Source organism: Luteibacter sp. 9133 (assembly GCF_000800155.1).
GTDB lineage: Bacteria > Pseudomonadota > Gammaproteobacteria > Xanthomonadales > Rhodanobacteraceae > Luteibacter > Luteibacter mycovicinus.
Genome location: NZ_JUHO01000001.1, coordinates 1,957,137 through 2,418,509 on the forward strand (window position 1 = coordinate 1,957,137; position 461,373 = coordinate 2,418,509).

Genomic DNA, 461,373 nt, shown 5'->3' on the forward strand with positions numbered 1-461,373 from the left:
CGTGGCGATGGGACGTCAGTCGGCTGTCGAACGCGTCGCCTTGTTCGTGCACGGTCTGGTCGAGAAGCAGGGCAGGTTGTCGCGGCAGGGCGATTGGCTGCGGCTGTCGATGTCACGTGCGGACATCGCCAATTACCTTGGTCTTGCCGTGGAAACCGTGAGTCGTGCGTTGGGGCGCATGGAGGAGACGGGGATGCTGCAGGCCAGTGGTCGCACGCTGCGCATCCTCGACCGCGCGATGCTGTCGGCGATGGTTTCCGCGGCGCCCTTGCGATCGCAGGAAAAACTGACCGCGATCAGGAAACGCGCGGCAATGAATTCCTAACCTTTGTCTGCCGACCGGTTGCGGTCGGGACAGAATGAAGGAGTTTTCCGTGCGTAACCTGAAGAACGTCGCCATCGCCAGCCTGCTGTGTATGGCTCCTGTCACCGGTGCGATCGCCCAGTCCGTCGATAATCCCTGGATCCTGCACATTGGAGCCCATGTCGTCGACCCGCGCTCCGACAACGGCCACCTCGCGGGCATGAAGGCCAGCGTCGGCAGCAGCACGCGTCCGACGCTGAGCCTCGAATACCTGTTCACTCCCGAATGGAGCGTCGACGTGCTCGCTGCCGTGCCGTTCCAGCACAGCGTCCGCCTCAACGGCCAGCGCGCCGCCACCGTGAAGCAGTTGCCGCCGACGGTCGGCGTAAACTATCACTTTCTCGCGGGTCGCCCGGTGTCGCCCTTCGTCGGCGTCGGCGTGAACTACACGCGCTTCTTCGACACGAAGGGTCGCGGCGCCTTGCAGGGCGCCAACGTCGACCTCGACAGCAGCTGGGGCATCGCGTGGCACGGTGGCGTCGATATCACGCTGGACCCGCGCTGGACTCTGACGCTCGACGCCCGTTACATGGACATCGATTCAAAGGTGAAGGTCGGCGGGGCCTCGGTGGGTACCGCGCATATCGACCCGTGGGTGTATGGCTTCAGCTTTGGGTATCACTTCTGACGGCAAGATCCGGATGGCTGGCGAGTCCAGGCCGCGAGCACCATGGATTCATTCCCACACCGGAGTGAATCCATGTCGTTTCGAATCAGTGGTCTCGATCCCGCACCTTTCCAGTCCCTCTACGGCCTTGATGACCGATCACTCGAGGCGCGCAACGCCTTACGCGTTATTGCCGGCGATGACACCGGGTACCCTGAACGCATCGAACTTCGCGCCGCGCGCAAGGGCGAGGCGCTGATCCTCCTGAACTACGTTCACCAGCCCGCGCCGGGGCCTTATCGCGCGAGCCATGCCATCTTCGTCCGTGAGGGCGCGACGGTCGCTCATGACGCCGTGGACGAGGTTCCCGACGTGATCCGCACGCGGCATATTTCCTTGCGCGCCTTCGACGAACGAGGGCATATCGCCGATGCGCTTCTCGTACCGGGTACCGCGGTTGAAGAGGCGGTGGAACGCCTCTTCAACCGCGGCGCGGTGCGCTACATCCATGCGCATTACGCGGCTTACGGGTGCTATGCCGCGCGGATCGACCGCGTCGGATAAGCGAAGATCAGAGCTTGTAGTTGAGCCCGAACATCACCGTCCGCCCGTACGTATCGAACTCCAGCGGGCGTGCGACCTTCACGTTGTTCGGCAACGCGGCTATCTGCTGCGTCTTCATCGGCGAATCGGTCAGGTTGTTGACCTGAAGAAGAATCGACAGCCCGTTCCATGTGCCATGGTCGAAGGCGTAGCCGAGCTGCAGGTCAGTCTGCTTGTCCGCCAGCACCTGGGTGTATCCCAGCTGGTCGAAGAGGGCGACGGCCTCACCGGTGAAGGACGAGCGGTAACGTTCCGCCACGCGTACCGACCAGCCGTACTTCTCGTAGTACAGGGCGAGGTTGGCGACTTTGCGGGACAAACCGGGCAGGGTCGACGGGCTGCCCGGGATGCTCGACACGGCGCTGACCGGCAGGGTGCTGTTGGTCAGCGAGAAATTGGCCTGCACGCCGAAGCCGTCGAGAGCCGGGGTGACGAGACCGCCTTCCAGCGACCCGGACAATTCCAGGCCCTGCATCTTGCCGCCGGTGCCATTTTCCGGGCGTGTGAACGAGCCGATGGTGCTGGTCGGCGTGAGTGTCGGGTTGTCGTTGACGTAACGCGAGAAGTCGTAATCCAGCGTGGTCTGATTGTAGATGTAATTCAGCAGATTCTTGTTGAACACCGCGGCGGCGACGTAGCTCGCCGTGCCGAAGTATTTTTCCCATGACAGATCCGCACCCACGGCGATATACGGCTTGAGCTTCGGGTTGCCGCCGCTGCCGGACCAGAGCACCTGACCCGCGCCCGGACCGTCGAGGACTTCCGCAACGCCCGCCGAGGTGGCGACCTTTTCGTCGTCGATGCGTCCGCGCGCCATGGTCTTGGCCAGGCCGAAACGCAGGAACTGCTTGTCGGCGATCTCGGCGGCGAGGTTGAGGCTGGGCAGGATCTTGCTGTACTTCGCGCCATCGGAGATGCGCCCCACGAGCGCGTCACCATTCGTCTGCAGGGCCTCTGACGACTGGTCCGTCTTCACCCCTTGCACGCCGACGTTGCCACGCAGCGGGATATCGCCCAGATGCGTGTCGATGTTGAACTTGACGTAGGCGACAGGGACTTTCTCCTCGACCGAATAGTTGCGACTCCAGTCCGATTGACCGTTGCGCTGGGTCTTGTAGTACTGGCTGTTGAGGGCTTGCAATACGTCGTAGTTGACGACGCCGGGAAAGCCGCCGTAGCTGAGATCGGTGATGCCGCTGAGCGCGGACGGATCGATGGGAGCCGCGAAACCGGGCACGTAATCGGCCGACGTCGATCCGTTACCGTTGAGCCAGGCAAAGTACACGTCGGCCTGCTTGGTCTTCTTGCGGTCGGAGTAGTTCACGCCGATGTTGACGTCGCTGAAGATCCAGCCCACGGGATGGCTCACCTCGAGGCGGAAGGCCTTGATCGTGTCCTTCTGCTTGTCGAACTCTTCGCGGCCGTCATAGCCGTAGTTGTTGGGATCGGTGAAGAACATCGCCGAGGGATCGGCGAAATTCACCCCGGGACGAAAATCCGGAAAGTGCTCGTGGATCGGCGTCGCGAAATCGGTCGACGATGTCGCCTGATCGGGAAGACCGGCGAACAGGTAGGCGTCGTGCAGGTCCTTCTTCGCGCTTGAATACGAGAGATCGGCCGTGAGTGCCCAGCCGTTGCCGAAGTCGTACTGGTTGTTCCAGCCCGCGGAGAAGAGCTTGTCGTGTTCTTTCGTGTAGTCGTTCTGCAGGATCGACTTGAGGCCGTCGATGTGGCCGGTAGTAACGATCGGATAGGGCAGTGCGGGGACCACGCCCACGTTCGAATACGAGACGTTGTCGTAAGGGCTGCTCGACCACTGCGCACCATTGAGGTACGTCTTCTGATTGAACGTCGAGTAGTACAGATCGAGCGTGGAGTGATAGTGGTCGTCCGGAGCCCACTCGAGCACGGTCATCAGGCCGTTACGCAGCTGGTTCTCCGATTTTGCACGCAACTGCGCGCCTTCCTGAGAAAGCACGTTGTCCGGCAAGCCTGGTGTATGCGGCGCGCCCCAGTTGTTCTCCGCGCCCTGCGATCCATTGTTGAGACTCCACCACCACGCCTGATACTGCTTTTCCTGCACGGGCGAATCCAGCTGCGCGAAGCCGACCGCCAGTCCCAGCGTGTGGTCGAAGTACTGGTCGATATACGAGAAGCTGACGCGATGACCCGCATCGCCCACGCCGGAGCCGTGATTGAGGCTGCCGTTGGAATTGGTCTCCCCGCGCACGTTGGCGGCGAACGTCCGCTTGGGCAGATCCAGCGGCTTGATCGTGTGCAGATCGACGGTGCCGGAGAGACCCTGGCCGATGAGGCTCGCATCCGGTGTCTTGTAGACGGCGGCGCCGCTGATCAGTTCGGACGGATACTGGTCGAAATCGACACCTCGGTTTTCGCCGATCGTCGCTTGCTCGCGGCCGTTCAGCGTGGTGCCGGCGAAGTCGGGCGACAGGCCGCGAATGGAGATCTGGTTCGCGCGCCCATCGACACGCTGCGTCGCAAGGCCGGACAGGCGCGCCAGACTCTCGGCGATGCTGCTGTCGGGAAGCTTGCCGATGTCCTCGGCGGAGATCGCTTCGATGATGTTGTCCGAATTGAGCTTGGCCTTGAGTGCGCTCTGGATGCTGCCCTGAATACCCGTGACGACCACCGCGTCGAGGTTGCTCGCGGCATCCGGATTGGCGGCGCGCTTTTCCTTGTCGCTCTGCGGAGCCTGCGCGGCGGTAGCTGGCGTGGCTGCCGGCTTCGTGGCGGCCTTCACGGCTGGCTTCGCCGTATCCTGCGCCGTGGGCGTTCGCTCCTGGGCGGTGGCGATGCCGCCGCACAGCAGCGAGAGCGCGGCGGCGCATGCGACGGCCAATGGCCGGCGTGGGGTGGCGGGCACGGCACGGCCCTGCGTCTGTCGACGATTCATCGAGATCCCTGCGATTACGTTGAGTGAGCGGCGCACCCCTGTTCACGCCGCCGCGCGAGAATGCGCGCCCCTTGCGTCGGTGTCATCGTGCGTCGCAGCAGAATCCTGCGGCCTGGTTCATCCGGGCGCAAAGTCTCGTGGTGCGTTGCAATAGGCGGACGTCTAAGCATTTTTGGCCGTTGACGCCCTTTTTACAGTGCGCTATATGTTGCTCCACGCGGTGCGTTCGACGAACGTCATACCGCGTATTCCTCCGGCATCCTTGGGGTATGCCGGCACGCAGCTCGCGATGAATGACGGACAGACCGCTACGATGCGTCGCCCCGATTCCAATCAGAACGCCAGCTGCGCCTTCGCAGGTCGTCCGTTCGTGCATGTGAGGGCCGATGGCCTTCCGATCCTCGCGCGAAACAAACTCAGCGCCCTGCGTTCCCGCGGCAAGTGTGTCGCCGGCTACTCGCCCCCGCAAACCTCCCTCTGATCGTCCGACCAAACTGATCGGCACGTTCACCCGTCCGTCGTGATGTCGACGCATGCCCGCTGACGCGAGCGTGCACGAGCATCCATGTCCGGACCGCGCGACGAACCCGCTGGTCAGCCTTTTTTCAGAGCACTTTCGGGGTGGGGGTGGATCGTGGGTATCGATAAGGTTTTCAACAAGAAGTGTCTGGTCGTGGCCGTGTGTGCGGTACTGGCCAATGGGGCGTTTGCGCAGGACGCTGCGCCAGCGCCGTCAACGCCGCCGCCGGTCAAAGCGGCTACGGATACGAAGGACCCGGCCGCCAAGCCGGACAAGGCCGTGCAGATGAAGGCGCTCAGCGTCGTGGCCAACCGCTATGACGCGACCAACATGCGCATGGATTCCATCAACACGGTGGACGTGTTGTCGGCAGCCGACCTGCAGCACACCGCCGTGCACAACGTGGCGGAGGCACTGGGCCTGATGTCCGGCGTCAACGTAACGACTACGGGCTCCGGCTATTTCGGCGGCATCGACGGCGCGGCGCGCGGCGAGGGCATGTTCACCTCGGTGCGTGGCCTGCCGTCCGAGTACAACGTCAATCTGGTGAACGGCAGCAACGTGGCCCAGGGCATGCCATATAGCCGCAGCGTACAGCTGAGCCTGCTGCCACCGTCGGGCTTGCAGACCATCGTACTCAACAAGACCTCGACCGCCGACATGGACGGCGACGCGATCGGCGGGACGATCGACTTTCGCACGCCGAGCGCCTTCGATTTCAGGAAGGATTTCAGCGGCAGCGTCACCGCCAGCGGACGCGTGGAAAGCCGTGCGCGCGACTACGGCGGCAGCGGCCTCGGCAGCGGTCTGGCCGGGGAACTGCAAGGCAAGTTCGGTGCCGAGAAACAGTTCGGCATTTACGTAAGCGGCTATTACGACTACCGCAACATCGCCAACAGCGAGATCGGTGCGGCGGAAAGTGCGTCCAACGACGGTTCCTGGGCATTTCTTCACGCGACCGCGGAAGGCGACAGCGCGCCCGGGTACGACCCCGCTCACAACCTGACCAGCCTCGGCAGCAACGTCGGCATCGCGTCGGGGTTCGAGCGCCGCTACGGCGGCAATATCTCGTTCGACTGGAACGTGGACCCGACGCTCAAAGCCTATGCGCGAATGACTTACGCGTATGCGCTGACCGAGCAGAACACCACGTATAACCAGCTTTTGCCGCAGGACGTGACGTACGTACCGACCTCCACGCCAGGCGTGTACACGCCGAACATCGGGCGCATCGCCAACCGCTTCTGGTTCGAGACCAACCCGGAGCGGGCAGACCTGGCCACGATCCAGTTCGGTGCGGACAAGACCGCCGGCGGATGGACGATTTCGCCCAACGTCTTCTGGAGCATCGGCCGCAACGACCGACCCGAACACGTCGAGATCGACGGGCGCGAGGACAAGTATTCGCAGGACAACTTCGCGTATAACCGCAGTTCGCTGCTGAGCTACGGCGGCAACGGCTTCCCGTACCCCGTGCTGACGCCGGGTTTGCAGAACTCCGTCAACAACGTGCAGAACATGTACGCCAACGATTATGGCGAGGTCACCGACATCCGCTCCGGCCAGAAGCGCGGCGGCGCCAAACTCGATCTGCGCTATGACTTCGACAGCGGCGTGCTGCAGTCGGTCAAGTTCGGCGTGAAGTACAGCGACAGCTCGCGTGAGTTCACCAACCGCGACTGGTCGACCGGCGGCATCAACGACGGAACGACGACACTCGACGACCTCGGCATCTTCAAGGGCTATTACAATCAGATTTTTCCCGGCAAATTCGACTGGCGGACGCCGGAAGTCAGTCGTGCCGCGGTCGCCGCGCTCATCGCGGCCCACGTCCAGCCGTCGGATCTGGATACCTGCGGCCAGCTGGACTTCAACAACTACAACTGCGACACCATGCGCGGCACGGAAGCGGTCAGTGCCGCGTACGGCATGGCCACGTTCCAGAGCGGTCCGTGGGAGATCATTCCCGGTGTGCGCTTCGAGCACACCTCCATCCACAACACGTTCTGGACGACGCCGACCGACGCCGACGGCAACGAGGCGCCGGGCTACTTCTCCAATAACCGGACCATCTACAACGAGCCGCTCGGCAGCCTGTTCATCAATTTCCGCCCGGACGGCAACATCGTGTATCGCGGCGCGATCTGGCAGAGCTACACGCGACCGGCCTTCGTGCAGCTGGGCGGCGGTTCGCAGATCAGTGTGTCCGATGGCGTGACGACGATCACCAGCGGCAACCCGAACCTGAGCCCGATCAAGGCCACCAACGTGGATCTGGGCGCCGAGTGGACGACGCAGAGCGGCGGTTACGTGTCCCTGGCCAGCTACTACAAGAAGCTGCGCAACTACATCTACGACAGCGGCGGCGGCCAGGCCAATCCGAACACGTCCGGTGTGGGTACCGTCCTCACAAAGACGCCGACCAACGGCGGGGACGGGCATGTCTACGGTCTCGAAGCCACGTACAGGCAGAAGTTCCAGAACCTGCCTGAGCCCTTCGATGGCCTGGGCTTCAGCGTCAACGCCACGCGGCAGAACTCGAAGGTCGACCTGGGCCGCGACGGCTTCGAGAACGAAAGGCTGCAGTCGGCTCCACAGCGCATGGCCAACGCCGAGCTGTTCTACGAGAAGGCCGGTTTCTCGCTGAACCTCAGCTACCACTACACGGGCTCCTACCTGTCGACCTACGACTTCCTCAATCAGGGCAATCCGTGGGACGACCTGTGGATCCGTCCGATCCGCCGCGTCGACCTGCATGCGGGTTACCTTATGAATAACGGCCTGCAGTTCGATTTGCAGATCAGCAACCTGACCAAGCAGTACTCCTACTGGTCGCACATCGGCAGGAACAGTCTGGCCAACTCCGACATCGTGGATGCGGGCATGACCACCCTGTTGACCGTGAAGTACTCGTTCTGACCATGCAACGACGTCGGTTCCTCGCTCTGTCCTTGCTCACGCCGCTGGCGTTCGCCGGTCGCGCGTGGGCGGGGCCGTCCGGTGTCGCCGCTTCGGCGGTGGCACCGGACGGGCGCGGACATGCGTTCGCCTTCGGCAAGCGTACGTTTCTTCTCGACGGGAAGCAGTTCCAGATACGCAGTGGCGAGATGCATCCGGCGCGGATCGCGCGTGAGCACTGGCGTCATCGCATCCGGATGGCGCGTGCGATGGGTCTCAATACCGTGGCGATCTACGTGATGTGGAATCACCACGAGCGCGAGCCCGGCGTGTTCGATTTCGAAAGCGACAATCGCGACATCGTGGCCTTTATCCGCTTGTGCGCGGAGGAGAGGATGTGGGTGTATCTGCGCCCGGGTCCGTACATCTGCGGTGAGTGGACGAACGGTGGTCTGCCGGCATGGCTCCTGCGCGATCCGGATACCCGCCTGCGCACGCGTGACGATCCCCGTTACATGGCGGCGGTGCGTCGCTATATCGCAGCGCTCGCACCGCGTATCGCACCGCTGATGGCAGGTGCGGGTGGTCCCGTGCTGATGTTGCAGGTCGAAAACGAATATTCGATGTTCGCCGACGATGTCGGCTACCTGGAGGCGCTGCGCGATCTGTGGCGGGAGCACGGCATCGCGGGACCGTTCTCCGTGTCGGATGGCTGGAAGGACCTGCGGCGGCGTAAGGCCTATCCGAAAGGCATGGCGCTTGGCCTCGATGGTGCGGACGTCGCGGACATGCTCAGGGGCCGGAGCTTCGCGGGCGAGTCGCCCGTGTGGCTGGGCGAGGGTTATCCCGGCTGGCTTACGCACTGGGGTGAGCCGGCCTTCGCGACCAGGGACCTCGTCGAGCCGCTTCGGGAGATCATGCGCGCCGGGTATTCCTTCAACCTGTATGTGGTGCACGGCGGGACCAACTTCGGTCTGACCGCGGGAGCCAATGCGGAGGACGACGGCTCGCAGTTCCAGCCCGTCGTCACCAGCTACGACTACGGTGCACCCATCGATGAGCGGGGGCGTGCCACGCCGCACTACGCGGCGTTGCGCCGGGTGATCGTGGAGAGCGCAGGAGTCACGCCGCCCGCGATGCCCGAGGCTCCTCCCTCGGCCACGTTTTCACCGGTGACGCCTGTACCGTTCGCGTCGCTCTGGGACAACCTTCCGGGCGAGCCGGTCAGGCTGCCATCGCCCGGTCCGAACGAGATCCTGTTCGGCCAGGATCAGGGACTGGTCGTTTATCGCAAGCGGATCGCCGCCGGCAGCGTTCTGCGGCTGGAGAACGTGCGCGATTATGCCGTCGTGCATGTCGATGGGCGTGAAACGGCTGTCGTATCGCGGGTCGAGCATGCGTCGCTCAGTTCGCGGCCGGATGTGACGCTGCCTGCGCGGGCCTCGGGCGAGGCGACCGTCGAGGTCCTGGTCGATACCTTCGGCCACATCAATTTCGGGCCGCGGCTGGGTGACCACAAAGGCCTCATCGGGCCGGTGACGCTCGATGGTGTCGCCCTGCATGAGGTCGAGGCGTGGCCGTTGCCGCTGGACGATGCGTGGGTTCGCGGTCTCAAGCCGTTGAAGGCGGCACCGTCGCGAGGTGGAGTGTTCTTCAGGGCGGCGCTTCATGTGGATGTACCTGGCGACGTTTATCTCGACATGAGTGGGTGGGCGAAGGGGTATCTGTGGGTCAACGGGCGGTTGCTGGGGCGGTACTGGAGTGTCGGGCCGCAGCTTCGGTTGTTCTGTCCGGGTCCGTGGTTGAAGGCGGGGGAGAACGAGGTGCTGGTGTTGGATCTGCATCGGGTGGAGGGGGCGGTGATTGCTGCTGCCGATAGTTTGCATGGGGTGGGGCAGGCACCGGTCGCCAGCAGGGCTGGCTCCTACCAGGAGCGGGACCCCGCAGCCCGGTGGGAGCCGACCCTGTTGGCGTCAGGTGCTGGCCGAAGCTACCCGGAAACGGGCCGCGAATCATGAGAGCGACAGCCACCCCGACCGCCAACGCGGTAGCGCCAGGAACATCCGCCGTACCGCCGCGAGCCATCGGCTTCTGGGGCGGGCTTTCCGCCAACGTCCTCAACATGATCGGCATCGGGCCGTTCGTGACCATCCCGCTCGCCCTCTCGGCCCTGGCAGGACCCTCGGTGCTGCTGGGCTGGGTCGCCGGCGCACTGCTGTGCCTCTGCGACGGTCTGGTCTGGGCCGAACTTGGCTCCACCATTCCCGAATCCGGCGGTCCCTACCATTACCTGCGCGAGGCTTATGGCCGCGACAAAGCCGGCCGTCTGTTCGGTTTCCTCTACCTCTGGCAGACGCTGCTCACCGCGCCGCTTTCCATCGGTTCGGCGGCGGTGGGTTTCGCCCAGTACGCGGGCTTCCTCATCCCGTCCCTGGGGGAAACGGGCAGAGCGCTCGTCGCCGCCGGCTTGTGTCTGCTCAACACGGCCGTGCTCTATCGGCGGGTGGGTCAGATCCAGCGGCTGTCCGTGCTGGTCAGCGCGATCGTCGTGATCGCGTGCGCATGGATCGTGATCAGTGGCATCAGGCACTTCGACATGACGATCGCAAGCCACTTCTTCCAGGCACACGTCGACTCATCTCACGGGTTCTGGCTGGGCCTCGGCGCGGTCGCCCTGATCGCGGTGTACGACTACGGCGGTTACAACAACGTCTGCATGCTGGGCGGTGAGGTCAAGCGGCCGCGGCGCACCATTCCGATGGCGGTGCTCGTTTCCATTCCGCTGGTGGCCGTGCTGTATCTGGGCCTCAACCTCAGCATTCTCGGCGTACTGCCCTGGGAGCAGGCGGCGCACTCGAAGGCCGTGGTGGCCGACTTCATGCAGGCGATCCACGGTCGCACGGGCGGCACGCTGGCCGTGCTCCTGATTCTTCTGGCCAGCTGGGGATCGGCGCTGGTGGTGTTGCTGGGCTACTCACGCGTGCCCTACGCGGCGGCGGCGGACGGCCAGTTCTTTCCCGTCTTCGCGCGCCTGCATCCGCGGGGCGGGTTTCCCACGGTGTCGCTCCTGTTCGTAGGCGCGACATCCGCCGCGGCCTGCTTCCTGTCACTGGAGCATCTGATCGCCACGCTGATGGTCACGCAGATCCTGTTTCAGTACATCGCGCAGTGTTTCGCCGTGGTGGCCCTGCGTCGCCGCCGCGCCGACGCCGACGTGTTTCGCATGCCGCTGTATCCGCTGCCGCTGGTCGTCAGCGTCATCGGCTGGCTGTATCTCGTGGCGACGGCGGGCACCTCGTCCATCGTCGCCGCCGTGGTCGCGGTCCTCGCGGGCACGCTTCTTTTCCTGTGGCAAGCACGGAGGTCCCGCACGTGGCCATTTCCCCATCGCTGAAATCATGGGATGTCGCCGTCGTCGGAGAGATCTACGCCGATCACGTCTTCAGCGGCTTTCCCTCCTGGCCCGGCCCCGGCGAAGAAGTGATCGCCGAGAACTACGTGCGCGAACTCGGCGGCGGCACGATCAATACCGCCTGTGCCTTGTCGCGGCTCGGACGCCGTGTCCGCCTGGTCGGACTGATCGGCGATGCCGATCTCGACTGGTTCGAAGGCCGTCTGGGCGAATTCGGTGTCAGCATGGACGGTATCCGGCTGGGCAGCGACGGCACCGGCATCACCGTGAGCGTCTCGACGGTGGAGGATCGATCGTTTTTCACCTATCCCGGCGTCAACCGCTCGCTCCCGGAACTGCTGGCGACGTCGGAGATCGTGGCGGATCTGTCCGCCGCCCGTCATGTGCATTTCGCCATGCCGCTGCCGCGCGACCTTGCCTCGACCCTGCTTCCGCTGTTGCGTGAGGCGGGGTGTACGACCTCCCTCGACGTCGGCTACAGCCCGGCGTGGCTGCAAGACCCTGTCAACCGGCTCAGTTGCCGCGATGTCGACCTCTTCCTGCCCAACGACAAGGAAGTCGCGCTGTTATGCGGCGACGACGCCCCCTCGTCCTATGAGGCCTGGTCCGCCGCGGCCGGTATCGCTCGTGCCGTCATGAAACAGGGCGCCCGTGGTGCGTGGATCGCCGATGCACGCGGTCTGCGCCGGGTGCCGGCGCCGCGCATCGAAGCGGTCGACTCCACCGGTGCGGGCGATGCCTTCGACGCGGGCGTCATCGACGGGCTGCTCGATGGCGAGTCCATCGATGGCTGCGTCGAGCGCGGTTGCATCTGCGGGGCGTTGTGTACGACGGCCGCCGGCGCCCTTGAATCGCTTCCCCATCCCCAGCCATTAAGGACACTTCGTGAGCAAACGTACGGATCGTAAGATCGCATTGATCGGAGGCGGCGGTGTCCGGTCTCCGCTTGTCGTGTTCGGCGTCAACGAAGCCGCCGAGGCGCTCGGCGCGGCCGAAATGGTCCTCTACGACCCCGATCCCGAGCGGCTGCGGATCATGGTCGGCCTGGGCAATGCCGTGATCCGTCGCTCGGGCGGCGCGCTGCGGCTACGTGGCGGCACCTCGATGGAAGACACCATCGAAGGCGCCGACTTCGTGCTCAACAGCATTCGTATCGGCGGTATCGCCGGTCGCGCCGCCGACGAACGCGCATCCATCGCGCAGGGATATCCGGGGCAGGAGACGACGGGCCCCGCCGGCGTCGCCATGGCCCTGCGCACCATTCCTGTCGCGATAGAACAGGCGAAACTCGTCGAGAAGCTGAGCCCGCAGGCGTGGCTGGTCAACTTCACCAACCCCGCCGGCCTGATCACGCAGGCCGTGACCGACCATAGCAAGGCCCGCATCGTCGGCATCTGCGATACGCCGACGGAGCTGTTTCACAATATCGCGCATGCGCTGGGCGAGCCGGCCGACGAGGTCGAGTGCGACTACGTCGGCCTTAACCACCTCGGTTGGGTACGCGGCGTGCGCGTTCGGGGCGAGGAGGTCATCGACACGCTGCTTGCCAGCGATGATCTGCTACGTCAGCTCTATCTGGCGCCGTTGTTCGACTTCGACATGATCCGCACGCTGCGGCTCATTCCCACGGAGTACCTTTTCTTCTACTACGAGCGCCAGCGCGCGCTGGACAACCAGCGCAGGCAGGGCGGGAGCCGCGGTGGCGAAATTCAGAGACTCAACGATGATCTGCTGGCGACGCTGACCGCGCGTCTGGACGCGGGCGACGGCGATGCAGCCGTGGATATTTACGCCGCGTACCTCAACCAGCGTTCCGGCTCGTACATGAAGCTCGAAGCCGAGGGTGGTTCCGCGTTCGATCAGGGGGTCAGCCTGCAGGTCGACCCCTTCCGTGTAGCGACCGGTTACCACCGCATCGCCATCGACGTGATGAGCGCGCTGACCGGTGCGAAACCGGCGCGTATCGTCGTCAACACGCGCAATCGTGGCGCCTTGCCCGATCTGCCCGATAACGACATCGTGGAGATCGCGTCGGATATCTCGCTGGACGCGATCGTGCCCCGTCCCATCGCGCCATTGCCGGATGCGGTGAACGGTCTGGTGCGCTCGGTCAAGGCGTACGAACGTGCCGCGATCGCATCGGTGCTCAACGATCGCCGTCTCGAAGCACGCAAGGCGATGCTGATTCATCCGGCCATCGGCCAGTGGACGCCGTCCGGCGACTTGCTCGACGCCTTGCTGGGTCATGCGAACGAAGACGGCGAATGTCTCTGTCAGGGACCCGTCCATCGCCATATATGACGCGATTCATCTCATGCACACATTCGGATCATTAGCTTTTGTCGGTCTTTTCGTCTGGCATCGGCATGATCGAATCCTCCGCAAGGGAGCGCCTGGACGCGCTCATGGAAGGCAGCGGACGCCGCATCCTCGGCATCGCGGGACTACCGGGCGCCGGTAAATCCACCCTCGTGGCGCAACTGCTCGCATACGCCGGCGACATCGCCGTCGGCGTACCGATGGACGGGTTCCATCTCGCCAACGCCGAGCTCGCCCGCCTTGGCAGGGCCGCCCGTAAGGGCGCCTCCGATACGTTCGACGCGGCGGGCTATGTCGCCTTGCTGCGCCGCCTTAGCTCGCCGGTGCCGGGCGAGACGGTCTACGCACCGGCGTTTCATCGTGAAATCGAAGAGCCGATCGCCGGCGAGATCGCCGTGCCGTCCGATGTACGTCTGGTCATTACCGAAGGCAACTACCTGCTGCTCGATGAAGGTCCGTGGCAAGACGTCCAGGGCCTGCTCGACGAGGTCTGGTTCGTCGACGTCGACGACGCACAGCGCCATGAGCAATTGCTCGCGCGGCACATGCGCTACGGACGCGACCGCCAGGCCGCGCTCGACTGGATCGAACACACCGACGAGCCGAATGCCCGCCGCATCGCTTTGACGGCACCGAAGGCGGATTTTCGTGTGCGCGTGAGCGTGGCGGCGTGATCTCGTTCAAGAACAACTCGCGGGGGCGAGGGCTTCTTCATCCTCCCAGGAGAAACGCATGCATGCGGTAACCCCATCCAAGGTCGACAGCGAGGGCGGCAGCACCGCCCTGGTCGTCGGTATCGCGGTCATCGCCGCGCTCGGCGGTCTTTTGTTCGGCTACGACACCGGCGTGATCGGCGTCGCGCTTCTGGGCCTCGGTCGTGAGTTCGCTCTGGACGACACCACTAAGCAGCTCGTCACCGGCGCGATCATCTTCGGTGCCTTGTTCGGTTGCCTCGGTACCGGCCCGCTGTCCGACCGGTTCGGTCGCCGACGCATGGTGATCTTCGTCGGCGTGCTGTTCGCGCTCGGCTCGATCGCCTCGGCCATGTCGGGCAGCGTCGAGATGCTGATCGCGGCGCGTTTCCTGCTCGGTCTGTCGGCCGGCAGCTCCACGCAGATCATTCCCGTCTACATCGCCGAGGTGTCGCCGCCGAAGCACCGGGGCAAGATGGTGGTGCTGTTTCAGTTCATGGTGGTGTTTGGCATCACCGTGGCGTACTTCACCGGATTCCTGCTCGGCGAACACTGGCGCTGGATGTTCGGTCTCGGCGTGGTTCCGGCGGTGATCCTGCTGGGCGGCATGTTCATTCTCCCGGAGAGCCCGCGCTGGCTGGTGACGCAGGGTCGCAAGAATGAAGCCATCGACGTGCTCGAGCGGGTTCGCGGCGACCGTCGCGCGGCCGAAGCGGAAGTCGTCGAGATCGAGGGCGTTTCCCATAACGAGGAAACCGGGCGCTGGAAGGATTTCGCCAAGCCCTGGATCCGTCCGGCCATCATCGTGGGCGCGAGCATCTCCATGTTCTCGCAGATCACCGGCAACAACGCGCTGATCTATTACGCGCCGACCATCCTCACCAAGGCCGGCTTCTCGGACAAATGGGCCGTGCTCGGCACCGGCGGCAGCACGCTGCTCGTGGTCGTCATGACGGTCATCGGAAGCATCCTGGTCGACAAGATCGGGCGCCGTCGTTACCTGCTGTGGATGATTCCCGGCTCGATCGTGGCGCTCGTGGTGATGGGCATCCTGTTCGAAGGGCAGGGGCCGCAGACCGACGTGAGCCGGGTGCTGGTGGTCGCCTGTCTGGCCGCTTACCTGATGCTGAACTGCGGTGGCTTCGGCGTCTGCATCTGGCTGATCAACTCCGAGGTATACCCGCTGTTCGTTCGCGGCAAGGGCGCGAGCCTGGGCGCCTTCAGTCACTGGTTCTTCGATCTGCTGGTCACCCTGAGCACGCTGTCGCTGGTCACCTGGCTGGGCGCGTCGCATACGTTCTGGCTCTACGCGGTGATCTCGCTCGGTGCCCTGGTCTTCATCTACTACCTCGTGCCCGAGACGATGGGCAAGAGCCTGGAGCAGATCGAGCACGAGCTGCGCGAGGAGCGGTTCTACCCGTTCCAGCAGAAGCGCTTGAAGAAGAGCTGATCCCCGTTTCCGGCAGCGGCTGTTGTAGGAGCCAGCCCTGCTGGCGATGGGTGCTCGCCGTACCCCCCCATCGCCAGCAGGGCTGGCTCCTACAACACGCGCTGTCGGCCAAAGCTCCCACCGGCCCCCGATTTGCCACCAAAAACGCAGAACCATGCGGCAGCATGGCGCCCCGGTCATCCCCCCAAGGCGCTCCCCATGCTGAAGCACACCTTCCTCGCGTTATCGCTGGCCCTGGCCGCCGGCTCGGCCACTGCGGCCGACAAGTCCGCGACCCTCCAGGCCTCCCTGCAAAAGCTCGCCGATCAGGCCAAGCCCGCCAAATTCGGCATCATCGTCGTCGATCTGGATGGCAGCGCCTCGGCGAAGGTCAACGACGACCGGGCCTATATGCTGATGAGCACCTTCAAGGCACCCGTGTCGGCCGCCGTTCTGCATCAGGTGGATGCAGGCAAGCTCCGCCTCGACCAGAAAGTGCACGTCACCCCAGCCGACGTCACGGCCGGTTCCGCCGTCCCGTCGATTGGCGCGCGCGCCGCAAAGGGCCCGATCGATGTCACCGTCAGCGAACTGATGACCGCGGCGGTTACGCAGAGCGACAACACGGCCGTGGACGCGCTATTGAAACTGGTCGGTGGCGGCGAGGTGGTCACGGCATACCTCAAGGACAAGGGCGTCGAGGGCATGCGCATCGACATGGATGAGCGCGCGGTGGGGCATGTGTTCGAAGGTCTGGCCCAAGGCGCGAAGCCACCTCTGCACGAAACGACCGTGCAAGAATCGACGCGGCTGCTGAAGGGCTACGAGGCCGCGATCGTGATGCAGGAGAACACGACGACGCTGGACGGCGCCGCGACGTTCCTGCGCAAGTTGCAGGCTGGCGAGTTGCTCTCGGCTGCATCGACCAAGCGCCTGCTCGACATGATGCAAGCTCAGGTCATTCCGAATCGCATCCGCGCGGGGCTGCCGGCGGGCTTCAGCATCGCGGACAAGACGGGTACGGGTGCCAGCAATGGCGATCGTATCGCCGCGTGGAACGATATGGCGATCATTACCGCGCCCAACGGCAATCGTGCCGTGGTCGGCGCCTTCCTCCGCGACACCACCTCAACGGATGAGCAACGCGCCGCGTGGTTCAAAGAGCTAGGTACCGTTGTTTCGAAGCAGCTGTAGTAGGAGCGAGCCCGCTCGCGAACCCTCACGGATAAACGTGGCGAATGAGGCTTTGCACCTCATTGCGCCAGCGTTATGCCCCGAGGGTTTCGCGGGCAGGGCCCGCTCCTACAGAAAGCGCGTGACGTCGGGCCCTTCGCGTCACGTCGGGCCCTTCGCGTCACATCAGGCCTTGATGAAGTCCAGCAGGTCTTTGTTGAGGACATCCGCGTGGACGGTCAGCATGCCGTGCGGGTAGCCCTTGTAGAGCTTCAGCTGCGCGCCCGGCACCAGCTTGGCGGAGAGTACGCCCGCGTCCTGGTAAGGAACGATCTGGTCGTCGTCGCCGTGCAGCACGAGCGTCGGCACCGTGATCGCCTTGAGGTCTTCGGTGAAGTCGGTTTCCGAGAAGGCCTTGATGCAGTCGTAGTGGGCCTTGGCACCGCCCATCATGCCCTGGCGCCACCAGTTGTCGACCACGCCGTCGAGGGTCTTCACGCCAGGACGGTTGAAGCCGTAGAACGGGATCGGCACTTCGCGGTAGAACTGCGCGCGGTTGTCGGCGAGCGCCTTGCGGAAGCCGTCGAACACCGAGATATCCAGGCCACCCGGGTTGGCGGCGGTCTTGACCATGATCGGCGGCACGGCGCTGACCAGCACGGCCTTGGCGACGCGACCCTTGCCATGACGGGCGACGTAGCGCGCCACTTCGCCACCGCCGGTCGAGTGACCGATGTGTACGGCGTTCTTCAGGTCGAGGTGCGCGGTGAGTTCCGCGACGTCGGCCGCATACGTGTCCATATCGTTGCCGGTCGCGGTCTGCGACGAACGGCCGTGGCCACGACGGTCATGCGCGATCACGCGGAAGCCATTGTTCAGGAAGAACATCATCTGGGCATCCCAGTCGTCCGAGCTCAGCGGCCAACCGTGATGGAAGACGATCGGCTGACCGGTACCCCAATCCTTGTAATAGATCTCGGTGCCGTCTTTGGTCGTGATGAAAGACATGTCGCCTACCTTCTTGCTGGTTTTGGAAGAGGAATGGGTCGTTGCGGCCGGCGCGGCATTGACGCCGGAGGCAAGCACGCTCGCGCCAACGAGCGTGCCCGCGGCGAGGGTCCCCGCGCCGACGACGAAATTGCGGCGGCTGGCATCGTGGCCAGCGCCGAGGGAGGTTGAATCGCTCACGGGGTGTCTCCTTGATTGTCCCGTGACATCTTGCGGAAGCGGGAAACGTCCCGGCTAGAACGCAATTGCCTCCATTTTGACGAGGCGTGACTTTTGATCAACACAAAGTGTCGCCGTAGACGATCAGCGCTGGGCGAGGCGCTCGCGCTCGGCCATTTCCTCGACGGTGTAGCGGGTTTCCGGAACGGCTTCCAGGCGCTCGCGCGGAATGACCTCACCGTTGCCGTCCGAGATGCCATAGGTGCCATCGGCGATCTTCTCGAGGGCACGGTTGACGTCGCCGAGGCGGTTCTCGTTGTGCGACAGCAGGGCTTCGTCCGCATCCTGCTGGGCGAAGCGATCGCCGTCGTCGCCTTCGTCCTGCGGCTCGCCACCGGCGGCGGTCTGAAGCGCCGACTCGTCGGCCCCCGCCGCATCGCCCGTGGCGATCAGCTGGGCGCGTAGGTCTTCGAGGCGCTGTTTCTGGTGTTCGATAAAGGCGGCATCGAGCTTCGACATGAGTGGATCCTGTCCGTGTGGGAATCCTCCATGGTGTACCCCTTGCCGCGTTCAGGGATTGTGCAATCGTGCGTTTCAGCGGCTCGCCGGTCGGCCGCTTTGTCAACGCACCGCGGCGACCCCTCGATCCGAAAGGACGGTCGCTACGGCGGATACCCGCGTGGCGCTGACGAAACATCCAAGCCCGGGTGTGGTGCAATGCACGATCATTCACACGGCACCACCGACCCGGAGCTTTCACGATGAGTAACGCCACACAGGGCAGCGGCCTGCCGCGTAGCACCCTGTATGCCATGGCACTGGCCGCCGGCCTCGCCGTCGCCAACATCTACTACAACCAGCCGATGCTCGGCATCATGGGCCGCGACCTGCACGACGGCGCCGTCGAGCGCTGGGTGCCGATGCTGACGCAGCTGGGCTACGCGGCGGGTCTGTTGTTCCTCGTGCCGTTGGGTGACGCGTTCGAGCGCCGCCGCCTGATCGTCCTCCAGTTCATCCTGCTGGCGATCGCGCTGGTGATCGCCGCGCTGGCGCCCGGCCTCGCGACACTGGCCTTCGCCTCCGTGATCGTCGGTGCGGCCGCGACGGTGGCTCAGCAGATCGTTCCGTTCGCGACCATTCTGTCCGAGCCGTCGAAACGTGGTGCGGCGGTGGGCACAGTGATGAGCGGCCTGCTCACCGGCATCCTGTTGAGCCGGACGATCGCCGGCTTTGTGTCGAGCGCGGCCGGCTGGCGAGTGATGTTCTGGATCGCCGTGCCCATCGCGCTCCTGGCGGCCCTGCTCATGGCGCTGCGCCTGCCGGAGCACCGCCCGCCACGCCGTGTGGGTTTTGCCGAGCTGTTCGGTTCACTGGTCGGTCTGTGGCGCGGCGAACCGCTGCTGCGTCGTGCCGCACTCACGCAGGCCATGATCTTTGCCTCGTTCTCGGCGTTCTGGACGGTCCTTGCGCTCCGCCTCGAACAGCCGCCGCTCAATCTTGGCGCCGCCTCCGCCGGCTTGTTCGGCGTGGTCGGTGCCGTGGGCGTCGCGATGGCGCCACTCGCCGGACGCGTCGCGGATCGTAAAGGTCCGTGGATCGTCATCTCGCTGGGTGCGGCAGCGACGGTCGTGGCGTGGGGCATCTTCGCGATCTGGCCGACGCTTGCCGGTCTCATCATCGGCGTCATCGTGCTCGACTTCGGCGTGCAGATCGCGCTGGTGTCGCATCAGCACCTGATCTACGGTCTGCACCCCGAGTTCAAGAGCCGTCTCAATACGCTGTTCATGACCACCATGTTCGTTGGCGGAGCGATCGGTTCCTTCGCGTCCGCCGAGGCATGGCGCCGCGCCGGGTGGCCCGGCGTGTGCCTGCTCGGCGGTGGTTTCGCTTTGATCGCGCTGGTGGCGCGGCTGTTACATCGGCCGACATCGCTCCCAACCCATTGAAAGCGGTCCCATTCCATCTTTACATGGGCGCGCGCCGCACACTGCGCGCCCGCTCGCATCCGGATCAGGGCACAGGCTGCCTTCACCCACCGTTCCATACTTTTCCATCGCTGTCTCCCTGATGAGTGAGCAGTAGCCAGCTCTGGTAGGAGCCAGCCCTGCTGGCGATCCCACCCGCCCCGAGTGGTGGCATGCCTCAACCCACAGACATGCCACCATCGCTCAAACAATGAGCCTCATCGGCCTGCCCGAGACCGGGCACCGGGCGGTGTGATCGAGAAGTGGATTGCGACGTCCGTCGTTGCCAGCCGGCCACACGGCTAAGCGCCGGATGCTATCGGCAAGAAAAACCTCAGTGACAACGTTCCGCGCTCTCACCGCTCTGAACGATGGTTGCCTGCGATGCGTGGAATGCGATTCCGCAGGCAACAGGCATAAGCTAGTAAAAAAGCTACGCGGTGTACTGAGAATCGCGACCAATGTTCCCTTTTTTCGTTTTTTGAGAATAGCTGTGTCAGCGTCCGTGGCTTGACGTGTTCCCATAGACTTCTTCATCCTTCAGCCCCTTGGAGAAAGGGAATGCACCGTACGCCGCGAGGCGACTGGAAAGGGATGAAGAAGTCCAAGTACAAATTCGCTACGTGGCCGCTTGCGTGCCTCCTGCTGTTCGCCAGTGCGTGCAGGCAAGAAACGACTGCACCAGCACCTGGGGATATGCCGGTACGGCGCGCGTTCTACCTCGACAAAGCCGGAAGCACATTGACGGTCGACTTCTGGCTGCGCGAAGGCGACGCTGACCTGTCACGACATTTCATGGTTGCTGTCGAACATCCGCACATACTGCGGAATGTTACGCGTCTCATTGGGACGACAAGGCCTGCAGTGCACGCGGAAATCTGGCGGGTGAGTGGCGAGAAACATGCGCCTATCGATATCTTCAACGCGGTGCCTCTCACGGGGGCTTGTCGCGTGAATGTGGCGAAGACGCGATCGCCATCGGGTTCATTTCCATCGGAATTGCACCTCCACCCCTTCGTTGGCGATGAGGTGCGTGAGGGGAGTGTCTTGGGCTCTTTCTGCGCCGACGGTTATGGTCACTACGTGGCACGAATCATAACCGTGCTTGACTTGGATTGGTTGAAAAATGTACCTACAGAAATCGTGATTGGCCAGGCGTACAACACAGCGAAGTAGGAGATAGGGATGTCAGACACATCACTTAGAACTAGCCGTCGCACGCATTTATTTGGGAACCTTTTCTGCTGGTTAGTGGTTTTGATGCTTGGTGCACTTTGTGCTGGTTGCGGTAATCGTTCAGCAGCGCCGGTAGCTGGCGGCATACCCATAAGACAAGGCTTTTCCTTGGCCAAATCAGGGAACACAACGACGATCGATTTCTGGTTGCGTGAGGAAGAGGCGGATCTGAGTCGGCGCTTTATGCTGGCGGTCGAATTTCCGGTCGCGCATCAGGCAACGATTGAGTTCGTAAGAAAGGCGAGTCCCGCGATACGTGCTCAGGTGTGGAAGGTCGACGGTGATGTTTTATCGCCGATGAATGTCCTGGACATGAGCGGCATGTACGCTGCTTACGGCAAGTCGAGGCTATGGCATCCGTCGACGTCACGGCCAGTGCAGTCCCTGCTTCATCTTCAACCCGATGGCAACGACGGGAGCATGGAATACGTTGTTGCCGGAGGCTTTTACGCGGAAGGCTACGGGCACTACAGGGCGAGAGTGGAAACCGCCTTCGATTTGCCTGTCTTCGAAGGCGTTCATGCGGAGCTTGTAATCGATCAGTTCTACAACACAGGAAAGTAGGAGGAAATGGATGCCAGAAAGAAAGTATGCCGTGACGATTTATGTTGCGGCACCCGGAACGCCACTGTTGCTAGATGGCGGTACATCGTTGCCGGGACATATGTATTTCAGTACCGAGGACGCAACGGGTAACAAGAGAAGCTTTGGATTCGCGCCCATCGAGCATGGAAGCGCTTCAGGCCCGGGTCGCCGTTATGACAGCGATGTCGATAACTACAGCAAGCCGGTCTATGCAAGGACCATGGAGATCACAAAGGACCAGTTCGATCGCTTGAACGAGTTTGGCCATGATGCTGGAAAATTTGGTTTCAACATGCAATACCAGGACGTCCGAAACAACTGCGTCGACTTCACCTGGGCTGCCTTGAATCACGCCGGAATCCACCGCGAGAAGCATATTGTTTTACCCGGAAGTGGTGGCCCTGGCTCCGAAGTTCGGGTTCGTGCGCCGGTTGATGTGTCGGGAAAAAACGCGCTTCGTCCCACCCATAATATCGAAGACATTCAGAGCATCGAGAATCCTGTGCCGCACAGCCCGGTGAACACGGAGAAGCGGAATCCGATGCCGAAGGACCAGTCTCCGATGCAGTGGCTTCTGAGCGATAAACACAGGCTCGACCAGCCCGCTCATCCAGCGAACGGTATGTTCCGCCAGGCGATGGATGGCGTCGCCAAGCTGAACGCGGAGCACGGTGTTGCGCCCAGCCCTCGCGATTCGCGCTTTGCAGGCTCACTGACCGTGGCCGCCACCGCGGAAGGCATGCGCGGGATCGATCACGTTATGCTGAGCGACGACGCGAGCCGGGCGTTCGCGGTGGAAGGCAACCTGCAAAGCGTGCATGGCCTCGACCGGAAGATGGCGTGGGTAGAGACGATGCAGGCTTTGGAGACGCCGTTGGATCGAAGCAGTGCGGCGTGGCCGCAGGCCGAAGAGCAGGGCAGGGCTCTAGTGCAGCAGCAGGAACAGCAGCAACAACAACAGGCTCAGCAGGAAATAGCGCGGCCATCGAAGGCGCCGGTCATGAGCCTGAGCTAAAACAAACTTTCCGCCTTGGCTCAGTAGTCCCCAAGGCGGACCTTCAGGTAAACCGGCTTCTGACCCAGATTGATCCCATAGTCCGTCTCATCGCCGTTCCACCAGCGACGCGCCTTCCACGCCCCGCCTTCATAAGTGCCTTCCTCAATCCGCAGCACCTGACCCATCCGCTTGTCGGAACGATCCCGCTCGAACTCCACACGTGCATGGAACCCAACGAGCAAATACTCGTCCTTACCCAGCGGAATAAACAGCACATGCCCATCGGCGGCGGGGTTACCCGGCAATTCCGGCGGTGCGTCTCCCCACGAAGGTGCCCCATACGACACATGCGCCGTCCAGCCACCGCCCAGCGCAACGTCCGACTTCGCCTGCCCACGTTGCTCGACGGCAGCTTTCAGTGTCCCGCGAAACGCTGCGTCGGCAACCAGCCCCTGAATCGGCCCAACCAGCGCGAAGTTCCGCGCATGCGCCTCGATAGCCGCCTTGACCTCAGGCGTATCCGCCGGATGATCGATACCGAAGATCGAAAAACCCACGCCGCCCTGCGCAAGTACATGGAACAGGTAAGGCGCATTCCCCGCCTCGAACCCGGTCTCCGAGATCCACGGCGGGTTGTCCGCCCGCGTGTACTGCCCCACGACCTTCGTAAACTCGTTGTAGGCGGTGCTGTAGAGATCGGTGCCGATGAAATCGATATGGGGCGCGCTGGCCTTCCAGGTGTCGAGCACGTTCCAGGTGGCGCCGCCGCTGGGGTAGTCGTAGCCAGGCATGTGTTTGCCCTTGTAGCGCAGCCATGTGTTGACGTACATCGGTAACGGGTAGCGGGCCTTGCCAGCGGAGGCGACCTGATCGATGTAGCGCGAGATGCCATAGGCGTTGAATTGCTCGTCGGCGTCGGCCCCGAACGTTGCCGTCCAGTCGCCACCGGGAGGACGACGGAGCGCCCGCGTCAGCGCATCCGGCACCGGCGCGGCAAAGGCTTGCTCAGCGGCCGGCGAATGGTCCCGGATCGCACCGATGCTTCCCGGTTCGTTCTCCACCTGCACCATGATGACCGTATGCCGGTCGCCGTCGACCTTGCGCAGGTGATCCATGAGTGCGGCGAAGGCCGTCTCATCCGCATGCAGGTTGGATTCCGCGTACGGCGACATGTCTTCCTGCGGCGTGCCGTGTTCGTCGAGCGCCCGTGGGTAATGCACCGGGTCGGATTTCATCCATTCCGGCACATAGTGCATCTGCCCGTTCTTCCAGCTGCCGAACCAGAGCACCACCAGACGAAGCCCATGCGACCGAGCGCCCGCGATAAGCGCATCTAGATTGGTCGTATCGTATTTGCCGGGAGACGGCTCGAACTGCTCCCAGTACACCGGCGCCTCAAGTGTATTGGGATGCAGGGCAAGCACGTCGTCCCAGACCTCGGGCAGCACCGCCGGCCACGCACTGGAGTTGTGCAGCTGCACGGCGAGCACCGTAAACGGCTTGCCGTCGACCTGCAGCGCGTGCCGCCCGTCCGCGTGTACGACGCTGGGCATCTCCGTGGCGAGCGCGGAAGCGCTCGCCACGGCAAGGCAACACCCGGCCAGAACGGTGCGGATCAAAACGACACCGTCGCGCGGACCCAGTAATATCGGCCGAGCAGGTCGTAGGTGGCGACGTCGGTATTGGCGTTGGTCACGTTGTTGGAATAGTAGAGGGGCGGCTGTTTGTCGGCGACGTTGTCGATACCCAGGTCGAAGCGGGTATGCCATGGCTTCACGTTATAGCCTACCTGGATGTTGTGATAGACGTACGCGCCGACTTTACGCTCGACGCCCGCGACATCGGAGTCGGCCGAGAGACCCTGGGTCAGATCGTCGCTGCCGATCTGCGAGCGGCCGACGTAACGCATGCGCCATGACGCGCTCCAGTCACCCATCGACCAGTTGAGGGTGCCGAGGCCGCGCCACCGCGGGAAGTTGCCATACGAGTACGTGTACATGCCCGCGTTGTGGATCACCACCGAGCTGGGATCGGTCGTATCCGGGTTGACGTCGTAGCGCTTCATGTACGTGCCGTTGAGCGACGCGTTGAACTTGCCGAAGCTCGTTTCAGGAAAGCGATAGGCCAGGCCGAAATCGGTTCCCGCCGCCCACAGCTTGCCGAGGTTGACGGTGGGTTCGGCGATGTAATTGATCGTACCGTTGCCGTTGCGGTGGATCAGGGCGCAGAACGCGCTGGACGGATTGGAATAGCACTGGTTCATCACCGTCTGCGCGGACACGGTGGAAATCGTGTCTTTCAGGTTGATCTTCCAGCTGTCCACGCTGAAGGACAGGCCGTCGAGCCAATGCGGATCGTAGACGAAGCCGACGTCGTACGAGCGACCGGTCTCCGGCTTGAGCTGATAGCCGGCGAGCACCGAGCCCGACGCCTTGCCCGAAACCTGGCCATCGGCCTGGCGATACGAGCCGTCGGTCGGCACGTTGGCGCAGGCCGCCTCATGGCCGCCGGTATAGCCGTTGCAGGGGTCGTTGGCGGTTGCCGCGTCGCCGGCCACCCCCGCGTAGAGTTCACTGGTGTTGGGCGCACGGAACACCTGCGAGACCGTGCCGCGCAGCAGCAGGTCGTCGACCGGACGCCACTCAAGCGAGACCTTGCTGTTGGTCTTGCTGCCGACGGTGCTGTAGTCGGACCAGCGCGAGCCCACGGTCAGATTCAGCGAGCGGATGCCGGGCAGGTCCGAAAGCAGAGGTACGAGGGCTTCGGCATAGGCTTCCTTGACGTTGAAACTGCCTGCCAGCGTGGACGCGCAGTACTCGATGACGCCGCAAAGTCCGTTTTCGTCGCCGGTCCAGAGGGAGTCGGCTGAGGTGGACGTGCTCTCCTTGCGGTACGAGAGGCCCGTCGCGAGGCTCACCGTACCGGCGGGCAGGTCGAAGAGATCGCCGTTCGCGTTGGCCTCGAACTGCTTCACGGTGTACACGCTGGTGACCGTCGGGTTGACGATCATCGACTGCAGCGTGGCGAGGCTGGACGCCGAATTGAGGTTGAAGATGTCCAGCGGCGTGCAGCCGGCGATGGCATTGCCGGCGGCACCGCAGCGCACGGTGCCGTCGCTATCGAGAAACGACGGGCCGACCGCCTGATTGAATGCGTCGTAATCGAGGAAGCCGTTGTTGCGCGAGATCTGACGCACGCGGCCATAGTTGATATCCGCGTCCCACTGCCAGCTGCTGTTGCCGAACGAGCCGCGCAGGCCGGGATTGAGCTGTAGGTTGTACGTGTTGTACTGGTAACTCCGGTTGCCGAGGACCGTGGCCCGCGAGTTGAGGTCGTTGTACGAGGTGCCGGTGGTACGGTCGGTACCGAAGTTCACGCCGAACGGGTTGTAGTAGCTGTCGGCCGAGACGAGAAAGTTGTCCCCGTTGGCGAAGATCGGAATCGGCGCGATCACCGACGAGGACCTGGTCTTGCTGAAATAACCGTTGACGTATGCCTGCACCGAGGGCGTGATCTGGTATTTGCCCAGTACGAAAGCATTCGTGCGTTTCTGCGGAGTCTGCAGCAAGTTATAGGGCTGGTAGTTGTACGAATCGCTGCCGCCATAGCAGTGGAAGTCGCCCCGGCCGGTCGCGCCGGTCACACCCGGGTTGAGGGTGACGCGTGAGCAACCGGACGACGCGGCCAGGGCATCGGAAGCGGCGGAGCCGTCGTTGAAGTTGATCGAGCCGCCCGGCGTGGCCGACGAGCCTTGCTTCACCGACGCGCCGTCGATCAGGTAGAGCGCGTCCTTCGAATAGTCGCGCGCCGCGGCCGAGACCGCGTCGATGTCGCTGTAGGAGAGGCCGGCGATGATGCTGTAGTTGCTGCCGGTGTGGCCGGCTGTCAGCGAGAAGTTGCGCCGGTTGCCGTCGCTCTGCCGGCTGGTTCCGAAGTCGCTGGAGATCTGCACCCCATCGTAATGATCGCGCAGGATGAAGTTGACCACGCCGCCGATGGCATCCGAGCCGTAAACGGCCGAGGCGCCATCGCTGAGCACCTCCACGCGCTCGATCATGCTGGCGGGAATGGCGTTGACGTCGTTATAAGCGAGACGTACGCCGTTGACGAGGATCAGCGTGCGCTTGTCGCCGAGGCCGCGTAGCGAAACGGTGGACGCGCCCGTACCGCCGCCGTTGTTCGTGTTCGGGTTGGTCGCGTTGCCGGCGATCGAAGGGAGTTCCTGCACGAGATCGCCGAGGGTCGGCTTGCCGGTGGCTTCGATCGCCGCACGGTCCAGCGTGACCACGGGGTTGGCGGTTTCGGTATCGACGCGGCGGATCCGCGAACCGGTGACGGTCACGGCATCCAGTGTTTTGGCGTCGGAGCTCGTGGCGCCGGTGGTGTCCTGGGCAAACGTGGCGCCGCTGCTTCCCAGCAGGGCGAGACAAAGCGCGGCATGAAGCGTCGTGCCGGCGAAGCGCCTGGAGGAGGTCGGACAACACGAGCGGTCGTACCTGGTGCGATGACGTGAATACATGGCTTCCCTCGTTGGCGGTGGCGATAGGGTGCAAAACTCCGTCGGCCGGTCGGCAGACCGGTCGCTGGGCAGGTGGAGCGTTTCCCTGCGCGCGCTAGCGCGTCGCACCGGGCCCGGTGCGTTTCCTCGTCGAACGGCGTGTGGCCGTTCCCCCGGTTCAGCCAGCGTCGGTGGCGGACCCTTCGGTCTGCCAGTACACGGCGTAGCGTTCACCCTGGATCGTGTTGAGCGGTGCGACATCGACCACGCCATGGCGTGTGGTGGCGCGGTAGGTCAGCGGCTTGTCCCCGGGGACAAGCCATGCAAGCGGGTCCGCCTCGTCCGGCGCGATCTGCGGGGCGGGTTGCGGCTTCGGCTCGGGTGAGGGGCCCGCGTCGTAGCGGCCGTATTGCTGGTCATGCGTGAGGCCTTTCGCGCCGAGGCGCGCGGCGAGCACGATCGGCCCGTATGTGATGGCCTGCAGATGATCGTCACCCGGCAGCGGCACACTGCGCAGGGTCATGGGCAGCGTCAGCGACACACGATCGCCGGACTGCCAGGTACGCTTGATGGTGAGGTAGCTGCCGGGCGAGGCGAAGGTGTCGAGGGCTTCGCCGTTCACTTCGACGCGCGCCCCGGGCGCGATCCACGAAGGGATGCGAAGGTTCAGCGCGATCTCGCGAGGCTGCATCAGCGTGAACCGGAGGCGTGTGGCGGCTTCTCGCGGAAAATCGGTCTCCTGGCGGAGCGTGAGACCCATCTCAGGCCAGTCGAGTTCGGACGCGATAAAGAGGTTGACGTGCAGCGCATCGTCGTCGCGGAAGTAGATCGCATCGTTGAAGCGCGCGAACTCCTCGGCGCCGCTGCCCGTACAACACCAGAACGAGTCGGTGGGGGAGTTGTAGAACTTGGCTCCGCCGGGGCGCAGCGAGTAGTAGTAGAGCTTCATGCCCTGCGCGTCCTGCGTGCCGAGGCGCGCGTTGTACAGGTTGCGCTCGTAGTAGTCGAAGGCGCGCGGGTCGCCGTTCCACGCGTAGACGTGGCGCGTCAGCTTGAGCAGGTTGTACGCGACACAGCACTCGGCGGCATACAGTCCCAGCTGGCCCCTGAGGTCGCCGGGACCGGTGTTCCAGAACTCGTCGTTGCTGGATCCGCCTGTCGCGTAGGTGCGGTTCTGCGTGACGGTCTCCCAGAAGAACTCGGCGATACGACGGTAGCGTGGTTCACCGGTCAGTTCGTAACGACGCGCCGCTCCGATGATCTTGGGGATCTGCGTGTTGCTGTGCAGTCCCTTGAGCTCGTCGCGATGCGAGGCGAGCGGTTCGAACAGAGAGGCCTGGTCGAAGCGGTGCGCGGCATCGAGATAGCGGCTGTTTCCGGTGATGGCGTAGAGATCCACCATCGACTCGTTCATGCCGCCGTATTCGGTTTTCAAAATGTGCGCCATGTCGGCGTCGGAAAAACCGTTGAGCCAGCGCACGGTCCAGTTGCCGATGCCGGTGGCCACGGCGAGCGCCTGCTTGTTGCCGGCCAGCCGGTACATGTCGAGCATGCCGGCCTGGATCTTATGGAGGGTGTAGAACGGCGCCCATACCTTTTCGCCGGCGCTGAGGCGATCGAAGAACGATTCGGGGAAGGCGCTGAGGTACCCGTTCGGGCGCTGGCAGCTGGCCAGGATGGCGACCAGTTCGTCGCCGCGCGCCTTCATCGTGGCGTCGCCCTGCGCGGCCCAGGCCAGCGCCGCGGCGGAAAGGTAGTGGCCGCCGGTAAAGTGGCCGCGCAGTTCGCAGTCGGGTTTTTCCCAGCCGCCGAACGGTCTGGCCGAGGATGGCTGGCCCGCCTGCACACGGAAACTGTGCGCGAGCCGGTCGACCGGCAGACTATGCAGATACTCGAGGTTGATCGCCGCGGCACGGCTGAAGTCGCTGTCGAGTAAACGGACCTGATTCAGGGCGAAGGGTTGCATCCGGCATACCGGCTTTTCGCGTGCCGCGCTGGCGGCGACGCTGGCCGGGTCGGCGGTGTCGAAGGCGCGCACGCGGGGTACGGCGAGGGCGCTTGCGAAGGCCAGTGCCCCCGTCTTCAGAAACCGCCTGCGTTTGTCGGAACCCTGCATGCCACCCCCGATGCTTATGGAACGCACCCCCCGATGCGCTGTTTCATCGTGCCGTCACATGGACGGACCGTCTTGTGTCATTTGCGGTGCGTCGATGCGGAATCCCGCACACCGATGTCATGAGAACTGAAGTGTGACCACGAGACGCTGCCCGGCACGCCCTCGCAGGCGAATCTCGTCGCCACGACGATCGGCGGCCGCCACCGCTTTGCCGTCGACGTGCGCGTTGCCGGCGGTGCGTCCTTCGGGTGCGCGCAGCGTGAGCCAGATCTCGCGCGGCGTGCCGCTGGCGGGGAGCGTGACCGACGCCGTCAGGCCATGCTTTTCTCGCCGGATCGCCAGGCCGCAACGTCCCCAGCGCGTCGGCGCATCGGCGATCGACAGCGGCTTCTCCTCCACCAGCCACGCCGAGGGAAGCGCACGACCGAGCAACAGGACGTCGCCCGCGCTGTCGTCGAACACGAAGGCCCAGCGCAGCAGCAACGGAATCGTCATCTGGGCGGGTATGCAGAACAGCGGCATGCCTCCGGTGATATCGGTGACCTCACCGGCGGTCCAGCTGCCCGGCGTGTGTGCGTGATAACGATGCGCGTAGAGGAACAGCAGATACTCGTCCACCCGGCCAAGGCGCAGCAGCTGTTGCGCGTAGCCATAAGAAATGAAGCCGAGGATGTCGCGACTTTTCGGATCGACCGGGCCGATGTTCGCGACCACGCCGAGACTGGTCGCGCCGTGGCCACGCATCGCGTCGATCACGAGATGGGCGAGATCGTCGGGCAGGACATCCGCCTGCAGCAGTTCCGCATAAGCGCGGTGCGGCCATTGCTGTTCGCTGGGGTGCTCTTCGGCCAGCGCTTCGCGGAACGTCCGGGTGACGCCCGGCAGCGGCCCGACGTAGGGAGGCTTGAGGTCGTGGCGTACGCTGACGCGGACGCTTTCGGTCACACGTTGGCGAAGCGTATCGGCTCGCCGGGTCCACAACAACGCGTTCGCCGCGTCGTCGGGTGCGATGCGCTGCCAGATGGCCGCGATGTCCGCGAGACCGCGCGCGGCGAGGGCGCTGTTGGCGAAGTAGGGTTTCCACCAGAGCGAAGGATCGGGGAACAGGCAGGCGTCCGACTCGTTCCATCCATGGATCAGGCCGTAGCCGGGTGCGCTCGCGGCGAGCTGCAGGGATGCGTCATGCAGTTCGATGAGGATGGCCGCGGTCGCTTCGATCTTGCGTCGATGTTTGCGGCACAGCGCGACGTCGCCGGTGTAGGCCACGTAACGTGCGATCAGCGACAGGGTCAGCCCGAACTGCGCCGTCTCGGCGCCGCGCATGTTGATCATGCCGTCGTCCTGGACGAAGTCGCTGAAGTAGCCGTCGAACACCGCAGTGGCCTGGGCGAATCGGCCCCATTCGAGATTGGCGTAAAGCGAACTGGTGAAGGTGTCCTGGAAGCCGTCGTATTCGTTGCCGTAGTAGTCGCGATCGACGGCGCCGTATTTGGGGTAGGTGCCTTCCGGTCGCACCACCAGTTCGCGTGCGAAGGCAAAGCGCGCCATGTCGGCCCAGCCCGTTGCGGGGATCTCGGTCTGCGACGCGTCGGCCAGCTCGGCATGCCAGCGGTCGTGAAAGCGCAGCAGGGCAGCGTAGAACGCCTCCGCTCCGGGCGGTTCGCGCCGGGGCGGGTAAGCCGGGTAGCTGTGCCCGTAGACGACTTTCGTGATCGCGCCGCGCTCGACCAGCGCGGTACGGTGCCAGGTCTGTACGACGAAACGATCGCTGGCATCGACATCGGCGAAGACGATCACGTCGTACCAGCGATGCTGATCGAGCGGTACGACCTTGTGTACCGCGGGGAGCCAGCCGCCGAGGAGCCCCTCGCGGCGACGGGCGACCTTCTTCGGGTCATGCAGATCGGCGAAGACCTGATCGGCGTGGTACCCGCGCGTGCTGCCGGAGGTGTAGACCGGCATCGTATCCAGGCACTGCCGCGTGCCGACGAAGGTCGTCCACGGGAGGCGGCCGTAGTAGTTTTCGGGGTCCAGTACCGACGCCGGGGGTGGGGCGGCGAGGCGTACTTTTGCTTCGTCGGGCTGGCCGGAGGCGAGCAGGCGGTCGGCGAGCAGATCCGGGCCGGCGACCGCGATGTCGGCAAGCGCGAGGCCGAGATAGGGCTTCGGTGCTTCGTCCCAGGTGGCCTCGGTGCGTTTGTGCAGGACGACCGCTTGTTTGCCGTCGGTGAGCACGAGCGCGCCATCGGGGTGTGTGAGGTCCTCTTCGACGTGCCAGGCCCGGTCGTCGAGCGAGAAACCGCCCAGGTGGGCGAAGCCATTGCGAGGGACCTCATCGAGCGGGACGCGGGGAGCATCGCCAGCAGGGCTGGCTCCTGCATGAGCGGGTTGAGGACTCGCTGGCGATGGCGTGCCTGCTGTTGTAGGAGCCAGCCCTGCTGGCGAACCCAGATCGCCCCGCAACCACCCTTCCGCCGAAACCGATCCCACCCCCACCGCGGCACTCGCCGCAGCGAGAGTCCGCATGAAATCCCGCCGGCCCATCGCCGTGCGTTCGCTCTCAATCATCGTCATCATCCAAAGCCAGCGCGGACGCAGGTAACCCTGTCGCCGCGCCCCAGTAATAAATGCCCAGCGACGCGACAAACACCGTGACGGAATCCCACGGATGCGCCACGACGCCGTTTCCGCCGAAGGTCCCGAACGCCGACACCAGCATGATCACGAGATAGAACCCGATCAGCCAAAGCGCCGAACGCACCTGCTGTGCGAGCACGTCACGCGCCGCGCCCACGGCGCGTTTCACCACGACATAGACAACGAACGCGGCGACCTGCAGTCCGAGCAACCACGACACCGTGTCCCAGCCGGACCAGTAGACGATCAAGCCGGCCACCGCGAACGACACCGGTCCGATCACCGCGAAACCGCGGACACGAAATGGCCGGTCGAGCTCAGGCGCGCTCCGGCGAAGCGCGGCGACCGTGACGGGGGCCACGGCATAACTGAGCACCAGCGCGGCGGACACCACCTGGATCAGCGCCTCCCACGACGGAAAGGGCAACGTCCAGAAGATGGACAGGGCCAGCGTAAGCCATAGCGCAGGACGCGGAATGCCCGACTTGAGGTCGATCCGCGTAAGCGAGGGCAGAAAGCCGCCACTGCGCGCCCAGCCGTAGACGATGCGCGGTGTGGCGTTCATGTAGATGTTGCCGGTGCCGCTGGGCGAAATCACCGCGTCGCAGACCACCAGCGTCGCCAGCCAGCCGAAACCGAGCGCGAGCGCGATGTCGTGATAGGGAAGGGCGAACGCCTTGTCCATACCGCTCCAGCCTCCCGACAGGAGGTCGGTCGGGATGCCACCGAGGAAGGCCAGCTGCAGCAGCACGTAGATCACTGTCGACAGCAGCACCGACAGGATCAACGCGATGGGAATCGTCCGTTGCGGCTCGCGCACCTCGCTGGCCACGGACACGATCGGCGTCAGGCCGAGGTAGGCGAAGATGATGCCGCCCGCCGACACGGCGGCTTCGACACCGGACAGCCCGTTCGGCATGAGGCCGTGGATGCTCAGGTTGCCCGGATGAAAGTGGGTCAGCAGCATCACGATGACCAGCACGGGTACCACGAACTTGAAGACGCTGATGATGTTGTTGGCTTTCGCGAAGGTCTTCACGCTGTAGTAGTTCAGCGCGAAGAAGAGCAGCAACAGGGCCAGCTGCACGAACCAGCCGAGGACGCTCGCATGGGTGCTGCCGGGCACGTTCAGCGCGGGTAGCCACGCGGCGGCGTACTGCCGGCATGCGACGGTCTCGATGGCGATCAGGCTGGAAAACGCGATCAGGGTGATGAAACCCATCAGGGAGCCGAGCAGCGCGCCATGCGAGTACTCCGGGTAACGCACCGCGCCGCCGGCTCGCGGCAGTGCCGCACCGAGTTCGCAGTAGACCAGACCGAGCAGCAAGACGGCGGCTCCGCCGATCAGCCAGGAAAGGATACCGGCGGGTCCCGCGAGTGCGGCCACATGCCCCGCCGCGAAGAGCCAGCCCGAGCCGAAGATCGCGCCCAGTCCGATGAAGGTGAGATCGACCAGCGTCAGTCGCTTCTGGAAATGGCCTTGTGCGTCGCGGGGTGCATCGCTCATGTCAGTGCGCCTCCTCGGCATACGGTGATTTGCCGCCGCCCGCGATAAACGCGTCGATACGCTGGTTGAGCACCGGCAGCGGCACGGAACCGGTGGACAGCACCGTGTCGTGGAACGCGCGGATGTCGAAGTGTTCGCCCAGCGCCTTCGTCGCACGCTCGCGTCCGTCACGGATCGCCATCTCGCCGAGGTAGTACGAAAGCGCCTGCGCCGGCCAGGCGATGTAGCGATCCACCTCGGTGTCGATCTCGTGCTCCGCCAGCGCGGTGTTGTCGCGCAGGTACTGGCGTGCCTGCTCACGCGTCCAGTGCAGATGATGGATGCCGGTGTCGACGACCAGACGGGCGGCGCGCCACGCCTGATAGCTGAGATAACCGAAGCGCTCGTACGGCGTGTGATAGATGCCCATCTCCTGACCGAGATACTCGCAATAAAGCGCCCAGCCCTCACCGTATGCCGAGATGTAGCTGAAACGGCGGTAGTCGGGCAGGCCGGTGGTCTCGGCGGCGAGAGGCATCTGCAAGGCGTGCCCCGGTGAGGATTCGTGCAGGGTCAGCGCGGGCAGGGAGTAAAGCGGGCGAGCGGGCAGGTTATACGTGTTGACCAGATAGATGCCCGGCCCGCCGCGGCCACCCGTGTAGATCGGTGCGAGATCGTCGGGTACGGGTTTGATCGCAAAGCGGCGGCGCGGCAGCAGTCCGATGTGATCGCCGACCACGGCGTCCACTTCCTTGGCGATCCACGCGGCATCCTTCAGTAGTTCGTCGGGCGTCTTCGCGTAAAAGCGCGGGTCCGTGCGCAGGAATTGCAGGAAGTCGGGAAAACTTCCCTTGAAGTCGACCTCTTTCATCACCGCCAGCATCTGGCCGTGGATGTCCGCCATTTCCTTGAGTCCCAGTGCGTGGATATCGTCGGGACTTCGGTCCAGCGTGGTGTACTCGAGGATCTGCGAACGGTAAAACGCCTTGCCGTCGGGCAGGTCCTCGGCCGCGAAACCGTCGCGCGCCTTCGGGTAATACTCATTCTTCATGAAGGCCAGCAGCTTCGCGTAAGCCGGGCGGACCTGCGCCGCGATCGTCTTCTTCGCTTCGTCGCGCAGACGTGCCTGCTCGGCGGCGGGAATCGTCGCCGGCATTTTCAGGAATGGCGTGTAGAAGAGATTGGCGTCGCCTTCCGCGTCCGCCACCGTGCGTATGCCGTCGTACTGACTGCTCACCACGAGCTTCGGCTGGCTGAAGCCACGTGCCAGGCCCAGCCGCATATCCGCGATCTGTTCGTCGAAATACCGCGGTACATCGCGCAGGCGCCCGAGATAATTCCGGTACGCATCCGCGTCGGTGAACGTGGCGCGCGCGCTGAAGCCGAGGTTGCTCCAGAACGCCGAGTCCGCGTTGAACGGCATCTGCCACGTCCTGAAGCGCTGGTCGGCCAGCAGGACGTCGACCTGCTGGCGGAAGACCGCGTAGTTGACCGGGTCCTCGCCTTTCAGCTGCGCGGGATCGATCGCCTGGAGCTGTTCCACGACCTTCGTCCAGTAGGCCTCGCGTGCGGCCTGGGTGGCGGCGTCGACTTTGGGAAGGCGGTCGGCCGGTCTGCCCGGACCGTTTTCGTCATCCGCGCCGGCGAACTGGGCCTGGCGCCACGCGTACTCGCGGCTGGCTATCTCATGGAACCGTTGAGTCGCGTCGTCGGCGAGCACAGGGGCGGCGAAAGTGACGATGCCGAGCAGGCAGGCAAGACGGGCGGATGGACAGGCCATGAGGCTCTCCGATCAGTGCGAGGTGGGCTTTGCGGCCTTCTGTGCGGCGATCCATGCATCGGTGCGCGCATCCAGCAGTTCCAGCGGCATGGCGCCGCCCGAGAGCATTTCATCGTGGAAGGCGCGGATGTCGAAGGCGGTGCCGAGGGCCTTCTCGGCCCGCTGACGAAGCTCCAGGAACTTGAGCTGGCCGAGCTTGTAACCGAGCGCCTGGCCCGGCCACGCGATGTAACGGTCGGTCTCGGCCTGCATGCTCGGCTCGTCCTCGGCCGGGTGGGCGTGGAAGAAGTCGATCATCTGCTTGCGCGTCCAGTGCAGCGCATGCACGCCACTGTCGAGCACGAGACGGTCGGCGCGCAGCAGATCGCCGCTCAGACGCCCGTAGTCGTTGTACGGGTCCATGTAGAAGCCGGCCTCTTTGGCGAGGCGCTCCGCATAAAGTGCCCATCCTTCGATGTACGCGTTGTACCCGGCCTGCTGACGGAACGGCGGTAGCGGCAGGCTCTGCGCGATCGAGATCTGCAGATGATGGCCCGGTACGCCTTCGTGATACGCGGTGTCTTCGATGGTGTAAAGCGTGCGCTGGGCGAAGTCGCCCGTGTTGACGAAGACCACGCCGGGACGCTTGCCGTCGGGCGTACCCTGATGGTATTCGGCGCCGGCGGCGTCTTTCTCGCGGTAGGCCTCCACGGCCTGCACGTACAGGGCCGTGGTCGGCAGATGGCCGAAGAGTTTCGGCAGTTCGGGCTGCATACCGGCAATGTACTTGCGGTAGCCGTCGAGAATCTGCTCGCGCGAGGTGGCGTAGCGTTTCGGGTCCTTTGCGACGGCGGCGCGGAAGGCGGGCAGGTCGGCGTAGCCGAGCTGTTTCGCGATGGCGGTCATCTCGCCTTCGATCCGCTTTACTTCATCCAGACCGATCTGATGGATGCGCTTCGGGTCGAGGTCGGTGGTGGTCTGTGTGTGGATGGCATAGCGATACCTTGCGTCACCGTCGGGCAGGGACCAGATCCCTTCCTGCGTACGGCCGTGCGGGGCGTAGTCGTTGGCGACGAAGTCCGCCAGTTTGCGATACGCGGGGCGCACCTCGTTGTCCACAGTGGCGAGGATCGCCTGTTTCAGCCGCGCCTTGTCTTTCGCTGGCACGCTGTCCGGGATATGCGCGGCCGGCTGGCCGAAGACGTTGGCTTCGCCCGCCGGATCGGCGATCTGCCGCGCCTGCACGGCGACCTTTTCGAGCAGGTAACGCGGCTGCATGAGCCCATCGGCCATGCCTGCGCGCGATGCGGCGATCAGCTGGTCGACGATGCCTGGGATCGCCCTGAGGCGGGCGAGGTAGTCCTCATAGTGGCGTGTGCTGTCGAACGGGATGGTCGGAACGAAGCCGGGAAGCTGAAGCTGCACGCCACCGATCTGATCCAGCACCATCTCGTGATTCTTGAGGCGGATGGCTTCGAGGCGGTCTTTCAGCTCGCGCACGGCCATGGCCTGACTGAGGCGGCGCTGCTCGTCGAGCTGGGACACGTCCACGGCTTCGAACCGGCGCAGGAAATCGGCGGTGGCCTTGCCGTCGACAGCGACGTGAGCCAGCGAATAATCGGTCCAGCGGTCGTTATAGCGGTAATCGCCGATGGTCGTGGCGAGTTCCGGACTTTCCTTCAGCTGGTATTCCCAGCGCTCGGCGACGAGCGCGTCGAAGGCCCTGGCAGGCGCGTCGGCCGCTTGAGCGGAGGCGTATGGCGCGGCCAGCAGGCACGCGAGAACGAGGCCGCGGACGGCTGGAAAACGGGTCATGCGATTCCCCTCTGGAACGTATCACCCGATGCTCGCGCGAGCGTCACCGGGCGGCTAGAAGACATTGCCCGGTGACGATGCGGCATTGTGCACAATCAGGCAAACGGTTGCTCGATCGAAGGCGACGGCGCGGTGAACCATGCGCCACCGTCGTCGGTGACGTAGAAATGGTCCTCGAGGCGGATGCCGAACCGGCCGGGAACGACGATCATGGGTTCGTCGCTGCAGCAGTTCCCCGGTGCGAGAGGTGCCGTGTTGCCACGGACGAGGTACGGCGCCTCGTGGATGGCCATTCCGCAGCCGTGGCCCGTACGATGCGGCAGACCCGGCAGGCGATAGTCCGGCCCCAGACCGCCGGCCTCGATCACACGTCGCGCGGCGGCGTCGATGTCCGCACAAGGCACGCCGGGGCGCACTGCGTCGAAAGCCGCCTGTTGTGCCGCGCGTTCCAGGTTCCAGATGCGCGACTGCTCGGCGTCCGGTGTGCCGAAGACGTAGGTACGTGTGATGTCCGACTGGTAGCCGGCCACGCTGCAACCCGTATCGATCAGGACGACCTGGTCTTTCTCGAGGTACTGCTCGCCCGGCACGCCATGGGGATACGACGTGGCCACACCGAACTGCACGATACAGAACGTGGAACCGTTGTCCGCGCCCAGCGCGCGATGGGCGCCGTCGATAAAGCGCTTCACGTCACCGGCGGCGATGCCCTCGTGCAGCATGCCGGCGGCGAGCGCCTGCACTTTCAGCGTCATCGCGCAGGCTTGCTTCATCAGGGCGAGTTCCGTCGCCGACTTGCGTGCCCGGCACCCGTCGATCACCGGTGTCGCATCGACGATATCGCGGGTCCCCAGTGTGTGCGCGAGCCCCGTGAACACGTTGAACGGCGCCGCGGGGTCCAGGGCCAGCGTACTCGCGCCGCGTGAGGCCATGCACGCGGCGACCAGCGCGCAGGGGTCCTCGTGCTCTTCCCAGAACGCCATCGTCATCGGATGGGCCAGTTCGGCGCGCAGCGAACCTTCCTCGAACGCGGGGCAGATCAATACCGGCTCGCCCCGTCGCGGAAGCAGCATCGCGACGAGCCGCTCGGTGGCGCCCCAGGGGATCCCGGTGAAATAACGTAGCGACGTGCCGGCCGTGACCAGCAGCGCACCTGCGCCAGCGGCATCGAGCAGGCGTTGCGCGCGCTCCAGGCGAGCAAGGTACTCGTCCCGGCCGATGCGTGGCGCAAGTTGCGTCCACGGTGTGCAGGCCTCGCGGGCCTGCTCCGGGGTCAGGTGTCCGATCTGCGTGCTCATGCGGCGTCACCCACGTCCGCATCGGTCCAGCGGCCGTCGATCCGTCGCTGCACGCCGCCAGCATTGCGGTCGCGCAGTTCCGGCGGAAGCAGGGCATCGGGCACGTTGTCGTAGCTGTGCAGCGCCGTGAAGCGGTGAATCGCCGACGGCATGCCCACGGCGGTGAAGCCGGCATGGCTCGTCGAGGGGAACGGGCCACCGTGATTCATGGCGGGGCTGACCGCCACGCCGGTCGGCATGCGATTGGCGATGAGGCGACCGACGCGCTCGCGCAGATGCCGGGCGATGGATTGCCACGACGCATCGTCGCTGCCATCCGTCGCGCGGTACATCGTTCCGGTGAGGTTGCCCTCGAAGGCTCGCGCGATGGCGGCGAAGTCGTCATCGCCGTCGGCACGGACGAGCAGACTGACCGGACCGAAAGCCTCCGTCTGCAACGCGCCTTTATCGGCGACGAAGGCCGCGGCATCGACGCTGAGCAGGGTCGGCTGGAAACGGTAACCCGCGTCGTCGCCGGTGGCCCCACCGGCGAGCACGGTGGCGCCCGCTTTCCTCAACGCGCCCACGGCGCGCATCAGGCCCTCCTGCACACCGCGCGAAAACAGGACGCGGGGCGTCGCCGCGGCGAACTGCGCCGTGGCGCTGGCGACGAACGCATCGCCATCCTCACCGGTGGGCACGATGACGATGCCGGGGTTGGTGCAGAACTGGCCACTGCCCATCGTGCAGGACGTGAAAAAGGCCGTGGCGAGTGCTTCGGCATCTTCCGCAAGCGCACCCGGCAGCAGGAACACCGGGTTGACGCTGGACATCTCGGCGTAGATGGGGACACCCGCGCCATCGGCGGCGGACTTCAGCGCGAGGCCACCGGCGCGGCTGCCGGTGAAACCGATCGCACCCAGCCGCGCGTCGGAAGCGAGAGCCGCGCCGATCGCGTTATCGAAGTGATACAGCATCTGCACCGATGCGGCCGGCAGGCCCGAGGCCAGGACCGCCTCGTGCGCCAGCTCGGCGAGCCGTTGTGAGGTCGCCGGGTGCGACGGGTGCGCCTTGGCAATCACGGGATTGCGTGCCGCGATGGCCGAGGCGAAGTCGCTGCCCGCGATCGCGTTGAAGGCGAACGGAAAATTGTTCGGTCCGAACACCAGTACCGGCTTGCCCAGCGGTGCGCGATGCGCTCGCAGACCACTGGCCGTGTCGATGACCGGATCGCTCCAGCTGTGTTCACGCACCGCGCGTGCCGCCTGACGCAGCTGTCCGCTGGCACGCGGGAGTTCGACCGAGCGCAGTCGCGGCTCGGCGGGCAGTGCCGTTTCCGCGGCGGCCAGGGATACGAGCATTTCGGCATCGGCGTCGATCGCCGCCGCGTAGCGCTCGAGGAAATCGGCGATGCGCTCGGGCGGCACGGCGGCCAGTTCATCGGCGACAGCGGTGGCGGCGGCAAGCGCCGCCTCCACGTCGTCCGCGCCGCTGACGGGAAACGACGGCCCGATGGCTTCACCACGCGTGGGATCTTCCGCGTGGAACGAGCCGGTGGGCGCGTCGGCGGCGCGCCACTGGCCACCGATCAGAACCTGCGGCTGCTCGGCCATGGATCAGACTCCCGGCCGGGTGGCGATTGCGTGGTCGATCACCTTCATCGCCGCGTCGCGCTCGGCGCCCGCCACCGGCAGGCGCGGCGCGCGCACGGTTTCGCTGCCCATGCCGACGCGCGACTGCACCAGCTTGATCAGCTGTACGAAGGTCGGAACGGTATCGAGACGGAGAAGCGGGAGGAACCAGGCATACAGGGATTCCGCGGCCTTGGCACCGCCATCGCGGGCCAGCTCGAACAGCTTCACCGATTCGGCCGGATACGCATTGACCAGGCCGGCGATCCAGCCGACCGCACCCATGCTGACGCCTTCGACCAGCGCGTCGTCCATGCCGACAAGCAGTGCGAGACGATCGCCGGCGAGCGCACGGATGGCGGCGAAGCGCCGCACATCGGCGGAAGATTCCTTGACGGCCTGCAGGTTGGGGAACTGACCCGCCAGCTCGGCGATCTGCGCCGGCGTGAAGTCGGTCTTGTACGCCACCGGGTTGTTGTACAGCATGCACGGGAGGTCGGTCGCGGCGATCACGGCCTTCACGTGCGCGCTCATCTCCCGCCAGTCCGTGGAGTAGACGTATGGCGGCAACACCATGAGGGCCGAACAACCGATGGCCCTGGCGTCTTGCGCCAGACGTACGGCTTCGTCGGTGGAGAGCGAGGCAATACCCGGAATGACGGGCGCGCGGCCGTCGAGCGCCTTGACCAGCGTCCGCAGGATGGCCGTCTTCTCGTCGTAGCTCAGCGTGGCGGCTTCGCCGAGCGAGCCCAGCGGCACGATGCCCTTGCAGCCGGCGTCGATCATCTGCAGCGCATGTTTGGCGAGAAACTCGTGGTCGACCTGGCCATCGGCCTTGAATGGCGTGGTGATGGCGGGAAGGACGCCGTGCCAGAAAGTTGCGTTGCTCATGCTTGGATGCCTCTCGATGCAGGAAGGGAACTGGGAAAATCCGGCTCGCCCAGGGTGGACAGGCGGGCAGGGAAAAAGGGCGGGCGCGCATCGGTGCGCGCACCCAGACCGAGCTCGGTCATGGCCGCGCCGCATACGCGGCCCTGGCAGGCGCCCATGCCGCAGCGCGTGGCGAGCTTGGCGCTGCGAGGGTCCCCATGGGCGCGGACGGCACCGAACGACACGTCTTCGCAGCGACATATCAGGGTGTCGTCGCGGGCGAGCTCACGGACGCGCGGTGACAACGCGAAATGCTCGCGCAACAGCGTCGCGAAGGCCCGCGCGTGATCGCGTCGACGCAGGAGCGCATCGGGTATCGCGACGCCGGCAGCGGCCAGCCCGGCGATCCGGCCTTCGAGACGCGCGCAGTCGCGGCCACCGATACCGCAGCTCTCGCCCGCGGCGAACGTATCGTCGAGGCTGGTGCGCTGATGGGTATCGACATCGACCTGAGGATGAAGCGTGTCGGCGCGCGTCGCGCAGCCGATCTGGCGGGCGAGCGTCAGATCCGGGACGAGACCGAAGCCCACCGCGAGTACGTCGCAGTCGACGCGTTGCACATGCCCGGCGCGCTCGATCAGTGCGGCCGACACGGCGTGCTCGCCGACGGCCTCGGCCACGACGCTGCCGTGGCGGTAGTCGATACCGCGAAGCGAGACCTGCAAGGCGGCGGCCTGTGCGAGCTTCGCCGGCCAGCGCCAGAGGCTGCGGGCGAAGCGGTGAAGCTCACCGGTTGACGCCTGCTCATGAATGCCGGTGACGATGGCGCCGTGCTTTCGTGCCGTCGCGGCGGCGGCAAGAAGCAGCGGTCCGCTACCGGCGATAAGTACACGTCGTCCACGCAGGGCCCAGCCTTGCTTGACCAGGGCCTGCAAACCACCCGCCCCGACCACACCCGGCAGCGTCCAGCCCGGAAAAGGCATGAGTAACTCGCGTGCGCCCGTCGCGATGATCAGCGAACGGTACGGCAGCAGGTAACCGCGTCGCGGATCCTGCAGCAGAAGATGGCTGGCTTCCGTGGCGATGACCTGCGTCTCGGCCAGCCAGGTCACACCACGCGATGACAAGGCCTCACGGATGCTGCGATCGGCCATGGCGGGATAGCCGTGTCGTACGTCGTGACGCCATACCTGGCCGCCGGGCTTCGGCTGGCTGTCGATCAGCACGACGCGCCGCCCGTGTGTGGCTGCGGCGGCCGCCGCGGCAAGACCCGCGGGACCCGCACCGACGATGGCGATGTCGAAGGTGTCGCTCATTCGCTGTCTACCGTCATGCCATCGCGGACCGTGACCTGGCAGGCGCGCTGTTGCGCGACGCCGTCGATACGCACCCGGCATTCGAAGCAGACACCCATGCCGCACAGGGCGGCACGTTGTTGACCGCTGACGGAGCGGCGGAACGGCAGGTCGAGGCTGAGCAGGGCGGCGGCGACCGTGATGCTGGCCGGTACGCGCCTGATGACGCCGTCCACGATGAGACGTGCTTCCCGCGCCGTCATGAAGCCACCCGCGCTGGATCGTAAGGCGCGGCGTCGATGGCCGTCGGTCGGCCGAGCAGCTGATCGATAAGCAAGCGTGCGCTGCCAAGCGACGTGGTGACGCCCAGCCCCTCATGACCGGCCGCGACCCAGGTGTCGGCCATGCCAGGTACGCGGCCCAGGTACGGTAAGCCGTCGGTACTGACGGGGCGGAAGCCCGTCCACACGCGCAACGCATCGAGCTCTCGCAACCATGGAAGGAACCGGAAGCTTCGCTGCAGCATCATCCGGACCATATCCATCGAGACGTCCGCATCCGCCGCGTCGTATTCGCGGGAGGAGCCGATGAGGATCTGCCCGGTCGGGCGCGGCTGCACGTTGAACGCCACGCTTGCCGCATCGGCACCGTGAGCGCTGTCCGCATAGCCGAGTTCGAGCAACTGGTGATTGACTCGCTGCCCGTAGCGTTCGGTAATCACAAGGTGACCTTTCCGCGCGCGGATCGGCAGTCGTGGCAGCAGTCGCGGCAAGGCGCATCCGGTGGCGACGAGTACCGGACCGTGCAGCTTGCCTCCGTCCTGCAGTACGACACCACCTGGTTGCAGCCGGAACGCGTATTGCCGGTGCAGCGTGGCCCCACGTTCGAGCGCGAGGTCGACCAGATGCCGCGCGACGGCCGGTGGATAGACCACCGCTTCCCGCGGAATCAGCAGCCCGCCGCGCAAGTCGGCGGCGAGCATCGGCTCGAGTTCGTACAGACCGGCGGCGTCCACGGCTTCGGCGACGACGCCCGCGTCGGTCAGACGTGCCAGCTTGTCGGGAATGCGTGCCAGTTCATCGTCGTTACTGGCCACCCACAATGTGCCGCAGCGGCTGAACTCCGCGGCGGGCAGCTCGGCGAAGGCTTCCCACAGACCGAGCGAATATCGCGACAGTGCGAATTCCGCCGGGTCGTCGTCCATGGCCACCAGATGACCCATGGCGGCCGCGGTGGCGCCGCCCCCGACGGTGGCGGGCTCGACGATCGCGACCTTGAGGCCTTCGGCGGTGGCCTGCTCGGCGCAGGCGGCGCCGACGATGCCGGCACCGATGACGATCAGATCGTACGTGCTCACGCGGCGCCGATGCCCCAGGCCAGCGGGTCGGCCTCGTCGATCAGGATGGTGCCCTGCATGGTCACGTGCGCGCTGCCCGTGATACGCGGAAGAACGCCGCGCTCGCCGTGCTTGTAAGTCGCCTCGAACAGGCTGCCGAGGATGCCGGCCTGGCGCCACACCTGACCCGGATCGAGCTTGCCATCGGCGGCCAGGCACGCGATCTTGGCGCTGGTGCCTGTCCCGCAGGGCGAACGGTCGTAGGCCATGCCGGGGCAGAGGACGAAGTTGCGTCCGTCGCCGCCGCTCTCCTCGTCCGGCCCGTTGAGCTCGATATGGTCGATTTCTTCGTCGTTCGCGCCGGTGATGCCGTCGCGTTCCAGACCGGCGCGGATCGCTTCCGTGTACGCGGTTAGCGCCCGCTGGTTGGCCAGCGTGAGGGGCAGGGGAGACTGGCTCGTGATGAAAAACCAGTTGCCGCCCCAGGCGACATCGCCCGTGACCGGGCCATGTCCTTCCACAGCCACCGATACGTTACGGCGATAGCGGTAGCTCTCGACGTTGTCGATCGACACGCGTCCGTCGTCCAGCAGCTCGATACCGACGACGCCGACCGGCGTCTCGAGACGATGCCGGCCGGGGGCGATGCGGCCGAGATGCTGCAGTGTGCGGATGAGGCCGATGGTGCCGTGGCCGCACATGCCGAGGTAGCCGACGTTGTTGAAAAAGATCACCGCTGCGCATGCCGATGGGTCGGTCGGTTCCAGCAGGAGCGCGCCGACCATCGTGTCCGAGCCGCGCGGCTCGCACGCGATCGCCTGCCGCCAGGCGTCGTGCCGTTCGCGCATGAGCTGACGGCGACCGGCCAGTGGGCCGTCACCCAGATCGGGAAAGCCGGAGAGGACGACCCGGGTAGGTTCGCCGCCAGTGTGTGAGTCGATGAATTCGATGTGATGCATGGCTTCCATGCTCACCGGGGCGGCCTGTCTGCGTATAGAAAGCTTTACCGATGACGGATGCGGAATTTGGCATAACGTCCGATCCGCCGCCGGCGACGGGGTGGAAACGCTGCGAGGCTTGCAATTCCCGGTTCTATCGGCCTTATGATGCGTTGCGGCATCTTTTCATTGCCGTGACAGGTCGCCGTTGCCGCCCCGGAGGAGCCCCAGGCCCATGAAGATTTCCGCCGATGAGCTCGAACCGCTGTTCGACGCGTTGCCCGACGTCGTGTTCTTCGTCAAAGACACCGAAGGGCGGTACACGCATGCCAATCTGACCCTCGTGAGGCGTCTGGGGCTGAAGCGTCGGGGCGACATCATCGGCCGGGGAGTCACCGAATTGTTTCCGGCGATGATGGGCGGGTCGTATGCGGCTCAGGACCGGCGCGTGCTGGCGGGCGAAGTCATCGAGAACCAGCTGGAGGTGCACATCTTCAGCAACCGCGCGCCGGGGTGGTGTCTCACCTGTAAGCGCCCGCTGGTCTCGTCGCGTGGCGACATCCGCGGGGTGATCGGCATCTCACGCGATCTCGGTCTGCCGGACGGCAAGCATCCTACTTACGAACGGTTGCGACGCGTTCTTGCGTACATGCAGGAGCACCATGGCGAGGGGGTGCGCATTCCTACCCTGGCCGAGCTGGCAGGGCTGTCGGTCGCGCAGCTCGAGCGGCACTTCCGCCGCGTCTTCCAGCTGACACCGCAGCAGGTGCTGACCAAGCTGCGCATCGAAGCGGCCATGCGTCTCCTTGGCGGTGACGATAACGTGGCGTCGATCGGCATGGCTTGCGGCTTCGTCGATCAGAGCGCGTTTGCGCGCCAGTTCAAGGCGACTGTCGGTATGACGCCAAGCGACTACCGTGCGATGCAGGCGGCCGTGGGAAGCGCAACGCAACGTTGACGTGGGCATGGGCGCGCGTTTCCCCGTCGATACGCGTCATGGCGTCGACGTGGGCGTGGCGTCAGGGTGCGCATCCAGCCAGTCCAGTACGAAGGCCTCGAGCGTGACGCGCGGTGGCGGACGGAGCTCCGCCTCACGCGTGAACTCCATCGCGGCCTTCAGGAAGGCCTGCTTCGCTCGTGCTGTCGCCTGCCGGGCCGCCGCCTGCCTTTGCCGCAGCTGGACGATGTGTGCCGAGGGCTGTCCCGGCCTGGTGAACTTCTGGTACCGCCGCAGTTCTTCGGCGGCCAGGGCGGTGTCACCGGCCGACTGAATCATGGCGGCGCGCGCCTCCACCAGCCGGGGCAGCCAGGGGCTGTTCTGAAAGGGCCTAGGCGCGGTCATGGAGAGTCCAGCCGAATACGGCGGGTGAAAACGTCGCTGTGGCCGCTGAGCCAGAGCGCGACATCCTTGAGGACATGTTGAGAGGGAAACACGCGGCCATAGCACAGTACGAAGATGGCCACCGCGCCCAACGCGAGGATGAGGATGCGCCGCCGTGCGTCGGAGCGCGACTCGTGGAGGGTCGGTTCAACGCCGCGTACGAACCAGGCCATGACTGCGGTTCCCAGCAGCGCGCCCAGCCAGACTTCCGAGGGACTGTGCACCTTCAGTACCAGTCGCGAGACGGCCACGCCTGCCCCGATCAGGCAACCCGCGGCGATCGCTGTGCGTCGTATGCGGACGTTGCCGTCCCGCGCGAGCAGGGCGCCCAGCGAGGGCCATACCAGTATCGCCAGCGTCGTATGACCGCTGAAGCCGGTGTAGTTGAGTCCGGGCGGTCCGATACCCCAGGCCATGAATAGCAGCTTGGAGAGGCAGACGATGCCGCCCGCCGTCGCGACGGCGAAGCCCCAGCGCCGGACATCCCGCCACTGGGGTGCCGGCACCAGCAGGCAGATACCGGTCCATGCAATCAGGGGAAGCAGTAGTGCGCTGTCGCCGAAACTGGTGATGGCTTGCCACAGGGTCATGCCATGCACTCGTGTGTCGCTATCATGTCGGTTGCGCTCATCGCTTATGTCTGTCTACGACCCGGAGTATCGCAGCACCTATGTTCGAACGGATACTGATTGTCTGTGTCGGCAACATCTGCCGCAGTCCCACCGCGGAATACCTGCTACGGCATCGCCTCGGTGGCGATCATCGCGCCCAGGTGAGCAGCGCCGGCCTCGGCGCACTCGTTGGCCACGCGATGGATGCGACCTCGCTGGAGCTGTTGCGTGAACACGGCGTGGATGGCGCGGCTCACCGCGCCCGGCAGGCCGATAACGCACTGCTGCGCCAATCCGATCTGATCCTTGCCATGGAGAAGCGACACATCGCGGAAATCGGTCGGATGGCGCCTGAAGTAAGCGGGAAGGTCTTTCTGCTGGATCGCTGGGGCGCGGGAGCCGACATTCCCGACCCTTACCGCCAACAACGCCCGGCCTTCGAACATGTATACAAACTGATCGATGGTGCCGTCAGCGGATGGCTGAAGTACTTATAGGCGCGCGTCGTGACGTCAGTCAGTTTTCAGTCCGCATCGGTCATGTAGTGTTCGTAGGGTAGATCCACTGTCAGTGTTGTCCTCGCATCGCCCCGTTCGCCATGACGCCGGGGCTCGACATTTACTTAACGGACCCATCACTGATTTTGGCTTGGCCTGAGACACAACGCGCCCGCGTCGCGCTAAGTTTTCTGTTCCCCGGTGGGTTCGCACTGGTGCTGGCGTTGCTCGCCGGTTGCTCGACGGTGTCGCTTGGCAGTGTCGAGAGTGTGCGTCTCGCGTTTCAGGGAGACAAAGTGGATGCCACCCCCGAGTCGGTGGCGGCCTCGCCGTATTTTCAGTTGCAGGCGAATTCTCCCGCCGGCCAGGCGATTCTGATCCTGGCGAAGACGGAGCAGGGCGAGCTCGGCTGGTACGGCGGCAACCACGATATCGTGTTCACGCGAGACGGCGTGATCGCCCGTACCGTCGGCCTTCCACAGAACCTGGATGCGTCGGCCTTCCCGGGCGAAAACCCCTTTCATCAGGGCCTGCAGCGGCTCAGCGGGCCAGTCAGCTATAGCCGTCGGATGGACTGGTCGCCGGATTACCGGTATGGCGTCATCCTTCGGGCGCAGCTCGAGCCGAAAGGGCTGGAAGATGTCGAAATCCTGGGCAAGGTGCATCGTCTGAGACGTGTGGACGAGTCGCTGACCGCGCAGGGCGTGCACTTCGACAATCGCTACTGGGTCGACCCGGCGGACGGTTTCATCTGGAAGAGCCGCCAGTACGTGGCCCCGGATTACCCGCTGGAGCTGATCCAGCTGCGACCGTATCGCGAGCCCGCCGCGTGAGGGGCGTCGCGCTGTTTTCGCTGCTCGTGGCCATGGCCGGGCCGTCGTTCGCGCAGAGCGGAGTGACCGTGACCGTCGATGGCGCCGTGGCCCGACCGGGTTCGGACGTCTATCCGGCTGGAGCCCGCCTGTCGGCCCCGGCACTGGCGGCAGGCGTCTCTCCGGATGCCTATCTGCTCGGCGCCGCGTGGCTTCAGCCCGCCCTGCAGCGCGATCAGCTGCGCCTGCGCGCGGGTCTGGAGTATGAGCTGGGTGCCATCCGTCGTCAGGCCATGGCGAAGGGTCAGGAGGATCTGTCGATCGGCGCGGCCGCTTTCCAGCGCTGGTTCGCCAGGTTGCCGGTGACGGGTCGCCGGACCCTGTCCGCTCTGGATCCGTTCCGCCTCGAGGTCACGCCGGCCGACAACTGGCCGGTGCATGACGGCGATCGCCTTTTCTACCCGACGCGTCCGCAGGACATCCGGGTGGTCGGCGCGGTGAATGAACCCTGCCGTTTGCCCCAGGTCGGCTTCCGTGACGCCCGCGACTACCTGAAGGATTGTCCCGTTTCAAAAGCTGCCGATCCCAATATGATTTTCGTCGTGCAGCCCGACGGCGCGGTATTCCAGCAGAACATCGCCTTGTGGAATCGCGATGCGCCACGGGTACTGGCGCCGGGGGCCTGGATCTACGTGCCGTTCGATAACAAGGCCATCGCCGGCGCCGCCGACGATGACTTCAACCATGACATTGCCGCGTTTCTCGCCACGCAGTTGTTGAACGACGAGGGTACGCACTAGTGCGGGCCCCGGCACGTCGACGGCGCGCCACGCGGCGGATCGCCCTGCATGGCTGCTGTGCCGGCCTTGCCCTCTGGGCGGGCGGAGCGACGTGCGTGCTCGCCCAGGAAACCTATACGCAGAGCGACTTCGGTGGCGTGGGCCTCCTGCAGTCGCCCACGGCACGCATGGCGCAGGAAGGCGAGTTCAGCTTCGTCCTCAGCCGTACGACGCCCTATACGAATTACAACGTATCCATGCAGCCGCTACCCTGGCTGGAAGGGTCGTTCCGCTATACCAACGTGAGTAACCGGCCGTATGGACCGGCTTACCTCAGCGGTAGCCAGACGTACAAGGACAAGTCGATCGACGCCAAGATCCGCCTGTGGGAGGAAAGCCGCTGGCTTCCCGCCGTGGCGGTCGGCGCGCGCGACATCGGCGGTACCGGCCTGTTCTCGAGCGAATACATCGTCACCAGCAAGCGGGCAGGGCCATTCGATTTCAGCCTGGGTCTGGCCTGGGGCTACATCGGCAACCGCGGCGATATCGCCAACCCGCTGAATATCATCAGCGACAAGTTCAGCACGCGGCCGAGCAGCGGTTCCGGTGCGACGGGTGCGCTGAGCATCAACAAGTTCCTGCGCGGACGTCCGGGTTTCTTCGGAGGCGTCGAGTACCGATCGCCGTGGGACTGGCTGGTCCTCAAGGCCGAACTCGATGGCAACGACTACAAACATCAGCCGCAGAGCAACAATCAGCCGCAGCGGTGGCCGATCAACCTGGGCGCCGTATTCCGGGTCAACCGCAATGTCGACCTGACGCTCGGCTACGAGCGCGGCAAGGTGGCGACCGCCGCGATCAACCTGCACAGCAATCTGGCGACGCATGTCGATCCGCCCAAACTGAACGATCCGAAGCCGGAGGCCGTGGCGTTCGAGAGCACACCCGTGGCGGCTCCTCCGGAAGCGACTGGTGACAGGGCGATGAGGGGAACGGCCGATTCGGCATCTCCGGAAGCGACGCCGCCACCCTCGGGAGCCGTGTCACCGGGCGCTGAAGGCGGGGGCAACCTTACGGCGGACTCGTCGGCTCGTTCGCGACGTCCCCCCGATCAGGTCGACTGGCGCGAAGTGGCCAGGACCCTCAACGACAACGCAGGCATCAACGTCAGCAGCATCGGTCGTCGCGGCTCGGAGCTGGTCATTCATGGCCAGCAGGATCGCTTTTTCTATAACGCCGAGGGCGTCGGCCGCGCGACGCGCATCATCGATAACCGCGTCGACGGCAGTATCGACTGGCTGACCGTCAGGTCCGAACGCAATGGTCTGGCCACGGTGGACACCAGCGTCCATCGTCCTAAGTTCATCGAGTTGCTGGACAACCGGATCGACCTGCAGACGTTCCGTCGCAGCGTGGAGCAGGACCCGGTGACCGCGCAGGAAGAGGAGGTGCTTTACCGGGCGCCGCTCAAGCGCTTCTCCGGTGGCACCTCGCTCGGCTATCAGCAGAACCTCGGTGGTCCCGACGCTTTCGTTCTGTACCAGATCTACGGCGCCGCGTCGGGCACGTTCAACATCACGCGCAATCTGTGGGTGGACGGGGTGCTGGCGGTCAACATCGCCAACAACTACGACAAGTTCAAGTACGACGCGCCCAGCAATCTGCCACGGGTCCGCACCAATGTCCGGCAGTATCTGACCAGCTCGGATATCACCATGCCGAACTTCCAGGTCACGGGCACGCACAAGCTGGGCGAAGACCTTTACGGCCTGGCGTACGCGGGCATGCTCGAAAGCATGTATGGCGGTGCCGGTGGCGAAGTCTTGTACCGTCCGTTCGGTCAGCACTGGGCCTTCGGGGCGGACCTGAACTGGGTCAAGTCGCGCGGTTTCGATCAGGATTTCTCCTTCCGCCGCTACCACGTGATTACGGGGCAGGCGACCGGATACCTCGATACCGGATTCCATAACGTGACGCTCGCCGTGAGCGTGGGCCGTTACCTTGCCGGCGACTGGGGTACGACGGTCGACGTGTCACGCCAGTTCGCCAATGGGGCACGCATGGGCGCGTACGCCACGATTACCAACAAGTCGGGCAGCGCGGGCTACGGCGAAGGCAGCTTCGACAAGGGCATCTATGTGTCCATTCCGTTCGACATGCTGCTGCCGCGGTCGTCGCGCAGCCGGGCCACGTTGCTGTGGGAGCCCTTGCAGCGCGATGGCGGAGCGCGTCTCAACAAGCGCTACACGCTTTACACGATGACCAACGATCTGGACAGCGATCTGTTCGACAAGAACCTCAACAAGATCGGCGACTGACCGTTATTTCAGCTGCAAAAAAAAGCCGCGCCCCTTTCAGGGCGCGGCTTTCTTATCTCGCTGAAGCTCTGCTTCAGCGCTTTAGCGTTGCAGCGAACGCCCGCGGCCGATGCCGTAATAAGCGATACCCGCTTCTTCGACCGTCACCGGGTCGTAGAGATTGCGCCCATCGAAGATCGCCGGCGTCTTCAGTGCCGCCTTGATCCGTGCGAAGTCCGGACTGCGGAAGGCCTTCCACTCGGTGACCAGTGCCAGCACATCGGCCCCATTGAGTGCGTCGTATGCGCTGTCGCACAGCACGAGATCGTCGCCGCGATCGCCGTAGATACGCGTGGTTTCCTCCCTGGCCTCCGGGTCGAAGGCGCGGACTTTAGCGCCCGCTTTCCACAGTGCCTCGATCAGGCGGCGGCTCGGCGCTTCGCGCATGTCATCGGTATTGGGTTTGAACGCAAGACCCCACAGAGCGACGGTCTTGCCTTTAACGTCACCCCCGAAGTGGCGCTGGATCTGCGCGAACAGCCGGGTCTTCTGGTCGGCATTCACCGCTTCGACCATGCTGAGAAGGCGCGCGTCGTAACCGTGACCGCGAGCGATCCGCTCCAGTGCCTGTACATCCTTGGGGAAGCAGGAGCCGCCATAACCGGCACCGGGATAGATGAAGTGGTAACCGATGCGCGGATCCGCGCCGATGCCCTGGCGCACCAGTTCGACGTCGGCGCCGACACGCTCGGCGATGTTCGCGATTTCGTTCATGAAGCTGATCTTGGTCGCGAGCATCGCGTTGGCCGCGTACTTGGTCAGCTCCGCGGAGCGCTCATCCATCACGACCATGCGGTCATGGTTGCGGTTGAACGGCGCGTACAGCTTCCGCAGGCGCGCCACGGCGCGCTCGCTGGACGAGCCGACCACGATGCGGTCCGGGCGCAGGCAGTCTTCGACCGCATCGCCTTCCTTCAGGAACTCCGGGTTGGAGACCACGTCGAAGTCGACCTTCGCATCGCGCTCTCTGAGGACTTCGGCGATCGTGGTCCTCACGCGGTCAGCCGTACCCACGGGTACGGTGGATTTGTTCACGACCACCGCGTAGCCATCGATATGCTTGCCGATGGTGCGGGCAACGCTCAGGACGTACTTCATATCGGCGCTGCCATCTTCATCGGGTGGCGTACCCACCGCGATGAAAATCAGCTCGCCGTGCGCGATAGCGGGTTCCGGATCGGTCGTGAAATCGAGCTGCCCGGAAGCATAGTTACGCTTCACGATCGGCTCGAGGCCGGGCTCATAGATCGGGATGACGCCGTTGCGGAGCCCTTCCACCTTGGCCTCGTCGACGTCCACGCACACCACGTGATTGCCCATTTCCGCGAGGCAAGCGCCGGTGACCAGTCCCACGTAACCGGTGCCGAAAATAGTGACCTTCATCGATGTCGCCTGTTTAGCTCGTAAAAGTGAAGCGGAACGCGATCAGAGCTAGAGCTGGCTGTCGCGATCCAGGTTGTATTGCGTCGTGGCGGCATTGCTGATCAGGCCCGAGAGCGGCAGCAGCTGGCTGATGAAGCGGTTCCAGCGCGTAATTCCAGCGGGCCCGACGAAAATGACGTCGCCCGGTTTGACTGAGAACTGCGATGCGACGGCGAAGGACGCCGGCGAGGTGTTGTCTAGCTGAAAAATCGTCGCCGGCGCCTTCTCCATGTCTTCGACGCCACGGATGACATAGACCGACTTGCCGTTCGCGCTGGTCTGGCTGAGACCGCCCGTACGGCCCAGGGCCTGGGTGAGGGTGAGATCGCTGGTCTTGAAGGAAATCGCCTGCGGCCTCAGCACTTCACCGATCACGTATGCCTCGTGACGGTCGTTGTAAGGCAGGTAAACGCTGTCACCGCCCTTCAGGTAGATGTCCTTGCCTCCGTCGCGCGAGCGCGACAGTGCGTCCAGATCGATGTGGTATTCCCGGTTATCACGCCGGAGCACGACATCCGACAGGTCGGCCAGCTGGGCATTGACGCCTGCCGTCCCGACCGCCTGAGCGAGCGTGAGCGGTGTCACGGTGATGTTCTGTGGATCGGTCCTGACGAAGGCACCGCCCAGTGTGACCCGCTGGCTGGCGTAGCTGATGATGCTGATGTCGACCTGGGGCTTCTCGATGTACTTCGTCAGGCGGTCAGTGATGGCCTGGCGAAGCTCTTCCACCGTCATGCCGCCGGCGTTGATCAAGCCGACATAGGGATAAAAGAGCGTGCCGTCGGGCCGCACGAGTCGTCCATTGGCACCCGTCTGCTGCTGTGAACCGGCGGGGGAGGTGAGTTCCGGGTGCTCCCAGATCGTGATGTACAGCGAATCTCCCGGACCGATGCGATAGGGATCCGGCTGGTAGGAGATGAGACTGGGGTCGACGCCCCGCCCGGTGGCGGTGGCGCGATCCATCGCGATCAGCTTGGGCGTGATCGGAACGAGCTGGTAGCGGCTTCCGGTCGCGCTTTCCTTGTCGTTCAACTCACCGGTCTTCATGTGCTGGCCGGGTGCCAGGACGCATGCATTCAATAGCAGGCACCCGGCCAGACCGAGAATCGGCAGGAACTTCATCGTGTACGGGATCCTTCAGTCGGAGCGCCAGGCGGCGATTGCTTAACGCCCCACTTAAACCGATCGAGCATTAATGGCTCGGGAACGTGAATGGACATTTAGACGTCCAGAACCTGAGTCGATGCCCGCTCAGCGCGTGCCTCCCGTGCCGCCGGTGCCTCCGGTTCCACCCGTCCCACCCGTACCGCCGGTGCCACCCGTACCGTCATTTCCGGTGCCGCTGGTGTTGTTGGCCGTTGCTCCGGTAGCAGCCGCCATCGCTGCGGTGCCTGGTCCGACACGGGCCGGTGCGAGTGAGCCCTTCGATGCCTGGCGTGCCTGGTTCGGGTCGGCCACGCGGGGCTGTTGGCCGTTGTTTTGCGGGTTCCCGGGCGCGCCGGGCTGGGTTGTGGCACGTTGACTCTGAGCCCAGATCGGAGCCGCAACGGCAAGAATCGCGCAAGCAAAAAGCAGACGTCTCATGGTCGTCATCTCCAGTGGGTGAATCGATGCGTACACGCGTTGCAGACATTCATGAACGCGGTTTATTCGCGCAAACGCGGGATCCATTCACTGCCATATCGATGTTAAGTGCAAGGCAATCAGCTGAACGACAGAATGGGGCGATTCTTTTTGTGACGCGAGCCGCAAATTAGGATATGTTGGATTGCCGCCAATTTTCTGGCGGTGCAGCATGAGTTGTCGAAAGACTCACACTGAGAAGTGTTGAATGACGGATTCCGGCGGAATGCCGGAGTCCATCTGAAACGTGTTGGGCCGTTGGGCGTCCCCGGACAGGACAACCCGGTTCCACAGGGGGCACGTACCTGGGCAGGCCGTTAATCACGGCATTGTCGCGTCGGAAGAAGGTACCTGTCATGCAACTGACCAAATTCAATGCGTTAGTGGATCTAGAGCTCCGTGCGAGCGATCCTATCTGCGCAGTATCGGCCGGTTTCCTGGCCTACTACGTCCGATTCGACACGGTAGCGATGAACAGCGTCTATTCAGTGGCGCTCGTTATACTGTTGTTGTCGACGCTCAGCGCATCGGCCGCATTCCGTGTTTATGATCAGCCCATCGGTGAGCGCCCCGTCGGGCAATATTGCCGCATCGCAGCATCGTGGTCTGTCGCCTTTGCTGCGCTCATCGCGCTCGGCTATCTGCTCAAAGTCAGCGATTTGTATTCGCGTGGCTGGGTATCGCTGACGTTTATATTGGGCCTGTCATTCATGGCGCTGGTGCGAGTCGTCGCCCATCGCGCCACGCACCGCCTTCGCGAGCGCGGCGTGGGCATCAGTCGGTGCCTGTTGATCGGTGCGACCGATTCCGGACTGCACATGATCGACCAGGTCGAGTCCAGCCCGGCACTCGGCATGAAGATCACCGCTTATGTGCGCACGAGTTACGACAACGGCGTGCCAGGTGGCGTGCCGCTGGCAGGTGCGTTGCTGGACCTGGACAAAGTGCTGGCGTCGGGAGAGTGGGACCAGGTTCTCGTCGCGCTGCCGGTCAGCGCCAACCGCGCGATCAACTACGTGCTCGATCGTATGGACCAGCACGTCATGACGGTGAAGTTCGTGCCGGACATGCTGGGCCGTCAGTTGATCAATCACCGCATGGAAGACGTGGCGGGCGTGCCGCTCGTCACGCTGCGCGAGAGCCCGCTACTGGGCAATGCCTGGCTGCTCAAGGACATCGAGGACCGCCTGATCGCCGGCGCGATCCTGCTGATGATCTCGCCGCTGATGGTCGCGCTTGCGATCGGCGTCAAGCTGTCCAGTCCCGGTCCCGTCCTGTATCGCCAGCGTCGTGTTGGCCTGGACGGCAAAGAGTTCGAAATGCTGAAGTTCCGCTCGATGCCTGTGGACATGGAGAAGAACAAGGCCGTGCAGTGGGGCAATGCGTCGGCCAAGACGGTCACCCGCTTCGGCCGCTTCATTCGCGGCACCAGCCTGGACGAGCTCCCGCAGTTCCTCAACGTGCTCCGCGGCGACATGTCCATCGTGGGTCCGCGCCCCGAGCGTCCGATGTTCGTCGAGAAGTTCAAGGGCGAGATCGCGGGCTACATGCACAAGCACATGGTCAAGGCCGGTATCACCGGCTGGGCGCAGATCAACGGCTGGCGTGGCGACACCGATCTGGTCAAGCGCATCGAGCACGACCTTTATTACATCAACCACTGGTCGGTCGCGTTCGATCTTCGCATCATCTTCCTCACGATCTTCAAGGGGTTTGTGCATAGCGAGGGCGGCAGCGCCTCCCCGTCACCCGGAAACGCGGCGCTGCCGACACCCTCGGCCGCGGTCGAAGAGTCGCGCTGAGCCAGCACTCCATCCACGAAACCGGGAATATCGCTTGAAGCTTCTGATCTGTGGCGGTGCGGGCTATGTGGGCTCGCACATGGTGCGTTACCTGCTGGCCAACCAGCATGAGGTGGTGGTCTACGACAATCTGTCGACAGGCCACCGTCAGGCGGTCCCCAGGGGCGTGACATTCGCCCATGGGGATATCGGCGATGCGGCGCGGCTGGCTCGCGTCTTCGCGACGCATCGTTTCGATGCGGTGATCCACTTCTGCGCGCGGTCGCTGGTGGGTGAATCGGTAGTCGATCCGTACGCTTACTACCGGAACAACGTGGCCAATACGCTGGTCCTTCTTTCCGCCATGAACGAGGCGGGTGTCCAGCGGCTGGTCTTCTCGTCGACGGCGGCGGTATTCGGCAATCCCCACGCGGAGCACATCGACGAGGGTCACGCCACGGCGCCGATCAATCCGTACGGCCAGAGCAAGCTGATGATCGAGCACGTGCTCGAGGATGCCGCCCGCGCGTACGGACTGAGGTCGGTCGCGTTGCGCTATTTCAACGCGGCCGGTGCGGATCCCGACGGTTCCATCGGCGAGGCGCACGACCCCGAGACCCATCTGATTCCCAACGTCCTGAAGGCGGTGTTGGGGCAGGGCGCGGCGCTGAAGGTGTTCGGCGACGACTATGACACCCGCGACGGGACCTGTGTCCGTGACTACGTTCACGTCAACGACCTGGCGTCGGCTCACTTGCTCGCCATCGACTACCTTGCCACCCATGAAGGCGCATTCCGCTTCAACCTGGGCAATGGCGAAGGCTTCAGCGTACGGGAGGTCATCGCCGCGGCCGAGCGCGTAACCGGCAAGCCGGTGCCGCACGAGATCGCGCCACGTCGCGCCGGCGATCCGGCGACCCTGGTCGCATCCAGTGAACTGGCGCGGCTCGAGCTAGGGTGGGAGCCACGCATTACGCGCCTCGACGACATCCTCGCCAGCGCGTGGCGCTGGCATCTCGACCCCGGCTTCGGCTGATGCAGGCGCGGCCCAGGGTACAGCTCGATTTCATCGATGCCCTGCGTGGTGTCGCCATTATCGGTGTGCTGCTGAGCCATGCGCAGCGCAATGTCGAGATGTACCAGGCCATGGGGCACCAGGCGAGCATGTCGGGATGGCTGAGTCGCTATGCCGCCCAGGGCGCGCGTGGAGTGCAGCTGTTCTTCGTGGTCAGCGCGCTCACGTTGTTCCTGTCCGCCGGTAAGCGTGCCGGCGAGTCGCATGAGTGGCTGAACTTCTACATCCGCCGTTTTTTCCGTATCGCACCGATGTTTTACATCGCGTTCGGCGTTTACTGTCTGGCACCGGTGGTCATGAAAGGTCAGGCGCTACCGCCGCCGGGAACGCTGCTGGGTACGCTCGGCTTCATTAACGGATGGAACCCCGCGTGGCTTCTGGGCGCGAACGATGTGGTCCCCGGCGGCTGGTCGATCGGCGTGGAGATGTCGTTCTACATCGTCTTCCCGCTGGTATTTCTTGCGCTTCGCGATTTCCCCAAAGCCTTCGCCGCGCTTTGCGTCATCCTGCTCGTCGACGTCCTGACTTGGCCCGCGCTCGTCGCCCATCCGCCGATCGCCGACGGCGACCTCTGGGAGCGCTTTGTCTTTGTCTGGCTGCCTAACCAGCTGCCGATCTTCCTGTGCGGCATCTGCGCCTACTTCATCCTGTTCGGGCAAACCGGCGCACTGACGAGGTTCTTCCACGAGGGGAATCGGCGCGCCAATGCGGCGCTGTTCGCGCTGGGCGTCCTGACCCTGCTGGTCGTTCCGCAGCTGACCGACGATCCGCGGGCCGTCTTTCTGTACGGCCTGGCTTTCGGCCTGATCACGCTGTGCCTCTACCGTCAGCCGTATCGCTGGCTGGTGACCGTGCCGATGAGGCATATAGGGAAGATCAGCTTCAGCGGTTACCTGGTGCATTTCTTCATGCTGCAGGTGGCCCGCAAGCTGCTGGCGAGGGTGCATGCCGGCGATCACCTGAGTCCGGACATGTACTTCGGCGCCACGGTCGTCGTCGCTCTGGCGGGGACGGTGGTGCTAGCCACGATCACCTATCACCTCGTCGAGGTGCCGGGTCAGGCGCTCGGAAAGCGCCTCATCCAGCGGCTGGCGGCCCGCCGCGCACCCGCGCCGGACCGGGCCACCGTACCGCGGACCTGACCCTAGCCGGTCAGCTTGCCGATCAGCTCCAGCGCATTGGGTACCGGCTTGCCGTTGGCGAAACAGGCCTTGACCAGCGCATTGACCTGGGCCAGCGAGGGCCGGTGCTCCCGGAAGCGTGCGAGCATACCCGTGTCGGCACGCGCGGTGCGGAGCTGACTGGCCGATGCCGTGACATCCCTGTCCGCAAAGACGGCGTTATCCCCCAGCTTCGTCTGGGTGGCTTTGCTCATGTCGATGCCCGGGGCTTGCGGCGACACCACGATGTTGTCGTGGATCGCCGTGTCGTCGGGCACCCCTTTCCAGCTGGTCGCCTTGAAGACGGTGACTTCGGCGCCGGCGATCGGCTTTTCGGGAATGATGATGATGTTGTTGTAGATCTGGCTGCCCGCCACGGGGCCCGAGATCCTCAGTGACGCGCTGTCGGTCTTGCGCAGGGCATCGTTAATGCTGACGTTGAAACGCACGATCGTACCGGTGTTGCCGACGTCGGACGCGTTGCGGCCATCGTTGCAGACCAGCGCCATGCCACCGATATTGTCGTGGCTGTAGTTGTACTGGATCACCGTGCCACGGCAGTTGAAGTCCGCGTCGTACGCCTGGCCGTCGGCATACGCCTTATGGTCGCTGACTTCGTTGTACTGGATCAGCGTGTTGTCGCTGTCGAACGGCCAGATGCCCGCGGCCGCTTCACCACGGGGAAGGGCGCCACACCGGCTCACCGTGTTGCGCTCGACCAGCGCGCCGTCGCAGCCTTTCACCAGAATGCAGTCGCCGGGCACGCCGCTGATGCGATTACCGCGCACCACCACACCCGTGGCCAGCCCGGCCTTGCGGCTGCCGGCGCCGAGGAACAGGATGCCGTCCCGTGCAGTGCGCTCGATCGTGTTGTCGGTGATGGACAGGTCCTGGTAGCGCGTGGGCTTGTCTTTCGTTTTTGCCTGGACGAGGATCGCGCTGCCACCGCCGTCCTTCTTGACCGGCGTGCCGTTCACATCGTGGATGTGCAGACCTTGCAGGACGATGCCGTGGGCGATGCCGAAGTCCTCGTGATAGAGGTGCACCGCCGTGCGCCGCGGTGCCATCTGCGGTCCCTTGTTCGAAATCTCCAGATTGCGCACCGTCCAGTATTCGACATTCTGAAGGCGCACAGTCGACGGGGCGCTACCGTCCGCATGCAGATGCGGCAGCGCTCCCTCGCCATAGGCATCGACGACGACGGGTGCGTTCGCACTACCGGAGCCCTTCGGCAGAAACGCTCCCGGATAGTCACTTCCACGCCTGAACAGGATGCGGTCGCCCGGCCCGAAGCGGGTTTTGTTCAGTCGGTCGAGGCTACGCCAGGCCTGCGTGGCGCTGCTCCCGTCGTGTCCGTCGTTACCCCCGCCGCCATCCACGTAGTAAGTCTTACCGGTGCCCGCGCCAGCGGCGCGAAGCGAGGTCAGGGGCAGAACGGCGATCGCGCCTGCGGCCCATACGGACTGACGAAGAAAACTGCGACGGTGCATGGTGACGTCTCCGGTATCAGCGGCGCTCGCTCAGCGAGTAGCGGTACACGCCGCCATGCTTTTTCAGCATGTAGGCGAAGCCGGCGAGGTGCTTGATGGTGAGGCGTGAGAACTTACGTGTTCGACGCTTGTAGTCGTGCACGACGGAGATCTTCCGGCTGTAGTAGTTGCGCAGGCCCAGCTTGCGGGTGCGCACGCAGAACTCGGCGTCTTCCGGACCGAAGAAGATCCGGTCGTCATAACCCATCAGCAAGGCGGCGACCTTCTTGGTGAACGTCTGGTTGGCGCCGAGGACGTAGTCGACTTCAAGCGGATCGTTGCTGTCGTCGAAGGTGGTGTCCACCATCAGGTGGCGGTCCAGTTCGCGCTGCACGAAGCCGAGCTTACGGGTGGCCGCGATACGCGCCGCGATGGGCTGATAGAAACGCGGGAAGCGGCGGGTGGAGTCCTGCCGGGTGCGGTCCACATTCAGCAGTTCGAAACCGACCACGCCCGCATCGGGATGCGACTGGAAGAATTCGTCGACGATGGTGCCAGGATCGCCGGTCAGGAAGATCGTGTCGTTATCCAGCGTCATGCAGTACTTGCCGCGCGCGAGGAACAGGCCCCGGTTACGTGCGGGGCCGACGCCGTAATTGCTGTCGAGCGGAAAATAACGGATCTGGGGCAGCGTGGCCACGAATTCGGCGCTGCCATCGCGTGAGCCGTTGTCCACGACGATCACTTCGTCGCGGCTGAAATCCACCTTGTCCATCAGGGAGTGGAGGCAGCGCTCCAGGTTCCCGAGTTCGTTCCAGGTGATGATGATGATCGACAGGCGCACATCGGCCTCGCTCATGACGGTGCTCCAACGTTGGGCGGGGTGAAGGACGATGGGGTGATGACCGCGTTGGCCTTCACCACGTAGTTATCGGGGATGACCACGGGCCCAAAGATGCAGGCCCCCGTGCCGATGGTCACGTTGTTGCCGATGGTGGGCGTACCGTCGCCGGGGAAACGGTTGCCAAGGCACACGCGCGCGTAGATCGTGCAGTTGGACCCGATCGTGCTCTTGCCGTTGATGATGATGCCGAACGCGTGGTAGATCACCAGCCCCGGACCGATCGTCGCGGTGGTCGGCACATAGCACTTGAACATGAATTCCGCGATCTTCTCGAAGACGCGGAACGGCGTGTGCAACACCGTGCCCCGGGTGCCGGAGATCAGGCGATAGGTCAGGATCACCCAGAACGACTGGTCGAGCATCCACCAGACCAGGCCACGGTAACCGGGCAGCGACTTCAGGCGGCGTACGTCGGCGCGAAAATCATCAAGCATGGTTCGGATCCGGAGCGGGCAGGGTGTCGCGATGCTTAAGTACGTTGGCGCGGATCTTCATCCGCTCCTTCGCTTCCTCACGCAGGCGAATCTTGCGCAGGTCGTGGCGGGCGTAGAACATGCCGACGAAAAACCAGAAGTAGGCCTCGTAACCGCTGAACTCGATGAAGGCCAACATCAGGTAGCACAGCAGGAAGAACTTGATGTTGCGCTGCTGGCCCTCCGTACGCGTGAACAGGATCTGTGCCGCCATCAGCAGGAAGAGCAGCAACGACTGCACGCCGCCTTCCAGAAGGAACTGGAGGTAGATGTTGTGAACGTTGTTCTCGACGAAGGTGAGGCCGGACAGCTGCTCCATCACCGGCACGCCGTTGCCGACGCCGTAACCGAGAATGTTCTGGTGCAGGGCGGTGCCCGCGGTGGTCCACAGCGCCAGGCGGCCGACGTTCTTGTGCGCGAGCTGGGTCTCGGCGTTGAGGTTGAAGCGGTCCAGCACGGGGATGTCGATCACCGACGACAGCACCAGGCCGACGAGCAGCACGCCCATCGCGATGCCGAAGAAGTTGAAGAAGTAATAGTGGCGGGATTTGCGTGCACGCCAGCAGGCGATGCCGATCGACACGGCGGCACCCACCAGCCCCGCTCGCGACAGCATCATGCCGCTGGTCAGCAGCGCGATGCCCGCCGCGATCGGATAAACACGGGTGCCAAGCAACAGAATGGAAAGCAGGGCAAGCAGGCTTGCCTCGATGTTGCGGCCACCGGTCGACATGTACAGGATGCTCGACGCGCCCTCGGTACGCGCATAGACCGCGCCCAGGCTGCCGGCGTAGACCAGATCGCGAAGGATGACGAAGGTCAGGCAGCAGCCCAGCATCCAGATGAAGATCTTGCGCAGCTCGATATCCTGCAGCTTGCGCCCGAAGACCACGCCGAGGAAATACGACGCCGCCACGAACAGGATCAGCGTGGAACGGACGCCGCCGCCATAGGTCGCGGAGGCGGCGATAGCCGTCGCCGTCATCGTGGCGATAAACGCCGTGGCCGGGTTGAGCTTGAGGTAGCGTGTCGCCGGGATGTACAGCACCGGCATGAGCAGCAACAGGAGGTGGTAGACGTTGACGTGCGATTTGCTGGTGGTGCTGTGCCCCAGCGGGATCTGCACGAACAGCATCGCCAGCAATACGATGGCGGCGCCGCGCGTCTTGTTGATCGCCAATGCCATGCCGGTCAGCCGATCGCCACGCCGAAGAACTTGTGCAGCAACACTTTCAGCGTCGACTTGTAGCCGCCGACAGAGATGTTCCGGGCGATGTCGCCCAGGGGCGGTCGCTGCTTGTTCATGACGTACTGGATGTTCCGGTGGTTACGCCGTTGATCGGCACTCATCAGCCGGGTGTGCTTGGCGATGAAACGCTCGCTGCCCTCGGCACGCTTGGTCGAATTGCGGATACGGGCGCGCGACCGGTCATCGTCGACGAACGACAGCAGCTGACGTGTGCGCAGCGCGGGACCGAAACGCTCGGCCAGGCGGATCCACATGTCGTAGTCCTGCCATGAGGGCATCGCTTCGTCGAAACCGCCGAGTTCGCGCATGCGCGACAACTCGGTCAGAACCTGGTTGCCGGCGAGATTGGCGTAGAGCAGGGCGGACAGCGTGATCGGCTCGACCTTCTCCAGTTCCGCCTTGCCGTACTGACGATCGCGCAGCGCCGCGATCTGGGCGTCGCTCTGGAAATAGCGGAACCGGCTGCAGACGAACGACACCTTGTTGCGCCGGTACAGGTCGACCAGGCATTCGATCCGCTGCGGATGAAACAGGTCGTCGTCGTCCAGTCCGGTGACATAGGTGCCGGAAGCCTGCTCCATGCACCGGTTACGCGCGCGGCAGGCGCCCTGCGGCGTCTCGTTGCGAAGATAGGTGAACTTGCCGGGGTAGCGCTGAATGTAGTCGGCGACGACCTCGGCCGTATCGTCGGTCGAGGCCTCGTCACAAATCAGAATCTCGATCTCGGGGTAGCTCTGGGCCAGCACCGAGTCGACGGCCCGGCGAAGCAGCGCCGAACGATTGCGGGTAGGAATGTAAACGCTCACCAGCGCCATGGCGTCATCGCTCCTCGTCTGCATTGCGTCGGTCGTCGTACTCATGCGCTCACCGCCTGGATCTGTTTGTCCAGCAAGGTGTGTCGGCTACGCCAGATCACCCACACCAGCGGCGGCGTGGCGATGGCGAAGCGCACCGCGCTGGCCATCCAGCCGTCGCCCGGGTAAACGAAGACGGCGAGCATGAGGAACGCGTAGGGAACGAAGCTCTCGATCGTCCACGCATTGAAGAACTCGCGTGCGGTGATCCGGATGAGCTTCGACGAGAAGAAGTAATACGAAAACACGGTGGCCAGGATCTGGCTGATGGCCAGCGCCACCGCCATGATTTCCAGCGACCGGGACGCCGCGCCGGCGAGGCTCACCGCCAGCGTGATGCCGCAGATCTTCAGGTTCCAGCCGAACTCGATGTCCGACCGGCCCTGGCTCTGGCTCAGGGCGCCGATCAGGGAGCCCAGCGGGCGCAGCATGCCGAACAGCAGCATCAGCGGAATGAGCTGGGCCACGCCGTCGTAGCGATGGCCGTACAGGATCGACACCGCCGGTGGCGCGAACACGGCAAGCATGATGAAGACCACCGCGCTGAAGATCGCCACACCGCGCAGGCCGACGAGGTAGATGCGACGCAGCGCTTCGGGATCGTGCTGCAAGGTCGCCAGTCGCGGCAACGCCAGACGGCCCGCCACCGGCATGATCAGCTTGGTCGGCTGCAGGACCAGTTCCTTTGCCAGCGAATACACGCCGAGCGACGCCAGGCCGAGAAACTTGCCCAGGATGATCTGGTCGGCCTGACTGCGCAGCTGGTTGATCACCTGCGACCCAAGCTGGAAGGCGCCATAGCGGAACGCCTCCCGCATGATGCCCCGGTCGAACCCGCGACCCGGGTGCCAGTCGGGCTCCGACACGGCCAGGAAGCAGCCCAGCCGGACGAGGCTGTTGACGATCATGGCGTACACGGCGGCTTCGATGGACGCATGGAAGACCAGCACCATGACCAGCAGCGTGGCCAAACCCGAGAGGCGTCCGACCACTTCGATGCGGGCCAGTCTCGGCAGCTGGAAAGCCTTGATCAGGCTGGCCTGATACTGCGCGGCCACCCCCAGCAGCACGAAGTTGATCGTCGACAGACGCATCAGCTGGCCGAGGACCTCCGACTGATAGAAGTACGCCACGGCGTAGGACACGAAGAAGAGCACGGCGGCCGAGACGAGACCGAGACCCACGCTGATCATGAAAAGCGAGGTGCGCTCTTCACGGTTGATGTTCTGGCGGTGGATGAGGTAGCTGCTCAGGCCCATGTCCTGCAGCAACGTGGCGATCGCATTGACCACGTTGACGATCGCCAGCGCACCGAGCATGCGTGCGTCGACGTGATGAGCCAGCACCGCGATCTGCAACAGCTGGCTGGCTGCGCTGATGACGGTCGACCCGGCGGTCCAGATGGCGTCGCGTTTGGCGGAGGCCATCGTCAGTCCTCCAGGGCCAGCTGCGCGGCGAGCTGGTCGTGCAGACGGCTCTGGTTGAACCGGGCTTCCACCGTTTCACGTGCGTGGCGTGCGATGGCCGGGAGGTCGTAGTCGCCGTTCTGAATGCGCGCCAGCTTGTCTGCCAGCGCTCCGGCGTCGCGCTCCGGAACCAGCCACCCGGAATAGCCGTCTTCGATCAGTTCGGGAATGCCGCTGTGCACCGTGGACAGACAAGGCACGCCACTGGCCATGGCTTCCATCAGCGAGACGGGGATGCCCTCCTGATCGCCGTCGGTCGCGGTGACGCTGGGCAGGGCGAAGATGTCGGCATCGCGCAAGGCGGTCTGTACGAAGCTCTTGTCGCGCCGGCCCAGGATATGGATGTGCTCGCCCATGCCTTCATCGGCGACGAAGCGCTCCAGGGTCGGCTGAAGGGGGCCGTCGCCGATCACGTTCAGTTCGACGGGTACGCCGCGCCTGGCCAGTTCGGCTACGGCCTGGCACAGGTAGAGCACGCCCTTTTTCTCGACGAGACGGGCGACGCTGACCACGCGCAGCGGGCGGGTTCCGGCCGACGACACATCGCCCGGGGACACGTAACGAAAGCTCTCCAGATCCACGCCCATCCGGTGCACCTGAATCTTTTCCGGCGCGCAGCCCATCGCCTGGAGCTTGCGACTCCAGCGCGTGCTGATCGGCAACATCCGCTCGCCCTGCGCGAACAGGCGACGGTAATCGTCGGCATGGCGGGCAAGCACGCTGTGCTGCGAAAGGTCGAAGCCGTGAAACACCGTGTGGATCGGACCCTCGATCAGACCGAGGGCGCGCAGGTTGGCTGCCAGGACGCCGGTGGGACCGAAGTGGGCGATGATCGCCTTTGCCTTCAGCGGCTCCCTGATCCGGCGCACGGCACCGGCCAGGACGAGGCTCTTCGCCGCGTGGCCATAGAGTCGTACGGAAAGCGCCTTGCGCACGCGCGCGCTCGGCAGTCCGGGAAGCACCTGACGCAAGCGGCGCAGCAGGATCTGCCAGTGCTTCGACGCGCTGGCGGAGTGATCGAAGATGAACGTCGTCCGTTCCATCAACCCCCGCGTGGCGACGATGTCACCGGGTGCGGGCTGCGGTCCCCGGCTGATCGCCAGGATGCGCACGTCGAAGCCGCGGTCGAGCAGGCCGACGATCTGGTCGATGACGAAGGTTTCCGAATACTTGGGAAACTCCGGGAGGACGAACAGGATCGGCATGGTCAGGCTCCGATCCCCAGCGTCGCCAGTACCGACTCACGGGCGAACGCCTTCTCGCGGGCGACCGCCGTGGCGACGCGTGGCCGCAAGGTCTCGTCCTGGAGCAACGCGAGCACCTTCGTGCGCAGGCTGCCGTCGAGCAGGGCTTTGACGGGAATGGCCAGGTCGTCCACACCGAGACGCTTCATGATGCCTTCGGACTTGTGCTCGTAATTGAGCGCCACGGATGGCGTACCGAAGTTCATCGACATGATCGCGCTGTGCAGCCGCGTGCCGATGGTGAGCACGCAGGTGGCGAGGCGGCGGCCGATCTCGACATCGTTGAGCTCGTTCATCTCGACATGGAAGGACTCCGGATGGCGCAGGCGCGCGCGCACCTTGAGAGCGACCATGCGGTCGTCCTTGGGGTAGCCGTCGATGGCCGTGCAGGTGGAGTAGGCGACGACGCGGTAGCCCGCTTCGATCACGGCATCCAGCAGCTCGGCGAACGCCGTTTCGTACTCGGCCTGCGTCACGCCCAGACGCTTGTCGAACGGGGCCAGCTCACGGAAGGTCACGGCCACCGTCGGCTGCGCGGTATTGACGGGCTCGTTGACCCCCGGATTGACCAGCCACGCGGTATCCGACGTCCAGCGCACCTTGTCCTGCGGGATGCGCCCCTCGGTCATATAGCGCGCGCTGACTTCCTCACGCAGAGCGACCGCGTTGACCCGGGTCATGACGTCTTCGGAGATCTGCCGGAAGAACGGCTGCTGGAAGGGCCCGACGCTGTGGCCGATCATGTAGACCGGACGGCCCGCCAGCAGGGCGCAGATGGACTGGTCGTACTGCGTGGGGCCATACAGGTCCACGAAGAACGAACCGCCGACCTGAATGACCAGGTCGTACCCTTTCATCCACTCGATGGTCTCGCGATGGCGCTGCGGCAGCTTTACCCAGCGTGCCCACCAGCGTCCCATGAGATGCCCGTGCAGGATGCGCGGAACAAGCCGGCGCAGCACCTTCGGCCGCAGGCCACCGAAGCGCTTTTTCGCGGCTTCGTTGTAGTAGGCATTCAACGTGTCGGGCAACAACCGACGCCCGATAAGGTATTCGGAGCTGGTCGGGAAGCGGCTGGTCACATCGACCTTGCTCCCCGGCAGCGCCTCCGCCAGACATTCCAGAAGGCCGCGCAGAATGGCGCCGTCGCCCCGGTTGCCGCACGTGTGATTTCCGACGATCAGGATGCGCGACATAGTGCTCTTTTCATGCTGGGCCCCGTGGTAGCGGGGCGGTTCAAGCCGGATCGGCCTTGTATTTGTAGTACGCGTACTCGGAGTAGCCCGCCGTGCGCTTTTCCACCGCGTTGAAGATGGCACCCTTCAGCTCGACACCGTTCTGTTCGAAACGTTGCTTGGCCAGTGCCAGCTCGCGCTGCTTGTTGAGACCGAAACGCGCCACGAGCAGGCTGGTCCCGACGTGATGGCCAATCACCGCCGCATCGGTCACCGCCAGGATGGGCGGCGTATCGATGATGATGAGGTCGTAGGCGGGCACCACGGCCTCGATGAAGCGCGTGAAGTGCTGATGCATCAGCAGTTCGGACGGATTCGGCGGCACCTGGCCGCGGCTGATGAAATCGACGTTTTCGGTCGGCCCCTTCTGCACCACGTCCGCGAGTTCGGCCTTGCCGACCAGCAGATCGGACAGCCCGCGTCCCGTCTTGACGCCGAGCAACTGGTGCAGCGTGCCGCGGCGCATGTCACCGTCGACCAGCAGCACGCGCTGCCCCGCCTGGGCAATGACGGCGGCGAGGTTCGCCGAGACAAAGGTTTTACCGGCGAACGGGCTGGAGCCGGTGATCATGAGGATGTTGTTCTTCGCTTCCAGCCGGGCGAAGTGCAGGCTGGTGCGCAGGCTGCGGATGGATTCGATCGCCAGATCGGCCGGGTCGCTGATGGCGAGCAGGGGGCCACGCGCGCCGTGCTTGTGACGGGTGCGGATGGAACGCGCGCTCTGGCCGGAGCTGAGCGGCACCGACGCATAGACGGGCAGGCCAAGGTCCTCGATCAGCGCAGGGTCTTCGATGCCGCGATTGAGGATCTGCTTGAGGAAGACAAAGGCCAGCGCGAGGAAGGCACCGAGGAAGGTCGCGATGATGACGATCAGCGCCTTGCGCGGCTGCACGGGAACGTTGGGATCCACCGCCGCCTTGTCGACGATACGCACGTTGCCGACGGTACCCGCGCGGGCGATGTCGAGCTGCTGCGCCTGATTGAGCAGGCTGGTGTACGTATTGCTGCTGACCTGGACGTCCCGGTTGAGCTTGAGCAGTTGCTGCTGGGTGTCGGGCAGGGCGCCGACCTCCTTCTGCATCTTGTCCTTCTGTGCCTGCAGCTGGCCCATCTGCTGCTGCAACGCCTTGTAGGCAGGGTGGTCATGCGTAAAGCGGCGATCGATGTCCGCTTCCTGCATGTGCAACTGCTGGATGTTGTTCTCGACACCGACGATCTGATCGAGCAGGCCCTTGGTCTGCATGCTCAGATCGACAGAGTGGGACTGTGTCTGGAAGGCGTTCATCGCGGCCTGGGCCTTGTCCAGGTCCTGACGCACCTTGGGCAGCTGGTCCTTGACGAACTGCAGCTGGCTGGCGGCTTCGGCGGAGTTCCGCTCGACGTTCTGCCGCACATACGCGGTGGTGACGTGTTCCAGCACCTTCCGCGCCAGCTCCGGATCGGCGTTGTTATAGGTCAGCCCGATGATCCCGGAGTCGTTGCCCTGTTCGAGGGCGACGACATCGGTCTGCAGCTTGGTCGTGGTGGTCAGCGCGGGCTGCACGACGACGTCGAAGCGCGTCCCCGGGTTGGCTACCAGCTGGCGGATCTGCACCGTCACGCCCTTGCCGTTGATCAGCTGACCGACGGCGCCCTGCGCCACACGCTTGCCATCGTCGTCGTACAGGCTGAACTGGTGATTGTCTTCGGCGCGGAGTTCGAACTTACCGCCCATGGTCGGATCGGGCAGATCGAGCTTGAAGATGTCGACGACCTCGCCGCCCCAGCCATAGCGACTGAGTCCGAAGCGAGGCTTGCCCAGCTGGCCGGGTTTATGCCCGCGGGAGAGGTAGTCACCGATTACCGGCATGCGTTGCGGCAACGCCTGCACGTTCAGTCGCATGTCGTCGACCGTCTGTCCGACGACCAGCCGCGACGTAATCAGCGCGATCTCGGTGACGGCCTGCGATGCGGTCGTGCCGAGCGATTGCGAAAGGTCACTCAGCCCCGGAAGGCTCGGCGTCTTCTGCTCGACCTGCACCACGGCGGTGGCCTGATAGATAGGCGTCGCCAGCAGCGTATACAGCACACCGATCACGAAGAAGACCCCCGTGATTGCAACGATCAGCCACTTGTGATCGAGCAGCGTACCGAACAACGCGTTGAGATCGACGGTGTCGTCATCATGTGCCTGCTCAATCTTCGTCGTCATGCGGCCGCGTGTTTCCTGGAGATGAATTGGACGTCTAAGCGTTTATACCGGAGCGAGAATGAATGGGCCGAAAAGCAGAGGGCCAGCCAACGTCCTGTATTTCCAGCGTTTTACGCACACGTCTCCATGCACCGGCACACAGCTGGCGCATGACACACCCCCTTGGATGCGTAGGATGAAACCTCAGGCGGGCGTCGACGGGCGGCCGTTGGGGATGCCGATGTCGACGCCATTCGTTGAAAGAACGATGTCCTTCGCCTTCTTCGATGCCAATCGCGTACCACTGATCCGCGCCGAAGGACTTTCAGCTTAGACGGGGTCGCGTAGGCCTCAAAGTGAAAACCGCCAGTTTTGCGACCTGCGTCAAGGAACCATCGCTTGTGGGGACGCTAGAACGCAAATACGTTATTAATTCGTTATATGCGTCTTGATGTATCTACACACACCACTAATGAATGGTTCATTCCGCAGTCACTAATTGTTGCACTGCATGGTCACCACTCCGATGTGTGCGTCGTGTATACGCGCTTATTCGGCAAGGTCGCTTCCGCATCGCAGCAACGCACACACGGCGATCTCCGCCCTGGTGATGGCGCTCGGCCCGTCAGCGGCGCACACTCGGCGGCTAAGGGCGGTCCACCGGCCGCATCGGGAGCAGCTCATGCATGTCGTCGCGATGTTAACGGCGGGTCTATAGACCTTTTCCGGCGTAAGCGCGTCCGGGAAACCGCGGGCGCGGAACGCGAGCCGGCCTTACGAGCCGAACTCTTCAATGCCGAACAACTCGAGGCTTACGGCGCGCAACTCGCCGCCAGGCATCGTCTGGCTGCGCGCCGGCTACCCGAATGGCTGCTTCCCCGTCTTGCCGACAACGAACGGGTGATCCTTGGGGCGTGTCGCGGCCTCATGGTGGCCGCACGTCGCGGGGAGAGCGCGACGCCCGCCGGCGAGTGGCTGCTGGACAACCTCTACCTGATCGAAGAGCACATCCGCAGCGCGAACAAGGATTTTCCCAAAGGGTACAGTCGCGAACTCGTCCAGCTCGATGGCGGCGCATCCCATGGTCTTCCCCGCGTCTACGACATCGCACTGGAAGTCATATCCCACGGCGATGGACGCGTCGACGCCGCTGGCCTGGCGCGTTTCCTCGATGCCTATCAGACCGTCGCGCCGCTCAGTCTGGGCGAACTCTGGGCGGTGCCCATCATGCTGCGGCTTGCCTTGATCGAAAATCTGCGTCGCATCGCCGTGCGCGTGACTCAGGACCGCTCGCGTCGTCGACGTGCCACGCGCTGGGCGGATGCCATGACGCGCATGGCGGCCGACGATCCGAAGAATGTGGTGCTGGTGGTCGCCGACATGGCGCGTTCCGCCCCGGTGATGAGTGCACCGTTCGTAGCCGAGCTGGTGCGCCGGTTACAGGGGCAGGGGCCGGCACTGGCCATGCCGCTGGGCTGGGTCGAGCAGCGGCTCGCGGAATCGGGCCGCAGCATCGACTACCTCGTGCAGGCCGAATCGCAGCAGCAGGCGATGCACCAGGTGTCGGTCGGCAACAGCATCGGCAGCCTCCGTGCGCTGGCGACGGTGGACTGGCGCGACTTCGTCGAACACGCGAGTCTGGTCGAGGCATCGCTTCGCGACGATCCCTCCGGCGTTTATCCCGCGATGGATTTCACCAGCCGGGATCGCTATCGCCATGCGGTGGAGCGCTTGGCGCGTGCGACACGTCGCAGCGAAGTGGATACCGCTCGTGCGGTGCACGCCGCATGTCTCGCGCAGGCGGCTGGTGTCCACGATACGACCCGGCGGCACGTCGGTTTCTATCTGGTCGGCGCGGGGGCAACGGAGTTCGAGCGTGCGCTCGGCGCAAGCCGGGGCTGGAAAACACGGTGCGCTCGCGCCTTCACACGCGCACCGTTCGCGGTGTCGTTCACCGTGTTTCTCCTGCTCACTGCCGCGCTCACCGTTGGCCTGGTGGCGACGGCGGCGGTCGTTTCGGCGTCAGCCTGGGTGTGGATGCTGCTCGGCGCAGGGTGTCTGCTCGTTGCAAGCCAGCTTAGCCTGAGCCTTCTGAACCTTGGCGCGTCGCTGATCGCATCGCCCGATTACCTGCCTCGTATGGACTATGCGTCCGGCATGCCCGCGGCAGCGCGGACCATGGTCACCGTGCCGACCCTGCTCGGCGGTGTGGAGGACGTCGACGAGGTCGTCGATGCACTCGAGGTGCGTTTCCTCGCCAATCGCGACGATGCGCTGCATTTCGCCTTGCTCACCGACTTTCTGGATGCCGATCGGCCCGCCCTCCCGGACGATGAGGCGATCCTCGCGTACGCAGGACGTCGCGTTTCGGCACTGAATGCCCGGTATCCATCGGTGGCAGCGGATCGTTTTTATCTGTTTCATCGCCCCCGGGAATGGAGCGCGACGGAACGACGCTGGATGGGCGCCGACCGCAAACGCGGCAAGCTCGCCGCACTGAACCGGCTGTTGCGCGGCGAAGGCGCGGAACGCTTCGCGCTCATCGTCGGACGAATCGCGGATCTTCCCCCCGTCCGTTACGTCATCACGCTGGACTCCGATACGCAGCTCCCGCGCGACGCCGCTCATCTGATGGTGGCGGCGATGGATCATCCGCTGAACCGCCCGGTGTTCGACGACGCGTCGAACACCGTGGTGTCGGGTTACGGCATCCTGCAGCCGCGCGTGGGTATCGCACTGCCGGCGCAGGCGCGCTCGGTCTATGCACGCCTGTACGGCGCGGATGCCGGTGTCGATCCGTATACGCGTGCCGTGTCCGATGTCTACCAGGACGTCTTCCACGAAGGCTCGTTCACGGGCAAGGGCATCTACGACATCGATGCCTTCGAGCGTGCACTGGCCGGGCGCCTCAAGGACGAACGCGTACTCAGTCACGATCTGATCGAGGGCTGTTTCGCGCGCTCGGGGCTGCTCAGCGACGTCCTGGTCTTCGAGGAGATTCCGGGGCGCTACGCGGATGACAGCGTGCGAAGGCACCGCTGGACCCGTGGCGACTGGCAGCTCTTGCCCTGGCTGATGCCGACGGTGCCCAGCGTTCATGGATGGGTTCGCAACGATCTGAGCAGCCTGTCGCGCTGGAAGATCTTCGACAACCTGCGCCGCAGTCTCGTGTCGCCGGCCGCCCTGGCCTTGCTGGTGGGCGGTTGGCTGTGGATCGGCCCCGTCGCGACGTGGACCATCGCGGTCCTGTCGATGCTGTTCGTACCGGTTCTGCTCCACGTGCTGATGGACGTGATTCGCAAGCCACACGATGTGACCTGGCCGGTGCACGGCCGCGTCGCCCTGGACGCGGCGGGACAGCATGTGGCACGTCTGGGCCTGGCCGTCGCATGGCTGCCGCACGAAGCTCGCCTGAGCGTGGATGCGATCGCGAGATCGCTCTGGCGTGTGCTGTTGAGTCGGACGCATCTGCTCGAATGGCGATCGTCCGGCGAAGTGGAGCGACAGGGTCGCGGCACGCATACGATTCCGTGGCGCGCACTGTGGGCCGGTCCGGCCGTGGCGTTCGGCGTGACGGCGGCGCTCGTGGCCGTACGACCGGCCGCGTTGCCCGTCGCGTTCCCGTTGCTCCTGCTCTGGATGGCCTCGCCACCGTTCGCCTGGTGGGTCAGCCGCGCGCAGAGCGCGCAAGTCTATGCGCCTACGGACGCGGACCGGACGTTCCTGCGTCATCTCGCCCGCCGCACATGGGCTTTCTTTGAAACGTACATGGGGCCCGACGATCGCTGGCTGCCGCCGGATAACGTGCAGATGATGCCGGCGCCCCGCGTCGCGAGGCGCACGTCGCCGACCAATATGGGCCTGGGGCTGCTTTCCGCCCTGTCCGCATACGATTTCGGTTATCTCGGGGCGGGGGCGCTGGTCGAACGTCTTGGCCATACGCTTGGCACGATGCGCGATCTCGAGCGATATCGCGGCCATTTCTACAACTGGTACGACACGGAGCACGGTACGCCGATGCATCCGCTCTACGTGTCGAGCGTCGACAGCGGAAACCTCGCCGGCCACCTGCTCACGTTACAGCGGGGGCTGCTGGCGATTGCCGACGCGCCGGTCTTTTCGGTGGCGTCGATCGCCGGTCTGGCCGACAGCGTCGGAATCCTCGCGTCAGAAGCCGGCGGCGCGTGGCGAGCGGACCTCGCCGACTGGTCGGATCAGCTCGTTCAGGCGATGGGCAGCCCCCCCACGACGCCGACCGATGTGCTCGTCTTCGCCACCGCGCAGCGACACCGGCTGGACGGGCTCGTGGGTCGCCACGCGAACGAGGGCACGGAAGAGACGCGGTTCTGGCTGTCCCGGATCGCCGCGCAGTGCGACGATCTCCTGGACGAAGCCCAGGCATGGCATACCGACATCGTCGGTGACCGCATCGCGTCGCTGGCGGAGATCGCGGCCGACGTGAAGGACCGGGCGCGCGCCGCGCGCGCCGCCACGCGTCTGGACGCGCTCACCGCGGCGGCGGCGCTGGCCGGCGACCTGGCCGTCATGGATCACGCCTTCCTCTATGACGACAACCGCCGCCTGCTGTCGATCGGCTTCGATGTCGAACGTCGCGTGCTGGACAACTCGTTCTACGATCTGCTGGCCTCCGAGGCTCGACTTACGACGTTCGTCGCCATCGCGCAGGAGCAGATACCGCAGGAGAGCTGGTTCTCGCTGGGCCGCCTGCTGACGAATGCCGGCGGTCTGCCGGTGCTGTTGTCCTGGACGGGCTCGATGTTCGAGTACCTGATGCCCATGCTGGTCATGCCGACCTACGAAGGCAGCCTGCTGGAGCAGACCTGTCGTGCCGCGGTCGCGCGCCAGATCGAATACGGCAAGCAGCGCAACCTTCCGTGGGGAGTGTCCGAATCCGGATACAACGCCGTCGACGCGCAGCTCACTTACCAGTACCGGGCCTTCGGCGTGCCGGGTCTGGGTCTCAAACGTGGACTGGGTGACGACCTCGTCGTGGCCCCCTATGCGTCCGTGCTGGCCCTGATGGTCGCGCCGGCGGCAGCCACCGGCAATCTGCAGCGGCTGACCGCGGATGGCGTGGCCGGTCGGTTCGGCCTCTACGAAGCCGTCGATTACACGCCGTCGCGCCTGCCGCCGGGACAGCACTCGGCGATCGTGCGGGAGTTCATGGCCCATCATCAGGGCATGTCGTTGCTGTCGATCGCGCATGTGCTGCTCGGACAGCCCATGCGCAAGCGCTTCGAAGCCGATCCGCGCGTCATGGCGACGAGCCTCCTGTTGCAGGAACGTGTGCCGCGCTCGGCATCGGAGTACCTGCACGCCGTCGGGCTGGGCGAGGGCGCGCCCGCACCCGCGACATCGGAAGCCCGGCTGCGCCTGTTTACCGATCCGGACCGTCCGCGGCCGGCGGTGCAACTGCTGTCCAATGGCCGTTATCACGTCATGGTCAGCAGCGCCGGTGGTGGGTACAGTCGACGCGACAGCATGGCGCTGACCCGTTGGCGCGAGGACATCACCCGCGACCGTCATGGCATGTTCTGTTACGTGCGCGATCCCGACTCGGGTGACGTGTGGTCGACGGCCTACCAGCCGGTCGCACGACAGACCGACCACTTCGAGGCCATTCTGGCCGAGTCGCGCGCGGAGTTCCGCGTACGGCAACGCGGCTTCGAGACGCATACGGAGATCGTCGTCTCGCCCGAGGACGATATGGAACTGCGGCGTACCCGCGTGACCAATCGCGGCCGCGCGCGTCGTACGATCGAACTGACCAGCTATGCCGAAGTCGTGCTGGCCGATCCACGCGGTGACGCGGCCCATCCAGCCTTCAGCAAACTCTTCGTCACGACCGAGATCGTGCCCAGCCTGCAGGCACTCATCTGCACCCGGCGTCCGCGCTCGGCGGACGAAGTACCGCCATGGATGTGCCATCTGGTCGCGGTACACGATGCGGATGTCGACGCGATCTCGTATGAGACCGACCGCGCCCGTTTCATCGGGCGAGGCCGGACCACGGCTCAACCGGCCGCGCTGGACGCCGTCTGCGACACGTTGTCGGGAAGTCACGGCGCGGTGCTCGACCCGATCGTCGCCATCCGGGTACGGGTGACGCTCGATCCCGACCAGACGGCGACGCTCGACTTCGTCACCGGCGTCGCGGATGTGCGCGAGGGCTGCGTACGTCTGATCGAGAAGTATCGCGACCGGCACCTGTCCGACCGCGTCTTCGACCTCGCATGGACACGCAGCCAGGTGTTGCTGCGTCAGGCCAACTCGACGCTTGCCGACGCCCAGTTGTACGAGCACATGGCGACATCGATCCTCTATCCGAACCTTGCCCTGCGCGCCGAGCCGGGCCTGATCGCGGCAAACCGGCGCGGCCAGTCGGGGCTGTGGGGGCAAGCCGTTTCGGGTGACCTGCCGATCGTCCTGCTGCGCATCGCGGACATCGCGCGTCTGGATATCGCCCGCGATCTGATCCGCGCGGCCGCCTACTGGCGCCTCCGCGGTCTCATGGTCGACCTGGTGATCTGGAACGAGGACAGCACGGGGTACCGACAGACGTTGCACGACGCGCTGACCGGCCTGCTGGCCTCGGGCGCCGAAGCCAACCTGCTCGACCGCCCCGGCGGCGTCTACATCCGCGCGGCACAGCCCTTGTCCTTCGAGGATCGACTGGTGATGGAAGCCAGCGCCTCCATCGTGGTGGTGGACAGCCTGGGTTCCCTGCAGGAGCAGATGGAGCGTCACCGACTGGGCGCTCACCCGGTCGCCGCGGAGCCGGCCAGCTGGCCGCGTCGTCCGGTCATCGAGCCGGTCCCCGCTTCGGCGCCGAAGGGCGCTTTCTCGACCGACGGTACCGAGTACGTGATAACGCTTGCTCCCGGTGCGGTCACGCCCGCGCCCTGGTGCAATGTGCTTGCCAATCCGGACTTCGGCACGGTGATCTCCGAAAGCGGCAGCGCGTATACGTGGGCAGAGAACGCGCACGGTTGCCGGCTCACGCCGTGGCAGAACGACCCGGTCGAAGACGCCTGCGGCGAGGCGATGTACCTGCGCGATGAAGCCACCGGTCATACGTGGTCGCCGACGCCGCTACCCATGCGTGGGGCGGGTGAATACACCACGCGGCACGGCTTCGGTTACACCGTGTTCGACCACGCGGAGGACACGGTTTCGTCGAGCCTGGCGGTGTTCGTCGCCATCGACGCGTCGGTGAAATTCCAGGTCCTGACTCTCACCAACGACGGTGACGAGTCACGGCGCCTGTCGATTACGGGTTACGTCGAATGGCTGCTGGGCGACGTGCGCGAGAGCAGCGCGATGCACGTGGTCACCGAGATCGATTCGATGACCGGCGCGCTGTTCGCACGGAATGCCTACAACAGCGACTTTCCGGGACGCGTCGCCTTCTTCGATGTCGAAGATCCCGACCGCGACGTCGGTGGCGACAGGACCGCCTTTCTCGGTCGCAATGGCCACGCGGGCGCGCCGCTGGGCATGCGCCGTCCGGGCTGGCATAACCGCGTCGGGGCGGGACTCGACCCGTGCGGTGTGTTGCGCAGCTTCGTCGTCCTGGCGCCCGGCGAATCCCGTGACGTGATCTTCCGCCTCGGCATGGGCGCCAGCGAACCCGAGGCGCGTGCGCTGGTCCAGCGCTTCAGGCAGACCGGTTCGGCGACCGCCGCCCTTGCCGCCGTACGGCGCCACTGGAGCGACACCCTTGGCGCGGTCCAGGTCGCTACGCCCGATGCGTCGATCGACGTCTTCGCCAATGGCTGGCTGCTCTACCAGACCATCGCCAGTCGCCTCTGGGCCCGCAGCGGTTACTACCAGTCCGGCGGGGCCATCGGTTTCCGCGACCAGTTGCAGGACTCGATGGCGACGCAGCACGCGGCGCCGGCCATGGCCCGGGCGCAGTTGCTGATGTGCGCGGCGCATCAGTTCGTCGAGGGTGACGTGATGCACTGGTGGCATCCGCCCGGCGGTCGCGGCGTGCGTACGGGATGTTCGGACGATTACCTCTGGCTCCCCCTGGCCACCAGCCGCTACGTGCAGGCCAGCGGCGATACCGGGGTACTCGACGAGTCCGTCGAGTACATCGAAGGCCGTCCGCTGCGCCCCGGGGAAGAGTCCTATTACGATCAGCCCCGGCCTTCGGGCCAGCGGGCGTCGCTGTATGACCACTGCGTCCGGGCGCTTGAACACGCCGCGCCGCGTGGCGTTCACGGCCTGCCGCTGATGGGTAGCGGCGACTGGAACGACGGCATGAACAAGGTAGGTGAGGCCGGGCAGGGCGAAAGCGTCTGGCTTGGCTTCTTCCTCGTCCATGTGCTGCGCGAGTTCGCACAGGTGGCTCGTCAGCGCGGTGACGTGTCGTTCGCCGGGCAATGCGTCGCGGGCGCCGACACGCTGGCCGCATCCCTCGAAGCGACCGCCTGGGACGGCGACTGGTACCGGCGCGCCTGGTTCGACGATGGCACCCCGCTGGGCTCCGCAGGCAACGACGAATGCCGGATCGATGCGATCGCACAGAGCTGGTCGGTCCTTTCGGACGTGGGCGGCGACGACCGGCGAGCACGTGCGATGGCGTCGCTGGACCGGTATCTGGTGCTCGACGATCCGGGCATGATCCGTCTGCTCGATCCGCCGTTCGACACGTCGGCCATGGATCCTGGCTACATCAAGGGCTACGTGCCCGGCGTGCGGGAAAACGGCGGCCAGTACACCCACGCCGCGGTCTGGGCCGCCATGGCGTTCGCGCACATGGGCAACCATGAGCGGGCGTGGGAACTGACGAGGATGATCCATCCTGCCAGTCACACCGGGGACGCCGCCGCGATCGGGCGCTACAAGATCGAACCGTACGTCATCGCGGCGGACGTCTATTCCGTCGCGCCGCACACGGGACGGGGCGGGTGGAGCTGGTACACCGGATCGGCGGGCTGGATGTACCGGCTGATCGTCGAGTCGTTACTGGGTATCCATCTCGACGGTGGCCGGCTGCGGATCGTGCCTCGTGTTCCGGCGGCCTGGCCGGGCTATACCGTGCGCTACCGCCACGGACGAGCGACCTACGTCATCGACCTGCGTCGTGCACACGAGGGTGAACCGGCGAGCCTCTTGCTGGACGGGGTGGCCTGTGGCGCAACCCTGGCCCTGAAGGATGACGGAGCCGAGCATCGGGTGCAGGTGATCTATGCGGGAGGGTAACGGTGGCGTAACGCGGCTACGCGCAACGTCAGTGCAGCCGGGCGTACCGGCGGATCGGGAGATCACGCTCATGTCTCAGGAATCGAACGATCCGTCGCCCGCGCCCCAGCTGCGGGAAGACCGGATAGCCGCCTATAACGTGGCCGCCGCCACGCATCCCGAGGCCTGCGTCGTGCGCCGCGTGGATACGTCCGGCGCTTGCGTGCCGGTCAAGGCGCCGCCGTCGGCCTCCGGGAACGCATCCGGGCAAACAACATCACCGCCAAAGGCGTAAGCAGCAGCGGGAGGTTGCTGCGCCCCGGCCACGAGGGATTGTAACGGCGCAACAGCCCGAACACCCGGTGATGCGCGGCCCACAACGCGCCGACGACGATGAAGCTGAGGAAGAAACCCGCTAGCTGCGGAATCAGGTCGACCAGAGCCTGCAGCCAGGCCTGGTCCGTACGCGACTCGGGATGAGGCACGTGCACCTCGATGATCAGCAAGGTGATGGCGATGGCGAACACCGCGTCCGAAAAAAAGGTCAGCCGCTCGAGCTGCTGATCCTGGCCGTGCTCCGACATGCCGAACTCCCCCTGTGATTTCTTGCGGATGATCGCCCGCCACGGGTCTTCAGGGGAAGGGGGTACCAGGAGCAGACGCGGCTTAGACATCGCCCGGATCAGCATGCGCAACGGAGGCTTCGTCCGCTCCACCAGTCCAGGGAGATCGTCACCATGCATTCTCATGTCCTGCCACGTCGCAACGTGGTGGCCAATGCCATTTACGGCCTGCTCAATCCGATACCGTTCGGATGCTTCGTGGCGGCACTGATTTTCGATATCGTCTACGCCCGCACCGGCGTGATCCTCTGGATGAAGGGGGCCGCCTGGCTGATCGTATTCGGCCTGCTGTTCGCGATCGTGCCGCGGCTGGTCAACCTGACCCAGGTCTGGATCACCTCCCGTCATGCCGCCGTGCGCGGTGAGCGACTCGACTTCTGGCTCAACCTCGTGGCCATCGTCGCCGCGATCTTCAACGCCTTCGTTCACAGCCGTGACGCGTATGCGGTCATCCCGGAAGGGGTATGGCTCTCCGCCGTCACCGTTCTGCTGCTCGCTATCGGGCACATCGTGGTCGCGGTGCGGGCATCCGACCGGGGAGTGCTGGCCCATGACTAAGTACATCTGTCGCAACGCGCTGGCGCTGGCCTGTGTCGTCGCCCTCGGGGCGTGCAGCGAGAAAGCCTCCTTCGAGCCGCCCCAGCAGTCGGGCACCGATCCGACCTTGCCCAAGGCACAAAACTTTCTCGTGCCACCCATGCAGGTACCGGACAAGGCGGGCTGGAAACAGGGGCAGGCGCCGAGGGTAGCGGCCGGCCTGAAAATCGAACGCATCGCCGACGGCCTCATGCACCCGCGGCAGCTGTACACGCTTCCAAACGGCGATGTGCTGGTCGTGGAGTCCAACGGTCCCGGCAGCGAGCCCGTGACCACACCCAAGCAGCTGATCGCCAGCATGGTGAAGAACCAGTCGGGCAAAGGCGGGAAGGGCGGCAATCGCATCACACTGTTGCGCAAGAGCGCGTCGGGACCGTGGGAGAAGCATGTATTTCTCGAAGGGCTGAATTCGCCCTTCGGCGTGCAGCTGATCGGCAGCACGCTTTACGTCGCCAACACCGATGGCATCGTCAGCTATCCCTACCAGGAAGGGCAGACGCGGATCACCGTGCCGGCGACGAACTTCACCGATCTGCCGAACACCATCAACCATCACTGGACCAAGGCGCTCCAGGCCAACCCGGACGGCACAAAGCTGTATGTCGGCGTCGGCTCCAACAGCAACATCACCGAGAACGGCCTCGATATCGAATACCGGCGTGCCGATGTGCTCGAGGTCGATGTCGCCACCGGGGCGAGTCGCATCTATGCGGCGGGCCTGCGCAATCCCACCGGTTTGCAGTGGGACCCCGTGAGCAACTCACTCTGGGCCATCGTCAACGAGCGCGATGAAATCGGCGCCGACCTCGTGCCCGACTATCTCACCTCGGTGAAGGAAGGCGGTTTCTACGGCTGGCCCTACAGCTATTACGGCCAGCACATCGATACGCGGGTCAAACCGCAACGGCCCGATCTCGTGGCCAAGGCGATCAGGCCGGACTACGCCATCGGCTCGCACGTGGCGCCGCTCGGGTTGCTTCTGACGCAGAGCAACGGTCTGCCTGCGAAGTACCACAACGGCGCTTTCATCAGCGAGCACGGCAGCTGGGATCGTTCGCCGTTGAGCGGATACGAAGTGGTCTTCGTCGCGTTCAGGGATGGCAAACCGGAAGGTAAGCCGGAGACCGTCGTAAGTGGCTTCTACTCCAGTGACGAGAAGCAGCTGTATGGCGCGCCTGTGGGCGTCGTGCAGGACAAGGACGGTGCGTTGCTGATCGCCGATGATGTCGGTGACACGGTCTGGCGTGTGACGGACGCGGCACGCTGAAGAAACGGTCGGGGCGATACAAGACGGGTCGGGTCATGCGCGTTGAGCCGGCCTGGCTGTGCGCCGCGTCGCATTCCGGGGTGGTCACGCGGGGCTGACGCGCTACTGCAACATGGATAGTGACAATCGGGTACCGGCCAACACCGGCCGGTTGACGTGAGGCCAGGGCATGCCCCCTATCGACGATATCAAGCGACGCCGCTTCCTCAAGATGGGTGCGGGCACCGCGGGCGTCGCAGCGCTTTCAAGCTGGCCCGGTCTGATCGAGAAAGCGCTGGCGCTCGAACCGCACAATCCCACCGGTACGCCGGGTCTGGCGGATATCGAGCACATCATCGTGTTCATGCAGGAGAACCGGTCGTTCGACCATTACTTCGGCATGCTGCCGGGTGTGCGCGGCTACGGCGATCCGCGACCCGTTCCGCTGCCTAGTGGCAACTACGCCTGGTACCAGCCAGAAGGCCTCGACGCGGCAAGCCGCGGTTTCAGCGATCACGTGGCCCATGCGGCGTGGACGCAACCGAAGGGCTGGTACGACACCGATCGCGCCGCGCAGTCGACGAATTACGTGCTGCCGTTTCGCCTGAACGCGCCAGGCAACGTGCAGTACCAGTACATGGCCGATCTGGATCACAGCTGGAAGGCTTCACAGCAGACCTGGTCCAACTGGGACACCTGGGTGCCGCTGAAGAGCCGGCAGGCGATGGGCTTTCTCAACGCAGACGACCTGCCTTTCTACTACCAGCTGGCCAACGCGTTCACCGTATGCGACGCCTATCATTGCTCGATCTTCGCGGCGACCGATCCGAACCGGTTCTGCCTGTGGTCGGGCACCGTGCCGCCGCCGATGAATTTTCCGGACAACTACGGCAGCTGCGGCTACGTCGCGGACATCGCCTGCGACATCAACAAGGACATCACCCCGGCGATGCTCGGCCAGTCGCCTGAGGCGAAGAACGCGGCGGTAGCCGCCGGTATCGCGGACTGGAAGACCTATCCGGAGACGCTTACCGAGAACGGCATCACCTGGAAGATCTACCAGGAGTACGACAACTACGGCGATAACTACCTCCAGTACTACAAGAATTTCCGGGTCGATAACACCGGCAAGCCGATCGATACCTCTGACGATCCGACGTTCCAGACCTTGTATCGCCGTGGGCGCGTCTTTGCGGAGCCCAGTGGCAAGACCGGCGACGCGCTGGTCGCGCAGTTCGCGAAGGACGTCGCCGCCGGCATGGAGCCGGACGATCCCGCACCCGGTGAGGTGAAAGCGGGCCTGCCGCGCGTCTCGTGGATCGTGGCGCCGTCGGCGTTTTGCGAGCATCCCAGCTCATCGCCGGGCGACGGCGAGTCGTTCACCGCCAGGTTGCTGGACGTACTGGTCAACGACCACCCGGAGGTCTTCCGCAAGACGGTGTTCCTGTTGATGTACGACGAGAACGACGGCTACTTCGACCACGTGCCGCCACCGGTTCCGGCGACCAGCGATGCCTATGGCGAGATGACCCTGGAGGACGCGGGTGCCGCGGAAACCATGGATGCGATCCCGGTAGGACTCGGCCCGCGCGTGCCGATGGTGATCGTGTCGCCGTGGACCGCCGGCGGCAAAGTGCATTCGCAGTTGAGCGACCATACCTCCGTGATCCGCCTGCTCGAAGCGTGGTCAGCGGCGAAGGGTCTGTCGAATCAGGGTCGCGAAAAGGATGCGGTGCGTTGCGATGCCATTTCGCCGTGGCGACGTGCGGTCTGCGGCGATCTCACGGAAGCTTTCGATTTCCGGCCGTCGCTGCCACGCCGTATCGATACGGCGACGCATTTCCGGAACGGTACCGAAAGCGCGGCCGTGCCCGCGCCACAGGTCTTCCCGGTCCAGGCACCCGCCACGCGGGCAGCCTGTCGTACGGACTACGCCTTTGCGGCGGACATGCGGGTCGACGGAGGTCAGCTGGCGCTGCGCTTCGCCAATACCGGGGCGATCGGCGTCGCCCTCATCGCGTTTCATCAGCCGATGTCCGCGGCGCAGACCTCCGAACACTTTACGATCGAGGCCGGAAAGTCGCTTTCAGCGGTACGGCCCGTTGCCGACGACGGCCGTTATGACGTCGCGATCCATGGTCCCAACGGCTTTCTGCGCGAGTGGCGAGGCGATCAGCGGGCCATGGGGTCCGCAGGACTCGCGGCGGAAGTCAGTGCGTCGCATCAGGAGTGGAAGGGCAGTCTCTCCATTCGTCTCGACAACCGGGCCAGCGACAAAGCGTGCGTGTTTCAGCTGGGCGATAACGCGTATTACGAGAATGGACCGATGCAGGTGCGCGTCGAGGCCGGTTGCGAGCGGACGATCGAGTGGCAGGTGAGCCGTGGCTGGTACGACGTCGCCGTGCGCGTCGCGGGGCAGGCGGGTTACCTGCGACGCATGGCTGGCTATGTACCGCAGAAGCTCCGGGCTCCGGTCACCGACCCGGCCATTGGCAACGACCGGATGTTCCACGCGCTGGTGTCGATCCAGGGCGAGGGCTATGCGGGCCGTCGCTTCGACTACGCGGTGCCACCGTGGCACCACCGTCCGAAGAACTGGATCGGCGTGTTCGCCGCGGGTTCGGAGCCCACGAAAAAACACCTGCTCCGCTGGGTGTATGCGCCGCGTGGTGTCGGCTCGGTCATGCTGGCCGACGCGTCGGGCGATGCGCTGCCGCCTGGCCGCTACGAAGCGTGGTACTTCTTCGACGACGGATACACCGTGCTGGGTGGCAGGCCCATCCCGTTCCGCATCTGACGTCTCTGTCTACTCGTCTAGGGTGTCGCGCTTGCGTCGACCCCCTGGACCAGCCGCTTCGCCAGCCGCGGATCGCGAAACTGGTCCAGCCACCAGGCGAGCGCACGACCTTCGTGTTCCTCCCGCCATGCCACGTACAGCGTGTTGGGCTCGCGCGGATTGGCCACCGTCTTCTCGATGAGGCTGCCGTTCTTCAGCAGGCTGAGGATGCGGTCGCGCGGCAGCCAGCCCACGCCCAGGCCGTCGCGCTGGGCGCGCATCTTCGCGCGCATGCTCGGCACCGCCAGCGTGGGCTGACCGCCGACGACGCCGTAGCCGCGACGCTGCCGGCGCGACGAATCCGCGACCACGATCGCCCGATGGTGGGCCAGGACTTCCTGCGTGAGCGGGCTCGTTTCCTTCGCGAGCGGATGGCGCGGTGACACGGCGAAGACCCAGTCCATGGTCCCCAGTTCGAACCAGCGCAGCCCCGGAATGGCCGGTGGTTCGTTGGTGGCTCCGACGATCAGGTCGGCGCGACCGTCGGCCAGGGCTTCCCAGGTGCCTCCCAGGACTTCGTGGGTTACGCGCAGCGTGACGCCGGAACCCAGTGCGTCGAATGCACGGATCGATGGCAGCAGCAGTTCGAACTCGAAGATCTCGTCCGTGACCAGCCAGAGCTGTTCCTCCCAGCCGCCGGCGATCTGCTTGACCCGCTGGGTGAGGCGGCCGACGTCCGCGGCCAGTCGTGCGGATTCCTGCGCGAGCAGCTGGCCGGCGGGTGTCAGCTGCAGACGGTAACGACGCCGGTCGAACAGCAAGGCATCGAAACGTGCTTCCAGCTGCCGTGCAGCGTGCGAAATGGTCGAAGGCGCCTTGCCCAGCCGGCGTGCTGCGCGCGACAGGCTCCCGGCCTCGCGAATGGCCTCGAGCAGGGCGATTTCATCGTCCGAAAGCATGAGACGTTCGACCCCTTCGAACGAGTGCGTCGAAAGGATGGTACGGCAAAAGACACGGCACGGCGCAGCATGCTTCCATCAACCACCCCACGGGAGTCATGTCATGAACCGTTTCAAAGACAAGAACGTTCTGGTCACCGGCGGCACCACCGGCATCGGCTTCGCGGTGGCTCAGGGCTTTATCGCCGAAGGGGCGCGGGTCATCGTCACCGGACGGGACCAGGCGGGTATCGACCGCGCCGCCGCTGAACTGGGCCCGCGCGCTACCGTCATCCGCAACGACGCCGGTTCCATCACCGATGCCCGTGCGCTGGGCACCACCGTGGCCGACCTCGGGATCAAGCTGGATGCGGTATTCATCAACGCCGGTATGGCCCGCTTCGCGTCGCTGGCCGAGGTGGATGAAGCGTTCTGGGACCTCAGCTTCAATACCAACATCAAGGGTGCTTTTTTCCAGATCCAGGCGCTGGCACCTCACCTCAATACCGGTGCATCGATCGTGCTCAACGGCTCGATCAACGCCCACATCGGCATGCCGAACTCGTCGGTGTATGCGGCGACCAAGGCGGCGCTGATCTCGCTCGCCAGGACCTTGTCCGCCGAGCTGATCCCGCAGGGCGTACGCGTGAACGTCGTAAGCCCGGGCCCGGTGCAGACGCCGCTCTACGGCAAGCTCGGCATGGATGCGGCGACGCTGCAGGCCACCGCGGACAGCATCCAGTCCCAGGTGCCGATTGGCCGCTTTGGCCGTCCGGAAGAAGTCGCCGCGACGGTGCTTCACCTGGCCTCGCCGGAGTCGGCTTTCATCGTCGGCACCGAGATCATCATCGACGGCGGGATGAGTCAGCTATGAGCACGCCGTCCACGATGAAAGCGGCCTGGATTGCGGATGCCGGGTCCGGCGATCTCACGATCCACGTGGGCGAGACGCAGGTGCCCGCCAACGCCGACGACCGGCTGCTGATCGACGTCGAAGCCGTTGGCATGACCTTCGGCGAACCCGCGTGGGTCACGAATGGAACGATGGCCTTACCCGACGGTTCGCCTCGTGCGCTTCCCGTCATCATCGGTCACGAGTTCGCGGGGCGAGTGGCGCATGCTGGTGCCGGGACTCAGGGCTTCGCCATCGGCGACCGCGTCGTCGGCCTGATCGACTTCTGGCGCAACGGGGCTGCGGCCGAGCAGGCCAGTGTCCTGCCGTCAGAGGTCACCCGGCTCCCTGACATGTTGACTGCCATCGAAGCGTCCACGTTGCCGATCGGTGCACTGACCGCGTGGCAGGCGCTGTACGACATCCCTTCGCTGCGTGTCGATGCGTTGCCGGTCGTAGTGTTTTTCGGCCCGATCCTATAACCACGTGACGTAGCGGCGCAGGGCCCGACCGCCGCTGCGTTCACGGCGTACGGTTTCCGCGAAAGTCGACGACGTCGCGCGCTTCCATCAGGTCGAACCAGCTCGTAGCCAGCTTCACGTAGAGCTGTTGCTCCGTGTCGGCCATCTGCCAGTTGGCCTGATCGCTCGCGTGGCTCGCCTGGTCCAGCGCGACGCTGTTGGCTTTTCGCCAGAGCGGCTGGTTCAGGCTGAGCTGGCCGGTGTGCGCGTGGTACGTGTCATGCAGCGTCGGCGTGACCCCTGTACGGTCGGCATTTTCGCACCCCCAAGGTGGCGTGCCGAGTGCGCCTTCACGACGCTACAATGCCCTACGGTCCGCCGACGGCGCCGACCGGAAACAGGGGAAAACAATGAAACGGATGCTTTGTGCGGTCGCCCTGGTGATCGCGGTCACCGGGTGCCAGACGACCGGTCACGAAATCACGCAGATCGATATCGGCGCGAGCCGCGACCAGGTGGTGGCCACGCTTGGGCGACCGGATTAGGTGCGGACCATCGGCGATTTCGAAGTCCTGAACTACCTGGACCGGCATCGCACGCGGGTGTCGATGGGTCATACCGACTATGCGGTGGTGCTGCTGGATGGGAAGGTGAGTCAGTTCGGGCCGGGGCAGGTGAGGCGGGATGGGCTGCGGTCGGTGGTGATTGATTCGGGAGTTCGATGAAGTGAAGCGATTCGTTTGGGTTTTCGTGCTTCTGTGCTTGCTGCCGGCGGTGGCGCAGGCTGGAGATCCCCTGAATGAACAGGAACGCCTTCGCTCCGTTCTGCAAAGGGAGGTTCCAGACGATGACCTTGGCGCCTATGAAAGGCTATGGGCGCTTGAGGCCGCGAGTGGCCAGGCCTATGCGCCTGCATTGCGTACATGGATCTGGCGACGCAGCCTGACCGCCATTGATGGCTCACCGCGACCGCCTACGACGGTGAAAGAAGCCATTGAATCACCCATGGCCGATCAGGCAGCGTACCGCAACGCGGCGCAGGCATATCTGACCAAGACGTTTTCCATTCGATTCGGCGTTGACGATGCAACCGGTCGGCCATCGGGTACTACCCGTGAGGCACCGGGCATTTTCACCAGGCGATCTTCAAAGGAAGTGTTCGTGAAGGCGACGGTGCAGAATAAAGGTCCAATAGAGGCCCGCATTCGCATGCGAGTCGCTCATGGAGACGTGGATCTGAGGTGCAATCTCTCACAGGTGAAGGCGGGCATGACGATTCCCGTTTGGTGTGCCACTGCGCTCGGGCACGGCAGCGTGGATCGGCAACTTGCCGGGATCGATGCATTGCTGAACTCACCAGATGGCGTCGTTCCCGAGGCCGAGATTGACATCGGTTCACCCACTCGCCACGTGACGCTGGCGAATGACCCCACCCTCGCCACCGACTGGGAAACGACCCTGAGAGAGGGTGATCCTGCGTTCTCGGTCTATCATCCTCCCACGCCGCCAAGTCAGATCACCACGGAGAGTGGTGCGCCACGAGCGGCTTGGGCCATGTTGGTCGTGATCGCGATCCTTCTTACGACCGGCGGCACGGCACACTACCGTTCGGCAAACGGCCCCGTCGTCTCGCGTGGATGGTTCGTCGGGTACATGATGCTAGCTGCAGCGGCCGTTGCTTTGGGAGGACTCGATCAGAGTACGGGCGCCCCGATGAGTGGCGTATTGTCCGTGCTGGTCGAGATAGTCGTCGGGCTTCCCTGGTCGATCTCTTTGCTGACGGCGGCTAATCATCTGCCAAATGGGTCGGGTTTTCCTTGGCTCTTCGTCGCTGGGAACGCGGCTCTACTGTTTGTCTTGAGCGCGCCTGGACGTCGGTATAAAGCGAAGTAGCCAGTCGGCTTGACTTTTCACCGAGGGCCGATGAGTCGGCTTGGGCTGCGGCAGGTGAGGCGGGATGAGTTGCGGTCGGTGGTGATTGATTCGGGAGTTCGATGAAGTGAAGCGATTCGTCTGGGTTTTCGTATTGCTGTGCTTGTTGCCGGCGGTGGGGCAGGCCGGCGACCCGTTGAAACAGCAGGAGCCGCTTCACTCCATCCTGCAGCAGAATGTGCCGGATGATGACGTTGGCGCGTACAAGCTCCTTTGGCAGATGTACGACGCAAACGGAGACCTATGGACGCCTTCACTGCGGACGTGGCTGTGGCGACGCGACCTCACTCGTCTGGAAGGTGGCACGCCGCCGTATATGACGGTGGAGCAAGCGATCGACTCCCCGCTCGCCGACAGTGGTGCATACCGCGAGGCTGCGATGGCTTACGTGGCCGAACGGTTCAGCATCCGCCTGGCTGTTGACGGTGTCGCTGGAATCCCGCCTGAGACCGTTCGTTCAGGGGAGGGAATCTACGTCACCCGCACTGGCGACCACGTGTTTGTTGCGGCTGTCGTGACGAATCGCGGATCGTTGGATGCAGAGCTAGGTGCTCGTGTTCAAGTCGACGACGCGTCTTTGTCGTGCGCTCCGGTCCAGATCAGCGCGGGGGGAGAGGCCGGAACGTGGTGCAGGTCTTCTGGCCCTGGCGGTACGGTAGCTGGACAAGTCGCCTACATCGTGGAGGCGCTCAAGCATTTTGATGGCATCGTAAAGCGAGTCGATCTGGAGACCGGGACCCCGACCCGGCATGTCATGGCAGACTCTGGTGCTGACTACGCCCCGTCATGGGAAACGGCGTTGGGCGTCCGGGAGCTCGCAGGCGTGGAGATCGCGAATCGAGTTCGCGCCATCGAAGCGGCCAGGAGCCCGGTACCGACGACAGCCTGGGCCGTACTGGTCGTTACAGCGGCCTTACTGGCGACCGGAGGTGCGGCACATTACAACTCCGCCCATCGCGCCATCCTGCCTCGTGGGCTGTTCGTCGGCTACGTGATACTGGTGGTCGTGGCCCTCTGCGTTGCGGGCCTTGATGAAAGCACGGGAGCGCCGATGAAAGGGGTGCTTTCTTTAATGGCTCAGATGGTGGTGGGGTTGCCTCGGTCGCTTTCCTTGCTGTCGCCGAATAATCGATTGCCGAATGGGTCGGGTTTTCCGTGGCTGTTTGCTGCAGGGAATGCGGCGTTGTTGTTTGTTTTTAGTTCGCCTGGGCGCCGGTATGAGGCGGGCTGACGGTTATGTCCGGGATACTGGAGGAGCAACGAATGCCGATACGTGTTTTTTGCCGGCTTTTCAGGCGGGCTGCTTTAGCTATCACGGTCATGACGGTGTTCAGCAGCATCGCGAATGAACGGGTGCCCGATGTCGCTGCGCGCGTTTGTGGTGCCGAAATCATCGAAGCGGTTGCCGGAGAGCTGCGCTTGCCTACCTTCGACCCGGCCTTGTCCTCATGCCGTCGTGATCCGGTCACGTCTGGCACCTCTATTGTCGCCATCGTTAGTCCTGCTGACGACGAGCATTTTAATCTGGACGTGGCTATCTGGGATGTGCGTGCCCGGAAAGTTGTGGCAAAGCGACGAGATCCAGCCTATCTCGTCTCGGATGCTTCCTCCTTGCGGGCGACGGAAGTTGATACGGCGCGCTATCAACTTGCCGCGGACGTTCGTGCGTTTGGTGTTCGCGACGTCCACTACCCCTACAACACGCATTCGAAATGGAGTGAGACGCGCCTGACGATGTTCGTTCGGCGCGGCGAGGCGATTGACAGGATCTTTTCGACCCAGGTTGAGCTTTTAACAGATGGCGGTAGTTCACCTGGGTGCGATGACGCTACGCGTGCGGTCCGCTCGGCGATCACGATCGCGCCGACCAGCAGTCGTGGCTTCAAGGATCTTCTCGTGGTTACGCGTGACAGCATTGAATCGGGTGTTCCGGGTAAATCCTGTAAGGTGGTAACGATCGAGCGTCAGCAGATCGCGTATGACGGAGCGACGTATGGATCGTTTTCTGCACCGAGCTACGGTGAGTAGAAGTCGATGTCCGCGTCTCACGGGTAACGTCCCCAGATCCATACATGTCCGTCTTCATCAATAGCGGCACTGTGGCCATTATCGGCAGCGACCGCCTTTGCCGTTGGAATGCCTTCGATGCGCACCGGTTTGCCCGAATAGGGATCGAGGCCGCCGCGCTGGGTGCTCGACACACAGGTTTGCCCGCCAAAAGGGAGGGTGGCTCTCGTTGCCAGCTGGCCAAACTCGTTATCGCCGGTAGCCCAGATGCTGCCGTCAGTGCCCAGAAACAGCGCATGACGCCGGCCGGCGGCCATGGCGGTAATAGGTGGCAGGCCCTCGATGATGGCGGGCGCATACTGGAAACCCCCTCGTTCGACGAGGGTGGTGGGGTCGCCGCCGAGTTGTCCGCAATCGTTGTAACCCCAGCCCCAGACGCGGCCTTTCCGGTCCAGCGCCAGGTCGAAGCCGTGAAAGCTTGAGATCGCCGTTATCGGCGGCAAGCCAGCGACGGGCTCAGGCGTAGGATTCGCTGCCTCGGGGAGGTGGAAGGGATTTTCGTAGCCACCACAGTAGACGGCATCGAGGGTAGGTTGCGGCGGGGACGACGATTCGATCAGAGGATGAGAAAGGTTTCCCCACGTCCACACACGGCCATCCTTGCCCAGGGCCATGCTGCTTCGCTTGCCACCGGCGACCTGAACTATGTCGCTAAGGCCTGGCACGAGATCGATATCCAGTCGCGGTGCAGCCAGGTGGGGCAACGGTCGGCCGGTTTGTCCGCAGTCGTTCATGCCAGTGCTCATGACGCTACCGTCCTGTGTGACCATGAGTAAGTGCGACGCGCTGCCCGTGATTTCGCGAAGGCCAGTGATATGTTCTTTCAGGAAGGCGCCGCAAACACTGCCACGGATTCCCGAGGGACACATCCGGGTTCTCTCCTGCGCTTCCCAAGTCGCAAGGGTCCCTGTGGACGTTATTCCAATGGCGTCAACCGCCGAAGGGGCGATCCGACTCATCGGGGAATGCGCGGGATCGATGGACGTGGCTTGCCCTTCGCACGTAGGTGACTGTGTGACGAGGTACGACCACATCCTTCCTTCGCCATCGAGGACGACAAGATGGCTACTCTGGAAGGCGATTGCCGTCGCACCTTCCATGCCAGGAATTCGGAAGGGTTCACGGCGTACGCCCATGCAGTTTAAGGCCGCCTCCGGGGCACCGGTGCGGGAGGCATGGCCGGATTTCCATGAGCCGATGAGTGCCGTGCCGATCCAGATGATCAGGATGGCGGCAAGCGCCGAGACCCCGTGAATGGGTTTGATATTTTTCATCCGTCGAATCCCTAGTTCAAATCCCTTCGTGACGTGCGGAGGATCCAGTCCGTCCCGAGCATGACGGCACGTCACCGGCCGCCTGGCAGAGCCGGGCGCGGGTCGGATACTCGGTGAACGATCCCCTGTGATGCGGTCATGTTCGCACCCGCAAGGTGGCGTGCCAAGTGCGTGTTCGCAACATTACAATCATTCGCGGCCAGCCGAAGGCGCCGACCGAAATCTAGGGGAAGACAATGAAACGGATGCTTTGTGCTTTGGCTGCCTTGGCCACAACATTTTTGAGCCTAACGGTCCACGCGGATCGCGCGCGAGCCACAGAACTAGGCGACTTGCGGTCGCAGAAAGTGCCGACTGACGTTCGCGAGTCGTATACGCTGGTGGCCGAACTTCAGAATCTCCGCGACCCTGCCGCATCGACGGCGTTGCGAGTTTGGTTGTGGCGGCGCGATCTCTTAGCGCTTCAAGGGGCATCGCTACCTCAGTCACCGACAGTGGAGGATGCTATTGCTTCGCCTCAGGCGGACGAGAAGGCATATCGCGAGGCAGCTGCCGCGTATGTAGACGAGACGTTCACCCTACGGCTGCGTCCGGCCGGACAAGCACCGGCGGACGTAGGTTTTCGAAGGGAGCCTGACGGTTACTATTCTCGCGGAACTTCGGATCGGGGCACATACATCGTGTCGCTGGAGATCAAGAACAACGCATCCGCGGACGCCTCGCTGCTTACCCCTGGGATCACGGTCACCTTATCACGCGGCACTTCCCAGCCTGATGGCGTGTGGCTGCAGTGTGAGCCTGTATTTGTCGCGGCTCGCGCCTCGGCAACAACGTGGTGCAGAGCCGCCAGCCAGCCGTATCTTGCCGGGATGCTCGTCGATCTTATGCGAGACCGTGATGATGCCAGTGATACCAAATTGAAGCTAAGGTCGGACATTGCCATGGGTACTGTTCCATTGCACATCTGGCTCATTCAGCTGGACAGCGCGCCAACTGCCTGGGAGCGCAAGCTTGGCGTGATCGACAAGGGGCTTGGCGAAAGCGTCGCAAGTGTAGATGTAGAAAATCTTCGGCCTTCCGGTCAACTCTACCTTCCCACTTCCGTGTTGAGCATGCTCATAGCGTCGTTTTCACTGCTCGGTCTCTGGGCGGGTCGCCACCTGGTCTCCGGCAGGCGTCGAATTATTCCACGCTCACTGTTTGTGTTTTACCTGGCGATGGTTGTTCTCATGCTGCTCCTGAGCATTGTGGATCGCCCAAGTGCGGGACCAATGGGCGGAACGGTGACTACGCTTGTGCAGATGGTATTGGCATTGCCGTGGGCTGTTTTTCTCGCCCACCCAAATGTGGCAGTGCCCCGCGACTCGTTTTTACTCCTCCTCTTGATCGCAGGCAACGCCATTTGTCTCTTTGTTTTCAGTTCGAATGGTCGCAGTTTTGGAACGTCTGAAAAAGCTGCGACAGGCGACAGATGAGGGGTTGATATAGCCCTGGACTGACGCATTCGTATCGCGCACTGGTGAGGAGCGCTGGATTCTTCCGGGCGATAAGTTAGTGACTACTCAAATGTGGGTTCGTCGCCCCAAATGGAGTCCTTGGAACATCACTATGGCTGCTCTTTGTACTGGAGGTTGGCATCAATGAAGCCATTCATGCCTTTGACGTGGAAGTGCATCTCATCCACTTCGTCGCTATCGAAGTTCTCAAAAGTCACTAGATCGGCCAGGACGAAGTGCGTCATTTTCTCCACTCTTTTCCTGAGCAGGGTCCGCCAGACAAGTTCGTTTCCTGTCAAGTAATTGATGCTGCTTCCATAGTCCGACACGGTTCCGGTCGCGTCGTCAGCACGTGACTGGTCGCGCCGTTTCTCACCAATGAGAGTGAGCTTGCCTTCAATGAGCTTGAACTTATAGTTGCTTTCCCAGACGAGCTCGCACGATGCCGCGCAACCCTTCGAATAGACGAGCACGAAGTTCCGTATCGAGACGCGGTCCCAGCGCCGCTCTGAGGCACCCCATCGCTTCGTTCTGTACGCGATGCGGTAATCACCCTGCGATGTCCTCACTGCCACCATGATCTCCACGGTCTGGTCGCGATCGCAATCCACAACCATCGGGACAGCCATCGCCCCGCCAGGCATCAGCGCGCCCGCCGCATCGTTCGGCGCATCGATTGACGCGTTAGGGCAGATGGCGTGAACAGCGTTTGCCGCGCCTTCGGTAACGACATCCGCCCTGGACACCGGGCTCAGGGTGATGAGCGTTAGTACCGATGTCGATAATGCGAGTGACCTGAGCGAGGGCGAGGGGATACCGCTGACGGGAGAATGCGGATGTCGAGTCATTTGAGATTAGATGCTCCGCTCACGCGAATTCCCGCGCTTCCAATAAAGTAAGCACCACCGCCCGCGACTCCAAGCGTGAATACTTTCACGGATAGACGCGTCCCATCATCCGGCATATCAAGCGGCTGGTTGACATACGATTTCAGAAGTCGCCATGTCGGTCCAGAAAAATCGATCACGTGACCGATCGTGTCCATCGTGGGCGCGACCGGAAACCAGCCGACGCCGGGCCGTACCTCGAACACCGGCGAGACCAGTTCAACCGACATCAACTTGCCGTCGTGGCACCGCAAGCGGTCTCCGAGACGTACCGCTCGAGTCGGTCGCCAACCGTGCTGCTCAAGCCAGACGCTCTGGTTCGTCGTTGTGAACGTCGTTGCGGATCGGCCTGGCGTGGCGGGATCGGCATAGATCAGCGCGACAATCGCATCGCACGGAGTTGTCGAGACGTAGGTGACAGAGGCGTGCTCGTTGTCGGCGCCATACTCATTGGGAGGCGCAAGAAGCAAGTCTCCGACGCCGATCTGATCGATGGGCACCAGGCCAGACCTGGTCCACACGGGCGTGCCGGCGATAAAACCGATGGTGTGTTCAGTTCCCACTGTATTCGTATCCCTTGTCAAAATAGCCGATCTTTTCGGCGCTTCTTTCCATCATCCAGATGCTACCCGCTTGCCGCGGTCGACAGGGACCATAAGGTGCCTGCGGTCATCGAGTAGGTCCTCATAACCGTGTCATGTAAGTTTCTTTACGGATAACGGCCCCAGATCCATACATGTCCGTCGCGATCGAGTGCGGCGCTGCGGTCGCGTCCCGCCGCGATACCCACGATACCGGGCAGAGAGGGTACCTTCACCGGCACTTCTGAATAGTTCTCGTCGGCACCGAGTTCTTCGCTCGACGCACACTGTCGTGGATCCGTATGTCGGGGAACCATCGCTCCCAATTGCCCCGCGCCGTCATTACCCGTCGCCCAGACCACGCCGTTCTTGTCGAGAAATAGCGCATGTCGGACGCCCGCGCTGACTGCGAGCAGAGACGGCATGCCCTCGATGCGTTGTGGCTGCCTCTGAAACGTCGCCTGCGCCGCGAGGGCCTTCGGATCACGCCCGGTGACGCCACATTCGTCGTAGCCCCAAGCCCACGGGTGGCCGTCGCGATCGATCGCAAGTACGAAATTCTGGAACATATCGATCGAACGAACAGATGGAAGCCCCGTGACCTGCACGGGTAACACATGCGGGGTTTCGTCCAGGCCCATGGCACTCCTTCCTGCGGGTCGGCATAGCGGGGCCATCGGCTCGGCGTGGTAGATTCCGCCTGCAAGAGCCCACGATGTCGAGAGACTGCCCCAGCCCCATACGCGTCCCTCTTCATCTAGCGCCGCACTGTAGCGACTTCCGGTCGCCACGGCGGTGATCTTCGGCAAGCCAGGCACACGGCCATAACCGCGCGATTCGGAAGAGAACTGCCCCTGGCGGTCGAAGCGGCCCAACTGGCCGCAATCGTTCATTCCCTCGCTCCAGACAGCGCCCTCTCGATCAACGGCGAGCAGATGCTCGTGACTTCGCGACACATCCGTCATGTCCCGGCGAACGTCAGTAATTCGACCCTGGCAGGTTCCGGGATGATGACTGCCATGTGGGCATGCATCGTTGACGCGGTCGTGGTACCAGCGCACAACGCGCCCGTCGTCGGACAGCCCGATGGCTTCCGATGTCGACGACGCGAGTTTATACATCCGGGTGGCTGACGGATCGTCGTCGCCAGCGTGACGTCCTAAATAGACATGTTGTGGCGTGCCGATGCAATACTCGGTTGGTTGCGCACGATACGACCAGGTGCGGCCTTCACTGTCGATTGCCGCCAGCCAGCCGCCCTGGTAGGCGATAGATACGATGTGATCGAGGCCAGGGATCTTCCAGGGCTGGGTGCGTTCATGTGGACAAGCGGCGCCGGCAGGACGCGTCCCCTGCACCTGGAGAAAATGGCGCCCGCTTTGCCAGGAGCCGATCAGGCATAGCCCGCAGGCCGCGAGTGCAACGAGTGCCAGAACAATCCAGCGCAGCTTTGCATTATTGAGTAAGGCCGGCCGTTGAGTTAACAACTCTGATCCTTTCTGTTGCGATAGCAGCGAAGTTTTGCCGATCGTCACCCGCCGTACTCGTAGCCGTTGTCGAAGTACCCAACCTGTTCGACTTTTTTACCGACGGCCCAAATGCCCACGCGCTTGCCACAATCGACAGGAACGATGAGATAGGGTTTGTCGGCAAGGACAAGGCCCGTGGGGCGAGCGGGCAATTCGGCAGCCCGACGGAGTATCCCGTGTTCGCGAGTGAAGACGGTCTCGGCGGTCGTTGCGCAGTCGTTTTCGCCATTACCGTCGGGAACGTGTCGCGTACCTGCCATGAACAACAGGGATGAGCCGTCTGGCAGGCTGATCGTTTCGATCGCCGCAGAATCGAGGGACGGGTCGAGTGCTCGTACGGACGCAACATCCACGGGCACGGCTTTAGCTATGGAGGGCTCGAATAGCTTGAACGCGGTCGTCGAAAAAACCACCGGGAGCGCAAGGCCCTGACCCGCGCCACCGAGAGCCGCCGGATCGACTCCAAGCACTGCGAGGGTGTCCCCCTTGGTGACACGGTTGCAAGCGACCGGGTTGGTTTCGCCAGCTACCCATACACCACCGTGACTCGAGCAAGCAGCGAACAGCGCATCGGAACCGTCCATTGGCACGAGAACCCCGTAGCGTCCGGGTGTTTTCTCGCCACCATCGAAGGCCACGGGCACGCCGAGGTAAAGGGGGCCAGAGTGGTGGTATCCGTGCGCATTGTCGCAGCACGGCTCGTCTGCGACCGCCGGGAACGGGACGGCGCAAAGTAGGAGCGCGAGGGAAAGACCGGCGATGAAGGCGGGATGTTTCATGGCAAAAGCCTTCCGGGAGGAACGTCGACGACTCTTCCGCCTGGACCGACCATGCGGATGGCGTTGAAGCCGGCGACCGACGCTGGCTGGCGAAGCCATTCCGTGAGAGCCATGACGAAGCCATGTGGCAGCGTGTCGAGGCAGGTTTCGCTGGACCAGATGAGAAGCGAACGGCGCGCCGACGTCTTGGCATCCTGGTAGAAGAAATGGACGAGCGCACCAACGACCACGCCGTCACTGGACGCCCAGATCAGGCTCTTTTCCTCGCACGATTGTGGTCGGCACGAGTCGACCTGAACGGAACCGTCGCTTCGTTCGACCGGCCATCCCTGCGACGTCGTCGCGGCGACTGCGTAAAGCAACGGCTCAGGCCGGTCGTCTTCGCTCATGCCGAGATAAAGATCGACCTTGGGAACCTCTGCCTCCAGTGGCATACGCCACCGCTTGCCCAGAGCCCCCATGTACGTGTGTGTATGTGCGGCATCTGCGAGCACAGACCGCACGCTCCCGTCTGACGTCCGGTCGGTAGCCGATACGGCACCGCATAGGAGAGCCGTGAGCATGAGAACGCATTGTCGAACTACTAGTGGTCTGCTTCCAGGCTTCATATGACTCTTGTCTCAGGCGAGTGCCTCAGGCACCAGTGGTGTCAGTAGCCGAATGATTCGAAGGTCGTGACCGGGGTTTTGTCGATAGGAATAGCGGGCCCAAAGAAGCGTTCGTCCTGAAGCATTCCCGAATAGATGACTTGATCGGCTTCGCACTGCTTATTCGCGAGAAGTTTTCCTGCTCGTTCGATAAGTATGCCGCCTCCTTCCGTACCGTCTTCTCGCCCGTATCACGACGAAAACGCATCGTGATAGACGGTGTATGTCACGTCGGCGTTCTTCATGCGCAGGAACTGCATGGAGCCACGCCCCATATTTCCGCGGCTGCCGCCCGACGCGCTGGCCTGTGCCGGGACGTCGTTCGACGGAAACGCCAGATCAAGGCTCTGGCTTGACGATCCGAACCTGTATTGAAGTACTCCAAAAGGATTGTCGGCTCGAGGTGAGGCGCATACGGCGACCTTCTTTTTCTTGATGTTGCACGCAAACATGATGGTCTCGTTCTCTTTGCACAACGTACTTTCGACAACGTGACCAAAGTAGATCTGGCTCTTTGCCTGTGCGGAATGCAAGGCGAGCACGAGAAGCGCCAGAAGCGTTAATAGATGCCGGTTGAGGATCTGGGACTCCCTTGGCATCGAACCGTTCATTTGCTTGCTTTCCTCAGTAAACGGCCGTTGCCTGGATAGTTTACGAAGCCAATGGGTGCATGAGAGACGAATTGCGCGTCTCCATAGGTAGGGGCGTCTCGATTTGCAAGACTTCCCAACGTCCCATAGCTGTTTCGTCCCCAGCAGCGGACACCACCACCTTCTAACAGTGCGCAACCCTGTTCGGCACCGACGCTTATGCCGACAGCGTGCTCTACTCCGGATACGAAGACTTTCTCGACCATACCGGTGACCGGCGTGCCGAGCTCGACGGTCTGCGCCGGTTCGATCAGGCAATCGTAAGACGGGCCGGGCGGTGTCGCCGGCGCGGCGCGGAGGGGCAGGGCGAGAGCGACGGCCGCGCTCACGGCCCACGCCAGTCGCCAGGTGCGTCCTTCCGGCCGGGGCCATGCCCGCAGCGCATCATCATCGTGACGAAGCTTCAATCCATTGCCCCTGACAGACCCCCGCAAGCACCACGGATGCGGCGCCCCCTGTACGGTGGTCTGGCCGCGAAATCTAGCGGAGCGCAAAGCCCTCAGCAAGCCTGAGTTGCGTAAAAAAAACGAAAGCGCTAACGCAGTCGGGATGGGCGCTCCGTCAAAGGATATGGATCAATGTCTTGCACGATTTTCCTCAACGTAAGTCTGCGACGGCCAACGAGGGCTCCTTTTCGCAAGTTTGTGTCGCTGGCCTCTGGCGGTGCCCTTGAGGCGGGGGATCAGAAGAACCTCACGCTCGCAATCGGCAAAGGCCGCCACCGCCATCCCGTGTCTGAATCGATTCCGACCACGCGAGGCGCCATAGCGGCCCGTCTTCAAGCCGCCTGCCAATGGTGCGATGCCGCATCACGACGCGGTTTGGCGACCTTTGACCGGTGAGACCGTCGGGAGCGAACGCGTCCCTGCCTGAACTTCGATGCCAATCACGGGTTGCAAACGCGCGAGTGCCTCTTGCAAGTTCGGGACGTCCCCCTGCAAAGCGAGCCTTGCATGCCAACACAGCCTTCACAGATCGACCCCGCGGCCTACGTGCTCCACCGCGCTCGTCCGCATTTGCCGCTCATCGCCACGGTGGCGGCGTGCGCCACGTTCGTCGTCGCCTCCGATGCGCCGAGCCGGCTGGACCTCTGGACGGCTGAATGGTTCGGCACGATGGTCGTGCTCGCGGCACCGCCCGCGATTCTCATGCGTTGGTTCGGCATCCGAGATTCGGTCCCCATGCTGATTCTGACGCTGGTGCTCGCGCTGGGCCTCGTCCAGGCGCGTGACGCGGGTCGTGGCGCCGACGATGCCGCGCGGAAACCCGCTGTGCAGACACCCGCGACCCAGAGCAGGTCGCTGCCGACCGCTTCGGACGGGTTTGGCGCGTATACGAAAACCCCCGACACGTCGCGCAGCAGCTGACGCCAACCATCGAGGAGAAAAACCATGCTCGTTCCCGGCCATGCGCACGTGAGTCACCTTTGGCGGTATGTCGGCGTTCCACTCCTGATCCTGTTCTGCTGGGACGTACTGGTGACAGCCGCCTGGTACGTCACGCAGGAGTCATGGGATACGTTTCCCGCGCTACCGCTCACACTGTTCGGCACCGCCGTAGCGATCTACCTGAGTTTTCGCAACGCCACCGCGTATGCGCGCTGGTGGGAGGCGCGGACGCTCTGGGGCGCGATGGTCAACTGCTCACGTACCCTTGTGCGCGACGCCTGGACCTTACTCGACGACGCCCGCGTGGCCCGCGAAATCTCCTATCGGCAGATCGCCTTCGTCCACGCCCTCCGTCTGCATCTTCGCCGACAGAAGGATCGTAGCGAGCTGGACGGTCTGCTGTCGGAAGAAGAGATCGCGGACCTGTCGTCCGTGGCCAACGCGCCCAATGCCATCGCTTTGCGTACCGGCGCGCTCCTGAGCGATGCGTCGCCCGACTCCATCATCCGTGCCGCCTTCGCGCGGACGCTGGCGGAGATCTCGAACGCGCAGGGCGGGATGGAGCGAATCAAGAACACGCCGTTGCCGCAGCAATACTCGGTTTACCCGGTGGCGTTCACGCACCTGTTCTGCGCCTTGCTGCCGTTCGGCCTGGTCGAACAGCTGGGCCTGCTGACCCCACTGGGTTCGACGGTCGCCGGCGTGCTCTTCCTCGGCCTTCTGCAGTCCGGTAACGATCTGCAGGACCCGTTCGAAAACGGCGTCAACGATGTTCCGATGAGCGCCGTCACCCGCGGCATCGAGATCGATGTGCGCGACGGACTGCGCGAGAACCATCAGCTGTCGCCGTTTCCGATCGAGGCGGGTGTCCTCAAATGAGCACGCTGGCGTGGCGCCTCAGAACGTCGGATGCGGCGCCACGCCGACCACCTTCATGCACAGGCCTTCGTACGGATCCAGGTGAATCTGCAGGACACCGTCTTCGCCGACATCGCCCTCCAGGGTCTCGTTGAGCAGATCCACGACCGGACCGGCGGAGACGTTCTCGAGAATCAGCTGCTCGTCGATCGGCTCGGCGCTGAAGTTAAGTGCGGTGATCTGGACGCCGCGCCCGGCGGGCAGGTCGTGCAACATGACGAGCAGTCCGGGGGCGATCACGTCGGGAATGGGACGCTGGTGACCACCGGGCAAGCCGGTGGCCTGGCGTACCGTGAGGACGCGACGCACGCGGCTGGCGAACGAATCGTGCTGCTCCAGCTGCTCGCGAAGGCTGCCGTAAAGCGCGCGCGCACGTGGCAGGCCCTGGCTCGACGCGGTCGCCTCGGGGTCCAGATCCATCAGATCGTAGGCGCCGCGGTTGATCCAGCGCGTGTCGCCGTCGGCCATCAGGGAAGCGACCTCGTCGGGCGGAAGGGTGAGGGCGCCGACGATATCCCAGCCGGAAATGGCGAAGACCCCGGGCTGCAGCGCGTTGAACATCACCAGCAGCAGATGCAGCTTGCGGATCCGCTCGATGTCGTCCTCGGTGAGGGCGTCCATGTCACGCAGGCCGAGCACGGCGGCGGCAAGGCTGGCGGTGGTGCAGGCGATGCCGTTGGTGACGAAACGCAGGTTGTAAGGCGCGTGCTCGCCGCTGAGTCGCTCATACATGATTTCGCGGATCTGCTCGCGAAGCATGGCGCCGGGCATGGTCTGGCCCTTGAAGAAGAAGGGTGTCGTCGCGTGCGTCGTCCAGAAATGGACCAGCTCCAGCGTCATCTCGTCATGGTTCTGCATCGCGTGGATCAGCGAGGCGGGGTCGATACCATGCTGGTGCACGCTACGCAGCATCAGCCGCAGGAACTCGGTGTCGCCGGTCGCCAGTGCGTGCTGCACCGCCGGTCGGGTGATGAAGTCGTAGGACAGGTCCGCGCCGCCACGCGACATGGCCGCGATATCGTCGACCGTCAGGTTGAGCTCCTGGAAGCTGAAGCCGCCCGCCTTGCGCACCATGCCGGCGATGATCTGGTTGCCGGTGATCGACAGCGGGTGGCTCTCCGACCAGGCCGGGCCGCCCGCCCGTCGCTCGATGCCGAGAAAGCCGTTGGCGTCGAGGCGAAGGCCGCGTGCGCCCATGACATCGAGGCTGTGCAAGGCGTCGCCGATCACCAGCTGCTGAGCGGCGAACGACGGATCGAGCCAGTTGAGCGCCGGCTGGCCTTCCTTGAAGTAGTGCAGGTAGACCCAGCGGCGGACCTTGCCGTCGACGCCCGTCACCGGTGCCGTCGCGCTCCAGTCAGTGTCCTTGACCCCGGGCTCCAGGAAAATGACCCGCTGCAGCTGCCCGACGATGTAGCCCTTCTCATGCAGGGCATCCACGACCAGGGGTCCGAGGTTCACGGAGTCGCGCCCCTCCAGCACGTCTGGCAGCAGGCTCCAGTCGTCCTCGCGGATCTCCACCATGTGGTACAGGCCGGGGAAGTCGCCATAAGCCATTTCCGCGAGACGGAAATCGGCACCCTTACCGGTATGCGATGGGATCACGTCGTCGATGACGATGCCGCTGAATACCGACGCCATGCGCGAGATGTCCGAAAACTCCGCGCTCGTGCCGAATTCCTCGTCGGTATCCAGACCGATGCGGTCGAAGTGACCATCGATCGTCGGCGTCTTCTCGCGCCCGCGCAGACCGCCTGCCTCCTTGGTGGGGCCGACGTGCATGCCTTGCACGCCTAGCACGGACAGCGCGTGCCACAGGTCGTGCTGACCCAGAGCGGCCAGCACGGACTGGCCGGGGCGCGTCACGAGGGACGCCGGATAGGCGGTGAACCAGACGGACGCCATTTCCGACGCGCTACGGCCCCGGCTTTCGGCATACGGAAACGCCCACAGCCGCGACTGGCCGCCGTAGAGCCGCGCGCGCTCGCGCGCCTTCATCAGCATGGAACGCTCGAGCAGCCATGCCACGTAATCCTGGGTTTCGTCGGTCATTTTCGATGTGTGCAAGCAGAGTGAGGGCGGAGCGTAGAAGGGTTGAAGTGCAGGGGCGGTGTAGCCATGTCCCGAGGGTCGCGTCCCCGATGGCGCAAACGAGAAGGTTACCGCGTCATGCCCACGCCCCTGAAAATCGACTTCGTCTCCGACATTGCCTGCCCCTGGTGCGTCATCGGCCTGGGCGGCCTCGAAATCGCCCTCGAGCGTCTGAAGGACGAGGTTGAGCCGTCGCTGGTCTTCCATCCCTTTGAGTTGAACCCGAACATGGTCGCGGGTGGTGAGAACACGCTGGAGCATATCGTCGGCAAGTACGGCATCTCGGCTGACGAGGCGCGGGTCAACCGCGAGCGGATCGCGGCACGGGCGGCGGACCTGGGTTTCACCATGAGCACCTCGGATGCCAGTCGCATCTACAACACCTTCGACGCGCACCGTCTGCTGGCCTGGGCTCGTGAGCAGGGCAGGCAGCTCGAACTCAAGCGTCAGCTGTTCGTCGTGAACTTCACCGAGCAGACCGACCCGGGCAACCACGACGCGCTGGTCGACGCCGCCGCGAAGGTGGGGCTGGATCGTGACGCCGCGCGTGCCGTGCTGGATTCCGACCGCTACGCGGAAGAGGTGCGCCGCGATGAGGCGCTCTGGCAGAGCCGGGGCATCTCCGGCGTCCCGGCCGTGATCGTGAACGACCGCTACCTGATCTCCGGTGGACAGCCCCCGGAGGAGTTTGAGCGGCAGTTGCGCGGTATCGCCGCTGAGGCTCAGACTGACTGAGGGCCACCTAACCGCAACGCGTGTCGAGGAGGATCGGATGAAGCGAGTGACCGGTATCGGCGGAATCTTCTTCCAGGCACGCGATCCCGTCGCGCTGCGCGCCTGGTACAAGGCGCACCTGGGCATCGACGTGCAGGACTGGGGCGGCGCGGAACTCCGCTGGGCCGATGCGGCGACCGATCCTGCCGCGGGTAGCACGATCTGGTCGATAGGTGCCGCCGGGGGCGACCAGTTCCCCGTCGGCGCCGCACCTTTCATGATCAATTACCGCGTTGACGACCTGGACGCCTTGCTCCAGCTGCTGCGCGATGAGGGCTGCGAGGTCCTCGAGAAGGCCGACGACTCCGGGTACGGCAAGTTCGGCTGGGTGATGGATCCGGAGGGCAACAAGGTCGAGCTGTGGGAACCGCCGGAATAAATCTACCTGTCTAACGACCCATGACCGGAACGGACCGGGCCGGTATCGTTGCCGCGCGATTCCGCCTGTCCTGACGGTCTTTTCCGGTATGCGATACCCCCTCCTGCTGGGCCTCGGCCTTGCGCTCGGCACCGTAGCCTGCACCCCTTCGGCTCCTCCGGCGCCGCCGCCGCTGACTGACTACACCCGTAACTCCGGTGCGCCGCGCGCACCCGAGCAGCTGGCGGTGACGTTCGACCATGCCGATCTGGGCATTCGCGTCGACCCCGTCAGGCACTGGATCGAGGGCGACGCCCGGCTGACCTTCGGGGTGACCGCGCCGCTGAAGCGCGTCGTGCTGGACCTTGACCGGAACCTGCCCATCGACTCGGTCGAGGTCGACGGCAAGGCGTTGCCGGTGAGCGGGTATCGCAATCCGGACGGCCGTCTTTCCATCGACCTGCCGCGTCCGCTCGGGGCGGGCGCAAAAACCACCGTGCGTGTCGTCTATCACGGCAGTCCGCATACGGCCGTCCATGCGCCGTGGGACGGTGGATTCGTCTGGGCGACCACGCCGGACGGCAAGCCCTGGGTGGCCACCGCGGTGGAGGGCGAGGGCTGCGACCTGTTCTGGCCTTGCATCGACCATCCGCAGGGCCGCCCGAAGCTGGTGGACGAGCACATCACCGTCCCCGCGCCGCTGGTGGCTGTCGGCAATGGCGTGGCCATGGGTATGGACGAAGCGAACGGCATGCGTACCTATCACTGGCACAGCCACGACGTGAGCACGTATGGCGTCGCCCTGAACATCGCGCCGTATCGCGAGCGGTCCGCGTCGTATAAAAGTCGCTTCGGCAACGTCATTCCGCTGCACTACTGGTACGTGGACGACGAGAAGAAGGCGAAGCAGCTGTTCGCCGAGTTCCCCGCCATGCTCGACTTCCTCGAAAGCGCCGTCGGTCCGTATCCCTTCGGGGCGGAGAAGATGGGCGTCGCCGAGACACCGTTCAAAGGCATGGAGCACCAGACCGTCAACGCCTACGGCAACGAGTACGCGAAAAACGTCTATGGCTACGACGACCTGCTGCAGCATGAGCTGGCGCACGAGTGGTTCGGCAATCAGATGACCAATGCGAACTGGGATGACATGTGGTTGCATGAGGCCTTCGCGACCTATATGCAGCCCGCTTACGCCGAGTCCATCGGCGGGAAGATGTCGTATTTCGCGAGCCTGATGCAGATCCGCAGCCGAATCGCCAACCACCATCCGATCGTGTCCGGCACCCCGCGTCGCGAAGAAGACGTGTACGAGGACGAGCGCGGTGGTCCGGGCCAGGACATCTACAACAAGGGTGCGCTGATGCTGCACACCCTGCGCAACCTGATCGGCGACGAGGCGTTCTACCGGGCGGCACGCGAGCTGGTGTACGGCACGGATCATCCGGTGCCGGGCAACTTCGCGCCGCGTTACGGTACGACGAAGGAATACATCGACATCGTCGACAGGGTCACCGGCAAGGACATGCAATGGTTCTTCAACGTGTATCTCTACCAGGCGGCGTTGCCGGAGATCGTCGCGACCCGTGAGGGGCAGCAGCTTCACCTGGCCTGGTCGGTGCCGGGCAAGGGCCCATTCCCGATGCCGGTGGACGTACGGATTGGCGATCACATCGTGACCCTGCCGATGGCCGACGGACGAGGCGACGTCACCTTGCCCGAGGGCGCGTCCTATACCATCGACCCGGATTCGAAGCTGCTCCGCCGCGATACGGGGATCGAGGCGTATCGCGATTACATGGACAAGCGCAAGCCCAGGCCGCACTGATGCCCTGACGACGGACGTGCCGGAATCAGCGCCACCAGGCGACCATCTCGTCTGGTGCCTTCATGTCCACGCGCTCGCCCATCATCGGCGTGGTGATCTGCACGTCCGCGGCGCTGGCTAGCGCGACGATGCGTTCGAACGGTTCTTCCCACGGATGTAGTGCGAGATCGAAGGTGCCGTTGTGGATCGGCAGCAACCATCGGCCGCGCAGATCGAGGTGCGCCTGTAAGGTTTGTTCAGGCTGCATATGGACGAACGCCCAGCGTTCGTCGTACGCACCGGTTTCCATCAGCGTGAGGTCGAAAGGCCCATACGCGTCACCGATGGCCTTGAAGCCGTCGAAGTAACCGCTGTCGCCGCTGAAGAACACGCGCATCTCGTCATCCTGGATGACCCACGATGCCCACAGCGTATGGTCGCTGTCGCGCAGTCCACGACCCGAGAAGTGCTGGGCTGGCGTGGCGGTCAGGCGCAGGCCCTGGACGTCGGTGGACTGCCACCAGTCGAGTTGTTCAACCTTGGCCGGGTCGATGCCCCAGGCCACCAGCTGGTCGCCCACACCCAGCGGAGCGATGAAGCGGGCCGTCTTCGCCGCCAGTTGCAGCACGGCGGCGCGATCCAGATGATCGTAATGGTTGTGCGACAGGATCACGCCAGCGATGGGCGGCAGCTCGTCGATAGTGATCGGCGGGGCGTGGAAGCGCGCGGGGCCGGCCCAGCTGACGGGCGAGGCACGCTCGGAGAACACCGGGTCGGTCAGCCAGAACTGGCCGCGAAGCTTCATCAACATGGTGGAGTGACCCAGTCGATAAAGGCTGCGGTCGGGCGCGGCCTCGAGTTCGCCTTGCGTCACCGGGCGCACAGGAATCGGGCGGTCCGGCACCGTGCCTGCGGGCTTGCCCCGGACGAACAGCCAGGTAAGTTTCAGTCCTTCCCAGAACCCCATCGCTGGACGAGGCCGGGGATTGGTGAAACGCCCCTCGCGATACTGCGGCGAGCGGTCGTGGTTCGGAAGCGGGCGCTGGCGGCAGAGGGCTAAGGTGGTCACTCGAGGTTCCGGGGCGGGGAGGGATGTGGGGGTAGGTAATAAACTATACCAGCGGGTTCAATTAATCGCACGGCCCGGCATCGTGGGCTGTCGCCGTGGACGACGCACGGCTTGCCAGGACACGGCGTGCGCGGCATGTTGCCGCGTACGTGAGCAGCCGAAGGGTAGGATAATCGCGATCTCTGGACGTGGGTCCAGACTTATTTCCAGCCAAGGACCATCGATGGGTTCGCGTTACCGCATGATCTGGCGATGGCACTTCTACGCCGGACTGTTCTGCCTGCCTTTCATCGTGTGGCTGGCGACCACCGGCATGATCTATCTGTTCAAGCCGCAGGTTCAGCCGTGGCTCGAGCGCGACTACGCGCACGTGGCACATGGCGCGCCGCAGGCGCCGTTCGTCCAGATCGCCGCGGCTCTCGCGGCGGTGCCGGGCGGGGTGCTCAACGCCTATGAACTGCCTGCCACACCCGACCAGGCCACCCGTGTGCTGATCGGCAAGGGGCCCCGGGTCATTCGGGTGTTCGTCGATCCTTCGACGGCGACCGTGCTGCATGTCGTCGATGAAAACGACCGTTTCATGCAGATCGTTTTCTATCTCCATGGCGAACTGATGGCGGGGACGCCCGGCTCGATGCTGGTCGAGCTGGCGGCGAGCTGGACCATCGTGATGCTGCTCACCGGGCTTTACCTGTGGTGGCCTCGGGGAGGCCGTTTGCGTGGCGTGCTGATTCCCCGCCTCGCCAGCGGCTCGCGGATCTTCTGGCGCGACATCCATGCGGTGACGGGCGTCTGGATATCGCTGATGGCCCTCACGTTGTTGCTCTCGGGCCTGCCTTGGGCAAAGTCATGGGGCGGCATGCTCAAGGAAGGTCGTCAGCTGTATGCACAGTCCACGATCACGCAGGACTGGACCATCGGCAGCGCCGCCGAGCGCAAGACCAATCGCGCGGCGAATACGCCTGTCATGGACGAGCACGCGCACATGGCAGGCATGAGTGCCGCGGCCGGCACCGTCATGGTCGATCCGGACGCCTATAGCCCGGTCGACGTCCTTGCGCCGAAGGTCGCCGCGCTTGGATGGCCCGCGCCCGTGCTGATCAGTCCGCCGTCGGCGTTGAACCCGCATTGGTCGGCGCGCAGCGATACGCAGAACCGCCCTCGACGTATAGAGGCGCGGCTGGATCCGCTGACCGGCGCCGTTGTTTCCCAGGTGCGTTTTGCCGATCGGCCGTTCCTCGATCGTCTGATTGGCTACGGCGTGGCGATGCACGAGGGTCAGCTGTTCGCGCCACTGAACCAGATACTTGGCGTGATCACGGCCCTCGGCTTGCTCACGATGTCGGTGAGCTCGGTCGTGCTCTGGTGGCGACGCCGTCCGGTGGGGGTCCTTGGTGCGCTTCCCGCGCGTCGGGATACACGGGCGGGAGGCGTCCTGGTGGCGCTGATCGTCTTGCTGGCGGTCTTTCTGCCGCTCTTTGGGGTCACGCTGCTGCTCGTACTGCTGCTTGAACGGTTCGTCGTGCGTCGATGGGAACGCGGACGCCATTTCCTTGGCCTGTCCGGGACGTAGTCCGTCCCGGTGAGCGGACTCAGGCCGGTACTCAGCTAACCGTTTTCGCCCAGACCGCCTGCGCGTTGGTGAATTCGCGCAGGCCGAAGTGCGAAAGCTCGCGGCCGTAGCCGCTTTTTTTCACGCCGCCGACCGGAATGCGCGCGTCCGATGCGCTGAAGCCGTTGATGAAGACGCCGCCGGTCTCGAGGCGACGTGCCATGCGCTGTGCGCGGGCAATGTCCTGTGTCCAAAGGTTGCCGCACAACCCGTAATCGCTGGTGTTAGCCAGTTCGATGGCGTGCTCCACATCGTTCGCGATGGTAATCGCGGCGACCGGACCGAAGGTCTCTTCGTCGAATGCGGCCATGCCAGGAGCGACATCGCTGAGTACGGTCGGTTCATAGAAGTTTCCGGCTCCCGGCACTTTCTTGCCACCCAGAAGCAGCGTCGCGCCGGCGGCGATCGTCCGTTCGACCTGGTCATGCAGTTCGTCGCGCAGATCCTTTCGCGCCATGGGCCCAATCTGGGTCGATGTGTCCATGGGGTCGCCGACTTTCAGGGCCTTCGCCGCCTCGACGAACTTGCGCGTGAACTCCTCCGCGATGGGACGCTCGAGGATGAAGCGCTTGGCCGCCAAGCAGACCTGTCCGGCATTCTGAAAGCGCCCGCGGATCGCCGCCTCGACGGCACGATCGATGTTCGCATCGGCCAGGACGATGAACGCGTCGCTTCCACCGAGTTCGAGCAGGCTCTTCTTCAAAGCCTTGGCTGCGGTCGACGCGACAGCCGCTCCTGCGCGCATGCTGCCGGTCAAGGTGACAGCGGCGATGCGGGAGTCTTCGATGACGTGCGCGACCGTCTCGTTATCGGCGTTGAGGTTTGCGAACAACCTCTTGGGAAAGCCGGCCGCCTCGTAGATTTCCTGCAAGGCCTGAGCGGCACCCATCACGTTGGGCGCATGCTTGAGAACGAAGCCGTTGCCTGAGAGCATGACCGGCCCTGAAGCGCGAAGAACCTGCCAGATCGGAAAATTCCACGGCATCACGGCGAGAATGGTGCCGACGGGAAGGTAAGACACGTAGACCTCGTCGTCGCCGTCCACGGTAACGGGTTCGTCGGCGAGAATGGCCGGTCCGTTCTCGGCGATCCAGTCGATCGTCACCGCGCACTTGGCGACTTCGGCACGCGCTTCGCCGATCGTCTTGCCCATCTCGGCGGTGATGAGCGAAGCGAGCGCTTCCGAACGTTCCCGCAAGGTGGATGCCAGCCGACGGTAGGCTGCCACTCGCTCGGTCATCGGCGTGGCGCGCCACAGGCGGAACGCGGCCGCGTTGTTATCGAGCAGCCGCTCGACTTCGTCCGGGGTCTGGTAGGGGTAAGTCGCGATGAGCTCGTCGCTGGCGGGATTGCGGGACACGCCGCCGTTGGCGTAGATCGCGGCGGGGCTGTTTGCTTCGTTGGTCATATCAAGCTCCAGAGGGTTCGTCCCGGGTTATGGCGGGCGGCATTCATCCCGGTTCGCTGCTTTTATCCTGCGCCGTTCTGGTTCACGTCGCGTCGCTACCGGTTGTCGGGGATCGTCGGCCAGTGTAGTTCGGGTCCTGGCAGCGGGACAGTCGCGCGCAGCATTCCCCTGCCCAACATGCGAAAATGCCCGGTCACGCCGCCAGACCGCCCCGTCCATGATCCGACTCACCGACATCAAGCTCCCGCTCGATCACGCCGAAGGCGCGATCGAGGCGGCCATCCGCGCCAGGCTGGGGCTCGGCAAGGGCGGCGTGCTCGGTTTCACGGTGTTCCGCCGCGGTCACGATGCCCGCAAGCGCGGCCACATCCAGCTGATCTACACGCTGGACGTGGAGGTGGCGGACGAAAAGGGCCTGCTCGAGCGCCATGCCGACGACAAGCACGTGCAGCCGACGCCGGACACCAGCTACCGGTTCGTCGCCCACGCGCCGGCCGATCTGAAGCAGCGTCCGATTGTCATCGGTCTTGGGCCCTGCGGCCTGTTCGCCGGCCTGCTGCTCGCGCAGATGGGGTACCGACCGATCATTCTCGATCGCGGCAAAGCCGTGCGCGAACGCACGGTCGACACGTGGGCACTCTGGCGCAAGCGCAAGCTGGAGCCGGAGTCCAATGTGCAGTTCGGCGAGGGCGGGGCAGGGACGTTCTCCGACGGCAAGCTGTACAGCCAGATCTCCGATCCGCTGCACCACGGTCGCAAGGTGCTCACCGAGTTCGTCAAGGCCGGCGCGCCGGAAGAGATCATGTACGTCAGCAAGCCTCACATCGGCACCTTCCGTCTGGTGACGATGGTGGAGTCGATGCGCGAGACGATCGAATCGCTGGGCGGCGAGATCCGCTTCAACCAGCGTGTCGAGGATCTGCTCATCGACACCGCCGCCGATGGCTCCCGCCAGCTGCGCGGCGTTACGCTGGCCAGCGGTGAGCACCTGTTGAGCGATCATGTCGTGCTGGCCGTGGGACACAGCGCGCGCGACACGTTCTTCATGTTGCACGACCGTGGTGTGTACATGGAAGCCAAGCCGTTCTCCATCGGCTTTCGCGTCGAGCATCCGCAGTCGATCATCGATCAGGCCCGGTTCGGGCCGCAGGCGGGGCATGCACTCCTCGGTGCCGCCGATTACAAGCTCGTGCATCACTGCAAGAACGGCCGCTCGGTGTACAGCTTCTGCATGTGCCCTGGCGGCACCGTGGTCGCCGCGGCCTCCGAGCCGGAGCGCGTGGTGACCAACGGCATGAGCCAGTACTCACGCAACGAGCGCAACGCGAATGCCGCGATCGTGGTCGGCATCGACCCGGAAGACTTCGCCGCGTTCGATGACAGCGGGAGCCCGCTGGCCGGCATCGCCCTGCAGCGTGCGCTCGAATCGCGCGCGTATGAGCTGGGCGGTCGCGATTACAGTGCGCCCGCTCAGCTGGTGGGCGACTTCATCAAGGGCCGGGCGTCCGAGGAGTTTGGCAGCGTGCAGCCGTCGTACAAGCCGGGTGTGCGTCTGACCGACCTTGCACCGTCGCTTCCGGGGTACGCGATCGAGGCCATTCGTGAAGCACTGCCGGCGTTCGATCGGAAGATCAAGGGCTTCGGCATGAACGACGCGCTGCTGACCGGCGTCGAGACACGTACGTCGTCGCCGGTACGTATCCGCCGGAATGAGACGTACCAGAGCCTCAACACCCAAGGGTTGTTCCCCGCGGGTGAAGGCGCGGGGTACGCCGGCGGCATCCTCTCCGCAGCGGTCGATGGGATCCGCGTGGCGGAAGCGGTGGCGCTGAGTATCAACGGCGGGAAGTGACGTCTTCTTCAGAGTGCGATCGCGTCGCTGACCGTCAGCACGAGTTTGCCTCGAGCCTGACCCGCCAGGCTTATCTCGAGTGCGTCGCGCCAGTTTTCCAGGGCGAAGGTACGGGCGACAGGGATATTGAAACGCCCTTCGGCGGCCAGTTCGCCGTAGCGCTCCAAAACGTCCCAGCGAAGCCGGAAGCCGCCCTCTGCCTGCACACGTTCCGCTCCGGTGCGTGCCCCCGTTTTCACCGCGCCCTCGAAATCGGCGGCGGTGATGACACGGCTCGGATCGCCGTCCACGATGTCGATGAGGTCGGGAAGAGCGCCGACCGATCCTGGTTTCAAGTTGATGGGGGCCGTGTCGAGAATCACGTCTGGGCGCTGTCCAAGCGCACGAACGCGAGCGACCATTCCGTCTCCATGCGCGACCACGGTGGCTCCCATTGCACGCAATCGATCGGCGAAGGTGTCACCGGCCGTGGCGATGACACGGATGCCTTCGAACAGCGCCATCTGCACTGCGGCGAAACCCACCATCGACCCGGCGCCGTTGACGAGGAGCGTCTGGCCTTTCTCGGCGCCCGACCAGGTCAGATATCGCGCTGCTGTCTCAACCACCATGGGTAGCGCGGCGGCATCGACATGCGGGAGGCGGTTAGGGAGTCGGTTCCAGTAATAGAGGATGGCGACGCGGGCGGCGCCTGCCGTGGGGTAGTTCCTGAAATCTGCCGGTCCGTACACCGCATCACCGATGGCTACGTTAGTGACGCCCTCACCGACGGCCAGAACCGTGCCCGAAACATCCAGCCCGACGCCGCAGGGCAATTTGCGGGCGGACAGGCCGCGGCAAAGAGCCCAGTCTGCGGGATTCAGCCCGCAGGCGTGGACCTGCACCGCAATGTGGCCGGGTTGCGGCACGGGGAGAGGCGTCTCGTCGAGTCTCAGGACCTTGGTCGGTTCGCCATGAGCGTGGAAGGACAGCGCGTGCATTGTTTTCGTGGTCACAGAGGTTCTCCATGCGGCGGAATGCGCTAAAGTCAGTGGCTGACACTTATAGCCGCTATGTCAGTCACTGACAATAGAGAGCCCGAACGTGCCGAGAAGTCGAAACAATGTGCGCCGCCGCATGCAGGAGGCGGCCCTCGAACTCTTTCTCGAGAAGGGTTACGACGGCACGACCGCGGCCGAAATCGCGGCGCGAGCCGGAGTGACGGAGCGGACCTTCTTCCGACATTTCCCGGATAAGCGGGAGGTGCTGTTCGACGAGGCCGAACTGCACGCCAGGCTGGGGGATGCGATCGAAAGGGCGCCGGCCGAGCTCGGTCCGCTTCGGGTTGTGCTCTGGGCATTCGAGGCGACGGTCACGCTGTTCGAGGAGAACCGTCCGCTCGCCGGACCGGCGCAGTCGGTCATCGCGCAGACGCCGGCGCTTCAGGAGCGACAGTTGACCAAGTCGGCGGCGGTTACCCGGACTGTAGCGGGAGCGTTGCTTGGCCGCGGAGTCGACCCGACAGTTGCCGCCTTGACTGCGTCGACGGGTATGGCCATCGCTGGCCATGCGCTCGGCGCCTGGTTCGAGGACGAGTCGGTACCGCTGGCCGATCAGTTCCGGCGGGCGTTCTTCACGGTAGAGAACATGCCTGCTTGCAGCCGACGTCCGACCCGTTAAAGCCGATGTGGCCGACGTCTCGGACGTCGATGCGCTCCGGTGCGCTCGTAGCGCTTCTGCCCGCGTGGAAGCAACCGGCCGGCGAAGTTCGAAGCCGTTGCCAGTTATTTGCGCATGCGCTACCCGAAAGAGCGAGCCTTCATCGATCCTTTTCAGGGTCGTCGGGACAATCGATGCTCGTCTCAGGAGACCGCTGCATGAGTGACCCGACAGAGCGGGTGCCTACCCGTATCGATTACGAGGGAATGGACCATCCGGGAAGTGACATCTTCTTTGCGGCTGTCTCGACGACACGTATGCCGATGATCGTCACCGACCCGCGAAAGCCGGACAACCCCATCATCTTCGCGAACCCCGCGTTTCTTAGGATGACCGGATACTCGACCGATGAGCTCATCGGTCGGAACTGCCGGCTTCTGCAGGGCCCCGGAACCGACCGGGTGACCATCGCGGCCATCCGCGATGCGGTCGCCGCCAAGCAGGAAATCGCTACCGAAATTCTTAACTACCGCCGCGATGGGTCGACGTTCTGGAACGCGCTTTTCGTTTCACCTGTCTACGATGGCAAAGGCGAGGTGGTGTATTTCTTTGCGTCTCAGCTCGATGTCAGCCGGCGACGTGATGCGGAAGACGCGCTGCGTCAGGCGCAGAAGATGGAGGCACTCGGGCAGCTGACGGGTGGCATCGCGCACGACTTCAACAATCTTCTTCAGCTGATGATCGGCTACGTCGAATCCGTCGAAGTGGGACTGACCCGGCCGCAGATCGAGCGCGACAAGCTGCTGCGCTTCATCGCTGGCGCCAAGTCCGGTATTCAGCGGGCCTCGACGCTCACTTCCCAGCTTCTTGCCTTTTCGCGAAAGCAGACGTTGCAGGGTCGGGTCGTCAATCCCAACCAGGTTGTCGCCGACATGCAAGACATGCTCGAGCGCTCCATCGGCGCCGACATCGATCTGGAGCTCGACCTCGCTCCGGATACGCAAAACGCGCGCCTCGATCCAACGCAGCTGGAAGTCGCATTGCTGAACGTGTCGATCAACGCGCGTGATGCGATGGAGGGGCGGGCCGGCAAGCGTCTGACGATTCGCACGAGAAACGCGACGCCGCTGGAAATCAACAATCAGGGGGAACTTGCCACGCGTGGCGACGCGTTCGTGGCGATCGACGTCATCGACAACGGGTCGGGCATGGCGCCGGACGTCGCTGCCCGCGTCATGGATCCCTTCTTTACGACCAAGCCCGAGGGCAAGGGAACGGGCCTTGGCCTTTCGATGGTCTACGGCTTCGCGAAGCAGTCGGGCGGCGCCGTGGCCGTTTCTTCGGAGGAGGGCAGGGGAACGACCCTGACCATGTATTTCCCCGTGGCCACGGAAACCGACGGTCGCGGTCCGCAGCCGGTCCGACGCATCGACCGGGCTGCCGACCGGGAGGGGCACGAGCGTGTCGTGGTCGTCGACGACAGGGAGGATCTTGCCGAGCTTGCCCGGACAATCCTCGAGTCTCATGGGTATCGGGTCGAAGCCTTTACGGATCCGCAGAAGGCGCTCCAGCGTATTGGGGACGATCTCCCGTTCGATATCCTTTTCACCGACATCGTCATGCCGGGGGACCTCGACGGCGTGTCGCTCGCCCGCAGGGCGAGGGCCATCCGTCCGGGAGTGAAGGTGCTCCTGACAACAGGCTATGCGTCGCAGTCACTTCAGCGGACCGATGCCGGAGGCATCGCGTTCGATGTGCTGAGCAAACCGTATTCCCGCATCGACCTTTTACGGAAGATACGCTTCGTGCTCGATGGCCCGACCGGCGTGAGCTGAGTCAGGTATGTGGTTGCTCCTTGCCTGCGGTGCGGGCCGGATCTTCGCTGCCGCTGGCGATGGACTGCTTCAGGGCGACGGCATCCTCGAGACGAGCCGCGCGCGCGGTGATCAGTGACAGCTCCGCATCGCGCCAGGCCTGTTCGGCGGTAAGGAGCGCGATGAGGCTCATGTCACCGGCGGCGTACTGTGTCTGGGCGATGCGGTAGCTGGCCAGCGCGGTTTCCCTGGCCGCCTGCGCCAGATCGAAGGCGCGCCTGTCCGCTTCGACGGCATGCAGCGCGTCACCGACGTCGGCGAAAGCATTGATGGCCGTGCTGCGGTACAACGCGGCCGCCCGGCGGTTGTTGGCCTCGGCGGAGCGCTGCTGATGCCGGAGCGTGCCACCGTCGAGGATCGGCGCCGCCAGATCGCCGGCCAGATTCCAGAAGGCCGTGCCCGGCCCGAACAGATCGCCGAACCGCGCCGCAGACGAGCCACCGCTGGCGCTAAGGGTCAGCGCGGGCAGGCGGGCGGCGACCGCGACACCCACCTGGGCCGAGGCCACATGCCATTGCGCCTCGGCTGCCTGGATATCGGGTCGTTGCTCCAGCCATGCCGACGGCACGCTGGTGGGCAGATCCGTCGGCAAGGTGAAATCGCCCAGTGCGAGGGAGGGCACCCCGGCATCGACCGTGTGGCGACCTTCCAGTGCCGCGTTGCGGTCACGCTGCTTCAGCCACTGTTTCTCGATCGCGGGGCGCTGGGCCTGTGTGGCGGTCAATGTCGCAGACTGGAGCAGTACGTCGCTCTGCGCCGCATCGCCCAGGGCATACCGCTTGCGGGCGATCTCCAGGGACTGTTGCTGGACCCTGACCGACTGATCGATGGCGTCCAGTTGCGCCTGCAGGCTGGCCTCCTCGATAAGACCGACGCACAGGTTGGCGATCAGGGTGAGGCGTGCCGCCTGCCACTGGTAGCGCTGCTCGTCCGCCTGCGCGACCAACGATTCGACGGCGCGCCGGTTCGCGCCGAAGAGATCGGGGGAGTAGCTGATCGACAGCTGCGCCGTGTGCAGGCTGTACACATAGCTCCCGTCGGCGGGCACGCTGGACAGCGCGCCCGATGTCTTCTGCCGGGTGGGGTTCACGCCAGCCGTGACGGCAGGAAAGAATGCGCCCCGCTGCGCGAGCGCCGTCTCCTGCGCCGCCAGCAGAGCTTCTTGCGCCGCCTGGATATCGGGGCTGTCGCGCAGTGCCCGCGCCACGCGCTCGTCCATCGCTGGCGCGCCGAACGATGACCACCAGTGGTCCCGCTCATCGGGCGAGACCGTGGCCGGGACGGTGGGCGACGGAAAGGCCTTCGCCAGGTCCGGTTTCGCGAAGTCGGGGCCGACCGCACAGCCGGCCATCGACATGAGAAGCACACCCATCAGGAGAGACGCAAACAGGACTTTGCACAGGTTCATACGATGCTCCTCGACCGGGCGGCGCGGCGCTGCGCGCGCTCTTCGATCAGGCAGTAAAGCGAAGGCAGGACGAAAAGAGTCAGCAACGTGGCAATGCCCAGACCACCGACCACGACGGTGGCCAGACCGCGCTGAACATCGGTACCGATTCCGGTGGCCAACGCGGCCGGGAGCATGCCTGCCGTGGCCACGGTAGCGGTCATCAGCACCGGGCGGAATCGCTGCGTTGCACCCGCCAGCACCGCGGCTTCGATGGATGCACCTTTCTCTCGCACCCGGTTGAAGTTGGAGACCATGATCACGCCGTTCTGCACAGCCACACCGAACAGCGCGATGAAGCCCACGGCAGTCGCGATGTTCAGTGTCTCACCGCGCACGGTGATGGCGATCAGTCCACCCACGGCCGCGAGCGGCACGACGCCAAGCACCAGCGCCGCCTGGCGCAGCCTGCCGAATTCGGAAAAGAGGAAGATCGTCATCACGGCGAGCACCATGACAAGCGCCAACGCCAGCCGCGACTGCGCGCGTCGCTGATTTTCGAACTGGCCACCCCATTGCAGCCGGTACCGGCTCTTGTCGAAAGTCACCTTCGCTGCGATCTGGCGATCCGCGTCGGCGAGGTAATCCGACAGCGCGCGGCCACGGTTGTCGATCCGCACGATCAGGTTCCGCTCGCCCATTTCGTGCGCCACCGTCGCCTCACCGGATTGCTCCCGGATCCGCGTGACCGAGGACAGGGGAATCTGCGCGCCCTCCGCGCTGCGCAAGGTCAGGGCACCCAGCTTGTCCGGGCTGCTGGCGATGTCGCGCGAGACCTTGGCCGTCATGTTGTAAACCCGGTCGTCCACGTACACCTGAGACACGGGGGCGCCGCCCAGGGCCGTCTGGATCAGCGCGTCGACGTCGCTTACGTTGATGCCATAGCGCGCGGCGGCTTCGCGATCGATCTCGATCGCCACCTGCGGCACCGGCGGCTCCTGGAACACCGAGGCGTCGGCCGTTCCGTCCAGGCCCTTCAGCACGTCGACCACGGCATCGCCGATGCGGCGAAGCTCCCTGAAATCGTCGCCGTAGATGCGCAGCACCAGGGGGCTGTGCGCACCGCCTATCTTGTCGTTCTCGCCATCGATGATGGGCTGGCTGATGCCCACGCTGATGCCGGGAATGGCCTGCAGCTGGCGATTGAGCCTGGTGATGAACTGCGCCTTCGTCTCGCCATGCGGCCAGCTGTCATAGGGTTTGAGGCCCACACCGGACTCGATGTGCGAGGGTGTCCACGGGTCCGTACCGTCGTCGTTGCGACCCAGCTGGGTCACCACATACGACACCTCGGGAAACTCGCGCACCGCGTCGCGATACTGGCTGGCCATGCTGCTGGCCTTCTCCAGGGAAAGGCCCGAGGGCAGCTGCACCTGTATCCACAGTCCACCTTCGTCCAGCTCAGGCAGAAACTCCTGGCCGACGCTGGCGCCCAGTGATACGACGCAGACCAGGGCCGCCACAACGATGATCACGGCCACCGACGGCCGGCCAATCAGGCGCTTCAGCGCACGTCCATAGGCGTCCTGCAGGCGCTCCAGCGGTCGGTTGTGGAAGATTTTCCTCGGCCTGCGGAACGCCATGTAGGCAAGCGAGGGTACGAGCACCAGCGTCGTCACCAGCGCGCCGAGCAGGGCGAAGCCCACGGTGTACGCCATGGGAGCGAACAGCTTGCCTTCGGCATGCTCGAACGCCAGCAGCGGCGCATAGGCCGTGATGATGATGAGCGTGGCAAAGAAGATCGGACGCGCCACCTTGCCCGTCGCATCCAGCACGGTTTCGGGCGTGAGCGTCGCCTCCGGATCGGCCTCGCGGCGACGCAGGATGGTTTCGGTCACCACGATCGCACCGTCGACGATCACGCCGAAATCGATGGCACCCAGGGAAAACAGATTCGCCGGCGTGTGCGTCAGGTTCATCAGGATGAACACCACGACCAGCGAAAACGGGATCGTGACGGCGGCGATCAGCGCGCTGCGTGGGCTTCCCAGAAACAGGATCAGCACGATACAGACGAGGCCCACACCCTCGATGACCGTATGCTCGACCTTGTGCACCGTCGCCTGCACGAGATCGTCGCGGTCGATATAGGGAACGATACGGACATCCTCCGCCGCAAGCTTCCGGTTCAGCTCATCGACGGTCGTGTGAATGCCCTGGAGCACGCGCGAGGCGTTCTCGTGCAACAGCATGTCCACGATGCCTTCGATCGCATCGGGATTGCCGTCCTTGCCCAGGATGCCTTCGCGTGTCTGGTGACCGTAGGACAGCTGCCCAAGATCGCGCAGCATAACGGGCACGCCGTTGCTGTGACTGACAACGATGGCACCCATGGCGTCCAGGGTCCGGACCAGACCGATACCACGCACGACGTACGACTGCTCGCCACGCGAGATCCGGCCGCCGCCGGCGTTGGCGTTGTTGGCGCTCATGGCGGCGATGACATCGTTCATGCCCACGCCGTAGCGCTGCAACGCATCGGGGTCGACCGTGAGCTGGTACTCCTTCGTAAAGCCGCCGAAGTTGTTGACGGCGGCCACACCGGGCACCTTCTGCAGCGCCGGGATGACGGTCCAGCGTTGCAGTTCGGATAGCTGCATCAGGTTCTTTGATGGGGATTCGAGCGTGTAACGGTAGATCTCGCCCGCCGGGCCGGTCACGGCATCCAGTCCCGCAGACACGCCGGCCGGCAGTGTCACGTTTTCCAGTTGCTCACGAATGCGTGAGCGCACCCAGTAATCCTCGCTGCCCTCGCTGAACGTCATCGTGATCAGGGACAGCCCGAATGAACTGCTCGACCGCATCGAGACGAGCCCGGGCACACCGGCGAGCGCACGCTCGATCGGCGTCGTGATCTGCTGCTCCACCTCTTCGGCGGCCAGCCCGGGGGCCTGGGTAGTTACCTGGGCGGTGACGTCGCTCAGCTCGGGGTAGGCTTCGATGGCCAGCTGGGTCGAGGCGTAGTAGCCGTAGCCCAGGGTCAGCAGCATCACGGCGAACACCACGCCACGGTGGTGGAAGCAAGAGGCGATCAGGCGCGCGATCATTGCAGCAGCACTCCGCCACGCACGACGACACGATCGCCGGCTTGCAGGCCGTGAACGACTTCCACGGTCGCGCCTTCGTCGCGGCCCGTATCGATATCGCGACGCTCAAACTGCCAGGGCGCGCGCTCGACGAACACACTGCGCCGGTCGTTATCCATGACCAGAGCCGTCTGCGGTACGAAGAGGCGAGGGCCACCCGGAACCGCGAATGCCGCCGTCCCGAACATGTTTGGCAGCAGGCGGTGCCCGGCGTTGTCCACCCTGAGGTGAACCTTGATGCGTCGCGTGGTGCTGTCGAGCACCGGATCGATGACATCGACCTTGCCCTGCAAGGTCACGCCTGGCAGTGCGGTGAAAGTGAGCGTTGCATTACTCCCGCCGGACACCGATGCGCTGTCCGCCTCCGGCACGTCGGCGGTAACCCACATCCGATCGAGGTCGGTGACGGCCATCAGCACGGTGCTGGTGTCGTTGATCCGCGAACCCGCCGCGACACCGAGCGAGGTCACGACGCCATCCATGGGTGCACGAATGTCGAGGACGGCTGCGTTTGATGCCGTGCGTGAGGTACCGGTAAGCGCCGCCACCTGAGTATCCGCCCGGGTACGTTCCGCCGACGCCTGCGCATACGCGCTCCTGGCCACCTCGAGATCCTTCGTGGCTGCGCCACCCGCTTCGGTCACCCGCTGAGCGCGGGTCAGCGCCTGCTTCGCAAGCGCTTCGGCGTCGCGCGCCCGAGCCTGGTCGGACCGGGCCTGAGCGACATCGCCGGAGGTCATCGTCAGCAGGACCTGTCCTTCCCGTACTTTTTCACCCAGGACGACGTCGACCTGGGCGATCCGCCCGGCACCCGGTGCGAGCACCGTCACCGAGCGGGCAGGGTCGATCTCCACCGTCGCGGGCCAGGTGACATGCATGGGCGCAGTGTCGACAGCGACCGGCGCGATACGAAGCTCGCTCCGCAGCGGTGAGCGCGGGCCGACCTCAATGCGGTTGCCATGGACACTGAAAGCCGGCGCCGCATCGGACGCGACATCGGGTGTGGCCCGGTCACAACCGGCCAGCAGGAGCGCAGCCGCCAGAGCGGCAGCGATGAGGGCAGGGTGGTTCATGGCACGACCGGGTACGCGCACGCACCGGCATCCGCGCCGGGCCAGGGTGGCCGGCACGCTATTTTTGATGTTGTACATCGCTCTGCTCCGACAGCGGCCGGGAGCGAGCGGGATCAGCCCAGGCGGATCCGGCCCACGCCTTGCGCGCAGGGGGTTGGATGATGGGTGGCCATCAGCGATACGTCGATCGCGATGATCATTCGACTGGGATAACTGTCCATATATTCCGGTTGGATAACTAAGCCCGCTTGGTGGCGGGCGGATGGTAGGCGTGTTCCTCTGTCGTGTCAAACGCACTGATGACGGGCACGATTGATCCGCACTTCAGCAGCAAGTGGCTAAGTGTATGCGTACGGATTTTTCCCGAATCTTTCGGTGTTGAAGAATTTACACTTTCTTTTCGCGATCGCGACCGGGTGGGACGTTTAGCCATGCAGACCAGCAACGATTCAAGAATCGCGAGGGAACGGCAGGGAATTCATGCGGCCTTCGTGTCGAGCCACGGATAGTCAGCTTCCGCCCATCGGGATGCGCGTCGGTCCACCGCCGCGCGACGATGGCGCTTTCATCCGGCGAGGAACTCCAGATGCCATTGGTCGACACCGCAAAGCTTCGTATTCACTATGCCGAGGGTGGACCTCGGGACGGCCAAACCGTGCTGCTTCTTCACGGCTGGCCGGACGATGCCAGCGCGTGGAGCGGGGTCGTCCCGCATCTGGAAGCGGCAGGTTTGAGGTGGATTGCCCCGGACCTGCGGGGGTTTGGCAAAACGCAGTTTCGCGACGGCGCAACCATTCGCGATGGCTCGGGGGTCGCCATTGCTCAGGACGCGTTCGATCTCATGGACGCCCTGGGTATCGGCGCCTTCCATATTGTCGGCCACGATTGGGGCGGCCGCGCCACCTACCATATGGCGGCGATGGCGCCTGCGCGCCTCTTATCCGCCACCGTCATTGCCATCGGCTATTCACCTCGCGGGCGGTTCACCGTTCCGGCTTACCCACAATGTGCTCGCTGGTGGTATCAGTGGTTCATGACGGCGGAAGCGGGCGCGCAAGCGGTGCGCAACGATCCCATCGGCTTTGCCCGACGGCAATGGGACACGTGGGGGCCGACGGCGTGGATCACCGAAGACGCCTTCGCGGTGGCGGCACAAGCCTTTTCAAATCCGGACTGGGTCGCGATTACTCTTCACGGCTACCAGTCGCGCTGGGAACTCCGTCCAATGGACCCCGACTACGACGCGGCGCGCGCCATGGTCGATGCGACCGAAACGCTCGAGGTGCCGATGCTGTTCTTGCAGGGCGGCGCCGATGAATGCGACCCGCCCGAAGAGTCCGAAGGGCTCGAATCCTACTTCAGTGGCGGCTATCGACGTCAGGTGCTTTCTGGGGTGGGTCATTTCCCTGCGCGTGAAGCCCCCATGGAAGTGGCGCATCTCGTCTGTCAGCACATCCGCGGTCACGCGCACGGTTGATGACTGAGGAATGGAGAGGGTGGTCGCTTACGCGATTCACCCGGGCGCGGAGGACATGGCTGGGAGCCGTTGTGCTAAGTGGTTAATCGGCAGAGCGTGAGTTCCCAGCGTAGCGCCGTAACGGTTATTGAAAGTTCGCATAATGTATATTATGTCAAATTGCGAATTCATTCTCGCGGTGTCTTCATGGCTCCGTTGTCGTCACCTGTCCTTGGTGGCCGCTGGCCTCAAGGCTAAGCTGGGCCCTTGGGTACTTGCCACCGTCGGTCATCGGGTGGCGCTGCTGTCGACGGCGCACCGGCTCAAGCAGCTAATCAACCCGTGCGAGCAGTCGGCCATTCGCATGGTACTGAGCCGGGCCGCTCGGGCGGAAGTCAAGCGCGGCGAGCGACCGCGCAAGAAGACGGCGATCACTTTGGCTGAGTTGGAGTCGATGCTGGCGACTTGCGACGACAGCCTGGAATGCTTGTGCGACTGCGCCGTACTCTGCTTCGCCTTGTCCAGTGGCGGCCGGCGACGCAGCGAGGTAGCGGCGGCCGACCTGCGCGACCTACGCCGCATCGGCCCACAGGGATTCATCTACCGGCTAGAACACAGCACGACGCAACAAGCCGCATAACCGCGACGTCGCCCCCGGACAAGCCCGTCTTGGATCGCGCCGCCCAGGCCTGGAGGTTTGGTTGGTCACCGCCGGCATCACCGAGGGAGCGATTTTTCGGCGATTGTGGAAGCAGCCCGTCGGCCCCGCCCTCTCACCGGCCGCGGTGGGCGAGATCGTGCAGCGGCGCGCCAAGCTGGCGGGACTGGAAGGCAACTTTGGCGGCATAGTCTGCGCTCGGGGTTCGCGATCAAGGCGAGCCGCCAAGGGGTGCCATTGCAGGCAATCATGGCGATGACCGAGCACCGTGCGGTGTCTAGCGTGATGGGGTACTGCCAGACTCGAGGTGTCGCAGATAATCCCGCCGTGTACTTGCTTGATTCTGCAAACAACGGATAACGGGTCGTTGGCCGAGCGAGCGCTGACGTTTATTCTGTGGTCTCAGGCATTGCGACGCCAATTGGGCATAGTTCTCGAGGAGGGACACTTTTTGTGGCCACGACGTCAAAGATCGAATGGACCGAGCAGACGTGGAATCCGATTACGGGTTGCACCAAGTTATCGGCTGGCTGCAAGCATTGTTATGCGGAGACGCTCGCCCGCCGTCTTGAGGCCATGGGCACACCGGGCTACGAGAACGGTTTCGCGTTGACCTTGATGCCTCAACGCCTTGAGGAGCCACTGCGCCGCAAGAAGCCCACGATTTACTTTGTCAATTCCATGTCCGACCTATTCCATGAAAAGGTCCCAGATGACTATATCGAGCGCATCGTGGATGTCATGGCACGGACACCACATCACTCTTTTCAAGTGCTGACCAAGCGCGCTGCTCGAATGGCGCGCTTCTTCAAAGCACGCGCTGTGCCTGACAACGTTTGGCTAGGAGTATCGGTTGAAAATAGAAAGCATGGACTGCCTCGAATCGATCACTTACGCAGCATCAATGCGCGCATTCGGTTTTTGTCCATCGAGCCTCTGTTAGAGGATTTAGGTGCACTCAATCTCTCGGACATTCATTGGGTCATCGTCGGCGGCGAGTCAGGGCCCAAGGCACGTCCCATGGCTCCTGAGTGGGCCGAATCCGTGCGCGTCCAGTGCAAGAAGCAGAAAGTTGCCTTCTTCTTCAAGCAATGGGGTGGCTGGGGGGCGGACGGAATGCGGCGTGCAAAGTCCAAGAATGGCCGTCTTCTGAACGGTCGCACATGGGATGAAATGCCTGCTACGCTGCATTCTTGGGGATAATCAGGAGGATGACCTGTCATGGCAAAAGGGGGCTACGAGTGGTCGCTCGATGGAGCGTTGCCCGTTATAGAGGACCATAGTCGCGCCAAGCACGACGTGCTGCGAGCGTATTTGATCAACTACCTGCGAATTCTTGCGCAGCACCCGCGCAGTGAGGGGATTCGCGTCACTCTTGTTGACGGCTTTGCTGGCGGCGGCCGGTATCGCACGGAATCGGGCGAACAAGTGAGTGGCTCTCCGATAGTGCTGCTGGAGGCACTTCAAGAGGCGCGCGCACTAGTTGCTATGGACCGGAAGCAGCGCGGTATCCGTACGCCCTACGTCATTGACGCTCATGTCCATTTGGTCGAACAAAATCGATCGACATGTGCGTTTCTCCGGAAGCTGATAGCGGACAGCTCACTGACGAACTCATTAGATACGCGAGTCACGATTCATGGAAACGATTTTCATCGAGCGCTTCCAGGCATTCTGAAGGATATCCAGGATCGGCAGCGGCGCAACGGCCGGAGCGTTTTCATCCTCGACCAATACGGCTGGAGCCAAGTCAATCTCGACGCCGTCAAGCAAATTTTCACGGAACTTCCGTATGCAGAGGTGTTCCTCACCTGGATGATCGATAATCTGATCAATTTCCTGTCCGAGCAGATGATCGACAAACTCAATCCCGCGTTGCAACGCACAGGCCTGGGGAAAGCAATTACGGCGGAACAGCTGCTGGCGATCAAGCAGACAGGTGCCGGACATGACGGTGACCTCGCCTGGCGGCGTGCCATCCAGACGCTGATGACCGGTCAAATTCGTGCAAGTTCCGGTGCAGCGTTTAGCACGCCTTTCTACATCGTTCCTCGCAATAGCCGTCGTGGTTACTGGCTCCTGCATTTGGCTCGTCATTGGCGGGCTAACGAAGAAATGAAGCGCATCCACTGGGGAAGCAATAATCTCCACCACCCAGGCGGAGCTGGCTTCAATATGCTCGGGTACTTGGGAAACCACGGCCAGCTCGCTTTTGATAATCGATTCGACGAGCATGCCCATCAGGCCACGCGAGACGCTTTGCGCAGCGACATCCCCCAGCGGATGAGTCAGCTACATAGCCCAGTACGCTTTGGTGACTTGGTTCAAATGACCGCAAACGAGACTCCTGCGCGACTCGATCAACTCCAGGAGGCGGTGTTTGCTCTTTCGCGCGAGCGTCAGTTGATTGTCACCACACAGTCTGGCGCCACGCGTCGTGGCGCCCATAGCATTGCGAGTGAAGACCTCATTGAGCTTCCAACCCAGCTATGGCTTTTGCCGAACTAGAGGAGGTAAGCATGTTTTTCGCATTGACGAGCCGGGAAACACTGGTGTTGGTCTGCGCTAAATTATCGCCAGCTGACGGACGCAATCGACCACCGGGCGTACGCTCGTCGTTCCTAGCCTGCGTTGTGAAAGCTTGCCACTCACCTGCGTAGCCACGATCGTCCCAAGGCAATCTGCGCGCTTGTGGCCGCCGAAAAAAGTCCATCGGCACTTGGCTGGTGGAGCCTTGGGGTCAGCTCCGGCCCAAGCAGTAAGACTACACAATGATCGTCGCTAGATCGGCCGCCGCGCCCCATAGCTCGTTCAACGCACTGGATTTGTTTAACGAGCTGCCGCTTTGTGCCATAAATTTCGAGCATTTGCATGCGGTCCCCGAGGCCATAGACCTCAGGCAGCCCATCGGTGGCTAGTAGCTCACATGCTTTGCCTAGCAAGTCGATGCCATCGTACTTGTTGGCGACTACCGTCAGATCCTTCCATGCCAACGCTATGAGCCTCAGGACGTTCAAGGACGGGCCGTGCCACCTCCTGTCGAGTAAATTAAGCACCCCTCGAGTGCGTTGTGCTTGAGATGGATCTGCGAAGAGGTAGCCCAGATAACACGAGCTAACCGCCCTCCCCTGCGTCAGCGTTCGGCCAAAAGCAGCCGTTCGTTAAACTCACTGAGACCGGTCGTTTGATCACCGAAACGAGGCGGTTTAATCGTAAGCCAACAAACCTCTCAACCACGCGCCCGTTTCAGAGTTCGGGAAGTCTAGTGCGAGCGCAGATAGCTACGCTGCAATCGCCCGGTCTTGTTTCCAGTCTCTAACCGAAGTGTTCGCTACCGAGTCTCCATTGGCCGTACGCCCTAGCTCTACAGTGATCAATCGGTCCCCTTCGAACGCTGGGCTGAGCTCAAGGCAGAGGTAGTCAAATAGGGGTTTTTCGTGCACAGCAATGATCACCTGGCGTCCATGCTGCTTGGACAGTGTCCGCAACAGCGCAGCGAACTGCGAGATGTGAACCTCGTCCATGCTTTGCACCGGGTCGTCGATGATTAACCACGGCAGCTGCGGCTTCACAGACAGGTGTAGCGCAAGGAACAGCGTTAGTGCGGCCGTGTTGAGATTCCCGGCGCTGAGCATGGCCCTTGGATTCCCGCCCCTACTACCGTCTCGGTAGTGGGTTTCCAGCTTCGCTTCGACGTCGCCCTTCGTCGCCTTGGGCAAAGCGAAGGCGGGGATGAAAGGCTCGTCCGGTGCCAGGCGAACGAAGAGGTCTCGCCATGCCGCATTCAAGGAATCGTTGAACACTTGTCCAACAACACGGGAACGCTCGACCTGAGCGAGCTTGAGAAGCTCGCGGGCTTGTTCCATCGCGCGCTCCCCCGCTTCCTTCGCCGCATTCAGGCCTCGATGAGCAGTTCTGCGCTTCTGCTGCTGTAGCTTGATGGCTTCAATATTTTTCTGCTTCAAAAGCAGTTCCCTCAGCGCCGCCTCGCCATCGCGGCGAGCCGACTCTTTTGCCGTCAACCGCGCCAGCCGAGCAGTGACTTCAGCCAAGAACCGCTGCAGCGCCGCTTGCAGAGACTCGCTGGCCCCAATGGAATCCATGCAGAGCACAGTGGCAAACCGGCCAGCAGAGTCACGAATTGCTGCCGATTGCTGATCGCCGGCGCGAGCCGATACCAGGGCTTGCGCGGCGTTGGCAGCTTGCCCAAACAGGGTTTCGCCAGCCTTGGCTTCCACTTCCAGGGCAGACAAAGCCTGCAAGGCCTGCTTAAGGGTTGCAAGCCTTTGGCCGTATTCCGCTCTCGCTTCGGCTGTGAGTACTTGTGCTTGAGCGCTACCGATATCTCTATCTCTGTCCGCGACGGCGTTCACCGTGTTCGCGCGGTCCTGCGACAACGCCGAGAGAAGGCCCGCCGACTGGGTCAGGGACGCAATCCGTGCGGTGAGATGACCCAGCAACGGCGACGATGAAACCTCACCGAAGTCCCGACTACAGACAGGGCATTCTTCCGTGTGCACATGGGGAACCAAGGCAGACAGCGCCTGCGCAAGCTGGCCTGCCTCGCGCGAATGCTGCACGATCTGCTTGTCGATCTCTTCCAGCCGCCTAGTGAGGCCTTGCCGGTCCGTCCGAAGGGTTGAAACCTGCTTTTGTGCAGCTTGATCCGTGTCCTGAACCTGCTGGCATCTCGTCACCTCAGCGGCAATGGCTCGATGGGCATAGGCGAGGGCGTATTCGGGGCGATTTTGAATGGGCGATGGCAGATCAGAGAAGTAGCCACCGAGCCTATCGAACAGCTCCGTCATGCGCTTGCCACTGGTGTCCATCCAGCCACGCAGTGCCGCGTCGGCGGCACTGGCGGCCGTTTCGACGGCCTCGCGCTTGTCGGCAGAAATGACGGATACCACCCTCTGGCTCTGCGAGATCGTGTCATTGAGCTCCCGCCTGAGCTGCGTCAGGCGTTGTAGCTCAGGTTCCTGCGACTGGTCCTTCAACAGGTCAAGTATCGCCTGTGCCGAGAGGCCGGCAACTTCTGGCCAGTGTGGTGCAAGTCGTTGACCCGCCGTCTGCGTGAGCTGCGCCGCCTGGCCCTCGGCGGCAGTGAGTTCTTCAGCCAGGCGGCTCAATTCGTCATCCAAACTCGGGAGCTGCTCGCGCATGTCCCAGAAACTTACGGCATGGCCGCGGAGCCGGCGAACGTCACCGGCATTGTGCAGGCCGTCAATGAGCGCTTCTAGCGCATCCAGCCCCAGCAACTCCTTGACGAATCGCGTCAGCGCCGAACCATTTACCGCCTTGTCCTCGTAGAACTCCAGTAGTCTCGTCAGCGTAGATTGCGCCAGGTAGCAGCGCTCCGAGAAGTGCTTGGTCAGCAGGGGACCCAGCGCCGGCTTGCCACCGAGCTCGTGGCCATGGATGTCGAAATGACCTGCCGGAAAGTCGACACCAAGCCCGTGGACGCCGATCGACACCGATGCCTTCATGGACGCCGCCTCCTTGTGGACCAGATGCTCACGAAGCCGCGGATCCAGCCGAGATAGCGACGCCAGATTGCCAGTCAGGCCAAGTTCCATTGCCGTCAATAAGCTGGTCTTACCAGCGCCATTACGGCCATGGATCAGCACAACAGGGCTATCCATCGGGATCGTGACGCTCCCACGAATACTGCGGAAGTCGGTAGCCGTGATTGACGTGATGCGCGGCGTCATATTGTCTTCTCTTTGGCTTGGACGGCAGCGGCGTCGATGATCGAGTACAGCTCCTTACTGACGGCGCCCTCCCCCAGCGATGCAATATCGATCAATTTCCTGGTGGTTTCGTCCAGGTTTTGCGCGGCGGCGTGGATGCGGGCTAGGGAGTTGCCCACCGCGGACTCAGGCTGTGGCAACGACAGAGGCAGCAGCACAGCCAGCCAGTTCTTGAGGAGTTCGTCGCCGTCGTCACCGCTGATGTTGCCGGTGGGAAGGACCCGGCAGACCCGTCCTAGAGATTCTAGCGCAGCACCACTGGGGCGTGGGCCTGTCACCACCAAGGTGAGCGACCGTGTGGAGGACGCGATGTCCAGCGCGCGCGCCACGCCGTCGACCTTGCGGATCAGCTGCGTCTCGCTCTCGCTGGCGATGTCGGCGACGAGGATGAGTTCGGCTGAGTTCTTCGCTTTCACGAACGCGGCCGGAAACTGAAACTTCAGCTCGCCAACCTGGAGTCCGTTGGCGATCCGCTGGTACCCAGCATTCTCAAGCGCCACCGTGACCCGGCCAATAGGGGTTGAATCAGTCATAGCGCGAGCTCCTGTCGGAATGCTTCATAGAGCTCGTCAGCGGTGGCGTAGGTTTGCAGCAAGGCAGATATGCTGACTTCGCGCGCTTTCGGCAGCCCAGTTCGCCCCGATGCTCCCCTCGGGGATCGTGTCATTGGTATTACCAGCTTCTGAGACTGGATCAACAGGGGGCTATCTGCCTCGATCAGGTGGCCCTCGCTCCGGAGCAGCGCGGCGCCTGCCGCGCTGGCCGTAAGGTACACCTTGGTGCGAGCCGTCGCTACACCTTTTCCGGTGACTGCCAGCACACCAGATTCCCTGTCCAGAGTCTCCGGTTCCACTGTCCAGTCATAGCGGTTCAAGCCCATCCCCACCAGGCCAAGCGCAACGGCTGCCTCGCGCAACCCGAGGGCCCCCAGGGCGGGATTGCCTGAGAGGGCCGCCACAACGTCATTCGTGATCGGCTCAAACCTGACATTGGGGCGTTCGATTTGGCCGTCGCGCAGCAACTTGCAGGCACGGCCGAACCGGTCAAGGAGAGCATCGATGAAATCGAGGTCCGGCAACGCTGCATCTGCCAGGTGGTTGCGAAGCACCGCAATGCCGTCGCAAAGGTGTTGACGTTCTGCCGGCGGAAGCAGGCCGGGCGCGAGAAGGGCCAACGCCTGCAGCTTTCTAGACCACACATCCAGCAGCAGCGCGACAAGTAACCGCTTTGCGTACGCTTGGATGCGCGCCGCCTCAAAGACCGCCTTCAGGTTTGCTGGGGTGATTTGTTCGCGGTAGACGTTCTTCAGGAGCGATCGCTGGTCCATGCCCAGCTCTTGCTCCGAGAACACGTAGCTCGGAGGAGGTTCACCAAGCTGCCACGTCAACTCGTTGGCCGCCTTATTAAAGATCCCTTGAATATTGGCGTCCTGGGCCGAGAGGCCCAGCATCAGTGTGCGCTTGCTGCCGACGATATGCGTCAATGCTGTCACGAGCCCCTGGTTGTCCGCCTGGGTGCAAAACGCGGCGACCTGATCGTGTGACGCCACCAACCATTGGCGGTACTGGCCCGGGTCACCTTGAGCTTTGACAGCACAGCCATGGAACTTGATCAGGCGGGTCTTATTGCGGGGCAGTTGAAGGTCGGCGGGACGTGCGACAACCGTCGGACTCAGCGCTACATTGCCGTCTGTCAGGGTAGACACGGCTCTCTCGATCAGCGGGTCCCAGTTGGCTGAAAGCATCTCAGGCGCTGCGCCCTCCAAACTTAAGGCCGCGAGGCAGAGATGCTCCACGTCAGGGATCATCGCAGGGTCTGCGAATGTGGCGCCGACGTCTATGACGTTCCACAAGAGATAGTCCATGTCCTCACCATCGACGGTGAGCCCGAGCAGCTTGGAATAGTTATTGACCAGGCGCTTAGCGATGGCGTCCCGATCCGGCCAAGCGGCAAAGGGCTCATCGAACTTTGAGCGCGTCAGCTCGTCCGCTGAGGCGCTGGCAAGGGTGAGAATCTCTCGCAACGTAATGGTGAACTTGCAGTTGGGATCTGCATGATCAATACGCGAGCGTACGAACTCGACGACTTTGCCGACGAGGACGAGCAGACTGGGCGCGCGTCCGAATGATATGCCGGAACCCAACCAGAATGCGTAAAGCCCGTTTGACACGCCGGCAGCGAAGGGCTCGAACGAGCCATCAAGCAGCTTGAGCGTGTCCCGCACACTGATGTCAAATGCGGCCATGAGAGACCTCCCCTATCCCTGTTTTAATCTCGTTGTAGAGCGCTTGAATGGTACTAAACGCGCGTTTAACGCGGTAGAGGTCGTTTACTAACCATGCCGCAGAAGCGCACGCGGCGGGTTACTTGGTCGATCGCATTTGCGTGTTGCTTGGCCCGAAACTTGGTCAGAGTGCACTTTTTAATGACGGCTTTGGGTTGGAAGCGGACCTCACTCAGAAGCTCTTCAGCTAACCATCGAAATACTCACGCTGCGCTGCAACGGTTGTCGGCTGAACGTTGGGCCCTGTATCAAAGATACGCACTAGGTCCTGCATTCTGCCTCGCTGGCCGAGGGTGAGCTTATGAGCCTCCGCCCCACCTCCCATATCCCTGGCCATGCCTGATGGGAACACATTGAGGCCCGCCCCATAGCAGTTGGCAGTATCCTCTCTTCCGCTAAGGTCTGACGGACTGCACGGTCGATCCCCAATCAGGCATACACCCTCGTAGTCGAGCTGCACGAGGCAAATATCATCGTCCGAGTCTTATTGAGGATAGCCTTGCCGCCTCGAGCGCCATCTTGGATCCCGAGTTTAATCCGTTCCATCTCCTCCCCTTTTTGGTCCGCTAAGGGTCGAAGACGGACCTATCCTGACTTTGGCAGGTGATCTGTTCATACCCCCCGATAACCAGCCCTAATCGAACTGCAGCAATCAGTATTTAGTGACGCGAGTTTGGTGCTGGCCTAAGGGTTCCATCGCTCAGGATTCAATTGTCCCAAGTTTTTACAGGTTACCCGCGTCACTTAAGCCACGCCATGCCGTCGCGTTCGAGCTCTTTGCGCAGGCGTCCAAGCCGATGGACGGCGACCAAGTGACACCTCGCTGCAGCGTCCCGGGATCAGTCTCCTGCATCACCCACGAAATGCCGCTCGGGGCCAGTTACTCCGGAAAATCAGGCAAGGTCAGAGGGGCAGTGATCCACACCGCTCCCTGACGCCACGATGGAGTACCGTCTTGGCGCGCCGCTTCCCATGGGCTGGCTCGCCACGGCGGAGTGTCTTCGCGGCGTACCCGATACAGCGACACAGTCCCCGGACCTTGCCGGAGAAATTGACCGACTACCATACTCATTCCGCTCTCCAGGTGGCTCGAGCAGTGCAAATCAACGCGTGCGCTTCGTAGTCACCGCGCCGTCACCGGTACGGCCACGGTAGGCATCCGAATAGATGCCATTCCATGGTTACGGGGGGCTCATGCTGCCTCCATCAGGGCAATGCTCGCATCGCCAAGGGATCGGATCGCCCCGGCCTGCTCAGTTAAAAGTGCCCCGGAACTCGTCGGCGGCATCCGAGCGGGTGTTGAATTTGACCATCACCCCGCCCGGCGCGCGCAGGAAGAAGCGCGATCCGCGATCATTGTTGAAGATCTCGGTTTCGGCATCGAAACCATTAGCGGCCAGCTGGTCGCGTATCGTCGATGCCGCGGGGGAACGCGGCGAAACCGACGAAGTGCGTCTGCCATTAGTGCGATCAAAAACGAAGTCGCTCATCTTCAGCAACGCTCGACCCTACTCCACGTTGTCACCGGCACACGCCGCACTTAATCTCCCGCCACGACCCCAACATCACGTGTGGAAAGCGATGAATCGTGGCTCCAGGATATCCCTTGCTCTCTGCATCGCGCTCACCAGCGCCGCTCACGCCCAGTCGCTTCCGCCGGATCCCCAGATTGTCAAGACACTGCGTCACAACGACGAGCTGCTTCTCGAAGCTGTCCACCGGGGCGATCGGGAGACATGGCGCCGGTTGACGACGTCCGACTTCATGTACGTCGAAGAGGGTCACGTCTCGCGTCGCGCCGAGTTCCTGAGTGAGCTCGCCGAAGATGGCTACAAGGCGCTGATCATCGTGGATTACGAAGCCCAGCAGATCGGCGATACGGTGCAGGTCTTCCATCGCGACGATGTTCCACAGAGGGCGGGCAAGCAGTCGACGAAGGACTCGCATCTGTTGATGACCGAGACCTGGCAACGCGTCGACGGAGAATGGCGGCTGCGCCTCGTGCATACCGATCGGATACGCCGGAATCCTCCGGCAATCGCGCTTAACCCGCAGGATATCGATCCATGGGTCGGGACGTATCGGAACGGCGACGCGACATACCGGATTGAACGGCATGGCCTGAAAATCTCAGGGCAACGCTCCGGCAAGCAACCCGAGATCCTCGAGGCCGAAGCCCGCGACGTGCTGTTCCAGCCAGACAACCTCTACGTCCGAAAGGTCGTGCAACGTGATGCAGGAGGTAAGGTCACCGGCTTCGTGGACCGTGACGAGAATTCCGATCGGCTCTGGACGCGCGTCGACCGGTAATCTTCGTGAGGCCTCCGGCGCGCTAGACACCTTCGGACAGCATCCCGCGCAGTTCGGCCCGTCGCCGCTCCAGTTCTGCGATCTGGCGCTCGATGGAAGCGAGCCGCCGGCGTTGCACGTCACTGGTTTCCGGACAGGCCGCGGCACCTTCGATCATGCGCATGCAGTCCGGAAATCCGCGAATCTCGGCCAGACTGAATCCCGCGGCGATCAGGCGCTGGATCTGCCGGACCTGGGTCACGGCAGCCCGGGAAAACAGGCGGTAGCCATTCAGCGCACGAGCGGAGGTCAGGAGCCCGTTGTCATCGTAATGTCGGATCGAACGCAAGCTTGCGCCGCTTTCCTTCGCGAGCGCGCCGATGGTCATTTCTGCCGGTGGCTTAGACATGGAAGGCGACACCTTTTTTCGCTTGACAGTCACATCAGTGTGAGGGTTCAGACTGAGCTTGTCCAACCGACCCAGGAGTCATCATTTATGTGTCTGTCGAGGTTCTATCGCGCGTTCGGTGCGCTGCTGATCGTCTTTGCGATGCTGGCGGGGTCGCCGGCGGCGCATGCGGAAAACAAGGCGTACACCGTCGCCGCCTCCGATGGCGTCGTGCTCGCCGTGCAGGAAACCGGCGATCCTGCCGGTCCTCCGGTCGTCCTGATCCATGGCCTGCTCGGAAGCCGGCTCAACTGGGAAAAGCAGTTGCAGGATCCTCGCCTGCGCCATTACCGGCTGATCACGTATGACCTGCGCGGGCACGGCCTGTCCGGCAAGCCCACGGATCCCGACGCCTACCGCGATGGACGGCGCTGGGCCGATGACCTGGCTGCGGTCATCGAAACGACAGGGGCACATAAACCTGTGCTCGTGGGGTGGTCGTTAGGCGGTGCGGTCATTTCGAATTATCTGGCGACCCATGGCGACGGCGACGTCACCGGCGCGATCTATGTCGACGGCGTGATCGAGTTGAAGCCCGACCAGATCACGGCCCACCCGGAGGTTTATCGCGACATGACCTCCACCGACCTGAAGACCCACCTGGACGGGGAACGCGCCTTCCTCAGGCTGTGCTTCCATGACGAACCTGACGCGACCACGTTCTCGCGCCTGTTGGCGAATGCGGCGCTCGCTTCCTGGGAGATGCAGCGCGCCGTGCCATCGATGACGGTCGATGCGGCCGAAGGACTGAGCAAGGCAAAGATCCCGCTGCTGCTGATCTATGGCGAACACGATGCCCTGGTCATGCCGGCGCCGAGCATCGCGAGGGCGAAAGGCATCAACCCGCGGATTCAGAGCAAGCTCTACGCCGCATCCGGCCACGCACCGTTCCTTGAGGAGCCCGAGCGCTTCAATCGCGATCTGTCGGCCTTTGTTCGCGCGGTCACACTGCCTCGCGCGCAGACCCAAGGGCACAACTGATGCCGGACCGCGGCTCCGGCATGACCAGCCCCGCAGATCGGAAGAACGAGCGCCTTTACAACGACCACCCTGCCCGGTAATCCCGCCGCAGGTACTGATTCGCCTCCGCCATGTTGGTGACCCGCATATTCTGCGCATCGTATTCGATGCGCCCACCCGCTCGCAGCGACACGACGCCCAGCAACATCACCTCCGTCAGCCGCGCGGCGTAGTCAAAGGGCGACGTCGTCTCCCCCTTGCCCTTGCAGGCATCCACCCAGTTCATTTCGTGCGAGGTTTCGATGCGGGCGAACTTCCGCGGCGGCGTACCCACCGACTCCTGCAGCGAGTGCGGTAGCAGGCGCGGGTTGTCGCCATAGGTTTCGTGCACCAGCTTGCCCTTGTCACCCACGTACAGCACGCCACCATCGTGCATCTGCCCTGCCCCCAGCGCCTCGAGCCCCGGCGGCAGCAGCGCGCCGTCGTACCACGTGAGCCGGACGGGCGGCTTGTCGCCGCGAGCCGGGAAGTCGTAGTACGTCATCGTCGCGGTGGGGTACGACTCGTGGTTGAAAGGAGTCGAGACCGTTTCCACCGAGGTCGGGAAGCCGAGGTCGAGCGACCAGAACGGCGAATCGATCAGGTGCGCGCCCATGTCGCCGATCGCACCCACGCCCCAGTCCGTCCAGCCGCGCCAGTTGAATGGGTGATAGAGCGGGTGGTACTCGATGACGGGGCCCGGGCCCAGAAACAGGTCCCACTCCAGGCCTTTCGGCATGGGATAGTTGCCGGCCATGGCATTGGCAAGGCGGCTGTTCACCGCATCCATGTCCCAGCTTGCGTCGTCGGGCTTCGGTACGGCGCGCGGACGTGGCACGCCCTGAGGCCAGTAGCCGAGCGGCCGGTTCGTCCATGCGTGCACCTCGCGCACCTCGCCGATCGCGCCGGCGTCGATGTATTCGTGGATCAGGCGGGTGTCGTCGGTGGAATGGCCCTGATTGCCCATCTGCGTGACGATCTTCGGGTTTTCCCGCGCTTTGCGTGCCATTTCACGGGCTTCGAAGATGGACCAGGTGAGCGGCTTCTGTACGTAGACGTGTTTGCCCAGGCTCATGGCCGCGCTGGCGATCACCGCGTGCAGGTGATCGGGTGTGGCGATGACCACCGCGTCGATATCCTTCTGCTGCTCGAGCATCTTGCGGTAATCGGTGTAGCGCTTGATGGAATCGAACTTGCCGGACAGCAGCTTCGTCTGCGCGATCCGGTCCTCCAGTTCCTTGCGCCTGGCAGCGGTCGGCGCCCTGGCAAGCCGGGCCTGGAGTTCGCCAACCCCGGCGAACATCTTGCGGAAGGATGTATCCGTATAGCCCCAGTCGACGTCGCACAGGGCGACGATGTTTTCGCTGGCCAGGGCGCGCATGTTGGCGGCGCCCATCCCACCGACGCCGATGCCTGCGATATTCAGCCGGTCGCTGGGTGCGGTATGACGAGGACCGCCGAGGACATGGCGGGGCAGGATCAGCAGCCCGGTGGCCGCCATGGCGGTGCCGGCGATGAAGCTGCGGCGTGAACTGTTGACGCTGCCCGGATGGCCCCCGCTAGTCTCGGCGGTGCGGGTGGGCTGCGCTTTCTCGATCTTCGGTTCGTCAGTCATGGAGAATGATCGCCTCTTGCAGTGCAACGATTACCGGTCCCGACGAGGACCCGTGGAGCCACGGACAACCAGATCGGCTGACAGCACGCGCTTGCGCGGAGGCACCTGGGGATCGTTGAGGATTTCGATGAGCATGGTCATGGCTTCGCGGCCCAACGCGTTCTTCGGCTGGGACACGGTGGTCAGCGGGGGTGACGTGTAGCGGGAGAAACGTATGTCGTCGAAACCGACGACCGAGACGTCCTCCGGAATGCGCAGGCCTGCGGCGGTCAGCGCGCGCATTGCGCCGATGGCCATTTCGTCATTCGAGCAGAACACGGCGCTGAAGGACCGGCCCTGCGACAGGAACATCTCGACGGCGCGCTCCCCCGCTTCGATGGAGAAGTCGCCGATGGCGGTCAGCGCCGGATCCGCAACGATCTTCGCCCGCTTCAGAGCGAGGTGGTAGCCCTCTTCGCGGTCGACGCAGATGGGGCTGGAGCCGGGGCCGGCGATGAACGCGATATCGCGATGGCCCAGTGTCACGAGGTACTCGACGGCCGCGGCGGCCGCGCCGACGTTGTCCACGTAAACGCTGGAAATGGCGCTGTCCTTGACGTACTCGCACGCGTTGACGAGCGGCAGACGCCCGTCCATCGGAATGGCGGGCACGCGATGGAACATGGTGATGATGCCGTCCGCCTGGCGCGCCGCGACCATGTCGGCATACGCCTGTTCCCGCACCAGGCTGCTCTGCGTCTCACCGAGGAGTACGGAGTATCCCTTCTCGTACGCCACCTGCTCGATACCGCGGATCACTTCCGAGAAGAACGGGTTGGCGATGTCCGGGAGCAACGCGATGATCAGGCGTGTCCGGGCCGTGCGCAGGTTGCGCGCAAGAGCGTTCGGTGTATATCCGAGCCGCCTGACCACCTCGTGGATGCGCAGCCTCGTCTCTTCGCTGACCAACTCGGGACGCTGTAGCGCGCGAGAGACAGTTGCAACGGAAACTTCCGCGATGGCCGCGATCTCCTTCACCGTACGCACGCGTGCAGGACGCGGCGCAACATCGGCGAGCGCCTCCTTGGCCGGAGCGGCCCGTTTTCCTTTCCGCTTTGTTTCATCGGCACTCACGCGCTGATCATCCTTCTGCACAGCCTTTTCGAACTGGCCAGCAAGCGCTGACCTCAATGAAAATATGCTGCGCCGCAATGTAATGGATTACATATAATCGTTGCAGGTCGCTTCGCACGTCTGATACATATCTTGGCATGTTCAGGGCGCGGTGCCACCACCCGACGCGGTGAATATGGGAAATCCATGCAGGTCGCACTCATTTCGCACCGTATGGCATCGAATGTAATCGAATACATTTCGGCGGTATAAGACCGTCGGGGGGAAACATGGCAAGCCAGTCGCTATCGACAAGCGCCAGGACGACCGATCGATGAGTCTCGGCATGGGGCTCGTCGGCCCAGGCTTCATCGCAGCCCATCACCTGGACGTCGTGCGTCGGCTGGGGGATGTCGACATCGTCGGCATTGCCGGCTCCCGTCTCGAATCCACGACGAAACGGGCGCGTGAGTTGAATGCCGGCAAGGCGTACGCGGATTATCGCGAATTGCTTGCCGACCCTGCCGTTCAGGTCGTGCACAACACGACGCCGAACCACCTGCACCGCGATGTTTCTCTGGCGGCCTTGCGCGCTGGCAAGCACGTCATTTCCGACAAGCCGCTGGCCGCGACGATGCAGGAGGCACGGGAGCTTTACGAAGCCGCGCGCGAGGCGAACCTCGCCCACGTCGTCACCTTCAACTATCGCGGCTATCCCCTCGTGCAGCAGGCGCGTGCCATGGTCGCCGATAAGGCGATCGGCAAGCCCGTCTTTGTGCATGGGTGCTACCTGCAGGACTGGCTCACCGACGAACGTGCGTATAGCTGGCGGCTGGACCCAAGGCTCGGCGGGGCCAGTTCCGCGCTCGGCGATATCGGCTCGCACTGGTGCGACCTGGCCGAACATGTGACCGGCGCGCGGATCATCGCCGTACTGGCCGACCTGCACACGGTCGTGCCGGTACGTGAGGCGCCGGATGCTTCGGCGAAAGCCTTCTCCGGCTCGGCGACGCGCTCCGGCAAGCGACGCAAGATCACCAGCGAAGACCTCGCGAGCGTGCTGCTGCGCTTCGATAACGGTGCGCGCGGCTGCGTCACCGTGGGCCAGGTGCTGCCCGGTCACAAGAACGATCTGCGCCTCGAGGTGAACGGGCGCGAAGGCTCGCTGGCGTGGCGGCAGGAACAGCCCAACGAACTCTGGCTGGGTCATCACGACAAGGCCAACCAGGTGCTCACGCGCGATCCTGCCTTGATGGAGCCCGGCGCCCGTGCGTACGCCCACTTGCCGGCGGGCCATCCGGAAGCCTGGGCGGATGCGTTCCGCAATGTGATCGCGGATGCCTACGCATGGATCCGCGCCGGCGCCACGGCCAAGGGGAAACCCCTTGCGCTGCCGACGTTCGCCGACGGCTACCGCAACAGCCTCGTCGTGGACGCCATGCTCAGAAGCCATGCCGCCGGCGGCGCGTGGCAGCCCGTTGAAGATCCACTCGCCCCCACACGACCCACGAGGAAACGCGGATGAAATGGCGCCTTAGAGTGATGATGCTTTTCGAGTTCGGAATCTGGGGTGCGTGGTACGTCACCGTCGGCACCTGGCTCGGCAAGACGTTGCATTTCACCGGCACGGAAATCGGTGCTGTCGCCGGGACCACCGCCGTCGGCGCGATCATTTCACCGCTGTTCGTCGGTCTGCTCGCCGATCGCCTGTTCGATACGCGGCGGGTTCTGACACTGCTGCATCTGCTCGGTGCCGTCCTGTTGGTGGTTGCCGCGCAGCAGACGACGTTCGCGATGGTCTACGCGCCGCTGCTTGCCTACAGCCTGTGCTACATGCCGACGCTGGCCCTCACGGCGTCGCTGGCCATGCGCCACATCGCGAGTCCGCAGGAAGAATTCGGCGCCATTCGCGTGTTCGGCAGTATCGGCTGGATCGTGGTCGGCCTGGTGGTCGGCGCATGGGGCGTGGAAGCCACGGCATCTCCCCTGCTCCTGGCTGCCGGCCTCTCGGTGGTGATGGCAGGTTACTGCTTCACCCTCCCGCCGACACCGCCGCTGGCTCGCCATACCCGTTTCGAACTGCGCCATGCCCTGCCGCTGGAATCGCTGCACCTGCTGCGCGAGCGTTCCATGTTCGTGTTCGCCCTCGCCTCGTTCCTGATCTGTATCCCCCTGCAGTTCTATTACGCCTTCACCAATCTGTTCCTCAACGAGGTCGGTGTGGTGAATGCCGCCGGCAAGATGACCGGAGGGCAGATGTCCGAGCTGTTCTTCATGTTGCTCATTCCCTGGTTCTTCCGCCGCCTCGGGGTGAAGTGGATGCTCGCCGTCGGCATGCTCGCCTGGGTGGTGCGTTACGGCATGTTCGCCTTCGGCGGCAGCGGCGAGCTGATGTGGATGCTCTGGTTGGGCATCGTCCTGCACGGCGTCTGCTTCGATTTCTTCTTCGTCGTCGGCCAGATCTACATCGACCGCGAGGCACCGCCAGCGCTGCGCGCGGCCACGCAGGGCCTGATTACCTTCCTCACGTACGGCCTGGGCATGTTCGTGGGCTCGTGGCTGTCGGGCATCGTGGTCCAGACCTATACCCGCGCCGATGGCAGCCATGACTGGCATGGCATCTGGATCATCGCCGGCGCCTTCGCCGCCGCCGTCTTCGCCCTGTTCGTCCTGCTGTTCAAGGATCGCAAGGCGGTCGCCGCCAGTGGCGTCGTCGGCGCCCACTCACCCGGAACTCGTACGACATGATGAATCGCAGGCAATTCCTCGCGCGCTCCGCGGTGTTCGGCACCGCGCTGGGCCTCGGCCTCGCTGCGCCAGGCAAACTCCTCGCCGCCGCATCGACGGGCAAGGGCCTCGGCATCCAGCTGTACATGGTGCTCGACGCCTATCAGGCCGATCCCGCCGGCACGCTGAGGACGCTCAAGGCGATCGGGTATACGGAGATCGAAGCCATCGTGACCAGCACGGCCGAGACGCTTCGCGACCAGTTGAAGCTCGCCGGTCTGGGCTGCCCGAGCCTGCACTTCGACAGCCTCGGCTTCGAGCCGGGCATAAAGGCCGCGCATACGCTCGGCGCGCAGTACATCGTCAGCAGCTCGCTGCCATCGATCCTGCAAAAAGAAAGCGGGAAGCCGGGCGAGCCGGCCTACACCCTGGATGACGCAAGGCGCATCGCCGCACGTGCGAATACGCTGGGCAAGAGAGCCCACGAAGCCGGCCTGCGCTACGCGTACCACAACCACCACGCGGAGTTCACCGACGTGGGCGACGGGAAGACGTTTTACGACATCCTGCTCGCGGAGACCGACCCCACGTTCGTGCACTTCGAGCTGGACTGCGGCTGGGCGCATGCGGGTGGCAAGGATCCGGCCGCGTATTTCAAGGCCAACCCGGGCCGCATCGCGCTGATGCACGCCAAGGATTTCCTTCCCGGCCATGCGGGTGATTATCCGGGCGCCGAGCTTGGACGCGGCACGCTGGATTACAAACCCATCATGGCGGCGGCCGATGCCAACGGACTGAAGCACTGCTTCGTCGAGCAGGAAGGCCCATACACCCGCATGAACTCGCTTGACGCCGCACGCGTCGATTTCAACTACCTGCATCCGCTGCGCTGAAGGCTTGAGCATGGAAAAGAACACATATGACGCGATCGTTGTCGGCACCGGCGTCAGCGGGGGCTGGGCGGCGAAGGAACTCACCGAGAAAGGGCTGAAGACGCTCGTGCTCGACCGCGGCCCGATGGTGAAACACCTGGATTACCCCACCGCCATGAAGGCGCCGTGGGAATTGCCATATGGTGACGAGCCGACGCAGGAGGACCTCGCCCGCTGGCCCAAGCACACGCGACCGTCGTTTTACGGCATCACCCAGTCGACCAAGCACTGGTTTGCCGACGACATCGACAACCCGTACGAAGAAACCAAGCCGTTCGACTGGTTCCGCGGCTACCGCGTCGGCGGACGCTCGCTGATGTGGGGCCGGCAGAGCTACCGCCTCAGCCCGATGGACTTCGAGGCCAACGGCAAGGAAGGCGTGGGCGTGGACTGGCCCATCCGATACGACGATATCGCCCCGTGGTACGACCACGTCGAGCATTTCATCGGCGTCAGTGGGAACAACGATCATCTGGCGCAGTTGCCGGACGGCAATTACCTGCCGCCCATGGACCTCAACTGCGTCGAGAAGGATTTTCAGGCCAAGCTGGACAGCAAGTTCAGGCGCAAGCTGATCATCGGGCGCACCGCGAACCTGTCCGCCCCGCTCAAGCATGACCAGAGCCCGCAGCGTGGCACCTGCCAGTACCGCAACATGTGCATGCGCGGTTGTCCCTTCGGCGGTTACTTCAGCAGCAACTCGTCCACCCTGCCCTCCGCCGAGCGCACGGGCAACATGACGATGGTGACGGACGCCATCGTGTACGAGCTGATCTACGACAACGACAAGGGCAAGGCCACCGGCGTGCGCGTGCTCGATGCCAACACCGGGCACCAGACCGAATACTTCGCCAAAGTGATCTTCATGTGCGCCTCCACGTTCGGCACCGCACACATCCTGATGAACTCCACCTCCACCCGCTTCCCGAACGGCTTCGGCAACGACAGCGGCGAGCTCGGCCACAACATCATGGATCACCTTTTCGGGACCGGTGCGCGCGCCATGGTGGAGGGCCATGAAGACCGCTACTACGCCGGCCGCCGGCCCACGGGCTTCTACATCCCGCGCTATCGCAACATCGGCAGCGACCGGCAGAAGTACCTGCGCGGGTTCGGCTTCCAGGGAGGCGCGGGCCGCCAGGACTGGACCCGCCTCGTCGACCAGGCTGCGCTGGGTGAAGACCTGAAGCGCGCCGCCCAAGAGCCCGGCCCGTGGTACGTCTCGATGATGGGCTTCGGCGAGATGCTGCCGTCGCACAAGAACTTCGTGACGCTGGATCGCAGCCACAAGGACAAGTACGGCATGCCGGTCCTTAACTTCGACGCGGCCCACCAGGAAAACGAGATCGCGATGGGCAAGGCGATCATCGACGACGCGGTGGAGATGCTCACCGGTGCGGGTTACCGCGACGTGAGCCACTTCACGATGAAGGCGAACGTCGGCGCCGGCATCCATGAAATGGGTACCGCACGCATGGGTCGCGATCCGAAGACCTCGGTGCTCAACGGATGGAACCAGATGCACGCCTGCAAGAACGTCTACGTGACCGATGGCTCGGCCATGACCTCATCCGGCTGCCAGAACCCGTCCCTCACTTACATGGCGCTGACCGCACGCGCGGCCAACCACGCCGTGGAAGAACTCAAGCGCGGCAATCTCTGAGGACCGCCCATGAATCGTCGCGAATGGTTGAAAAGCATGTCCGCGCTGGCCATCGGCGCCATCGCGGGACCGTCCCTCCTGGCGGTGTTCGACGCGCACGCCGCGTCGCAAGCACCGGCCGCCAGGCCCGAATTCTTCGACCCGGCGCAGTACAGCCTCGTTGGCGCGGTGTCGGACATCATCATCCCGCGCACCGATACGCCGGGCGCGGTCGACGCGGGCGTCCCTTTATTCATGGACCAGCTGTTCAAGGCGGTCTATGCAAAAGATGACCAAGCGCGCTACCTCGACGCCGCGGCCGCCTTCGACAAGGCCGGTGGCAAGCCCTTTCTCCAGCTGAGCGACGCGCAGCGCAAAGCGCTGGTAAAGAAGCTTCACGCCGAGGCGCTCGCCGCACCGAAGGGTGGCAAGCTGCCCCCCGCCAGCGACTTCGTGCTCATGACCAAGAAGCTCACGATGCTGGGCTTCTTTCTTTCCCAGCCCGGTTGCACGCAAGTGCTTCAGTACGACCCGGTACCCGCCCGCTGGCAGCCCGATATCCCGCTATCGCAGGCCGGCAACGGACATGCCTGGGCGGTCGAAGCCTCACTGAAGATCTGATATGAAGACACTCAAGGGTCCCGGCATCTTCCTCGCCCAGTTTGCATCGGACGAGGCGCCCTTCAACTCGCTGCCCGAGATCGCGCGCTGGGCCTCGTCGCTTGGCTTTGTCGGCGTGCAGATTCCTTCCAACGACCGACGCCTTTTCGATCTCGAGCAGGCCGCCGCTAGCACGGCTTACTGCGACGACATTATCGGGATGCTGGCCAGGCACGGCCTTCAGGTCACGGAACTTTCCACTCACCTGCAAGGGCAGCTGGTGGCGTCGCACCCTGCCTACGATCGCCTGTTCGACGGCTTCGCTCCCGCGGAGCTGCGTGGCAAGCCGCAGGAACGCCAGGCGTGGGCCGTGCAGCAACTCAAGCTCGCGGCAACCGCAAGCAGGAACCTCGGCCTCACGGCGCACGCGACGTTCTCCGGTGCCCTGGCCTGGCAGCTGTTCTATCCGTGGCCCCAGCGCCCTGCCGGGCTTGTCGACGAAGCCTTTGCGGAGCTGGCCCGGCGCTGGAAGCCGATCCTGGATGCCTTCGACGAGGCGGGCGTCGATGTCTGTTACGAACTGCACCCGGGTGAGGACCTGCACGACGGCGCCACCTTCGAGCGCTTCCTCCACGCCGTGGACCACCATCCGCGGGCGAACATCCTGTTCGACCCGAGCCACATGGTGTTGCAGCAGATGGACTACCTGCGGTTCATCGACCACTACCACGAGCGTATCCGCGCGTTTCACGTGAAGGACGCCGAGTTCCGGCCCGACGGACGCTCAGGCGTCTACGGTGGCTACCAGAACTGGATCGACCGGCCGGGACGTTTCCGTTCCCTGGGCGATGGCCAGATCGATTTCGGTGCGATCTTCAGCAAGCTCGCGCAGTACGACTACCCTGGCTGGGCGGTGCTCGAATGGGAATGCTGCATCAAGGACGCGCAGCAGGGCGCGCAGGAAGGTGCTCCCTTCATTCGCGACCACATCATCAAGGTGACCGAACGCGCCTTCGACGATTTCGCTTCGTCGGGTGGCGAGCGTACGTTCAATCGCCAGATACTGGGGCTCGAATGAGCATGCGTGACGACACCACCGATATCGGGCGCCGTAACGCGCTGGGCCGTATCGCCACGGCCGCGGCGATGGCGGGCGCAGCGCCCCTGCTCGCCTCCGCCGCGACAAGCGGCCCCAGGGTGGGAGCCCCGGCTATCGGCGGTGGCCGGCTCAGGCAATCGCTGAGCCGCTGGACCTCCAGGGCCCCGCTTCCCGAGCTGTGCACGCGGCTGAAAGCCCTCGGCTTCGCAGGCGTCGATCTGCTCTACGCCGATGAGTGGTCGGTGGTGACGGATCACGGCCTGGCCGTATCGATGGGTTATCCCGCCAGGCGGGACAACTTCATCGAGATGGGCTTCAACGATCCGGCGAACCATGCCGTTCTGATCCGGGAGATCGAGACCACGATCCCGCTTGCCAAACGCGCGGGCGTCACCAACATCATCACCATGTTCGGCAACCGCAAGGACGGTATCGACGACCAGCGGGCCATCGACAACTGCATTGCCGGACTGGGAAAGATCGCGCCATACGCCGCGGAAAACGGCATCACGCTGTGCCTCGAGCTGCTGAACAGCAAGGTCGACCATCATGGCTATCAGGGCGACCGCACCGCGTTCGGCGTGGCCGTGACCAAGGGGCTCGGTTCTCCCAGCGTGAAGCTGCTTTACGACATCTACCACATGCAGATCATGGAGGGTGACGTGATTCGCACCATCCGCGACAACATCCAGTGGATCGGTCACTTCCATACGGGCGGTGTACCTGGCCGCCACGATATCGACGGCACGCAGGAGCTCAACTACCACGCCGTCGCCCGGGCCATCGCCGATCTGAACTACCAGGGCTTCATCGCTCACGAATTTTCGCCATCGCGCCCGAATCCCTTCGATTCGTTCGCCGAGGCTTACAGGATCTGCACCGTATGACATCTTCCAGAGGAATGCCCATGAAGCGCATCGGCGCCGCCACGTTCACCCTCTTTACCGTCGCGAGCCTGGGCTCGTCCTGCGCCCTGGCACAAGACGATCCGAAGGCCACGGAACGATGGGAGCCGGTACCGAAGGTGGTGACTCCAGGTGCAAAGGAGAACGCGCCGCCGTCCGATGCGGTCGTGCTCTTCGACGGTCGCGACCTCCGTGGTTGGGAGGCATCGAAAGACCAGTCGCCGGCGGCCTGGAAGGTGCACGACGGCATCGTCACCGTCGACAAGACCACGGGCAATATCCAGACCCGGCAGCGCTTCCACAGCTATCAGCTGCACCTGGAATGGCAGATTCCCAGGGACATCACCGGCGAGGGCCAGGGCCGCGGCAACAGCGGCGTGTTCCTTGCCTCCACCGGCCCCGGCGACGAGGGTTACGAAGTCCAGATCATGGATTCGTTCGAAAACGCGACCTATGTCAACGGACAGGCCGCCAGCATCTACAAACAGGCGGCCCCGTTGGTCAACGCCGCGCGCCATCCTGGCGACTGGCAGACCTACGACATCGTGTGGACCGCGCCGGTGTTCGCCGCGGACGGCTCGGTGAAGTCGCCGGCGTACCTAACGCTGTTTCACAACGGCGTGCTGGTGCAAAACCACACCGAACTGACCGGCGAGACCTTCTACATCGGCAAGCCGAAATACAAGCCGTACACGACGGCGGCGATCAAGCTGCAGGCCCATGGCGACCATTCACAGCCGATCAGCTTCCGCAATATATGGGTGCGTCCGCTGGACTGACGACGCCCCCGCTCCGGACGTCACATCCCTGTAGCCGGTGAGCCACCGGGCAACGGTAAGGTCGAAGCAGTCGGAATAGTTGACGACACGCCCCACGCACGCTTCGATCACGTCGCACCAGACACTGTCCGCGCTTCTTCATCGGTATGCGCGAGCGTACCGGTTTCATCGGGCGTTTCTTGCCGGTCAGCGGCTACAGGGCTTTTCTATGAACACCATTCATTCCGAATCGGGTTACTCCTCATTAGGCAGCGATGCTTATTCTCCATTGCTCCGGCGCATTTCCTGGGGATCCATCTTCGCCGGCGTCATCATCGCTGTCGTCATCCAGCTCGTGCTGAGCCTCATCGGTGCTGGCGTTGGCCTTAGTGTTGCCGATCCGGTGCATCACGATTCGCCGGAAGCGTCCGCCTATGGCCTTGGCGCGGCAGCATGGTGGGGCATCAGCAGCGTGCTTGCTCTCATGGCTGGCGGCTGGGTGGCAGGGCATCTGGCGGCCGCGCCTGGCCGCACGGATGCGATGCTGCACGGGCTCGTGACCTGGGGGCTGGCCAGCCTGATCGGCGCTTACCTGGTGGCCTCGACGTTCGCATCCGTCGTAAAGGGCGGCGCCACGGCGGTCGGTGCGACCGCGGCGGCAGCGGGAAGCGGCCTCGCGGCAGCGGCGGGTCCGGCGGCGGACGAAGCGAAGAAACAGCTGGCGGCGAACGGCATCACCATGGATTCGCTGAAGGCTCAGGCTCAGGAGCTGATGGCCCAGACCGGCAAGCCGGCGTTGCAGCCGGAGGCCGTCAAACAGCAGACCGAGGGCGCGGTCAATCAGCTGAATAACGCAAGCCAGAATGGCACGGGGGAAGATGTGCAGGCGGTAGCGCAGCGCATCATTACGTCGGGAAGCGACACGGTTCAGCAGGCCGACCGTCAGGCCCTGGTGAATGTGGTCATGGCACGGACCGGTGCCAGCCAGCAGGACGCCGAGCAGCGAGTCGACGCGTGGGTTACGCAGTATCAGCAGACCAGGGCCAAGATCGCGCAGGCGACCGCTGAAGCCGAAGCGAAAGCCCGCGAAGCTGCGGATACCGCCGCGAAGGCCGCCGCCAAAGCCGCTCTGGGTGGCGCCGTCGCCTTGATCCTGGGTGCCATGGCTGCGGCGCTCGGTGGCGCCCTCGCCGGCCGACGCTATGTGATCGTCCACGACGCGGCTGGCACGGCTGGTGTTTACGGCCGCTAAAGCTACCGTTGCCTGGGTGACGTTTGCGATCGGAACCCTCCCTGGCTTCGGCCCGGGAGGATTCTCGTCACCCACCCCGTGAGGTCCTCGCGTCTCGCGAAAGCCTGTGACTAAGCACCTAAATAGCGATCCAACGCATCGTCCAGGCTTGGCATCGAAAATCCGCGTTGACTACCCAGGGCGCTGTATCGCGGCAGGACGGCGGCGATGCCGCTCCGCCGGGCAGCGCGGTCACGCAGTCTCTTGCTGTCGACGCCCGCCCGCGCGGCGGCCCGCACGGCGAGTTGCGACCACGTGACAGCGTCTCCGTTGGTAATGTGCCAGATGCCCGCTTCCCGGTCGATCAACAGATCCAGACACGTGTCGACCAGGTCCGGAACGTAGGTGGGCGAGATCGTGACGTCGTGGGCCGCCTGAAAGGATTGGCCTGCCCGCAAAGCGCGAAGTGCGGATGCGACGAAGCTGTTCTCGTAGGACGGGCCGAACAGTGCGCTGGTTCGCACCACGAGCGCACCGGGGTATCGGTCGAGCACGAGAGTCTCTGAGCGCGCTTTGCTTAACCCGTACACATTCAACGGCGATACGGCGTCGCTTTCCAGATAGGGAGAACGGCGCTCTCCGTCGAAGACGAGATGGGTCGAGAACGTCAGCAGTTCGATGCCCTCTCTTGCACAGGCGCGCGCCAGGATCTCCGGCCCTAACGCGTTTTCCCGGAAGCATCGCGTCGGATCGCGCTCGGCCTCGTCGACACGCGCATACCCAGCCGCGTTTATGACGGCCCATGGGCGGAAACGGACCAGAGCAGCGTATACGGAATCCGCATCCGCGATGTCGAGCTCGCTCCGGTTCAACAGGCGATGGTGAAGGTCTCGTTCGGCACAGGCGCGTGCAAACGTCCGGCCTAACATGCCGTTGGCACCGATGATCACGATCGATGGGCGCTCGTTGTCGGCGCGTAAGCGCGGCAAAGAGCTCACACGCAGGGGCGGGAGGCCGATAGCGGGTGACGCCGCTGCTTCGCCGCCGAATCGTTGCGACCTTTGCCACCAGCCCGTGCCGGAAAGTGCGGGATGCGTCGCCGTCTCGCGAGAGGCCAGAGCGCGCATCAGGCCGGTGAGCGCTGTCGCTCGTGGCTGCCCGCTGCGTACATCGAAAGCCCCTGTTTCGTAATACCCCTGGCGCTCGGTAAGCAGACAGTTCCAGTCGTATGAACCCAGCAGACTCCACGCGGTAACCGCCTGTATATCGGCGCCCGCGCGCCTGGCTTCGTCCGCTCCGGTCCATAGCCCCGCGAGCCAGCGCATCTGACCTTCCCGCCGGGCGTCGATATGCGCTTCCGTCACCGCGACAGGTAAGCCATAGCGCCGCCACGCCTCCATCAGAAGCGGTGCGACGTCACCCACCGGGCGGGCGATCACCCGCGCGGCCTCGACATCCGCGTAACGTTCACGACCGTTGCCACCGTGGCAGGAGGCAGGATATTTCTCCAGATTTCCATTGAGAAAGCGATCGCTCGTGACGTAGTGGTTGACGCCGATAACGTCCGGCGGACGCGGATGCTCAGCGAACCAGGCGATGTCCGCCTCACTCGCCTGGCAGGCGTTCCGCAACCACGGCCACAGCGGGTGATCCTGCCCCACCCTTCCGCAAACCAGGTCCCAGCCCAGCCAGCGGAGCCGGTTGTTGAAGTCCGCCTGATACTGCAGCGCAGGCGTGGCATAGGTCGTCCCTAAGTCATCGGTTTGTATGAGGCGCGCGGCAGGGTTGACGCGCTCGATCGCACGCATGGCGAGCACGATGCCGCGACACTGATTGAACAAGGCCTTCCGGAACGTCACCACGTCGCGCCCGTGCGGATACCAGAGCCCGTAAAGTCCGCTGAAGCGGGCCGTGGTCAACGGCTCGTTGACCGGCGTGTAGTCTTCGATCCAGGGATAGCGCCGTGCGACCATGCTTGCGTAGCGCGCAAGCTTCTCCGGAAACTGCGGATCGACGAGGCTGGTGTCGCGAGGGCCGCTGCCGTGATGCACCAGCCCGACGATCGGCCGCATCGGCAACTGGCGAAGTGCTGCGAGATGCGCGTCGGACCACGCCCAGTCCGCCCCGCTCCCGCCGTCAGTCATCACACGCTCCCAAAGGACGGGATAACGCAGCGCACGAATACCCAACTCGGCAAAGCGATGCAGATCCCCTTCTCCACCGACATAGGGGCGCTGGTCTAGCTGACTGAAATAACGGTCACCGACACGGTTGACGGTACACTCGATGCCGCCCCACAGTTCTAGCCCGCCGACCTCTACCCGTGCGTCCATAGCGCCCCCACTCAGGGCCTAAGGATCACAGGAGCGTCAGCTCCCGGGACCGGCTGCGCGCCCGGTGAGTCCGGAGCCACCCGTCGCCCCAGCTTCTGCAGCACGTATTCCGCTGCCTTCATCGCGGCACCCACGCACTGATCCATGTTGTAGTAGCGGTATTGGGCCAGACGCCCCACGAAAGTCACGTCGCGTTCTTTCAGGGCCAGGGCTTCGTAGCGCTTGAACAGCGCTTCGTTCTCGGGGCGCGGTACGGGATAGTAAGGCTCCCCGTCGGCCTGTGGAAACTCCCGGACGATCGACGTCCCGGAGTGGACCTGCCCGGTGACGTGCTTGAATTCGGTGATCCGGGTGTAGTCGAAATCGGTCGGATAGTTGATCGTGCCCACGCTCTGGTACTGCGCGGTATCATGCAGGTGCTCGTGTTCGAAGCGGATCGATCGGTACGGCAAGGCGCCATAGCATTGCGCGTAATACGCGTCGACGGGGCCGGTAAAAACGATGTGCGATGCCTTTATGCGTTGGCGCATCCTGAAAAAATCCACACCCAGCTCAAGACGGATGCCTGGTTGATCCAGAAGCCTGGAAAAGAGCGCCGTGTATCCCTCGAGGGGCATGGCCTGGAAGGTGTCCGTGAAGTATCGATCGTCTCGATTGACACGGGTGGGCACGCGCGCGGCGACCGAGGCGGCTAGTTCGGACGGATCCAGGCCCCATTGCTTGCGCGTGTAACCGCGAAAGAATCGCTCGTAGAGGTCGCGACCCACCGCGTTGAGCACCACGTCTTCGCTGGTGCGAATCGGATGGCGAGGCTCGCGTACCCCGTCAAAAAACGCCTGAATCGTCCGCTCGTCCAGATCGAGACCGTAGAGGCGATTGACGGTATCGATGTTGATCGGTATTGGCAGCAGCAACTCCCCCGCCCTGGCCAGCACGCGGTGTTCGTAGGGACGCCATGAGGTGAACTGAGACAGGTAATCGAAGATTCGCTGGCTGTTGGTGTGAAAGATGTGCGGCCCGTAAGGATGTATCAGCACGCCATGAGCATCGTGCCGGTCATGTGCATTGCCGCCGATGTGGTCGCGTCGGTCGACCACAAGCACGTTCAGACCCCGGCCGGCGAGTTGCTCGGCCACTACCGCGCCGGAAAAGCCCGCACCCACCACGAGCACATCGGTCTTCATGGTGCGTCGGTCGCCTCGATCGCGAGGCGCCCTGTCGCGTACGCCGGAACCTGCAGCGCCGATTGAACATCGGCTCGCATCGACGCGACCGTTGCGGACCATGACGCCTTACCTGCACGGTTCAAGCCCTCGTCCAGCAAGGCGCTGTCCGGAGTCTCCCACGCGCGATGGACAGCTGCCAGGAAGTGCTCGTGCGACCGGGCGACGTCCACCACCGGCGTAAAGTTGCGCACCACATCTGCCACCGCGGTCGACACGATCGGCTTGCCCGCCGCCATATACTCCAGCGTCTTGGTCGGATTGATGTAGCGCGTCGCATCGTTCAGGGCGAACGGCATGAGGCAAACGTCGAAACCCTTTACCAGGTTCGGCAGTACGTCGTACGACTGCTGGCCCAGCCAGTGGATGTTGGGCAGATCGGGCAGCTGCTCGGGGTCGACCTTGACCACGGGGCCCGCCATGACGATCGACGCTTCCGGGTACGCCTTAGCAAGGCGTTCGATCAGCGGATAATCGAGCCGTTCATCGATCACGCCGAAGTAGCCGAGTACCGGATGCGGCAGCGCCGCCACGGAGGCCGGTACCGTCGTGTGATCGAGCCGGGCGCGTCCGAAATGCGCCACATCGACGCCGCAGCCGTAGAAATGCACGTTGTCATGGTGACGACTTTTGGTCTCGAACAGTTGATGCCCACCGGTGAAGACCACATCCGCACGCGATAACAGAAAACGTTCGCGCTCGACGATATCGCGTGGCGCGAAACTAAAGTTCGCCAGTTCGTCCATACAATCGTAAACGACGCCCCGTGCGCCGAACTGCCCGAGCAGGCTGGGCGCGGTCATTGGCGAATAGAACCATTGCAAGGGATCCTGAAACTGGTTCCGCAACAATGGATGAGTCCGAAGGGCGGCTTGCATCAAAACCAGCACGGCCGCGCACTGATCGTCGACGCTCACCATGGTGGGAGGGAGCACGGGTACGATCCTCACGATATTTCGCTGCGGTTCGGTAATTTGCAGACGCGGGCCCGCGCTGTCGCCGACGAGTGCCACCACAGGCTCTTCGATGTATGCGATCCGATGATGGTCGGCCAGCCGGGAGAAAATCTGCTGCGGTCGCTGCCAGACGAAATCCCAGCGCAGGTGACAATGGACGATGATGGGGAAATGCTCTTGCCAGGCCGACTCGTCTTGCGCCTCCGGGCCTGCGGAGTAAACGTCCTCAAGGGACTCGGCGAGAAAGGCGTTCTTATCCATGTCAGTGATTCCTCTTCGGGTCACTACTATGGCCGTGCTGCCGGGGACGGTGGCGTGAGGGGCTGATCGAAACTATTTCACTTCACACGGTTTCCTTCGTGCCGGGGCCTGCGCACCGTTCGCGTCGCCGCCTTCGTGAGCCGCCCGTCACTTCCACGCCTCACGACATGCACGACGTATGGGCGACAACGAAATCCGAACCACGTCGAGGGAAATACGCTGCGTTATCTCAGCGCGCACTTTGCAAGCCACCAGTCCGCGATGTCTTGGCTGCCATGCAAATGTTCATGGGTCGAGGATTTTCGGATCACGATTTAGCCCGGGACGGAGCGTCATGACGACGTCACTCGGGCCCGCTCGCGCAGGACGCACCGGAGCCCACTAAGCCGGTGGCACGCGGCGAACTGCCGCGTGCGTGCCGCAATGGGCCAACCGAAGAAACCGCGTTCGCTATCAGCGAACGCCTTCATCGCGCTTGGAAGCATCGTCCATTTTTTCCTCGCCTTCCTTGATCTTCTTATCGCGCTTGTCTTGCTCAGGTTTGTCCTGATTGGCTACGTAATTGAGATTGCGATCGCCGGACTGCGGTTTGTGGTTCTGATCAGCCATGGGTCTCTCCTGCCTCAACCGTGCGTTTCGTCGTCGTGCGTCTGCTGCGGAGATTCTTTGTCTTTCGGTTTCTTCTCGACACGGTCCGCCGCCGATTCGTCGAACTCTCTTGGCGTGGGCGACTTACTGCTTTTGTCACTTTCTGACATGACTAATTCTCCGGGTGATGAGGCACCACAGTGCTCTCAATGCCGTCATGCTCGCAGTAAGGTGGCGTGAAGGGAGCTCAGGAACTATGGTCGCTATTGATCAGCCAGAGACCGCCCACCTTGTGCATCAGCAGCGTCGAGAGCCCAGACGCCTCGGTGCCCGTGTCGGGCTTGAGATGGTAGCGGACGACCGCAAAGGCATACTGGGACCCGAGCTCCTTGACGTCGATCACGTCCAGCTTCAGCTTACCCAGACTGGTGCCGGGCTTCTTATAGGTCGATGCGTACATGGCCTCGATCGCGTCGTAACCGACGACAGTGCCACTCGCGCTGACGAAGCGGGTGCCCGGTGAGCGCTCGTAGCACCCCATGAAGGTCTTCAGATCGCCCGCCGACCAGGCGGCTGCGCTGGTGTCGAGCGTCTGCTCGATGGCTTTGGCGGTCGGAACCGCCGGTGTCTCGGCCGATACGCCGGCGACCATCGCCACGGCGCTCGCGGCGCAGAAAAGAACGGACATGGCTTTCATGGCACCCCCCTTTGATTCCGCATGATAGGCATGCTGAGACAATTTGTCCCGAATGTATGGAGATTGTTCGTAGGTAGCATGCGTTGGAGTAGGTAGCATGCGTTGGAGTAGGTAGCATGCGTTGGAGGACGGCATCAACGGCGTTTTGAGGGCGATTTCCTCACGACAGACAGTGGCAAGTCATAGCTCGGAACGAAGAAAGCATGGATTGGGTCCCTATCGCCTTTATCATCTTCAAGGTCGGCGTTTTCGGCACAGGCATGTTCCTGGCCATCAAGTGGCACTATGAGCAAGGGAAAAAGGGGCAACCGATCGAGCGGCGTGCGGTACTACGCGTGGCCGGCAAAGTGGCGTTAGCCGTCGGGGTCTTCGTGATACTGCTCGTGGGACTGCTCTACGCCACCTTCGCCGTGAGCCGGAGACTCGGTCTGGCGATGTGAGCCAGTACCGGGCAGGTAATGACCGCAGCGACATTTTGACCAATACCGCCGTCGCGAAACAGGCATACGCTTACCCTATCTTTCGCTGGAGCTTGACGCGTGTCGATACCTACCGACCAGGCACTCCTTCTCGCGCGATGGCAATTCGCCTTCACCGTCTCCTTCCACATCATCTTCCCCGCCATCAGCATCGGCCTCGCCAGTTACCTGGCGGTGCTCGAAGGTCTGTGGTTGAGGACGAAGAATACGGTCTACCGTGACCTGTTCTTTTTCTGGTCGAAAGTATTCGCCGTCGGCTTTGCGATGGGTGTCGTCTCAGGCGTGGTGATGAGTTACGAATTCGGTACGAACTGGTCCGGGTTCTCCTCCATAGCCGGCTCGGTGACGGGCCCCCTGCTGACCTACGAGGTGCTCACCGCGTTCTTCCTCGAGGCGGGGTTCCTGGGCATCATGCTGTTCGGCTGGCATAAGGTAGGGCCACGAGCTCACTTCTTCGCCACGCTAATGGTGGCCACAGGCACGTTGATCTCGACGTTCTGGATCCTGGCCTCCAACAGCTGGATGCACACCCCACAGGGATACGCCTGGCAGGACGGCCGCATCGTTCCGGTCGACTGGCTCAAGATCGTGTTCAATCCGTCGTTCCCTTACCGCCTGATGCACATGGCGCTTGCGGCGTTCATCGTGGCCGCGACGCTGGTCGCCGCCTGCTCTGCGTGGCACCTGCTCCGTGGGCGGAAGGATGCCGCCATCCGCAAGGCCTTCTCCATGGCGTTGTGGCTCCTGCTGGTCGTGGTTCCCATCCAGATCGTCGTCGGCGATGCGCACGGCATCAACACGCGCGAGTATCAGCCCGCCAAAATCGCCGCGATCGAGGGTCTCTGGGAGACGGAGACGGGCGGCACGTCGTTGAATCTTGTCGGCTGGCCGGACATGGACAAGGAAGAGACGCGTTTCGCGGTCAAGGTCCCGCACCTGGGCAGTGTGATCCTGACTCATTCGTGGGACGGTGAGATTCGGGGGCTCAAGAGCTTTCCCAAAGAGGACCGGCCCAATTCCACTATCGTGTTCTGGTCCTTCCGCGTGATGGTCGGCATGGGCATGCTTCTCCTGCTCATGGCGCTCGCAGGCCTCGTTTTACGCCGCGGTGGACGTCTTTACGAACAGCGGGCGTTTCAGCGCTTCGTCCTGCTCATGGCGCCGTCCGGGCTGATCGCCTTGCTGGCCGGGTGGATCACGACCGAATCCGGACGGCAGCCCTGGGTCGTCTACGGCGTATTGCGCACCCGCGACGCGGTTTCGGCGATCTCCGCTCAGCAGGTCGGCACCTCACTGATGATCCTGATCCTGGTGTACTTCGCGGTGTTCGGCACGGGTATCTATTACATGCTGAAGCTCATGCGCAATGGTCCGGACCTGCCACGCGACGCCGCGGAAGAAGATGCTTCCGACACCGGCAAGGGGCAGCCGCGTTTCGACCACCGGCCGCTTTCGCGACCGACCGACCCTATCGACGAGTGAGGTTGCCATGTCCTTCGATCTACCGATGGTCTGGGCGGCCATTATCGCCTTCGGTGTTTTCCTGTACGTGCTGCTCGATGGCTTCGACCTCGGCATCGGGCTGCTGTTTCCCTTCTTCGATCGCGAGCACGACCGCCAGGTGATGTTGAACACCGTCGCCCCGGTATGGGACGGCAACGAAACCTGGATGGTCCTTGGCGGTGCCAGCCTGTATGCGGCCTTCCCTGTCGCCTATTCCGTCCTGCTACCGGCGACCTACCTGCCGATCATCGGCATGGTCTGCGGGCTGATTTTTCGTGGCGTCGCCTTCGAGATCCGCGCCAAAGCGAGACGTTCGCAGCGCCTCTGGGATCTCGCCTTCATGCTCGGCTCGGCCACGGCGATCTTCTGTCAGGGCCTCGTTCTCGGGACGCTGCTTCAGGGCATCCCCGTCGTGAACCGACAGTTCGCCGGCGGTCCGTTCGACTGGCTCTCACCGTTCGGACTTCTCGCCGGGCTGGGTCTGCTCGTCACCTACGCGACTCTCGCATGCGGCTGGCTGATCATGAAGACCGACGGCGACCTCCAGCGGCGCATCTACGTCGCGATGAAGCCCCTCGTATGGGCCTTGCTCGCGATCATCGCCGTGGTCAGCGCATGGACCGTCCTCGGTCAGGAGGCCGTGGCCCGGCGCTGGTTCGCGATGCCCGATCTCTTCTTCTTCCTGCCCGTTCCGGTTCTGGTACTGGCTTGCGTCTTCGGCATCCAGCGCGCCATCCGGCAGAAGCGTGACCGACAACCGTTCGTGCTCACGGCGGCGATTCTCTTCCTCGGCTACACCGGGCTGATCATCAGCATCTTCCCGAACATCATCCCGCCTTCGCTGGACATCTGGGCCGCGTCGTCTCCCCCGTCGAGCCAGAAATTCACGCTAGTCGGCGCGGCCATCATCGTGCCGATCATCATCGTGTACTCGGCCATGTCGTATTGGGTTTTCCGCGGCAAGGTGCACCACGACGACCCCGGATATCACTGATGGATGCGCGCAGGCGCGGGTGGCTGGGACGTGCGGGCTGGTTCGTCGCGCTTTACGTGGGAGGTGTCGTGGCCGTGGGCATGATCGCCCTGGCGTTCAGGCTGCTGGTGCCGCATTGACGCCGAGCCGCTGGCATGGGATCGGTCGCTTTACTTATCGCTGACCTTGTCAAATCCGGCTACGCTCGGCGATGCGGTCATCGTGACCGGCATGTGGGGCCGGGCTGCGCGGCCTGTGCTCGGCGCAAAGCTGCTCGACCAGTGCGCGATGATCCGGCAAGTCATCCAGCGCCCTCACCGCCGCCTGCTGAATCATCCCGAATTCCCGCCGCGCCGCCTCCACATCCGGATAGGCGCTGCGCATCGGCTCCAGATCGGTTCTGAACTCCATCCCGTACAAGATGTACTGCCAGCTGGAGGTCATGAACATCTCCAGGTCGCTGACGAAATCCAGCCGATGCGGCGGCCTCGTCTTCCACTTCTCCAGCTTCTCCCGCAGCGTCAGCGGGATGCTCGAAGGGTCGGCATTCTCAACCCAGAAGGCCGAGTCGCGCCGCTGGCTCAGGCAGTAATGCATCTTGATGAAGTCGATGATCCGGTCATATCGCGCCACCATCATCTCGTTGTAGTGCCGTGCCGCGCTCTCCATGTCGTCGGTGTCGCCGGGCAACAAATGCGTGAGCAAATACGTCGCCAGCTCGATCAGGGCAATGCCGGTCGACTCCAGCGGCTCAACGAAGCCCCCGGCCAGGCCCACCGCGACGCAGTTCTTCCGCCAGTGCTCAGGCCGATACCCCGTCTCGAACTTGATCTGCATGGCCTTTCCGCCCTTCCCTGCTTCACCCAGGTACTTCCGGAAGACCGCTTCGGCTCGCTCGTCATCGGTATGCCGCGACGAATACACATACCCGACGCCACGCCGCTTCTGTAACCCGATATCCCAGATCCACCCCGCTTCCTGGGCGGTCGAGACGGTGTAGGAAGGAATCGGCGTATCGGGCGCGTCGTAAGACACCTGCATCGCCACCGCCCGGTCGGCGAACAACACATCCGCCCGACTACGGAACGGCGACTGCATCGCCCCGCCGATCAGCATCCCCCGCAGCCCGGTGCAGTCCACATACAGGTCTGCGGTCAGCTCGCCTTCTTCCTTCGTCACCACGCGCGCGATGGCACCGTGCTCGTCGAGCTCCGCACGCTCCACCGTCGCCGTATGCCGAACCACACCAAGCGTCTCCTGACCGTGCTCGGCCAGCACGCGTGCAAAGCACGCCGCATCGAAGTGGAAGGCGTGGTTCATCGGTCCTTGATAGTCCGCATCCTTAACGCGCTTGGGGGCACGCGAGTGATCGACCAGCGCGGTTTGCATCGACACCGCATCGGCGAACGGCATCCCCGCCGGCGCGGCGCCGAGCAGCCAGTACGGCAACAACTCGGGACCGCCCGGCCGCTGACTGGGCGCATTGAACGGATGAAAGAAATGATCCGCACCCGGCGCACCCGGCGGCCGTACCCAGTGCCGGTAGTGGATGCCTTGCTTGTACGTCGCGGTGGCGCCGACCAGAAAACGTCGCTCGTCGAGGCCGATGGCGGCCAGCGTTCCTCGTATGGACGGGAACGTGGCCTCCCCTACCCCAAGCAGGCCGATGTCCGGCGATTCCACGAGGTGCACCTGCACACTTCGCGGATCGACCGCGTTGACCGCCCTGGCCAGGTAGCACGCGGTCAGCCAACCCGCGGTGCCACCCCCGACGACCAGCACCTTCTTCAGACGCGCCATGCTGTCTCCCTGCCTTTCAGCCCGTCAGAGCCAGACGCCAAGCTGCAGGCCGTACGTGCGCGGCGCGAGGTACTGCGACACGTACTGCAACGAACCGTCGGCCATGGTAAAGCGGCCTGCGCTGGTCCGGATACGCCCATCGGACACGTTCTGCACGTAGGCGTTGACCCACCATTTGTCACCCGGCTCGCTGTAACGCAGGGACACGTCGCCGCGCGTATACGCCTTTTGCTTGTCGCCCGCGCCCAGGTTGAAGTAGCTCAACCACTGTGCGCTCTGGTACTGCGCGCTGAGGCGTGGCGTGAGGCGCCCGCCATTGCCGAGCTGAAAGTCGTGCTCGTAGATGGCGGTGAGCGACACCTTCGGTGCGTGAGGCAGATCGTTACCGGTGACGTCCGCGCAGTTCGCGAGGTTCGACTCGGGCGGGCACGCCGGCAGACCCTGATAGTCGTTGGAACCGGCGTAGATCAGCTTGCCGAGCTCTTTCCTGGTAATGGACGAGAAGATCAGATTGAAGCGATCGCCCTTCTGCTGGTACGCCAGCTCCGACTCGAAGCCGATGACCTTGGTGCTGCCGCCCACGTTGGAGAAGCCCAGGCCGTGGTTGCCGTCCGGATAGACGATGGGCGCGGACAGCTGGAAGTTCTTGAAGTCTTCGTAATAGACCGCCGAATTCCAGGTCATGTGGCCGTCGAGGAAGACGAACTTGGTACCGACTTCGTAGTTGGTCAGCGTCTCGGGTTTGTACAGCGTGCCCGCGTCCTGCGTGCCACCGGATTTATAGCCGGTGGACACGCTGGCGTAAGCCAGGCCGTTCTCGCTCACGTCGGTATCCAGGCGAACCAGCCACGTCGGCTTGCCCTTGCTGTACTTGGCCGTGTTCCGCTGCGAGACGCTGAAACCGTTCGACGGATCCGGATACACGTCCGGCGAGATCGGCACCTGCGGCACGGTCGGATCGTATGCCCAGCCCCAGTTGACGCCGCCCTTGTTCTCCTTGTCGTCATGCGACCAGCGCGCGCCGCCGGTGAGGCGCCAGTGGTCGCTGAGATGCCAGGTAGCCTGACCGAACAGCGCATACGACTCCACGGTTTCCTTCGGCTGGATGAAGGACCCCTGCCAGCTCACCGTGCCGTAGCGCGTGCCATTCATGATGGGGATGTCGAAGCGGATGTCGTTGTCTTCGTAGCCGTAGTACGCACCGAGAATCCAGTCCACGGTCTGTGGACCGGTGGACTTCAGGTTGATTTCCTGACTCCAGTTCTTGTAACCCGAGCTGTTGGTGCGGTCGTCCTGGTAGACGCCGTTGGTGGTGAAGCTGGTGGGCACGCTGACACCGACGTCCTGATCGAAGTCGCTCTTGCCGGAGTAATGGTTGTAACCGGCGATGTAGCTGAGCTGCATGCCGTCGCTGATGTTCCAGTCCATGCGGCTGCGCACCGTGTTGGACGTGCGATGCAGATACGGCGCGGTATCGATCAGCGCCGACCAGAAGTCCTGACCCTGACGTGGTGTCTGCATCAGGCTCATGCTGGGCGTGCCGCGGTCGACGAAGTATTCGTACGACAGGTTCCACTTGAACGTCTCGCTGGGTTGCCACAGCGCGCTGACGCGTGCCGCGGACTGATCCTGTGCGTTGTACTTGTCGCCGCCCTGGACGTACTGGCCCGGATCGATCGGCTTGAACCCGGCCAGCGTGCCGCCCGAGGCGGACGAAGCCAGATACGCCTGTTGCTGGTCCGCGACGCTGGGCAGCTGACCCGACGGCTTCTGGTAATCGACGTAGCCGTCGTGCTGCTCGTGCACCACGGCTACGCGCATCGCGAAGGTGTCGCTGATCGGCAGATTGAAGGCGGCACGCGAGCCGAACTGATGGAAGTTGCCGCCGCCCACCTGCGCATTGCCGTAGAAACCCGCACCGATCTCCGGTTTGGCCGTCTGGAAGCTGATGGCACCGGCGGTGGAGTTGCGACCCCACAGGGTGCCCTGCGGACCGCGCAGCACTTCCACACCATCCATATCCAGCAGCAGGCCCGAGGCGGCTTCGGCACGCGGCGCGTATACGCCGTCGACGAAGGTGGCGACTTCGGGGTCGGCATACTCGGTCTTGGCGCTGTCGTTGCCGATACCGCGCAGAGTGAGTGTCACGACACCGTGGTCACCCTGCGAGGTGCCTTGCAGGCCGGGCACGAGCTTGGTCAGGTCCTGGACCGTCATGACCCGCTCGCGATCGAGCGTGTCGACGGCGATCGCGGTCACGGCCACCGGTGTTTTCTGCAACGGCGTATCGCGCTTGGTTGCGGATACCGAGACGGCATCCAGGTTCTGGATCTTCTTGTCCGCGGCCTCGGGATTTCTGGGCGGTGGGTTCTGTGCCGTGGCGTCCTGATCCGCCGCTAGCAGCGTACCCGGCGCGAACGCGAGTGACATGGCGACATACATCAACTTGTGACGCAGGTTCATCTGACTCTCCCTCGATGATTCGGATCTGTGTGGTCCGTCTCGGACGACGGCCATGACACGATTTCCCCACTCCCCTTGCGCGCCGTCATTTAAGATGACAGCGCTGTCATTGCTGGATAGTAGAACTCTCTCGCAATGAATGCTTGCTGCGTGGCAGCAAGCCGACAAGGCACTTAAGAACGTCTTGCAGGGTCACGGCGCGGCGCCATGACCCGGACACGTCAACGTACGGTCCGCTACCGTGCCCAGCGACACCTCGGCGATAGCGATCCGCCCCGCGCTGTGGCTGGACCATTCAAAGGGACGGTCCACCTTGCTCATGTTGGCGCCGGCATCGCGGAAGCATTTCAACGGAATGCCGACGCGAAGCCATTCCCCCTTGGGCAGCGCGGCCAGCTGACTCCCGACGGGCACCGAGCCCACGCATCCGGTACCGCAGCCGATGGCGACGCTCGACGTATCGTCCGCTGAGACGGCATCGATCCTGAGCATCGTCACCAGCAGCACGTCGCCATTGGTTTCACGATCCACATCGAGTGGCATCGGCGCCACCAAAGCGACGCTCGCGTCACCTGAACCCTTACCGGACCAGCTGAGGCTTCGCGCGTCTTCCTGAGCCTTGAAGTCGAGCGCAGCGACATGCAGGCTGCCGTCCGCCGCGGCGGCGGGTGTGGCTTTGACATCGGAGGTCGCGCCGTCCGCGCCGGTCAGACGCACCACGAAATCCTGGGCCGGCTTGCCGCGAGTGAAGTAGACGCCGGCTTGGGCCGAGCTGAGGACCAGCCCCGGGTTCTCGGGCAGCTTTCCGGTCGTGCCACCAGCGGCATACGTCAGCCCGAAGCCGTAAGGGAACTGCGGACGGTCACCCTTTGCGATCGCACCGGGAATCTGGAGCGCATTACGCGGCCAGGCATAGGCAAGCTTGCCGTGAAAGTCATGGGCGACAGATCCTTCGCGGGTACGCAGCAGCACATCGGCGATACCCTCGCCTTCGCTGCCCGGTAGCCACGCGACCACGAACGCGTCGGCGGCATTGATTTCGCGGTTCATCCAAAGCGGGCGGCCGGTGAGGAACACGGCGACCACGGGCACACCTTGCCCGCGCAGTTTCCGAAGCAGATCCAGGTCGCGATCGTTGCCGGGACGGTACGCCAGGTTCGGCAGGTCGCCCTGAAACTCGGCATAGGGTTCCTCGCCGAATACCACGATGGCGACGTCCGGCTTCTGCGTGTAGTTACCTCCGACGGACAGTTCGGCGCTGCCGCCCGCCGCTTCCACCTGCGCGCGAAGGCCGGCCCATACGGATGTGGCGCCCGGGAAATTGGCATTCGTCAGACCCGTTCCCTGCCAGGTGAGTGTCCAGCCACCGTTTTGCCGGGAGATGTTGTCGGCGCCTTCGCCAGCGACCAGGACCCGCTTGCGCGGGTCGATCGGCAGCACGCCATCGTTCTTCAGCAACACCAGCGACTCGCGCACGGCACGGCGTGCCACGGCGCGGTGCGCCGGGCTTCCGACTACCTCGGCCGACTTTGCCGCCAACGCGTTGGTGGACGGCAGCCCAGCCTCGAACATGCCGAGGCGCATCTTCACCCGCAGGATGCGAGTCACCGCGTCGTCGATGCGGCTCATCGGAATCACGCCCGCCCTGGCCTCAGCCAGCGTGTTTTTATAGATACCTTTCCACGAGTCAGGCGCCTCGAGCATATCCAGCCCGGCGTTATACGCGGCGGCGCAATCCTCGTTGGTGCAGCCGGGTACCTGGCCGTGCGCGTTCCAGTCGCCGAGGACGATCCCATCAAAGCCCATGCGCTCCTTCAGCACACCGGTGATCAGTGCCTTGTTGCCGGCCATCTTGATGCCGTTCCAGCTCGAGAACGAAACCATTACCACCTGAACGCCCGCCTTGATCGCAGGCGGATAGCCGGCACCGTGGATGTCACGCAGCGTCGCCTCGCTGATCCGTGCGTCGCCCTGATCTCTGCCATCGTGCGTACCGCCGTCACCGAGGAAGTGCTTGGCGGTGGCGATGACATGCCCGGCATCCAGGAATGACGGCGTACCTGGCTTGCCTTCCAGCCCTTCAACGACCGCCGCGGCGTATGCCGCGACTATCTCGGGGTTCTGCGAATAGCCTTCGTACGAGCGCCCCCAGCGCACATCCTGCGGCACGGTGAGTGTGGGCGCGAACGTCCAGCCGATGCCGCTGGCACGCAGCTCCTGCGCCGTGACCTCACCGATGTCGTGAATCAGTTGCGGATCGCGGGTGGCGCCGAGGCCGGAATTCTGTGGAAACAGCGTGCTGCCGACGAGATTGTTGTGCCCGTGCACGGCGTCGATGCCGAACAGCACCGGGATGGCCTTGCCTCCCCGCGATGTGTCCATCGACGCACGGTAGAACGCATCGGCCAGCGCCTGCCATTGCGTGGCCACGGGAAACGGCTGCCCCGGTGGCTTGGAATTACCGCCTGCCAGGACCGAGCCCAGTCGATACTCGCGTACATCGTCCGGCGTGACGTACTTGATGTCGGCCTGGATCATCTGGCCGACCTTTTCTTCCACCGTCATCGTCCGCAGCAGCGCACGGATGCGGGCTTCGAGCGCGGGATCGGGCGGGAGCGGCGAAGCACCCTTCGGCCACTGTTCGGGATGGACGGCGGCGGCGTCGCCCGCCATGGCGGGAATGGCAGACAACAAGGCTCCGGCAAGGGAAAGCGCTACGGGCAAGCGTCGCGATAACAGACCCAACGACTGCAGCAATGGCACGAGAAGGCTCCATCCACGCGCACCGGCGGTACGCTTCCGAGGCGCATCGTGGCAGGAATGACAGCGCTGTCAATTTGCGATGCAGCATGGCACCGGCGCCGACCGGCGCCACGGGTCCACTCAGGGAGCGAGGGCGGTGGAGCCTCGGATCTGCAGGGAAAACGGCATCTGGACCAGCTTGCCCGTGCCTCGGCCGCGCAACTCGGCCAGCAACTGCTCGGCCGCGATCCTGCCCATCTCGCGGCTCGGTTGCAGCACGGTGGTAAGGGCCGGCCACAGCTGACGCGACAGCGGCGTATCGTCGAAGCCGCAGACCGAGACGTCGTCAGGCACCTTGAGGCCGAACTCGCCCGCCGCCCACATCACACCGGTCGCCATATCGTCGTTGGCCGCGAACACCGCGGTCGGTCGGTCGGCGAGCGAGAACAGGTGGCGCGCCGCCTCCACGCCCGAGGCGAAGGTAAAGGCACCCTGCACCACCAGCGCCGGATCTTCGGGTAATCCGGCCGCCGCCATGGCATCACGGTAGCCTGCCAGGCGCCATCGACTGGCGCCATGATTCGCGATGCCGATCACATGGGCGATCCGCGTGTGCCCGAGTTCGAGCAGATGGCCGACCATCGCACGCGCGGCGCTCTGCTCGTCCATCATCACGCCGAGGGTCTTGCTTCGCTTCACCGGCGACACCGCGGAAAAAGGAACGTCCGCCTCGCGCAGGCGTTTCAACAGCGGCGCGTATTCGGTAATGGGCGGCGTCAGCACCACCCCATCGGGGTGATGGTCGGAGATGAGGGTATCGAGGCGGCGGATGAAGTCGCTGTCGCGCATGCGCAGCGGTCGCACCATCATGCTGTAGCGATGCGCGTCGCAGGCCTCGAGCACGCCGTCCTGGATCTCGGCCAGATACGTCGATGCCGGATTGTCGTTGTTGTCGTACAGCATCGCGACCAGGAACGAGCGGTTACCCGCCAGACTGCGCGCCGACGGATGGGGGCGATAATCCATTTCCTCCATGGCCGCACGCACGCGCTCACGCGTGGCGTCAGTGACGTTGGCCTCGTCGTTGAGCACACGCGACACCGTCTTGGGCGATACGCCGGCTTTGCGCGCCACATCTTCGAGGCGTACCCGCATGGATTCTCCGCTGTCGTCACATTGTCCAACGACTATGCCGTCAGATCCCTCCGGTTTACAAGCGCAACATCCCGTGGCGATGCTGCGCCCGCAACATGCGGCCTGGCCCGGTCCATGACATAACGGTGACTGGAGAGAGGGACCCATGACCCGGAACGACCATGCAGACCCGCTACGTGCGCGCTGAGCATATCCCTGACGGATGTGCCGGCTACGTACGGATGACGAAACGCTCCGCGCTTTCGTTCTGGCAGATCTGGAACATGTGCTTCGGCTTCCTCGGTCTCCAGTTCGGCCTCGCATTGCAGAATGCGAATGTCAGCCGGATATTCCAGACGCTGGGCGCGGACGTCAACGACATCCCCGCGCTATGGATCGCTGCGCCGCTGACGGGTCTGATCGTCCAACCCATCGTAGGTCACTACTCCGATCGCACCTGGAACCGGCTGGGCCGGCGTCGGCCATACTTCCTGGCGGGCGCGGTATTCGCTTCGCTGGGCCTGCTCTGGATGCCTAACGCCCCGGCCTTGTGGATAGCCGCCGGGCTGCTATGGATTCTGGATGCGTCGATCAACGTCTCGATGGAGCCGTTCCGCGCCCTGGTCGGGGACCAGCTGCCGACGAGGCAGGGTCCCGCGGGTTTCGCCATGCAGAGCTTCTTCATCGGCGCGGGGGCGGTGGTCGCTTCGCTGTTGCCCTGGGTGCTCGCGCGCTTCGGCGTCGCCAACGTGGCGCCGCACGGAGGCATTCCGGATACGGTGAAGTACGCCTTTTACGTCGGCGGCGCCGTGCTGCTCGGCGCCGTGCTCTGGACGATGCTGACCACGCGCGAGTACTCACCCGCGCAGCTGCGCTCCTTCGCCGATGCCGTGCCTGAGCGGCCGCCGGTCGACGTGTCGCGCGCCGGCAGACCCGGTGCGCTCTTGCTGCTGGCAGGTGGCGTTGTCCTGGTTGCGATCAGGCACTTCTCGCTGGAGAAGGAGGTCTACCTCCTTGCGGGCGGACTGATCGTCTTCGGACTTCTGCTCAGCTGGCTCAGCCGGACGGGTAGCCGGGGCATGCTGCGCGAAATCACCGGCGATCTCTACGGCATGCCGGAGTCCATGCGGCGACTGGCGGGTGTGCAGTTGTTTTCGTGGTTCGCGCTGTTCGCGATGTGGATCTACGCCACGGCGGGCGTGACGCAGACGATGTACGGCACGGGCGACACCAGCTCGGCCGCGTACAACGAAGGCGCGAACTGGGTGGGTGTTCTGTTCGCCGCCTACAACGGCTTCGGCGCGCTTGCGGCGGTCATCATCCCGCTGATGGTGCGCCGGTGGGGACTACGCATGAGTCACGTGGTGAACCTGTGCCTTGGCGGTGCGGGACTGCTGTCATTCCTCTATATCCGCGATCCCCGCTGGCTGCTCGCGTCGATGGTCGGTGTCGGCTTCGCATGGGCATCGATTCTGTCGCTGCCTTATGCGCTGCTGTCCGACCATTTGCCGACGGCGAAGATGGGCGTGTACATGGGCATCTTCAATTTCTTTATCGTGATCCCGCAGGTGCTGGCGGCAAGCATCCTGGGGATGTTGCTGCGGCTGTGCTTTCACAACCAGCCGATCTGGGCACTGGGCATCGGCGGGATCAGTCTGGTGATGGCGGCGTTGTGCACGCTCCATGTTCCGGAGCCGGAAGGGCGGGTTCAGTGAAGAGCCGCCTGTAGGAACGATCCCGCCTTCCGGTCCGTATGCTTCGCAACGCGTGGCGGTCAGAACGCCTTGATCAATCGCGCCGATACCATCTGCGCCTGATCCCGCTGCCCTCGCTGATAATCATAGCCAAAGTCCAGCGACGTAAGCTCCGACAACGCCGCCTTCAAGCCGACATTGAACAAGCCGCTGTAGCGCGACAGGCCGATGCCCACCAAAGGCTGATATTGCTGAAGGCCGACGAAGCTTGCCTCGAACACGTCCCCTCGCGAGGCGACGGTTCGCTGAAACTGCGCACTCATCCGGAAATCCAGTGAGCGTCCACCGCCAAAATCCCAGCGTCGACTGGCGCGCAAGCCGACACCGGCCTGCCACCGGTCCACCGTCTGTGCATTCGCCTGCAGACCGAATCCACCGGCACCCTGCTCCGCGAACCCGTCGCGTCGGATGTTCGCGTACTCGACATTGACGAACGGCAAGACCCGCGTGCCCGCCCAGTCCAGGTTCAGACCGCTTTCGCCGTAGGCGACGTTGTAATCGCCGCCGTACCGTGTCCCGACGCCCTGGGCGCTCGTCCCAAGCAGGAGCTGACGATTCACGTCCTGCTGGAAGTGGCCAAATCCGATACGCCCCTGCGTGTACCAGTTGCCGTTTAACGCTCCTGCGTAGAACATGCCTTCGGTGTTCCGGCTGCGATTGCGGTCGGAACTCCGGTCGAGCTGTTGACGCGCCTGGCTCTGCCCGAACGCGAAGCCCGCGACCCCCGAGCTTCCGATCTGCTGATCGCTACCGACCATCCAGCCATTCAACTGGTACCCAACGCCGTCGAAGCCGGACCGCCCCATGTCGCCGCTGGTGCTGAGGTTGTGCGTCCACATCCCATAACCTGCCTTCTTGTCGAGCAGGTCGTCGAAGTGATCGGACATGGCACGGCCCGACGCATCGATCGCCTCGAACGTCATGGCGGCGCTGGCCGCATGGAGCTCGCCTGACAGACTTTCCAGCGAGAACTGTGCCGCCTGCACCGTGGGCGCTTGCTGGAACTGCCCTGCCGCCTCGACGAAGTTCGAGGGAACCGCCGCGACGGTCCCACTGGCGATGCGCGTGTCCAACTGCGTAAACGCGCTCTGCACGCGCTGGGCGCTGGCCAGCGAGGCGCGGGTCAGCACCGCTCCCCTGCTCTGCATGGCGGCCGTGATGTTGAGGCCCGTCGTGTCGAGCCACACGCTGTTCGGGCCGTAGTTGATCGTGCTGGAGGTGAAGACGACACCGGAATCCTTGACCAGCGCACCGAACGTCCCGGTGACACCGCCCGTTGCGGTAAGCACATCCGTGTGCGTATTGCTGACATACCCGTTGTCGGCACCGGTGACCTCGAGCGTACCGTCGAGCGCGGCCGAACCGGCAACGGCGAGTTTGCTGCCGAGACTCACGGCAAGCCTGCCGCCGGACGCCTGGCTGAAATTGCCGCCGACCGACGTATCGCCGCCATGCAAGGCGACCTTGCCCGCGTTGATGAGGTTGCCATGGACCCCGGGAACGCCGTCGAGCGTGCCTCCCGCATTGACGGTCACATTACCCGCGAGCGACTGCGACGCACGCAGCGAGCCCGCGTTGATCGATGTGTTCGTCACGCCCTGCAGCTGATTGTTATCGAGCGTCCAGGTACCGGCGCCGTTCTTGATCAGGCTTCCGCCAAATGTCGTACCGCCAGTCACCGCTGTCGAATACAGCTGGCTGCTGCCGGCACCACCATCGAGGGTCAGGGTGGATGCCGTATTGCTGCCGATCTTCAGTGCGCCGTGAATGTAGCCGCCGGCGATCAGCGTGATGTCGTTGACCCGACCCGGGTCCATCTGCACGTCGCCCAGGATGAAACCCGCGTTGGACAGGGTCAGTGTGCCCACGGAACCGTAGTTGCCGACGCCACCGTAGACCGGCACGTAGACGGCACAGGCCGGCGTCCCCGAGCAATCGCCCGATGCCGGTGCGGTCGTCTCGATCGTCGAGCCTGCGCCATTGTTCACGACACCGCCGAACTCGAGCCTGATGCCCGTCTGCGTACCGGTGATCCGGGCGCCATTCGTATTGTTGACGGTGGCGATCGTCAGGTCCTGGTTGTAGGTGGATACACCGGTACTGCCCGAGATGAGGCTGCCACCGTCATTGAATACCGTGCCGCCATCGTTCAGGGCGACGCCAACGCGCTTGCCAACGATCGAACTGGCGCTCAGGTTGCTGATCGTTGCGTCGTGGCCGTACGAGAATATGCCGGCGCTGATGGGAGCGGTGGGCAGCCTCGAGTCGTTCCCCGAGGTGATCTGACCGCCATTCGTATTCGTGACCGCGGTCATATGGCCATTGATGCCGTCATCGGTCATACCGGTGATGGTCCCGCCGTCGTTGGTGACCACGCCCGACGATTCCACACCGATGGCTCCGCGAATGATGGCGCCCGAGGCATTGATCAACGTGCTGTTCGCGCCGAGATTGACGGCGCCACCGACGTAACCCACCTGGGGTACCGTCTCGATCACGCCACCGTCGTGATTGAACACGGAGGCGGCACGGGTGCCACCCACCGCCGTGAACGCATCGTTCGTATGCACGAGGCCGGCGTTGTCCAACGTTGCGCCGTCGGCAAGCGTCGTGTACGCGATGGTCGCGCCGTGGTCCACTTGCAGGACCGCATGGGCGAGGTTGCCGCCCACGGTGGTCGAGTACTTCAGCGCCGCTCCGCTCGCGATCCTCAGGGTGCCATCGACCACATCGGTGCCGAACCATGGACCGCCACCACCGCTGGACACGTTGCCGCGGGTGAGCGTGAGCGTGTTACCGCCGAGCTTCACTACCTGGCCATCCCCGCTGATGTTCCCGCTGAAGGTCTGGTCGTCACTGCGGTTGAACGCCAGCGTGCCGCTGACAAAGACATCGCCCGCCAGCGTGCCCGACGTTCCACCATTGCCGATCTGGAGCGTGCCGAGCGTGACGTTCGTTCCGCCCGTGCTTGCCACATCGCCGGTCAGGGTGAGCGTGTTGAAGCCGTCCTTCCGCAGCGCGCCGGTACCCGTGACCCGATTGGCAAAGGTCACATTGTCAGACCGGTCGAACCCCAGGACGCCATTGTTGGTAATGGCGCCGGTCACCGACCCGGTGGTGCCGCCCGAACCAAGTCGCAGCGTACCGCCGCTGATCAGCGTGCCGCCGGTGTAGGTGTTGTCGCCGCTGAGGACGAACAGGTCGGATCCCTGCTTGATCAGGTTCCCGCTGCCACTGATCACCGCATCGGTGCCACCACCGACGCCACTCGGATAACCGAAGTTGAATATCAGGGTGCCGTTGTTCGCGATGCTTCCGGTGCGCCATGAATTGCCGCCGCCGTTACCGATCTGCAGGGTACCCCTGCTGATGGTGATATCGCTGAAGATGGCCGTGTTGGCGAGGATCAAGGTGCCCGTGCCCGCCTGGGTCAGTGAGCCCGTACCGCTGACGATGCCGCCAACGGTCACCGTGTCGCTGCGGTCGAAGACCAGCGCGCTGTTGTTCGTGATGTCACCGGCGATCGAGCCGGTGGTTCCGCCGTTGCCAATTTGCAGCGTGCCGGCGGTGATCACGGTCGGGCGTGTCGAGGTGGTGGCGCTGTCCTCGGTGATGGAACCCGTGACGATCAACTTGCCGGCACCATCCTTCAACAGCGAACCGGTACCGCTTATGTTTCCGCCGAAGACGACATCGTCGCTTCGGTTGAACCTGACGTACTTGTTGTTGACGATGTCACCGACCAGCCAGCCGGTGGCACCTCCGTTACCGATCTGCAGGATGCCATTGTCGACCGTGGTCCCGCCGGTATAGGTGTTGTTGCCAGTGAGCACGAGCGTGCCGCTGCCGATCTGCCGCAGGGAGCCGGCGCCGCTGACGATGCCGTTGAAGCTGCTGGTGTCGCTACGGTTGAAGGCGAGCACGGCGTTGTCGGTCACGTCGCCCGCAAGGCTGCCGGTGGTGCCGCCGTTGCCCAGCTGCAGCACGCCGCCACTGATCGTCGTACCGCCTGTGTAGGTATTGCTGCCGCTGAGCACCAGGGTGCCCGCATCCGTCTTGACCAGGCCCGACGCTCCGGTCAGGACGCTGTCGATCGTTGCCATATAGCCCGATCCAGCTGCGCTGCCGTCGCCCACGCGGATGATCGACTGCCCCGGATCGGTCGCGCTACCGGTCAGATGAATCGCATCACCCCGCACGATATAGCCGTTGCTCGCGAACTGCATGCCAGCAACGCTGACGTCGCCCTGGCTGGCGTCGACAGTGACCGTGCCGGGTGTGCTCTGGAACACGGCGAACGATCCATCGGCGAACCCGGTGTTGGTCACGCCGTTGGCGTCCGTCCAGTTCGCTCTGGACGCGGCGTTGCCGCTTTGCCACGTGCCATTGCCGCCATTGACCACGTTGTCACTCGCCGGGCCGGCATCGCCATCCCAGAAGCTGAGACGCGTAGCCTGGGCATTCACCAGGTTCACCTGGTGCGCCACGCCGGTCTGCACGAGCCAGCCGGCCGCTGCGTCCAGCCCGTTGTTCACCAGGCTGCCGCCGTAACTCATGAGTCGATAGACGCCGGGCCCCGTCGCGGAACCGGACGCCGGGCTTCCACCGAGCGTGCCATCCAGCGTCAGGTTGCCTTTGACGTCGACAAAATCGCCCAGACCGTAGTCCAGCCGGGAACCCGACGACAGACTGAGGTTGCCGTTGACGGTGAGCGTACCGATCGCGCCGCTGCTGCCCGGCGCCAGGGTGGCGCCATCGGATACCGTGACACTTCCGCCGATGATGCCCTTGCCACCGAGCGTCGCGCCGCTGGCCACGGTCGCTGCGCCTGTGGCGGCCAACTGATCGCCATCGACATAGAGACTGCCCGCCTGCACGAGCGTCGTCCCGGTGTAGCTATTGGTGCCGGTGAGCGTGAGCGTGCCCGCGCCGCCTTTTACCAGATCGGTCGACCCGGTCAGGTTGTCAGCTCGCACGACGACGTCGTTCGCGGCGACGTCGATTTCGCCCGAGGGCGTCGTGCCGCTTCCGCCCGAGGGCGGCGACGTGGGCTGGACCGGCTGCGTGGGCTGTGTGGGCTGTGTGGGTCGGACGTTGCCGCCGCCCCCACCGCCGCCGCCGCATGCTGAAAGCCCCAGTGCCAATGCCACAGCCAGCGCCGTGGCGCCCAGCTTCATCCCCACGCCGGACGGCAGGTTGCCGTGGGCGCTCACCCCTTGCGATGCTTCCATGTATCCCCCTTGTTGCGCAATATCTTGCAACAAGAATCGACGGGGCGCCATGTGCGCTGCGGCATAGGATCGCCGGCCCATCCGGCTCGCCGCGCACGGTCAGAATAAATCGACGGGCTGAATATCGTACGCGTTCGACGCTTCTCGAGAGCGCTTCGCGAGAGCGGCGGCGGGGCTAGCCCAAAAAGCCACTCCTGAGCATGCTCCTGGCAGCATCCACGATAGCCACGCGTGGCGCCTTCGGATTCCATCCAAGCATCCGCCGCGCCTTTTCGTTACTGGTCTGTTTCGCGTAGCCGAGATCGCGCACGAAGGGGCGCAGCTCCTTCCGGAAGCGTGCCACGATGCGGACGACCACGCTCGGCATGGAACGAGTCGGCACACGACGGGCAGCCTCACCCAGTTCCGCCCTGATGATGGCCCCGATGTCCTTCATCGCGATGGCCGGACCGTTCGACAACAGAAAGCGCTCGCCTGCGGCGTCGGGATGCGTCATCGCGAGGATGTGCGCCGCCGCCACGTCGCGCACATCGACGATCGGAATGTACAGGTCCGGGAAGGCCCGCAGCGTCCCCGTCAGCAGTCGTTGCACCACGTGGTTGGCACCGGTGACTTCTCGCCCCATCACAGGCCCCATGACGGCGACCGGCAGCATGGTCGTCAGCTCCGGCGCACCGCCGTGAGAGGACACGAAGTCCCAGGCGGCTCGCTCCGCCAGCGTTTTGCTCTTTCCGTAGGCATCGACGCCCGGTCCGTCTGGCGCCGTCCAGTCCTTCTCGGTGAACACGTGGTGCCCATGGGGATGGCCCCAGCTCACAGCATGAAAAGCCGACGTAAGCACGACGCGACGGATACCCGCATCGCGTGCCGCACGCAGCACCCGCAAGGTCCCCTCACGCGCTGGCACGATCACGTCGTTCTCGTTATCGACGTGTCCCGGCATCACGGGTGAGGCCACATGCAGGATGAAATCCATCCCGGCGACGGCGTCCGCCCAGCCGGTATCTTCGAGCAGGTCGGCAGCGGCGAAACTCAGATGCTCGCCGTGGATCATTCCCGCATCTTCGAGCGTCTTGCGCGCTGACGCTTCCTTCGCGAGGGAACGCACGGTCGTTCGCACGGCGTAGCCCTGGGCGAGGAGCTGGAGTATGCAGTGCCCGGCAATGAAGCCGGATCCACCGGTGACGAGCACACGTTTACCGGTCATGATGAAACCGCTGCGTCGATCATGGATTGATCCTTGAGGTAGCGCTCGCGCCAGTGGGCGGGCGTGGTTTTTTCCCACGCATGAAATGCGCGGGAAAACGAATTGGGTTCGGCGAAGCCGATCAGCATGGAGATGGCCACCGCATCGAGGTCGGTGTTGGCCAGAAGCCGCGATGCGGTCGTTCGTCTCACCGCGGAAAGCTCGTACTGGAAACGGGTGGCTCGCTCAGCCAGTCGACGCTGCAGCGTACGGCTGGTAAGGCCGAGCCGGCGCGATATCTCGGCGACGCTTACGCGACGGCCCTCACTGAGTTGGCGAGCGATCGCAATGCGCAGCTCTCCGACGAGAGCCGGGGTGTCATCCCTCTGGGCCATCTGCTTTTCGAGTCCATCCACAAGACGAGAAAAGGCTTCGCCATTGGCTGTGGTGAGCGGCACATCCAGCGCGGATCGCCGGAACACCATCGCGTCGCACGGCGCACCGAAGCGGACGTCGCATCCAAAGTGCGCGCGGAGGAGCTCGCGGTCCGCGGGACGTCGCGTCAGCTCGAGTCGGATGGGCGCTACCTGCCCCGCCGTTCCGCGTCGGGCCAGCTCGCGCAGCGATGCCATGGTCATGTCGACCAGCAACCGCGGCACCTCGCCCGTCGCCTGAAGCCACCGGTAGCACACGGCGACCTCGTCGGACCGCACGTCGATCTCCACGAGTTCGGGGCACGTCAGGCGTTTGTACCGCGCGATCGCAGAAAGCGCATGGCGAAAGTCGGGCGCATGAAGTCCCACGACGGCGGCCACGCTGTAACCCCGGGTGACGCCGTCGACGCCGAAGCGCAGCCCGGCGGCGCGATCGTCGATGTCGCGATCCGCCGCCGCCCAGAGTTTGAAGAAGTCAGCCGTGACCCAGTGCGTCGCGGGCGCGACACCTGCGCGCTCGCATAGTCGATCGAGCGAAATGCCAGCGGCCGCAAGTGCACGCGGCGAGACAGGGAATGTGTCGGGAGGAGCCATGGACCGAGCTTAGGCAGGCCAACGGGCACTGACAAATCCGATCGCGCCACGCGGCCGACCGTTATGTACCGTAGGTAGCGGCTCCCGGACCCGCCCCGCTATGGAAACCGGCAGCGCTCGCCTGCCGCGCGCATCGTTCCAGCCAGAGGAACGAGGCGAGCGCGGACGTTGCCGGGTGAGACAGCGTCGCAGCGACATGCCGGACCAGGCGCGCGACAGCGTCCCGGTCGATCAGCCCGAGGTCCGCCAGCGCGCACTCCCGCAGCTGCGCAAGAAGGCGGTCGGCATGCCGCGCGACGAGGGCCGGCAACACATGGGCGAACGTTTCCTTGAGATAACCCTTCGGAAAGACATCGCCCCCCAGTCGGCTCTCGAGGTAGCGCCGCATGACTTCCCTGCCCTCGCGGCTGCTCCGCGGCAGCCGGTGACACAGATAGGCAAGCTGAGGATCGCTCAGCGGATGAACCGGCCACTGCCCGTGCTTCAACAGATCCGGAGAGCGGCACGCATTGGCCAGCAACGATGTCACGGGTACCGGACTGGCGGGCGCGTCGAAGAGCGGCCGGCTACGTGCGACCGCCTGCGCACGCGTCGTCAGCAGTCCTTCCGCATAGCTGCGGGCGTCGCGCCCCCAGAGGGGGCCCTTCGCCGCTTCGGCGGAGATCTCGTCGAGGTAGGCGGGAAACAGCTCGTCGCCGCCGACACCGGTAAACAGGGTGTGGCGTCCTTTGTCGCGGGCCGAGGACCAGAGCGCCGAACACGCTTCCAGATAGAACTCACGGCAGAAGCCGTAAGTCTCCCGCGGCGTGTCCAGATCGAGACTGGGCGGATAAGCGCTGATGTCGACGGTGTGATCGGCCAGACCGAGGCGATCCGCGATCTGCCGGCGTCGCCTTACCTGCGGAGCACGTACCTCGCCGTCGAGCAGGATGCCCTTGCTGTCGATGTTCCGGTGCAGGCTCGCGAGTGCTGCCGCGACCGTCGCCGAGTCCATTCCGCCACTGAGCTCGAGGGACACGCTCCCTTCGAGCCACGGACGCAGTGAGACGGCTCGCTCCAGGGCGGCGGCGAATGTCGGCAGCGTGTCCTCCCCGTCGTCATCGACGGGCGCCGTATCCTCGACAGCCTCCGGATAGCGATACCGCGCGCCGCCCGGCTCGACAAACAGCGACGCGCGCTCGGTCAGCAGAACCACGCCCGTGTACAGCTGCCGTGCCGCATAGGTCGTACGAAGGACCAGCTGATGAACCGCCACCTCCGTATCGATCACCGCGGGCCCGCGGGCGAAATCCGCCGAGTCCCACGAGACGCTGACACGGTCGTCGGTCACCCTGCAATACACGGGGGCCGTGCCGAGCACGCCCGCACGAATACGCAGACGGTGTCCCGCCTGTGCCGCCTCGATCAGCACGTAGTCGAGCGGGCAGAGCAGACAATCCCGATGCAGGGCGTCATACGTCGCGTCATCCTTTGCGTCGACGACGGTAGCGCGGGCGTCCGAGTCGCCGCTGGATATGGCCATGCGCTCTCTGACAACCAGAAACCATCGACCCGGCATCCGCACCAGGCGTGTCTCCAGCATGGGATGGCTATGAGGAACGAGGTAGCTCGAGCCCAGAGTAAGGCGCGCCTCGTGCATGACAGGGGCGAACGACAGGTCGGCCAGCGCCATCTCAGCCTTGATCACTGGCAAGCTCCTTCACGAAAAAAGCCGCCTCGGTGACGAGACGGCTTCGGTGATATACGGCGGATCGAAATAACGCCCGGACACTCAGCCCCAGTCGCCACCGCTGTGCGTGGAGCCGATCCGGCCGATATCGCCGACATCGTCGATCTTCGGTGCCCACTTCTTAGACGTGATGCCGGCAGGCATCGGGGCATCCATCTGGACACCGAAGGGATTGACGTTTTGCGTCGGCTGGTCGCGCTTATCCATGATAACGCTCCGAAGTTGAGGGGGCCGCCTGATGCGGCCCGAACGAAGCTAGCACAGCCATTCGTAGTCGCCACCGGTCACGACTACGCGGTATCGGCAGGAATCGCGCCTTGATTGACGCGACGCAACATGGCAAGGTTGCGGGTTGAGCCGTCTTTTCGAGTCCGCCAGCCGTGTATTCCCTCGTGTCGCTTACGCCACCCTGACCTGACGCCCACGCTTCAGCGATGTGCCGTGCCGCAGGCATGGCCGGGATGATTCGCGCCGCCTCAGGCGTGTGCCACACAGGAAAACCGCATGACCCGCTCTTTGCCTTCCGTCCGCCAGAACGTTCTGGCCGGACTCACCACCGCGTTCGCGCTCGTGCCCGAAGCCATGGCTTTCGCACTGGTGGCGCACCTCAATCCCCTCATGGGTCTGTACGGCGCGGCGATCATCGCGGCGCTGACGGCGGCCTTCGGTGGCCGTCCCGGCATGATCTCCGGCGCGGCCGGCTCGATGGCGGTCGTGATCATCGCCCTCGTCGTTCAGCACGGCAGCGAGTACTTCCTGCTCACGGTGCTTCTCGGTGGTCTGATCCAGCTTCTGTTCGGCCTGCTCCGCCTGGGCAAGCTGGTACGCATGATCCCGCATCCGGTCATGCTGGGCTTCGTTAACGGACTGGCCATCGTGATCGCCAGCTCGCAGCTGGAGCACCTGCATGCGCCCGGCGGCGGCTGGCTCAGCGGCAGCGCGCTCTATCTGATGCTGGGACTGGCGCTGGTCGCCATGCTTGTCGTTTATGTCCTGCCGAAGCTCACGCGGGTCCTGCCCTCGGCGCTGGCATCGATCGTGATCGTCAGCCTGCTCGTGCAGGTGTTCGGTCTGCACACGCGCGACGTGGGCGACATCGCCTCCATCAAGGGTGGGCTGCCTGTCCTTCACTGGCCGCAGGTACCGCTGACGCTGGACACCCTCAGAATCGTCTTTCCCTATGCGCTCGTGATGGCCATGGTCGGCCTGCTCGAAACGCTGCTGACGCTGAATCTGGTCGATGAGATCACGGCGACCGAAGGCCAGCCCAATCGCGAATGCATCGCGCTCGGCGCCGCAAACGTCGTCTCCGGCCTGTTCGGTGGCATGGGCGGCTGCGCCATGATCGGCCAGACCATGATCAACCTGACCTCAGGCGGGCGCACCCGCTTGTCCGGCATCACCGCGGGCGTGCTGGTGATGTGCTTCGTCCTGTTTCTGTCGCCGCTGATCGAGCGCATTCCGCTGGCCGCTCTGCTGGGTGTCATGCTGGTGGTGGCGCAGAAGACCTTCGCCTGGGGCAGCCTGCCCCTGCTGCGTCGGCTGCCGGTGGCCGATGCGCTGACGATCGTCGCGGTGACCGTCATCACAGTGCTGGCAAACCTCGCCACGGCCGTTCTCTGCGGCGTGCTGATCGCCGCGATCGCCTTCGCTTGGAAGCATGCGGACCGTCTCAGCGTGACGCGCGAGGCCTTGCCCCATGGAGGTCGTCGTTACCGGCTTCATGGCACGTTGTATTTTGCGGCCACGGCACGATTGCAGACCATGTTCGACGTGGAAAACGATCCGGCATATGTCGAGCTGGATTGCTCCGGGGCGCATCTGGACGATCACTCGGCCGTCGAGGCCATCGAAGCGCTACGGCGCCGGTATGCGCAGCAGGGCAAGCAACTGCGGGTCACGCGGATGAATGACGCGTGCGAGGCCCTGCTGATGCGTGTGGGCGGTCCGGAAGCTCATGTGAGGGCCGAGAGTCAGGCGTAAAGCGGGTCCGGTTTCATGTGACGACAAAGCGGCGGTAAGCGCCGCTCCGGGTGTCCACCCGCCCACGGGAATCAATCCGATGCAAGGCGGCAGCAAGCATGCGACCGCATCACTTTTTCCACGATCAGCTATTTCCAGCAATGCCAATCGCGGGCACGATGAACGCATGAAGACCATCGCCCCGCTCAATCAGCAAGGCCCCGTGGAACAGCTACGCGCCGGGAAACTCGTTCGACGCCTCGTGCAGCTGATGGTCGGGCTGTCGCTGTACGGTCTGTCGACGGCCATGATGATTCGCGGCAACCTCGGCCAGGCCCCGTGGGATGCACTCCACATCGGCATTACCCAGCATCTTCCGGTGAGCTTCGGCTGGGTCGTCGTGGGTGTGTCATTCGTCGTGTTGCTGTTCTGGATCCCGCTACGCGAAATACCTGGCCTGGGCACGCTCGCCAATTCGGTGACGATTGGAACGGTGGCGGGCATCGCGCTGGATCTGCTCAGGTCGCCCGATGCGTGGTGGGCGCGCTTCGCCCTCACGGCCGGCGGAATTTTCCTGTGCGGGCTGGGTTCCGCGTTGTACATCGGCGCCCAGCTGGGGCGTGGCCCGCGCGATGGCCTGATGACAGGCCTGCATCGTGTGACCGGGCTGTCGCTTCGACTGGTCCGTACCGGACTCGAGGTCACCGTACTGTTCGCCGGCCTGCTGCTGGGCGGCGTCGGCCTGTTCGGAATCGGGACCGTGCTATTCGCGCTGTGCATCGGTGCGCTGACGCAGGCGATGTTGCCGTGGGCACTGGTGCCCTTGCCGGTCAAGGGCACCGTGGCGACGCCGTCGGTGGACGACGCGATCTGATTCGCCGAGTCAGTGGTCGCCGTAATGGAACTTACAGCTGACGACATCGATGCAAAGGTCGTCGAAGGCGTATACGAGACGATCCTTCTTGTTGATTGACCTGGACCAGAAGCCTGCAAGGTCGCCGCTCAACTCATGTGGGTTACCCAGTCCTTCATTGGGCGTTCTCTGCGCATCCTTGATAAGCGAATTAATCTTTTTCAGAGTCTTCTTGTCTTCAGCCCAGTCCTGGTAATCCTTCCAGGCTTCATCCGTGAACTTGACACTTCGCGCCATCAGGCGGTCTCCTGGTGATCCTCTTCAATCAGCTCTCGTTTTTTCGACCTGCCCGCCTTGAACTGGGCGATTGATTTGGCAAGGTGATCGCGGTTTGCTTTGTTACTAAGCAAGTGAATGGTGTCTGCCATCGAGTTGTAGTCAGCGAGAGACATGACTACGGCGTCCTCATGGTCACGACGATGAATGACCGTAATAGAGCAGTCGCTTGCTACGGTGTCCAATACGTCCTTGAGGTTGTTACGGGCATCCGAAAAACTGACCACGCGCATTGGGTTCTCCTGTCCTTCTAAACCTTTCTATGTGTCCTCGGCCCCAACAAAGACTTGTACAGGACCTTGCACATGTTAAGTCTAGACGATAACCCCAGACGTAGCAAGCTTCCGGAGTCTGAATCGCAGGGTTGAATCGTGCTTATTATCAATGAATTACGATTCGTTTTTGAGCTGAATTGAACCCGGCTGGCCGCAGGTCACCAGTCGGTCGGGCGGTAGTCCTTCAGGAACTGCCCCCACACATGCTCGCCCGTGTTGATCCCGCTGATGATCGGATCGACGATCCGCGCGGCACCATCGACGATATCCAGCGGCGGATGGAACCGCTCTTCCAGTACCTTCTTCGCCGCGAGACCCGCCGGATCCTCATCCGTCACCCAGCCGGTATCCACGCTATTCATGTGAATACCGTCGTTGTGGTAATCGGTCGCCGAGGTGCGCGTCATCATGTTGAGCGCGGCCTTCGCCATATTCGTATGCGGATGGCGGGTGGTCTTGAAGTTCCGGTAGAACTGCCCCTCCATCGCCGACACGTTGACGATGTGCTTATCGCGTTCCGGCGTGCGCATCATCAGCGGCTTGAGGCGAGCGTTGATGATGAAGGGCGCGATGGCGTTGACCAGCTGCACCTCCAGCAACTCCACCGACGACACTTCCGCCATCAGCAACCGCCACGAATTGCGCTCACGCAGATCGATCTGCTGGAGGTCCTGGTCGAGTCTGCCTTCCGGGAACAGATGGCTCTGGGCCAGCAGCTCTTCGGGCAGCAGCGGAAGCTGGGATAGCTCGGCGGCGCGGGTCAGCCCGGAGAGGCCGCCGTTCCGATCCGCCAGCGCATTCGCCGCCACACCGGCCTCAGGCAGGATGTGGGTGCCGCGCAGGCCTTCGTAATGACCGACCAGCTTGCGTACGTGCTCGGGCGTGTCGTGCAGGGCGGCGCGCTCGCCGTCCATCATGTGCGCATAGAAGTCCGGCGGGCGACGCACGGTCTGGCACGCGTTATTGATGATGAAGTCGAGCCGTGGGCGCGTCGCGACGAGTTCCTGGCAGAAAGCTTCCACGCTGGGCGTGTGGCGCAGGTCGAGGCCATATACCTGCAGGCGATGACCCCACTCGGCAAAGTCCGGCTCTTCGGCATAGCGAGCCGCCGAATCGCGTGGGAAACGCGTAGTCACGATCAGCTCCGCACCGGCGCGCAGCAGCTTGAGGCCCGCCTGATAGCCGATTTTCACACGGCCACCGGTCAGCAACGCGACGCGACCGCGCAGGTCGACCAGCTCGGTGCGCTTGGTGTAATTGAAGGCGGCGCAATCCGGGCAAAGCTGATCGTAGAAGAAATGGATCGACGAGTACTTCTTCTTGCAGACGTAGCAATGTTTCGGCTCGATCGACTCGCGCGGCTGCGCGGCATCGACATCGGGTGGGATGTCATTGGCCTCGAAGCCCTCGGGCGCGAAGACGTTCGGCGTCGTGAACACCGGCTTCCGGCGCAGCGCGCGGATGCCCGTATTGTTGAGCACCGCATCCTCGGCCTGGATCTTCGACGCGTGCCGGGCTTTCTGGGCCGCCTTCAGCCGGACCCGGCGCTCGGCGGGGTCGGGATGATAGACCTGCGCCACAGCCTGCAACAGGCGCTGACGATCGTCGGCGGGGAGTCCTTCCAGCAGCAGACGGTCGGCGGCAATCGACTCAAGCAGTTGCGCGGCGGCGCGCAAACGCTCCAGCAGCGCGCTGTCGGCCTCACCGGCCGGGGGTGTCATAGTGGTCAAGATCTTGTTCCGTAACGAATAAATCCGCGCAGAGGGGCGTGCCGGAAGATGGCATCGCAGGCGACGGGCCGCCTATTTTGACGGTTTCCAGGCCGGTTGTGGGATTTCTGCCGTGAAGAACCCCTGCTCCGCCCTGCGCGTCATGCCGACTCGCGGTAGCGCGCGTAGCTCCTTTCCAGCTTGCCCTCGAACGCGACCTCTCCCTCATCGACTAGACCGATACGTTGGGCGACCTTGATGGAAGAGACGTTGGACGGCGAAATAATGGCGTGTACTTTGGGCTCACGACGAACGTCGAACGCATAAGCCAGTGCACACGCGGCGGCTTCGCTAGCGAAGCCCTTGCCCCATGCCTCACGGTACGTGTTCCAACCAACCTCCATGACCTTCGATCCGTCGCGGAAGAAGGCGCCGACGTTTCCGACCAGTTCGCCGGTCTCTCGTGACTCGATAGCCCACCAGCCGGCTCCTGCCAGCAGCCACAGGCCTGCATGCGAGCCGAATATCCGCCACGACGACGCACGGTCCCGCACGGTCAGGTGGCTCACGCTTTCGGGGTCGGCAAGGTGTGCCGCGAACGCGTCGAAATCACCGGGGCGATATTCCCGGAGCATCAGGCGGTCGGTTTGCAGGCGCGGAACGGAGACGGTGAATGCGGGCGGCATGTACAGGCTTCCTTTGGACGTGGACGCACGACACTAGCGGCGTTCCAAAGACCATGCAGTGTAGAGCCTATGGATGGCAGCACTCGACGAGGCGAAGACACATGGGAGCATCAGTCTCTCAACAAGAGCGGCATAGTTTCTCCGCTTTCCGGAACTCGAAAACGCGATATACCGAATCATCTCCCAGGTGACCCGTTCGCCCGCATTCTCCAAGCCACCGATACGACCGCGTTCGAACCACGTACGACGGAGGTAACGCCCGAGACTCCTGACCGTCGACACATCGAGAAGAATCACCCCGGAGGCACGGGCAAAGCGCGACGGCATGCACGAGGAGTAGTTACCCTCGATCACCCAGTGATCCTGCATGATTGCCCCGTCATGCAGCGCATGAAACTCCTCTGTCGGCCTTGGCATCCAGTGTGTGCCCGGCATGTGGTGAAGCTGATCGAGATGCACCACCTGCAGACCGGCCTTACGCCCGATCGCGTCAGCCAGCGTCGACTTGCCGCTGTTCGACGGGCCGAGGATGCAGATGCGGGGGCCGAGATCGGCGAGGCTCAGCGATGTCTCTGCCACCAGCTATCTCCATATCCACGGAAGACGGCCTGCGAGGACGCGGCACGTCGTTCGACCGTCAGGGCACGATCGGATTATCCCTCGTATCGAACCGCAAAAGCAGGTACGGCGACCGGCGAAGGTTTTCACCATGGTTGAACGACGGCAGGCGCTCCCACTGACCGGCAATGACGTAGACCGAATGTTGCGTTGCGAAGATGCCATCCGCCCAGACCAGCCTCGGGTCCCGGCCAACGGTATCGAAATGGCCATCGGGCCAGCGACGCAGCACGGCGTCGTGCTCGCTGTCCGTAGACAACGCGTTCGCTGTCGACACGCAACCGGGCATCGCAGCCAAAATTGACCCAGGTCAGGATCGATCGGCAATTGCCGCCCTATCGTTCCGCCATGACCCCGAGAACCCCCTTAGCCCACTGGGCCCGTAGTGCACTAGTCGCGGTGCCGCTCATCCTTCTGAGCGGCTGCAAAATGGTGGTGATGGATCCCACCGGCGACATAGCCATACAGGAACGCAACCTGATCCTTGTCGCCACGGGCATGATGCTTCTGGTGATCCTGCCGGTCATGGCACTCACGGTCATCTTCGCGCTGCGCTACCGCAAAGGTCGCAATCCCAAGGCATACGACCCCCACTTCACGCACTCGACCCGGATCGAACTGGTCGTCTGGACCATCCCTCTCCTCATCATCGCCTGCCTTGGCGTCATCACCTGGACGAGCACGCACCTGCTCGATCCCTTCCGTCCGCTGGACCGGATCTCGGCGACCAAGCCGCTTCCCAAAGACATGAAGCCGCTGGATATCCAGGTCGTGGCCATGGACTGGAAGTGGCTGTTCATCTACCCCGAGCAGGGCATCGCCACGGTGAACGAACTCGAGCTGCCCGTGGATGTGCCGGTGCGCTTCTCGATCACCGCGACCAGCCAGATGAACACGTTCTACGCGCCCACGATGGCCGGCATGATCTACGCCATGCCGGGCATGAAGTCGATGCTGCACGCGGTGCTCAATGAACCGGGCGACACCTGGGGCTACTCCGGCAATTACACCGGCGCAGGCTACTCGGACATGCGTTTCATGCTGCACGGGGTGGATCAGGCGGGCTTCGACGCCTGGGTGAGCAAGGTCAGGTCCTCCGGCGAGTCTCTGTCGACCGAACGTTACCTAACGCTCGACGAGCCCAGCGAAAAGGTGCCGGTGATGCACTTCGCCACCGTCGAGGCCGACATCTTCAACCGGGCGGTCAACCGCTGCGTCAAGCCGGGCACGCCCTGCATCGCCGATGTCATGGCGCTGGACCGCGCCGCCGACCAGGGTCGCTACCAGGCGCCTCGGGCCGCCGCCAGCGAAGCGTCGATGCATGACGACATGCCCCACGACGCCATGCCACACGGCAGCCCCTGAGCGAAACCTCGCGCCGACACCCTCTTCTTCCTCTCCGCCCCGGCCGCCTCGTGCGGGCCGCGGGCCTGAACCCTGGGCCGACCATGCTAGACCAAGGCTTTCTCAAGGCACCACTCGGGCGGTTATCGCTCGATTCCCTTCCACTCCACGAGCCCATCCTGATCGGTACCTTCATCGGCGTCGCGGTGCTGGGCCTCGTCGTCGTCGCCGCGCTCACCTGGCTCGGCCGATGGGGCTGGCTCTGGCGTGAGTGGCTCACCAGCGTCGATCACAAGAAGATCGGCATCATGTACGTCATCCTCGGCATCATCATGCTGTTGCGCGGGTTTTCCGACGCGCTGATGATGCGCGCCCAGCAGGCGGTCGCCTTTGGCGCCAACCAGGGCTACCTGCCCGCCAGTCACTACGACCAGATCTTCACCGCGCACGGCACGATCATGATCTTCTTCGTGGCGATCCCGCTGGTGGTAGGCATCATCAACTTCGTGATGCCTCTGCAGATCGGCGCGCGCGATGTGGCTTTTCCGTATCTCAACAACCTCAGCTTCTGGCTGACCGCTTCCGGAGCGGTGCTGACGATGATCTCGCTCTTCGTGGGCGAGTTCGCGCGCACCGGCTGGTTGTCGTATGCCCCGCTGGCCGAGCTGCAGTACAGCCCCGACTCCGGTGTCGACTACTACCTGTGGTCACTGGAGATAGCGGGTGTCGGTACGACGCTGTCCGCGATCAACATGGTGGCGACCATCATCAAGATGCGTGCCCCCGGCATGACCCTGATGAAGATGCCGGTGTTCACCTGGACCGCGCTGTGCAGCAACATCCTGGCGATCGCGATCTTCCCGGCACTCACCGCGGCGTTCTTCCTGCTGATCCTGGATCGCTATGCCGGCACGCAGTTCTTCACGAACGAGCTGGGCGGCAGCCCGATGATGTACTGGAACATGGTCTGGATCTGGGGTCACCCGGAGGTGTACGTCCTGATCCTGCCCGCTTTCGGCATCTACTCCGAGATCACCTCCACGTTCACCGGCAAGCGGCTGTTCGGCTACTCCTCGATGGTTTACGCCACCGTGGTCATCACGCTGCTTTCGTACCTTGTCTGGCTGCACCACTTCTTCACCATGGGCTCCGGCGCGTCGGTAAACTCGTTCTTCGGTATCGCGACGATGATCATCGCCATCCCGACCGGCGCCAAGGTGTTCAACTGGCTGTTCACCATGTATCGCGGCGAGATCCGCTTCGAGCTGCCGATGATGTGGGTGGTCGCGTTCATGCTGACCTTCGTGGTCGGTGGCATGACCGGCGTGCTGCTGGCCGTGCCGCCGGCGGACTTCGTGCTGCACAACTCGCTGTTCCTCGTCGCCCACTTCCACAACACGATCATCGGCGGCGTGGTGTTCGGCCTCTTCGCCGGCATGACGTACTGGTTCCCCAAGGCCTTCGGTTTCCGGATGGACGAGTTCTGGGGCAAGGTCGCCTTCTGGGGCTGGGTGATCGGTTACTGGGTGGCCTGGACGCCGATCTACATCGTCGGCCTGATGGGCGTGCCGCGTCGCGTGCATCACCTGGACGATGTCTCGCTGCGCCCCTACTTCGTCGTCGCGGCCATCGGTGCGGTCATCATCCTGATCGGCATCCTCGGCTTCGTCATGAGCATCGTCATGGGTATCGTGAAACGCAAGGCACTGGCCGACGTTACCGGCGATCCATGGAACGCCCGCACGCTCGAGTGGTCGACCTCGTCGCCGCCGCCGGCCTATAACTTCGCCTTCCAGCCGGTCGTGCACGACCTCGACGCCTGGCACGACATGAAGGAAAACGGTTATGTCCGCCCGACCACAGGCTTCAATTCGGTGCATATGCCGCGCAACACGGGTGTCGGCATCTATGTAGCCGCATTGAGCCTGACCCTCGGCTTCGGCATGGTCTGGTACATCTGGTGGCTTGCCGCGATCAGCTTCGTCGGCATCGTGCTGGTCTCGATCCTGCACACTTTCAACTATCGCCGCGACTACTTCATTCCCGGGCACGAGATCGCCGTGACGGAAGACGCGCGCACGCGTTCACTGGCCACGGGAGCCTGATATGAGCAGCAACGTAGCCATGCCGAGCCGCCACGACGGTCCCGTAGCCACCCGCACCTGGTTCGTCGCCACGGAAGATCACGCACACGGTGGCGGTGCCACCCTGATCGGATTCTGGATCTATCTGATGAGCGATGCGCTCATCTTCGCCTCGCTGTTCGCGGTGTTCGGCGTGCTCGGCCGCAACTATGCCGGCGGCCCCGGCCCGAAGCAGCTGTTCGACCTGTCGCTGGTCGCTCTCAATACCGGCTTGCTGCTGGCGTCGTCCATCACCTTCGGCATCGCGATGATGGCGATGGAGTCGGATCGCGTGAAGCGGACGATGTTCTGGCTCGTCATCACCGGCTTGCTGGGCCTCGGCTTCCTGTGCGTCGAGATGCACGAGTTCGCCGAACTCGTCGCCCAGGGCGCCACACCCCAGCGCAGTGCCTTCCTCTCGATCTTCTTCACGCTGGTCGGGACCCACGGCGCCCATGTCGCATTCGGTTTGATCTGGCTGGTGACCATGCTGATCCAGATCGGTCAGCGAGGCCTCCACGTCGAGAACCGCCGCCGCATCGTCTCCCTGTCGATGTTCTGGCACTTCCTCGACATCGTCTGGATCGGCGTCTTCACCTTCGTCTACCTCTATGGAGTCATCCGGTGACCACTTCCGCCGCCTCCCATCCCGCCGACCACGGCCACAGCCACGGCAACAAGCAACGTTTCATCACCGGCTCCGCCCTTGCCGTTCTGCTCACCGCGATTCCTTTCTGGCTGGTGATGAGCGGCGGACTGCACAGCGGCAGCGCCACGGCCCTGACGATCTTCGCCTTCGCCATGGTTCAGATCGTCGTCCATGTCGTTTACTTCCTGCATGTGGACACGAAGAGCGAGGGCGGATGGACGCTGATGGCGACCCTCTTCACGGCCATCATCGTCGTTCTGACGATCGTCGGTTCGATCTGGGTGATGTATCACCTGGACGTCAACATGATGCCGATGCCCACAGCGCCGGGCGGCATGGGCGCGATGCACTGAGTGTCCGTCGGGCCGGGGCGGACCGGGAGCGATCGTCGAAATGAACGGAGGGATGTCGTTCGCAAGAAGTTGCTTCGGGGCGTGGCTACACTTCGCCGCACGTCGCCGCGATTGATCTTCAGGCGTGGCGTCCGCACATCCGGAACAGGACGCCTCGCACGAACTTTCCGTCGTGCGGCGACTCAAACCGCCATTCCGCGCTTCGGACACTTACATGAAAAAGACGTTGCTTGCCCTTAGCCTGATGTTTGTCGCCGCGGCCGCCAGCGCCGGCGATTCGCCGAAGGACGTCCAGGCGATGATCGCCCGTGGCGACTTCCCCGCCGCCGAGACGGCGTTGCGCGAGGCGGTTTCGGAACACCCCCAGAGCGCCAAGGCACACTACGTGCTGGCGGAAGTGCTTGCGCACGAAGGCAATATCGGTGAGGCCCGGGCGGAAGCCAACAAGGCCGCCACGCTGGATCCGGCGACCCGTTTCACCGATCCCGCCCGGTTCCAGCAGTTCCAGAGCAAACTCAACCAGGCCATGGCGCCGCCGTCGGCCAGTCGCCCGGCTGCCCGCCAGGCGGCTTACGGCGGTGCCCCGGCGGTGGCACCTCCGAAGGAGGCGTCCTTTCCATGGTCCGGACTTCTGATCGGCGCAGGAGTTATCGCGCTCATCGCCTTCCTGTGGTCTCGCCGCCGCCGTGATGTTGCGCCGCCTTTCGCCGGCGCGCCTTATGGTTCGCCCATGAACGGTGGCCCGGGCCCGGGTTATGGGCCGAACTACGGTTACCCGCCGCAGGCTCCCTCGTCGGGCGCCGGTGCCGCGGTGGCCGCGGGTCTGGGTGGTCTGGCCGCGGGCGCCCTGCTCGACGAGGCGTTCCGTAGCCACGGCTCGGGTGAGACCTCGCGCGAGGCGGGCTTCGCCAATCCACCGCCGCAGCAGGACGCCTCTCCGTCCGGTCAGGCGTATGACGACCTGCGCGACGATCCGATCGACATGGGCAACAACGACAGCTCGTGGGATCAGGGCGATTCGGGCGACAGCGGGAGCTTCGACGATAACCAGTGGTAAAACCTATGCTACGTTTCCCGCGCAGGGGGCAGTTTGTCGCGGGAGAACGGGCGCATGGCTGTCATCGTCGGGGCGGGCCGCAAAGGCCTGTGGGTGGGGTTGTTCGGTTGCATGATGGTAAACACGGCGCCCGCTGCATTCGCAGCGACGGCGCCGGGTTTCAATGTCGGTTCCGCTAACGTCGCGGTAGCCGACCCAGCGGTACCGAGGCCGCCAGGCAAGGCGTGCACGGTCGAGCTGTTCGAGGGTTTCAGCTTTACCGACTTCTCCAACCACCCATATACGTATGCGCCACCGGTGGGCTGCGGCAAGTCGTGGTCGAAGGTCGTGCTGGAAGCGGATTTCTCCGTCACCGCGGGACGGCAGTTCGACCGCACCGCGTCTTTATGGCTCGGCGGTGCGAACATCTATTTCGGTACCACGCAGGAACCGTCAGCCGCCGTCTCGCCGAGTTGGCACATCGAACGCGATGTCAGCGACTTCGCGAGTCTGCTCGGCAATGCGCAGACGGGTCAGGCGATCCTGGGCAACGTCGTCGACGGAACCTATACCGGTGTGATCAGTGGCTCGGCGCGGCTGGTCTTCTATCCCGCGAACGTACTGGCGCCGAAGGTCGATGCCCCGGATGCGGTATTTCCACTATCGGACGGCACGGCGGGCGGTCCGGTCACCCTGAACACCGGCGCGGACGTGCTATCACGCACGCTGACCTTGCCGACGAACGTCGAGCGCGCCTACCTGGACGTCTTCGCCCAGGGCCAGGGTGGTGACGAGTTCTGGTACTCCTGTGTGCCCGATGCGCTGGCTGACGAGGCTCAGAGCTGCGGCGGCGGTTCGTACCGCGAGGTGCAGGTATCGATCGACGGAGCCGCGGCAGGCGTCGCGCCGGTGTATCCGTGGATCTTCACCGGTGGCATCGATCCGTACATGTGGCGGCCCACGCCAGGCGTGCAGACACTGAATTTCCTGCCCTATCGCGTGGACCTTACACCGTTCGCCGCGTTGCTCAATGACGGCAAGGCGCATGCGGTGGCGATCGGCGTCACGGGAGCCAATGGCTATTTCGCGGTGACGGGCAACCTTTTTGTCTATCTCGATCGCGGTCGCAAGGTTCTCACCGGCAGCGTCACGGCCAATACGTTGCAGGGTCAGGCAGCCGTCGCCGCGGTCGACAACCGGCTGACCGACAACGCCGGAGTCGTCGCGGGCTCGGTGGCCACCCAGGCGTCGCGTCGCTTCCGCACCGCGGGCTATGTCGATACGTCTCACGGCAGGGTCACCACCGATGTGACGCAGACGGTGGCCTTCCGCAACACCCAGACCTTCGCCATCGACCCATCGCGGTATGACCAGCGCATCGATCAGCTGTCGACGGTCGACAGCACGACGAAGACACGGCAGGGTCCGTTCGGCGTTACCGTCACCAGCGAGGCGCATTTCGATTATCCACTGGTCGCCAGTTTCCGTTACACGTTCGACGCGGCCGGCAACTTCGCGACGGCGCCGAGCGCTGTTACGCAGGGCTATTCGAGGCAGTTCACGAAGAAGCTGGGCAGCCTCGTTCTCTATCGCAGCGACGTGGACAACAGCATCGATACCGCGGACACGCTGGTTTTCACGGACGGTGCGGTGACCAGCCACACCGGCCAGCGCAGCACGCAGGTGTTCCGCTTCAAGGACAACCTTGGCAGTTGCTACGGAAGAGATATCGCGACCGCGACAGGCGTACTGACCGCGGCGACGGATGGCGGCGATTGCGCGAAGGGGCGTAACCAGGTGCTGTGGTTCACACACCCGGATGGATCGCCGGATACGTCACGGACGGAAGACCCGGGTCTCTTCTGAACCAGGCTGTGGTGGGAGCCCGCCGTCATTGCGGCTCCCTATCACAGGGATGTGTCGATACGGGTGACGTCTTCGGATCTATAATGGGGAATTCATCTGTATCGGTACCCGTCCGGGCATGGCTATCCTGAAAACGAATCAAGTCCTCGTCACCGTCGGCACGGCCTGCACCTTGTCGGCCGTCGGTTCGACGGAAACCTATCAGGCCCTCGTCGCCCGGTCGGAAGAATTCCTTCCGCTGGCCGCGTTCGACGCGGGTCTCGTGGAGATCGATCCGGAATCCGCCAGCGCAGCGGACGGCATGCGCTGGGCCGGGGGCGAACACGCAGGTGAGCCTGTCACGCTGGACGAACTGAAGCGCCTGCACGGCGACAGTCTCCGCGCCAACAGCGGCATCCGCCATGTGCCCAACGTGCGCGAACTGGCGCCGCGCGTGGTAACCGACATCGCCGCACCGTTGCCGCACGATCTGGAGACCGTCGGACTGCGTCGCCTCGCCGGTCTGCGATACGAGGATATCCGCGCGTCGAAGCTCAAGGACATGCACGGTCTTTTCCAGGATGATCCGTTGCTCAGCCCGTCGTTGCAGGCCCAGCTGTTCGCCTACGGCGCGCTCGGCGCGCTGGCCGGCCTGCCGCGTCCGCTGTCCGAACTGGTCCCCAACCCGTTCGGCTTCCGTGTGGCGTCAGCGACGGCATTCGGCGGTAACGAAGCGCTGGGCCAATGGCTGCGGCCGGATGCGCCGCTGCCCGAAGGCGGTTTTCCGAAGGACACCTTCGCGGTCCGGCTGGCGCACTCGCTGGGTTCGCACGGCCCTGCCCTCGTCTCGACCATGCTGTCGCCGTCGTACAGCATCAGCCGCGTTCTGAAGAACCCGGAACTGCGCGAATCGCTGCGCTCCGACGATGTCGGCTTCATGCGCGTCCCGCAGGCGCCGATGACCGCCGTGGGCGCCTGCGCGTCGAGTCTGGTCGCGCTGGCGGACATCGCGCCGCAGCTGCTGTTCGACTACCCCGGTTTTCAGAAGCCGCAGATGGTGCTCCTTACCGCGGCCGACGCCGCGCTGCAGCCACGCTTCGGCATCCTCGAAGCGTTCGGTGGCGGTGCGCTGATGACCGGCGACAAGCTGGCCGCCAAGAACGCCGCGCACGACGACGGCAATGTACGCAGCGTGCACGATTCGCTCGCGCCTTTCGACATCGATGCCGACGGCACCGTGGTCGGCCACGGAGGCTCGGGCCTGCTGGTGACGACCCTGGAGTTCGCCCTCACCAACCAGCTGGATATTACGTCCATCATCGTCGGCTGGGGCCAGAGTGCGGAAGCCGGTGGCAAGGCGCATTTCGCCGGTGTCGGCTTCGGCGGTGAGAACGCGCTGGTACAGGCGCTCGACATGGCCCATGCCGGCCATGGTTACGGCGTGCACGACTTCCAGTACCTCGCGGCGCACGCGACGGGCACGCGTACCAACTCCAAGACCGACCTCGGCACCGCCCTGGCCGGTCTACGCGGCGCGGCGCAGCGTCAGGGTGTCGAAGGTGAACTGCCCAGGCTCTTCGTGGGCACGCCGAAGGCCGTCGGCGATGGACACACGATGGGCGAGACCGGCCTGAAGGCGCTGTCTCAGGCATTGCAGTTCGTACTCGGGCGCAAGGCGCCCGGCGTCCCGACACTGCGCCGTCTGGACCCCGATCTGGCCGATGTCGCGGCGCACTTCCATCTGCAGGCCGACCCGTCCGACGGCAACGCTGACGGCGGCGCCATCTGCGCCACGCAGGGTTTCGGCGGCTACAACGGTGCGGTGGCCCTGCGCTCCGCGACACCGGCGACGATCGCGAAATACGAAGGCGATCCGACGGTACTCGAAGCGTATCTCGCCGCGTGGCCGACGATCCGCGCCGACCGCGAGAAGCGTGAGCGCGTCGCCCGCCGTAGCCCCAGGCTCGCCCTCAACATGGCCGAGACGCACCGCTGGATCGGCCTGGACTGATCACGGGGCGGATGCGACGAGGGGCAGCTCGATCAGCGCGAGCAGCCCCCCTTCCACGCGATTCGACAGCGTCAGGCGGCCGCCGTGCTCCTGCACGATGTCGCTGACGATCGACAGGCCAAGGCCCAGACTGCCCGGTCGCGCGTTACGGGACGGGTCCAGCCGGACGAAGGGCTCGATCACTTCGGCCAGCTGATGAGCCGGGATGCCGGGGCCGTCGTCCCCAATCGTCACCGCCACCTGGTCGCCGGCGGATGTGGCGATCACATCGATGCGCGAGCCGAACGCGATCGCGTTCTCGAGCAGGTTGCCGACCGCCCGCTGGATCGCATTCGGTTTGCAGACGACCGTCAGGGCATCCGGCCCGGTGTAGTGGATCTCGACACCGGCATCCACGTACTCGTCGCAGATCGTCTGCAACAGTGCCGCCAGATCGAGCGGCTCGAAGGCTTCCGACGAACTCCGGTTGCCGAGATAGCCGAGTGCGGAGGTCACCATGTCCTGCATCAGGATGGTCTCGCGCGACAGCTTCTGCACCATCTGTGTCGGTTCCGCCGTGTCCAGCTGAAGACGCATGCGGGTCAGCGGCGATCGCATGTCGTGACTTATCGCGGCCAACATGCGGGTGCGGTCCTGGATCGAGCGCGTTACGCGCTCCTGCATCAGGTTGAACGCGTGCGCGGCACGCCGGATCTCGAGCGGACCTTCTTCCGCCAGTGGCACGAACGACATCTGTTCACCGAACGTCGTGACCTGATCGGACAGCCGCCGCAGCGGACGTATGACCAGCCATACCGCCCATGCGGACATGAGAACGACCGCGACACCCAGGAACACGAGTGCCCCGACCAACGGGAAGGTCAGCCGTCGACGGGTGCCGTTGACGGCATGCGTCCGCACCGCAAGCGTCTGCTCGCCCAGGCCGACAAGGATCTGCACACGGGTCTCGAGCGGCGCATCGCTGCATTCGCGCACGGTGACCTTGCCGCTCGTCGCGGCAAGGTCGTCCTGGAGCACCGCTTCGAGCTCACGCGTGTCTTTCGATAGCACGTCGCACACCGATGCCGCCGTCGCCAGTCTGGCCTCGGTAAGCGGCCAGCGCACGCCGGCCAGCAACGCGGCGCGATCGCGCTCCGGGACGCCACGCAAACCGTCCACCAGACTTTCGATACGAAAGGCGACCGACCACGGCCACGGTGGACGCGGTGGCGCGTTGGGGTAAAGCCACGAAAACAGCGCGAGGGAAAACAGGAAGGTGACCGTCGACGAACTGGCCGTGATCAACAGAATCTGGCCGACGGTACTGCGGAAGAAGCGGCCGATCATCCGGCGGTCACATCGCGCTGAAATGCATAACCATCCGACCGCATGGTGCGAATGGGATCGTCGAGCGGATCGGTTCCGGCCAGCTTGCGACGCAGCCGACTGATGAGCAGATCCACCGAGCGCGCGGAGATCGGAAAGCCCTGGCCACGGGTCAGGCCGATGAGCTCGTCACGCGAGAGCACCTCGCGCGGATGCTGACACAGCGCGAGCAACAGATCCGTCTCCGTACCTGTCAGCGGAATGCGCACGCCCGCGTCGCTGCGCAGAAAGCGTTTTGCCGGGAAAAAGGTAAAGCCCTGGAAGCGCAGCACCAGGCCATCCGCGCCGCTTGCGGCGACCGTGGGCGCATCGGCCGTCATGGGTCGACGCAGCACGGCACGGATTCGCGCGACCAGTTCACGCAGATCCACCGGCTTGGTCATGTAATCGTCCGCGCCCAGCTCGAGCCCGACCACTTTGTCGGTGGACTCACCCAGCGCGGTAAGCATGATGATCCGCGGTGAACCCCTGGCCTGCATGCGCCGGCAGAACGACAGCCCGTCCTCGCCGGGCAGCATGACGTCGAGCAGCATCACCTCGACATCGCCGCGTACCAGCAGCGGCTCCGCCGCTTCCGCGCTGTCGGCTTCGGAGACGACGAACCCCTTCCCTCGCAGGAAGTCCGCCAGCGGCTGGCGAATACCGGGGTCGTCCTCGACCAGGAGAATGTGCGGAGTGGCCAACGCGCCCTGCCTTTTTGCGGTTCGTCGATATTCTGCGGCATCCCCGAGGCGGATAACCAGCGAATGCGGTGTTTGTTTAAATACTGACACACTGTGTAAATGTGTTTTGATATCAACAAGATGCATTGTCGCGACAAGGGTCCGGTGTCACCGTGTCGACCATCCGAATCTCCCTGATGGCCCGCCATGCACCCGCGTACCGAACCGCAGTCCTCCTCCACCCCGTCACGCCGTCGCGTCGGCCTTTGGATATCCGTCGTCGCGGTCGTACTCCTGATCGCCGCGTTCATCGCGTGGCGGGTGGTGTCGGGTACGGGCGGTAACGGTCATCAGGGAGGTCCGGGTGCTCAGCAGACGACGACCTCGGTCGGCGTGGCGACAGCCACCAGGGCCGACATCCCGGTCACGCTGGAGTCGATCGCCACGGTCACGTCGCTGGCTACCGCCACCGTGAAGGCGCAGACCAGCGGCTACCTCACCTCCATCGCCTTTCGCGAAGGCCAGACGGTGAAGGCGGGCGACGTACTCGCGCAGGTGGACCCGCGTCCTTACCAGATCGCCCTGGCGCAGTATCAGGGCCAGCTGCAGAAGGATCAGGCCACGCTGGAAAACGCGCGCCTCGATCTGCGGCGCTACCAGCAGCTGATGAAACAGGACTCGACATCGAAGCAGACGGTGGACACCGCCATCGCTTCGGTGCACGAGTACGAAGGCACGGTGCGGACGGATCAGGCCCAGGTCGACACGCAGAAGCTCAACCTGACCTATGCGCGCATCACCTCGCCGATCGACGGCAGGACCGGCTTTCGCCAGGTGGACGTCGGCAACTACGTGACCTCGTCGGACACCGATGGCGTCGTGGTGGTGACCCAGATGGATCCGATCTCGGTCGTGTTCACGCTGCCGGAAGATTCGCTGGCCGCCGTGCTGAAGCCGTCGGCCGACGGTAAGCCGCGGCCGGTGTCCGTCTGGGACCGTACGTTCAGCACGAAGCTGGCCGATGGTACCCTGGATACGATCGACAACGCGGTCGATACGAGCACCGGCACGGTGAAGCTGCGCGCCTTGTTCGCCAATCCCGACGGGCGTCTGTTCCCCAACGAATTCGTCAACGCGTCGCTGCTGGTCGACACCCTGCGCGATGCCGTGACGGTGCCGACGACGGCCGTGCAGACCGGTACACCGGGCACCTATGTCTACGTGCTCAAGAGCGACCGCACGGTATCGCTGCGCAAGATCGCGACCGGTCCTTCCGCCGACGGCAACGTCGCCGTGACCTCCGGACTGAACGTGGGCGACGTCGTGGTCGTGGACGGTGCGGATCACCTCAGTGACGGTGCCAGGGTCGTCGTGCCGGACGAGAAGAAGGCGTCGGGCTCCGGTAAGGCAGCCGCCACGGCCGCCCCATGAATCCGTCGCGCATCTTCATCCTGCGGCCGGTGGCGACCACGCTGCTGATGGCCGCCCTGCTCATCGTCGGCCTCGTCGCATGGCGCTCGTTGCCGCTCTCGGCCCTGCCGGCCGTCGAATACGCGACGATCCAGGTACAGACATTCTATCCCGGTGCCAGTCCGGACGTCATGACCTCGGCGGTCACCGCGCCGCTCGAGCAGCAACTGGGCACGATGTCGGGCCTGAAGCAGATGTCGTCGCGCTCGTCGGCGGGTGCGTCGGTGATCACGCTGCAGTTCGACATGGCCGTGACCCTGGACGTCGCCGAGCAGGAAGTGCAGGCGTCGATCAACGCGGCCAACAGTCTGCTGCCCAGCGACCTGCCCGCACCGCCGGTGTATGCGAAGGTGAATCCCGCCGACGCGCCGATCATGACGCTGGCGATCACCTCACCCACCCTGCCCCTGACCCAGGTGCAGACGCTGGCGGATACGCGTATCGCCCAGAAAATCTCCCAGCTTCCCGGCGTGGGCCTGGTAACGCTGAGTGGCGGCAACAAGCCGGCGATCCGCGTGCAGGCGAACATCCGCGCCATGTCCGCTTACGGTCTCAATATCGACGATCTGCGCACCACGCTGGACAACATCAATGTCAACACGCCCAAAGGCAGCATCGACGGCCCCAGACGCGCGTACACGATCGATGCCAACGACCAGATCCAGGATCCGGCCGACTACCTCGAGACGATCATCGCGTACAAGAACGGCCGCCCGGTCAAGCTGAAGGACGTCGCCACGGTCGTGGCCGGCTCGGAAAATGCGGAACTCGGGGCGTGGATGAATACGACGCCCGCCATCATCCTCAACGTGCAGCGTCAGTCCGGCGCGAACGTGATCCAGGTGGTCGACAACATCAAGTCGTCGCTGACCCGGTGGACCGCCGGACTGCCTTCGTCCGTCCATGTGGCCGTCCTGACGGACCGCACGACCACCATTCGTGCGTCGGTCCAGGACGTGGAGTTCGAACTGGTGCTGGCGGTGGCGCTCGTCGTCATGGTCATCTTCCTGTTCCTGCGCAATGTCCGCGCCACCATCATCCCGAGCCTGTCCGTGCCGCTGTCTCTGGTCGGCACGTTCGGTGCCATGTACCTGTGGGGCTTCAGCCTCGATAACCTTTCGCTGATGGCGCTGACCATCGCCACCGGATTCGTCGTGGATGACGCGATCGTGGTGATCGAGAACATCAGCCGCTATATCGAACAAGGCATGCGTCCGCTGGATGCCGCGCTCAAGGGTTCGGAAGAAATCGGCTTCACGATCATCTCGCTGACCGTGTCGCTGCTGGCGGTACTGATTCCGCTGTTCTTCATGAGCGATGTCATCGGCCGACTGTTCTATGAGTTCGCCGTGACCCTGGCGGTGACGATCGTCCTGTCCGCCGTGGTGTCGCTGACGCTGGTGCCCATGATGTGTGCGCGGCTGCTTCGTCAGCATTCGGCCGAGCCGAAACTGCCCGACGCCGGAAAGCGACCGGGATGGTTCGATCGCGTGATCCGCGGCTATGACCGCATTCTCACCGTGGCACTCGACCACAAGTGGATCACGCTCGGCGTGGCCGCAGCCTCGGTCGTGCTGACGGCCCTGCTCTACATCGTGGTTCCCAAGGGCTTCTTCCCGAGCCAGGACACCTCGGTGATCCAGGGCATTACGCAGGCATCCCAGTCGATCTCCTATGACGATATGCGCAAGCGTCAGCTGGCGCTGGCCGAGGTGCTGCTGAAGGATCGCGACGTCGTCAGCCTCTCCTCGTTCATCGGCGTGGACGGTACCAACACGACACTGAGTTCGGGCCGTTTCCAGATCAACGTCCTGCCCAAGGATCAGCGCGACGATTCCATCGACGAAATCATCCGCCGCATCCAGAAGGACGCCGCGAAAATCGCCGGCATCACGCTCTACATGCAGCCGGTACAGGATCTGACCGTCGATACCGAGGTCAGCGCCACCCAGTACCAGTTCATCCTGGACAACCCGTCGCTGGACGAACTGTCCACCTGGACGCCGAAGCTGCTCGCCGAGCTGCGCAAGTCCTCCGAACTGGCGGACGTGACGAGCGACTTGCAGGACAACGCCCTCGCGGCCACGGTCGTGGTCGACCGCGCCACCGCCGCGCGTTTCGGCATCACGCTGGCGACCATCGACAACGCCCTCTACGACAACTTCGGCCAGCGCATCGTCAGCACCGTGTTCACCCAGTCGAGTCAGATGCGGGTGATCCTCGAAATGGATCCGACGCTCGGGCGCGGCCTGAAGACGCTCGATTCCATCTATCTGCCTTCGGCCACCGCCACGACGGGCCAGGTCCCGCTGAGCTCGATCGCAAAAGTCGTGGTGACACATAAGCCGAACCAGATCGGCCACCTCGCACAGTTCCCTGCCACCACCGTATCGTTCAACCTGGCGCCCGGCGCGTCGCTGGGCGCGGCGGTCGACGCCGTGAATCAGGCGCGTAAGACCGTCGGCCTGCCCGGGAGCTTCGGTGTGAACTTCCAGGGCGCGACCGATGCGTTTCAGTCGTCGCTGTCCAACGAACTGTATCTGGTGCTGGCCGCGGTCCTGGTCATGTACGTGGTGCTGGGCGTGTTGTACGAGAGCTTCATCCATCCGCTCACCATTTTGTCGACGCTGCCGTCGGCGGGTATCGGAGCGCTGCTGGCCATGGAGATCAGCGGGTCCGGGCTCGATATCATCGGCATCATCGGTATCGTCCTGCTGATCGGTATCGTGAAGAAGAACGCGATCATGATGATCGACTTCGCACTGGCCGCCGAACGCGAGGAAGGCCTCAGCCCACGCGAGGCCATTCACAAAGCCTGCCTGCTGCGCCTGCGCCCGATCCTGATGACGACGATGGCCGCGCTCATCTCGGCTGTGCCACTCGCTCTGGGCCATGGCAGCGGTTCCGAGCTGCGCCATCCGCTCGGTGTGGCGATGATCGGGGGCCTGCTGGTCAGCCAGCTGCTGACGCTGTTCACCACACCGGCGGTGTATCTGGTGCTGGACCTTGCCGCGCAGCGGTTCCGTCACCATCACGCCGGCCTTCCCGGTCACGAGGCAAGCCAATCGTGAACCTCAGCGCGATCTTCATCCGGCGCCCGGTCGCGACCATCCTGCTGACCGCGGCCATCGCCGTGGCCGGTGTCCTGGCTTTCCGTCTGCTGCCGGTGGCACCGCTGCCCAACGTCGACTTCCCGACCATCCGCGTGCAAGCGCAGATGGCCGGAGCCAGTTCGGACACCATGGCGTCGACCGTGGCGGCTCCGTTGGAACGTCGGCTGGGCCAGATCGCGGACGTGACGGAGATGACGTCGCAGAGCAGCCTGGGCTCGTCGAACATCACGCTGCAGTTCGGTCTGGACCGCGATATCGAAGGCGCGGCACGCGACGTGGAGGCGGCGATCAACGGGGCCCGCGCGGATTTGCCCGCCAGTCTCAAGGCCAACCCGACCTACCGGAAGTTCAATCCGGCCGATGCGCCGATCATGATTCTGTCGATGACCTCGGACAAGCTGACCACCGGCCAGCTCTACGATCAGGCGTCGAACATTCTCGAGCAACGTCTGCTTCAGGTGCAGGGCGTCGGCAATGTCGACCTCAACGGCGGTTCGTTGCCCGCCGTACGCGTCGAGATCAATCCCGGCAAGGTGTTCAAGTACGGCATCGGTCTGGAAGACGTGCGTGCCGCGTTGTCCGCCGCCAATGCCGACAGCGCCAAGGGCGTGGTCAACGAGGGCAACCTTCGTTACCAGCTCTACGCCAACGACCAGGTCTCCGAGGCCAGCGACTACCGGGATCTGATCGTCGCCTGGCGCAACCAGCGACCCGTCTACCTCAAGGACATCGCCGAGATCGACGATTCGGTGGAAAGCCTGCGCAACGTCGGCATGGTCAATGGCAAGCAGGGCATCATGCTGTTTATCTTCAAGCAGCCCGGCGGCAATATCGTCAACACGGTGGACGGTATCCGCAAGGTGCTGCCGCAGCTGGAGGCCGCCCTCCCCGCCGGCACGCATATGACGATCGCCGCGGATCGCAGCAGCACCATCCGCGCCTCGCTGTCGCATACCGAAGAAACGCTTGTCGTCGCCGTGGTCCTGGTGGTCCTGGTCGTGCTGGTCTTCCTGCGCGAGTGGCGAGCCACGTTGATTCCCGCCGTGGCGGTGCCCGTGTCGATCCTCGGGACGTTCGCGATCATGCGTCTTTGCGGATTCACGCTGGACAATCTGTCGCTGATGGCCCTGACGATCGCCACGGGTTTCGTGGTCGACGATGCCATCGTCGTCCTGGAAAACATCACGCGTCACCGCGAGGCGGGTATGCCTCGCGTCGAGGCGGCCCTGACCGGTGCCAAAGAGGTGGGCTTCACCGTGCTGTCGATGAGCGTGTCGCTGATCGCGGTATTCCTGCCTATCGTGCTGCTGGGCGATATCGTGGGACGGCTGTTCCGTGAGTTCGCGCTGGTACTGTCCGTCGCCATCGGTATATCGCTCGTGCTGGCCTTGTCGACCACTCCGATGATGTGCGCGCTGTTGCTGAAGGACGAAACGACGCCGAAGCGGCCGGGCCGCGTCAGTCGCTTCATCGAACGACGCATTCAGGCGGTTCACGACCTGTATGCGCGAACGCTCGGCATCGCGCTGAGGCACCCGCTGGCGGTAATACTTACCTTCTTTCTGACCATCGGCGCCACCGTCGTGCTTTTCACGATCATTCCGAAAACCCTGTTCCCTCAGCAGGACACCGGACTGATGATAGGCGGCATCAACGCCGACGAAAGCACGTCGTTCCAGTCGATGCGCACCAAGCTCACCGAAGCGCAGGCCATCGTGCAGGCGGATCCGGCCGTGCAGACGGTGGTCGGGTTCACCGGCGGCCGCGGTACCAGCACGGCCAACGTCATTGTCGCGCTGAAGCCGCTCGAGGAGCGGACGGCATCGGCGGCACAGGTCATCGCCCGGCTGCGCCCGAAGCTGGCGAACATTCCCGGTGCCCGGCTGATGATGTTCCCGATGCAGGACCTGTCCGCCGGTGGCCGACAGAGCTTCGCGCAGTTCCAGTACACGCTGCAGTCCGATGACAGTGCGCTGCTGAGTGTCTGGTCGAACAAGCTGCTCGACGCACTGAAGTCCAACAAGATGCTCGCCGATGTGAACTCCGACCAGCAGACCGGCGGCCTCGAGACCCGGGTCGTGCTGGACCGCCCGACCATCGCGCGGCTCGGCCTGACACCCGACATCATCGACGCGACGCTTTACGACGCTTACGGCGAGCGTACGGTGTCGACGATCTACAAGGCTCAGAACCAGTACCACGTCGTCATGGAACTCGCGCCGCGGTACCTGCAGGATCCCGAGACGATCAAGGGCATCTACGTCGGCACGTCGGGCGAAGCCGCCAGCGGCACGTCGTCGACCAATGCCACGTCGAACACCACCAGTGCGGCGAGTACATCCGCAACGTCCACGTCCTCCGCGGCGACGAACGCCGCGACCAACTCGATCGCGACCAGCGGCGGAAGCGCCTCCAGCGGCTCCGCGGTCAGCACGACGGCCGGCACCATGATTCCGCTCTCCTCGTTCGCCACGCTGGCCACCGGCAATACGCCTGTGCAGGTGAGCCACCAGGGCCAGGCCGTCGCGACCACGCTGTCGTTCAACCTGGCGCCGGGTTATGGACTGGCGGATGCGACCAGGGCCATCGAGCAAGCCACGCAGGCCATTCGCATGCCGGTGTCCGTGCGTGGGTCGTTCGGCGGCACGGCAGGCAAGTCGCAGTCGATCATCGCCACGATGCCGCTGCTGATCGGTGCCGCGCTGCTCGCCGTCTATGCCGTTCTGGGCATCCTCTATGAGAGCTACGTCCATCCGCTGACGATCCTGTCGACGTTGCCGTCCGCCGGTGCCGGTGCCGTACTGGCCCTCTTGCTGACCGGTACCGAATTCAGTGTCATCGCGCTGATCGGTGTGTTCCTGCTCATCGGCATCGTCAAGAAGAACGCGATCATGATGGTCGACTTCGCCCTTGAAGCCGAACGCAACGAAGGCCTCGAACCGCTCCAGGCGATCGAGCGTGCCTGTCTGCTGCGCTTCCGTCCCATCCTGATGACGACCTGCGCCGCCCTGCTCGGTGCCCTGCCTCTGGTGCTCGATCACGGCATGGGCGCGGAGCTGCGCCGCCCGCTCGGCATCTCCATCATCGGCGGTCTCGTCGTCAGCCAGCTGCTCACGCTGTACACGACGCCCGTCGTCTACCTCTACCTCGACCGCTTCCGCCATCGCTCGCTGGGCTTCTGGCACCGGGCGTTCCCCGGCGCGGCCCTGCCGGATACTCGCCCATGAACCGACTGACCCCCATCGTGCTCGTTGCAGCGATCAGCACCGCCCTCGGTGCCTGCGCCGTCGGGCCGAATTACGAACGCCCGTCGGCACCGGCCCCGACCGCGTTCAGGGAGGCGCCGGCCGGATGGCAGGCGGCGCAACCGAAGGACGCGGCGCAGCGCGGCCCCTGGTGGAGCGTCTATGGCGATCCCTTGCTCGATCGGCTCGTATCCCGTGTCGCCATCGACAATCAGAACCTGAAAGCCTACGAAGCCGCGTATCGCGAGGCCGTGGCCGTCGTGGGCGAAGGGCGCGCCGGCTTGTCGCCCACGGTGGATCTCGCGCCGACCGCCAGCCGCCAGCACAGTGCGCGCAGCAACAGCACCACCCGCGCGGCGACCGCATCGGGCACGTGGGAGCCCGATCTGTGGGGCAAGGCCCGTCGGCAGATCGAGAGCGACACGGCCTCCGCGCAGGCAAGCGCGGCTGAACTGGCCGACCTCACCCTCTCCGCGCAGGCGGAGCTGGTCACCGATTATTTCGAACTGCGCTATCAGGACTCGCTCATCGTGCTCTACCAGCGCACGGTGAATGCCTATGAGCGCAGCCAGCGCATCGCGCGGAACCAGTACGACGCGGGCACCGTGGCACGTTCGGATGTGATCACCGCACAGACCACTCTCGCCACGGCCCGCGCGTCCCTCGTCGGCGCGGAGCGCCTGCGTGACCAGTACGAACATGCGATCGCGCTGCTGGTCGGCAAAGCGCCGGCCGAGCTGGCCATTCCGGCGGCCGCGCTGGACACGCCGTTGCCGGAGGTGGCCGGTGTGCTGCCTTCCGCACTGCTCGAGCGCCGGCCTGATATCGCGGAAGCGGAGCGCAGGATGCAGCAGCAGAGCGCCCAGATCGGTGTGGCGCAGGCGGCGTATTACCCGACCATCGACCTGTCGGCGGAAGCCGGATACTCGGGTCTGGGCAAGCTCCTGTCCGCCCCGAATGAGCTCTGGTCGCTGGCGGGAACGGCGACGGAGACCCTCTTCGACGGTGGCCAGCGCAGATCCACGGTCGAAGCCGCGCGCGCGGCCTACGACCAGAGTGTCGCCAGTTACCGGCAGACCGTGCTCGCCGCCTTTCAGGACGTCGAGGACGAGTTGTCCAACCTGCGCGTACTCGCCCAGCAGTCGGTCGCGCAGGATGAGGCACTGCGCCTCGCACGGCAGGCCGAAACGATCGCGACCAACGAATACCAGGCGGGCACCGTCGACTACACCACGGTCGTGACGGCCCAGGCCACCGCGCTCTCAGCCGAACAGAGCAGCCTTCAGATCACCGAGCAGCGCCTTGTGGCGACGGCGAGCCTGATCCGCGCCCTCGGTGGTGGCTGGTCGACGGCGGACATGGCCAGGGCGCCCTGAGGTCGCTGAATGTCGCGCAGGTCAGAGCCACACCGATACGTTCGAGGTATTGCCCGCACGAATATCGTATGAGCAGCGGAACGTAAACTTACGCGTGCCGCCCGATCCGTCGCGAAGATGCCCTCCGCCTGCGATGTCGGTCCTGCTTTCCGTAGCGGGCGATGCGTGCGCCTCGTCGACCTCGACCTGACTGACCATGGCGTTGCGCGACCGCACCTCGCGATTCACGGCATCCCCGCAGGCGCTGATGGCGACATCGTCCGTCGCGCGGTGCTCGCGGGCCTCGGTGAATGACGACTGTGCCCAGCCGACGGCTGGCACGGCCGCGGCGATGCCCATCCACAGGAATATACGCACGAGCCCCTCCTTCGGCACGGCGGCCGAGGTGTTGTCCGGGTTCGATCTTTTGCCCGCACCGGTGCAGCCGCGGTGAAATCCAGGTCGTTGCCGCAGGAAGCCGCCCTTCCTGCAGGAAATCGCAACCTGTCGTGGCATTTCACGATGCTGATGAGATTTTTCGTGAGAGCGCGACGGATTTCAGACCCTGTCGAACGGCGTGATGTCCCTCGACCGTAACTCAGGGCACCTCAGGTGCTGGTGTCCGGCGCCACCCTGCAGTCCCCGCTGCATGACGACACGACCACGTGGGCGTCGACCAGCGGCAGCAACACCTACCCTGCCGCGCCGACGGCCGCCTTCGCGGTGCCTCCGTTTCTTTCCCTGCGCGGCTACGACTGCCGTGCAATACGCCCGCACGGAAGCGGTGCTGCGCGCCACCTATGTTTCGCTGTGTCCGAGCACGGACGGCACCAGCTGCGCATCGTCGACCACCTGGGACACGGGCTGGCTCGTCTACAGCCACCCGGTGGCGACAAGCAAAGCCTCGGATGCCTATTCCGCCACGCCTGCCAGCGGTATGCAGATCCTGCGTGCCGCAGCGGCCCTGACCCTCGTGTCCGCTCGCGGCGTCGATACGGGCGTGGTGACCTTCGGCCAGCAGGGCAAGCTCGAAGCGGTCGCATCGCGTACCAGTACCGGCCAACCCGTGGCCTTCGTCCTCTGCGCCATGCCCTCCGGTCAGCCGGGCAGCGGCCTGGGGCAAAATACGACCCGCCTGCCGGGCACACGCAACGGCGTCAGTCCTTACGGCGGCATCGCCTCCACAAAGCTCGGGAGCACCGACAGTTGTCTGCCCTGAGGTTGCAACGGAGCGTTCGCTCGCTGTCCACGTTCGTGAACGTGACAGCAAAAGCGCATGTCCACCACTCGAGGTGAAGCGATGCCGTGGGATGTTTTGCCGTAAAGGCCTAGCTTCTACCGAATAGACGTAAAGCGACGCGCGTGCACAGCCTATACCTGAATCGCACTTCTGCTTTTCAAGGTTTCATATGGCTTCGACAAGACATGTCAGAGGTGTGTCTCTGATTGAGGTCTTGATGGCGGTCCTGGTTTTCACGGTCGGCCTTCTCGGACTTTCCAGTCTCCTCATCGCCTCGTTTCGCTCGAATCAGGTCGGGTACCAGCGGACCCAGGCTGAATTCATCGCGATGAGCATGGCCGACCGCATGCGCGCCAATCCGCTCGGGGTCTGGGCCGGCGGTTACAACTCCGCGTCATATCCGCTGAGCGGATCGCAGGCATGCACGGCCGACCTTGCCTGCACGCCAGCCAAACTCGCGCTGCGCGACCAGTACATCTGGAGTTCGCAGCTCCGGACGTTCCTGCCCAACGCCAGTGCATCGATCGCCTGCAGCAATGGCACCACGGCGAATGCGACGCAGCTCCAGGTACGCCCGCCGTACGCCGGTAACTGCGTCATGCGGATCAGCTGGACGGAGCGCGGTGCCGGCGACAGTAAGCATCAGGATGCCGCTCCGAGGGTCTATGTCTGGAATTTCCAGCCATGAACCGCTCCTTCGGTTTCTCCCTCGTCGAACTCATGGTCGCCATGGTGCTCGGCCTCGTCGTGGCGGGCGGCATCGTCAGCGTCGTTCTCACGACCACCGGCAGCACGGTCACGCAGACCCAGCTGGCAAAACTGCAGGAGGAAGGACGCTTCGCGATGACTGCGCTGACGACGGATCTGCGCATGACGAACGCGCAGTACTGCTCGAACGTCGGCGGTCAGTCCGCTCCCTTGTCGAACGGAGTCGTGTCACTGGACCGTTACCTGCGAGCGCCTCAGGTACTCGTGTCCGGCGCCGTCTTCCAGGCCGCCATCAGCGACAACACGACGACCTGGGGCGCGACGAGCGGCACCAACACGTATCCCGTCGCGCCTGTCGCGTCATTCGCGATGCCATCCTTCCTCGCCTTGCGCGGGTACGACTGCACCGTCTCCGCGTGTACGCCACAAGATCCGGCAGACCCGGCAGGCAAAGGTATTCCTCAGCAGGGCACGACCGTCGGTAACCGCGTGCCTGGCACCGGCGTCATCACCTTGCGTTACCTGGACGGCGCACGAGGCTGGGCGCTCGATGGCACCACGAGCAAGCTGACGCTGAGCGGAAGCTCGGTCGCCGGTATCACCGTCGTCCCGCAGACAGGCGAGCCGCCGCTATCGGCCTATGCCACCGGCGACCTGCTCATGCTCGCCGACTGCAATTCGGCCCAGGTTTTCGCCGCCACCCTTTCGTCCGCGACGTTTACGCCATCGACCAACTACAGCGCTCCGGCCCGGCCGTCCGGCGTCACACCGAGGCTGTTCGATTTCAACCGGGACTTCCAGACCGTTTCGTACTTTCTACAGGTCGTCGACGACAACAACGGGCACAAGACCGGTGCGCTGATGAAGCGGGTCAATGGCGTGAGCGCTGAAGTGGTACGCGGCGTGGAACGGCTCGATTTCCTCTACGGCGTGATGGACGGCTCAGGCAACACCAGCTATCGCACCGCGGCGGAGATCGACAGCTCGACGGCATGCGCATCGTCGACGGTGACCGTCACCGGGACCGATCCCGGCTGCATGTGGCGGTCCGTACAGAGTATCGAGGTTCACATTCTGATGGACGGACAGCTCCCGCTGTATACGCTGACCCCGACCGACCTCCAGTACCAGTACTACGGAGACAGCGCGGTTACCGGACTCTCGTCGCCCGACGATACGAAACGAGTGGTGATGCCCAGCCAGCAGGGTTTCGACAATCACATGCTGCGGCGGGAGTTCACCGCCGTGGTGTCGATCCGGAACTACAACCCATGAACCGGCAGCGCGGTGCCGTGCTCGTCCTGGCGATGATCTTTCTGCTCATCCTGACCATCGTGGCGATCAGCACATCCAGTCGCTCATTGTTGCAGGAGCGCATGGCCGGAGCGATGCGCAACGCGCAACAGGCGGAGTGGTCCGCCGAGAACGCCTTGCGCGGCGTCGAATGGAACCTCTTCAGCGGTAACGCCGCCGTCGCCTGCTACAACTCCAGCAACCCTTCCACGATCAGCGCGAAGGTCACGGCATTCCGGCAGTCATCGGTCTGGATGGTCGACGGCGCCACCGAATACAAGGGCGCCGGCGTGACCATCGATTACACGAAGAAGAGCAGTGACGCCGCGTTGTCGACCGCCGTCATGGCGCGCAACCCCTGGTATGTCGTCGAATTCCTCGGTCAGGACCTCGCCCCGGGCAACGGAACCAGCGCCGCCAAAGAGGCCGGATCGAGCGGATCGGCGACGGCGAAGTTCTACCTGTACCGGATTACCGCGCGCGCCACCGGGAGCAGTCCCAACACGATCCGCGTCGTCGAGACCACCTTTGTCACGCCGAACCTCGTCACATGCACCCTGACCTGAGGCCCCAGCCGATGATGAAAGAGAAGCCATCCACCGCATGGGCCGCTCTCCTGCTGGTCGCGCTGGTGTGGATGGCGTGGATGCCGAGCGTGATCGCGGGTACGGTGACGGTGAGCAAGACGCCGCCCAGCGTCACCTCGAGGGTCGCACCCAACATCGTCGTGACCTTCGACGATTCCGGCTCGATGAACGCCACGTCGATCCCCGATGCGATGGACGGTTACTACGACAAGAAGTACTACTACTCGGCCAAGGGCAATCCGATTTACTTCGATCCGACGGTGACGTATGTGGTACCGCCCGATGCCAATGGTGTTCCTCTGGGCACGCCGACGTACAAGGCGGCCTGGCGCGATGGCTATTGCGCGAACACGTTGACGAAGAAATGCTGGTCGCCCAACAACAGCAGTTACCTCGACCCGATCGTGGTCGACCTTTCGAAGAATTTCTACGCCGGGTTTCTCTCGAATACCCTGGCCGGCAACGCTCCTTGCGCGCGCAACGCCAATGAGCTGACGACGTGGTTCTACACCACCACCAACCCGCGCGGAAATCCCGTCAACGCCTGCCAGCAGATGGATATTCCGGAGGTCGTGCGTGGGAAGACGACGACCAGCACGACGACGAGCGATACCTCGACCAGCGTCACGACGACGACCTGCACCACCTTGATCCTCGGAAACTGCGGCACGTTCAGCGGTTTTACCGGCGTCAAAACGGTGGTGAACAGCCCCACGAGCGTCAGCGTGTGGACCTGCAACACCGTGATCAGCATCGGCGTGGGCGGGATCCGGCTCAGTATCACTACCTGCACCATCGTCACGACGGTAACCACCACCACGACGACCACGACGACGACCACGACGACCGATACGGGCGGTTTCTACTACGTCTGCACATCGCCCACGGATGAAAGCACCTGCGTCTACCACCTGGTGGCGAACGAGTCGGCCACCATTCAGCAGAATTTCGCCATCTGGTACAGCTACTACCGGTCGCGCAACCTCAACGCCCGTGCGGCGATCGGACGCGTATTCGGCAGCATGGCCGATGGTTCGGTGCGCGTCGCGTGGCAGACGCTACAGAGTCAGTCGGGTTCGAGCACCTATAACGCGTCCGGCTCGTACAGCGGTCAGTCGTACGGGCCGCTGGTGTCGACTAGCAAGATTCTCGAACTGGCCAACTCGACCGGTTCGAGCTGCCTGACGTCCAGTACCAGCGACCCGTGCTGGCGCAGCCAGTTCATGAACTGGATCTACGGCGTGCCGGCCAGCGGCGGAACCCCGACGCGCGTCGCGACGCAGGTCGCCGGCGACTTCTACAAGCGCAGCCTGGCCACATCGGCCGGAGCGCTGGATCCGTACTGGAACGGCAGCACAAGCAATCCCGGCGAGCTTGCCTGCCGGAAGAACTTCAACATGCTGGTCACCGACGGCTACTGGAACGGCGACAGCCCGGCGGCGGCCGGGTCCGACGCCGTCTCGACCACGCTGCCTGACAAAGTCGCTTATTCGACATCGGACAAGACGTCCAGGATCTTCTGGAACGAGGCGGGGACGACCAGTCCATCCCTCGCGGATATCGCCTTTTATTACTGGGCGACGGATCTGCGAACCGACCTCAGGAACATCGTGCCGCCCTATTACTCGGACCTGACGACCGGCGTCACCGGCGCCACGTCGACCGTCAGCTCCACCAACCCCGGCAGCAACAGCGAGGTGTACTTCAATCCGTCCAACGACCCGGCAAGCTGGCAGCACATGTCGCAATACATGGTCACCATGGGCATCTCCGGCACGCTGGCCTATCCGGGCGACTACGCGGCGTTGCGCGCGGGCGGCAAACAGTGGCCGACACCGACGACGGGCGGCGGAGCGAGCAATATCGACGACACCTGGCATGCCGCGGTGAACAGTCGCGGCGGCTATTTCAGCGCCGCGGATCCCACGTCGCTCGTCAGCAGCCTGACCACCATCCTGTCCTCGGTGATCGCCAGCAGCTCCAGCTCACTCACGCTCAGCCTCAGCAGCAACGTGCTGACCACGGGCGCGGTCGCCTACGCCGCCGGCTACAACACGACCGACTGGAGCGGATCGCTCACCGCGAGTCTGCTGAACGCCAACGGCAGTGTCGGCGACGCGCTCTGGTCGGCGGGCGACATCCTCAACGCCCGCGATCTCAGCAAGGACCCGCGCTTCATCGCTACCGCGACCGGGCCTGGCACGGGCACCGGCATCACCTTCGCCTACACGACGCTGAGTGCCGCTCAAAAGGCGATCCTCGACTCCTCCGACGGGACGGGGTACGCGGCCACGACCGACGGGCTGGGCGCCAAACGTGTCGACTGGCTGTCCGGTGTCCGGACGCTCCAGGGCACCACCTTCCGTTCGCGCACGTCCCTGCTCGGGGCGGTGTTCGGTTCCCAGCCGACGTATGTCGGCGCACCCAACGGCGCGTACAGCGATGCGTTCCCCGCCAATTCGCCGGAGGCGCTGGCGCTCAAGACGGACCAGACCACCAGTTATTCCACCTTCCTGGCGAAGTGGGCGGCGCGCCCGGCGACCGTGTATGTCGGTGCCAATGACGGCATGCTGCATGCCTTCGATGCCCGGCTCAGCACCGATGCGAACGCCATTCCGGGTCGCGAGATCTGGGGGTACATCCCGGCCAGCGTCTATGCCAACCTCCCCGCCCAGACGCGTCTGACCAACTTCAGCTTCACTCCCACCGTCGACGGAAGCCTCGTGACGGGCGACGTCTTCTTCAACGCCGCCAACACCGCGAACAAGACCACCGCGGGATGGCACACGCTGCTGGTCGGCGCGCTGAGACTGGGTGGACGTGGCGTCTATGGCATCGACGTGACCGATCCATCGGCGGCCACGCTCAACACGAGTACCGCCGTAGCGTCGAAGATCCTCTGGGAATTCAACAGCGACAGCGTATCGACGGTCGGAACCCCTGCGAACCTCGGCTATACCTTCGGCACGCCGGTCATCACACGCGTCGCTTTCAACAACGGCGACAGCAACAGCACCGTCGGGCGCTGGGTCGTGCTGGTACCCGGCGGCTACTTCCCGGACGGCAGCACCGCCGCGGCCGCAAGCAACACCTACAGTTCGCTGTTCGTTCTCGACGCCCAGACCGGCACGCTGCTCAAGGAGATCCGTACCCCTTCCGGTACCGGGGCCACGTCGAGTCACGGCCTCAGCACACCCGCGGTGGGTGACTACGACGGCGACCAGGTTGCCGATGTCGCGTTCGCCGGCGACCTCGACGGAAACGTCTGGCGCATCGACCTGTCGGCGACCACCCTGGCGGCAACGGCCCCCTCACAGGGCGTGAGCCTGCTGTTCAAGCCCGCGACCGCCAACGCCCAGTCGATCACGACATCGCCGCGCCTCCTGGCCGATCCGACGTCCGCCGCCTTTCTGGTGATATTCGGTACCGGGCGCTACCTGAGCACGGCGGATACCGCGGACACCACCACGCAGGCGCTCTACGGCATACGCGATCCGGGCACCGCAGTGACGTCGCCGGTCACGGTCGCTGGCGGCAACCTCGTCAGGCAATCCATGACGGTCAATTCGGCCAATGCGATCGGCGTCACGAACAACGCCGTGGCAGCGACCAGATCCGGCTGGTATCTGCCGCTGGATGCGACCGCCGGGGAGCGCGTGGTGGTCACGCCGGCCCTCGATTCCAGCAATAACACGGTGTCCTTCAGCACGCTTATTCCGGCAGCGAGCGACCCATGCACGACCTCCGGCTCCGGCTCGGTCATCGCGCTCGACGGCACGACCGGCGGCGCCGCCTTCGGCGTTTCCATCGGCGCCGCGACGAGCTTCAGTGCGGGCTACTCACTGGCCGGTGCACGTGTCAGCGGCGCCGCCAGCTCGGGCGCGCTTTACTCCGCGGCCAGCCTGAGCGGCGGCATGTCCTATCTGCCTGGCCAGGTCCTCGCCTCGGGCGCGACGGCCGCCAACAGCATTCCGACCGCGCGGCGTCGCTCGTGGCGCGTCCTGAACAGTGAGAACTGATATGCACGCACCCGACCGACGCCGCGGCTTCACCCTTGTCGAACTGATGATCGTGCTGGTCGTGATGGCGATACTGGCCGCCATCGCTTTTCCGGCGTACACCAAGTACGGCTTCCGGGCGCGTCGCGCCGACGGACAGAAGTTACTCATGGCCATCGCCAATGCCGAGGAACGGTATTACGCCCTGCACAACGTCTATGCCGACCTCGCCACCATCGGCTACGCGGCCACGACGACGGCGACGTCGGAGAGCGGGTACTACACGGCGGTCGTCACCGTAAGCGCGGTGAACTCGCTCGATGCGCAAGCGTATAACGCGACCGCGACGCCGGTGCCCGGTGCGGCTCAGGCGCGCGACGTCTGTACGACGTTGTCCGTGACCGACACGGGCGTGAAGTCCCCGACCGGCCCGACCAGCAACGGAACCTGCTGGTAATGCGTGCGCGTCCGTCCGCGGGCGGCGCTCGTGGGTTCAGCCTGCTGGAGCTGATGATCGCCATCATCGTGGCCGGCATCCTCGCGGCCGTCGCCGTGCCGTCATTCCGCACGACCTTGCAGCGCCACCGGCTCCGGACCTCGGTCGACAACCTGCAGGCGGCGGTCCAGTACGCGCGGACGGAAGCCGTGCTGCGGGCGACCTACGTGTCGATATGCGCGAGTGCCGACGGCGCGACCTGTTCCGGCGCAAGCACCTATGAGACGGGCTGGCTGGTGTACGTGCATCCCGTGGCGACGACGAAAGCGAGCGATGTCTACTCGGCAAGTGCATCGGCGGGGATGCAGATCCTTCGCGTCGGTGGCGCCTTGAATGACGTCTCGGCACGCGCCGTGGACGGATCGGTCGTGACCTTCGGACAGCAGGGTCAGCTCGCGCCCGTGTCGACGCGCACCAGTCCAAGCCAGCCGATGGCCTTCGTTCTGTGTGCCGGTGTCGCCACGACGACGGGGCTTGGCGTGAACACCACACGCCTGCCCGGATCGCGTATCGGCATCAGCCCGTTTGGCGGCATTGCATCGACCAAGCTGAATAGCACGGACAAGTGCGTGCCCTGATCTCGCGCGGAGGCTCAGGCCAGCGTCGTCAGCTCGACCGGCACGACCGACTCGCCGCTGATCACCTGGGCCTGACCGTCCTGCACCATGAACTGGATCTGCATCGTGCGCTGGGTCAGCGCGGCGAGCGCCTCCACCGTGGCGGGGGCCACGTCGACGACGGAAACGTTCCGGGTGCGCGCCACGGCGGCGGCGGTCTTCTTCCACCACACTTCGGCGCTGCGTCCGCTGTAGCTATAGATGACGACGCGATTGGCCCGGCCGGCGGCACGGCGGATGCGCTGCTCGTCCGGCTGGCCGATCTCGATCCACAGATCGACCTCGCCGGTCAGCTCCTTGCGCCAGAGATCCGGCTCGTCTTCCGAGCTGATGCCCTTCCCGAAAACGAGAGCATCGTCCGCATTGAGCGCGAAGGCCAGGACGCGGACCATCATGCGCTCGTCGGTTTCCGACGGATGCTGGGCGATGGTCAGGGCATGGCCCTGGTAATAATGCCGGTCCATGTCGCTGACCTGCAGGTCAGCCTTGAAGACCGTGGATTTGAGGGCCATGAGATAGCTTCGCGGGCAAAGTAGCCGACAAGCCTACACGCATTTTTGTAACCGGACGTATGGTGAGACTATGCCTGCATCCGCCCACCATCGAATCCACGAGGAGCGCTGCGTGAAGAAGCTGATCAATGATCCGTTGAAGGTCGTCGACGAGATGATCGAAGGACTCGTCCTCGGCGACGTACGACTGGCTCGCATCGAGGGCGAGAATGTCGTACTGCGCGCCGACCACGCCGCGCACGCCGCTGCCGGAAAGGTCGCGCTCATCTCCGGCGGTGGTGCGGGTCACGAGCCCGCGCATGCCGGTTACGTCGGCGCCGGCATGCTCACCGCCGCGGTGGTCGGCGAGGTGTTCACCTCGCCCAGCGTGGATGCCGTCCTTGCGGCGATTCACGCCGTTGCCGGTCCCGCCGGCGTCCTGCTCATCGTCAAGAATTACACCGGCGACCGGCTCAACTTCGGCCTCGCCGCGGAGCTCGCACGCGCGGCGGGCATCGCGGTGGAGGTGGTGGTCGTCGCTGACGACGTCGCTCTCGATGACGACCATGCCGTCGGTCGCCGGGGTATCGCCGGCACCGTCCTCGTGCACAAGGTGGCCGGCGCCGCCGCCGAGGCCGGGCTGAGCCTCGCCGGGGTCAGGGACGAGGCACAGGCCGCCATCGACGCGGTCGTCAGCATGGGACTGGGTCTGGGGTCGTGTACGGTACCGGCCGCCGGTAAGCCAGGGTTCGAACTGGGCGAGACCGAAGTGGAATACGGCTTAGGTATCCACGGCGAACGCGGCGCACAGCGCGGCCCCATCGCGCGGGCCGACGAGATGCTGGATCGGCTCATCGAGCGCCTGCTGTCGCGCGGCGCCATCGGTGGCGGGGACCGTGTGGCGCTGCTGGTCAACAACCTGGGCGGCACCGCCGTGCAGGAGCTCGACATCGTTGCGCGCCACGCGCTGACGCGGCTCACCGACCTCGGCGTGGAAGTATCCGCGGCGCTGGTCGGTGCCTATCTCACGGCGCTGGAAATGCCCGGCTGCTCGCTGAGCCTGCTCAAGCTCGACGAACACCGCCTCGGGCGCTTGCTGGCACCTACCGCCGCCGCGGCCTGGCATGCGCCCCTGCGGCCGACGACGCGTCCGTCGATCGTTACGGTCGCCCCCACGGAGAAGACGGCGGACGCCGCAGGCCCGGCGTGGCCCGACACAGCCCAGGCCGGTCGCTTCACCGCCAGCCTGCGCGCCGTGGCAGCGGCTCTCGAAACCGCCGAGCCCGAGCTCACCGCACTGGACTCCGTCGTGGGTGACGGTGACATCGGCCTCAGCCTCGCGCGCGGCGCCCGCGCCATCGACGATGCGTTGCGAACGCTCGACGTCGCCCATCCCGCCGGTGCCCTGCTCGCCCTTGCCGGGACCTTGCGGCGCGTGCTCGGCGGCACGTCCGGACCGCTCTATGCCGTGTTCATCGTGCGTGCCGCAACGACCCTCGCCGAGGCGGGCAAGGTCGACGCGCCCCTGGCGTGGGCTGCGGCTTTCCGTGCCGGCTGCGAAGCCGTGCAGGCGCTGGGCGGTGGCAAAGCCGGCGACCGCACCATGCTCGACGCCCTGCTCCCCGCCGCCGATGCGATCGACGCCGCCGTGGCGAGGGGCGATGAGACCAAGGCCGTCGTCCACGCCGCCACCGCCGCCGCCGAGCAAGGCGTGGAGGCGACCAGGACGATGCGGCCACGCCTGGGCCGGTCCGCCTATCTCGGCGATCGGACGCAGGGGCACGCCGATCCGGGTGCGCACGCGGTCGCCGTGTGGCTGAAAGCCGTCGGATCGGCGTTCTGACAGGTAAAATCGTCGATTGCCCGTTGCTGGAGTTCGCCTGTGTCCCACTATTCCGGTCCGCTGCTCACGCGTCCCATCGTCGAGGCGTGGGCCGCGGCGCGACAGGACGGCACGGGCAAGTGGCGTGGTTCGCTGGAACTTGGGCGTACCGATGACGATGTATCGCTTGCCGCGGACACGTGGACCTGGCGCGACCGGGTCTACCCGTGGCCTGGCAAGCTCAAGGACCGGACCCTTTACTGGTGGGATGGGGAAAGCTTCGAACCGGTGTCGAGGTTTTCGGGCTCGCTGATCAAACTGGTTCCCACCGAATGGGGCGCGCCGACCTTCGAAATCGATGGCATCAAGATGCTGCCGACGTCTAAAGAGTCGCCGGTCGACGATGCGCGGCGGAAGGTGGCCCTGGTCGAACCCCGAGGAAAGGTCGTGCTGGATACCTGCGGCGGACTCGGCTATTTCGCCGCCTGCTGTCTGGATTCCGGCGTCGCGCGCATCGACTCGTTCGAAAAGAACGCGGATGTGCTCTGGTTGCGCACCATCAACCCGTGGTCGCCCGACCCGGAAGCGCCCGAAACCGGAGGACGGCTGACTCTTACGCACGCGGACATCTCGCACGCCATCGCGCATATCGCGGACGCGTCCGTCGATGCCCTGCTGCACGATCCGCCGCGCTTCGGCATCGCGGGCGAGCTTTACTCGCAGGCCTTCTACGGCCAGCTGGCCCGCGTGCTCCGTCGTGGCGGGCGTCTCTTCCATTACACCGGCAGCCCCAACAAGCTGACCAGCGGACGTGACGTGCCACGCGAAGTCGCTACACGGCTGACCAAAGCCGGCTTCACGGCGGAGCTGGCACTGGACGGCGTGTTCGCCACACGCCGGTAAGGGCAAGTAGCAGGCGAATAGGAACACACAAGGCATGCGAACGAGGTAGACCGGGAAAGGGATCGCGTCACGATGCCTGCACGGCACCAACGCGCATCCTGACGACGAGGCTGCACGTATGAACTCCATGACGCCCCTTCGCCACGAGGTCCCATGCGCCATTCAGCCGCTCTCTCACTCCTCGCCTTTTCGGCGTACGCCGCCGCTTCGCCCTCTTTCGCGATGGCGCAATACACGGGCGAGGCCTTCGCCCGTGGCAGCGACAGGCTGATCTATCGGGAAGTCCACATCGAAGATGCGTCACGGCACGCCATCGTCTTTCAGTGTCCGGATGGCAGGGCCTTCGCCCGCAAGCGGCTAAGCACGGCTGGTGCGCCGACGCAGCCGGACTTCGACTTCAAAGATGCGCGCAACGGATACGAGGAGGGCGTCCGTGGCGAAGGCGACCAGCGTGTCGCCTATGTACGCAAAGTCGATGGCCAGCGCAGTGAGCATCCATTGAGCATCGATGCCGGCGCGGTTATCGATGCAGGGTTCGATGCCTACGTACGGGCCAACTGGGATCGCGTCATCCGGGGCGGAGCGTCCGTCCCGTTCCTGATGACGGGACGCGGGAAGTTTTTTCCCGTGAAGATCACCGCCGCCGCGGCGCAGGGTCCGGAGCGCAGGATCGATCTCAGGCTGGATGCCTGGTATGGCTTTGCCGCACCGACCATCAGCGTGACCTATACCGAGGCGACACGATTGCTGCGGCGGTACGAAGGGCCCGGCGCGATACGCGACGAGCATGGAAAGCCCCTCGACGTACGTATCGAGTTCAGCCCGTCCGAGCGAAAGAGTGACGTCCCGTCCCACGCGTGGGACGACGCCCTCGCATTACCGCTTGACGGTCGCTGCCCGGCCTGACGTCAGGAGTGCGAGCGCGACGGCAAGCACCGCCATCGCGACAGCCCAGGAAACCGCCAGCCACGCGTATCCTTGCCAGACAGGTGCCGGAAACGTCACCGCGCTCCAACCCCTTTGCGCTCCCGCGTACGACAACGGCCCGCCGATGGCCCCCAGCAACGCCGCCGCCACCGGACGGCCGGACAGCCAGCGCATCGGTCCCGGAAGCGTGACGGCGAACGACGCCCAGAGCCCGAGGATCCAGCACGGGGGCCCACCGGGAAAGGGCATCGGATCTTTCGCCGCGTAGCGCACGACACCCGCCACCGTCGCACCTCCGTCCACGAGCATGCCCAGCAACACCGCGAGAACGGCAAGCCGCCAGACGACGGCGCGCTCGGCTGACGCGATCGATTGCCAGAGAACGAACGCGAGACATGCTGCGCAGGCAAGCCAGCCGCGGTCGTGTCCTGCGGCGACGACCACGGCGAACCACAGCGTCTGGTAAGCGATAAACGTGAGGACACGCGTGTTCATGCGGATTTCTTAAGTAATCATGCGTTACCCATCATTACGGCATGGAAACGTCGGCGGATGCATCGCATCAACACCCAAAAATTGGCAAATGCACACTTCGCCGCATCTGTGAAGATGATTGCGGGCGATCCGAGAGACTGTTAGCGTCCTCATTTCCAGGGGGGATAGGCGTTCCATCGCCGTGATCAACGAGTTCAGGAAAACTTCTTCGCTGGTCCGGTCCATCGGCTTCGCGGTAGGCATGATCATCGGCATCGGTCTGGCGGCCGTCCTGTTTCAGGATTACCGTCACCGCGTGCAGGCGGCGCATGCTCAGGCGCAGGCTCTCGCGGACGGTGCACAGCGTCTGCTCAGTGCGCGCCTGCATACCATCGAGCGCGCGATGCAGGCCGTCGCGGCCAATGCCCGCGATCTCGCCAGCACCGTTCCTGCGCAGGCGCAGGCACTGGTCGCCGATAACCTTAAGGGCGTCATGGCACGCCATGAGCAGGTCGAAAGCATCGTCCTGGTCGACGCGCAGGGACAGCCGATCAGCGCCGGCGATCCGGAACCCTCTATCCGCCAGTGGAGTGGCGACCTCACGCGCGGTGCGGACCTGCGCACGGGTCCGCTCGCACGACACAACGACGGTTGGGTCATGCCGCTGGCTGTGCCTCTGTCAGATGGGGGCTGGGTACTCGTCCGCCTCAGGCAGGCCGAATTCCAGGACGTCGTGGACAACCTCCACGCCGGCTCGCAGGACGTGGCCGCCATCACCGATCGCTTCGGCGTGATCGTCGCCCGGACGGGTGCGAATGCCGAACTGACCGGCAAGCCGGTCGACATGCTGTTCGCACCGGACGACGTCCGTCTGGGCCGCCGCGTCAGTCGCATCGACGGCGTGGAGCGTCTCATTTCCGCCGCGGCGCCGGGACGATATCCGCTGTGGGTGGGATTCGGCACGGCAAGCGCCGCTGTCGTCGAAAGCTGGTACCCCGTGGTTGCGCTCACCGGCGCGCTCTACCTGCTGTACTGGATCGTCCTGCTGTACATCCTGCGCCGCATCGGTCGCGCCGAACGCGACCACCTGCGCTATGTCGAACAGATCGAAACGGCCGAGCGCCGGTTCCGCATCATCTTCGACAAGAATCCGATGCCCTGCTGGGTCTACGACGTCGACACACTGCGCTTCCTGGTCGTGAACCAGGCGGCCATCGACGCGTACGGTTACACGCGGACGCAATTCCTTGCCATGACCCTGCTGGACATCCGGCCCGCCGCCGACGAGGGTGCCCTGAAGGCCGCCGTTACGAACCGCGACGTTCGCGCCGCCGAAAAACATCCCTGGACACACCGTCGCGCGGACGGAAGCCTGCTCCAGGTACGGGTCCACGCCTCCGACATCGACTTCCCCGGGCACGCCGCGCGTCTGGTGGTGGCCGAAGATGTCACCGAAAGGTTGCGTAACGAGCGTGTTCTGCGTCACAGGGCCACACATGACGCCACCACGGGTCTGCACAACACGGATGCCCTGCTCGAATTCCTCGACGACGACCGTCGCCGCTCGGTCGGTTACGAACTGGCCTTCGTTCAACTGCGCGGCCTCGAGCTGATCAGCGATACGTTCGGGCAGGCCGTCGGTCAGGACGTGCTCCGCGTGATGGCGGACCGCTTCGCGGCCCTCAGGGGCCCCGACAGCGCCGTGGCCCATCGTCCCGCGGAAACCTTCGTCCTCGCCATTTTGAACAATGAGCGCCGTGGCGAGATGCTGGCGGCGCTGATGCGCGCGGTAACCTCGCCCGTCAGCGTCCATGGCATGTTGCACGTCCTCGAACCGCGGGTTGGCCTTGCCGTGCACCCGCGTGACGGCGAGCGGGCCGAGAAGGTCCTGGGCGCGGCCGCCCTCGCGGCGCAGATGGGTAACGGCGCGCCGGGCACCTGGCACGTGTTCGAGGCGGCCATGGCGGCGGCATCGATCAACCGACTGAAGATGGCGGCGCAGATTCGTAACGCCCTGGATCAGGACACCTTCATCGTCCACTTCCAGCCGATCATCCGCAGCCGCGATGGCCTGATCGTCAGCCTCGAAGCGCTGATCCGCTGGCCGCTGCCGGACGGCGACTTCGTCGCACCGGACGTCTTCATTCCGCTGTGCGAGGAAACCGGCCTGATCGTTCCTCTCGGCCATCGTGTGCTGCGTGAGGTTGGGCGAGCGTACGTGACCATGGCGCAGGCGGGCTTCGCGGACATCGCCCTCGCGGTGAACGTCTCGGCCGTGCAGCTGCAGCGCGACGACATCGTCGATGCGATCCGCCAGACCATCGCCGATTACCACCTGCCGACGGGAGCGATCCAGGTCGAACTCACCGAGAGCGCCGTGATCGGCGATCAGGCCCTTCGCGCGATGGATGCCCTGAAGGCACTGGGCGTACCGGTGCACCTCGATGATTTCGGTACGGGGTTCTCCAGCCTCGCCTATCTGCGCGATCTGCCTATCGATGCGCTGAAAATCGATCGCGCGTTTGTCGCCGAAATCGACTCCGAAGTTCGCTCGGCATCCGTCTGCGAAGCCATCCTGACGCTCGGCCATACCCTGGGCCTGCACGTGATCGCCGAAGGCGTGGAGCGCGAATCGCAGGCGGAATGGTTGATCGCGCATGGCTGCGACTACCTGCAAGGCTTCCATGCCGCCATGCCCATGTCCGTCGACGATGTGATCGTCTTCATGCAGGAGCGGCGGGCGGCAAGGGCGTAGAATGGCGGTCTTTGCGCCCGGAGCCCGAGCCTGTGACCTTTCCCTTTTCGCTGGTCATCTTCGATCTGGACGGCACGCTGGTCGACAGCGCCGCCGACATCGCCGAGTCGGTCAACCGCACGCTGACCGACTGGAAACTGCCCACCGTCGACACCGCGCGCATCACCGAGTGGATCGGTGAGGGCTCGCGCAAGCTGATCACCTACGCGTTCCGCGATGCCGGGAGCGACGCCGATATCGACGCGGTGATGCCCGGTTTTCTCGAGCACTATGCCGAGACCGCGCTCGATGCCGTCGCCTATGACGGCGTCGTCGAAACACTGGCGGCGCTGCATGCGCAGGGCGTGAAGATCGCGGTCTGCACCAACAAGAACGAAGAGTTCGTCCGTCCGCTGCTCGAGGTTCGCGGCATGCTGCCGTACGTGGATACCATCGTCGGCGGTAACACGCTTCCCGAGCGCAAGCCCAGCGGCGTGCCCTTGCTGCATATCGCCAAAGCGGCGGAAGTCGCCGTGTCGGACGTGCTCATGGTCGGCGATTCGGAGAGCGACATGCTGGCGGCGCATGACGCGGGTGTGGCGCTGGTCATGGTCAGCTACGGCTACCGCAAGTCGCTGGATCTGCAGAAAGCCGGTGCACTGGCTGTGATCGACCGCATGCCCGACCTGCTTTCCATCCGCCCGCGCTGATCGCCGCCCGTCCCGCCCGCGTGCCAGGCCCGGCGGCGCCGGGCCTGGATCAGGTCACATCAGGCCGCGCGTCGGGGCAGTACCCAGTCCGGACGGATGAAATGACAGGTGTAACCGCTCGGATACTTTTCCAGATAGTCCTGATGCTCCGGCTCGGCTTCCCAGAAATCCCCCGCCGGGGCGAGTTCGGTCACGACCTTGCCCGGCCATAGCCCCGATGCATTGACGTCCGCGATCGTGTCCTCGGCGACGGCTTTCTGCTCGTCGTCCAGGTAGAAAATCGCCGACCGGTAGCTCAGCCCGCGGTCGTTACCCTGGCGGTTCAGCGTCGTCGGATCGTGGATCTGGAAGAAGAACTCCAGGATCTTCCGATATCCGATCTTCGCCGGGTCGAACTCGATTTCGATGGCTTCGGCATGGGTGCCGTGGTTGCGGTACGTCGCGTTGGGCACGTCGCCACCGGAGTAGCCGACACGCGTGGCGATCACGCCGGGCTGCTTGCGGATCAGGTCCTGCATACCCCAGAAGCAGCCGCCGGCCAGAATGGCGCGTGACGTCATACGACACCTCCTTTTTCGTTGGCGAACAGGGCCACGTAATCCGGATAGCCTTCTTTCTCGAGATCGGCCACGGGGATGAAGCGCAGCGAGGCGGAATTGATGCAGTAACGGAGCCCGCCACGGTCGCGCGGGCCATCGGGGAACACGTGACCCAGATGACTGTCGGCATGCGTCGAACGCACTTCCGTGCGGATCATGCCGTGGCTGATGTCGCGGTTTTCGACGACATGCTCGTCCTCGAGCGGACGCGTGAAGCTCGGCCAGCCGCAGCCGCTGTCGAATTTGTCCAGCGACGAGAACAGCGGCTCGCCCGATACGATATCGACGTAGATACCGGGCTCATGGCTGTCGTGAAAGGCGTTCTGGAACGGCCTTTCGGTGCCACTCTGCTGGGTCACGCGAAACTGTTCGGGGGTGAGCCGGGAAAGGGCTTCGGGAGTCTTGCGATAGTCGGACATGGGGACCTCCTCGAGGGTTCGTCACATAATGCGGGCGGACCGCGTGGATGCAATGGCAACGTCGTCGCACCACCGGAGAGACCCGGCTCTGGCGTCTCCGGCCTGACGGAGGTCAGGCCAAAGGCAGCCGGATCCGGAAACGAGCGCCGCCACCGGGCGCGTCCGTCACGCCGATGTCGCCGCCGTGTCGTGCCACGATTTCCTGCACGAGATGCAAGCCCAGGCCGGTACCGACGCTGCTCGGCTGAAGGCGATAAAACGGAGTGAACACGCGCGCGCGCTCTTCCCTGGGAATACCCGGTCCCTGATCGCTCACCTGGAGCACACCGTCGTCGTGGACCTCGACATGAATGAGTCCCCTGCCCCCTGCGTGCACGATCGCGTTCTGGATCAGATTGGTCAGCGCGCGCAACAGCGAAAGGCGATCACCGACGATCTTCACGGGGTGATCCGGTGCGTCCATGGCCAGTTCGTATCCCGCGTCGAGCACCAGCGGCGCGACATCCGAGCTGACCTCACGCGCCAGGGCGACGAGATCCAGAACACCGAGGGTGTCGGGCTGACGGCCAAGGCGCTGCAGATCCAGTAGCTGCTCGGCGATGTTCGCCAGACGCGCAAGGTCGGTCAGCAGCCTCGTCCTCGAATCGCCGGGCGGAAGAGCCGCCAGACGGGCTTCGAGGATGGCGATAGGCGCGCGCAGTTCGTGGGCGGCATCCGTCAGGAAGCGGTCGCGCGCGTCGTAACCTTCGGCCAGCCGGGCCAGCGCGGTATTGAAGGCACGCACCAGAGGCTGCAGTTCGCGAGGTACCGCACCGTCCTCGAGGCGCGCTCCGCGATCGGCGATATCGATGTCCTCGGCCTGCCGGGCGACCCGACCGACGCCTGCCATCGCACGATGGATGATCCAGGGCACGGCGATGAGGGTCAGCAAGACCAGTGGCAGGCCGATACGCCATCCGAGGTAAAACGCGATCCTCGCGACGAGCACCGCGGGCCCGGAAATAGGCACACCGCCCACCATCACGTGTATACGGTCCCCGTCCCGCTCATCGACCGCCAGACGCATCGTCATCACGTAAGGTGGTTCGCCGCTGTGGATTTCCGAGGCTTCCAGTGAAGGCAGCGCGGCGACGAATGACGCGTACGCCGCTGGGACATGCCCATATTCCAGATGGCGCCCCTGTTCGTCCGCGGCGGCGAACCAGAGACCGGGCGACTTCGTGAGCAGCATCGCCATGTCGCGATCGTCGTCCAGACGCAGCGTCCCGCCTTCGACGACCAGCGAGCGCAGGATGGTCTTCGACACCGCATCGTCGATGTACGATGCCCGCGCATTGATCAGACTCCACGTCAACGCCGCGATCGTCGCCACCAGCGTCAGCGTCTGCAGCACACTGAGGCGCCAGGCCAGCCGTTTCGTCAGTGACTTACCGGGGTGATGCATTCGCCACCTCTCGCAACAGGTAGCCCACACCGCGAATCACGTGAATTTCCACGTGGGCGCCCCCTTCGGCGAGCACGCGGCGAAGCTTGGATACGTGCGCGTCCAGTGCATTGGACTGAATCGCATCGTCGAAGCCGTAAACGGCTTCCTGCAGCACCTCGCGTTGCACCGTGCGTCCGTGCCGGTAGGCCAGTGCCTCGAGCAGCAGGAGCTGCCTGCGCTGCAGCCGCAGACGCTCGCCATCGACGAAGACTTCCCGCGCACCGAAGTCGTAACGCAGGTTGCCGATGGAAGCGACCGGCAATGCGATCTGCGCCGGCCGGCGCGAGATGGCGCGTATGCGTGCGAGCAGTTCTTCGATAGCGAACGGTTTGACCAGGTAATCGTCGGCGCCCAGATCCAGCCCCTGAATGCGATCGGTCAACGTACCGCGCGCCGTCAGCATGATCACGGGCAGGTCGACGTGTACGGCACGTGCCTTCGCCACGAGCGTGGCTCCATCGCCGTCGGGGAGCTGACGGTCAAGCAGCAGCAGGTCATGCACCCTGCTCTGCAAGGCCTCCGTCGCATGCGCGATGTCACCCGCCAGATCCACCAGCATGCCGTGCCGATGCAGGGCTCCCTGAAGGGCCTCGGCCATCTCCGGCTCGTCTTCCACCAGCAATATGCGCATGCGCGACCCCGCCCGGCCCGCACCGCGGGCATGAAGGGGGGCGATGCTAACACGCGCTAAAGGCCTGACCGGACGCGCAATGTTGAGGCAATGTGGGCTCGCCACCATGCCCGACATCGTCCCCACGGTTACCTTGCATGTCGCTGCCCCGCTTCCGCTCCCTGCCCCTCGTCGCTGTCCTCGCCGGCGTCGCCGTCCCCGCGGCCCACGCGCAATCCTCCACCGATGGCCAGGCGCACTGGACGCTCGGCATCGGCGCGACCTGGAGCCCGAGCCCGTATCGCAGCTACGACAACAAGGCCTGGCCACTGCCGCTGGTCAATTACGAAGGCAAGTCGTTCTACTTCCGCGGCGCCTCGTTCGGCTATCGCTTGTATAAGACACCGAACGATGAGATCTCGGTCCTGGTGTCGCCGCTGGCCAACCGCTTTCGTCACGACGACAGCAACGATGCGCGGCTGCGCCGCCTATCCGATCGCGATATCTCCGGCATGGGTGGCATCGCCTGGAAGCACACGGCCGACTGGGGTGTCCTGCAGGCCTCGGCGCAGAAGGAATTCACCGGGCATGGTGGCGGCACGTCGCTCGATGCGAACTACGCTTATCCCATCCGCAAGGGCGCGCTTACCCTCACCCCGACTCTCGGCGTGACCCGCGCCAATGGGGCGCTCAACGACTACTACTACGGCGTGAGCGGACGCGAGGCGGCACGTAGCGGCCTGGCGTCGTACCGCGCCGGCAGCGGCACGGCGCCCTGGCTGGGTCTGGCGGCCATGTACCGCCTGTCGCCGTCGTGGATTACCGCCGCCGGCATGCGCTACACCGTGCTGCCCGACGCGGTGAAAGATAGTCCGATGGTCGGCGACGACCATACCCAGAGCTTCTTCCTCTCACTCAGCCACGTCTTCTGAGCCATGCGTAACGGCATCATTCATCGCATCGCCGACATCGCAAGGCTCATCGAGCCCGACCGCCGCGCCGTCTGGGAGTGGTTGCTGCGCACGCCTATCGGCGAGTTCGACGGCCGCACGGCCATCGAACTCGCGCACGTGGGCGAGGGACAGCGGGTCGTCGATCTTCTAGAGTCGGTTCTCTCGGGCGCACGCAGCGCCTGAGCCGTGCGCGTTGGCGATGTATGACCCAGCGCGCCGATGAGGCGCATACTACCTGACCATTCCCTCCCTACATGGTTGGCAAGGTGACACGGACAACCTCCCTGCAGGGTATCGACTGGGCCGGCGCGCTGGACGAAAAGGGACCGCGCTATCTGCAGGTCGTCCGCTTCATCGAACGCGCGGTCGCCGACGGAAGGCTTCGTCCCGGCGATCGACTACCGCCGCAACGCCTGCTCGCCCGCGCGCTCGGCATCGACCTCACCACCGTTACCCGCGCCTATGCCGAAGCCCGTGAGCGCCATCTGCTCCACGCGCGCGGCGCGCTGGGGACATTCGTCGCGGCGCCTCGGTTCGACACGACACAGGTCGTGGACCTCGGCATGAATCTGCCGCCCCCGCCAGACGGAATCGATCTGGCGGACCTGCTGAAACGCGGTATCGATCAGGTTCTGACGCATGCGGACGCGCACCTGCTGATGAGCTACCACGCCGGTGGTGGCAGCGCCGCGGACCGCGCGGCCGGCGCGCTCTGGCTGAAGCCCATGCTCGGGAAGCTGGATGAAGGACGTATCGTCACCTGCCCCGGCGCGCAGACGGCGCTGGCCGGTCTGATCCTCGCCCTGACCGTTCCGGACGAGGCGATTCTGACCGACGCACTGCTCTATCCCGGCATGATCACGGCGGCGGTAAAACTGGGGCGCCGCCTGATCGCCGTCGCCGGCGATGCGGACGGGATGCTTCCGGACGAGCTGGCAAACGCCGCGGCGCGCGAGAACGCGCGGGTGCTCTACCTGAATCCGACGCTATGCAATCCAACGGCCCGGACGGTACCGGAGACGCGCCGGATCCAGCTGGCCGACGTGGCGCGGATGCACGGCCTGCAGGTGATCGAGGACGACCCGTACTGGGCGCTCGCGGACGACCCTCCGCTGCCCCTCGCCCGACACATCCCGGAGCGCACTTACTACGTAGCGACCTTATCCAAGGCGCTCACACCGGGGCTGCGTACGGCTTACGTGGTGTCGCCCGACGCGGCGGCGCGTGGCGCGTTCCTGACCAGTCTGCGCGCCGTGAGCCTGATGCCTGCTCCGATGACGACCGCCCTGACCACGCAGTGGATTCACGACGGCACCGCGGCCGCCGTGCTGGAAGGCGTGCGGCGTGAGGCGCGTGAAAGGCAGCGCATGGCGGCCTTCGCGCTGAGCCGTGTCGACGTCGCCTCTCAGGGTATTCACCTCTGGCTTCCCCTGCCCGCCCGCTGGACGGCCCGCTCGCTGACGACCGCGGCGCGGCTGGACGGCCTCGCCGTGACACCGGCCGAGGCGTTTTCCCTGGGCGCGCCGCCGGGCGAGGCGATTCGTGTGTCGCTGGGAGGAGTGAAGGAGCGCGTGCGACTGAAGCAAGGGCTCGATCGCCTCGCCACGCTGCTGGAGCGTGGCGAGACGAGTGAAGCCTCATTGGTCGTGTAAGCGCTCAACCTGGCGGGAACCGGCCTGCCGGCGACGACTCAGGCCGCGATATCTTCTACCCAGACATGCCCCGCCTGACGCAGCAGCGCCCGGGCCGAATCCGGTCCCCAGGTGCCCGCTTCGTAGGCATCCGGTCCCGTCTGGTCGTCATGCCAGGCTTCGAGAATGGGCGTCACCCACTGCCATGCGGCCTCGGTTTCGTCCTTACGCACGAACAAGGCCGGACTGCCCTTCACCGCATCCAGCATCAGCCCTTCATACGAATCGCGATAGACGATGCGCGAGGGCTCGTTCAACTTCGAGAACGCATCCACCTCGTCCAGCGCAAACCGGTTACCCGGCTGCTTCACGAACAGCGGCAAGGTCACGCTCTCGTTCGGCTGCACACGAATCACCAGACGGCTGCCCGGACGTGCCTCACCGAACAGGCCCGGCTCCGCCGCGCGGAACTGGATCACCACCTCGGTCAGCTTCTCCGGCATGCGCTTGCCCGATCGCAGGTAAAACGGCACGCCATGCCAGCGCGGCGTATCGATCTCCGCCTTGAGCGCGACGAAGGTTTCGGTATTGCTGGGCGTTTCGCCGGGCAATTCCTCGCGATAGGCCGGCACCGGCTTGCCCGCGTTGGTGCCCTGCACGTACTGGCCGCGCGCCACATGGGCGCTGAGATTGTTCCGGTCCAGCGGTTTGAGGGACTTCAGGACGCGCACTTTCTCGTCGCGCAGCGCGTCGGCATCCAGCGATGACGGACGCTCCATCGCGACGACCGTCAATACCTGCAGGAGATGGTTCTGGATCATGTCGCGCAGCGCGCCGGAGCCGTCGTAGTAACCACCCCGGCCTTCCAGACCCACCGTCTCCGCCGCCGTGATCTGCACGTACTCGATCGACTCGTGGTCCCACATGCGCTCGAGCATGGGATTGGCGAAGCGCAGCGCGATGATGTTCTGCACCGCTTCCTTACCGAGGTAGTGATCGATGCGGAAGATGCTGTTTTCGGGGAAGTGGCGACCGACGCCCTCGTTGACCTTGCGCGCGGTATCCAGGTCGGTACCGATCGGCTTCTCGAGCACGATGCGCGACGTTTCGGTGCGCAGACCTTTTTCGTCGACGTTCTTCGCGATATCGCCATAGAGGTCGGGCGAGGTGGCGAGATAGAAGACGCGGATGCGGTCATTCGTCGCGCCGTCGTCCAGCAGCGACTTGAGGCCGTCCCAGTTACCGCCGGACTCGGCGCCATTGAGGCTCACATAGTGAACCAGCTCGAGGAACCGGTTCACCGTGTCGTCCGAGTATTCCTCGGCGCGGATGAATTCCTTCAGGGCTTTCTGCGCCCGTTCGCGGTACGACGTGTCGTCGAGCGGCGAGCGCGCGGTACCGACGATGCGTGAGTCCGACGGCACCTGGCCTTCAGCGAAGCGGCGATACAGCGCGGGCAACAGCTTGCGCATGGTCAGGTCGCCGGTGGCGCCGAAGATGACGTAGTCGAACGAGTCGACGGGTTCGAGTGCGGTCGAAGTGCTCATGGCTCGGGAGTTCCAGAAGGGTATGCCGTTCATCAATGCGGCATTGCATCATGGATTCAACCCCGGCGCACCTAAACAATCTTGCGTACGCCGCATAAGTGTTGTGACGCGGCGCCTATGACACCCCTGCCCTGGCGACCCCATGGATAGCTCTCCGACGGCCAGATCGGCGGTCATTCAAGGAACCAGTCCCATGAGCAAGCTGAAAGACAAAGTCGCGCTGGTCACCGGCGCATCCAAGGGTATCGGCGCCGCCATCGCCCGGTCGCTGGCCGCCGAAGGCGCGTCGGTCGTCGTCAACTACGCTTCGAGCAAGGCGGGCGCGGACGCGGTCGTGGCAGCCATCGAGGCGGCCGGTGGCAAGGCTGTCGCGGTAGGCGGTGACGTCTCGAAGCAGGCCGACGCGGAAGGGCTCGTTGCCGCCGCCATCGAGCACTTCGGCCGTCTGGACATCGTCGTCAACAACTCCGGTGTCTACGAGTTCGCATCGATCGAGGCCACCACCGAAGAACTGTATCGCCGCATCTTCGATATCAACGTACTGGGCACCATTCTGGTGACGCAGGCCGCGTCGAAGCACCTGGGCCAGGGCGCGAGCGTGATCAACATCGGATCCGCAGTCACGCGTATCACACCGGTCGACAGCAGCGTCTACACGGGCACCAAGGGCGCGGTCGACGCGATTACCGGCGTGCTCTCGCGCGAGCTCGGCCCGCGCGGCATCCGCGTCAACTCGGTCAACCCGGGCATGGTCATCACCGAAGGCACGCACACGGCGGGCATCGCCGGCGGCGACTTCGAAACCTGGGCTGCCAGCCAGACCCCGCTCGGCCGCGTCGGCAAGCCGGAAGACATCGCGCCGATCGTGACCTTCCTCGCCTCGGACGACGCACGCTGGGTGACCGGCGAACTGATCCTCGGCTCGGGTGGCATGCGCTAAGCGTCTTCCGCCGCGACCAGCCCGTAGAGTTCCGGATGCAGGAACGGCGCCATCGCCAGCATGATGGTCTGCGTGTACGCGCTCTCGCGCGTCACGTGACCATTCGTGACCAGGCCGATGGCGCCACCCTGCTGCTTGATGTTGACGGTGCCGAACAGGCGATCCATGACGGGACCGAGCTCCTCGCCATCGACCAGCGCCTCGTAAACGGCCGGCGGCAGGGGCAGCCACGCGCTGCAGCCGACCGATACGTCATCGCCCCCGGCGATCGCGACATAGCCCATGGTGCCCGGACCATCCGCGGTGACGTCCACGCCGCCCTCCAGCGCCACGTAAAAGTCCGCCTCGCCGCCGTGTGCGCGGCAGTATTCCATCCGGTTGATCGCGCCTTCGCGAGTCTCGGCGGCGGTCATCGGTTGTTCCGGCACGCCGGACGGTGCGTGCATGCCTTCGCATTCGATCAGCCGTCCCGGAAAAAGCGGTGCGATAGCGTTGCGTACCGCGCCGATCTTGACGGGATTGAGGGAGCCGACGACGACCTTGAGCGTGCTTTGGGGTGACGACATGACGGGACCATGGGGGCGATGAAAGTCCCCCATGGTAACAAGCGCCCCTTATCTCAGAGCCTGAACCCGCCGACCACCGCTTCGAGCGTACGCGTCTGGTCTTCCATCGCCTTGGCCGCGGCAGCCGCTTCCTCGACCAGCGCCGCGTTCTGCTGGGTCATGTCGTCCAGCTGGGTGACCACACCGCTGACCTGGTCGATGCCCTGGCTCTGCTCGGTGCTGGCCGCCATGATCTCCTCCATGAAAGTAGCGACGTGGGCAACGCTGCCGGTGAGTTCACCGATGCGCTGGCCGGCGACGCGGACCAGCTGCGAACCGCGCTCGACGTCGTCGACCGACTCGGCGATCAGCGCTTTGATGTCCTTCGCCGCCTTGGCGGAACTCTGCGCGAGACTGCGGACTTCGCTTGCCACAACCGCGAACCCGCGACCCTGCTCGCCCGCCCGGGCCGCTTCCACCGCCGCGTTGAGCGCCAGCAGGTTGGTCTGGAAGGCGATACCGTCGATCACACCCACGATGTCGGCGATGCGTGCGGACGACTGGCTGATCGCGTCCATCGTCACGACCACTTCGTTCACCGTGCCGCCGCCATCGCGCGCCGCGTTGGCTGCCTCACGCGCCAGCGTATTGGCCTGACGGGCGTTATCGGCGTTCTGGCGCACGGTCGCCGTCAGTTCTTCCATGGACGCAGCCGTCTCTTCCAGCGAGCTGGCCTGCTCCTCGGTACGCTGCGAAAGATCCATGTTGCCGCTCGCGATCTGCGTGGCCGCCGACGAGATGGCCGACGAGCTGTCGCGCACCTGACGCATCATGCCCTGCAGACGGGCGATGAAGTCGTTGAAGCTCTCGACCACGCCGTTGTATTCGCTGCCGCTGCCGTTCGCCAGGCGACGGGTCAGATCGGCGTCGCCGGAGTTGAGGTCGTCGATGTTGGCCTTGAGGGTCGCGAGCTGCTTCATCAGCGCACGGATGCCCAGCACCAGCGCCACGATGAGCAGAAGCGCCAGAGGCACCTGCACCGCGGCGAGCTTGGTCAGGATGCGAGTGCTGTTCTCGGTAAGCAGCCGGGTCGGCAGACTCGTGGCGAGCACCCACGGAGTGCCGGCGATTGGCTTCAGGAACAGCGTGTGCGACTCGCCATCCGCGTCGTAATCGAGCTCGACCTGACCGCCCTTGGCCACCTTCGGCAGGGCGTCCTTCACCTGCGCGATCATCGCCGAGCCAGCGGCCAGATCGGGGATCTTCTTCAGGACGATATCGTCCTTGATGTAGGTGCTGTTGCTGACCACCGTGCCGTTCGGCTCGACGATCAGGATCTGACCATGGACCTTCTTCTCCATGTCGGCGACCAGGCGGTTGAAGAAGCCCAGCGTGACGTCGATGGTGGAGACGCCGAACACGTCATCGCCCTTGTAGATCGCCATGGCGCAATTGGTGCGCGGCTGTGCGCTGGCATCGTCCTTATAGGCATCGGCCCAGAGACAATGACCACGCGGAGCGCTGAGGCCATTCTTGTACCAGCTCTGCTCCCAGTACTTGAGCGCGTCAGGCTGATTCCAGTGCGTGTTGACCACGAGCTTGTTGCTGGCATCCCGGGCGAAGAAGGTACTGTCGCGCTCCTTGCTCGCCTCGCGCTTGAACGGCAGCGGCCAGATGCCACCACCGAACACGTCGGGATCGCCGTACTGGTCGACCAGACCCGGCTGAAGACGGTCGATGGACGCGCTGTCCATGAGCGCCACCGTCTGCGTGATGCTGCGCTGCTGCGCTTCGACCTGCTTGAGCTTGTTGGTGATGACGGTGCCGATCTCGTCGACATTGCGGCCGACGAGTTGCGCCTCGGTCGCCCGCAGGTCGGGGCTGACGAACAGCCGGACGACGATCAGGGTGAGGACCACCAGTACGATAAAAGAGCCCAGCACGGCTACGGTATAGCGGGCCTGGGTCGACTTGAGAAAATTCACGCGAGTGCCGTTAGTAAGGGGACCCTTACCTATCGGCTTGACGAGGGCTTAACTTTAGCCCTCGTCAGCACCTTAGTTTCAGCTGAGAGCCTTGTCTACCATGGCCTGCGCCTCAGCCAGCACCTGCTGGAGGTGATCGTTGCCGCGAAAACTTTCGCCGTAGACCTTATAGATGTCCTCGGTGCCCGACGGACGGGCCGCGAACCATGCCTCCGCGGAAATCACCTTGATCCCGCCGATCGGCTGGCCGCCCGCCTGATTGACCACCTCGACGATCGGATCGCCGGCGAGCGTCCTGGATTCGACCTGGTCCGGAGCGAGCTTCGACAGCTTCGCCTTCTGCGCGTGGGAGGCCGGCGCGTCGATGCGCGAATTGGCCGGATCACCCAGTTCGCCGGTGATACCCCGGTAGATCTCACCGGGATCCTTGCCCAGCCGCGCGGTCATCTCGCCGGCAAGCAACGCGGCGACGATGCCGTCCTTATCGGTCGACCAGGCCCCGCCGTCCTTCGACAGGAACGACGCGCCAGCGCTTTCCTCGCAGCCGAAGCCGAGACTGCCGTCGTAGAGTCCGGACACGAAGTACTTGAACCCGACCGGCACTTCGCGCAGCGGGCGGCCCAGATGCGCGGCGATGCGGTCGAGCAGACCCGTGCTCACCGCCGTCTTTCCGACGGCCGCGTCCGCGCGCCAGCCGGGTCGATTCTGGAAGAGATACCACGCGGCGGCCGCCAGGTAGTGATTGGCCGGCAGCAGCCCCGTGCTGGGCGCGACCACGCCGTGGCGATCGTGGTCCGTGTCGCAGGCGAAGGCCACGTCGAACTTATCCTTCAGGCCGATCAGCCGCTGCATCGCATAGGCGGACGATGGATCCATGCGGACGCGGCCATCCCAGTCGAGCGACATGAAGGAGAAGGTCTTGTCGACGGTCTCACTGACCACGGTCAGGTCGAGCTTGTAACGCTCACCGATGGCGCGCCAGTAGTGGACGCCGGCGCCACCCAGAGGGTCCACGCCCATCCGGACGCCCTTGTTCCGGATGATGTCCAGATCGAGCGCATTGCCCAGATCGGCCACGTAGCGTTCCAGGAAGTCGTATTCCTGGGTCGTCGACGCCTTCAGCGCCTGTGCGTACGGCTGCCGCTTCACGTCACGCAGGCCGCCCTCGATCAGCGCGTTGGCGCGGGCCGCGATCCAGGATGTCGCATCGGTATCGGCGGGCCCACCGTGCGGCGGGTTGTACTTGATCCCGCCGCTTTCGGGCGGGTTGTGCGACGGCGTGATGACGATGCCGTCGGCATGTCCGCTGTCGCGCCCATGGTTGAACACCAGGATCGCGTGCGAGACCGCGGGCGTGGGGGTGTATTCCCCACCGGCCGAGATGTAAGTCGGCACGTCGTTCGCGGCGAGCACTTCGAGCGTGCTCTCGAACGCCGGGGCGGACAGCGCGTGTGTATCGATGCCTACGAACACAGGCCCGTCCACGCCTTCCTTACGGCGATACTCACAGATCGCCTGGACCACGGCCTGCACATGCCAGGCGTTGAACGAACGGTCGAACGAGGAGCCGCGGTGGCCGGACGTACCGAAGACGACGCGCTGCTCGGGTACCGACGGATCGGGTCGCAGATCGTGATACGCGGCAAGCAGGGCGGCGACGTCGACCGGAGTGGTTTCCGTAGCGGGCTTTCCCGCCAGCGGGCTGATCTTGGCACTCACCGATAGCTCTCCTTGGGCGGTGCCGTCAGGGCACCGGACCGGGGCATTGTAGGCATGCCGCCTGAATGGCGTTGTCAAACCGGTGTGCACTTTTGAGATTTTTTCTATGTCCGGCGCGGTCGCCTGCGACTATCTTGTTTGCCATCGCTCTCATCGGCCGGCGGTAACCGCAGCCGGTCGATGTATTCGAAGATCTCAGCATCCGTGTCCAGCCGCAGCTTGCGCATGGCATTCGTCTTCTGCTGGCTCACGGTCGAAAGACCACGGCCCGTGGCGCGGGCGATGTCGGTCACGCTGTTACCCGCGGCGAACAACCGCAGGATCTCCAGCTCCCTCGGCGACAGGTCCGCCAGGGTGCCCTTGCCCACCGGCTCGCCCTGCGGCGTAACGATCATCTCGCGAACGGAGGCACCCAGGTACACATGGTTGGACACGATCTGCGCCAATGCCTCGGGAATTTCCCGGGTGTCGCCCGACTTCCCGATCAGTCCGCGGACGCCCGTACCGAGAATCTCGCGATACAGCGCGGGATTGGCCAGCGTGGTGATCACCATGATCGGCAATGCCGGATAGAGCTTCCGCACTTCCGTAAGCAGCGCGAGCCCGTCCCGTCCGGGCTCCGGCATGCTGAAATCGGTAATCAGCGCATCGCAAGGCTGCGCGGCGAGCGCAGCCAGCAGTTCATCGGGCGATTGCGCCTCGCCGACCACGTCGGCAAGGCCGTCCTTGGTCAGGGCCAGGCTGATGCCCTTGAGAACGACGGGATGATCATCCGCAAGAATGACGCGGTGAACCATGAGTAATCCTTTCTCCGTAGCCAGTCCGTGCGGCGGGGCGCAGAGTTGAGCACATCGCCGCCGGCATCGCCACTACGAATGCGCCTGCGCGCGCGAGTTCACGCATGGCGCGAACGCATCGCCCGGGCCTGCGTCCGCATGGGTGCGAGCGCTGACCTGCCCGACCTGCTGACGCGCGTAAGCCACTACTACACGGGCCTCGCCCGGCAGCGCGGCGGCACGCTTCAGCTCGAGCTGGACGCCGCCCTGGCGCCCGATCTCGTGGGTCCTTACGCAGCGCTCGGTGACGTCCTTTGCCTGCTGCTCGACCGCGCCTTCGCCGTCACCGTCCATGCACATGTCGCGCTGCAGGTCGATGTCGTCGGCGATGTGCCGGACGGCCAGCTGGTCCACATCACGGTGGCCGATCCCGGCGAGACGCTCGACGACTGTCCAGGCCTGGACACTGCCGCCCGGCTGATCGCCTCGCTCGATGGCGTCCTGCACAGGGAGTGCGCGCCGGATCGGGGTACACGGGTCATCATCGAGGTCACGCTGACCTTGCCACGCCATCCTCCGCGCATCGACATCGAGACCCTGCGGACCACGCTCGGAGGCACCCATGCGCTGCGCGAAGTGATCTCGGCACTGGATCGCTCACTCAGCCGCGATCTTTCCGAACTCGACGTCCTGCTCGCCCAGCCCGGCATCGCCGATCTGCAGGCCTGGCTGCACCGGGTCTCCGGTGCGCTTGGTATGGCCGAGGCCACCGACCTCGCGCGCCTGGGACTCACGCTGGAGCGCCGCCTGGCGGAAGAACGGGATGCCAGCGTCGACGCGGCGATCCGGCGCTTCGGGGAAGACGCCGCGCATGCGCTTCAGGTGCTGCGCAAACACAGCTGAGCGATCGGCTATAGTGCCCGGCACTGTGAGTACCCTGCACACCTTCATCGACACCCATCCGCGCCTCTTCGTGCTGACTGGCGCAGGCATCAGTACCGATTCCGGTATTCCCGACTACCGCGATGGTCAGGGCGCGTGGAAACGCAGCCCGCCGATGACCCTGCAGATGTTCATGAGCGGTCCGCCGGCCCGGGCACGCTACTGGGCGCGTGGCATGATCGGCTGGCGCCATTTCTCATCGGTGAGCCCCAACCTCGCGCATCGGGCACTGGCACGGATGGAGCACGAGGGGCGCATCGAACTCCTGCTGACCCAGAACGTCGACGGGCTTCACGAAGCGGCCGGCAGCCTCAATGTGGTGGACCTCCACGGACGCCTCGACCGCGTGCGCTGCATGCAATGCGGCGATATCACGACGCGCTCCTCCATGCAGGCCAGGCTCGAGGAAGCGAACCCCGCGTGGCTCGCGCTGCAGGCCACGGTGGCGCCCGATGGCGACGCCGACCTCGACGAGGTGGACTTCAGCGCATTCGTCATCCCGACCTGCACGGTCTGCGGCGGGATCCTGAAACCCGATGTCGTCTTCTTCGGTGAAAACGTTCCCCGCGCCCGCGTCGACACGGCCTGGGCGCACCTGGCCCGGGCCGACGCCATGCTGGTGGTCGGCTCGTCGCTGATGGTCTACTCCGGCTACCGCTTCGTTCTCGAGGCCTCGCGCAAAGGTCTGCCGATCGCCTCGGTCAACCTCGGCGTCACCCGCGCGGATGCACTGATCGACGTGAAAATCGAGCAGTCGGTCACGGACGCGCTCGCGCCCTACGCCTGACCTTCAACCCGTGGCGCCTGGCGCCTCGCGCGGAAGAACTCGCGCAGCATCGTGCTCGCCACGTCAGCCCCGAGGCCGCCCTCGACCGTCACCCGGTGGTTGTGCAACGGCGAAACCAGCGTGTCGAACACGCTCCCGGCCGCGCCGGTCTTGGGGTCGGTCGCGCCGAACACCACGCGCCCGACCCGTGCGTGGATCATGGCCATCGCGCACATGGTGCAAGGCTCGAGCGTCACATACAGCGTGGAGCTTGGAAACCGGTAGTTGGCGACAGCCTGGCCTCCGGCCCGCAGCGCCTGGATTTCCGCATGCGCGGTGGGGTCGCTGAGGGTGATGTTGCGATTCCAGCCTTCGCCGATGGCGACGCCACCCTGCACGAGCACGGCACCGACGGGCACCTCGCCCTCCGCATCGCGCGCGTGTTCCGCCAGCTGAAGCGCACGGGCCATCCACGCGCGATCGGCGTCGGTAAAGCGGTCGTCGCTGGAAACCGGAGGTGCGGACAAGAGCGGTCTTCCGTCAGGCAGGCCGGGGATTCTACGTCGTTTCGTCAGCGACGGAAGCAGCCGAGAGCGTGGTCGTCGACGATACCCACGGCCTGCATCCAGGCATAGGTGATGGTCGGACCGACGAACTTGAAGCCGCGCTTCCTGAGGTCTTTCGAGATGGTGACCGACAAAGGCGTCTGCGTAGGCGCCGTACGGCCGTCGCCACGAATCACCTTGCCGTCGGTGAACGACCAGCAGTAGCTGTCGAAGTCTTCGCCGCGGGCGCGCATGTCTTCATAAATGCGCGCCCCGTTGATGGTGGCCTCGATCTTGGCGCGCGAGCGGATGATGCCAGCATCGTCCAGCAGGCGCACGATGTCCTTCTCACTGAAGCGGGCAACCTTGACCGGATCGAACCCCTTGAACGCTTTGCGGAAGTTTTCGCGTTTGCGCAGGATGGTGATCCACGAGAGCCCAGCCTGAAAACCTTCCAGCATCAGCTGCTCCCAGAGCATGCGCGAATCGTGCAGAGGCTCGCCCCACTCCGTGTCGTGGTACTCGGTGTAGAGCGGGTCGGATCCGGCCCAGGCACAGCGTGTGGGTTCTATGGTGGGCATGAGAGGCGATCCGTCGGTGCCGGAGATCAGGACTTAGGGGCGGCAACAGTTCGTACATCTTAGCGCCCGGCACTTGTCCGACAAGCCATCCGGGCCGCGACACGTCTGAAAATGCCGGGCTGACCCAGCGACCGCGACAGAACGATCGCCCCCTGAATGCCAGCGACCGCATCTTCCGCCATCTCGCGCGCCATGACCCGGGGCTGTCCCAGCCGACCAAGGCATTCGCTCAGAGCATCGATCCAACAGACAAAATAGTTCTTCACCGCCATCGCGAAGCGGTCGCGTGTCTCATCCAGGGCGAATGCCCCGACCAGACACACGCGTCGTCCTGAATCGAAATAGGTATCCACGGCTTTCCACATCCCTTCGATCGCCACATCAGGCTCGGCGTCACGCAACGGCTTGAAGATGTGTTCATTGAACCAGGCATCGATATCCGCAAGAACGGCCGCCGCCATCTCTTCCTTCCCACCGGGAAAAAAGTGATAGAGGCTTCCTTTGCCCAGCCCGGTACGCTCGGTGATACGGCTCATCGTCGCCCCGTCGTAGCCGAGTTCCCGAAACGCCTCGGCCAGCAGCGGGATGATCTCCGCACGCTCGTAGACCTCGCGAGCCATCGCGCTCAAAGTCCCAGATCGGAGAGTCCCGGATGATCGTCCGGACGACGCCCCTGCGGCCAGTGGAACTTGCGATCGGACTCGGCGACAGGCAGATCGTTGATGCAGGCGTAACGGCGCTCCATCTCGCCCTCCGCGCTGAATTCCCAGTTCTCGTTGCCGTATGAGCGGTACCACTGACCGCTGTCGTCGTGCCATTCATAGGCGAAACGGACGGCGATACGGTTGCCGTCGAAGGCCCAGAGCTCCTTGATCAGACGGTAGTCGTGCTCCTTCTCCCATTTGCGGGTGAGGAAGGCGACGATCGCCTCGCGGCCATGGACGAACTCGGCGCGGTTACGCCACTGGCTGTCGCGGGTGTATGCCAGCGCGACCTTCGCCGGGTCGCGGCTGTTCCAGCCGTCTTCGGCCATGCGGACCTTCTGAACGGCGGTAGCGTGCGTGAAGGGAGGGAACGGAGCGGCCACGATCGGATTCCTGTGTCGATGGAGGTCGCAGTGTACCGATTGGTACAGAGATTCGCTTGAACGAAAATGCCGCAGGGGTCGACCCTGCGGCACGTCGGACCGGCGCTGCTTGCCAGCGATAACTCAGCGGTAAGCGCCACCCTCATCCCGCCGCCACGCGGCCTGCGGTTCGACCAGCCCTTCGACGTCGAAGAGGTGGCGATGCCGCGACGGCTGCGAACGCAGGTACTGCTTGGGCGGATGGACCGTGCCGCCCAGTTCGGCGGCGGCATGCCAGGGCCAGCGCGGGTCGTAGAGAATCGTTCGCGCCAGGGCGATCAGGTCGGCCTCGCCCGTGGCCACGATGGCTTCCGCCTGCTCGGGGCTGGTGATCAGACCGACAGCCACGACCGGCATGTCGACCGCTTCCTTCACACCGCGCGCGAACGGCACCTGATAGCTCGGTCCGACCGGGATCTTCTGGTGTTCGTCGAGGCCGCCGGTGGAAACGTGGATGGCATCGCAGCCACGCGCCTCCAGCGCCTTGGCGAAGGCGATGGTCTGCTCGAGGTCCCAGCCGCCGTCCACCCAGTCGGTCGCGGAAACACGCATGGTCACGGGGCGATCGACGGGGAACGCGGCGCGCACGGCGTCGAAGACTTCCAGCGGGAAACGCATGCGGTTCTCAAGCGAACCGCCGTATTCGTCGCTACGCTGGTTGGACAGCGGCGAAAGGAACTGGTGCAACAGGTAGCCATGGGCCCCGTGCAGCTGCACGAACGCCAGGCCCAGGCGCGCCGCACGCACGGCGGCCGCGGCGAACGCGTCGCGCACCCTCGCGAGGCCGGCCTTGTCGAGCTCGGTCGGAGCTACATCGCCCGCGTGGAAGGGAATCGGCGAAGCACCTACCGTCTGCCATCCGTGTACGTCATCCGGCGCCAGCTGATGACCACCGGCCCAGGGTGTCTCGGTGGACGCCTTACGTCCGGCGTGGCCGAGCTGGATACCGATCGGCATATCGGACCAGTGGCGCACACTCTCCAGCACCTTGCCCATGGCCGCCTCGGTGGCATCGTCGTACAGGCCGACGTCACCCCAGGTGATGCGACCTTCCGGCTCGACGGCCGTCGCCTCGATGGTCAGCAAACCCGCACCGGACAAGGCCAGCTGCCCCAGGTGAATCTGGTGCCAGTCGGTCATGCGGCCATCGTTGTCGGCCGAGTACTGGCACATGGGAGCGATCACGATCCGGTTGGCCAGTTCGAGGTTACGTACGCGGAAGGGTTTGAAAAGCGCGGGCTGCGCCATGAGTGGCTCCGGAAAAAGGGTCGGGATGGCTCCCGACATGGTGATCAGCAGGGGAATCGGCAAGCACGCGAGCGAATGAGAGTCACGCGGCACATTCAGTCGCTCAGTTCATCAATATAGTTCGATCGGCAGGCCACATGGCTTGGATGATCGTGAGGTGCCGTGGTCAGGACGTAATATGAAAGCTGGTCGCCCGGGCGACAAGGCGTCCCGCGGACCGACACCCGTTCCTTGAATTCACGAATAGAGGTTTCTTCATGGATAACCGCGCCGGTGAAATGGAAGCGTTCATGCGCGTCGTGCAGGCCGGCAGTTTCGCCGGCGCCGCCCGCGCCGCAGGCCTCTCACCGTCGGCGATCAGCAAGCTGGTCGCACGTCTCGAGGCGCGTCTGGGCACCCGCCTGATCGTACGCACCACCCGCACGCTGCAGCTCACGCCTGAAGGCGAGGTCTATCACGCGCGTGCCTTGCGCGTGCTGGCCGATATCGATGAAGCGGAGCGCCTGGTCGCCCATGGCGCCCGGTCGACGCCCTCCGGGCGGCTCAGAGTCAGTGCCTCGGTGTCGTTCGGCGTGCGCAAGGTGGTGCCACTGGTGCCCGACTTTCTCGCCCTGTACCCGCGCGTCGAACTGGACCTGTCGCTGAGCGACAGCATCGTGGACCTGGTGGACGATCGTGCCGACGTCGCCATCCGCGTCGGCACCCTGCCCGACTCCGGCCTCAAGGCCCGCAAGATCGGCGAGGCCGGGTTCGTCGTCTTCGCTTCGCCGGCCTATCTGAAAAGCCATGGCGTACCCACCACGCCGGACGACCTGGCCTCACATAACTGCCTGGCCTTCAACCTCGGTCCGGCGTTTACCTCGTGGCCGTTCCTGGACCCCGCGACGGGACAGGTACGTCAGGTGCCCATCGGCGGCAATTTTCGCGCGAACAACGGGGAGACGATGCGGCGCATGGCGATGGAAGGCGTGGGTATCGCCCGCCTGTCGAGTTACCACGTCGAGCGCGACATCGCCGAAGGGCGGCTGATATCGATCCTCGACGCGTTCGCTACCGGCGAACGTCAGGCGACCCACGCCGTATTCGTGGGACATCCGCACCTGGCGTCGCGCATCCGGGCCTTCGTGGATTTCCTGGTCGAGCGGGTTCCGATGGGCGAACAGGCCGCCTGAGCGATCGCAGCGGATACATCACCGGGCATCGCATATCGTCCCGACGCGCTTCTACGCGTCTCTGAATTGCGTCGGCGGCATGCCTACATGGCGCGCGAAGGCGACGCTGAAGGCGCTCGCCGAGCTATAGCCGACACGCCCCGCGACGGTAGCCACGCCCATGTCTTTCCCACGCAGCAGCCGCCTGGCCAGAGCCATACGCCACGACAGCAGGTATTCCATGGGAGCCACACCCACGGCGCGGCTGAAGCGCTCGAAAAACACCGAGCGAGACAGCGCCGCGATCTTCGCAAGTTCCACGACGGTCCAGGGCTTCTCCGGACTTGCGTGCATCTGCCGGAGCGCGAGGGCCAGGCGTGCATCGGTCAGTCCCCGTACCAGCCCGGGCGACGCCGCCGTACCGGTCGATCGCAGTGCCTCGATGAAAAGCAGTTCCAGCAGATGAGCGAGTACGACATCGCGCGCCGGCCGTTGCGCGCGCGATTCATCGCGCAGGAGTTCGACCAGCGTAGCGAGGCGACGCTCGCCACGCACCAGCACGATCCGGGGAAGCAGCGAGACGAGCAGATCGGCGTCCGGGGAGCCGAACGCACAGTGACCGATCAGGTATTCCACATCCGCCGGCGCGTCGATGGTTCCGAGACGGAACCGGCCATCGGGCATGGCCGCGGGCAAGCTATCCGGCGCGTCGTCCGGCACTTCCACCAGGCCCGACATGGTGAAGTCGAAGGCTTCGGGAATCAGGATGAAGTCGCCTGCCTCGAGCGTGATCGGCGCCTCTCCGTTCGTCTGCATCCGGCTGGACCCATCGAGGATGACGCAATAAAACGGCTGCCCCGCTTCTTTCCGGCGAACGCGCCAGGGCCCCGCCGCGCTGACTGCCTTCGAAAATGTCGGCTTCGGCTGTAGCAAGGTGACGACATCGGCGAGCGGATCGACCACGACCGGACTCCTGCAAACGATAATGGGACGAATGATTGTAGCAAGTCCGGATGCCGGGCCGTATCGTGACTCTCCTGCACACCCACCCAAGAGATCCCATGAAAACCGTCCTGATCACCGGCTGCTCGTCCGGCTTCGGCCTCGAGATCGCCCGCTACTTCCTCGACCGCGACTGGCATGTCGTCGCCACCATGCGCACGCCACGCGAAGACGTCCTGCCCCGCTCCGACCGCCTGCGGGTGATCGCACTCGACGTCACCGATCCGGCCAGCATCCGCCGGGCCGTGGCGGACGCCGGCCCGATCGACGTTCTGGTCAACAATGCGGGGATCGGCATGCTCAACGCGCTGGAGGGCACGCCAATGGACGTTGCCCGCGACGTATTCGAGACCAATACGCTCGGCAGCATCGCCGTGACGCAGGCTTTCGTTCCGCAGATGCGCGAGCGCAAGGACGGCGTGATCGTCAATGTGACCTCGACCGTGACGCTCCGCCCCCTGCATCTGCTGTCCGTCTATACGGCGAGCAAGGCCGCGGTGAATGCCTTCTCCGACTCGCTGGCGCTCGAACTGGAGCAGTTCAACGTGCGTGTTCGTGTCGTGCTGCCGGGCCGCGCGCCTGACACGCGGTTCGGCGAGAACGCCCAGCCACGCATGGCGGCGGGTTTCCCCGAGCCGTACGCGGAACTGGCGAAGAACGTATTCGCTAGCTGGCAAGGCAATCATCCCATCACGCGGTCGGTGCAGGTCGCCGAGGCGGTATGGCTTGCGGCGAACGATGCGGAAAGTCCGTCACATATTCCTGCTGGCGATGACGCGGTGGCGCTGGCTGCAACTCACTGATCCGAGGTTCGCGATCGCTCCACCGCCTTTTGTATTACCCGCTGCGTCAGCGCGTCTTGATGCGCGCCAGCACGTCCGCCAACTGCCCACGATCCGCAGCGCGTTTGGCGGCCGTGCGCTGTGCCAGGTTGTGCAGCTTGCGCCGCACGCCGGGCAGATCGGCCGCATGGGCAAGGCCGATCAAACCGAAATCCGGCTGCTCATCCTCGAGCGATTGCAGAAAGGCGCACGATGGCTCGCATCGGCCAGGCGCACGAGCGCTTCAGCGATCAGCTTCGCATCCTCGGCATAGTCGTGCACCGGCAGCCAGGCCAGGTCGATGTCCACGGACAGACGCGGCAGGTCATGCTCGAACAGGTTGATTGCGGTGCCGCCCTTGAGCGCGAAGCGCGGCTCCTGGGCCAGCACCGGCAGGATCTCCACCAGCAACCGCACACGGTCGGTATAGCGTCGATCCCATCGATCAAGCCAGGCGATCATCGAGGTCTCCCGGCAAGGTGATCTGGTAGGTCGGATGCAGGCGTCCGCCGGTCAGCAACGCGCGCTTACCCCGGCCCAGATCGACGCCATCCATTGACACGTGGGCCAGCCAGGCATGCCGATGACGATCGGCCAGCGCCAGGAACAGCCGCTTGGCCTTGATGCTGCCGCAGTGGCGCAGCAGCAGAGCGACGCGCTGTGGTCGCAGTGTGGTCATGGCCTGCATCAGCGCATCGGCCTCGTAGACCCCTGCCGCATCCGATACGCCATCGCACAACTCCAGCATGGCCCGCTCGGGCGTCGAGCAGACCAAGGCATCGACGCCAGGTGCAGCAGAGTGCAAGGCCAGACCCACCTTGGATAGCGCCGTCTCGAAGACTTCCGCAGTGAAGGACACGGCCGGCAGATCGAACGGCCCTTTGCCCTGGTACTCGAAGCGCTGCTCCATAGATAGTTTGCCGACCCAGCCCGGCGGAGGCGCTGGCCCATAAAGCGTGATCGTTCCGGCATCGCCCAAACGCAAGTAGTGCTCGTGCCCTTGCAAGGCCAGTGCGAAACGCCCGCCGACATGCAGTGGCATGCCCTCCCCGACCTGCAGGCTGCGGACCACACCATCCCATTGCAGCCGCCCGCCCGCGCGCATGTACACGCCACGCGCCGGCGACACCAGCCAGCCGCTGCCGACATAGCGCGCGACCAGGCTGTTGGAGTAGTCATGCGCGCGCAGCCAGCGGCTGGACACCAGGCGGGTATCGCCCAGTTCGCCCACCAAACGGTTCAATTTTCCTGAATTTTGAGCATCCATAGTGCTCAAAATACCATTTTTATAAACTTACGCCAAGGACTATAAGTTTGAAAATTCAGGAAAAAGATTATCCAGAGTGATCTTTTCTGGACAAATGAAAACCGCGTGTTGCCAACCAGAAGCGATCCTGGTCAACGTCATGGTGCGCGGCGCCCCCCCCCCAGATTTGAGTGGCGACCAGGCAAGAACTCCCCTCGCCGCCATCGTGGTTGAGGCGTGGCATGGAAGCACCATGGCAAGGCCGGGCGGCGTGTCGGTGAACCGTCCTTCGTGACGTACAGGCGGTGAACCATCAGCATCGAAGATGGCAGGCACATGCACAACCCAGTCCAGAGAGTCACGGCAAGTGTTAACGCTCCAACCATCGCCGTGACATGCGATTATTCAGGATCTGCGCATTCTTGGTATTCAGGGCGTCAAGTTTGACACGCCAATGCCGCTTCTATGCATCGAGTTGAACGTCGGACCACGCCCATCACTGAGTGGGATCCGAATGGCTATTGAGAGGAAGAAATATTGAAGGACCAAGAGAGCATCATCCGTTATTGGCATGCCGTCGAGTTACTGCAACCACAGTCGGCACCCAAGCTGAAAAAACGTAGCGGCCAATACGAGGCGTTCATCCACGACACACCCATCCAGCGCCCCATTGTTCCGTGGGTAGCGGAAAGCGTCGTCAGCAAACAGGGCCTACCCAAGAGGCGCGTATGGAGCCATACGCTTTTTGCCCATCTGTATGACAGTCGCCTCGTGGCCAACAAGTTCAACGAAGTCTATGGCGCCGATCAAGGCTATCGAGAGCCGCAGTTCCGTGAATCGGCGCTGTTCGCGGCAAAATTCACCATGGAAGGCCGGTTGGTCGATGACAGCTTCGTGCTTTCCAGCGAAGCGTGGTTCCTAGGACGCGTGCTGGCCAGAAAGGACTGGACCCGAGGATTCGAGGACGATCAAAGGACCATCGGCGACCACGCGAAGACGCTGCTCGAAGAGCAGGTGTCCAGCAACGCTTTGCGCGAACTGACTCAATGGATTCTCCAGTTTCTCGGCGTAGCTGATTTCTTTGGCGACCTGGATCGCCACCGATTTCGCTTTCGCTCCCAGCCCGTGCATCCCGACAAGCCCGAATCGGAAGACGATCCGCTCAACAGTTTCCTGCTCGACGATCTTGCCGATGTTGCCGACAACATCGGCAAGGGCGTGATAAGTGATCCGCTGGATCAGTATTTGCGTCGGCATGATCCCCAGCCGCGTTTGCACGTGGACGATGACCGTGCATCGCTCCCACTGATCGACCGACTGATGCCGAATGTCTATGCCGATAGCTGCTGGCCTACGGAGCATCACTTGGGCCTTGTGCATTCCCAGCAACTGGCCGTCAACACGATTCTGTCTACTCTGTCCAATGGACAGGGCTTGCTAGGCGTCAATGGTCCGCCTGGCACCGGAAAGACGACCCTATTGCGGGACTTGATTGCCTCCATCGTCACCAGCCGGGCTGACGTGCTTGCCACCTTACGTCGTGCCTCCGAAGGGTTCATGAGCAACGGACGGGAAGCTGCCAACGACGGTGGCAAGCAGCAGGCCTGTTTCAAGCTAAACCCGGCACTGTATGGCTTCGAGATCGTGGTTGCTTCGTCCAACAATGGTGCCGTGGAGAACGTCACGCTCGAATTGCCCCAGCGTGACAAGATCGACGAGAGCTGGCTACCCGAAGCCGAGTATTTCGCCGAGTTTGGGGAGCTGGTTGCCGGCAAGCCCGCTTGGGGGCTGATTTCCGGGCCATTGGGCAGCAAGACGCGACGGACCAAGTTCGTGAAGCGCTACTTCTATGGTCAGCGCCCCTCCGGCAGCGAATGCAAGCCTGACTCAGCAACTGAAGACGATACCGACCTCGAATCTGATACGGGCATCGACAGCATCGTGGACGGCCTGTTCTGCGATACCTCCACAGAGGCGGAGAGCGATGACGGCAGCGGCGATCAGGACGATGAGGCACCACCCGAGACAGAGAAAGGACCAAAGGGTTTGCTGGGGTGGCTCGGCGCGAATGCCGAGATCAACGCGACTCGTTCTTCTGAGGAGCGTCAAGCCTTATGGCAACAAGCCGTCTCTGACTACGAAGCGGTCAAGGCGGTGGCGCGCAAGGCATGCTCCGATGCCAATCGCATCCGTGAGCTGATCCAGGCTATTTGCCAGACTAGGAGGACGATTGCCGACAAGTCCAACGCACTTCGCGCACTCGAACAGGAGCTGACCGATGCGGTCAATCAGCTCTCGCGCTTGGATGCAGAGGAAAGCCGCCCCGCTAACACGGCACTCAAGCAGTGCCTGGACGCACTTGTGCAACACCAAACCCGCAAACCGGGTTTCTTGGCGAATTTGTTCAGCCTGTGGAGGACTCAGCGCGACTGGGATACAACGCAGGCATTGCTGGAAGGCCAGCATGATTTGGCTAAGGCCGAGTTCTCGCGGATCGCCCGCCTGACCACGCAACTCGACGCATCGAGGAGGAACTTGGAAAAGCAGATCGCCGATGCGCACCGCGCGCTTCAGCGATCGAAGGACAAAGAGCAAGCCTTGACGCGCGATGCCACCGGACTGGCAACTACATGCCGGGCCGATCACCTGCTCGCGTGGTTACAAGGCGGTGTCATCGGTCGTGGCGATGCCATTGAGTTAGCCGAGCCTTGGCGTATTGACGGTTGGCGGCAAGCACGTGCGCGCGTCTTCATCCAAGCATTAAAGCTCCATCAGACGTTCTTCGAGTTGGAGGCATCCCGGATGCGTTCCAACTTGTATTTCATTAACGGCCTGTTGACAGGCTCGCGTTATCAAGGGCTTTCACGGGATGCCATTCGCTCAGCGTGGGCTTCGCTGTTCATGGTCGTGCCGGTACTGAGCAGCACCTTCGCATCGTTCGCCCGCTCATTTGGTTCTTTGGGCGCCAGCGAGATCGGCTGGCTGTTCGTGGACGAGGCCGGCCAAGCTTCGCCCCAGGCGGCCGTGGGGGCACTGTGGCGGTCTCGCCGTGCGTTGCTGGTGGGAGACCCGCTGCAACTCAAGCCCATTGTCACCGTGTCCGATGCGGTGCTGGAACACATGCGCACACGCTACCGTGTCGAGCCACATTGGCTCCCCAACCATCAGTCCGCTCAGACGCTGGCTGACGAAGCCACCCCGTGGGGGCGCATGGCGGGACCGGCCGACAGCAAGACCTGGGTTGGGCTGCCGCTGGTCGTGCATCGTCGCTGTGACAAGCCCATGCACGAGTTGGCCAACCGCATCGCCTATGACGGAGCGATGGTGTATGGAACGATGGCACCGCGCGCGGACAAGGAAACACGCGCCAGTTTGCCGACGGGTTGGATACAAGCCAGCGGTCCATCCGAAGGAAACTGGGTGCCCGCCGAAGGCCATGCCCTACGCGAGTTGCTCGCGTTGTTGCATGAAGATGGTGTTACCGCCAAGGACATTTCGGTCATCACGCCCTTTAAGGCGGTCCAGCAAAATCTCAAGCGCATGCTCCGCAGCAAGATGGTGTCCGGCACGATCCACACCATGCAAGGCAAGGAAGCGCCGGTCGTCATCATGGTGCTGGGTGGCAATACGGAGGGATCAGGTGCTCGCAACTGGGCGGTATCGGAGCCCAACCTCCTGAACGTCGCGGCGACGCGCGCCAAACGTCGCTTCTACGTGGTCGGCGACAGAAGCGACTGGAAGCAGCGCGCTTTGTTCTGCGACGTTATGGATCTACTACCACTTCAGAAGATCCCGGCACGCGAACAAGTTCCGCTGCCAAAATAGCTTCAGTCTGGAATGGGTGGTGCTTGGTGCTGCTCGTCGCAGCCGGGCGCGGCCAACGGGCGGCGCCCGGACGTTCTTGGAGGGCCCCGGTGCCACTGCGCCGGGGCCGATTTTTCAGCACGCGTCACGATTTTCGCCACGCTTACTCTTTCGTTTCGACAATCCACCATGCGGCATGGTGATAGCTCCTAGCGGTAGGGATGCAGCAGCGAGAGATGCGGCGAGAGCTGCTGCCTGCCCCTGCCGCGTGGGGAATTAGCCTTTCAACTGGCGCAGGCCATCGGCCAGCAGCCACAGGGCGCGATTGAGGCGGATGCCGTTGTCGATGCCTTGCACCGGACGCGTGGTCTGGCGGCGACCATTCGCTGCGCGGGAGGACAGGCCGCCTTTGATGAGGTTTTCTTGCGTGCGGTTGAACACGCTCCACAGGTCGCGGCGGCTGTCGTCGTGACGGCGCGGCATCAGCATTTGCGATTCCGTGGTGGGCGCGGGCGTGGCTTCGTCGTACTTCAACGCTAGCGCAGCGCGGGCGAACACTTCCGCCTTGCCGTTGTCGAGCGTGATGGACTGCATGGCATCGCGGGATGCCTGCGCGCGGTCGAAGCCGTGCAGGACTTCGTAAGCGCCTTCGATGACGTGCCCGGCTACGTCGCCCTTGTGGGATACGCGCACGTCCGCCACGGTGTCGCCGCAGACAAGGCCATTGCTGCACACGAACCGGAACATGCCGGCCAACATCTGATAGCTGCTGGTGCCGTCATGCGAGTTCAGCAGGATGATTTCGTTGGCTTCGCGTCCGTTGATCTGGCTGGCATGGCGCAGCCGGATCATGTGCTTGGTGTAGTCGCGGCGGTCTTCCTGCCGCACGCGGGTCTGGCACACCATGAAAGGCTCAAAACCTTCGCCGCGCAGTTCTTGCAGCACCGTGGCGGTGGGGATGTAGCTGTATCGCTCGGAGCGGCTTTCGTGCGGGGCGTCCGCGAAGATGGAAGACGCTACGGCGCGGATTTGATCGTCGGACAAGGGATATTCCGAACGCAGTACCGGCGAGCGCGAAGCGAAACGGGAAGCGAGTTGCATGGCATTTCTCCTGACGAAAAGAGTTGGCTGTTCAAGCCGCACACCGCATTCCTAGATTCGGAGCCCGCCTTTCGGCGGTTCTGTGCGGTCGGCACGAGAAACCCGGTTGGCCCTGTTGCCACCGTCTTTCCTGAGTTCATCGCCCGCGACGGTCAGGAGCGCGCCCGGATCGAGGAATCCGGGCCATAGGCACCAGCGATGGAAGCCCGTAGGGGGCGAAACTCGCGCAGCGAGGTTCGATGCGAAGCACGAGAGCGCGGCCCAGCCCTGCCGGGGACGCCCGCCCGCCTGGCTATTCCAGACACTTGCTCGTAGCCGATTTTTTGCGGACCGCCGGTGCTACGGATCGGTGGACTGCGAAGTCACCAAGGCGTCCCTCGATACCAACTGGGGGGACGACGATCACGATGGCGAACCGCCCATGCGCATCGTGTCCGAAGCCTATGCCGAGTTACTGGGCCTGGAGTTGCACGAGGTCGATGATCTCGCCGATGTAGAAGCAATGCCGCTGGACGGCAACAGCGGCGAAATGGTCTACGGCTACCTTCTCGACTTCACCGACGCTGCCTCGCCGGAGGTGGCGAAGAAGATCCTGCAACGTCACTCTTCGCTGCGCATCGAAGTCGGCCCCAGTTTCTTCGATGACGTGCGCTATGACGGCTGGCCCCGCTGACGGGACGCCAGCAGCGCATCCGTTTGGGATGCGCTGCTGGGGCGTCTGGCGACGCCCCAGCGCTGGGTTAAACAACGATCTTCCCGGCCCGCCGCGCATCGCGCGCGTAGGCACTCAGGCGTTTCTCCGCGTGAAAGTGCAAATAGTCCTCGAAGGACGTCAATTCACTCCCACTCAATAGTAGCCGGCGGCTTCCCCGAAATATCATAAACGACGCGAGAAATACCACGCAACTCATTGATAATTCTCGTCGAGCACTTATCAAGAAAGTCGTACGGCAGATGCGCCCAGTGCGCCGTCATGAAGTCGATCGTCTCCACGGCACGCAGCGCGATCACCCACTCGTAAGCCCGGCCGTCACCCACCACGCCCACCGAGCGCACCGGCAGGAACACCGCGAAAGCCTGGCTCACCCGGTCATACAGACCATGGCTGCGCAGCTCCTCGATGAAGATCGCATCGGCCCGCTGCAGCAGGTCGACGTATTCCGCCTTTACCTCGCCCAGCACGCGCACGCCCAGACCCGGACCCGGGAAGGGATGGCGATAGACCATCTCGCGCGGCAGGCCGAGCTCGACGCCGATGCGGCGGACTTCGTCCTTGAACAGCTCGCGCAACGGCTCGACCAGCTTGAGCTTCATGTGTTCCGGCAGGCCGCCGACGTTGTGATGGCTCTTGATGACGTGGGCCTTGCCCGTCTTGCTGCCGGCGGATTCGATGACGTCGGGATAGATCGTGCCCTGGGCCAGCCACTTCACGCCTTCAAGCTTGGCCGACTCTTCGTCGAAGATCTCGATGAACAGGCGGCCGATGACCTTGCGCTTGGCTTCCGGGTCTTCCACGCCAGCCAGCGCGTCGAAATAACGCTGCTTCGCATCCACGCGGATGACATGCACGCCCATGTGCTCGGCCATGGTGGTCATGACCTGGTCGCCTTCCTGGAAACGCAGCAGACCCGTATCGACGAAGACGCACGTCAGCTGGTTGCCGATGGCCTTCTCGAGTAGCGCGGCCACGACGGACGAATCCACACCGCCGCTGAGACCCAGGAGCACGCGATCGCTGCCGACCTGCTCGCGCACGCGGGCGACGGCGTCTTCGATGATGTGTGCGGCGTCCCACAGCGTGGCCGAGCCACAGAGGTCGACGACGAAACGGCGGAGGAGCTCCATGCCGCGCTTGGTGTGGGTCACTTCCGGGTGGAACTGGACGCCGTAGAAGCGGCGCGTGTCGTCGGCGATGGCGGCGAGCGGCAGGCTGGACGTCGACGCGGTGACCCTGAAACCTTCCGGGATCGCGGTGACGCGGTCGCCGTGCGACATCCATACACCCAGCGCCTCACCGTCCTCGACCACCGTGTCGAACAGCGCGCAGCTGCCGAAGGTGATGGTGGCCGGACCGAACTCGCGATCGTGGCCGGCCTCGACCTTGCCGCCGAGCTGTTCGGCCATGGTCTGCATGCCGTAGCAGATGCCCAGCACCGGCACGCCGAGGTCGAAGACCTGCTGGGGCGCGCGCGGCGAGTTGTCCTCGGTCACCGATTCCGGGCCGCCCGAAAGGATGACGCCCTTCGGGTTGAAGCCAGCGATCTCGTCCGGTGCGTGATCCCAGCCCCACACCTCGCAATAGACGCCGATCTCGCGGATGCGGCGGGCGATCAGCTGCGTGTACTGCGAACCGAAGTCGAGGATGAGGATCTTGTCGCTGTGGATATCGGTCATCGTGGCGGCCTGGCAGTATGAAATTTCTGGAGGCCCCGCGCGCTGCGCGTTGGCCTGAAAAAGCAGAACGCCCACTTGCGGCGGGCGTCCTGGGTCACCGGGGGGCGAGCGCGTGAGCGCATCAGTCCCGGCGGTAGTTCGGCGCTTCCTTCGTGATCTGGATGTCGTGCGGATGCGCTTCGAGCACACCGGCGCCGGTCACCTTCACAAACTGGGCCTTCTCGTGAATCTCTTCGATCGAGGCCGCGCCCATGTAACCCATGGAGGCACGCAGCCCGCCCATCATCTGGTGAATGATGTTGCGCAGGGGACCGCGATACGGCACGCGACCTTCGATGCCTTCCGGCACGAGCTTGTCGGCGTCGGCTTCGTCCTGGAAGTAACGGTCCTTGGAGCCCAGCTGCATGGCGCCAATGGAGCCCATGCCGCGGTAGCTCTTGTAGGAACGACCCTGGAACAGCTCGACCTCACCCGGGGCTTCTTCGGTACCGGCGAACATCGAGCCGAGCATGACCGAGGACGCGCCGGCGGCCAGTGCCTTGGGGATGTCGCCCGAGTAACGGATGCCGCCGTCGGCGATGAGCGGAATCTCGCCCTTCAGCGCGGTGGCGACCATGTCGATCGAGGTGATCTGCGGTACGCCGATACCGGTGACGATACGGGTGGTGCAGATGGACCCGGGACCCACACCGACCTTGACCGCGTCGACACCGGCGTCGAGCAGCGCACGCGCCGCCTCACCGGTGACGATGTTGCCGGCGATGACCTGGACCTGCGGGTAATGCTTCTTGACCCAGCCCGCGCGGTCGATGACCGCCTGCGAGTGACCATGCGCCGTGTCGACCACGACCACGTCCACGCCGGCGTCGACCAGGAGCTCGATGCGACGCTCGGTGTCGCCACCCACACCCACGGCGGCGCCCACGACCAGGCGCTCATGCGAGTCTTTGGCGGCGTTGGGATTGTCGCGGGCTTTCTGGATGTCCTTGACCGTGATCAGACCGCGCAGCTGGAAGCTGTCGTTGACGACCAGGACCTTTTCGATGCGGTTGCGGTGCAGCAGTTCGAGGACTTCGTCGTGCGAGGCGCCTTCCTTCACCGTGACCAGGCGATCTTCGCGGGTCATGATGTTGCGCACCGGATCGTCGTGCTTACGCTCGAAACGCAGGTCGCGGCTGGTGACGATGCCGACCAGCTTCTCGCCGTCGACGACCGGCACGCCGGAGATGTTGTGCGCGCGGGTCAGGGCCATGACGTCGCCGATCGAGGTGTCCGGACGGACGGTGATCGGGCTGCGGATGACGCCGGCTTCGAACTTCTTGACCAGGCGTACTTCAGCGGCCTGGAGCTCGGCGGTCATGTTCTTGTGGATGATGCCGATGCCGCCGTTCTGGGCCATCGTGATGGCGAGGCGGGCTTCGGTCACGGTGTCCATGGCGGCGGACACGATGGGTATATTCAGGCGCAGGCCGCGCGTGAACCGCGTTGAGGTATCCACATCACGGGGCATAACCGTGGAGTGGCCGGGAACCAGGAACACGTCATCGTAAGTGAGTGCCTCGGCAAGGATGCGCATAGCATTAGTCCCGCGAGTAAATCGCGGCATTATAGCGTGCGTTGCAGCAAAACGACAGCGCGACGAGTCCGCTCCGGTAGGATCCGGCCATGCCGGCGATCCCCTGCCTATCAACCGTCGAGAGCCTCCGCCGCCTCCAGCGTGTTCTCCATCAACGTCGCCACCGTCATCGGTCCCACCCCACCCGGCACCGGCGTGATCCATGACGCACGCTCGGCCGCGGGGGCGAATTCCACGTCGCCCACCAGACGCCCGTCCTCCAGGCGATTGATACCTACGTCGATGACCACGGCGCCCGGCTTGATCCATTCACCCCTGACCAGCCCCGGCTTACCCGCGGCCACGACGAGGATGTCCGCCTGCGCCACGAAGCCTTCGAGATTCTGGGTGAACTTGTGGCAGCAAGTGACTGTACTGCCTGCAATAAGTAGCTCCAGTGCGAGCGGCCGACCGACGTGATTTGAGACGCCAACGATGACCGCGTGCTCGCCGCGCACCGGGCGATCGGTATGACCCAGCAGCGTCATCACACCCTTGGGCGTGCACGGACGCAGACCGAAACGGCGCAGCGCGAGGCGACCGACATTGACCGCCTGGAAGCCATCGACATCTTTCATCGGATCGATCCGGTCGACCAGCGCCTCTTCATCGATATGCGCGGGCAGCGGCGACTGTACGAGGATGCCGTGCACCGCCGGATCCGCGTTGAGCTTGTCGATCAGCGCAAAAAGTTCTTCCTGCGACGTTTCGGCCGGAAGGTCGTAGCCGAACGACTTGAAGCCCACCTGCTGACAGGCTTTGCGCTTGTTCCTGACGTAAACCGCAGAGGCCGGGTCTTCGCCGACCAGAACCACCGCGAGTCCGGGGGCGCGATGCCCCTCGGTAACGCGTTTGGCGACACGACGCCCGATATGCTCGAGCAGTTCCTGGGCGATGCGCTTGCCGTCGAGAATACGTGCGGTCATGGGATATCGCCCTTTGGAAACCGGACATTATCCCCTGAGCTTACGACGCTTGCATACTCTCCGGCATGGCCATCGAAACCCTTCCCTACCCAAACGCCCTGACCGATGGGCGGATCACGCTTCGCCCGCACCGTACCGGCGACATGGAGGCCCTCGCCGAAGCCGTGCGCGAGTCCGTCGCGACCGTCGGCCGCTGGCAGGACTGGTGCCATGCGGGATACACGCCCATGGACGCGGCGGCATGGATCGCAACCTGCCAGAAGGCCTGGCTGATGGGCGAAGGCCATGAGTTCCTCGTGTTCGATGCAGCGACGGACGCACTGCTCGGCGGCATGGGCGTGAACCACCTCAATCGCGAGCACCGTTTTGCCAACCTCGGTTACTGGGTGCGTGAGTCGGCGCAGGGCCAGGGCGTCGCGGCACGGGCGGGCAAGCTCGCGGTCCAGTTCGCTTTCGAGGCCGTGCGGGTCTCGCGGCTGGAAATCGTCGCGGCGCACGACAACGTGCCGAGCCGGAAGACAGCTGAACGCATCGGAGGCATATTTGAAGGAATACTTCGTAACCGATTGGTTTTACAAAATAAACCTGTCGACGCTGCGATGTATTCCGTCGTGTCCGGGGATCGATTGTGAGCGAGTCTTCCGGCTTCCCGTAAGCATGAAGCCCGCAACCGACCCGCAACGCCTCAGCCGGCGATCGCGCACATCCGCTCGAGGTCCACATAGCCGTCGAAGGACGCCCCGTCACCGCAACCCGGGCACTGCGGATCGCGCCTCAGCTTCAGCTCGCGGAAACGCATGCCGAGGGCGTCGTAAGTCAGCAATCGTCCGACGAGCGTTTCGCCGACGCCAAGGATCAGCTTCATCGCTTCGGTGGCCTGCACCATGCCCACCAGTCCGGGAAGCACCCCCAGCACACCGGCCTCGCTGCAGTTGGGCGCATCGGCGGCCGCCGGCGGCTCGGGGAACAGGCAGCGGTAGCAGGGAGACTCCGCGCGTCGCGGATCGAACACACTCGCCTGACCAGTGAAGCGCTCGATCGCGGCATAGACCATGGGCAGCCCCAGGCGCCGCGTTGCCGCGGCCAGCAGGTAGCGCGTGGCGAAATTGTCCGCGCCATCGATCACCACGTCGTGGCCGCCGATCATCGCTTCGACGTTGTCCGCGCGGAGGCGCTCGACCACGACACGGACATGAATGCGCGGGTTGAGCGCAAGCAGCGTCATCCGGGCCGACTCCGCCTTGCTCATGCCCACGCGCGCGTCCGCATGGACGACCTGGCGATGCAGATTGGATCGCTCGACGCGATCGTCGTCGATCAGGGTTAGATGCCCGACGCCGGCCGCGGCGAGGTAAAGCAACGCCGGAGACCCCAGGCCGCCCGCCCCGATCACGGCCACGCGAGCGGCGGCAAGCCTGGACTGCCCAGCCTCACCGACCTGCGGTAGCAACACCTGTCGGGCGTAACGCTCAGCGGCGTCGCTATCGAGCGCACCCGCAAGCACCGGTAAGCCCGCGACCTTCCACGCCGCCATGCCGCCCGCGACCGACGACACCCGGGCATAGCCCATGCGCTGCAAGGCCTCGGCGGCGAGCAACGAGCGCTGGCCGCTGCCACAGAGCACGAGGATCTCGCGCTGCCGGTCCGGCTCGATCTGCTCGATGCGCAGCTCAAGAAATCCACGTGAGAGCCCGCTCGCACCTGCCGGCGTGCCCTCGCTGCGCTCGTTGTCCTCACGGACATCGATCAGCAATGCCCCGTCCAGCTGGCGGGACAAGGCATCGGTCGCGGCGATCTCGGGCACCCGCTGGCGCAACTCGGCCAGCCAGCGATCCCTACCCAGGTCTTCGGTCATGCGAGGCACCTCTGCGAGGGCGACGCTTACTTCTCGCGTCGCTTCGCGTTGCGGATCATTTCCCGGCGGCGGCGCTGCTGGCCCTCCGTCAGGACGTTCTTCTTGCCGGCGAACGGGTTCTCACCATCGCGGAAATCGATACGGATGGGCGTGCCTTCCAGCTTGTAACGCTTGCGGAAGAACCCTTCCAGGTAACGGCGGTAAGCCGGCGCGATGTGCTTGGTCCGGCTGCCGTGGATCACGATCGTCGGCGGATTGAATCCGCCCGGATGGGCGTAACGCAGCTTGGGCGCATGCCCGCGCACCAACGGCGGCTGATAGGCCTCGTAAGCCTGCTCGAGCGTCCGGGTCAGTTCGCTGGACGTCAGTACCTTCGTCGCTGCCCCGTGAGCACGGATGACCGCCTTCATGAGTTCTCGCAGGCCGGAGCCGTGCAGCGCGGAAATGAAGACCGTCTTCGCCCACTCGGCGAACTGCAGGCGGCGCTCGAGCGCTTTCTGCGTCTGCTCGCGGGCATAGGAATCCATGCCGTCCCACTTGTTCACCGCGATGACCAGCGCCCGGCCTTCTTCGATGGCGTGCCCGATGAGGGTCAGGTCCTGGTCGGCGAGATTTTCCCGGGCATCGATCAGAACGACCGTCACCTGCGACGCAGCAATGGACTGCAACGTCTTGATGACGCTGAATTTCTCTACCGCTTCCTCGACGCGTGCACGACGGCGCACGCCGGCGGTATCGATCAGCGTGTAGCGCTTGCCGTCACGCTCCAGCGATACCCGGATCGGATCGCGCGTGGTGCCGGCGAGGTCCGAAACGATGAGACGATCCTCGCCCAGCAGACGATTGATCAACGTGGACTTGCCGGCATTGGGACGACCGACGATCGCCACGCGGATGCCCTGATCTTCGAGCGCGGGGTCGTTATCCCTGTCGTCCGGCAGGTAACCGATGGCTTTGACCACCAGCACGTCGACGCCGCGGTTGTGCGCAGCGGACATGGGCAGCGTTTCGGCGATGCCGAACGAAGCGAACTCGCCCAGCGCCACGATTTCATCGACGCCGTCGGTCTTGTTGACGACGACGATGACCGGCTTGCCACTGCGGCGGAGCTCGGTGAGGATGCCGGCATCCAGCGGGAGGACGCCATCACGGGCATCCACCACGAAGACGAGCAGGTTGGCCTCGCAGATCGCGAGACGAACCTGCTGCGCGGTGAGGCCTTCAATGCCTTCATCACTACCGGACAAGCCGCCGGTATCCACGACAACGAACGGTCGGGGACCGAGACGACAGACACCGTAGTGTCTGTCACGAGTGACGCCGGGCATATCGGCGACAAGAGCGTCCCTGCTACGCGTCAGCGCATTGAAGAGGGTCGACTTACCGACATTGGGACGGCCGACCAAAGCGACGACGGGCAACATGGGAGTTACATCTATCCTGTGGATCAGTTCGTCGCGATGCGGTAGGCGCCGATGTGGCCCTCGACATCTTCAACGAACACGGTGTCACCCACCACGAGGGGCTGGGCACGAATGGCTTTCTTGGACAGGCGCTCACGTGCGGCGATCTTGCCGTCGCCGACCGCCAGCCAGTGGATGTGACCGTCGAGGTCGCCGACCACGGCATAGTTGCCCTGGATCGCCGGCCCGGTCAGCCAGCGGTACTTGAGACCCGCCTGCTTCCAGATGTTGGCGCCGCTGCTCTTGTCGAAGGCGAAAACCTGCGACTGGTCGTCGACACCGTAGACGGCGTTGTCTTTCACGTCCAGCGAGGTGAACGTCGAGAAGCCGTGGTTCCACAGCGGACGCCCGCTCGGGCCGTCGATCGCGGTGAGGTTGCCATGGTACGCGGCGCCGTAAAGCGTGGTGCCATCGAGGACCAGCGAGCCATCGGCGTCGTTCAGGCGATCGATCTCGGTACGGCCTTCACCACTGGCGAGCGTCTGCTCCCAGAGCTTTTCACCGTTGTCCAGGCGAATGGCGATCAGCTTGCCGGCATCGCTGCCGACGAACACCACGCCGTTGGCGATCAGCAGGCGACCGTTGCCACGCAGGCTGAGGAGCGGCACCTGGGCCTGGTCGAACACCCAGCGGCGCTCGCCATTGCTGGCGTCGATGCCGTAGATGCGACCGTCGTTGCAGCGAACGACGACCAGACCGTTGACGATGACCGGTGCCGTGATGACTTCCGACGACAGCTCGGACGACCAGCGACGCTCGCCGTCCTTCGCGTTGATACCGTACAGATGTCCATCCAGCGTGCCGATGGCGACGAGGTCGCCGGCGGCGCCGGGGCCGCCGGAGAAGCGCGCGTCTTCGCGCTTGGCGTCGCCCCAGCCGAACCAGCCGTGCTGGCGGGTGCTCTTGGACCACAGCTTCTTGCCGGTCGACGCCTCGAAGGCGGCGATCTTGCCGTCGGTGCTGGCGGCGTAAAGCACGTTGTCGACGACGGTCGGACGCATACGCACACCGGACTCGGCGGCGCCGTCACCGATGCTGGACTTCCAGAGACGCTCGACCTTGAGGGTCGGCTCAAACTTCTTGTCGAGCGGGGTCGGCGGTTCGACGTTTTCCTTCTTGAACGAGTGGCAGCCGGCCAGAACGACCAGCGACGAAGTCAACGCGATTGCCCAAAAACGTTTCATGCACCCTGCTTCCCGGCCACTGCCAGATCATCGAGCTTTGTTTGAACCACACCGCGTTGCGGTGAGCTGTCGCCCATCGCGGCGATCGCCGCCTGATAGGCCTTGCGTGCGTCGTCGTGGCGTCCAAGCTTGACCAGCGCATCGCCGCGGAGTTCCTGCGCGATGGCCACAAACGACTTGCCCGGCATCGCGTCCAGCGCGGTGAGGGCGTCCTGTGGCTTGTTCTGGGCAAACTTGAGTTGTGCGACACGAAGCTGCACGAGTGTCTTGAGCGCGTCGTCCCTGGCATGGGCCACGGCCCAGTCCAGGTCGCCCGAAGCCTTGTCGAGCTGACCGGCCATGACGTTGCGCTGCGCCCGCTCGCCCGCTGCGAAGACGGACCAGGCGGTGTCCGCATAATCCTTCAGCAGCGTTTCGGTGTGGACGTCGATCGCATTGGCGTTGTTCTGCGCCACGGCCGCCTGAAGCGCCGAATATTCCCCGGCCGCCGCCTGCTCGTGACCGGCGCGGTGCGACTTCCACTGCTGCCAGCCAAAGATCAGCACGAGGCCCAGCGCGATGCCGACGGCGATCGAAACGCCGTTCTTGCGCAGCCATTGCTGGACGCGTTCGCCTTGTTCGTAGTCGTCGTATACGTCGAAAGACATGCAATCACCCACTGCGCTCCGCGCAGCACATCCTGAAGGGAACAAGCCCGCACCTGCCATCTGACGATGACGGGGCGGATCAATAGGCAAGGATAACCGAAAAGCGCGGGCCGGCGGCGCCGCGCTGAGACGGAACCACGCTCGCGGCGATCAGTTGGAGACCGGCGTCGCCTTGCCGTCGCGGATATCCACACGGAAACGGGCGACGTTGGCGCGGCGGAACGCGTCGATCTGCACGGCCTGCCCGTCCACCGAGGCCTGGGCACCCGTGGCATTGCCGATGCGGACATCCAGAGGGCTGTCGCTGCGGTAGGACTTCTGCGTTCCGGCAGGCAGGATGCCGTACTCCAGACGCGAGCCATCGGCGGCCGTCACTTCGACCCAGCTCGCGGACGGCAACGACAGGGAAAGGCTGTGCGCGCCCTGCCCCTGAGCCTTCGCCGCGTCATCGACGACAGGCGCGGCGGCGGCGGTAGCCAGCGGCGCCCTGGCGGCGCCCCGGTCCAGCGGCGGGAACATGGCCATCGACGCCAGCAGCGGTTGCTGGTCCTCGGCGCGGGGCTCCGACACGGCCGCCGGCCTGGCGGGGGCGGCATCGCTCGCGAGCGCGGTGGACGAGGCGCCGGCCGGGGCGTCCTGCTGAGCGACGGGAGCGGCATCCAGCGGAGCCAGGCGCGGCATATCGCGATCGAGCGTGCCGCGTACGCCGAGCCAGACCATGGGCACGACGATCACCGCGGTCAGCACGACGTACGTGGCGGCGGTCACATAGCGCTCGAGCAGATAGCGCGAATGGGACACCCCACCGGTGACGACGAGCTCCGGCTGGCGCGGGGTCAGGCGCGCGAGCTCGGCCTGAATGGCTTCCGGGTCGACGCCGAGATGGTTGCCGTATTTACTGAGATAGCCGGCCAGATAAACCTGGTAGTCGATGCCACCGTACTCGCCCGCTTCCAGCTGGCGCAGCAGGCGCGACGGCAGACGCAACGCCTGGCCGCAGGCCTCGATGGTGTAGCCACGCGCCTCCCGGGCGGCACGCAGACGGGCTCCGAAGCCCGTGGTGCCAGCGCCGAGGTCGATGAGGACGCGACCGCCCTCGTCAGCGTTCACATCGAGCTGGGGATCCATGGCTTGCTCCGTGTGTGCGTTCGGCGCGAGCCCGGCGAACAGATCCTGTTCGCGATCGTCCCGACCGGAAGAATTCGAAGGTACGGATGTCATTGACGTGCGCTGGCTTCGAGTGAGCGCGCTTGTTCCGAATCCGGGAACTGTGAGCGCAACCGTTTGGCATAGTCCTGGGCAACCTCCCCGTTGCCCAGACGGAGCTCGATATCGCGACCGAGCTTCAACGAATCCGGAGTGGGCCTGGCCAGCGCTTCATAGCGCTGCATGAAGGCCCGTGCCCGGAACGCATCGTTCTTAAGGTACAACAGGTAAGCCATCTGATACAGGGCATCGGCGTTGTTGCCATTACGCTCGAGCGCCCTGCGGAAGTAACCTTCCGCGGCCTCGTAATCGTGAGCCTGGATCTGGCAGGTGCCCGCGTTGGTCATGGCCAGGTCGGGCGTTTCGTAAAACGGATCCGCCAGGGCACGATCGAAGAACGGTTTGGCCTCGCCTGCACGCCCCTGCTTGCACAGGAACACGGCGAGATTGTTGTTCAGCGACCCCTTTTTCGGATCGAACTCGATGGCCTTACGGTAGTGCAGCTCCGCATTGACCGGATCGTTGATCCGCTCGTAAAGCACCGCGATCACCGTGTGGGCGGGCACATATCTGGGATCGAAGCTCAGCGCTTTCTGCAGTTTTTCCATCGCGCCCTGCAGGTTGCCGCTCTCCATGTAGCGCTGACCGAGTTCGGTGTGCACCTGAGCTCCCTTGGCGCGCTCATCCGCCGCCGTGGCGGGCTTCAGGACCGAGCCGTCACCCACGCAGCCGGTGCACGCCCACACGAGCGCCACCAGCATCCCCCACCGCTCAAGCCGCATTCACCACTCCCTCTTCCAGCTTCTTGCGGAATTCCGCCTGACGGCGCGTGCGATCGACCACCTGCCCTTTCAGCTGGCCGCAAGCGGCGTCGATGTCGTCACCACGGGTGCGGCGAAGCATCGTAAGTACACCGGCGTTGAGCAGCTGGGTCTGGAAGTTGCGGATGTCTTCCTGATTGGAGCGCTCGAAGCGCGTTCCCGGGAAAGGATTGAACGGAATGAGGTTGACCTTGTTCGCGCCCGGCAGGCGGCGCATGAACTTGATCAGCTGCCTGGCATGTTCGGGGCGATCGTTGATGCCCTTCATCAGCGTGTATTCGAACGTGATCGAGGTGCGCGGCGCGCGATTGATGTAGCGCTCGCAGGCCGCCATGAGCTCCGCCAGCGGGTAGCGCTTGTTCAGCGGGACCAGCTCGGTGCGCAGCTCGTCGTTGGCCGCATGAAGCGAGACGGCCAGCGAGACGTCGCTTTCCGTCGAAAGCTTGTCGATCATCGGAACGAGGCCGGCCGTGGAGAGCGTGACGCGCTTGCTGGCCAGGCCGAAGCCCAGGTCGTCGCGCATCAGACTCATGGCCTTCACCACGTTGTCGAAATTGAGCAGCGGCTCACCCATGCCCATCATCACCACGTTGGTGATGCGGCGTTGCTGGTGAGGCACGTTGCCCAGATGTTTGGCCGCGACCCAGACCTGACCGATGATCTCGGCCGTCGACAGGTTGCGGGAGAAACCCTGCGTTGCCGTGGAGCAGAACTGGCAGTTCAGGGCGCAGCCGACCTGCGACGACACGCAAAGCGTTCCGCGGGTCGGCTCCGGGATGTACACGGTCTCGATGGCGTTGCCGCCATCCATACCGAGCAGCCACTTCTGGGTGCCGTCGACCGCGGTCTTTTCGAACGCGGTCTTGGGCGGGCCCACATAGCAGCTGGCGCTGAGCTTTTCACGCAACGCCTTGCCGACATCGGTCATATTCTCGAAATCGCTTTCAAGACGGTGGTAGATCCACTTCATGACCTGTTCGGCGCGATAGGGCTTCTCGCCGAGCTGGGCGAAGAAATCGCGCAGCCCCTGGCGATCGAAATCGAGCAGGTTGACCTTGTCAGCAGGCGTATTCACGGCGTGTCTCAGTGCGAAACGACTTCCGAGTCGTTGAAGAAGTACTTGATCTCGTTCGCGGCGTTCTCGAGCGAGTCCGAACCATGGACCGCGTTGGCGTCGATGGACTCGGCGAAGTCGGCGCGGATCGTGCCCGCGGCGGCTTCCTTCGGATTGGTGGCGCCCATCAGGTCACGGTTCTTGAGGACCGCGCCTTCGCCTTCCAGGGCCTGGATCATGACCGGGCCGGAGATCATGAAGTCGACCAGGGCGCCGAAGAACGGACGCTCCTTGTGGACGGCGTAGAAGCCTTCGGCCTCTTCGCGGGTCAGCTGCTTCAGCTTCGCGGCGACGATCTTGAGACCGGCCTTTTCGAAGCGGGTCAGGATTTCACCGATGACGTTCTTCTTGACGGCGTCGGGCTTGATGATCGAAAGGGTGCGCTCCAGCGCCATACGTTTGCTCCGGGGAATGGGAAAAGGGTGAACGAGTCTGCCAGCGTCCGCGGGGACGCCCGGTGAAAGTTTGGGGCCAAAGCCGTCAGGAATGACTGACTTAGCTCACGAAATCTTGACAGATTCTAGCTCAATCGCAAGCCGTTTGCAGGCCTCCGGCGTCATGTGCGTTCGCACATTGACCCTTTCGCGGACCCGGGCGTATTCTCAAACGATCGTTTGATTCAAACCTGCCGCCTCGGAGTCCGCCGACATGACCAGCGCACCCTACGCGTCCCGCGAGCGGACCACCAAGGAACGCATCCTGGGTGCCGCCGAGGCCCTGTTCGCCACGCATGGCTTCGCCGGGGCGTCGCTGCGCCAGGTGACGGCTGCCGCCCGGGTCAATCTGGCCGCGGTCAACTACCACTTCGGTTCGAAGGACAAGCTGATCGAGGAAGTGTTCCGCCGCCGGCTGGACGAGCTGAACAGCCGGCGCCTGGCGGCACTGGCCAGGGTGGCTGGCAAGGCCGGGACGTCCCTGGAGGACATCCTCGACGCCTACATCAGGCCGGCTCTGGACCTGTCCCGGAACGACGGGGGCGGCGCCGCCTTCGTCCGCGTACTGGCCCGGGCCTATGCCGAGCACAACGAGACGCTGCGCCGGTTCCTTTCCGAGAACTACGGCCACGTGCTGCGGCAGTTCGCCGCCGAGTTCGGCCGACTGCTCCCTGGTCTCGCCAAGGAGGAGATTTACTGGCGCCTCGACATCGTCACCGGCGCGCTGACCTATGCGATGGCCGATTTCGGAATCATCCAGCGCAAGAACGACGTGGACGAACGCGACCACCGGGAGAGCGCCGCCGAGCACCTCATCCGCTTCGCCGCCGCCGGCCTGCGAAGCCCCACCGTTTCGAACTCCACGGCCACGCGCTGACCGTGGACGAATCCCAAGTACCACCGGAGATCATCATGACCGCAACACCGTTACGCATTCGCAAGGCCGCGGTACTCGGCGCCGGCGTCATGGGCGCGCAGATTGCCGCTCACCTGACGAACGCCAACGTTGAAACCGTGCTGTTCGACCTGCCCGCGAAGGAAGGTCCGAAGAGCGGCATCGCCCTCAAGGCGATCGCCAACCTGGCCAAGCTGTCGCCCGCCCCGCTGGCGGAGAAAACGCTTGGCGCCGCGATCATCCCGGCGAACTACGAGGACGATCTGGCCCAGCTGGCCGACGTGGACCTGGTGATCGAAGCGATCGCCGAGCGCATGGACTGGAAGCTCGACCTGTATCAGAAGATCGCCCCGCACGTGTCGAAGACCGCCGTGCTGGCGTCCAACACGTCGGGCCTGTCGATCAACGGGCTGGCCGAGGCGCTGCCCGAAGAGATGCGCCACCGCTTCACGGGTGTGCATTTCTTCAACCCGCCGCGTTACATGCATCTGGTCGAGCTGATCCCGACCAGACTGACCGACAAGGGCGTACTGGAAGGCCTCGAAGCCTTTCTGACCACGACGCTGGGCAAGGGCGTCGTCTACGCCAAGGACACCCCGAACTTCATCGGCAACCGCATCGGCGTGTTCTCGATGCTGTCGACCATGCACCACACTGAACAGTTCGGCCTGGGCTTCGACACCGTCGACGCGCTGACCGGCCCGGCCATCGGCCGCCCGAAGAGCGCCACCTTCCGCACCGCGGACGTCGTCGGCCTCGACACACTGGCGCACGTGGTCAAGACCATGGGCGACACGCTCCCGGACGATCCGTGGCACTCGTATTTCCAGCCGCCGGTCTGGCTCAAAGGTCTGATCGACAAGGGCGCGCTCGGCCAGAAGACCGGCGCGGGTTTCTACCGCAAGGCCGGTAAGGACATCGTGGTGCTCGACCTGCAGAAGCAGGACTATCGCCCGTCCGAGCAGAAGGCCTCCGACGAGGTCTCGGCCATTCTGGCCATCAAGGATCCCGCCGAGAAGTTCGCCCGGTTGCGCGCGTCGCAGGATCCGCAGGCCCAGTTCCTCTGGGCGGTGTTCCGCGATCTCTTCCATTACACCGCCTTCCACCTGGCCGATATCGCCGAGACGGCGCGTGACGTCGATTTCGCCATCCGCTGGGGTTACGGCTGGAAGCTCGGTCCCTTCGAGCTCTGGCAGGCCGCCGGCTGGCAGCAGATCGCCGGCTGGATCGCCGAAGACATCGCCGCCGGCAAGACCATGAGCAGCGCACCCCTGCCCGCCTGGGTCACCGACGGTCGGGCCGGCGTGCACGGCAAGGCCGGCTCGTACTCGGCCAGTGCCAACGCGGAGAAGCCGCGTTCCTCGCACCCGGTCTACGCGCGCCAGGCCTTCCCGGATCCGATCCTGGGCGAGAAATTCGACCATGGCACCACGGTCTGGGAGAACGACAGCGTGCGCCTGTGGCACTCGGGCGACGACATCGGCGTGATCTCGTTCAAGACCAAGATGCATACGGTCAACGATCACGTGCTCGACGGCATCCAGCATGCGATCGGCCTGGCGGAGCAGCAGTTTCGCGGCGTCGTGCTGTGGCAGCCGTCCGAGCCGTTCTCGGCCGGTGCGGACCTCAAGGGCGCGCTGGGCCTCTTGCAAGCCGGCAAGCTGGCTCAGTTCGAAGCCATGGTGGCGAACTTCCAGGCCACCAGCATGCGCATCAAGTATTCGCTGGTGCCGGTGATCGCGGCCGTTCGCGGCCTGGCCCTCGGTGGAGGCTGCGAGTTCCAGATGCATTCGGCGCGTACGGTCGCGGCGCTGGAAAGCTATATCGGTCTGGTCGAAGCCGGCGTGGGCCTGCTGCCCGCTGGCGGTGGCCTGAAGGAGTTCGCCGTGCGCGCCGCGCAGGCCAACCCGGAAGACCCGTTCGAGTTCCTGAAGAAGATTTTCGAGACCGTGGCGATGGCCAAGGTCTCGACCAGCGCACTCGAAGCCAAATCCATGGGTCTCCTGCGCAAGGACGACATCGTGGTCTTCAATTCGTACGAGGTGCTGCACGTGGCCAAGGCCCAGGCGGTCGCCCTGGCCGAGTCCGGCTATCGCCCGCCCATGCCCGGCCGCGCCATCCCGGTCGGCGGCGACGTCGCCACGGCCACGTTCAAAGCCTCGCTCGCGAATCTCGCCGAAGGCTATTTCGCCTCGCCGCATGACATCGACATCGCCAGCCGCATCGCCGACACCCTGGCGGGCGGCAAGATCGAGCGTGGCTCGCTGGTCGATGAGACGTGGCTGCTCGCGCTCGAGCGTCGCCACTTCGTCGAACTGGCACAGACCGAAAAGACCCAGGCCCGCATCGCGCACACGATGACGACGGGGAAGCCGCTGAGTAACTGACGCGCTTCGCGCTCTTACGCATCCGACTTCACCACTTAAAGGAACCAATCATGAGCAAGCAAGTGCAAGACGCGTACATCGTCGCCGCCACCCGCACCCCGGTGGGCAAGGCGCCGCGCGGCGTGTTCCGCAATACCCGCCCCGACGACCTGCTCGCGCATGTCATCCGCGCCGTCATCGAGCAGGCCCCGGGCATCGACCCCGCCCTGATCGCCGACGCCGTCATCGGCAACGCGATGCCGGAAGCCGAGCAAGGCATGAACGTCGCACGCATCGGCGTGCTGCTGGCGGGCCTGCCGGAGCAGGTCCCGGGCGTCACCATCAACCGCTTCTGCTCGTCCGGCGTGCAGGCCATCGCGATGGCGGCCGACCGCATCCGCCTGGGTGAGGCCGACCTGATGCTCGCCGGCGGTACCGAGTCGATGAGCATGGTGCCGATGATGGGCAACAAGATCGCCATGAATCCGGCGATCTTCGACAACGACGAAAACCGCGCCATCGCGTTCGGCATGGGCATCACGGCCGAGAAGGTCGCCGAGCGCTGGAAGGTCAGCCGCGAGGATCAGGACCGCTTCGCCCTGCAGTCGCACGAGCGTGCCTTCGCGGCGATCGCCGCCGGTGAGTTCAGGGACGAGATCACCCCGTTCCAGCTCGACGACCGCTACCCCGACCTGAAGAACCACAGCGTTCGCGAAGACCGTCGCGTCATCGACACCGACGAAGGTCCGCGCAAGGACACGACGCTGGAGGTGCTCGGCAAGCTGCGTCCGGTGTTCCGCAACGGCCAGTTCGGCGGCTCGGTCACCGCGGGCAACTCCTCGCAGATGTCCGACGGTGCCGGCGCCCTGCTGATCGCCAGCGAGAAGGCGATCAAGGACCACGGTCTGACCCCGCTTGCGCGCTTCGTCGGTTTCTCCGTCGCCGGTGTGGCGCCCGAAGTCATGGGCATCGGCCCGAAGGAAGCGATTCCCAAGGCACTCAAGCAGACCGGCATCACCCAGGATCAGCTCGACTGGATCGAACTGAACGAGGCCTTCGCGGCGCAGGCGCTCGCGGTCATCCGCGATCTCGGCCTCGATCCGTCGAAGGTCAATCCGCTGGGCGGCGCCATCGCGCTGGGCCACCCGCTGGGCGCTACCGGCGCCATCCGCGCCGCCACGCTGATCCACGGCCTCCGCCGCCGGAAACAGAAATACGGCATGGTGACGATGTGCATCGGCACGGGCATGGGTGCCGCCGGCATCTTCGAATCGCTGTGAGGTGAGGCGGTGTCCGGCGGGGATCAGGCCAGCCTGGCCCCGTTCGGCACCGCCCGCTCCGTCGTCGTGATCACCACGCCCTCATCGGTATGAAATCCGGTCAACAGGAACTGCGACCGGAACGGCCCGATCTGCTTCTCGGGGAAATTGATCACCCCGACGATCTGCTTGCCCACCAGCTCCTCGGCCGCATAGATCGCGGCGACCTGCGCACTGGTCTTTCGTTCGCCGTGCTCACCGAAGTCCGCCCAGATCTTGTAGGCCGGGCGCCGTGCCTCGGGAAAGGCCTCCGCGCGCACGATGGTGCCTGCGACGAGCATGACCTTCTCGAAGTCGGCCCAGCTGATTTCCTCGCTCATGTCATCCTTCCAGTCGCGACTTGAACCAGTCGCGGAATTCATGATTCCAGTACGTCCCCTGAGCCGCAAGATAACCGAACGGGCGATGCACGGGATCCAGACCGAAGTCCGCGTAGGCCGCGAGGGACGTGTCTCCGCCGGCGATCGCATCGGCCAGCGCTTCGCCCGCCGCGCAGGTTGGTGCCAGCCCATGGCCTCCGAATGCCTGTGCGTACCAGAGTCCGTTGCCGTGAGTGCCGACCTGGGGCATCTCATGGCGTGCATAGCTCATCAGGCCCGACCAGGCTTTCTCGATCCGCGCATCTTTCAGGGACGGGAAGACGCGTGCCAGATCGCGCCTGAGCAATCGCTGCACGGCGCGCGGCGACCGGTCGCGCACCGAGATGCGACCGCCCCAGAGCAGCCGCGTGTCCGTCAGGGGACGGTAATAATCGAAGGCGAAGCGTGTGTCGTAGATCGCCGCGCGCGTCCGCATGCACGCACCCAGGCTTTCGCCCAGCGGCTCCGTCACCATCACATACGTCGCAATGGGAAGCACGGCGCGGTCTATGTCGCGATCCAGCCCGGCCAGATAGCCGCCGCAGGCCAGGACGACGTTCGGCGTTTCGATTTCCGCATCGCCCACGCGCAGCGTCCAGCGTGGTCCGCGACGCTCAAGCATGCGCACCCGCGATCCCTCGTGGATGGTGACTCCTGCGCTCTCGGCGGCGCGCGCCAGTCCGCGCGCATAAGCCAGCGGGTCGATGTGCAGGGCGTTCCGCTCGTACAGACCATCGTGATAGCGAGCGCTGTGAACGAACTCGTGCATGGCGTTCGCGGGTATCCACTGCCAGTCGGCCCCGTACTCCCGCGCGAGCAGTTCCTGGCGCGCACGCAGCAGGCCGGCATCGCGGAACCAGTTCGCCCAGACCACCCCGGCGTCGACCATGTCGCAGTCGATGGTCAGCGTGGAGATGCGCTCGCGAATGAGGTTCACGGCATCCACCGTGCGGCCGTAGAGCTGTCTTGCACGGCCGGGGCCGGCACGTTCCAGCAGCGCGCGCTCACCCAGTGAGTAACCGGCGAAGACGAAGCCACCATTGCGGCCGGACGCGCCGAAACCGATGGTCTCCGCGTCGAGCAACACGATGTCGCGCACGCCCCGCGCGGCGAGACCGAGGACGGTATTCAGCCCGGCAAAGCCGCCGCCAACGACCACGACGGCCGCCTCGCGCCTGCCCTGCGGCGGCGGCCGGCGTTCGGGTGCGGGGACCCGGTCGTGGTACCACGACGGCATGGGCGGCGATCCGGTGACGAAAGAGCGCAGTTGTACGACAGTGCGGGCCACGACGGGAAGTACCCGAAGACACCGGAGTATGATTCAGTGACTTCTCATACGACGCCCGGCCATGAGTCTGCTCCCCCCGATCGACCTTCAGCGATGGATCGACGACAACCGCGCGCTGCTCAAGCCGCCAGTCGGCAACAAATGCATCGTCGATGGCGATTTCATCATCATGATCGTCGGTGGCCCGAACGCGCGCACCGATTACCACTACGACGAGGGCCCGGAGTTCTTCTATCAGCTCGAAGGCGAGATGGTCCTGAAGGTGCAGGACGAAGGTCGGGCACGCGACATACCGATCCGTGCCGGCGAAGTCTTCTACCTGCCCGCGAGAGTCCCGCATTCACCGCAACGCATGCCCGATTCGGTAGGCCTCGTCGTCGAGCGGCGGCGGCTGGCGGGTGAACGGGACGGATTGATGTGGTTCTGCGAAAACTGCAACCACAAGCTGTTCGAGACCTATTTCCCTTTGGACAGCATCGAGAACGACTTCCCGCCCGTCTTCGAACGCTTCTACCGGTCGGTCGAGGCGCGCACGTGCACCGAGTGCGGCACTCTGCATCCGGCACCGGCGAAATACAAGGACTGAGGCCCCGCGCTACGACATCAGCGTATCGCGCATGACGAGCCACTTGGCCGCCATGCGTCGCAAGGACACATCCGCTTCCGGATCCGCCGCGATATCGGCGACCGGACGCCACGCCAGCGCGAGTGCTTCCTCGTTGACGACGAACGTCTCGTCGCCGCGCGCGACCACCACGTAACGCACGTCATGGTGCCAGTGCTCCGGCTCGTGCCCCCGTGCGGGGATGCGATGGGTATCGACGTCGAAGATGACGGGATGAACCTCGAGATCCCGCAGTCCGGTCTCTTCCCGCGCTTCGCGAAGGGCGACCTCGGCCAGGTCGGGATCGCCATCGGCATGACCACCCGGCTGAAGCCAGCGGCCGAGCTTGCGATGCAGCATGAGCAGAACGCGCTCGCCGTCGCCGCTGACCAGCCATGCGGAGCCGGTGAAGTGCCCGGCCAACGTCTCGCGATGGAATGGCTGCTCGCTATCGCGTAACCAGGCGACACATCGCTCCACATCCGGTTCGGCTGGCCATCGCTCGCCATAGTGACGAAAAGCATCGAGCAAGGCGTGGCGTTCGGCGTGCATGCGGACCCTTCGGTGGCGGTCGAGCTGAGCATTCTCGCACGACATTTTAAGACTAATCCGATGTTTTTCAGGGGACGTGGCCGCCTAGGATGGGTCCATGCGCACGACGCGCATGGCAGTTCAGCCCAGCAAGGAATCGCAGCATGCGCTACATCCCCAACGTCACCGCCCTCTTACTCGCCCTGACGATACCGCCAGCCTTCGCCGCACAGGCGTCGCCGGAGCAGGAATCGCCCCGCTTTACCGGCCCGCTCGTGACGCCCGCCGTCAACACGATGCCGATGGGGATGCTCAACATCGAGCCTTACCTCATCCATACGAATACGCGAGGCAGCTACGACAACACCGGCCACCGCCGCGAGCAGCATCCGATGTACCGCCAATGGCAGGTCGCCGTTCCCATGACGTACGCCCTGACCGACAGCAGTGCGGTTCAGCTCACGCTGAACGCCTCGCGCACGTCCGGCGGCGGACGGCACACCGACGGTCTTCGCATGGGCGACTCCGTACTGCGCGTGCAACAGCGCCTGATCGCCCCCGCGGCTGACGGCACCGGCCTGGTGCTGGCCCTGGCGGTGGCGCAGCGCTTCGTCACCGGCAAATACCAGCGACTGGACACCAATCCGCTGAATGCGACGGGCAACGGCGCCGCGCGAACCACGCTGAGCCTCGGCGCGCAGCAGCTGCACTGGCTGCCGAACCACCACGCCTTGCGCTGGCGCGGGCAACTCGCCTGGAGCCCGTCGCCGGGGCACGTCAAGGTTCACGACAGCAGCGTTTATGGTACCGCCGAAGGATTTCGCGGCCGGGCACGCGTCGGGCAGGCCTGGAACGCGACCCTTGCCGCCGAATATGTCCTCGACACGCGCTGGGGCCTGGTCGGCGAAGCGATCTGGAATCGCGCGAGTGCGGTGTCCGTCAGCGGTCGGTCGCGCCACGGGCAGACGACCCGCCATCGTGTCGCAGCATCCCATGACATCAGCCTCGCCCCGGCGGTGGAGTACCACTTCAGCCCCACGGTGGGGCTCATCGCAGGCGTCCAGTTCACCGTCGCGGGCCGCAACGCCGGCGACTACGTGGCACCGCAGGCCGCGCTGAACATGGTTTTCTGAGAAAGCAGCACCGCGCCATGCACAACCGCCGTAAGTCATGCTCGACATCCGCACCCTGTCCGTGCAGGGCCTTGGCACGCCCCGCATCGCAGCTTGTACGGCCAATGCCCGCTGGGCTATGGTGCCGTGCCAGCGCTTTAAGACAGCGGCGTGTCCACCGTGAGTCACGCGGCGGTCCCAATAATAAAAGGCTACATTCCGGTAGTAGGGGAGACACATGTTGAAACACCTGTTCGCGACGCATCCGATCGAGGCCGCGCCGCACGTAGACGCCGGTGAGCACATCAGCACCAGCGCCCACGGAAATAACGAGCTGAAGCGCGTACTCACCGCGAAGCACCTGATCCTTCTCGGTGTCGGCGCCGTCATCGGTGCAGGTATCTTCGTCATCACCGGCCAGGCCGCCGCGCTTCACGCGGGTCCCGCACTGGTCATCAGCTTCCTTATCGCCGGTTTCGCCTGCGCCCTTGCAGGCCTCTGCTACGCCGAATTCGCGGCCATGCTCCCGGTCTCGGGCAGCGCCTACTCCTATTCCTATGCCACGCTCGGCGAGTACGTCGCCTGGTTCGTCGGCTGGAATCTCGTCCTCGAATACCTGTTCGCCGCCGCGACGGTCGCCGCGGGCTGGTCAGGCTATTTCAACGAACTGCTCGGCATGGTCGGCCAGTTCACCGGCAGCAATCTCGCCCTGCCCGCCGCGCTCGCGTCGGCGCCGTACCAGTTCGTCGAGGGGCATATCCAGGCGACCGGCACCCTGATCAACCTCCCCGCGGTCTGCATCATCGCGGCGCTGTCGGGCCTGTGCTACGTCGGTATCACTCAGTCGGCCTTCGTCAACTCGATCATCGTGGCGATCAAGGTCACCGTGATCCTGCTGTTCCTCGCTTTCGCCATCCAGGTGATCAACCCGTCCAACTGGCATCCGTTCATCCCGGAAGCGGAAGGCCCGGGTACCTACGGCTGGGGCGGCATCTTCCGCGCCGCGACCATCGTGTTCTTCTCCTATGTCGGCTTCGATGCGGTCTCCACCGCCGCCGGCGAAGCGAAGAACCCGCAGCGCGACATGCCGATCGGCATTCTCGGCTCGCTCGCCATCTGCACGGTGCTGTACATCGCCGTCGCGCTGGTCCTGACCGGTATCGCCCCGTTCCGCATGCTCAACACGCCGGAGCCGGTCGCCACCGCGCTTGGTCTGTATCCGCATCTGTCCTGGTTGAAAGCGCTGGTCATCCTCGGTGCGATCACCGGCCTGTCCTCGGTCATCCTCGTGATGCTCATGGGCCTGCCGCGCATCTTCTTCTCGATGGCGAAGGACGGCCTGCTTCCGCAGACCATGGCCAAGGTCCACCCGAAGTTCCGCACGCCGTATATCGGCACGATCATCGTGGGCGTCGCCGCGGCCGCCATGGCCGGTCTGTTCCCCGTCAGCGTGCTCGGCGAACTTGTCTCCATGGGTACCCTGCTCGCCTTCGCCACCGTCTGCATCGGCGTGCTCATCCTGCGTTACACCCGTCCGGAGCTGAAGCGCAGCTTCCGCGTTCCGTTCGTCTGGCCGATCTGCATCATCGGCGCCCTCGCCTGCGTCTACCTGTTCTGGCAGGCGTTTGAAGAACACTGGCGGCTGATGTGCGGCTGGATCGTCATCGGCCAGCTGATCTACTTCGGCTACGGTTACGCACACAGCAAGTTGCGCAAGTCGCTCTCCTGATCGACACGCGCACGTGACAAGGCCGGCGGGCTCCCGCCGGCCTTTCCGTTTGCGGCTATTCTCTTAACGTCTTTTCTTTCCGGGCCGCCCATGCTCAAGCAGTTACTCGCCAAGAAAGCCCCTCAGGCTGAACCCGACGACGCGCACGGCCCCGCCCTGCGCCGCACCCTTGGCCCCTGGGGTTTGACCGCGCTGGGCATCGGCGCGGTCATCGGCGGCGGCATCTTCGTCATTACCGGCGTCGCCGCGGCGGAGCACGCAGGCCCGGCGATCATCATCTCCTTCATCCTCGCGGCCATCTGCAGCACGTTCACCGCGCTGTGCTATGCCGAGTTCGCCTCGATGATTCCCGTTTCCGGTAGTGCGTACTCCTACGCGTACGCCACCCTCGGCGAAGGTGCCGCCTGGTTCATCGGCTGGAACCTCGTCCTCGAATATGGCGTCTCGGCGTCCGCCGTCGCAGTCAGCTGGACGGGCTATTTCGTCAGCTTGCTCGACCACGTCGGCATTCATATCCCGACCGTCCTGACCAACGCGCCGCTCGATTACGTCGATGGCCACCTGGTCACCACCGGCGCCCTGTTCAATCTTCCGGCCGTAGGTATCGTGCTGGCTCTGACCTGGCTCTGCTACGTCGGCATCCGCGAGTCCGCCGGCATCAACATGGCGATGGTGCTGCTGAAGACCGCCCTGATCATCACCGTGATCGTGGTCGGCGCACAGCACATCGATACCGCCAACTGGCACCCGTTCATCCCTGAGAACCAGGGAGAGAACAAGTACGGCTGGTCCGGTATCCTGCGCGGCGCCTCCATGGTGTTCTTCGCCTACATCGGCTTCGAGGCGACCTCGACGGCGGCGCAGGAATCCAAGAACCCGCAGCGCGACATGCCTATCAGCACCCTCGCCTCGCTCGGCATCTGCACGGTGCTGTACATCGCCATGGCCGCCGTGCTGACCGGCCTCGTCCCGTTCACCGAGCTCGGAACGTCCGAGCCGGTCGTCACCGCCATCCGCAACCATCCGGAACTCGGCTGGTTGCGCGGCGTGGTCGAAGTGGGCGCCCTCATCGGCTTGTCCTCGGTGGTGCTGGTCATGGTCATCGCCCAGCCACGCATCTTCATGATCATGGGTCGCGACGGGCTGCTGCCGAAGGTGTTCACCACCGTGCACCCGAAGTACCGCACGCCGCACCTCAACACGGTGATCACGGGCGTCGGTATCGCGTTGCTCGCCGCCGTCTTCCCGTTGAACGTTCTCGGCGACCTGACCTCGATGGGCACGCTCATCGCCTTCTGTGCCGTGTGTGGCGGCGTCCTGATCCTGCGCTTCACCGCACCGGGGCTCCCGCGTACTTTCCGTGTGCCCTGGGTCTGGTTCACCTGCCTCGCCGGCATCGCCAGCTGTATCGCCCTGCTGTTCTACATGAGCTGGTACAACTGGGCGCTGATGGGCGCGTGGACCCTGATCGGCATGGCCATCTATGGCGCGTACGGGTATCGCCACAGCCGGCTGAAGCACGGCTCCTCACGCGTGTAAGCCGCTAACAAAAATCTTACAGAAAGTATTAGGTTTTCGTTATAAGGTCTTGTTTTGCGACGAGATAGGCAGAAATTGGCCTGTCATTTAACTGCCATTGGCAGCCTGCGGCGGGAGGGGAGTATGATCCTCAGTCCGCGGGTAAATCACTTGGCAGTGGGCCCCGGATTGCCGCCCAGCGCGTCAGGCGGGTCAGCTCCTCGGCCTGACGCGCTTGGGCTGCATTTTGCGATTCCCATGATTTCATGGGCTGGAAAGGCCGGCTGTGGAGCTGGCCTTTTTCTTTGGTTGGGCTCGGGAAAGCGGTCCGTCCGGCCCACCACAAAAAAAGCGCCCGAAGGCGCTTTTCCCTTTTCCACCGTCAGGCCGGAATCACATCATCGCGGCGTGCGAAACGCACCAGCCCTTGGCGGCCACGGCCTTGCCGGGGAACAGCTGGCATGGGCCCCATGCGGCGCCGGCCTTTCCGCTGTAGAAGTTACAGTTCATGCAGGCGTCCTTCGGATCCTTCTTGCCAGCGGCCTTGCTGCCGTCCTCGACGTATTTCAGCGCCGAAGCCGTCGGGTCGCTCGTGGCGAGGTGCGGCAGGTCCTGCGCGTTCGCGAAACGCGGCACCGTCCCGAGGACCGCCGCAGCGGCCACGCCGCCAGCGGCGGCCTTGAGGAAGCGGCGGCGCCCCTCCATATTCTTATCGTCTTGCGACATTGGTTAACCTCCGTCGATAAAGCAACCTGCGGGCCAGATGGCTCGCACCCAGTTGAAGCGTACGCGATTTGCCAAAATAGCAGTGGTTCGCATTCCGCTCCGCGACGTCTGGTCGCAGCAGACCGGAAAAAAAGTCCGCCTTGGCGTGCGTGATACACTTCATACCCGTTTGGACGTCCAAATCTCCATGTCGAAGACCCTGTCCCACCTCGATCCCGCCCTGCTCGCCGAGCGCGCCGACGCCATCGCCGATGCGGCACGCGAGCTTGCGGCCTTCGGCTGGACTCCGGCGACCAGCAGCAACTTCTCGATGCGGATCGACGACGAGCTCGCCGCCATAACGATTTCCGGCCGCGACAAGGGTCGGCTGGGACGCGACGACATCATGGTCGTCGACATGGATGGCAAGGCCGTCGGCTCGGACAACCGACCTTCCGCCGAGACCGGACTCCATACGCAGGTGTATCGCCGTTTTCCCGAAGCCAACGTCGTGCTGCACACGCATTCGCGAACGCAGAGCGTCTGCTCGCGCCTGTTTGCAGATGAGGGCCGGGTGCGCCTCGAAGGCTGGGAGCTGCAGAAGGCCATCACGGGCTACACCACGCATGAAAGCGTGCTCGACATCCCCGTTTTCCCCAATACCCAGCACATGCCGGAGCTCGAAGCCTGTGTGGACGCCTGGATCGACTCCGGCAAGCCGCTGCATGCCTACCTGATCAACGGGCACGGCATCTACACGTGGGGTCGGGACATGGCCGAGACGCGCCGTCACCTTGAGGCACTCGAATTTCTGCTGGGCTGCGAACTCGACCTGAGGAGGCTAACCCCATGAGCCGTCTGCGCATCTACGAAGACAACAAGCACGAAGCGCCGGTCGCGGTGCTCGAGAATCATGCCGACATCGCAGCGGCGCTCCATGCGGTCGGCGTGCGCTTCGAGCAGTGGGAAGCCGGCCAGCCAATCGCCCCGGGTGCGACGCAGGACGAAGTCATCGCCGCCTACCGCACCGACATTGATCGGCTGATGGCGGAGAACGGCTATCGGTCGGTCGATGTCATCAGCCTCAAACCCGATCACCCCGATCGTGCCGCGTTCCGCCAGAAGTTCCTCAACGAGCACACGCACAGCGAAGACGAAGTACGCTTCTTCGTCGCGGGTGCCGGTCAGTTCACCCTGCATCTCGACGGCAAGGTGTACGAGGTGCTTTGCGAAAAGGGCGACCTGATCGGCGTACCGGATGGCACGCCTCACTGGTTCGACATGAGCGAGTCGCCCTACTTCGTGGCTATTCGCCTGTTCACCAACACCGAGGGCTGGGTGGCGAACTTCACCGGAACGGATATCGCGGAGCGCTTCCCGCGCATGAACCCGCACGCTTCCGCCGGGCAGACCAGCGAAGCCTGAGCCCCGAACGCTTCGGGCCTCAGGTGGCGCGCACGACGTCCCTCACCACCTCGCGGATGACCTCCGCGAGGTGGTGGCTGGGGTCGGATACCCTGTCTTAGCCAGCGAGCCTGTTCACGTTCCGCGACCTCCCGTGACGCCCGGCCATTCCGCCGGCCCTTGTCGTCGTTTATCCTGCATGGTCTCCCCGCCCCGCAGGCTTCCCCCGCATGTCCGATATCCGCGCCGTCCTCACCGACATCGAAGGCACCACCAGCTCGATCGACTTCGTCAAGGACGTGCTGTTTCCGTATGCCCGTCAGCACCTGCCGGCCTACGTGGAAACACATACGGACGAACCCGAGGTACAGCACTGGCTGCACGAAGCCGCCAAAGAGGCTGGCATCGTCGAGGCGACACGGGGTGAGATCATCGACCTGCTGATTCGCTGGATCGACGAAGACCGCAAGTCCACGGCCCTGAAGGCGCTGCAGGGCATGATCTGGCGTGAAGGCTACGAGTCGGGTGTTTACACCTCCCACATGTATCCCGAAGTGGCGGCACGCCTGCGGGCCTGGCATCAGCAGGGGCTCTCGCTCTACGTGTATTCGTCGGGTTCGGTGCCCGCGCAGAAGCTGCTGTTCGGCTTCACGGAAAACGGCGATCTCACTCCTCTGTTCTCCGGCTACTTCGATACGCAGACGGGTCACAAGCGCGAAACGGAGTCGTACCGAAAGATCGCCGAAGCGATCGGTCTCGAACCCGCGCAGGTTCTGTTCCTTTCCGACATCCGCGAAGAGCTCGACGCCGCCCGCGATGCCGGCATGCGCACCACCCACCTCATCCGTCCGCCGCTTCCGCTGGTGGACGCCGGCCACCCCGCCGTAACGGATTTCGATGCCATCATTCCTTGATCCACGCCGACGCACGGCGATCTACGTGCTGGCGGCGTTCGCGGTCGGCGTGCTGGGAACCGTCGGCGTCCTTCGTTTCGGGCCTGCTCCCGTGACGACGCGACCCGTCGCCGCTGTCTCCGCGCCCGGGGTTGCGCCGGCGCCGGTTGCGACGACCGCCGGGCCGGCCAGGCCGGCAAGCACGTCCGCTCCTGCGACAGCGATCGATGACGCCGACAACGATCAGCCCGTCGAGCTCGACGCGAGCGCGTGGCCGGACGATGCTCCCACGCCAGAGCAGGTTTTCTCCGCACAGCCTGATCAGGTCAGAGCATCGCTGGCCAGGCTGGCGAAGCGCCGACCGGGAAAGACCAACGTCTACGCCATCGCTTTTGCGGGAGACGGCTCCGAGGACGTGTTCCGCAACGAGGCCGAGTACCTGGATCGCCTGATGACGACGCGGTTCGCCAGCCCGGGGCATACGCTGGTGCTGGAGAACAATCCGGCAACGCTGTCGACCCATCCCCTCGCCAGCTGGACCAATCTCGAGGCCGCCCTGACCGGACTGTCAAAGGTGATGGACCCGAAGGAAGACGTGTTGCTGCTCTATGTCGCGACCCACGGCGGCAGCGACCACTCCCTGCTCGTGGACATGGACCCGATTCCGCTGGATCAGCTCGACGTCGACGGCCTTGCCGATATCTTCGCCAAGCACCCGTTCCGCTGGAAGGTCGTGGTGGTCAACGCGTGCTACTCCGGCGGCTTCGTCCCGAAGCTGCGCGGCGAAGGCACCCTGGTCATGACCTCGGCGCGCACCGACCGCACCTCATTCGGCTGCGGCGCCGACTCGGACATTACGTACTTCGGCCGTGCCTGGCTCACCGACGGACTGAATGCCACCAGCGATTTCGTGGAAGCCTTCGGTAAGGCGAAGACGAAAATCGCGGCGTGGGAGAAGAAGGATTCGCTCGAGGCGTCGGAGCCGCAGATCGACGTCGGTGAGGGCATCGAAGACAAGCTGGCGGCATGGCGGAAGGGCATCAAGGCGGGGCCGGTAGTGCCGTTCAGCGCGCGGTAGGAGCGCGCCCCGCGCGCGAAAAGCCAACGAAGCGGCGACGCCGGACCCCACCACGCGCAAGGCGCGCTCCCACATCCGGTCAGACCGACACGTCCAGAGAGAACCGATCCGCGTCCATCCAGGCAGGAAACCGCTCGCGGTGCGCCTGCAACGGCTTCGGATCGAGCACGAGGGTGACCACCTGCTCCTGCGGCCCCAGTTCGACCAATGGCTCGCCCACCGGATCGATGACCGCGCTGTCGCCCGCGTACGGATGGTCGTTACCGTCCACCCCGACGCGATTCACGCCGATCACGTAAGCCAGGTTCTCGATCGCCCGCGCACGCAGCAAGGTGCGCCACGGCTGACGACGCGGCGCCGGCCAGTTGGCGACGAACAGCGCGAGGTCGTAATCCATGCCGCCCGCGGCTTCCTCACGACGACCGTTGCGCAGCCACACCGGGAAGCGCAGGTCGTAGCAGACCTGCGGAAGGATACGCCACCCCTTGAGCTCGACGATCAGGCGCTCGTTACCGCCACCGTAGCGCGTGTGCTCGCCCGCCATGCGGAACAGGTGTCGCTTATCGTAGTAAGCCAGCGAGCCATCGGGCGACGCCCAGATCAGCCGGTTGAAGACCGTCTCGCCTTCGCGGATCACCAGACTGCCGGTGATCGTGGCATTCACTTCGCCGGCCAGCGCACGCATCCACGCGATGCTCGCGCCGTCCATGGTCTCGGCATTGCCGAGCGTGTCGTTGGTGAAGCCCGACAGAAAGGTTTCCGGCAGAACGAAGAGGTCGCTCCGCGCGGCGCCGCGCACCAGCGCGCCGTAATACTCGCGGTTAGCCGCCGCGTCGTGCCAGCGGGTCGCGCCCTGGATAAGCGTGACGGTCAGAGTTTGCACAGCAGCTCCGCGGCGGCTTCCATGGTGGCGTCGTTCTTCGCGAAGCACAGCCGGACCAGCCGCGTGTCCGGGGCGCTTTCGTAGAACGGGCTCAACGGAATGGCGGCGACGCCGCCCTCGCGCACGAGCCATTCACTGAAATTGATGTCGTCGAGATCGCGGATCGCGCTGTAATCGACCAGCTGGAAGTATCCGCCCGGCACGTCCAGCAGCTTCAGTCGCGACGGTGCGAGCAACTCGCGAAAACGATCGCGCTTGGCCTGATAGAAGGCCGGAAGCTCGAGGTAATGCTCCGGCGTGGACTCGAGGAACTCGGCGAACGCCTGCTGCGCCGGGTTGAAGGTGCAGAAGGTCAGGTACTGATGCACCTTGCGGAACTCGGCGGTCAGCGCCTTCGGCGCGATGGCATAGCCGACCTTCCAGCCCGTGCAGTGATACGTCTTGCCGAACGACGAAACGACGATGCTCCGCGTGGCGAGTTCCGCATGGCGCAGCACGCTCTGATGCTCGGCGCCATCGAACACGATGTGCTCGTAGACCTCATCGGACAGCACCACGATGCCGGAATCGCGCACGATGGACGCGAGCTCGTCGAGATCGGCGCGCGAGAGGACCGCACCCGACGGGTTATGCGGCGAATTGATCAGGATCATGCGCGTCTTCGGCGTGATCGCGTCGCGAACCCTCTGCCAGTCGATGCCAAAGGAGGGCAAGGTCAGCGGAATATGCACGGCGGCCGCGCCCTGCAGTTCGATGGCCGGCTCGTAGCTGTCGTAGCACGGATCGAAGACGATGACCTCGTCACCGGCGCGCACGACGGCGGCGATGGCCGAGAACAGCGCTTCGGTGGCGCCCGAGGTGACCGTTACTTCCGTATCGGGACTGACCCGATGGCCGTAGAGCCGCTCGGTCTTGAGGGCGATCTGCTCGCGCAGCTTCGGGATGCCGACGCCCGGCGCATACTGATTTTTGCCCTCGGCCATGGCGCGCGTGACCGCGTCGCGCAGTGCCTCCGGCGGCTCGAAATCGGGAAAACCCTGCCCCAGATTCACCGCCTTGTGTTCCAGCGCGAGCTGGCTCATGACACTGAAAATCGTCGTGCCGACCTTGGGAAGCTTGGTTTCGAGCTGCATTGAACGCCCTTATTCGTTTGGACGGCCAAATGCCGCCGAATGATCCGATCCTAACATGCGCGCCATCTGCAGCGCCCCTGCCTGGGCGGGATCGCCCGCCACCGTCTCGCAGTCCTTATGGAAGTCCGACCGTGCCTTGGGCAGCCGTTCGGCGAGGAAGTCGACGAAACTGCGGATCGCCGGCAGCAGGCCACGCCGGCTCGGGTAGACGAAGTGCAACGTACCCTGGGCGGTGGTGTAATCCGGAAGCACCCATTCCAGCTGACCGTTGGCGATCAGCGGACCGCAATACTCCTCGGGCAGCAAGGCCACACCGCAACATTGGACGGCGGCGGCGATCAGCACCGAAAAATCGCCGCTGACCAGACGCGGCTTCACTTCGACAGCCGCCTTCTTGCCGCTGGCGTCGACCATCTCCCATACCTGCGCACCCTCGTGCTCGAACATCGACAGCGCCGGCACCTGGGCCAGATCGTCCAGCGTCTTCGGCCGGCCGTAGCTGTCGAGAAACTTCGGACTCGCCACGAGCAGGCTGCGCGCATAGCCGATGCTGCGGAGGACCAGCGTGGCGTCGCTGTCCAACTTTTCGCGCACGCGGATCGCCACGTCGAAGCCCTCACCGATCAGGTCGACCCGGCGATTGGTCGCCGTAACGCGGACCTGGACCTTGGGGTGCTCGAGCAGAAAAGCCGGCAGCATCGGGCCCAGTACATTCTGGGCAAGGGAGATCGGGCAGCTGACTCGGACCACGCCACGGGGTTCCGTGCGCAGTTCGTCCACCGCATCCTGTGCGGCGCGGGCCTCTTCGAGGACGGCGCGGCAGTGCTGGTAGAAGCGTTCGCCGATCTCGGTAACGACGAAGCGGCGCGTCGTGCGCTGTAACAGCCGGACTCCCAGACGGTCTTCGAGCTGGGCGATCCGCTTGCTGAGGCGCGACTTGGGGATACCCAGGGCCCGCCCCGCCGCCGAAAAACCCCCATGCTCCACCACCGAGGCGAAGAAATAGAGATCGTTGAGGTCCTGCAGCGCGCCTTCCATCGGGAGTCCGTCGTTTCTCGTTTAGAACAATCAGTCTACCTCACGCCGACTAATCAAGGCATTGTGCGCGGGGTACCTTGTCGGCATACCGCCACGGCGGCCCTTGTCGAGGAATCTGTCCATGAAACTCCTGCATATCGATGCCAGCGCGCTGGGCGCCCACTCGGTCTCCCGCGGTCTGACTTCGGCCATCGTCGCCGAATTCGTCGCCAACCATCCCGATGTCGAAGTCACCTATCGCGACGTCCACGCCGAGCCGTTGCCGCACTGGGCATTGCCGGCCGGCGAAGACGATCCGCAGGCCGCCGAAGGCGCCAGGGTGATGGAGGAGTTCCTTGCCGCCGACGTCGTGGTCATCGGTGCGCCGATGTACAACTTTTCCATCAGCAGCTCGCTCAAGGCCTGGATCGATCGCATCACGGTCGCCGGAAAGACGTTCCGCTACACCGCGACGGGGCCCGAAGGCCTGGCCGGCGGCAAGCGTGTCATCGTGGCGTCGTCGCGAGGCGGCATCTACAGCGCCGGCAGCCCGGCGGCGGCAATGGATTTTCAGGAGCCCTATCTGAAGGCACTGTTCGGCTTCCTGGGCGTGACCGACCTCGAATTCGTCCGCGCGGAAGGTGTCGCCATGGGCGACGATCACAAGGCCCAGGCGATCGGCGGCGCCGTGGCCGGCATCGGCGGCCTGCTGCGCAAGGCCGCCTGATCGTCAGCGGCGCCGGGCTTCGTGCTTGAAGAAAGGCCGCGCATCGCAGGATGCGCGGCCTTTTTACTAGGAGCCCTGCTTACCGGGCTTGTCGTTGGGCATGTTCTGGGATTCTTTCGGATGCCCCTCGCCCGGAACCTTCGGCGTGCCGTGCGACGGCTTGGGGTTGTCCTCGCGGTAGCCCGGCGTCGGCTGTTTAGTGTCGTTGCTCATTGTCGGTACCTCCGGATCGGTGGCGCTGCTGACACGCGGCGTGCCCACATTCGCAGCCGGCGCCTCCCATTTGGCTCTCAGACGCCATGCGGCAGCTCTCGCTGCAGAAGTCCCTGGACACCGGCACCTGGCAGTTACAGCCGGCGTGATCGCAGGGTTTCGTGGCTTCGTTCATGACGCGAACTCCTCACCGCATGGTTTTGATCCTCGTCGAGCGTGCGCGGCCCGGCGTCTATTTTTTGTAATCGGCCAGCGAAGCCGCCAGGGCGTCCTTCGCCGCCCAGCCATGCGCCTCGATCAGGAGGCCGCTGAGGCTGCGCACGTCCTGCAGGTTATGGTCTGCGACGCGGATCAGGTCCGTCGATGCGCCGCCACGCAGGTAGGAGAGCCACGCACGTGGCGCTTCAGACCCCGGCAAGTCGTCTTCGCGGACGATACGCAACAGCCGACGTTCGGCCGTCTGCATCTTGCAGTTCTCCCAGTCCTGCCTGTAGCGCCGCCGCATCGGGTGCAGCAGGTCGACGTGCGTCAGGCCGGATAACGGATTCGTAAGCCGGGCCAGCCGGTAACGCGTGGCGAGCAATGGCGCGTCGTACGACTTGCCGTTGTAGCTGACGAGCACCGTGTGCGGATCGATCCATTCGGAGAACGCCTTCAGCATCGCCGTCTCGGCGGCCATGGTCGTGATGTAGAGCTGACGCACGCGGAGCGCGCCGTCGTGCCAGTCGGCGGCGCCGATCATGAAAGCGCGTGTACCCGTCCCGCCGGCCAGGCCCGTGGTTTCCGTGTCGAAGTGCAGCAGGTGCTCGCGCCGCGCCGTGGCGAGACGCGCGAAGGTCAGGTCGAACTCGGCGGGCGGTTCGGACGCGGCGAAACGCTTCTCGAGAAGACGCAGGCCGGGGGAAAGCTCATCGCCGGGAACGTCACGGGTGTACGAGCGCAAAGGAGCGCGGGGCTGACTGACGCGTTCGCGTACGCCAGCCATGCGGCGCAGCGCGGCCAGATCGATACCGGGACGAGGCTCTTTCGCCGACAGGGTTGGCTCCCGCCGGGCCGTCTGGCCCGGTGACTCGGACGAAGCAGCCCCGGTGAATCGTCCCCTGGCGGGAGCCGGTCCTGTCGGCGCTGGCCCGGACTCGCGAATGCCCGCCTGCTTCCTGAGCGCCCGCAGCCGCGCGGCCAGATCACTCATGCATCGCCACCGATCCGCGCATCGGCACCCAGCAACCTCAGCACGCGAGCCGTCAGCGCACGCGGCGTGTTCTCCCCGCGCGCTTCATCAGCCGCCAGCACCGGTCCGACACAGGCCGGACAGCCCGCCTTGCACTCGCAGCCTTCGACCGTCGCCAGCGCATGCCGAAGCAGCTCCGACGAGCGGTGAAACAACGGCTCGCTGAGGCCGACGCCGCCGGGAAAGTTGTCGTACAGATAGACGGTGGGCAGGAACCGCTCGAGCGCGTCCGGCAGCGCGATGCCTCCATCAGGCGCATGGATCTGCCCGCGACCGGAGGAGTCCACCTGCGCTGACCATCCCCCGTCACCCGAACCGACCGCTTTCTGCAGGTCGCGCGCCTCGGCCATGACCGCGACGATGGCCGAGGTGTGCAACGCATACGCCGCACCCAGAAACCCGTCCAGGGCGTGCTGACGCGAACGGAACGCTTCGTCCAGTACCGTCTGCGGCAGCTGCCACCACACCGCGGTGGAATGCAGTTCCTGATCGGGCAGGTTCACCGGCCCGTAGCCGATGTTCTCGTGCGTGTAGTAACGAATCTTCTTGTAACCCGAGACCCGACGCACGACGTGCACCTCACCGTGGCGCGAGCTGCCCTGCCCTGCCTTGCTGCCGTCGAAACACTCCAGCTCCTTGAGCTTGGTGTAGTCGATGGCGTCGGTGTAGTAGTCGACACGCGTTCGCGTGCAATACGCCTTGCGGCCTTCCCAGTCGAGCCTCTCGACCTGGTAGGGCACCGACTGGATCATGTGGATCGCACCCTCGTAGAGCGTCAGAGCGGCGGCGGAATAGTCGACCTCGGCGATGATCGTCTGGCGCCCCTCCGTCCGGTCGACGACGACGAAATTGCCGTCCGCGACCGAACGCAGGCTCACCGCGTTCGCCGGGTAGGAGTCGGCGATCCATTCCCAGCGGTCACCCTCGCGATGCAGCACCTCCGACTCGGCGAGCACCGTGAGATAGGGTTCCGCGTCATCGGGACCGAAGGTATCCCCGGCGAGAAAAGGCAGCTCGAACGCGGCGCAACGGATGTGGTCGAGCAGGATGAGCGGCTGGTCCGGCTGGATGCGTGCGTGCTCGGGCGTCGCTTCGGTCAGGAAGGCCGGGTGCCGCATGAGGTACTGGTCCAGCGGAGCACTGGTCGCGACGAGCACGCCCAGAGACGGCTGCTGGCGGCGCCCGGCACGACCGAAGCGCTGCCATGTCGCCGCGATGGAACCCGGATACCCGTTGAGGACGACGGCGTCGAGGCTGCCGATGTCGACACCCAGTTCGAGCGCGGACGTCGACACGATCCCGTCCACGTCGCCGGCTCGCATCGCACGCTCGACTTCACGCCGCTCCGTCGGCAGATAGCCGCCCCGGTAGGCGCGAATGCGTGCGGGCTTGCGGGTGTCGTGATCGAAGACGTCCTTCAGGTACTTGGTCAGCACTTCGACCATCAGCCGTGACTGGGCGAACACCAGGGTTTTCATCTTCGCCTTGATGGCGACGCGGGCGATCAGGTTGGTCTGCGAGCGCGCCGACGCCCGCAGGCCCAGATCCGGATTGATCACCGGCGGATTCCAGAGCAGCACGTGCTTGTCACCGCTGGGCGCACCGCTGGACGAGATGGTGACCACCTCGTCCTCGATCAGCGCCTGCGCATGCTCGGTGGCATTGCCGATGGTGGCCGAGCAGAGCACGAACTGCGGCGTGACACCGTAGAAGGCGCAGATCCGCTTCAGCCGGCGCAGCACGTTGGCCAGATGGGAACCGAAGACGCCCCGGTACGTGTGGATCTCATCGATTACCACATAACGCAGGTTTTCGAAGAACTGTGCCCACTTGGTGTGATGCGGAAGAATCGCCTGGTGCAGCATGTCCGGATTGCTGACCACCACGTCGCCGTGCAGGCGGATAGCCTGCCTTGCGTCGCCCGGCGTGTCGCCGTCGAAGGTGAAGGCCTTGACGCCCAGGTCGCCTGCCCGGTTGATATCCAGCAGTTCGGCGACCTGGTCCTGCGCGAGCGCCTTGGTCGGAAAGAGGTACAGCGCCTTGCCGCCGGTTTCCAGAACCGAGGAAATCACCGGCAAGGTGTAGCAGAGCGTCTTGCCGGAGGCGGTCGGCGTGGCCACGAGGACGTTACGCCCCGCACGCGCGGCATCCCAGGCCTCCTGCTGGTGGCTGTAGAGGCGTTCGATGCCTCGGGCGGTAAGCGCCCGCGAGAGTCCTTCGGGCAGGTCCGAAGGCAACGGGACGAAGCTGCCCTCCCGTCCGAATACGGTGAACGCCGTGGCGACCCGGTCGCCGTATTTATCGGTCAGGCGACTGGCGAGCGTACGCCCGTCGTGGCTCGTGGCCAGAACCGAGTCGGCCTCGTCGGTACGTCGGGCTTGAAGATAGGCGGCCATGAGGGGCATCCGGACAGGAAGATGCCCCTTATCCCCCAGCCCGATCTCATATCCTGCGACAGAGCGACCAGGTGCCGTCAGACAGGGCCAGCGGCTTCCATGTCGGCGGCCTGCCAGCGCCCTGATTCATCCTCGATCTTGATGTCCACCTGCTGGCCCGACTGGGCACGCAGCGCCGCCGTCAGGCTCATCGCGTGCCGTAACGCGTCTTCGCGGGTCGGGTACTGGCCGACCAGCTCGGCGTTTCGACGCAGGATCCAGGGACCGCGCGTCGAGGCGTTGAAAGGGACGTAGAGGGTCGTGTGCTGCAAGGTCGGCTCCGCCTGAAGGGGCCGGAGGCCCATGGGGGCGAAGCTAGGCGGACGGTCGTCGCGGCCGCGTTATGGCGGAGTCGCCGGATCAGTCACGTCAACGCGTCAATGCGCCGCGTGACGCGACGAGCCAGTCGGCGTGCCTGACGCCTCGCTCCATCGCCGCATCGACGGCGACGCGCTCGTCCTCGAACTCATCGAGCAGAGTGATCATCACGAAATCGCGGGGGCCGGCGCTCATGGCCGGCTCAACGATATAGGCGGCTTTCCAGAAGCCGGCGACGGTTCGCAGCGTGCGGACCTCCACGGAGTACTGACCCACGGTACGTCGATGCACGGAACCCCCTTGCCGGTGTCGCGGCGACAGCTCGATTCTTGCGCCTCCGCGACGCCGATGGCAAGTCTTACGCCCTGGGCGGCGCCTGCGTGCCTAGCCCCTGACCACTGGCCGGGATGGAGAAGTTCTTCGTTTCGCCCTGCCCCACGCTGGCGTCGACGTCGACGCGATCGGCCGAGCACGACCCGTGCGGAAGAAGGCTCAGCTTCCGCGTACCGGAGGGCACGCGCAGCACCAGCTGTTCGCCGATCTCCATGTCCGCCACGGCCTTGTCGTCGAGATAGATGGCGCTCGAGCATCCGGCGCCCCACAAGCCCTGGTCGCGCACGATGTTCAAGGTGGCATCCCCGTCCGTCGGGGACTGGTTGGCGAAGACGGTGCTGGACGGAACGTCGTGGATGCCGACGTGACGTTCGTTCTGGGTCGCGCACCCGGCGAGGAGAGCCACGCCGGCGAGCCCGGCAAGACGGAGATGGCGCATGGGGAAAGCCTCGTTGATGAATGTGAAGAGCATTGGTTTCGCAACGTCGACGCTCGGTGAACGGGTGCCCCCGTCCCTGACGGATCGTGCACATCCGACGCCGAACAATCGCGCGCCCCCACCGCTTACTATCATCGTCCTGGAGAAATACCTCAATGGCCAGCCGCGACTGGATCGACATCGACTCGTTTGAGGCCGTGGACGATACCGAGCAATTCGACCGCCCCGACATCCCGCGCGTGGAAGCCATACTTTCCGGCGCTCCCGAGCGGGAGTGGCAGCAGTTCTTCCTCGTGCGCGCCCGCGAACTGGAGCAGACCCATCCCGGGTTGCGCATGGAGATCCTGGCCGATCGCCTGGGCTTCCACACGCGGGCCGCGTCCGCGGAGGAGACCTGCCGGCTGGTCCATGCCACCGTCCAGGGCACGAACCACGATTTCGCGGCGCAGAAGGCGGCGGAGGAGAAGCGGATCGCCGACCGCAACGACGAGGTCCGCGACCTGATCGCACGGATGAAGGCGATCAATGCCAGCTGGCCGCCCGAATCTTCGCAAAGCTGAACCACCCGTGCGGGGCGCGCCCGGGATAGAATCGCGCCATGAATGACTTCGCCAGCCAGCCAGCTCTCGTCTTCGACCGTGCCGCCATGGTCGCCGAGACCGTGGCCATGGTACTCAGCGATGCGGGCTACGACGCACGCGGCGTGGTCACGTACCGGGCGGCGAAGCAGGCCTTCAATGAAATGGACGACCTCGCGTTGCTGGTCATCCATGCCGATACGCCCGGAGAAAGGCGCGGCAGTGTCCTGCTGCAGGCGACGCTGCGCGAACGCCCTTCCACGGCCATCGTCGTCATCTCCAGCCGGCTTCCGCAAGACCTCGCGCCGTTTCCGCGCACTGCGGTCTTCCTGGAAAAACCGTTCGACCGCGCCCAGTTGCTCGACGCCGTGGATCGCGCGCGCAGCGCCCGTCCGGTCGCCTGAGCCTCACTCCTCCATCCCGATGAGCTTCTCGATGTCGTCGATGGCGAACTGACGTGCGGCGCGTTGCCGCTCACGGCGGCCCATGGCCTGGCAGGCGGCGCCCAGTGGCCGCGCCCGGCGAAGCCGTCCATCGCGACTGATCCGGTAACCTTCGGTGTCGTACTCCACGAGGTAAGTGGCCTGCTGGCCCAGCGTGCGCCGATAACGGACAGATTCCATGTTTCCTCCGAGCGATGATCGTCACCCCCGGTCGTCGATCGGAGCAGCATAAACATCAAGATCACGCGAAATCGCTACGCTCGAATCATGTGCGGACGCTATGCCACCTTCGGCCCTGCCAGCCTCTCACGACAGGGTCGCGACGTACTCGAGCGGCTCGAGCTCGATCTGACCAGCGAAATCAACCAGCGCGACGACCGGTTCAATATCGCTCCCACCCAGCGAGCACTGATCGTCACCGCCGGCGATCGCCGCGCCGACATCGGACTCGCTCGCTGGGGGCTCATACCTTCCTGGGCCAGGGACGCCTCCATCGGTGCGAAGACGATCAACGCCAGGCGTGAAGGTCTTGCCGAAAAACCTGCGTTCCGTGCGGCGGTCAGACGGCGTCGCTGCCTCGTACCCGCGTCCGGTTACTACGAATGGACCGGCGAAAAAGGCAGCAAGCAGCCGTATTTCATCCAGGCCGCCGACGGAGGGTTGCTTCTGTTCGCGGGGCTATGGGAAGTCTGGCGAGGACCGGATGACGAGCCGGTACGCAGCTTCACCATCGTGACCGGCGAGCCTGGCAAGGTCACAGGCGACGTGCACGATCGTCAGCCCGTCATGCTGGCGCCGGAGGCGTGGGAGGACTGGCTCTTCGCGCCCGTCGAACCGGCACTTGAAGCCCTTGCCTCGGCGGCCGGGCCGGACCTCGTCTTTCATCCGGTCGGCAAGCGCGTCGGCTCACCTAAAAACGATGGGCCCGAACTGGTCGAGCCCATCGTCATCTAGTACCGGGCACCGCGCTTACAGGCAGGAGATGGCCTCTTCGCGATAGCGGCCGTCGTACTCGCCGCCCTTCACCTTCTGAATTTCGTACATCACCACCTGGGCACCCGCGCCGCTGGCGGTCACGTCGAGGCGCTCATGCTTGCCGTTGTCGTTCGCCGTGACGCGGCCTTCGTCGTCCTTGGCGTTGCCCTTCGCGTCCTTGGTGAGTGCCTGCCACTTCGGTTCGACGCACTGCACATAGGCCGTGACATTCTTGCCCGTCTTGCTGCTGAGCTTGGGCAGGGTATCGGTCATGCCGCTGGTGGCGCAGCCGGCCAGGACGACACAGGCAGCGATCGCAAGAACGTGTTTCATGCTCGATTCCACGGTTAGGGTCCGGGAATTCTAGCGCGACCAGCGAGGGAGGATCAGATCCCGGCGCGCGCGACGGTGTTGGCTTCCACTTTGGCAAGCTGGCCGTTGCTGCACTTCAGGTAGTGGGAAGAGGCCAGCCAGCGTTGGTCGGGGTAGTACGAGAAGACCATCTGGCCACCCTTCAGCGCGTCGATCAGCTTGTGTGCGATGGCCGTGCGAACGGCGGGACAACCCCAGCTGCGACCGATACGACCGGCGACTTTCGCCATCGCCTCATTCACATAGGCGGCGCCATGAATAACGATGGCCCGCGCGAGTGCCTGGTCGTTGACGCCGGGCTCCAGGCCCGACATGCGCAGGGAGTACCCGTTCTTCCCCATGTATGTATCCGACGTACGGAAGAGGCCGATGCTGGATGCGAGGCTCTCGGGCGCGTTGGAGAATCTGGTGGCGTTGGCGTCGCCGCTGTTCTTGCCGTGCGCGACCAGTTCCTGAAACAGCAGCTTCCGATTCACCGTGTCGAACACCCAGAGGCGTGGCTGCGACGACGGCTTCGAGTAGTCGATCACCGCCAGGCGGTCCGACGGCGCCCCGCCCTGTGTCTGCGCACACTCGGCTGCCTTCACCGCGAGATCGATCACCTTCGGATCGGCGGAGGGAGCGAGATGAGCCAGAGCTTCGCCGAGGGAGTCGGCGGCGTGGGCCTGCGCGGGAAGGAAGAACAGTGCGCCAACGAGTGGCGCCGACGCCAGGAGCGTCCGAAACGATCGAATCATGCGACCAGCCGGGTGAAGTGCGACAGGCCATCCTAACGCGCTGATCATTTATTGACCACAAAGCCGTCACATCTCTGCCATTCATATATGTGAAATGCTTAAGTAAAGCCCGCCGTTCCACCGGAAGCGATAGATAATGACTATGGAAGCCAGATTTCGCAGCGCCGCGCTCCTCGCGTGGTCCATTTTTCCGCTCGTCGCCGCAGCGGGCCCGCAGGTACATCCGACGACAGCGGCATCGGCCGCGTCACCGCCTCCCATCGTCGCGCCCGACCCCGCGACGGCGGCGTCCACCCCTGCTCCGCCAGCCATCGACGATCCCGTCGCCCAGGCACTTTACGCGCGCATCCAGCAGATGGCGCCGATCCAGGGTAGCCCGATTTCACGGCAGGACGCCGCGCTTGGTAAGGCGCTCGCCGACTTCTACATGCAGCGCCACTACACCGCGGCATGGACGGACGACAGCAATGTCCAGCAACTGCTCGGGGGCCTCGCCTCGGTCGACGCCGACGGGCTTCTTCCCGAGGATTACCACCTCAGCGAGCTGAAGGCGCTTGCCGAATCCCCCGACCGCGCCAGCGCCACGCCCGAACAGAAGGCCGATTTCGACATGGCTGCGAGCAGCGCATACATCACCGCACTCGTGCAGCTGGCCCGCGGCAAGGTCGACCCCGTCCGGCTCGATCCGGCCTGGAACTTCGATGCCGCCGCCATCGATCCCCAACAGGGTATGTCCATGCTGCAGACATCGGTCGATGAGCGCAGCGTCGACCAGGCGTTCGCCATGGCGAGGCCGCAAAACCCGCTCTACGCCAAATTACGCGATGCACTGGCGCAGCTGCGAACCACCGCCGCGCAGGGAGGATGGCCCAGCGTCCCCGAAGGCCCCACGCTCAAGCCCGGCATGAAGGACGCCCGCGTCGAAGCCTTGCGCGCTCGCATGGTGGCTGGTGGCTACCTCGACCCGACGCTCGCTCACGGACACCACTTCGACAACGCGTTGGCGGACGCGGTCAAACGCTTTCAGGCCGACCAGTATCTCGACGCCGATGGCAGCGTGGGCGCCGGCACGCTGGCCTCACTCAACGTCCCCGTCCAGGAACGTATCGGCCAGGTCCGCGCCAATCTCGAGCGCGCACGCTGGCTGCTGCATTCGCTGCAGGGTACGTTTGTCGTCGTCGATGTGGCCGGCTACAAGATCAGCTTCTACCGTGACGGAAATCCCGTATGGAAGTCGCGTGTGCAGGTCGGCAAGCCCTATCGAAGCACGCCGATCTTCCGGTCGCAGATCACCTACGTCACGTTCAACCCGACGTGGACCGTGCCGCCGACGATCCTGAAGAACGACGTGCTTCCCAAGATCCGCAGCAATCCGTCGTACCTCGCCAACAACCGCATCCGGGTACTCGACAGCGGCGGCAATGTGGTGGCGGCATCCAGCGTCAACTGGGCCAATCCGCGCGGGATCACACTGCGGCAGGACGCGGGCCCGGGCAACTCGCTGGGACAGGTGGTGATCCGGTTCCCGAACTCCTTCGCGGTGTACCTGCACGACACGCCGCACCAGGAGCTGTTCTCCAAGGCCAAGCGCGACACGAGTTCCGGCTGCATCCGCGTCGAGCATCCTCTCGACCTGGTCGAGCTGCTGTTCAACGATCCGGACAAGTTCAGCCGTCAGGCGATCGATGAGCGCATCGCGACGAAGAAGACACAGAACGTCACCTTGCCCACCGCGGTGCCCGTGCTGCTCGCCTATTGGACGGTGGACATCGCCGACGACGGTAAGCTCAGCTACAAGCCCGACATCTACGATCGCGACGGGCCGCTGGTCGCCGCACTGGACAAGCCGCAACCGCTACGTGCGCCCTGAGCCGGGAGTGCATCCGCATCGTGTCGGACCGGAACGCGCCTGACAGATATCGGTAAGGCATCCGGGGCCGTTTGCCGCACGGCGCAAGCAAGGGTCCCGGTCGTATACTGTGTGGATGAACCCCTCTCCCACCGCGACCGAGACGACCTTACACGACCAGGTTCGGGATGACGGCTTCGCCTTCGTCCAGGGAGACGACATGCGGGAGCTGGTGTCGAATATCGCACCGCTCGCGGACTGGGACACCTTTCGTGCCAGCTGGAACGCCCTGGAGCCCGACACCTATCTGGCAGCGACAGGACGGTTTCGCCGTCGTCGCCACGCCGTCTATGCCGCCGCTCGCTTCGGTCATGTCGAGCAGCGCCCGCATCAGGCGCATTTCCAGACGCTGGCTTACAACACGTTGCAGGGCGACATCGCCCGCTGGTTCGAGCCGGTGCTTCCGGAGATCGCCGGGGGAGCGACGCTGCGTGCGATCCTCGAATTCTGCCGCGACTTCTTCGGTGGATTGTCGCCGGAGATCGAGCAGTGGCACGTCGAAGTCCATCAGTTTCGCATCGAAGCCACGGCCGGCGCCGCCGGTGAACCGACTCCCGAAGGCAGCCATCGCGATGGCGTCGACTATGTCCTGGTTCTGCTGGTCGACCGCGAAAACATCGCCCGCGGCACGACGACCATCCACGCACCCGACGGCACGTCGCTGGGCGAGTTCACTCTCGCCCGCCCGCTGGATGCCGCGTTGATCCACGACCCCAGAGTGTTTCACGGCGTGACGCCGGTAACGCCGCTGGATCCGGGTCAGGCATCGCATCGCGATGTGCTGGTCGTGACATTTCGCGCCGCCTGATTCATCCACCGTTAGCCTGAGCGAAACTCCCGTCGCGCGGATTGCACCGCCGGTTCACGGCGTCTGCCGCGTACTGCGCCCTCCCCCGCGACGGAGTTGACGCCGTGACCTTTCGTATCGCCCCGCTTCTCGCCTTCGCCGCCCTGATCAGCGCACCCGCGTTCGCCCAGGACACGTCGAAGGTCGACAACACGCAGATCAATCAGCGCGACCGCCATACCGAGCATGCGACCCCGTTCGATCAGTCGAACGACCCTGCCGACATCAAGCTGGCGGCCAGCGTGCGCGCCGCCATTGTCGCCGATGACGGCCTTTCCAGCGCCGCCCACAACCTCAAGCTGATCGCCGCCAAGGGCGTGGTCACCCTTCGCGGCCCCGTCAAGGACGCCGCCGAAAAGGCGCGGGTCGAAAGCATCGTGCATTCCGTGGCCGGCGTGAGCCAGGTCGAAAACCAGCTCGATATCAAGCACTGAAAGCGAGGACCGTCATGAAAGCATCTGTCTACTGCACCACCCGTACCGTCGAGCAGGCCGAGCACATCGTGCTGGAACTGAAGCAGGCGGGCTTCACGAGCGACGACATTTCGGCGCTCCTGCCCGACCGCCGTGGCACCCGTGACTTCGCACACGAGCACCACACCAAGGCGCCCGAAGGCGCCACGACGGGTGGCGTCCTCGGCCTGGGTCTGGGCGCAGGCCTGGGCTGGCTTGCCGGCGTTGGCGCGCTCGCCATCCCCGGCGTGGGCCCGTTCATCGCGGCCGGACCGATCATGGCCGCCCTGGGCGGCGCCGCTGTAGGCACGGCCACCGGCGGCATCCTGGGTGCGCTGGTGGGCATGGGCATCCCGGAGTTCGAGGCCAAACGCTACGACGCGAAAGTTCGCGAAGGCAGCATTCTCATTTCGGTGCACACCGAAAGCGGTCGCCAGCGCGACGTGGCCAAGGATGTCTTCAAGCGAAACAACGCGGACGACATTTCCACCGGCTCGGAAGCCACCGCGCCGACGTGATGCAATGGACGGCACCGGCAAACGGTGCCGTCCGCCCCTACCGATATGGGGGCTCAAGGACGACGCCCCTGATCGAAGTATTGCCCGATCCGGGGCAATCCGTCTCAGGCCGGAATGGGATCGTCGTGGCACAATGGGCCGACCCACGATCGAAGCATGACCATGAACTCGTCCGGCAAATATGACTTCAAGCAGTTCCAGGACGAACTGGCCGCCCTCGACCGATTATCCGGCAATGCGACGACGAAGCCGGTCGTCGCGCCCGAGCCGGTGGCGCCAAAGCGCCGCGGCCGGCCCCCCAAGGTCGATCCCCTCGCGCCCGCCAGGGCGGAATTCGAGGCGCTGCGGCTTCGTTACCAGCTCAGTGTGGCTGACGTGGTGGCATGGTTTCCGCCTGAAGAGGGCATCGCGTACCTCCAGGGCCTGATCGCCAGCGCGGAACCGAAGCCGCGCAAGCCGCGCTCCAAGAAACCGTCTGTCGACGAATGACCCGCACCCGCACGCCCAGCCTGCGCTCGCTCCTTTTCTCCCTGAGTGGCGTGCACGGATCGATCGTGCCCATGATCTGGCGTCGCGTCCTCTACACCGTGCTTCTGTCGCTGATCGTGGTCCTGCTGGACCATCGCCTCTTCGCGCTCAAGGCCGGTCTCAATGCGGCACCGCTGACCCTCATGGGTCTCACGCTCGCCATCTTTCTCGGCTTCCGCAACACGGTGGCCTATCAGCGATGGTGGGAGGCCCGCACGCTCTGGGGCGAAATGATCATCGCCATGCGTAACCTGGCCCGCCAGCGTGTGGCATTTCTGCCGGGCATCGAAGCAGCGGACTCGCGCCGGCTTACGTATCACCTGATTGCCTATGCGCACACGCTGCGTCATCACCTGCGCGGCAGCGACCCCGCCACCGAGCTCGGGCGCTGGCTCGACCCGGCATCCTGCGAGGCCGTCCTCGCCATGCCCAATCGCCCGTCCGCCTTGTTGGCGCGCACCGGGGCCGCCTACGCGGAGATCGCCCGGGCGCTTCGCGTCGAACCCATCCTGCTGGCCGCGATCGACGCCGAACTCGGCAAGCTGTCGCATGTACTGGGTGGCTGCGAACGCATACAGGGCACACCCATCCCGTTCGCGTACATCCTGCTGCTGCATCGGACGGTACACATCTACTGCTTCCTGCTGCCGTTCTGCCTGGTCGGCCTGATGGGCTGGTTCACGCCTCTGGTCGTGGGTGTGCTGGCGTATACCTTCTTTGGCCTGGATGCGCTCGGCGACCAGATTGAAGATCCTTTCGGCACGCTGCCGAACGATCTGCCACTGGAGGCTTACAGCACCACGATCGAAAACGATCTGCTCGCCTTACAGGCCTCTCCCGCCTAGAAGACGTGACGCAAAAGCCAGAACAATCCCGCGGCCAGGGCGATGGATACCGGCAAGGTCAGCACCCACGCCATCAGCATGCTGCGCACCGTGCTCCACTGCAGACCCGAGCCGTTCGCGACCATCGAGCCGGCCACGCCCGAGGAGAGCACATGGGTCGTGCTCACCGGCAATCCGAAGCGATCGGCGGCACCGATCGTGAGCATGGCGACCACCTCCGCGGACGCGCCCTGCGCATAGGTCAGGTGCTGCTTGCCGATGCGCTCACCCACGGTGCGCACGATGCGCCGCCAGCCGACCATCGTGCCAAGGCCCAGCGCGATGGCGACGGCGACCTTGACCCAGGGCGGAATGAACTTGGTCGATTTGTCCAGTAAGCCGTGGTAGTTGCCGAGGATGGCGCTGTCCTCCGCACGGAACGCGGGTTTCTTGTCCTTTTCCATCAGGCGCAGCGCTTCCGAACTCAGGTACATGTTGTTGCGAACGTTGTTGACTTCATGTTCCGGCACGTCGGCCAGCGTGGGCCGGTTGGCGACCTGCGCGCCGATGCTGTCCGTGAGCTGGACCAGGGCGGCCATCGTCGTGGGCGTCGCCTCGCGCGACTGGATGTAGTGCTCGATCTCGCTGCGTGCCGATGTTACCGGCGCCGCACCCTGCGCGTACTTCTGCAGTGTCTCACTCGCATGGTGGGCGACCGAGACGAAGCTCTGCGTCTCATCCTGCGTCACCGCCCGATTCAGTGCATATGCGCTCGGCACGGTACCGATGAGAATCAGCATGATGAGGCCCATGCCCTTCTGGCCGTCATTGGAGCCATGCGCGAATGACACGCCGGTACAGGTCAGAATCAGCAGACTGCGTACCCAGAACGGCGGCGGTTTGTCGCCATGCGGTTCGGCGTACAACTCGGGTGCCTTGACGAACTTCTTCAGCAGCATCAGCAGGGCGAAAGCGAGACCGAAGCCGATCAGCGGCGAGAACAACAAGGCCTTGCCGACGCTCAGTGCCTGACTCCAGTCGACGGCGGCATTCGCATTACCGGGATTCATCATCTGGTTCATCAGGCCCACGCCGATGATCGAGCCGATCAGCGTGTGCGAACTCGACGATGGCAGCCCGAGATACCAGGTGCCCAGATTCCAGACGATCGATGCGAGCAGCAAGGCGAACACCATCGCGAAACCGGTCCCGCTGCCTACGTTGAGCACGAGTCCGATCGGTAGCAACTGCAACACCGCATAGGCCACCGCACCACTCGAGATCAGGACGCCCACGAAGTTCCAGCCACCGGACCAGACCACGGCGAAGGTAGCCGGCAACGACCGCGTGTAGATAACCGTCGCCACCGCATTGGCGGTGTCATGAAACCCGTTGACGAATTCGAAGCCCAGCGCGATCAACAGCGCGATGCCGAGCAGGACGTATTCGAATACCGGGCTGGTAGGCGCGACATGAAGGTCGTGGCCGAGCTGCATCGCAACGTAAACGGTTGCAACGAGCAATACCAGCGTAAAGATTCCCAGGCTGAGCAAGCGGGTTCGTGGCGACCCCGCGGCTTGTTCGGTCAGGACGGTACTGTTCATGGCTCGCCTCCGGTCTTGGTCGCCCAGAGGTAGCAAGCGCGTATGACACATAGGTGTCAGTCGCACCGGCGCGGTGTGAAGATGGTTTAAGCATGGTACTAATGCGTCATGCCGACCGCCCCGAAACTCGCCACGGCTCTCGCCACGTTCGCCGCCAGCGAATGTCGTCGAGCCATTCGGTCGCTGGGCGACAGCAAGCAACCACACAAGGGCATCCACGAAGCCCGCAAGGCTCTGCGGCGCCTGAAGAGCCTTTTGAGACTCGGGGCGACCGTGTTCGACGACGCCCTGCCACCACTCGAAATCGCCATCGATCGCCTCGCCGTAAGCCTCTCTTCCGTGCGCGACGCGCACGTCGCCGTTCTCACCGCCCGCTTGCTTGCCGGCGCCGACCCGTCCGATGGATGGAAGCACGCCATCGACGCGCTGGAACTACGCAGCGAGGGCCGGCTTACCGCGGCGCTGATCAAGGATCCCCGGTTTCTTGAGCGCCGCAAACGGATTCGCGAACTCGCCCACGCCATCGCCGCGCTTCCGTGGCGGAAACTGTCACGGCATGCCATCGAACACGCGCTCGCGAACTCGGAAAAGCGCGTCGCCAAAGCACGCAAGCGCATGCGCACGTCGGCGACGACGGCCAACCTGCACCGTTGGCGCAGGCGGGCCCGACGGTTGCGCATGCAACTGGAGTTGATCCGTAAGGCACGCAAGGCGGCCGGCATGCCCGCCTCGCACCATGCGGAACGCGACAAGGCACTCGCCAGGACGATGTCCGCCCTGTCCGACACGATAGGCAGCAAGCAGGATCTGCGCGCGCTGCGCAAGACCCTTCGCACCATCGTCGATCCCGACACCATGCCGGCGCTGATCGTCGCGATAACGCACGAGCTGAAGAAGCACCGCACGCCCACGATCGAATCGCTGCCTCAGCATCAGGGCGAATAGACCGGAATACCCTTTCTCCGTCCCAGCCCGACCGACGATCCCGCCTTCCGCCACCGTGCTCTTTGCCTGACCGCCTATGCGCTTCCGGCAAGTCGGCTCGCGACCGCGACGCCGTCACGCCGATCGATTGACCCACGTTGTCATGCGGGACATTTGAGCCACTGCGGTGGACGCAAAGTGGCTTGCGCAGTGCATCACGACCGGGACATCGCGTATACAGGATCGAGGAAGGAAATACCCTGCGATGCCGCAAAACGGGCGCTGCGGCTTTCATGGCGCCCGTCACATTTCGTCACATTTCAAATAGACAACGTTGTCATTCGGGACTAAACCGTAAGCGCTCAATCGTGGTTGGTCGTATCGCGCAAGGACGCGGTCAGGGGACGTGGACGCCGGCAATCCGCCGTGGTCGCGCGCGCCCCTTCCTTTTCAAGCACCACTCGATCCGGAGGCGCTCCATGTTCCCGAAAGCATCAGCTATGCGGTCTCGTGCGGTACTGGGCGGATGTACAGGCAGTCTCGCCATCGCCATCGCGCTCGCTCTTTCCTCGGTCGTCCCTGTGAATGCCGCGCACGCGGCCACCGCATGCGCCGCCGCCTGGCAGGCGGGCACGGTTTATACCGGTGGCAATGTGGCCAGCAAGAATGGCACCAACTACGTAGCCAACTGGTGGACCCAGGGCAACGATCCCGCCACGAACAGCGGCGGTGCCGGTTCCGGTCAGCCGTGGACCTCGCAGGGCGCCTGCGACGGCGGCACCACCACGCCGCCCACCGACCCGGGCAATCCGGGCGGCGATCCGCCGACCAACCCGCCGCCCGCGGCGGGCGACCTGCTGTTCAGTCCTTACAAGGACATCACGATCAACCTCGACTGGAACACCAACATCATGTCGACGCTGGTCACCGGAACGCGGATTCCGGTCGTCGGCAGCGGCAGCCTGGTTTCGACGCAGGTACCGAACATCGGTGCGATCACCCTCGCCTTCGCAACCGGCGAATGCGGCAGCGAGAACTGGGGCGGCGTTCCCGCCGCGGCATTTGCCAGCGCGAACATCGCGCGGCTCAACAGTGCAGGCGTGAATTACGTCGTCTCCACCGGCGGTCAGGCGGGAACGTTTACCTGCGGCAGCACCGCGGGCATGGCCAAGTTCATCCAGACGTACAACTCATCGCACCTCGTCGGCATCGACTTCGACATCGAGGCCGGCCAGACGCCCGCGCAGCTCAACGCGCTGATCGCCAATGCCAAGTATGCCGCGGGCCTGTATCCGAACCTGCGCTTCTCGTTCACGCTGGCCACCCTGGCCGCTTCGGACGGCAGCTACGGCGGCCTGAACAGCACCGGTGACACGGTGGTCCGTGCCGTGCTCGCATCCGGCCTGCAGAACTACACCATCAACCTCATGACGATGGATTACGGTGCGGCCGGTGCCGGTATCTGCGTGGTCAGCGGCGGTAGCTGCGACATGGGTCAGTCGGCCATCCAGGCGGCGAAGAACCTGCAGCACACCTACGGCATTCCGCTGACGAAGATCGAGCTCACGCCGATGATCGGTGTCAACGACGTGTCGAGCGAGACCTTCACCCTTCAGGACATCGACGAGGTGACGGCGTACGCCGCGACCAACAAGCTGGCCGGCGTGCACTTCTGGTCGCTCGACCGCGACACGCCATGCACCAACGGCAACAACGGCGGCTTTGCCTCGCCGACGTGCAACTCGGTGTCGGGCACCAGTGCCTTGCAGTACACCAGGCGCTTCCTGAGCGACCTCGGTCGCTGACGCGATACGCCGCCCCCGGCCGTGTCCGGGGGCGGCTTTACGGTACGTGTGCCGGGCGCTGGCGGCCGGGGACGGACAGCAACGCCTCGACGACCTCGGCGCGCCTGAAAGGTTTGGTGCAGATCGTGCAGCTGCTGTAGGCCGGCTTGATGCTGTCGCGCGCATAGCCGGTCATGAACACGACGTGCGCTCCACGAGCCAGGAGGGCATCGACGGCGGGATAGGAATACTCGCCGTGCAGGTTTACATCGACCAGCGCCGCATCGATGTAGGCGTCCGATGCGGCATGCCGGATCGCTTCATCGAGCCATCCGAACGGTCCGATGGCGTTGGCACCTGCCGATCGAAGGAGAACGACGAGCGACTGCGCGATGACGTAGTCGTCCTCGATCACCATGACCGCCTTGCCGGTCAGTTCCATACCCATGGTCTTCGCCCCCCCTCGCGGATCAGTAATGGACGCCGCGATTGTTCATCGGCATGTCGAGAACGTAGCGGACACCGTCTTCCTCCAGTTGCCAGGAGGGCCTGGCACGTAACGAGAACGCGAGCGCCTGCTCGATCAGTTCCCGTCCGAAACCCTTTCCGACCTCGCGGTTCGCGATCGCCACGCCACTTTCCTTCCACGTCAACGACAGCGTTTCCTCGCTCTCGCCGATGAGGCGCCAGGTCACGGCGAGGGTGCCACCACCGTCGTTCCGCAATGCACCGTACTTCACCGCGTTCGTTGTCAGCTCGTGCAGCGCCATGCACAGTGTCTGCGCCACGTCATAGCTGAGCGGCACGGCGGGACCCTCGATGGAGACCTTGCCGGCGGGCACCGGGTGAGCCTCCAGTTCCAGCCGAAGCATATCGCTCAGGTCGATCGACTCACCGGACTGGCTTCCCACCAGACCCTGCACACGGCTGAGCGCACCGAGACGGACGCTGAGTTCGTCGAGGCCCTGCGAACCTTTGACGGTGCGTCGGACGATGCTCTCCACGATGGTCAGCAGATTGCGCGTCCGATGCTGCAACTCGGCGATGAGCATCCTCTGTCGCGCTTCCGAGCGGGTCAGGCTCGTGATGTCCAGAAAGGTCACCACGACGCCGTCCACCTGCGCATCGGAAGCCTGATAAGGGGCGACGCGAAGGAGGTAGTGCCGCCGCCCGTCCTCGCTGGTGGTGCGCCGCTCGATCGGCGCGTGGTACCGGAAGACCTTGTCGATGTCCTCCGGCAGGGTGGGAATCAGCAGCTGCGTGGACAGATCCGTGATAGGCCTGCCGCGGTCGCTGCCCCGGATATTGAAGACCGTTGCGACAGCCGGTGTGTAGGAGCGTATGACGAGACCGCGATCCAGGAACACCGTCGCCACGTTCGTGCTGTCGAACAGGTTGATCAGGTCGCTGTTGGCCCGGTCGAGCGCGTCGATCTTGCCGTGAAGCTCGCCATTGACGGTGTGCAGTTCCTCGTTGACGGACTGCAGTTCCTCCTTGGATGCTTCGAGCTCCTCGTTGGTGGACTGGAGTTCTTCGTTGACCGAGACGAGTTCTTCGTTGGACGCTTTGAGTTCCTCGAGCGAGGTCTCGTACTCCTCTACCATCGACTGCAGGCGATCGCGCGTCTCGCGCAGTTCGTGTTCCACCTGCGAACCGTCGGCGCTGCCACGACCGAGGTGATCGATCGCATCGCCGCGACTCTGGACCACTCCCTGATCGACAAACAGGACGATGTATAGCGAATCGGCGGCGTCTCCGCCCTGAAGGGCCTCGACGTGCAGCGTGAGGACCTGGATGCGCCCGTCTTCGAGTTCCACCATGACGCCTTCGCGGCTGCTGGCACGGCCGCTCTCGACGCAGGCACGGAAGCAGGTTCGCAGATCGAGCCGGATATCCTTCCGCGCCATGGTCATAAGGTGACGGGTCGGCGCGCCTGCGGGCGGCTCGAGATACTTGCCCGTACGCGAGGAGTAATAGACAACGTCGCCATCGCGGTTGGCGACGACGTGCGCAGGCGCGAAGCGATCCAGCACCTGCTGATCCACCAGCTGGCGAAGACCGGTTCCCGGCACGTCGGTACGGCGTGGGGACATCACGGCGGCGTACCCGCCGGTACCCCGCGCGGGACCCACTGGAAGGCGCAGATTGCGAGTGCTGTCGGAACGGCGACGGAAGATACGATGGCGCTTCTCCAGGGATTCGAACAGATCGTCAAACAGACTGACATTTTCAGCGGAGCCCAGAAACAGGAAACCGCCCGGACGAAGGGCGTAATGAAAGATCGGAATCACCTGGCTCTGCACATCCGCGCCGAAATAAATCAGCAGATTGCGGCAGGACACGAGGTCGATGCGGGAAAACGGCGGATCGCGGATCAGGCTGTGCGGGGAGAAGATGCACAGGTCGCGCACTTCCCTGGCCACCACGTATGCGTCCCCGTCGGCGGTGAAGAATCGCTCGCGGCGCTCAGCGGACACGGATGTCATCAGTGCTTCCGGATAGCGAGCCGCGCGGGCCACGGAAAGCGCGCTGTCATCGATGTCGGTGGCGAACAACTGGACTTTCGGGGGCGCGCTCAACGCATCCATGTATTCGCGTACCACGATGGCGATGGAGTAAACCTCTTCACCCGTGGCACAGCCGGGCACCCAGAGGCGTACGACATCGTCGGCTCCCTTGTGCTCGAAGAGCCGGGGTATCACGCTGGCCGCCAGCGCGTCGAAAGCGGCAGCGTCCCGGAAGAAGCTGGTCACGCTGATCAGCAGGTCGCGGAACAACGCGTGCACCTCCTGCGCGTCCGTGCGAAGCAGCGCCAGATACTCATCCATCGAGCGCATGTCGTGTACCTGCATGCGTCGCTCCACGCGCCTGACGAAGGTTTTCGTCTTGTATCCGCTGAAGTCGTGTCCAAGCTGGCCACGCAGCAACTTGTAGATGTGGCCCAGCAGGTCGGCGCGGGACTGCTCCGCCTCCCTGGATGCGATGCCGGTCCGCTCGAGGGCATCCGCCGCGTGCATCATGTCGAGCAGGCGCGCCCCCATACGCTCGGCGGGCAAGGCGAAGTCGATGAAACCCGTGGAGATCGCCGTGTCCGGCATGCTGGGATGGCGCGGGCCGAAGCCATCGGGCGCCTGGGCCATGGTGATACCGCCGTGCTCCTTGATCGCCTTGACCCCCAGCGTCCCGTCTCCATCGCCTCCGGAAAGAACCACGCCGACGGACCGCTCGGCGAAGTCCGTGGCCAGCGACGCCAGGAGCAGATCGACAGGCTTGACCTCGCCGCGACCCACGGTCGCAGTGAGCACGAGGCGCCCCTGGGCGGTGGTCAGGGTGGCTCCTTCGGGCAGTACGTAGACATGCCCCGATTCCACAGGCGAATCATGGACAGCGACCGAGACGGGCCGGGAGGTGAAGCGCGCCAGTACCTCGTGCAGCAGGCTCTCGCGTTCGGGGTTCAGGTGGGTCGCGACGACGAAGGCGGCGTCCAGTTCATCCGGTACGCCCTGGAAAAAACCTTGCAGGGCTTCGATGCCACCGGCGGAAGCGCCGATACCCACGACGAGAAAGGTGTCTTCAAGGCTCATGGCGTCCCTCATCCTGGCGCCCGGCATCAAGAAGGCATGCCCATGCTCATGCGCACCGCCCCGGAAGTCAAATGGCCGCCGCGTCCCGCCACTGGCGGCGGATTCACGGATCGATCATAATAAGATCGATTCGCATTTCCATTCGCTTCTAGTCGGGCGACTTTCGCCCTCGGGACCACCATGCTTGCCACCTCCTTCCAGGCGCGTCGCCGCCTCGCCGTGTCCATCCGCGCCTCTCTGATCGGTGCGCTTCTCGTCACCGGTGCCGCACACGCGGCCGATGCATCCGCCCCGGACGATCAGAACAAGCACACGGACAACGTCACCACCCTGTCCGGCATGCAGGTAGCGGCGAATGTCGTCGCGCCTACGGCGGCCTACGCGGGTGGGCAGGTTGCCCAGGGCGGCCGCTTCGGCGTGCTGGGTAACCAGGACATGATGAACGTGCCTTTCAGCATGACCAGCTATACGGACACGCTGATCCGCAATCAGCAGGCCCGCTCGCTGGGTGACGTGGTCTCGAACGACCCGTCGGTCCGGACCGGTTTCGGCTACGGCAATTTCTCGCAGACCTTCGTGATCCGCGGTTTTCAGGTCGCCAGCGACGACATCGGCTTCGACGGTCTCTACGGTCTCCTGCCACGCCAGCTCCTGGCGCCGGAGCTGGTCAACCGCGTCGAGGTGTTCAAGGGTGCCAGCGCCTTTCTCAACGGCATCAGCCCGGGCGGCACGGCCGTCGGCGGCAATATCAACATCGCGCCCAAGCGCGCCGAGGCCGAGCCCATCACACGCATCGGCATGGACTGGGGCAGCGACAGCCAGATCGGCGAGAGCGTCGATATCGGCCGTCGGTTCGGCGCCGGCAAGGAATTCGGTATCCGCGTGAACGCCGTCCACCGCGAGGGTGGCGACGCCATCGATGGCGAAAAGCGTCGCGTTACCGCGCTCGGCGTCGCGTTCGACTTCCAGGGCGAGAACCTGCGCATCACGACCGATCTCGGTTATCAGAAGCAGGACATTACGGGTGGCCGTGCGGTCGTCTACAACGGCGGCCTGACCTATGTGCCGCGCGCGCCTTCGGCGAAGACCAACTATGCCCAGCCGTGGTCCAACTCGTCGCTGGAAGATACCTTCGGCGTGGTTCGTGCCGAATATGACTTCACCGACTGGCTGACCGGTTACGTGGCCGCCGGTGTCCATCACGGTAACGAGTATGGCGACTACGTGAGCCCGACGCTGCTCAACGGCAGCGGCAGCGCCACCGAGACGCGCTTCACCGTGCCCTATATCGCGGACACCGCCACCGGCGAAGCGGGTCTGAACGCCAAATTCGACGGCGACGTGAGCCAGCGCGTCAACGTGAGTTTCTCGGCACTCAATTTCCGCAAGAAGGCGGCGTACGCCGGCTCGCTGACGCCCATCCAGACCAACATCTACTCGCCGACCTACGTGCCGGTTCCGGCGTTCGACTACGACATCGGTCCTATTGCCGATCCGGGCATCACGGGGCGTACGATCCTTCGCAGCGTGGCGGTGTCCGACACCCTCGGCTTCATGGACGACCGCCTGCAGGTGACCCTCGGCGCCCGACGCCAGAAGCTCGAAGTACTCGGCTACGACTATGGCACCGAGGTGAAGAACTCGGAGTACAGCCAGTTCGCCAACAGCCCGATTGTCGGCGTCAATTTCCGTCTCGCCGACCAGTGGTCGATCTACGCCAACCACATCGAAGCGCTGACCCAGGGTGGCCAGGCGCCGGATACGTACGGTAGCCTGCCGGTGACGAATGCCGGCCAGGTATTCGCACCTTACAAATCGAAGCAAAACGAGGTCGGCGTCAAGTGGGACGCCGGCGAGTTCGGCAGCACGCTGTCGCTGTTCCAGATCAAGCAGCCCAACGCGTATGTCGATCCCTCGACGATCACCTACGTGGTCAACGGCGAACAGCGCAACCGCGGCGTCGAATGGAGCTTCTTCGGTGAACCGGTCAAGGGCCTGCGCCTGCTGGGCGGCGCCAACTACATCCAGCCGGAACAGACCGACACGCAGGACGGGGTCAACGAAGGCAAGGACTCGATCGGCACGCCGCGCTTCCAGGCCAACCTGGGCGCGGAGTGGGATATCCCGAACACGCCGGATATCTCGCTGAGCGCACGCGCCGTCCGCACGGGGAAGCAGTACCTGGATGCCGCCAACTCGCTGAAGCTGCCGGCATGGACCACCTATGACATCGGTGCACGTACCACGGCGCATCTGGAGGGTGTGCCCGTCACGTTCCGCCTGACGGTGCAGAACGTGGCCAACAAGGGCTACTGGGCCAGTGCCAACGGCGGTTACCTGAGCCAGGGAACGCCGCGTACGTTCATGGTGTCGGCTTCGTTCGACCTGTAAAGAGCATCGCCAGCGGGGCTGGCTCCTACAGGAGCCGGCCCTGCGCCGTAACACCGCTGCCACAAACGCCTCCTAGGCTCGTCACACGAACCGGGAGCGACCTTGAGCCACGAGACGCCGTCGAGTTGGGCGCGCTTGTTGGTCGACAAGGGTCCCACCCTCGCCAATTACTTCCTCCGCCGCGTCTCCCATCGCTGGGATGCGCAAGACCTCGTGCAGGAGGTCTACCTGCGCCTGCTGCGCAATGGTCAGGGCGATGCTTCGGACGTTCGCAACCCCGAAGCCTATCTGTTCACCGTCGCCGCCAACCTGGTCAAGGAACACGCGCAGATGAAACAGCGCGCGCCGATCAGCAGTGAAGGGCTCGAAGACGTTATCGAACGCCTCGCCACGCCATGCGACGCGGGCGCCGACGTCGATCGCGCGTTGCGCCGTGAACGACTGGCGAGACTGATCGGACGGCTTTCGCCGAAATGTCGCGCCGTCCTGGTCATGCATTACCGCGATGACCTGTCCTACCGCGAGATCGCGGAGCAGTTGTCGATCTCCACCAACATGGTCAAGAAATACATCGTCAAGGGACTGGCTACGTGCCGGCAAGGGATGCTGCGCTATGAATGAAGCACGGACGACGCGCGTATCGCGACGCACGACCGAAGAAGCTGCGGCCTGGCACCTCGACATGCGTGAGGAGGTCGACGCGGGCACCCGCCAGCGCTTTCTCGACTGGCTGCGCCGGTCGCCCCAGCATGTGGCCGAATACCTCGCCATCGCTCAGTTGCACGGTGAAATGCGCGCAGCGACGCTGGCCGAGATCGCTACGCTCGACGAACTGCGCGCACTGGCCGACAACGAACCGTCGGTGCTGCCGTTCGTTCGTGGCGGCCAGGCGTCCAGGGTCGCGGCACCGCAGGATGGGCAGCGACCATCCGCCGCAGCCGAACCCGCAACAGCCCACCGCCATGAGCGTCAGCGGGCCCGCACCGTCCGACGCCTCGCGATAGCCGCAAGCGTCGCGATGGCCGTGTCCATCGGACTCATCGGCGCATGGCCGGCCCGGGAAACCCCGGCAGTGCGCTATGCGGCGGACGCTGCCGCCGTCCGCAGCGTTGCACTCGATGACGGCACATGGCTCCAGCTTGCACCGGGCGCCGTGGTGGACGTTGCCTTCGATCTTCATGCACGCCGCATCACGCTGATCGCCGGCCACGCCAGTTTCGACATAGGCAAGGATCCCGCGCGCCCACTGTCCGTGATGGCGGGTGGCCAGCGGATCGACGACATCGGCACGGTCTTCAACGTCGGTCTTCGCGACGGCGAGACCGACGTCAGCGTAGTCAGCGGACGCGTGACCGTATCGCAGCGCCCCGTGGCATGGCTGGATCGCGCGAGCCAGCGCGTCACCGGCTCCGCATGGTCGACCGATCTTATCGTCGCGCTCGGCGCGGGCGAAGACGCACGCGTCGCCATGGACGGGCGTCTGCTGGGTCACGCCAATCACGCCACTGCCACGGTCGCCCCCTGGCTGCCGGCGGAGATCGCCTTCCACGGTAGCAGCGTGGCCGACGTGGCCCGGCGCTTCAACGCGTATACGCAGGCACCGCTGACCATCGACGACCCCGACCTGGCGGACAAACGTATCAGCGGCGTCTTCCACGCGAGCGACGTCGAGGCCTTTGTCAGCTACCTCGGCAGCCTGCCGAACGTCCGCGTGATCCGCGAACCAGGACGCATCCGGGTCGTTTCGGCGAAGCGCTAAACGACGCTGTAAGAAAAAATTCATCGAATCGGCGGTACCCGATGGCCCGCGAACGGACTCTTTGATGGGGTCGGCACCACACGTTGCCATGCTTCTACCCCTCAAAGGAAAGCGTTCCCATGCGTCATTCGCTCGCGCTCTGTATCGCCCTCGCCCTCGCCCTCGCGGCCACCGCCTCGCCCACGCTCCGCGCCGCCACGGTGAGCACGACACCGATCGCCGCCATGCCGCTGTCGCAGGCACTGGATCGCTTTGCGCAGGATTCGGGCTGGCAGGTGGTCTATGACACCAGCGTGCCGGACGACGCGCGCAGCACCGCCGCTCCGGGCGGCGTTACCGCCGAAAAGCAGCTGGCCACCCTGCTCCGCGGTACGCACCTGACCTACCGCTTCGTTACCCCGACGACGGTGAAGATCGTGCCGGGAAACGTCGGGGCCGGCCCGGCGCCGGCGAGGGAACTGCCCGCCATCGACACCCATGACGACGCGAAGAACCTCGCGCCGGTCAGCGTCTCAGCCAACGCGGTGGACACGCTGGCACCCAGCGCCGCGCCGCTCGACGCCACCCAGCCGACCTCGGTGATCGACGAGCGTTTCATCCGCGACGGCCTGCGTTTCAATGCCAACTTCGACGACATCATCAAGTACGCACCCAGCATCACCGTGACCTCACCCGAGGGTCCGGGCCTGGGCAAGAACGAAGGCATCAGCCTGCGTGGATTCCAGGATGGCCAGTTCAACATCACCTTCGACGGCATTCCCTTCGGCGACGCCAGCGACCTGCACCACACGACCTCGGCTTACTTCAACAATCATGTGCTCGGCCAGGCGGAGATCGACCGTGGCCCGGGTGGCGGCAGCACCATCGGTAACGCCACCTTCGGCGGCACCATCGCACTGCGCTCGCGCGATCCGTCCGACGAGCCGGGCATCACGCCCTACCTCACGCTGGGCAGCTGGGACACGCGGGCCGGCGGCGTCACCGCCGACGAAACCCTCGGCAACACGCGCGTGTTCGCCGACATCTCCAAGGAATCCAGCGATACCTACCTCAAAGGTACGGACGATCGCCGTGAGCACATCTTCCTGAAGACGATCACGCAGCTCGGTACCACCACCGAACTCACGTTCGTCACCAGTTACAACCGCGAACACCAGAACACCGTGCAGGGCGCGACCAAGGATGAAATCGACCGCTACGGCTGGCGTTTCGGGCTCGGCAACGATCCGACCTTGCAGAACTTCGCCGGTGCGAACAACGCCGCCTACTACTCCAGCTTCACTTATCTGGGTCTCACCAGCCAGGTCGGTGACTGGACCGTCGACGACAAGCTCTACTACAACAGCTTCGACCACTGGGCGCGCAAGGCCAGCGATGCGTCGGACATCGACCCTGCCGACAATGGCGTGACGTTTTACAATGCGGCCGGCAAGAAGGTGCGCACCGCGGCGGACGACGTGCCGGGCAAGTTGTCCGACTCCGGCTTTCATGCGTTCGGTAACGTGCTTCGCCTTGGCCGCGACCTCGGTCCCGGCACGCTGCAGACAGGTGTCTGGCTCGAACGAAACCTCGATGCGCGGTACCAGTATCCGCTCGACCTGACCACCGGCGAGAAGACCGGCACGAAGTACGGCCCCGTCCAGAACTACGAGCTGAGCGACCGCACCGACACGCTGCAGCCTTATCTCCAGTACGACTGGAAGGCCACGGACAGCATCACCGTGAGCCCCGGCGTGCGTTACTCGGAAGTCACGCGCAGCATCGATGCGCCGCTGAACAAGGTATCCCCGCCGGTGCCGCTCGATGCGGAAGCGACCTATCACGCTACCCTGCCCTCGATCAGCGTGCACGACCGCCTGAGCGATGAGTGGAGCGCGTATCTGCAGGCCGCCAGGGGCTTCCTCGCACCGCCCATCGACGTCATCCAGGTCAACGGCTCACACGGCCTCAGCCCGGAAACCACGAAGAACTACCAGCTGGGCACGGCCTTCGCGTCACGCCAGCTGACCTTCGGCGCCGATGTCTACTACATCGACTTTTCCAACTACATCACCGAGACCCAGGTCGCCACCGGCAACGGCAACGAGAGCACGTACGTCAACGGTGGCGGCGCCATCTACAAGGGTGCGGAAGTCGAAGGGACCTGGGCGCTGACGCGCACGCTGAGCCTTTACGGCAATGCCAGCTACAACAAGGCCACGTACAAGAACAGCAGCGTGCAGGTCGCCGGCACACCGAAGGTCACGGCCGCGCTGGGTTTGCTCTACAGCGGAAGCAACGGGTACTTCGGTTCGCTGATGGGCAAGTTCCTCGGCCACCAGTACGGTCTGGACAATACGACCGACGACGATGGCAACCTGGCGTTCCATAACGATCAGCGCATCGCCGGCTACATGAGCGTCGACGCCGCCGCCGGCTACCGCACGGACAAAGGCCCCGCCGGAACCAAGGGCTTTTCCGTGAGCATCGACGTCAACAACCTGTTCAACGTGCACAAGTACACCGGCTATGCCGGCACGCAGTCGGTCAGTGGCGATCCGCTCTACTTCGGGCTGCCCGGTCGCGGTATCTTTCTCGACCTGTCGGTGAAGCTGTGAGGGCCGCGCTCGCCCTACTCCTCGCTGCGGCGGTGCTTGCGGCGCCCATGGCGCATGCGAAAGATCACGTGCAGGTCGAGATCGTGCTAATGCGCCACGGCATCCGCTCGCCGACCAAACCCAACGCCAACTACGTCGATTATGCGAACGCCAGCTGGCCCGACTGGCCCGTGGCACCGGGCTTGCTCACGGCGCACGGTCATGAGGGCATGCGGGCCATCGGCTCGCGCCTTCGCCAGGAACTGGTCGCCGACGGTGCCATGTCGAAGTCATGCCCCACGGGATCCTCGCTGGTCCTCATCGGCGACAGCACGCCACGCAATCGCGAGAGCAGCGTGGCCCTGCGTGAAGGGCTGACGCCGGGCTGCGGCACGACGTACCTTGCCATGGACGGCGCGACCAACAACCCGCTGTTCCACTACCGCAAGGACGATGACGACGATGCGGCACCGGCAACCCTCGGATCAACGCCCCCTGCACTGGATGAACTGCAGTCCGTGCTGCTGGGCTGCGAAAGCGCTACGTGTGCCGACATCGCCCGACGCGACGGAAAGAAGCTCCTCTTGTCCACACCGGATGCGCTGCCGAAGGCCATGAAACTCGCTGGCACACTCAGCGAGAACCTGATGCTCGCCTATGTCGAAGGCATGCCGCTGAATACGGTAGCTTTCGGCCGCGGCGACGTCACGCGGCTTGGCCGGATCATCACGCTGCATAACGACCAGTTCGCCGTAACGAAGAAGGCCATGCCCGCCGCGTCGCTTGCGGCCTCCAACCTGGTTGCGCACATCGTTGCCACGCTGGATGCGGCCAATGGCGTCACGACGGACGTCGCATCCCTGACCCCGTCGCACCAGGGTGTCGTGGTGCTCGTCGGACACGACACCAATCTTGCGAACGTGGCGGGGGTCCTGGGCCTGGACTGGCACGATACATCGCGTCCGGACGATTACCCCCCGGGCGGTGCGCTGCTCATGGCGCTGGTCGAGCGCGATGGCAAACACCTGATCCGCATCGACACCCTGATGCCGTCCATGGAACAGCTACGCGAGGGGCGCTTCGATGCCATGCGTCGCAGGCCGGTTCACGTGGCCGGGTGCAGCCATCCGGGCGAATGCACGGTGGACGAGTTCGCCGCGATCGCGAAGCGCGGCATCGACCGGAGCCGGGTCGAAGGCGCCCTCCCCGCCATGCATGCCCAGTAGGCGCTCCGCACGCATTCAGAGCCCCGGTCTACGTCGGTCTGCCGCCCGGACGGTTTCGGCAGAAACCGATGCACCTTCAGCCTTCTGATCGTACGATGCGAACATCGTCACAGATCGGCCATGCGCCGCACTCGTGCGGGAGGGCGTCGACACCGTCGCCACGTCAGCGGAGCTATGCTCTGGGCCGACCATCGGGGAGAAAAGGAAGATGCAGCAAAATCAGGAAGCCGACACGTTCACGATGGGCGAGATCATCTTCGACGCCGTGGAGATGAACGAGGCCGCCGTATCGGGCAATCTCGACGTAAGCCGTTTTCGTGCACGTCGCATCGCCTCGCTCGCGGCGCCCGAAGGACTCGACGGCATCGCCGAAGCCGCGCACGCCCTCACCCGCCTGCTCGGGCCGCCCGGTTCCGAGCCGCTCCCAGGCTACGGCGCCGCCATGGTGAACGTATCCACCGAGATCGACCGGGCCTTCGGCGAAGGCTGAGATCGGCCAGGGCGCCCGTCAGGGCAAGGCCAGCTTCGCCAGCTCCGCTTCCGACCACTCACCTCGTGCCTCCTTGGCCGCGACACGATCCTCGCAGCCGGGTGTCGCAAGGTCGAGGACGAACGGGTCGACCCGGCGTCCTTCCACGATGGAATAGAACACCCGGACCAGCGGCTGGGTGAGCGAGTCGCGCGAGCCGTCGAGCACCACGGCCAGCCTGCCCGACTCGAGGCGGACAAGGGCACCGGTGGGGTAGACGCCGACCGTGCGGACGAAGGCGCGGAACAGGCGGGGGTCGAAGTGGCCGCGCCAGCTCGCCATGCGCTGAACCGCATGCGCCGGGTCCCAGCCTTTCTTGTACGGGCGATCCGAAGTGATCGCGTCGTACACGTCGCAGATGGCGGTCATGCGCGCCAGCCGTGTGATCTGTTCACCGACCAGCCCGTGCGGGTAGCCGGTGCCGTCGAATTTCTCATGGTGGTGCAGGCATGCATCCACCGCCTCGTTATCGACACCGCCCCGGCTGACCAGCAGGCGGTGGCCCATCTGCGGATGCTTGCGGACCTGATTCGTCTCGGTGACGCTGAGTTCCATCGGCTTATTCAGCACCTCAAGGGGTACCTGCGACTTGCCGACGTCATGCAGCATCCCCGCCATGCCAGCCGCGCGCACGCGCAGGGCATCCAGACCCAGGTGCCGGGCGAAGCTCAGCATGAGCGCAGCCACGGCGACGGAGTGCATATAGGTGTAGTCGTCCGCGGTCTTGAGGCGGACGAGGCTCAGCAAAGCCGAGGGATGCGCCTCGATCGAACGCGACATGTCGTCGACCAGCTCGCGCGCGGCCACGGCATCGATGCCTCGTCCCAGCCGCGCGTCCTGAAACATACGCACGACCACACCGCGCGCCCGTTCGCACAGGGCGGCTGCGGTGGCCACGGGGTCCGGAACGGAAACGGCCGCGGGTGACGCGGCGGGGTGTTCGCCCGGCGTGACATCGTTCTCCGCCTCGCCGCCGGACCCGCCCGCCGCTACCGGAACGTCTGCCGGCGGAACGTCCATTCCGCGGTCGGTATCGATCCAGATGGTCGGCACGTCGAGCGCGCGGAGCGTCGCCAGATCGTCCGGTGCTTCAAGCAGGAACTTCGTCCGCCAGAAGGGATGCGACACCCATGACACCCCGACCTTGTGGACGAACATGCCCAGCCTCAGGTCTCCCATCGGAATTTCCTTGAGCGGCGAACCACGCTCCACGATCGTCATCCCGCCCCTTCTGTGACCCCCGTCACATTTGCAAAGCTATCGGCGCGACGCGAATTCGGCTGAATAGGCCAAAAGTCATGGGTCCGGCCAAAGTCACCCAAACGTCACCGGAGAAGCTTAGTATCGGCTTAGCTTTCTATTTCGTTTCGCAGGACCCCGATGTCACAGCTGCTGTTTCTTGGATCGGCCGGACTTATCGGCATCGTCCTCACCATGGTCGTCGCGGCGGCACCTGCTTCCTCACGGGCCGCGAACGCAGTGACCGCCGTGCTGGTACCAGGCCTGGCTTATGTCGCCTGGCGGCTCGGCGAATGCATTGCCCCGCTGGCCGCCACCATCGACCCACGCGACCCGGTGGAAGCCTTCGATCTGTGGCTGGTCGGAGCGACATCCCTGCTGACGGTGGCGGCGATCAGCTGCGTCGTTCGTCTGCTCATCCTGGCGCTCCGGCGCGAGCCGGCAGCGCAAAGCGCCCACCTCGCGCGCTGACCCCGAGCAGGCAGCAACGCCGCGCCGCACCACGCACCCCGCCCCGACTCAGAACTCCTGCCAGACCGCTTCCTCGACACGCACCGGTGCGGAGCGCGGCTGGGCGGGCAGGCGCGCCGGCATCGGCTCCGTCACGGGGGCGGCTTGCAGGCGGCTCACCGCCGCAGTGGCAGGTGCCACTCCGGCCCGTTCATCGCCCAGCCTGAAGAACGCCACATCGCGCATCAGCGCCTCGGCCAGTTCCAGCGTGGCCCGGCTGGCGGCGCTGGCTTCTTCGACCAGCGCCGCGTTCTGCTGGGTGACCTCGTCCAGCGCGGAGACCGCCTGATTGACCTGGTCCACACCGGCCGACTGCTCCACCGAAGCGGCGGCTATCTCGCCGACGAGCCCCGATACGGCGCCCACGTCACTGACCATGCCCGCCAACGAGCGTCCGGTCGACTCCACCAGTTCCTTACCCTGCCCGACTTCGTCACGCGTGCTCGCGATCAGGCGACGGATATCCTTCGCCGCCGCCGCACTGCGCTGCGCCAGCGCACGAACTTCGGCCGCCACGACGGTGAAGCCCCGACCCTGTTCACCCGCACGCGCCGCTTCCACCGCGGCATTGAGCGCGAGCAGGTTCGTCTGAAAAGCGATCTCGTCGATCAGCACGGCCATTTCCCCGATATCGGTGCTCGCCTGCGAAATGCGCCCCATCGCCTCGACCGCCGTGCTGGCGATCGTGTGGCTGGCCTGCGCATCGTTGCGTAGCTTGTCGGCCAGACGCTGGGTATGGGCCGCCGCGTCCGCGTTCTGCTTCACCGTCGCCGCCATCTCCTCCATGGACGCCGCGGTTTCCTCGAGCGACGACGCCTGCTCCTGCGTCCGGTTGGAAAGATCGTCGTTACCGGCGGACATGTCACGCGCGGCGGCATTTACCTGCACGGCGTTTTCCCGTACGCGACGCACGATCAGCGTCAGCTGCTCGTCCATCGCGGCAAGCGCGCGCAAGGTGTCGCTCAGCTCATCGTTCCCGCTCACCGTCAGCTGGTTGCCGAGCTGGCCATCGCGTATCTGCGAAGCCAGTGCCCGGGCCTCGAGCAACGGTCGCATCACCGCGCGGCGGAGGAAGAAGCCGATGACGGCAATCGCCACGGCGCCGACGACGAGCGCGATCAGCGCCTCGACCGCCGAGCGCTCTCCGTCGGCAACCATGCCGTCGTAGGTCGCCTTGGCCTGCTCGCGGTTGATCGTAACCAGCTGCGCGATGAGATCCGTCTCCTTCTGCAAGGACGGGCCCACCACGGTGAGCATGTTGTGCGTCGCCGCGGCATGGTCGCGTTTGAGCAATTCCAGCTGAGCGTCGACCAGCGGCCGCACGGCACTCCGCGCGGCGATGAAGGCGTCCGCGGCGGCGCGCTCGCGGTCGGTATCCACATGGTCCGGGTAATAACGCTTCCACATTTCATCGCCCTCGGCACGCAGGACCTGAATCCGGGCATGAGCCACATCCGAGGCATCCGGCGCATCCGTGAGCAGCGACCGGTTCAGCGCCGTTCGCTGCTGGTCGATGTGATGGCGAACGTCCGTCACCTCGGCGATCGGCACCAGCGCCTCGCCGTAAATCCGATGGGCGCCCTGATCCGCCGCACGAATGCCGCGCAACCCCACGAAGCCAACGACGACGGCGATGCCCACCGACGCGGCGACCGTACCCAGGATCCTGATTCCGATCTTCATGCCTCACCCCCGTTGTGACGTACGTCACACTTTGCAGGAGTATCGGCCGCTGCCGAATTTACTTAATGCATCAAGCCAGGCGCATGTCCCGGGAGCCCCTCAAGGCGAGATCCCGTGTTTCTCCCCCTCGAGGAAATGCCCGAAGGCCGCGAGCGGCCGGATCCGGTCGCAGACGATCTTGGTGATCGCCAGCATCGGTACGGCGAGAATCGCGCCGGGCACGCCCCACATCCAGTCCCAGAACAACAGGGAGATGATCACCAGCACCGGATTGAGGGTGAACCGGCGCGCCAGCAGCATGGGCGTGATGGTCTCGCCCTCGATCACATGGATCGCCCCGTAGAGAATCATCGGCATGAAGGCCTTCCACAACGGATCGAGGCTGAGCATGCCCACCCCCAGAAAGGTCACCACGCCGACCAGCGGGCCCAGGATCGGTACGTAGTTGAGCAGGAAGGCCACCGCACCCCAAAGCGCCGCATCGGGCAAGCCGAGTGCCCACATGGCCAGGCCGGTGGCGACACCGACCGCCGCGTTCATCACCGTGATGGTCACCAGATACGACGACACGTCCGACTCGACCTGCTGGGATATATCGATGACCTGACGTTTGTCCTTGAAGCGGGGCATCACCTCGACCAGCCTGCGAAGGAAGGTATCGCCGGAATTGAGGAGGAAGAACAGGACCAGAAAGGTGGTCAGGAATTCCGAGGTAAAGGTCTGTACGCCGGACAGGATGGCCGACTGGATGTCGGCCGTTCCGGCGGACGCCGGCTGCGCTGGCTGCGCCGGATGACCCTCGTCGCCGGCGCCGACCATGCCCCTGGCGTGCGCGAGCATGCCCTTCAGGCTGTCGAGCGGACCACTGATCACCTTGACCCGTTCCTGCAGGCGGGGCAGGCCTTCCGGCAGTCGCTTCGCCCAGTTCGCGGCGGGACCGCTCAGGGCACTGCCCAGCCCGGCGATGATGCCGAACAGCGCAAGGATCATCAGCAACGAGGCGAGCACGCGCGGCACGCGCAGTCGGGACAGCAGACGCATGACGGGCTGAAGGAGCAGTTTCAGGATGAAAGCGAGGACGACCGGAAGGATCACCTCGCGTGCCACGAAGGACGCCGCCAGCACGGCGAGCAGGAAGAGGCCGCCGAGAAAGACCGTCTTCGGGTCACTCGGCAGCGGCATCTCCGCGTCTTCGGCGGCGCTGTCCAGCGCTTTGGAAACCTCGGGTTCGACGGTCGGTTTCGTCTCGGGCACGCTGCTGTTCATGGGTTCCCCTGGGGCATCGGTCGTTTTCGACGCGGAGTGGAGCACGCACGATGAGCGCCCCGCGTGAAAACGCACTCAGGGTGCGGCGGTGGCGTAACGCCTGCAGTGCTCCAGATAACCGCCTTCGTGCGCCTGGACCAGTTCCACGACACTGCGCCAGAGCCACGAGGGAGCATCGATGTTGGCCGGGCGGTTACGCGCGAGCTCGCCCAGCCAGGCCTTGCGGCGTTCGCGGGTGAGCTGGCGGGCGTGCGCACGGCCGACGACGTTGCCGAGGTAACGCGCGACGTCCATTGCCTCGCCCTCCTCCATCCGCTCGATGTCGACCTTGAGATCCTGCGGTCTGAGCTCACGCACGAAGACCGAGCGTCCCTGCACCTTGCCACCGAGCATCCGCTGGCCGAGGTTGGGTGCGAGATGCAGGGCACCCTCACGCACCCGCGTCGCGTTATCGCGCGGCATGATCGCTTCCGCGCTGCGCGGCGCGGCGGCGCGCAGCGCTTCCTTGACGTCGACCAGGCAGAGTTCGCCCTTGCCTTCGCCGACGCGCACCAGCAACGCGTAACGCAAGCGTCCGAGCGAGCTGCATCCCTTGACCCAGTACTTCGCATCGACCAGTTCGATCGCCGCGTCATCGGCGCGATGCACGATCTGCGTGACCAGCGAACGCATGCCTTCCGTGTGCACGAGCGCGCGCAGTTCTTCCAGTTCCTCCTCCGTCACCGGCCAGAAACGACGTCCTTCGGGGATGCGAGGATGCGCCCCGTCGATGCGCTCGCGCGCAAGGTCTTTCCACCGCCGCCTGAGCGCCGTCTTCATCACCAGCTTGATCGACGGCGGCCGGTCGACGAGACGGTACTCCTTGCGGCCGCTGCCCATCGCCCGCTCGTAGCCATCGATCAGCTGTTCCACCATGCGCGCCGTCACCACGCCTGGCAGATCCGAGCCGCGCGCCGCGGTGGCTAGCGATACCGCGAGCCGCACGATGTCGTGGGCGGGGTTGCCGATGACCGACTGGTCGAGATCGCGGATCTGGATATCGATGCCGCCTTGCATATCGGCCACCGGTCCGATGTTGCTGACATGACAGTCGCCGCAGATCCACAGGTCGGGACCGCTGGGCAATGTACGTCCGGCTCTCTCCAGCCACTCATAGAACTGCACGGTGTTACCGCGCACGAAGGCGTGCGCCGAGCGCGCCATCTTCAGATTGCGCAGTGACGCGAGACGGGGAGCGCGCTCCTCCGGTGTCTTTGGAACGATCTTCGCCATGCTCGCCTCGTAAGTTCTTGCGCATCGTTTCGATGCGCAACCAACCACGAAGCTTGAACAGCGTCCGGTGAAAACGCCGTTGCAGAAGCGCGCACGTGCGCAAGCTCCTGGAGCGACCGTGCCCTAGTGAAGACCGGACGCGGCGCTCGCACCCGAAGGCAACGCAGCGACCGCGGGCAAGCGCATCGAAATCGTCGCCGCCGCCACGAGCAACACGACCGCGGATGCCACGAAGACGCCGGTCGCACCCGACGCATCGAAGATCACGCCACCTACCGCGGCACCCAGTGTGATCGCGAGCTGCACGGCAGCGACGATCAGGCCACCGCCGCTCTCGGCCTCATCGGGCACGGTCCGCGTGATCCACGTCGTCCAGGCGACCGGCACGCAGCCGAACGCCATGCCCCACAGCGAGACGAGCACGGCATCGGCGACGGGCGCACGACCGAGCGTGACCAGCGCCAGCGCCATCGCACCCATCGCGAGCGGCATCAACAGGAGCATGAGCCGCAGATTGCGCTCCAGAAGGAAGCCGGCCAGCGAGGTGCCGACGAAATTGGCGATACCGAAACCCAGCAACATCGCGGACAGGCCGTTGACGCCCACGCCGGTGACCGTTTCGAGGAAGGGGCGCAGATAGGTGAAGAACGCGAAGTGTCCGGTGAAGACCAGAATCACCGCGACCATGCCCGTGCGCATCGCGGGACGTTTCATCACCTTGAGCAGCGTACCCATGCGTGCGGCGCCGTTCGACGGCATGCGCGGCAGCGTGAACCACTGCCACACCAGGGCGAACACGCCGATCGCGGTGGCGATCAGAAACACGTTGCGCCAGCCGATCAGATGGCCGAAGTAGCTCCCGAGTGGCGCCGCGGCTACGGTGGCCACGGATACGCCGCTGAAGATGATCGACAGCGCACGCGGCACCATCGCTTCGGGCACGAGCCGCATGGCGGTCGCCGCCGACATCGTCCAGAAACCGCCGATGGCGACACCCAGCAGGACGCGACCGAGCAGCATCACGGACAGGTTGGGCGCATAGGCGACCAGCAGGTTGGAGCCGATCAGCAGGACCGAGAAGGCGAGCAGGACCAGCCGGCGATCGGTGTTGCGGGTGACCACGGAAATCACCAGGCTGGTGAACAGCGCCACCACGGCGGTCGCCGTGACCGTCTGCCCGGCCATGCCTTCGGTGACGCCGAGCGTGAGCGCCATGGGGGTGAGCAGGCTGGCCGGGAGGAATTCGGCGGTGATCAGCCCGAAGACGCCAAGCGTCATGGCGAAGACCGCTCCCCAGGCGGGAGCCGTCGTTTCCGTCACCGCGTCGGCGGTGTCTGCGCAGGTATCCATGTGGTCGGTATCTTGGTCGGGGAAAACACGAGGTTACCCGGCCAGGTCCGGACGGTATATGATGCATCATCCTCAAAATTTGATCTTTCGTCCGGATCATGACCGCTACGCTCTCTATCCACGACACCGATGCCGCCAGTGAACTCCTGCTGGGCATGCGTCTGGTCGGCGTCAGATACCGTCGGATCGAAGTGGCCCGGCCGTTCGGCATCGCCGTGGACGCCGCACCCGGCAAGGCGCAGTTCTACTTCATCGGCCGTGGCCCCGTGTTGCTGCGCACCGAGGACGGCACGATCTATCCGCTGAAGACGGGCGATGCGCTGCTCATGTCGCAGGGGCGTGCTCATGCGTTGCTCTCGTCCGAAGAGGCGACCACCCGGCATATCGCCACCTTCGACGAAACACCCCTTTGCGATACCGTGAAGGACATCCATCCTGACTGCGTGTTCGCGACACGGGCGGACGGCGCGCTGATCTTCAGCGGCTGCATGGACTTCGAGCTTGGCGGGATGCAACCCATGGTGCACGCCATGCCCGAAGTGATGCAGGTCGGCACCCTGCTCGACCGGTATCCGGAATTGCCGCCGATCCTCGCCGCGATGGAACGCGAGTCCGCCGCGAAGCGGAGCGGCTTCGCCGGCATTCTCGCGCGCCTTGCCGATGTCGTCGCGGCGATCATCGTGCGCGGCTGGGTCGAATGCGGCTGCGGCGACGCGGCGGGCTGGCTGCAGGCGCTGCGCGATCCCCGCCTGGGCAAGGCCATCGTCGCCCTGCACCGCGATCCAGGGCGCGCATGGACCGTCGCCGATCTCGCGGCGGAAATGGGAAGTTCGCGCTCGGTGTTCGCGGAGCGTTTCCTCGCGGTGACCGGCATGACCCCGGTTCATTACCTCACCGAGCTGCGGATGCGTCTGGCCGCGCAGTGGATCTCCCATGATCGTCAGCCGATCGAATCCGTGGCCTTCCGTCTGGGTTATGGATCGCTGGCCGCGTTCAGCCGGGCGTTCAAACGCGTGGTCGGTTCCGCGCCCGGGGCACTGCGCGCGGGTCGTGCCTGATCCTTCGCGGCCGTTTCATGGCCTGACCGCGATGCTGGGCCATGGGATACCTCGGCTGGATCATTTTCTTTGGCGTGCTACTGGTCGCCACCTCGGCGAGTGCCGGCTTCATAAGACGCAGCCCGATCACCGCGTTCGCCCTCTATCTCGTGGCTGGGGCGGTAGTCGGCCCCGCTTTGCTGGGACTGGCGGCCGTCGCGTTCGATGGGGACAGCACGGCGTGGCTGCGACCCGCCACCGAGATGGGCATGATCGTCTCGCTGTTCATCACCGGTCTGAAGCTGCGTCTGCCGTTCAACGATCCCGGCTGGCGCATGGCGATACGCCTCGCCCTGCCCGGCATGGCGCTGACCGTCGGTGGGCTTTGCCTCGTTGGTCATTTCGCCTTCGGGTGGCCGTGGCCGCTCGCGCTGGCACTCGCGGCCATTCTGTCGCCGACCGACCCGGTGTTGGCCAGTCTGGTCTCCGTCGACGACGCACGTGACGACGATGCGCTGCGTGTCGGGCTCTCCGGCGAAGCCGGCCTCAACGACGGTACCGCGCTACCCTTCCTCGTCCTCGCACTCGCATGGATGACCGGCGAAATGTCCGGCGATGCCGGCTTCTGGCCGCACTGGTTCAGCGTCGAGCTTGGCTGGGACTGCGTGGGAGGCATCGGCATCGGTTTTCTCATCGGCTGGGGTCTCGGCCACATCGGCACGCGTCTCCGGCACTTCGCACCGGGCGTGGCACCGAGCGATTTTCTCGCGCTCGGCATCATGGCGCTGGCGTATGCGGGTGCCGAAGCACTGCATAGTTCGGGCTTTCTCGCGGCGTTCGCGGCGGGCGTCGGGCTACGCCGGGTAGAGATGGGCGTCACCCACGGCCATCCACCGGTCGGCAAGGAAGACGATGCGGACGAAGCACGGCACGAACACAGCCGCGCGCGGGCGCCGGCCGAGTTGCTCGTCAATCCCAATGAGCGGGCCACGTCCGAAGCCAACCATCCCGCGCAAACCGTCGGCTGGGTCGTGTCCGATGCGCTATCGTTCGGAGAAACCATGGAACGCCTGATCGGTGCCGCCATGGTGTTCCTGGTCGGCGTGGCGGTGCTACCCCGCTTTACCGTCGATGGCGTGTTGCTTGCCGTCGCGCTGTTCTTCGTCGTCCGCCCCGCCGCGGTGTGGCTGGTGACGATTCGCTCCGGCGCACCCTGGCAGCGCCGCCTGCTGTTCGGCTGGTTCGGGATTCGCGGCCTGGGCAGCCTCAACTATCTGGCTTACGCGCTCGTGCATGGCCTCGGCGGTGCGCAGGCGCAGACCGCCGCCGCCGCGGTGCTCACGGTGGTGGCGCTCAGCATCGTCGCGCACGGCGCCAGCACCACGCCGTTGATGAACTGGCGCGGGCGCGCGCTCGCGGCACAGGAAGCTGCGGGTCCGGACGTCAAAGACTGACCTTGCCGCCGTAACCGACGAGTTCGAGATAACCACGTCCCCCTTCGGTGCGCACGGCGCCTTCCCAGTACACCGGGCCTCCCGTGCGACGGGTATCGAGTTCCTGATCGTCGAACAGCGGTCGCAGGGTGAAACGACGTTTGCCGGTCGGGGTGGTGACGATGACATCGGTTTCCACGGGGTAATCCGCACCGGTGCGCGGCGAGTGCCAGCGGCGTCGCGGTTCGAAGGTGACATCGCCCGCGCCAAGTACCGTAAGCGTTCCATCCGCGCCGCGCACGCTGCCGCCCGCCCAGACGGCATGGCCTGCTTCATCGCGCACGCGGAAGACGGTGACCGCGCTGCCGTCGTCCATGTTGAGACCGGCCCAGTCCCAGCCGACCGAACGTGGATCGAGCAGGCTCGACGACCATTCGCGATCGAGCCACGCCTCGCCCTGCACGGCTTCGTTCGTCGTTCCCCGCGACAAGCGTCCGCCGACCTTGAGATGCGGGAAACTGAAGTACGCACTTGCTTCGCCTGCACCCGGGCCTTTCCGGCTGTAGCCACGGTCGCCCTGCAGCAAAGCAGGCTGGCCTGGCGTCAGTGTCAGGTCGAGCGTGAAATCCTCGCCGCTCACCTTCGTCGCGAAGCTGCCGCCCGGGTCGCGACGCAGCCGCCAGTCACCGAGCGTCACGTCGGTATCCGCGGTCGACGCTTCGGCGAGACCGAAGCCTTCACGTGCGAGACGCTGCGACTCGACGATGTGTCCCGTCGCGGGATCGGACAGCGCTACGTGTCCGACGATCGCCTGACGCGGCGCGAAGCGACTGGGATTCGCGTCGTCGAACGGAAGCCGCGAGCGAAAGAAGGTGATCTGAAAGCCGACGGGACCGTCCTTCGTTCGCAGCCAGCCGGTGACGTACCACCATTCCGTCCTGAAACCCGGGTGCGCGCCGTGGTCCCGCGGCAGCGCCACCGGCGCGTCCGGCGACACGGGCGTATACGTGACCCGATCGCTCGCCGCGACGTCGACCGCGCCGGTGAGGGTCGTGAGCAACATGGCTGCCAGTCCGAGTACGCGCGCGCGCATCACCAGTCCTCCCGCACGGCACGCACCGCGTCCGTCGAAAGCACGCCCCGCCCCACGACAACCGCCGTACCGGCCGTCGCGATCGCAAGGCTTCCGATCACACCGATGAGCAAAGGCCAGGGCAGCAAGGTGTCCATCGTCCAGTGGAACGACTGCGGATTCACCACATGAATGAGCACCTGACTCATGGCCAGACCCAGCGCCACGCCCGCCACGCCACCCACCAACCCCAGCAGCGTCCCCTCGATCATCAGCATGCGGGCCAGATCGCCACGCAGCGCTCCGACATGTCGAAGCATGCCGAACTCTCGGATGCGCGACAGCACCTGCGCGCCGATGGTCGCGGCAACGCCGGCCAGGCCGACGCACACGGCGATGCCTTCGAGCAGATACGTGATGAGGAAGCTGCGGTCGAACGCTTGCAGGGCCTTCGCGCGTATGTCGCGCGGGCTGCTGATCGTGGCCGTGCCGCCGCTCGCGCGGACGACGGCGCGCAAGCGCGTCGCCACCTCGTCGATGCTCGTGCCGGGGGACACCATGACGGACACGCCGCTGCGTGTACGGTCGCCCGTCAGTCGCGTGTATGCCGCCTCGTCGATCACGATCGCGCCCTGCTGCCGTGCATAGTCGCGCCAGATGCCGACAACCGTCGCGCGGGGCGATCCCGGCAGGGGCAAGGTGATCGTGTCACCCGGCTGCCAGCGATAAATGCGCGATGCCGGCTCGGAGATCCACACCGGTAACGCTCCCCGGCCCGCCGCGAACTGCGGACCGATGAGGGACAGTCGCCCACCGGGGCCATTCAGCGTCCTGGCCACCAGCGTGACGGCGGGACGCCGCTCGTCGAACTGCAACGGGGTTTCCTTCAGCGTGCCGAGCCAGGCGACGCCGGGTACCGCCCGCAAGCGCGCCTGCATCGCGGCATCGAAGCCGCCGCCGGCGCCACCGTCCGCCAGCAGATACACATCGGCCTGCAGGACGTCGCCCAGCCAGTGTTCGACCGATCCGCGGAAACTGGTGACCATCACCGCCATCGCCACGGTCAAGGCCGTGGAGGCGAGAACACCGGCCAGCGCGACGGACGCCTGCGAGGGAGCGCCCCAGAGCCTGGCGGTGGCGAGACGGAACGCCACCGACCGCGAGGGAACACGGCGCAATGGCGAGACCAGCGCACGGGCCAGCCACGGCATCAGCATGACGCCACCCGCCAGAAGCAACGCCATCGCTATATATCCGAACAGCGCGATGCCGCCCACGGCGGGAAGAAGTGACGCCACCAGCGCGCCGGCCAGCAACACGATGGCGGGCAGCACCCGTGCGCGCACGCGGGGATCGACGGCGTCACCGGCGTTCTTGATCGCGATACCCGGCGAAATGCGCGAGGCGGCGAGCGCCGGCACCATGCTGCCGAGCACCGCCGCGGCGATGCCGAGCAGACCGAAAACGAGCGCGGGCCAGGGCGCGAACACCAGCTGCGGGGCCTGGCCATGGAAGTACCCGCCGCCCAGATCGCCACCGAGCACCCTGAGCGCGAGCTGGGCCAGACCGAGGCCCAGACCGATGCCCGACGCGGCACCGATGACACCCAGCGCAAGCGCTTCCGCCAGGACCTGCCCGAGCAACGTCTTCCGCGCCATCCCCAGGACGCGCAGCAGGGCGAGCTGCGGGCGGCGGCGGGCGACCGACAAGGACTGCGCCGAGTAGACGAGAAAGCCACCGGTGAGCAACGCGATCAGCGCCAGCATGTCGAGATTCACGCGATACGCGGCGGAGAGGCCATCGTTGCGGACGACGTCGCTCGCCGCGTCGGCGAGGATGGCGTCCTCAGGCAGGACCGCGCGTACCGCCTGCTTCGCCTTCGTCACATCGGCACCGGCGGCGAGATGGACGTCCAGACGCTGGAGGCGCCCCAGCGTGCCGAATCGCCACTGCGCCGCGCCGATATCCATGACCGCATGTGCGCCGTCGTTTGCACCGCCGGGAAGACTCCCCGCGATCCGCACCGATACCGTGTGACCGTTGGCGACGAGTGTCACCGTGTCGCCCACCTTGTATCCGGCGGACACCATCGCGTCCGATGAGAGGTAGATCGACTCACCGGTCAGCAGCCGGCCGAAGCCACCCGAGTCGACCGCACCGGCCGACTGGCCGGGCGGCGCGGGTCGCAGAAGGTCGATGCCTTCGAGGGTGACAGCGGTCTTTCCGCCGACGATCCCGGGCAACGACACGACCGGCGACACCGACACGTGCGACAGCTTCGCGACACGCGGATAGAGCATCTCGTCGAAACCGAACGGGCTGGACGAGCGCACGCTGAAGTCGGCCGCGCCACTCACCGCGTGCACGGCCTTGTCGAACTCGCCGAGCGCCGAGGCGTTGATGAGATGCACCGCGAAACCCAGCGCGACACCAAGCGCGATGGCAAGGACGGCGGAGAACGCGCGCCCGGGGTAAGCGCGCCATTCGCTGCTCAGCAGCCAGCGCCCGACCACCGGCAGGAGCATGCGCTCAGCCATGCGCGATGAGCCCGCGCTGCGACAGCACCAGCGTGCGATCCGCGGCCGCGGCCGCCACGGCCGAATGCGTCACCAGCAGTACGGCGGTGCCGGCGTCGCGCACGCGATCGACAAACAAGGTCAGCGTGCGTGCCGCGGTTTCCGGATCGAGATTCCCCGTGGGCTCGTCCGCAAGGATCAGCCCCGGCCGGTGGACGAGTGCCCGCGCCACCGCGACACGCTGCAGTTCGCCGCCCGAGAGTTCGCGCGGATACGCGCCCCCTCGCCCGCCCAGACCGACGGCCTCGAGCATCGCGTCCGCGGCGTTCAGGGACTCACGCGCCTCGCGCCCCTGGAGCGCCAGCGGCAGGGCCACGTTATGAGCGAGATCCAGATGCGGCAACACGTGAAACGCCTGGAAGACGAAACCCACCCGATCGCGACGCAGGGCGGTGCGCCCGTCGTCGTCGAGGCTGGCGATATCCACGCCACCGATCATCACTTTCCCGGCATCCGGCGTATCCAGACCGGCGATCAGATTGAGCAGCGTCGACTTGCCCGCACCCGACTCGCCGGTTACCGCGACAAACTCCCCGGGGGCAAGCGACAGATCCAGCCCGCCGAACAAGCTACGCCCACCCGGCACCGTCTTGACCAGCCCTTCGACCTTCAGCATCCGTGAAACACCCGGGAAAACCTCAGTCTAGCGCGGCCGGGGGTCGACTCAGGGAATGACCCCTCGTTCGCGGAAGTCCGCGAACAGCCGGAACATCATCGCGGCGGTCTCTTCATACACGCCGAACCCCGCACGCCTCGCTTTGGAGGTGTCGCCGAACATGTCCCAGGTCCAGGAGAACACGAAGTCGGCAAAAGGCCACGCGCTCACCTTCGCGAACGCCAGTGGGTGAAGCTGGTGACGCTGGCGCATGGCGTCCCAGACGTGCTCCTTGTCGCCCATGACGTCCACCAGCGGCACCCTCATCGGTGGCGCGTGATCCATGTCGAACCAGGCGGCGATCCGCGGCCACAGATCGCACCAGCGCACGAGGTCGCCGTTGCCGATGTTCCATGCGTGACCACCCGGCGCCTGCGTCGCCGCCCATTCGGCCGCTTTCGCCAGCAAACCCGCATCCGTGAATTCGATGAGCCGGCCATACGCCTCCGGACTTCCCGGAAAACGCAGGGGCAACCCGAGTTCCTTCGACAGCGACGCATACACCGCGATCGCCATGGCCAGATTCAGGGGGTTGCCGATGGCTGCGCCACCCACGACCGCGGGACGCAACGCGGACCATGTCCACGGCGCGCCCAGGCTCCGCTGCTCGAGCAGGCGCTGTTGCGAGGTCATGAACTCGGGCGGCATGACCGGCGGATCATCTTCGCGTGCCGGCGTCCGGAACGGCCCGAGATGCGCGCCATACACCTTGTAGCCCTGCATGATGGACACGTGGCGCAGATCGTGCGCGACCGGCAGCAAGCCATCCAGCAAATGAGCCAGCATCGACACGTTGGGGCCGACCAGCCCCGACCAGCTGTCGCTGTCCTGATAGGCCGCATAGAACACATGGGTGACCTGATCAGCCGTCACGAGCGCCTTGCGACTGGCCCCCGCGTCGAGAAGATCGACCGCGATCGCCTTAACGTCGCCATCGCCACGTGCGTGCCGCGAAACGACCATCACGCGCCAGTCGTCGCGGGTGGCCAGATATCGCGTGAGCTCCGTTCCGATGACACCGGTGGCTCCGACGATCAGGGCAGTTTTTTGTGGCATGAGACGTCTCCGCAGGGCGTGAAACGTCATGGTATTGATCACTCCACCGTCTTATTAGCCCATCGATTTCGCTTAGACTTATAAGAAATAGCAATGGACCTCTCATGGATCGCCTTGCCGCCCTACAGGTGTTCGTGCGCGTCGCCGAACTGGGAAGTTTCTCCGCCGCCGCCAGGGCCATGGGCGCCAGCCAGCCTTCCGTCAGCCAGAACGTGGCTGCGCTCGAGGCCACCCTCGGCGTCCGCCTGATTCAACGGACGACCCGCAGGTTGTCGTTGACCGACGCGGGCATGCGCTACTACGAAAATGCGCTGGACGTACTCAAGGCGCTGGCGCGCACCGAAGCCGCCGTCATGGATGACGGGAAGCGGCTGACCGGCCGGGTTCGCATCCAGGCGCCGAACGGCATAGGGCAGCGATTCATCGTCCCCGCGTTGATGGCGTTTCAGGCCGAACATCCCGACGTCCGCCTGGATCTCGCCCTGGACGACCGCGTCGCCGATATCGTCGCGGAGGGCGTGGACGTCGCCGTTCGCCTTGGGTCGCTCGCTCCGGACGGGCTGGTCGCACGACGCGTCGGCGCACTCGAACGTGCGCTCGTTGCCTCTCCGGAGTATCTCGCCGCCAACGGCGCACCGCTTACACCCTCCGACCTGACACGACATCGCTACGTGTGTTTCAGCGGGAGCGCGGATCACGACCTCGCGCTCGTCGGCACAGGCGGCACGATAGCCGTTCCTCTATCGCCGACGTTCGTCGCGAACAACAGCTTCGTGCTGATCGCAGCGTTGCTCGCGGGACGCGGCATCGGCGGCGTGCAGACGGCGCTCGTGCGCAACGAGCTGGAGAGCGGCGCGCTCGTCCGTGTGCTCGACGAGTTCGGCTACCCTCCCCTCGACGTCCACGTCGTCGTGCCGACCCGCCGGTACGTCACGCGAACGGTAAAGGCTTTGATCACGTGCGTGGAGACGGCAATGGCCGGTCATGCCTCGCTGCGAGCGTCGCTCCGACGGTAGCGAGATCGCGCTGAAGCAGGACGCCCGGGCTCCCAGATCAATTCATAGCATGCTAAGCTTTTCGGATGGGACCTCCCGCCAGACTGCAAATGCAATTCACCACGCTGCTGCCCTCGACCAGCCGGCGCTGGCTGCGGCTGCTTTTTGCGCGGATTCCCGATTTCGACATTACCCCGGCAGGTGTCGTCCCGCTGATCCTGGTCGGACGCGCCGGCGGTGGCATCGCCCAGATCGCGCTGGCCGAACAGCTCGGCGTCGTCGAGCCCTCGCTCGTTCGCACCCTGGCGCGGCTGGATGAACAAGGCCTGCTGAGGCGCGAGCCCGACCCGAACGACCGCCGTGTACGGACCCTCTGGCTGACCGACGCCGGTCAGGCCATGGTGGAGGGACTGGAAAAAAGGCTCGTCGAGATCCGCGCCGAACTCTTCGAGGGCATCTCGACCGACGACCTCAAGGCAGCGCTGCGCGTGCACGAAGCCCTGGTCGACCGCCTCGCCCTGCTCGCGCCCATCCGCCCGGGCAGCTGAGGAACGAAACCCATGGCTGCGCCCACGCGCTTCGAGTGGCTTTACTCGGGCAAAGCGTTCTTTGCCGGCATGCTGGCCTTCTATATGGCGCTGTTCCTGCAACTGCCGAATCCCTACTGGTCGTTCGCGACGGTCTATATCGTGTCGCATCCGCTCTCGGGCGCGACGCGCTCGAAGGGCGTGTACCGCGCAATCGGCACGGCGATCGGCGCCGCCGTCGCGCTGCTCCTCGTGTCCGCGCTCGCCGAGTCACCCATGCTGCTGGTGTTCGCACTCGGCACGTGGATGGGCGTGTCCCTTTACCTCTCGCTGGGTAACAACACGCCCAGTGCTTACGCCTTCCTGCTCGCCTCGTACACCGCACCGCTGATCGCGATACCCGCCATTCTCGCCCCCGGTTCGATCTTCGATATCGCTGTCGCACGCACGGAGGAGATCCTGCTCGGTATCGTCTGTGCCAGCGTGGTCAGTACGGTGCTCTTTCCCAGCCGGGTATCGCCGCTGTTTCATGCACGCGTCGCTTCGCTGCTGAAGGACGCGGGGGACTGGACCGGGCAGCGCCTGCGGCACCTGGACCGGTCGGCACCGCCTCCGCTGCGTCTCCGCCTGCTCAACGACGTGCTCGCTCTCGACGCGCTCATTACGCATCTGTCCTATGACAGCACGCGCGACGGCCAGGCCGAAGAGGCACGCCAGATCCGCATGCGCATGACCCTGCTGCTTCCACAGGTGGCGTCTCTGAGCGACGCGCTCGTCGCGCTCGACGGACGCGCCGACACGCGCGATGGTGGCCTGCAGGACGTGCTGGACGCGACCATCGCCTGGATGCACGAGGGGACGACCGCGTCGATAACGACCGGCGACGTCCTGCGCACACGATGCGGCGCATTGCGACTGACGACGGCCATGACGACGCCCGGCGCGCACGCGCTGCATCGTCACGCCACCGAACGCCTCACGGACGTCATCGACCTCTGGCGGGACGTCCTACTGCTGCATACCGCGTTCACCGAGCATCGCCCACAGCCCACGCCGCTCATCTATCGCGCGCACACGCTGGACCACCGCGCTCGTCATGACGACCTCCGTGCCCGCCTCCTTGCCGCCGCATCGCCGGCGATGGCGGTGATCGCCACCGGATGGCTGTGGCTGCTCACGGACTGGCCGGGCGGCGCCGGCGGGGTCGTGCTCGTGGCCATCGCCACCGCCTTCTTCGCCGCGTCGGACGATCCGGCGCCGCAGGTGCGCCGCTTCCTGGTCTGGCAGGCGATCAGCGTCGTCACGGCCGGCACGTATCTCTTTCTCGTGCTGCCGCGGATCACCACCTTCATGGGCGTGGTCGCGGCCATGGCACCCTTCTTCCTCGTGCTCGGGGCATTCACCGGTCGTCCGTCCATGACCACGGGTATCGTGCTGGTCACGTCGCAGACCGTCAGCGCCATCGCCCTGCAGAACAATGCGGCGGTCGGCTTCGAGGATTTCGCCAACTCCGCGACGGGGATGATGCTGGGACTGGGCTTCGCGCTGGCCTGGACCCTGGTCACGCGACCGCTCGGCGGCGACAGCGCGGCGCACCGTCTCGGTCTGGCCAATGCGCGCGACCTTGCCGTGCTCGCCCAGCCAGCGTCCGCCCCGAAGCAGGTCGCGCGAGCCACTCGTGTCCTCGATCGCACGATGCAATGGCTGCCGCGCATCGCGCTGGCGACGGGTGAATCGCTGGTCCGGATGGATGCGGTGCGCGATATGCGCCTCTGCCTGGCGCTACTGGATCTGCAACGCATCGCACGCGGCGCCGCGACCGACATCGACGACGTACTCGCGCGCAGCAGGGCCTGGCTGCTCGACTGCGTCGCGCGGCGTACGCGCATCGACCCTCCCGATGCACTGCTCACGCTTATCGACGCCGCCGCCATGCATCGCGGCGATGGAGACGGCCAGCTCGCCACGCTGCTGATCGCCTACCGCTTCGCGCTCTCCGAACCTGTCTCTCCCTTACGCATCTCACCGGCACTTCCGTGAACACCAGCCTCTCCGGCGATCTCAATCTCTACGGGGTCTTCGTCCCCACGTTTCTCGTCGTCATGACTGCGGCTTACCTCCTCAAGGGCGCGATCCGCGGCGTTCTTGCGCGCTCGGGGTTCTACGCGCGCATCTGGCATCCAGGCCTCTTCAACGTCGCCCTTTACATCGTCGTCCTCGGCTCGATGCTCGCGCTGATGCCCGGGGCGGCGTCATGAGCGGCCGCCTCGCGCATGCCCGCTCGATCTGGCCCACGCTGGCCATGGCGGCGCTGGCGGCCGTGGTCGGCTGGCACGTCTACACCTCGTACCGCAGCGCGTCGTGGACCCGCGACGCGCACATCCGTGCGGACACGCTGCCTGTCTCGCCCGACGTTTCAGGACTCGTCGAAAAGGTCTATGCCTCCGACAACCAGTTCGTAAAAAGGGGCGATCCTCTCTTCCTCGTCGACCGCGCGCGCTTCGAACTGGCCTTTCGCCGGGCCGCCGCGGCCGTGGAAGAAGACCGGGCGGCCCTGGCGCAACTCCATCGCGATGCCAGTCGAAACGATGCGCTGAAGGATCTCGTCGCCGCCGAGAGCGTCGAACAGGTTCACGCGAAGGTCGCCGAGGCGGAGGCGCATCTGCACGCCGCGGAGGTCGCCGCCGATACGGCGCGTCTCGATCTGGACCGTACCGTCGTCCGCGCACCCGCGGACGGCTATCTCAATGACCGCGTCGTCCGCGCCGGTGATTACGTCACGGCCGGTCATGCACCGTTCTCCATGGTCGATGCCGCGTCGTTCCACGTCGACGGCTACTTCGAAGAAACAAGACTGCATGGCGTGGAGCCCGGTCAAGCGGTGAGTATCGAGGTCATGGGCGAGCCTGGCGTACTGCACGGCCGCGTCGTCAGCCTGGCGGCCGGCATCGCCGACCGCGAGCGAAGCGCCGACGGCACGATGCTTCCGAACATCAATCCCACCTTCAACTGGGTCCGTCTCGCGCAACGTATCCCCGTCCGCATATCGATCGATGGGCGACCGGACGATCTGCGGCTGATCGCCGGCCGCACGGTCACGGTGACCGTCGACACGCGACACACGCCCCCGGCGACGGGGGCACATTCGTGATGCGCCGGCACGCGGCACTCGTAACGATCGGCCTGCTGCTTTCGGGCTGCGCGGCGGTAGGCCCCGATTACCGCTTGCCGGACCGCGCGGTGGTGAAGCGTCCCGAGGCTCAGGCCGCCTTCGTGGACGTGGACATCGCAACCGTGGACACGTCGCATGCCGCCGCCGACGCGTGGTGGAAGCTCTACGACGACCCGACGCTGGATGCGCTGGAAACGCAGGCCTTCAAGGCGAACGCGGCGCTTCGCGAAGCCGAGGCACACCTCCGTCAGGCGTACGCCATGCTGGATGCGGCGCGTGCGGAGGGCGGCCTGACCGGCGGCGCATCCGCCTCGGCGTCGCGGAACCAGCTGTCCGCCGAGTCATACCTGCAATCGGACAAGCTGCCCGTTTTCACGCTGTCGTCGGTGGCGGCATCCGCGTCGTACGAGTTCGATCTCTTCGGCAAGCTCAGGCGGGCCACGGAGGCGTCGGCCGCCGATGCCGAAGCCACGCGCGCAGCACGGGATCTCGTGCGCACGACGGTCGCCGCCGAGGTGGCGCGCAGCTATCTCGGGCAGTGCGAAGCGACTCACGATCTGTCGGTCGCGCAGGAGACGCTGCGCATCCAGGAGCAGGTCCTGTCGACCACCACGCGCATGATGGCGGCAGGCAGGGGCACGCGCATCGACGTGACGCGTGCCACGACACAACGTGACCTTGCACGCGCCGAACTCCCGCCGATCGAGAAACGGCGCGACGCTTCGCGCTACGCGCTCGCCGCCCTGACAGGTGAAACCCCGGGACGTCTCCCCTCCGCCGTCGAGGCGTGTGACGAGGCACCGCACCTGTCGACGCCGATACCGGTAGGCGACGGCGCGACGTTGCTCCGTCGCCGACCGGATGTCCGACAGGCCGAACGTCATCTGGCCGCGGCGACGGCACGTATCGGCGTCGCGACCGCCGAGCTTTATCCGGACATCACGCTGGGCGCCGGCCTCGGCAGCAACGGCACGCTGGCGGATGTCGGTCAGGCACCCGCACGCTATTGGTCGCTGGGACCGCTGATTTCCTGGACGGTACCGACCAGATCGGCTCACGCGCGCGTTCGCGCCAGCGAGGCAGGTGCGGATGCCGAGCTTGCCGCCTTCGATCAGACGGTACTCACGGCCCTCAAGGAAGTGCAGACCGCGCTGAGCGACTATGCGCGGGCGCTGGATCGACAGGCGCTGCTCAAGCAGGCGCTGAACGATGCCACGCAGGCCTCGTCCGATGCGCAGACCCTGTTCCGTGCGGGACGCTCGCCCTACCTGAGCAGCCTCGACGCGGAACGCACCCGGGTCTCCACCGAACACGCGCTGGCCGACGCGGACCGTGAGGTCACCGAGGCTCAGGTGAACCTGTTCTTCGCCCTCGGCGGCGGCTGGCAAACGCAGGGCCCTTGAGAGCGGCCCCGCACCGCACCGCCGGTTCACACCGCGCCGTGCATGCTCCCGGTGTCGAGCCAGCGCTGGTGCCATGACAACGCCTCGGGCAACAGATGCGGCGTGTGCTTGCCGTAGCTGTCACGGGAGGCGCGGTCGAAGTAATCCTCGAGCTGCGCACGATAGTCCGGATGCACGCAACGATCGATCAGCTGTCGCGCGCGGTGCCGGGGAGGAAGTCCGCGCAGATCGGCCAGACCGTGCTCGGTCACGATGATCGAAACGTCGTGCTCGGTGTGATCGACGTGGCTGACCATCGGCACGATCGACGAAATGGTTCCGTTCTTCGCCGTGCTCGGACTGAGGAAGATCGACAGGAAACCGTTGCGGGCGAAGTCGCCCGATCCGCCGATGCCGTTCATGATGCGGCTGCCCATGACGTGCGTGGAGTTGACGTTGCCGTAGAGGTCGGCTTCGATCATCCCGTTCATGCCGATGCAGCCGAGTCGTCGCACCAGCTCGGGATGATTCGAGATCTCCTGCGTGCGCATGATGATGCGCTCGCGGTAGAAATCGATGTTGCGCTTGAACTCTTCGTTGGCCTGAGGACTCAGCGCGAAACCGGTACACGAGGCCACCTTGAGCACACCGCTGCGCAGCAGGTCGAGCATGCCATCCTGGATCACTTCGGTGAAGGCGGTGAGGTCGCGGAATCCGCTGCTGGCGAGCCCGGCCAGTACCGCATTCGGGATATTGCCCACACCCGACTGCAGCGGCAGCAGGTTGGCGGGAAGCCTGCCCTTCGCCACTTCGTGCTGGAGAAATTCGATGAGATGCCCGGCGATCCGCTCGCTGCACTCGTCGGCAGCGGCAAATGGACTGTTCCGGTCGGGGCCGTTGGTCCGCACGATGGCGACGATCTTGTCGGGGTCGCAGTGCAGCGACGGCACACCGATGCGATCGTCGGCGTGCACCAGCGGAATCGGCTTGCGGTTGGGCGGCAAGGCCGTGCCGTAATAGACATCGTGCATACCGTCGATGCCTTCCGGTTGCCACTCGTTGACCTCGATGATCACCTTGCGGGCGAGGTCGAGCCAGGTCTTGTTATTGCCGACCGATGTCGAGGGGATCAGGCTGCCGTCCGCACGAATGCCGGCCACCTCCACCACAGCGGTATCGATCTCGCCGTAGAAGCCGAACCATACGTGCTGGGCCACATGACTGAGATGGATGTCGATGTAATCGAGCGTGCCCGCGTTGATACGCTGACGGGCGTCGGGATCGGTCTGGAAAGGCATGCGCAGCGCGATGCCGTCCGCCTTGGCCAACGCGCCGTCGAGCTCCGGCGCCGTGGATGCACCCGTCATCAGCTTGATGCGGAACGATTCGCCCCGGCCATGTGCCGCGTCGATCCGCTTCGCCAGCTCCATCGGCACCGACTTCGGGTATCCCGAGCCGGTGAAACCACTCATCGCTACCGTTTCGCCCGGCTGGATCAGCGCGGCCGCGGCTTCGGCGGAAACGACACGATCGCGCAGAAGAGGATGACGAATTCGCTCGGCGGACATGAGGGCGGCTTGGTTGTGGGGACCCCTCATTATACGTGCCGCGCAACGCGCGACTCGCGTTTCTCGCGCTTTACGGCTGCGACGTCAGCAGCACGCCCTCATCCGTCAGCGACCGGACCAGCTGGATCGACGCACTGCACACCGACGCCTTTCCGCACGAAGCGTTCGACACCAGGGCGATCTCGAGTGCCTCGGCATGCATGGTGACGCCAGGCATACCGCTCAGGCGGCCGGCACGCTGCAGGCGGTGAGCACGGAAGGCGGCTTCGAGCGTGTCGTCACGGTGCATGGCCGCGAACAAGGCGGAAGCCTCGGCGCCGGCGTCATGGTTACCCCACCAGGAGGCTTCGGTAATCCAGGGTGCCGAACGGCTCGCCAGCGACGCGCCACCCGGCAGAGCGAAGACTTCACCCAGACGCCGATTCAGCGTTACGCGCCAGACCAGACGTTCCGCAAGCTCACGCAGCACCACCATGTCCCACTCCCGATTCAGACGCCGGCAAGAGGGCCGGTACCGTGAAGAAGCAAGAGCCGTGCCGGTATTGCACGACCGTAAAATCAAGGAGTTGAATGTGAAGACGCGGCAGGCTTGGTCAACAAATAGCCAAGTTCGTCACATTTTAACCAGCAGGGGTATGCGCCCGTCGGCCGCGACCCGCAAGCACTCGGCCGGGCGGATCGGCGCGAGTCAGACTGAGACGGTGTTCGCCGCTTCCGGCGCCATGAGCGCGCGATTGCGCCCGGACTGTTTCGCGCGATACAGGGCGTGGTCGGCCTGCCGCATGAGCGCAATGACGTCCGTCGCGTGGTCCGGATAAAGCGCGGCACCGACGCTGAACGTCACGTCCAGTGGCTCGCCGTGCCAGCTGAAGCGTCCCTGCGCGGCGGCGACGATCTTCTCCGCCAGGTTCATCGCCCCCTCGCCGTCACTGACCTCAGGCATGAGCACGACAAACTCGTCGCCGCCGATCCGACATACGGTATCGGTAAGGCGCACGGTACTTTCCAGGCATGCAGCCACCTGCCGGAGGAGTTCGTCCCCCGCGCCGTGACCATGCGTGTCATTGACCTGCTTGAAGCCGTCCAGGTCGATATACAGCAAGCCGACACGCGCACGATGACGAATGGCCGCATGCAGGGCCTGGCGGGCCCGGTCCTCAAACAGCAGCCGGTTGGGCAGATCCGTCAGAACGTCGTATTCCGCGAGGTGACGCATGCGTTCGGCGATAGCCTGCGCGATGCTCACATCGCGCAAGACGAGAACGCCGCCGATGACCGTGCCCTGACGATTGCGGATGGGCGCGGCGACGTCTTCGATATCGAGTCGCGTGCCATCCGACAGGACGAGGCGCCTCGGCTTGATCACATCGATCGTACGGTTTTCCGCGATCGCCCGGAGCAGCGACGTCGGACTGGCCTCGCCATCCTCGTCCACCAGCTGCAGCAGTTCATCCACTGGCATGCCGACGCCGAGTTGCGCTTCGGTTTCGAGCAAGACGGCGGCGCGCGGATTCAGAAAGGTGATCACGCCTTCCGCATCGGTCGCGATCACCGCGTCGCCGATCGATTCGAGAGTGACCTGGGCGGCCTCCTTGGCGGCGAAAAGATTTTCTTCCAGCGCCTTGCGCTCCGACAGGTCACGGCAGACACCGACAAAACCCGTGGTACGGTTTTCGACAAGCACCGGCGCCAGATGCGATTCGACCCAGACCGGCGAGCCATCCTTGCGGACCAGCCGGAACATCTCCTCGAGACTTTCGTTGGTGCGTAGCAGCCGGTGCCATGCACTGTTCAGGGCATCGCTATCCTCGGGATGCACACTGGCCAGCCAGTCCGCCACGCTGCCACCCTCGGTCACCAGTTCACCCATCCGGATGGCTTCGGCGTTGAAGTACGTCGGCAAGCCTTTCTCGTCGAGGTGAAACAGGCCCAGTGGCGACGCATCGATGAACGCCTCCAGTTCGGCCTTGCTCAATGCCGTGTCGCGATAGGCCGCGGAGAGTTCGCCGATCAGGTCGTGCGCGGCCCGACGCAACCTGGCAAGGATCGCCACCGCCCAGAAAACCAGACCACCCAGAGTGATACCGAGCACGAGGAGGATGCCGCTCTGACGCGATCGCCGTTCCGCCAGCAACAGCTCTTCAGCCCGTTCCATCCGGTCGATCGAATCCATGAGGCGGGCATTGACGACCTGATAAGCCGGCTCCGTCATCGCCCGGGCGCGACTTTCGATCGCCGCGGAAAAGTCGGCCGTCGACATCAGCCTGGTCGAGCTGCGCACACGCTCTTCAAAGGCACCGGCAAGCTGATCGAGCAGCGGCTTCTGCGCCTGGTTCGAACCCACGAGGGCGCGCAGGGACGCCAGTCGCGCACGGGCGGAGCGGATGGAGGCGGCGACATCGTCACGCGACGCGCGATCGCCGCGGACGATAAAAATGCCCACCCGGAGCCGCAGCGCCTGGACGTCTTCGCGCACCAGCGAGGTTTCATGCAGCACGTCGTAACTGTGTGCCACTCTGCCCTGCGCGATCAGCAAGGCGCCTGTCGTCGCCACCCCGCAGACGATGAGCAGTCCGATCAGCGCGGCGCCCATCCGAAGCGCACGGTCGACAAGACGGCTCAGGCGCTGCGGGCGCGGTTCGGGTATCGCTGGACGGGGATGCGTTGGGGCCATGCCAGCGTGAAGCAAATTCGGTGCCACGCCCGGCGGCGATAAATTGGCGGTCAGGCGCACGACCGCAGGGGCTCACGCCAGGAATGGATATCCGCTGCGCTTGCCGACGATAACGGTCATCGCGGCTGAAGCGCCGTCCGCGTCCAGCGGTCGACGTCCTCCGGGACGGGCGTCGCGTTCGCGAAGACGATACGAAACATCACCGGGGCGATGACCCCGTCGATGATGTCGATGGTGGGGACGGGATGTTCGCCACGATCGAGCGCTCGCTCGCGGATCACGTCGATCTGCTGCGTGCAGAAGGTCAGGCACTTCCCTGCCATCGCATGATCCTGTGTACCGAGCAGGTCGCGGAGCATCGCTCGTCCCGGCACCGACGTCATCTCGTCGACGTACTGCTCCAGCCACGCACGAAGGTCCGCCTCGAACGATCCCTCGTCGGCCGGCGGTGTTTCGGGCCACAGCTGTTCGACCGCCACGTCGGCAAGAAGCCGTCCGAGGTCGCCCCAGCGGCGGTAGATCGTCGACGCGGTCACCCCGGCGCGCGATGCGATCGCGGGAACCGTGAGACCTTCGCGGCCCGCATCGTCCTGCAGCTCGCGCACCGCCGCATGGACGGCGGCCTGGATGCGCGCGCTGCGGCCGCCCGGACGAGGACCGGGGCGGGACGCAGGGTCGGGCATGTCTGAAACGTCGGTCATAGGTCTTACAAGCTGTCAGCACTAACGCAATTTATTTGCTTTAGTGAGAAAGGAGGGGTAGCTTACTAATGCATATTCTTAGCTTTAGTGGAAAGTATCGCATGTCCTCGCCCCGTACGACACCCAGCACGACCGGTGCGCTGCTGACCCATGGCCTGACGCTGCTCGTGTTTTTCGCGGCGTCCTCGGCGCCCACGCCGCTGTATCGCGTCTACCAGCAGACCTGGCACTTCTCCGCGACCTGGCTCACCGCCGTGTTCGCCATGTACGCGATCGCCTTGCTGGCGGCGCTGTTGACCGGGGCCCGGCTGTCCGATCATCTGGGGCGGCGCCCGGTCATTGGCATGGCGATCGCACTGGAATTGCTATCCATGCTGCTCTTCATCATCGCCGGTTCGGCGCCCGCCCTGCTGCTCGCGCGGGCGGTCCAGGGCGCGGCGACCGGCCTCGCCGCCAGCACGCTCGGCGCGGCCCTGATGGACACGGATCCCAGACGCGGCCCGGATCTCAACAGCATCGCTCCCCTGGTCGGCCTCGCCGCGGGCGCGCTGGGCAGCACCGCCCTCGCCCAGCTGGCCCCCGCGCCCCTGTCGTTGGTCTATGCCGTGATGGGTTTGCTCCTGATCCTCTGCGCGGTACTCACGTGGCGCACCCCCGAAACGGTCGTGCGGCGGCCAGGCGTTCTTGCCAGCCTGCGCCCCAGAGTCAGCGTGCCGCCCAGCGCACGGGCGGCCCTGCTGGCGGTATCGCCCCTGAACATCGCGCTGTGGATGCTTGGCGCGTTCTACCTCTCACTCATGCCGACGCTGATCGCGCAGGCATCGCATTCTTCCTCGCTGTGGCTCGGCGGCGCGAGCGTGGCCCTGCTGACGCTGACCGGTGCGGCCGCCGTATGGCTGGCGATGAAGCGGCACGCACTGCATGCCCTGCTTGCCGGTGCCACGTTGCTTGCCGCCGGCACGGCGTGCATCCGCTGGGCAGCGGTACACGGAAGCACGACCGGTCTGCTCACGGGCTCGGTGCTGGCGGGCGCGGGATTCGGCAGCGCCTTCCTGGGCTCGTTGCGCACCGTACTCCCCCTCGCCGCGCCGCATGAGCGCAGCCACCTCATGGGCGTGTTCTATATCGAGAGCTACCTGTCATTCAGCGCACCCGCCATCGCTCTGGGTTTCGTCGTGCAGCACGAAGGACTGATTGCCGCGGTCAACCTGTACAGCGCGACCATCCTCGTACTCACGACCGCCGCCATCGGCTGGATCGTGCTGCAACGCCGCCACGTTCGCGCACCCAGCCCCGGCTGAAGCTTCGCCGTTTGCGGCTAGTTGACATTCGAAACGCACTGCACCAGCATGGGTTCACCATTCGGACTTCTAAACGCCCAGACTTCTGGACGTCCTTCGAGGTAAACCCATCTTGATCATGCCGCAGTCAACCCACACGCCTCACCCGATCGCCATGTCGATCGGTGCGTGTTGCTGTTGTCGCCTCGCCTGATCCTGTAGCGCCCCTGCGCGCTTCCGCCTGACCGGCGGACCCACCCCCTCCGATCGCCCCACTGTGCCACGCGCAGCCTGCCGCCGCGTTGACGTGTCGCCGTCCGTAAAATCCAGGAATTCATTCATGAGGCATGCCCTGCCCGCGCGCTTGTCGCTGTCCGTCGTCATCGCAGCCAGTCTTTACGTTCCCGTTTCCGAAGCGCAGGAAGACGCCGCCAGGCTGCAGACCGTGGTCGTGACCGGCACCCGCTCGGTCAACCGGAGCCAGAGCAGTTCGCTCTCGCCGATCGACGTGGTGTCGGCGCAGGACTTGCAATCCTTCGGCGATACGCAGCTCGGCGCGGTGCTGTCGCGCCTCGCTCCGTCACTCAACTTCCCGCGTGCGCCGGGCAACGACGGCTCCGGCATCGTGCGCCCCGCGGCGCTGCGCGGTCTCTCACCCGACGAGACCCTGGTGCTCGTCAACGGCAAGCGCTGGCACACGAGCGCATTGCTCAATCTGCAGGGTGCGCTCGGTCGTGGCTCGGCACCGGCCGATCTCAACTCGATACCGATCTCGGCGATCGATCACATCGAAGTACTGCGTGACGGTGCGTCCGCTCAGTACGGATCGGACGCCATCGCTGGCGTCATCAACATCGTGCTGAAGGGCGCCGCGGGCGACGGCACCAACGAAGCGAGCATCACCGCGGGACGATCGAGCGCCGGCGACGGCAGACAGTGGCAAGGTGAGGCAAGCCTTGGCGTGCCGCTGGGCGGTGACAAAGGCTTCGCTCGCCTGAGCGTCGTGCAGGGGCACGCGGACGCCACGAATCGTGGCGGCCGCGACTATCGCGATCCTTCTTCGCCTGTTTACGGCCAGCAGACGCAGCGCATCGGCGAGCCGGACATCAGCACCCATCAGGCGCTGCTCAACGTGCAGTACGCGCTGGCGCCGGACATCGACTTCTATGCTTTCGCCAGTACCAGCAGCCGCGAAGGTACCTCGCCTGCCCTGTTCCGCACCTACGACAGCGCACGCAACGTACGCTCCATCTACCCCAACGGCTACCTCCCGCTCAACGATGTCCGCTCGATCGACAGCGCCGTCGTCGCCGGCGTGCGCGGCACCACCGCGAGTGGATGGCGCTGGGATATCAGCGGCAACTACGGACGCGACCGCGTCAGTATCGACCCGATCCACACGCTCAACGTCGACCTCGGTGCCGCGAGCCCCACCCGCTTCAACGCAGGTCGCCTGATTGCCACTCAGAAAGCCTTCGACGTCGACATCGCCCGCGACCTCGACGTGAGCTGGCTCAATAGTCCCGTGACACTCGCCTTCGGGCTCGAGTACCTGCACCAGCAATATGAGATCGAGGCTGGCGACCCGGCGTCGTACTTTGGCACGGGCTCGCAAGGCTTCCCCGGCTTCCAGCCCGCCGATGCGGGACAGCACAGCCGCCACGACGTGGCCGAATACGTCAGCCTGGAGAATCAGATTACCGACAAGCTGAGCGGTTCGCTGGCGATCCGGCACGAGGATTACAGCGACTTCGGCAATACCACATCGGGAACGCTGTCCGCGCGATACGACTCCACGGACAGCTTCGCGCTGCGCGGCACGGCGGCGACCGGCTTCCGCGCCCCATCGCTTCCTCAGCAGTACTACACCACCACGTCGACCAATGTGATCGGCGGTGTGCCGACGCAGATCCGAAACTTCGCGGTGAGCGACCCGGTGGCGCGCGCGCTGGGCGCCGAGCCACTGAAGCCGGAGAAGTCGCATAACTACACGCTGGGTGCCGTGTATGCGCCGGGGACCTGGACGCTGTCACTCGACCTGTACCAGATCACCATCGGTAACCGTATCGTGCCGTCGGAGAACCTCGTCGGCGACCCGGTGCAGGCATACCTGGAGGGACAAGGTTTCGCCAACATCCAGGGCGGGAGCTACTTCACCAATGCCCTGAAGACGCGCACCCGGGGCATCGACCTGAGCAGCGGCTATCGCATCGACTTCGGCAACGCGGGCAAGCTGCAGCTCACGGCGGCTTACAACCGCAACCACACTTCGATCCTGTCCGTGGCGCCGAATCCCGCGTCGCTGGCCGAGAGCGGGCTGGAACTGGTGCGCGTCGGGCACATCGCGCAGGGCTACATCACCAACGGCGCGCCACGCGACAAGGTCGCCCTTGGCGCCGACTACGCGCTGGGTAAATGGAGCGTCCACAGCGCGCTCACCCGCTACGGCCAGTTCGCCGTCAACCAGGATCCGGTGAGCAACCCCGGATTCGACCAGGTGTTTCCGGCGCGCTGGCTGCTCGATCTCTCCACGAGCTACGCGACGCATGGATGGACCTTCACCGCAGGCGTCGACAACCTTACCAACGTCTACCCGCGGAAATACAAGAGCGGCAGCGACGGTGCCGTGGGAGGCACCTGGCCGTATCCCGATTACTCGCCGTTCGGCTACAGCGGACGGTATCTGTACACGCGTGTCGCCTATCGCTGGTGACCGTTTTCCGGGCCTACAGAGGCTTTCAGACCACTCAGGGGACGCTAGAACGTGCAATTCAGAATCATGATGCGCCGGCACTTGCTGGCGGCGGCGCTGATCGCGGCGATCGGTAACCATGGGGCATGGGCGCAGTCAACCACCGGTGCCATTTCAGGCCAGGTGAACGACGCGCAAGGTACGACGGTCGTCGTACAGGGCGGCAATGGATTGACCCGCGAAGTCGGTGTCGACGCGAAGGGACGTTACAGCGCGAGCCAGCTGCCGCTGGGCACTTACTCGGTGACACTGCGGCGCAACGGCGCCGATGTGGAAACGCGCAAGGACATCGGCCTTCGCGTGGGCGCGTCGACGGATGTCTCGTTCGGTGCGGCGACCTCCGACCTCGAAGGCGTCAAGGTCGACGCCTCGCGGCTTCCGGACATCGACGTGACCGCCGTGGATTCGCGCACGGTGATCAACGCCGATCAGCTCTCGAAGCTTCCGCTGGCTCGCAACGCCGACGAAATCGCCCGGCTCGCTCCCGGCGTGATCTCCAATGCCGGCGGTTATACCGGGCCGACGGGCGCGTCGTTGAACAGCTTCGGTGGCTCCGCCGCCAGCGAGAACGCGTACTACATCAACGGCTATAACGTGACCGATCCACAGCGCGGACTCGGTGGTATCTCCCTGCCCTACGGAGCGATCGATCAGCAGGAAGTCTACACGGGCGGTTACAGCGCCCAGTACGGACGTTCCGACGGCGGTGTCATCAACCAGGTGGGAAAGCGCGGTACCAACGAGTGGCATTTCGGCGGACAGGTGCTCTGGGAACCGGCGTTTGCGCGTTCGGAAACGGCGAACACCTATTACACCAACGGCCTGCCTTCCTCGCCCGTCGCCGGCAGCCTTTACCAGCCCGGACGGCAGGACCGCGACTGGATAACCACGGTCAGCAGCTACGTCGGCGGCCCGCTGATCAAGGACAAGCTGTTCTTCTTCCTCGCAGGTGAGTTCACGCGCGAGCAAGGCTCGACACATAACGCCGTGGATAGCACGAAACCCGATGTACAGTACCGCTACGGCTCGCCAAGCTGGTACGGCAAGATCGACTGGAACATCACGGACAATCACATCCTCGAGTTCACCAGTGCCTCCAGCAAGCGGGAGACGCAGGGCACCATCTACGATTACGACTACTCCGCACTGAGCCGTGGTCAGCGCATTGGCGCCGACGACAACATCAAGACCGGTGGTGACGTGTGGTCCGGCAAATACACCGGTTACATCACCGACAACCTGACCGTCTCCGCGCTCTACGGCAAGATGAAGCTCAACCAGTACGACCAGCCGGGCTCGTACGACGAAAGCCTGACCTACGCGAGCGGACTGATCAACCAGAACCCGGCGCTCAACGGCGGCTCGCCGATCGGCAACAACCAGACGCTCGCGACGCTCACGAACCCGGGCCGAGGTACACGCAGCACCAACACACGGTTCGACATCACGTATGTGTTGGGCGATCACACCCTGAGCGCCGGTATCGACAACCAGGTAACGAAAGCTCTCGATCAGGGGTCCGAGGCCTCGGGCCCTGGCTATTACTGGACTTACGGCCAGGCCGATCCCGATACGCCGATCTCCACCGGTCTCGGTGTGCCGGCCACGGGCGGCGTCGTCAACGGCCAGGGCGGCTACTACGTCGTACGCCACGTCGTGAGTTCGCTCGCGAACGTGCGCGCCGACCAGAGGGCCCAGTACGTCGAGGACAAGTGGCAGGTCAACGATCGGTGGTTGCTGTCGCTGGGCCTGCGTAACGACCAGTTCGAGAACTACAACCGCGACGGCGATGCCTATGTCACGCAGCATCGTCCTCAGTGGGCACCGCGTCTGGGCTTCAGCTGGGACGTGAACGGCGATTCCAGTTTCAAGGTGTACGGCAACGCGGGGCGCTACTACCTCGGCCTGCCGCTGAACCCAGGCCTCAACGCCGCTGGCGCATCGCTCAGTACCTCGCAGTACTTTACCTATGGCGGTATCGATGCGCAGGGCCTGCCGACCGGGCTGACCTCGTTCTCGCAGCCGGTATCGTCGAACAACTACTACGGCGTGCTGCCCGATCCACGCACCGTGACCGCCAGCAACCTCAAGTCCGAGTATCAGGACGAGTTCATTCTCGGCTTTACCAGGACGCTGGGGCACGACTGGGTCTACGGGGCGAAGCTTACGCAGCGGATTCTGCGCAGCGCCATCGACGATTACTGCGATACCGATCGCATCGTCGCCAAGGCGGCGGAACTGGGTTACGACGTGACCACCACGAACAGCTGCTACCTGTTCAATCCGGGCCGGGCCAATACGTTCAATGTGAGCGACGCCTCCGGCCGGCTCGTCAGCGTACCGCTGAGCAACAACGAGCTGGGCTTTCAGGGACTGAAGCGTCGCTACTACTCGCTCGAAGGCTTCCTCGAGCATCCGTTCGACGGTCGCTGGTACGGCAAGGTCGACTACGTGTTCTCGCGCAGCTACGGCAACACCGAGGGGCAGCTCCGTTCCGATCTCCAGCAGACGGCGGCGTCCACCAGCGAGGACTGGGACAACAGCTACATCATGGAAAACACCAACGGCCCGACGAACAACGACCACACGCATCAGCTGAAATGGTATGGCTATTACCAGCTGACCCCCGAATGGCTCGTATCGGCCAACCTGAGCCTCACCTCAGGATCGCCGAAAATCTGCCTGGGCTATTACGGCCCCGACGATACGGATCCGGGCAAGTACGGCGGGTCATACCATTACTGCGACGGCGTCGCGTCACCGCCCGGCAAGCAGGGCCGCTTGCCGTGGATCCGCCAGCTCGATCTGGGAACGACCTACAAACCGGCGTTCGGCGAAGGCAAGCTTGCCTTCACCGCCAGCGTGTTCAACGCTTTCAACGAGCAGCGGCCGCTGAACAGGTATCCGTACTCGCAGACGGACCCTGGCGTGGCCGATCCACAGTACGGTCAGGCGGTCGTCAGGCAGGTGCCGCGTTATGTGCGCCTCAGCGTGAGCTATGACTACTAGCAGCAAAGGGCGCCATGCAGGATCGCGCCTGCTCGCGAAACCCGGTCCACACGGTTTCGCGCGCAGGCACGGTCCTACACCACGACGTTCCGGGCCGGGTCGGTCACCAGCGCGAGTGCATCCCGCAAATCGACGGCGCCGACCGGCTTGACGAGGTGATGGTTGAAGCCGGCTTCGGCGGTAGCCGCCTTATCGTTGGCCTGACCCCAGCCCGTCTGGGCAATGATCGGAAGGTGCTTCAGCAAGGCATCCTGACGGAATGCGCGGCAGACGTCGTAGCCGCTCATCGTCGGCATGCCGACGTCCAGCAGGACCACGTCGGGCTGAAACGCGTGCGCCGCGTCGAGGGCCAGCCGTGCATCCAGCACCACATGGTGTTCGTGGCCCATCTCCTGAAGCAACCAGCCGATCGTCTCGGCGACATCCACGTTGTCGTCGATGACGAGGACCTTGAGGCGCTCGTCGTTCGCGCCCCGGTCGTCCGACGACAGGACGCGGTCAGCCGGCTGCCCGATCGGCAGAAGCGGCAGGCGAACGGTGAAGCGACTGCCCTGGTTCTCGCCTTCGCTACTGACCGAGATCGATCCCTCGTGCATGCCGACCAGCTGCTTCACCAGCGCAAGGCCGATACCGAGCCCGCCCTGTGAACGGGTCAGGTGCTCACCGACCTGTGTAAAGAGCTCGAAGATATTCGCCTGCATGGCCGGAGGGATGCCCATGCCGTTGTCGGACACCACGATCACCGCCTCGTCACCCTCACGGGTGGCATCCACGGCGAGCGAGCCGCCGGTCGGCGTGTACTTGGCCGCATTGTTCAGCAGGTTGCCGACGATCTGGGTCAGTCGCGTCTTGTCGCCGTTGATCCACATGGGGGTATCGGCGACGTCGACCCGCAGGGCGTGCTTGCCCCCATCCACGAAGGGCTGACTTGCCTCGAGCGCGGCCTCGACAATGTCGGCGATCCGCACTTTCGTCCGCTGCAGCGCGATCTTCCCCTGGCTCACGCGGGATACGTCGAGCAGGTCGTCGACCAGCCGTACGAGATGCACCAGCTGCCGATCCATCACGCCGTGAATCTGTTCGGTGCGCTCCCGCGCGGGATGCCCACGAAGCACGTCGAGTCCCATGCGCAAGGGGGTCAGCGGATTGCGCAGCTCGTGCGCCAGGATCGCCAGGAACTGATCCTTGTAGCGGTCCGAACGCGTCAGGGTCTCGGCATAGGCTTCGAGCCGGTCGCGCTGGTCGGCGATCTGCTGCTTCTGACGGTAGAGGTCGAAGAACACGTTGGCCTTGCTGCGCAGGATGTCCCACTCGATCGGCTTCTGGATGAAATCGACCGCACCGGCCTCGTATCCACGAAACTTTCTCTGGTTGTCCGCCGTGCTCGCCGTCAGGAAGATGATCGGCACATGCCGAGTGCGATCGTTGCCGCGCATCAGCTCGGCAAGCTCGAAACCATCCATGCCGGGCATCTGCACGTCGAGCAGGCCCAGCGCCACGTCGTGAACCAGCAAAAGCTCGAGCGCCTCCTCGCCGGAGCGCGCCTTCAGCAGGACGAGGCTTTCGCGCCGGAGCAGCGCTTCCAGCGAGAGGAGATTGTCCTCGAGGTCGTCGACGAGCAGGAAATAAACCGGGCTCATAGCGGTACTTGTGTCTTTAAGCATCGTCGGAAGTCTTCTGGTAAATCCTCTCGCCCTGCACGAAATCCTGGAACGCGGCGGCCTGACTGGAGAAGCGGATGCTCTCCTTGGACCCGAGCCCCAGGAATCCCCTGCGAATGAGGGAGTCGTTGAATAACTTCAGCGTACGATCCTGAAGCGTGTTGTCGAAATAGATGAGCACGTTGCGGCACGAGATGAGGTGCATCTCCCCGAAGACCGCATCGGTGACCAGGCTGTGGTCCGAGAACACCACGCGTTCGCGCAGGCTGCGATCGAACGTCGCCTTGCCGTATCCGGTCGTGTAGTAGTCGGACAGCGAGGACCGGCCGCCCGATTGCTGGTGGTTCTCGGTAAACCCGCGAATCCGGTCCAGGTTGTAGACGCCGGCCGACGCGGCCTCGAGGGCACCCGGATTGATATCGGTCGCATAGAACATCGTGCGCTGCTCGAGCCCTTCTTCCCGGAACAGGATGGCCAGCGAGTAGAGTTCTTCACCGCTGCTGCAGCCGGCGACCCAGACTTTCAGCGAGGGATAGGTACGCAGGTGCGGCACGACATGCTCCCGCAGCGCGCGGAAGTACGACGGATCGCGGAACATCTCGCTGACCTGGACGGTGAGGTAGCTGATCACCTGCGGCACGACCGAGGGGTCGTGAAGCAGGCCTTCCAGCATCGCTGAATAGGTGCGATAGCCCAGCCTTTCGCGCAGCTGCTTCAGACGCCGCTTGACCGACGCCTTGGAGTAACCGCGAAAATCGTAGTGAAAGCGCTGGTACAGCGCCTCCAGCAGAAGGTCGATCTCGATCGCCTCGACGCGATCGGTCATTTCCACGGGCGAAATCATCGCGCCAGCCACACACGGACCAGAGACAGGAGCTTGTCGACGTCGAGCGGCTTGGCCATGTAGTCGCTGGCCCCCGCCGCCAGGCAGGTTTCCTGATCGTCCGGCATCGCCTTGGCGGTCAGGGTGATGATCGGCAGCTTCTTCCAGCGGAAGTCGCTACGGATATGACGCGTCGCGGTCAGGCCATCCATGACCGGCATCATCACGTCCATCAGCACGAGGTCCATCGGCTGTCCGTCGACATCCGCCGCCTTGTTCAGCGCCTCGATCGCCTCCTTGCCGTTGCGTGCGACCGTGAGGACGCATCCGCGCGGCTCGAGGATATTGATCAGCGCGTAGACGTTACGCACGTCGTCCTCGACGACCAGAATGCGGCGGCCTTCCAGCACGGCGTCGCGGTGCTGGGCTTCCTGGATCATGCGCTGGTGCTCGGCCGGCAGATCGGTCACGACCTGGTGCAGGAAAAGCGACACCTCGTCGAGCAGACGCTCGGGCGATTTGGCGCCCTTGATGATGATCGAGCGGGAATAGACGCGCAGGCGCGACTCTTCTTCCGCCGTGAGGTCGCGCCCGGTATAGACGATGACCGGCGGGAAGGCGTAGATGCCTTCGGCGCTGAGCGTTTCCAGCAAGGCCAGACCCGACGCGTCCGGCAGGGAGAGGTCGAGCACCATGCAGTCGAAGGTCTGGCTCTTGAGCAGCTCCAGGCATTCGGCCGCCGTGCCCGCGTCCACGGTTTCGACGTCCGCCGTCGAAAGCAGACTGCGGATGGCGTCGCGCTGCACGTCGTCGTCCTCGACCACGAGGACACGTCGCACGTCGCGAGACAGACGGGCGTCCAGCTTGTCCAGGACTTCGACCAGCTGGGGGCGGCGAACCGGCTTGATCAGGTAGCCGATGGCGCCCATCGACAACGCCGCGTGCGAATGGTCCTCCGCGGACACGACATGGATCGGAATATGGCGCGTGCGCACGTCGCGCTTGAGGATATCGAGCACGGAGAGGCCCGACTGATCCGGCAGGCCGACGTCCAGCACGATGGCATGCGGGAGGAACTTCCTCGCCAGCGCCAGCGCTTCCTGCGCGCTGGTAGCCACCAGGCCGCGGAAGTTCATCTCGCGAACCAGATCCAGCACGATCCTCGCGAAGGCCTCATCGTCTTCGATGACCAGGATGACGCGGCGGTTATCGGCCTCGTCTTCGCGATCGTCGGGGATGCGCGGAACGATGGTCGGCGCGGGAGCGGGGGTTTCGACACGAGGCGGCGGAGCATGACCCTGGCCCGACGCGGCGATGCGAGGACGCGCCGGTGACGCGCTGCTGGCGGCGGCGTCGACACCGGCATCGGCGATGCTGAGTGGCAGGGTCAGGATGAATGTGCTGCCCTGCCCGACTTCGCTCTCCACGGTGATGCCGCCGCCCAGAAGCCGCGAAAGCTCGACCGAGATCGACAGGCCGAGGCCCGTGCCGCCGTATTTGCGGCTGATGGTGCCATCGGCCTGCTGGAACGCATCGAAGATACGCCGCTGCTGCTCGATGGGAATGCCGATACCGGTGTCGCTGACCGTGAAGACGACATCGCCCTGCGTACCGGCCGATACGTCGACGCGTACGCCGCCCTCTTCCGTGAACTTGAACGCATTGGACAACAGGTTGCGCAGGATCTGCTCCAGGCGCTGACGATCCGTATCCAGCACAGCCGGACAACCCGGCGACATCGTCACTTCGAAGGACAACCCCTTCTGCTCGGCGATCGGCTGGAAACCCGGGATGAGGCCATTGACCATCCGGTCGACCGCGAACGGCTCCGGTTGGATGGCGATATGGCCCGCCTCGATCTTCGAGAGGTCGAGGATGTCGTTGATCAGCGTGAGCAGGTCGTTGCCCGACGAATGGATCGTACGGGCGAACTTGACCTGCTCCTCCGTCAGATTCCCGCGCGGATTGTCCGCGAGCAGCTTGGACAGGATGAGGGCGGAGTTCAGCGGCGTCCGCAATTCGTGCGACATGTTGGCCAGGAAGTCCGACTTGTAGCGGCTGGCACGCTGGACTTCCTCCGCCTTGGCTTCGATCTGTTCGTTGGCGCGGTAGAGGTCGTCGCGCTGCACTTCGAGCTGGCTGGCTTGCTCTTCGAGGTGGGCGTTGGTCTGTTCCAGTTCCGCCTGCTGCTGTTCGAGCTCGTGCTGGGACTGTTTGAGAGCACGGCTCTGCTCTTCCAGCTCTTCGTTGGAAGCGCGCAGCTCTTCGCTCTGATGCTGCAGCGAATCCGACTGCCGCCGCGTTTCTTCGAGCAGGCGGCTCAACTCGGCACGGTAGGTCGCCGACCGCAGCGCAACGCCGATGTCCGAGGCCACCTCGTCGAGCAACGTCAGCGCGTCATCGTCGATCGGACGGAAGAACCCGAGTTCCAGCACGCCGTTGACCTCACCGTCCACCAGGACGGGCAGCATCACGAGCTGGCGGGGCTTTTCCTTGCCCAGTGCCGAGCCGACGGAGAGATAACCGTCCGGCACGTCATTGACCACCAGCATGCGCTGTTCCGCCGCCGCCTGGCCGAGCAAGCCCTCGGTGGGCAGGAAACGCTCGACCGTGTCATGCCCTGGCGCAAGCCCGTACACACCGATCCGCTCGAAGAACGTCGCGGCATTGACGAACAATGCGCCGGCTTGCGCATTGAGGAAGCGGGCCAGGAAGGCGAGAACGTTCGCACCCAGTTCGTCGGTGCCCTGGTCACCGCGCATTACGCTGGCGAGTTCCAGCTGGCCGGCCTGCAGCCACTCACTGCGCTGACGCGCCCGCGAGGCATTACGGATCAGCACGCCCACGACCACCGTCAGCGCGACGCCGAGCAGCGCGCTGAGGATACCGCTGGTGAGCGCACTGCTGTACGCGGAGGTCATTTCTGCGACACGCTTGTCGCGCAGTGCCAGCTCTTCCGTCTGCATGGTGCCCAGCTGCGACCGGATGGCATCCATCGCGGCCTTGCCCCGGTCGCTGTTGACCACCGCCACGGCCGCATCGAAGCCCTGCGTCTGACGCAGCTCGATCGTGGTTTTCAGTTCCGCGAACTTGTCGCCCAGGCGGGCGCCGACTTCCTTCAGCCGGGCAAGCTGCGCCGGATTGTCCCTGAGGGCTTCGCGCACGGTGTCGAGTCGGGCGGGTACGCCCGCGACAGCCGCGCGATAGGGCTCGAGGTAGCGATCGTTGCCGGTGAGCAGGAACCCACGCTGTCCGGTCTCCGCATCCTGCGCGCTGGAAAGGATCTCACTCAGCGCCGTGACGGTCTGCTGGGAGTGAATGACTTTCTCGTTGTTGTCGCGGATGCTCCGGATATTCTGCCAGGCAAGCAGACCCGTCACGAGGAAAAATACGATGACGACGATAAGTGCCAGCGATGTGCGCTGGTCCACCGCGCGTGACCGCGATGCGCCGGAAACCTGAGAAGTCATACCGCCCTGTCCAAAGCCGCCCTGTTAGCTGCCTAAGATATCATGACGGTCCCGCCAGTCTCGCCCACCATGTGTTGCCAAAGCGCCGGTGTGCAAGCGATTCGGGAGGTCATTTTTCACACCCTCTTCACGACGATCCATCCGGAAGTCGTCATGGCCTTGGCATGTTACCCCGTCGAATCGCGGGCACCCGATCACCTGGCAGCGCTGTGCACTTCCGCGACGTAGCCGCCCGGGAACTGCAGCATCGCGGCGCGACGATCCCTTTCCGCATGGATGTCGACCAGGACCTTTACGCCATTGTCGCGCGCACGTGCCAGCGTCGCGTCCAGATCGCCGACCTCGTAGCCCGTGGTTTCCGCGCCATAGGGCCAGTCGAGGTGCCCATCCGTCACCAGCACAGTCGCCTTGCCGTATCCCGATTCGATACGGATACGACGGAACACGCCGCTCTTCCCGCCGATATCCGCCACCGGAGCGGCACGCTCGTCCGATACGACCTTGCCATGCGCGAAAGCGACGAACGCCTTGACGAAACCGTCAGCCGACTGCACCGGCAGATAGATGCGGTTCTCGGGCACGTGCTCCAGTGGGGTGTATTCGGATTTCTTCGTGTGCCAGTAGAGCTGCATGTTTACGCCGCCCGGCCACGTCACCACCGCGTCGCGACCGATGGGATCGTCGAAGGGAGCCACCAGCGTAGCGGCGCCTGCATGATTGGCCGCCCTGACCGCCTCATCCAGATCGGTCACCAGATAACCCGTGCGCTCCAGCCCGAACGGATACGGCACCGGTGTGCGGAAGCCGAATACGGAGATCGCGCCCACGGGGCTCTTCACCAGCTGAGATGACGTCGACGATGGCGTCGGAGTGACAGTGACCACGGCTTGCGGCGTGGACTGACCGCCGAATGTCGCGGCAAAACTCCGCACGAACGCGTCGACGTCGCCGGGGGCCACATAGACGTGCGTCGTGTCATATTGCGGCCCGACCGAATAATCCTGCGTCGCGGCGAACGAGGCTGGAGCGACGAACAGGGCCATGGCGGCAAGAAGAACGTGTGATCGCATGATGGATTCCGGGGGCGAGTCGCAGAAGGCACGAAGACCTCATTCTGCGTCCTGCTCCACACACGATTCCAGCATCCCGCTATCGCACGAGGACGCCGTGCGATTGAATTCGCCAACGTCAGTCGAGGCCCGTTTTACCGGGGGACCAATACGCCTTAGACATCATGCGCGCCCGAGACACACCCAGTGCCTTCAGCGCACGGCTGGCATGCTGTATCGATGTCGCCTTGCCCGTAAGAACAAAGCTGGCCGGTGTGGCGGCCAGCGCGGCGAAGCGGCGCTCTACGGCCGGGAAATGGGCGTCCTCCGGCAAACGCTCGTGAATTTCCACGCCCTCGAGCGCCATCCGGGCGATGACCTCACCGGCACGGGCTGCGTGACTGACCTCCAGGATGCCGTGCAGTTTCTGATGGGGGAACCGCTGGGCAAGGGCATACACCAGACCCATCGAGGTTTCGTCACCGAATACCACGGGCTCGCCTTGCACACCGCTCGGATCGAGGGATGCACGAGGGCCGAAAACATCGCATGGCGCACCTGGCTTTACACTCCGAAGCCACTGAGCGCCAGGCCCGTCTCCGTGCGCGTAGCCCACGATCCTCGTTCTTCCCGATATCGCATTCCAGTCGACGGGCGTGAAGGTTCGGGCCGTGAACGCGGATCCCATGGCGACCTGCACTTTTTGCCCGGGTGCCCACGCCACGTCTCTGAAGGCGTCGCTCTGCAGCGAAATCAAATGGAATCCGCCCGCAAGAGTCTCGACCGCGGTCACCTGCGCCTGCTTCATGAACATGCGGATCAGCGTCTTCCCGAACCGGCCGGGCTGCCCCGTCATCGCACGAACACCGAATATTCGTTGCCCCGCCCTTCGCTCACCGGGATGGGCTGTGACAGGTAGCCATGCGTCGGATCGCGCACATAGTCGAGGTAGTCGTTGCCGTGATCGAAGGCGTTCTCCGCCAGTATGACCGCCCCCGACGTCAGATGAGGTTCGAGCAGCTTGAGTATCGGCAGATAGAGGCTGAAGGCGCCATCGAGCAGCACCATGTCGATCGGGCCACCCACGTCCAACAGCGTCTCGCGCGCATCGCCGACCCGGATATCGACGAACTCCGCGAGTCCGGCGGATGCAAGATTCGCACGCGCTCGCTCGGCCTTGGCCGGCTCGATCTCACTGCCCACCAGCTGACCGCCACCCATGTCGCGCAATGCGGCGGCCAGATAAATGGCCGATACGCCCATCGATGTCCCGAATTCGACGATCCGGGTGGCTCGCCTGGCACGCGCACACTGATAGAGGAAGCGTCCATATTCAGGCGCCACGTTGAGGAAGTTTTCCGCGTAACCCTGGTAGACGCCGCGCAGGTCGTTTTGCTCCAGCGCGATCTGCTGCGCGAAGAACGCATCGTCGATCTCGACCTCCGCAAACCGCTCCATCAGAGGGCGATCCGCCAGCTCCGCTTCCGCGAAAAGACGTGCCAGCGTGTCAGCGACACGCCCCGTGCTCAAGGTTTCCATGCTGCCGGTTCTCCGGATAAGGGTGAGCTGCTGCCGGAGAGCCCGGCAGCCATCGACGGACAGCCTAGGCCGCGACGAGCTTGCTGCCATTGCGCAAGAACGCCAGAATGTTTGGAATTCCTGCCACCACTACCCGGACCGGGCGCAGGCCCATCGCATGCCGATCCTTACCGACTCGCCCACGCCCGGCGCCGAGAATGCCGAATGGATCGAACCTGATGACGTTCCCCGGCCCGCCATCACGTTCGGTGTCGTCGCCGAGAACCTGAGCCCGATCGAGACCGATTTTCATCGGCACCGGAAGGCGCAACTCATGATGCTGGTGCGCGGCATCGCCAGTTGCGAAGTCGAGAGCGGCCTCTGGACGGTGCCGCCCCAGCACGCCATCTGGGTACCCGGCGGCGTGCTGCACAACATCACGATCGCCGGCCGACTCGAAGGCTATACGCTCTTCATCGATCCGGCGGTGACGGCGAACATGCCGGCCGAATGCTGCTCCATCGCGGTCTCCCCGCTGCTGCGCGAGCTGATGATCCGCTCGGCGAGCTTCCCCCTGCTCTATCCCGAGGGCGGGATCGAATCGCACGTCGTAACGCTGCTGCTGGACGAAATCGCGGCGATGCCGACAGGCAACCTCCACCTGCCTATGCCCACGGACACCCGCTTGCGCACAATCGCGACGATGATCATGGCCGCGCCCGCCGACCGCGGCACGATGCATAGCTGGGCCGCTCGCGTCGGACTCAGTGAACGAACCATGGCCCGCATCCTTCCTCGGGAAACGGGCATGAGCTTTGGCCGCTGGCGCCAGCAGATCCACCTGATGCTGGCCGTCAGGTGGCTTGGCACGGGATCGACCGTTCAGAGCGTCGCGGAGCGGCTCGGCTATGAAAGCGCCGGTAGTTTCGTAACCATGTTCCGCAAGGCGCTGGGAACGTCCCCGGGGCGTTACATGGCTGAGCGCCGGTAACGTTTTGAAACAAGCTTCGCCGCTTCCGACACATACGCAACGCACCCGGTGACTAACCTGCTCCCGACGACGAGGCATACCGCCACGTCCCGAGGAGCCGATATGCGATACCTCTACGTAACCGCCTGCCTGATGATTGTCCCGACCTTCGCCATCGCTTCGCCCCAGGAAGCCGGCGGTCGCGCGCAGCAGGCCATGGCCCAGCTGACACAGCGTTTCAACCAGGCGGACAAGGACCACGATGGCAAACTGACCCGGGACGAGGCGAAAGCGGGTATGCCGCGGATTGCCGAGCACTTCGACGACATCGATAGCGAACATCGCGGTTACATCACGCTGGAGCAGATTCAGTCGGCCATCCGCTCCCGCATGGGCAGCTGAAAAGCCGGCGATCTTCCTCCGGCTTGTCGAGACGTTCTATCAGAAGAACTTGTAGTTGAACGACAGCGTCCAGGTCGAGCCCGGCGCGTAATACAGGTCGCTGGAATCGTCGAGCACGAAGTACTTCTTGTTGAGGAGGTTGTCGCCGTTGAACTGCACGGATGCGCGGTCGTTGAAGGCGTAGCGGGCCATCGCGCTGACCAGCGTCACTGACGACTGGCGTAGGATGTTCGGCCCGCTGGCACCGTCGACATACGCCTTCGACGGACCCTGCCAGTTCACACCGCCACCCACGGTGAGCCCGCTCCATGCGTCCGGCAGCGTGTACGAGGTGAACAGGCGAACCAGCGTGCGTGGCAACGAGGGGCGCAGCGCACCGCCGTCCGGCGATTTCACGTTGAAGTGCGACCAGCCGAGCGTCGCGTTCCAGTCACGCGACAGCACGCCGGATGCCTCGAACTCATAGCCGCGCGACTTCGTACCGTCGACCGACCGGTAAGCCTGGGTGATACCGTCCGGCAGGTAGACGCCCGTAAGCGCGTCGGCCACATGGTCCTGCCGGGTTTCGAAGAAGACCAGCGAGGTATTCAGTGCACCATCGAAGTGGCGACCCTTGACGCCCACTTCGCGGCTCGTGCCCAGCACGGGCTCGAGGAAGCTGCCGTCTTCCTTGCGGTTGTTCTGCGGATCGAAGATCTGGGTGTAGCTGACGAACGCGGAGTAAGTCGGCGTGATGTCGTAAATCAGGCCGGCGTACGGGATCGTCTTGCTGGCGGTCTCGTGATAGATCCCCGCCGTGCTGTCGTTGGTGTCATTTTTCCACCTGGCATAGCGTGCACCGACGATCAGCTTCAGTGGGTCAGCCAGCGACAGGCGCGCCGCGGCATACGCGCCGCTCTGTTCGGTCCGGGCGATCGACACTCGCTCGCTCGACGACGAGAAATCCGGATACGGATAGTCGCCTGTCCACTGGAGGAAATTACCCACGTCCGGCAGGTCGCCATGCGGGTAGTCGAAGTAATCGGTCCGATAGTGCGAGTCGGTCAGGCCAACCACCAGTTCGTGCTCGCGACCGAAGGCGCTGAACGGACCGGACGCATAAAGGTCCACATTGTTCTGGCTGCCGCGCTGGTAGCTCTTATACGCGTACGGCGTGATGCCCTCACCCGTGTCGCGGTTGGGCCAGCCGTAGACGTAGAACAGCGCGGAGTCCGCATCCGTCTTGCGGTGGCTGGCCATCGCGTGCAGCTGCCAGCCGTTGTCGAAGCTGTGTTTCAGGTCGACGAACGCCGTCTGCGTCGTGTTGTTCCAGTGGGTCCAGTCCGCCGCCGGCGAGAAGCTGCGAGGCCACTGGATAAAACCGCCGGCGTCGTCGTACACCGGATACGAGCCCCAGGTGACGCCTGTCGGACGTGTCTTCTGCCAGTCATAGCCCACGCTCAGCGTGGTGTTGTCGTCAAGGTCGGCATCGATGACGCCATAGGCCACGTTTTTCTGGGTATGGTAACGATCGAGATACGAGTCGCCGTCTTCATGCGCCGCGACGAAGCGGCCGCGCACGCTGCCGGAGCTGTTCAGCGGGACGGAGGCGTCCACGGTCTCGCGCTGGGTATTCCAGGAACCGTAGCTGACGCTCACATCGGCTTCGGCCGTACGGCTGTCCGCATGCTTGCGCACGAAGTTGATGTTGGCCGACGGGCTGCCGGCGCCGCTCAGCAGACCGGTCGCACCGCGTATCACTTCGACACGCTCATAGATCGAGGTGTCCAGCGACGAGTCGGCCGAGCTGATGTTCAGGCTGGATGCGATCGGCACGCCGTCGTACGACATGTTCTCGATCTGGAAGCCGCGCGACCAGAACACGACGCGCTCGGAATCGTACGCCGTGGACGAGACACCCGTGGTGTTGTCCAGCACGTCGCGCAGGTTGGTCAGGTTCTGGTCCTTGATCCGCTGCTCGGTGATCACGCTGATCGACTGCGGGGTGTCCTGCAGGGTCAGCGGCAGGCGCGTGGTCGCACTGGTCTGGTCCGTCGTGTACACCGAGACGGCCTGGCCCTTCACGTTGACCGTGTCCAGGGTGGTCGTCTTCTTGTCCTTGGCGTCCTTGTCGGCGTCCTCAACGGCCGTTTCGGCGTGGACCATCGCGGGCAGCGCCGCGCTGAGGGCAAGGCAAAGCAAAGTCAGCCGCAGTTGGCTCGATGAACGATGAAACATGGCAAAAACCCCAGGCAAGCAAAACCCATGGAACGGCCGTCTTGCCGTCCCGATTCATGTGACGACTAGGGCTTGCCGCAGGGCTGGCTCATCGTTTCGCGGCGAGATCTTAACGCAAATCGAATGCATTCGCATCAGCAAAAACTAAGCTTTCTTTGCAGAAGCTACTTAAGTGCCGGTCCTAAGAGATCCATCATCCGGCTCACCGCGCCTTCCAGCATGGCGCGCGACGCGCCGTCACGCGCCATGGTCGACATGCCCAGCAGGAAGCCGTAAAGCGCCATAGCGGTTGCCTGGGCGTCCAGCTCCGCGGGAAAGTCGCCTTGTGCGATGCCGCGTCTCACGCAGGCGAGCAGCCCCGCCTTATTCCGTTCACGTGCGGCTTTTACCGGCTTGTCGGTGTCGGCGTGCTCCGGCGAGCAGGCGCCCATTGCCCCCAGCGCGATCATGCAGCCGCGCGGATGGCCACGCTCGGATTGCATGCGCGCTGAGCGACGCAGCGACTGTTCGATGGCCTCACGTGGCGACAGCGATGCGTCCCACAGGCATTCCATGACCTGCCCGTGCGTCGCGAGATACAGCTCGACCGCCTCGTGGAACAGACCCTCCTTCGAACCGAAAGCCGCGTAAAGGCTTGGCGACGATATCCCGCCGCCGATACCTGCTTTCAGGTCGTTCAGCGAGGTGGATTCGTACCCACGCTCCCAGAACAGGTGCATCGCCTGCTTTACCGCGGCGTCGCGATCGAAGCCGCGCGGTCGCCCCATCTGAGCCATCGAAAGGTCCTCCGTTGGATGATTTATATACTACTCGATACAGAAGTCCTTGACCACGAGACCGCCACCGCCTACTTTTGTATCGACTGATACACAACTCGATCAATTCAGGAATTCCGGTGGCAAAGCCCTCAGACCCCAAGCTCCCCATAGCCGCGTTACTCGCCCTCGCGATGACCGGCTTCACCTGCATCGTCACGGAGACCCTTCCCGCCGGGCTGCTGCCACAGATCGGCGACGGTCTGGGCATCGATGCTTCCGCGGCCGGACAGACGGTGACGGCCTACGCCGCGGGCTCGTTGATCGCGGCCATTCCCCTGACCGTCGCGACGCAGAACTGGCGGCGGCGCAGCGTGCTCCTCCTGTCGATCGTTGGCTTCCTCGTCTTCAACTCACTTACGGCGTGGTCATCCAGCTTTACGCTGACACTGGTCGCCCGATTCTCCGCCGGTGCCGCGGCCGGTCTCGCATGGAGCCTGCTGGCAGGCTATGCGCGACGCATGGTCACCGTCGCCCAGCAAGGCAAGGCGATGGCACTGGCGATGGTGGGTACCCCGATCGCACTGGCGCTGGGCGTGCCGGTCGGAACGTGGCTGGGGGCCGCCATCGGATGGCGCTGGGCCTTCGGCAGCATGTCCGGCCTGACGCTCGTGCTGATCGCGTGGGTGCTACTGAAGGTCCCTGATTACGCTGGGCAACCAGCCAAGTCATCGCACACCCTGCGCGCCGTACTACGCATGCCCGGTGTGCGCCCTGTCCTGGGCGTCGTGCTCACCTGGATGCTCGGACACAACATCCTTTACACATACATCGCTCCGTTAGCGACACCTTCCGGCCTGCTGGGAGACCTGGACAAGCTGCTTCTCGTCTTCGGCGTAGCGGCATTGGCAGGCATCTACGCGACCGGTCGTACCGTGGACCGGGGTCTGCGGCCTTCCGTTCTTGGCAGTCTCGCCGTCTTCGCGGCGACATGTCTCGCGCTGGGCTTCGGCATGCGATCGCCCGGTGTGGTATGCGCGGCCGTCGCCGTATGGGGACTGACCTTCGGCGGTGCCGCCACCCTGCTGCAGACCGCCCTCGCCGATGCGGCAGGCGATGCGGCGGATGTCGCCTTGTCGATGAACGTGGTGACCTGGAACAGCGCGATCGCCGGCGGCGGCCTGCTTGGCGGCGTCCTGCTCGATCACTTCGGAGCGGTGTCGTTTCCGTGGGCCACGCTGGTCCTCGCGCTCGCCGCACTGTCGATTGCGTTCGCGGCACGGTCTCACGGCTTCCCGCCAGGGGCGCGGCAGTCATCCGGGCCGGTCATCGCGCACTAAGGGCCATGGCGGCACGGCGGCCCTGCCCGCCCCGCGCACACCGCACTCATCTGTCACGGTAGCGCTCTCCCCGCTTACCTCCCCACGTACGACTTTCGCGAGCGCGGACCAATCCTCGTTACCGAGACCGGAGGACGCGGCTCGCGAAAGGCTTTCACGCACGACGCTCATCGCGGGGAGTTCGAGTGCCGCGTCCTTTGCCGCCTCCTGCGCAAGATTGACGTCTTTCAGTCCAAGGGAAAGTTTAAAACCCGGTTCGTACGAGCTGCGGGCGATATTTTGCGCATATCGCTGATAGCTCGGACTGGCGAACATCGTCTGCGTTACCACGCTAAGGAAGACGTCCGCCGATAAGCCGTACGCTTCAGTAAGCGCCGTCGCTTCAGCCATGGACTCGATCGCCTGGGTAATCATCAGGTTGCCGGCGATCTTCGCAACATGCGCCATACGCTGATCCGCACCGAGACGCCACGTGGTTTTACCCATCACGTCGAACAAGGGCTGGACCGATGCAATCGCTTCGTCCGATCCCGCAGCCAGGATATTGAGTGCTCCGGCAGCTGCCACCGCCGGTACGCCGAAGACAGGCGCGGCGACATAAGGGATCCCGGCTTCGTCATGCAAGGTCTTGAGTTCCTGCACGAGCGCCAGCGAAATCGTCGACATCACGATGTGGATCGTGGACCTGCCAGCACGTGAAATGGCACCGCTCTCGATCAAGACGTCGCGGACCGCACGATCATCGGCAAGCATGCTGATCACCACATCGTGCCCGAACGCGTCCGCCGCTCGCTCGAGCCTTTCAACGCCGTCCAGCGCATCCATCGCTTCCCGCGAACGGTTCCATACGGACAAGCGATGTCCGGCTGCCACGAGGCGGGGAACGATGGCGGTACCCATGCTGCCCAGCCCGATCCAGGCCACCCTCATCGCAGCGCTCCGGCGGGGCCGAGACGTACACAAATGGTCACGCACAAATTCATATCGATTAATCCATGGAGGCTGGAACACCATGGTGCGGCCAGATTCGTTGCCCAACGACCGACATTCCCGCATATTGAACGTACATTTTTGTACGTAACCATACCGTGGAGTGGAACGATGTACGGATCTTTCTCGCGGTAGCCCGCGGAGGCTCCTTCGGCGGGGCAGCGCGCCAGCTCGGCGTAAGCCACCCCACCGTGGGCCGACGCATTAAGGTGCTGGAGAGTGAAACCGGCCACCGGCTTTTTCGAAGGACCTCCGAAGGGCTGGTCCTCACCGATGCCGGCGACGATGTGCTTCGTGCCGCGGAAGCGATGGGAAATGCCGCGCTATCGATGGAGCGCCGGCTAGCTGGGGCCAGCGAGCAACTCGAAGGCATCCTGCGCATCTCATCCGCGGACTGGTTCGCCAGCTACGGGCTTGCACCTGTCTTCGCTGAGCCAGGACGCCGCCATCCCGGAATCGTCCCGGAACTCATCGCCGGTTACCGGTTGCTCGACCTTTCGCGCCGCGATCCGGCGGTCAGGCGCGTATTCACCAGCACCAGCCGGAGCGTGCAGGCCCAGATGTGCCTTCAGGGTGCAGGCATCGCCGTGCTCCCACGCCCGTTAGGCGACGCGATACCCGGACTGCGGTTGCTCGACGCAGGTGAAGCCCCGCCGACGCGCGACATCTGGGTGGGCTATCACCAGGACCTGAGGCATATGGATCGTCTCAGGGCGCTGCTCGACATCACGACGGAGAAGTTAGCGGGGTAGACGCACTTCCCTGCGGCCTCTTTCAGCCCCATCATCATGAAATTCGATCGCCACGACGGCTCCGTGGGTATCACGCAGCAAGTGCACGTAGTCGATGCCATCACCCGCATAGGTCAGTACGTCGTCAACCGATGTAACGAGTGCTTTGGCAGGACCGTTATCACGGTGGATCCACAGTGACCCGCCGCGGACCTCCATCACGTGAACGCCTCCGCCCGGAATAGCGTATTTTCCTGCGACGCCTTCGCGTTGCTCCGCAGTCCACGCCATCTCAACAAACCGGCGGTAAGGCCTTCCCAGCGCGAGCGCTGCCAGTCGCCGTGCCATCGACCGCGGAGATACTGCGGGCGCATCCGAGTTTTCGAGCACCGCGACCGACAGGTCCGCCGAGGGCACATAAACGTAGTGCGACAGGAAGCCCTCGATACCGCCGCTGTGCTCCACGATCGGCACACCCCGAATCGTTCCGGGCACCACGCCAAGGCCATAAGGCAGCTCAACCGTGCCAATACGAGCAGGCCTGATCATTTGCCTGAAGCGACCCGCACCAGGAATGGATCCCGTCGCCAGGGCATGCAGCAGCCTCGCCACGCCACCCGCCGTGGCCGATAACCCTCCCGCCGCTCCGGGACCCGTCATCGAATAAAGGACCGGACGAGCAAGGCTACCCTGCTCATCTTTCGTGTATCCGGATGCAAGGCCGGGGACGATATCGGCATCGCCTCGATAGGCTATCTCCGAGATGCCGAGAGGCTTCAGCACCAGGTCGCGTTCCGCATCGAACCAGCGCTTGCCCGTGATCTTCTCGATGATCGCGCCGAGAATCATGTAGCCCGAGTTGCTATAGCGCCAATCGGTTCCAGCTGCGAAATCGGGTGGGGTCGCCGCTATCAGCTTCAGCTGGGCCGCCGTATCCATAGGCTCGGCGAGCGGTGCGTCCCATGCATCACTGACACCCGACGTGTGTGACAGAAGCTCGCGTATCGTGATCGCGTCGGCGCGGGGAAATGATGGAAGCCAACGCGAGATGGAAGTGTCGAGGTCGAGCTTTCCCTGGGCTTGCAATTCGAGGATGGTGGCCGCCGTCACGGTCTTCGTCAGCGAGCCGATACGAAACACGCTCGTAGTCGACAATGGCACGCCCAGTTCGACGCTCGAGCGGCCGCGCGCCGTCGTGTAGACCTCGTGGCCGTGCATGGAAACGACGATGCTCGCACCCGGCGACGTCGCCACCAGAGACGACACGATGGCTTCCGCACCTGCCGTCCATGCCGGCAGTACTTCCTGGGCGTGTGCCTGCATCAGGCCGCCGCCGATCATGGCTGCGAACAAAAACTTTCTCACGTTAATCGCGCTCCTTCGCAACGCCATGCCTCACCACCCTGCCCCATAAGTGTCATAGGTGCCGACAATAATCAGAAGCATGCCCGCCAGGCTGACGAGTTTCGATGTCGTAGACGTGCGAAAACTACCGGCCCGCGCGCGCTCGTAAACTTCGCCCAACGGCGTCGCGATCGATGGGCCAGGCGTGAAAGCGATGTTCCAGCAGAGCAGCAACATGCCGCACATGGACCAAAGATTCCCGGTCGTCGGGATCATGATGGCAACGAAGATGCTGAGTGATGCGCCAAGCGCTGCACCGAGCCTGCGCTTGCCAACCGACAGACGTTTTGCCAAAACCCGCTCCTTCAGGATGTGCCGTGCGAAGCATGGTGCCACACCCTCCGCCCAGATGTTTTCGTCGCCCGGTGAACGACGATCGTCGTCGTGGCGAATCCGGGTACACCACTGACCCTCTTTGAGCTGCCGTTCGACATTCAGCCGATGACCTGCAACCTGCTCGCACTCGCACCCATGATGGATACGGCGGAAACCCGATAGATGGCGGGCCTGCTGGGAGCGACCAGGAAAGACCTTCAGGAGTCAGCCGCGGCGAACGCCTCCACCAGATAATCGATAAACACCCGGACGCGCATCGGGATGCGCCGGCCCGCCGCATAAACGACATGCACGGGTATGCGTGCGGGCTGTAACTCCGGCAGCACCACCTGCACCTCGCCGGAAAGCACTTCCTTTGCCAGCAGCCACATCGGTACCTGGGAGATACCAAGCCCACTGAGCACGCCTGCCCGCACGTGTTCGGCATCGCCTGTGACCAGCGACCCATGCGGCACGTACGCGACGGTTTCCCGTCCTTGTTTCAGGGTCCACGGGCGACGCTCGCGACCACGCGCGAACACGATACAGCTGTGTTTGTCCAAATCGGACAACCGCTGCGGAACACCGTGTTCGGCGAGATACGCTGGGCTCGCCACGATCACGAATTCCGTTTCGGTCAACAGGTCTGGTTGCCGCACTGCGAGCGCTCGGCGGCGTGATCGGGGATCCCCTGTTCCGGACCCGGCTGGGCAAGGAATTCGCCTTCGACCAGATCGACGAGGCCATGGCATACGCCCCGTCCGACGGGAGTAAGGCCGTCCTGGTCGCCTGAACCTGCGAGGTGCCCTCTGGAAAAGGCGACGGCGGCCCCCATCTTGGCCGCCAGGAGCCCCCATGAACACCTCAAAGTACCCCCTCATCCTTTCCGTAGCCCTTGCAGGCCTCGCCTTGCTGGGCGGCTGCCGAAGCCATCCTTCCGGCGAGGATTCGGTTCAACCGCCCTCCAGGCAGGTAGCCGTCGTGGCGGGCCATCACGCGGCCAGGCCGCCGATGCAGGCGAAGGAAGCGATTTCGGCCGGCGATCTGGCCGGCGCCTTTGCCGCGGATCCTGATGTCGCCGCGAAGCACTTCGCTCATCGACAGCTGGAAATCACGGGTGACGTTCGTAGCGTCGACGCCGACGGTCCGGGTGTTCCGGTATTGACGCTGGCAAGTGGCGGCAGCGCGACCGATCCCAGAATGGTTCTCGGCGCCGACGCGTGGTCGGGCGTTTCGATGCTGAAAGCCGGCACGGCGGTCCGCGTGCTGTGCTCCAGCGTGACGTTCGCCAGCGGCCGCGCTACCGCGGGGGCGTGCACGCTGCTCTGACCGGTTGAGGCGGCGGGATGGCTCCCGGCGGAGATAAACTCCACCGATGACCATTCGCCACCTCGTCGTCGTCCTCGGTGACCAGCTCAACCGGAACTCCTCCGCCTTCGATGACTTCGATCCGGCGACCGATCTCGTCTGGATAGCCGAGCGACGCGGCGAATCCGAACACGTGTGGTCGCACAAGGCGCGGAGTGCCCTGTTCATCGCTGCCATGCGGCACTTTGCAGCCGAACTTCAGCGAGAAGGGTTTCCGCTGCGTTACGCGAAGCTCAACGACGCCGGCCCCGACGACCTCACCGCGCTGTTGCAAGAAACCCTCCAGCACCTCAAGCCCGAACGCCTGATCGTCATCCGTCCCGGCGAACACCGCCTGCGTACAGGCATCCAGTCAGTGGCCGCCGCATGCGGCGTGCAATACGTCGAGCGGCCCGATCGCCACTTCCTCGTCTCGGTCGATGACTTTGCCCAATGGGCCAAAGGCAAGACCGAACTGCGCATGGAGAACTTTTACCGCTGGATGCGCCAGCGGCATGACATCCTGCTCGAGAACGGAAAGCCCGTCGGCGGCAAGTGGAACTACGACGCCGACAACCGGGGCAGCTTCGGTCGGCAAGGACCCGGTTGGGTCCCACGCCCGAGGGCGTTCAAACCGGATGCCATCACCCAGAGCGCCCTCGACGATATCGAGGCCACGCTGCCGGACCATCCCGGTGAACTCGACCGGTTCGACTGGCCGGTCACCCGCGAGCAGGCACTGGAGGCACTCACCGACTTTCTCGACCACCGCCTGCCCGCCTTCGGCCACTGGCAGGATGCGATGTGGACCGGCGAGCCGTGGCTTTACCATGCACGTCTGTCGACCTCGATGAATCTGCGCCTGCTGTCGCCCGCCGAGGTGATCGACGCCGCCCTCGGCCGTTACCATCGCGGCGAGGTCAGTCTTTCGTCGATCGAAGGCTTCGTGCGGCAAATCCTGGGCTGGCGTGAATACGTGCGTGGCGTCTACTGGCTATCGCCGGAGCGCCTGCTGGCCTCCAACGCGTTGCGCGCCGACGCACCGCTGCCAGCCTTTTACTGGACCGGTGACACCGACATGCACTGCATGAGGGAAACGATCACCCAGACGCTGCAGACCGGTTACGCCCACCATATCCAGCGTCTCATGGTCACCGGCAACTTCGCGCTCCTGTTCGGCGTCGCGCCGGCACAGATCCACGAGTGGTACCTCGCGATCTATGTCGACGCCGTCGAATGGGTGGAAGCACCCAACACACTGGGCATGAGCCAGTTCGCCGATGGCGGCCGCATGGTATCCAAGCCGTACGCGGCATCGGGCCGCTACATCGAGCGCATGAGCAACTACTGCACGGATTGCCGCTTCAAGCCGGGCGAAGCGGTCGGCGATAACGCCTGCCCGTTCACGACGCTCTACTGGGATTTCCTCGACCGCCACCGGGCGCGATTCTGGAATCATCCACGCGCGGCTCTGCAGTGGCGCTCGCTCGAACGACTGAGCGAAGATCAGCGCGAAGCCATCAGGTCCCGTGCGCGGCAACTGCGGATCGAGTACTCCCCAGAATCGCGCTGACCGCCGAACTCAGCGCACTCAGGCTGAAAGGCTTGGTGATGAGCGTCATGCCGACATCGAGGTACTCCCCCTGCGTCGCGGTGGTCGCCGCGTAGCCTGTCATGAACAGCACAGGCAATTCAGGCCTCGACTGGCGGGCGATCTCGGCAAGCTGGCGGCCGTTCAGTCCAGGCAGCCCCACATCGGTGACCAGCAGGTCCAGAGGACGTGCGGAGGCAAGCAGGGGAAGCGCGGCATCCGCGGACTCCACGGCCTCCACGTCGTAACCCAGCTGTTCCAGCAGCTCGGTGACGAGTGAGCGTACCTGCACATCGTCTTCCACGACGAGGATGCGCTGACCGCCACCTTGCAACACGACAGCGCGACCCTGCTCGGGTGCAACCTCGGTCCCGGTCGCCATCGGCAGATAAAGCCGTACCGTCGTACCCTGCCGCAAGGCGGAGGTAATGCGGACATGTCCATGCGACTGCCGGACAAAGCCGTAGATCATCGACATGCCCAACCCCGTGCCCTGTCCGATCGGCTTGGTCGTGAAGAACGGTTCGAATACCTTGTCCAGCGTGCCCGCGTCCATGCCGGTGCCGGTATCGGTGACGGACATGACCACGTACACCGTGTCGTCCGACGTGTCGGGAAGCGTTTCGACCGTCGTCCTGACGCACAGCGAACCACCCTCGGGCATCGCGTCCCGCGCATTGATCGCCAGATTGAGCAGCGCACTCTCGAGCTGGTTGTGGTCGACCATCGCATGCGGCACATGCCCCAGGTCGATATGCAGCTGCACGCGCTCGCCGAGCGTCCGCGTCAGCAGATCTTCCATCGAGCGCACCAGGACTTCCACATCGACCGGGCGCGGGTCCAGTGACTGACGGCGGGAAAACGCCAGCAGCCGCTGCGTGAGCCCCGCGGCCCGCTGGGCCGATGTCGAGGCGATATCCAGAAAACGATCGAGGCCCTCGTAGCGCTTCGCATCCAGGCGCATGCGCATCAGCTCCATCGCGGCCAGGATGCCGGTGAGCATATTGTTGAAGTCATGCGCGATGCCTCCAGTCAACTGGCCGACCGCCTCCATCTTCTGCGCCTGCCGCAAGGCTTCCTCGCTGCTTTCGCGCGCGGCCATTTCGGCTTTCAGCTCGGCCGTGCGCTCCGCGACCCGCGACTCGAGCAGAGCCGCCTGCTGCTGCGTCGCTTCGAGTGCGACCTTGCGCACCGTGACATCGGTGGCGAAGATGTGGAATCCGTCGACACGGCCATCGGCATCGAACCGAGGCAGATAACGGATTTCGGCGTCGCGCCGGCGACCGTCACGGCGCGGCCAGTTGACCTCCATGCGCACGGGACGTCCATGCAGCGCACGGTCGATCGCTTCGCCTCGCTCAGCCCACGTCAAGGGTCCCAGTACATCCGGCATGCGCCGACCGAGGATCTCCTTCACGGGCACGCCGAACCATTCCTCGTAAGCGAGGTTGGCAAAACGGTAAACCAGGTTCGTATCGACGAACCCGATCAATACGGGGATCGAATCGGCAATCAGGCGCAGCTCCGCTTCGCTCTCGGCTTGCAGCGCCTGGCTTTCCTCGAGCCGCACCATCTGGTCGCGAATGATGAACTGCTTATGCCGCGCGCGCAGCGCCGAGGTGACGGCGCTGACCAGCGAAGCGGCGCTCAGCGGGCGCTCGAGCTCGACGACGTTCAGGGCTTCGTCCGGCAGCGCCGCACGCTTACCGGGACCTGCGGAACGCGGCGCACGAAGCAGCACGAAGGGAATGTCGGACCACGATTCCTGATGGCGCAGTGCCGAGACGAGCGCCGCCGGGTCACCGGCGATCGCTTCCTCCGTGAGCAGCACAGCGCCCACCGAGTCGTCGAGGCGCTGCGCGAGGTCTTCGAGCGAGGAGGCAATCGCCGATCGATAGCCGTTCTCGCCGATGATGGACGCCAGGCTCTCCGCGTCGCGTCCGTAAGGCGCCAGCAGCAGGACCGTCTTACTGAACGGCACTGAGCTCATCCAGCAAGGGCGCCGGGCTTCCCAGGAATTCAGGCGTACCCGTGAGCACGCCACGGAAATCGGACAGCGGCGCGCTCAGACGCAAGCCCTGACCGTCGATGCGCAACTCGCGAATGGTGTCTTCGTGCGCGCCGCTGCGGTTCTTGATGACCGACAACGCCTTGCGAATACGCCCCTGGGCTTCGAAGAAACGGAACAGGATGACCGTGTCCGCCATGTAGCTGACGTTGAGGTTACCCGTCGACATCGTGCCGACCAGACCGTGCTGGGGGTTGATCAGCAAGGTCAGTACGCCGGCCTGGTTGAGGAAGGAAAGCAGTTCATGCATCTGCAGCATCAGCTGCTTTTCCTGCGGCATCGATGCGAGGTATCCGTTGAGGCTGTCGATGACCAGAACCCGGCAATTCTTGTCCTGCACGGATTCGCGCACGCTCCAGGCAAACTCGCCGGGTGAGATTTCCGCGGGGTCCATCTGGCGCAGCTCGAGCAGACCGCTTTCGATATGCGGACGCAGGTCGAAACCGAGCGCGTCGGCCCGGGTCAGCAGCGTACCGGTGCGTTCGTCAAATTCGAAAATGCAGCAATGCTCACCGCGCTGGCAGGCGGCGGCGACGAACTGCAGGGCGACGTTGGTTTTCCCCGACCCCGCGGGCCCCGTCAGCAGCGTGCTGGTACCTCGCAGCGGGCCGCCTCCCAGCAGATCGTCGAGTTCGGCGATATCGCTGGGCACCGCGTCGCCGACAAAAGGCCTGTGATGATCCGAAGCAACCAGCCTCGGATAAATGCGCATGCCACCCGGCTCGATCGACAGATCGTGGTAGCCCGCGATGAAATCCACACCGCGCAGCTTCTGCACCTGCATGCGTCGACGCGCCGCGCCGAAATCGAGGGTCAGGCGCTCGAGCGAAAGCACGCCGTGGCAAAGGCTGTGCAGGTGCGCATCACGCTCACCACCCTCACCGGTCAGGTCGTCGACCAGGATCACGGTGATGTTGCGTGGCGCGAAAAACTGCTTGAGCGACAGCACCTGACGACGGTAACGCAGCGCATCCTGGGCCAGCAGGCGAAGTTCGGACAGCGAATCGAAGACGATGCGGCTCGGGTTGAAGCGTTCGACCTCCGCCTGGATCAGTCGGACCGTGCCGTCGAGCTCCATCTCCCACGGGTGCAGGATCGATTGCTGACGACCGTCGCCCAGAACGGCCTCGGCGGAGGCCAGTTCGAAAAGGTCGATCCCATCCAGCGACCAGCCGTGCGAGGCCGCCACTTCGGTCAGTTCGTCCGTGGTTTCCGAGAGGGTGACATAAAGACAGCGCTCGCCGTTCCGCACGCCCTCGCGGAGAAACTGCAGGGCCAGGGTCGTCTTGCCAGAGCCCGGCTGGCCTTCCAGCAGGTAGACGCGGTCGACGGGCAAACCGCCCTTGAGGATCGTGTCCAGCCCGGCGGTACCGGTCGTCATACGGGGAAGGGGCATGGGGGAACCAGGTCGGGACGGGCGGGGGTCCGCAGCCTGGGCGGCGCACCTGTTCAGAGGCCATGGTAACCGAATTCCCCATTTTCTCGATGGCAAATGCGGCAGCCGAATAATCGACACATCTTCACATTTGTGTGCAATCGACCGAACCGATGTTGAAGACGTTTTCGCGTCGCGCTAACCGCGGCGCGCGACCGATCCTGCGACTCCAGCGGTGGGCAGGTCGTCGAAGACAACCTCTCGCTCGGGCCAGCGCAGGGCGCCGAGTCGCGTCTGGAAGTCCGTGCCCCGCAGCCGCTCCTGAAACCGCCGACCGACCGAATAGTCTATGCAGTAGACGTTCTTTCGCGCTCCCAACGGTTCGTCAAAGGAGGCGCCGCCGAAGAGGTCCGGACCACCCTTGCCCAATGCGGCGCGATCGACCGGATACGGCCAGCGCCAGTAGTGACCGATCACGACCGGCACATCTTCGGCGTATTCGTTCCACCAGGCGACGCGCTCGACCATGCGCCATTTTCCGCTGCTGTAAAACGGCGCGGTACCGACACGCTCGACTCCGGAGGTCAGCACCCGGATGGGGTTGGCCATCTGGCGCGTCTCGTCCAAGACCGCCGTGTTGGGCAACATGGGCATCAGGGCGTTCGGATCATGCATGAGTTCGCCGAACGCCAACCGCTCGTCACGGGCACCGACGAATGCACCGTCGGCTTCCAGTTTCGCTTCGAGTTCCTCTTCCCACTGGTCGAACATGGCGGTGGTGCCAGTGACGGAAGCCGCCCACACCCTCCCGACCGAGTCCGCGTGCCAGCAGGCGTGCACCACGCGAAGTCCAGGTCCCTCGAGGGCCAGCGGCAGCGCTTCCAGGAAAGCGAGATACCGTGAACGCATGGTCGGGTCGACAGCCGCGGACGTGTGAAACTTCCCCTCCGCACGATCGTGGTCGTGCTCGAAGAACCATCCGTTGCCCTCTCTGATGGCGCCGCAGAGAATGTTCAGTTCGTGGTTGCCGAGCACGCACTGCGCGTGTCCGCTCTCCATCAGCCCGCTGACCAGGTCGAGCACGGCGGGGCTGTCGGGACCGCGGTCGCAGAGGTCGCCGACAAAGACCAGCCGACGCCCCTCGGGGTGCGTGCCGTCCGGACCATAGCCAAGCCGGTACAGCAGATCCCTCAGCGCGTCGATCTCACCGTGGACGTCGCCGATCAGGTCAAGCGGGCCGTCGAAAAGTGCTGCGATGCGCGTCATGGCCGCTCCCTGCCCGTCTGTCAAACGACGAGTTTACCGGCAGTGGCCGCTCAGATGGTGGGCTGCTTACGCAGTCTGTCGGGGCCTTGTCCGCTGTCGAACCGGTGCCGCATCGTGATCAGTTGCATCAGCTGGAGCGCCCGCTCGAAATCGGGCTTCGCCGCGAGTGCGGCTTCCGCATCGGCTTCGGCGCCTTTCACGTCATTCATCGACAGGCGGGCGAGGCCGCGCTCGGTCCGGCTCGCTACTTCGGAGGTGGGTGACATGCGAAGCACCTCGGTGGCGTAGATCGCGGCATCCGCCGGGCCGCCGGCGCGTGCGCGACGTTGTGCGATCTGTCGCATGACGGGCAGGCTCGGACCGATCTGGTTCATGGCCTCCAGGTCGGCGGTGCTCCATGCGCATTCGTCGCCACACGAGCGTCGCGTCCATTCGATCTGGCTCACGATGAGGATCAGCAACGGATTGATCGCGCCGGCCGCCCGTGCACGTTCCTGCTCGGCGAGGAGATCGGCGTCCGAGCCCACCCATTTACGCTGAAGAAGCCTGGCCGCTTCCTCATGCAACATGAGATTGTCGGGATGTTCGTGCAGAGCCTTTTCGAGGCGCTCCCTCGCTTCCAGCCGTTCGCCCTCGCGCGCTTCGACCCAGAGCATGCCGTATGTGGCTGGCGTCAGTTGGGGGACGGCGATGAGGGCTTGCTGCAGGTCTTCAGCGCCTCTCGCGTCAAGCTGTGCCATCCGCGCAAACCGCTCGTCCGAGGTGTCCTGGCTGAAGGCGCCCCCGCGCGCCTCACCGGCCGCGGCTACATGCTGCAGACCGCTGGCAACGTGCGCCCAGACGTTATCGGGCGAACGCGCGAGCCAGGCGTCGGCAAGATCGCGCGCTTCCTTGCACGCGCACGAGAAGGTACGCAGGAAAGCCTCGTCCAGCTTCCACGAGGTCTCGATGCGAGCCTGATCTCTCAGCAAACCGTCGAAATATCGCTCCAGAGCCTTAGGGCCCTTCGCATCGAAGGCCTGCTGAAGTTGCCCGAGCGACATCAAGGGGTCGAACTGCAAGTGGCACAGCAAGTCGACTTCCCGGTGATCCCAGTGCACGTCCCGCGGATCCGGGTAATGCAGGCAGCGGGCAAGACGATCGGGATCGGCATCGAAGCGCGCCATGTCCCCGATGACCGCTTTCTCGGCGTCGGTCGTATGGTGCAGTAACCCGCCTGGACGGGTAGCGGCGGCGCCCGCCGAACTGCTTTGACGCGCAGGACCGTCCTGCGCAAGCGCAGTTGCCGACAGCACGCAGACGAACGCGATAAATACACGCTTATGCCAGTACATCCCTGTTCCCTTCCCCTGGTGAACCCCTAGTCTATCCATAGGCGGCCGTCTTACAACCCTGGGTGACGTGCGAAGGCTCATTTGTCTTCGCTATCGCCCCCATAGCAAGTAACGATTGGATTGCAGCGGGCTTGCCGCGCACGCTCTACGCTCACAGAAGCAACCGGGGGCGAACGCCCCAAGTCGAAAACACCATGAACACTACCGCCCTCGCCCGCACGCCGTCGCGTGCGCTCCCCCTGGCCGCACTGGTTTTTGCCGCTGGCCTCCTTGTCGTCGCGCCGCAGGTCCGCAAGGCATCGCAGCAGATGGCTCCCGCGAATACGGACACGGCGCCTGCCGTGTATGTGCCGAACGGGGCAAATACCTTGCTCCCGTACGGAGCCGTCGGACACGACGTGCACGCAGCGCCGCAGACGGTGCTTCCCTACGGCGCGGTGAGCCACGAAGCGATGTCCTCCGCGGAGACCGTTCTGCCCTACGGCGCGATGACCTCGGCATCCCTGCGCGATGCCATCACGCCTTACGGCCTGCTCAGCCGCCACGCGGCTCCGTGACCGGGCCGCAAGGCGCCTGAAATCAGATCGCCGACGTCCCGCCGTCGACGAAGAGCTGAACCCCGTTGACGTAGGTCGAATCGTCCGATGCCAGGAAGAGAGCCGCTTTCGCGATCTCTTCGGACGTGCCCATCCGGCCCCGCGGGATCATCGACTCGAACTGACGGATCGTCGCTTCATCGAACAGCTTTTCCTGGATCGGTGTGCGCACCTGTCCGGGATGCAGCACGTTGACCCGGATCCGGCGGTCCTTGAGCTCATTCAGCCATGTGCGCGCAAACGCGTGCAACGCGGCCTTGCTTGCCGAATACACGCCGAACGACGGGAATCCTTTGACCACGACCATCGATCCGTTCAGCACGATTGATGCGCCCTCGGTCAGCAACGGCAGAGCCTTCTGCACCGTGAAAAGCGTGCCGCGCGTATTCAGGCCGAAAACGTTGTCGAAGTGTTCTTCGGTGATGTCACCGAGCATGGCCGATTCACCCGTGCCGGCGCTGGCGAAAATGATGTCGACCTTGCCCTTCTCGCGCTTCACCGTGTCGTAAAGGCGATCCAGATCGTCCAGATTGGCCGCATCGCCCTGCACGCCGGTCACATTGCGACCGATCAGCTTCACGGCCTCATCGAGCGTCGCTTTGGTGCGCCCGGTGATGAACACATACGCCCCTTCTTCCACGAACCGTTGCGCGGTGGCCAGCGCCATACCGCTGCTGCCGCCCGTGATGACCGCGACCTTACCGTCCAGCTTACCCATGGCCTTTCCCCTTGAGTTATATTTAATGGAGCAGTGCTCCGATTCAATATATGGAGCACCGCTCCACTTGTCAATGGAAGCCCATGCGAGCCGACGCGAAGAAAAATTACGATCAGGTACTGGCCGTCGCCGCCGAGGTCGTCGCCGAACAGGGCGCGGATGCGTCACTCCGCGATATCGCGCGGCGGGCGGAGGTCGGTCTCGGGACGCTGTACCGCCATTTCCCCACACGCGAGGCATTACTCGAAGTCTTGTTGCGCACCACCATGGACGAGCTGACACGGAAGGCGACCGACATCGAAGCCACCTGCGCTCCCGACGAGGCGCTGTTGACATGGTCACGGCTGGCGGTCGCGTTCACCCACACCTTCCGCGGCGTCGTCGACCTGATGGCTACCGCGATGGACGATGAAAACTCCGCGCTACATGCCTCGTGCACGAAGGTTCGCGCGGACGGTGCCCGACTGTTGCTGCGTGCCCAGGACGCGGGACTGGCCCGCAAGGACATCGACGGGGCGGATCTGCTGTCACTCATCGCGGCGCTGGGTTGGCTCAATGACCAGCCCTCGTTTGCCCCGAGAGCGGCGCATTTGTTCGACGTCATTGCCGATGCCCTGCTGACCGCGAGGCCTCGCTCGCCGTAACGCCGAGGCCGCTGACACGAACCCTTTTGGGCGCCGTGCGTGATAAGTTTTTGCATCTCCTTGCAAGGAACGCCGAATGCCTCTGCCCGTCGTCTACGTCCAAGGTTTCATCGGTCATCTGCGTTTTCCGGAATTGCGCGCGGGACTCGAACCGTCGCGGGTCATCAGCCCCGATCTTCTTGGCTTCGGTGAGTTCGCGCATCGCCTTCCGCGGTCGGTGGCCGACCAGGTCGAGCACCTGGAACGTCAGATTTCGGAGCGATTCGGCGACGCGCCGGTGCTGCTGGCGGGCCACTCGGGCGGGGCGGCCGTGTGCGTGCGCTTTGCCCAGGCCTGGCCCGGGCGTGTCGCGGGTCTGGTCAGTGCGGAAGGAAACCTCGCGCCAAGCGACGCATTCCTCTCCTCGCGCCTGGCCCCCATGTCGGGCGATGCGATACGTGCGTGGCTGGAGAAAGCTCGCGCCAACCCGGCCGCGTTCGTCGCGCAGGAGCGGATGGCGTTCGACACCGAACAGCTGGCACGTCTCGAAGACTGGCTCGCTCACCAGTCCGCCGAAGCGATACATGCCATGGCGCGTGCCCTGCTCGTCGAGACCGTGCATCCCGGGTACGCCATGGCCGTCGCGAGCGTCATGGCATCGGTTCCCACCTATCTCATCCAGGGCGCAAAGTCGGTGGGTGCGCTCGGTGTGCCGCCGCGTCTCGTCGCCATGGCCGCAGGAACGATCACCATTCCAGGCGCCGGGCACCTCATGGTTCTGGAAGCACCCGAGGCCGTCGCCGCCGCCGTCGTCGCCATCATCAGGGAACTCAGCTGATCGCGAGCCGGGATTAAATTGGTTACCGTTGAAAGCACCGCGCTGCCTTGACCTGGTTCTCATTTTCAACGAACCACCTCTGCGACACTTCGCCGACTCGCACGAGCCGACGCCTCTTCAGACCTGTCGAAAACGGCGCCATGCGTGCACGTTTCCCCACTGGATGACCACCCACGGTCCGGTGACGGACAGATGGGTTGTGGGTATCCCTGAGGAGCGGTGAGTGAATCCGATGATCAAGTTCAAGCCGATCGCGCATCGGCTGGTGCCGACGCGTGCCCGTTTCAAATCGCTGCTGGCCATAGCAAGCCTTGCGACCATGGCGGCGGCTTTGCCTGCTGCCGCCGCGGAACACGCGCCATTGACCGGGCCGCAAGTCGACGGTCCGACCGCCGTTGCGCGTGCGCGTGTGGCAGCCGACGTGCTGATGGCCACCTACGATCCCGTGAAGGCCTGGTTCCCCTCCAGCTGGTGGAACTCCGCCGTCGCCTTGCAGACCATCGGTGACTACATGCAGCGCACCGGCGACCGCCGCTACCTCGGTCAGCTGGACAACACGTTCGAGAAGGACAAGGGCGCCTTTCCCGCCGGCGTGTTGTCGGGCGATCCGCTGCTGGGCAACTTCACCAGCCGAGCGATCGACGATTCGGAATGGTGGGCCCTGACCTGGCTGCAGGCCTATGACCTGACAAAGGATCCCAAGTACCTGGCCATGGCGGTCACCATCGCCAACTACGTCAACGGCTACTGGGACACCGGCACCTGTGGTGGTGGCGTCTGGTGGGACGGCGAGCGCACTTACAAGAATGCCATCACCAACGGTTTGTGGATCCGCCTCACCGCCGAACTGCATAACCGCATTCCCAGCGACACGTTGTGGCTGGGCCGTTCCAGGACGGCGTGGACCTGGTTCCAGGGCAGCGGCATGGTCAATGCCGACGGGCTGGTCAATGACGGACTGACGAACGCATGCACCAATAACGGCCAGACCGTGTGGAGTTACAACCAGGGGCTCGCCATCGGCGGGGGCCTGGAACTGTATCGCGCGACCGGGGATGCACAGATCCTGGCGGCAGTGAAGCGCCTTGCGGACGCGGCGATCGGACCGGACGCGTTAGCGGCCAATGGCATCCTGACCGAGAGCTGCGACGCGTCCGATCAGACCTGCGACGACAATGGCAAGCAGTTCAAGGGTATCTTTACGCGCTACTGGACCGATCTGGTCGATACCACGCATGACTCGCGTTATGCCACGTTCCTCGACCACCAGGCGCAAAGCGTCTGGGCGAACGATCGCGACGCGGCGGGACGACTCGGCACCCGCTGGTCCGGAGCGACGGATAACGATCATCCCAACGTCTTCGACTGGCGTACGCAGGCTAGCGCGCTCAGCGCGCTGATTGGCGATGTGCCCGCCGCGACACCGCTTGAGTCGCTGGCGGCGACGCTGTCTCCGGCACAACCGGTCATCATGCCGTCGGCATCCGGCACGACGAAGATTCCCGTCGACCTCGGCGTTTCGGCCACCGGCTTCCTGCCCGTGCTCGCGCTCGCCTCGGTCGATGTACCTTCGGGATGGAACGCGACGCCACGTGCGAATCTGCTTGCCCTTCAGCCTCACGGCATCTCGGCGCCGGTCAGCGGCAAGCTGCCGTTGAACGTCACCGTGCCTGGCAACGCGGCGGATGGACACCACATGGTGACGGTGTATCTGAAAGCGGCGGGCTTACGCTTCACGACGCAGGCCGACGTGCTCGTCGCCCATGCGATCGACTTCGATACCGGCACGGTCGACGAGAACCCCTGGTTGTTCGACGCGGGCGGGTCGCAGAGCAACGGCGTGCAGAACCGCTTTGCCGATGGCCATGCCCACTTCACGTATCGCTTCCCGTTCCCGGCGGACACGTCCGCCGCGCATGTCACGCTGACCATCGATGCCGAATTCCTCGTGCAGGTCAGCCAGGACAACGCGCACTGGACCACGGTGCTGCAGGAGTCGCAGCCGGTCACGGATGGCTCGAACAAGGCGGACCGCACCATCGACCTCACCCCGTACCTCGGCGCGGCGGCAGACGGGTCGAAGCCCGTGTACCTGAAAGTGTCCGATGCCTTCCCCGACGACGGCTGGGGCGGTCGCGTGTACCACGTGACGGCGAACATACTCCAGTAGGCTGAAGGACCTCCGTCCTCGTCACGGGACGGGACGGAGGTTCCCGCCACCGTCGGGATCATGGACCGCCGTGCCGATGATCCAGCGGCGCGCCGGTTTCCCGGCTATGCTTGGCCGATGACCGATTCCCTGACACCCCTGAGCGTCGAGGCCTCCGTTGAGGCCATCCAGCGGCTGTCGATCGTGCCCAAGGTCCTGGAAGCGGTCTGCAAGGTCACGGGAATGCGCTTCGCCGCCATCGCCCGCGTCACCGACGATCGCTGGACCGCCTGCGCCGTACTCGACCACCTGAACTTCGGACTGCTTCCGGGCGGCGACCTCGTCCTCAACAGCACCATCTGCGACGAAATCCGCGAGCATCGCCAGTCGGTCATCTTCGGTCATGCCAGCCATCATCCTGTTTTTTCGGCGCACCACACGCCCCGGATCTACGGGCTGGAAAGCTACGTCTCGGTGCCCATCCTGACCGAAGGCGGCAAGTTCTTCGGCACCTTGTGTGCGATCGACAGCGCGCCGCGCAAATTCGACGAAGGGACGATCCTCGCGAGTCTCACGATGTTCGCCGAACTCGTCGCCTCCCATCTCGCCCTCCACGACCGCACGATAGCCGCCGAAAACGCCCTGAAAGTCGAAGCGGAGACAGGCGCGCTGCGCGAACAGTTCCTCGCCGTCGTCGGTCACGACCTGCGCAGCCCCTTGCAGGCCGCCAAGCTGGCCGCTGAACTCCTCGAACCGTTGCAGGAAGGCGAGCGCGCCAGGCGCCTGACCCGCAATCTGACGCAGAGCCTCAACCGCATGACGGGACTCATCGCCGACGTGATGGATCTGGTCCGCGGCCGACTCGCCGGACGACTGGAACTCGACCTGGAGGAAGGCCCCGATCTGCAGATGGTTCTCGATGGTGTCGCGGAAGAGGTTCGCCTGGGCAACCCCACGTGCCAGATCGTGACCGAAGGTGAGATCGACTGTGGCGTACGCTTCGACGACCGGCGCATCCGGCAGCTGATGGCCAACCTGCTGAACAACGCGGTGGCCCACGGCGATCCCACCCAGCCGATCGTCGTGAGTTATGCACAGTCCGGAGACGGCATCGAGGTCTGTGTCGCCAACGCCGGCGAGCCCATTCCCGCCCACTTCCTGCCACGCCTGTTCGAGCCGTTCTTCCGGCCGGAATCGCCCCGCTCCCAGCCCGGACTGGGCCTTGGCCTTTACATCGCGTCCGAGATCGCCCGAGGCCACGGCGGAACCCTTCGGGTGGACTCGAACGCCAACGAAGGCACGCGCTTCACCCTCAGCGTGCCGCGAGTGCGGGTCGCCGCTTGAGGGCAAGGCGCCTTCGGCTTAGGCCTCGCCGGCGGGAGCGAGCATGGATATAGAGGCGACGATCATCCAGCTTCTGGGTCGACGAGCTCCCGAGGCGTCGATTTGTCCGTCGGATGTCGCGCGGGCGCTCGCCGCCGACGAAGCCGCCTGGCGGGCACTCATGCCACAGGTACGCGAAGTCGCCGCCGCGCTCGCGCGTAGCGGGCGCGTCGTCATCACTCAGGGAGCGGAGCGACTATCCCCGGAGGATGTCGATCGGGGACCTGTCCGTCTTCGCCGCGGCCCAGGCTGGTCTAAGGCACAGAAATAAAATGGATGTCCGGCAGCGGGGCCAGCGCCGGACGCGCAAAGAAAAAGCCCTGCTGCAGCGAGATACCCAGGTCGAACAGCGCCTTCGCCTCCTCCGCGAGCTCGACGCCCTCGGCGATGACGCGGACGCCGATCTCCTCACATAACCGGACCATGTGTCTCACGATGCGCTGGCGCACCACGTCTTCGTGGACGTTTCGGATCAGGCCGATGTCCAGCTTGAGCAGGTCCGGCTGAAAGTCGGCTAGAAGATTCAGTCCTGCGTATCCCGCCCCGAAGTCGTCGATCGCGGTCTTGAATCCGCGTGCCCGGTAAGCCGCGAGGATGGAGAGCAGGTGCGCGTGGTCCGTAATCTCTTCGTGCTCGGTCACTTCGAAGATGATGTCGGTCAGCGGCCAGTTCACCCGTTCCGCTGCCGCCAGGGTCGCCCGTAGGCAATGCTCCGGATTGTAGACGGCGTTGGGGAGGAAATTGATGGAGACCAGCGCGGGAAGCGCGGCATCCTTCGCACATTCCAGCGCGCGCACCCGGCACGCCTGATCGAAACCGTAACGATTCGATTCGTCGATGCCGCTGAGTACTTCAGCGGCTCCCTCGCCATGGATGCCGCGTACCAGTGCTTCGTGCGCGAAGACGGTACGTGCGGCGACGTCCACGATGGGCTGAAACGCCATCGTAATTCCGGCGGCAAGTGAATCGCTGTCGCGGCAGGCCCCGCAGGTCAATTGGCTGTCCATCGTTTCGGTGTTCCTCAAGTCCCCGTTTATCGGCCGGCATCCGCGATTCTGAAGGTACCACCGTTCCGATGCGGACCATTCACGCCTGTTGCGCTCTTCTCGTCCACTGTGCAGGGGATTGACGAATGACAGGATTCACCACATTGCGGACCAACCGGTGGACCTGGCCGTCGATGGAAACCGACACGCCGCCCGTCGTCGTGGCTATCCCGGTACGTAATGAGGCTGAAAATATCGCTGGATGCCTTGACGCGCTCGCCCGTATGGATCGCCGCGGCATCCAGCTTCTCGCCGTCATCCTCGTTTTCAATGGCTGTTCGGACACCAGCTGGGAAACTGCGTCCGCCTGGCGGGGCAGCACACGCCTGCCCCTCAGACTCATCGAGGTGGCCCTCGACCCAGCCCTGAATCACGCTGGCGGCGCGCGCGCGGCGGCACTCTCGCTCGCACTGACGGCACTGAGTGAGCGGCGCGGCGGCACCATCCTGACCACCGACGCGGATAGCCGGGTGCCTCGCGAGTGGATGGTCCAGATCCAGGCGATGATCGACGGCGGTGCGGATGCTGTCGCCGGCGAGATCACGGTCGATGAGACCGCCGCGATCTGGCCGGAATCTTTGCGGTCGCGGCATCGGATCGAGGCGGAATACACGAGTCTGCTCGATGAAATCGACGCGCTTTGCGATCCTGTCCCCCACAATCCCTGGCCGCGGCATCGACGATGCTCCGGTGCCAATCTTGCCTTTCGCGCCGACGCCCTTCGCGAGGTGCGCGCGCTACCCGCGCCGCCGTACGGTGAGGACCGGGCTCTCGTGGACGCCTGCCTTGCCCGGGATCTGTCGGTCCGACATGCCCCCTCGCCGCGGGTCGAAACGTCGTCCCGACTGACCGGTCGGGCAAGCGGCGGCATGGCGGATACGCTCAGCGACAGGTCGCGACAGCACGACCTCCCTTGCGACGCCATGATCGAGGCCTGCTCGACGCACGTCTATCGCGCGACGCAGCGGGCTCGCGCACGACGGACGTTCATGCCAGGCGTACCGGACGCCGCTCTTGCACACTCACTCGGCCTGCCCGCCCATCAGATCTCAGGCGCCCCGTCCCTGCACTTCGGGGACACGTGGCAGTGGCTGGAACGGTGCTCCCCTTCCCTGGCGCGCGTGCCCTTGTCACCCGGCGATCTGCCCCGTGAGATAACCAAGGCGAAGGCATGGCTCGCGACACGGCTCAGCGTGACCCGGAAGGAGATCCCCGCATGACGGTGCACGCGCTGCACGCCGATGGGCAGAATGCGCGGGAGAGGCTCCTCAGCGCCCTGAACGCCTGCATGGACGATCTGTCGCTCCTAGCACGGAGCGACGATGTCCCGGGGACTTTTCCAACCGAGGCCCTGGCCCGACTCAGGGCCATCGGCCTGCTCGGCGCCGTGCTCCCTGTCGACGAGGGCGGCGCCGGCCTGGGCATCGACCGCCAGGCCAGCATGACGCTCTACCACGTGCTGACACGGCTGGGCGCCGCTCACCTTTCCCTGGCCCGCCTGTTCGAAGGACACGTCAACGCATTCGCGCTCCTGTGGCACCACGGCTCCACGGCGCAACGACAGCGGCTGATGCGCTACGTACGCGACGGCGGTCTGACCGGCGTGTGGAACGCACCCGCGCCGGAGGCTCCCTTGCGTCTGCTCGCGGACGGGGAGCACTTCCGCCTTTCAGGCAGCAAGATCTACGCATCGGGTGCCGGCATCATCCAGCGGCCTCTGCTCACCGCCACGACGGAGGACGGAAAGCTGTTGATGATCTGGTGCGACGTGGGTCGTGCCGTCGTCGATCTGTCGGGATGGCGTGTCCACGGCATGCGCGCGACCGCGACAGGTACCGTGAAGCTCGATGGCGTTGTCGTCGAGCCGGGACAGGTCTTCGGAGCCGATCAGGATTATCATCGGCAGCCTGTTTTTTCAGGGGGCGCGTGGCGCTTCGTTGCCGCGCAGCTGGGTGCCGCCGGTGCGCTGGCGGACCTCATGAAGCAGAATCTCGTCGATGCGAGACGTGACGCGGACCCGCATCAGAGAGCACGGCTCGCCGAGGCCGTCATGCGTGTGGAGACGGGGCGTTTGTGGACTCAGGCCGCCGCACGCATGGCCGACGATCCGGCGGCGACGCCTGCCGATGTCGTTTCGTACGTGGGCATGGCCCGTCTGGTCGTCGAAGAGGTGGCCACGGACGTCATCCAGTTGGCTCAGCGGTCGATCGGGCTCCGCGCCTTGCACCAGGATCACCCCGTCGAGCGCATTTGCCGGGATCTCGCGACGTATCTGAAACAGCCGGTGCCCGACGCCATACGCGATGCCGCCGGGGCCAGCGCCGCCGCGTACCAGGGAGCCGCGCTGGACAGGTGGCCGTCGTGACGGACGGTGACGGCGAATACATCGCATCGCTCAGGCGGCTGCCTCTCACGTCGCCGGAGCACCTGCTCGCCGGGCGCGCGCTGGTCGTCATCGCGCCCCATCCGGACGATGAGAGTCTGGGCATGGGCGGGCTGCTCGCTTCGGCGCAGTCCATGGGCACCCCGGTTACCGTCGTGTTCCTGACCGATGGTGAGGGCTCACACGTCGGCTCGCCTTCCTTTCCACCGGAGACGCTGGCGCGATGGCGGCGAGCGGAAGCGACCGATGCACTCTTCGCGCTCGGCATCCCTCCGACTAGTGCGCGATTTCTTGCCCTTGGGGACGCGCGCCTCGATGCGCTGTCTGCGACGACGCGCGAGGCGGCGATGAACGCGCTGCGGGCCTGTGTGCCGTCACCCGCCCTGGTGTGCGTCACCGCACGGACGGACCCGCACGGCGACCACCGCGCCGCAAGCTCGATCGTGAACGACATCGACTGGCCGGAAGGTGTCGCCGTCATGGAATATCCGGTCTGGACATGGCTGGCGGACGAGACCGGCCTGCCGACACAAGCGGCGACCGGATACCGTGTCGACGTAACGACAGCACTCGTCGCGAAGCGACGGGCGATCGCGGCCCACCGCTCACAGCACGGCGGCGTCATTACGGATGCCGAACACGCTTTCGAGCTCGAAGCGAGCTTCCTCGCCATGTTCGATCACCCGACGGAGACACTGGTATGGCCGACGAGGTGACATTCGACGCCGACTACTTCAACACGCTCTACCGGCAGGACATCGACCCGTGGCACTTCAGAACGAGTGAGTACGAACGCCGGAAGTACGCCGAGACCCTGGCCGCGTTACCGCGCGACCGGTATGAGCACATCATCGAACTGGGTTCGTCCATCGGCGAACTGAGTGTTCTTCTTGGAGCGCGCGCCGAGCGTCTCACCGGTGTAGATACATCGGATGTCGCCATAGCGACCGCACGGAAACGGTGCGCAGGTCTGCCGCACGTCGCGTTCGAGGAGGCGCAGCTTCCGCACGGGGAGTGGGCGACGCAGGCCGACGCGGATGCGTTGGTCATATCCGAGCTGCTGTATTACCTCAGCAGCGAGAAACTCGCCGTCATGACACAGCGCATGTCGCGGCTGGCGACCACGGCGGACATCGTCCTCGTCCACTGGACAGGAGATACCAACTACCCGATGACGGGGGATGACGCGTCAGAACAGTTCATACGCGCCTTCCCGCAGCGTCGATGGCTGACCACACGACGGACGGGTTACAGGTTGGACGTCACCTGCCCTGTCGCGGCTTAGGCACGTTACTTTTTCTTGTCCGCCGCCCGCACAGCGTCCGAGCTCACGTTCGTACCCTGGCCCTTCAGCGGCTCGGGCACCGGTGTGCCAAAAGCGTCCCGGCGACGCGGATCGCCTGAGCCTTTTTTTGTATTTACCGGATCGGTCAGTTCCTGCGCCGCCTCAGCCCGCTTCGTCTTCGGTGTTTCGACGACCTTCTGCGGATGACCTGCCACCGTCTGCGTCTTGACCTGAGCGGATTCGTCGGCCTTTGTCTGGGCAAGCGCCCCCAGCGGCAGCAAGAGCAAGCCGGCGACGACGAAATTCAGCGCCTTTTGATTTCGATAAGCCATCGTTACACCCTCTCAGCCATGGGATTCATCGCCACGCACCTGCCGCGGAGACAATGATTCCTTGACCGTGCCTCGCGGGGTGTAACAGCGACCGTAACGCGGCGTGAAGGAGTGCTTCGCGTGCGGCTGGCAGAGCGTCGGCCATGGGCATTTGTCGATGTGGTGGCTGCGAAACCGCTTGCGACCAACACCTCCCCTTCAACACGGCAGGAAGAGGATCGGGCTTTGACAGGAGAAACAGCATGAAGGCTCTTACCTACCACGGCTCCAAGGACGTACGCGTCGAAACGATGCCCGACCCGACGATCCTGGCCGCCGACGATGTCGTTCTCCGAGTCACAGCCACCGCCATCTGCGGCTCGGACCTGCACCTCTACCACGGCAAGATCCCTGAAACGAAGCACGGCGATATCTTCGGGCACGAATTCATGGGAGTTGTCGAAGAAGCCGGCGCCGATGTCACCAACGTCGCTGTCGGCGACCGCGTGGTCATCCCCTTCGTCATCGCCTGCGGAAAGTGTTTCTTCTGCGAGAACGACCTGTTCGCCGCCTGCGAGACGACGAACCCCGATCAGGGTGCGTCCCTCAGAAAGAGAGCGAAGATGACACCGCCCGCTGCCCTCTTCGGCTATTCGCACCTCTACGGCGGCGTACCCGGTGGTCAGGCGGAATTCGTTCGTGTCCCGAAAGCCAACGTCGGGCCTTTCAAGATCCCCGGCAGCCTGTCGGATGAGCGTGTGCTCTTTCTCTCCGACATCCTTCCCACCGGCTATCAGGCCGTACTCAACGCAAAGATCGAGCGCGGTTCGACCGTGGCCATTTTTGGCGCGGGCCCGGTAGGCCTGATGGCCGCCGCCTGCGCGCGCATGCTGGGCGCGGAGCGCATCTTTATGGTCGACTCCGAAAAGTACCGGCTGGATTTCGCCGTCTCGGCGTTCGACGTGATCCCCGTCGATTTCGGTGCACTCGATCCGTCCGAGTTCATCCTCGAGCAGACGGCGGGCCATGGTGTCGACGCATCCATCGATGCCGTCGGTTTCGAAGCGAAAGGCAGCACGACGGAGACGGTGCTGAGCACACTGAAGATCGAAACGAGTTCGGGCGAGGTGCTCCGCCAGTGCATCACCGCTACGCGGCGTGGCGGCGTGGTAAGCATTCCGGGTGTCTATGCCGGATTCATCCATGCCTTCCTGATCGGCGACGCCTTCGACAAGGGACTCACGCTGGCCATGGGTCAGACGCACGTCCAGAAGTACCTGCCGGAACTGCTCGAATTCATCGAAGACGGCAAGCTGCAGCCCGACATCATCATCTCGCACCGCATGAAGCTGGCCGACGCGGCCCGCGGCTACGAAATCTTCGATAAGAAGGAGGAAGATTGTCGGAAGGTCGTGCTTACTCCATGATGCCTTGCCCACGATGACCGGCTGAAATAACGGAACGAACACGATGGAAGCTCGCGACCTCGGTGACACGATCACCTTTTATTTGCCCCAGGGAAACGCTGGCGCCGAGGCCTTTGCGGTTTTCCAGGACCGCCAGCATCTCGGCGGGTTTCCCACTCGCGAGGAATCGCTTCAGTTCGCGCTTGCCAGGGCGCGTGTGATCCGCGAAACCCGCGCCGTCCCGATCCGGCTACGGATCGAAGACGATGCGGGTGTCTGGCTCACCAGGGATGCGCTGGCCGAGCCGATCGCGGCGGCCAGCGAGTAAGCCGTTCGTTACGGCGCCCGTGGCGTCTCATGCTCGCGCGGGATACCCGCGCTCAGCCATGACCCGTGCCACGGCTGCTTTCGCATCGTCAAGAACTCGCTCGAGCGGCTGGTTGGCGTCGATGTCGATCACCGTCGCACCACTGAATGCGAGCTGCGGTGTCACGGCGATTTTGCGCGCCAGCGCTTCGCGCCGATGGTCCGGCTTCCGTGCGCATGCGATGTCCAGGTCGACATTCAGCCGGAGAACGATGTCGGGTCGGTGGCTGGCCATCCATTCGAACATGGCGTATTCGCGCCGAGCCAGACCGAGCACGAAGCGCGAGCCCCCCTCGACGGCGGGAAATCCCGGGCCATCGTACGCGCCGGGAATCTCCAGCTGCGGAAAGCGATCGGTGACCACGATCAGCCCGCGACGCCTGAGCGCAAGCATGCGCCGGAAGCGCCGTCGGCGGCGGAGCGTGAAGGCGCTGATGACCAGAGCGGGCAGCAGGCTGGGCTGCTTCGCCTCCTTCATCCGGTTGTTCACGTCATCGGACTTGCGCCGGATCAGCCGACCCAGCGCGCCTCCCACCAGGGGCCACTGCGCTACCGCGCGGCCGACGTTGCCGGCCTGCTTGCCGAGGTGAACGCTGGCCGCGGGACCGTAACGTCCTATCCAGGCGAGGATATGTTCGCTGACCGTCGACTTGCCGGAACCGTCGCAGCCGATGACCGCGATAAGTGGCGCCATGGCGCCGTCCTTTGCCCCGGATACCGCTACCGGACTGAAAAAATGGTTCATTAAATCTCGCTGATGCGCGCGGTCCGACGACCGTAGACGCAAGAATATGCCATGTAATAAAATTGTATTCATCCTGCGCTACCGGCTATCTGGTGTGCCTCTCCTCTCTGATTCCGATGACTTCCACCCGACGGTGGGGGTGATCGCGCTTACCGGTTGCGATGGCTCCGGCAAGTCCACACTGGCGGCGAAGCTCGTCGCCCACCTGCGCGAACAACGCCCCACGGAGGCCCTGTACCTCGGCCAGTCGTCGGGCCGGATCGCCGAGTGGATCCGCACGCTGCCCCTGATCGGGCCGCGCTTCAACGCGTACCTGCTGCGCAAATCCGACCAGGTTCACGATAAGCCGTCGATGCCGCCCGGCAACGTCGCGGCGTTGGTGATCTACATGCTGTCGCGTTGGCGCGCGCACAAGTTCCGCCGCATGCTCGCCATGTGCCGGCGCGGCGTCCTGGTGGTCACGGATCGTTACCCGCAGGCGGAAATTCCCGGGTTCTACTGCGACGGCCCGCAGCTGGCGAAGACCGAAGGAGGCAACTGGTGGATCCGCCGTCTCCGTGCGAGCGAGCAACGCCTCTACCAATGGATGGCGTCCAGCGTGCCAGCGCTCGTCATCCGTCTCAACGTCGATGCCGAGACGGCGCATGCGCGCAAACCCGACCACAAGATGGCATCGCTTCGCCAGAAGGTCGCTACCTTGCCGACGCTCCGGTTCAACGGGGCGCGGATCCTCGACCTCGATGGCCGTGACGATCAGGGTGCCATTCTCGACCGTTCGTTGCGCGCCGTGAGCACGGCGCTACCGTTGCTGTCGACATGACGACGACTGAAACCCTCCGGCCGCCGATCGCGCGGCTCATCGCCGTCGTGGGATGCGACGGGACCGGCAAGTCGACGCTGACCCACGACATCGTCAGAACGCTGAAGCAGACGCGCAGCGTCCAACGCCGTTACCTCGGGCTGATATCCGGCGAAACCGGCGACAAGATCAAGCGCCTGCCGCTCATCGGTCCCCGCCTGGAAAGGCGCCTGGCGGCCAAAGCCGCCAGCGCTCAGGACATGCGCAACAAGGTGCCCGGCGTGCTCGGGTCGCTCGTCATGTACGGGTTATCCGTCTGGCGTGCCGCTCACCTGCGCCGGGTATGCCGGCTCGCGGAGCGCGGCACGCTGATCATCACGGACCGCTATCCCCAGGCTGAGATTGCGGGCTTTCGTTATGACGGTCCCGGCCTGGGCCTCGCGCGCAGCGAACACTGGCTCGTGCGCAAGCTTGCCGTGCGCGAGCAGCGCTTGTACGAACGCATGGCGACCTATCGTCCTTCGCTCGTCATCAAGCTCGATATCGACTTCGCCACGGCACATGCGCGCAAACCGGACCACGGCCAGGAAGAGCTGAACGACAAGATCGCCGTGATGTCACGGCTGCGCTTCAACGGCGCCCGCGTCTTCGATCTGGACACCCGTGCCCCGTACGCCGAGGTGTTCGCGGCGGCCATGGCGGCCATCGACGGCCTGCCGGCTCACGGCGCCTGAGCGTCGCCTGATGGGCGGCCTAGCGCAATCTTACGCCGGCTTGAGGTTTTTCTTAACAAATCCTGGGATTATGGTACCCTTGGGTACAGTAAAAGCACGGCAATAACCCAGTAACAGACCAGTAACACTGGGGGTTGGCCCCGGTGGCATGGGACTTGTTGAGACGCGACTAAGACTATGAGCGCAGACGGAAACATTGCGATGCAGGCCGGCCTGGCGACGCCGACCACGAACACGGTGCCCATGCGACGCGGCGACTTTGCCAGTCTGGCCGAGGCGCTCGACTACGCGGCATGCGGCGTGACAGGTGCAAATTTCTACGCTGGCGGCAAGCTCGACACCGCGCTGCCTTATCGAACCTTGCGAGCGCAGGCTCGCGAGCTCGCGCAGAAACTGGCCAGCCTCGGCCTCGAACGCGGCGCGTGCCTGGCGATCGTCGCGGAGACGACGCCGGATTTCCTGCGTTTCTTCTTCGCCTGCCAGTATGCGGGCCTCGTGCCTGTCGCGCTGCCGTCCTCGGTGAATCTGGGCGGACACGACGCTTACGTGCACAAGCTGCGCGGCATGTTGCAGGCCTGCGAGGCCGTGATCGCCGTGGCCTCGCCCGCGTTCCAGGGTTTCCTCGGGGAAGCCGTGAGTGGCCTGGGCATCGTCATGTGGGGCGAGCCGCAGGCATTCGATGCCCTGCCCCGCCATGACGTCGAATTACAGCCCATCGGCCCGCACGAAGTGGCCTATCTGCAGTTCACCTCGGGCAGCACCGGCACCCCGAAAGCCGCCGTGATCACCCAGGAAGCCCTGCTTGCCAACGCCCGGGGATCGATCAACGACGGCCTCGATCTGCGCGACAGCGACCGCTTCGCATCGTGGCTGCCGTTCTATCACGACATGGGTCTGGTCGGCTGCCTGCTGACCGTCGTGGCGAGCCAGCGCTCGATCGATTACCTGGACACGCGTGAGTTCGCGATGCGTCCGCGTCGCTGGCTCGAGCTGATGACCGAATCGAAAGCCACCATTTCCTACAGTCCGCCGTTCGGTTACGAGATGTGTGCACGACGCGTCCGCCCGTCGGACATCGCGGCATACGATCTGTCGAACTGGCGTGCCGCGGGTATCGGCGCGGAGCCCATCCTGCCGGAAGTACCGGCGCGCTTCGCCGAGATGCTGGCACCCGCCGGCTTCGACGCGAAGGCGTTCGTGCCCTCCTACGGCATGGCCGAAGCATCGCTTGCCGTCAGTTTCGCACCGCTGGACACCGGCATCGTGGTCGAGTGGCTCGATCCCGTGGACCTCGCGGAGAACCTGCGCGCCACGCCGGTCGCCGAAGGCACCGGCAGCGGTTTCGTCCGATGCGGCGGACCGTTGCCCGGCCATGACCTCGACGTGCGCGACAACGCCGGCCGTCGCCTGCCGGAACGCCACGTCGGCCGGATCCTCGTGCGCGGTCCCAGCCTGATGTCGGGGTACTTCCGCCAGCCGGAACTCAACGCGCAGGTGATGGGTGATGACGGCTGGCTCGACACCGGCGACATCGGTTACGTGGTCGATGGCGAAGTGGTGATCACCGGCCGGCACAAGGACATGATCATCGTCAACGGGCGCAACATCCTGCCTCAGGACATCGAACGCATCGTCGAACGCCAACCGGAACTGCGCTCGCAAGATGCGTCGGCGTTCGGCATTCCCGGTCCCGGCGGCGCGGAAATCGCCGCGGTGGTCGTACAGTGCAATTCGCTCGATCCCGATGTCCGCGCGGCCCTGGTGCGGCGCGTGCGGCGTGACGTGCTCGAAGAACTCGGCATCGCCTGCATCATCGAGTTGGTGCCCCGCCATACACTGCCGCGCACCTCTTCCGGGAAGCTGTCACGCTCGGCGACGCGTGCCGGATACCTCGAGCGTCAGTCGATGCGGGAAGCGACCGGAGCCGCGGCGTAGCGATGAACGACCTCGCCGACTCAGGGCATCCCGTCATTGCATTGACGGGGGCGACGGGTTTCATTGGCACCGCGCTGCGCGAACGGCTGGTGGCCGCCGGATACCGCGTGCGGGCGCTCTATCGCCCTCGTCCCGGGCGAGTTCTGGAGAACGCGCCCGGCGTGAAGTGGATCGCCGGCGACCTCAACGATCGCGACGCCCTCGCCGCGCTTGTGAAAGGCGCGGACGCGGTCGTGCACTGCGCCGGCAACGTGCGCGGCGCGCGCGCCGCCGATTTCGACGTGGTCAATGAAGCCGGTGTCATCGACATCGTGCGTGCGGCGCGGGAAGAAAGCCACTGCCACCGGTTCCTGCTGGTGTCGTCGCTGGCGGCCCGCGAGCCGCAGCTGTCCGACTACTCACGCAGCAAGTGGCTCGGTGAACGCGCCCTGGCAGCCCACGCCGGCGACCTCGTGTGGGCCGCGCTGCGGCCGCCGGCGGTCTATGGGCCAGGCGATCGCGAGATGCTTCCGCTCTTCCAGAGCATGGCGCGCGGCATCGCGCCGATACCCGGCAGCGGCGACGGTCGCTTTTCCCTGATCCATGTGAGCGATCTCGCCTCGGCTATCGTGGCCTGGCTGCGCTCGGACACACAGTCGGGGCAGACTTTCGAACTCGATGACGGTCACGAGGGCGGCTACGACTGGGACACCGTGCTGAGCACCGCATCGCGCGTCCTGCGTGACAACGCGCCGATCCGTCGCCTCCTCATCCCCGCGCCGTTATTACGCGCGATTGCCGGAGCGAACCGCACCGCGGCGCGCGTGTTCGGTTACGCCCCCATGCTGACCCCCGGCAAGGTCCGCGAGCTGACGCATGCCGACTGGGTATGCGACGGCCGAGCCTTTACCCGCGCCACCGGTTGGACGCCCGAGATCGGGTTTGAACGTGGTCTTGCCGCCACGCTCGGCAACACCGTGACGCACTGAACGGAATACCCTGATGAACCATCAAGACATCGTTGCAAAGCTTGTCGACATCCTCGAGCCACTCGCCGAGGGGCGCGTCGCGGATATCGGCGAGAACACGGAGCTCACCGGCGAACTGGCCCTCGATTCACTGCGGGTCATGGACCTCGTGCTGGCGGTTGAAGACGAATTCGACATCTCGATCCCCATCAACGCGCTCGCCGAAATCAAGACCGTCGGCGACCTCGCGGCGCAGATCGAAACGACGCTGAGCGCAAACGCATGAGAGAGAATCCCAGGCTTCAGGCGGTACAAGCCGTCCGGCAGGAGCTCGCCACCCTGGGGATCGATCCGTTCGGCGTGCAGATCGACCGCATCCTTTCGCCCACGGAAGGCCTGATCCACGGCCGCCGCACGATCCTGGCGGGCACGAACAACTACCTCGGCCTGACGTTCGATCCCGGCACGATCGCCGCGGCGCGCGACGCGCTCGAGGCGGCCGGCACGGGCACGACGGGCTCGCGCATGGCCAACGGCAGCTACGCGGGACATCGCGAGCTGGAAGTGGATCTGGCGGCGTTCTACGGCAAACGCGACGCCATCGTCTTCTCCACCGGCTACCAGGCCAACCTCGGCATGATCTCAGCTCTGGTGGGCACCGGCGACGTCGTCATGATCGACGCCGACAGCCACGCCAGCATCTACGATGGCTGCCGGCTGAGCGGCGCCAACGTCATTCGTTTTCGTCACAACGACGCCGCCGATCTGGCCAAGCGCATGCGCCGTCTTGGCGACGACGCGGCCAACGCTCTGATCGTCGTCGAAGGCGTCTACAGCATGCTCGGCGACCGCGCGCCGTTGGGCGATTTCGCCCGCGTGAAGCAGGAGTTCGGTGCCACGCTGATGGTGGACGAAGCCCACTCCATGGGCGTGCTCGGCAGCAAGGGGCGCGGCCTGGCCGATGAGCAGGGTGTGCTCGCCGACGTCGACTACGTCGTCGGCACCTTCAGCAAGAGCCTCGGAAACACCGGCGGCTTCTGCGTCAGCGACTCGCCGGACCTGGACGTGCTGCGCTACGCGAGCCGTCCTTACGTTTTCACCGCGTCACTGCCGCCCGCGACCATCGCCGCCACCCGGCAGGCGCTGCGCACGCTCGCGGCCGCCGACGACCTGCGACTGCGCCTGCAGAACAATGCGGAGCGTCTGCACGCGGGCCTGGGCGCGCTTGGCTTCCGGCTCGGCGCTCCGGCGAACGCCGTCGTCGCCGTCCTTGTCGGCGACAAGCTCGAGGCGCTGCGCTTCTGGGACCACCTGCTCAAACACGGTGTCTACGTCAACCTCATGGTCCCGCCGGCCACGCCCGGGGGCGAATCGCTGCTCCGCTGCAGCGTCAGCGCCGCTCACACACCCGGGCAGATCGACGCCATCTGTGCCGCGTTCGCCAGCTGGACTGGCGCCAAAGCATGAAGCACTGGTTCTCCGATGGCGCTTTCCGCGCCATCGTGCGCAACGCGTCCTATCTGGCTTCCAGCAACGTCGCCAGCGCGTTGCTGGGATTGCTGTCGCTCGCGTGCGCGGGACGTGGCATGACGCCGGAGCTGTTCGGCACGCTGGTGGTCGTTCAGGCCTACGCGAAGAGTGTCAGTGATTTCGTCAAGTTCCAGACCTGGCAATTCGTCGTGCAGTTCGGCACCCCCGCGCTGGCCCATCAGGACGTGGCGCGCTTTCGCGATGTCACGGGACTATCCTTCGGACTGGATCTGGCGAGCGGCGCGGTCGCCCTGGTCGGCGGCATGGTGCTGCTCCCCCTGCTCGGCCACGCCGTCGGCATCTCGCCCGCGGACTTCTGGTGGGCACTGGCCTATTGCACCCTGATTCCGACGATGACCGCGGCGACACCGACGGGCATCCTGCGTTCGATCGACCGCTTCGACCTGATCGCTGTTCAGCAAGCCATTACCCCGCTGCTGCGCGCGGCTGGCAGTGTCATCGCGTACTTTGGCCATCTCGGATTTCCGGGCTTCATCGCCACCTGGTATGTCTCGAGCCTGGTCGGAGACGGCGTGCTGTGGCTTTTCGCCGTCCGCGAACTTCGCCGCCAGCGGATCGATCATGCGCTGCGCCCGGGCCTGTTCGGTCCCGCGCGCCGTATCAAGGGCGCCTGGGATTTCGTCTGGACGACCAACATCGCGCACTCGATCTGGTCCGCCCGCAACGCCGGTACCAACGTGCTCGTCGGCATCATCCTGGGACCGACCGCAGCCGGCTTGTTCAAGGTCGCGCTGACCTTCTTCGACGCCGCCGGCACACCGGCGTCGCTGATGCAGAAAAGCTTCTATCCGGAAATCATGCGAATGGATCCGGCCAGCACACGTCCGTGGAAGCTTGGGCTGCGCTCGGCCATGCTGGCCGGCGGCGTCGGTGTTCTGGTCGCCTTACTGGTCATCGTCGTCGGCAAGCCGCTGATCTCGACGGTTTTCGGAGCGCAGTACCTCGAGTCGTACAACCTGCTCCAGGTCATGTCCGCCGCCCTGGTGGTCTCGATGGCCGGCTTCCCGCTCGAATCGCTGCTGTACATCGCCAGCCGTCAGCGTGCCGCGCTGGTCGCCCAGGCGCTGGCCGCTCTTCTTTACGCCCTGTTGCTGGTCGGACTGTCGCATTATCTCGGCATCATGGGCGCCGCCATCGCCTACTTCGGCGGACAGTGCCTGGAGGCCTTCTTCTCGCTGATTCCGACGATCGGCGCGTATCGCAAGCGACACACGCTTTCGTTCTACAAGCCCGAGGAAGCGCAGACATGATCCGCCGCCGCCGTGACCCCGCATGGCCGAACTTTCCGGCCGAAGCGCTCCGACGTCTGTTCGACGCCGTCGATGTCGACGATATCGTCGATGCGCATGTCGCCCTGCCCGACCCCATCGTTCTGAGCTGCCCCGAGGGCACGATGCGCGACTCCTACGCGCTGTGCCTGCAGTTCTGGGAAGAAGGCGTGCGGCGGAATGAACTCCTGGGACTCGTCGGAAAGCTGCTCCGCAACGAGGGCCTGAGCGCGGACGAGCGCCTGCAGTTCAAGCACATCCGCGCGCGATACAAACATCTCCGTTTTGCGCAGCGTCTGTACAGCGAAAGCCACACCTCCAGCTATCTTTTCGACCTGACGACACGCGTGCTCGGCCACTTGCAGGACGCATTCCGCAGCGGCAGGCGCGGCGGCATCGTCCGTCACGGGCTGAGGCTACGCGTGCTGTTGTCCAGGCCCGTCTGGACGATGGTGCGGCGGACCATGGAACGCACGCGCATCGATACCGAAGCCGGGCTGATCGCATTGCAGCAGGCCGAAATGCGGCGTCTGGCCAGAGCGGTGTCACGCACGCACTTCGCGGGCCACGAGTTCCACACCGTGCGCAAGATCGTCAGCATGCAGGTGTCCTACTACGACACCCTGCGCTCGCTCGGTCCCGACGAGCATGCCTTGCGCATGTCGAGATTTCTCGCGGCCATCAATGGCCTGATGGGTTCGCGCCATGACGAAATGGTGGCCGAGGCCCTCTCCGGCCGACGTCATTACCGCACGCCGGCTCCGCTGGCCAACGAGATTCGTTCACGCCTCGAAACGCTGATCGCCCGCTACCCCGTTTAAGGTGACCGGTGCTCAGGGACGGGCGGCGACGGAGAAGACCACCCGCCGCCCAGTGCCATGATCAGGTTGACGCTGGCGTCCAGCCGGCGAACGCGGAGCTGGAGTTCCCCACGGCCCGCGTCGAGGGAAGCATTCGCCGCCTCCACGACGGCGGAATAGTCAGCGACACCTTCCCTGTACTGGTTTCGCGTGACCCGGTCGGACTCGGTGGCCGCCGCGGCGGCCCTGTCCTGCAGCGCCGCCGTCCCGGACAGCGTGCTGGTGATTACGAGGCCGTCTTCCACCTCGCGGAAGGCATCGAGCACCGTCTGGCGGTAGTTGGCGACAGCCTCATTATAGGCCTCGCTGGCATTGACGGCCTGCGCCTGCAGCCGGCCACCCGTGAATAACGGTGCGCGCACATCGGCCGTCCCCGTGGGACCGCGGAGGATGCCGATGCCGGCCGCGAGGTTGATCGTCGGCAACGCTTCCGCCCTGGCCACGCCGATGCGCGCGCTGGCCGCCGCCATACGACGCTCGCTGGCGGCGACGTCAGGCCGACGTTCGAGCAACGTGGCAGGTACGCCCGCGGGAATCGCCGGCACCTGCACATCGAACGCCGCAGGGGCGATCGCAAAGTCCGCCGGCGCCTTGCCGAGCATCACCGCGATCGCGTGCTCGAGCTGGGCCCGCGCGCTCCTGGTATCCGCCAGTTGCATCTGCGCCGTGCTCGCCCGCATCAGCGCCTCGGCGACGTTCGCGCTCGAAGCCTGTCCCTGGGCGTACTGGTTGCCCACCATGCGATGCCACTGATCGCTGGCCTCGGCGCTCTGCTGGAGCAGTACGATGAGCGCATCGTCCTGACGCAGCGCGAAGTAGCTTTGCACCAGCTGCGCCTGCATCGAAAGGGTTGCGGCGGCCAGATCGTCGGCGCTGGCGTCGGCGGCTGCCCGATGGGCTTCGACGTCACGGCGGATCCGTCCCCACAGATCCAGCTCCCAGCTGACGCCCAGGCCAAAGTCGTTCTCGTTCTTGCGGCCGGATTTCAGCGTTCCCGCACTGACCGCCGGTACCGAGGCACCACTGGCGACCTGCACCAGCGCCTGCGCCTCGCGTACGCGCGCCGCCGCTGCGGCCAGCGACTGGTTGCTCACCGCGACTTGCGACACCAGCGCATCGAGCGCGGGGTCACCGTAAATCTCCCACCACCTCGCTGAAATGGCGGCTTGCGCACCCGACGACGCATGCGCGCCCGCTTCCTTGTAAGCGGCGGGTACCGGCGCGGAAGGGCGCACATAGTCCGGTCCCACCGGAGCGCAGGCGCCGATGAAGGTCACACCCAGGGTGACGAGGGCGACGCGCCATGCACGGGGAGGCATGCGCACACTCACGGCAGCGGATCCTCGCGGCCGGTTGACCAACCCGCGTCGTCGCGCCTGCCGAGTTTCTGCATCCATCTGCCTGCCCACTTGCTGAATCGATCGAGGTAAAGGTACACAACCGGAGTCGTGTAAAGGGTCAAGAGCTGACTGACCACGAGGCCGCCGCCCATCGCGATGCCGAGCGGCCGGTGCATCTCGGCACCGTCGCCGCGTGCGACCGCCAGCGGCACCGCGGCGACCATGACGGCGAGAGACGTCATCAGGATGGGGCGAAAGCGCAGCCGGCATGCCAGCTGGATGGCTTCCGCTGGCGTCAGCGCCGACCCGCGCTGCGCGGCCAGGGCGAAGTCCACCATCATGATCGCATTCTTCATCACGATACCGATCAGCGCGAAGATCCCGACCAGTGCGATGACGTCCAGGTCGGTCCGGAAGAGCATCAGCGCAAAGACGGCACCCACGGCAGCCGACGGCAACGTCGAAAGAATCGTCAGCGGGTGCACGCAGCTCTCGTAGAGAATACCCAGCACGATGAACAGGGTGAGGAACGCGCCAAGAATGAGGGCCGGCTCGCTGTCCGCCACCTGACGAGCCGCACCCGCCGACCCTTGCAGGCTGCCGCGGACAGACGTCGGTACGGCCATCCCATCCACGGCCTTCCTGATAGCGAGCGTTGCCTGAGAGAGGGAGACGCCAGGCGCCCTGTCGAACGAAATCGTCGTCGCCACGGACTGAGCGAAATGCGCGATCGTCAGTGGCATGTCGTACTGACGCACATGGGCGAGCACGGGCAACGGTACGCTGGCACCGTTCGAAGCGGGAACCTCGATGTGGTTGAACACGTCGGTAGACGTGGCGTGCTCGGGCGCGATCCCCATCAGCACCGGCGTCTGGCTCGACGGAGAAAACATCGTCGTGACCCGGCGGCCGGCGAACGCGTCACGCAGCACGCCGTCCACCCGTGCGTAGCTGACACCGAACTGCGCCGCGGCATCCCGGTCGACGTGCAGCGCCGTCGCGACGTCCGTCCCGCTCCCGCTGCCGTGCACGTTGGACAGCTCCGGCAACCTTGCCATGGCCTCCGCGATACGCGGCACCCATGTCGCCAGCAGCGCCGACGAGTCGGCCTGGATTGTGTATTCGTTGGAAGCGCGGCTGCGACGTCCACCCGTGCGGATGTTCTGCACCGACGTCACGGTAAACGTGCCGCCCGAAAGCCTGGCCAGCCTGGCATTGATACGCGCGGCCACTTCGTCCGCCGTCGCGTCGCGCTGCGAAAGCGGCTTCAGCGTGGCGAACAGCGATCCCGAATCGTGTTCGACATAACCCGCGACACTCGCTATGGCCGGATCCGCACGCACCACCTCGAGATAGCTCGCCAGCTTGGCGCGCGCCACCGGAAAGGAGGCATCCGCGTCGGTGTCGAAATCGCCGGTGAGCTCACCGGTATCCTGCCGTGGAAAAAACCCCTTCGGCACGGTGATGTAGAGGAAAACGCTCAGGCAAAGCACGGCCAGCAGGGAGAGCATGGTCAGCGGCGCGCGGCGGAGCGCCCAGACCAGGCTGTCGTCGTAAGCGGCTTGCAGGCGACTGAACGCACGTTCGCTCCAGCGCAGCATCCGCCCTGGTGCGCGACGGGCGTCTGCCGGTTGCAACCACAACGCGCACAGCATGGGTACGACAGTAAGCGAAACCACCAGCGAGATCGCGATCACGACGGCGAGCGTGACGGAGAATTCGCGCACGAACAGACCGACGTAGCCGCCCATCAGCAACAAGGGAATGAATACCGCGATGAGGACCGCGCTCATACTCACCACCGTGAGACCGACCTCACCGGCACCCACACGCGCCGCCTCGCGCGGCGGTACCCCGTCTTCAATATGGCGCGCGATGTTTTCGACGACGACGACCGCGTCGTCCACGGTAAAGCCCACCGCGATGGTGAGTGCCATCAGCGAGAGGATGTCGAGGCTGTACCCCAGCAGGTACATCGCGGTCATCGCACCGAGCAGCGAGATCGGCGCCACGGCGCTGGCGATCAGGGCCGCGCGCAGGTCGCGCAGGAAGACCAGCATGACCAGGACCACCAGCACGACGGCCAGCGCGAGGGTATGTTCGGCCGCGCGCAGCGAGCCGCGGACGGACGTGGCGCGATCGACGATGACGCTTACCTTCATGTCGCCAGGCAGCGAAGCCTGGAGCGCGGGCAGCCGTTTTATCACCCCGTCGATGACATCGATGGTGTTGGAGCCGGGCTTGTGGCGGACCAGGGCCAGCACGGCCGGCTCGCCATTGGCGAGCGCCGCCTGATGCGGGTCGCGCTCGGTCTCGATGATGCGGGCGATGTCACCTAGCGGCACGGCCGTACCATCGCGTCCCGCCACGACGACCGAGCGAAACGCGCTGACCTTGTCGAACTGACCGTTGGTGGCGACCTGCAGGTAACGGTCACCGGTCTCGATCGCGCCGCCGGCGGCATTCGACACGGCAGCCGACACCGCGTGGCGCACCTGCTCGAAGCCGACACCCCGCTGGTTCATCGCCTGCGGATTCAGGGCCACACGCACGGCGGGAACGGAACTTCCGACCAGTTCGACCTCGCCCACCCCATCCACCTGCGCCAGCGTCTGGCTGAAGGTGGTCGACGCGACGCCATACATCTGACTCGGCGTCGCATGCCGGGAGGTGAGGCCGAGCACGAGCACGGGCGCGTCGGCGGAACTGACCTCGCGATAGCTCGGTGCGGCGGGCATATCGGACGGCAGATCCGCACGCGCGGCATTGATCGCCGCCTGTACGTCGCGCGACGCCCCGACGACGTTGCGTGACAGGTCGAAGGTGAGTCGCACATCGGTGCCTCCCGTCGTACTGACGGAGGTCATTTCGGTGAGCCCGGCGATGCGCCCGAGCGCGCGCTCGAGCGGCGTCGCCACGGCCGAGACCATCGTCGCCGGACTGGCACCGGGCAATTCGGCCGACACCTTGATGGTCGGCACGTTCACCTCCGGCAGCGACGCGATCGGCAGCAACCGCCAGGCAAGCGCCCCTGCGACCACCAGCCCGAGGCAGAGCAGCGAGGTCGCTACCGGCCGGTCGATGAAGAGACGCGACAGATTCATGCCGTCTCACTCACGAGCGACGCCCGCTCCGCTGCAGCACACGCTCGAACGCCAGGTAGATCACCGGCGTGGTGAACAGCGTAAGCAACTGGCTGACCAACAGCCCCCAGAAGATGCCCACCCCCAGGGGGTGACGCAGTTCCGCGCCCATACCGCCGCCCAGCATCAGCGGCAACGCGCCCAGCATCGCGGCCAGCGTGGTCATGATGATCGGACGGAAACGAAGGAGACACGCCTGCACGATGGCGTCGCGCGGGAGAAAGCCCTGCTCGCGCTGCGCATCGATCGCGAAGTCGATCAGCATGATCGCGTTCTTCTGCACGATGCCGATCAGCAGGATCACGCCGATCAGCGAGATCACGTCGAGCTCGAAGCCGCCGATGATGAGTGCCAACAGGGCACCGATGCCGGCTGAGGGAAGCGTCGAAAGAATCGTCAACGGGTGGATGTAGCTCTCGTAAAGTACGCCGAGCACGATGTAGACACTGAGCAGCGTGGCCAGCAGCAACCACGGCTGTCCGCCGCGCGATGCTTCGAACGCCTGCGCGGCGCCCTGCCAGCGCATCTGCATGCCGGCCGGCGGTTTCAGTCGATGCCACGCCGAATCCACGGCTTCCATCGCACCGTCCAGCGACACGCCCGAAGCGAGATTGAACGACACCGTAGCCGCGGGCAACTGGTCGATTCGGGTGACCACCAGCGGCGCGGTGCGCTCCGTCACCTTCGCGATGGATGCGAGGGGAATCAGCGACGCCGCCGGATCCGCAGGGTCGGCACCGGCGTCGCCTGCCCCGCCCTGGCCGGAGAGATAGACACCCTCCATAGCGCTCGCCGTACTGCCCGCGGCGGGCAAGGCCTCGAGGATGACGCGACTCTGGCTGGCGAGGGTGAGCAAGGTGCCGACCTGACGCTGGCCGAAACTGTTATACAGCGCGTCGCCCACGGCCGCCGACGTGATCCCGTAGCGGCTGGCGAGCTCGTGATCGACATGGACGTAAGCCTCGAGACCGTCGACCTGCTGATCGCTGGTGGCATGGGCCAGGTGCCGGTCGTTCCGCAAGGGCTCCAGCACCCGCGGCAGCCAGGCCGCAAGCTGGGTGGAGTCCGCGTTTTCGACCGAGAACTGGTACTGACCCGGACTGAGGCGGTCGTCGATCGTCAGGTCGGGCACCGGCTGCATGTAGAGCGTAATGCCGGCGACGCCGGACGCCGCGTCCGCGAGTCGCTTCATGACCGCGGGCGCGCGGTCGCGGTGCGACAGCGGCTTGAGGTGGATGAGCAGTCGCCCGCTGTTGAGGGATGGCGCACCGTCACCCACACCGACGAACGACGCGACGCTGGCCACGGCCGGATCGCGCAGGATCGCATGCGTCAACGCCTGCTGCCGCTGGCTCATGGCGGCGAACGATACGGTCGCCGGCGCGACGGTGACGCCCTGGATGTCGCCGCTGTCCTGGGCGGGAAACAGACCTCGCGGCACGACGAGATACAGCGCGACCGCAAGTATCGCCATCGCGCCGACCGTGACGAGTGTCGCGGTCTGCCGTGCCAGGACCCAGCTCAGACCGGCCTCGTAACGCGCGAGTACGCGGGCATGCCACGCTTTGCCCTCGCGCACGGGCGTGCGCCGGAGCATCCGTGCGCACATCATCGGTGTCAGTGTCAGCGACACCACGCCGGAGATCAGAATGGCGACCGCGAGGGTGACCGCGAACTCGCGGAAAAGGCGCCCCACCACCCCGCCCATGAACAACAGCGGGATCAGAACCGCCAGCAGCGACAAGGTCAGCGAGACCACGGTGAATGCGATCTGGCGCGAGCCCTTCAGCGCGGCGGCGAATGGCTCTTCGCCCGCTTCGACATAGCGTGCGATGTTCTCGATCATGACGATCGCATCGTCCACCATGAAACCCGTCGCCACGATCAGTGCCATCAGCGTCAGGTTGTTGATCGAGAAGCCGGCCAGGTACATGACCGCGAACGTGCCGATCAGCGACAGCGGCACGACCACACCGGGGATAAGCGTCGCGGCGCCACCGCCGAGGAACAGGAAGATCACCAGGACCACCAGGACCACGGCGAATACCAGCTCCATCTGTACGTCGTGCACGGCGGCACGCACCGACTCCGTGCGATCGGCCAGTGTCGTGACATCGGCGGCCGCGGGCAGTGTCGCCTGCAGTTGCGGCAGCACCTGCCGGACGCGATCCACGACCTCGACCACATTGGCGCCCGGCTGCCTGCGGATCTGCAGGATGATGGCGGGCTGCTCGCCCGACCACGCGGCAAGACGTGCGTTTTCCGCACCATCGCTCACGCTCGCCACATCGCGCAGGCGAACCACCGCGCCTTCGCGATGGCCCACGGTCAGATTCGCGAAGGCTTCCGCGCTGTCCAGCGGATCCGCGATGGCGATGTTGGACGAACGCACCGCGCCGTCCAGCGTGCCCTTGGCCACGTTCGAATTGGCCTCGCGAATCGAACCGCGCAGGTCCTCCAGCGTCATGCCACGCGAGCGCAGTTTCGCCGGATCGGCCTGTACCAAAATGGCCGGTTGCTGGCCTCCTCCGAGGCTGACCAGGCCGACGCCGGTCACCTGAGACAACTTGGGCACGAGGCGGGTATCCGCCAGTTCGCGCAGCGTCCGGAGCGGCAACGTCGGGGACGTCAGCGCCAGCGTCATCACCGGCGCATCGGCCGGATTGACCTTGCGGTAGATCGGCGGCTGCGAGATATCGGCAGGCAGTGACGGTAATACCGCGTTGATCGAAGCCTGTACTTCCTGCTCCGCCACGTCGAGCGGCAGATCGAGATTGAAGCGCAGGGTGATCGTCGAGGCGCCCGCCGAACTCGTCGACGACATCTGGCTCAGCCCTGGCATCTGGCCGAACTGCCGTTCGAGCGGCGCCGTGATGGTCGCCCCCACCACCTGCGGTCCGGCCCCCGGATACGCGGTGACGACCTCGATGGTCGGGAAGTCCACTTCCGGCAGCGCCGAGAGCGGCAGAAAGCGATACCCGAACAGGCCGACCAGCAGGATCGCGACGGCGAGCAGCGCGGTCGCGACCGGCCGGAGGATAAACGGACGGGACGGGTTCACGAGCGCGCGGTCGACGTCCGCGCTGAGGCGCTCGCCTCGTCGCGATGACAGGAAGGCGTGTCCGCCGCGGGGGACGGCGCAGGCTCGGCTGCCGCCGTGGCCCGCACTTTCGTTCCGGCGCGCAGCCGGTCCGCGCCTTCGACGACGACCTTCGCCCCCGCTGCGATACCGGAGGCGATGACGGTGGTGGAAGCGTCCTGAGCACCCAGTTTGACCGGCACGACGGCAGCGGTCTTGTCGTCCTTGATCGCGTAGACGAAGGGCCCCTGCGCGCCCTGCTGGATCGCTGCGGATGGCACCAGGATCGCCTGCGGCAACACATCGACGGGGAGCTTCGCGGTCACGAACTGGTTCGGCAGCAGCGCGCCGTCGGCATTGGCGAACTCGGCTTCGAACTTCACCGTGCCGGTCGTGGGGTCCACCTGATTGTTCGCCGCGAGAAGATGGCCGGTACCCAGCTTGTCGTCAGGGCCGTCGCCGTAAGCATCGACCGGGATACAGGCACCGCCGTTCAGGCGCGCGAGTACGCGCGGAACCACGTTGACCGGTACGGAGAAGAGGACCTTGCTGGGCTGCGACTGCGTGACGATGACGATGCCACGAGCATCCGACGGGCCCACCAGATTGCCCGGGTCGACGCGCCGCAGGCCCACCATTCCCGAGATCGGCGAGACGATCCGCGCGTTGGACACCTGGAGGTTGGCGCTGCCGATACGGCCCTGCTCGGATTTCACCTCGGCGGCGTACTGCCGTACCAGCGAGCGCTGATCGGCGACCCGCTGACGCGAGATGGAATCCTGCGCGAGGAGCGCCTCATAGTGCTTGAGCGTTTCTTCCGCATTGGCCAGCTGCGCCTGACTGCGGCCCAGATCGCCGGTCGCGAGCTGGAGCTGTGCCTGCGAGGCTCGCGGATCGATCTCGGCCAGCAGATCGCCCTTCCTGACCTGCTGCCCGCCGCTGAAGGCGACGCGCGTGAGCACTCCATCCACCTGGCTCCGCACCAGCACGCTGTTGAACGGGGTGACCGTTCCCGGCTGCACGCGATAGACGACGAATCCGCCTTGCCGGACGGTGGCCGTGACGACCGGCACCGCCTGATCGGCTACCGAGGCACCGTCTTTTTTGCCGTGTCCGACCCACCATACGATCGCGGCGACCGCGACGATGCCGACGACCGCCACGGTTCCACGCGAGGATTGCTTCGCCATCAGAGCTGCCTTTCGTAGACGCGATAGCGCTTGTAGTCACGACCGCCGATCGCTTCGATGATGTTGCGCATGCCGGCGTTGTCTTCGAGGATCCAGGACAATTCGACCTCCTCGACGCCACGCGCCACCAGATGATGCCGGACGGCATCGATCACCAGAAATGCCAGTCCGGGACCGAGCGGCGTGTTATGGAAGCTGCGACGCACGCCCATGAGCGGCACGCGCGACGACTTCGGGAAGCGCTTCTTGAGCCGCCACAGCAACTTGACCCAGTTGAACGGCAGCAGCTTGCCGTCGAAGTCCCTGATCACTTCGTTGACGTTGGGCAAGGCGACGATGAACGCGGCCGGTTCGCCGTCCACCTCGGCGATCTGGATCAGCTCCGAGGCGATCAAGACCTTCAGGGTGTGACCGAGATCTTTGAATTCGGCTTCGGTGAACGGCACGAAGCCCCAGTTATCGGCCCAGGCATCGTTGAAGATATCGCGCAGCGTGGCCAGTTCTTCATCGAAACGGCTGCGGTCGAGCGGGCGCACGCGTATGCGCTGCTTCGACTTGCCGAGCAAACGGTTCATCACTTTAGGCTCGGGAAAGTCCGGCGCGACGACATAGGCCAACATGTCCTTGGCTTTGGCGTAGCCTGCCTGCTCGATGTGCGAGCCGTAATACGGCCGCGTATGCCCCATCATGAAATAGGGCGACGTATCGAAGCCGTCGATGAGAAGGCCCACCTCGTCGTTGATCGACAGACTGAGCGGCCCGCGTATGCGTTCGATACCCTCGCCGCGGAGCCAGTCTTCCGCCGTCCGGAGCAACGCGGCGAAGGTCTCCGGGTTGTCCTCGGCGTCGAGCATGCCGAAGAAGCCCGCACCGTCGGCGTGGCGCTGCAGGTGCAGGGAATCTATCTGGGCACTGATCCTGCCAACCGGGCGATCACCGCGATAGGCGATCCAGCCCTTCCAGCGGGCATGCTCGAACCATGGGTTGGTTTTTGCACCGAGGTGGAGTTTTCGTTCAAGAAATAAAGGCGCGATCCATGCGGGATCGGATCCCAGGATCGCGCCCGGTACCTTGATAAACCGGTCCAGATCGGCCTTGCTATCAAGGGGAACGATGCGCAGCGAGGCGGAGTTGCTCAATTCTGGGATCCCTGAAAAGCGGATTAAGACATGTGTTTGCCATATCGGCGAAACATGATTTTAATCTTGCGAATCCCAATTTGATATACCCGCGAGGCTAGTAATTCAAAAGCGTGCCTCCCTGCCCTATCGCTGACCGCTCTTGCCCGGATCCCGCTGTCCCTTCTGATCCGCGCCGTCGGTCGCCACATCGTCCGGCCGGGTCTGACCGACCTGGTCCGAGGGCTCGTTCGCCGGCTTGCCCTGGCCGGGGTTGGCCGCTGGATTGTTGGACCCACCGACGCCGATGGAGGAATGCTGCACGCTGTCGCGGTCGCTCATGGTGTTCTCTCCTCTCAGAAGAACGAATCGTTGCCCCACCTCCGTGACGAAAGAGCGTGTCGGCGGTGTTCATTGCGTGACTGAGTCAGGAGGCCCGGTGAAGACCTCATGCGACGTTGTCCGGTCAGGCCACCGTGCGTTCACGCCGTCTGACCAAGACTGCCCGCATGAACCGAACCATTCACGCTTCCGAATCGCCCGGCCTGCGAGTGGGCTGCGCGGGCTGGTCGCTTGCGTCGAAGGTCGCCTCGTCGTTCGGCACCGAGGGCACTCATCTGGAGCGCTATGCGCGGGTGTTTTCCTGCGTCGAGATCAACTCGTCCTTCTATCGGTCGCACCAGGAGAAGACCTACCTTCGCTGGGGGGAAAGCGTTCCTGAAGGCTTTCGCTTCAGCGTAAAGATGCCTCGAACGATCACCCACGAGCTTCGCCTGCGGAACTGTGAGGCCCCGCTCGTCGCCTTTCTGCGTGAGGTGTCGGGACTGAAGGACAAGCTCGGCTGCATCCTGATCCAGCTTCCCCCGAGCCTCGCGCTGGATTCAAAAACGGCCAGAGCGTTTTTTCGCGTTTTGCGAACGGTCACGTCCACCCCCGTCGTGTGCGAACCGCGACACGCTTCCTGGTTTACGGCGAAGGCGGATGCGTTGTTACGAGAAGCGGACATATCGATTGTCCGGGCCCATCCCTCGCCCGTCGCCGGTGTCGACCCAATGCTTCACCCCGAGCTTCTTTACATTCGGTTGCACGGCGCCCCCGAGATTTACTATTCCGCTTACGACCGCACGTTCATCGACAGCGTCGCCACGAGGATGCGGCTGTCAGCCGGCGACGGACGCGACGCGTGGTGCATTTTTGACAACACGGCACGCGGAGAGGCCGTTCCCAATGCCCTGACGCTGAAGGCCATGCTCGATGCCGAGCAGCCGGATTGATGCTGAAACTCGTTGACATACCTGCGTTGTCGAGCGCGTTGAGGTCGATCGGCCAGTTCGGCTAACCTCGCCGTTTCCCTGCGCAGAAAAAAGCTTTGATGAGCACGCCCGTTGCCGACGCCTACTTCATTCCGATCGCACCCGGGCGCTACCGTCCCACCGACCACGTCGGCGGGGGCTGGAATCCCGACGAGCAGCACATCGCGCCGGTCATGGGTCTGCTCGCCCGCGAAATCGAAACGCATCACGCGTCGCGTCGGACCGACGTTCTGGCCATCAGCCGTGCGACCTACGACATCCATGGCGTGCTTCCCATGGACGCGTTCGATATATCGGTCGAGGTGATCCGCCCGGGCCGCACCATCGAGCTCGTCGAGGCCACCCTCACCTGTCAGGGACGCATCGCGATCACGCTGCGCGCATGGCTGCTGGCGACATCCGACACGTCGACGATCGCAGGGGACGGATTCCCGTCTATGCCTCCGTTGGCGGACACCCCGCCGTGGGACTTCTCATCCCTGTGGCCGGGCGGCTTCGTACGAAGTGTGGAAACGCGTCAGATCAAGGTCGATACCGGTCAGGCGACCAGCTGGGTGCGACCGGGGTTTCCGCTGATCGCCGATGCCGCCACCAGCCCTCTCGCAAGGATGCTCGGTGTCGTCGACGTCGCGAATGGCCTTTGCCCGAGGCGGCTGCCCGGTGACGTGGCGTTTCCCAACGTGGATCTGACCGCGCACATCCTGCGCTCTCCCGAGAGCGGCTGGCTGGGGCTGGCAAGCCACGCGTCGTTCGGACCGGCAGGGCTCGGTGTGACGCACAGCACGGTATACGACGAGCGCGGTCCCATCGCTGTCATCAGTCAGTCGTTGACCGTCCGCCCGAAGGCGGCCGTCTAGAGCGCTATGCTGGCCATTCGCTACGGAGATAGCATGCTCACGTTCGACCCGGCGACCCACGCCGATACCGACGCCATCGCCGATCTCATCGTGTCCATACAAAGGGAGGAATTCGGCCTCCCGATCACCCGGGACGATCAACCGGATCTGGCCGACATCGACGGCTACTATCGCACCGGCCAGGGTGACTTCTGGGTCGCCCGACAGCGTGGCCGGATCGTGGGGACCATCGCGCTGAAGGACATCGGCGGCGGGATCGGCGCGCTTCGAAAGATGTTCGTCCATCGCGACTGGCGTGGGATCAGGCCGTCCGTGGCCGCAGGGCTGCTGGACGTCCTGGAGCAAACCGCGAGGAAGCGTGGATTTGGATCGCTCTACCTCGGCACCACCGCCCGCTTTCTTGCCGCACATCGTTTCTATGAGAAACACGGGTTTACAGTGGTAGATCCAGAGAGGCTACCGGCCATGTTTCCCCGAATGGCGGTGGACACGCGCTTCTACCGACGCGATCTGTAAGCGATGGCGAGGTCACTGTTCGCGTTCAGGGCGTTGCCGGGCGCGCTTCCGCGGCCAAACAGATGAGTCAGGTCGATGCACCTCAGCTCAGCTCACCTCGGGCGCGCAGGATCCGGCACATCCGGCCTCCGCTCCGCCATGCTCCGAAGCAGGCCCACGAGTTGCTGCGCGTCATACGGCTTGGAAAGGAAGACTCCGCGCGCTGGCATCTCGTGGTTCGCGATACTGACATGACTGGACGTAACCACGATCTCGATCGGCGGCCAGCGGTCGCGGATCATCGCGGCAAGGCGAATGCCGTCCATGCCACCGGGCATATCGATGTCGGTAAACACGATGCGGATGTCGAGCCGGGTTTCCAGAATCCGCACGGCCGACGCGGCATCCGGCACGGAGACGACGTCAAAGCCACCGTCCTCGATCAGCTCTTCCGCCATGAGGCGCAGCAACGGTTCGTCTTCGACGATGAGAACCACGGGTTTCAAGGGAGATGCCTGGCCCATCGGGTCATACCTGCTGTAGATGCGAAAGCGGTGCGGAGAGCGTCAGTACGAACCCCTTAGGGTGGTACTCCTCACGAACATCGCCCGACCCCATGCCCATCCTGATCAGACGGGAGCCGAAGCCCTTGCGTTCGGGCTCGCTCACAAGCGGCCCACCCACTTCCTGCCACTTCAGATAGAACTGTTCGCTGTCGGTTGACCAACTGAGTCGTATCCTTCCCTCGGCATTCGAAAGAGCGCCGTACTTCACCGCGTTGGTCGTCAGCTCATGAAGCAGGAGCGACAGGGAAAGCGTGGCTTTCGGTCCGAGTTCGAACGCCGTGCCGATGAAATCCACACGGCTTTCCAGGCAGAAACGCCCGAAGGACGACTGCGCGATGGCTAGCACGGGCGCGCCGTGCCAGTTCTCCCGGAAGAGAATGTCGTGCGCCGAACTGAGTGCGTGAATGCGCTTTTCCAGTGCATCCACGGCGTCCCGCTCGGTCACGCCGCGCAAGGTCTGCACGGCCAGCGCCTGAACCATCATGAGCGTATTCTTCAGACGATGGCTCATCTCATGGTTGAGCACATCCTGCAGTTCTTCGTTTCTGCGACGCTCGGTGACGTCAGTAAAGAAGCCGATCAGCCGGTCGCCGTCGAGCGGCGTCAGACGGCTCTCGAACCAGCGGCCGTCGACCAGCGTCGAACGACCGACATGCACGACCGCCGAGCGATCCTTGAGTACGCCCTCGAACACCGGAAGCAATTCATCGATGGCCAGCGGCGCGACATCGCCCAGCATCGCCCCGGTCGCCGCCGCCGGGTCGAGACCGGTGAGTCTTCCAAAAGATGGATTGACCTCTTCGAAACGGAAGTCGACGGCGGCGCCATCGGGCGATCGCAGGAGCTGACCGACGTAGAAGCCCTCCCGCATCTCCCCGAAAAGCGTACGGAATTTTCGCTCCGACGAACCGACGCGGATTTCCTTGTCGACGATGATCGCGATCATCTCGAGCACGCTGCGATCGTGCGCCGTCCATGCTCGCGGCTTCGTATCGATCGCGGCCAGGGCGCCAATCAGCGAACCGTCGAGCGAGTGGATCGGCACGCCAAGGTACGCCTCTACGCCGAGATCGGGAATGGCGAGGTTGTTCTTTACCAGCGGCTCGGCGCGCGCATCCGGTACGTCGAACACTTCACCCCGCTCGACGACGTACTGGCAGAACGAATGAGTGATCGGGGTTTCGCCCATCGACGCCCACGGCTCGGGCAGGCCGGAGTGACCAGCGAACACCTGGCGGGTTTCGTCGACGATGGACACGATGGCGACGGGAACGCTCAGAACGTTCCGGACAAGTTCGGTGAGGTGCCCGAACTGGGCGCTCCCCGGCCGGTCCAGCAGGCCGCTGCGGCGCAGTTCGTTGACTCGAAGGGAGCGGGTGTATGTGAGGGAATCGGCGGGCATGGGGCATGGTCGGGGACGGGGCGACAAAGCCGCGTCAACGGGCTGCGATGAGACCGGATCCCGACTTTGTCATCCTCTTCCCGCGCGGAGCCCGCGCCCATGCTGTCCGACATGTCCGAAACCATGTCTCCGCGGACACCCCGTAACCGGCCATCGTGAGCATTGTGGCTTGGTGGAAGACTTTTGGGCCGTCCCGCGGCCTAGAGAGCCCCCGCCTCCACAGCATCCCGCAGACGCGGAAAGACCGGTGAGAAACCCAGATCTTCGCGAATGCGGCGACCGTCCATGCGCACATTGAAGATCCTGGCTCGCTCAGCGTCCGAACCATCCGGAGGCAGCTCGCCGACCGCCTTGAACAACGTCGCCAGATCGGGATCTTCGTCGTCGACGACGTTGTAGATACGGTGCTTCGGCGTTTTCGCATGAAGCATGCGAACGACCGCCTGAGCGATGTCGTCATGATGCCCGAGCGACATCCGCATGTCGGCGGGGAACTTACGCATGAACGGCAGGACCTCGTTGATGTGCGGATCACCCGCGCCATAAACGAAGGGAAGACGAAGCACCCGGACATCCAGCCCGTCCATCGACAACAGCATCTTCTCGGCGGCAAGCTTGCTCACCGGGTACGCATCTACCGGCGCACAGCTATCCTCTTCGCCGGTCTGCGCTCCACCCTTGGGGCCGTACACCAGGCCCGTACTCGTGAAAACGAAGCGCCCTACCGAGGCGTTCTTGCTCGCCTCCGCCAGATGCCGCGTTCCCAGGTCGTTCGTCGCGTGCGCCTGTTCATCGGTCGCGCCACGAAAAAACGCGGCGCAATGAACCACCGCGTCCACGCCCTCCACCGCCTCAGGCACGGAATCAGGCTCGAGCAGATCGCCCTGGACCAGTTCCACCTGGTCGCCCAGCATCTCATGGGCACGCTTCTCGTCGCGCACCAACGCCCTCACCTGCTCGCCATGCTCGATCAGGCGCTTCACGAGACGTGAACCCACCTTACCCGTCGCTCCGGTAACCAGGACCTTCATACGACACCGCCTTTCCGAAAGAATGGACGGTCAGCGTACTCGCGGGATTTCCGGAGAATTGGATAAACCGGACAAGGCTTGTTAGCCGTCCGGTTTGTCTTCAGACTGACCCCATGCGCACAGAGATGCACCGTTATCACGACCCGCTGAGCATGCCCTTCCCGGCATCCGCGACTCACCTCGACCTCGTCGCAAGCCCAAGCGCCAATATGTATCTGGTCGCTCGCTACGGCCCGTCAATTCCCGGCGGACTGGACGTTCATGCGCTCGGTGCACGTCAGCGCGTTCATCGAAAGCGGATTTACCGCGGTCACCGCGCCGCCTTTGTCCGTGTTCCTTATGAGACTCACCAGGCCGTGTTCGGCGTGCCGGCGAGCGCGCTGGTGGGGCGGACGATTCCGATCGAGGAGATCTGGAGCAGAAGCGCTGCGGAGGATCTGATCGGAAAGCTGGCCGATACCCGTGATTCCGCCACCGCTGCCTCCGTGCTGGAAGATGCGATCGCCCTGCGTGTCGCGTCGACGCCGATGGATGCCAGGCATGGCTTTGTGCGCCGTGCAGCCGGACTGCTGGAACACGCCAACGTCGGCGATGTCTCAACGCAACTGGGAATCAGCGATCGTCATCTGCGTCGCGTCTTTCAGGAGGTGACGGGCCTCAATCCCAAGACGTTCGCCCGGCTGAAACGGTTCGAACGCGCCGTAAGCAGCGCGCTGAACAACGGCGGATCGAACTGGTCGAGCGTCGCGGTGGATGCGGGCTATTACGACCAGGCCCATCTCATCGCGGACTTCCACGTCATCGCCGGTACCACCCCGCAGAAGTTCCTGGCGGAGGTTTGCGACCAGCGCAGGCTGATCGCGTTCAGGTGAACTGGCCGCGTCCCCGCGACACCCTGTCGGCAAGCATGTCGAGCGCATCGCCTGGCAACCACAGTTCGTCCGTCGCACGGCTCATCGCGAGATAGACCGCGCGCACGCGCTCGTCGGCGCGACGTCGCTCGAGCGCTCCCGACAGCGTGTCGAAGCAACACGGCCACAAGGTCACCTGGCTGAACTCCAGGCTCTTGCAATGCTCCAGCAGGCCCAGGGTGAGTCCTTCCGCCTCCGCGTCCTTCTGGGCGCCGAGCAGCGACTGCATGTCCGTGCTGCCGAAATCCCGTTCGAACAGCAGCACGACCCTGCTGTAACCGATCCTCTCCAGGTGCCCTGCCAGTGCGCTCCAGGACGTGTACTCCCGGTTGCCGTAATACCGTGTCACGTGGTCCCCACGTCGCATGCCGATCGCATCTTCGGTGGCACGTGCCAGGTCGCTCTCCGTGGCGGGCAACAACCGGAACGGCACGCCCTGGCTCTTCAGCCTTAGTGCGTCCTCCAGAATGGACCACACGCTGCCATAGACGCGAAGCCCTGCGAGTGGCAGCGTGTCGGTCGACTGATAGAAATACCGTCGCGTGTAGTGCTCGCGCGAACCCTCGAGCGACTCGACGACCAGCTCCGTACTGTGCATGTCGAGCACCGACCGGATGAGTCCGACCGCCTGACCACCGGCGCGTACCGACCGGGTCAGCGTCAACGCCTTGCCCGACCCGTAGTTGGCCATGACCCCGCTCAACTTCTGATAGGGATCGCCCATGGTCACGCAACCATCGGGGTAGCGACGAATGAGGGCGAGCAGCGGCGCGGGCAGATCGTGGGCCTCGTCGATGAGCAGCGTGCCCATCGGTGGCAACGAGGCGCCCTCGACGTCGAGCCATTTGAACAGGTGATACGCGCGAACGGTGAACGGACGCTCGGTCTTGCTCCCGAGCGGTTGCAGCATCAGCTCCCACACGCGGCGTGCCATCGCCACGTAGGCCGCGCGCTCGTCCACCGAGAGGCCGTCGTTGAAGCGCACGTGCTCCGGGCCGATCTGAGGCGCATCCGAGTAGCACCACCGGTTGATGATGCGATCGACCGCCGCAAGCACCCTGGCCGGACTATCGCCGGCAATCGACACGATGCCTGCGGCCTGCAACCGTGCTTCGAGCGGCATACTGGCTTCGCGCACCGTCGGCGCGCGCACCCAGCGAATGCTGTTGCCCTGGACGTGCGCGGTGGCCATGTCATTGGCGAGCGTGCGAAGCACCACGCTGGAGACCGCACGAGTCCCTACGCGCTCGTTGAAGGCGTGCTGGTGCGCATGGGTCGGCGCGAGGTGCGTGAAACGACGACCGCTGGTCGCGAGGGCGAACATGAGGTGCGTCTTGCCGGTTCCGGCAAATGCGGTGATCGCGTAATGCTCGCTCGAGGATGCCGCGATGGCCCTTACCGCGCGGACCTGATCCGTCGTTCCACGAAGGTGGAACGTGGGACGGACCACTTCGACGACCTGATCGCCCGCCATCGGTCGTTCGACGTCGCCGTCCTCGTCGTCCGCCCCGAGGTCTTCTTCGAGTCGAACGCTCACCTCCATGAAGGTTTCACGACAGGCCGCCTGAAACCCGTGCGAGAACTCGCCGTCCTCGCCGAGCCACGCCTCGGCCGCCATGACCTCGACATCGGCGAAAGCGACGCCCTGATCGCCAAGCAAGCCTGCGACCTCACCAAATCCCATGTCCGCGAGGACGACACGCTGCGCCAGGAGATCGCGCTCGCCGTCCGCCAGCGGCTGGCCATCGAAGAGTTCGCGCGCCTCGTCCACCAGGCGATAGAGGTCCCCGCGACCCAGCGGGCGCTGCGTCGCCAGCATCATGGCCAGCAGCGCCGCGCGCTCGATCGATGCCTCCGGGACCGCGCCGTGGGTGATGAAGGCCGAGGCGGCGAATTCGGTGACGGGGAGGTACCAGGTGTCGATGCGACGGAGAGTCCCAGATTCCATGGGGCGTCGTGCTCCTCATTTATCGATAATCAGGTCATTCTAGGCGATACGCCCAGGGAGCGCGCAGCGGATTTGGCTGGGCTCAGGCCTTGGGGCGCAAGGCTTTTACGGATTCGAGAAAAGGTTGCCGGGGAGCTTGCGCTGGCTCACGTACGATTCATGTACTGCGAAGTATATTTATTCCCAAGGTTGCCGAGAGGCACCGGTCCCAGCATATCCGGGCAGTTCCCCTGCTGCCTTTTGCAATGACGGATGTTTCTCAAACCCGCGGTCCCCTCCGCGGGTTTTTATTTGCCATAGATTTCGTCTAAGAGGTTTGATAACACCCCTTATTAAGGGGCTGATTGAAACCTCTTAGCAGCCAACCTATCATAAGTACATGAAATCACTGGCGGAATTGCTTTCCAATAAGCGGCCTCCCGCGCCCTCCCCGGAAGACTTCCCACGCGAGGTCGGAAACCGGATTCGGCGGCAGCGGATGGCGTTCGCGTGGCGACAGGCCGATCTCGCCAGGCGCGCTGGCGTTTCCGAAAGCACGATCAAAGCTGCGGAGAAAGGGTCCCCCGTCTCTTCGGAGAATCTCCTGCGGCTGTTACTCGCACTGGGACATGGCTCCGACGTCATTAAGATGCTCGACGCGCCTCACTACCCTGATCTCGACGCGCAAGCTCGTTTCTTCGAGATGAAGCCAACCGCCTCGCCTGCCCTGGCGAAAAAGCGTGTCCGCCCCAAAGCGTAGGAACGCGATGCCTGTCGATAGCGACGATCAACGGACATCTCGCTGACGTTTCCACCGTATTGCTTCAGGCAGGTAGCTCATATCAGGGTGCACGTCCGAATGGCGCGACCGGTGCGGGTCGCGGAATCAGTTTGTTCTGTGCGAGCCGAACCACGGTTCCCACCATCAGGACAGCCATGACCGCGTTGGTGATGACGAACAACACCGGCGCCATGTCGGCGACAGCGCCCGTGAGTCCACGCGCTGACATCTGAAGCGCATCGCCGGAGAGTGCGGTGACGCCGAAGCTGAAGGCCCAGTAAGCCGGTGCGAAAGCCTGCTTCAAAATCCACGGTAGCAGCCGGATCAATAGAAGCGCCTGCAACAGACCATATCCCCAGATCGCCTGCAGGACGAGATCGGGAGGACCCTTCGTGTTGGCAAGCCAGGCGGCCACGGCGACGACGGGAGGCGCGAGCTGAATGCCGAGCGTGGGGCGCAGAGGCACGGCAAGTGCGCTCGCATGGAAGAGTCGGAAAATGATGATGGATTCCAGCGCGAACCAGCTCAACAGGGGCCCGCCGGCGAACAGGATCCCCCACGAAGAAAACCCGAGGACACCGCATCCCATCGCGATGATGAAGTTTCCGGCCACGGACGGCAGATAGATAATGGGTGTCGTCGTGACGACGTCGCGTTCGCCCTGCAGCATGGCCCCGAATCGCCAGAGCCAGAACGTCACCTGCCCCACCCCGCCGACAACCAGTGCGCCGACGGCAGCGTGGTAGGCGTACGGGTGAATCACCAGCGCCATCAGCACGGTCGACGAAGGCGCGAGGCCGATAAAACAGCATTGCACCGGATGCCGCGCTTCCTCGGCAGCCGCCGCACGGTCGAAGCACCATTTATACGCGTAGGCCACGATGAGCGTTCCCCACACGACGAGCGCAAGCAACATCACCGCTTCACCTACGATCGCCGGCAGTCCCCAGAGAGACGCGGCCACTCGCCAGTTCCCTCCTAGCCCTACGAGGCCGAGGACGATACCGAAGAACGATGCCGGAACGGTTGCGCGGGATGACATGAACAGGCTCCTTTTTGCTCAGCATCCGGGTCGCGTGCCGTGACGTCTAGGAAGAACGCTCCCAAATTGAACGTAATGACAGTCCGCTCCGATGGGTTCGCCGCGAAAGGCGATCAGTCCGCTTGCCCCCAGCACATCCGTACGTGTGCCTGCGCCATGCAATGGATGCCCATGCGTATCAATGCGCCGATCGCTTCCATCCCCAGCGCGACGCGCTGGCAATCCATCGCGTCCGACTCGTGGATCAGGTCGGCTAGCAAGCCATTCAGCCCGCGCGCATATTGCAGCCACTCCGTTGCTTCGTTCATGAGGTCATGCGGCGTGGCTCCGGGGTCCGCGTGGTAACTGAGGCCATCGTCCATCGACTGGCGCTGGGACGTGTTCATGAGACTCTCCTTGGTAGCAATCCACCCCGCGCATCGAGGTGCGGCACGCCGGGCGTAAGCAAGGCGTGCCGCGGATCAAACGGATTCGCGGGTTCATCGGCGGCCTGTGACCAGGCGCCGGGGCGGCGTGATTGACGAAGTGTGTGGCGGCGTCAGCGCGTTTCTGCGGCCCGGCGGAGTACGCGCCGGGTGGTACGGCTGAGAACAAACTCAGTTAAACGGCCGCTGCCGCGGTTCTTCAACCGTGTCTGCGAGGTCGGCAGACGTCCCGGTGACCGGTGGGGTTGTCGCCGGGGGGATCCGGCGGGCGAGCGAGTACCGTATGATCGGGGGTAGCCATTTCAACTCTCTATTAGTTGGATTGGTCAGCGGGTCGAGGGTGTCTCACCACCCTTGGCCCGCGCTTCTCACCGCTTTGAGCGATGGTTGCCTGCGAGGCTTCGAGAGCATCGACGCAGGCAACGGGACAAACCGTAGCAAATCAACTTGCGGTTGTCTGTAGGGGAATTTTCGTCAGCTGGCGGAGATGAAGCTGCTTGATGAGCAACAAGCGCGGCAAAGAGGCATATTCTCGGGGTCATCCCTCGTCGAGTCGTCAACGACGCCATAACCATGGCGGCTAGGCAGGTTCCGCTTCTGCGGTGACATGCACGACAGCGCGGGCATGGATGGCGGCTTTCACCAGCTGAGCGAAAATACCGGAGAGCGCATTCATCGTGGGATTTCCGTCACTGGAAAGCATGCGATGCAGCGATTTGGACGGCGTACCCGTCGCACGAGCCAAATCTTCAAATCCCAGCAGCCCATGGGTAAGGTCACGCATCAGAAGTCGGGCGGCCTCCGCCTCGCCATTAAGCAAGAGAGTTGCCGCTTCGTCCAGAAGTGCACGCGCAAACCCCGCATCCGTCCTGATGCGATTTGCAATGGTTTCGCGATAGTCCACCGTGAGTGCCATGCTTATTTCCTTCGTCATTCCTTCGATCCGTGTGGCACGAGATCGCGAGGGGTATCCGGACGTATTGCCAGCCGCCATTCGGGCGATAGCGGTCGCAGCCTTCGCGGCCGCCGGCGTGGCCAACCCGTTAAACCATTCCTGATAGTAGTTCCTGCCGTTATCGGCCAGATACTCATCAACGCGAATCATGCTGAGTCCTTTAGCAGCACCGCAAAGGTAACATATGTGTTACCTTTGCGCAAACGTTAGCAGGGGTCAACGGCAGGTCTTCGCCGCGTCGCGTGGGGATTGTCTGCCCTCAAATCAGACAAGGATCGCTGGATGACGTGTGACGCGCTCAGGACTAAGGTCGGACCAGCAGAGCATCTGCAGGTCCGTTCGCGAGACGATCAACTACGGCCCGTGCATCAGAACGAACGCCACGATTTACAAACGCTGCGCCCGCATATCTCAAGGTGGCCGAAAAACGACGTCATATCCGTCCATGATCCTAAAGATCATTTCGCGTTCATCGCATCCAAATGCACCTTCGTGTCACCGAGGGACGGGATGCCCATCGCCTCACGCTGAGCCTCGGATATGACACCCGCATCCGTCGGCGGCATTTCCCACTTTCCCGTCAACTTATTTTTCGAGAACTGAGTTCCGTACCACTGCGGCTTGCCGAGCTTGACCAATATCCGGTCCGTCGCCTGCGCAACCAGGACCTTCGCGTCCTTGTTGTTCGCATCGATCCGGCTTGCCGTGGTAGCAAGGGCCAGGGCGAGCTCCGTGTCTTCGATCGCTTCGCCATGCTGGAAGACGACTGCCGCATTCAGGTAATCGTCTGCTGTGCGGACGTCCCCAGCCTTAAGAATCTCCAGCGTTCGCGTACGCCGGCTCGTGTCGCGCTTGCCGACGATGTCCCAATCGATCTTGTTTGAGCCGGCGGCGCGGTCGGCTTGATCAGCTTCTTCGATGCGCCGAAGCTCCGTATTGGAGGACGCGGCGATGCAAGAGCCGACAGGGGCACCGAGCAGAAGTACCGCGAGGGATGCGGTGCGGAAGGTTTCGTAGGATAGGTAGCTCATCGTCAAGTGGGGAAGCGTGCGGTTGTGAGATGGCAAGTGCGTTTCAGTTTTTTGGCGGGCGTCGTGTCTGACTCATGACAGGTCACGGGTCAGCTGATATATACGATAGCAAGGGCACTGAGACCCGACAGTCAACTGGAAGACCATGCAAGAAAATGCGGACGAACTCTACCAGAACTACATGTCTCAGCTGCATGGTGTCCTGGAAATACTCAGCTCGGGAGCGGAGGAACAGTCCAGGCTGATGGGCGCATACAACGCGCCCTGGGAGATGAGGCAGGACGGGAGCGATTTTATCGAGGCGGTCATATCACTCGAAAAAGGCCGACTCGATGCATCGACGCTATCGCGGCTGCACGAACTGCATACCGCGCTGGCCGGATTGCCACCCGAAGCCATCAACCCCGAGGGCAAGATTATGACGACGGCACAAGGATGTCTGGCTGCGCTTGGCCATCCCGCTTGGAGTCAGGTCCGAACTCATGCTGAGTTGTGTCTACCGTTGATCAAAGATCCCTTCGGGTCCGCCGGCGCGCCTGAAGTCAGATCTGGCCAAATCCAATGACTGTATAGCTGACAGGGTCTCTTCGTCGCACGTCAGAGCTGTGCCAGCCCGCCATCCACAGCAACCTCACTAGCCGTCATGAAGCTGCTATCCGACGACGCGAGAAACGCGGCCACCGCCCCGATTTCCGCCGGGTCGGCCATCCGCTGAAGCGGCGTCATCGAAGCGAATACCTTCTGACCTTCTTCGCCCAGCGCTTCCTTCGCTAGTTCCGTCGCCGTCGCCCCGGGTGAAAGCACGTTCACCCGAATACCGGTGCCCTTCAGATCCTCCGCCCAGGTCTTCGCGAGATTTCGCACTGCCGCCTTGCTCGCGCTGTACGCGGTCATGCCCGGCGCGCCCGTGGTCCCGGCGCTCGATCCGGTGAGGATGATGGAACCGCCCTCGCCCATCAGCGGAAGCGCTTTCTGGATCGTGAAGATCGTGCCCTTCACGTTGGTATCGAAGGTTTCGTCGATGTGCTCGGCGGTGATCTTGCCCAGCGGAAGCAGGCTTCCCGCTCCGGCATTGGCGAAGACGATGTCGAGGGTGCCGCGCTCGGCTTTTACCGCGCCGTACAGCTTCTCGAGGTCGCGCTCATTGGACACGGAGCCCTTTACTGCGCGGGCGTTGGGTCCGAGTTCGGCTACCGCGGCGTCGAGTGCGGCCTGCCGGCGGCCGTAGATGAAGACGAAGGCGCCCTCTTCGATGAAGCGCTTCGCCGCGGCGAGGCCGATGCCCGTCGCACCGCCGGTGATCACCGCAGTCTTTCCGCTCAGTCTGATCATGTCGTGCATCCGTTGTTGTTGGAGTTGCACAGATACTGGGGAACGGCTTACCTTTGAACAAGTATGCACCTTTTGGTAAGTATCAAATGACCGACTGTTCCGACCTCTGTGGCGGCCGCTATTCCGAGGGCCTCGCCGCGACCCTCCGCATCATCTCCGGCAAGTGGAAGCCGCTGATCCTGTACTTCCTGCTCGATGAGCCGAAGCGCTATGGCCAACTCAAACGCGTGATCAAGGGCGTCAGTGACAAGGTGCTGATCCAGCAGTTGAAGGAGCTGGAAGCCGACCGCGTGGTGACGCGGACCGATTACAAAGAGGTCCCACCACGTGTGGACTACGCGCTGACGCCGCTCGGTCGCAGCCTGGCGGATGCCATCGTTCCGTTATGCACGTGGGGTACCGAAAACATGGCCGAGATGGAGAGCATCTTCGCCACGCAGGATGTTTTGCCGTAACACACGCATCCAAGCGCACCTGCCGCCGTTGTCGAATAATGGCATCACGACAATCCCTCGAAGAGCATCGCACCATGAGTCAACATCGAACCGCATTGGTAACGGGCGCGTCATCCGGTATCGGATTGACCTATGCCGACCGACTCGCCAGGCGCGGCTTCGATCTCGTGCTGGTCGCACGCCGCACGGACCGCCTCGAGCAGCTTGCCGCTGAGCTCACCCGTGACCATGGAATCAAAGTCACCACTCTCACGGCAGACCTTTCCACGGAGACAGGGTGCCGAAGTGTCGAGCAAGTCATCGCCGATGACGCGAGCGTCGATTTCCTCGTCAACAACGCAGGCATGGGCAAACTTGGCGCCCTCTCCGACACGAAGGTGGACGACCTGGCCACCCTGATCAACGTCAACGTTCTCGCCCTTTCGCGCCTGTCCCTCGCCGCCATGCAGGCATTCACGAAACGGGGGAGCGGTACCGTCGTGAACATGTGCTCGATCAGTGCGTTTCGCGCCGTCGCCGGTGGAGCGGCTTACAGCGGTTCGAAGGCGTTTGTGCTGAACTTCACCCGCTCGCTGAATCTGGAAACCCGAGGAACGAACGTACGGTTTCAATGCGTACTGCCTGGTCCGGTAAAAACGGAGTTCTTTGCCGCGGCGGGTGTCGACGACTCCCTCTTTCCGGCGGGTTCGTTTATTACCTCGGAACAGCTCGTCGACGCCGCGCTACGTGGACTCGATCTTGGGGAAGAGGTCACCATTCCCACGCTTGAGGATGCGTCGTCTTTCCAGACCCTCGCCGAGGCTTTCACCCAGTTGCGGGAGGATGCGGGACGGGAAGGCATCATTGCGACGCGCTACCGAACCTGACGGGACATTTACCAAGCGTCAGCACCGCGATGTCACGGTTGCATGGCTGGACGCTACATGTGTAGCATGCCTTTCCCGCCCGTGTGAACGCCCATGCAACTTTCCGATAGCGAACTGGAAGTCCTCAAAGCCTTGTGGGAAAAGAATCCCTTGAGCGCCCGAGAGCTTCACGACGAACTCGCCGCCCGTACCGGGTGGGCCGTGTCGACGACGCGCACCGTGCTCGAGCGTATGCGCGCAAAGGAGCTGGTCACACGAAGCGAGGCGCACGGTCTTGCCGTCTTCACCCCGGCGACGACCAAGGTCGAAGTACTGGGAAATTCGCTGTCGCATCTCTTCCGTCACGTGCTTGAAGTTCCCGGCAGTCTGCCTGTCTCGGCGTTGACGGGTAGTGCCATCCTCAACGCGGACGAACTCGCCGAGCTCGACCGCATGCTCAACGGGCGCAAGCGCAAGTCGTGAACCCGATTGCGACGGTGATCGCCTTCTCGGCATCGCTGCTGGCGGGAGCCGGCATGCTCGTGGCGTTGAGGTGCGTACAGGATGGCTTGCAAGCTTCAACGCGCTACCGCCTGACGACCGTAGCGTTCTGGCTGACGGCGGTGCTGCCTGCGGCGCTGCTCATCGTGAACGGCGTTCCAGGAACCATGGCGGAGCAGTTGAGTACGCAGGCGATGAGTTACCTCACCGCACTCCTGCCGGACGCACTGTCGGCACAGACCTGGTTGCTGTGGGTTGCCAACGGCCTGCTGATGGCGTCGTCACTGTGGGGAATGCGCGCCATCGCGCATCTCGTCCGTGCCCTGCGTAGGACACGGACGCTCAGGCGGGCAGCCGTACCGTCGATGCAGGACGATATTCCGGTGTTGGTGGCGGAAGTACCTTCTCCACTCCTGATCGGTTACCGCGATCCCGCCGTAATCGTTCCCGCATCGGTGCGCGCATACCCACCGGCGGTGATCGCCGCGCTCGTTCGCCACGAACGCGCCCACGCGCACAGGCGCGACAACTGGCATCTCCTGCTCGAATCGTGGGCCATGGCGCTGATGCCCTGGTGCCTGCCACTGCGTTCTCTGCATCAAGCTTTGCTGGCCGCGCGGGAAGAGTTATGCGACGAGGCCGCTCTGCTCGGTACCGACGACGCGACGCGACGTGGATACGGCCAGGCGTTGATCGATGCTTTGCGGCAGTCGCAGATCCCGTCCGCAATGGGATCGACCGTCGCTGGCCCGCTGCCCGCCTTGCGCAGAAGGATGGCCGCCATCCTCGATCCCGGGCAGTCGTACCGCGCGCCTGACTTTCGTCACTGGATTGCCGCCCTGCTCGCTGTCGCCCTGGGATGGGCAACGGCAGTCTCGGCGTGGCGCGTCCATGCCGGTATCGAAACGGTGGCTGGCCTTCACGGCATGACATTGCGATTCCTTCCCGTGAGCAGCAGCGCTACGAATCGGTTCCACGTCACGACGCTGGGGGCGCCAGTGACGCCTGATTTCCAGCCTTTTCATCCGGGCGACTACCGCGTCTCGTTCACGCGCGCGCAGGATGGGAGCTGGGTCGTGGCGACGTCGCAGCCATAAAACGACGCTTCAAGGCTACCGTTGTAACTTGCACGCTACATGTGTAGCGTAAGAGCTCCCGAAGCAGCTCCCTGGAAGCCGTCGTGGCAAAATTTCTTTGTGTCTTCGCTCTTTGCTGTCTGAGCAGCCTCTCCATGGCCGACACCCGGTCCGATCTCGCAAAGGACTTGCTGCCTAAGCCCTTCCTCGATCAGCTTGGTATCCCGGGCGATTACCGGACTTCTTTCGAAGACGAGGCGGGGAACCCGATCTCGTACGAACGCTTTCAGGCCGCCATGGCCAAGCGACCTTTCGATATCGAGAAGGACGCTACCAGTCACCGGGTGACGTTCAAGCTCGAGAATGACGCAAAGATCGCCAGGCAGGCCGCGGCAAAGACGAAGCCGAAAGCGCTCGCCATTCAGGACCACCCCTTCCCGACCTTCCACGCGACGACGCTGGACGGCGCGCCGGTTTCCACCGCGGCGCTGCGCGGAAAGCCCTTCCTGGCCAGCTTCTTTTTTGCGCAATGCGGTCCATGTATCGCTGAAACCCCCGTGCTTTCCGCTTTTCACCAGGCACATCCGGACATGGCGGTCGTGGCATTTACGTTCGACGATCCGGCTACGGCACGAGACTTCGCGATCACCCGCAAGCTCAACTGGGCCGTCGTGGCGGATCAGGCCGAACTGGCCGACCGCGCAGGCGTGAAGGTCTACCCGACACTCATGCTGGTCGATGAGAAAGGGGTGGTACGCAAAGCGGTGCACACGGACGATCTCGCGCCTGCTGGAAAGCCACTGGACCTGCCCTCGCTGAGTGCATGGGCTTTGAGTACGCACTGAGACCGGACCGGAGTAGATCGACTCCGCTCCGGCGATCAACCGCCTTCAAGTCGGAAACATACGCAACGGCTTCCGTTACCTCCGTGACAGCTGCCGTTCGATCAGAACGCAGGGATCGGTCGGTTGCCTGAGACAGGGCCTTCGGTTTGAATTCCTTCCTTTCGATGGAACTGGGAGAGATGGAACTAGAATAGTCGGAACCATTCCGAGGACACACGGCCCGTGCACACCGATCTGCCCCATCTGGATCTGGATCACCTGTCTCCGCCCGACGGGGCGCAGCTGCGCCATCCGGATGACCTCGGCCACGCACCGCGGATCCTTATCCTCTACGGGTCGCTGCGGCCCCAGTCGTTCAGTCGCAAGCTCGCCCTGGAAGCCGAGCGCATTCTCAGGCATCTGGGTGCGGAGACGAGGGTATTCGACCCGCACGAGCTGCCCATGCTTGACGCCGTGCCGGCGAGCCATCCCGAGGTACAGCGTCTGCGCGAATGGTCCACCTGGTCGGAAGGCCAGGTCTGGGTGAGCCCCGAACGGCACGGATCGGTCACGGGCGTATTCAAGAACCAGATCGACTGGCTGCCACTCGAAGACGGCAGCGTTCGCCCGACACAGGGCCGGACGCTGGCGGTGATGCAGGTTTCGGGCGGTTCGCAAAGCTTCAATGTCGTCAACGCGCTTCGCGTGCTCGGCCGCTGGATGCGCATGGTCACCATCCCCAACCAGTCATCGGTGGCGAAGGCATGGCAGGAGTTCGAGGCAGACGGACGCATGAAACCGTCAGCCTTTTATGACCGCGTCGTCGATGTCATGGAGGAACTGATGAAGTTCACTCTCATGGTTCGAGGTCGCAGCGACTATCTGGTCGACCGTTACAGCGAACGCAAAGGCGATGCGCAACAGCGGGCGCTGGTGCAGGCGGCGGGTGCGGTCGAAAAAGAGAGCTGACGGTTCGGCTGGTCGCCAAAAGGAAACGACACGCTGACGAGCACCGCAATTTCTTGCGCAAACTTTACGGGTACGGCGCCATAGCGGCCACCGTTTTTACGGCGTCGTCCCTATTGTCTTCGGTTCCGCTCCGTCGCCACAGCTGGCAGGAGCCGCATCTGGAACCATAGTGAAGACACCTGCGTTCATTGCCGCCTTCCTCGCGCTTTCCCTGTCTGGCTTCGCGCACGCGCAAGCCACCGACGACAGCCCTTTATGTACCGACCGCCCGACCAAAGCCAATGCCACCTGCCCCGTTCCCGAAGGCCATTGGCAGCTGGAAACGGACATTGGGAACACCGTTCATGACGCTCAAGGGGCGAACAAAACGGATACGTCGTATCCACTCAATCCGACGCTGAAATACGGCCTTGGGGGCGCCACCGACCTGGAAGCCACATGGGCGCCCGACGTGCGGGTCCACACTCGTGCAGATGGCAACCACCAGCGTCGACATGGTCAGGGGGACCTGGTCGTTCGCCTGAAAACCCGGCTCTACAGTTCCGACCAGGCCTCGGTGGCGGTCATTCCCTTCGTGAAAGCACCTACCGCGCGCTCTGGACTGGGGAACGATCGGTGGGAGGGCGGGTTAGCGGTACCCGTCGGCGTCACGCTACCGGCCGGCTTTTCACTCACGCTGGGTCCGGAGCTCGACTACCTTGCGGACCCCGACGGGGACGGACACCACACGGCGCTGACCAATCTGGTGAACGTGGCCCACGCCCTCTCGGACCGGCTGACCCTGGCCGTGGAGTATTGGGAGCAGCGTAACTGGGACCCCGCCGGGACGATCAGGCAGCAATCGGCTGATGTGGCTTTGAGCTTCGCGATCGCGCCTCGCTTCCAGGTAGATGTGGGGGCGAATTTCGGACTGAACGATCAGACGCCAGATCAGCAGTTTTACCTTGGCTTTGCGCATCGGTGGTGAACGCGTCGGTTTCGACTAGAGCCTGGCTTTGGCTGGTTGGCGCTTGTTCTTCTCGGTCCTTCGGCTTGACCGGGACAAGGTCGGAGCACTCATGTGCACTAGCCAGTAATATTGGGTGAGAGACAACAAGCCGCCCCCCAGTCAACTTGCAAATGAGGTCGAAAGGGTGAACAGCATCAATTGGGCAAGTATCCTGAATGACCGTCAATACATTGGGTTTCGAATTACGATGATCGGGGTGACCATCGGATTCATCGCATTCGTCATTGCGGTTTGTGGATTCATGTATCTGGGCGTCTCGGTGTTCGTTCTCGGCCTATCGACGGCGGTGACAGGAATCTTGGTCAATGTCTCGCATGTAAATCGCCGGAAATAGCCATGATCTGCGTGAACGACGCCTGAGTAGTTCTGGAGTTGGCGATGAGAGGGATGTCCCACTTTGCACTGTCCGCGACGGCGATGGCCTCGGCCCCCTGCTTTCGCCTCATCCCCGTCTAAAGCTCCCCCCGAGGCTCCGGCTGAGGTAACTGCCGCGGCCCCCGCCGGTACCACGCTACTGTCATTTGCCAGCAGTGGCGACCAACCGAATGCCGACGCAGCAGCCGTGTTCGAGACCGCGCCGGACAAAAACGACGTCCGTCCTCATCAACCACAGCAATGACAACAAGTTTTCGTTCGTGCACGGAAGTGCCACTGTTGATGCTATGTAGAAAAGTCAGGTGGGTGACTGCAACCCGAAGAACTGCACCATCCTCGTGCAAGAACAGGACGGCTGTATTTCGCTAGTACGCGACGCTTCCTCGCGCCCGTTGGATTCCGACCCAGCGCCATTTTCACAAACGCCTGGTGCAGAGGTTTGGGATTCGGAACGCGCTCCTTCTGTCCATCGGCGACAACAACGCGGGTGTCAGTCCACTCGGTGCTAAGGAGCGAGGGTCCACCTTTCAGTTCGAATAAAAAGAATCGAGCACCTGCCTGAAAGAGCGTGTCACCGTGCTTGTTCTCAACCCGTCCGGAGAGGGAGGCATAAAGCCCCGCCAAGCCCTGCGTGCCCGCAGCCAACCACTGTGCGTCGCGCGCTGCCGTTGCGACCGTCCCTTCCCAAGGATCTTCCAAGTCCGCCATCACTACCCCCATCCTGTTCGAGACCCACGGCGTCTCTCCGCCAGATCAGACGCTTGGCTACCGCGTCGCACCGATCCGAGCGGTCTCTTCGACGGCCACTGCGCATTCCCGAATTCCGAAAAACGGAAACGTGGCCGATTTTGAGTAGGAGTTTTACCTACGTCCGAATGAGAGACCCCGCACATCCGTAAGAGATTGCGACCTACTACAATCATGGACGGCGTAGGGGGCGCCGTCTATTTGCAAAGGAGATGTGCCGCATGCCTCGTTCGCATCGTTTATTCGCCATGACGCTACTGGCGATCACCCCTCTCACCGCCTTGTGCGCCACTGGTCCTTTGGAAGTGACCTTGCGCACCTCCGAGAATCGGCAGGAGGCAGAACTGGGCATCGTGGTCGTTACGGTCACCAATCAGTCCGATCGTTCGCTCTTGATCCTCACTGCCGACAGCGCCTTGGTCACCGATGGCGACCACTTGTTCAACGACGTCATGTCCGTCACGGATGCGGACGGGCACGCTGTGGCTTATCACGGTCGCGCTGTGCGACCGGCCCTGGGCAACCCTCAGGCTTACGCGACACTTGCCCCAGGGGAGCGCAAGGAATCGCGCGTTGATCTGCCCGCGAACTACGCGGTGGACGGAGGCACCTACGCGGTGACTTATACCCAGCGCTACGGCGAAGTCGGAGAAATGGACCCCGACGCAGCCCCGGCCCGCGAGGCGCATAGCAACGCTTTGAAGTTTTACGCGAACACCAATCTGATCCAAGCCAAGCGAGGAGCCGCCACGGCGCTCTTGAAGCCTGCCGCTGCCAGGGCCCCGGGTCCGGATAACACGTGTCGTGAAACGGACGAACATCCGGACCGCACCACCATCAATGAGGCGCGCAGCCTGGCTGCCAGTTGGGCGTTCTTCGGATATTCCGACGCGGGGATCTGTTCGGACCTCTTACGCTCCGGACGCCACCGGCAAGATTGTGTGGCGTGCCAAGTTGAGCAACGACGCCAACTACACTACCTAGTTCGGCGCCCCGCAGGACACGTCCCCGACATTTCCCGACCCGCCGAAGCGGGAAGACGTGTGGGATGCCGGGGATTTCCTGCCCCTTCACGTCACGAAGGCCATCTGGGCCCGGGTGAACACCACGGACAGTTACTCCTGCGGCTGCGCGGCACAGTATGAGAAAAATGGCACTGCCGCGTGGACCGAGCCTACCGTGACGCATATCTGCAGCTGGTTTTGGGAACTGCCCTTTTCGACCTACGACGTGGACAATCAGGTGCTAACAATCATCCATGAAAATGGGCATCACGCGGACAGTTATGGTCCGTATGTTGGCGATCACGCGGGTGCCTATGGCCGCAGGCAAGCTAAAGCATTTGCGTTGGCGAACCGCGAAGAGGCGCTGGTCAACGCAGACAACTACGCTGCGCCAGTTTACGCGCTCTAATCGAAACACTGAAGTGACTCGGACTAAATGTACATGTCCACAGCCACTCACTGCTATGACGGTCAAACCACGCAGGACCAAAAAGTTCTCGCTGCAGACGGACATCAGTCAGATACGTGCATCACAGTGAGGGGCCCTTCGATCCCGCGCGGTGGCTTCCGGTATTCCGGACAACGTTTTTATACAAAGCAGCCAGGATCATTCAGGGCGACAAAAGGTCCCTGTTCATCACTATCTAGTTCTTAGGCGACTGCGTTCCGGCGAACCATTCCGCGTAGGGCGTGTTCTTCACCATGTGCCGGTTGAGGTCTTCGGCGCCATCTGTCCACCACACCGGGCCCCGCTCCCCCAATCCCACCTTAGCGTCGTTCACGGCGCGGCGTGCGGCGGCGAGGCCCTTCGCGTCCTGGCTGGCCTTTGCCGCTTTGACGGCACGCCGGGCGTCCATCAGTTCGTCGACCAAACGCCTACGTTGCTGCTCATCCAAGCCTGGATTGGACGTTCGCCAGAGCCGTCCTCTCACGATCAGATATCGGCCGTCTGGGGTTATTAGGGTATTCATTAGCTATCGTGGAGTTAGCGCGTCAGTAATGGTGCTTGCTGCTGGCCCTGTTCCACAGTATGCGGCCACTGCGCACTGCTCTGAGCGATCGAGGTATTAGCCGAGTCCGACAGAGCGCGTAGCCCCGGCCCCAGCCCCGGTAAAGGTAACCCTCCCCCAGCCCATTGCTTTCCTTGCCGCCATACATGAATTCCGCCAGTGGCTTCGGATCGCCGTTCATGGCCGCCCGGTGTGCGGCCGGGCCCTCGGGACTCGCGCGCGCGGAGGGGATTCGCGTTGGGACGTCATGGATCCGTCCTTTGATGGAGAGTGTTACAGGGCGTCGGGCACAAACTTCGCCAAGCACTCATGCTTGGCACGCTTGGCCTTCGGAATGGGCACTGCAGCAGTGATGCCATACGGATCGCCCGTCCGCTGGTCCAGCGGATCGAGGAAGGCGCCGGCGTGGTAGTCCACGTCACAGTGGTCGTATTTGTCGCAAACCTTCAACTTCGTGCAGATGACTTTCCCATCCAGCTCGTAGACGTGATAGGTGGCTTCCGAATACGGCGGTCGGGGATAGGATTGGGTACGGATGGTCACGGCCGGCAACTGTGCGGCACAAGCCGAGCCGGACAACGCAAGGCCGATCAGAAAGAGCCAAGGAGGCCCATGCGGGCGTGAAGGCACGACATGATCCTTGAGTGGAATATCCGAGGGTCTGATGGTGCCCCATGCTCGGGCCGCAGCCAAGTCGGCACGACTTGCCAAATCGGGGACAAAATATCCGAGCCCACCGCTATGCGTGTTCGGCCGCAGCGCCAGCCCGCACGACGGGCAGTCTGAGCCTCCTCAAGATCACTCGAGTGCCACGGCGGCATCCCGGGGTAGCGGACGGATATTCGCGCCAGCGAAGCCGCCACAGTAAGGACAACAAGTTTTCGTTCGTGCACGGAAGCGCCACTGTTGATGCCATGTGGAAAAGTCAGGCGGGTGACTGCAACCCCAAGGACTGCACCATCCTCGTGCAAGAACAGGACGGCTGTATTTCGCTAGTACGCGACGCGTCTTCGCACTCGTTCGGGGCCGCCACACCTGATCCGAAAGACGAGGACGCCGCTACGACCCAGGTGATGAGGGCTTCCATTGCCTCCGTCTATGCGTACCCCTGTCGTATTAGCGGGTCGGCCATATACCGGATGAGTGTCGTATGATCTTCGACACCCTGGGAACGGAAGCGAATTTAAGCATGGACGGCATTTCACTGGTACGAAAAGGTAGTCTACGAGCCATCACCCTGGCTTGTATGTTCGCCTGCACAGCCACTCTGGCCTCCTCGGCTCCGGCTGCAAGCAGGCTGCCTGTGGCTGAGCAACCATGGCCAACCAACGGCCCCGCCCAACGCGATTTTCCTACTGCCCAGTTCTATCTCGACAAAACATCAAGGCCTGCTCGCATCTGGCTGATCTCCGCTCCCCTGGGTGGCGTTGCGCGCGCCGTCGAGTTCTTCAGCGGTGAACAGGTAGATACCGTGAGTGTCACCACCGATGGAAAACGCGTCACATTCTTCGACTCGCATGGGCATCGATATAGTGAAGTCAAGACCTCTGCCTATACCGTCAATCTTGATCAACCGTCCACTTATGCTGCATGGCAGAGCGGAGACGCGGGTCACGACGTCGTTTTCGGTGCCGTATTGGGGGTCGGCTATGTCAGCAACGGTGAACGCGCTTTACTAGACGCATCACCCGGCGGGGAGAAGAAGTATTTCCCGGGGCAAGCATCGTGCGAGCCCCAGCCATACGTCGTCGAGACCCGCGGGACGAGGCATCAAGATACCGAGAAGGACTTCATCGAACGAGCCAAAATCCTCGCCGACTTCGACCGCACGCGAGCCTGCTGGACGAGTAAACCTCTCCAGGTAGTGGACCTGGAGGACAACACGTTCCTACTGTCGACTCAGGACCGGGTCTTTCGAATCAACAGCAAAGATGTTACTCCATCCGGACTTGCGCCCAACCTTAAGATTGTTGACGTGCCAACGGGCGATTTGAGTACGTCATTCTATGCATGCGTCGAAGCGTCGAGCGGTGTGACCGCAGCGCTGAACGATTGCATCGGCACCGAACACGATGCGCAGGACAAACGCTTGAATGCCGCCTACCGACGGCTACGCGATTCACTCGCGCCTGAGCTTCGCACTTCGTTGCGTGACGAGGAACGAGGATGGATTGTGGCACGCGATCGCGATTGCGCAGCCGATGGAGGTGGGACAGGCAGCTTACTCGACGCGAACCAGTGCGTATTGAATCAGACGGCGAGGCGGGCATCCGTGCTTGAGGCACGGCTGGCTCGCTAGGACCGTTCATCCCGGGGCTAGATTCGGTGAATCCAGGACCCCGCCAATGAAGTCACCGAGTAAACCGCAGACCTCAAGCAGCGATGACGCGAACCTCTCTCCAGGCCAGCCTCTGCCTCCCCACGTCTGTCGCCGGAAGGCCGGACTGGGACCGGCCACGGACGCGCCGTCAGGCAGCCAGGGCGCGAAGGATTTGCCCATCGCCAACTTCGAGCACGACGACGGCGGGCTCCGCATGATCAAAGGTCAACCTGTCCAGGTGGTTGAAGGAGACATGCTCACTCATCGCCAGAAGTGGTTGGCGCGCCTGTTCCCAGAGCCTGAGACGCTCCTGGTTGGCCGACACTGCGACGACAGAATCGGTGACCGCTTTGAAAGTGGCCCTGCGTGCATCAACGGCGGTGGAGAACCTCGTGAGAAATCCCTCTGTGCCGGACAAGCCCCCGGCGACCTGTTCAAGGGCGTCTCGCCGATTCATCGCAAAAGTCACCGATTCCGGGTAGCAAGCCACCAGCCGACATGCCATAAACCGCGCGGCCAGACAGTATTTCCACTGCGTCACCAGGTCCTCGAAGCGCTCCTGCCGTAGTCGCAGAGCCTTGGTCAGGCCGGCGGTGCCAAACGTATCGGGGTCTTTGAATGTCGCAACCTCCGCGATGACCGCCTCGATGTCTTTCTGCAGATGGCTCTGCGTCGCACGAAGCCCGGATTCATACTGCTCCAGCTGTGCATGCACGATGGCATTGAGGTCGCCCCGCAAGATGAGCGGCGCCACTTCCTGCAGATAAGCGATCGCAGCTTCAATGGCAGATTTTCGCTCGTTCTGCTGAAAAGTCTCAATGCGTCCGATGCCCTCAAGGACCTCGTTGAGCTTGCGACTGATGTCCGCCAGATGCTTCTGTGCAACAAGGACCGAAACTATCTGGAACAGTGCCGCGCCGTTGGCGAGATTGGCCAGGCGATCGTCTTCGAAAAACCGTGCATGCTCCACGAATCTTCCGTCGGGACCACGTACGAAACCACGCAAGCCGTTACCGTCGGCGGCTTGCGCCAGGGAACCATTGACGACGCACTTGAGGTAGTGGTGTGCACCGACCTCACCGGCCACCAGCTGGCTCGGGAGCGCCTGCAGCAGCGGGCTGAGCCGGTCGAGGCCGGATCCGAGGTCGATTTGCTGGACCCGTGCAGGCAGCAACGCGCGGTCGAACCCGGAGAACGACACCAGCGGTGCATCGGGCGACACGCCGACGTGAAACAGGGAATGGTCGTCCTGGCTTGCTACCCTCTGTATCCGGGCCAGGGGCTCTCCACACTGCCCGCAAAACTTTTCCTGACCCATGGCCGTCGCGCCGCAACCATCGCATTGGACTGCCGCAGCCTGCGGCTGCATTTGACGCAGGTAAGCTATCTGGGTCACACAGGGGACAGTCACCCGGAATGCTGCGCTGGCAAGGTCGTTTGCGGCAGCGGCCAACGCGGCGGGCCCGCTCAGCAATCGGCCCAGGGCGAACTTGCCCACAGCTTTCGCCACAACTACCGGTGAGTTGAGATCCGGCAATTTGGTGCGCGACAACCACTGTGCAACGGCCGCTGCGGGAGCTCCACCGTTCAATATGGCGGCTCGCCACGCGGGAAGGCCTGCGCTGTCGCCGACCGATGTACCAGCAGCATTCAATGAACGCCGCTGTTCGTCGTCGATGACGGACCACACCTTTTCGAGACGGGCGGCGAGAAATTCGAGCTCCATACGTTCAACAGGCATCGCCCCCTCGGGCTCGCCGCCGACGTATGACAATGCGTCCGCGACTATCTCACGATAGGCGACGCCGCCTCGTCGGGCCAGGTTGGCGATGGAGTGGCCGCCAAATTGCTGCAGTTCGCCAATCAAAATACGGAGCGTTTCCCGCGAATAGATGCCGCGCTGGGACGCTTCGAGGAGCAGCTCTTTCACTGCAGCTGGCAACGCGAACCGCCCTTTTCCGTCGTCGGTCAGGTGCATCACCAGCACGCCAAGGTCACTGGCCCTGGATTCGGCGAGCAGGTTCAGCAGCGCGCTGTCGCCCTCAATATCCATCCGTTCCATGTGCACGCCTCCTCCGACGAAAATAGGTTTTGATGCCTATCGGCACTCTTCCGGAAATTCTTTAGCGTCGTTATTCAGACCAAGCCAACTGCGCCCGGGGCGCATGCTCACTCTTCAATTCGCCAGAAACGCGGTAGCTGTAGCCAGATATCCTTGCGGGATAATAAAACAGACACAGCGCCGCATCCGCATACCTATCGGAGGCAAATGTCCAGTTTCCGCCGAAAGTGCCCTGCCCCGAGTTTGGCACAATTCGCCGGTTGCGTAAGCGCCGCCCGTCGACTCGCTCTAGTCCCACCTCGTGTCAAAGCGTACATCTCGCTAACCTTGGCGATGGCCATGGATTTGCACCGCCTGAGGCAGCCGCGACCGGCGGTGTTCCGGGATTGCGCCACGTTGCCTGCGGCACGTCCACCAACATGGAGGTGACAGGCGCACTGGCGGTCGACATCATCGCGTCTCCTGATGCGCCCGGCACTCCCTCAATCGACTCATACGAAAGGCCATGACTGACACTGCATTCGAAGACTTCTGGGCGAACCTCATGTCGCTCGCTTTCAAGGACAACGGCAGCCCTGAAATGATTTTCAGGGGCGTGACAGACGAGTCGTTCAAGCTCATCCCGTCCATCGGGCGGGACACGGCCAAGAACACGCTCGGCGACATTTCGACCCTCGAGTCGAAGATGCTCCAGGAATTCAAACGCCTGACCGTCCCCTTGCTCAGGACACCGCCCGAAACGGATTTCGAATGGCTGTTCCTCGCCCAGCACTACGGCCTGCCGACCCGGCTCCTCGACTGGTCGAGCAACCCGCTGGTCGCGCTGTTTTTCGCCAGCGAAACGACCGATGACAAGGACGGTGCGTTTTTGCATCTGCGGCACATGGTGACCGACCAGTACGAGCTGTTCAACTACCGCACGGCCGACTACACGGCCGAGCAGAAAGCAAAGCGAAACTCGATATTCAAAATCCAGCCCCACCAGGGGCATATCATCTTCCTGCGTCCGCGGTATTCGGATGAGCGGTACCTCAACCAGCGCTCGGTCTTTTCGTGCCCTGCTGACCCCTTCTCCGAGCCCACGCTTGTGGGCATCGGAAAAATCATCATCCCGGGACGGTGGAAGCCTGAGATCCGACGGCGGCTCCGGGCGCTTGGCGTGTCGACCTCATTCATCTACCCGGGGCTCGCTGGCGTGGCCGGTGAAATCCGGTCGCACCATTTCCAGCCCGTCACGTCCGACCGCATGATCATTCTTACGGCGCGCATGGAGGTTCCCGCCGACTGACGCCCGAGGCGCCCGGTTGCGCCTGCCCTGTGGCGAAGGAGGCGTTTGCAAGCTCCTGCGAAAGGATGACGGACGCAGTACCATCCGGCGAACGCCCCGCAAAGGAATGCCGATGTCCCGCTGGTCCGAACAATTCCACACCCACCCCTTCCAGGCGTCCTGGATGAACCTCTCGACGGGGGCCGCCACCGTGGCCCTCCAGGATGACTCGGACCTTGCCACGGCCGAAGAGCTCGCCCGGCTGAGAAAGCTCGTCAGCCATCTCTCAACCGTGCTCATCTCGACCGATGCCGACCTTGCCGCGATGGACGCGCTCGGGGCGATGAACCAGAACGCCAATGCAGCGGCCGGTGAAGTCCAAGCGTTCAAGGACAACGGCAACCCGAGTCACCTGAAGAACGCCAACGCGCAGGCGGATGCGCTCGCCACGCACATCTACCGCTTTAGCCAGGGCGCCGTTCCCGACGGCAGCGAGGATGTTGTTGCCGCGGCCGACTCATTGCGAAAGTACGTGGCCCAGTGGCACGAGCAGGCAACCGGCCACCTGGAAGCGTTGCGTGGACAGGTCAGCGGGATTGAAGACCGGGCCGGGGCGGCAGACCATGCCATCGACAAACTCGGCGAGCGGCTGACGGCCATAGAGGGGCAGTTCCAGACCCAGCTCTCGGGCTTCGTGCAGACCTTCACCACGGCCGAGTCGTCCCGGGCAGAGCGCCATGACAATTGGCAGGCGGCCCAGCAGGTGAAGGCGGACGAAGCGTTTGCCACCACCGCTGCCAAATACGCCAAGGGTCTCGATGTACTCGGCGACTACCAAGACCAGGCCGGCAAGGTCCTGGGCACTGTGGTCAACACGTCGCAGGCGGGTGCGTATGCGACGTATGCCAACGAGGAGAAAGTCAGTGCCAACAGTTACCGGCGCCTCGCGCTGTGGCTGATGGCGGTCGCCGCCCTCGTTCTGTTCCTGCCGGAGCTCTGGCACATCGCCCAAGCGGTTGGCACCTACACGGTCGACTGGCAAAAGGCTCTCTACCGTTTGCCCTTCTCCCTGGTGCTCTTCGCCCCCGCCGTGTATCTCGCCAAGGAGTCGACCCGTCACCGCAACAACGAGGTGCTCAACCGGCGTCGCCAGCACATCCTCACCACCATCGAGCCCTACCTCGCCCTCCTCGACAAGCAAAAAGCCGAGGAGGTCAAAACCGAAGTTGCCAAGAGCCTGTTTACCGACGGGGTGATTGCGACGGCAGACAGGGATGAGGACACCGGCAACGTGCTGGCACAGCTGGCGAACCTGGCCACCACACTGATGAAGAAGAAGACCTAGCCGATGCCGGCAGCGCCCGCTCCCGGCTCCCCCGTCTTAACGTCAACTTCCCTCTCCGGGTGGATGGCCGCCCGAGTGCGGCGGCGTCCCCAGTCCGGATGCCGGTGTCGGTGTGGGCATTGGTGCGACCGGCGGGAGCGACGGGGTGCCGAGCTGGCCTGGTGGAATGCCTGTTGACGAGATGTAGCGGGGGGCGTTGTGGGTCGACCAAGTGGTCGTCGTTGCGCGCACGCCAGTGCGCTGCAGTTGAGGGATCCAGGTGACCTCCGGCATGCCCTGTGGTGTCCCTTTCCCTTCGTCGGTGAGGGTGACGTTGCCACTCCCCGACCCTGCCGGTGGCCTCGCGTCGTCGATGAGGCGGCGGACGCCGTTGATGGCTGCACGCACTTAGGCATTGTCATCCTTCGAAGGGCTGAGCGCCGCGTCAGGCGCCTGCAGGGCCGCCGTCAGCGCCGACTTCCCCTCCTCGGCGCTGGACAATTCCTCGGCCAGACGCTTGGCAAGCGTGCCGGTCTCATCCGCACTGCCGTCTTGCCGGTTGAGCAAGTCGAGGAGGGAGACCAGTTGGTCATTGATGGAAAAGCGGGGTAGCGGACGCGGTGGCCAATCTCACTCGAGCCTTACTCAAAGAGGGTTCGCACCTGAAGCTCGACCTTGGTGACCCGCTGGAAGACCTGGGTTGCGAGCTCGTAGTGCACGGAACGTATCCGAACTTGTGGTCTCGCACCGCAAATCCCTGGGCCTCGAAGCGCCTTCGCAGTTCACGGTCGTCGCCTTCCCGCACCCAGGCGGTCGGTGTGCCTTCGACCCGGCAGGTGAGCCGGATGGCCCTGTCGAGGGCAAAGCAGTCGTCCTTGGACAGGTGCAGAACACGGACGCCAACGAGGTCGCCCATCCGAGTGAAGTAGTTCGTCTCGTCGATTCCCCGGTAGCCGCCCTTGGGACCATCGGCGGCTTTGCGCACGAGCTTGGCCATCACATGATCGGGGTCCTTGATGCGGAATTTCACCGAATGGGCGCCGACGAAAAACTGAAGATGGTTGGCGAGGGATTGTCCAACGTAGGTCAGAAGGTTGTTATGTTCGACGTGATCGCGGGCGATGGCTTCGAGGGTGGAGAAGTCGAACCCGCTCTTGCGCCACTCGTCGTGGGTGAGTACGTGCTGTTGCAGGAAGGCTTCAGGTGCATCCATGGAAAACGCTCGTCGTCAGTCGATGGGAGTTGGCGTGGGTTGCTGCTTTGATGCGCCGCGCCCTGTCGGGGTAACCGCTGCACCAGCATCCGGCGGCGGGTCGCCATTGACGGGTGTGGCCACTCGGGGGCCGCCAAGCCCGGCGCGGCTATCCGGGTCGAGCGATAGCCAGGCCCGCGTCGCCCACGCTGCACGGAGTGCGGAGAGGCTGTGCTGTACCGAGCCGATGGCAGCCGCCAAGGTAAGCATGAGAACAACCAAAAGGACGCGCTGGACGAGGAGGCCTTCCCTGAGCAGGGATTTGAGGTCGTCTGCGCCCAATGTCCGGCAGACGATGGCGCGGTTTTGCTCCCCAAAGCCCGCACGGTCGGTACCGGCCTTGCAGTCGTCGACCGTCATCACGTTACCGGTATCACTCCACACCGGCCGGGCGGATGTCTGGGTCGCAACGAACCATGTGCCGTCATGGCGAAGGCGCAGGTATGTCCCGTCATCGAGCAGGTGAGCGGCGGAAATGGCAATCGCGCCGGCGAGGATGGCGCGGCCAATCCCAGCCAAGGCTTTTCGCCCGAGCAGTGACGGGAGCTTGTCGCGGAGGGCGAGCTTGTGCCGGTTGAAGTACTTGCCACAGTCGCCAAGGACACCGACGTCAATGCCCCTGCCCCTGGCGAATTCAGTCAGCCGGCGCGCCTCGGCGAGTGAATCGGCCCACATCACGAGCGCCCGAAAGCGCATGAGCTCGAAGCGCTCTCGCACCGCCTCGTCGAGCCACGCTTCCTGGCCGTCTGCCCGGTGGTGGAGCAGCCGCCAGAGCCGCTGGCGAACCATGAACAGCGATCGCGAGCGGCTTACGACCCAGATGAAGGGACCGACGACGAGGACGACGGTCAGTACAGACGCATACGGGGCCGAGAGGCCAAGGGCGGAGACATCCATGTGGGGTCCTGTCAGCAAGGGAAAGGTCGCGGCAAGCGCTTCAGCGCTTGACCCGGTTGGTGACCGCAGCGAGGCGTGTCACGCCGGTCCACACCATCGCGCAAAGAAGTCCAGGCAGGACAATGACGGCCAATGCGCCGGCCCTGCGAGGAGACGAGCGGGCCACCCACGCTGCCACGTGGGGACCGTTGGCGTAGTACCACCGGGAAAAGGCGCGACCGGCGCTTGATTGGGCGAGGACGTCATCGCGAAAATCCCTCAGGAATCGGACCGGGAAGTTGTCTTCGTTCCCGAACGTGGCGGTCACGACAAAGCAGCCGGGCTGCGCCGGGCAGGGGCTGGGCTTGGTCGCGGACGGCTTGAGTTCGACCAGACGTCCGTGGACGTCGTCAATCACGCCCCGCAGGATCTTGACGTAATCCGGCGTGGCCACCCGGACACGCTTGGCGTTGCTGCTGACCGGGTCGGGATAGGTGACACCGGTGATGTTGTCCTCGCACACCGAAAGGAGGTTTTCGAGGGGGACCGGATTGTCTGGCGAGAGTCGTGCGGCCATCTCGTAACCTTCTCGGACCTCGACACAAAGCGTCAGGTGATCCTGGAACGTGCCATCGACGGAAGCGAACTTCTGCGCGTGCTTCGTCGAGAGATTGAACAGCGCGGTTGCGATGCTGTTGAGCTCATCGGAGAGCATCTCCCGTGTTTCGATGTCATGTGCGGCAGTCGCCAACAACACGTGGTTGAACGCGGTACGCGTTTCCTGGAGGCGATAGGACTTGAGCGACGAGAGCCAGCCCGCCGCCCTGCCCTTGATGAACCATGCGATGCGGTTTCTGGCATCGAATTCCAGCACCCGATTGGCAAAGTCGTACGCTTCTTGGTGATTGCCTGCTTCATGCGCTGCGTTGGCAAGCGCGAGGAGGTTTTCGAGATTCGGGCCAACCGTGACCTGCGTGATGCCGCGTGTGGCTATGCTGCTGCCGCAATACATGCATACAGCGTGGTCGATGTCGTCGGGAATCTGAATGCTCTTTCCGCACGATGAACACACAACGGGCAAAAACGGCATGGTGGAACGTCCCTTTGCCTTGACGGCACGATGATGGGCGACCGCAGGTTTGCCCTCTGCGGGAAAGGCGCTGCGGCCGGATTTGCCTCGTCCGCCCTTTTACGGGACGTCTGTGCCCCGGCGTTCGACGTCGGGCCAGATGCCCCTCATCACCTCGGCAAGGATTGCACCACGCCGGGAGATGGCCGCTTCGTTCCAAACTTTGGCATGGACGTCATCGAAGAAGTAACGGGTGAGGTTGAGCCGTGAGAATTTCAGTAGCTCCGGGCGCTTGGTCTCCCACGCCCCGTTGCTCAACGAGGGGTTGAGGGCATCGGTGATGAGGGTGAGGTTGCCGAACGAGTGGAGCAGCTGACTGCGGCGGAGGCGTGCATCCTGTGCTGCTGCAGCGTCCATGGATAAGTCTTCCAGCGGCCAGTGCGTCGTCCAGGATCGTGGCATGACGTGTTCGATGGTGAGGTTCACTGGTAGTGGCAGGCGTTCCGACTTGGCGTGGTCGAGCGCTCCGTCGACGGCTTCGAGTACCGCGCGGACCTTATAGTTTGCCATCTGATCGTAGACGGGCCGGGAGAGGACCGCATCGACAAACTCCGCGTCCGTCGGAAACTTCTGGCTCTCGGCACTGCTCCGTGAGAGCCACGCGGCGACGTCGGTGGCAAGGACTACACCGCTTCTGGCCACCGCCTTCGTCAGGTCAATGAAGAGGCGGTTGTAGTTCTTCGTCGTCAGCCCGCAGACCATGCGGCGAATGAGGAAGGACTCGAGAACACCAAGGACGCTGTTGAATTCCGCCTCGTTGTCCGGCATCAACGCATCGTGGGCAAGCAGCAGGAACGGGTAGACCGTCGTCGTATCAACTGCATCGAGCCGGCGGAGGAACGTGCCGAGGCGACTGTTGTGACCGGCCTCTCCAAACGCACGGTAAATCCGGCCGAAGCGGACCATCATGGCCATGTGTTCGGCGGCCGACCGCGGCGCCGCGATGATGCGGTTTTCCTTCTTCTCGCGGCTGGCGACAAAAGCCTTGAAGGCACTGAACAGATGTGCAGAGCGGACGTCGTCTTGGGTCAACAATGCGAGATAGTGGTTGAGGAAGACGTCAATCCGCGGTCGGTTGAGGCGCCCTTGCTTGACCTCGGTGCGCCAAAGCGGGTCGTCGAAGTCCGCCCAGAGCTCCTCGTACAACGACTCGACGTTTGCTCCCTCGCCCATGGCGCGGCGGAATAGAAAATTCTTGATGAGGTCGGCCGGGAGCAACGGCTCACCGAGCGCATTCATGGTCTCGAAGATGACCTGCGCCTCATCTTGTTCGTCGAGGTCGATGACGACGAGATGCAGGCGGCTTCGAACCACAGTCCAGATGGCGTCCAAGCGCTCGTCCGCACTTGGCTGCACGGGCAGCGGACCGTCCTCACCCTCAATGAGGATGGTCAGCCACGCCGCAAGCTGGTGCCAGAAATACAGGTAGGCGCCCACGATGTTCGATGAGGAGAGCGTGGGATTGACCCTGATGCGTGTGGCCAGGTCATCCGGGGACGTCGATTCAAGCACAGCGCGGTAGGCCACTCGATCTGCATTGGTCGGCAGCAGCTTGAAGGTCTCATCGCGCTGGTCGATACGGCTGTCGCGATTGCGGACCAGGTCGCCGAAGCGTTCGGCATAGCGGGCGTTACCCACTTTCCGGGAAAGATCACGGCAGACCGCCATGACGATTTGCAGTGTGGTGAACCGCTGCTGGCCGTCGATGATTTGCCTCGTGCCGATGGCCCCTGTGGCGTTGGCCAGTTGCTCGAGGACGGCCGCCCCGAGGAAATGAGGATGGACCCTGCCTGTGGTCAGCTGGCGGGTCAGCAGGTCCTCGATGTCTTCCCACAGTGCCGACCAGCCCCGTTCGGCGTCCCAAACGTACGGGCGCTGGAACAGGGGAATCTGGTACTGGATGGCGCCATCAAAAATCTTTTCGAGGTCGAGCGTTCCGGCTTTCATCAAATCTTCCGTGCAAAAAATGAGGGAGGTCAGGCAAGGACGCGAACATCCTGCATCTGGCCATCAATGAACTCGACCCCGAGGCGGATGGAGTCGTCCCGGTGCTCGAGCAGCAAGGTTGCGTCCGAGAACCGGGACGATACGGTCGAGACGGCATCAGCCAGGGAGCCCTGAGTCTCATTGCCACGCTCACGCACCCTCTTCCGCCGTTCTTCGAGTGTACTTTCGAGATTAAAAAAGGCATTGAATGCGCTGGCGTCGCGGTCGGCAACAGTGCCCACCGTCGCCGCCATCGCGTCGGACGTGTGGATGCTTGCCCTGATTTGGTCTGCGAGGACGTCGCAAAACGCGTCGTTGCCCGGAAAGAGCGACAGCACATGCCAGGCGAGGACTTCCGTCTTGAGGCAGGCCACGAGGCTTCGCCTGATGTGGTCGAGGTCATCGTAGCGACGGAGCGTGTCGGTCAGGAGGTCACCGGTCCCGACCATCTCCCCATGCTCGATTTGCTGCCCGAGGCGACGCTCGAACCGGTGCACCAGGGTTCGCTCCATCTGCATGAGACGGTTGGTGGACGCATGCACACTGGTAAGCGCGTCCTTCGGTATATCGCCCATTGCGACCGTTCTCGCGACGGTCACCAGATAACGGTGCATGCCTTCGAGTTCGCCCGTGAACGCATCCTCGAGCATCCCCTTGATGTCGTCGATTCCTTTCTTGAGCTCATCGAGCTTGCGGGAGATGTCGGCCATGTGCTTCTGGGCAACGACAACGGAGGCGACCTGCCAGACGGCCGCCGAATTCACGAGAGACTTGAGGCCTTCCGGATTGAACAGTTTGGCCAGCTCAATCACCTTGCCATCGGCACCGCGGGCGTAAGGCAGCAGGTGGCTGCCGCTTGCGGCATTGGCAAGCGGGCTGTTGATGACCACCTCCATGAGCTGACGGCCCCGGTGGCCCTCGGCGACAAGAAGCGAGGGAGCGGCCTGCAGCATCGCGCCCATTCGAGTCAGCGGACCGATGCGCCCCTTGCCCGGGACGGAGGGTGCCCGGTCAAAGGCAGCGGCGTCCGGGAAGATGCCGAGTTCAAAGGCGGGATGCGCTTCGGTAATGCCAACCACGATGCGCGACGCGCGTTCCTTCGGCGACCCGACCGGCACAATGGGGGGCGCCCCCGGACGGATGGCGAATGAGGCATCCCGCCGTTTGGTCTGGTGCAAAAGCCGCCAGACGACCAGCACGAGGACGGCGATGCCACAAAGGCCAACGGACAGGAATTGAACCTGATTGGATGACATGCTCCCCCCCTGAGGGACCGACTTCCCGGTCATTCGTGCCCGCCCACTCCCGCACAATCGTCCCGACAGCGCGGTCGCCTGTCGATTATGCGAACTGCCCCCGCGAGTGCAAGGTGGGCATTCTAGCAGCGCTTACCCTGTCAAAACCTGCACACCGCCCGTGGGTCCGCGGTGTAGGCGGCAGCCGTCTCGTTGTGGTAAGCGCAAAGCCACAAGAATCGCTCCCACCCGTGCTCAGGCGCGTCCTGGAACGCGGCCGAGAGTCGGAAAGCGTGGCGCTCAGGCCAAGCGACCATGTTGGCCTCATAGCCCGCATCAAGGATGGCATCACGCTCCGGCCCAGCGGGTGTGTCGAGGATGGCGTTGCGATCTTCCGGAGTCGAGAGCGCGTCCTGGGAGTCGAGGCAGATGCGGATGTAATCGAGGTGATGGAAGTCAACCGGCTCTCCGCCGAACGTACCGTCGAAACGACGGAACATGGTCAGGAACGGGTCGACCTTGGGTGGATACGGGTGCTGGCATGAATGGCTGGCGACACGGTCAATGAGCCGGGCGCCGACGACGAGGACCGGTATGTCACAGATGCCCGAGAGCCGTTGCGCGTCAACGAGGGCCTAGCTGACCAGATGCCACCGTCACCCCCCTGACCGCGCCTTTCGCGCACGCACCGCCCGCTGCGCCCAATAAAAGCCCCGCCAGGCTGCGAACGCGTGAGCCTGGGCGTCTGAAAGAACATGCCTGAGGGTCCGAGAATCATGGAAGCGGTAGATGTGCCTGATTTGACCCGTATGCGGGTCGCGGCGGTAGTGCTCTATCGGCGTTTTGGCGCGAGTCAATCCGTCTCGAAAGTCCTGGAAGTAGTCCCTGAACAGACCAATCGCCATCCTTGTTGAAAACTCCACAGCGTTCCGGTGGACCTCGAGGCCAAGACTCTGGAGTGCATCGTCAAAGGCTTCCGCCTCAACGCTCCCGGTCTCGAACCGGCGGCTGAGATCGACGAGCAGATTGTGCGGTTCAACAAGCGGCAGCATGTCGGCGACGCTCCAGGCAGGTGCAAAAGCTGTCTGGAACTCCTCAAACGTATACAACCGCACCGTTGTCAGAGGCGCTCCCTTGTAGGCACCTTTCTGGTATCCCGTCTTGGTGATGATCACACCAAAGTTCGCGCCCGATTCGAGCACATCCATCTTGAATGACTGGACTATCGAACGCTCTACCGGCCGGTTCCAGTGTTTGCATTCAACCAGGATCTTGTGGAACGGCTGCTCGTCCTTGCGGACCGCCAGAACATCGACTTCGGCTCTTCCACCGTTTGCCAATTTGACCGTCTTGCCCCGCCAGGCGTGGTAGCCGAGCTCGCGATGAAATCGCGGACCAAGATTTCAAGATGTCGGGGGGCGTGCACTTCCGAGATGCGCGTGAACATTCAACTCTCCTTCCGGCATGTTTCACCGAGGGGTCGTGCGGCCATTCGCACGGCCGACACTCCCCACCTAATCCACCATCACGCCTGCGAAACGGCACGGACCGTCAGCAGCCCCGCATCCTCCATCAGACGTCCACCGGAGACTGCGCGGTCGACGACCCCACCGATGCGCTCGCGCACCTGACCGGATATCGCCCGGATGCCAATGGCACGGGCAACACGCTCAGTAACCTGGTCGCGGCTCGCACCAAAGTTGCGCTCGACGACGACGAGCACGGCTTCGATGAGCTCCGCCTCGGGCAGGTACTCGGCCTTTCGAAGGGCCAGGGACGTGACCCCGGAGCGGTCCCGGGGAACGACCGGTGCGCCGGGCATGGCAAGCCAGACGCCGTCCTGGACGACGTAGTTTTGCCGGACAGCCACATCGATGGCTTTCTCCACCGCTTCCTGGATGCGGCTGCCGGCACGCCGGGCGCCCCAGGCGTCGCGGATGCGGGAGACCACTTCGTCGGTGTGCACCGGTCCTTCCGTGCGGACGACCTCCACTGCGAGCTGGGTGAGGATGCCGGTCGGGGTCTCGTGGATGTCTTCTGTCCGATGGGTCGGGCGCTGCGGGGTTGCCTCGATGTAAGGGTCGAAGGCGAAGTCACCGTCCTCGGCCCTCTCTTCGCGCTCAATGGCGGCGGCGAGGTCCGCCTGTTCCCGAGACAACGTTTCCTCAGCGACCCGTTCATCGAACGCGGTGCGTGCCGCATCAATCTGCCGGCAGACGAGGTCGAGCTGCTCCTGGGGACGCTGGAACCAATCGGTACTCCAGATGCGGTGTAGGTTCCAGCCGTGGTCTTCGAGCACCTGTTGGCGGAGACGGTCGCGGTCGCGTGCCGACTGAGCGCTGTGGTACGAGGCGCCGTCGCATTCGATGCCAAGGAGGAAGCGGCCGGGCCGCTCCGGGTCGGTCACCGCCAGGTCAATGAAGAACCCGGCAAGACCCACCTGCCGCTGGACCGTGTAGCCGCGGGCCTCGAGGGCGGTTGCGACCTGCTCTTCGAACACGGAATCAAAGTCGCGGCCAGAGACCGCGGCCGTGTCCAGTTTTCCCGTGCGCGCATAGCGGAGAAAGATGCGGAAGGCCTCGATGCCCTTCCGGCTTGCCGAGAACCCGGCATCAATGTCCTCATCGGTCATCGACGAAAACACCTCGCAGCGTTGCTTGGCACGGCTGATGAGCACGTTGAGACGACGCTCGCCGCCTTCGTTGTTCAAGGGGCCAAACCGCATGGGCACCTTGCCGCCGGGCACCGTCGGGCCATAGCCGACCGAAATGAAGATGACATCGCGCTCGTCGCCTTGGACGTTTTCGAGGTTCTTGATGAAGAACGGCTCGCTGTTTCGCCGGTTGAAGAACGCTTCGACCTCCGGGGGGAGCGAACGACGCAGAAGTTCGAGTTCGTCGAAGATGGCGCGGCTCTGGGTTGCCGAGAACGCAGCGACGCCGAGGGACAATTTCGGGTGCATGCGCGCATGTTCGACAATCGCCTCGGCGACAACCTTGGCTTCGGGCGTGTTGACGCTCTTGACCGGTGAGCCGAAGACACCGTCCCGCACGTAGTGGAAGCGCAACCCGCGCCCGCCTTCCTGCGTCCAGGGACTTGGCACGATAAAGAGCTTGTTTTCGTAAAACTGCCTGTTGCTCACCGCAATGAGCGACTGGTGGCGGCTGCGGTAATGCCAGCGGAGCATGCGCATCGGCAGGCCGCGAGCGGTAAACAGACCGAGGATGCTTTCAACGTCGCTGACCTTGGTCGGCTCGTCCTCATCAATCTCCTCGTCACCGCTGGTCAGCTTGGAAAAGAAACTGGTCGGCGGCAGCTGGCGGGGGTCACCGACGACCACGACCTGCTTTGCACGGGCCACGGCACCCAGGGCATCGACCGGTTGAATCTGGCTCGCCTCGTCCATAACGAGCAGGTCGAATTCGAGCGCACCAGGCGGCAGAAACTGGGCGACCGACAGCGGGCTCATCATGAAGACGGGCTTCAACGCCGTCAGTGCCGGAGCGGCCTTCTCCACCAGCTTCCGCAAGGCCATGTGGCCCTTCTTCTTCTGGATTTCCCCGCGGAGCACGCCGAGCGGTCCAATCGAGCCGCTGTCCCGACGCGGAACGTTCCGGTGATGGGCCTGGACGACTTCACCGGCAGCGGCGGCAATGCGCTGGCGGTCAAGTTCGGCGAACTCCCGGACAACGTGACCATGGGCGACACCATCGAACCGGCCAAGGGCTGGCTCGGCCTTGAGGATGCGCCGGTACTGGCCTTCGAAGTAGGCAAACTCGAACGCAGCGACGGCGTCCTTGGTCGACAGCCGCCCATCGGCGAGACGGGCGACAACGTCGGCACAGCCGTCACGGGTCGCCTGTGCCGCGCGGTCGCGGTAGGTGACCCAGCGGTGCAGTTCTTCCTGCTCGCTCACCCAGCGGGACAAGCGCCACGCCATGGTGTCGAGATGCACTTCATGGATGGCCAGTGCACCGACGCTCGCCGACAGATCGAGGGCGAGCTCTTCGGCGACGGCACGGAACGAGGCCGTCAGATTGACGACCTGGCCATCGAGGATGCGAGCGCGATGGACGAGCCTGTCGCGTTCACCCACTCGGCCGGCCAGGGCGCGGATGTCGGGGTTGGCCTTGAGCCAGCCGGCCGATTCGCTCAACGCAATCCAGTCGCTTTCCTCCCCCATCCAGGCCGAGCCGAAGAGCGAGCGGCCGAGCGTGTCGCCGTCTTTCAACGCCTGTCGGGCTTCCCGTCCGGCGTCGAGCCGGTCGAAGACGGTACGGACCGATACGGCAGTGGTCGGCGCGTGGAGCAACGACCGGCCCGCGACCGCCCAGGCGTTCGTGTGACGTACGGCGAGCTGCAACAGCGATTCCAGGTCAACCTGCTCGGGGCCTGCCGCATCCCCGAACATCCGGGATGCGCGGGTGAGGAAGTCGGTGTGGACCCCGGAAAGATCGGGGGCGAGTTGCGAGAGCAACATACTCAGGTGTTTGGACCGCTGGGCGACATCGTCCTTTTCCGGACCGCGGGAGGCGATGAGGCGCGGTTCAGCGCCGAGGCCACGCAAGGAGCGCATCCATTCGACAAGGGCGACCAGCGGGGCGGAAACCGAGCGCTCGCCCTGCCAGTCGGCGCCGAAGGCCGCGCGGGCGAAGCTGTCTTCATTGCGCAGGACCCGCCGTGCTTCCTGCCCGCGTGTCAGGGTGTCGAGGGTGGCAAGCGTTACCTGCAGGGGCTGGGCGGGATTGGTGAGCACCGAACGCAGAAGCTTGTTGGCCGCGCGCCACTCTCCGCTGAGAAAGCGCAGGACACTGGTGCCCTTGGCCGCAAGGATGATGCGTGCCGGACCCACATCGATGTCCCAGGCGAGCTCCTGGATCTGGCCGGTGAGGGAGGTGCGCACCCCTTCGAGCTCGGCGACCGTGTTGGCAATCCCGCCTGCCCGCTCGACACCGCCTTCCCAGAGTTCGGAGGCAAACGTCTCGGGGCTTGCCGGGGGCGCATTGGCGACGCGCTCGCCAATTTTGGCGAGGCGCCCAAACTCGCCGGCTGTCGGTGCGCAGTCGCGGCCCAAAGCGTGGGAGAGGCCACGGGCCGCCTGAAGAAGGGCCGGGAGTGCATCGCGGACGGCGGCAAGGCGGCGAAGCGCCTCACCATTGAATTCGTCCGGCAATTCGGACAGCGCCTGCTGCGCTTCGCGGGTGTCGTCATCCCAGGCGTTTGAGGTGACCTCGCCAGAGAGGACTTGCCGCAGGGTTGCAAACCGGTGGCCCGTGGCGAGCAGCGTGTCGACTGACGCTTCGTCAGACCAGGCCGCATGCGCCATCGCACCGGCGTCGAGCACCGGGGCCTTGCTGATGCGGTGGGCGAGCTCACTGAGGGGAGCGACATCAGTCAGGCAGCGCGGCGCATCCGTTTCGAGGACCGTTGCCGCCTCACTCATCGTGCCGCGCGCGTGGTCGAGCTGGGCCCGGAGGGCTTCGATGCGGACAACGAGGCGTTCGCGGTCGGTGGGTGCCATCGCTTCGATTGCGACACCAGTGAAAGCGTGGTCGTCGGGCTTGCCGATGATGTCGATGCGGGTGACGAGGTCGGTCAGCAGGGCATGACGCCGCTCGAAGCCGTCCGCGCCCCATGTATCGATGCCGTCGAGCAGAACATCGTTCGGCATGACACCGGCTTGCCGCAGGCGCGCAAGGTGACCCATGACCTGGAAGGGCGAGAGGCTTGATGCGGGGTCGACGGCATGCAGGCGGGCGACGTGGCCGTTGAGTTCATCGCGTGCCTCGGTCAGGCGGGAAATCAGCGTGCCGGTGGGTGCGGACTTTGGCGCACCGAGCTCCCAGGTGCGGCGGAGCTCGTCGAGCACCGAGCGCTTGTTGGCCTTGTTGCTGTGGAGCTCGAGGCAGGCGTCACCCACACCCTTCTCGTCGAGCCGGCGCTTGACGACTTCCAGTGCCGCCATTTTTTCTGCGACGAAGAGGACGGTCTTGCCGTCCTTGATTGCGGAAGCGATGACATTGGCGATGGTCTGGCTCTTGCCCGTGCCGGGAGGCCCCTGGATGACCATGTCGCGACCGCGGCGGACCTCGTGGATGGCGATGGCCTGGGAGCTGTCGCAATCGAGGATGTGGAGCATGTCGGCGGGGGGAATAACCGGGTCAATGTTGGCGCCCTCATCGAGCATGCCCTCCCCGCCCGGGAACCCGTCGGACAAGAGGCCCTTGACCAGGCTGCGGTCCACAATGGTGTTGCCCTTCGGCCACACCGCAGGGTCGAGGTCGCGATACATGAGGAACTTGGCAAACGAGAAAAACCCGACGGTCATCTCGTCCGGCAGCACTTCCCAGTTGGCTTTGTCTGCGACGGTCCTGGCCACATCGGCAAAGTACGCATCGAGATCGAACGTGTCGCTTGCCTCGAATGTCGGCATGCGCAGCTTGTGAACGCGGTCAAGATACGCTTCGAGAGACAGGTTCGAGGCGACATCCTCCGCGCGCGCCTTGAGGCGGAATTTCTCGCCGGCGGTACCACGGTTGAGCTCGACGGGGACAAGGATGAGGGGCGCAAAGCGCACGTTCGACGCGTTGTTCGGGTCGACCCATTTCAAGGCGCCGAGGGAGGCGAAGAGGACATTGACGCCCTGCTCTTCTTCCAGCGTCTTCGAGTTGAGGTAGAGCTCGAGCAGGCGCTTTTGCAGCCCCTTGCCGGTCAGGCGTGTCTGGAGCTTCGTGTCGCTGTGGCGGTTGAGCACGCCCCGCTCGTCGACACTCTCGTCGTCGGGCTGGGCAAGCTGGTCGATTTCATCGCGCTCTTCGACGGGCTCTGCCCCCTCGGCCACTCCTTCACCGTCCGCGTCTCCGATGGCGGCCTTGCCGGGGAGGAAAGTGAACGCCTTGCCTTCGCGGACCAGGAGGCGGTAAACCTCCACGGTCTTCTCGTCGACCACCGCAATGGCCGTTGTCCGGCTTGTCCGCGGCATGTTGAGAAGGCGGTTGCGGGCAGACAAATCGAGGAGTTGTGTGCGGGCCTGCTCGAGCTTCTCGGCGTTGGGAAGCGAGCTCTGGAAAATCGACGCATCCATGGCCGTATCGGTTGAAACGTTGTTGTCGTTGGTGTCCATCATCATGTCCCTGGCGGAGCTTTCCGCCAAAACGGCCCCTTGGAGGCCTGCAAATTCTTATCGACAGGCGCGGGCAAAGCTCAAGGCTCGCCCTCGGGTTCCCCGGCGCCGTCACCATCGGTGAGGAGGGCGGGTGCACCACTGCCTGCCACGGGCAGGAATTCTTCGCGTTTGGAGCGTCTGGGGCGTGCACCCGCGTCGACGAGACGCCTGGCGCGCGCGAGGACTGACTGGGGCGATTCGCGCAAACGTCGCTTTGCATTTTGATAGGCGTCGCTGGTCTGGCGGAGCCTTGTCTCAACGGTTTCGAAGTCATCGAGGAAACCGCTCAGGGAGTCGAGGAGTTTGGCCGCCTCGTCACTGATGACCGTGACCTGTCGCTGGATGCGGTCTCTCACCCACAACCGCTCTACAACACGCAGCATCGCCATGAGGGTGTTTGGGGTGGCAAAGACCACCTTGCGTCCGAACGCCTCCGTCTGGAGGTCCGGATTGATGCCAAGGGCGGCCGACAGTGCACCCTCGATAGGCACGAACAGAATGGTCAAATCCAGTGCGTCACTGCCGATGACCCGCGGGTAGTTCTTCTCGGCAAGCTCCCGCATGTGGGCGCGCAACGCCGCTGCATGGCGGATGAGCGCGTCGTGTCCCTCTTCCGGCGTCTCGGCATTCTGTGCTTCGGTCCAAGCGATGTAATTGAGCTTGGAGTCGACAACGACCTTACGACCATCGGGGAGCTTGACGACGACGTCGGGGTATTTGCGCTGGCCCGTTTCGTCGTCGACGGTGTGGACCTGGGCTTCGTAGTTTGTGCCCTCTTCAAGGCCCGAGCCCTTGAGCACGGTTTCCAAAATCAGCTCGCCCCAGTCACCACGCGCCTTGGCGTTGCCGCGCAGTGCGCGGGTCAGCGCGCCTGCGGCATCGGCCATGTTCTGGTTGAGCCCCTTCAATTCGCCGATGGTGCCCACTAGGGTTGCGTGGTCCTTCGCCTGTTCAGCGCCGAGTTGCTCGACCTTGTCCTGGAACGCGCCAACCTTCTCGGCGAAGGGTTTGAGCGTTGCCTCCATCGAGGTCTTCGACAGCTCTGCCGAAGCGCTGATGCGCTGCTCGAGGACCACGGCCTTTTCGTCGAAGACCTGGCTTGCTGCTTCGGTAAAGGCGCTTTTCATCTGCACCTTTGCCTCGGTCAGGAACGCCTTCGTCTCCACTAGCGCGTCGCGCGCCGCATCCCGCTCCGAGACGGCCGAAGCGTGGCCGGTCTTTGCCAGCTGCAACTCCCCCTGGACGCGCCGCAGGTCGTCCCTTGCCTCATCGCGCTCGCGGGTCAGGGTCGCGGCCTCTCGGGCCACCGCTTCAGCGCTGGCGTCGCTCACCGCAGCCTGCCGGCGTGCCCCGTCGGCGGCCAACCCTGCTGCATCCCGCGCCTCGCGCGTCTTGGTTAGCTCTGAGCGGACGGTCAAAATCTCGGTCTGACGGGCATCACAGGTCGCCTGCGCTGCCGCAAGGTCGGATTGGCGAGATTCCAGGGTGCGGCGAATGTCCGCCAGTATTGCCTCCCGCACGCCCGCCTCTTGCTGCTGCCGGTCAACCGCCTCGCGAGCGGCCTCAGCCATTGCCCGGGCTTCGGCTTCCCTCGCGGCGTGGGCGGTGACCACGCCGAGGAGTTCCTCGACCCGGCGTTCGGCGCGGGTGGCGCGGTCGACGACATCGGGGAGCCTTGCGGCGTCATTGGCCACCGCATCGAGCCTGACCTGAAGAAGGCGTGCGCGGTTCGCCGCCCGCGCCATCAGAATGCTGAGCGCCACGGCGGCGACCGTGGCTCCGACAAGCAGACCCCATCCCCACACCGGCATTGCATCCATTGACCTTCCCCGTGTCCAGACGGTCATCATATCAAGCGTTCCGGGGGGCCTCCAATGTGACGCAAAGCGGCCGCAAGGACATGCTCCATGTCACGCCCCACAACCGCTGCAACCCAATCAAAAAGGCGCTCCGGCGGCTCCGTACGCGGCCTTCCGTTCCTGCCAAATACGCACATGCCACCGGCTGCCAGAACAATTTTTTTTCACGCCGAGGCTTCGATATGCAGCGGGTACGAAGACACGATTGATGGACATGCCGCCAAAAGTTTCGATGACGGTGCCCGCAAAACAAGTCCTGGCGCTTTGTCTTGGCGCTTAATGGTTCAGCAAGTGTCACCGGCTTTTTGTGGCGTACCGGAATGCAGGCAAGGCAAAGTTGGGGGTCGGTGAGACAGGCTTGACGTATTGCGGACCTTTCTCTCAAGGCTGGAAGACGAAGGTCACCGATGCCCATCAGCTTGCACCGGGGCAGCTGTCTATGCGGCGGACCTGGTCTACCGGTATCGAGATGGTTGGCCCACCGATGGCGGTCTTGACGAAATACGCGTCGAGCAACGTGGCAAAAGGGAGTGGCCTGCTTTGGCCAGGCGCTTGGCCAGGTGCTGGAGTGATGTCGACCCAATCTGCAGCGGTGGCCTTGGTTGACGCCACGAGCACGACACAGGAGCGCCCGTCGGGTGCATTGATTGCCAAGGGAAATGCGGCGAGATTGGCGCCGAGGGTCGGGACCAGAAGGGGAAGGACGGCCATGGCAAGTACGGCGACGAGTACCCCGCGCGCCGTCACGCCGCGCCAGCGGACGAGTGCGCCGAGGGCGAAGACGAACTGGGTGGAAAACACGCCGAAGGCGATGCTAGCCGCGTCAATCCACACCATCAGCGCAAGCCACCATGAACTGTTTTCGGTAACGGTCAGAGCAATACGGACGCCATGGGTCACCACCAGCCACTGGATGAGCATCACCCACAGCAGAAATGCATAGAAGCGGAGAGACGGCATGCCCTTAAGCCCGGTGCGGCGTCGGACGGGCGTCAGGGCGAGCATGACTGTCAGAACGGGGAGCACGATGCCGAGGGTCTCAATAACCCAACGGGACACCCCGAAAAACGGCAGCGCGAGATGTGGGATGAGGACGCAGGCGGTAAATGTCGCATTGACGGCCGTCCAGACCCGCGAAAGGCTCCGGGAAGAAAACCAGTGCCAGGGTCGCTCGTTCGGCTCGGCCGGGCCATGGACATCAAGCAGACGGAGACCGTCGGGACCCGATCGCCACCACAACGCCGCCGAGGGCACGAGGGCCATGATGAGACTTGCAGCGAATGTGCCCAAGACGACGCCCGCAAGTGCCGGCAATGCCGCGATGGTCGAGCCGGAGGCAAAGCTCACGGGTATGGCAAAGACATGGCGGAACTCGAACCAATACCCGGTCGCGAGAGCAACGGTGTATGCGGCGAGCGGCGGCCAGACCCTTGCGAGCCACTCCACGAGTGCAGCGCCACCTCCGCCACTGCCCCCCTCCTCTGCCTGCGCCCCGATGGAAACCAGAGCGTCACCGCGCTCCATGCGTTGAATGTCCATGTACTGTCCTACCGATGCTTCTTACTGTATCGGCAGGAGGTACCTGCCCTTGATTCCTGGATCGACGGCATGCAATCCCCTCTGCGGCCGTCCCCGAAGATGCCCTTGCGGTTGTAAAAATGCTCGCCTTTCTCTTTTGACAAAATCGGCATGCTGAGCCCGTCCGGTCCCAAGGCCGAACTGCTCGTCTCCGCCCGGCCGGCTGCTCACGCCACCGACGTTGCCCTTGCACAGCTCACCCTTCGGCCATTGAGTTTCCCGGTGCTTCGCAGGTGCCGCTGACCTACGGCGTCCGACCATCCGGCGCGGGGTACTCGCGGGGCTTGCCCGGAACGATATGGCCCGCACCGAGAGGGTGGTGGCACGCGCCGCACGTGGGCGCCTGCTCGGTCCCGCCGAGACCCTCAAGGGTGGTGACTCCCCAGTTCGCCGAGTACGGCTGGTCATTTTCCTTCGTGTGCGCCGCACCGATGTGGCCACAGTCGCAACGGTAGGTCGTCCAGGTGTGCATGGTCATGGTGCCTTCTCCAGGTCAGATGCGTCCGATGGCGTGCTTTTCCCCGCAGCCAAGGCACGTGCGGTACGGGCCGAAGCGCCCGTCACGCTCACGGCCCACAACGGATGTGCACACAAAACAAACGTCGCCGCGGTTTTGCGTCCAGCGCCAGTACCGGTGCATTTGAAGCCCGTGGATGACCAGCGCGATGGCCCCGGTGCCCAAGGCAATGTTGTCCCCGACGCCGGGGATTGCCGGGCGTCCAGCGGAGGCGAGCGGAAGGCTGCTGATCGTCTCGGCGGCCACGGCCACGAGCATGCCGGCAACGAAGACCAGCACGCTGGGTGCGGCTAGCCTGAAGAACATCCTGGTATGGTTGGTCATGGTTTTCCCACTCTAGCGTCAGGCTGACCTACGATGGTCTCACCGTCTGAGACGCGTCGCGCCGGCCGCCGCTAAAAGTTGGAGTGCCGGGTCGCGAGTTCGTCCCGGCACAGGGCTGGAGGCCAATCTCCGTCAGAGAAGGACAATCTCGTCATCCGTGAACCATTTCTTCCGGATCGCTTCCGCCCGAACAGCCGCAGGGTCGTCGGCATAGATGACAATGGCAAGGCTCTCTTCTGCCCGGCTGCAGGTCACATACAGAAGCCGGCGCGTCTGGGCACGCTGCGAATCGCCACCCCCGGCTTCCTTCTCGGCGTCCCTGTCGACCGCCTTGACGCCGAGGACCTTGTCGTAACTGAACGTAAACCCGTTTGCCTCGTTGTCGCTGATGACGACCAGCACCCGCGGAAACTCGAGGCCCTTGACGCCCTGATGCGTGTCGAAGGGGGACAACCCCCGGGCATAGAGCGCCATCGCGCGAACTTGGGAGAATGGCGCCGTCATGACACGGCGCCACGCGTAAAGCTCCTGCGCCACACGGTCACCGTCCGCACGTGCCTCATCGTCCGGGTCCCCTGCATTCAGGGCGAGGAGCAGAGCCTGCGGCACCTCAAGAAACGCGCTGTCGCGCAAGCCAGCAATGACCTCCTTCAGGACAGGGTCGTGGTCGCGCATCAGCTCGGTCAGCCGTCGTGCGCCCTCACCCGCGGCCCTGATGGCGGCGAGCTGGTCGGCACGCTGGGCAAGCGCCTTGCCGTCAAACAAAGGAGATCGCGTCCGGATGCAGTCGACCAGAGCGAAATCGTCGCCTGAGAGTCCCGCCTCAACAATGGGAAGCACATCATCGACCAGAAAATTGATCGGGCCGAGGACACCGTCGAGGAGTGAGGTTTTCAGTGTCTCGGTCTCGTAGAGCGGGCCGAACACCTCATCGAATCCGAGCCGGCGGGACGCCATGCGGTGCTCAAGTACAAGCGTCTTGCGGTGCTGTGAACCGAGCCCCCATTCCGCGTCGCCGGTAACCTCCGCCATCCTGTGTGCCACTTCCTCTTCGAGCTCCAGCGATTTGGCCGCACCATAGCCGGTGATGAAGAGCCGCGCGTCGCCACCTGGCTTGTCCTGGCGTGCGCGCTGTCGCTGGTCGTCCACCTCGGCACGGATGGTGTTGACGAGACGGACAATGCGTTCGCGCGACCGATGGTTCATCACCTTCGCCGGCCTTGCCCAGTCCTGTGGCACAACCGCCTCGAGCTTCTCGATGCCTTGCATGTAGATGCGCTGCATCGTGTCACCGAGAAGCCCGATGACAAACCGGTCGCCCGCATGGGCCTGGACTGCAAGGAGCGCCTCCATCACGTCCGCATGCGTGTCCTGGCTCTCGTCGATGAGGACAACCGGATAGAGGTCGACGAGAACATCCCGCAGGGGCGCCATGCGCAAGAACGCCCCGGCCATGCCGATGACTTCCTGATGGGTGAGCGACCCTCGCTTTAGCTCCGTGCCTGAGGGACTGTAGTGGAACGACACCATGTCATCGAGCGCGTTGAGGCGCTTTTCCTTCCGCTCGAAGTCGGCCCTGTTTTTCAGGAAGGTCTTGTTTATGCCGCGTGCGCGCTGCATCTTGTCTTGCAGCTCAGCCATTGACTCGGCAATGGAGGCTTTGAGCCACGCCCTGATTTCGTCGTCAAACCCCTGGATGAGGCGCCACGCAAAGCTGTGGATCGTCGACACGTCAATGAGGGGGTCGAACTCGATTCGCCGCAGAATCTCATCACGAGCGGCATTGGTGTACGTGATGACCGCGATGCGCTGGCCGCGGTAGACCAGCCGGTCGCGCTCGCGCCGCCTGAGCTTGCCGAGCGCCTCCACGAGCGAGCGGGTCTTGCCGGAGCCCGCACCGGCGTACATGAAGAAGCTTTGCGGAGCATCGAGGTGCAGACAACGGTCAATGACTTCGTCGACACCATCGTCCACCATGCCGTCGGAAAACTCACTCATGACCGTGTTCCTCCGCGGGCACGGACACCAACAACATCTCATGCTTTTTCTTGATAATCCGCGTTTGCAGCCAGGCGAGGCCCTCTTCGATGTACGAGGGCGGAACGATGTTGTCAAAGTCAGGGGCGTAGAGGACACCGAGCGCGAACTCGGCCTTGTCGCCCACTTCAATGGCCTTGAACAACCCGGCACCCAGCGCCTCGGTGTCTGCCGCTTTCGCTATTTCCCGCGCCACTGCACCAGCCAGCCCCTTCCCTCTCGTTCCTTCAAAGTGCGCAAGATTGGTCCAGACCAGCGCATCCTCGAACGTACCGGGCAGCGCCTCTGCATTTGGTGAACCGGCGGGAACCGATGCGGCTAGTGGTGTCTGGTAGGCCATCCGGATGGCGTAGAGGTCATCGCCGATGATTGTCTTGTCATCCGCAGGCAAATCGAGAAGCACGTCGATGTCGCGTGTCTTCCCGATGGACTTGAGCCAGCTTCGCAACGTGGGGTTGCCCGTAACCTGTGCAGCCTTGCGCGCAACCGGGACGGCCTTCTTGCCACCCAGCGCATCGATGTCCGTGATGACAAGGCATGGAATCCCGAGCGCATCAAGCAAGGGGCGCAAGCGATGCGCATGGCTGCCCCCGACTTCCAGGAGCGTGACGTAGGCCTGGTGGAGTTGCAGGAAACGGTCTTTGATGAAGTGCGGAAGCAAAATGCGCTCGGCGGCGCCCTCGACGAGAATCAGTGCGTCGGCAAAGAACACATCCGCATGCTGGGAGCGAAGGTAGCGACTGACAAACCGTTTCGTGCTCGTATCATCACCGAAGACCGCACCCAGATTACATACCGTCGAGACCGGCACGTGTTTTCCGTGCATGCCCGCCGGAAGTCGCCTGAAGTAGCGAAGCGACGAGTAGGGAAGTTCATGGGTAATGTGGCTGGAATGCGAGCTCACTACCAGTTGGCTCGAAAGTCCGGGGAACTCATTCAACAAGGGATCGTTGGTCAGCACATGGTAGGCATGGCGGACGAAGACCTGCTGCACCTGCGCGTGGAGGTGGGCTTCCGGCTCTTCAATCATCACGAGATGGATGGGCTCGACCGCCACACCGTCTTGCGCAAGCGCTGCCTTGCTCTTCCGCAGCCAGGCGTCCCTGAAACTCATCAGACGAAAAATCATCGAGATGAGGTTCTGGTAACCAAGGCCGTTAGACGTCTCGGGCAACCGAAGGGGAGGCGCGCCGGGCGCACCGCCCACGGAGTCGAGTTCGAAGAGCACCGCCGATTCATGGTTAATGCCATCGGCTGCACTCAGCCGTGTCGCCACATGAATCGTGGGGTCGTTGGCACCCGGATAGCCAAGCGCCTCGACTTCCTGGAACGCTGGCTTGAAACTGTCTGCGAGGCGGACATCGAACGCGAGGCGTGCGGCGTCCATGGCCCTAAGTGCACCAAGGTCAGAGGGGCCCGGTGACTGTTCCGGGTCCAGGTGGCGCTTGTAGTACGCCCGCAACTGCTCGGAGAGCCTGCGACCACTGCGGCCTTCGGACGTGGAATCCTCTCCCTCCGCGCCATCGAGCTCTCCGAAACCCCGCTGGGCATTGATTTCGTGGACGCGGACCAGACCCGTGAGGGGGTTTGCCTGCATCGGCACGGCGGACGGCACCAACGGCTGAAGCATGGCTTCGCGCGTCACCGGGTGTGGCAAAACGAGCTTTGCCGGGTCGAGGCGATACCAGCGCACGTCAAAGTGCGTGCCAAGCTTTCTCGTGAGGAAATCGGTCAGACTTTTAGGCCAGAGCGTCAACGCCGTCTTGTCGTCGTCCTTGGCCGCCTCCGCTTCGAGCGAATGGACCCGTTGACGCTCGGCGCGGAACTCGTTGTAGAGCGCGATAATGTCCTTGGGCTCAAGCCGGAACCGCATGCCAACCAGACCGCTGGTCCAGGTGAAGGACGGGATGAGGTCTTTCACGTAATGGAGCTCGCCGTTTTCGGCTGACAACCACAGGTCAAGTGTTGGCACCATCTCCAGCCACGGGTCAACCAAGGGCGGAGGACTGCCCGCAGGAGCCGCTTCCCAGGCTTCTCCGATGGCATCGATGGTAGGGAAGTGACACAGGGTAAAGTCCAGGAGTCGAAAGGCGCCCTTGTTCGAAACAAGGAAGCGACGCAAGGCGAGCATCGCCGAAGATTTTCCACTGTTGTTGGCGCCCACCAGAAGCGTGGTCTCGTCGGCAAGGTCGACGCGGACCGACTGAAGCTTTCGGAAATTGGCAATTTCTATATGTCGAATTTTCATTTTGTCCTTCCCTGATTTCATTCCGCACCCCTTTTCGGGCGCGCGACGTTGCCAGCGGCGCAAGCCTCCGGCGGAAGACCAAACCCATGAGTCATGGGCCGTTTTGTTCGTTTACTGCCGGTATCAAATCCACCTAACCCACCGTGAGGCACAGTTGACGACGCCCCTGCGCAAGTGTAATGACCCACCACTTCCTGGACAGGTCGGGCCGCTAAAGCATACGCTTGAGCGGGTGTTTTCATCCTCAGCGCCAGATGGGGGCGCTGATGGTTGTAGAAGTCGATCCAGCCGCCAATCGCGCGCATCGCATGGGTCAGGCTTTCGAAGCGATGCCAGTACACGTGTCGCCCCCCCGTAAACTTACTCCAGCCATAACCTGAGGTCTCCGGGCAAACTAATCCTCAAGGAAACCCACGGTGCGCAAGAACAAGTTCACCGAGAGCCAGAGCGTCGCGACGCCACTTCAATTCTCTTTGCGGAGCAACCACGCCACTTGTCTCCGAGCAGTCGCAATGACGTCCTTGAACAGCATAATCGAGGTGTCTTTTTCGATATATTCGCTCGAAGGCAGATCGTTTCCTCTCTTACCACCCAAGAGCAGTACACGAATAGGCTTTCCCGTCACTGCCTTCAATTCATTACGGTAGCCCGTCAGCTGCTGGTAGTCGGCATGCCCAAGGCAATGGCCAGGACGCTTGAATTCAATGAGAAGGTACTCGCCATTGAGATTCTCGTTGAGAAGTAGATCCGGCCTTCTGGACGCCTTCTTGCCAGCGTATTTCTTCCCGAGGTAGTCCTCGACTTGTCGTCTCAGGGTCTGGTTAGAACTGAATAGCGAGTATTCCGGACCAAAGATCCACAAGCTCCTCGCAATGGCAACGTGCATCGAGGCTTCGAGAGTGAGCGGGTCAACGGCCAGTCGCTCGAGCTGATCCAAGAAGATGGACCTCGCTTCGGCCTGCTGAACCAAATGCGCCATGTCCGCCAGCCCGAAGTCAGCGAGCGCATCGGCGATGGTGCCGATCTCACCACGCGACGCATCCGCGATATGCTCCATCAAAGCGCGATAGTCAGAACGCTCCAGAGCTTCCAGTAGAACGAATACTATGGGCTCAAGCTTGGATTTTGGCTCGCCATAAAATCGATCCAGCACACGCTTGATGGCCCGCTCTGCGAACTCGCGTTTGTATTCAGGCAGGTCGGCCAGACGCTCTTTCACCGCCTTCCGCAGGCGAGCTTGGGCGAGCTGCATCTCCCGTCCGTACTCTTCCTCGAAAGCCGTCCGCAGGCGGTCGCGGACGTACGTTTCCACCTCCTGCATCAGCTCGCTATTTTCCAGCACCCCACTCCAGCCGGCCGTAACGTGAGGAGCAAGCCCATCCGCGTCGATTTCGCCAAAGAGTTTATTAAGCAGCTTTTTCGGAAAGTCATCGGTACGGTCCAGCCCGAAGAAACCCGGGTTTCCCACCGCTTTGCCGTCGACGCGTAGCGTGATCCCCGGTTGGCGAAGGCCAGCTTTCCCGTCACTAATGGAGAACCGGAGCCGCACGTTGCCTGCCAATGGGAGCGATCCTGGTTCGTTTCGATAAGTACCTCGCACATCGTCGATCCCCAATTCCTTCCCATTTACGAAAATGGTGAAGTCGTCCTGGCGACCATACTCCTGCAAAAGCACTTGACGCAGCTTGTCAGGATCCGGGTAAGCAAGGCCTTGGTGCAGTTCACTGAGGACGATACTGGTCCCGTGCTCGGCTTCTGGGCAATCCGACACGTTGTGATTGATGGGAAGGCGCTCGATGTCTTCTGCCTCAGAGAGTTCGTCGAGCGTCAACTGGATCCGTGAGCACCGTCCCCTCGCCTTGGTTTCGAGCGACATGACAGATGCGGCCATCAAGCCCGCGAATTTTCCAATCCCCTTTCGCCCTTTAATTAGCCGTTTCTTGCCGACAGTTCGTTCACCCTTGGCAGCGCGGCGATCACGGGCAATGGAAAGATAATGGCGCCTTAGCTCTTCTTCCGTCATGCCATTGCCATCGTCGCCGATGGTGATGGGCTCTTGTGTCATAGGAGTCGGTAAAACGACTCTGACCACGCTTGCGTCTGCATCCCACGCATTGTCCACGAGCTCCTTGACCGCCTTCTCGGTAGACGAATACTCCTGACTCAGCAATGTCGCGATCCGCGAATCGACCTGAAAATGCATCTCGTTCATGGGTTCCCTTATCCTTGATCCCGATTGGCCGCCGAATCCGGCGACTTTTGTAGCATTCACCAAAACCGCCTTTTCCATGTGCTACCGGCGTCTAAACTCGACTAAGGCAAGCAAGCGCCGCGCTCAATGGAGAAACCAGATCAACTACTTCTAGCGAGAAAATATTCCCCCCGAGCTGGCTAGCGAAGGTCCGCGATTTCTCTTTTTAAAGTTCAAGTACGGCCCGCGTATTCCGAGGCACTTCTGCGAATCCAGAATAAGGCCTGAAATACGCGCTAGTACGTCTAAATCCAAAGCGGATGTTGATCCCAGTTGGCGGGCGCGCCCATACTCTGTCGATGGCCCTGGTCTACCAGCAGAAGCCCTATATGATTTGTTACGCTGTCTCGCCAATCGTCCGCGTCCGTTGCGCATGATGCAAGCAACGCCTTGATGACCAGCAAGGCAAAGTACATCCTGTCTACAGGGTAGCTGCCAGCCATATGCTGCCACGCACCACTCTTTGGCCTCATCGGGACAACGCCAAGCACTCGGTTCCACATGCGTCCATGATGAGCCGCAATGTTTCGCAATGCGGCGATGGTGTGAACCCAACTGGCAAAAACGGGCGCAGCGATACCGAAAATGCCTGCAATCGCTTTCTTGTCGGCAGGATGCATTGCTTGGACAAGCTTCGATAGCGATCCAAAGGACATTACCTCGCTGGCCATCCAGATCGGCACCTGCGGATGCGCTGGCTGCGTGTAATTCGCCTTGTAATGAGCGATGAAAGTCTCTCTCGAGCGTCCCACGTCATCTTGCACGGTGCGGATCCAGCTAGCGTGCCAACCGGGATCGTAGGCTACGTTGATCGGATTGCTGTATCCGAAGGCACCGTAGCTGTGCGCCATCTGATAAGTCACGGCCGTTCTAACTGCGACTTCTATGTGGCAAATGGCTTCCATGACCAGAGAACGTAGTACTTGATCAAATTCGTAGAGCTCAACCGCCTGCTCGAACGAGGCCCCCGGCTTGTAGTTGTCACTGCCGGGCAGCCGAAATGGAAACAGGTAGCCCATGAGTCGGTAATAGCCGACGCGCTCAAGGTAGTAGATCGCGCGCGCAGGATCAGCGACATGAAGACCTCGCTGTTGGAGCTGCTGTAACTGCGCGGCGTAGCTGAGAGGCCCCTTCGTGTACTGCACTGTCGCCCTGCTCCCTGCAAGCGCTCAAAAAAAACCCGCCTATTTGCGCGTACAGCGATAGTCGGCTGCATAGGCGTGGCGGGTGTGTTGCGTACAGTATCGGGGAAATTAGTAGCTGTTTCAACAGCTGGCTCATGAACAACTAGCCGCTGGAAGCGTCAAAAATGTCAAATCTGGCGGAGAGAGTGGGATTCGAACCCACGGTAGGCTCACACCTACGGCAGTTTTCAAGACTGCTGCCTTAAACCACTCGGCCATCTCTCCGTATTTTTACCGCACGCCACCGAGGCATTGCACCCCAGCAGCGCCAATTGTACCCGACCAACCCCCGGTCAGGTCACGCAATCGCTTCCAAACCCGCCATATAAGGCCTAAGCACCTCAGGAACCTCAATCGACCCATCCTTCCGCTGGAAATTCTCCATCACAGCGACGAGGGTCCGCCCCACAGCCAACCCCGACCCATTAAGCGTATGCACTAGCTCCGGCTTCCCGGTCGCCGGATTCCGCCACCGGGCCTGCATCCGCCGCGCCTGGAAGTCCGTGCAGTTCGAGCAGCTGCTGATCTCGCGGTACGTGTTCTGCGAAGGCACCCAGACCTCCAGGTCGTACGTCTTCGCCGCCGCGAACCCCATATCGCCCGTGCACAGCTGCACCTTCCGGTATGGCAGACCCAGCTTCTGCAGGACCGTCTCGGCGTGCCCGACCATCTCCTCCAGCTGAGCCATGCTGGTCTCGGCGGTGGCGATCTGCACCATTTCGACCTTCTCGAACTGGTGCTGGCGGATCATGCCGCGGGTGTCGCGGCCGTAGCTGCCGGCTTCGGCGCGGAAGCACATGGAATGGGCGGTCAGGCGCATGGGCAGCTCGTCGGCTTCGACGATGCTCTCGCGGACCAGGTTGGTCAGGGTCACTTCCGAGGTCGGGATGAGGTAGCGCTTCGCGTCGCCGATCTGGGTGGCGAACAGGTCCTCCTCGAACTTCGGCAGCTGGCTGGTGCCTTCCATCGCGGCCGGGTTCACGATCAGCGGCACGTTGTGCTCGAGGTAACCGTGCTGCGTGGTGTGCAGGTCGAGCATGAACTGGGCGAGCGCGCGGTGCAGGTGCGCGAGCTGGCCGCGCAGTACGGTGAAGCGCGCGCCGCTGAGCTTCGAGCCGGCGTCGCCGTCGAGCCAGCCATGGCGGACGCCCAGGTCCACATGGTCCTTAACCTCGAAGTCGAACGCGCGGGCGTGGCCCCAGCGGAGAATCTCGAGGTTGTCGTTCTCGTCCTTGCCGATGGGCACGGACTCGTCCGGCAGGTTGGGCAGGCCGAGCGAGATGTCGGCCAGTTTGGCCTGGACGTCGGCCAGGGCCTGTTCGTTGGCCTTGAGCTTGTCGCCGATGCCGGCGACCTCGGCCATCAGCGGGGCGACGTCTTCACCCTTGCTCTTGGCCTGGCCGATCGCCTTGGAACGCGTATTGCGCAGGTTCTGCAGCTCCTGGGTCTCGGTGGCGAGGGCCTTGCGCTCGGATTCGAGGCGCTCGATCGTGGCGACGTCGAGGTCGAAGTTCCGGGCGGCGCGCAGGCGTTCCGCCGTTTCGGCGAGTTTGCCGCGCAGGAGAGCAGGATCCAGCATGGGTCGGGTTCCGTGGGTGTTCGAACGGAGGATTATCGCAAATTCGGGGGGCCTCATGCCCGCCCGATGCCAGATCCTCGTCGAACCCCGCCACTGGCACCTCAGGAAAGGCGCCAGTGGCCCGTCGATGACACGGGATGTCCGTCCCGTGTCAGGTTATCAGGCGGCCTTCTCAGCCCGCATCTGCTTCGACAACTGCTCGGACAGCAGCGTCAGCTTCTCATCGGCCGCCTTCTCCTCAGCCAGCGTCGCGACGAGCAGCGGCACGGCATCGGTGTAGCCGAGCTGCTTGGCCAGCGCGATGAGGGTGCCGTAAGAGGCGATCTCATAATGCTCTACCTTGTTTCCGCCGCCGATCAGGGCGGCATCGCGCAGCGGACCTTCTTCGACGCCGTCGATCACTTCCTTGCCCTCTTCGACCAGCCCCTCCATCGCGGCGCACTTGATGCGCTTCAGACGGATACCCAGAAGCTCGACGACCTGATCGATGCGCTCGACCTGGCCCTGCGTTTCCTCGAGGTGAGACGTGAATGCTTCTTTGAGCTCCGGAGCCGTCGATGCACGTGCCAGTCGCGGCAGCGACTTGGTGAGCTGCTTCTCGGCGCTGTAGATATCGGACAGCTCGTGGATGAAGAGATCTTCGATGGTTTTGATAGTCATGGCGCTGTCTCCCGGATAAGACTTCCGAAACTAGCGCTATGGATGTTTGCGCGCACCGCAACGCGGGTGAAGAGAGCGAACACCTGAGTGAACGCGGCTCCCGAAAGCTACTTAGGTATCTCCACCCGCTGCCCGCAATGCTTACCAGGCCGAGCCCGGAAACGCATCCAGCGGAATCCGCAGGTAACGCCGACCGTTAGCCTCAGGCTCCGGCAACCGCCCACCGCGCAGGTTTACCTGCAACGCGGGCAACAGCAGCTTCGGCATGGGCAGCACCCTGTCCCGCCCGTGGCGCAACGCGATGAACCCAGCCTCATCGAGGCCGGCCACATGCGTGTTGGTGGCCAGTTGCTCGGCCACTGTACTTTCCCAGCGTGGTTCGCGGCCTCCCGGCTGGTAGTCATGTCCGGTGAACAACCGCGTCTCCGGCGGCAGCGACAGGATCCGCTGGATCGAATGCCACAGCACGCTCGCATCGCCGCCGGGAAAATCCGCCCGCGCACTGCCGCTGTCCGGCATGAACAGCGTATCCGCGACGATCGCCGCGTCGCCGATCACGTACGTCACCGATGGCGCGGTGTGACCCGGCGACGAGATCACGCGGGCCTCCAGCGAGCCGATGGAAAACGTATCGCCCTCGTCGAACAACCGGTCCCAGTAACGCCCGTCCAGCTGATCCAGGGGCAACCCGTAGATCTCGCCCCAGATGCGCTGCACATCCAGTACGCCGGATCCCATCGCCATCGGCGCACCGGTCTTCGACGACACATAGGCCGTGGCCGAGAAATGGTCCGCATGCGGATGCGTGTCGAGAATCCACTCGACCGTGAGCCCCTGCGACGCCACCGCATCGAGCAAGGCGTCGGCGGACGTCGTCGCGACGGAGCCCGACTTCTCGTCGAAGTCGAGCACCGGATCGATGATGGCGCAGTGCTTCGTGACCGGGTCGGCGACGATGTATTGCACCGTGCCCGTCCGCGGCTCCCAGAACCCCTGGACGTGCGGCCTGGATGTGTCGGTGTTCATGGATCACTCCTTGCGTGCGACGCCCTCGCGCTGCAGAGGAGTCCATTGTAGACGACGACCGACCGAGCGCCAGAACGTCGCGCCGAGCATCACGGCGAGGCCGATGTTGACCACGACCTCGCCCGGCCAGACGTTGCCGTAACTGATGTCCTGAAAACCGATCCGGTCCGCCACGATGCCAAGGATGTTCGCAAAGGCACCGGCGGCGATACAGGCGTGACACGTGCGGTTGATGCGCCGCAGACTGAGATCGGTCAGCAGCCAGCAGGCCGAGACCATGATGACCGCACTGCAGGCAAGGTCGGTGTAAAGAAAGAAAAGTGCGTTCACGGATTATCGCCTCCGGCGATACGGTCGATGACGCGGTTGGCCAGTGTTTCACCGCGCGAGTCGATCAGTCGCTGCACGATCATCGTCAGGCGTAAACCGAAACAACCGATGAGAAAAGAGACGCCGGCGTGTACCTCCGCCGGCGAGTCGGGAAGAAAACGCCGCTCCAGCGCGGGCCCCAGGAAGATCGCCATCATCGCCCCGCATACCACCTGGACGACGGCCAGCTTGCGCGATGCCTCGTTGCCAAGCGCCACAGGCAGGATGGCGCCGCCCACGGCCGCCAGCAGCAGCCAGAAACGGGTGAAGAGAACCACGGAATCCATGATGGCGACCTCGCTGTGGTCAGGGGGACGTGACCGGAGCCAGACGGCCGTGCCATGTCGAGCGCGGACCGTCGAAGACCAGATCCAGCTCACGTTTCGGCTCGGCGGCTACCTTGATCCGAAGATCGTGATTCAACACGCCGTCGCAGAACCTGCCGCCGTTGACGGACGGGGCAAAGCGATAAATCAACGTGTCGCCGTCGGCCTTCAGAAATCGGGCCGGCACGTCGCACGACAGCGGCTCGTTGAAATGCAGCCTGATCAGCTGCGGTGCAAACGTAAGCCGCAATGCGACATCGGAGTTTGCCTGCTGGATAAGGCCTTGCCATACCCCCTGGGGCTCGGCGGCGACGGCCAGGGTCGGCAGCGCCGCGATGAGAGCGGCAAGGCTCAGGCACTTCATGGTGTTCAGATGCATCGTGATCTCCTTACATGTTGGGTGGTGGGCTCACGCTACCGAGCAAGCCACACCGCGAAGCCGGCTAAGCCGGCAAGAAACAGAACGTATGGCGCGATCCGTACGGCGCTGCGGCCGCGACGTAACCGTGGAGCAACCTCGGTGCTAGCGATCAGGGCGCTTTGCCAGGCACTCGACACGCGCAGGCCGGAGAGTCTGTCCATCAGGACGCTCCCGCCTGGGACACGACGACCGGACGTCCATCCAGCGACACGTCGGCCCGCCAGGCGTCGGCGGCACGAAAGCGGATCACCATGCGGTGCAGGGGGCGTCGCCGGAACCAGCGAGGCGGGGGTGGATTCATGTCGATGATCAGTGCATCGGCCGCACCGCGCACCCGCTCGTAGCGCAGGCGACAGTCGAACGCGACCGACAGTTCGGTGACCTGCGGCAGGCGCGGATCGCGGAACCAGCTCATCGGTATCACCACGGAATCCAGCGTCGCGTCGTCGCGGGGACCGCGCGGGATATCCACGTGCAATGCCTCGTTTCCGGCACGGTCGTGTTCGTAATGTAAGCCCCGGCGACGGCGCAGACCGTCATTGGCCGCCTCCACGGAAACACGCAACGCGAACAACAACTGATCGAAGCTGCACTCGGCCATGGCACCCTACCCCTCGGTCATCCACGACGGCTTCCGCGGAAAGCCCACGTGGTAGCAAAGCCACTGCAGCACGACCTGATGCTCGCCGACCTGCAGAATGGTGAAACTCTTTTCCGTCCCGATGATCGAGCCTTTCGGCGAATCGGTGAGGCAGCGATTGAGCAAGGCGCGCGCTTCTTCCACCTGCGCCTCCGTACTCATCTGGTTGGGGTTGTCGCTGCCGACAACCACACGCTTGACGAACTTGACGTCAGTCAGATCGAACATCACTGGGTCTCCTGGAGAGAATCGCGACGGCCTTG

At 64.3% G+C, this 461,373-nt stretch carries 389 protein-coding genes, 1 tRNA gene and 2 pseudogenes (1 of these 392 cut by a window edge); 183 read left to right on the forward strand and 209 right to left on the reverse strand.

Features of this window, described 5'->3' with window-relative positions; all coding sequences use genetic code 11:
- The 3 genes from FA87_RS08495 to FA87_RS08505 form a co-directional block, all read left to right on the forward strand.
- On the forward strand, positions 1-325 hold the 3' end of the coding sequence (locus FA87_RS08495; RefSeq protein WP_043693837.1) for a cyclic nucleotide-binding domain-containing protein. Its footprint begins 452 nt before the window's first position; 325 of the gene's 777 nt are visible here — the last part of the coding sequence; its start codon lies beyond the left edge, outside the window; it ends in the stop codon at positions 323-325.
- 49 nt (positions 326-374) lie between these two features.
- Positions 375-992 carry an OmpW family outer membrane protein gene (locus FA87_RS08500; RefSeq protein WP_239709015.1) on the forward strand — a complete coding sequence of 206 codons (618 nt, stop codon included), beginning with the start codon at positions 375-377 and terminating at the stop codon, positions 990-992.
- 72 nt (positions 993-1,064) lie between these two features.
- On the forward strand, positions 1,065-1,535 hold the full coding sequence (locus tag FA87_RS08505; RefSeq protein ID WP_043693842.1) for a DUF1203 domain-containing protein: 471 nt from the start codon (positions 1,065-1,067) through the stop codon (positions 1,533-1,535).
- A gap of 7 nt (positions 1,536-1,542) precedes the next feature.
- On the opposite strand, the gene FA87_RS08510 is transcribed toward FA87_RS08505, so the two are convergent.
- A complete protein-coding gene (locus FA87_RS08510; RefSeq protein WP_043693845.1) occupies positions 1,543-4,488 on the reverse strand; it encodes a TonB-dependent receptor in 2,946 nt (981 codons plus the stop codon).
- A 634-nt stretch (positions 4,489-5,122) separates the two neighbouring features.
- On the opposite strand from FA87_RS08510, the gene FA87_RS08520 reads away from it, so the two are divergent.
- From FA87_RS08520 to bla, 8 genes are all read left to right on the forward strand, one after another.
- Positions 5,123-7,927, forward strand: a complete 2,805-nt coding sequence (locus tag FA87_RS08520; protein ID WP_239709017.1) for a TonB-dependent receptor — start codon at positions 5,123-5,125, stop codon at positions 7,925-7,927.
- Positions 7,928-7,929: 2 nt separating this feature from the next.
- Positions 7,930-9,924: a beta-galactosidase gene (locus FA87_RS08525; protein ID WP_081996521.1), complete on the forward strand. Its 1,995-nt coding sequence runs from the start codon at positions 7,930-7,932 to the stop codon at positions 9,922-9,924.
- Positions 9,921-11,300 carry an APC family permease gene (locus tag FA87_RS08530; RefSeq protein ID WP_043693848.1) on the forward strand — a complete coding sequence of 460 codons (1,380 nt, stop codon included), beginning with the start codon at positions 9,921-9,923 and terminating at the stop codon, positions 11,298-11,300. Before FA87_RS08525 ends, FA87_RS08530 begins: the two co-directional genes overlap by 4 nt.
- The gene (locus FA87_RS08535) at positions 11,279-12,226 is read left to right on the forward strand and encodes a carbohydrate kinase family protein (RefSeq protein ID WP_239709019.1); all 948 of its coding nucleotides are present in this window, start codon (positions 11,279-11,281) and stop codon (positions 12,224-12,226) included. Before FA87_RS08530 ends, FA87_RS08535 begins: the two co-directional genes overlap by 22 nt.
- The gene (locus FA87_RS08540) at positions 12,204-13,619 is read left to right on the forward strand and encodes a beta-glucosidase (protein ID WP_036113462.1); all 1,416 of its coding nucleotides are present in this window, start codon (positions 12,204-12,206) and stop codon (positions 13,617-13,619) included. Before FA87_RS08535 ends, FA87_RS08540 begins: the two co-directional genes overlap by 23 nt.
- Before the next feature lie 65 nt (positions 13,620-13,684).
- Positions 13,685-14,311 (forward strand): nucleoside/nucleotide kinase family protein, encoded by a 627-nt coding sequence (locus FA87_RS08545; RefSeq protein ID WP_052191224.1) that lies wholly within the window; start codon positions 13,685-13,687, stop codon positions 14,309-14,311.
- Positions 14,312-14,369: 58 nt separating this feature from the next.
- Positions 14,370-15,779 (forward strand): sugar porter family MFS transporter, encoded by a 1,410-nt coding sequence (locus FA87_RS08550; RefSeq protein ID WP_052191225.1) that lies wholly within the window; start codon positions 14,370-14,372, stop codon positions 15,777-15,779.
- A gap of 198 nt (positions 15,780-15,977) precedes the next feature.
- Complete coding sequence (gene bla, locus FA87_RS08555; protein WP_052191226.1) at positions 15,978-16,952, forward strand: class A beta-lactamase; 975 nt, start codon at positions 15,978-15,980, stop codon at positions 16,950-16,952.
- Positions 16,953-17,117: 165 nt separating this feature from the next.
- Here the strand turns inward: bla and FA87_RS08560 are convergent, their stop codons facing one another.
- Both FA87_RS08560 and FA87_RS08565 read right to left on the reverse strand, forming a co-directional pair.
- A complete protein-coding gene (locus FA87_RS08560; RefSeq protein WP_043697697.1) occupies positions 17,118-17,939 on the reverse strand; it encodes an alpha/beta hydrolase in 822 nt (273 codons plus the stop codon).
- A gap of 303 nt (positions 17,940-18,242) precedes the next feature.
- Positions 18,243-18,617 (reverse strand): hypothetical protein, encoded by a 375-nt coding sequence (locus FA87_RS08565; protein ID WP_043693851.1) that lies wholly within the window; start codon positions 18,615-18,617, stop codon positions 18,243-18,245.
- A 242-nt stretch (positions 18,618-18,859) separates the two neighbouring features.
- Between FA87_RS08565 and FA87_RS08570 the strand changes: the two genes are divergently transcribed.
- The 4 genes from FA87_RS08570 to FA87_RS08585 all read left to right on the forward strand — a co-directional run bounded on the left by FA87_RS08570 (position 18,860) and on the right by FA87_RS08585 (position 22,898).
- Entirely contained in the window at positions 18,860-20,044 is a 1,185-nt protein-coding gene (locus FA87_RS08570) for an MFS transporter (RefSeq protein ID WP_043693854.1), read from the forward strand.
- A gap of 612 nt (positions 20,045-20,656) precedes the next feature.
- Positions 20,657-21,238 (forward strand): hypothetical protein, encoded by a 582-nt coding sequence (locus FA87_RS08575; protein ID WP_043693857.1) that lies wholly within the window; start codon positions 20,657-20,659, stop codon positions 21,236-21,238.
- Positions 21,239-21,247: 9 nt separating this feature from the next.
- Complete coding sequence (locus FA87_RS20710; RefSeq protein WP_139382771.1) at positions 21,248-21,862, forward strand: hypothetical protein; 615 nt, start codon at positions 21,248-21,250, stop codon at positions 21,860-21,862.
- A gap of 10 nt (positions 21,863-21,872) precedes the next feature.
- Positions 21,873-22,898 (forward strand): XVIPCD domain-containing protein, encoded by a 1,026-nt coding sequence (locus FA87_RS08585; protein ID WP_043693863.1) that lies wholly within the window; start codon positions 21,873-21,875, stop codon positions 22,896-22,898.
- 20 nt (positions 22,899-22,918) lie between these two features.
- Here the strand turns inward: FA87_RS08585 and FA87_RS08590 are convergent, their stop codons facing one another.
- The 14 genes from FA87_RS08590 to FA87_RS08655 all read right to left on the reverse strand — a co-directional run bounded on the left by FA87_RS08590 (position 22,919) and on the right by FA87_RS08655 (position 44,559).
- Complete coding sequence (locus FA87_RS08590; RefSeq protein ID WP_156128611.1) at positions 22,919-24,433, reverse strand: DUF5597 domain-containing protein; 1,515 nt, start codon at positions 24,431-24,433, stop codon at positions 22,919-22,921.
- Positions 24,434-24,495: 62 nt separating this feature from the next.
- Positions 24,496-27,297 (reverse strand): TonB-dependent receptor, encoded by a 2,802-nt coding sequence (locus FA87_RS08595; RefSeq protein ID WP_342633161.1) that lies wholly within the window; start codon positions 27,295-27,297, stop codon positions 24,496-24,498.
- A gap of 259 nt (positions 27,298-27,556) precedes the next feature.
- A complete protein-coding gene (locus tag FA87_RS08600) occupies positions 27,557-29,494 on the reverse strand; it encodes a glycoside hydrolase family 127 protein (RefSeq protein ID WP_052191229.1) in 1,938 nt (645 codons plus the stop codon).
- 117 nt (positions 29,495-29,611) lie between these two features.
- Positions 29,612-32,038: a twin-arginine translocation signal domain-containing protein gene (locus FA87_RS08605; protein WP_043697706.1), complete on the reverse strand. Its 2,427-nt coding sequence runs from the start codon at positions 32,036-32,038 to the stop codon at positions 29,612-29,614.
- 16 nt (positions 32,039-32,054) lie between these two features.
- Positions 32,055-33,638 carry an APC family permease gene (locus FA87_RS08610; RefSeq protein WP_043693866.1) on the reverse strand — a complete coding sequence of 528 codons (1,584 nt, stop codon included), beginning with the start codon at positions 33,636-33,638 and terminating at the stop codon, positions 32,055-32,057.
- Position 33,639: 1 nt separating this feature from the next.
- On the reverse strand, positions 33,640-35,397 hold the full coding sequence (locus tag FA87_RS08615; protein WP_043693868.1) for a DUF885 family protein: 1,758 nt from the start codon (positions 35,395-35,397) through the stop codon (positions 33,640-33,642).
- A gap of 12 nt (positions 35,398-35,409) precedes the next feature.
- Positions 35,410-37,191 carry a DUF885 family protein gene (locus FA87_RS08620; protein WP_052191230.1) on the reverse strand — a complete coding sequence of 594 codons (1,782 nt, stop codon included), beginning with the start codon at positions 37,189-37,191 and terminating at the stop codon, positions 35,410-35,412.
- 95 nt (positions 37,192-37,286) lie between these two features.
- Positions 37,287-38,489 (reverse strand): Xaa-Pro peptidase family protein, encoded by a 1,203-nt coding sequence (locus FA87_RS08625; protein WP_043693871.1) that lies wholly within the window; start codon positions 38,487-38,489, stop codon positions 37,287-37,289.
- Positions 38,486-40,081, reverse strand: coding sequence for an aldehyde dehydrogenase family protein (locus tag FA87_RS08630; protein ID WP_043693873.1), 1,596 nt, complete (start codon positions 40,079-40,081; stop codon positions 38,486-38,488). The genes FA87_RS08625 and FA87_RS08630 overlap by 4 nt, the downstream gene beginning before the upstream one ends.
- Positions 40,082-40,084: 3 nt before the next feature.
- Positions 40,085-40,990 carry a dihydrodipicolinate synthase family protein gene (locus FA87_RS08635; RefSeq protein ID WP_043693876.1) on the reverse strand — a complete coding sequence of 302 codons (906 nt, stop codon included), beginning with the start codon at positions 40,988-40,990 and terminating at the stop codon, positions 40,085-40,087.
- Positions 40,987-42,285 carry an FAD/NAD(P)-binding oxidoreductase gene (locus FA87_RS08640; RefSeq protein WP_043693879.1) on the reverse strand — a complete coding sequence of 433 codons (1,299 nt, stop codon included), beginning with the start codon at positions 42,283-42,285 and terminating at the stop codon, positions 40,987-40,989. Before FA87_RS08640 ends, FA87_RS08635 begins: the two co-directional genes overlap by 4 nt.
- Positions 42,282-42,527, reverse strand: a complete 246-nt coding sequence (locus FA87_RS08645) for a (2Fe-2S)-binding protein (protein ID WP_043693882.1) — start codon at positions 42,525-42,527, stop codon at positions 42,282-42,284. Before FA87_RS08645 ends, FA87_RS08640 begins: the two co-directional genes overlap by 4 nt.
- Positions 42,524-43,621 (reverse strand): FAD-dependent oxidoreductase, encoded by a 1,098-nt coding sequence (locus FA87_RS08650; protein WP_043693885.1) that lies wholly within the window; start codon positions 43,619-43,621, stop codon positions 42,524-42,526. The genes FA87_RS08645 and FA87_RS08650 overlap by 4 nt, the downstream gene beginning before the upstream one ends.
- A complete protein-coding gene (locus tag FA87_RS08655; protein WP_043697713.1) occupies positions 43,618-44,559 on the reverse strand; it encodes a 4-hydroxyproline epimerase in 942 nt (313 codons plus the stop codon). Before FA87_RS08655 ends, FA87_RS08650 begins: the two co-directional genes overlap by 4 nt.
- A 214-nt stretch (positions 44,560-44,773) precedes the next feature.
- Between FA87_RS08655 and FA87_RS08660 the strand changes: the two genes are divergently transcribed.
- Entirely contained in the window at positions 44,774-45,496 is a 723-nt protein-coding gene (locus FA87_RS08660; protein ID WP_036113425.1) for an AraC family transcriptional regulator, read from the forward strand.
- Positions 45,497-45,532: 36 nt separating this feature from the next.
- Here the strand turns inward: FA87_RS08660 and FA87_RS08665 are convergent, their stop codons facing one another.
- Together FA87_RS08665 and FA87_RS08670 are read right to left on the reverse strand one after the other, a co-directional pair.
- Positions 45,533-45,880, reverse strand: coding sequence for a hypothetical protein (locus FA87_RS08665; protein ID WP_052191231.1), 348 nt, complete (start codon positions 45,878-45,880; stop codon positions 45,533-45,535).
- A complete protein-coding gene (locus FA87_RS08670) occupies positions 45,877-46,509 on the reverse strand; it encodes a phosphatase PAP2 family protein (protein ID WP_036113422.1) in 633 nt (210 codons plus the stop codon). The genes FA87_RS08665 and FA87_RS08670 overlap by 4 nt, the downstream gene beginning before the upstream one ends.
- Positions 46,510-46,589: 80 nt before the next feature.
- Here FA87_RS08670 and FA87_RS08675 point away from each other — a divergent pair, with 80 nt between their 5' ends.
- From FA87_RS08675 to FA87_RS08690, 4 genes are all read left to right on the forward strand, one after another.
- Positions 46,590-47,027 carry a low molecular weight protein-tyrosine-phosphatase gene (locus FA87_RS08675; protein WP_036113418.1) on the forward strand — a complete coding sequence of 146 codons (438 nt, stop codon included), beginning with the start codon at positions 46,590-46,592 and terminating at the stop codon, positions 47,025-47,027.
- A 146-nt stretch (positions 47,028-47,173) separates the two neighbouring features.
- Positions 47,174-47,860, forward strand: a complete 687-nt coding sequence (locus FA87_RS08680; protein WP_197062388.1) for a YjbF family lipoprotein — start codon at positions 47,174-47,176, stop codon at positions 47,858-47,860.
- Complete coding sequence (locus FA87_RS08685) at positions 47,857-48,639, forward strand: capsule biosynthesis GfcC family protein (protein ID WP_043693891.1); 783 nt, start codon at positions 47,857-47,859, stop codon at positions 48,637-48,639. The genes FA87_RS08680 and FA87_RS08685 overlap by 4 nt, the downstream gene beginning before the upstream one ends.
- Before the next feature lie 95 nt (positions 48,640-48,734).
- Positions 48,735-50,936, forward strand: coding sequence for a YjbH domain-containing protein (locus FA87_RS08690; protein WP_156128522.1), 2,202 nt, complete (start codon positions 48,735-48,737; stop codon positions 50,934-50,936).
- Between the two features lie 81 nt (positions 50,937-51,017).
- On the opposite strand, the gene FA87_RS08695 is transcribed toward FA87_RS08690, so the two are convergent.
- The 3 genes from FA87_RS08695 to FA87_RS20980 form a co-directional block, all read right to left on the reverse strand.
- Positions 51,018-52,358 (reverse strand): UDP-glucose/GDP-mannose dehydrogenase family protein, encoded by a 1,341-nt coding sequence (locus tag FA87_RS08695; RefSeq protein WP_043693894.1) that lies wholly within the window; start codon positions 52,356-52,358, stop codon positions 51,018-51,020.
- Positions 52,359-52,406: 48 nt separating this feature from the next.
- Positions 52,407-53,519, reverse strand: coding sequence for a polysaccharide biosynthesis/export family protein (locus tag FA87_RS08700; RefSeq protein ID WP_036113405.1), 1,113 nt, complete (start codon positions 53,517-53,519; stop codon positions 52,407-52,409).
- Positions 53,520-53,648: 129 nt separating this feature from the next.
- Entirely contained in the window at positions 53,649-53,855 is a 207-nt protein-coding gene (locus tag FA87_RS20980; protein ID WP_197062389.1) for a hypothetical protein, read from the reverse strand.
- A gap of 521 nt (positions 53,856-54,376) precedes the next feature.
- Between FA87_RS20980 and FA87_RS08710 the strand changes: the two genes are divergently transcribed.
- The 3 genes from FA87_RS08710 to FA87_RS08720 are packed head-to-tail and all read left to right on the forward strand — an operon-like array spanning position 54,377 to position 58,018.
- On the forward strand, positions 54,377-55,822 hold the full coding sequence (locus FA87_RS08710; protein WP_051943683.1) for an undecaprenyl-phosphate glucose phosphotransferase: 1,446 nt from the start codon (positions 54,377-54,379) through the stop codon (positions 55,820-55,822).
- Positions 55,823-55,856: 34 nt separating this feature from the next.
- Positions 55,857-56,837 carry a UDP-glucose 4-epimerase GalE gene (gene galE, locus FA87_RS08715; RefSeq protein WP_036113399.1) on the forward strand — a complete coding sequence of 327 codons (981 nt, stop codon included), beginning with the start codon at positions 55,857-55,859 and terminating at the stop codon, positions 56,835-56,837.
- Complete coding sequence (locus FA87_RS08720) at positions 56,837-58,018, forward strand: acyltransferase (RefSeq protein WP_043693900.1); 1,182 nt, start codon at positions 56,837-56,839, stop codon at positions 58,016-58,018. Before galE ends, FA87_RS08720 begins: the two co-directional genes overlap by 1 nt.
- Positions 58,019-58,020: 2 nt before the next feature.
- Here FA87_RS08720 and FA87_RS08725 read toward each other — a convergent pair whose 3' ends face one another.
- From FA87_RS08725 to FA87_RS08765, 9 genes are read right to left on the reverse strand one after another with little or no spacing between them, the layout of a single operon-like run.
- Entirely contained in the window at positions 58,021-59,526 is a 1,506-nt protein-coding gene (locus FA87_RS08725; RefSeq protein ID WP_052191232.1) for a right-handed parallel beta-helix repeat-containing protein, read from the reverse strand.
- Between the two features lie 16 nt (positions 59,527-59,542).
- Positions 59,543-60,364, reverse strand: a complete 822-nt coding sequence (locus tag FA87_RS08730) for a glycosyltransferase (RefSeq protein WP_043693903.1) — start codon at positions 60,362-60,364, stop codon at positions 59,543-59,545.
- Positions 60,361-60,843, reverse strand: a complete 483-nt coding sequence (locus tag FA87_RS19850; RefSeq protein ID WP_052191233.1) for a hypothetical protein — start codon at positions 60,841-60,843, stop codon at positions 60,361-60,363. The genes FA87_RS08730 and FA87_RS19850 overlap by 4 nt, the downstream gene beginning before the upstream one ends.
- A complete protein-coding gene (locus tag FA87_RS08740) occupies positions 60,836-62,068 on the reverse strand; it encodes an O-antigen ligase family protein (RefSeq protein ID WP_043693906.1) in 1,233 nt (410 codons plus the stop codon). Before FA87_RS08740 ends, FA87_RS19850 begins: the two co-directional genes overlap by 8 nt.
- A gap of 5 nt (positions 62,069-62,073) precedes the next feature.
- The gene (locus tag FA87_RS19855) at positions 62,074-62,991 is read right to left on the reverse strand and encodes a glycosyltransferase family 2 protein (RefSeq protein WP_052191234.1); all 918 of its coding nucleotides are present in this window, start codon (positions 62,989-62,991) and stop codon (positions 62,074-62,076) included.
- Entirely contained in the window at positions 62,988-64,412 is a 1,425-nt protein-coding gene (locus FA87_RS08750) for a lipopolysaccharide biosynthesis protein (protein ID WP_052191235.1), read from the reverse strand. The genes FA87_RS19855 and FA87_RS08750 overlap by 4 nt, the downstream gene beginning before the upstream one ends.
- 2 nt (positions 64,413-64,414) lie before the next feature.
- On the reverse strand, positions 64,415-65,656 hold the full coding sequence (locus tag FA87_RS08755) for a glycosyltransferase (protein ID WP_036113387.1): 1,242 nt from the start codon (positions 65,654-65,656) through the stop codon (positions 64,415-64,417).
- 2 nt (positions 65,657-65,658) lie between these two features.
- The gene (wcaK, locus tag FA87_RS08760) at positions 65,659-66,891 is read right to left on the reverse strand and encodes a colanic acid biosynthesis pyruvyl transferase WcaK (protein WP_043693909.1); all 1,233 of its coding nucleotides are present in this window, start codon (positions 66,889-66,891) and stop codon (positions 65,659-65,661) included.
- A gap of 40 nt (positions 66,892-66,931) precedes the next feature.
- Positions 66,932-69,121 (reverse strand): polysaccharide biosynthesis tyrosine autokinase, encoded by a 2,190-nt coding sequence (locus FA87_RS08765; RefSeq protein WP_043693913.1) that lies wholly within the window; start codon positions 69,119-69,121, stop codon positions 66,932-66,934.
- Between the two features lie 906 nt (positions 69,122-70,027).
- Between FA87_RS08765 and FA87_RS08770 the strand changes: the two genes are divergently transcribed.
- Positions 70,028-78,331 (forward strand): glucoamylase family protein, encoded by an 8,304-nt coding sequence (locus tag FA87_RS08770; RefSeq protein ID WP_239709023.1) that lies wholly within the window; start codon positions 70,028-70,030, stop codon positions 78,329-78,331.
- 209 nt (positions 78,332-78,540) lie between these two features.
- Here FA87_RS08770 and FA87_RS19860 read toward each other — a convergent pair whose 3' ends face one another.
- The gene (locus FA87_RS19860) at positions 78,541-79,053 is read right to left on the reverse strand and encodes a TMEM175 family protein (protein WP_052191236.1); all 513 of its coding nucleotides are present in this window, start codon (positions 79,051-79,053) and stop codon (positions 78,541-78,543) included.
- Here FA87_RS19860 and FA87_RS08780 point away from each other — a divergent pair.
- From FA87_RS08780 to FA87_RS08790, 3 genes are all read left to right on the forward strand, one after another.
- The gene (locus FA87_RS08780; RefSeq protein ID WP_043693916.1) at positions 79,048-79,491 is read left to right on the forward strand and encodes a DUF2231 domain-containing protein; all 444 of its coding nucleotides are present in this window, start codon (positions 79,048-79,050) and stop codon (positions 79,489-79,491) included. The genes FA87_RS19860 and FA87_RS08780 overlap by 6 nt on opposite strands.
- Positions 79,484-80,797: a sorbosone dehydrogenase family protein gene (locus FA87_RS08785; RefSeq protein ID WP_043693919.1), complete on the forward strand. Its 1,314-nt coding sequence runs from the start codon at positions 79,484-79,486 to the stop codon at positions 80,795-80,797. The genes FA87_RS08780 and FA87_RS08785 overlap by 8 nt, the downstream gene beginning before the upstream one ends.
- A 169-nt stretch (positions 80,798-80,966) precedes the next feature.
- Positions 80,967-83,573 carry a phospholipase C, phosphocholine-specific gene (locus FA87_RS08790; protein ID WP_043697733.1) on the forward strand — a complete coding sequence of 869 codons (2,607 nt, stop codon included), beginning with the start codon at positions 80,967-80,969 and terminating at the stop codon, positions 83,571-83,573.
- Between the two features lie 17 nt (positions 83,574-83,590).
- Here FA87_RS08790 and FA87_RS08795 read toward each other — a convergent pair whose 3' ends face one another.
- Positions 83,591-84,511, reverse strand: a complete 921-nt coding sequence (locus FA87_RS08795; protein ID WP_043693922.1) for a LysR family transcriptional regulator — start codon at positions 84,509-84,511, stop codon at positions 83,591-83,593.
- A gap of 103 nt (positions 84,512-84,614) precedes the next feature.
- Here FA87_RS08795 and FA87_RS08800 point away from each other — a divergent pair, with 103 nt between their 5' ends.
- Together FA87_RS08800 and FA87_RS08805 are read left to right on the forward strand one after the other, a co-directional pair.
- Positions 84,615-85,364 (forward strand): SDR family oxidoreductase, encoded by a 750-nt coding sequence (locus tag FA87_RS08800; RefSeq protein WP_043693926.1) that lies wholly within the window; start codon positions 84,615-84,617, stop codon positions 85,362-85,364.
- Positions 85,361-85,864, forward strand: a complete 504-nt coding sequence (locus FA87_RS08805; protein ID WP_051943670.1) for an alcohol dehydrogenase catalytic domain-containing protein — start codon at positions 85,361-85,363, stop codon at positions 85,862-85,864. Before FA87_RS08800 ends, FA87_RS08805 begins: the two co-directional genes overlap by 4 nt.
- A 40-nt stretch (positions 85,865-85,904) precedes the next feature.
- Here FA87_RS08805 and FA87_RS20330 read toward each other — a convergent pair whose 3' ends face one another.
- Both FA87_RS20330 and FA87_RS20715 read right to left on the reverse strand, forming a co-directional pair.
- Positions 85,905-86,129, reverse strand: a complete 225-nt coding sequence (locus FA87_RS20330; protein WP_081907489.1) for a TolC family protein — start codon at positions 86,127-86,129, stop codon at positions 85,905-85,907.
- 82 nt (positions 86,130-86,211) lie between these two features.
- Positions 86,212-86,460 carry a hypothetical protein gene (locus tag FA87_RS20715; protein ID WP_156108741.1) on the reverse strand — a complete coding sequence of 83 codons (249 nt, stop codon included), beginning with the start codon at positions 86,458-86,460 and terminating at the stop codon, positions 86,212-86,214.
- Positions 86,461-86,569: 109 nt separating this feature from the next.
- On the opposite strand from FA87_RS20715, the gene FA87_RS08815 reads away from it, so the two are divergent.
- The 3 genes from FA87_RS08815 to FA87_RS08825 all read left to right on the forward strand — a co-directional run bounded on the left by FA87_RS08815 (position 86,570) and on the right by FA87_RS08825 (position 89,803).
- Entirely contained in the window at positions 86,570-87,736 is a 1,167-nt protein-coding gene (locus FA87_RS08815; RefSeq protein ID WP_156128523.1) for a hypothetical protein, read from the forward strand.
- Between the two features lie 106 nt (positions 87,737-87,842).
- The gene (locus tag FA87_RS08820; RefSeq protein WP_156108740.1) at positions 87,843-89,006 is read left to right on the forward strand and encodes a hypothetical protein; all 1,164 of its coding nucleotides are present in this window, start codon (positions 87,843-87,845) and stop codon (positions 89,004-89,006) included.
- Positions 89,007-89,038: 32 nt separating this feature from the next.
- Entirely contained in the window at positions 89,039-89,803 is a 765-nt protein-coding gene (locus FA87_RS08825) for a hypothetical protein (protein WP_036113362.1), read from the forward strand.
- Positions 89,804-89,820: 17 nt separating this feature from the next.
- Here the strand turns inward: FA87_RS08825 and FA87_RS08830 are convergent, their stop codons facing one another.
- Positions 89,821-91,116, reverse strand: coding sequence for a hypothetical protein (locus FA87_RS08830; RefSeq protein WP_036113361.1), 1,296 nt, complete (start codon positions 91,114-91,116; stop codon positions 89,821-89,823).
- A gap of 236 nt (positions 91,117-91,352) precedes the next feature.
- Here FA87_RS08830 and FA87_RS08835 point away from each other — a divergent pair, with 236 nt between their 5' ends.
- Positions 91,353-92,591, forward strand: a complete 1,239-nt coding sequence (locus tag FA87_RS08835) for a hypothetical protein (protein ID WP_156128524.1) — start codon at positions 91,353-91,355, stop codon at positions 92,589-92,591.
- A gap of 131 nt (positions 92,592-92,722) precedes the next feature.
- Here the strand turns inward: FA87_RS08835 and FA87_RS08840 are convergent, their stop codons facing one another.
- The 7 genes from FA87_RS08840 to FA87_RS20340 form a co-directional block, all read right to left on the reverse strand.
- On the reverse strand, positions 92,723-93,460 hold the full coding sequence (locus FA87_RS08840; RefSeq protein ID WP_156108737.1) for a hypothetical protein: 738 nt from the start codon (positions 93,458-93,460) through the stop codon (positions 92,723-92,725).
- The gene (locus FA87_RS08845; protein ID WP_043693937.1) at positions 93,457-94,062 is read right to left on the reverse strand and encodes a hypothetical protein; all 606 of its coding nucleotides are present in this window, start codon (positions 94,060-94,062) and stop codon (positions 93,457-93,459) included. Before FA87_RS08845 ends, FA87_RS08840 begins: the two co-directional genes overlap by 4 nt.
- Positions 94,063-94,208: 146 nt before the next feature.
- Positions 94,209-95,615, reverse strand: coding sequence for a hypothetical protein (locus FA87_RS20335; protein ID WP_156128525.1), 1,407 nt, complete (start codon positions 95,613-95,615; stop codon positions 94,209-94,211).
- Complete coding sequence (locus FA87_RS08855) at positions 95,612-96,388, reverse strand: hypothetical protein (protein WP_043693945.1); 777 nt, start codon at positions 96,386-96,388, stop codon at positions 95,612-95,614. Before FA87_RS08855 ends, FA87_RS20335 begins: the two co-directional genes overlap by 4 nt.
- On the reverse strand, positions 96,385-96,882 hold the full coding sequence (locus tag FA87_RS08860) for a hypothetical protein (RefSeq protein WP_197062390.1): 498 nt from the start codon (positions 96,880-96,882) through the stop codon (positions 96,385-96,387). Before FA87_RS08860 ends, FA87_RS08855 begins: the two co-directional genes overlap by 4 nt.
- Positions 96,883-97,226: 344 nt before the next feature.
- Positions 97,227-97,646, reverse strand: a complete 420-nt coding sequence (locus tag FA87_RS08865; protein WP_081996527.1) for a hypothetical protein — start codon at positions 97,644-97,646, stop codon at positions 97,227-97,229.
- Positions 97,643-98,092, reverse strand: coding sequence for an RCC1 domain-containing protein (locus tag FA87_RS20340; RefSeq protein ID WP_156108734.1), 450 nt, complete (start codon positions 98,090-98,092; stop codon positions 97,643-97,645). Before FA87_RS20340 ends, FA87_RS08865 begins: the two co-directional genes overlap by 4 nt.
- Positions 98,093-98,638: 546 nt before the next feature.
- Here FA87_RS20340 and FA87_RS08870 point away from each other — a divergent pair.
- Both FA87_RS08870 and FA87_RS08875 read left to right on the forward strand, forming a co-directional pair.
- A complete protein-coding gene (locus FA87_RS08870; RefSeq protein WP_043693954.1) occupies positions 98,639-99,052 on the forward strand; it encodes a hypothetical protein in 414 nt (137 codons plus the stop codon).
- 24 nt (positions 99,053-99,076) lie between these two features.
- Positions 99,077-99,952 (forward strand): bestrophin family ion channel, encoded by an 876-nt coding sequence (locus FA87_RS08875; protein WP_036113334.1) that lies wholly within the window; start codon positions 99,077-99,079, stop codon positions 99,950-99,952.
- A gap of 18 nt (positions 99,953-99,970) precedes the next feature.
- Here the strand turns inward: FA87_RS08875 and treS are convergent, their stop codons facing one another.
- Positions 99,971-102,043 carry a maltose alpha-D-glucosyltransferase gene (gene treS, locus FA87_RS08880; protein WP_043693959.1) on the reverse strand — a complete coding sequence of 691 codons (2,073 nt, stop codon included), beginning with the start codon at positions 102,041-102,043 and terminating at the stop codon, positions 99,971-99,973.
- 117 nt (positions 102,044-102,160) lie between these two features.
- On the opposite strand from treS, the gene FA87_RS08885 reads away from it, so the two are divergent.
- The 3 genes from FA87_RS08885 (at position 102,161) to FA87_RS08895 (ending at position 105,039) form a co-directional block, all read left to right on the forward strand.
- Positions 102,161-102,817 (forward strand): DsbA family oxidoreductase, encoded by a 657-nt coding sequence (locus FA87_RS08885; protein WP_036113329.1) that lies wholly within the window; start codon positions 102,161-102,163, stop codon positions 102,815-102,817.
- Between the two features lie 37 nt (positions 102,818-102,854).
- Positions 102,855-103,235 carry a VOC family protein gene (locus tag FA87_RS08890; RefSeq protein ID WP_036113326.1) on the forward strand — a complete coding sequence of 127 codons (381 nt, stop codon included), beginning with the start codon at positions 102,855-102,857 and terminating at the stop codon, positions 103,233-103,235.
- An 88-nt stretch (positions 103,236-103,323) separates the two neighbouring features.
- A complete protein-coding gene (locus FA87_RS08895) occupies positions 103,324-105,039 on the forward strand; it encodes a M1 family metallopeptidase (RefSeq protein ID WP_043693962.1) in 1,716 nt (571 codons plus the stop codon).
- 25 nt (positions 105,040-105,064) lie between these two features.
- Here the strand turns inward: FA87_RS08895 and FA87_RS08900 are convergent, their stop codons facing one another.
- Positions 105,065-106,087, reverse strand: coding sequence for an MBL fold metallo-hydrolase (locus FA87_RS08900; RefSeq protein WP_043693965.1), 1,023 nt, complete (start codon positions 106,085-106,087; stop codon positions 105,065-105,067).
- 223 nt (positions 106,088-106,310) lie between these two features.
- On the opposite strand from FA87_RS08900, the gene FA87_RS08905 reads away from it, so the two are divergent.
- Positions 106,311-107,660: a PepSY domain-containing protein gene (locus tag FA87_RS08905; protein WP_043693968.1), complete on the forward strand. Its 1,350-nt coding sequence runs from the start codon at positions 106,311-106,313 to the stop codon at positions 107,658-107,660.
- 31 nt (positions 107,661-107,691) lie between these two features.
- On the opposite strand, the gene FA87_RS08910 is transcribed toward FA87_RS08905, so the two are convergent.
- A complete protein-coding gene (locus tag FA87_RS08910; protein WP_052191237.1) occupies positions 107,692-109,107 on the reverse strand; it encodes an NAD-dependent succinate-semialdehyde dehydrogenase in 1,416 nt (471 codons plus the stop codon).
- Positions 109,108-109,324: 217 nt separating this feature from the next.
- Between FA87_RS08910 and FA87_RS08915 the strand changes: the two genes are divergently transcribed.
- A complete protein-coding gene (locus tag FA87_RS08915; RefSeq protein ID WP_043693970.1) occupies positions 109,325-110,959 on the forward strand; it encodes an NAD(P)/FAD-dependent oxidoreductase in 1,635 nt (544 codons plus the stop codon).
- 8 nt (positions 110,960-110,967) lie between these two features.
- Here the strand turns inward: FA87_RS08915 and FA87_RS08920 are convergent, their stop codons facing one another.
- Positions 110,968-111,939 (reverse strand): NADP-dependent oxidoreductase, encoded by a 972-nt coding sequence (locus FA87_RS08920; protein WP_043693973.1) that lies wholly within the window; start codon positions 111,937-111,939, stop codon positions 110,968-110,970.
- A 124-nt stretch (positions 111,940-112,063) separates the two neighbouring features.
- On the opposite strand from FA87_RS08920, the gene FA87_RS08925 reads away from it, so the two are divergent.
- Both FA87_RS08925 and FA87_RS08930 read left to right on the forward strand, forming a co-directional pair.
- Positions 112,064-112,618: a TetR/AcrR family transcriptional regulator gene (locus FA87_RS08925; protein WP_197062391.1), complete on the forward strand. Its 555-nt coding sequence runs from the start codon at positions 112,064-112,066 to the stop codon at positions 112,616-112,618.
- A 245-nt stretch (positions 112,619-112,863) separates the two neighbouring features.
- On the forward strand, positions 112,864-114,432 hold the full coding sequence (locus tag FA87_RS08930) for a histidine kinase famiy protein (protein WP_197062464.1): 1,569 nt from the start codon (positions 112,864-112,866) through the stop codon (positions 114,430-114,432).
- A 1-nt stretch (position 114,433) separates the two neighbouring features.
- Here the strand turns inward: FA87_RS08930 and FA87_RS08935 are convergent, their stop codons facing one another.
- The 3 genes from FA87_RS08935 to FA87_RS08945 are packed head-to-tail and all read right to left on the reverse strand — an operon-like array spanning position 114,434 to position 120,077.
- On the reverse strand, positions 114,434-115,879 hold the full coding sequence (locus FA87_RS08935; protein ID WP_052191238.1) for an efflux transporter outer membrane subunit: 1,446 nt from the start codon (positions 115,877-115,879) through the stop codon (positions 114,434-114,436).
- The gene (locus tag FA87_RS08940; RefSeq protein ID WP_043693982.1) at positions 115,876-118,965 is read right to left on the reverse strand and encodes a CusA/CzcA family heavy metal efflux RND transporter; all 3,090 of its coding nucleotides are present in this window, start codon (positions 118,963-118,965) and stop codon (positions 115,876-115,878) included. The genes FA87_RS08935 and FA87_RS08940 overlap by 4 nt, the downstream gene beginning before the upstream one ends.
- A complete protein-coding gene (locus tag FA87_RS08945) occupies positions 118,962-120,077 on the reverse strand; it encodes an efflux RND transporter periplasmic adaptor subunit (protein WP_043697738.1) in 1,116 nt (371 codons plus the stop codon). Before FA87_RS08945 ends, FA87_RS08940 begins: the two co-directional genes overlap by 4 nt.
- Before the next feature lie 586 nt (positions 120,078-120,663).
- Here FA87_RS08945 and FA87_RS08950 point away from each other — a divergent pair.
- The 4 genes and pseudogenes from FA87_RS08950 to FA87_RS08965 all read left to right on the forward strand — a co-directional run bounded on the left by FA87_RS08950 (position 120,664) and on the right by FA87_RS08965 (position 124,699).
- Complete coding sequence (locus FA87_RS08950) at positions 120,664-121,554, forward strand: alpha/beta hydrolase (protein ID WP_043693984.1); 891 nt, start codon at positions 120,664-120,666, stop codon at positions 121,552-121,554.
- 208 nt (positions 121,555-121,762) lie between these two features.
- A pseudogene (locus FA87_RS08955) lies at positions 121,763-122,551 on the forward strand (tyrosine-type recombinase/integrase); the annotation flags it as partial.
- Positions 122,552-122,644: 93 nt separating this feature from the next.
- A complete protein-coding gene (locus FA87_RS08960) occupies positions 122,645-123,394 on the forward strand; it encodes a phage Gp37/Gp68 family protein (RefSeq protein ID WP_036113276.1) in 750 nt (249 codons plus the stop codon).
- 18 nt (positions 123,395-123,412) lie between these two features.
- Entirely contained in the window at positions 123,413-124,699 is a 1,287-nt protein-coding gene (locus FA87_RS08965) for a three-Cys-motif partner protein TcmP (RefSeq protein ID WP_036113272.1), read from the forward strand.
- 773 nt (positions 124,700-125,472) lie between these two features.
- Here FA87_RS08965 and FA87_RS08975 read toward each other — a convergent pair.
- The 3 genes from FA87_RS08975 to FA87_RS08985 are packed head-to-tail and all read right to left on the reverse strand — an operon-like array spanning position 125,473 to position 130,186.
- Complete coding sequence (locus FA87_RS08975; protein ID WP_036113267.1) at positions 125,473-127,902, reverse strand: AAA family ATPase; 2,430 nt, start codon at positions 127,900-127,902, stop codon at positions 125,473-125,475.
- Complete coding sequence (locus FA87_RS08980; RefSeq protein ID WP_036113264.1) at positions 127,899-128,474, reverse strand: hypothetical protein; 576 nt, start codon at positions 128,472-128,474, stop codon at positions 127,899-127,901. The genes FA87_RS08975 and FA87_RS08980 overlap by 4 nt, the downstream gene beginning before the upstream one ends.
- Positions 128,471-130,186 (reverse strand): SIR2 family protein, encoded by a 1,716-nt coding sequence (locus FA87_RS08985; RefSeq protein ID WP_036113261.1) that lies wholly within the window; start codon positions 130,184-130,186, stop codon positions 128,471-128,473. The genes FA87_RS08980 and FA87_RS08985 overlap by 4 nt, the downstream gene beginning before the upstream one ends.
- A gap of 1,344 nt (positions 130,187-131,530) precedes the next feature.
- Here FA87_RS08985 and FA87_RS08995 point away from each other — a divergent pair.
- Positions 131,531-132,535, forward strand: coding sequence for a nuclear transport factor 2 family protein (locus tag FA87_RS08995; protein ID WP_156128526.1), 1,005 nt, complete (start codon positions 131,531-131,533; stop codon positions 132,533-132,535).
- A gap of 22 nt (positions 132,536-132,557) precedes the next feature.
- Here the strand turns inward: FA87_RS08995 and FA87_RS09000 are convergent, their stop codons facing one another.
- Complete coding sequence (locus FA87_RS09000) at positions 132,558-132,902, reverse strand: MerR family transcriptional regulator (RefSeq protein ID WP_197056453.1); 345 nt, start codon at positions 132,900-132,902, stop codon at positions 132,558-132,560.
- A 108-nt stretch (positions 132,903-133,010) separates the two neighbouring features.
- Between FA87_RS09000 and FA87_RS09005 the strand changes: the two genes are divergently transcribed.
- Positions 133,011-133,943: an alpha/beta hydrolase gene (locus tag FA87_RS09005; protein WP_043693991.1), complete on the forward strand. Its 933-nt coding sequence runs from the start codon at positions 133,011-133,013 to the stop codon at positions 133,941-133,943.
- Positions 133,944-133,998: 55 nt separating this feature from the next.
- Here FA87_RS09005 and FA87_RS09010 read toward each other — a convergent pair whose 3' ends face one another.
- Positions 133,999-135,576 carry a Gfo/Idh/MocA family oxidoreductase gene (locus tag FA87_RS09010; RefSeq protein WP_052191240.1) on the reverse strand — a complete coding sequence of 526 codons (1,578 nt, stop codon included), beginning with the start codon at positions 135,574-135,576 and terminating at the stop codon, positions 133,999-134,001.
- A 30-nt stretch (positions 135,577-135,606) separates the two neighbouring features.
- A complete protein-coding gene (locus FA87_RS09015) occupies positions 135,607-136,689 on the reverse strand; it encodes a LacI family DNA-binding transcriptional regulator (protein ID WP_239709026.1) in 1,083 nt (360 codons plus the stop codon).
- A 313-nt stretch (positions 136,690-137,002) separates the two neighbouring features.
- Here FA87_RS09015 and FA87_RS09020 point away from each other — a divergent pair, with 313 nt between their 5' ends.
- The 9 genes from FA87_RS09020 to FA87_RS09060 all read left to right on the forward strand — a co-directional run bounded on the left by FA87_RS09020 (position 137,003) and on the right by FA87_RS09060 (position 146,583).
- Positions 137,003-138,193, forward strand: a complete 1,191-nt coding sequence (locus FA87_RS09020) for a Gfo/Idh/MocA family oxidoreductase (protein ID WP_239709029.1) — start codon at positions 137,003-137,005, stop codon at positions 138,191-138,193.
- Positions 138,190-139,416 carry a nucleoside permease gene (locus FA87_RS09025; RefSeq protein ID WP_043693994.1) on the forward strand — a complete coding sequence of 409 codons (1,227 nt, stop codon included), beginning with the start codon at positions 138,190-138,192 and terminating at the stop codon, positions 139,414-139,416. The genes FA87_RS09020 and FA87_RS09025 overlap by 4 nt, the downstream gene beginning before the upstream one ends.
- The gene (locus FA87_RS09030; protein ID WP_043693997.1) at positions 139,413-140,288 is read left to right on the forward strand and encodes a sugar phosphate isomerase/epimerase; all 876 of its coding nucleotides are present in this window, start codon (positions 139,413-139,415) and stop codon (positions 140,286-140,288) included. The genes FA87_RS09025 and FA87_RS09030 overlap by 4 nt, the downstream gene beginning before the upstream one ends.
- Before the next feature lie 10 nt (positions 140,289-140,298).
- Positions 140,299-141,990 (forward strand): GMC family oxidoreductase, encoded by a 1,692-nt coding sequence (locus tag FA87_RS09035; RefSeq protein ID WP_043693999.1) that lies wholly within the window; start codon positions 140,299-140,301, stop codon positions 141,988-141,990.
- 9 nt (positions 141,991-141,999) lie between these two features.
- Positions 142,000-142,590 carry a gluconate 2-dehydrogenase subunit 3 family protein gene (locus FA87_RS09040; RefSeq protein WP_043694001.1) on the forward strand — a complete coding sequence of 197 codons (591 nt, stop codon included), beginning with the start codon at positions 142,000-142,002 and terminating at the stop codon, positions 142,588-142,590.
- Between the two features lies 1 nt (position 142,591).
- Positions 142,592-143,647 (forward strand): sugar phosphate isomerase/epimerase, encoded by a 1,056-nt coding sequence (locus tag FA87_RS09045; RefSeq protein WP_043694004.1) that lies wholly within the window; start codon positions 142,592-142,594, stop codon positions 143,645-143,647.
- A gap of 2 nt (positions 143,648-143,649) precedes the next feature.
- Positions 143,650-144,555: a TIM barrel protein gene (locus tag FA87_RS09050; protein WP_043694007.1), complete on the forward strand. Its 906-nt coding sequence runs from the start codon at positions 143,650-143,652 to the stop codon at positions 144,553-144,555.
- A 20-nt stretch (positions 144,556-144,575) separates the two neighbouring features.
- On the forward strand, positions 144,576-145,352 hold the full coding sequence (locus FA87_RS09055; protein ID WP_043694010.1) for a DUF1080 domain-containing protein: 777 nt from the start codon (positions 144,576-144,578) through the stop codon (positions 145,350-145,352).
- Positions 145,353-145,560: 208 nt separating this feature from the next.
- The gene (locus FA87_RS09060; protein WP_052191241.1) at positions 145,561-146,583 is read left to right on the forward strand and encodes a hypothetical protein; all 1,023 of its coding nucleotides are present in this window, start codon (positions 145,561-145,563) and stop codon (positions 146,581-146,583) included.
- Between the two features lie 110 nt (positions 146,584-146,693).
- Here FA87_RS09060 and FA87_RS09065 read toward each other — a convergent pair whose 3' ends face one another.
- From FA87_RS09065 to FA87_RS09080, 6 genes are all read right to left on the reverse strand, one after another.
- Complete coding sequence (locus FA87_RS09065) at positions 146,694-148,895, reverse strand: sugar nucleotide-binding protein (protein ID WP_043694013.1); 2,202 nt, start codon at positions 148,893-148,895, stop codon at positions 146,694-146,696.
- Positions 148,896-148,906: 11 nt separating this feature from the next.
- Entirely contained in the window at positions 148,907-150,079 is a 1,173-nt protein-coding gene (gene glf, locus FA87_RS09070) for a UDP-galactopyranose mutase (RefSeq protein ID WP_081996528.1), read from the reverse strand.
- On the reverse strand, positions 150,076-151,335 hold the full coding sequence (locus FA87_RS09075; RefSeq protein WP_052191242.1) for a glycosyltransferase: 1,260 nt from the start codon (positions 151,333-151,335) through the stop codon (positions 150,076-150,078). Before FA87_RS09075 ends, glf begins: the two co-directional genes overlap by 4 nt.
- 453 nt (positions 151,336-151,788) lie before the next feature.
- On the reverse strand, positions 151,789-151,944 hold the full coding sequence (locus FA87_RS20720; RefSeq protein WP_156108731.1) for a hypothetical protein: 156 nt from the start codon (positions 151,942-151,944) through the stop codon (positions 151,789-151,791).
- A 14-nt stretch (positions 151,945-151,958) separates the two neighbouring features.
- Positions 151,959-152,093, reverse strand: coding sequence for a hypothetical protein (locus FA87_RS21295; protein ID WP_275041271.1), 135 nt, complete (start codon positions 152,091-152,093; stop codon positions 151,959-151,961).
- Positions 152,094-152,170: 77 nt separating this feature from the next.
- Positions 152,171-152,620: a nuclear transport factor 2 family protein gene (locus FA87_RS09080; RefSeq protein ID WP_052191243.1), complete on the reverse strand. Its 450-nt coding sequence runs from the start codon at positions 152,618-152,620 to the stop codon at positions 152,171-152,173.
- Between the two features lie 203 nt (positions 152,621-152,823).
- Here FA87_RS09080 and FA87_RS09085 point away from each other — a divergent pair, with 203 nt between their 5' ends.
- The 4 genes from FA87_RS09085 to FA87_RS20725 all read left to right on the forward strand — a co-directional run bounded on the left by FA87_RS09085 (position 152,824) and on the right by FA87_RS20725 (position 155,715).
- Positions 152,824-153,060 carry a hypothetical protein gene (locus FA87_RS09085; RefSeq protein WP_043694016.1) on the forward strand — a complete coding sequence of 79 codons (237 nt, stop codon included), beginning with the start codon at positions 152,824-152,826 and terminating at the stop codon, positions 153,058-153,060.
- A gap of 99 nt (positions 153,061-153,159) precedes the next feature.
- Complete coding sequence (locus FA87_RS09090) at positions 153,160-154,581, forward strand: cytochrome ubiquinol oxidase subunit I (protein WP_052191244.1); 1,422 nt, start codon at positions 153,160-153,162, stop codon at positions 154,579-154,581.
- A 7-nt stretch (positions 154,582-154,588) separates the two neighbouring features.
- A complete protein-coding gene (gene cydB, locus FA87_RS09095; RefSeq protein ID WP_043694019.1) occupies positions 154,589-155,596 on the forward strand; it encodes a cytochrome d ubiquinol oxidase subunit II in 1,008 nt (335 codons plus the stop codon).
- Positions 155,596-155,715 carry a DUF2474 family protein gene (locus tag FA87_RS20725; RefSeq protein WP_156128527.1) on the forward strand — a complete coding sequence of 40 codons (120 nt, stop codon included), beginning with the start codon at positions 155,596-155,598 and terminating at the stop codon, positions 155,713-155,715. Before cydB ends, FA87_RS20725 begins: the two co-directional genes overlap by 1 nt.
- Before the next feature lie 49 nt (positions 155,716-155,764).
- On the opposite strand, the gene FA87_RS09100 is transcribed toward FA87_RS20725, so the two are convergent.
- The 4 genes from FA87_RS09100 to FA87_RS09115 all read right to left on the reverse strand — a co-directional run bounded on the left by FA87_RS09100 (position 155,765) and on the right by FA87_RS09115 (position 163,735).
- Positions 155,765-157,375: a tryptophan halogenase family protein gene (locus FA87_RS09100; protein WP_052191245.1), complete on the reverse strand. Its 1,611-nt coding sequence runs from the start codon at positions 157,373-157,375 to the stop codon at positions 155,765-155,767.
- Positions 157,376-157,399: 24 nt separating this feature from the next.
- Positions 157,400-159,838: a TonB-dependent receptor gene (locus tag FA87_RS09105; protein WP_043694022.1), complete on the reverse strand. Its 2,439-nt coding sequence runs from the start codon at positions 159,836-159,838 to the stop codon at positions 157,400-157,402.
- A 192-nt stretch (positions 159,839-160,030) separates the two neighbouring features.
- Complete coding sequence (locus FA87_RS09110) at positions 160,031-162,511, reverse strand: glycoside hydrolase family 3 protein (protein WP_081996530.1); 2,481 nt, start codon at positions 162,509-162,511, stop codon at positions 160,031-160,033.
- Between the two features lie 210 nt (positions 162,512-162,721).
- Positions 162,722-163,735, reverse strand: coding sequence for a LacI family DNA-binding transcriptional regulator (locus FA87_RS09115; protein WP_036113210.1), 1,014 nt, complete (start codon positions 163,733-163,735; stop codon positions 162,722-162,724).
- Between the two features lie 221 nt (positions 163,736-163,956).
- On the opposite strand from FA87_RS09115, the gene FA87_RS09120 reads away from it, so the two are divergent.
- Positions 163,957-165,429, forward strand: coding sequence for an MFS transporter (locus FA87_RS09120; protein ID WP_043697761.1), 1,473 nt, complete (start codon positions 163,957-163,959; stop codon positions 165,427-165,429).
- 59 nt (positions 165,430-165,488) lie between these two features.
- On the opposite strand, the gene FA87_RS09125 is transcribed toward FA87_RS09120, so the two are convergent.
- From FA87_RS09125 to FA87_RS20730, 5 genes are all read right to left on the reverse strand, one after another.
- Positions 165,489-170,699 (reverse strand): autotransporter-associated beta strand repeat-containing protein, encoded by a 5,211-nt coding sequence (locus FA87_RS09125; protein WP_043694025.1) that lies wholly within the window; start codon positions 170,697-170,699, stop codon positions 165,489-165,491.
- 175 nt (positions 170,700-170,874) lie between these two features.
- Complete coding sequence (locus FA87_RS09130; RefSeq protein WP_043694028.1) at positions 170,875-171,906, reverse strand: aldehyde reductase; 1,032 nt, start codon at positions 171,904-171,906, stop codon at positions 170,875-170,877.
- The gene (locus tag FA87_RS09135) at positions 171,903-172,913 is read right to left on the reverse strand and encodes an AraC family transcriptional regulator (protein WP_043694030.1); all 1,011 of its coding nucleotides are present in this window, start codon (positions 172,911-172,913) and stop codon (positions 171,903-171,905) included. The genes FA87_RS09130 and FA87_RS09135 overlap by 4 nt, the downstream gene beginning before the upstream one ends.
- 61 nt (positions 172,914-172,974) lie before the next feature.
- Positions 172,975-174,600, reverse strand: a complete 1,626-nt coding sequence (locus tag FA87_RS09140) for an asparagine synthase-related protein (protein WP_052191247.1) — start codon at positions 174,598-174,600, stop codon at positions 172,975-172,977.
- Positions 174,601-174,684: 84 nt separating this feature from the next.
- Entirely contained in the window at positions 174,685-174,849 is a 165-nt protein-coding gene (locus tag FA87_RS20730) for a hypothetical protein (RefSeq protein ID WP_156108729.1), read from the reverse strand.
- A gap of 297 nt (positions 174,850-175,146) precedes the next feature.
- Between FA87_RS20730 and FA87_RS09145 the strand changes: the two genes are divergently transcribed.
- Complete coding sequence (locus FA87_RS09145) at positions 175,147-176,625, forward strand: SulP family inorganic anion transporter (RefSeq protein WP_043694033.1); 1,479 nt, start codon at positions 175,147-175,149, stop codon at positions 176,623-176,625.
- A 166-nt stretch (positions 176,626-176,791) separates the two neighbouring features.
- Positions 176,792-177,478 carry a membrane protein gene (locus tag FA87_RS09150; RefSeq protein ID WP_052191248.1) on the forward strand — a complete coding sequence of 229 codons (687 nt, stop codon included), beginning with the start codon at positions 176,792-176,794 and terminating at the stop codon, positions 177,476-177,478.
- 9 nt (positions 177,479-177,487) lie between these two features.
- On the opposite strand, the gene FA87_RS09155 is transcribed toward FA87_RS09150, so the two are convergent.
- From FA87_RS09155 to FA87_RS09180, 6 genes are all read right to left on the reverse strand, one after another.
- Positions 177,488-177,754 (reverse strand): Txe/YoeB family addiction module toxin, encoded by a 267-nt coding sequence (locus tag FA87_RS09155; protein WP_036113167.1) that lies wholly within the window; start codon positions 177,752-177,754, stop codon positions 177,488-177,490.
- The gene (locus FA87_RS09160; protein ID WP_036113164.1) at positions 177,754-178,026 is read right to left on the reverse strand and encodes a type II toxin-antitoxin system prevent-host-death family antitoxin; all 273 of its coding nucleotides are present in this window, start codon (positions 178,024-178,026) and stop codon (positions 177,754-177,756) included. Before FA87_RS09160 ends, FA87_RS09155 begins: the two co-directional genes overlap by 1 nt.
- A gap of 200 nt (positions 178,027-178,226) precedes the next feature.
- Complete coding sequence (locus tag FA87_RS09165) at positions 178,227-179,789, reverse strand: SDR family NAD(P)-dependent oxidoreductase (RefSeq protein WP_036113161.1); 1,563 nt, start codon at positions 179,787-179,789, stop codon at positions 178,227-178,229.
- Positions 179,790-179,938: 149 nt separating this feature from the next.
- Positions 179,939-180,463, reverse strand: a complete 525-nt coding sequence (locus FA87_RS09170) for a GNAT family N-acetyltransferase (RefSeq protein ID WP_052191249.1) — start codon at positions 180,461-180,463, stop codon at positions 179,939-179,941.
- Between the two features lie 33 nt (positions 180,464-180,496).
- Entirely contained in the window at positions 180,497-181,042 is a 546-nt protein-coding gene (locus tag FA87_RS21130; RefSeq protein WP_239709031.1) for an AAA family ATPase, read from the reverse strand.
- Between the two features lie 58 nt (positions 181,043-181,100).
- On the reverse strand, positions 181,101-181,358 hold the full coding sequence (locus tag FA87_RS09180; protein ID WP_156128528.1) for a hypothetical protein: 258 nt from the start codon (positions 181,356-181,358) through the stop codon (positions 181,101-181,103).
- Between the two features lie 71 nt (positions 181,359-181,429).
- Here FA87_RS09180 and cyoA point away from each other — a divergent pair, with 71 nt between their 5' ends.
- The 7 genes from cyoA (at position 181,430) to FA87_RS09215 (ending at position 190,442) form a co-directional block, all read left to right on the forward strand.
- A complete protein-coding gene (gene cyoA / locus FA87_RS09185; protein WP_081996532.1) occupies positions 181,430-182,446 on the forward strand; it encodes a ubiquinol oxidase subunit II in 1,017 nt (338 codons plus the stop codon).
- Between the two features lie 83 nt (positions 182,447-182,529).
- Entirely contained in the window at positions 182,530-184,530 is a 2,001-nt protein-coding gene (gene cyoB, locus FA87_RS09190; protein WP_043694039.1) for a cytochrome o ubiquinol oxidase subunit I, read from the forward strand.
- A gap of 19 nt (positions 184,531-184,549) precedes the next feature.
- Complete coding sequence (gene cyoC / locus FA87_RS09195) at positions 184,550-185,176, forward strand: cytochrome o ubiquinol oxidase subunit III (RefSeq protein ID WP_043697773.1); 627 nt, start codon at positions 184,550-184,552, stop codon at positions 185,174-185,176.
- Entirely contained in the window at positions 185,173-185,550 is a 378-nt protein-coding gene (gene cyoD / locus FA87_RS09200; RefSeq protein WP_036113146.1) for a cytochrome o ubiquinol oxidase subunit IV, read from the forward strand. The genes cyoC and cyoD overlap by 4 nt, the downstream gene beginning before the upstream one ends.
- 214 nt (positions 185,551-185,764) lie before the next feature.
- Positions 185,765-186,607, forward strand: coding sequence for a tetratricopeptide repeat protein (locus tag FA87_RS19865; RefSeq protein ID WP_139382600.1), 843 nt, complete (start codon positions 185,765-185,767; stop codon positions 186,605-186,607).
- Positions 186,608-186,661: 54 nt separating this feature from the next.
- Positions 186,662-188,452 carry a peptide-N4-asparagine amidase gene (locus tag FA87_RS09210; protein WP_043694041.1) on the forward strand — a complete coding sequence of 597 codons (1,791 nt, stop codon included), beginning with the start codon at positions 186,662-186,664 and terminating at the stop codon, positions 188,450-188,452.
- 118 nt (positions 188,453-188,570) lie between these two features.
- Positions 188,571-190,442, forward strand: a complete 1,872-nt coding sequence (locus FA87_RS09215; RefSeq protein ID WP_043694043.1) for a hypothetical protein — start codon at positions 188,571-188,573, stop codon at positions 190,440-190,442.
- Here FA87_RS09215 and FA87_RS09220 read toward each other — a convergent pair whose 3' ends face one another.
- Both FA87_RS09220 and FA87_RS09225 read right to left on the reverse strand, forming a co-directional pair.
- Positions 190,443-191,768, reverse strand: coding sequence for an ATP-binding protein (locus tag FA87_RS09220; protein ID WP_197062393.1), 1,326 nt, complete (start codon positions 191,766-191,768; stop codon positions 190,443-190,445).
- Positions 191,765-192,490, reverse strand: a complete 726-nt coding sequence (locus tag FA87_RS09225; protein WP_043694045.1) for a response regulator transcription factor — start codon at positions 192,488-192,490, stop codon at positions 191,765-191,767. Before FA87_RS09225 ends, FA87_RS09220 begins: the two co-directional genes overlap by 4 nt.
- A gap of 186 nt (positions 192,491-192,676) precedes the next feature.
- On the opposite strand from FA87_RS09225, the gene FA87_RS09230 reads away from it, so the two are divergent.
- Genes FA87_RS09230 through FA87_RS09245 form a run of 4 tightly spaced genes read left to right on the forward strand, consistent with a single transcriptional unit; the run spans position 192,677 to position 201,673 of the window.
- Positions 192,677-193,900 carry an MdtA/MuxA family multidrug efflux RND transporter periplasmic adaptor subunit gene (locus tag FA87_RS09230; protein ID WP_052191251.1) on the forward strand — a complete coding sequence of 408 codons (1,224 nt, stop codon included), beginning with the start codon at positions 192,677-192,679 and terminating at the stop codon, positions 193,898-193,900.
- Positions 193,897-197,010, forward strand: a complete 3,114-nt coding sequence (locus tag FA87_RS09235) for an efflux RND transporter permease subunit (protein ID WP_043694047.1) — start codon at positions 193,897-193,899, stop codon at positions 197,008-197,010. Before FA87_RS09230 ends, FA87_RS09235 begins: the two co-directional genes overlap by 4 nt.
- Complete coding sequence (locus tag FA87_RS09240; protein ID WP_043694050.1) at positions 197,007-200,279, forward strand: efflux RND transporter permease subunit; 3,273 nt, start codon at positions 197,007-197,009, stop codon at positions 200,277-200,279. Before FA87_RS09235 ends, FA87_RS09240 begins: the two co-directional genes overlap by 4 nt.
- On the forward strand, positions 200,276-201,673 hold the full coding sequence (locus FA87_RS09245) for an efflux transporter outer membrane subunit (RefSeq protein ID WP_052191252.1): 1,398 nt from the start codon (positions 200,276-200,278) through the stop codon (positions 201,671-201,673). Before FA87_RS09240 ends, FA87_RS09245 begins: the two co-directional genes overlap by 4 nt.
- A gap of 21 nt (positions 201,674-201,694) precedes the next feature.
- On the opposite strand, the gene FA87_RS09250 is transcribed toward FA87_RS09245, so the two are convergent.
- On the reverse strand, positions 201,695-202,030 hold the full coding sequence (locus FA87_RS09250) for a hypothetical protein (protein WP_156128529.1): 336 nt from the start codon (positions 202,028-202,030) through the stop codon (positions 201,695-201,697).
- A gap of 382 nt (positions 202,031-202,412) precedes the next feature.
- Between FA87_RS09250 and FA87_RS19870 the strand changes: the two genes are divergently transcribed.
- The 7 genes from FA87_RS19870 to FA87_RS19880 all read left to right on the forward strand — a co-directional run bounded on the left by FA87_RS19870 (position 202,413) and on the right by FA87_RS19880 (position 210,552).
- Positions 202,413-202,871 (forward strand): GspH/FimT family pseudopilin, encoded by a 459-nt coding sequence (locus FA87_RS19870; RefSeq protein WP_197062394.1) that lies wholly within the window; start codon positions 202,413-202,415, stop codon positions 202,869-202,871.
- A 190-nt stretch (positions 202,872-203,061) separates the two neighbouring features.
- A complete protein-coding gene (gene pilV, locus FA87_RS19875) occupies positions 203,062-203,580 on the forward strand; it encodes a type IV pilus modification protein PilV (protein WP_081996536.1) in 519 nt (172 codons plus the stop codon).
- Positions 203,577-204,875 carry a PilW family protein gene (locus tag FA87_RS09265; protein ID WP_043694054.1) on the forward strand — a complete coding sequence of 433 codons (1,299 nt, stop codon included), beginning with the start codon at positions 203,577-203,579 and terminating at the stop codon, positions 204,873-204,875. Before pilV ends, FA87_RS09265 begins: the two co-directional genes overlap by 4 nt.
- Complete coding sequence (locus tag FA87_RS09270; protein WP_043694056.1) at positions 204,872-205,459, forward strand: PilX N-terminal domain-containing pilus assembly protein; 588 nt, start codon at positions 204,872-204,874, stop codon at positions 205,457-205,459. Before FA87_RS09265 ends, FA87_RS09270 begins: the two co-directional genes overlap by 4 nt.
- A complete protein-coding gene (locus FA87_RS09275; protein WP_081996537.1) occupies positions 205,444-209,499 on the forward strand; it encodes a PilC/PilY family type IV pilus protein in 4,056 nt (1,351 codons plus the stop codon). The genes FA87_RS09270 and FA87_RS09275 overlap by 16 nt, the downstream gene beginning before the upstream one ends.
- A gap of 1 nt (position 209,500) precedes the next feature.
- On the forward strand, positions 209,501-209,935 hold the full coding sequence (locus FA87_RS09280) for a type IV pilin protein (protein WP_036113097.1): 435 nt from the start codon (positions 209,501-209,503) through the stop codon (positions 209,933-209,935).
- Positions 209,935-210,552, forward strand: coding sequence for a GspH/FimT family pseudopilin (locus FA87_RS19880; protein WP_052191255.1), 618 nt, complete (start codon positions 209,935-209,937; stop codon positions 210,550-210,552). Before FA87_RS09280 ends, FA87_RS19880 begins: the two co-directional genes overlap by 1 nt.
- Positions 210,553-210,566: 14 nt before the next feature.
- Here FA87_RS19880 and FA87_RS09290 read toward each other — a convergent pair whose 3' ends face one another.
- Positions 210,567-211,103: a YaeQ family protein gene (locus FA87_RS09290; protein WP_043694061.1), complete on the reverse strand. Its 537-nt coding sequence runs from the start codon at positions 211,101-211,103 to the stop codon at positions 210,567-210,569.
- A 112-nt stretch (positions 211,104-211,215) separates the two neighbouring features.
- Between FA87_RS09290 and FA87_RS09295 the strand changes: the two genes are divergently transcribed.
- From FA87_RS09295 to FA87_RS09305, 3 genes are all read left to right on the forward strand, one after another.
- Entirely contained in the window at positions 211,216-212,925 is a 1,710-nt protein-coding gene (locus tag FA87_RS09295; protein WP_043694063.1) for a dihydroxyacetone kinase family protein, read from the forward strand.
- A 39-nt stretch (positions 212,926-212,964) separates the two neighbouring features.
- Entirely contained in the window at positions 212,965-213,807 is an 843-nt protein-coding gene (locus tag FA87_RS09300) for an SAM-dependent methyltransferase (protein WP_043694065.1), read from the forward strand.
- 153 nt (positions 213,808-213,960) lie between these two features.
- Positions 213,961-214,713 (forward strand): hypothetical protein, encoded by a 753-nt coding sequence (locus FA87_RS09305; protein WP_052191256.1) that lies wholly within the window; start codon positions 213,961-213,963, stop codon positions 214,711-214,713.
- On the opposite strand, the gene FA87_RS09310 is transcribed toward FA87_RS09305, so the two are convergent.
- Positions 214,684-215,229 (reverse strand): DUF2878 domain-containing protein, encoded by a 546-nt coding sequence (locus tag FA87_RS09310; RefSeq protein ID WP_043694067.1) that lies wholly within the window; start codon positions 215,227-215,229, stop codon positions 214,684-214,686. The two genes, FA87_RS09305 and FA87_RS09310, sit on opposite strands and share 30 nt — an antisense overlap.
- 181 nt (positions 215,230-215,410) lie before the next feature.
- On the opposite strand from FA87_RS09310, the gene FA87_RS09315 reads away from it, so the two are divergent.
- Together FA87_RS09315 and gph are read left to right on the forward strand one after the other, a co-directional pair.
- Complete coding sequence (locus FA87_RS09315; protein WP_043694069.1) at positions 215,411-217,963, forward strand: EAL domain-containing protein; 2,553 nt, start codon at positions 215,411-215,413, stop codon at positions 217,961-217,963.
- 32 nt (positions 217,964-217,995) lie between these two features.
- Positions 217,996-218,652 carry a phosphoglycolate phosphatase gene (gene gph / locus FA87_RS09320; RefSeq protein ID WP_043694072.1) on the forward strand — a complete coding sequence of 219 codons (657 nt, stop codon included), beginning with the start codon at positions 217,996-217,998 and terminating at the stop codon, positions 218,650-218,652.
- A gap of 59 nt (positions 218,653-218,711) precedes the next feature.
- Here the strand turns inward: gph and msrA are convergent, their stop codons facing one another.
- The 4 genes from msrA to FA87_RS09340 form a co-directional block, all read right to left on the reverse strand.
- Complete coding sequence (gene msrA / locus FA87_RS09325) at positions 218,712-219,212, reverse strand: peptide-methionine (S)-S-oxide reductase MsrA (protein WP_043694075.1); 501 nt, start codon at positions 219,210-219,212, stop codon at positions 218,712-218,714.
- Complete coding sequence (msrB, locus tag FA87_RS09330; RefSeq protein ID WP_036113072.1) at positions 219,209-219,670, reverse strand: peptide-methionine (R)-S-oxide reductase MsrB; 462 nt, start codon at positions 219,668-219,670, stop codon at positions 219,209-219,211. The genes msrA and msrB overlap by 4 nt, the downstream gene beginning before the upstream one ends.
- 112 nt (positions 219,671-219,782) lie before the next feature.
- Positions 219,783-221,114 (reverse strand): HAMP domain-containing sensor histidine kinase, encoded by a 1,332-nt coding sequence (locus FA87_RS09335; protein ID WP_043694077.1) that lies wholly within the window; start codon positions 221,112-221,114, stop codon positions 219,783-219,785.
- The gene (locus tag FA87_RS09340; protein WP_036113066.1) at positions 221,098-221,787 is read right to left on the reverse strand and encodes a response regulator transcription factor; all 690 of its coding nucleotides are present in this window, start codon (positions 221,785-221,787) and stop codon (positions 221,098-221,100) included. The genes FA87_RS09335 and FA87_RS09340 overlap by 17 nt, the downstream gene beginning before the upstream one ends.
- Positions 221,788-221,924: 137 nt before the next feature.
- On the opposite strand from FA87_RS09340, the gene FA87_RS09345 reads away from it, so the two are divergent.
- From FA87_RS09345 to FA87_RS09355, 3 genes are all read left to right on the forward strand, one after another.
- On the forward strand, positions 221,925-222,698 hold the full coding sequence (locus FA87_RS09345; RefSeq protein WP_043694081.1) for a MipA/OmpV family protein: 774 nt from the start codon (positions 221,925-221,927) through the stop codon (positions 222,696-222,698).
- 3 nt (positions 222,699-222,701) lie between these two features.
- Complete coding sequence (locus FA87_RS09350) at positions 222,702-222,902, forward strand: antitoxin Xre/MbcA/ParS toxin-binding domain-containing protein (RefSeq protein WP_043694084.1); 201 nt, start codon at positions 222,702-222,704, stop codon at positions 222,900-222,902.
- 83 nt (positions 222,903-222,985) lie between these two features.
- A complete protein-coding gene (locus tag FA87_RS09355) occupies positions 222,986-224,371 on the forward strand; it encodes a PLP-dependent aminotransferase family protein (RefSeq protein ID WP_239709033.1) in 1,386 nt (461 codons plus the stop codon).
- A 38-nt stretch (positions 224,372-224,409) separates the two neighbouring features.
- On the opposite strand, the gene zwf is transcribed toward FA87_RS09355, so the two are convergent.
- The gene (zwf, locus tag FA87_RS09360) at positions 224,410-225,897 is read right to left on the reverse strand and encodes a glucose-6-phosphate dehydrogenase (RefSeq protein ID WP_043694087.1); all 1,488 of its coding nucleotides are present in this window, start codon (positions 225,895-225,897) and stop codon (positions 224,410-224,412) included.
- A gap of 193 nt (positions 225,898-226,090) precedes the next feature.
- Here zwf and FA87_RS09365 point away from each other — a divergent pair, with 193 nt between their 5' ends.
- Positions 226,091-226,837 carry a glucose 1-dehydrogenase gene (locus FA87_RS09365; RefSeq protein ID WP_036113053.1) on the forward strand — a complete coding sequence of 249 codons (747 nt, stop codon included), beginning with the start codon at positions 226,091-226,093 and terminating at the stop codon, positions 226,835-226,837.
- Here FA87_RS09365 and yjjX read toward each other — a convergent pair.
- The 4 genes from yjjX to FA87_RS09385 all read right to left on the reverse strand — a co-directional run bounded on the left by yjjX (position 226,834) and on the right by FA87_RS09385 (position 231,883).
- Positions 226,834-227,403, reverse strand: coding sequence for an inosine/xanthosine triphosphatase (gene yjjX / locus FA87_RS09370; RefSeq protein WP_043694090.1), 570 nt, complete (start codon positions 227,401-227,403; stop codon positions 226,834-226,836). The genes FA87_RS09365 and yjjX overlap by 4 nt on opposite strands.
- 53 nt (positions 227,404-227,456) lie before the next feature.
- Positions 227,457-229,367 carry a methyl-accepting chemotaxis protein gene (locus tag FA87_RS21300; protein ID WP_043694093.1) on the reverse strand — a complete coding sequence of 637 codons (1,911 nt, stop codon included), beginning with the start codon at positions 229,365-229,367 and terminating at the stop codon, positions 227,457-227,459.
- A 78-nt stretch (positions 229,368-229,445) separates the two neighbouring features.
- Positions 229,446-231,086, reverse strand: coding sequence for a phosphoglucomutase (alpha-D-glucose-1,6-bisphosphate-dependent) (gene pgm / locus FA87_RS09380; RefSeq protein WP_043694096.1), 1,641 nt, complete (start codon positions 231,084-231,086; stop codon positions 229,446-229,448).
- A 104-nt stretch (positions 231,087-231,190) separates the two neighbouring features.
- Complete coding sequence (locus FA87_RS09385) at positions 231,191-231,883, reverse strand: response regulator transcription factor (RefSeq protein ID WP_052191257.1); 693 nt, start codon at positions 231,881-231,883, stop codon at positions 231,191-231,193.
- Between the two features lie 138 nt (positions 231,884-232,021).
- On the opposite strand from FA87_RS09385, the gene FA87_RS09390 reads away from it, so the two are divergent.
- Positions 232,022-232,765, forward strand: a complete 744-nt coding sequence (locus FA87_RS09390; RefSeq protein WP_156108725.1) for a hypothetical protein — start codon at positions 232,022-232,024, stop codon at positions 232,763-232,765.
- Complete coding sequence (locus FA87_RS09395; RefSeq protein ID WP_081996539.1) at positions 232,734-233,591, forward strand: NAD-dependent protein deacetylase; 858 nt, start codon at positions 232,734-232,736, stop codon at positions 233,589-233,591. Before FA87_RS09390 ends, FA87_RS09395 begins: the two co-directional genes overlap by 32 nt.
- Here the strand turns inward: FA87_RS09395 and tadA are convergent.
- The 5 genes from tadA to FA87_RS09420 form a co-directional block, all read right to left on the reverse strand.
- Positions 233,582-234,097: a tRNA adenosine(34) deaminase TadA gene (tadA, locus tag FA87_RS09400; protein ID WP_043694099.1), complete on the reverse strand. Its 516-nt coding sequence runs from the start codon at positions 234,095-234,097 to the stop codon at positions 233,582-233,584. The two genes, FA87_RS09395 and tadA, sit on opposite strands and share 10 nt — an antisense overlap.
- A 44-nt stretch (positions 234,098-234,141) precedes the next feature.
- Positions 234,142-234,696, reverse strand: coding sequence for a DNA-3-methyladenine glycosylase I (locus FA87_RS09405; protein WP_043694101.1), 555 nt, complete (start codon positions 234,694-234,696; stop codon positions 234,142-234,144).
- Positions 234,697-234,755: 59 nt separating this feature from the next.
- Complete coding sequence (locus FA87_RS09410) at positions 234,756-235,316, reverse strand: TetR/AcrR family transcriptional regulator (protein WP_036113037.1); 561 nt, start codon at positions 235,314-235,316, stop codon at positions 234,756-234,758.
- A gap of 5 nt (positions 235,317-235,321) precedes the next feature.
- Positions 235,322-235,786, reverse strand: coding sequence for a nuclear transport factor 2 family protein (locus FA87_RS09415; RefSeq protein WP_036117550.1), 465 nt, complete (start codon positions 235,784-235,786; stop codon positions 235,322-235,324).
- Positions 235,787-235,906: 120 nt separating this feature from the next.
- Positions 235,907-237,070: an NADH:flavin oxidoreductase/NADH oxidase gene (locus tag FA87_RS09420; protein ID WP_052191258.1), complete on the reverse strand. Its 1,164-nt coding sequence runs from the start codon at positions 237,068-237,070 to the stop codon at positions 235,907-235,909.
- A gap of 257 nt (positions 237,071-237,327) precedes the next feature.
- Here FA87_RS09420 and FA87_RS09425 point away from each other — a divergent pair, with 257 nt between their 5' ends.
- Entirely contained in the window at positions 237,328-238,242 is a 915-nt protein-coding gene (locus tag FA87_RS09425) for a LysR family transcriptional regulator (RefSeq protein WP_036113034.1), read from the forward strand.
- A 51-nt stretch (positions 238,243-238,293) separates the two neighbouring features.
- Here FA87_RS09425 and FA87_RS09430 read toward each other — a convergent pair whose 3' ends face one another.
- Positions 238,294-239,184, reverse strand: a complete 891-nt coding sequence (locus tag FA87_RS09430; RefSeq protein ID WP_043694105.1) for an AraC family transcriptional regulator — start codon at positions 239,182-239,184, stop codon at positions 238,294-238,296.
- A 98-nt stretch (positions 239,185-239,282) separates the two neighbouring features.
- On the opposite strand from FA87_RS09430, the gene FA87_RS09435 reads away from it, so the two are divergent.
- Complete coding sequence (locus tag FA87_RS09435; RefSeq protein WP_043694108.1) at positions 239,283-240,026, forward strand: SDR family oxidoreductase; 744 nt, start codon at positions 239,283-239,285, stop codon at positions 240,024-240,026.
- Positions 240,027-240,072: 46 nt separating this feature from the next.
- Here the strand turns inward: FA87_RS09435 and FA87_RS21150 are convergent, their stop codons facing one another.
- The 3 genes from FA87_RS21150 to FA87_RS09445 are packed head-to-tail and all read right to left on the reverse strand — an operon-like array spanning position 240,073 to position 241,311.
- Positions 240,073-240,210, reverse strand: a complete 138-nt coding sequence (locus tag FA87_RS21150) for a hypothetical protein (protein ID WP_239709035.1) — start codon at positions 240,208-240,210, stop codon at positions 240,073-240,075.
- The gene (locus FA87_RS09440; RefSeq protein WP_052191259.1) at positions 240,207-240,506 is read right to left on the reverse strand and encodes a nucleotidyl transferase AbiEii/AbiGii toxin family protein; all 300 of its coding nucleotides are present in this window, start codon (positions 240,504-240,506) and stop codon (positions 240,207-240,209) included. The genes FA87_RS21150 and FA87_RS09440 overlap by 4 nt, the downstream gene beginning before the upstream one ends.
- Positions 240,490-241,311: a type IV toxin-antitoxin system AbiEi family antitoxin domain-containing protein gene (locus tag FA87_RS09445; RefSeq protein ID WP_043694111.1), complete on the reverse strand. Its 822-nt coding sequence runs from the start codon at positions 241,309-241,311 to the stop codon at positions 240,490-240,492. The genes FA87_RS09440 and FA87_RS09445 overlap by 17 nt, the downstream gene beginning before the upstream one ends.
- 516 nt (positions 241,312-241,827) lie before the next feature.
- Between FA87_RS09445 and FA87_RS09450 the strand changes: the two genes are divergently transcribed.
- Positions 241,828-245,115 carry an ATP-binding protein gene (locus FA87_RS09450; RefSeq protein ID WP_043694114.1) on the forward strand — a complete coding sequence of 1,096 codons (3,288 nt, stop codon included), beginning with the start codon at positions 241,828-241,830 and terminating at the stop codon, positions 245,113-245,115.
- Between the two features lie 255 nt (positions 245,116-245,370).
- Here the strand turns inward: FA87_RS09450 and FA87_RS09455 are convergent, their stop codons facing one another.
- Positions 245,371-246,195 carry a DUF932 domain-containing protein gene (locus FA87_RS09455; protein WP_043694116.1) on the reverse strand — a complete coding sequence of 275 codons (825 nt, stop codon included), beginning with the start codon at positions 246,193-246,195 and terminating at the stop codon, positions 245,371-245,373.
- Between the two features lie 421 nt (positions 246,196-246,616).
- Between FA87_RS09455 and FA87_RS09460 the strand changes: the two genes are divergently transcribed.
- Entirely contained in the window at positions 246,617-246,868 is a 252-nt protein-coding gene (locus FA87_RS09460; protein ID WP_197062395.1) for a hypothetical protein, read from the forward strand.
- Positions 246,869-247,032: 164 nt separating this feature from the next.
- On the opposite strand, the gene guaA is transcribed toward FA87_RS09460, so the two are convergent.
- The 3 genes from guaA to folD form a co-directional block, all read right to left on the reverse strand.
- Positions 247,033-248,589, reverse strand: a complete 1,557-nt coding sequence (gene guaA / locus FA87_RS09465) for a glutamine-hydrolyzing GMP synthase (protein ID WP_043697799.1) — start codon at positions 248,587-248,589, stop codon at positions 247,033-247,035.
- 121 nt (positions 248,590-248,710) lie between these two features.
- On the reverse strand, positions 248,711-250,165 hold the full coding sequence (guaB, locus tag FA87_RS09470; protein ID WP_036113016.1) for an IMP dehydrogenase: 1,455 nt from the start codon (positions 250,163-250,165) through the stop codon (positions 248,711-248,713).
- Between the two features lie 110 nt (positions 250,166-250,275).
- Positions 250,276-251,130 (reverse strand): bifunctional methylenetetrahydrofolate dehydrogenase/methenyltetrahydrofolate cyclohydrolase FolD, encoded by an 855-nt coding sequence (gene folD / locus FA87_RS09475; protein WP_036113013.1) that lies wholly within the window; start codon positions 251,128-251,130, stop codon positions 250,276-250,278.
- A gap of 65 nt (positions 251,131-251,195) precedes the next feature.
- On the opposite strand from folD, the gene FA87_RS09480 reads away from it, so the two are divergent.
- Entirely contained in the window at positions 251,196-251,762 is a 567-nt protein-coding gene (locus FA87_RS09480) for a GNAT family N-acetyltransferase (RefSeq protein ID WP_052191260.1), read from the forward strand.
- Between the two features lie 53 nt (positions 251,763-251,815).
- Here FA87_RS09480 and moeB read toward each other — a convergent pair whose 3' ends face one another.
- From moeB to ndk, 8 genes are all read right to left on the reverse strand, one after another.
- The gene (gene moeB / locus FA87_RS09485; RefSeq protein ID WP_043694119.1) at positions 251,816-252,985 is read right to left on the reverse strand and encodes a molybdopterin-synthase adenylyltransferase MoeB; all 1,170 of its coding nucleotides are present in this window, start codon (positions 252,983-252,985) and stop codon (positions 251,816-251,818) included.
- A 26-nt stretch (positions 252,986-253,011) separates the two neighbouring features.
- Entirely contained in the window at positions 253,012-254,409 is a 1,398-nt protein-coding gene (gene der / locus FA87_RS09490; RefSeq protein WP_043694122.1) for a ribosome biogenesis GTPase Der, read from the reverse strand.
- Positions 254,410-254,432: 23 nt separating this feature from the next.
- Positions 254,433-255,632: an outer membrane protein assembly factor BamB gene (gene bamB, locus FA87_RS09495; protein WP_036113002.1), complete on the reverse strand. Its 1,200-nt coding sequence runs from the start codon at positions 255,630-255,632 to the stop codon at positions 254,433-254,435.
- Positions 255,629-256,279 carry a tetratricopeptide repeat protein gene (locus tag FA87_RS09500; protein WP_043694125.1) on the reverse strand — a complete coding sequence of 217 codons (651 nt, stop codon included), beginning with the start codon at positions 256,277-256,279 and terminating at the stop codon, positions 255,629-255,631. The genes bamB and FA87_RS09500 overlap by 4 nt, the downstream gene beginning before the upstream one ends.
- 150 nt (positions 256,280-256,429) lie before the next feature.
- Entirely contained in the window at positions 256,430-257,407 is a 978-nt protein-coding gene (locus tag FA87_RS09505) for a helix-turn-helix domain-containing protein (RefSeq protein WP_239709038.1), read from the reverse strand.
- A gap of 89 nt (positions 257,408-257,496) precedes the next feature.
- The gene (gene pilW, locus FA87_RS09510; RefSeq protein WP_043694127.1) at positions 257,497-258,267 is read right to left on the reverse strand and encodes a type IV pilus biogenesis/stability protein PilW; all 771 of its coding nucleotides are present in this window, start codon (positions 258,265-258,267) and stop codon (positions 257,497-257,499) included.
- Positions 258,257-259,381, reverse strand: coding sequence for a 23S rRNA (adenine(2503)-C(2))-methyltransferase RlmN (rlmN, locus tag FA87_RS09515; protein ID WP_239709043.1), 1,125 nt, complete (start codon positions 259,379-259,381; stop codon positions 258,257-258,259). Before rlmN ends, pilW begins: the two co-directional genes overlap by 11 nt.
- An 8-nt stretch (positions 259,382-259,389) precedes the next feature.
- On the reverse strand, positions 259,390-259,815 hold the full coding sequence (gene ndk, locus FA87_RS09520; protein WP_036112989.1) for a nucleoside-diphosphate kinase: 426 nt from the start codon (positions 259,813-259,815) through the stop codon (positions 259,390-259,392).
- Positions 259,816-260,068: 253 nt separating this feature from the next.
- Here ndk and FA87_RS09525 point away from each other — a divergent pair, with 253 nt between their 5' ends.
- Genes FA87_RS09525 through FA87_RS09535 form a run of 3 tightly spaced genes read left to right on the forward strand, consistent with a single transcriptional unit; the run spans position 260,069 to position 264,395 of the window.
- Positions 260,069-260,731: a TetR/AcrR family transcriptional regulator gene (locus FA87_RS09525; protein WP_036112986.1), complete on the forward strand. Its 663-nt coding sequence runs from the start codon at positions 260,069-260,071 to the stop codon at positions 260,729-260,731.
- 35 nt (positions 260,732-260,766) lie between these two features.
- Positions 260,767-263,136, forward strand: coding sequence for a 3-hydroxyacyl-CoA dehydrogenase/enoyl-CoA hydratase family protein (locus FA87_RS09530; RefSeq protein ID WP_043694130.1), 2,370 nt, complete (start codon positions 260,767-260,769; stop codon positions 263,134-263,136).
- A gap of 50 nt (positions 263,137-263,186) precedes the next feature.
- Complete coding sequence (locus FA87_RS09535; RefSeq protein ID WP_043694133.1) at positions 263,187-264,395, forward strand: acetyl-CoA C-acyltransferase; 1,209 nt, start codon at positions 263,187-263,189, stop codon at positions 264,393-264,395.
- A 23-nt stretch (positions 264,396-264,418) separates the two neighbouring features.
- On the opposite strand, the gene FA87_RS09540 is transcribed toward FA87_RS09535, so the two are convergent.
- On the reverse strand, positions 264,419-264,754 hold the full coding sequence (locus tag FA87_RS09540) for a tRNA-binding protein (protein ID WP_043694136.1): 336 nt from the start codon (positions 264,752-264,754) through the stop codon (positions 264,419-264,421).
- Position 264,755: 1 nt separating this feature from the next.
- Positions 264,756-266,081: an FAD-binding oxidoreductase gene (locus FA87_RS09545; RefSeq protein WP_342633152.1), complete on the reverse strand. Its 1,326-nt coding sequence runs from the start codon at positions 266,079-266,081 to the stop codon at positions 264,756-264,758.
- Positions 266,082-266,142: 61 nt separating this feature from the next.
- Between FA87_RS09545 and FA87_RS09550 the strand changes: the two genes are divergently transcribed.
- On the forward strand, positions 266,143-266,667 hold the full coding sequence (locus tag FA87_RS09550; RefSeq protein ID WP_043694141.1) for a 3-hydroxyanthranilate 3,4-dioxygenase: 525 nt from the start codon (positions 266,143-266,145) through the stop codon (positions 266,665-266,667).
- 9 nt (positions 266,668-266,676) lie between these two features.
- Here FA87_RS09550 and FA87_RS09555 read toward each other — a convergent pair whose 3' ends face one another.
- Positions 266,677-267,237 carry an NUDIX hydrolase gene (locus FA87_RS09555; protein ID WP_052191261.1) on the reverse strand — a complete coding sequence of 187 codons (561 nt, stop codon included), beginning with the start codon at positions 267,235-267,237 and terminating at the stop codon, positions 266,677-266,679.
- A gap of 143 nt (positions 267,238-267,380) precedes the next feature.
- On the opposite strand from FA87_RS09555, the gene FA87_RS09560 reads away from it, so the two are divergent.
- The 3 genes from FA87_RS09560 (at position 267,381) to FA87_RS09570 (ending at position 271,596) form a co-directional block, all read left to right on the forward strand.
- Positions 267,381-268,349, forward strand: coding sequence for a hypothetical protein (locus tag FA87_RS09560; RefSeq protein WP_043694143.1), 969 nt, complete (start codon positions 267,381-267,383; stop codon positions 268,347-268,349).
- A 217-nt stretch (positions 268,350-268,566) separates the two neighbouring features.
- Positions 268,567-270,057 (forward strand): amino acid permease, encoded by a 1,491-nt coding sequence (locus tag FA87_RS09565; protein ID WP_043694144.1) that lies wholly within the window; start codon positions 268,567-268,569, stop codon positions 270,055-270,057.
- Between the two features lie 90 nt (positions 270,058-270,147).
- On the forward strand, positions 270,148-271,596 hold the full coding sequence (locus FA87_RS09570; protein ID WP_043694146.1) for an amino acid permease: 1,449 nt from the start codon (positions 270,148-270,150) through the stop codon (positions 271,594-271,596).
- A 372-nt stretch (positions 271,597-271,968) separates the two neighbouring features.
- Here the strand turns inward: FA87_RS09570 and FA87_RS09575 are convergent, their stop codons facing one another.
- Complete coding sequence (locus FA87_RS09575) at positions 271,969-272,301, reverse strand: high-potential iron-sulfur protein (protein WP_036112961.1); 333 nt, start codon at positions 272,299-272,301, stop codon at positions 271,969-271,971.
- A gap of 187 nt (positions 272,302-272,488) precedes the next feature.
- Between FA87_RS09575 and FA87_RS09580 the strand changes: the two genes are divergently transcribed.
- The 4 genes from FA87_RS09580 (at position 272,489) to FA87_RS09595 (ending at position 275,655) form a co-directional block, all read left to right on the forward strand.
- Positions 272,489-273,133, forward strand: coding sequence for a methylthioribulose 1-phosphate dehydratase (locus FA87_RS09580; protein WP_043697805.1), 645 nt, complete (start codon positions 272,489-272,491; stop codon positions 273,131-273,133).
- Positions 273,130-273,705, forward strand: a complete 576-nt coding sequence (locus FA87_RS09585) for an acireductone dioxygenase (RefSeq protein WP_043694149.1) — start codon at positions 273,130-273,132, stop codon at positions 273,703-273,705. Before FA87_RS09580 ends, FA87_RS09585 begins: the two co-directional genes overlap by 4 nt.
- Positions 273,706-273,914: 209 nt before the next feature.
- The gene (mtnC, locus tag FA87_RS09590) at positions 273,915-274,598 is read left to right on the forward strand and encodes an acireductone synthase (protein WP_043694152.1); all 684 of its coding nucleotides are present in this window, start codon (positions 273,915-273,917) and stop codon (positions 274,596-274,598) included.
- Entirely contained in the window at positions 274,582-275,655 is a 1,074-nt protein-coding gene (locus FA87_RS09595) for a C13 family peptidase (RefSeq protein WP_043694154.1), read from the forward strand. The genes mtnC and FA87_RS09595 overlap by 17 nt, the downstream gene beginning before the upstream one ends.
- Before the next feature lie 79 nt (positions 275,656-275,734).
- Here FA87_RS09595 and FA87_RS09600 read toward each other — a convergent pair whose 3' ends face one another.
- From FA87_RS09600 to FA87_RS09610, 3 genes are read right to left on the reverse strand one after another with little or no spacing between them, the layout of a single operon-like run.
- Entirely contained in the window at positions 275,735-276,538 is an 804-nt protein-coding gene (locus FA87_RS09600; RefSeq protein WP_043694155.1) for an amidohydrolase, read from the reverse strand.
- Complete coding sequence (locus FA87_RS09605) at positions 276,526-277,671, reverse strand: pyridoxal phosphate-dependent aminotransferase (RefSeq protein WP_043694158.1); 1,146 nt, start codon at positions 277,669-277,671, stop codon at positions 276,526-276,528. Before FA87_RS09605 ends, FA87_RS09600 begins: the two co-directional genes overlap by 13 nt.
- A 9-nt stretch (positions 277,672-277,680) precedes the next feature.
- Positions 277,681-278,709 carry a LysR substrate-binding domain-containing protein gene (locus FA87_RS09610; RefSeq protein ID WP_081907467.1) on the reverse strand — a complete coding sequence of 343 codons (1,029 nt, stop codon included), beginning with the start codon at positions 278,707-278,709 and terminating at the stop codon, positions 277,681-277,683.
- 121 nt (positions 278,710-278,830) lie between these two features.
- On the opposite strand from FA87_RS09610, the gene FA87_RS09615 reads away from it, so the two are divergent.
- Positions 278,831-279,415, forward strand: coding sequence for an FMN-dependent NADH-azoreductase (locus FA87_RS09615; protein WP_043694161.1), 585 nt, complete (start codon positions 278,831-278,833; stop codon positions 279,413-279,415).
- Between the two features lie 66 nt (positions 279,416-279,481).
- Here the strand turns inward: FA87_RS09615 and FA87_RS20740 are convergent, their stop codons facing one another.
- From FA87_RS20740 to FA87_RS19885, 6 genes are all read right to left on the reverse strand, one after another.
- Positions 279,482-279,628 (reverse strand): hypothetical protein, encoded by a 147-nt coding sequence (locus tag FA87_RS20740; protein ID WP_156108724.1) that lies wholly within the window; start codon positions 279,626-279,628, stop codon positions 279,482-279,484.
- 232 nt (positions 279,629-279,860) lie between these two features.
- Positions 279,861-280,820 carry a ribonuclease H-like domain-containing protein gene (locus FA87_RS09620; RefSeq protein ID WP_081996543.1) on the reverse strand — a complete coding sequence of 320 codons (960 nt, stop codon included), beginning with the start codon at positions 280,818-280,820 and terminating at the stop codon, positions 279,861-279,863.
- Positions 280,817-283,255, reverse strand: coding sequence for a DEAD/DEAH box helicase (locus FA87_RS09625; protein ID WP_043694164.1), 2,439 nt, complete (start codon positions 283,253-283,255; stop codon positions 280,817-280,819). The genes FA87_RS09620 and FA87_RS09625 overlap by 4 nt, the downstream gene beginning before the upstream one ends.
- 77 nt (positions 283,256-283,332) lie before the next feature.
- Complete coding sequence (locus FA87_RS09630; protein WP_156108723.1) at positions 283,333-283,566, reverse strand: hypothetical protein; 234 nt, start codon at positions 283,564-283,566, stop codon at positions 283,333-283,335.
- A gap of 97 nt (positions 283,567-283,663) precedes the next feature.
- Positions 283,664-283,903, reverse strand: coding sequence for a hypothetical protein (locus tag FA87_RS09635; protein ID WP_036112935.1), 240 nt, complete (start codon positions 283,901-283,903; stop codon positions 283,664-283,666).
- Between the two features lie 67 nt (positions 283,904-283,970).
- Positions 283,971-284,384 carry a hypothetical protein gene (locus FA87_RS19885; protein ID WP_051943620.1) on the reverse strand — a complete coding sequence of 138 codons (414 nt, stop codon included), beginning with the start codon at positions 284,382-284,384 and terminating at the stop codon, positions 283,971-283,973.
- 155 nt (positions 284,385-284,539) lie between these two features.
- On the opposite strand from FA87_RS19885, the gene FA87_RS09645 reads away from it, so the two are divergent.
- Both FA87_RS09645 and FA87_RS09650 read left to right on the forward strand, forming a co-directional pair.
- Positions 284,540-284,944 carry a hypothetical protein gene (locus FA87_RS09645; protein ID WP_036112932.1) on the forward strand — a complete coding sequence of 135 codons (405 nt, stop codon included), beginning with the start codon at positions 284,540-284,542 and terminating at the stop codon, positions 284,942-284,944.
- A 38-nt stretch (positions 284,945-284,982) separates the two neighbouring features.
- Complete coding sequence (locus tag FA87_RS09650; protein WP_036112930.1) at positions 284,983-285,366, forward strand: hypothetical protein; 384 nt, start codon at positions 284,983-284,985, stop codon at positions 285,364-285,366.
- A 3-nt stretch (positions 285,367-285,369) separates the two neighbouring features.
- On the opposite strand, the gene FA87_RS09655 is transcribed toward FA87_RS09650, so the two are convergent.
- Positions 285,370-285,585 carry a hypothetical protein gene (locus FA87_RS09655; RefSeq protein WP_036112927.1) on the reverse strand — a complete coding sequence of 72 codons (216 nt, stop codon included), beginning with the start codon at positions 285,583-285,585 and terminating at the stop codon, positions 285,370-285,372.
- Positions 285,586-285,672: 87 nt separating this feature from the next.
- On the opposite strand from FA87_RS09655, the gene FA87_RS09660 reads away from it, so the two are divergent.
- Positions 285,673-286,359, forward strand: coding sequence for an SOS response-associated peptidase (locus FA87_RS09660; protein WP_043694167.1), 687 nt, complete (start codon positions 285,673-285,675; stop codon positions 286,357-286,359).
- A gap of 15 nt (positions 286,360-286,374) precedes the next feature.
- On the opposite strand, the gene FA87_RS09665 is transcribed toward FA87_RS09660, so the two are convergent.
- On the reverse strand, positions 286,375-286,713 hold the full coding sequence (locus FA87_RS09665) for a hypothetical protein (RefSeq protein WP_036112922.1): 339 nt from the start codon (positions 286,711-286,713) through the stop codon (positions 286,375-286,377).
- Positions 286,714-286,766: 53 nt separating this feature from the next.
- Positions 286,767-287,489, reverse strand: coding sequence for a murein L,D-transpeptidase catalytic domain family protein (locus FA87_RS09670; protein WP_036112921.1), 723 nt, complete (start codon positions 287,487-287,489; stop codon positions 286,767-286,769).
- 142 nt (positions 287,490-287,631) lie between these two features.
- Here FA87_RS09670 and FA87_RS09675 point away from each other — a divergent pair, with 142 nt between their 5' ends.
- The 6 genes from FA87_RS09675 (at position 287,632) to FA87_RS09700 (ending at position 292,588) form a co-directional block, all read left to right on the forward strand.
- Entirely contained in the window at positions 287,632-289,359 is a 1,728-nt protein-coding gene (locus FA87_RS09675) for a L,D-transpeptidase family protein (RefSeq protein ID WP_081996544.1), read from the forward strand.
- Between the two features lie 115 nt (positions 289,360-289,474).
- Positions 289,475-290,206 carry a 2OG-Fe dioxygenase family protein gene (locus FA87_RS09680; RefSeq protein ID WP_043694169.1) on the forward strand — a complete coding sequence of 244 codons (732 nt, stop codon included), beginning with the start codon at positions 289,475-289,477 and terminating at the stop codon, positions 290,204-290,206.
- A gap of 104 nt (positions 290,207-290,310) precedes the next feature.
- Positions 290,311-290,679 (forward strand): BON domain-containing protein, encoded by a 369-nt coding sequence (locus FA87_RS09685; RefSeq protein WP_036112919.1) that lies wholly within the window; start codon positions 290,311-290,313, stop codon positions 290,677-290,679.
- Positions 290,680-290,693: 14 nt separating this feature from the next.
- Entirely contained in the window at positions 290,694-291,215 is a 522-nt protein-coding gene (locus tag FA87_RS09690; RefSeq protein ID WP_043694172.1) for a hypothetical protein, read from the forward strand.
- Positions 291,216-291,371: 156 nt separating this feature from the next.
- Positions 291,372-291,704 (forward strand): hypothetical protein, encoded by a 333-nt coding sequence (locus FA87_RS09695; RefSeq protein WP_043694175.1) that lies wholly within the window; start codon positions 291,372-291,374, stop codon positions 291,702-291,704.
- A complete protein-coding gene (locus FA87_RS09700) occupies positions 291,701-292,588 on the forward strand; it encodes a bestrophin family protein (RefSeq protein ID WP_036112915.1) in 888 nt (295 codons plus the stop codon). Before FA87_RS09695 ends, FA87_RS09700 begins: the two co-directional genes overlap by 4 nt.
- Here FA87_RS09700 and FA87_RS09705 read toward each other — a convergent pair.
- Positions 292,585-294,171, reverse strand: a complete 1,587-nt coding sequence (locus tag FA87_RS09705) for an inorganic phosphate transporter (RefSeq protein WP_036112914.1) — start codon at positions 294,169-294,171, stop codon at positions 292,585-292,587. The genes FA87_RS09700 and FA87_RS09705 overlap by 4 nt on opposite strands.
- Before the next feature lie 108 nt (positions 294,172-294,279).
- Between FA87_RS09705 and FA87_RS09710 the strand changes: the two genes are divergently transcribed.
- Complete coding sequence (locus tag FA87_RS09710; RefSeq protein ID WP_043694177.1) at positions 294,280-295,116, forward strand: CHAD domain-containing protein; 837 nt, start codon at positions 294,280-294,282, stop codon at positions 295,114-295,116.
- Positions 295,117-295,595: 479 nt separating this feature from the next.
- The gene (locus tag FA87_RS09715; RefSeq protein ID WP_043694180.1) at positions 295,596-296,900 is read left to right on the forward strand and encodes a carbohydrate-binding protein; all 1,305 of its coding nucleotides are present in this window, start codon (positions 295,596-295,598) and stop codon (positions 296,898-296,900) included.
- A 37-nt stretch (positions 296,901-296,937) separates the two neighbouring features.
- Here the strand turns inward: FA87_RS09715 and FA87_RS09720 are convergent, their stop codons facing one another.
- Together FA87_RS09720 and FA87_RS09725 are read right to left on the reverse strand one after the other, a co-directional pair.
- Positions 296,938-297,327 carry a response regulator gene (locus FA87_RS09720; protein WP_043694182.1) on the reverse strand — a complete coding sequence of 130 codons (390 nt, stop codon included), beginning with the start codon at positions 297,325-297,327 and terminating at the stop codon, positions 296,938-296,940.
- Between the two features lie 22 nt (positions 297,328-297,349).
- Entirely contained in the window at positions 297,350-300,463 is a 3,114-nt protein-coding gene (locus tag FA87_RS09725) for a CheR family methyltransferase (protein ID WP_043694184.1), read from the reverse strand.
- A 180-nt stretch (positions 300,464-300,643) separates the two neighbouring features.
- Between FA87_RS09725 and FA87_RS09730 the strand changes: the two genes are divergently transcribed.
- From FA87_RS09730 to FA87_RS09755, 6 genes are all read left to right on the forward strand, one after another.
- A complete protein-coding gene (locus tag FA87_RS09730; protein WP_043694187.1) occupies positions 300,644-302,854 on the forward strand; it encodes a TonB-dependent siderophore receptor in 2,211 nt (736 codons plus the stop codon).
- A gap of 102 nt (positions 302,855-302,956) precedes the next feature.
- The gene (locus FA87_RS09735; RefSeq protein ID WP_043694190.1) at positions 302,957-303,475 is read left to right on the forward strand and encodes an RNA polymerase sigma factor; all 519 of its coding nucleotides are present in this window, start codon (positions 302,957-302,959) and stop codon (positions 303,473-303,475) included.
- Positions 303,468-304,613, forward strand: coding sequence for a FecR domain-containing protein (locus tag FA87_RS09740; protein WP_043694193.1), 1,146 nt, complete (start codon positions 303,468-303,470; stop codon positions 304,611-304,613). The genes FA87_RS09735 and FA87_RS09740 overlap by 8 nt, the downstream gene beginning before the upstream one ends.
- Positions 304,614-304,732: 119 nt before the next feature.
- On the forward strand, positions 304,733-307,210 hold the full coding sequence (locus tag FA87_RS09745) for a TonB-dependent receptor (protein WP_043694195.1): 2,478 nt from the start codon (positions 304,733-304,735) through the stop codon (positions 307,208-307,210).
- Positions 307,211-307,257: 47 nt separating this feature from the next.
- Positions 307,258-308,415, forward strand: coding sequence for a hypothetical protein (locus FA87_RS09750; protein WP_052191265.1), 1,158 nt, complete (start codon positions 307,258-307,260; stop codon positions 308,413-308,415).
- A gap of 208 nt (positions 308,416-308,623) precedes the next feature.
- Positions 308,624-308,905, forward strand: a complete 282-nt coding sequence (locus FA87_RS09755; RefSeq protein WP_036112893.1) for a hypothetical protein — start codon at positions 308,624-308,626, stop codon at positions 308,903-308,905.
- An 18-nt stretch (positions 308,906-308,923) separates the two neighbouring features.
- Here the strand turns inward: FA87_RS09755 and FA87_RS09760 are convergent, their stop codons facing one another.
- Complete coding sequence (locus FA87_RS09760; RefSeq protein ID WP_043694200.1) at positions 308,924-310,165, reverse strand: HD-GYP domain-containing protein; 1,242 nt, start codon at positions 310,163-310,165, stop codon at positions 308,924-308,926.
- 159 nt (positions 310,166-310,324) lie between these two features.
- On the opposite strand from FA87_RS09760, the gene FA87_RS19890 reads away from it, so the two are divergent.
- A complete protein-coding gene (locus FA87_RS19890; protein WP_052191266.1) occupies positions 310,325-310,654 on the forward strand; it encodes a hypothetical protein in 330 nt (109 codons plus the stop codon).
- A gap of 48 nt (positions 310,655-310,702) precedes the next feature.
- Here FA87_RS19890 and FA87_RS09765 read toward each other — a convergent pair whose 3' ends face one another.
- The 4 genes from FA87_RS09765 to FA87_RS09780 form a co-directional block, all read right to left on the reverse strand.
- Positions 310,703-312,376, reverse strand: a complete 1,674-nt coding sequence (locus tag FA87_RS09765) for a methyl-accepting chemotaxis protein (RefSeq protein ID WP_043694203.1) — start codon at positions 312,374-312,376, stop codon at positions 310,703-310,705.
- A 99-nt stretch (positions 312,377-312,475) separates the two neighbouring features.
- Complete coding sequence (locus tag FA87_RS09770) at positions 312,476-313,642, reverse strand: AI-2E family transporter (protein ID WP_081996547.1); 1,167 nt, start codon at positions 313,640-313,642, stop codon at positions 312,476-312,478.
- Between the two features lie 75 nt (positions 313,643-313,717).
- The gene (locus FA87_RS09775) at positions 313,718-314,914 is read right to left on the reverse strand and encodes a DUF2252 family protein (RefSeq protein WP_036112882.1); all 1,197 of its coding nucleotides are present in this window, start codon (positions 314,912-314,914) and stop codon (positions 313,718-313,720) included.
- A 123-nt stretch (positions 314,915-315,037) separates the two neighbouring features.
- A complete protein-coding gene (locus tag FA87_RS09780; RefSeq protein WP_043694207.1) occupies positions 315,038-316,264 on the reverse strand; it encodes an MFS transporter in 1,227 nt (408 codons plus the stop codon).
- A gap of 98 nt (positions 316,265-316,362) precedes the next feature.
- Between FA87_RS09780 and FA87_RS09785 the strand changes: the two genes are divergently transcribed.
- Complete coding sequence (locus FA87_RS09785) at positions 316,363-317,322, forward strand: AraC family transcriptional regulator (protein ID WP_036112878.1); 960 nt, start codon at positions 316,363-316,365, stop codon at positions 317,320-317,322.
- 41 nt (positions 317,323-317,363) lie between these two features.
- The gene (locus FA87_RS09790) at positions 317,364-318,755 is read left to right on the forward strand and encodes a cation:proton antiporter (protein ID WP_036112875.1); all 1,392 of its coding nucleotides are present in this window, start codon (positions 317,364-317,366) and stop codon (positions 318,753-318,755) included.
- Here FA87_RS09790 and FA87_RS09795 read toward each other — a convergent pair.
- From FA87_RS09795 to FA87_RS09810, 4 genes are read right to left on the reverse strand one after another with little or no spacing between them, the layout of a single operon-like run.
- On the reverse strand, positions 318,745-319,827 hold the full coding sequence (locus FA87_RS09795; protein ID WP_052191268.1) for a lipocalin-like domain-containing protein: 1,083 nt from the start codon (positions 319,825-319,827) through the stop codon (positions 318,745-318,747). The two genes, FA87_RS09790 and FA87_RS09795, sit on opposite strands and share 11 nt — an antisense overlap.
- Positions 319,827-322,343, reverse strand: coding sequence for an FtsX-like permease family protein (locus tag FA87_RS09800; RefSeq protein WP_081996548.1), 2,517 nt, complete (start codon positions 322,341-322,343; stop codon positions 319,827-319,829). The genes FA87_RS09795 and FA87_RS09800 overlap by 1 nt, the downstream gene beginning before the upstream one ends.
- Positions 322,336-322,998, reverse strand: a complete 663-nt coding sequence (locus FA87_RS09805; RefSeq protein ID WP_043694212.1) for an ABC transporter ATP-binding protein — start codon at positions 322,996-322,998, stop codon at positions 322,336-322,338. Before FA87_RS09805 ends, FA87_RS09800 begins: the two co-directional genes overlap by 8 nt.
- Before the next feature lie 48 nt (positions 322,999-323,046).
- The gene (locus tag FA87_RS09810; RefSeq protein WP_043694213.1) at positions 323,047-324,093 is read right to left on the reverse strand and encodes an SDR family oxidoreductase; all 1,047 of its coding nucleotides are present in this window, start codon (positions 324,091-324,093) and stop codon (positions 323,047-323,049) included.
- A 104-nt stretch (positions 324,094-324,197) separates the two neighbouring features.
- On the opposite strand from FA87_RS09810, the gene FA87_RS09815 reads away from it, so the two are divergent.
- The 6 genes from FA87_RS09815 (at position 324,198) to FA87_RS09840 (ending at position 330,190) form a co-directional block, all read left to right on the forward strand.
- Positions 324,198-325,109, forward strand: coding sequence for a LysR family transcriptional regulator (locus FA87_RS09815; protein ID WP_043694216.1), 912 nt, complete (start codon positions 324,198-324,200; stop codon positions 325,107-325,109).
- 89 nt (positions 325,110-325,198) lie between these two features.
- On the forward strand, positions 325,199-325,636 hold the full coding sequence (locus tag FA87_RS09820) for a MarR family transcriptional regulator (RefSeq protein WP_051943611.1): 438 nt from the start codon (positions 325,199-325,201) through the stop codon (positions 325,634-325,636).
- Between the two features lie 12 nt (positions 325,637-325,648).
- Positions 325,649-327,655 (forward strand): FUSC family protein, encoded by a 2,007-nt coding sequence (locus FA87_RS09825; protein WP_052191269.1) that lies wholly within the window; start codon positions 325,649-325,651, stop codon positions 327,653-327,655.
- Positions 327,652-327,873, forward strand: coding sequence for a DUF1656 domain-containing protein (locus FA87_RS09830; protein ID WP_043694219.1), 222 nt, complete (start codon positions 327,652-327,654; stop codon positions 327,871-327,873). The genes FA87_RS09825 and FA87_RS09830 overlap by 4 nt, the downstream gene beginning before the upstream one ends.
- Entirely contained in the window at positions 327,870-328,766 is an 897-nt protein-coding gene (locus FA87_RS09835; RefSeq protein ID WP_043694222.1) for an HlyD family secretion protein, read from the forward strand. Before FA87_RS09830 ends, FA87_RS09835 begins: the two co-directional genes overlap by 4 nt.
- Complete coding sequence (locus FA87_RS09840; RefSeq protein WP_043694224.1) at positions 328,766-330,190, forward strand: efflux transporter outer membrane subunit; 1,425 nt, start codon at positions 328,766-328,768, stop codon at positions 330,188-330,190. Before FA87_RS09835 ends, FA87_RS09840 begins: the two co-directional genes overlap by 1 nt.
- Positions 330,191-330,216: 26 nt before the next feature.
- Here the strand turns inward: FA87_RS09840 and FA87_RS09845 are convergent, their stop codons facing one another.
- The 4 genes from FA87_RS09845 to FA87_RS09860 form a co-directional block, all read right to left on the reverse strand.
- Positions 330,217-331,737, reverse strand: coding sequence for an acetyl-CoA hydrolase/transferase family protein (locus FA87_RS09845; RefSeq protein WP_043694226.1), 1,521 nt, complete (start codon positions 331,735-331,737; stop codon positions 330,217-330,219).
- 70 nt (positions 331,738-331,807) lie between these two features.
- Positions 331,808-332,212, reverse strand: coding sequence for a hypothetical protein (locus FA87_RS09850; RefSeq protein ID WP_043694228.1), 405 nt, complete (start codon positions 332,210-332,212; stop codon positions 331,808-331,810).
- A gap of 213 nt (positions 332,213-332,425) precedes the next feature.
- Positions 332,426-334,330 (reverse strand): diguanylate cyclase, encoded by a 1,905-nt coding sequence (locus FA87_RS19895; RefSeq protein ID WP_052191270.1) that lies wholly within the window; start codon positions 334,328-334,330, stop codon positions 332,426-332,428.
- 197 nt (positions 334,331-334,527) lie between these two features.
- Positions 334,528-335,112 carry a TetR/AcrR family transcriptional regulator gene (locus FA87_RS09860; protein ID WP_239709046.1) on the reverse strand — a complete coding sequence of 195 codons (585 nt, stop codon included), beginning with the start codon at positions 335,110-335,112 and terminating at the stop codon, positions 334,528-334,530.
- Positions 335,113-335,213: 101 nt separating this feature from the next.
- Between FA87_RS09860 and FA87_RS09865 the strand changes: the two genes are divergently transcribed.
- The 3 genes from FA87_RS09865 (at position 335,214) to FA87_RS09880 (ending at position 342,153) form a co-directional block, all read left to right on the forward strand.
- On the forward strand, positions 335,214-336,413 hold the full coding sequence (locus FA87_RS09865; RefSeq protein WP_036112848.1) for an MFS transporter: 1,200 nt from the start codon (positions 335,214-335,216) through the stop codon (positions 336,411-336,413).
- Positions 336,414-336,732: 319 nt separating this feature from the next.
- The gene (locus FA87_RS09875) at positions 336,733-339,105 is read left to right on the forward strand and encodes a TonB-dependent receptor (RefSeq protein ID WP_043694235.1); all 2,373 of its coding nucleotides are present in this window, start codon (positions 336,733-336,735) and stop codon (positions 339,103-339,105) included.
- A 66-nt stretch (positions 339,106-339,171) separates the two neighbouring features.
- Positions 339,172-342,153 (forward strand): TonB-dependent receptor, encoded by a 2,982-nt coding sequence (locus FA87_RS09880; protein ID WP_043694238.1) that lies wholly within the window; start codon positions 339,172-339,174, stop codon positions 342,151-342,153.
- A 74-nt stretch (positions 342,154-342,227) separates the two neighbouring features.
- On the opposite strand, the gene FA87_RS09885 is transcribed toward FA87_RS09880, so the two are convergent.
- The 6 genes from FA87_RS09885 to FA87_RS09910 all read right to left on the reverse strand — a co-directional run bounded on the left by FA87_RS09885 (position 342,228) and on the right by FA87_RS09910 (position 350,695).
- On the reverse strand, positions 342,228-343,793 hold the full coding sequence (locus FA87_RS09885) for a response regulator (RefSeq protein WP_043694240.1): 1,566 nt from the start codon (positions 343,791-343,793) through the stop codon (positions 342,228-342,230).
- Positions 343,794-343,809: 16 nt separating this feature from the next.
- Positions 343,810-344,640: a protein-glutamate O-methyltransferase CheR gene (locus FA87_RS09890; RefSeq protein ID WP_036117510.1), complete on the reverse strand. Its 831-nt coding sequence runs from the start codon at positions 344,638-344,640 to the stop codon at positions 343,810-343,812.
- Positions 344,641-344,654: 14 nt separating this feature from the next.
- Positions 344,655-348,107, reverse strand: a complete 3,453-nt coding sequence (locus FA87_RS09895) for a response regulator (protein ID WP_052191271.1) — start codon at positions 348,105-348,107, stop codon at positions 344,655-344,657.
- 194 nt (positions 348,108-348,301) lie between these two features.
- Positions 348,302-349,150: a glyoxalase gene (locus tag FA87_RS09900; RefSeq protein ID WP_156128615.1), complete on the reverse strand. Its 849-nt coding sequence runs from the start codon at positions 349,148-349,150 to the stop codon at positions 348,302-348,304.
- A 145-nt stretch (positions 349,151-349,295) separates the two neighbouring features.
- The gene (locus FA87_RS09905; protein ID WP_197062396.1) at positions 349,296-349,970 is read right to left on the reverse strand and encodes a hypothetical protein; all 675 of its coding nucleotides are present in this window, start codon (positions 349,968-349,970) and stop codon (positions 349,296-349,298) included.
- Between the two features lie 38 nt (positions 349,971-350,008).
- On the reverse strand, positions 350,009-350,695 hold the full coding sequence (locus FA87_RS09910) for a class I SAM-dependent methyltransferase (RefSeq protein WP_043694252.1): 687 nt from the start codon (positions 350,693-350,695) through the stop codon (positions 350,009-350,011).
- 157 nt (positions 350,696-350,852) lie between these two features.
- On the opposite strand from FA87_RS09910, the gene FA87_RS09915 reads away from it, so the two are divergent.
- A complete protein-coding gene (locus FA87_RS09915) occupies positions 350,853-351,665 on the forward strand; it encodes a helix-turn-helix transcriptional regulator (protein ID WP_043694253.1) in 813 nt (270 codons plus the stop codon).
- Positions 351,666-351,767: 102 nt separating this feature from the next.
- A complete protein-coding gene (locus FA87_RS09920; RefSeq protein ID WP_052191272.1) occupies positions 351,768-352,046 on the forward strand; it encodes a hypothetical protein in 279 nt (92 codons plus the stop codon).
- A gap of 39 nt (positions 352,047-352,085) precedes the next feature.
- Here the strand turns inward: FA87_RS09920 and FA87_RS09925 are convergent, their stop codons facing one another.
- Entirely contained in the window at positions 352,086-354,263 is a 2,178-nt protein-coding gene (locus FA87_RS09925; protein ID WP_043694255.1) for a TonB-dependent siderophore receptor, read from the reverse strand.
- 164 nt (positions 354,264-354,427) lie between these two features.
- Positions 354,428-355,039, reverse strand: coding sequence for a TetR/AcrR family transcriptional regulator (locus tag FA87_RS09930; protein ID WP_043694256.1), 612 nt, complete (start codon positions 355,037-355,039; stop codon positions 354,428-354,430).
- 119 nt (positions 355,040-355,158) lie between these two features.
- Here FA87_RS09930 and FA87_RS09935 point away from each other — a divergent pair, with 119 nt between their 5' ends.
- Entirely contained in the window at positions 355,159-356,358 is a 1,200-nt protein-coding gene (locus tag FA87_RS09935; RefSeq protein WP_275041272.1) for an MFS transporter, read from the forward strand.
- Here FA87_RS09935 and FA87_RS09940 read toward each other — a convergent pair.
- Positions 356,332-357,288: an NAD(P)-dependent oxidoreductase gene (locus tag FA87_RS09940; protein ID WP_081996550.1), complete on the reverse strand. Its 957-nt coding sequence runs from the start codon at positions 357,286-357,288 to the stop codon at positions 356,332-356,334. The two genes, FA87_RS09935 and FA87_RS09940, sit on opposite strands and share 27 nt — an antisense overlap.
- Positions 357,289-357,446: 158 nt before the next feature.
- On the opposite strand from FA87_RS09940, the gene FA87_RS09945 reads away from it, so the two are divergent.
- Entirely contained in the window at positions 357,447-358,100 is a 654-nt protein-coding gene (locus FA87_RS09945; protein ID WP_043694258.1) for a LysR family transcriptional regulator, read from the forward strand.
- Here the strand turns inward: FA87_RS09945 and FA87_RS09950 are convergent.
- The 3 genes from FA87_RS09950 to FA87_RS09960 all read right to left on the reverse strand — a co-directional run bounded on the left by FA87_RS09950 (position 358,089) and on the right by FA87_RS09960 (position 360,439).
- The gene (locus FA87_RS09950) at positions 358,089-359,444 is read right to left on the reverse strand and encodes a serine hydrolase domain-containing protein (protein ID WP_197062397.1); all 1,356 of its coding nucleotides are present in this window, start codon (positions 359,442-359,444) and stop codon (positions 358,089-358,091) included. The two genes, FA87_RS09945 and FA87_RS09950, sit on opposite strands and share 12 nt — an antisense overlap.
- Before the next feature lie 30 nt (positions 359,445-359,474).
- Positions 359,475-359,777 carry a hypothetical protein gene (locus FA87_RS19900; RefSeq protein ID WP_052191274.1) on the reverse strand — a complete coding sequence of 101 codons (303 nt, stop codon included), beginning with the start codon at positions 359,775-359,777 and terminating at the stop codon, positions 359,475-359,477.
- Between the two features lie 239 nt (positions 359,778-360,016).
- A complete protein-coding gene (locus tag FA87_RS09960; RefSeq protein WP_052191275.1) occupies positions 360,017-360,439 on the reverse strand; it encodes a substrate binding domain-containing protein in 423 nt (140 codons plus the stop codon).
- 214 nt (positions 360,440-360,653) lie between these two features.
- Between FA87_RS09960 and FA87_RS09965 the strand changes: the two genes are divergently transcribed.
- Both FA87_RS09965 and FA87_RS09970 read left to right on the forward strand, forming a co-directional pair.
- Positions 360,654-361,127 carry a hypothetical protein gene (locus FA87_RS09965; RefSeq protein WP_156108721.1) on the forward strand — a complete coding sequence of 158 codons (474 nt, stop codon included), beginning with the start codon at positions 360,654-360,656 and terminating at the stop codon, positions 361,125-361,127.
- Positions 361,128-361,173: 46 nt separating this feature from the next.
- On the forward strand, positions 361,174-362,718 hold the full coding sequence (locus FA87_RS09970; protein ID WP_043694268.1) for a cryptochrome/photolyase family protein: 1,545 nt from the start codon (positions 361,174-361,176) through the stop codon (positions 362,716-362,718).
- On the opposite strand, the gene FA87_RS09975 is transcribed toward FA87_RS09970, so the two are convergent.
- From FA87_RS09975 to FA87_RS09990, 4 genes are all read right to left on the reverse strand, one after another.
- Positions 362,666-364,717 carry a PAS domain-containing sensor histidine kinase gene (locus FA87_RS09975; RefSeq protein ID WP_239709050.1) on the reverse strand — a complete coding sequence of 684 codons (2,052 nt, stop codon included), beginning with the start codon at positions 364,715-364,717 and terminating at the stop codon, positions 362,666-362,668. The genes FA87_RS09970 and FA87_RS09975 overlap by 53 nt on opposite strands.
- Positions 364,704-366,200 carry an ATPase domain-containing protein gene (locus FA87_RS09980; protein WP_043694273.1) on the reverse strand — a complete coding sequence of 499 codons (1,497 nt, stop codon included), beginning with the start codon at positions 366,198-366,200 and terminating at the stop codon, positions 364,704-364,706. Before FA87_RS09980 ends, FA87_RS09975 begins: the two co-directional genes overlap by 14 nt.
- 177 nt (positions 366,201-366,377) lie before the next feature.
- Positions 366,378-367,445, reverse strand: coding sequence for a metallophosphoesterase (locus FA87_RS09985; RefSeq protein WP_052191276.1), 1,068 nt, complete (start codon positions 367,443-367,445; stop codon positions 366,378-366,380).
- A gap of 50 nt (positions 367,446-367,495) precedes the next feature.
- Positions 367,496-368,779 (reverse strand): hypothetical protein, encoded by a 1,284-nt coding sequence (locus tag FA87_RS09990; protein WP_043694277.1) that lies wholly within the window; start codon positions 368,777-368,779, stop codon positions 367,496-367,498.
- A 194-nt stretch (positions 368,780-368,973) separates the two neighbouring features.
- Between FA87_RS09990 and FA87_RS09995 the strand changes: the two genes are divergently transcribed.
- Complete coding sequence (locus FA87_RS09995) at positions 368,974-369,336, forward strand: hypothetical protein (protein WP_043694279.1); 363 nt, start codon at positions 368,974-368,976, stop codon at positions 369,334-369,336.
- Between the two features lie 22 nt (positions 369,337-369,358).
- On the opposite strand, the gene FA87_RS10000 is transcribed toward FA87_RS09995, so the two are convergent.
- Complete coding sequence (locus tag FA87_RS10000) at positions 369,359-370,093, reverse strand: SDR family oxidoreductase (RefSeq protein WP_043694281.1); 735 nt, start codon at positions 370,091-370,093, stop codon at positions 369,359-369,361.
- Positions 370,094-370,176: 83 nt separating this feature from the next.
- Here FA87_RS10000 and FA87_RS10005 point away from each other — a divergent pair, with 83 nt between their 5' ends.
- The 5 genes from FA87_RS10005 to FA87_RS20350 all read left to right on the forward strand — a co-directional run bounded on the left by FA87_RS10005 (position 370,177) and on the right by FA87_RS20350 (position 375,357).
- Positions 370,177-370,737 (forward strand): TetR/AcrR family transcriptional regulator, encoded by a 561-nt coding sequence (locus FA87_RS10005; protein WP_036112802.1) that lies wholly within the window; start codon positions 370,177-370,179, stop codon positions 370,735-370,737.
- A gap of 76 nt (positions 370,738-370,813) precedes the next feature.
- Entirely contained in the window at positions 370,814-371,554 is a 741-nt protein-coding gene (locus tag FA87_RS10010) for an alpha/beta hydrolase (protein WP_043694284.1), read from the forward strand.
- Positions 371,555-371,786: 232 nt separating this feature from the next.
- Positions 371,787-373,724, forward strand: a complete 1,938-nt coding sequence (locus tag FA87_RS10015) for a glycoside hydrolase family 76 protein (protein WP_081996684.1) — start codon at positions 371,787-371,789, stop codon at positions 373,722-373,724.
- Between the two features lie 117 nt (positions 373,725-373,841).
- Positions 373,842-375,047: a GAF domain-containing sensor histidine kinase gene (locus tag FA87_RS10020; RefSeq protein ID WP_081996685.1), complete on the forward strand. Its 1,206-nt coding sequence runs from the start codon at positions 373,842-373,844 to the stop codon at positions 375,045-375,047.
- Between the two features lie 43 nt (positions 375,048-375,090).
- Entirely contained in the window at positions 375,091-375,357 is a 267-nt protein-coding gene (locus FA87_RS20350; protein ID WP_081996553.1) for a DUF3253 domain-containing protein, read from the forward strand.
- On the opposite strand, the gene FA87_RS10025 is transcribed toward FA87_RS20350, so the two are convergent.
- On the reverse strand, positions 375,341-376,093 hold the full coding sequence (locus FA87_RS10025; RefSeq protein ID WP_043694287.1) for an EAL domain-containing protein: 753 nt from the start codon (positions 376,091-376,093) through the stop codon (positions 375,341-375,343). The two genes, FA87_RS20350 and FA87_RS10025, sit on opposite strands and share 17 nt — an antisense overlap.
- 125 nt (positions 376,094-376,218) lie before the next feature.
- On the opposite strand from FA87_RS10025, the gene FA87_RS10030 reads away from it, so the two are divergent.
- The 4 genes from FA87_RS10030 to FA87_RS10045 are packed head-to-tail and all read left to right on the forward strand — an operon-like array spanning position 376,219 to position 379,800.
- Complete coding sequence (locus FA87_RS10030) at positions 376,219-377,352, forward strand: glycosyltransferase (RefSeq protein ID WP_081996554.1); 1,134 nt, start codon at positions 376,219-376,221, stop codon at positions 377,350-377,352.
- On the forward strand, positions 377,349-378,497 hold the full coding sequence (locus FA87_RS10035) for an acyl-CoA dehydrogenase family protein (RefSeq protein WP_052191279.1): 1,149 nt from the start codon (positions 377,349-377,351) through the stop codon (positions 378,495-378,497). The genes FA87_RS10030 and FA87_RS10035 overlap by 4 nt, the downstream gene beginning before the upstream one ends.
- Complete coding sequence (locus FA87_RS10040) at positions 378,494-379,231, forward strand: PIG-L deacetylase family protein (protein WP_043697836.1); 738 nt, start codon at positions 378,494-378,496, stop codon at positions 379,229-379,231. The genes FA87_RS10035 and FA87_RS10040 overlap by 4 nt, the downstream gene beginning before the upstream one ends.
- Positions 379,216-379,800, forward strand: coding sequence for an SAM-dependent methyltransferase (locus tag FA87_RS10045; protein WP_043694289.1), 585 nt, complete (start codon positions 379,216-379,218; stop codon positions 379,798-379,800). Before FA87_RS10040 ends, FA87_RS10045 begins: the two co-directional genes overlap by 16 nt.
- Positions 379,801-379,805: 5 nt before the next feature.
- On the opposite strand, the gene FA87_RS10050 is transcribed toward FA87_RS10045, so the two are convergent.
- Positions 379,806-380,132, reverse strand: a complete 327-nt coding sequence (locus FA87_RS10050; RefSeq protein ID WP_036112794.1) for a hypothetical protein — start codon at positions 380,130-380,132, stop codon at positions 379,806-379,808.
- 242 nt (positions 380,133-380,374) lie between these two features.
- On the opposite strand from FA87_RS10050, the gene FA87_RS10055 reads away from it, so the two are divergent.
- On the forward strand, positions 380,375-381,538 hold the full coding sequence (locus FA87_RS10055; RefSeq protein ID WP_043694292.1) for a zinc-dependent alcohol dehydrogenase: 1,164 nt from the start codon (positions 380,375-380,377) through the stop codon (positions 381,536-381,538).
- A gap of 43 nt (positions 381,539-381,581) precedes the next feature.
- Entirely contained in the window at positions 381,582-381,845 is a 264-nt protein-coding gene (locus FA87_RS10060; RefSeq protein WP_043694294.1) for a hypothetical protein, read from the forward strand.
- Positions 381,846-381,872: 27 nt separating this feature from the next.
- Here FA87_RS10060 and FA87_RS10065 read toward each other — a convergent pair whose 3' ends face one another.
- Entirely contained in the window at positions 381,873-382,577 is a 705-nt protein-coding gene (locus FA87_RS10065) for an ATP-binding protein (RefSeq protein WP_043694296.1), read from the reverse strand.
- Positions 382,578-382,722: 145 nt separating this feature from the next.
- Here FA87_RS10065 and FA87_RS10070 point away from each other — a divergent pair, with 145 nt between their 5' ends.
- The 8 genes from FA87_RS10070 to FA87_RS10105 all read left to right on the forward strand — a co-directional run bounded on the left by FA87_RS10070 (position 382,723) and on the right by FA87_RS10105 (position 390,683).
- A complete protein-coding gene (locus FA87_RS10070; RefSeq protein WP_036112788.1) occupies positions 382,723-383,448 on the forward strand; it encodes a hypothetical protein in 726 nt (241 codons plus the stop codon).
- Positions 383,445-384,161, forward strand: a complete 717-nt coding sequence (locus tag FA87_RS10075; RefSeq protein ID WP_043694298.1) for a hypothetical protein — start codon at positions 383,445-383,447, stop codon at positions 384,159-384,161. Before FA87_RS10070 ends, FA87_RS10075 begins: the two co-directional genes overlap by 4 nt.
- A gap of 201 nt (positions 384,162-384,362) precedes the next feature.
- Positions 384,363-386,096, forward strand: a complete 1,734-nt coding sequence (locus FA87_RS10080) for a fatty acyl-AMP ligase (RefSeq protein WP_043694301.1) — start codon at positions 384,363-384,365, stop codon at positions 386,094-386,096.
- Positions 386,097-386,098: 2 nt separating this feature from the next.
- Entirely contained in the window at positions 386,099-387,064 is a 966-nt protein-coding gene (locus FA87_RS10085) for an NAD-dependent epimerase/dehydratase family protein (RefSeq protein WP_043694304.1), read from the forward strand.
- Between the two features lie 13 nt (positions 387,065-387,077).
- Positions 387,078-387,329 carry an acyl carrier protein gene (locus tag FA87_RS10090; protein ID WP_036112777.1) on the forward strand — a complete coding sequence of 84 codons (252 nt, stop codon included), beginning with the start codon at positions 387,078-387,080 and terminating at the stop codon, positions 387,327-387,329.
- On the forward strand, positions 387,326-388,510 hold the full coding sequence (locus FA87_RS10095) for an aminotransferase class I/II-fold pyridoxal phosphate-dependent enzyme (RefSeq protein ID WP_052191281.1): 1,185 nt from the start codon (positions 387,326-387,328) through the stop codon (positions 388,508-388,510). Before FA87_RS10090 ends, FA87_RS10095 begins: the two co-directional genes overlap by 4 nt.
- A complete protein-coding gene (locus FA87_RS10100) occupies positions 388,507-389,844 on the forward strand; it encodes a lipopolysaccharide biosynthesis protein (protein WP_036112775.1) in 1,338 nt (445 codons plus the stop codon). Before FA87_RS10095 ends, FA87_RS10100 begins: the two co-directional genes overlap by 4 nt.
- Complete coding sequence (locus FA87_RS10105) at positions 389,841-390,683, forward strand: hypothetical protein (RefSeq protein ID WP_052191282.1); 843 nt, start codon at positions 389,841-389,843, stop codon at positions 390,681-390,683. Before FA87_RS10100 ends, FA87_RS10105 begins: the two co-directional genes overlap by 4 nt.
- On the opposite strand, the gene FA87_RS10110 is transcribed toward FA87_RS10105, so the two are convergent.
- The 6 genes from FA87_RS10110 to FA87_RS10135 all read right to left on the reverse strand — a co-directional run bounded on the left by FA87_RS10110 (position 390,680) and on the right by FA87_RS10135 (position 400,934).
- Positions 390,680-392,053, reverse strand: coding sequence for an efflux transporter outer membrane subunit (locus FA87_RS10110; RefSeq protein ID WP_052191283.1), 1,374 nt, complete (start codon positions 392,051-392,053; stop codon positions 390,680-390,682). The two genes, FA87_RS10105 and FA87_RS10110, sit on opposite strands and share 4 nt — an antisense overlap.
- The gene (locus tag FA87_RS10115; protein ID WP_043694308.1) at positions 392,050-395,166 is read right to left on the reverse strand and encodes an efflux RND transporter permease subunit; all 3,117 of its coding nucleotides are present in this window, start codon (positions 395,164-395,166) and stop codon (positions 392,050-392,052) included. The genes FA87_RS10110 and FA87_RS10115 overlap by 4 nt, the downstream gene beginning before the upstream one ends.
- A gap of 10 nt (positions 395,167-395,176) precedes the next feature.
- Positions 395,177-398,266 (reverse strand): efflux RND transporter permease subunit, encoded by a 3,090-nt coding sequence (locus tag FA87_RS10120; RefSeq protein WP_043694312.1) that lies wholly within the window; start codon positions 398,264-398,266, stop codon positions 395,177-395,179.
- Positions 398,263-399,474, reverse strand: coding sequence for an efflux RND transporter periplasmic adaptor subunit (locus FA87_RS10125; protein ID WP_052191284.1), 1,212 nt, complete (start codon positions 399,472-399,474; stop codon positions 398,263-398,265). The genes FA87_RS10120 and FA87_RS10125 overlap by 4 nt, the downstream gene beginning before the upstream one ends.
- Positions 399,474-400,613, reverse strand: coding sequence for a hypothetical protein (locus FA87_RS10130; protein WP_197062398.1), 1,140 nt, complete (start codon positions 400,611-400,613; stop codon positions 399,474-399,476). The genes FA87_RS10125 and FA87_RS10130 overlap by 1 nt, the downstream gene beginning before the upstream one ends.
- 126 nt (positions 400,614-400,739) lie before the next feature.
- Positions 400,740-400,934, reverse strand: a complete 195-nt coding sequence (locus tag FA87_RS10135; RefSeq protein WP_043694315.1) for a hypothetical protein — start codon at positions 400,932-400,934, stop codon at positions 400,740-400,742.
- 134 nt (positions 400,935-401,068) lie between these two features.
- Here FA87_RS10135 and FA87_RS10140 point away from each other — a divergent pair, with 134 nt between their 5' ends.
- From FA87_RS10140 to FA87_RS10150, 3 genes are all read left to right on the forward strand, one after another.
- A complete protein-coding gene (locus tag FA87_RS10140) occupies positions 401,069-401,866 on the forward strand; it encodes a DUF72 domain-containing protein (protein ID WP_239709052.1) in 798 nt (265 codons plus the stop codon).
- Between the two features lie 98 nt (positions 401,867-401,964).
- Positions 401,965-402,762, forward strand: a complete 798-nt coding sequence (locus tag FA87_RS10145) for a thioesterase family protein (protein WP_043694317.1) — start codon at positions 401,965-401,967, stop codon at positions 402,760-402,762.
- A gap of 33 nt (positions 402,763-402,795) precedes the next feature.
- Positions 402,796-403,278, forward strand: a complete 483-nt coding sequence (locus FA87_RS10150) for a GNAT family N-acetyltransferase (protein ID WP_043697861.1) — start codon at positions 402,796-402,798, stop codon at positions 403,276-403,278.
- A 92-nt stretch (positions 403,279-403,370) separates the two neighbouring features.
- On the opposite strand, the gene FA87_RS10155 is transcribed toward FA87_RS10150, so the two are convergent.
- The 3 genes from FA87_RS10155 to FA87_RS10165 form a co-directional block, all read right to left on the reverse strand.
- Positions 403,371-403,754, reverse strand: coding sequence for a response regulator (locus FA87_RS10155; protein WP_239709161.1), 384 nt, complete (start codon positions 403,752-403,754; stop codon positions 403,371-403,373).
- A 31-nt stretch (positions 403,755-403,785) separates the two neighbouring features.
- The gene (locus FA87_RS19905; RefSeq protein ID WP_052191285.1) at positions 403,786-405,225 is read right to left on the reverse strand and encodes an HWE histidine kinase domain-containing protein; all 1,440 of its coding nucleotides are present in this window, start codon (positions 405,223-405,225) and stop codon (positions 403,786-403,788) included.
- Positions 405,226-405,425: 200 nt separating this feature from the next.
- Positions 405,426-406,256, reverse strand: a complete 831-nt coding sequence (locus tag FA87_RS10165) for an NAD(P)-dependent oxidoreductase (protein WP_043694319.1) — start codon at positions 406,254-406,256, stop codon at positions 405,426-405,428.
- A gap of 152 nt (positions 406,257-406,408) precedes the next feature.
- On the opposite strand from FA87_RS10165, the gene FA87_RS10170 reads away from it, so the two are divergent.
- On the forward strand, positions 406,409-407,128 hold the full coding sequence (locus FA87_RS10170) for a helix-turn-helix domain-containing protein (protein WP_197062399.1): 720 nt from the start codon (positions 406,409-406,411) through the stop codon (positions 407,126-407,128).
- Here the strand turns inward: FA87_RS10170 and FA87_RS10175 are convergent.
- Positions 407,121-409,115, reverse strand: a complete 1,995-nt coding sequence (locus FA87_RS10175; RefSeq protein ID WP_043694325.1) for an AAA family ATPase — start codon at positions 409,113-409,115, stop codon at positions 407,121-407,123. The genes FA87_RS10170 and FA87_RS10175 overlap by 8 nt on opposite strands.
- 379 nt (positions 409,116-409,494) lie before the next feature.
- On the opposite strand from FA87_RS10175, the gene FA87_RS19910 reads away from it, so the two are divergent.
- A complete protein-coding gene (locus FA87_RS19910; RefSeq protein ID WP_081996557.1) occupies positions 409,495-409,854 on the forward strand; it encodes a helix-turn-helix domain-containing protein in 360 nt (119 codons plus the stop codon).
- A gap of 82 nt (positions 409,855-409,936) precedes the next feature.
- Here the strand turns inward: FA87_RS19910 and tehA are convergent, their stop codons facing one another.
- The 4 genes from tehA to FA87_RS10200 all read right to left on the reverse strand — a co-directional run bounded on the left by tehA (position 409,937) and on the right by FA87_RS10200 (position 413,328).
- Positions 409,937-410,917 carry a dicarboxylate transporter/tellurite-resistance protein TehA gene (gene tehA, locus FA87_RS10185; protein ID WP_043694328.1) on the reverse strand — a complete coding sequence of 327 codons (981 nt, stop codon included), beginning with the start codon at positions 410,915-410,917 and terminating at the stop codon, positions 409,937-409,939.
- Positions 410,918-411,030: 113 nt separating this feature from the next.
- A complete protein-coding gene (locus FA87_RS10190; RefSeq protein ID WP_043694330.1) occupies positions 411,031-411,303 on the reverse strand; it encodes a hypothetical protein in 273 nt (90 codons plus the stop codon).
- A gap of 619 nt (positions 411,304-411,922) precedes the next feature.
- A complete protein-coding gene (locus FA87_RS21155; protein WP_239709054.1) occupies positions 411,923-412,447 on the reverse strand; it encodes a hypothetical protein in 525 nt (174 codons plus the stop codon).
- Between the two features lie 308 nt (positions 412,448-412,755).
- Complete coding sequence (locus tag FA87_RS10200) at positions 412,756-413,328, reverse strand: hypothetical protein (RefSeq protein WP_043694334.1); 573 nt, start codon at positions 413,326-413,328, stop codon at positions 412,756-412,758.
- A gap of 145 nt (positions 413,329-413,473) precedes the next feature.
- On the opposite strand from FA87_RS10200, the gene FA87_RS10205 reads away from it, so the two are divergent.
- Entirely contained in the window at positions 413,474-413,893 is a 420-nt protein-coding gene (locus FA87_RS10205; protein WP_043694337.1) for a hypothetical protein, read from the forward strand.
- Between the two features lie 32 nt (positions 413,894-413,925).
- Here FA87_RS10205 and FA87_RS10210 read toward each other — a convergent pair whose 3' ends face one another.
- Positions 413,926-414,660, reverse strand: a complete 735-nt coding sequence (locus FA87_RS10210) for an SDR family oxidoreductase (RefSeq protein ID WP_043694340.1) — start codon at positions 414,658-414,660, stop codon at positions 413,926-413,928.
- Between the two features lie 86 nt (positions 414,661-414,746).
- On the opposite strand from FA87_RS10210, the gene FA87_RS10215 reads away from it, so the two are divergent.
- The 9 genes from FA87_RS10215 (at position 414,747) to FA87_RS20360 (ending at position 422,874) form a co-directional block, all read left to right on the forward strand.
- Positions 414,747-415,115 (forward strand): helix-turn-helix domain-containing protein, encoded by a 369-nt coding sequence (locus FA87_RS10215; protein WP_043694342.1) that lies wholly within the window; start codon positions 414,747-414,749, stop codon positions 415,113-415,115.
- 74 nt (positions 415,116-415,189) lie between these two features.
- The gene (locus FA87_RS10220) at positions 415,190-415,981 is read left to right on the forward strand and encodes an SDR family oxidoreductase (RefSeq protein WP_043694345.1); all 792 of its coding nucleotides are present in this window, start codon (positions 415,190-415,192) and stop codon (positions 415,979-415,981) included.
- Positions 415,982-416,074: 93 nt separating this feature from the next.
- Positions 416,075-416,443, forward strand: coding sequence for a BlaI/MecI/CopY family transcriptional regulator (locus FA87_RS10225; protein ID WP_043694347.1), 369 nt, complete (start codon positions 416,075-416,077; stop codon positions 416,441-416,443).
- On the forward strand, positions 416,440-417,558 hold the full coding sequence (locus FA87_RS10230) for a M56 family metallopeptidase (RefSeq protein WP_043694350.1): 1,119 nt from the start codon (positions 416,440-416,442) through the stop codon (positions 417,556-417,558). The genes FA87_RS10225 and FA87_RS10230 overlap by 4 nt, the downstream gene beginning before the upstream one ends.
- Positions 417,559-417,692: 134 nt before the next feature.
- Positions 417,693-418,382, forward strand: a complete 690-nt coding sequence (locus tag FA87_RS19915; RefSeq protein ID WP_052191287.1) for a TlpA disulfide reductase family protein — start codon at positions 417,693-417,695, stop codon at positions 418,380-418,382.
- Positions 418,383-418,604: 222 nt separating this feature from the next.
- The gene (arsH, locus tag FA87_RS10240) at positions 418,605-419,330 is read left to right on the forward strand and encodes an arsenical resistance protein ArsH (RefSeq protein ID WP_043694353.1); all 726 of its coding nucleotides are present in this window, start codon (positions 418,605-418,607) and stop codon (positions 419,328-419,330) included.
- A gap of 169 nt (positions 419,331-419,499) precedes the next feature.
- Entirely contained in the window at positions 419,500-420,297 is a 798-nt protein-coding gene (locus FA87_RS10245; RefSeq protein WP_239709056.1) for a transporter, read from the forward strand.
- Positions 420,298-421,682: 1,385 nt separating this feature from the next.
- Positions 421,683-422,606, forward strand: a complete 924-nt coding sequence (locus FA87_RS20990) for a hypothetical protein (protein WP_043694363.1) — start codon at positions 421,683-421,685, stop codon at positions 422,604-422,606.
- A complete protein-coding gene (locus FA87_RS20360; RefSeq protein WP_197062401.1) occupies positions 422,560-422,874 on the forward strand; it encodes a M35 family metallo-endopeptidase in 315 nt (104 codons plus the stop codon). Before FA87_RS20990 ends, FA87_RS20360 begins: the two co-directional genes overlap by 47 nt.
- 235 nt (positions 422,875-423,109) lie before the next feature.
- Here the strand turns inward: FA87_RS20360 and FA87_RS10260 are convergent, their stop codons facing one another.
- On the reverse strand, positions 423,110-423,436 hold the full coding sequence (locus FA87_RS10260; RefSeq protein WP_043694366.1) for a hypothetical protein: 327 nt from the start codon (positions 423,434-423,436) through the stop codon (positions 423,110-423,112).
- A 312-nt stretch (positions 423,437-423,748) separates the two neighbouring features.
- Positions 423,749-424,105: a hypothetical protein gene (locus FA87_RS10265; protein ID WP_197062402.1), complete on the reverse strand. Its 357-nt coding sequence runs from the start codon at positions 424,103-424,105 to the stop codon at positions 423,749-423,751.
- A 520-nt stretch (positions 424,106-424,625) separates the two neighbouring features.
- On the opposite strand from FA87_RS10265, the gene FA87_RS19920 reads away from it, so the two are divergent.
- A complete protein-coding gene (locus FA87_RS19920) occupies positions 424,626-425,774 on the forward strand; it encodes a lysozyme inhibitor LprI family protein (RefSeq protein WP_052191289.1) in 1,149 nt (382 codons plus the stop codon).
- Between the two features lie 169 nt (positions 425,775-425,943).
- Here FA87_RS19920 and FA87_RS10280 read toward each other — a convergent pair whose 3' ends face one another.
- Positions 425,944-427,857, reverse strand: a complete 1,914-nt coding sequence (locus tag FA87_RS10280) for a hypothetical protein (RefSeq protein WP_043694372.1) — start codon at positions 427,855-427,857, stop codon at positions 425,944-425,946.
- A 505-nt stretch (positions 427,858-428,362) separates the two neighbouring features.
- Between FA87_RS10280 and FA87_RS10285 the strand changes: the two genes are divergently transcribed.
- Positions 428,363-429,145: an FRG domain-containing protein gene (locus tag FA87_RS10285; RefSeq protein ID WP_239709057.1), complete on the forward strand. Its 783-nt coding sequence runs from the start codon at positions 428,363-428,365 to the stop codon at positions 429,143-429,145.
- A 112-nt stretch (positions 429,146-429,257) separates the two neighbouring features.
- Entirely contained in the window at positions 429,258-430,469 is a 1,212-nt protein-coding gene (locus FA87_RS10290) for a hypothetical protein (protein WP_043694375.1), read from the forward strand.
- Positions 430,470-430,856: 387 nt separating this feature from the next.
- Here the strand turns inward: FA87_RS10290 and FA87_RS20745 are convergent, their stop codons facing one another.
- The 27 genes and pseudogenes from FA87_RS20745 to FA87_RS10415 all read right to left on the reverse strand — a co-directional run bounded on the left by FA87_RS20745 (position 430,857) and on the right by FA87_RS10415 (position 461,338).
- The gene (locus FA87_RS20745) at positions 430,857-431,015 is read right to left on the reverse strand and encodes a hypothetical protein (RefSeq protein ID WP_156128530.1); all 159 of its coding nucleotides are present in this window, start codon (positions 431,013-431,015) and stop codon (positions 430,857-430,859) included.
- 22 nt (positions 431,016-431,037) lie between these two features.
- The gene (locus FA87_RS10295; protein WP_043694378.1) at positions 431,038-431,661 is read right to left on the reverse strand and encodes a RelA/SpoT domain-containing protein; all 624 of its coding nucleotides are present in this window, start codon (positions 431,659-431,661) and stop codon (positions 431,038-431,040) included.
- Between the two features lie 15 nt (positions 431,662-431,676).
- Complete coding sequence (locus FA87_RS10300) at positions 431,677-432,597, reverse strand: DUF6216 family protein (protein ID WP_043694381.1); 921 nt, start codon at positions 432,595-432,597, stop codon at positions 431,677-431,679.
- 40 nt (positions 432,598-432,637) lie between these two features.
- Entirely contained in the window at positions 432,638-433,666 is a 1,029-nt protein-coding gene (locus FA87_RS10305; RefSeq protein ID WP_043694385.1) for a CFI-box-CTERM domain-containing protein, read from the reverse strand.
- Between the two features lie 99 nt (positions 433,667-433,765).
- Positions 433,766-435,652, reverse strand: coding sequence for a DUF262 domain-containing protein (locus FA87_RS10310; protein WP_043694388.1), 1,887 nt, complete (start codon positions 435,650-435,652; stop codon positions 433,766-433,768).
- Positions 435,653-435,681: 29 nt separating this feature from the next.
- On the reverse strand, positions 435,682-436,947 hold the full coding sequence (locus FA87_RS10315) for a hypothetical protein (RefSeq protein ID WP_043694391.1): 1,266 nt from the start codon (positions 436,945-436,947) through the stop codon (positions 435,682-435,684).
- A 140-nt stretch (positions 436,948-437,087) separates the two neighbouring features.
- Positions 437,088-437,426 (reverse strand): hypothetical protein, encoded by a 339-nt coding sequence (locus FA87_RS10320; RefSeq protein WP_043694393.1) that lies wholly within the window; start codon positions 437,424-437,426, stop codon positions 437,088-437,090.
- Positions 437,427-437,582: 156 nt separating this feature from the next.
- Positions 437,583-438,296, reverse strand: a pseudogene (locus FA87_RS10325) (restriction endonuclease); the annotation flags it as partial.
- A 155-nt stretch (positions 438,297-438,451) separates the two neighbouring features.
- Positions 438,452-444,049: a DUF3320 domain-containing protein gene (locus tag FA87_RS10330; RefSeq protein ID WP_052191290.1), complete on the reverse strand. Its 5,598-nt coding sequence runs from the start codon at positions 444,047-444,049 to the stop codon at positions 438,452-438,454.
- 80 nt (positions 444,050-444,129) lie between these two features.
- Positions 444,130-445,941: a DNA recombination protein RmuC gene (rmuC, locus tag FA87_RS10335; RefSeq protein WP_052191291.1), complete on the reverse strand. Its 1,812-nt coding sequence runs from the start codon at positions 445,939-445,941 to the stop codon at positions 444,130-444,132.
- A 423-nt stretch (positions 445,942-446,364) separates the two neighbouring features.
- Entirely contained in the window at positions 446,365-447,489 is a 1,125-nt protein-coding gene (locus FA87_RS10340; protein WP_043694402.1) for a hypothetical protein, read from the reverse strand.
- 283 nt (positions 447,490-447,772) lie between these two features.
- Positions 447,773-448,006 (reverse strand): hypothetical protein, encoded by a 234-nt coding sequence (locus FA87_RS10345; RefSeq protein ID WP_043694403.1) that lies wholly within the window; start codon positions 448,004-448,006, stop codon positions 447,773-447,775.
- 15 nt (positions 448,007-448,021) lie between these two features.
- On the reverse strand, positions 448,022-448,369 hold the full coding sequence (locus FA87_RS10350; RefSeq protein WP_156128531.1) for a hypothetical protein: 348 nt from the start codon (positions 448,367-448,369) through the stop codon (positions 448,022-448,024).
- A 132-nt stretch (positions 448,370-448,501) separates the two neighbouring features.
- On the reverse strand, positions 448,502-450,367 hold the full coding sequence (locus FA87_RS10355; protein WP_043694405.1) for a UvrD-helicase domain-containing protein: 1,866 nt from the start codon (positions 450,365-450,367) through the stop codon (positions 448,502-448,504).
- On the reverse strand, positions 450,360-452,675 hold the full coding sequence (locus FA87_RS10360) for an AAA family ATPase (protein WP_239709059.1): 2,316 nt from the start codon (positions 452,673-452,675) through the stop codon (positions 450,360-450,362). The genes FA87_RS10355 and FA87_RS10360 overlap by 8 nt, the downstream gene beginning before the upstream one ends.
- Positions 452,672-452,995: an integrase core domain-containing protein gene (locus tag FA87_RS21305; protein ID WP_275041273.1), complete on the reverse strand. Its 324-nt coding sequence runs from the start codon at positions 452,993-452,995 to the stop codon at positions 452,672-452,674. Before FA87_RS21305 ends, FA87_RS10360 begins: the two co-directional genes overlap by 4 nt.
- A gap of 122 nt (positions 452,996-453,117) precedes the next feature.
- Complete coding sequence (locus FA87_RS10365) at positions 453,118-454,866, reverse strand: ATP-binding protein (RefSeq protein WP_043694406.1); 1,749 nt, start codon at positions 454,864-454,866, stop codon at positions 453,118-453,120.
- 284 nt (positions 454,867-455,150) lie between these two features.
- A complete protein-coding gene (locus FA87_RS10370; RefSeq protein WP_043694407.1) occupies positions 455,151-456,050 on the reverse strand; it encodes an Abi family protein in 900 nt (299 codons plus the stop codon).
- A 174-nt stretch (positions 456,051-456,224) separates the two neighbouring features.
- Positions 456,225-456,314: transfer RNA gene (locus FA87_RS10375), tRNA-Ser, on the reverse strand.
- A gap of 73 nt (positions 456,315-456,387) precedes the next feature.
- Positions 456,388-457,668, reverse strand: coding sequence for a serine--tRNA ligase (gene serS / locus FA87_RS10380; RefSeq protein ID WP_043694410.1), 1,281 nt, complete (start codon positions 457,666-457,668; stop codon positions 456,388-456,390).
- 159 nt (positions 457,669-457,827) lie between these two features.
- Positions 457,828-458,328 (reverse strand): ferritin-like domain-containing protein, encoded by a 501-nt coding sequence (locus tag FA87_RS10385; RefSeq protein WP_036112688.1) that lies wholly within the window; start codon positions 458,326-458,328, stop codon positions 457,828-457,830.
- Positions 458,329-458,469: 141 nt separating this feature from the next.
- Positions 458,470-459,354 carry an MBL fold metallo-hydrolase gene (locus FA87_RS10390; RefSeq protein ID WP_043694413.1) on the reverse strand — a complete coding sequence of 295 codons (885 nt, stop codon included), beginning with the start codon at positions 459,352-459,354 and terminating at the stop codon, positions 458,470-458,472.
- A 3-nt stretch (positions 459,355-459,357) separates the two neighbouring features.
- The gene (locus tag FA87_RS10395) at positions 459,358-459,684 is read right to left on the reverse strand and encodes a hypothetical protein (RefSeq protein WP_036112685.1); all 327 of its coding nucleotides are present in this window, start codon (positions 459,682-459,684) and stop codon (positions 459,358-459,360) included.
- A complete protein-coding gene (locus FA87_RS10400; protein WP_043694416.1) occupies positions 459,681-460,010 on the reverse strand; it encodes a hypothetical protein in 330 nt (109 codons plus the stop codon). The genes FA87_RS10395 and FA87_RS10400 overlap by 4 nt, the downstream gene beginning before the upstream one ends.
- 19 nt (positions 460,011-460,029) lie before the next feature.
- Complete coding sequence (locus FA87_RS10405; protein WP_043694417.1) at positions 460,030-460,428, reverse strand: hypothetical protein; 399 nt, start codon at positions 460,426-460,428, stop codon at positions 460,030-460,032.
- Between the two features lie 202 nt (positions 460,429-460,630).
- Complete coding sequence (locus FA87_RS19925) at positions 460,631-461,071, reverse strand: hypothetical protein (protein WP_052191292.1); 441 nt, start codon at positions 461,069-461,071, stop codon at positions 460,631-460,633.
- Between the two features lie 6 nt (positions 461,072-461,077).
- Positions 461,078-461,338: a hypothetical protein gene (locus tag FA87_RS10415; protein WP_036112678.1), complete on the reverse strand. Its 261-nt coding sequence runs from the start codon at positions 461,336-461,338 to the stop codon at positions 461,078-461,080.
- Positions 461,339-461,373 lie beyond the last annotated feature (35 nt).

What these genes read in the sequence shown, in the direction of transcription:
- FA87_RS09245 (WP_052191252.1), top strand. Translation starts at nt 200,276, where the DNA reads ATGAACCGACTGACCCCCATCGTGCTCGTTGCAGCGATCAGCACCGCC.
- FA87_RS10385 (WP_036112688.1), bottom strand. Translation starts at nt 458,328, where the DNA reads ATGACTATCAAAACCATCGAAGATCTCTTCATCCACGAGCTGTCCGAT.
- FA87_RS09035 (WP_043693999.1), top strand. Translation starts at nt 140,299, where the DNA reads ATGGAAAAGAACACATATGACGCGATCGTTGTCGGCACCGGCGTCAGC.
- FA87_RS10060 (WP_043694294.1), top strand. Translation starts at nt 381,582, where the DNA reads ATGGAAGCTCGCGACCTCGGTGACACGATCACCTTTTATTTGCCCCAG.
- FA87_RS09880 (WP_043694238.1), top strand. Translation starts at nt 339,172, where the DNA reads ATGATGCGCCGGCACTTGCTGGCGGCGGCGCTGATCGCGGCGATCGGT.
- FA87_RS09230 (WP_052191251.1), top strand. Translation starts at nt 192,677, where the DNA reads ATGCACCCGCGTACCGAACCGCAGTCCTCCTCCACCCCGTCACGCCGT.
- FA87_RS08790 (WP_043697733.1), top strand. Translation starts at nt 80,967, where the DNA reads ATGCCCCCTATCGACGATATCAAGCGACGCCGCTTCCTCAAGATGGGT.
- FA87_RS09845 (WP_043694226.1), bottom strand. Translation starts at nt 331,737, where the DNA reads ATGTCCGCCGAGCGAATTCGTCATCCTCTTCTGCGCGATCGTGTCGTT.
- FA87_RS10100 (WP_036112775.1), top strand. Translation starts at nt 388,507, where the DNA reads ATGAAGCACTGGTTCTCCGATGGCGCTTTCCGCGCCATCGTGCGCAAC.
- FA87_RS08870 (WP_043693954.1), top strand. Translation starts at nt 98,639, where the DNA reads ATGCCAACACAGCCTTCACAGATCGACCCCGCGGCCTACGTGCTCCAC.
- FA87_RS09765 (WP_043694203.1), bottom strand. Translation starts at nt 312,376, where the DNA reads ATGAAGATCGGAATCAGGATCCTGGGTACGGTCGCCGCGTCGGTGGGC.
- FA87_RS21155 (WP_239709054.1), bottom strand. Translation starts at nt 412,447, where the DNA reads ATGATTCGCGTTGATGAGTATCTGGCCGATAACGGCAGGAACTACTAT.
- FA87_RS08585 (WP_043693863.1), top strand. Translation starts at nt 21,873, where the DNA reads ATGCCAGAAAGAAAGTATGCCGTGACGATTTATGTTGCGGCACCCGGA.
- FA87_RS09990 (WP_043694277.1), bottom strand. Translation starts at nt 368,779, where the DNA reads ATGTACTGGCATAAGCGTGTATTTATCGCGTTCGTCTGCGTGCTGTCG.
- FA87_RS09235 (WP_043694047.1), top strand. Translation starts at nt 193,897, where the DNA reads ATGAATCCGTCGCGCATCTTCATCCTGCGGCCGGTGGCGACCACGCTG.
- cyoC (WP_043697773.1), top strand. Translation starts at nt 184,550, where the DNA reads ATGCCGAGCCGCCACGACGGTCCCGTAGCCACCCGCACCTGGTTCGTC.
- FA87_RS08575 (WP_043693857.1), top strand. Translation starts at nt 20,657, where the DNA reads ATGAAGAAGTCCAAGTACAAATTCGCTACGTGGCCGCTTGCGTGCCTC.
- FA87_RS09595 (WP_043694154.1), top strand. Translation starts at nt 274,582, where the DNA reads ATGCCATCATTCCTTGATCCACGCCGACGCACGGCGATCTACGTGCTG.
- FA87_RS08985 (WP_036113261.1), bottom strand. Translation starts at nt 130,186, where the DNA reads ATGGCCGCATTTGACATCAGTGTGCGGGACACGCTCAAGCTGCTTGAT.
- FA87_RS09040 (WP_043694001.1), top strand. Translation starts at nt 142,000, where the DNA reads ATGAATCGTCGCGAATGGTTGAAAAGCATGTCCGCGCTGGCCATCGGC.
- FA87_RS10065 (WP_043694296.1), bottom strand. Translation starts at nt 382,577, where the DNA reads ATGGCGCCACTTATCGCGGTCATCGGCTGCGACGGTTCCGGCAAGTCG.
- FA87_RS20990 (WP_043694363.1), top strand. Translation starts at nt 421,683, where the DNA reads ATGCCTCGTTCGCATCGTTTATTCGCCATGACGCTACTGGCGATCACC.
- FA87_RS09815 (WP_043694216.1), top strand. Translation starts at nt 324,198, where the DNA reads ATGGATCGCCTTGCCGCCCTACAGGTGTTCGTGCGCGTCGCCGAACTG.
- FA87_RS10090 (WP_036112777.1), top strand. Translation starts at nt 387,078, where the DNA reads ATGAACCATCAAGACATCGTTGCAAAGCTTGTCGACATCCTCGAGCCA.
- FA87_RS09985 (WP_052191276.1), bottom strand. Translation starts at nt 367,445, where the DNA reads ATGACGCGCATCGCAGCACTTTTCGACGGCCCGCTTGACCTGATCGGC.
- FA87_RS09410 (WP_036113037.1), bottom strand. Translation starts at nt 235,316, where the DNA reads ATGGCTCGCGAGGTCTACGAGCGTGCGGAGATCATCCCGCTGCTGGCC.
- FA87_RS08905 (WP_043693968.1), top strand. Translation starts at nt 106,311, where the DNA reads ATGGGTTCGCGTTACCGCATGATCTGGCGATGGCACTTCTACGCCGGA.
- msrB (WP_036113072.1), bottom strand. Translation starts at nt 219,670, where the DNA reads ATGTCCGACTATCGCAAGACTCCCGAAGCCCTTTCCCGGCTCACCCCC.
- FA87_RS10125 (WP_052191284.1), bottom strand. Translation starts at nt 399,474, where the DNA reads ATGGCGAAGCAATCCTCGCGTGGAACCGTGGCGGTCGTCGGCATCGTC.
- FA87_RS09385 (WP_052191257.1), bottom strand. Translation starts at nt 231,883, where the DNA reads ATGGTTCACCGCGTCATTCTTGCGGATGATCATCCCGTCGTTCTCAAG.
- FA87_RS09505 (WP_239709038.1), bottom strand. Translation starts at nt 257,407, where the DNA reads ATGGATCCCCAGCTCGATGTGAACGCTGACGAGGGCGGTCGCGTCCTC.
- FA87_RS08950 (WP_043693984.1), top strand. Translation starts at nt 120,664, where the DNA reads ATGCCATTGGTCGACACCGCAAAGCTTCGTATTCACTATGCCGAGGGT.
- FA87_RS19880 (WP_052191255.1), top strand. Translation starts at nt 209,935, where the DNA reads ATGCGTGCGCGTCCGTCCGCGGGCGGCGCTCGTGGGTTCAGCCTGCTG.
- moeB (WP_043694119.1), bottom strand. Translation starts at nt 252,985, where the DNA reads ATGACCGAAGACCTGGGTAGGGATCGCTGGCTGGCCGAGTTGCGCCAG.
- FA87_RS09100 (WP_052191245.1), bottom strand. Translation starts at nt 157,375, where the DNA reads ATGGCGCGTCTGAAGAAGGTGCTGGTCGTCGGGGGTGGCACCGCGGGT.
- FA87_RS09700 (WP_036112915.1), top strand. Translation starts at nt 291,701, where the DNA reads ATGACCCGCACCCGCACGCCCAGCCTGCGCTCGCTCCTTTTCTCCCTG.
- FA87_RS19865 (WP_139382600.1), top strand. Translation starts at nt 185,765, where the DNA reads ATGAAAAAGACGTTGCTTGCCCTTAGCCTGATGTTTGTCGCCGCGGCC.
- FA87_RS10135 (WP_043694315.1), bottom strand. Translation starts at nt 400,934, where the DNA reads ATGAGCGACCGCGACAGCGTGCAGCATTCCTCCATCGGCGTCGGTGGG.
- FA87_RS08660 (WP_036113425.1), top strand. Translation starts at nt 44,774, where the DNA reads ATGAAGATTTCCGCCGATGAGCTCGAACCGCTGTTCGACGCGTTGCCC.
- FA87_RS09795 (WP_052191268.1), bottom strand. Translation starts at nt 319,827, where the DNA reads ATGCGCGCGCGCGTACTCGGACTGGCAGCCATGTTGCTCACGACCCTC.
- FA87_RS09445 (WP_043694111.1), bottom strand. Translation starts at nt 241,311, where the DNA reads ATGGATGCTCAAAATTCAGGAAAATTGAACCGTTTGGTGGGCGAACTG.
- zwf (WP_043694087.1), bottom strand. Translation starts at nt 225,897, where the DNA reads ATGAGCACTTCGACCGCACTCGAACCCGTCGACTCGTTCGACTACGTC.
- serS (WP_043694410.1), bottom strand. Translation starts at nt 457,668, where the DNA reads ATGCTGGATCCTGCTCTCCTGCGCGGCAAACTCGCCGAAACGGCGGAA.
- FA87_RS09120 (WP_043697761.1), top strand. Translation starts at nt 163,957, where the DNA reads ATGACGAAACGCTCCGCGCTTTCGTTCTGGCAGATCTGGAACATGTGC.
- FA87_RS09105 (WP_043694022.1), bottom strand. Translation starts at nt 159,838, where the DNA reads ATGAACCTGCGTCACAAGTTGATGTATGTCGCCATGTCACTCGCGTTC.
- FA87_RS10215 (WP_043694342.1), top strand. Translation starts at nt 414,747, where the DNA reads ATGACCGACTGTTCCGACCTCTGTGGCGGCCGCTATTCCGAGGGCCTC.
- FA87_RS08855 (WP_043693945.1), bottom strand. Translation starts at nt 96,388, where the DNA reads ATGAAACATCCCGCCTTCATCGCCGGTCTTTCCCTCGCGCTCCTACTT.
- FA87_RS10365 (WP_043694406.1), bottom strand. Translation starts at nt 454,866, where the DNA reads ATGAACGAGATGCATTTTCAGGTCGATTCGCGGATCGCGACATTGCTG.
- FA87_RS09620 (WP_081996543.1), bottom strand. Translation starts at nt 280,820, where the DNA reads ATGAGTGATCTGGCCGCGCGGCTGCGGGCGCTCAGGAAGCAGGCGGGC.
- FA87_RS09055 (WP_043694010.1), top strand. Translation starts at nt 144,576, where the DNA reads ATGAAGCGCATCGGCGCCGCCACGTTCACCCTCTTTACCGTCGCGAGC.
- FA87_RS08830 (WP_036113361.1), bottom strand. Translation starts at nt 91,116, where the DNA reads ATGAAAAATATCAAACCCATTCACGGGGTCTCGGCGCTTGCCGCCATC.
- FA87_RS09895 (WP_052191271.1), bottom strand. Translation starts at nt 348,107, where the DNA reads ATGACTTCTCAGGTTTCCGGCGCATCGCGGTCACGCGCGGTGGACCAG.
- FA87_RS08600 (WP_052191229.1), bottom strand. Translation starts at nt 29,494, where the DNA reads ATGCAGGGTTCCGACAAACGCAGGCGGTTTCTGAAGACGGGGGCACTG.
- FA87_RS08645 (WP_043693882.1), bottom strand. Translation starts at nt 42,527, where the DNA reads ATGACGGCGCGGGAAGCACGTCTCATCGTGGACGGCGTCATCAGGCGC.
- FA87_RS10045 (WP_043694289.1), top strand. Translation starts at nt 379,216, where the DNA reads ATGGCCGACGAGGTGACATTCGACGCCGACTACTTCAACACGCTCTAC.
- FA87_RS10345 (WP_043694403.1), bottom strand. Translation starts at nt 448,006, where the DNA reads ATGACCATGCACACCTGGACGACCTACCGTTGCGACTGTGGCCACATC.
- FA87_RS10400 (WP_043694416.1), bottom strand. Translation starts at nt 460,010, where the DNA reads ATGGATTCCGTGGTTCTCTTCACCCGTTTCTGGCTGCTGCTGGCGGCC.
- cyoA (WP_081996532.1), top strand. Translation starts at nt 181,430, where the DNA reads ATGACCCCGAGAACCCCCTTAGCCCACTGGGCCCGTAGTGCACTAGTC.
- FA87_RS09005 (WP_043693991.1), top strand. Translation starts at nt 133,011, where the DNA reads ATGTGTCTGTCGAGGTTCTATCGCGCGTTCGGTGCGCTGCTGATCGTC.
- FA87_RS10330 (WP_052191290.1), bottom strand. Translation starts at nt 444,049, where the DNA reads ATGGACACCAACGACAACAACGTTTCAACCGATACGGCCATGGATGCG.
- FA87_RS08935 (WP_052191238.1), bottom strand. Translation starts at nt 115,879, where the DNA reads ATGAACCTGTGCAAAGTCCTGTTTGCGTCTCTCCTGATGGGTGTGCTT.
- FA87_RS08655 (WP_043697713.1), bottom strand. Translation starts at nt 44,559, where the DNA reads ATGCATCACATCGAATTCATCGACTCACACACTGGCGGCGAACCTACC.
- FA87_RS09865 (WP_036112848.1), top strand. Translation starts at nt 335,214, where the DNA reads ATGTCCTCGCCCCGTACGACACCCAGCACGACCGGTGCGCTGCTGACC.
- FA87_RS09460 (WP_197062395.1), top strand. Translation starts at nt 246,617, where the DNA reads ATGCGCATCGTGTCCGAAGCCTATGCCGAGTTACTGGGCCTGGAGTTG.
- FA87_RS09145 (WP_043694033.1), top strand. Translation starts at nt 175,147, where the DNA reads ATGACCCGCTCTTTGCCTTCCGTCCGCCAGAACGTTCTGGCCGGACTC.
- FA87_RS10075 (WP_043694298.1), top strand. Translation starts at nt 383,445, where the DNA reads ATGACGACGACTGAAACCCTCCGGCCGCCGATCGCGCGGCTCATCGCC.
- FA87_RS08615 (WP_043693868.1), bottom strand. Translation starts at nt 35,397, where the DNA reads ATGGCCTGTCCATCCGCCCGTCTTGCCTGCCTGCTCGGCATCGTCACT.
- tehA (WP_043694328.1), bottom strand. Translation starts at nt 410,917, where the DNA reads ATGTCATCCCGCGCAACCGTTCCGGCATCGTTCTTCGGTATCGTCCTC.
- FA87_RS08770 (WP_239709023.1), top strand. Translation starts at nt 70,028, where the DNA reads ATGGTGGCCGCACGTCGCGGGGAGAGCGCGACGCCCGCCGGCGAGTGG.
- FA87_RS09925 (WP_043694255.1), bottom strand. Translation starts at nt 354,263, where the DNA reads ATGTTTCATCGTTCATCGAGCCAACTGCGGCTGACTTTGCTTTGCCTT.
- FA87_RS09840 (WP_043694224.1), top strand. Translation starts at nt 328,766, where the DNA reads ATGCGCCGGCACGCGGCACTCGTAACGATCGGCCTGCTGCTTTCGGGC.
- folD (WP_036113013.1), bottom strand. Translation starts at nt 251,130, where the DNA reads ATGACCGCACGTATTCTCGACGGCAAGCGCATCGCCCAGGAACTGCTC.
- FA87_RS09695 (WP_043694175.1), top strand. Translation starts at nt 291,372, where the DNA reads ATGACCATGAACTCGTCCGGCAAATATGACTTCAAGCAGTTCCAGGAC.
- glf (WP_081996528.1), bottom strand. Translation starts at nt 150,079, where the DNA reads ATGAAGACCGATGTGCTCGTGGTGGGTGCGGGCTTTTCCGGCGCGGTA.
- FA87_RS09655 (WP_036112927.1), bottom strand. Translation starts at nt 285,585, where the DNA reads ATGGAATCTGTCCGTTATCGGCGCACGCTGGGCCAGCAGGCCACTTAC.
- FA87_RS19885 (WP_051943620.1), bottom strand. Translation starts at nt 284,384, where the DNA reads ATGCGCCATCTCCGTCTTGCCGGGCTCGCCGGCGTGGCTCTCCTCGCC.
- FA87_RS08840 (WP_156108737.1), bottom strand. Translation starts at nt 93,460, where the DNA reads ATGACTCGACATCCGCATTCTCCCGTCAGCGGTATCCCCTCGCCCTCG.
- FA87_RS09705 (WP_036112914.1), bottom strand. Translation starts at nt 294,171, where the DNA reads ATGAACAGTACCGTCCTGACCGAACAAGCCGCGGGGTCGCCACGAACC.
- FA87_RS09275 (WP_081996537.1), top strand. Translation starts at nt 205,444, where the DNA reads ATGCACCCTGACCTGAGGCCCCAGCCGATGATGAAAGAGAAGCCATCC.
- FA87_RS10305 (WP_043694385.1), bottom strand. Translation starts at nt 433,666, where the DNA reads ATGCCGTTTTTGCCCGTTGTGTGTTCATCGTGCGGAAAGAGCATTCAG.
- cydB (WP_043694019.1), top strand. Translation starts at nt 154,589, where the DNA reads ATGTCCTTCGATCTACCGATGGTCTGGGCGGCCATTATCGCCTTCGGT.
- FA87_RS19855 (WP_052191234.1), bottom strand. Translation starts at nt 62,991, where the DNA reads ATGAGTACGACGACCGACGCAATGCAGACGAGGAGCGATGACGCCATG.
- FA87_RS09345 (WP_043694081.1), top strand. Translation starts at nt 221,925, where the DNA reads ATGTCGCTGCCCCGCTTCCGCTCCCTGCCCCTCGTCGCTGTCCTCGCC.
- FA87_RS09550 (WP_043694141.1), top strand. Translation starts at nt 266,143, where the DNA reads ATGAGTCTGCTCCCCCCGATCGACCTTCAGCGATGGATCGACGACAAC.
- FA87_RS10390 (WP_043694413.1), bottom strand. Translation starts at nt 459,354, where the DNA reads ATGAACACCGACACATCCAGGCCGCACGTCCAGGGGTTCTGGGAGCCG.
- FA87_RS09980 (WP_043694273.1), bottom strand. Translation starts at nt 366,200, where the DNA reads ATGCCCCTTCCCCGTATGACGACCGGTACCGCCGGGCTGGACACGATC.
- FA87_RS09940 (WP_081996550.1), bottom strand. Translation starts at nt 357,288, where the DNA reads ATGAGGGTGGCCTGGATCGGGCTGGGCAGCATGGGTACCGCCATCGTT.
- mtnC (WP_043694152.1), top strand. Translation starts at nt 273,915, where the DNA reads ATGTCCGATATCCGCGCCGTCCTCACCGACATCGAAGGCACCACCAGC.
- FA87_RS10035 (WP_052191279.1), top strand. Translation starts at nt 377,349, where the DNA reads ATGACGGTGCACGCGCTGCACGCCGATGGGCAGAATGCGCGGGAGAGG.
- FA87_RS09660 (WP_043694167.1), top strand. Translation starts at nt 285,673, where the DNA reads ATGTGCGGACGCTATGCCACCTTCGGCCCTGCCAGCCTCTCACGACAG.
- FA87_RS10300 (WP_043694381.1), bottom strand. Translation starts at nt 432,597, where the DNA reads ATGGATGTCTCCGCCCTTGGCCTCTCGGCCCCGTATGCGTCTGTACTG.
- FA87_RS08605 (WP_043697706.1), bottom strand. Translation starts at nt 32,038, where the DNA reads ATGGGCCGGCGGGATTTCATGCGGACTCTCGCTGCGGCGAGTGCCGCG.
- FA87_RS09565 (WP_043694144.1), top strand. Translation starts at nt 268,567, where the DNA reads ATGTTGAAACACCTGTTCGCGACGCATCCGATCGAGGCCGCGCCGCAC.
- ndk (WP_036112989.1), bottom strand. Translation starts at nt 259,815, where the DNA reads ATGGCGCTGGAGCGCACCCTTTCGATCATCAAGCCCGACGCCGTCAAG.
- FA87_RS08630 (WP_043693873.1), bottom strand. Translation starts at nt 40,081, where the DNA reads ATGGCCGAGCAGCCGCAGGTTCTGATCGGTGGCCAGTGGCGCGCCGCC.
- FA87_RS10020 (WP_081996685.1), top strand. Translation starts at nt 373,842, where the DNA reads ATGACCGATTCCCTGACACCCCTGAGCGTCGAGGCCTCCGTTGAGGCC.
- FA87_RS08725 (WP_052191232.1), bottom strand. Translation starts at nt 59,526, where the DNA reads ATGCACCGTCGCAGTTTTCTTCGTCAGTCCGTATGGGCCGCAGGCGCG.
- FA87_RS09670 (WP_036112921.1), bottom strand. Translation starts at nt 287,489, where the DNA reads ATGATTCGATCGTTTCGGACGCTCCTGGCGTCGGCGCCACTCGTTGGC.
- FA87_RS09920 (WP_052191272.1), top strand. Translation starts at nt 351,768, where the DNA reads ATGCGATACCTCTACGTAACCGCCTGCCTGATGATTGTCCCGACCTTC.
- FA87_RS08795 (WP_043693922.1), bottom strand. Translation starts at nt 84,511, where the DNA reads ATGCTTTCGGACGATGAAATCGCCCTGCTCGAGGCCATTCGCGAGGCC.
- FA87_RS10360 (WP_239709059.1), bottom strand. Translation starts at nt 452,675, where the DNA reads ATGAAATCAGGGAAGGACAAAATGAAAATTCGACATATAGAAATTGCC.
- FA87_RS10200 (WP_043694334.1), bottom strand. Translation starts at nt 413,328, where the DNA reads ATGAGCTACCTATCCTACGAAACCTTCCGCACCGCATCCCTCGCGGTA.
- FA87_RS09820 (WP_051943611.1), top strand. Translation starts at nt 325,199, where the DNA reads ATGCAATTCACCACGCTGCTGCCCTCGACCAGCCGGCGCTGGCTGCGG.
- FA87_RS09045 (WP_043694004.1), top strand. Translation starts at nt 142,592, where the DNA reads ATGAAGACACTCAAGGGTCCCGGCATCTTCCTCGCCCAGTTTGCATCG.
- FA87_RS09340 (WP_036113066.1), bottom strand. Translation starts at nt 221,787, where the DNA reads ATGCGCATATTGCTGGTGGAAGACGAGCCGGAGATGGCCGAGGCCCTT.
- FA87_RS08730 (WP_043693903.1), bottom strand. Translation starts at nt 60,364, where the DNA reads ATGAGCGAGGCCGATGTGCGCCTGTCGATCATCATCATCACCTGGAAC.
- FA87_RS08945 (WP_043697738.1), bottom strand. Translation starts at nt 120,077, where the DNA reads ATGAACCACCCTGCCCTCATCGCTGCCGCTCTGGCGGCTGCGCTCCTG.
- FA87_RS09785 (WP_036112878.1), top strand. Translation starts at nt 316,363, where the DNA reads ATGACCGCTACGCTCTCTATCCACGACACCGATGCCGCCAGTGAACTC.
- FA87_RS10145 (WP_043694317.1), top strand. Translation starts at nt 401,965, where the DNA reads ATGAGCACGCCCGTTGCCGACGCCTACTTCATTCCGATCGCACCCGGG.
- FA87_RS10260 (WP_043694366.1), bottom strand. Translation starts at nt 423,436, where the DNA reads ATGAATACCCTAATAACCCCAGACGGCCGATATCTGATCGTGAGAGGA.
- FA87_RS09900 (WP_156128615.1), bottom strand. Translation starts at nt 349,150, where the DNA reads ATGGCCCTGTTCGTCGCTCCAGCCTCGTTCGCCGCGACGCAGGATTAT.
- FA87_RS10025 (WP_043694287.1), bottom strand. Translation starts at nt 376,093, where the DNA reads ATGGACAGCCAATTGACCTGCGGGGCCTGCCGCGACAGCGATTCACTT.
- der (WP_043694122.1), bottom strand. Translation starts at nt 254,409, where the DNA reads ATGTTGCCCGTCGTCGCTTTGGTCGGCCGTCCCAATGTCGGTAAGTCG.
- FA87_RS09575 (WP_036112961.1), bottom strand. Translation starts at nt 272,301, where the DNA reads ATGTCGCAAGACGATAAGAATATGGAGGGGCGCCGCCGCTTCCTCAAG.
- FA87_RS09405 (WP_043694101.1), bottom strand. Translation starts at nt 234,696, where the DNA reads ATGCCCACCATAGAACCCACACGCTGTGCCTGGGCCGGATCCGACCCG.
- FA87_RS08695 (WP_043693894.1), bottom strand. Translation starts at nt 52,358, where the DNA reads ATGAAGGTCACTATTTTCGGCACCGGTTACGTGGGACTGGTCACCGGC.
- FA87_RS20710 (WP_139382771.1), top strand. Translation starts at nt 21,248, where the DNA reads ATGTCAGACACATCACTTAGAACTAGCCGTCGCACGCATTTATTTGGG.
- FA87_RS09025 (WP_043693994.1), top strand. Translation starts at nt 138,190, where the DNA reads ATGAAATGGCGCCTTAGAGTGATGATGCTTTTCGAGTTCGGAATCTGG.
- FA87_RS09010 (WP_052191240.1), bottom strand. Translation starts at nt 135,576, where the DNA reads ATGACTGACGAACCGAAGATCGAGAAAGCGCAGCCCACCCGCACCGCC.
- FA87_RS09885 (WP_043694240.1), bottom strand. Translation starts at nt 343,793, where the DNA reads ATGAGCCCGGTTTATTTCCTGCTCGTCGACGACCTCGAGGACAATCTC.
- FA87_RS19895 (WP_052191270.1), bottom strand. Translation starts at nt 334,330, where the DNA reads ATGGGCGCCGCGCTGATCGGACTGCTCATCGTCTGCGGGGTGGCGACG.
- FA87_RS10290 (WP_043694375.1), top strand. Translation starts at nt 429,258, where the DNA reads ATGTCCCGCTGGTCCGAACAATTCCACACCCACCCCTTCCAGGCGTCC.
- FA87_RS10085 (WP_043694304.1), top strand. Translation starts at nt 386,099, where the DNA reads ATGAACGACCTCGCCGACTCAGGGCATCCCGTCATTGCATTGACGGGG.
- FA87_RS09270 (WP_043694056.1), top strand. Translation starts at nt 204,872, where the DNA reads ATGAACCGGCAGCGCGGTGCCGTGCTCGTCCTGGCGATGATCTTTCTG.
- FA87_RS10165 (WP_043694319.1), bottom strand. Translation starts at nt 406,256, where the DNA reads ATGAAGGTCCTGGTTACCGGAGCGACGGGTAAGGTGGGTTCACGTCTC.
- FA87_RS09675 (WP_081996544.1), top strand. Translation starts at nt 287,632, where the DNA reads ATGGAAGCCAGATTTCGCAGCGCCGCGCTCCTCGCGTGGTCCATTTTT.
- FA87_RS09890 (WP_036117510.1), bottom strand. Translation starts at nt 344,640, where the DNA reads ATGACCGATCGCGTCGAGGCGATCGAGATCGACCTTCTGCTGGAGGCG.
- yjjX (WP_043694090.1), bottom strand. Translation starts at nt 227,403, where the DNA reads ATGTCGTCACCCCAAAGCACGCTCAAGGTCGTCGTCGGCTCCCTCAAT.
- FA87_RS20730 (WP_156108729.1), bottom strand. Translation starts at nt 174,849, where the DNA reads ATGGATAAGCGCGACCAGCCGACGCAAAACGTCAATCCCTTCGGTGTC.
- FA87_RS09115 (WP_036113210.1), bottom strand. Translation starts at nt 163,735, where the DNA reads ATGCGGGTACGCCTCGAAGATGTGGCGCGCAAAGCCGGCGTATCGCCC.
- FA87_RS08980 (WP_036113264.1), bottom strand. Translation starts at nt 128,474, where the DNA reads ATGACTGATTCAACCCCTATTGGCCGGGTCACGGTGGCGCTTGAGAAT.
- FA87_RS09150 (WP_052191248.1), top strand. Translation starts at nt 176,792, where the DNA reads ATGAAGACCATCGCCCCGCTCAATCAGCAAGGCCCCGTGGAACAGCTA.
- FA87_RS10095 (WP_052191281.1), top strand. Translation starts at nt 387,326, where the DNA reads ATGAGAGAGAATCCCAGGCTTCAGGCGGTACAAGCCGTCCGGCAGGAG.
- FA87_RS09540 (WP_043694136.1), bottom strand. Translation starts at nt 264,754, where the DNA reads ATGAGCGAGGAAATCAGCTGGGCCGACTTCGAGAAGGTCATGCTCGTC.
- guaA (WP_043697799.1), bottom strand. Translation starts at nt 248,589, where the DNA reads ATGACCGATATCCACAGCGACAAGATCCTCATCCTCGACTTCGGTTCG.
- FA87_RS09080 (WP_052191243.1), bottom strand. Translation starts at nt 152,620, where the DNA reads ATGAAAGCCATGTCCGTTCTTTTCTGCGCCGCGAGCGCCGTGGCGATG.
- FA87_RS09790 (WP_036112875.1), top strand. Translation starts at nt 317,364, where the DNA reads ATGGGATACCTCGGCTGGATCATTTTCTTTGGCGTGCTACTGGTCGCC.
- FA87_RS20720 (WP_156108731.1), bottom strand. Translation starts at nt 151,944, where the DNA reads ATGGCTGATCAGAACCACAAACCGCAGTCCGGCGATCGCAATCTCAAT.
- FA87_RS09135 (WP_043694030.1), bottom strand. Translation starts at nt 172,913, where the DNA reads ATGGCTCCTCCCGACACATTCCCTGTCTCGCCGCGTGCACTTGCGGCC.
- FA87_RS08530 (WP_043693848.1), top strand. Translation starts at nt 9,921, where the DNA reads ATGAGAGCGACAGCCACCCCGACCGCCAACGCGGTAGCGCCAGGAACA.
- FA87_RS09835 (WP_043694222.1), top strand. Translation starts at nt 327,870, where the DNA reads ATGAGCGGCCGCCTCGCGCATGCCCGCTCGATCTGGCCCACGCTGGCC.
- FA87_RS19890 (WP_052191266.1), top strand. Translation starts at nt 310,325, where the DNA reads ATGTCACAGCTGCTGTTTCTTGGATCGGCCGGACTTATCGGCATCGTC.
- FA87_RS09915 (WP_043694253.1), top strand. Translation starts at nt 350,853, where the DNA reads ATGCCGATCCTTACCGACTCGCCCACGCCCGGCGCCGAGAATGCCGAA.
- FA87_RS10405 (WP_043694417.1), bottom strand. Translation starts at nt 460,428, where the DNA reads ATGCATCTGAACACCATGAAGTGCCTGAGCCTTGCCGCTCTCATCGCG.
- FA87_RS10285 (WP_239709057.1), top strand. Translation starts at nt 428,363, where the DNA reads ATGACTGACACTGCATTCGAAGACTTCTGGGCGAACCTCATGTCGCTC.
- FA87_RS08510 (WP_043693845.1), bottom strand. Translation starts at nt 4,488, where the DNA reads ATGAATCGTCGACAGACGCAGGGCCGTGCCGTGCCCGCCACCCCACGC.
- FA87_RS10220 (WP_043694345.1), top strand. Translation starts at nt 415,190, where the DNA reads ATGAGTCAACATCGAACCGCATTGGTAACGGGCGCGTCATCCGGTATC.
- FA87_RS09480 (WP_052191260.1), top strand. Translation starts at nt 251,196, where the DNA reads ATGGCCATCGAAACCCTTCCCTACCCAAACGCCCTGACCGATGGGCGG.
- FA87_RS09825 (WP_052191269.1), top strand. Translation starts at nt 325,649, where the DNA reads ATGGCTGCGCCCACGCGCTTCGAGTGGCTTTACTCGGGCAAAGCGTTC.
- FA87_RS09800 (WP_081996548.1), bottom strand. Translation starts at nt 322,343, where the DNA reads ATGGCTGAGCGCATGCTCCTGCCGGTGGTCGGGCGCTGGCTGCTGAGC.
- guaB (WP_036113016.1), bottom strand. Translation starts at nt 250,165, where the DNA reads ATGCGCATCCTTGCCGAGGCACTCACTTACGATGACGTGTTCCTGGTT.
- FA87_RS09525 (WP_036112986.1), top strand. Translation starts at nt 260,069, where the DNA reads ATGACCAGCGCACCCTACGCGTCCCGCGAGCGGACCACCAAGGAACGC.
- FA87_RS19850 (WP_052191233.1), bottom strand. Translation starts at nt 60,843, where the DNA reads ATGCTTGATGATTTTCGCGCCGACGTACGCCGCCTGAAGTCGCTGCCC.
- FA87_RS20350 (WP_081996553.1), top strand. Translation starts at nt 375,091, where the DNA reads ATGGATATAGAGGCGACGATCATCCAGCTTCTGGGTCGACGAGCTCCC.
- FA87_RS09125 (WP_043694025.1), bottom strand. Translation starts at nt 170,699, where the DNA reads ATGGAAGCATCGCAAGGGGTGAGCGCCCACGGCAACCTGCCGTCCGGC.
- FA87_RS08780 (WP_043693916.1), top strand. Translation starts at nt 79,048, where the DNA reads ATGCATTCTCATGTCCTGCCACGTCGCAACGTGGTGGCCAATGCCATT.
- FA87_RS09730 (WP_043694187.1), top strand. Translation starts at nt 300,644, where the DNA reads ATGCTTGCCACCTCCTTCCAGGCGCGTCGCCGCCTCGCCGTGTCCATC.
- pilV (WP_081996536.1), top strand. Translation starts at nt 203,062, where the DNA reads ATGGCTTCGACAAGACATGTCAGAGGTGTGTCTCTGATTGAGGTCTTG.
- FA87_RS08750 (WP_052191235.1), bottom strand. Translation starts at nt 64,412, where the DNA reads ATGGCCTCCGCCAAACGCGACGCCATCTGGACCGCCGGGTCGACCGTC.
- FA87_RS09850 (WP_043694228.1), bottom strand. Translation starts at nt 332,212, where the DNA reads ATGGTGGTGCTGCGTGAGCTTGCGGAACGTCTGGTCTGGCGCGTAACG.
- FA87_RS10310 (WP_043694388.1), bottom strand. Translation starts at nt 435,652, where the DNA reads ATGAAAGCCGGAACGCTCGACCTCGAAAAGATTTTTGATGGCGCCATC.
- FA87_RS09810 (WP_043694213.1), bottom strand. Translation starts at nt 324,093, where the DNA reads ATGCCACAAAAAACTGCCCTGATCGTCGGAGCCACCGGTGTCATCGGA.
- FA87_RS08910 (WP_052191237.1), bottom strand. Translation starts at nt 109,107, where the DNA reads ATGACCAACGAAGCAAACAGCCCCGCCGCGATCTACGCCAACGGCGGC.
- FA87_RS19910 (WP_081996557.1), top strand. Translation starts at nt 409,495, where the DNA reads ATGAAATCACTGGCGGAATTGCTTTCCAATAAGCGGCCTCCCGCGCCC.
- FA87_RS09020 (WP_239709029.1), top strand. Translation starts at nt 137,003, where the DNA reads ATGAGTCTCGGCATGGGGCTCGTCGGCCCAGGCTTCATCGCAGCCCAT.
- cyoB (WP_043694039.1), top strand. Translation starts at nt 182,530, where the DNA reads ATGCTAGACCAAGGCTTTCTCAAGGCACCACTCGGGCGGTTATCGCTC.
- FA87_RS10280 (WP_043694372.1), bottom strand. Translation starts at nt 427,857, where the DNA reads ATGGAACGGATGGATATTGAGGGCGACAGCGCGCTGCTGAACCTGCTC.
- FA87_RS09500 (WP_043694125.1), bottom strand. Translation starts at nt 256,279, where the DNA reads ATGTCTTTCGACGTATACGACGACTACGAACAAGGCGAACGCGTCCAG.
- FA87_RS09220 (WP_197062393.1), bottom strand. Translation starts at nt 191,768, where the DNA reads ATGATCGGCCGCTTCTTCCGCAGTACCGTCGGCCAGATTCTGTTGATC.
- FA87_RS09665 (WP_036112922.1), bottom strand. Translation starts at nt 286,713, where the DNA reads ATGAAACACGTTCTTGCGATCGCTGCCTGTGTCGTCCTGGCCGGCTGC.
- FA87_RS10170 (WP_197062399.1), top strand. Translation starts at nt 406,409, where the DNA reads ATGCCCTTCCCGGCATCCGCGACTCACCTCGACCTCGTCGCAAGCCCA.
- FA87_RS09280 (WP_036113097.1), top strand. Translation starts at nt 209,501, where the DNA reads ATGCACGCACCCGACCGACGCCGCGGCTTCACCCTTGTCGAACTGATG.
- FA87_RS08940 (WP_043693982.1), bottom strand. Translation starts at nt 118,965, where the DNA reads ATGATCGCGCGCCTGATCGCCTCTTGCTTCCACCACCGTGGCGTGGTG.
- FA87_RS08505 (WP_043693842.1), top strand. Translation starts at nt 1,065, where the DNA reads ATGTCGTTTCGAATCAGTGGTCTCGATCCCGCACCTTTCCAGTCCCTC.
- pilW (WP_043694127.1), bottom strand. Translation starts at nt 258,267, where the DNA reads ATGCGGCTTGAGCGGTGGGGGATGCTGGTGGCGCTCGTGTGGGCGTGC.
- FA87_RS09440 (WP_052191259.1), bottom strand. Translation starts at nt 240,506, where the DNA reads ATGATCGCCTGGCTTGATCGATGGGATCGACGCTATACCGACCGTGTG.
- FA87_RS08620 (WP_052191230.1), bottom strand. Translation starts at nt 37,191, where the DNA reads ATGACCCGTTTTCCAGCCGTCCGCGGCCTCGTTCTCGCGTGCCTGCTG.
- FA87_RS10080 (WP_043694301.1), top strand. Translation starts at nt 384,363, where the DNA reads ATGCAGGCCGGCCTGGCGACGCCGACCACGAACACGGTGCCCATGCGA.
- FA87_RS08930 (WP_197062464.1), top strand. Translation starts at nt 112,864, where the DNA reads ATGGACCATCCGGGAAGTGACATCTTCTTTGCGGCTGTCTCGACGACA.
- FA87_RS09165 (WP_036113161.1), bottom strand. Translation starts at nt 179,789, where the DNA reads ATGACACCCCCGGCCGGTGAGGCCGACAGCGCGCTGCTGGAGCGTTTG.
- FA87_RS09170 (WP_052191249.1), bottom strand. Translation starts at nt 180,463, where the DNA reads ATGCCGCCCGCATTCACCGTCTCCGTTCCGCGCCTGCAAACCGACCGC.
- FA87_RS08825 (WP_036113362.1), top strand. Translation starts at nt 89,039, where the DNA reads ATGCCGATACGTGTTTTTTGCCGGCTTTTCAGGCGGGCTGCTTTAGCT.
- FA87_RS08835 (WP_156128524.1), top strand. Translation starts at nt 91,353, where the DNA reads ATGAAACGGATGCTTTGTGCTTTGGCTGCCTTGGCCACAACATTTTTG.
- FA87_RS09745 (WP_043694195.1), top strand. Translation starts at nt 304,733, where the DNA reads ATGCGTCATTCGCTCGCGCTCTGTATCGCCCTCGCCCTCGCCCTCGCG.
- FA87_RS08875 (WP_036113334.1), top strand. Translation starts at nt 99,077, where the DNA reads ATGCTCGTTCCCGGCCATGCGCACGTGAGTCACCTTTGGCGGTATGTC.
- FA87_RS19905 (WP_052191285.1), bottom strand. Translation starts at nt 405,225, where the DNA reads ATGCCCGCCGATTCCCTCACATACACCCGCTCCCTTCGAGTCAACGAA.
- FA87_RS10105 (WP_052191282.1), top strand. Translation starts at nt 389,841, where the DNA reads ATGATCCGCCGCCGCCGTGACCCCGCATGGCCGAACTTTCCGGCCGAA.
- FA87_RS10225 (WP_043694347.1), top strand. Translation starts at nt 416,075, where the DNA reads ATGCAACTTTCCGATAGCGAACTGGAAGTCCTCAAAGCCTTGTGGGAA.
- FA87_RS08710 (WP_051943683.1), top strand. Translation starts at nt 54,377, where the DNA reads ATGCAACTGACCAAATTCAATGCGTTAGTGGATCTAGAGCTCCGTGCG.
- FA87_RS09580 (WP_043697805.1), top strand. Translation starts at nt 272,489, where the DNA reads ATGTCGAAGACCCTGTCCCACCTCGATCCCGCCCTGCTCGCCGAGCGC.
- FA87_RS08800 (WP_043693926.1), top strand. Translation starts at nt 84,615, where the DNA reads ATGAACCGTTTCAAAGACAAGAACGTTCTGGTCACCGGCGGCACCACC.
- FA87_RS10010 (WP_043694284.1), top strand. Translation starts at nt 370,814, where the DNA reads ATGCCTCTGCCCGTCGTCTACGTCCAAGGTTTCATCGGTCATCTGCGT.
- FA87_RS09615 (WP_043694161.1), top strand. Translation starts at nt 278,831, where the DNA reads ATGAAACTCCTGCATATCGATGCCAGCGCGCTGGGCGCCCACTCGGTC.
- FA87_RS09720 (WP_043694182.1), bottom strand. Translation starts at nt 297,327, where the DNA reads ATGGGTATGGAACTGACCGGCAAGGCGGTCATGGTGATCGAGGACGAC.
- FA87_RS09775 (WP_036112882.1), bottom strand. Translation starts at nt 314,914, where the DNA reads ATGGCGAAGATCGTTCCAAAGACACCGGAGGAGCGCGCTCCCCGTCTC.
- FA87_RS09770 (WP_081996547.1), bottom strand. Translation starts at nt 313,642, where the DNA reads ATGAACAGCAGCGTGCCCGAGACGAAACCGACCGTCGAACCCGAGGTT.
- FA87_RS09435 (WP_043694108.1), top strand. Translation starts at nt 239,283, where the DNA reads ATGAAAACCGTCCTGATCACCGGCTGCTCGTCCGGCTTCGGCCTCGAG.
- FA87_RS09725 (WP_043694184.1), bottom strand. Translation starts at nt 300,463, where the DNA reads ATGAGCCTTGAAGACACCTTTCTCGTCGTGGGTATCGGCGCTTCCGCC.
- FA87_RS10355 (WP_043694405.1), bottom strand. Translation starts at nt 450,367, where the DNA reads ATGAGTGAGTTTTCCGACGGCATGGTGGACGATGGTGTCGACGAAGTC.
- bamB (WP_036113002.1), bottom strand. Translation starts at nt 255,632, where the DNA reads ATGAAACGTTTTTGGGCAATCGCGTTGACTTCGTCGCTGGTCGTTCTG.
- rmuC (WP_052191291.1), bottom strand. Translation starts at nt 445,941, where the DNA reads ATGATGACCGTCTGGACACGGGGAAGGTCAATGGATGCAATGCCGGTG.
- FA87_RS09390 (WP_156108725.1), top strand. Translation starts at nt 232,022, where the DNA reads ATGGGTGCGAGCGCTGACCTGCCCGACCTGCTGACGCGCGTAAGCCAC.
- FA87_RS09215 (WP_043694043.1), top strand. Translation starts at nt 188,571, where the DNA reads ATGGCTATCCTGAAAACGAATCAAGTCCTCGTCACCGTCGGCACGGCC.
- FA87_RS08965 (WP_036113272.1), top strand. Translation starts at nt 123,413, where the DNA reads ATGGCAAAAGGGGGCTACGAGTGGTCGCTCGATGGAGCGTTGCCCGTT.
- FA87_RS20715 (WP_156108741.1), bottom strand. Translation starts at nt 86,460, where the DNA reads ATGACCCATCGACACCCGCGTGCGATGCCGGTCCAGGTAGTTCAGGAC.
- FA87_RS19920 (WP_052191289.1), top strand. Translation starts at nt 424,626, where the DNA reads ATGATCTTCGACACCCTGGGAACGGAAGCGAATTTAAGCATGGACGGC.
- FA87_RS09555 (WP_052191261.1), bottom strand. Translation starts at nt 267,237, where the DNA reads ATGCACGCCGAACGCCACGCCTTGCTCGATGCTTTTCGTCACTATGGC.
- FA87_RS08885 (WP_036113329.1), top strand. Translation starts at nt 102,161, where the DNA reads ATGCCCACGCCCCTGAAAATCGACTTCGTCTCCGACATTGCCTGCCCC.
- FA87_RS08525 (WP_081996521.1), top strand. Translation starts at nt 7,930, where the DNA reads ATGCAACGACGTCGGTTCCTCGCTCTGTCCTTGCTCACGCCGCTGGCG.
- FA87_RS10190 (WP_043694330.1), bottom strand. Translation starts at nt 411,303, where the DNA reads ATGAACACGTCCCAGCGCCAGTCGATGGACGATGGCCTCAGTTACCAC.
- FA87_RS10350 (WP_156128531.1), bottom strand. Translation starts at nt 448,369, where the DNA reads ATGACCAACCATACCAGGATGTTCTTCAGGCTAGCCGCACCCAGCGTG.
- FA87_RS08665 (WP_052191231.1), bottom strand. Translation starts at nt 45,880, where the DNA reads ATGACCGCGCCTAGGCCCTTTCAGAACAGCCCCTGGCTGCCCCGGCTG.
- FA87_RS10030 (WP_081996554.1), top strand. Translation starts at nt 376,219, where the DNA reads ATGACAGGATTCACCACATTGCGGACCAACCGGTGGACCTGGCCGTCG.
- FA87_RS09560 (WP_043694143.1), top strand. Translation starts at nt 267,381, where the DNA reads ATGCGCTACATCCCCAACGTCACCGCCCTCTTACTCGCCCTGACGATA.
- FA87_RS08915 (WP_043693970.1), top strand. Translation starts at nt 109,325, where the DNA reads ATGATCCGACTCACCGACATCAAGCTCCCGCTCGATCACGCCGAAGGC.
- FA87_RS09395 (WP_081996539.1), top strand. Translation starts at nt 232,734, where the DNA reads ATGCGCTTCAGGTGCTGCGCAAACACAGCTGAGCGATCGGCTATAGTG.
- FA87_RS19925 (WP_052191292.1), bottom strand. Translation starts at nt 461,071, where the DNA reads ATGGCCGAGTGCAGCTTCGATCAGTTGTTGTTCGCGTTGCGTGTTTCC.
- FA87_RS10340 (WP_043694402.1), bottom strand. Translation starts at nt 447,489, where the DNA reads ATGGACATTCAACGCATGGAGCGCGGTGACGCTCTGGTTTCCATCGGG.
- FA87_RS09905 (WP_197062396.1), bottom strand. Translation starts at nt 349,970, where the DNA reads ATGTTCATGAAGCAGGCGCAGGTGACCGCGGTCGAGACTCTTGCGGGC.
- FA87_RS10320 (WP_043694393.1), bottom strand. Translation starts at nt 437,426, where the DNA reads ATGTTCCGTCGTTTCGACGGTACGTTCGGCGGAGAGCCGGTTGACTTC.
- FA87_RS10175 (WP_043694325.1), bottom strand. Translation starts at nt 409,115, where the DNA reads ATGGAATCTGGGACTCTCCGTCGCATCGACACCTGGTACCTCCCCGTC.
- FA87_RS08590 (WP_156128611.1), bottom strand. Translation starts at nt 24,433, where the DNA reads ATGCCCAGCGTCGTACACGCGGACGGGCGGCACGCGCTGCAGGTCGAC.
- FA87_RS09535 (WP_043694133.1), top strand. Translation starts at nt 263,187, where the DNA reads ATGAGCAAGCAAGTGCAAGACGCGTACATCGTCGCCGCCACCCGCACC.
- FA87_RS08640 (WP_043693879.1), bottom strand. Translation starts at nt 42,285, where the DNA reads ATGAGCGACACCTTCGACATCGCCATCGTCGGTGCGGGTCCCGCGGGT.
- FA87_RS09030 (WP_043693997.1), top strand. Translation starts at nt 139,413, where the DNA reads ATGATGAATCGCAGGCAATTCCTCGCGCGCTCCGCGGTGTTCGGCACC.
- FA87_RS10315 (WP_043694391.1), bottom strand. Translation starts at nt 436,947, where the DNA reads ATGTCATCCAATCAGGTTCAATTCCTGTCCGTTGGCCTTTGTGGCATC.
- FA87_RS09610 (WP_081907467.1), bottom strand. Translation starts at nt 278,709, where the DNA reads ATGGAAGGCGCGCTGCAGGACCTCAACGATCTCTATTTCTTCGCCTCG.
- FA87_RS09875 (WP_043694235.1), top strand. Translation starts at nt 336,733, where the DNA reads ATGAGGCATGCCCTGCCCGCGCGCTTGTCGCTGTCCGTCGTCATCGCA.
- FA87_RS20740 (WP_156108724.1), bottom strand. Translation starts at nt 279,628, where the DNA reads ATGAGCAACGACACTAAACAGCCGACGCCGGGCTACCGCGAGGACAAC.
- FA87_RS09050 (WP_043694007.1), top strand. Translation starts at nt 143,650, where the DNA reads ATGCGTGACGACACCACCGATATCGGGCGCCGTAACGCGCTGGGCCGT.
- FA87_RS19915 (WP_052191287.1), top strand. Translation starts at nt 417,693, where the DNA reads ATGGCCGACACCCGGTCCGATCTCGCAAAGGACTTGCTGCCTAAGCCC.
- FA87_RS09335 (WP_043694077.1), bottom strand. Translation starts at nt 221,114, where the DNA reads ATGCATCACCCCGGTAAGTCACTGACGAAACGGCTGGCCTGGCGCCTC.
- FA87_RS09680 (WP_043694169.1), top strand. Translation starts at nt 289,475, where the DNA reads ATGAACCCCTCTCCCACCGCGACCGAGACGACCTTACACGACCAGGTT.
- FA87_RS08700 (WP_036113405.1), bottom strand. Translation starts at nt 53,519, where the DNA reads ATGAAGTTCCTGCCGATTCTCGGTCTGGCCGGGTGCCTGCTATTGAAT.
- FA87_RS09755 (WP_036112893.1), top strand. Translation starts at nt 308,624, where the DNA reads ATGCAGCAAAATCAGGAAGCCGACACGTTCACGATGGGCGAGATCATC.
- FA87_RS08895 (WP_043693962.1), top strand. Translation starts at nt 103,324, where the DNA reads ATGCGATACCCCCTCCTGCTGGGCCTCGGCCTTGCGCTCGGCACCGTA.
- FA87_RS09710 (WP_043694177.1), top strand. Translation starts at nt 294,280, where the DNA reads ATGCCGACCGCCCCGAAACTCGCCACGGCTCTCGCCACGTTCGCCGCC.
- FA87_RS09365 (WP_036113053.1), top strand. Translation starts at nt 226,091, where the DNA reads ATGAGCAAGCTGAAAGACAAAGTCGCGCTGGTCACCGGCGCATCCAAG.
- FA87_RS08565 (WP_043693851.1), bottom strand. Translation starts at nt 18,617, where the DNA reads ATGTCGAAGCTCGATGCCGCCTTTATCGAACACCAGAAACAGCGCCTC.
- bla (WP_052191226.1), top strand. Translation starts at nt 15,978, where the DNA reads ATGCTGAAGCACACCTTCCTCGCGTTATCGCTGGCCCTGGCCGCCGGC.
- FA87_RS10055 (WP_043694292.1), top strand. Translation starts at nt 380,375, where the DNA reads ATGAAGGCTCTTACCTACCACGGCTCCAAGGACGTACGCGTCGAAACG.
- FA87_RS09645 (WP_036112932.1), top strand. Translation starts at nt 284,540, where the DNA reads ATGGCCAGCCGCGACTGGATCGACATCGACTCGTTTGAGGCCGTGGAC.
- FA87_RS09805 (WP_043694212.1), bottom strand. Translation starts at nt 322,998, where the DNA reads ATGCTGAAGGTCGAAGGGCTGGTCAAGACGGTGCCGGGTGGGCGTAGC.
- FA87_RS08545 (WP_052191224.1), top strand. Translation starts at nt 13,685, where the DNA reads ATGATCGAATCCTCCGCAAGGGAGCGCCTGGACGCGCTCATGGAAGGC.
- FA87_RS08920 (WP_043693973.1), bottom strand. Translation starts at nt 111,939, where the DNA reads ATGCACGCGCTGTCCTTCCACGCTCATGGCGAACCGACCAAGGTCCTG.
- FA87_RS08785 (WP_043693919.1), top strand. Translation starts at nt 79,484, where the DNA reads ATGACTAAGTACATCTGTCGCAACGCGCTGGCGCTGGCCTGTGTCGTC.
- FA87_RS10150 (WP_043697861.1), top strand. Translation starts at nt 402,796, where the DNA reads ATGCTCACGTTCGACCCGGCGACCCACGCCGATACCGACGCCATCGCC.
- FA87_RS09290 (WP_043694061.1), bottom strand. Translation starts at nt 211,103, where the DNA reads ATGGCCCTCAAATCCACGGTCTTCAAGGCTGACCTGCAGGTCAGCGAC.
- FA87_RS09740 (WP_043694193.1), top strand. Translation starts at nt 303,468, where the DNA reads ATGAATGAAGCACGGACGACGCGCGTATCGCGACGCACGACCGAAGAA.
- FA87_RS10115 (WP_043694308.1), bottom strand. Translation starts at nt 395,166, where the DNA reads ATGAATCTGTCGCGTCTCTTCATCGACCGGCCGGTAGCGACCTCGCTG.
- FA87_RS08975 (WP_036113267.1), bottom strand. Translation starts at nt 127,902, where the DNA reads ATGACGCCGCGCATCACGTCAATCACGGCTACCGACTTCCGCAGTATT.
- FA87_RS08635 (WP_043693876.1), bottom strand. Translation starts at nt 40,990, where the DNA reads ATGAGCAACGCAACTTTCTGGCACGGCGTCCTTCCCGCCATCACCACG.
- FA87_RS09265 (WP_043694054.1), top strand. Translation starts at nt 203,577, where the DNA reads ATGAACCGCTCCTTCGGTTTCTCCCTCGTCGAACTCATGGTCGCCATG.
- FA87_RS10415 (WP_036112678.1), bottom strand. Translation starts at nt 461,338, where the DNA reads ATGTTCGATCTGACTGACGTCAAGTTCGTCAAGCGTGTGGTTGTCGGC.
- FA87_RS08570 (WP_043693854.1), top strand. Translation starts at nt 18,860, where the DNA reads ATGAGTAACGCCACACAGGGCAGCGGCCTGCCGCGTAGCACCCTGTAT.
- FA87_RS08610 (WP_043693866.1), bottom strand. Translation starts at nt 33,638, where the DNA reads ATGAGCGATGCACCCCGCGACGCACAAGGCCATTTCCAGAAGCGACTG.
- FA87_RS10210 (WP_043694340.1), bottom strand. Translation starts at nt 414,660, where the DNA reads ATGATCAGACTGAGCGGAAAGACTGCGGTGATCACCGGCGGTGCGACG.
- FA87_RS10000 (WP_043694281.1), bottom strand. Translation starts at nt 370,093, where the DNA reads ATGGGTAAGCTGGACGGTAAGGTCGCGGTCATCACGGGCGGCAGCAGC.
- FA87_RS09585 (WP_043694149.1), top strand. Translation starts at nt 273,130, where the DNA reads ATGAGCCGTCTGCGCATCTACGAAGACAACAAGCACGAAGCGCCGGTC.
- FA87_RS08625 (WP_043693871.1), bottom strand. Translation starts at nt 38,489, where the DNA reads ATGAGCACGCAGATCGGACACCTGACCCCGGAGCAGGCCCGCGAGGCC.
- FA87_RS08720 (WP_043693900.1), top strand. Translation starts at nt 56,837, where the DNA reads ATGCAGGCGCGGCCCAGGGTACAGCTCGATTTCATCGATGCCCTGCGT.
- FA87_RS09930 (WP_043694256.1), bottom strand. Translation starts at nt 355,039, where the DNA reads ATGGCTCAGATGGGGCGACCGCGCGGCTTCGATCGCGACGCCGCGGTA.
- FA87_RS08755 (WP_036113387.1), bottom strand. Translation starts at nt 65,656, where the DNA reads ATGCCGATCCTGTTCGTCCTCCCGGAGTTTCCCAAGTATTCGGAAACC.
- FA87_RS09305 (WP_052191256.1), top strand. Translation starts at nt 213,961, where the DNA reads ATGCGCCATTCAGCCGCTCTCTCACTCCTCGCCTTTTCGGCGTACGCC.
- FA87_RS10205 (WP_043694337.1), top strand. Translation starts at nt 413,474, where the DNA reads ATGCAAGAAAATGCGGACGAACTCTACCAGAACTACATGTCTCAGCTG.
- FA87_RS09130 (WP_043694028.1), bottom strand. Translation starts at nt 171,906, where the DNA reads ATGACCGGTAAACGTGTGCTCGTCACCGGTGGATCCGGCTTCATTGCC.
- FA87_RS09650 (WP_036112930.1), top strand. Translation starts at nt 284,983, where the DNA reads ATGAATGACTTCGCCAGCCAGCCAGCTCTCGTCTTCGACCGTGCCGCC.
- FA87_RS20725 (WP_156128527.1), top strand. Translation starts at nt 155,596, where the DNA reads ATGGATGCGCGCAGGCGCGGGTGGCTGGGACGTGCGGGCTGGTTCGTC.
- FA87_RS21295 (WP_275041271.1), bottom strand. Translation starts at nt 152,093, where the DNA reads ATGTCAGAAAGTGACAAAAGCAGTAAGTCGCCCACGCCAAGAGAGTTC.
- FA87_RS08550 (WP_052191225.1), top strand. Translation starts at nt 14,370, where the DNA reads ATGCATGCGGTAACCCCATCCAAGGTCGACAGCGAGGGCGGCAGCACC.
- FA87_RS09690 (WP_043694172.1), top strand. Translation starts at nt 290,694, where the DNA reads ATGAAAGCATCTGTCTACTGCACCACCCGTACCGTCGAGCAGGCCGAG.
- FA87_RS09075 (WP_052191242.1), bottom strand. Translation starts at nt 151,335, where the DNA reads ATGGATAAGAACGCCTTTCTCGCCGAGTCCCTTGAGGACGTTTACTCC.
- FA87_RS09060 (WP_052191241.1), top strand. Translation starts at nt 145,561, where the DNA reads ATGAACACCATTCATTCCGAATCGGGTTACTCCTCATTAGGCAGCGAT.
- FA87_RS09155 (WP_036113167.1), bottom strand. Translation starts at nt 177,754, where the DNA reads ATGGCGCGAAGTGTCAAGTTCACGGATGAAGCCTGGAAGGATTACCAG.
- treS (WP_043693959.1), bottom strand. Translation starts at nt 102,043, where the DNA reads ATGACCGACGAAACCCAGGATTACGTGGCATGGCTGCTCGAGCGTTCC.
- FA87_RS09085 (WP_043694016.1), top strand. Translation starts at nt 152,824, where the DNA reads ATGGATTGGGTCCCTATCGCCTTTATCATCTTCAAGGTCGGCGTTTTC.
- FA87_RS09065 (WP_043694013.1), bottom strand. Translation starts at nt 148,895, where the DNA reads ATGGACGCACGGGTAGAGGTCGGCGGGCTAGAACTGTGGGGCGGCATC.
- FA87_RS09530 (WP_043694130.1), top strand. Translation starts at nt 260,767, where the DNA reads ATGACCGCAACACCGTTACGCATTCGCAAGGCCGCGGTACTCGGCGCC.
- FA87_RS08865 (WP_081996527.1), bottom strand. Translation starts at nt 97,646, where the DNA reads ATGAACGGTTCGATGCCAAGGGAGTCCCAGATCCTCAACCGGCATCTA.
- wcaK (WP_043693909.1), bottom strand. Translation starts at nt 66,891, where the DNA reads ATGTCGCGCATCCTGATCGTCGGAAATCACACGTGCGGCAACCGGGGC.
- FA87_RS10005 (WP_036112802.1), top strand. Translation starts at nt 370,177, where the DNA reads ATGCGAGCCGACGCGAAGAAAAATTACGATCAGGTACTGGCCGTCGCC.
- FA87_RS09750 (WP_052191265.1), top strand. Translation starts at nt 307,258, where the DNA reads ATGGCGCATGCGAAAGATCACGTGCAGGTCGAGATCGTGCTAATGCGC.
- FA87_RS19860 (WP_052191236.1), bottom strand. Translation starts at nt 79,053, where the DNA reads ATGCATGGTGACGATCTCCCTGGACTGGTGGAGCGGACGAAGCCTCCG.
- FA87_RS09970 (WP_043694268.1), top strand. Translation starts at nt 361,174, where the DNA reads ATGACCATTCGCCACCTCGTCGTCGTCCTCGGTGACCAGCTCAACCGG.
- FA87_RS09455 (WP_043694116.1), bottom strand. Translation starts at nt 246,195, where the DNA reads ATGCAACTCGCTTCCCGTTTCGCTTCGCGCTCGCCGGTACTGCGTTCG.
- FA87_RS08670 (WP_036113422.1), bottom strand. Translation starts at nt 46,509, where the DNA reads ATGACCCTGTGGCAAGCCATCACCAGTTTCGGCGACAGCGCACTACTG.
- FA87_RS09160 (WP_036113164.1), bottom strand. Translation starts at nt 178,026, where the DNA reads ATGCGCGTGGTCAGTTTTTCGGATGCCCGTAACAACCTCAAGGACGTA.
- FA87_RS09715 (WP_043694180.1), top strand. Translation starts at nt 295,596, where the DNA reads ATGCGGTCTCGTGCGGTACTGGGCGGATGTACAGGCAGTCTCGCCATC.
- FA87_RS09210 (WP_043694041.1), top strand. Translation starts at nt 186,662, where the DNA reads ATGGCTGTCATCGTCGGGGCGGGCCGCAAAGGCCTGTGGGTGGGGTTG.
- FA87_RS09910 (WP_043694252.1), bottom strand. Translation starts at nt 350,695, where the DNA reads ATGGAAACCTTGAGCACGGGGCGTGTCGCTGACACGCTGGCACGTCTT.
- FA87_RS09995 (WP_043694279.1), top strand. Translation starts at nt 368,974, where the DNA reads ATGAACACTACCGCCCTCGCCCGCACGCCGTCGCGTGCGCTCCCCCTG.
- FA87_RS09350 (WP_043694084.1), top strand. Translation starts at nt 222,702, where the DNA reads ATGCGTAACGGCATCATTCATCGCATCGCCGACATCGCAAGGCTCATC.
- msrA (WP_043694075.1), bottom strand. Translation starts at nt 219,212, where the DNA reads ATGACGTCACGCGCCATTCTGGCCGGCGGCTGCTTCTGGGGTATGCAG.
- FA87_RS10295 (WP_043694378.1), bottom strand. Translation starts at nt 431,661, where the DNA reads ATGGATGCACCTGAAGCCTTCCTGCAACAGCACGTACTCACCCACGAC.
- FA87_RS10015 (WP_081996684.1), top strand. Translation starts at nt 371,787, where the DNA reads ATGATCAAGTTCAAGCCGATCGCGCATCGGCTGGTGCCGACGCGTGCC.
- FA87_RS09625 (WP_043694164.1), bottom strand. Translation starts at nt 283,255, where the DNA reads ATGGCCGCCTATCTTCAAGCCCGACGTACCGACGAGGCCGACTCGGTT.
- FA87_RS09965 (WP_156108721.1), top strand. Translation starts at nt 360,654, where the DNA reads ATGAACACCTCAAAGTACCCCCTCATCCTTTCCGTAGCCCTTGCAGGC.
- FA87_RS09570 (WP_043694146.1), top strand. Translation starts at nt 270,148, where the DNA reads ATGCTCAAGCAGTTACTCGCCAAGAAAGCCCCTCAGGCTGAACCCGAC.
- FA87_RS08765 (WP_043693913.1), bottom strand. Translation starts at nt 69,121, where the DNA reads ATGACGACGAAGATTGAGCAGGCACATGATGACGACACCGTCGATCTC.
- FA87_RS09425 (WP_036113034.1), top strand. Translation starts at nt 237,328, where the DNA reads ATGGATAACCGCGCCGGTGAAATGGAAGCGTTCATGCGCGTCGTGCAG.
- FA87_RS08890 (WP_036113326.1), top strand. Translation starts at nt 102,855, where the DNA reads ATGAAGCGAGTGACCGGTATCGGCGGAATCTTCTTCCAGGCACGCGAT.
- FA87_RS10050 (WP_036112794.1), bottom strand. Translation starts at nt 380,132, where the DNA reads ATGGCTTATCGAAATCAAAAGGCGCTGAATTTCGTCGTCGCCGGCTTG.
- FA87_RS09420 (WP_052191258.1), bottom strand. Translation starts at nt 237,070, where the DNA reads ATGGCGCAGCCCGCGCTTTTCAAACCCTTCCGCGTACGTAACCTCGAA.
- FA87_RS08560 (WP_043697697.1), bottom strand. Translation starts at nt 17,939, where the DNA reads ATGTCTTTCATCACGACCAAAGACGGCACCGAGATCTATTACAAGGAT.
- FA87_RS09110 (WP_081996530.1), bottom strand. Translation starts at nt 162,511, where the DNA reads ATGGCGGGCGACGCCGCCGCCGTCCATCCCGAACAGTGGCCGAAGGGT.
- FA87_RS08740 (WP_043693906.1), bottom strand. Translation starts at nt 62,068, where the DNA reads ATGGCATTGGCGATCAACAAGACGCGCGGCGCCGCCATCGTATTGCTG.
- FA87_RS09000 (WP_197056453.1), bottom strand. Translation starts at nt 132,902, where the DNA reads ATGACCATCGGCGCGCTCGCGAAGGAAAGCGGCGCAAGCTTGCGTTCG.
- FA87_RS09860 (WP_239709046.1), bottom strand. Translation starts at nt 335,112, where the DNA reads ATGACCGACGTTTCAGACATGCCCGACCCTGCGTCCCGCCCCGGTCCT.
- FA87_RS09780 (WP_043694207.1), bottom strand. Translation starts at nt 316,264, where the DNA reads ATGGATACCTGCGCAGACACCGCCGACGCGGTGACGGAAACGACGGCT.
- FA87_RS08805 (WP_051943670.1), top strand. Translation starts at nt 85,361, where the DNA reads ATGAGCACGCCGTCCACGATGAAAGCGGCCTGGATTGCGGATGCCGGG.
- FA87_RS08675 (WP_036113418.1), top strand. Translation starts at nt 46,590, where the DNA reads ATGTTCGAACGGATACTGATTGTCTGTGTCGGCAACATCTGCCGCAGT.
- FA87_RS09605 (WP_043694158.1), bottom strand. Translation starts at nt 277,671, where the DNA reads ATGCAGCTCGAAACCAAGCTTCCCAAGGTCGGCACGACGATTTTCAGT.
- FA87_RS09310 (WP_043694067.1), bottom strand. Translation starts at nt 215,229, where the DNA reads ATGAACACGCGTGTCCTCACGTTTATCGCTTACCAGACGCTGTGGTTC.
- FA87_RS09760 (WP_043694200.1), bottom strand. Translation starts at nt 310,165, where the DNA reads ATGACGATCGTGGAGCGTGGTTCGCCGCTCAAGGAAATTCCGATGGGA.